Raw genomic sequence first — 458,309 nt, 5'->3', positions numbered from 1 at the left:
GGTGCGTCGGCTGGGTCGGGTACGGCAGCCCCGAGAACGGCGGCACCACGTTCGCGCCGCGCCGGACCAGGTCGGCGCCGACCTCCCGGGACGCGAAGCGGCAGCCCACGAAGAGGGTGCCCACCACGTCGACGCCGGTCAGGTCGGGCACCGGGGCGAGGTCGAGACGCAGGCCCTGCACGGTCAACCCGGTCAGCCGGCCGGTGGCCAACTGCCGGCGCAGCTCGTCCGGGGTCTGGATCTCGCCGGCGTGCAGGTGCGGCTCGATGACGTCGGCGGGAGGTGGGGTCGGCACCGGGCCATCCTGCCCCTTCGCCGGGGCCGGGCCAAACCTCGGGCCAGGCGGGAGACGACAGGAGCCCGGTGACCGTGGTCACCGGGCTCCTGCGTTACCGGTTCCTGGGGAGGCTCCGGACCATCAGTTGTAGTGGAAAACACCTGACGGCGGCATAGGCCGCAGGCGTGACCAACTCCTCAGCCGTTCAGCGGAACGTGTCGGCCGACCCGCTCGCGTGTCGCCCTGTCCAGCGGGTTGAATGGGGCGATGCAGAACCTTTTGCCAGAGCCACCGGCCACCCGGCTGCCCGCGAACGACGAGGCCGACGCCGCCCTGGCTGCCGCCGAAGACGCCGGCACCGACGAGGCGTTCGCCGGCGTGGCGGCCGGCTTCCCCACCTTCAGCGCGGCCTGGGCTGAGCTGGCGGCCCGAGCGCTCGCGCAGGACCAGGTGGTGGCGGCGTACGCCTACGCGCGCACCGGCTACCACCGGGGCCTCGACCAACTGCGTCGCAGCGGTTGGAAGGGGCACGGCCCGGTGCCGTGGTCGCACGAGCCCAACCGGGGCTTCCTCCGCTGCCTCTACGTGCTGTCCCGGGCCGCGGACGAGATCGGCGAGGCCGACGAGGCGGCCCGCTGTGCCCAGTTCCTGCGCGACTGCGACCCGGAGGCGGCGGACGCGCTCGCGAGCAACTGATCCCGCTCCGACGGCCGGCCCGGTCTCGGGCCGGCCGTCGGTGGCTCACAGCCCTTCGGCGACCGCGGCGGCGATCTTCAGCCAGGCGTCCCGGGTGGCCGAGGAGAGCCCGCCGTAGCGGATCGGCTCGCCGGTGTCGATGAGCCGTTCGTAGGGGGCCAGCAGCACCGCCCGGGTACGGGCCGCGAAGTGCTCCTGGATGGCCGGCAGGTCGATCTCCTTGCGGGACGGCGGCATCGACACCACGGTCACGGCCTGCCGGACCAGTCGTTGCCGGCCGCTCTGCTCCAGGTGGTCGAGCATCCGGGCGGCGGTCTCCGCCGAGTCGTTCCGGGCCGACATGGTGACCACCAACTGGTCGGTGGCGTCCATCGAGGCCTGCCAGTTCTGCGCCCGGACGTTGTTGCCGGTGTCCACGAAGATCAACTTGTAGAACCGGCTGACCACCTCGCGGATCTCCGCGAACGCGGCGGCCGTCAACATCTCGCCACCCGTGGCCGACTCGTCCGAGGCCAGGACGTCGAACATCCCCTCGCCCTGCGAGCGCACGTACTGCGACAGGTCGCCGACCCGCCCGTGTGCACCCTGGAACTGCCCGAGGTCACGCAGCATGTCCCGCACGGTGCGGGAGTGGAAGTCCTGCTGGGCGCGCATCCCCAGGGTGCCCTGGGTCTCGTTGTTGTCCCACGCCAGCACGTAACCGCCGCGCTTCTGCCCGAACGTCATCGCGAGCAGCAGGATGGCCACCGTCTTACCAGCGCCGCCCTTCGGGTTGACCACTGTCACCTGCCGCAGCCCGCCGAAGTTGCGGCGCACCATCTCGATGTCCCGCTTGAGTTCCTGCTCGTGACGGCCGGGCGAGAGCCGGAGCAGGCCCATCTTGTTGACCACGGCGCGTACGCCCATGGTCGCCACCGGGTCGGCGGGTCGGACCTGCCGACGTCGGCTGAAGTCCTCGGCGGTCGGCACCGGCGTGGACTCCGGAGTCCAGCTCGCGTCCGGGTAACCCGTGGCGGCGGGATATCCAGGGGTGGGCGCCTGGCTCACGCCCTCGGCCTCCGGGTACGGCTGACCGGGCGGGGCACCAGGTGTGCCCTGCTGCCACGGCGGCGGGTACCAACCGGGGGACGGCGGGTACGGTCCGGGCGGTGTGGCCGGCTGAGCAGCCGCCTGCTGGGGCGGATTGCCGAACTGCGTCAGGTCGGGCGGGGGCGGGATCGACGCCGGGCTGACCTGACCGGGGATCGCCGGGTCGGCCGGAGCAGTGCCGGGCTGCGCGACGCCGGTGTGCGGCCCCGGCGGGGGTGGGACCGGGGGTGTCGCGGTGGCGGCCTCGTCGGGTGCCGGCGCGCCCGCCGGGCGCTGCGGCGGGTACGCCCACGGCGACTCGTTGGCCGGCCGTGCCGCCGCCCCGGCGGAAGCGTCGTCAGCGCCGCCGTCAGCCGGGGGCGTCGGTGCGGTCGGCGTGGAGTCCGCCGACGCGGGCTCTGCGGCGCTGCCGCGACCGGCGGGCGTGCCCGGAGTGGCGGGGCGGTTGGTGGGGCTGCGAGGGCCGGCGGGCGTGCCGGCCCCGGCGGGGGTGCCAGTCGCAGCGGGCTGGTCGGTCGGCGTGGCAGGCCCGGCGGGGGTGCCAGCCGTGGTGGGTCGGTCGGTGCGCGCGCTGGGGTCGGCCGGCGTGCCGGCTGCGGTGGGGCGGTCCAGGGTGAAGGGCAGGTCCAGGTCGACGCCGCCCGGGCTGTTCGGCGGGACGGGAACGGCCGCCGTGCCACGGTCACCGGTCGGCACCGGGGCCGCTCCGGTCGACTCGGCTCGGCTGCCCGGCGCGAAGGCGGTGGGCGGTGTCGCCGCGCCCGGGGCAGCGCCACCAGCTCCGTTGCCGCCCGGCACGCCGCTGTTCGCGGGAGGGTTGCTCGTCGGCGGTGCGCCGGTGCCGGGGGGCGTCGACGTGGTGGTCGGGCCGGGGGGCGTCGACGTGGTGGTCGGGCCGGGCGGCGTCGACCCGGTGGTCGGATCCGCCGGTGGCGGCCAACTCGGTTGGGGCGCCCACCCCGACCCGGCGCCGGCCCCCCACGCCCCGGGTGGTGGAACGGCACCGGTGAGCGACGGGTAGTCGGATGGAGACGGGGGCGGCAGGGGCGCCGCCCCCGGCTGGCCGGGAACCGGCGGCCGGCTGATCGGCGGCGCGGCCACCGGAGGCGTCACCGGACCGGACGCGACCGGCGGCGGCGTGCTCCGCTGCTCGGCGACCGCCGCCCACGGCGGTACGACCTCGCCCCGGTCGGTCGGCTCCGGCGGCCAGAGTGGTTCGATGTCCCGCTCCGGCACCGGCTGCTGGCCGTGCACCTGTGCCCGGTCGGCGTTCTCGTCCATTACGGCCCTCCCCAGTCCTCCTGCGAGGATAGGCGCAACCGCCCACGGAGGCCGGTCGGCGCAGCGGAGGGCGACCGCTCTACGCGGCCGAGGTCAGCTCGACCACACCGCCCAGGCACCCGGCTCGACCCACCACGAACGCTTCCGGGTCAGCTCGCCCTCGACCCCATCGTCGAGGTAGGGCACCTTCCCCTCCCTCGGCAGCACCGAAACCGCGCGACCGCGCGCCCGCCGGACCTCGAGGCGTACCCTCTTGCGGCCCAACGCCGACCGGACGACAACCGGCACGGCGACCGCGACCTCGACCTGGCCGTCGGCCGGATCCGGTGCGGTCAGCAGTGTCACGTCGTCGAGCGCCGCGTACCCGCCGGCGTTGCCGACCGCGCAGGCCAGCAACGGTTCGTCACCGTCGGTGAGGATGCTGTCGTCCACCTCCACCCGAGCCCGCCACTGCAACGGTCGGCCGGCGTCGTCGGCGGCGCCGAGCAACGCGCCGTCGAGCGTCACCGAACCGGCGTCGTTGCGCAGCAGATCCAGTCGGCGAGGTGTGCCGTCCAACACCGCGCCGGCCACCGCAGCGGGGTCGCGGGGCAGCCCGAGCTGCGCGGCGAGGTCCCGCTGGTCGCCGGCCCGGGCCGGATCGAGCGGGAGTACGGCCACCGGCGGCAGGTCGGGCAGGGTCCGGTTGCCGGGCAGATCCGCCGGACGCCGACTCGGCGCCGGGGCGTACCGCCGGACCAGCCGGCGCAGCACGGCGCGCAACTGCCCGTCGCTGGCCGTGGCGACGACCAGCCGGGTCTTGCCGTCCGGATCCGGCCAGGTGAGGCCGTCCGGGCGGGCCGGGCCGTCGAGCCGGGCCAACACCGCGTCGATCTCCGCGTCGGAGCGGGCGGTGACCGTCTCCACCCGGGCGCCCCGCTCGGTCAACGCGTCGGCGCAGGCCAGCACCGGCACCCGTGGACGCTCGGTGGCGCAGTGCCCGCTGTCACCTCCGGCCTGGCTGGTCGTGCCGGTGTCACCTCCGGCCTGGCTGGTCGTGCCGGTGTCGGTCTCGGCCTGGCTGGTCGTGCCGGTGACGGTGTCGGCCGCACCGCCGCAGCAGGCCCCTCCGCTGCCACAGCCCCCGGGAGCGTCCCGCTCCGAACCGAGGGTGAGCAGCACCACGTCGTACACGGAAGGAGCCTCCTGCCTCTCGACGCGACCCCTGCCGGCCGCGCCGTCACTACTTGTTAACCTGACACCCCGGGCTCGCCAACCGGTCGCCACCTGGCACCCGAGCCTTCTGGAGGCGGAAAAGATGCCAGCGATCGTGCTCATCGGCGCTCAGTGGGGCGACGAGGGCAAGGGCAAGGTTACCGACCTGCTGGGTGAGCGGGTCGACTACGTCGTGCGCTACTCCGGCGGCAACAACGCCGGCCACACGGTGATCACCCCGGACGGCCAGAAGTACGCCCTGCACCTGATGCCCTCCGGAGCGCTCTCGCCGAACGCGATGATCGTCATCGGCAACGGTGTGGTGGTCGACCCGAAGGTGCTGCTCGCCGAGATCGACGGCCTGGCCGAGCGCGGCGTCGACGTTTCCCGGCTGCGGATCTCCGGCGACGCGCACCTGATCATGCCGCACCACCGGGCGTTGGACCGGGTGATCGAGCGCTACCTCGGCTCGTCCAGGATCGGCACCACCGGCCGGGGCATCGGCCCCGCGTACGGCGACAAGGTCGCCCGGATCGGCATCCGACTCCAGGACCTGCTCGACCCGGGCATCCTGCGCAAGAAGCTGGAACTCGCGCTTCGCGAGAAGAACCAGATCCTGTTCAAGGTCTACAACCGCAAGGCGATCGACGTCGACGCGACGGTCGAGGAGTACCTGGAGTACGCGGAGCGGCTCAAGCCGTACATCGCGGAGACCCGGGCGATGCTCTGGGACGCCCTGGACCGGGGTGAGACGGTGCTGCTGGAGGGCGCACAGGCCACCATGCTCGACATGGACCACGGCACGTACCCCTTCGTGACCTCGTCCAACCCGACCGCCGGTGGGGCCTGCGTGGGCGCCGGCATCCCGCCGACCGCGATCAACAAGGTGATCGCGGTGAGCAAGGCGTACACCACCCGGGTCGGTGCGGGGCCGTTCCCGACCGAGCTGTTCGACGCCAACGGCGACCACCTGCGCAAGATCGGTGCCGAGTACGGCACGACCACCGGGCGGGAACGCCGGTGCGGGTGGTTCGACGCGGTCGTCGCCCGGTACGCGTGCCGCCTCAACGGCGTCACCGACCTGGTCATCACCAAGCTGGACGTGCTCACCGGCCTGCCCAAGGTGCCGATCTGCGTCGGCTACGAGATCAACGGTGTGCGGGTCGACGACATGCCGATGAGCCAGACGGACTTCCACCACGCCAAGCCGGTCTACGAGGAACTCGACGGCTGGTGGGAGGACATCACCAAGGCGAGAACCGCCGAGGACCTCCCGGAGAACGCCCGCCGCTACATCGCGCGCATCGAAGAACTCTGCAACACCAAGGTCAGCGTCGTAGGCGTAGGCCCCGGCCGCGACGAAAACGTAATCCTGACTCCTCTCCTCCCCTAGGTCCCACCCTTCTGGGGGTCGCCGAGGTGCGCCCGGGTGATCATGGGGTTGGCGGGCTATTCGATCCACAAAGGTCTCGTCAACTCCATGATCACGTGATCGGTCGGCGATGTTGTCCACAGGCTTATCCACAGGGCTGGTGGTTGGTCTGTGGAACGGTCAGCGTGGGCTCCGTGGATCGCGCATACCTTGTTCGCTCGATTGCTGCCGCTCAAGATGACCTGATCACGCGAGCGCAGGCGTTGAGAGCCGGCCTCAGCCGCCACGACATCGATCATCTGGTAGCCGTAGGGCGTTGGCGGGCGCTTGCTCGATCGGTCTATCTGACGGTCGGTCGGGACGGTGAGCCGGCTGCTCGTCGGTGTCGCATCCGTGCCGCTGTGCTTTCGTTCGGTCCGGCGGCGCACGCGGTGTTCGGCACTGCGGCTGAGTTGTACGGCATCGCCGGACTACCGCGTCGGGACGAGATCCACGTGGCGCTGCCGGGTAGGGCGGCCAAGCGGGCGCGGGCGTCGGACCCAGCGATCGTGCTGCATCAGCTTGAGCACCCTCCGGGGAATGTGGTGCAGGTGAACGGGATCGCGGCTACGGAGCCCCGGCTGACCGTTTCCGAGATCATTCTGCGGGAGCGGCGGTACGCGGCGGTCTCAGTGCTCGACTCCGCGCTCAGCCGGGGGCTACTCACTACCGAATGCCTCGCAGTCATCCCGTCGTTGATTCAGGGTCGGCGCGGGGCGGTCGCGGCGCGGGGGTATCTCGCTGAGGCCGACGGTCGGGCACAGTCACCACTGGAAACGCGTTCCCGGCTGCGATGCGTCGACGGGGGAGTTCCGCCGGACACCCTCCAACTCGAAGTTCGCGACGACGACGGTTATCTGCTCGGCATCGGCGATCTGGGTTGGCGCGGCCCGAGGCTGATCGCCGAAGCAGACGGCCGCGACTCACACAGCAGCCTGGAGGCGGTCTATGCCGACCGTCGCCGTCAGAACCGCCTGGTCAACGCCGGCTGGACCATCCTCCGCTTCACCTGGCAGGACACCCTGCACCCCGCCTACATCCCGCAAACCGTCCGTCAGGCGATCGCAACCGCCCGTTCCCGTTGATCATGACGTTGGCGGGGCAGTGGATCACCGGAAGCCCCGTCAACGTCATGATCAACAGGGCTGGGGCGGGGGGCAGTAGGATGCCGGGCGTGCGGGTTCTTCTGGTGGGTGGTGGCGGGCGGGAGCATGCGCTCGCGCTCGGGCTGGTGGCTGATTCGGGTGTTTCTGCGCTGATTGCCGCACCCGGTAATCCGGGGATCGCTTCGCTCGCCGAGCTGCGGACGGTGACTCCGACAGATCCTGCCGCGGTGGCGGCGTTGGCCGTGGAGACCGCGGCTGACCTGGTGGTGATCGGGCCGGAGGCGCCGCTCGTCGCCGGGGTCGCCGACGCGGTACGCGCCAAGGGCATCCCCGTGTTCGGTCCGTCCGGCGCGGCCGCCCAACTGGAGGGCTCGAAGGCGTTCGCCAAGGACGTGATGACCGCCGCCGGCGTGCCGACCGCCCGGGCGTACGTCTGCACCGACGACGAGAGCACCGCTCGGGCGCTGGACGAGTTCGGTGCCCCGTACGTGGTGAAGGACGACGGGCTCGCCGCCGGCAAGGGTGTGGTGGTGACCCACGACCGGGCCGCCGCGCTGACCCACGCTCGTGAGTGTGGACGGGTCGTGGTCGAGGAGTTCCTCGACGGCCCGGAGGTCAGTCTCTTCGTGGTCACCGACGGTGAGGCGGCGTTGCCGCTGCTGCCGGCACAGGACTTCAAGCGGCTGGGCGATGGCGACACCGGGCCGAACACCGGCGGCATGGGGGCGTACGCGCCGCTGGCCTGGGCACCGTCGGGCCTGGTCGACGACGTCATGCGCGACGTGGTCCACCCGACGTTGGCGGAGATGCGCCGCCGGGGCACCCCGTTCGCCGGCCTGCTCTACGTCGGGCTCGCGATCACCGCCGCCGGCCCACGGGTGATCGAGTTCAACGCGCGTTTCGGCGATCCGGAGACCCAGGTGGTGCTGGCGCTGCTGGAGACCCCACTGGGCGGGCTGCTGCACGCGGCGGCCACCGGCACGCTGAGCGAGCACCCACCGCTGCGGTGGCGCGACGGCAGCGCCGTGACAGTGGTGCTCGCCTCCGAGGGCTACCCGGCCGCGCCGCGTACCGGCGATGTCATCAGCGGCACGGACCGGCCGGGCATCATCCACGCCGGCACCGCCCGGCGGGCCGACGACGGTTCCCTGGTCTCCGCGGGCGGCCGGGTCCTCTGCGGTACGGCCACCGGCCCCGACCTGGCCGCCGCCCGGGACGCCGCGTACGCGCTGGTGGACGGGGTGGACCTGCCCGGTTCGCAGCACCGCACCGACATCGCCGCCGCCGCGATCGAGGGGCGGATCACCATCCCCGGTGGGGCGATTCAGCCGTAGTAGCGGCGTAGTTCGCGGGCGAGCACCTTGCCGGTGGCGTTCCGGGGCAGATATTTCACGAAGACCACGTCCCGGGGCACCGAGAAGCGTGCCAGGTAGTGCCGGACGTACTCGCGTACCGCCTCGGGGTCGAGGGTTTCGCCGGGGTGCAGGGCGAGGAACGCGGAGAGGCGCTGGCCGTACTCGGGGTCGGGTACGCCGATCACGGCCACCTCGCGGACCTGGGGAAGCTGGGCGAGCAGATCCTCCACTTCGGAGGGGAAGACGTTCTCGCCACCGGAGACGATCATGTCGTCGGCCCGGCCGTCGACGAAGAGCAGCCCGTCGGTGTTGAGTCGGCCGAGGTCGCCCGTGTCGAGCAGGCCGTCTCGGGTTTCTCGGCTGGCGCCGGAGGTGTAGCCCTCGAAGAGCATCTCGTTGCCGACGAAGATGCGCCCGACCCGGCCGTGCGGCACCGGCTGCCCGTCGTCGTCGAGCATCTCCAGCCGGGTGCCGTGCGGGGGCCGACCGGCTGTGGTGGGTGCCTGGCGCAGGTCCTGTGGGCCGGCGATGGACGCCCAGGAGACCTCGGTGGAGCCGTAGAGGTTGTAGAGGACGTCGCCGTAGGCGTCCATGAACTTCGGTGCGAGCCCACCGGGCAGGGCCGATCCACTGACCGCGACGACGGTGAGCGGGGGACGTGGGTCGGGCGGCGGCACCTCCATCAGCCGTTGCAGCATCACGGGTACGGCGAACAGCGCGTCGCACCGGTTCGTGGTGAGGGCGGCGAGCGTGGCGGCGGGGTCGAAGCGTCGGTGCAGCACGATGGTGGCCCGCAGGGCCAGGCACACCTGGAGGGCGGCGAGACCCCAGGTGTGGAAGATCGGCGCGGCGATCATCACCCGGCCCCGGGCGTGCAGCGGAATGCGGTCGATGATGGACACCAGCGGGCCGAAGCCGCTCGGCGTGGGTCGGCGTGCGCCCTTGGGCGTGCCGGTGGTGCCGGAGGTGAGCACGATGATCCGGCCGTCGCGCTCGGGTGGGTGCAGGTCACCCGGCAGGGCTCCGGCGACAAGCTCCTCGCGGGCGCGTTCGTCGAGCCGGGTGAGTTCGGCGGGGAGTCCGAGGACCCGCTCGGCGAACTCGTCGTCGTGGACCAGCAGACGTAGCCGCTGCTCCTCGGCGACGGTGCCCAGTTGGGCCGCGGAGAGCCCGGTGTTGACCAGCACCGCGTCGACGCCGAGCAGGGTGGCGGCGACGATCGTCTCGATCAGACCGTGGTGGTTGCGGCAGAGCACGCCGATCCGGTCGCCCGCCTGCACGCCGAGCCCGGCCCGCATCGATCGGGCCATCCGTTCGGCCCGGTCGAGCAGGTCGTGGTACGTCAGCTCGACGCCGTTCTCGTCGATGACCGCAGTTCGTCCGGGATCCCGGGCGGCCGCCTGACGCAGCTCGCCCGCCAGGCTCCAACCCCACGTACGCAGGGCGTTGAGCTGTGCGGCGACCCGGATCGGGCTGCCCGGGGTGAGCAGTCCGCGACGGGTCAGCGTGGCGACGACGAACGGCAGGTCCATGCCGCAGACCTCCTACGGTGGTGCGCGGACGGGCGACGCGGCTCCCCGTCCATCAGGGCTTCTTTCCTTGATCATGCACGGGGCACGGCCGAGGGCCCAGTCGGCGTCGGCACGGGGTGACGAAGACGGCACGGTTGGTGGGGCGTTCGGCGCGACGGTCGAGCCGGGTTTCAGCGGATCTGCATCCCGGAGATCGCCCGGGAGATGACCAGTCGTTGGATCTCGGAGGTGCCCTCGAAGATGGTGTAGATCTTGGCGTCGCGGTACCACCGTTCGACCGGGTGGTCGCGCAGGAAACCGGCCCCGCCGAGCAACTGCACCGCCTTCTCGGTGACCGACACCGCCACCTCACCGGCCTTGAGCTTGGACATCGAGCCCTCGCCCGCGGTGAACGGGCGGTTGTTGCGGCCCATCCACGAGGCCCGCCACACCAGCAGCCGCGCCGCGTCGATCTCCATCCGCATGTCGGCCAGCGTGAACGCGACAGCCTGGTTCTCGATGATGGGCCGTCCGAACTGGACCCGGTCCTTCGCGTAGTCGAGGGAGTATTCGTAGGCGGCCCGCGCCACGCCCAACGCCTGCGCGCCGACCGTGGGTCGGGACAGCTCGAAGGTCCGCATGGCGGCCTGTCCGGTGGCGCGTTGACCGGAGCGGGCCCGGTCGAGGCGGTCCAGCAGGGCGTCCCGCCCGCCGAGCAGGCAACGGCCGGGCACGCGTACCCCGTCGAGGAAGACGTCGGCGGTGTGCGACGCGCGGAGGCCGAGTTTGCGCAGCTTGCGGGTGGCGGCCAGGCCGGGGGTGCCGGGCGGTACGACGAACGCGGCCTGGCCCCGGGAGCCGAGTGTGGGGTCGACGGAGGCGGTGACCACGTGCACGCCGGCGATCCCACCGTTGGTGGCGTACGCCTTCTGGCCGGTGAGCACCCACTCGTCGGTGGCCTCGTCGTAGACGGCACGGGTGCGCATCGCGCCGACGTCGGAGCCGGCTTCCGGCTCGCTGGTGCAGAACGCCGCGACGGCTGGTGAGTCGGCGTCGCCGAAGCACTGCGGCACCCACTCGACCATCTGGTCCGGGGTGCCGGCGCCGTAGATGGCGGCGACGGCGAGCGAGGTGCCGAAGATGGCGAGGCCGATGCCGGCGTCACCCCAGAAGAGCTCCTCGCTGGCGATCGGCAGGGAGAGCCCGGTCGGGTCGGCCCAGCAGGTGGCGAGGAACTCGAAGCCGTACAGGCCGACCTTGGTGGCTTCCTGGATCACCGGCCACGGGGTGTCCTCACGTTCGTCCCACTCGGCCGCGGCCGGGCGCACGACCTCGGCGGCGAAGCCGTGCACCCAGTCGCGTAGGTCCCGCTGTTCCTCGTTCAGGTCGAGCGAGAACTCAGCCATGTCAGGCCTTGGGGATGTCGAACAGGTTGGCGATGTTGGCGGCGAGGCCGAGGTCGCCCTTCGCCTTCAGCTTGCCGGTCATGAACATCATCACCGGGTTGGCACCACCGGAGACGATCTTCAGGAACTCGACCGGGCCCATGGTCAGGCTCAGCTTCGGGTCGTGCTGCGGGGTCTCGTTCACTACGCACTTGCCGTCGGCGATGACCACCTCGTAGGTGTCGCTGCCACCGTCCGGGCGACCGGTGATGACCCAGTGGATGACCGCGTTGGTGGAGCCGGCCCGGTCCGCACGGAACAGCGACGGCATCCGGTTGAACACCTCACCGAGGATCTTGCCGCGCAGGTCACCGGACATCACCTGGGCGATCTTGTCGTCCGGGGTGGACTTGACCAGCTGGGCGAACTCCTTGGGGCCCACGTTGGCGAAGGTGGCCGGGTCGAAGTCAGTCATCAGGTGCGCCTTCCGGAAGAATTGGCTACTCGCGCGTAACCCTACGCACGAGTAGGTATGCTCGCAAGGTGTCCACCCCTCCCGCCTTCAAGCGCCTGCCACGCGCCGTCCGCGAGCAGCAGATGCTCGACGCAGCCGTGAAGGTCTTCTCCCGGCGCGGCTTCCACGCCGCCAGCATGGACGAGATCGCGGAGGACGCCGGCATCTCCAAACCCATGGTGTACGCGTACCTCGGCACCAAGGAGGAGCTCTTCGTCGCCTGCCTGCACCGGGAGGGCACCCGGATGATGCAGGCCATCGCCGGGGCGGCGGCCCCCGACCTGCCGGCCGACGAGCGGCTCTGGCGCGGGCTCAAGGCGTTCTTCGGCTTCGTGGGCGCCCACCGGGACGGCTGGGCGGTGCTCTACCGGCAGGCCCGGGGCGAGCAGCCGTTCGCCGGCGAACTCGCCACCATGCGGGCCCGGCTGGTCGAGGTGGTGGCCGGGATGCTCGACCACGCGCTGCGCGCCGAGGGCCGCGAGATCGCCGCCATCGACCTGGAGGTCGTCGCGTACGCCCTGGTCGGCGCGACCGAGTCACTGGCCGACTGGCTCGCCGACCACCCGGACGCCGACCCGGAGAGGACGGCGACCCGGATGATGAACGTGGCCTGGCTCGGCGCCGCCCAACTGCTGCACGGCGTCACCTGGCGTCCGCCGGCCGACTGACGGCCCCGGCGGAGACAGCGTCGGTGCCCGGCTCGCCGGCCCGCGTCGCACGGCGGCGGTTACGGAGCCAGCGGACCACCTCGACGACCACCGTCACCGTCAGGGCGAGGCCCAGACCGAGCAGGAGACCACGCAGCGGGTCCTGCTCGAAGGCCAGGCCGCCGAGGTAGCCGACAAGCGCCGAGTAGAGCCCCCACGAGCTGGCGGCCAGCGCGTCGAAGGCCAGGAACCGTCGCCGGGGATAACGCACCGCGCCCATGGTGAGTGTGACAGCGGTCCGACCGCCCGGAATGTAGCGGGCCACGGTGAGGATCAGACCGCCCCGGGTGGCGATCCCCCGCCGGGCCCGGTCGATGGCGGCTCGGCGTCGACCGCCGGGCGGCAGCCGGTCGAGCAGGCGCGTGCCGCCGCCCCGCCCGATGGCGTACGAGATGTGGTCGCCGACCAGCGCCCCGGCGGCGGCCACCAGGATCACCGCCGGCAGGTACGGCGCTCCGGAGGCCGCGAACACCCCTGCGGTGATCACCGCGGTCTCGCTCGGCACCACCGGGAAGAAGCCGTCGAGCACCGCGATCGCGAAGATCGCCAGGTACACCCAGGGCGAGGACATGGTGTCGTGCAGCAGGTCGAGCAGATCCATGATCCCGATGCTGGTCCCGCCGGCGGTGGCCGACATCGGCCAGTGGTCAGGTGGACGCCACTACTTAGGTAGCGACAGTCCCCGAGGGCGGGTAGGGGTCTTCCCCCACCGCGCCCCGGTCCGGCGGCGCGGGGCGGCCCGATCCGTCGGCTGAGCCCTACGCTCGCTGGGTGGCCTTCAGCGCCGTCGCCCTCCGGCGGGTCGTCCAGCGGTACGCCCCGCTGCTGCTCGCCGTCCTGGTCGCCGCGGCCGTCCGGGCCAGCGCGACAGGTGACATCGGGGTCCGATCGCCACTGCCGGGCGCGGTGGTGCTGCTGATCGCGCTGGGCTCGGCGTGGGCCGCAGGCACGGTTCGTACCCGTCGCTGGCCGCTGTTCCTGGCCGCGGCGGTCGGCTGGTTGGTGCTCGCCGCGGCGGCGGCCGGGGTGCTGGCCTCGTACCAGGCCGGGCTGCGGTTGCGCGGTCGCCAACTCGCCGGCTACCTCGCCGGTGCGGCAGTGGTGCTGACCGGTGGGGTGCTGGTCGGGCTGGCGGTGGGTGGCGTACGCCGGATCACCACCGCCAGCACCGGCAACGTGCTGCTGCTCGCCGCCTGTCTGGTGGGGCTCCCGTTGGTCTTCGGCCTGTGGGTGCGGGCGCGCCAGGACACCCTCGCCGCGCTGCGGGACCGGGCCGAGCGGCTGGAACGCGAGCAGGAGGCCCGCGCCGACCGGGTCCGCGCCGAGGAGCGGACCCGGATTGCCCGGGAGATGCACGACGTGGTGGCGCACCGGGTCTCGCTGATGGTGGTGCATGCCGGGGCGCTGGAGGTAACCGCCGCGGACCCGGCGACCGTCGAGGCGGCCACGCTGATCCGGACGACCGGCCGGCAGGCGCTCACCGACCTGCGCGAGGTGCTGGGTGTGCTGCGCCAGGCCGGCCCGGCCGTGACGCCGGAGCGAGGGCTCGACACGTTGGACGAGTTGATCGGGGAGTCCCGCGCCGCCGGGCTGCGGGTGTTCCGGCAGGACGAGGGTGTGCCGACGGTGCTACCGGCGACGCTGGGGCGTACCGCGTACCGGGTGGTTCGTGAGGCGCTGACCAACGTGCGCAAGCACGCGGCCGACGCCGAGACGACGGTCTGCCTGCGCTATCTGCCCGACGGGCTGGAGGTGCTGGTCCGCAACGGCCCGTCCGAGGGTGGGTCGGCGCTGCCCGGTGCCGGGCAGGGCCTGCTCGGGCTGCGTGAGCGGGTGGAGTTGCTCGGCGGCCGGTTGGAGGCGGCTCCGGTGGGCGGCGGCTTCCTGGTCCGGGCCCTGATCCCGCTGGCGGGCGCGGCGTGATCCGGGTGGTGGTGGTCGACGACGAGCAGCTGGTGCGGGCCGGGCTGCGGCTGATCCTCGAGGCGGCGGAGGACATCACAGTCGTCGGTGAGGCGGCGGACGGCGCCGGCGCGCTGGAGCAGGCCCAGCGGTTACGCCCCGACGTGGTGCTGCTCGACGTGCGGATGCCGGGCGTCGACGGGCTGATCGTCGCGCCCGAGGTGGTCGCCGCCGGCCCGAAGGTGATCATGCTGACCACCTTCGACCTCGACGAGTACGTGCACGGGGCACTGCGGGCCGGTGCGGTCGGCTTCCTGCTCAAGGACACCCCGCCCCGTGAGTTGGCCGCCGCCGTCCGGACGGTGGCCGCCGGGCACGCGATGCTCGCCCCGACCGTGACCCGGCGGTTGATCAGCTCGTTCGCCGATCGTGGCCCGGCCCGCCGGGACGCGGCTCGCCAGCGGCTCGCACCGCTCACCACGCGGGAGTCGGAGGTCGTGCGCGAGGTGGCGCGCGGGCACGGCAACGCGGAGATCGCCCGGCGGTTGGCGATGAGCGAGGCCACCGTGAAGGCACACGTCAGCCGGGCGCTGGCGAAACTGCACGTGGACAACCGGGTGCAGTTGGCGATCCTGGTGCACGACGCCGACCTGCTGTGACGGGTTCCCCGGCGGCGGGGCGGTCAACGGGAGGCGGCGGCCCGGTCAGCGGCGGGCGGCCGCGTGGCGGTGGGCGCGGCGGCGCAGCCAGCGGATCCCCTCCAGACCGAACGTGATGACCAGCGAGACCCCCACCCCGACCAGTACGCCCTTCACGGGCTCACGTTCGAAGGCCAGCCCGCCGAAGTAACCGAGCAGCCCGCAGTAGAGCGCCCAGGTGACCGCCGCGATGCTGTCGTACAGCAGGAATGCCCGGCGGGGATAGCGCACCGCGCCCATGGTGAGGGTGACCGCCGTCCGGCCGCCCGGCACGTACCGGCTGGTGGTCAGGATGACGCCGCCGCGCCGGTCGACGGCCCGGCGGGCCCAGTCGGAGCCGGCCCGCCGCCGGCTGCCATCGGGCAGCCGGGCGAGCCGGTGTGACCCGCCGCCCCGACCGATGGCGTAGGAGATGTGGTCGCCGACCAGCGCGCCGACGGCGGCGCTGACGATCACCAAGGTCAGGCTGGGGTGACCGGCGCTGGCCGACAGCACCCCGGCGGTGATCACCGCTGCCTCGCCCGGCACCGCCGGGAAGAAGGCGTCGATCGCGGTGAGCCCGAAGATCACCAGGTACACCCACGGCGATGTGACCGTCCCACGGAGGAGGTCGAGCAGGGCGTCCATGCCCCCATGCTCGCCGGGTGTGGGCCGCCCGGTGGCCGAGTCGCCGGAACACGACGCCTCAGCCCGCGGGGACCAGGACCGGTGGGGCGAGCAGCGGGCCGTGCGCGATCTTGTCGTCGGCGGTGGGCCCCTGCGAGGTCAGCACCACGGGTGTGCCCAGCTCCGCGCCGACGGCCTCCGCCCAGTCCGTCGGCGGGTCGTCGTAGAGCGGGCGGGAGCGCAGCAGACGGTCGGTGAGCGCGGCCTGCCGGTCCAGGTCGCCGGGCGGGCCGGGGGTGAGCCGGTCGGTGGTGTCGTAGCGGCGGCAGATCCGCAGGTCGGGGCCGGTCAGGTCGAGGTGGGTCAACGCCAGGCCGTCGACCCCACCGGCGGCGGCGAGGGCGTACCGGTGGGCGACCGCGTCGAAGTGGCCGAACCGGAACCGGCCCTGCCACGGGTTGGTGCCATTGTGCCGGTCGGTGAACGGCAGCGCCGGGTCCTCGGTCACCAACGGACCGGCACCGTGCCGGGTTGTGACGACGCGCAGCACCCCGACCCGGGTCACGTCGCCGGGCAGACCCGCTTCGGCGAGCAGGCTGTCGGCGTTGGCGAACGTGGTGGTGCTCCACGTCGTGTACGGGTGGAAGCCGTGCCACTCGTCGAGCAGCACCCCCTGCGCGCCCTCGAAGACGCAGGTGCCGGAGCGCAGCGCACCGGCCAGCCAGCTCCGGTCGACGATGGTGACCCGCCCGGCGAACCCGGTGTACGCGGGCAGGCAGTCCTCGACCGGCGGCGCGTCCAGCGGGCCGAGTTCGGCGGTCAACCGATCCCGCAGGGCGGTCAGCCGACGGCGCAGCAGTGCCGGGCTGCGGCAGTCGGCGACCCGGGGCGCGTCGTCCGGATGGGCGAGACCGTACGCGACGGCCTCGCCCACCCCGAGCCCGCAGGAGCCGTGCCGGTCGGCTCCCCGGGCGATCTCCCGGGCCCGGTTGGCGGCCCGGTGGTACGGGGTGGCGAGTAACGCCTCGGAGTCGACCGTCAGTCGGTCGAGCGCATCGGTCACCCCCACCGTGGCGAGATGGTCGGCCTCGGCGGCCAGGGCCAGCGGGTCCACCACCACGTGCCGCGACAGGTGCGTACCGACACCGCTGTGGAACGTGCCGGCGCCGAACTGCGCGAACGTGTGGTGCCGCCCGTCGCGCAGCACGACGTTGTGTGCCGCCTGCGCGCCCCCGTTGAAGCGGACCACCGTGTGCACGGGTCGGGTGGCGCAGAGCCAGTCCACCACCGTGCCCTTGCCGGCGTCGCCGTAGCCGAGGTCGACCACCGCCACGTGCTTCACAGCCGGGTCACCCCGCCGGTGGTGTCGCGGAACGCGGGAAGCGTCGACACCTCGGCCCGCCGCTCCCGGCCGAGGCGCGCCAGCGCCTTGGACACGGTGCCGGTGGCGGCGGATCCGGCGCGGTCCAGGTCCCGCAGGCCCTCGTCCAGGTCGATGGCCTGCTCACCGAGGCCGATGGTGAGTGCGATGGTCTCGCACACCGCGTTCAGGTCGTCGAGCACGACGGCGTTCTGCCCGAGCAGGTCCCGCCAGAAGTCGAGCACCGTGGCGTTGCCCGCGTAGTGGCTGCCGGCGGGGAGGAGGTAGTAGGTGTCCCAGCGGCGGGTCACCTCGTCGACGACCTGCCGCAACGGCACGTCCTCGGCCAGGTCGTCGCCGATCAGCCGGGCCACCTCCCGCGCCTTCACCTGCTTGTACGCCAACTCGTCGCCGATGATGAACAGGTAACCGCGCCGGCCACGCTTCTCCCAGCTGTCGGTGCTGGTGTGCCGGGCCATGAAGTACATCGCCAGCTCGTACGACTCGGACATCTGACCGCCGCCACCGCCTTCGAGGACGATCCGGCCGAGGTCGTCGTCCATCCGGTTGTCCGACTCGAACTGCCCGACCTGCAACGGCACCCGGTCGCAGGTGGCGTCGCCGATCGCGCCGAACATGATCTGCGGGTCACTGGCGTAGCCCTGCCGTTGCAGCAGCCCGAGCAGTTGCGGCAGCTTGGTCTGCAGGACACGCGGCACCGTACGCATCGAGCCGGTCACGTCGAAGAGCACCGCGACGGGCGTCGAGCGGGGGTGCTCGTCGGAGTCGCGGCTCTCGCGGGTCGCGTCGCGAGGGTCGAGCGCGGGGTGCACGGTGCGCGCCCCGCTGTCGCTGTACGAGAAGGCGCTCCTGCCGGTGGACCGGCGGTAGCGGTCGGCGGCGTCGTACACGTCGGTGGACCAGATTCCACTGCCCATGACAGCTCCTTAGGGGGTGAGGGTGAAGGGTCGGAAGGTGCGCGGCCCGTAGAGCCGGTCCAGCACCTGGTCGAGTTCGCGGAGCAGACGCCAGGCGTCGTCGGGCCGGGCGTCCAGTGACCGTTGTCGGCAGCCCTGGGCGAAGGTGTGCAGCTCCCGGGGTGCGCGCGGCCCCATCAGCCAGCTCATGCAGTGGCTGGCCATGGCGATGTCGGTGCCCGGGCCGCAGGGCTGTTTCGTGACGACCTCCTCCGGGTCCCAGCCGTGGCCGGGCACGACCGCCGGGACGGTGCCGCCGACGGGGGTCGAGAAGCACCAGTCGACGAGCACCACGCCGTGGGCCTCCGGCTCGATCAGCACGTGGCGCGGCAGGACCGCGCCGTGCACCACGCCCGCCCGGTGGGCCAGGCCGAGCGCCACCAGCAGCCGCCGCCACATCCAGGCCGCGTCCCGGGCGTCCAGCCCGTCGGGGTACGCGCGCCGCACCTCGTCGAGGTCGTGCAGGCCGGGTGCGGTGGCGAGCACGTTGATCCGCCGTTCCGCGCCGGTGGCGGTGTCGTGGTGCCGGAATTCGTCGACGAGCCGGGGCACGTACGGCAGGTAGCGCGGGTCGCCGCGCTCGGCGATGGTGCGTAGGGCGTGTGCCTCGCGGGCCATCAGGTCGTGGTCGGTGGGCCGCCGAGGCAGCTTGAGCAGCCGGTCGTCGCCCACGTCGTAGAGGTCGGCCAGGTCACCGGAGTGGGCCGGCGCGCCGAGCCGGTAGTCGCCGAGGACGGTTACCCGCCGGGCCCGCCACCTGGTGGTGACGTGGATGAACGCCTCGGTCGCTTCGGCGCGTACCGCCGGGTCGGCCGGCAGGTGGTCGGGGTGCAGGGCCGCGACCAGCTCGCGGTAGCGCCGGGCCGGCTGGTCCGCGCCGAACAGGTCGGCGTCGGTGCGGGCCGCCGCGACCAGGCCGATGGCCTCCGCCGTCCTCATCGCACCGTCTCCTCACGGGCCGGGCGCAGCAGGGCCGGGTGCAGCAGCCGGGCGTCGCCGGCCCGGTAGAGCCGGGCGCGCGGGCCGCCCCGACTGCCGCCGCGCTCGGTGCTGGCGCCGGTGCTCTCCACGAAGCCCGGCACGGAGAGCACCTTGCGGTGGAAGTTGCCGGCGTGCAGCGGGTGACCCCAGACCGTCTCGTAGACGGCACGCAGCTCGCTGATGGTGAACTCGCCGGGGAGGAAGCGGGTGGCGAGCGGGGTGTATTCCAGCTTGGATCGGGCCCGCTCCAGCGCGTCGTCGATGATCCGACCGTGGTCGAAGGCGAGCTGCCGGCTGCTCAGCGCGGTCACCGGCAGCCAGATCGCCTCGTCGGCGTCGGTGCCGGCGGCCGGGTCCGGCAGGTCGGGGGCGAACGCGAGGTGGGCGATCGAGACGATGCGCATCCGCGGGTCGCGGTCGGGAGCGCCGTAGCTGCCCAACTGCTCCAGGTGTACGCGGCGCAGCCCGTCACCGCCGAGCCCGGTCTCCTCGGCCAGCTCGCGCCGGGCACCGGCGGCCAGGTCCTCGTCGGGGTGGACGAAACCGCCGGGCAGCGCCCAGTGCCCCTCGAAGGGTGCCTGGCCGCGCCGGATCAGCAGCAGGTGCAGGGCGTCGTCGCGGATGGTGAACGCGACCACGTCGACGGTGACCGCGACCGCGGGATAGGCCCGGGGGTCGTACGCGTCCAGGAACTTCTGCTCGTCCACGTCGTCCCTCTCATATTGAGAACATCTCTATGTGAGAAGAACTTAGCGCATGGGCACGCCCCTGCCAAGCCCGAACTGCTCGGCAGGGGCGCGTCAGCGCACGAGACCCGCCAGGTGCGGTCGACCGCGCGAGTCGTGCAGGGCGAACCCGCCCTCCGGCAGCAGCGCGAAGCTCACAGTGCTCGGCAGCGGCACCGGCAGCTTGAAGGCGACCTCGACGGCGTACGAGTCCGGCAGCCGGTTCTCCACCGCGGCCAGGCAGCGCGCCTTGCTCCACATGCCGTGCGCGATCGGCCGGTGGAAGCCGAACAGCCGCGCACCGAGCCGGGAGGTGTGGATCGGGTTGTGGTCTCCGGACACCCGCGCGTACTCCGTGCCGACGCGAGGTTCCACCCGCCAGCGGGCCGTGCCGACCGGCGCGTCGGGCCGCCCACCCCGATCGCCGCCGCCGGGCTTGCGTTCCCGACCCAGGTACGTCGAGACACCCTCCCAGACCGTCTCGCCGTCGACCGAGCCGACGAGCACCACGTCCACCTGCCGCCCCCGGTCGTGTGGGCGCAGGTTCTCGGCGTACGCCGTGAAGTCGAGTGTCTCGTCGGCGGTGATCGGGCGGTGCACGGCGATCCGGTTGCCGATGTGCACCAGGCCGGTGAGCGGGAGCGGGAACGCCGGCAGGGTCATCAGCCGCAGCGCTAGGGGGAAGCCCAGGACGTGCGGGAAGGTCCCCGGCAGTCGATCGCTGAGCCGGAACCCGCAGACCCGGTCGTAGTCGGCCAGGCGTGCCCGGTCGACTGTCACCCCGCCGACGGTCAGCTCGACAGCCGGCAGGCCGCTCCCTCGTCGTCCGCCGCCGAGACCCGGCAGCGCGCCGAGCAGCGCCCGCCGGTTCAACGCCCCGACCGCCGGCATCCGGGGCAGGTCGACCCGGGTGCGGCCGCCCGCCGCCGGGTCGAGAGCCGCCGACAGCGTCTCCGCGGTCAGCGCCTCGGTCGGGCCGTCGATCAGCTCGTGCAGGGAAAGGTCGTCGTCCGGTTCCCGCATCACGCCCCCAGCAGGCTCTGGCCGCAGACCCGGACCACGTTCCCGCTGACCGCGCCGCTCGCCGGCCAGGCCAACCAGCCGATCGTCTCGGCCACGTCCACCGGCAGGCCGCCCTGGGCCAGGCTGTTCATCCGCCGCCCCGCCTCCCGGACCACCAGCGGGATGCGCGCGGTCAGCCGGGTCTCGATGAAGCCGGGAGCCACCGCGTTGACGCTGATGCCCCGCTCCCGCAGGGTCGGGGCGAGCGAGTCGACCAGCCCGATCACCCCGGCCTTGCTGGTGGCGTAGTTGGTCTGGCCCCGGTTGCCGGCGATCCCGGCGATCGAGGAGACCGACACGATTCGCCCGCCGACCGGGATCAACCCCCGCTCCAGCAGCACGTCGTTGATCCGCTCCTGGCTGGAGAGGTTGACGTCGAGGACCTGGTCCCACCGGTCGGCATCCATCCGGCCGAGCGTCTTGTCCCGGGTGATACCGGCGTTGTGCACCACCACGTCGACCCGGCCGTGCCGACTGGCCAGGTGGTCGGCGAGCCGGGTCGGCGCGTCCGGTGCGGTCAGGTCGAGCTGCACGGCGGTGCCGCCGATGTCGTTCGCCACCGCCGCGAGCGCGTCCCCGGCGGCGGGGATGTCCAGGGCCACCACCCGCGCGCCGTCGCGGGCGAGCACCTTCGCCAGCGCCGCCCCGATCCCCCGGGCGGCACCGGTGACCAGCACCACCTGCCCGTCCAAAGGGCGCTCCCAGTCGGCCGGGACGCTCGCCTCGCCCGCGCCGACCCGGATCACCTGACCGGAGACGTACGCCGACCGCCCGGAGAGCAGGAACCGGAGAGTCGATTCGAGACTCGTGAGCGTGCCGGTGCCGTCGACCTGGCGGGTCACGTAGACGAGCTGGGCGGTGGTGCCCCGACCGAACTCCTTGCCGATGCTGCGGACCAGCCCTTCCAGGGCGCGCTGGGCGGTCGCCTCGCGGGGCGTCGGGCACTCGTTCGGCGGGGTGCCCAGCACGATCACCCGGCCACTGGGCAGCACGGCCCGGGCGTGCGGGTGGAAGAAGTCGTAGAGCCGGCGGAGCTGGGTGGAGTCGGTGATGCCGCTGGCGTCGTACACCAGTGCTCCGAAGCGGTCCTGAGGTCCGGCGTCGGCGGCATCGCGCAGCTCGACCCCGGCGGTGGTCAGGATCGTGCCGACCGGCTCGGCGAGCCGACCGCCGGTGGCCGCGCCGAGCACTGCCGGCCCGGGCAGCAGCGGGTCGCCGGGGTGGTGCCGGCGCAGTCGAGGCGGATCGGGGAGCCCGAGGCGCTTGACCAGCGCGCGGCCGGCGGCCGATTGGACGAAGCTCGCGTACCTGTCGGTCATGGGCGTAGCCTACTGGCGAGTAGGGTTCGAGCAACACTTTGCGAGGAGGCGGATCGTGCAGAGCATCCGGAGGGTCGCGGTCATCGGGGGCAACCGCATCCCCTTCGCCCGTTCCAACTCCCGCTACGCGGACGCGTCCAACGCCGACCTGCTCGGCGCGGCGCTGGACGGGCTGATCGCCCGGTACGGGCTGGCCGGGCAACGGGTCGGCGAGGTCGTGACCGGGGCGGTGCTCAAACACTCCCGCGACTTCAACCTCACCCGCGAGGTGGTCCTCGGCTCCCGGCTCGACCCGCACACCCCCGCGTACGACATCCAGCAGGCCTGCGGCACCGGCCTGGAGGCGGCGATCCTCGTCGCCAACAAGATCGCCCTCGGTCAACTCGACGTGGGCATCGCCGGCGGCGTCGACACCACCTCCGACGCGCCGCTCGCGGTCAACGAGGAGATGCGTCGCACGCTGCTCAAGCTCAACAGCGCCCGCACCCTCGGCGAGCGGTTGAAGATCGCCGCGAAGCTGCGCCCGCTCCAGCCGTTCAAGCCGGACGTCCCGCGCAACGCCGAACCGCGTACCGGCCTGTCCATGGGTGACCACGCCGCCCGCACCGCGCTGCGCTGGCAGATCGACAGGCGATCCCAGGACGAGTTGGCACTGCGCTCGCACCAGCGGCTCGCCGCCGCGTACGACAGGGGCTTCTTCGACGACCTGATGACGCCGTACCTGGGACTGACCCGCGACCAGAACCTGCGCCCCGACACCAGCGTGGAGAAGCTCGGCTCGCTCAAGCCGGTCTTCGGCACCCGTGGCCCGGACGCCGAGCAGGCCACCATGACCGCCGGCAACTCGTCACCGCTCACCGACGGCGCGTCCACCGTGCTGCTCGCCAGCGAGGAGTGGGCCGCCGCGCACAACCTGCCGGTGCTGGCCTGGTTCAGCTGGTCGGAGACGGCGGCGGTGGACTTCGTGCACGGCGACGAAGGGCTGCTGATGGCCCCCGTGTACGCGGTGCCCCGGATGCTGGCCCGGGCCGGGCTGACGTTGCAGGACTTCGACTACTACGAGATCCACGAGGCGTTCGCCTCGCAGGTGCTGGCCACCCTCGCGGCCTGGGAGTCGCCGGAGTTCTGCACGGACCGGCTCGGCCTGGACGCCCCACTGGGCACTGTCGACACCGATCGGCTCAACGTGAACGGCTCCTCGCTGGCCGCCGGCCACCCGTTCGCCGCCACCGGCGGGCGGATCGTGGCGACCCTGGCCAAGCTGCTGGCCGAGAAGGGCAGCGGACGCGGGCTGATCTCCATCTGCGCGGCCGGCGGTCAGGGCGTGACCGCGATCCTGGAGCGTTGAGCGGATCGTCGGTTACCGAACCACCTGGCACCAGACGTTAACGGTCCGTTCAGTAGTCGGCCCGCTGGCGGAGAGTTCACCGCGCAATGGTGATCCTTGCCGCGCCCTCGGCGCGGAATCGATCACTCCTGCGTGCGGAACGGGGCCGTATCTCCATGGAGTCTGTCGTTCCACAGACGATCACCCTCTCGGTGGTCATCCCGATGTTCAACGAGACCGCCGTCATCCCGGCTCTGGTCGCCCGGCTGCGGCCGGTCCTGGACGCGCTCGGTGTCGAGTACGAGGTGGTCGCCGTCGACGACGGCAGTCGGGACGATACCGTGTCGGTGCTCTTCGACCACGGCCGCGACTGGCCCCAACTCCGAGTGCTCCGGCTGCGGCGCAACAGCGGTCACCAGGCGGCGTTGACCGCCGGTCTCCACCGGGCCGTCGGACACTGGGTGGTCAGCCTGGACGCCGATCTTCAGGATCCGCCGGAGACCATCGCCGAGATGCTTCGGGTGGCCCGCGAGGACGGGGTGGACGTCGTCTACGGGGTGCGCGCCGACCGCAGCACCGACACGGTCTTCAAGCGCAACACCGCCCGGGGCTACTACTGGGCGATGCGTCGGCTCGTCGGTGTCGACCTGCCCGCGCAGGCTGGTGACTTCCGGTTGCTCAGCCGGGACGTGATCGAGGTGCTGCGCGACCTGCCCGAACGTGCCCCGGTCTACCGGCTGCTGGTGCCGTCGCTCGGCTTCCCCAGCGCCGAGGTGCGCTACGACCGCGAGGCCCGTGCCGCCGGGGAGACGAAGTACCCGCTGCGCCGGATGGTCGCGCTGGCCTGGGAGAGCACGGCGAACTTCTCGGCCGCACCCCTGCGCCTGGCCACCTGGATGGGAATGTCGAGCTTCCTGCTCTGCCTGGCCCTGATCGTGTTCGGCGTGGTCGTCCACGTCTCCGGTGCCACCATCCCCGGCTGGACCTCGATGTTCGTCGCGGTGCTGCTGCTCAGTGGGGTGCAGTTGGTCTGTCTCGGCCTGCTCGGCGAGTACGTCGGCCGGATCTACGCCACGGTGCAGAACCGGCCCGCCTTCCACGTCGGGTTCGACTCCCGGGACGGTGTTCCGGGCGCGGAGACAGGTGCACGTGGTCGTGTCGGTCACGACGTCGTCCGCCTCCGTGGCTGACGCCCTGCTGGCCGAGCGGGTCGACATTCCGGCCCCAGCCTCGGCCCCGCGCCGGAATGCTCTCGCGCTGGTTCTCAGCACGCTCCCGTGGGCGCTCGTGATCGGCGCACTGCTCGTGGTGTGGTCACGTGGCGGCGTGCCGGTGCCGGACCTCGCCCGGTTCTCCGCGTACTGGGCGTTCGGGCTGGTGCTCCCCGGGACCCTGGTGCACCGCGCGCTGCGCGGCAGTCGCGGCAACCTCGCCGAGGACCTCGGCTTCGGCGCGGCCACCGGCCTGCTGTTGGAGATCATCGCTTGGGCGTCGGCCGCGGCGACCGGTCAACAGACCCTGCTGCGATGGTGGCCGCTACCCGTACTCGTCGCGTTCGCCGCCGTGCCCCGGTTGCGCCGGCACTGGCGGGCCGGCGAGCGCCGCCCGCTGCCGGTCGGCTGGCACTGGGGCATGGGCGGGGCGCTGCTGGTGGTGCTGGCCTGGGGGTACGTCCAGTGGCGGATGGTCCCGCTGCCCCCGGTGTCCGGCGGCTACTACCAGGACGTGCTCTACCACCTGGGTCTGGTGCAGGAGTTGACGCGGGCGATGCCGTTCGAGCTGCCGCACGTCGCGGGGGAGGCGTTGCGTTACCACTACCTCTCCGACGCCCACATCGCCAGCGGCAGCATGATCACTGGCATCGCACCGACGACGGTGCTGCTGCGGCTGTGGCTGGTACCGGTGGTCGGCGTGGCGGTGGTGCTCGCCGCCGGGCTCGCCCGCGACCTGGGCGGTGCCATCTGGACCGGCCCGGTGGTCGGTGTCACCGGCTTCGTCGGGACGACCGTCACGCTCGGCTCGGCCGTGGGCGTGTCCGGTGACATTCCACTGTCGTACGGCAGCCCGTCCCAGACGTACGTGCTGGTGCCGTTGTTGCTGCTCACCGGGCTCTGCGTCGACGTCGTCCGGGGACGTCCCCTCGGCCTGGCCTGGGGGATGGTTCCGGCGCTCGGCCTGGTCTGCGCGGGAGCGAAGTCCAGCGCGTTGCCACCGCTGATCGCCGCCCTGGGTCTCACCGCGGCGGTGTTCTGGTGGCGGGAGCGGCGGCTTCCCCGGCCTGCCCTGGTGGCGCTGGCCTGCCTCGTCGCGGCGATGGCGCTCGGTTTCCGGCTGTTCGCCGGCGGTGGGGCGTCCACGCTGCGCGTGCAGGCGTTGGCGCTGCTGCACTTCATCGCCCCGTACGCCGAGACCCTCGGCGGGGGCGACGGGATCTGGCCGGATGCGCCACTGCCGCCGGGCATCAACGACGGCGGTGCCCTCGGGTGGCTGCTGGCGTTCAGCGTGGTTGTCTGGTGGGTGCTGGGCCAGGCACCCCGCTGGGTGGGCATGAGCATGCTCGCCGACAGTGGGCGCAGAGCCGATCAGGCCGTTTGGCTGCTCACCGGCACGGTGCTCGCCGGTGCCGCCACCACCTGGGTCTTCCAGCACCCGTCGATCAGCCAGATCTACTTCTGGATGGGTGTCATTCCGGTCGGCACGGTGCTGACCGTCTGGGCGCTCGCCGCGGCCCGGGCGCCCTGGCCGGTACTGGTGGTGCCCGGTCTGGCCGGCGCGGTGACGGCGCTCGTCACCGCCGGCACCGTGGGTTTCGCGCTGCCGAGGATCGCCCGTCCGGGGACGTCCACCATCGAGGGCTGGCTGCGGGTGCTCGGCGTCTCGGCGGTCCGGTACGTGCTGTTCCTCGCGGTGGCCGCCGCGCTCGCCGTCGGGGTGGCCGCCCTGTGGCGTCGACGGGTGCCCGTAGCGGGAGGACGGCGGCGAACGGCCACGATCGCGGTGGCCGGGGTCACCGCGGCGATGCTCGGCGCCAGCGCCGCCGTCCCGCTGGGCGGCCTCGTCCGTTCGGTGCTCACCGAGCCGGTGCCGGCGACCGGGCCCCAGCCGTACGCGCTGACCGTCGACGAGATGCGCGCGGCGCTGTGGCTGGACGAGAACGCGGGCGACGAGGACGTGGTCGCCACCAACGTCCACTGCCGTCCCGTGCGGACCACCCCGCACTGCGACGCCCGGGCGTTCTGGGTGACCGGGCTGGGCGGGCACCGCACAGTGGTGGAGAGCTGGGGTTACACCGACGCGGTAGTGGCCGCCCACGGCGTCGACAACCTGGGGTACGCGCGGCAGAACTTCCCCGACCAGGAGTTGCTCGCGCTCAACGACGGCGTGTTCACCTCGCCGACCGTCGCCGACCTGGACCGCCTCCGCACGGTTCACCGGGTCCGGTGGTTGTTCGCCGACGCCAGGGCGGGCACGGTGTCGCCGGAGCTGGCCCGGCTGGCCCAGGTTCGGCTGGTCGCCGGCTCGGTGACCGTCTACGAGCTCACCCGTTCCTGACCGCTCCGGGGTTCCGGCCCGGTCCCGGCGCCGGTCAGCGGGTGCGGGACAATGAGGTACGTGACGACGATCCCGAACGTGCTCGCCAACCGGTACGCCTCGCCCGAACTGGTCGCCCTCTGGTCTCCGGAGGAGAAGGTCCGGATGGAGCGGCGACTCTGGCTCGCCGTGCTCCGCGCCCAGCGTGACCTGGGTGTCGCGGTGCCGGACGGCGTGGTCGAGGCGTACGAGCGGGTGCTCGACCAGGTCGACCTCGCCTCGATCGCGGAGCGGGAGCGGGTCACCCGGCACGACGTGAAGGCCCGGATCGAGGAGTTCAGCGCGCTCGCCGGGCACGAGCACGTGCACAAGGGCATGACCTCGCGGGACCTGACCGAGAACGTCGAGCAGCTCCAGGTGCGTGCCTCGTTGGAGCTGATCCGGGACCGCGTGGTCGCCACCCTGGCCCGCCTCGCCTTCCTGGCGTACGAGCATTCCGAGCTGGTCATGACCGGCCGTTCGCACAACGTGGCGGCGCAGGCCACCACGCTGGGCAAGCGCTTCGCCTCGGCGGCGGAGGAGTTGCTGATCGCGTACGAGCGGCTGGAGGAGCTGATCGCCCGGTACCCGCTGCGGGGGATCAAGGGCCCGGTCGGCACTGCCGCCGACCAGTTGGACCTCTTCGACGGGGACGCCGACAAGGTCGCCGAGCTGGAGCGGCGGGTCGCCGAACACCTGGGCTTCTCCCGGGTGCTGGACAGCGTCGGCCAGGTCTACCCCCGCTCGCTGGACTTCGACGTGCTGGCCGCGCTGGCGCAGACCGCCGCGGCGCCGTCGTCGCTGGCTACCACGATCCGGCTGATGGTCGGCCAGGAATTGGCCACCGAGGGCTTCAAGCCCGGCCAGGTCGGGTCCAGCGCCATGCCGCACAAGATGAACACGCGCTCGTCGGAGCGGGTGAACGGCTTCGCCGTGATCATCAGGGGTTACCTGTCGATGGTCGGCGAGCTGGCCGGCGACCAGTGGAACGAGGGGGACGTGTCCTGCTCGGTGGTCCGTCGGGTCGCCCTGCCGGACGCGTTCTTCGCCGCTGACGGGCTGTTCCAGACGTTCCTGACGGTGCTCGACGAGTTCGGCGCGTACCCGGCGGTGATCAACCGGGAGTTGGAGCGGTTCCTGCCGTTCCTGGCCACCACCAAGATCCTGGTCGCGGCGGTCCGGCGTGGCGTCGGTCGGGAGGTCGCCCACGAGGTGATCAAGGAGCACGCGGTCGCGGTGGCCCTGGCGATGCGCGAGAAGGGCTCCCCGGAGAACGACCTCTTCGACAGGTTGGCGGCCGACGGCCGGCTCGGCCTGTCCCGCGCCGACATCGACACCCTGGTCGCCGACCGCAGCGCCTTCGTCGGCGCCGCCCAGGCCCAGGTGGCAGCGGTGACCAAGCGGATCACCAAGGTGGTGGAGACCCACCCCGAAGCCGCCACCTACAGCCCACCCCCCATCCTCTAACCCATCCCACCTCCTACCTCCCACCTCCCCGGGCGCCCCTCCGCACCCCGGTGATCAAGAGGTTTGTGTCATCTTCGATCTCCCTGCTGACCGAAACCTCTTGATCAACAGGGCGACGGCGGGCGCCGGGGTCCCGGTGGGGGCTACTCGCCGGTGGGGGTTTCGGCGGCTGTTCTCAGGTTGGGGGCGCTGGCCGGTTCGGCGATGCCGCCGAGAGACTCGGCGAAGGCCGGGTCGGTGGCGGTCTCCGCGGCGACCGCGGGCTGGTCGGCCGGCATGACCTCGGGCATGACGGGTACGGCGATCACGGCCGTCCCGTACGCGCAGATCTCCATCCACATCTCACCGCAGTCCCGGCTGTCGAACCGCATGCCGATCACGGCGTTCGCGCCGAGGCGCAGGGCCTCCTCGCCGAGCCGGGACACCGAGTCGGTGCGCCACCGGGTCAGGTTGTCCGGGGCCATCGGGTCGTACGCGCCACCGCGCAGGTTCTTGACCCCCTCGCGGTACGGGTTGCGCGTCCTGGCCATCGATGACACCACCTCACCGAGAATCTGGCGGATCTCGTAGCCGGGCAGTTGCTCCGTCGTCACGACCAGCACGTTTCCGATGCTGTCAGGAGCGGCCCGACCCGATCGGGCGCATTGTTCACCTGATCGGATGCTGCAAAACCGCGCGGCGCGGACGCCCGGCACGGGGCCGACCATCCGCGCCGCTCCGGGTGGTAACCGTCAGACTCCGGCCACCGAGGTGATCCAGGCCCGGTTGTACGCGACACTGCCGTAGTTCTGGATGCTGTAGCCGTCGGCCGTGGAGGCGACGCCGACCTGCTGGCCGTTGTAGAACTGCGGGCCGCCCGAGTCGCCCCGCCAGGCGTTGCCGCTGATCTCGGTGCTGCGGATCGCCTGCCCGCCGTACGCGTCGGTGACGCTGTTGCTGGTCACCCGGACGGTGGCGGTCTTCAGCTGGGTCGACGCCGAGCAGCCGCTGTAGCAGGTCATGCCCCACCCGTAGATCGAGTTCGTCGAGTTGATCGGCGGGTTGCTGTTGGCCAGGCTCACCGTGGAGGTGCTGACGCTGCTGGAGAGCCGCATGAGGGCCAGGTCGTAGCGGGTGTAGGTGGCGCTGATCGTGCGGGTGACCCCGCCGGAGGTCCGGTTCACGCTGCCGATCCGGACGGACATGGTGCCGTTGATGCAGTGCCGGGCGGTGAGCACCCACTGCGCGGCGATGACGCTGCCGGAGCAGGTGAACGAGCCGTTGCTGAGCACCGCGGCGGCCCAGGGCGCCGACGAGACGGTGGTGCCACCGATGATGGGTTGCGGGCCGGGCGGGGCGGCGGACGCGCCGGAGGTAGCGCCGAGGGCGCCGACCATCGCGATGCTGACGACGGCGAGCAGGGGGCGGATGCGCATCGGGTGGACTCCTTGGACGGGGCGGACCCGGGGTCGCCGGGTGCGGATGGGCGACGGCGGGAGGTCCCCGCCGTCGCCTCAATCGACTTACGTCGATGTACAGTAGGGCTCGCGCCGATCGTTATCAAGGATTTGATCGAGGTTACTCAATGTAACGATTCGGCCTCCCGTGGCGTCGTATAAGCCCTGCTGAGGCCACCTGCCGCGCTTGTCGGGGCGTCGGGAGCGCGGGCAATGTCGATCACTGCTTGAACTGCACCCGGCCGGTGCGTCCGTGGCCGTATCTGCCAGGTACGCTGGCTGCGCTCGCCCCATGTGGGTCGGCACCCAACTGCGTACACAGTCAGGAGTGCCCAGTGCCTCGCGTCGTCGTCGACGTCATGCTCAAGCCCGAGATCCTCGATCCGCAGGGCCAGGCCGTCGCAAACGCGCTGCCCCGGCTCGGCGTCGGTGACGTCGCCTCGGTCCGGATCGGCAGGCGGATCGAGATCGAGTTCACCGGTGAACCGGACCTGGACCGCGCTCGGGAGATTGCCGACAAGTTGCTCGCCAACCCGGTCATCGAGGACTTCACCGTCCGCCTGGTCGAGGCCGACGAGACCGCGGGCGCCCGCTCGTGACCGCCCGGGTCGGCGTGGTCACCTTCCCGGGCTCGCTCGACGACGGGGACGCGGCCCGGGCCGTCCGGATCGCCGGTGCCGAGCCGGTCCGGCTCTGGCACGGCGACGCGGACCTGCACGGGGTGGACGCCGTCGTGCTGCCCGGTGGCTTCTCCTACGGTGACTACCTGCGCTGCGGCGCCATCGCCCGGTTCGCCCCGGTGATGGAGACGATCGTGGACGCCGCCCAGGGTGGCCTGCCCGTGCTCGGCATCTGCAACGGCTTCCAGATCCTCTGCGAGGCGCATCTGCTGCCCGGCGCGCTCACGCGCAACCAGCACCTGCACTTCCGCAACCGGGACCAGGTCCTGCGCATCGAGTCGGCCGGCACCGCGTGGACCAACGCGTTCCAGCCCGGCCAGGAGGTGCTCGTCCCGGTCAAGAACGGCGAGGGCTGCTACGTCGCGGACACCGCCACCCTGGACCAGCTCGAGGCCGAGGGCCGGGTGGTCGCCCGCTACGTCGGCGGCAACCCGAACGGCTCCCTGCGCGACATCGCCGCGATCACCAACGCCGCCGGCAACGTGGTCGGCATCATGCCGCACCCCGAGCACGCGGTGGAGGCGCTGACCGGCCCGTCGCTGGACGGCCTCGGCTTCTTCACGTCGGTCCTCAAGCACCTGGTCGGGGCGCCCGCGTGAGTGCGAGGAGCGCCGCGGTGACCAGCGTCACGATCATCGGTCTGCTCGACCGCCGGTCCGGCGGGCACGAGCGCAGCGAGGAGAGGTCATGACCACCCATCCGGACCCGGTACGGGACAACCCGGAGGCGTACTCCGCCCCGGCGCAGCCGGCCGAGCCGAGCGCGGCGCAGCCCGTCGCCCCGGCGGCCGCTGCCGCCCAGCCGGCCGCAGCCGTGTGGACCGAGGGCGTGGACACCGTGCCGCGCGCCGGTGGCACCCCGGGCGAGCTCCAGCCGTACACCGAGCTGGGCCTGCGCGACGACGAGTACGAGCGGATCCGGCAGATCCTCGACCGCCGGCCCACGCAGTCCGAGTTGGCCATGTACTCGATCATGTGGAGCGAGCACTGCTCCTACAAGTCGAGCAAGGTGCACCTGCGCCAGTTCGGTGAGAAGGCCCCGCAGAGCGACAGGCTGCTCGCCGGCATCGGCGAGAACGCCGGTGTCGTGCAGATCTCCGACGAGCTGGCGGTGACCTTCAAGGTCGAGTCGCACAACCACCCGAGCTTCGTCGAGCCGTACCAGGGTGCGGCGACCGGTGTCGGCGGCATCGTCCGGGACATCCTCGCCATGGGCGCCCGCCCGGTCGCGGTGATGGACCCGCTGCGTTTCGGTGCCGCGGACCACCCGGACACCGCCCGGGTCCTCACCGGCGTGGTCGCCGGCGTCGGCGGCTACGGCAACTGCCTCGGCCTGCCCAACATCGGTGGCGAGTTGGTCTTCGACCCCTCGTACCAGGGCAACCCGCTACTCAACGCGCTCTGCCTGGGCGTGCTGCCGGTCGACCGGCTGCAGAACAAGGCCGCTGCCGGCCCGGGCAACGTTGTCGTGCTGATGGGCGCCAAGACCGGGCGCGACGGCATCGGCGGCGTTTCGGTGCTGGCCAGCGCCACCTTCGACGAGGGCAGCGAGGCCCGTCGCCCCGCCGTGCAGGTCGGCGACCCGTTCACCGAGAAGTTGTTGATCGAGGCGTGCCTTGAGCTGTACGACGGCCAACTGGTCGTCGGCATCCAGGACCTCGGCGGCGCCGGCCTGACCTGCGCGCTCACCGAGACCGCCGCCGCGGCCGGCACCGGCATGCGGGTCTGGCTGGAACGGGTGCCCCTGCGGGAGCCCTCGATGGAGCCGCACGAGATCCTGGCCAGCGAGTCGCAGGAGCGGATGCTGCTGGTCGTCGAGCCGGACAAGCTCGACGCGGTGCTCAAGACCGCCGAGAAGTGGGGCGTGCTCGCCACCGCGATCGGTGAGGTCATCGCGCCGGAGCCGGACGGGCGTCCGGGTCGGCTGCTGATCACCTGGCAGGACCACCTGGTCGTCGACGTACCCCCGGGTTCGCTCGTCGACGACGGCCCGGTCTACGCCCGGCCGATGCGTGAGCCGGCCGACCTGATCCTGCTCCAGGCGGACCGGGCCGAGACCCTGCCCCGCCCGGCCGACCCGGAGGCGCTGCGGGACACCGTGCTGCGCATGATCGCGTCGCCGAACCTGGCCGACAAGACCTGGGTCACCGAGCAGTACGACCGCTATGTGCTGGGCAACACCGTGCTCGCCCAGCCGGAGGACGGCGGCGTGATCCGGATCGACGAGCGCACCGGGCTGGGTGTGGCGCTGTCGGTGGACGGCAACGGTCGGTACGCCCGACTGGACCCGTACAACGGCACCAAGCTGGCCCTGGCCGAGGCGTACCGGAACGTGGCGGTGACCGGCGCGAAGCCGATCGCCGTGACCAACTGCCTCAACTTCGGCTCGCCCGAGGACCCGGGCGTCATGTGGCAGTTCGCCGAGGCCGTCCGTGGCCTCGCGGACGGCTGCCTGGAGCTGGGCATCCCGGTGACCGGCGGCAACGTCAGCTTCTACAACCAGACCGGCGCGGCGGCCATCCACCCGACCCCGGTGGTCGGCGTGCTGGGTGTGCTGGACAACGTCGCCGACCGGGTGCCGATGGGCTTCGTGCCGCGCGCCGGTGGCGACCACGACCAGCTCTACCTGCTCGGCGAGACCAACGTCGAGCTGTCCGGCTCGGAGTGGGCCTGGGTGACGCACGAGCACCTCGGTGGCATCCCGCCGCAGGTCGACCTGCTCCGCGAGAAGGCGCTCGCCGACCTGCTGGCCGAGGCGGCCCGGGTCGGGCACCTCAGCTCGGCACACGACCTCTCCGACGGCGGTCTCGCCCAGAGCCTGGTCGAGTCCTGCCTGCGTCGCGGCGTCGGCGCCCGGGTCGCGGTGCCGGAGCAGTTCACCGAGGGTTCGATGCCGTTCGTCTACCTGTTCAGCGAGTCCGCCACGCGGGCGCTGGTGTCGGTGCCGCGCGGCCACGACAAGGCGTTCGCGGCGCTCTGCGCCGAGCGGGGCGTGCCGTTCGAGCTGATCGGTGTCACCGACCCGTCCGGCGGCGCGCTCGAGGTGCACGGGCAGTTCCGCATCGGCCTGGACGAGCTGCGCGCCGCGCACACCGAGACGTTGCCGCGCCTCTTCGGGGGCTCGGCAGCCGTCGAGGTGCCCGCGCCGGCCGCCGGTGTGGCGGGTGCGGTCGAGGCCGTACCGCTGCCGGTCGTCCCGGACGCGGAGGCCGCACCGGTGGACCCGGCCGAGGTGGTCTCCGAGCCCATCGCTTCGTCAGGCCCCTCCCCGGAGACCGGCGCTGTCGAACCGATCGCATCGGAGTCCTCCGACGGGCCCACCGAGTCGGACACCGGTGCCACCGAGCCGTCGCCTGACGAGCGCTGAGGCGTTGACGGCCGCCGTCTACGGCCAACCCGGTTCGGGCGCCAGGTTCGACTGGGGCCTGACCGGCGCGGCCGAACTCGGTCGGGTCTGCGCGGCGCTGGTGGTGGTGGACGTCCTGTCGTTCACCACCACCGTGGAGGTGGCGGTCGCCCGTGGCATGCGGGTGCACCCGTTCCCCTGGGGTGAGCAGGCCGCCGAGTACGCGCTCCGCGTCGGCGCGGTCGCCGCGGTGGGTCGGCGGCAGGTGACCGCGGACCATCCGTGGTCGCTCTCGCCGGCCGCGCTGGTCGCCGCGCCGGTGGTGGCGGACCTGGTCCTGCCCTCGCCGAACGGTTCCGCCATCAGCGCCGCCGCCAGTGCCACCGGCCTGCCGGTGGTCGCGGCGTGCCTGCGCAACGCGGGCGCTGTCGGGCGTTGGCTGCGCCGCCAGGGGTACGGCACTGTGGACGCCCCGATCGGCGTGATCGCCTCCGGGGAACGGTGGCCGGACGGGTCGCTGCGCCCGTCGGTCGAGGACCAACTCGGTGCCGCCTCGGTGCTGGACGCCCTCTCCGGAGTGCCGGGCGGGTTGTCCGTGGAGGCGGCGATGGCGCTCGCCGCGCTGGCGAGCACTCCGGACGTGCCCGCCGCCGTGCGGGGCAGCGTCTCCGGGCGCGAGTTGACCGAGGGCGGCTTCGGCGCGGACGTCGACGTCGCCGTCCGGGTCGGCGTGTCGGACGTCGTGCCGGTGCTCCGCCAGGGCGTCTTCTCCGCCGCCTGATCGGCTTGCGTCGCCCGCCCTTCTACGCCTGCCGTCGGCGGTGATCGACTCGCCCTTCAGGAAAACGGGGTGTCCGGGTCCGGGTGATACCCCGACTTCCTGAAACCCGAGTGGAGCAGACGAAACGGCCACCCGGAGTCATCCGGATGGCCGTTTTCGTGCGTTGTGGTCGGTCGGTCAGTCGTCCAGCCAGTCGAGGCGTCGGCTGCCCCGCTCGGTCGGCGGCGGGGTATCCGGTCGGGCCCGACCGGCCTGCTGGCCGTAGCCGCCCTGGTCGTAGCCCCGGTCGTCGTAGCCGCCGCGTTGCTGCGGGGGTTCCTGGCCGTAGCCGCCCTGGTCGTACCCACCGGCCTGCTGGCCGTAGCCGCCCTGGTCGTAGCCCCGGTCGTCGTAGCCGCCGCGTTGCTGCGGAGGTTCCTGGCCGTAGCCGCCGCCCTGCGGCTCGTAACCACCGGCCGACTGCCCGTAGCCACCCTGGTCGTAGCCACCGGCTGGCTGGCCGCCATACCCTGCGGTGGGCTCGGCGGCCCGTCCGCCGCCGTACGGGGCCGAGTCCGGCTGGCCGTATCCCTGCCCCTGTTCGGGCTGGTAGACACCTGTCGCGTACGGGTCGGCCGGGGCCGGGTACTGGGTGTTGTCGCCGGTGTAACGGCCGGTCGGCTCGTCGTACCGCTCTCCGTAGGCTCCGCCGCCGGCGGGAGCCGGCGGGTAGCCGGCCGCACCGGCCTGAGCGGTGTAGTCCCGGCCGCCGTAGCCGCCACCGGAGGTGGGCGCGCCGCCGTAGCCGGCCCCGGAATTGGGCGCGGAACCGTAACCGTCACCGGCCGCGCCGGCGCCGTAACCGCTGCCGGAAGCGGGGTCGTTGCCGTAGCCGCCGCCCGACGCGGGCGCGTTACCGTAGCCGCCGCCCGACGCGGGCGCGTTGCCGTAGCCGCCGGCACCGTAGCCACCGGGTCCCGGCTCATCGCCGTAGCCGGCGCCGCCCCAGCCCTGCTGACCCGCACCGCCGTACGTCGGCGCCGGTGCGCCGTACGGGTCCGGCGGGACGTCGTCCACGACCGGGCGGTGCATCATCGTCGGGGCCTCGCTCAGCGCCGCGCCGCCGACCATCGTCGGGTCCGCCCCGCCGGGCCGACCACCGACCACCCGGGTCTGGTCGTCGGGACCGCGGAAGCCGCCCCCGCGGGTGGGCGGGACCGGGCCACCGGCAGCCGGAACCCCGTCTTCGTCGTCGCCGTTCTCCTTGCGCTTCATCCAGAGCAGCACGATGGTGCCGACACCGGCGGCCACCAGGAGACCGCCGAGCAGGATGATCAGGTACGAACCGGCGCCGCCACCGCTGTCCTCGTTGTTCGAGGCGTTCGCCGGGGCACCCGGGCTGGCGTCCTCGGTGGGCTCCTCCTCGGTGCCCTCCTCGGTCGCCTCGTCGGTGGGAGTCGCGTCGGTGCTGGCCGACGGGGTGGGGCTGGGCGTTACCTCGGTCTTGATCGCGAGACTGATGCGTTGACCGGTCAGGGACTGCCCGGCTGCGGCGTTGATGGTCTTGCGGGCCACCACGTTGTCGAAGCTCGCACCCAGGTCGAGCCGACCCGGTGCGATCGGGTTGCCGGTGGTGCCCGTGAAGCGGAAGTTGCCGCTGCCGTCGCTGGTGGTGTCGAAGCGCTTGCCGGTGCTGTCCAGCAGCATGACCACCGCGTTGGGGACGGCCTTGCCGTCGGCCTGCGCGACCACCTTGCCGGAGACCGATTGCACGGTCTGCACCTGCGGCGGAGCGGCCTTGCCCTTGACGGTCAGCGCGAAGGTCGCGGTGTTCGGGCCGGAGTCGGCCTCGACGGCCACGGTGACGGTGGCGTTCGCGTTACCGGCGTTGTCGTTGGCCGCGATGCGGACGAGTTGCGACTTGGGCTGGTTACCCAGACCCTGGAACTCGATCTCGCCACAACCGCTGGCGCAGCTGGTGCCCGACGGAAGGCCGGAGAGGCTGATCTTCGCCGAGCGGTCGCCGTCACCGGGCGTGACGCGCACGGTGACTGTGGCGTCGCTGCCGGCGTTGACGGTCACCGAGTTCGGGGATACCTCGACGCTTGCGGCGAGGGCTGGTGTGGCGGGGACGGCGAGCAGAGCGCCGGCAACCAGCGCTACGACCACACCGGCCCGCTGCTTCCAGGCACGTCGGTGTGTTGACACGTCCACCGCCTTCCGGGCTGACTTCCCTCTCGCCGGCGGGGCGCCGGGCCGGGGATCATCACGGTTCGAATACGCCGTCGGCAACTATGCCTTGTCCGACTGGATCGGCGCGACCCAGGGCTGGCGTCGGGTAGTCGGCCTGCGGGTCGTATCGTCCCGTCGTGTCCTCTCCGCACAGTAAGTCCGCTGCCGTAGCCGCCGCGTTGTCGGCCCTCGACGAGGGGTCTAGGCCCGAACGGACAGTGTTCCGAGAGGCGGTCAGGTCGTTGTTGGCCGTCCTCGCGGAGCGCGCCCCCGGCCGATCGGTGGAGGTGCGCGTCCCACCATACGGGGCGATCCAGTGCGTACCCGGACCTCGACACACCAGGGGAAATCCGCCGAACGTGGTCGAGATGGCTCCGGAAACGTGGCTGATGGTGGCGACCGGGAGGATCGGTTGGGCGGAGGCGGTCGCCGAGGGTCGCGTCCAGATGAGCGGCGTCCGGGCGGACCTCTCGGCGTATCTGCCCCTCGAATTGTCTTGATGTCCTACTCACCGTGACACTCAGCGCAGAAATCATGACTATCTGTGTTGATAGCGATTCGCGTACACTGTCAGGCGACGACAGTGGTCCCGGCAGAGAAGTGTGGATCCGCCCGTGATCCCGCCCGGCCGGTCCAGACCAGCATGAGGGAGCGGTAGGTGCCCCGAGGCGACGGCCGGCTGAGCCACGACCTTGACCCCCAACGACCTGGCCCCCAGGACGCCTGTGGCGTCTTCGGCGTCTGGGCCCCCGGCGAAGAGGTCGCGAACCTGACCTACTTCGGCCTCTACGCCCTGCAACACCGTGGGCAGGAGGCGGCGGGCATCGCGGTGAGCGATGGTTCCGGCGTGGTGGTCTACAAGGATCTCGGCCTGGTGGCCCAGGTCTTCGACGAGCCCACCCTGGCGAGCCTGCGTGGCCACCTGGCCATCGGGCATGCCCGTTACTCCACCACCGGCGCGTCGAACTGGGAGAACGCCCAGCCGACGATCCGTTCCACCACCTCGGGCACGACCATCGCGTTGGCGCACAACGGCAACCTGGTCAACACAACCGAGTTGGAGAAGGAGGTCGCCGAGCGCGGCCTCGTCGCGGACGGCTCGACCAACGACACCTCCCTGGTGACGATGCTGCTGGCCGGTCGACCGGATCTGTCGGTCGAGGCGGCGGCGCTGGAGGTTCTGCCTCAGCTGCGTGGTGCGTTCAGCTTCGTCTTCATGGATGAGTCCACCCTCTACGCGGCCCGCGACCCGCACGGTGTCCGCCCGCTGGTGCTGGGCCGCCTGGAGCGGGGCTGGGTGGTGGCCAGCGAGACCGCCGCACTGGACATCGTCGGTGCCAGCGTGGTGCGCGAGGTCGAGCCGGGTGAGCTGATCGCGATCGACGAGAACGGCCTGCGCTCCACCCGGTTCGCCGTGCCTGAGCCGAAGGGCTGCCTCTTCGAGTACGTCTACATCGCGCGCCCGGACGCCACCATCGCCGGGCGCAACGTCCACGCGGCGCGGGTGCAGATCGGTCGGCAGTTGGCCAAGGAGCACCCGGTCGAGGCCGACCTGGTGATCCCGGTGCCCGAGTCGGGCACCCCGGCCGCGATCGGCTACGCGGAGGCGTCCGGCATCACCTACGGCGCCGGCCTGATGAAGAACCCGTACGTGGGTCGCACCTTCATCCAGCCGTCGCAGACCCTGCGTCAGCTCGGCATCCGGCTCAAGCTCAACCCGCTGCGGGAGAACGTCCGGGGTAAGCGCCTGGTGGTCGTGGACGACTCGATCGTTCGCGGCAACACCCAGCGCGCCATCGTGCGGATGCTGCGTGAGGCAGGGGCGCTCGAGGTGCACGTCCGGATCTCCTCGCCGCCGGTCAGCTGGCCGTGCTTCTACGGCATCGACTTCGCCACCCGGGCGGAGCTGCTGGCCAACGGGTTGGACAACGACGGCATCCGGCGCTCCATCGGCGCCGACACGCTGGGCTACGTTTCGCTTCCCGGCCTGATCGCCGCGACCGAGCAGCCGAAGACCCGGTTGTGTCGGGCGTGTTTCGATGGGGAGTACCCGATCGAGCTGCCGGCCGGCAACCTGATCGGCAAGCACGTGCTCGAAGGTGTGAGCCGACGCGTCGCCAACTCGGCGTTGGAAGGCCCGCACACGAACGGCTCGTCCGTCGCCACTCCGGGTGGCGTTACCGCAAACCGCCCGTAGCACCAACCGGCGCGGCCCGGCTACCGCCGGCGGCACCGAGAACCAAAGGGGAGAACCGTGACGCACGTGTCCGAGCGCAGCGGCGCAGGAAGCAGCCCGACCGGCGCCGGCGGCGACCGTCAGCCGTGGACGGGCGGTGCCGGCCGTCAGCCGCGCAAACGCTCGGTCTCGTACGCCGATGCCGGGGTCTCCATCGACGCGGGCGACCGCGCGGTGGAGTTGCTCAAGTCGAAGGTCCGGCAGACCCGCCGGCCCGAGGTGCTGGGTGACCTCGGCGGCTTCGCCGGCCTGTTCCGGCTGGACACGAAGAAGTACAAGAACCCGATCCTGGCGTCCTCCACCGACGGGGTGGGCACCAAGCTGGTGATCGCTCAGCAGATGGACATCCACGACACGGTCGGCATCGACCTGGTGGCGATGGTCGTGGACGACCTGGTGGCCTGCGGCGCCGAGCCGCTGTTCCTGCTCGACTACATCGCCACCGGCGAGGTCGTGCCGGACAAGGTCGCCGAGATCGGAGCGGGCATCGCCGACGGCTGCCGCTACGCCGGCTGCGCCCTGCTGGGCGGCGAGACCGCCGAGCACCCGGGCGTGCTCCGCCCGGACGAGTACGACATCTCCGCGACCGGCGTCGGCGTGGTCGAGGAGGCCGACATCCTCAGCCCGGAGCGGGTCGAGGTGGGCGACGTGGTGATCGCGATGCGCTCCTCCGGCCTGCACTCCAACGGCTACTCGCTGGTCCGGCACGTGCTCCTCGGCGCGGCCCGGATGCGTCTGGACATCGTCATCGACGACTTCGGTCGGCAGCGGACCCTGGGCGAGGAACTCCTCACCCCCACCAAGATCTACGCCAAGGACTGCCTCAAGCTGATCGCCGAGGCCGAGGTGCGGGCGCTGTCCCACATCACCGGCGGCGGCATCCCCGGCAACCTGGTCCGGGTACTGCCCGAGCACGTCGACGCGGTGGTCAACCGGTCCACCTGGAAGCCGCAGCCGATCTTCGACCTGATCCAGACCAAGGGTCGGATCGACGATCAGGACATGGAGTCGACCTTCAACATGGGCGTCGGCATGTTCGCGATCGTGTCGGCCGAGGACGCCGACCGGGCGCTGGCCACGCTGACCGGCCGTGGGGTCGAGGCGTGGCAGGCCGGCGAGATCATCGAGGGCACCGGCAACGTGCAGATGGTCGGTCAGCACACCCGGGGATGATCACCCTCCGGTGATCGTACGGGCACCTGATCAGGGCTTCACCCGAGTGGCCAATGCCGCCTAGCCTGAAGGGCACCCCTCAGGCTAGGCGGAGGAGGGTGATGGCTGCTCGGGGACAGTCGTTCAGCGGGATGCGCGGTCTTGCCGCCGTCCCGTCGTACGTCGTCATGCAGCCCACGACCCTCTGCAACCTCGACTGCGCGTACTGCTACCTTCCGTTCCGGGCCACCGACCAGCGCATGCCGGTGGCGGTGGCCGAGGCGGTGGCGGCGGCGGTCAACCCCTGGGCGGCGGCCGGCCGGTTCTCGGTGGTGTGGCACGGTGGCGAACCGTTGGCCGCCGGCCGGGAGCACCTGGCCGACCTGATCGCGCCGTTCGGGCCCGAGGTCGAGCACCACGTGCAGACCAACGCCACCCTGATCGACGACGAGTGGTGCGACTTCTTCGCCCGGCACGAGATGCGGGTGAGCGTGAGCGTCGACGGGCCGCGGGCGCGCAACGGTGATCGGGTCAACCGGGGAGGCCGGCCGGCGTACGACCGGATCGTGCGCGGCGTCGCGGCGCTGCGCCGACGGGGTCTGCCCTTCTCCGCCCTGGCCGTGGTGTCCCGGCCGGAGCGCGGGTTGGCCACCGAGCTGTACGACTACTTCCTCGACCTGGGCTGCGACGTGTTGGGCGTCAACATCGAGGAGACCGAGGGAGTCAACACGCGGGACAACCGCCACGAGGAGTCGGCGGTGACCGCGTTCTGGGCGGAGCTGGTCGCGGCGTGGCGTCGCGCGCCCCGCATCCACCTCCGCGAGGTCGAATGGTCGTTGCGGTACGCCGCGGCGGTGCTCGACGGCTCGGCCGACGGTGTGCTGCCCCGCCGACTGGACCCGATCCCGACGATCGGTCACGACGGTTCGGTGATCGTGTTGTCCCCGGAGTTGGCTGGTTTCGAGGACCCGCGGTACGGCGATTTCAGCAGCGGCAACGTCCTGAGAACCCCACTGGCGGACATCCTCGGCGCGGCGGCGGCCACGCCGTGGGTGGAGGAGTTCCTGACCGGTGTGGAGGCGTGCCGGGTGTCCTGCCCCTACTTCGGCTTCTGCGGGGGCGGCCATGCCGCCAACCGCTACTTCGAGCTGGGGCGTTTCGACGGTACGGAGACCGAGCACTGCCGCAACAGCAAGATCCGCCTATTGGAGGGAGTGTTGGAGCATGCCCGAGAGCACCAGTGACCGGCGGCCCGAGCGCGCAGCGGATGACCGAGTCGACGAGCGCGTGCGGGAGGCTGCTCCTGCCCTCGTCGCGCTGTTGCGCGAGGCCGAGGCCGCGCGACGCCGGCGTTCGGAGGTGTCAGGTGGCGACGGCGCGAGCGCTGTCTGCGCCTGGAACCACTTCGAGAACATCCCGACGTTCTACAACTGGAACAACCGCCCGCGCTGAGGGACCGTGATCAGGGGCCTGTCGAGCGGCCGGAGTGGTTCCGGTCGGGTCAGGCCCCTGATCGTCGGCGACTGCACCTGCACGGGACGTGCGTGAGCACGCGGGGATTACCGCGTGCTCAGCTGCGTCGAGAGGTCAACGAGTCGGACGGACCCAGGGATCCGGGTCGTCGTCCGCGTGATCCTCATCATCGTCGTCGACGAACTCTTTAGAGTCGTCGTCGAAGTGGTGCTCAGACTTACCAGCACCCGCCAGTTCGCGCTGCAAGGCGGTGAGGTCGGTGTTCGGGGAGTGGTACTTCAACTCCCGGGCCACCTTCGTCTGCTTGGCCTTAGCACGGCCGCGCCCCATGGCTCGACCCCCTCGCACAGAATGCGGGGCAGCCCGAAGGCGGGCCCCGATGACGTCAGGCATCTCTCGTGGCTCTTACGGTACATGGGGATGCCACCGTTCGGCACCTCGGGTTACCGTCAGCCGGCTCTGCGCGTCGCGTCGATCCGGCCGTCACCCAGTGTACCGGGTAAGGAGCGGAACGGTTAGCACCCGTGACACCGGACAAACCGCACCAAAAATTCGATCTGGCCCTCAGCTTACCCAGCCGTGCCCGTACCGGAGGCCCGGAGGCGGATCCCGTCGACCCGCCTCCGGGGACGCTCAGCGCAGGTGGATCCCGCGCAGTCGGCCGATCTCCGCCATCCGTCGCTCGGCCAGCCGGTCGGCGGCCACCGCGGGCGGGACGCCCTCGGCGTCCGCCAGCCGGAGGATCTCGCCGGTGGTGTCGTAGATCCGGGTCGCCCGGAGCTTCGCCCGGTCGAAGTTGAAGCCCTCGATCTCGTCGGCGACCTGGATCACGCCACCGGCGTTGACCACGTAGTCGGGCGTGTAGAGGATACCCCGGTCGGCCAGCAGCTTCTCGATGCCCGGGTGGGCGAGCTGGTTGTTCGCCGCGCCGGCCACCACCTTGGCGCGCAGTGCCGGCACGGTGTCGTCGTTCAGGGCGCCGCCCAGCGCGCACGGCGCGTACACGTCGATGTCCGCGGCGACCAGCGCGCTCGCGTCGTCCACCAGGGTGACCTGCGGGTGGTTGCTGCGCACCCACTCCAGCGCCTTCGGGTTGACGTCGGTGGCCACCACCTCGGCGCCGTCCTCCAGCAGGTGCCCGGTGAGGTACTTGCCGACCTTGCCCAGGCCGGCCACGCCGACCCGGCGGCCCCGCAGGCTCGGGGTGCCCCAGACGTGCTCGGCGGCAGCCCGCATGCCCTGGAAGACGCCCCAGGCGGTGAGGATCGACGAGTCACCGGCGCCGCCGTGCTCGACGCTGCGACCGGTCACGTAGCGGGTCTCCCGGGCCACGACGTCCATGTCCGCCACGTAGGTGCCGACGTCGCAGGCGGTGTAGTAGCGACCGCCCAGCGACTCCACGAAGCGCCCGTACGCGCGCAGCAGCGCCTCGGTCTTGATCTGCTCCGGGTCGCCCCAGATGACGGCCTTGCCACCGCCCAGGTCCAGGCCGGCGAGCGCGTTCTTGTACGCCATCCCGCGGGACAGGTCCAGCACGTCGGCGAGGGCGTCCTCCTCGCCGGCGTACGGGTAGAAGCGGGTGCCGCCGAGCGCCGGCCCCAGCGCGGTGGAGTAGATCCCGATGATCGCCTTCAGGCCGCTCTGCTTGTCCTGGCAGAACACGACCTGTTCGTGGCCGGTCGATACCGGGTCGTCGGTGCTCGCGAATACGCCCATGGTTGGCTCCTGGAGTGGTGTGCGCCCTTGTGGGACGCGGACCTGGTGGACCCCGGCGGGGATGCTGCCGGTGTGATCGAGCCTAGTATCGGCCGCCGTGAAGGTGCTCGACGCGCCGCCGTCGTCCCACGTTGCGGCGCGCGCGGTCCGGCCGCTGACCGCGTACGGCCACGGTTCGTGGGAGGATCGCGCCGTGCCGTCGCTCTTCGCTTCTTACCTGCGCGTGTACGAGCCGTTGACCGCCTTCGACCGGGACCGGCAGAGCTACTGGCGCCGTTACGTCTCGGAGGGGCGGGCGATCGCCCCCGTCGAGGGGCCCGGCCGGCAGCGGACGGCGGTGATCGAGGCGCTGGGCGCGGGCTGGACCCGCCTGCCCGATCTGCCGGAGGAGGCGTACGTCCTGGAGACGGACGACAGCCTGCTGGTCTGCCCGTGGAACCTGCGGATCCGGGTCGCCGAGGCGGCGCTCAGCGCGCGGGACGGCGTGCCCTCGGTGCTGGCCGACGCCTTCGTCCCGCCGGTGCTCGCCGGGCAGGCCAGGGCGGTCGTCGACGACTGGCGCAGCGGCGCGCGGGTGCTGGAGCACGGGGTGCCCCGGGTGCACGAGCAGATCGCCACGTGGGGGGTGCCGCTGCGGTGGTTCGTGCTCTTCGAGCCGGCCGAGCGGGACCTGGTCACCCAGCCGGGCCGACGCGCGCTGCGCTACCGCACGGAGATCTCCAAGGCCCGTCGTCGGTCCTCGCGGGCACTGTCGGTGCTGCGCAAGTCGGTGGGGGACGCGCCGATCACCGAGGCGGTGGAGGAGGCGGCCCGTTGGTTGGAGGAGTTCCATCCCCGCTCGGTCGTCGAGTTGGACTACGGCGGCCTGGTGGACCTGCTCTCCGACGAGACCCTGCAGGCTGACGACTCTCCCGAGCTGGTCGCCGGTGGCCTCGCGGGGCTCTCGCGCGGCGAGGCCGACGAGGCGTCGGCCGCGTACGACAAGTTGGTGGCCCGGTGGCGCGCGGTGCAGTTGTTGGAGCGGTGCAACTAGGGGCAAATCGCCTTAGGAGCGCTCCCAAGGTGAGGTGCACTCGTAGTTGACGCATCACGAACCGTGATCATGAGTCCGAATAAGGTACTTTCTGCCGTGTAAAAGTCGTAAAAATCGGGCATGGTTCATCCGTCCGTCTAGGGACCTTCATCCGTTCGGCCCATGTCGGACATCGGGGACTAGCCGGACCATGGGAGACGCGTCGGCCGGCGGGACCCCGGCCGATGTCTATACATGTGGAGGAGTGACCGATGGCATCGCGAACGCACGAACCAGAGCCGCTACTGACACCGGCCGAGGTGGCGTCGATGTTCCGTGTCGACCCGAAGACGGTGACCCGGTGGGCCAAGGCCGGCAAGCTCAGTGCCATCCGCACCCTGGGTGGCCACCGCCGGTACCGCGAGTCGGAGGTCAGGGCGCTGTTGCAGGGTCAGATCCCGCAGCAGCGACAGGGCGACTGAGTCGGCACCAGTTTCTTTCCGGGCAGGGGCGGTGGATCTCGATCCGCCGCCCCTTTCCACGCCCGCGACAGGTCTCAGCGCCGCGTTTCGGCCAGCGTCACCCGGATGCCGACCGTGCCGCCCTCGCCCCGGCGGAGCCGGCTGCCCAGCAGGCTCAGCCGACCGATCAGGCGGTACTTGTGCTTGAGCAGGTCACGGACCCGGCCGATGTCACCACTGCCGTAGAGCGTCGCGTGAGCCGGCACCTCCGCCCCGTGTGGCCGGCCCCGTACGTCGCACGGGGCGACTGTCACCTCGCCGTTGTTGCGGATCCGCTTGACCTTGCCCGAGTCGGCCCGGGTCCAGACCGCCAACGCGTCGCCGTCGCGTACCGCCCACACCGGCGTCGGCACCGCCCGACCGTCCTTGCGGAAGGTCGTGAGCAGGATGTACTTCTCGGCCGACAGCCGGTCCAGCATGGTCACGCCGCCAGGATACGACCGCTGCGGCGACTGAGTAGCCGGATAGCGTGAACGCCGTGACGGTGCAGCCTCGAATCGGTGACGTGGTCGGTGAGCTGCTGCGGGACACTCTCGCAGTGGCCACCGGAGTGGGCCCCCGACCGCTGGTCGGCGGTCGACTGCCCCGACCGGTCATCGAGATCATCGAACGGGACGACGGGCTGGTCAACGGTGCGCCGGCCGCGCACTACCTCGACGAACCGCAGGACTGGCAGCCGTACGACCACCGAGCGGTGGACCGGGTCCGTGGCGAGACGCTCGACGTCGGCACCGGCGCCGGGCGGATCGCCCTGCTGCTCCAGGAGCGCGGCGTGCCGGTCACCGGCCTGGACACCTCCGCGGGCGCACTCGCGGTGAGCCGGCGTCGCGGTGTCCGGCGTCTGGTGCACGGCACCGTCGACACGCACGTGGCCGACGGTCGGCGGTACGACACGTTCCTGCTGTTGGGCAACAATCTCGGGCTGTTCGAGGGCCGGGAACGGGCACCCGAGTTCCTCGCCGCGCTCGCCGCGCTGGCCCGACCGGGCGCGCAGATCATCGCGCACGGCACCGACCCGTACGGCACGCGTGACCCGGTGCACACCGGCTACCACGACCGCAACCGCCGCCGAGGGCGGCTCGGCGGCCAACTCCGGCTCCGGCTGCGTTACCGCGAGTTGAGCACCGAGTGGTTCGACTACCTGGTCTGTTCGGCGGACGAGTTCGCCTCGCTGGTGCACGGCACCGGCTGGCGGCTCACCGATGTGGACGACCGGGACGCGCCCTACTACCTCGCCACCCTGCGCCTGGCCGACTGAACGACGGCCTCCGCGCCGGCCGGCGCGGAGGCCGTCGTACGGCTCAGACCTGGACGGTCGGGGGAAGCTGCTCGGGCGGCAGACCGCCGTCGCCGTCGACCACCTCGTCCGGGGTGCCGTCCTCGTCGATGTCGACCATGGTGATGTCCACCTTGCCGTCACCGTCGGTGTCGAACTGGAACAGGTCGGCCTTGCCGTCGCCGTCGGTGTCCACCACCCACACGTCGGTCTTGCCGTCGTTGTTGGTGTCGGCGCGCAGCAGCTCGACCCGCTCCTCGCCCCGAGTCTCCACGATCTCCCCGTCAGTGACGCTCTCCGGTGCCTGGCTCATGTCGATGCGGTCCTTCCCTCGGTTGACGGGCCGTCATTACCCGATCCCGCGCTCCCCCACGCATGGCGGGGATCGGCGTGCTGCATAGGGTCGCACCATGAGCGAGCGGAACGGGCGGGACACCCGGGTCGGCGTGGCGGAGACCCCGCGCGCCGTCGGGTCGGACAGGGAGGCGTGATGAGCGATCGTTTCGTGGTCGTCGGTGCCGGCACGATGGGCCTCGGCATCGCGTACGTGGCGGCCGGGACCGGGCACGCCGTGGAGTTGGTCGAGGTGGACCCGGAGCGGGGCGCCTCCGCGTTGAACCGGCTCGCCGACCTGTGGGAGCGGGCGGTGCAGCGCGGGAGGTTGAGCGCCGACGAGGCCGCGGCGAACCGGCAACGGATCATCCTTCGTCCGACGTTGGCCGACGTCGCCCCGACCCCCGAGGTGATCGTCGAGGCGGTGCCGGAGCGGCTGGACCTGAAACGGGCGGTGCTGCGCGACGCCGCCGCCCTGCGCCCGGCTCTGCTGGGCAGCAACACCTCCAGCATCTCGATCGGGGAGCTGGCCGACGGGCTGGACGCGCCCGAGCGCTTCCTCGGCCTGCACTTCTTCAACCCGGTCTGGGCGATGGCGCTCCTGGAGATCGTGGTCGGCCCGGCCACCGCCGAGGAGACCACGACGGCGGCCGTCGCGCTCGCCGGCCGGTTGGGCAAGGACGCCGTCGTGGTACGCGACATGCCCGGCTTCGCCACGTCACGACTCGGCGTCACCCTCGGGTTGGAGGCGATCCGGATGGTGGCCGACGGGGTGGCCGACCCGGCCGACATCGACAAGGCCATGGTGTTGGGCTATCGGCACCCGATCGGCCCGCTGGAACTCACCGACCTGGTCGGTCTGGACGTGCGGCTGGACATCGCCCGCACCCTCCAGGCCGCGTACGGGGAGCGGTTCGCCCCGCCGCCCCTGCTCGTGGAGATGGTGGCCGAGGGGCGGCTGGGTAAGAAGTCGGGGCGGGGCTTCTACCGCTGGGAAGGCGGCGTCAAACAGTGAGTGCGAGGAGTGAGCTTGCGTGCCCCGCAGTCGAGAACGAAGGGCGGGCACGGTGAGCGGGCTGCGGATCGAGGAACGGCCGGACCGGCTGGTCGTCACGCTGGACCGGCCGGAGAAGCGCAACGCCATCGACGCCGACCTGATCGCCGAGTTGCACCAGGTCTGCGCCGAGTTGGAGGCGCGGCCCCGGCTCCTGCTGCTGACCGGTGGTGCGGAGGGCATCTTCGCCGGGGGCGCCGACATCGGCCAACTCCGCGAACGGGGCCGCACGGACGCCCTCGCCGCGATCAACTCCGCCGCGTTCGCGCGGATCCGGGCGCTGCCGATGCCGACCGTGGCCGCCGTCGACGGCCCCGCGTTGGGCGGTGGCGCGGAGCTGGCGTACGCCTGCGATCTTCGGGTGTGCACGGCGCGGGCGGTCTTCGGTCAGCCGGAGGTGCGGTTGGGCATCCTGGCCGGTGCCGGCGCGACCCATCGGCTGCCCGCGTTGGTCGGTGAGGGCCGGGCCAAGGAGTTGCTCTTCACCGGCCGACGGGTGGACGCCGCGGAGGCGCTGCGGATCGGTCTGGTGAACCGGGTGGTGGACGAGCCCGCCGAGCTGCTGACCGTGGCGCACGCCCTGTTGGACGAGATCGCTTTGGGCTCGCCGTTGGCGCTGCGGCTGACCAAGCTGGCGGTGGACGCGCCCGCCGCCGCGCATCCGCATCTCGACCTGGTCAGTCAGGCGGTGCTCTTCGAGGACGAGGAGAAGCACCGGCGGATGACCGAGTTCCTGGAGCGTCGCCGGCCGCGTTGACTCGCCGACCAAGAACGGCCGCACCGGCGAGAGCGCCGGTGCGGCCGTCGTGCTTCTGAGGTCGTGCTACTGCCGGATCTGCACCCCGGCGTCGGCCAGGCCGCGGATCACCTGGGCGGACTCGCCGAAGCCGATGATCAGCACGGCGTCCGCGCCGAAGTCCTTGATCTCCTTCGCCCCACCACTGAAGTCGACCGGCGGCGCCTTGGCATCGGCGGGCGGGTCGTACGTCATCAGCTTGAGCCGGTCGGCGGCGACGCCGGCCTTCTCCAGCTCGTCACGGACGGTGGCCTGGAGGCCCTCACCGTAGGAGTCCTTGCGGGCGACGATCACGATCTTCTGCGACCCGTCGCGGAGGATCACGTCGGCCAGCGCCCGGCCCTGGAGGCTGTCCGGCGGTGCGGTGCGGAAGTAGAGGCCGTTGTCCTCGACGTCGGTCAGACCGCTGTCGGTGTTGGACGGGGAGAAGAGGATCTTCCCGGCCCGCACCACGTCCGGCAGCACCTCCCGGGAGATGCCCGAACCACCGGCGCCGATGATCACGCTGACGCCGCTCGTCACGTGCTTGGCCACGGTGGCCTTGGCCACCGCCGGGTTGGTGCCGTCGTCGCCCTCGACCCAGGTCACCGGCTTGCCCAGTGCGCCGCCGGCGGCGTTGACCTCCTTGATCGCCAGCGCGGCGCCAGCGGCCATCGGCGGGTACGCGATCGCCAGGTCACCGGTCTTCGGCAGCAGGCCGCCCAACTTCAGTGGCTCCTGGTCGGGGTCTCCACCCGCGCGCTGCTTCTTCGGCTTCGGGGGCGTCTTGGTGCTCGCCGCCGACTCGATGCCCGCGCCGACGAACTCGGTCTTGCCGTCGTTGATCTGCTGCCCGTCGAAGGTCAGGGTGGCGTAGCTCGCGGTGGCCGGCTCACCCTTGTCCGTGAAGCCCGCCCGGGTGAGCGACACGCTGCGGTACTCGATGTCCTGCCCGTTACGGGCCAGCGCGAGGCAACTCGCCGGGTCCTCGCAGCGCTGCCCGTCGTTCGTCACCGCGACGATCTGCTTCGCGATGGCCGCCGGGTCGGTGCTCCCGGCCAGTTGGGCGGCGAGCACGGCGATCACCACGGCGTCGTACGACTCGGCGGCATACAGGTAGTCCGTCAGCGCCGGATCGACGCCCTTCAGCCGACTCTTGAAGTCGTCCGGCAGCGGGGTGAGTGGCGTGGTGCCCTTCATCCCGTCCACGAGGCTCGCGCGTTCCTTCAACTCCGCGGGATAGGAGTTGAGCATGTTGCCGTCCGTGCCGTAGAGACGCACCTGTTGGGCGCTGGCCTCCTTGGCCTTGTCATCCCCGCAGGCGCTTGTGGCGAGCAGGATCGTCGCGCAGGCGGCCAGTGTGGCCACCCGCGATCGGCGAGATACGAGCATGGTCGTCCTTCCTCCGGCGAAGGTCCGCTGCGCACATTAGCGTGCCGAAGCCGTCGGTGGGACCGTGGAGGTGGCGTAAAGCGCAGGTAGCTCGCGTTGAACACGGACAGTGACGATCGGCGGGATGCTTGACGGTCCGTCCTACTGTGCGCTGGGTGACGGACCTACCACAGCAGACGTTCGACGACGCTGCCGCCGTGCTCCGCTCGGCGCTGACCGGGGATGGGGACGCGGTGGTGGGAGCGTTCGACGCGGTCGTCGACCGGGCCGGCCTGAGTGGCGCGTACGGCGTCGCCTGGTGTCTCGCCGCGACGATGCTCGGCGACGCCCCGGCGGCCGGTGGAGCGGCGCTGGACTTCCCGGGGATCGACCAGGCGGAGTACGACACCCGCTGGGTGGCTCGCTTCGTCAGCGCGTACGCCAACCGGGACGAGCCGACCGGAGAGGCGTTGTTCGGGGCTGCGGCAGCCGACGGTCTGCTGCCGGACTGCCTGCTCACCCTCGCCGGCTCGACGATCGCCACCCTGCGCAGCCGCGCCGGGTGACGACCGGGCCGCGGCGTCCGTCGGGGAGCGGACGCCGCGACCGTCGCACTCAGAACGCGTGGTACGCGATCAGCGGCTCGTACTCGTACCGCAGGTTCTCGAAGCGGACCCGGAAGTTGACCCCGTCCCGGACGTTGGTCGCCACCGTGGTCCAGCCCGAGTTGGCCGGCAGGTAGGTCCAGTAGTTACAGGCGCTCGTCTTGTCGACGAAGATCACGCACGCCTCGGTGGCGTACACGCTCGCGTTGCGGACGTTGATGTCACGGCAGCGGGTCGTGGTGCGGTACTGGCCGGCCGAGCCGCCGTAGCGGCCGTTCGCGAAGTACGACCGGACCGCCCCGCCGTAACACGTGGCGAGCGGGGCGAAGGCGTTCGTGCCAGGGGCGGCCGGTGTGATCGGCGCGGTCGGGGCGGCCTGTGCGGGTGTGCCGGCGAGGAGCAGTGCGGCGACCGTGGCGACGGCGGACAGGCGAGCGGTCGGGAATGGCATGCGTGCGGGCCTCCGGGAACAGTAGATTGACCGTCCGGATAGGACTGATCATCGGACGGTGACGATGATACGTATCGATCGATTGCGTCGTGACCCCGTCGATGTCCGCCCCGTGTGATAGCTCTGTAGGCATGTCCGAGGCCATGCTCAGCAAGGTGCGCAAGCTGCTGGCCCAGGCCGAGGACCCGGCCTGCACGCCGGCCGAGGCCGCCGCGTTCACCGCCAAGGCCACCGAGCTGATCGCCCGCTACGGCGTGGACCGGGCGCTGCTGGCTGTCCGCGACCCCACCACCGACCGCGTCGGCGACCGGGTGCTGGACATCGTCGCGCCGTACGCCCGCGACAAGGTCGGCCTGCTCGCCGCCGTCGCCGAGCCGCTGCGCTGTCGCTGCGTACGCCGTCGGCAGGGCAACGGCTTCGCGCTGCACCTCTTCGGCTTCGCCAGTGACCTGGAACGGGTCGACCTGCTCTTCACCTCACTGCTCGTGCAGGCGGCGCACGGCCTGGCGGCCACCCCGGTGCCGGAGGACGACCATCCCGCCGCCTTCCGCCGCTCCTGGCTGGCCGGTTTCGCGGAGGTCATCGGCGGCCGGCTCTGGGCGGCGGAGACGGCGGCGGTCAGCGAGTCGGGCACGCCCTCGGTGGCGCTGGTGCTCGCCGACCGGTCCGACCGGGTGCAGCGACGCCTCAGCGAGCAGTACCCACGGTTGCGCACCGCGCCGCCGCGTCGCCTGGGCGGCACCGGGTTCGGCGCGGGTGCGGAAGCCGGTCAGCGCGCGAACCTGGGCGGCCGGGACCTCGCCGGTCGCTCCGCTGCCGATCGGCGAATCGGCCGGTGAGCCGACGCGCCGTTCCGCTGCCGGTCGGCGGCTCGGCCGGTCAGGCGGAGACGCCGGGGTGGCGCGACACCGTGTCGACGTAGCGGGTGAGCAGTTCGTGCCAGCCGGCGGTGAGTGCCATGCGATATCCCTCGGCAGCCTCGCCGTGCCGGTCGAAGTGCCGGTGCTCCAGCTCCACCCGGGTACGCTCCGGCCCTTCCGCCTGGAACAGCACCTCGACCTCGCTGGCCCGGGCCGGATCGGGCACCGGCGCCCGGTCGGGGCCGATCTGCCACGCGAAGACCAGCCGTCGGGGCGGATCCCAGGTGAGCACCCGCCCCCAGTCGGCGCGAAAGCCGTACGGGCCGATCTCGTAGAGCATCCCGCCGGCCCGCGGCTCCATGCCCAGCTCGTCCAGGGCACCCGGGCCGGACCAGGTGTATTCGATGACCCACCAGTCAGTCAGCTGGGCCGTGAAGACCGCGAACGCGTGCTCGGCCGAGCCCGGGACGAGGAGACCGCAGCGGAGGGAGAACCGGTCGACGTCCTGCCGGATGTCGGCCGGATCAGTCATTTCCTGTCCCATAGGCCCGGACCATACCGGCTGATGCCCGGCTGTGCAGCTTCGCGCGGTGCCCGGTTCCAGACAGAGGGTTGCCGAGCCGTCACCCACGGGATGCCCTGCCGGAAAGCGGGTAACCGCGCGGACGACCGGGACTCTGTGCAGGCGGGGCGGGAGACGATGAGCGAGAACGCGCAGCAACGAGGGCCGGACCCCAACGCCGACAGCGCGGATCCGGACGTCCTGCTCGACATCCCGAAGGTCTCCGTCGACTCGATCCGGCTGGCTGTCGACGGTCTGGACGCCGACCTGTCGCTGCGGGCCCGGGTTGCCAACCTCCTTCAGGTCGACGCCGGCGTACGGGTGCACCTGAGCGGCGTCGAGCTGGACATCAACGGGGTGCACGCCGAGGCGCAGCCACGGGTGCGGTTGGGCTGCGGCGCAGGCTGCCGCCCAGAACGCGGCCCAGTTCGCCGAGCAGGCCGGGGAGACGCTGCGACAGGCCGGACGCAGCGTGTGGGAGGCGATCCAGGGCGGCATCGCGCAGCACCGCGACGACTGACGCCGCCGGTCCGGCCTGTGGTCCTTGGCTCCGGCCTCCACCCCCGGCCCCGGCGCTCCGCCCTCCACCTCGGTCCCCGCGCCCGCCCCCGCCCCCGCTCCCGCTCCCGCGTGATCGACACGGGTTCGGGGAAATTGCGGTGTCGGAGGTGCTGGGATACCGCGACTTCGGCGAAGTGGAGTTGATCACGCGGGAGCGGGAGCGGGCGCGGACCGCGGAGGGTGGAGCGCGGGGGACCGAGGGCAGAGCGCGGGTCCGCGTCGCCCTGTCGACCTATGAGGCGCAAAACAGCAAGATCCCCACCTGCGTATTCGCTGGTGGGGACCTCTGTAGCCCGGCGAAAGGCTATGTGGCCAGGGGCGGGGTCGAACCGCCGACCTTCCGATTTTCAGTCGGACGCTCGTACCAACTGAGCTACCTGGCCGTGTCGCTCGGCTCATGCTACCCGGCTACCGGACGAACCGGTGGCAGGGCGACCTGCTCCGATACGCAGAACGCCGCGCGGGGCGCGGCGTCAGCGCTGCGGTCCTGACGGGACTTGAACCCGCGACCTCCGCCTTGACAGGGCGGCGAGCACTCCAACTGCTCCACAGGACCTAGCTTGTGTTGCTCCGGCTTGCGCCGGTCGTGCCCCCAACGGGATTCGAACCCGTGCTACCGCCTTGAAAGGGCGGCGTCCTGGGCCGCTAGACGATGAGGGCGGCCCCGCCATCATTGCACACTCGCAACTTCAAGCGGACTTGCTCCCATCCGGCCCCGCCGGAGGCTTCGAAAGCATACGTGATGCCCGGTCGGTGGACAAAATCGGTATCGGCAGGGGCGGGAAATGGGGGATAACCGCAGGTCAGAGCCGGTCTAGCGGAGTTTGGCGATGCCGAAGCGCTTCTTCAGGTCGGCGATCAGGTGGGGGCAGGCAGCGAGTGTGGCGGCTCGGTTGCCGCCCCCGTCGTGCAGGAGCACGATGGCACCGGGGCGGGCGGCGGCGTGGATTCGCTCGCCGATCGTGGCGGCGGTCGGCTTGTCCCAGTCCTGTGGGTCGACCGACCAGTGCAGCGGGCGCATGCCGAGCCCTTTCGCCACCTTCAGCACCTCCGACGTCCACCGGCCGCCCGGCTGCCGGTAGAACGGCACCTTGGCACCGGGAACAGCCGTCTGGATGGCCTTGTTGGTGCGCGCCAGGTCGGCCTGGATCTCGTCGACCGGCCGGCGGGCCAGGTCGAGGTCGTGTCGCCAGCTGTGGTTGCAGAGCTGGTGGCCCTCGAGGACGATCCGCCGGACCAGTTCCGGGTGACGCTGCACTTCGCGGCCGACCACGCAGAAGGTGGCGGTCACCTTGGCGGCCCGCAGTTGGTCGAGCACCTTGGGCGTCCAGGCCGGGCTGGGCCCGTCGTCGAAGGTGAGGACCACCGGGCGTTCGCCGGTGTTGCGGCGCAGACCGGCGGGGAGCTTCGCCGGCAGTGGACGCAGCGGCGGCTTCGGCGGCTTGGTGAGCGTCGGATGCGGCGACGGCGGGGCCGGTGACGGCGTCGACACCGCCGGGTGCGACGCGATGGTGCGTTCCGGCTGCGCACAACCGGACAGGACCAGCGCCACGGCGAGGACGGACGCCAGGGCGGCGCGGGCTTGCATCTGCTTGCTCCCGGGGGGTCGGGGTAGGGCGGACCCGCCCGACGGTAGTTCACCCGATCAGCGGGCGACAGTGCGATCAGTCACGCGTCGACTGGTCCAGGGAGTCACGGACGGCGGCGGCCAGGGAGACCGCCTCGGCCAGGTCCACCGGCCGCACCACCCCGGCGGGTAGGGTGTCGGCTCGCCAGCCGGGGCCGGCTGCGAGCGCCAACAACGGGCGGCGTGGTGCGGCGAGCAACGCGCTGAGCTGGGCCGGGTCGGCGGTGGCCCGGGTGTGCGACCAGAGCACCACGGCGGCCGGTCCGGTCCGGTTGACCGCCTCGATCAGAGCGGCGACCGGCACCCGGGCGCCGAGCATCCGGTAACCGACCCCGGCCTCCGCGAGAGCCGCAGCCAACGCCTCCAGTGGAAGGGTGTGCTGCTCCTCGTCCGCGCAGGAGAGCAGGATACGGGCGGGGCCGGTGGGAACCCTGGCCCGACTGGCCGCCGCGAGAGCCTCCGAGACGCAGCGGGACACCAGGTGCTCCACCTCGATCAGGCCGGCGGTGGCGGCGTGGCGTTCGCCGATGCCGGCGAGCACCGGACGCAGCAGACCCTCCCAGGTGGCGACGACCCCGTTGGTGGCCAGGGAGTGGGCGACCGTCTCGCTGATCGCCGCCGCGTCCAGGCGCATGGCGGCGCGGGCCAACCCTCGGGCTACCGGCCCGGCGCGACCGACCGGGATGCTTCCACCGCCGTCGCGAGCGGGCGGGTGGGCGCGGCGCAGAGCGACGGTGCCGTTGGGTGACGGGTCGGGTGCCTGGCGGGCCCAGCGGGCCGCCTCGGCGGGGCTCACCCCCTCGGCGGTGAGTCGCCGCATGATTTCGAGACGGGCCAGGTCGGCAGGCGTGTAGCGGCGATGGTGACCGGGGACGTGCTCACTGGGCCCGAGCCCGTAGCGCTGATGCCAGGTGCGCAGGGTCGTGACCGCGACCCCCAGCCGGCGTGCGACCGCACCCGCGCTCAGCGCCTCATCGACCACCCGACCGCTCCGCCGCGTCATCCGCCGATCCGGGCGGGGCCACGGCCAGGCCGGGTGTGCCGGGCGTTGACCCCGAGGGGCGCAGCAGCCGGTTCACCACCCCGCCCAGCCAGGGCGCGTACGACCGGGGGTCGCGGTCGAGGTCGGCTTCCAGCGCGGTCGGGTCGGCCCACCGCAGCTCGGCCACCTCGCCCGGGTCCGGCAGCAGAGGGGCAGAGGGAAGAAAATCGCCGCGCAGCACGTGGTCGTACTCGAATTCGACCCGACCGGTAGCCGGGTCCTCGGCGTAGTAGACGTAGACGCCGACCTCGGTCAGCTCGACCGGGCCCGCGCCCAACTCCTCGCGTAGCCGTCGGTTGGCGGCCTCGGCGAGCGACTCGCCGGGTCGTGGGTGGCCGCAGCAGGAGTTGGCCCAGCGCAGCGGGAACCGGGTCTTCACGGGGGCCCGGCGCTGGAGCAGTACCTGACCGTCCGGGTCCACCAGCAGCACCGAGAAGGCCCGGTGGAGTTGCCCCGGCGGCTGGTGCGCGGCGGCGACCGTCGTCTCGCCGTGGGCCTCGCCGGTCTCGTCGACCAACTCGACGAGGTGCCCTTCGCGACTGCTCATCGGCCTTCCCCGGTGATCCGACCGGCGGCGAGCTTGCCGGAGATGAGCACCATCGGTACGCCGACACCCGGCTGGGTCCCGGAGCCGACGAAGACCACGTTCGACAGGTCACGGTGCAGGTTCGACGGGCGGAACGGGCCGGTCTGGAAGAGGGTGTGGGCGGCGGCGAACGGCGTGCCCGCGGCCATCCCCTGCTCCTCCCACTCGGCCGGGGTGATCGCCCGCAGCACTTCGACGCCGGCGCCGAAACCGACGTAGCCGCGCTCCTCCAACGTGCCGATCAGCTGGTCGCTGTAGCGCTGGGTCAGGTCGCCGCGCCACTCGAACGGAGCCCGGTGCAGGTTGGGTACGGGAGCGAGCACGTAGTAGGTGTGTCGGTCGGCGGGGGCCACCGACGGGTCGGTCCGGCTCGGGTTGGTCACCAGCAGCGACGGGTCGGTCATCAGTTCGCCCCGCCGGATGACCTCATCGAAGGTGCCCTTCCACGCGCGTCCGAAGTGGATGTTGTGATGGGCGATCTTGTCATATCCCTGTCGGGAGCCGACGTGCAGAACGACGCAGGACGGCGAGTAGGTGAGCCGTCGTGCCGGAGCGGCCGGGAGCAGGTCCCGGTAGGCGACCGGCAGGTCGGGGTTGAGCACCACCACGTCCGCCCGGATCAGTTCGCCGTCCGCGGTGAGCACACCGGTGGCCCGGCCGTTCGCGGTCTCCACCCGGGTCACCGTGGTGTCGTAGCGGATCTGCACGCCGTGCTTCTCGGCCGCGCCGGCCATCGCCCTGGAGACCGCGTGGATGCCGCCGCGCGGGAAGTAGACCCCGGCCACCGAGTCGAGGTACGCGATGACCGTGTAGATGGCCAGCGCGTCGTGCGGCGCGAGGCCGGCGTACATCGCCTGGAAGGAGAAGATCCGCTGGGTACGCGGGTCCCGGAAGAATTGGTTGATCTTCGTTTGGAGGCGACGGAAGGCACCGCCGGCCAGCAACTTCAGCAGGTTGCCGGTGAGGAGGTCGGTCGGCGCGTCCAGGTTGCGCTCGATGAAGTCGGCCCGCTCCAGCCGCCACAGCTCCCGTGCGTAGTCGACGAAGCGCAGGTAACCGTCGGCCTCACGCGGCCCGCAGACCCGGGAGATCTCGGCGGCCATGCGCGTGGTGTCGGTGAGCACGTCGAGGGTCGAGCCGTCCGGGTAGTACGCCCGGTAGGCGGGATCGAGCGGGGTCAGGTCGAGCCAGTCGCGCATGTCCTCACCGACCGCGCCGAGCGCCTCGGCGATCAGGTCGGGCATGGTGAGCACGGTCGGGCCGGTGTCGAACTCGTAGCCGTCCACGGCGAGTCGGCCGGCGCGCCCGCCGGGCACCGGCTCGCGTTCCAGCACGGTCACCTGCCGGCCGCTGCCGGCGAGGTGCAACGCGCAGGCGAGGCCACCCAGCCCGGCTCCGACGACCACCACCCGGTCCGTCCGCCCTGTCACCGTCCGCACGTGACCACCTCCTCGAGAAAGTCGCTCATCAGGCCCGCCGGTTGGTGGCGGCGGTGGCCAGCCCGGTCAGCGCGGTCCGCGCCGTCCGGTCCACTGGTGCGGCGTCGAGCGCCGCCAGCGCGTCACTCACCCGCTCGGCGATCATCCGCTCCACCCGGGTCACCGCACCGGTCTCCACGAGCAGCTCGGCGAGCCGGTCGACCGGCCCGTCGGCGGCGCGCTCCAACGCCCGGAGCTGCGCCGACGTGGCCAACTCCCGGGCCAGCATGAGCAGCGTGGTCGGCTTGCCGGTGCGGAGGTCGTCACCGGCCGGTTTGCCGGTGGCGGCCGGATCGCCGTAGACGCCGAGCAGGTCGTCGCGGAGTTGGAACGCCTCGCCGACGGCCAGGCCGTAGCGGGTGTACGCGGAGGCCAGCGGATCGTCGAGGGGGACCCCGGCCAGGCAGGCACCGTAGAGCAGTGGTCGCTGGACGGTGTAGCTGGCGGTCTTGTAGCGGGCCACCCGCAGCGCGCGGTCGACCGACCAGTTGGCCGGGTCGTTCTCGCCGAGCACGTCGAGGTACTGCCCGGCGACCGTCTCCACCCGCATCTGGTCGTAGCAGCGGCGCACCTCGAACAGTCGGGCCGACGGCACCGTCGCCTGGGCCAGCAGCCGATCGGCCCACACCATGCAGAGGTCACCGATGAGCACGGCGACCGCCTCGCCGAACCGGCCGGGGTCACCTCGGTGGCCGGCGGCGATGTGCTGCTCGGCGAGTGCGACGTGGGCGGTGGGTCGGCCTCGACGGGTGGTGGAGGCGTCCATCACGTCGTCGTGGACCAGGGCGAAGGTGTGCAGCAGCTCGAGCGCGGCCAGCGCGGGCAGCACGGGGGGCAGTGCCTCGGCGCCGCCGACCGCGCCGCGCCACCCCCAGTAGGCGAACGTGGACCGGATCCGTTTGCCGCCGACGAGGACGGCGTCCCGCGCGGCCGAGGCGAACCGGCCCATCGATGCGTCGATCTCGGTGAGGGTGTCGACCTCGGTGGTGAGGAACGTGCTCAGCGTCTCGTGGACCGCCGCGATCAGGTCCTGGGTGTACGCGGCCAGAACGGCGCGGACCGGGTCGTCCCGCTCCCCTGGCTCTGCCGGCGCCACGCGGGTGGCGTTGCCCGCAACTGCGTCGTTGGCCATGCGATCGAGCGTACCCTAGGCTACGAGTTGCGTCGATTGGTGCGTCGATATTTGAGGAGGGCCGGTGGAAACCGATCTCACCGCTGCCTATGACCGGTGCCGTGAGCTGCACAAACGTCACGGCCGCACCTACTATCTCGCCACCCGACTGCTCCCCGCTTGGAAACGACGACATGTGCACGCCCTCTACGGGTTCACGCGGTACGCGGACGAGATCGTGGACCGCACCGAGGACCTTCCCCAGGCCGAGCGCGCCGCCCTCCTGGACGACTGGGCCAGCCGTTTCGTGTCCGGGCTGCACGGCGCGCCAGTCGACGACCCGTTGCTGCCGGCGGTCCTGCACACGATCGCCGTCTTCGATCTCGACCGGGACGACTTCGCGTCGTTTCTGAAGAGCATGGCGATGGACCTGACGGTCACCGCGTACCCGACCTACGACGACCTGCTCGACTACATGGAGGGTTCGGCGGCGGTGATCGGCACGATGATGCTGCCGATCCTGGGCAGCTCCGACCCGGCGGCGGCACGGGAGCCGGCCCGGCAGCTCGGCTTCGCCTTCCAGCTCACCAACTTCATCCGGGACGTCGCCGAGGACCTCGACCGGGGCCGCACCTACCTGCCGGACGAGGACCTGGCGAAGTTCGGCGTCACCCGCGACGAGTTGGCCGAGGCCGGCGCCCGAGGTCGCGGCACGCAGAAGACCCGCGAGTTGATCGAGTACGAGGTGACCCGCGCCCAGGCGCACTACGCCGCCGCCGCTCCGGGAATCACCATGCTGGCGCCCGCCTCGCAGGCCTGCATGCGCACCGCGTACGCCCTGTACGGCGGCATCCTCGACGAGGTGGCCGCGCAGGGCTACGACGTCTTCACCCGCCGGGCCCTGGTGCCGCAGCGGCGACGGATGGCGGTCGCCGCCCGTGCCCTGCTCACCCCGACCGGTACGCCGGTCACCATCCCCGGGCCGACGGTCCGACCGGAGACCCGGTGACCGCGAGCACCGCGATCGTGCTCCTCACCCGCGACCTGCGGGTGCACGACCACCCGGCGCTGGCCACCACCTGCGCGGCGTTCGACCGGGTGGTGCCGCTGTACGTGCTCGATCCGGGGCTGGCTCACCTGTCGGCCAACCGCACCCGGTTCCTGCACCAGGCACTCGCCGAGCTGCGCGCCGAGCTTCGTGAGCGCGGCGGTGACCTGGTGGTGCGGCACGGTGACCCGGTGGCCGAGACGATCCGGCTGGCCGGCGAGGTCGGAGCCACCGCCGTCGCGCTCTCCGCCGACGTCAGCCACTACGCCCGCCGTCGGGAGCGGCGGCTACGCGCCGATTGCGAGCGGCACCGGCTGCACCTGCGACTGTTCCCCGGGCTGACGGTCGTCGAGCCGGGCGCGCTTCAACCCGGTGGCGGAGGCGACCACTACCGGGTGTTCAGCCCGTACCACAGGTCCTGGACCGCCCGGCAGTGGCGCGAGGAGCTGGCCGCGCCGGAACGGGTGGCGCTGCCCAGCGGCGTGCGCGTGGGCGGTCTGCCGAAGCCGCCGGCGGGGGACTCGCCGGACGCGGCGGTCGGCGGTGAGCGGGTCGCCCGGCAGCGGCTCACCGACTGGCTGCCCGACCTGCGCCGGTACGACGACCAGCACGACGACATGGCCGGCGACGACACGTCCCGGCTCAGCCCGTACCTGCGGTTCGGGTGCGTGTCCCCACTGGCGGTGGCCAACCGCGCCGGGGACCGGTCCGGGCCGTTCGTCAGGCAGCTCTGTTGGCGGGACTTCTACTACCAGGTCACCGCCGCGTTCCCGGAGATCTCCACCTCGGCGTACCGGCGGGGCGCCACCGAGCAGTGGCGCTACGACGACGACGCGTTGGCGGCCTGGGCCGAGGGACGCACCGGGATGCCCATCGTCGATGCCGGGATGCGGCAGCTGCGTACGCAGGGCTGGATGCACAACCGGGCCCGCCTGATCACGGCCGGGTACCTGACCAAGCACCTCGGGCAGGACTGGCGGTCCGGGGTGGGCGTCTTCTTCCGGTGGCTGCTCGACGGGGACGTGGCCAACAACTCCGGCAACTGGCAGTGGGTCGCCGGCACCGGCAACGACACCAAGCCGTACCGCGGGTTCAACCCGGTCCGGCAGGCCGAGCGGTACGACCCGGCCGGTGACTACGTACGCCGGTGGGTGCCGGAGCTGGTGGGGGTGCAGGGCAAGGCCGTCCACCAACCGTGGCGACTGCCCGAGGCGCTGCGCCGGACGCTCGACTACCCGCCGCCGCTCTCGGTGCCCGGCACCGACCCCGTCTGGCTGCGCTGAGGTCAGCGGTCAGAGACAGGAGTGCAGCACCTCCACCAGCTCGTCCACCCGGTCGTGCTCGGCCAGGTGCGCGGTGGCGTACGCGAAGGCGTAGCCCCGTTCCGGGTCGGCCCACGCGCTGCTGCCGCCGATGCCGCCCATGCCCCAACTGCCGTCCGGTTCCCACTGCATGCCGAGCGTCCACCGGACCTGGCGGTCCAGCAGCAGGTCCGGCCCGTCGTACTGGACCCGGGTCGCCTCTGTCACCAGCTCCGGGCTGAACAGCCGGACCCCGTCCAGGGTGCCGCCGGCGAGCAGACCGGCGTAGAGCCGAGCCAGACCGGACGCGGTGGCGTGCAGGTTGACCGCCGGCATCTCGGCAGCTCGCCACAGCGGACTGTTCAGCACCGCCAGGTCCAGCCCGCCGGCCGGGTTGCCCAACGCGCGCGCCCGCAACGACCCCGGCTCGCCGAGCTTGCGAGTCGGCCACCCCGGATCGCCGTAGCGCATCTCGGCGCAGCGGCGTCGGTCGGCGTCGGCCAGTCCGAAACCGAGGTCGAGCTGCCACCGGTCGGCGATCTCCTCGGCCAGGAACCGGCCCACCGACCGCCCGTCGACCCGCCGGACCAGCTCGCCCACCAGGTGCCCGTACGTCCAGGCGTGTTCCGCGGCCACCGATCCCGGTGCCCACTCGGGATCGGCGGCGGCCAGGTCGCCGGTGAGCAGCGCCCAGTCGGCGACCGCAGTGGCCGGCCGGGGCACCGGGAAGGCCGGAAGCCCGGCGGTGTGCGACAACACCTGACGCACGGTGGCCGGCGTGTGGAACTCCGGCCAGTAGGCGTCGACCGGCGCGTCGAGGTCGACCTGCCCCCGGTCGACGAGCATCAGCAGACAGAGTGCGGCCACCGGCTTGCCGACCGAGTAGACGTTGGCGAGCGTGTCCGGTCGCCATGGCTCGGCACCGACCCGGTGCCCTCCGACCAGGTCGACGACGGGTCGCCCGTCGTACCAGACGACCAGGCCGGCACCGGTCTCCCGACCGGCCGTGAGCAGGTCGTGGAAGCAGTCCCGGACGGGGGCGAAGCGTGCGTGCATCCCGACACGGTAGGCGGCCCGGACCGGTGAGTGTGCGGACTTTTCTCCGGCCCCGACGATTCGGGCGGTGTCGCTGGGGCATGCTGTTCCGGTGGCAGATCCGGAGCTGGTGGACGTGGTCGTGGTTGGGCTCGGGGTTGGCGGCGAGGAGGTGGCCGAGCGGCTCGCCGAAGCCGGCCTGAGCGTCGTCGGCGTCGAACGGGACCTGGTCGGCGGGGAGTGCCCCTACTGGGGCTGCATCCCGAGCAAGATGATGATCAGGGCGGCCAACGCGCTCGCCGAGGCCCGCCGGGTCGACGGGCTCGCCGGGACGGCACAGGTCCAGCCCGACTGGGCGCCGGTGGCGAAGCGGATCCGCGAGGAGGCCACCGACACCTGGGACGACACTGTCGCCGCCGAACGGTTCGCCGGCAAGGGCGGCCGGCTCGTGCGCGGCACCGGCCGTCTCGACGGCCCCCGGCGGGTCCGGGTCGGTGACCAGGTTTTCGAGGCCCGGCACGGAGTCGTGCTGGGCACCGGGACCCGTCCCTCGGTGCCCCCGATCGACGGTCTGGCCGACACGCCGTACTGGACCAATCATCAGGCGATCGAGGCCGAGGAGCTACCGGAGTCGCTGCTGGTGCTCGGCGGCGGCGCTATCGGCCTGGAGTTGGCGCAGGTCTTCGCCCGCTTCGGGGTCCGGGTGACGGTGGTGGAGGCGCTCGACCGGGTGCTGGCCGTCGAGGAACCGGAGGCGTCCGAGGTCGCCGCCGCCGCGCTGCGCGCCGACGGCGTGGAGATCCACACCGGGGTACGCGCCGAACGGGTCGAACACGACGGCACCCGGTTCACACTGCGGGGCAGCGGCGGGGCGGCGTACACCGCCGACCGACTGCTGGTGGTGACCGGGCGGAAGGCCCACCTGGGCGAGCTGGGGTTGGACACGATCGGCCTGGACGCCAGTCAGCGCTACCTGCCGGTCGACGACCGGTTGCACGTCACCGACCACGTCTGGGCGGTCGGCGACCTGACCGGCGAGGGCGCCTTCACCCACATCGCCATGTACCAGGCGGGGATCGTGATCGCCGACATCCTGGCCCGCGCCCGCCAGGCGACGGCCGGGGCCGACGCCAGCGGCACGTCGAGCGTGGTCGGCGGAGCGATGGGCGCGTCCAGCGCACTGGCCGCCAGCGGGTCGAGCGGGTCGGCCGGCACCGTCCCCCGCGCCGACTACCGCGCGCTGCCCCGGGTGACCTTCACCGACCCCGAGGTCGGCGCGGTCGGGCTCACCGAGCGGCAGGCCCGCGACCGTGGCATCAACGTGCAGGTCGGGTTCACCAAGCTCAGCAGCTCGACGCGGGGCTGGATCCACCAGGTCGGCGACGAGGGCTTCATCAAGGTCGTCGCGGACGCCGACCAGGGTGTGCTGATCGGCGCGACGTCGGTCGGCCCGGCCGGTGGCGAGGTCCTGTCCGCGCTGGTGGTGGCGGTGCACGCGGCGGTTCCGCTGAGTCAACTCCGGCACATGATCTACGCGTACCCGACCTTCCATCGGGCCATCGGCGACGCGCTCCGCGACCTGTCCTGACGACCGCCCCACGCCCCGCGCCGGGCGCCGATGCGGGTCCGGGCTTGATCCACTCGCTTTCATGGAAGTCGCGGTATCCGGGGCCTTCCGACACCGCGACATCATGAAAGCCGAGTCGATCACGATCCGGCCGGTGCGACCTGGTGTCGGTAAGGCGCGGACGCCGCAACACGCACCCGATGCCGCCGCCCGAATGGTGGCCGATGGGAAGAATGCGGCAGCCGGACAGCAAACGCAGCGCATTTTGCTGTTCATTTCTTTCATCAGGACGACGTACGATTGCGGCCGTGACCAAGCGGTTGACTGAAGTTGCGAAGAAGGCGGGCGTCAGCGAGGCCACCGTCAGCCGGGTGCTCAACGGCCGCGACGGCGTCTCCGAGGCGACCCGGACCGCGGTGCTGACCGCGCTTGACGTGCTCGGCTACGAGCGACCCACCAAGCTGCGTGGCGAACGCGCCCGGCTGGTCGGGCTGGTGCTGCCCGAGTTGCAGAACCCGATCTTCCCGGCGTTGGCCGAGGTCGTCACCGGGACGCTCGCCCAGCGCGGCTACACCCCGGCTCTCTGCGCCCGGACCATCGGTGGTGTCTCCGAAATGGACTACGTGGAGATGCTCCTCGACCACCAGGTCTCCGGGGTGATCTTCGCCGGTGGTTCGTACGCGCTCGCGGACGCGCGACACGACCACTACCGTCGGCTGACCGATCGGGGCCTTCCGGTCGTGCTGGTCAACGCGGGTGTGGACGAGCTGGGTTTCCCCCGGGTCTCGACCGACGACGCGGTGGCTGTGGAGCAGGCGTACGGGCACCTGCGTTCACTGGGGCACGAACGCGTCGGGATGGTGCTCGGCCCGGAGGGGCACGTGCCGTCGCGCCGCAAACTGGACGCGATGACCAGGGCCGCCGGTTGGGGCGAGGACGACGCCGAGTGCGTCGAACGCTCCAGCTTCTCGATGGAGGGGGCGCGGGTCGCCGCGACGAAGCTGGTCGAGCGGGGCGTCACCGGGATCATCTGCGCCAGCGACGTGCTGGCGTTGGGCACGATCCGTGCGGCCCGGCGGCTGGGCCGGTCGGTGCCGACCGACGTGTCGGTGGTGGGCTTCGACGACTCCGCGTTCATGACGTGCACCGACCCGCCGTTGACCACCGTGCGGCAGCCGATCGAGACGATGGGCCAGGCCGCCGTGGATCTGCTGGTCACCCAGATCGAGGGTGCCGGCGTGCTCCAGGACGAGCTGCTGTTCGAGCCCGAGTTGGTGGTCCGCGGCTCGACCGCTCCCGCCCCTGGTCGCTAGGTACCGCACCCTACGACGCTTCGGCCGTCGACCGCTCCACGCGGTCGGCGGCCGTTTTCGTGGTTGCTCGCAGCGAACCTCATCGAAGCGATCGAATGACCCGCCATAGAGGAACAAAGGGCGATATTCCCGGCTGCTTTCAGATCCTTGCCAACATCTGTCGCCATCGCGTCGTGTCCTTTCGTCATGGGGTCGACACCTTGCTGAAATGAGTCGGCCTCGCTACAGTGACTCCACTCACACCTGGCTCCGACGCAGCTACTGGGCGTCAGGTCGCATCACTGCAGATCAGCGAAGGTCATTGGAGACACCCGTTCCCGAAGGGATGGACAGATGTCCGTACCGCAATACCGAAAGGCTGCGGCGGTCGCGCTCGTGGCCGGCCTGGGGCTCAGCCTCACGGCGTGCTCCACGAAGAGTGACGACAAGGGCGCGACCGCCGGCGGCAAGGTCACCATCACCGTCGACTGCCAGCCGGTCGGTGCCCAGAAAGAGCTGCTGAAGAACTGGAACGACGATGTCGCCGAGTTCCAGAAGCAGAACCCGGACATCATCATCAAGAGCGTCAGCGTCGGCGAGCAGTGCAACAACCCGCCGGACTTCACCGCCCGTCTGGCCGGCGGCACCGTGACCGACGTGTTCTACGGGTACATGACCGATCTCCAGCAGGTGCTCGACTCCGGTCAGGCGATGGACATCAGCCAGTACGCCAACAAGGACACCGTTCCGACCTGGGACAGCATCGACCCCGCGCTCAAGGAGGTCTTCACCGACGGCGGCAAGCTCTACGCCGTCCCGGTGAAGAACTACTCGATGGGGCTGATCTACAACAAGGTCCTGTTCCAGCAGGCCGGGCTGGACGTGAACAACCCGCCCAAGACCTGGGCCGACGTCCGGGCCGCCGCCAAGAAGATCTCCGCGCTCGGCAACGGCATCGCCGGCTACTCGGAGTACAGCGCCGGCAACACCGGCGGCTGGCACTTCACCTCCCTGCTCTACTCGCAGGGCGGCCAGGTGCTCACGGCCGACGGCAAGAAGGCCGACTTCAACAACCCCATGGGCAAGCAGGTCCTGCAGAACCTCAAGGACATGCGGTACGGCGACAACAGCATGGGTGCCCGCCAGCTGCTTCAGTGGGGCGACCTGCTGACCAACGCCGGCGCCGGCAAGGTCGGCATGTTCATCGGTGCGCCGGACGCCACCCAGGCCATCGTCAGCCAGTTCCAGGGCAAGTTCCAGGACTGGGCGATGGCTCCGCTGCCCGGCCAGGACGGCGCGGCGAAGGGGACGCTAGGTGGCGGCGAGGGTTACTTCTTCAAGAAGGACCTCACCCCGGAGCAGGTCAAGGCCGGTCTGAAGTGGATCGCGTACCAGAAGCTCACCCCGGGCAAGGGGCAGTTCGACTACGTGCGGGCCAAGCCGCAGAACTACCCGGTGGGTCTGCCCCAGCCGCTGCTGTTCGCCAACGGCAGCGACGCGCAGAAGCAGGAGCTGGAGCTGCGCAAGGCGAACGCGAACGTCGACACCGCCAACTTCGCGATCTTCGAGGCGACCCCGGTGCCGATCAAGGGTGAGCCGCGCAACGCCCAGGCGATCTACGCGGTGCTCGACGCCGCGATGTCCGGTGTGCTGACCAACCCGAACTCGAACATCGACGCGCTGCTCAAGACCGCCGAGGACAAGGTCAACCAGCTCCTCGCCGCGGAGAGCTGACCGAGCGTGTGGGGGCCGGGACGCCGACCCGGCCCCCACACACCACCCGCACCGCATCTCGACGTCACTAACTCACCCAGGAGTTGCCTTGGCGATCACCGTCGTTCCGGAGACCCCCAGGAAACCGGGCCGCCCGCCGTCGCCGTACTCGGCCGGGGCGCAGCGCACGAGCCTCGGCCGCAAGGTACGGGACAACCTCACCGGGCACGCGTTCCTGATCGGCGCGGTGCTCTGCTTCGTCGTCTTCTCCTGGTACCCGATGGTCCGCGGCATCGTCATGAGCTTCCAGCGGACCCGGCGCGGTGAGACCACCTGGGTGGGGTGGGACAACTACTCCCGCATCCTCGCCGACCCGAGCTTCTGGCCGGCCTGGCAGAACACGCTCTACTTCACGCTGCTCGCGCTCGTCCTCGGGTACGCGGTGCCGTTCTTCGTGGCGGTCCTGCTCAACGAGTTCCGCCACGCCAAGGGGTACCTGCGGATCCTGGTCTACCTGCCGGTCATGCTGCCGCCGGCGTCGGCGTTGTACCTCTTCAAGTTCTACGCGTACGACCCCAGCGAGGCCGGTCTCTTCAACGCGATCCTGAAGGCGCTGCACCTGCCCACCTCGCAGTGGATGCAGTCGCCCGAGATGACGATGCCGGCCATGGTGCTCGCGTCGACCTGGATGAACATGGGCGGGGCGGTGCTGATCTACCTGGCCTCGTTGCAGAACATCCCGGGGGAGCTGTACGAGGCTGCCGAGCTGGACGGCGCCGGCATCTGGAAGCGCATCCGCCACGTGACGATCCCGCAGACCCGGTTGATCCTCGCGCTCCTGGCGATGATCCAGATCGTCGCCACGATGCAGCTCTTCATCGAGCCCCTGATCCTCGCCAACGGTGCGGGCGCGGAGGACTCCGCGACGTCGGTGGCGTACCTCATCTACCAGCACGGCTTCTTCCAGAACGACCTCAACGGCGCCGCGGCGCTCGGCGTGCTCATGCTCGTGGTGTTGGCCGGCTTCTCGGCCGCCTACCTGCGGCTGAGCGCGAAACAGGACTAGGACGGGCGAGACATGGCACAGGACTCCGGCACCCGGACCCTCATCTCTCACGCGCAACTCCGCCGTGGGCGCGGCCGGTTCATCTACTGGGCCCTGCTCACCGTCGTCGTCGTGGGCTTCACCCTCGTCTTCCTCGGGCCGCTCTACTGGATGGTCACCGGCGCCCTGAAGTCCGGTCAGGAGATCGCGCAGACCCCGCCCTCGCTGTTCCCGAAGGACCCCCAGCCGCAGAACTACATCGACGCGTGGAACAACCTGGACCTCGCCAAGCTGCTGTTCAACACGTTCTACTACGCGGCCGGGGCGGTGCTGTTCCAGCTCGTCTTCGACACCGCGGCCGCGTACTCGCTGTCGAAACTCCGGCCGGTGTTCGGCAACGTGATCCTCGCCCTGATGCTGGGAACACTGATGATCCCGGCGATGGTGCTCATCGTCCCGCAGTACGTGACGGTGATCGACCTGCCGATCCTGCACATCAACCTGCTCGACTCGCCGTTCGCCATCTGGCTGCCCCTGGTCGCCAACGCGTTCAACATCTTCCTGTTGAAGCGGTTCTTCGACTCGATCCCGGAGGAGTTGATGGCCGCCGCCCTGATGGACGGGGCGTCGTCGCTACGCACGCTGTGGTCGATCATCCTGCCGCTGTCGCGCCCCATCCTCGGCGTCGTCTCGATCTTCGCGGTGACGGCGGTGTGGAAGGACTTCCTCTGGCCGAAGCTGGTCATGCCCTCGCCGGAGACCCGGACGGTGAGCGTCGGCATCTACGCCTTCGCCGGCGGTACGCCGATGAACGTGGTGATCGCCGCCTCGGTCATCGCGGCGATCCCGACCGTCATCATCTTCCTGATCTTCCAGCGGAACATCATGTCCGGTCTGACCACGGGCAGCCTCAAGGGGTAGCCGCGACCGCAACAGCCCGCGCGGCGAACAACGACCGTTCGCCCGACACACATCCAGGTCCGGCGAACCCGCCGACGTACTGACCCAGAAAGCAGGTGCTCGTGTCCACAGCAGACAGCAGTCCGTGGTGGCGTGGAGCGGTGATCTACCAGGTGTATCCCCGGAGCTTCGCCGACGGCAACGGCGACGGCATCGGCGACATCGCCGGCATCCGGTCCCGGCTGGATCACCTGTCCGCGCTCGGCGTCGACGCGATCTGGTTCAGCCCGTGGTACCCCTCGCCGATGGCGGACGCCGGCTACGACGTGTCCGACTACCGCGACATCGACCCGGTCTTCGGCTCCCTCGGCGAGGTGGAGGCGTTGATCGCCGAGGCGCACGCGCTGGGCATCCGGACCATCGTCGACGTGGTGCCGAACCACTGCTCCGACGCGCACCCCTGGTTCCAGGCGGCGCTGGCCGGTGGGCCGGGCGCGCCGGAGCGGAAGCTGTTCTGGTTCCGGCCCGGTCGGGGCCCGAACGGCGACCAGCGGCCCACCGACTGGGTGGGCGAGTTCGGCGGCGAGACCTGGACCCGCACCACCAACCCGGACGGCACCCCCGGCGACTGGTACCTGCACCTCTTCGCCCCGCAGCAGCCGGACTTCAACTGGGACCACCCGAGGGTGCGGGCGGAGTTCGAGGACATCCTGCGGTTCTGGTTCGACCGGGGGGTGGACGGCATCCGGATCGACTCGGCCGGGTTGCTGGTCAAGGACGGGACGCTGCCCGAGGTCGAGCCGGACCAGCCGCACCCGTTCCACGACCTCGACGGGGTGCACGACATCTACCGGGGCTGGCGGCGGGTCGCCGACGAGTACCCGGACCGCGCGTTGATCGGTGAGGTGTGGCTGCCGGACCGTCAGCGGTTCGCCAACTACCTGCGCCCGGACGAGCTGCACGCCGCGTTCAACTTCGACTTCCTCGGCTGCGCCTGGGACGCCTCCGCGTTGCGCGAGAGCATCGACGGGACGTTGAGCGCGCACGCGCCGGTCAACGCGCCGGCCACCTGGGTGCTCTCCAACCACGACGTCACCCGGCACGTCACCCGTTACGGCCGGGCCGACACCAGGTTCAGCTTCGCGGCCAAGCGCGAGGGCATCCCCACCGACCTGGAGCTGGGCACCCGTCGGGCCCGGGCCGCCGCGCTGCTGTCGCTGTCGCTGCCCGGTGCCGCCTATGTCTACCAGGGCGAGGAGCTGGGCCTCTACGAGGTCGAGGACATCCCGTACACGCTGCGCCAGGACCCGATGTGGGAGCGCTCCGGCCGCATCGACCCGGGCCGGGACGGCTGCCGCGTACCCCTGCCCTGGGGTGGTGACGAGCCACCGTTCGAGTTCAGCCCCGCCGGTGCCGCGGCGCCCTGGCTGCCCCAGCCGGCCGACTGGAAGGACCGGACGGCCAGCGCGCAGACCGGAGACTCGGCCTCGATGCTGGAGCTGTACCGGGCGGCGATCCATGCCCGGCGGGCCGACCCGGCGCTCGGTGACGGGGAGATGACCTGGCTGCCCGCCCCGGACGGGGTGCTCGCCTTCCGTCGCGGCGACCACTTCACCTGCGTCGTCAACCTCTCCGACTCCGCCGTTCCGATGCCCGCCGAGGGGGAGTTGTTGCTGGCCAGTGGCCCGCTCGACGACGGGATGCTGCCGTCGGACACGGCGGTCTGGCTGCGTACCGCCGGATCGGTGGACGGACCCGGCCGGACCTGACCGTCGTGGTGCCGGCGGTCCCGTCCCGGCCGCCGGCACCACCACCCACCACCCCCACGCACCGGGGAGGAAGGAGCAACGAAGGGGCAATGTGCCACGCGGCGGGTGTACCCCCTGCCCCCGCCGGGCAACGCACCGCACCCACCCCCGAAAGAGGTGTAGCGACCCCATGTCCAGTAACGGCACCAGACCAGGCACGCCGCCACCCGGCGCGCCCACTCCCGTCCCCCGCAGCGGCCACCGGCGGCTTCTGGCCGGCGTGCTCGCCGGGATGCTCCTCGCCACCGCCCCGGCCGCCGTCCCCGCGGCGAGCGCGGCACCGGCAGTCGACGCGGCGGCCGCCGCCGCGCGGGTGGCGATGCTCGCCGGGCTCTCCGCCACCATGACCGCCAGCAGCCACGTCCAGAACTACGTGGCGGGCAACGCCAACGACGGCAACGCCTCGACCTACTGGGAGAGCGCCAACAACGCGTTCCCGCAGTGGATCCAGGCGGACCTCGGCGCCACGGTCAACGTGGACCGGGTGGTGCTGAAGCTGCCACCGTCGTCGGACTGGCAGACCCGCACCCAGACGTTGACCGTGCTCGGCTCGACGAACGGCTCGTCCTTCAGCACCCTGAAGGCGTCCGCCGGCTACACCTTCAACCCGAGCAGCGGCAACACCGCCACCGTCAGCTTCACCGCCACCAGCACCCGCTACGTACGGGTGCAGGTGACCGGCAACACCGGCTGGCCCGCCGCGCAGTTCTCCGAGGTCGAGGTGTACGGCGCCACCGGCAGCACCGACACCCAGGCCCCCAGCGTCCCCGGCAACCTGGCGTACACCCAGCCGGCCAGCGGGCAGATCCGGCTCACCTGGTCGGCGTCCACCGACAACGTCGGGGTGACCGGTTACGACATCTACGCCAACGGCGCGCTGCGCGGCAGCGTCAACGGCTCGACGCTGGCGTACACCGACAGTCAGCCGGGCAGCGCCACCGTCTCCTACTACGTCCGGGCCAAGGACGCGGCCGGCAACCAGTCGGCGAACAGCAACACGGTGACCCGCACCGGCACCGGCAACCCGCCGACCGGCAGCAACCTGGCGATCGGTAAGCCGATCACCGCCTCCGGTTACGTGCACACGTTCGTGGCGACCAACGCCAACGACAACAACGTGGCCACCTACTGGGAGGGCAACGGCAACCCGAGCACGCTGACCGTGCAGCTCGGCGCGAACGCCACCCTCAGCCAGGTCGTGCTGAAGCTCAACCCGGACTCGGCCTGGGGTACGCGGACCCAGAACATCACGGTGCTCGGCCGGGACCAGGGCTCGTCGAACTTCACCACGCTCGTCGCCGCGACGAACTACACCTTCAACCCGGGCAGCGGCAACACGGTGACCATCCCGGTCAGCGGCGCGGCGGCCGACGTCCGGCTCTCGATCGCCTCGAACACCGGCGCACCGGCCGGGCAGGTGGCCGAGTTCCAGGTCTTCGGCACCCCGGCGCCGAACCCGGACCTGACCGTGACCGGCATGTCGTTCAGCCCGTCCGCGCCGGTCGAGACCAGCACCATCACCCTCTCGGCCACCGTGCGCAACGCCGGCTCGGCGGCCTCCGGCGCGACGAACGTCAACTTCTACCTGGGATCCACCCGGGTGGGCACCGCGTCGGTCGGCGGCCTCGCGGCCGGCGCGTCGGCGACGGTCAGCGCCGGCATCGGCACCCGCGACTCGGGCAGCTACCCGCTCAGCGCGAAGGTGGACGAGTCGAACACCGTCGTCGAGCAGGACGACACCAACAACAGCTACACCAACCCCAGCCCGCTGGTGGTCGCCGCGGTCGCCAGCTCCGACCTGGTCGCCTCCGCCGTCGACTGGTCGCCGGGCAACCCGCCGCCGGGCAGCACCGTCACCTTCTCGGTGTCGATCCGCAACGCCGGCAACCAGGCGTCCGCGTCCGGGGCGCACGGCATCACCCTCACCGTGCTCAACGAGTCCGGCACCGTGGTCCGTACCCTGACCGGCTCGTACTCCGGTGTGATCAACGCCGGTGCGACGGTCGGCCCGATCAACCTGGGCACCTGGACGGCCGCGAACGGCAAGTACACCGTCCGGGTGGTGCTCGCCGCGGACGGCAACGAGCTGCCGGTGAAGCAGACCAACAACACCAGTGACCGGCCGCTCTTCGTCGGTCGCGGTGCCAACATGCCGTACGACATGTACGAGGCCGAGGACGGAGCGATCGGTGGCGGTGCCAGCGTCGTCGGACCGAATCGGGAGATCGGCGACCTGGCCGGCGAGGCGTCCGGTCGGCGGGCGGTGACCCTCAACTCGACGGGCAGCTACGTCGAGTTCACCACCCGGGCCAGCACCAACACACTGGTCACCCGCTTCTCCATTCCGGATGCACCGGGTGGCGGTGGGATCAACTCGACCCTGAACGTCTACGTCAACGGCACCTTCCACAAGGCCATCGATCTGACGTCCCGGTATGCCTGGCTCTACGGCAACGAGGCCAGCCCGGGCAACTCGCCGAGCGCGGGCGGACCGCGGCACATCTACGACGAAGCCAACGTCATGCTCAACTCCACCGTCCCGGCCGGCAGCAAGATCCGTCTTCAGAAGGACCCGGCCAACACCACGACGTACGCCATCGACTTCATCAACACGGAGCAGGTGGCGCCGATCGCCAACCCGGACCCGGCGCGCTACACCACGCCGACCGGCTTCACCCACCAGGACGTGCAGAACGCCCTTGACCGGGTGCGGATGGACACCACCGGCAACCTGGTCGGGGTGTACCTGCCGGCGGGTAACTACTCCACCTCGTCGAAGTTCCAGGTGTACGGCAAGGCCGTCCAGGTGACCGGTGCCGGCCCCTGGTACACCCGGTTCAACGCTCCGGCGGGCCAGGACAACACCGACATCGGCTTCCGGGCTGAGAACTCGGCGGCGAACTCCTCCTTCAAGAACTTCGCCTACTTCGGCAACTACACCTCCCGGATCGACGGTCCGGGCAAGGTGTTCGACTTCGCCAACGTGTCGAACATCGTGATCGACAACATCTGGAACGAGCACATGGTGTGCCTCTACTGGGGCGCGAACACCGACTACATGACGATCAAGAACTCCCGGATCCGGAACATGTTCGCCGACGGCATCAACATGACCAACGGGAGCACCAACAACCTGGTCAGCAACAACGACGCCCGGGCCACCGGCGACGACAGCTTCGCACTGTTCTCGGCCATCGACGCGGGCGGCGCCGACATGAAGGACAACATCTACGAGAACCTGACCTCGACCCTGACCTGGCGGGCCGCCGGTGTCGCCGTGTACGGCGGCTACGGCAACACGTTCCGCAACATCTACATCGCGGACACGCTTGTCTACTCCGGCATCACCATCAGCTCACTCGACTTCGGCTACCCGATGAACGGCTTCGGCGCCAACCCGCCGACGAGGTTCGAGAACATCTCGATCGTCCGGGCCGGTGGGCACTTCTGGGGCGGGCAGACCTTCCCGGCCATCTGGGTGTTCTCCGCCTCGAAGGTGTTCCAGGGCATCCGGGTCAGCGATGTCGACATCATCGATCCCACCTACAGCGGCATCATGTTCCAGACCAACTACGTCGGTGGGCAGCCGCAAAACCCGATCACCGACACGGTCTTCACCAACGTCTCGATCAGCGGTGCCCGGAAGAGTGGGGACGCCTACGACGCGAAGTCCGGCTTCGCCATCTGGGCGAACCCGATGCCGGAGGCCGGGCAGGGGCCGGCCGTCGGGTCGGTCACCTTCAACAACCTGCGGCTGAGCAACAACGCGGTGGACATCCAGAACCCCACCTCGACGTTCACCATCATCCGTAACTGATTCACCCGGTAGCCGACGCCGTCGGGAGGTCCCACCCTCCCGGCGGCGTCGTGCCGTGCCGGCCCTCGCCCGCCGCGAACCGGGCCGCGCCGGCCAGCGCGTCCGCCGCCAGCGAGTCCATCCCGTACACCAACTCGGTCGCCAGTGCCTCCGGCTCAGAACGCCCGGCGGCGGCCAGCATCGCCGCCCGGTCGTTGCGCAGGCAGGTCTGCGGGTGTCGGGCGATCGTCGCCGCCAGCTCCTCGGCCGCCGCCCGGGCCTGGCCGGGTGGCACCACCCGATTGACCAACCCCATCGTGTACGCCTCGTCCGCCGCCACCGGGCGGCCGGTGAGGATCAGGTCCATCGCCCGGCTCTCGCCGATCAACCGGGGCAGCCGGACGGTGCCACCGTCGATCAGCGGCACCCCCCAGCGGCGGCAGAACACCCCGAGCGTCGCGTCGGACTCGGCGACCCGCAGGTCGCACCAGAGCGCCAACTCGAGCCCGCCGGCCACCGCGTACCCGGAGATCGCCGCGATCACCGGCTTGTTGAGCGCCATCCGGGTCGGACCCATCGGCCCGTCGCCCTCCGGCTCCACCCGGTTGCCACTCGGCGTACCGATCGCCTTCAGGTCGGCCCCGGCGCAGAACGTGCCACCGGCGCCCCAGAGCACGGCCACCGACGCGTCCGGGTCGGCCTCGAAGGCCCGGAAGGCGTCGGCCAACGCCCGGGCGGTCGGCCCGTCCACGGCGTTGCGAGCCGCCGCCCGATCCAGCACCACAGTCGTCACCGGCCCGGAACGCTCCACCCGCACACCCATCGGCTCAGCATGCCCGCGCCGCCCGGTGCCCACAATCCCGGTCGATCTTGCGACGGCCCGCGCCCGCGCCCGAGATCCGCAGAGATCTTGGCACCGAGCGGGGCGACGTCCCGTCCTGGACCGTCGCGTCGCGAGGACACGCTCACGCTGAGTGGCAGTTTTGTCGCCCGCGACCGGTTTGCGACCCCCTTCGCCGGGAAGTCGGTACGGGTGCGAGCACTTTTGACGAAAGTTGAGCAGGCATCCAGGCTGGACCGGACGGGTGACCGGTTGCAGCGAGTCGTCCTCAGCACGCTGCGTCCGCGCCGGCTGCGGGACCTGCTGCACGGGGTGACCATCGGGCATCCGCTGCACCCGGCGATGGTGCAGGTGCCGGTCGGCGCGTGGATCAGCGCCGCGGTCCTCGACCTGATGCCCGGGCAACGCCGACCCGCCACCATGCTTGTCGGGCTGGGCACCGTCAGCGCGGTGCCGGCGGCGATCGCCGGGCTGAACGACTGGGCGGCACTCGCCCGGGACCAGCGCCGGGTCGGCCTGGTGCACGCCGCCGCCAACACCGTAGGCCTGACGCTCTACGCCGGCTCGTTGGCCGCGCGGATGTCCGGTCGGCACGGCGTCGGTCGCGCCCTCGGCTTCCTCGGCCTCTCCACGGTCAGCCTCGGGGCGTACATCGGGGGTCACCTCGCGTACAAGCAAGGGGCACAGGTCAACCAGAGCATCTCCGAGTTGCGCCGGATGACCGATGGCTGGCACTCGCTCGTCGACATGGCGACGCTGCCGCAGCGCACCCTGATCACCCGGGAGGTGGACGACGACATCTCGGTGATCCTCTACCGCCACGGTGACGAGGTGACAGTGATGTTGGAGCGCTGCCCGCACCAGAGCGGACCACTCGGCGAGGGCGAGGTGCAGGAGATCGATGGTCACGCCTGCGTGGTCTGCCCGTGGCACGGCAGCGCGTTCCGGCTCAACGGTGGTGAGGTCGTGCAGGGGCCGTCCGGCAACGACCAGCAGATCCTGCCCACCCGGATCCAGAACGGCGTGCTCCAGACCCGCCTGCCCTGACGGCTGTCTCCACGCCTCGGCAGTCTGCCCTTGGGGGTGATGCTGCCGCGCGTCGGCGGCGGTAATGCTTTCAAGGCTTATACCTGTGAGTCATATTTATGACTCACAGGTATACCGCTCTCCGGGGACCCTCGCCCCCGGGTCCGCTGCGAGGGGTCGAGGGTCGACGGAGACACCAGATCACGGTGGCTCTCGATCGGGCCGGGTCCGGATCGTCCTCGGCCGGTCCGGATCAGCCGCGTCGGTGGCGGCCGACCGGTGGCCCGTCCGGCACGGAATCCAGACCGTGCCCGCCGTTGAGCAGGCCACCCTCGTCGCCGTCACCAGCCCAACCGTCGTCATCGCCCCACCCCGGCGTTCCGGCGGGATCGACCCCGCCGCCCTGAGGTGCCGTGCCGCCGTAAGGTGCGGTGCCGCCGGATAGAGCCATCCCGCCGCCGGGGAAGGCCGTGCTACCGGGGGGAGCCATCCCGCCGCCGGCAGGTGGTCTGCCGCTGCTGCGGGGCGTGGTGTCGCTGTCGCCCGCCGCCGCCCGGCCGGTCGGTGGCGTCGGAGCCTCGATGGCTGCCGCCGCCCGGCTGGCGGCCCAGGCCGCACCACTTCCGGCCGCCGCGCCGGTGGTCCGCCGGGCGGCGCTCGTGGTTCGGCCCGGACTGCCGCTGCCGCTGCCGCTGCCCGTGCTCCGCGCCGTGCTGCCCGTGCTGCGCGCCGTGCTGCCCCGGGGTTTGCGGGAAGATGCGGCCAGTCGGGGAGCCGCCCCGGCGGTGGCCGGGCGTCGACGCAGACCCAGGACCGCGCCGATCTGGGCGCCGACGATGCTCGCCACGGCCAGTACGGCGGAGACCGCCAGCGGTCGGTTCACCCGGTCGTCCGCACCGGCCCGGGCCGCTCCGACAGTCATCGCGGGTGGTTGCGCCGCTGACCGCGTACCGCTGGATGGTGCCGGGTCCACCCGCTGCGGTGCGGTCCGTTCGGGCGCCGGCGGGGGTGCGGGCGGTTTCGGCGCGGCGGCCGGGCCGATCAGTCGGCCGCTCGCGTGCTGGCGGGCCCCCTGGTCGGCGGCCTCCGACGGCAGCCGGAGTAGCTGGCCGGGGCGGATCCGATCCGGGTCGTCGAGCTTGTTCAGCTTGGCGAGCTGTCGGTAGTCACCGAACTCGTCCAGATAACGCTCGGCCACCTCACCGAGGTAGTCGCCCCGAGCCACCCGGTACACCGGCGCGGCCTCACCGTTCGCCGCCGGTCCGCCGGGTGCGGCCACCTCCGTCCCGGCCAGCCCGAGTGGTCCACCACGGGCCAGCGGGGCTGCCGTGTCGGGCGTCGCGCCCGCGCGGGTCGGCGCGGCCACCGTGGCGGCCGTCGACGTGACAGTGCCCGAGTACGCCGGGGGGCCGTAGATCGCGGCCGCGCTGGCGGCGGCCGGGCTGGCGACGAGGATCAGCGCCACCGAGCCGACCAGCGCCGCGGCGGCCCTCTGCTGGCGGCCCATCCCGGGCAACCTCGGGGCCGGCCGGCGCAGGGTCTGCGCACCCAGCTCGACGAGGACGGAGAAGGCGAAGGTGGCCCAGCCGAACCAACCGGCGACGGCGAGTGCGCGCAGGAAGAGTTGACCGTCGTCCCGGCTGGTCAGGGCGGTGCCCACCTCGCCGATCGTGGGAAGGTGGTCGGGCAGGGGGTTGCCGGCGAAGGCCAGCAGTGCGATCGGCGCACCGATCAGCAGCACCAGGAGCACGGCCAGCGCGCCGATGCCGGTGAGGATCCGTCCGGTCCGCCGTACGACGGACCCACCCGATGCGGGCATGGCTGCCTTCCTTCCTACGGTGTTGCGGTAATGGCACTCGCGGTTGCCTCGCCGGTGACGGTGACGGTGTCGGCACTGACGAACGGTCCGAGCATCGAGCGGTGGTAGGTGATGCTGACTGTCACCCGGATCCGGGTTTCCCCGTCGACCACGGGGAAGCTCACCGTGTGACCGGCGGTGTCGACGGCGGCCAGGTAGTTGGCGACCGCGACGACCGCCTCGTCCTCGTCGATCCGCTTCGGTCCGCCCTCGATGGCGGTGGCCCGGTCGATGGCCTGACCGCCGGCCCGGGCCGCCTCGGCGGCCAGGTTCTGGGCGCGTTGCAGGGTGCGTAACTGCCCGGCGCCGTCGAAGGAGAGGCCGATGACGGCCAGCACTCCGATCATCGTCACCGCGAGGAAGATGCTCACCCGGCCGTGCTCACCCGAGGGTGGGCGCTCGGGTGACGGCGCGGTGGCGGTCACTGCCGGCTCCGGTAGCGGTCCAGGGGCGAGGTGAAGTTCGCGGTGATCTGCTTCCCGCCGGGCATCCCGGGCAGGATCCCGAGCGAGATGTCGTCGAACGAGACCAGGCAGACGATCTCGACCGTCACCGTGGCGTCCTGGCCGACCGTGCTGCCGAAGGCATCGTCGAAGCTGGTCGCCTTACCGGCCACCGAACCGGTGAACGTGGGGTCCAGATCGTTCGCGCAGGCCAGGCCGTGCCAGTCGAGTTGCTTCTGGGCGGCCTCCCGCGCCGCCGTCTTCGCGGCCGTCGAGTTCCGCGAGATGGAGGCGGCGCGGGCGGCGTCGTGGACCGCGGCCTCGACCGCCTCGGCGGCGAGCGCGGTACGCCCGACCACGCCGGCCAGCACCATCAACGCGATGAACGCGGGCGCGAGCACCGCCACCTCGATGGATACCGAGCCCCGCTCGGCGGTGCGGTTCACGGCGGGGTCACCCTCTCCACCGTTCCGTGGGCGGTCTGCTGAATCGCGAAGTCCACGCCCGGCACCACCGACAGGGACCGGCCGCTGACGGTGCAGGTCACCTCGACGTCGTTGATGATCACGCAGCTCGGGCCGGGTGCCTTCCAGCCCACCAACCAGCCGCCGGCGGACTCCAGGAACTTCGTGGCGCTGTCCTCCCCGGCGCCGTTCGCCGCCTGGTAGGACCGCTGGGCGTTGACACCGCCCTGTGCGGCGTTCAACGCGGTCGAGCGGGCCAGGAAGACGGCCGCGATCTGGATCGAGGCGAAGAGCAGCACCAGGATCAGCGGCATCATCACGGCCAGCTCCACCGGGTTGGCGCCCCGATCCCGGTCACCGGCCGCGAGGTGGCGCCGGGCGGCCTCGACCGCCCGGCGCCACAGTGGGAACGCGGCTCGGCGCATCCCGGCTACTCCGGCTCCGTGTAGTCCGGGATGTTGTCCATCCAGTTCTCGGCCTTGGTCAGGGCCAGCGCGGTGACGGCCATGGCGACCACGACCAGGCCGGCGATGATCACCGCGGTGGGCACCGGGCTGTCGCCGCGCTCGCCGTCGCGGCGCAGCTCGGCCAGGCGCGTCGTCAACACGACGTGCAGATAGCTGAAGATGGGCATGACGTGCTCCTTCGTGCGGACGGGGGTCAGAGACGGGCGATGAACGGATAGAGGACGAAGCCGAGCAGCACGAAGACGAGCAGCGCGCCCGGGATGTCGAGCTTGCTGGTGACCGCCTCGGCGCGAGCGAGGTTGTCGGTGCGGATCTGGTCGCGCAGCGAGTCGGCCCGGCTGCGTAGGGTCTCGTGCACCTGGGCGCCCTCACTGCCGGACGAGCGCATGATCGCGCCCACGTCGCCCAGCTCCGGGATGCCGATCTTGTCGGCGAGGTCGCGCAGTTCGTCCCAGGGCGCGTGCATCTGCATCTGGGCGATCCGCAACGACTCCTGGAGCCGGTCGAACACCCAGCCGTCGCAGACCGCCGCGGCCCGTTCCAGCGACTGCACCGGGCCGTGCGCCGCGGAGAGCTGCAACGCCACCAGGTCCAGGTAGGTGCAGACGGCCTGGCGGAACTCGTCGCGGGCGGCGTCGGCCTTGGTCAGTACCGCGCGGTGGGCGAGCAGAGCGCCGATCAGCGCCAGGCCGAGGCTGCCGAGCACCGGTACGACGAGCGGGACCGGAACGCCGAGCACCAACAGCGCCGCCCCGAGCAGAGTCGGCGTGGCCAGCCCGATCAGTGCGGAGAGCAGGACCGACAGCGTGTACTGCTCGGCGGTCTGGCCGATCAGGGCGAGTTGCCGGTGGGGCGGCCGCAGCCAGCGGGTGAACCCGCTCAACCAGTCCAACCGGCGGGAGGCGGACTCGGCGACCTGGCCGGTGCCCGCCGGTTGGTGCAGCCGGCGCAGCGCCGGACCGAGCGCCGGAGTCGCCGGTACGAGTTCCCGGATCACCAGGAACACACCCAACCCGATGCCGGCGCCGCCACACACCGCCATGACCAACTGCCAGTTGACGATCATGCGATCACTTCGCTCGGGTCGGGCGCCGGGAGGAACCGGGCCGGCCGCTGTGGCTGGCTCATCGACCGCACCCAGGCCAGCAGGCCGATGAAGGCGGCACCGAGGACGGCCATCACCACCTGACCGAGCGGTGTGCCGTACGGCCTGATGTACTCGGTGTTGATCAGCCCGTACGCGAGGGTCGCCAGGGTCATTCCGGTGAGGAAGCGGACCGCGAACCGGGGCTGGGTGCGCTTGGCCTCGATCTCCCGACGGGTGGCCACCTCCGCCGATGCCGCACCGGCGATCGAGCCGAGCACGTCGCCGAGCCGTTCACCCCGGTCGGAGAGGTGCAGGATCAACGCCGCGACCACCTGGTCGCAGACCGGGTCGGCGATGTCGTCGGCGAACGCCAACAGCGCGGAGCGGGCCATCCAGCCGGCCTGTAGGCGGGCGGCGAGCAGCCGTACCTCGTCCTCGATGCCGGGCGGCACACTGCCGATCGTGCCGATGATCGACTGTTGGAGGCCCTGACCGGTGCTGGAGACGTCCTTGAGTCGGCGGGTCCACTCGCCGACCGCCTCGATCCGGGCGATCGCCCGTTGTTCGGCCTTGCCCACACCGAACAGCCACGGGGTGCCGGGCACCGCGACCGCGACGAGGAGCCCCACCACCGGCAGCCCGGTCAGCAGGAACGCCAGCGCGCCCGCCGCCAGCGCGGCGATCAGCAACGCCTGGTAGGACCGTTGTTCGGCCGCCGTGTTGCCGGGTCCGCGCCACAGCCGACCGAGGCCGGACCCGCCCCCCGGGCGCGGCCCCGGGGGCCGACGGGTGCCCACCAACGCCACCACGGCCAGCAGCAGCCCGGCCACACAGGCGGCTCCGGAGACCACCGCGATCAGTTCCAGGCTGCCCATCGGTGTCACCGCCGGGCCAGTCGGGTCTGCCGGGGTCGCCGCCACGCGCCCGCACCGGCCTCGATCCACCTGGTGAGCAGCCGCACGTCGTACCCCACCCGCAGCAACTGTTCACGGACCCGCTCCGGCAGGTGCCGGGGGACCGCACGACCGTCCGGGCCGGGCCCGAAGACACTGGTGGTGGTGATCCGACCGGCCTCGCCGGCCCCGATCACCTCCTCCACATGGGACACGAACCGGTGTTTGCGCCCGCCGATCGCGGTCTCGTCCTCGACGGTGACGTAGACGATCAGGTCCAGGGCGTTGCCGGCCATCCGGCGGGCCTGGTCGACTGTCATCTCCCGACCGTGGGCCAGTGCCAGCTCGACGATCCGTTCGCCCACACCGGCAGCGGTGCGGGCGTGGATGGTGCACATCGAGCCCCGGCTCGTGGTCATCGCCTGGAGCATCGGCACGATCTCCCGGGACCGCACCTCGCCCACGATGATCCGCAGCACCCCCATCCGCAGGGAGAGCGGGATCAGGTCGGCGATGGTCACCTCGCCGGCCGGGCGGCCGTCGAAGCCGCGTTCGCCGTGCCCTTCCCGGGCCTCGAAGCTCATCACCGCCCGGTGTCGCTCCCGCCGTCGGGCGGGTAACAGCTCGCGGCTCTCCTCCAGCAGCACGTACGGCTCGTCCGGCGGGATCTCGTTCATCAGCGCGCGGATGATCGTGGTCTTACCGGCGCCGGCCAGCCCGGCGACCATGATGTTCAGACCGGCGCGCATCGCCGCGCGGAGGAAGTCGCGCAACAGCGGGTCGATCATCTCGTCTAGGTCGCCCCGGGCGCCCGCCACGTCGTCCAGGCTGACGTCCAGGGTGTTGTGCTTGCGGATCACCGCGTACGGGCGGTGGCTGACCAGGAACACCGCGGCCAACCGGCTGCCGTCGGGCAGTTGCAGGTCGAGGGTGGGCTTCACGGTGGACAGGGACCGCTCGGTCGCACCCGCCCGACGGGCCGCCGCCTGGAGGATCTCCACCAGCTCGGCGTCGCTGTCGGCGATCGGCTCGGCCCACTCGACCCCGCCGCCGTGCCTGGTGATGCGGACCTGGTCGCAACCGAGGATGTGCACCTCCTCGATGGTGTCGTCGACCAGCAGCGTCTGCAGCCGGCCGAGCCCGACGAGTTCGGCTGTCACCTGGTCGAGGAGCAGTCGTTCCTCACCGGCGGCCATCGGCGTGCCGGCCCGGCGGACGGAGTCCGCGTACGCGGCGACGACGGCGACGGCGAGTCGGGCCCGCTCGGTGTCCTCCTCGTCGGCGCTGAACTCCCGGCCGCGCTGCCACAGGGTGAGCCGCTCGGTGAGTTCCCGACGCAGCTCGCGGACCACCTGGAAGTCGATCCGGGGCCGAGGGGTCGGCTCCGGTGTCGCGGTGGCCGTGGGTAGCGGCTGCGGCATCGGCCCGTGCTGCTGGTGCCGGCCGTTCGGGGAGGCCATCGGCGGTGCGGTGGAGGTGACGCCCGGTGGCTGTTGCCGCGGGTCGGCGGAGACCGGCTCAAACCGCATCCGGCACCCCCTGCTGCACGGGCCACGCCAACCGGGCCCGCCGCCGTTCCAGCAGCGCGCCGATCGGCACCTCCAGCGCGCCCGCCGCGCGCATCAGCGGCCGTCCGGCCCGCACGGTTCCGCCCAGGGCCAACACCCCGGCGGTACGCGGATCGTGCGGCAGCCGTGCGATCACCGGCAGTTTCAGGGCGCGGCTGATCTCGGCGCGTCCGTGCCCGGTGCCGACGAGCAGCAGCCGCAGGGTGCCCGGTGGTACCCGGTGCTCGGCGAAGTCCCGTTCGATCGCGGTGACCACCGCACGGGTGCCGGAGAGGTCGGGCAGGTTCGCCCGGGTCACCAGCAGCACCACCGCGGCGGCTCGCAGCACCGGCCACGGCGGCCCGGTGACGTGCAGCCGGCCACAGTCGACCAGGACGTCGTACCCGGGAGTGCCACGGTCCAGGGCGTCGAAGTAGTCGGCGAAGCGTTGCCAGAGCGGGGTGACACTGCCGCCCTGGGCGGGGTCGACGAGCCCGGGGAGCAGCAGCCGTTCCCGACGGGGTGCGTCCAGGTCGACGAGCTGTGACCAGAACGCCGTCTCCAGGTTGCCGTCGCGCAGCTCCCCGACGGCCAACTCGCCGAGGCCGCGCGGGCCGTCCAGTTGCCCGCCGAGGTAGCCGGCGAGGATCGAGCCGCCGGCCGGGTCGCACTCGGCGAGGACCAGCCGTCGGTGCCAGGTCAGCGCGCAGGCGAGCGCCGAGGTCGTGACGCCGGGTGAGCCCTTCGCGGACACCAGCGCGATGATCGCCATGCTCAGGCCGTCTCGGTCAGCACGACGGCGAGCCGGTCCTGTGCGGCGAGCGCCACCACCGCCGGCACGTCGCGGGTGACCAACGCCAGGTACAGGACCTTGTCGTCGTTGGCCGGACTGACCATGTCGATCACGGTGGCCGAGAACCTCGTGCCCGCGGCGGCGGCCGTGTCCCCGGTGCTGCTGCGGTCCGGGGTGCTGACCAGCAGGACCTTGTCGCCGGGGTGCAGCTTGCGGGCCGGCACCTGGGCGGTCTTCAGGCCCAGCGCGATCTGCTGTTGACCGGGGCCGAGCAACGGGTCGTCGGTGACCTGCCCCAGCGTGAGCAGGGTGCCCGGGAGCAGCGCCACCGCGGCGCGTTTGCCGACCACCTCGTCGAGCCGCCCGGCCGGCACCGGGCGCAGCCCCTGACCGCCGGCGACCTGCACACTGACCAGGTCGGCGGCGGTGATCTCGCGTCCCACCTCCACCGGTCGGGCGACCGCCAGGTAGCTGCCGGTGGCCCGGACCGAGGTGACCGCGAAGGCCGCGCCGAGCCCACCCAGGGCGATCAGGAGTACGGCGAGACCGAGCAGGCCGGGGCGGACCCGCCGCTGCCGGACCACGGTCGGCGGGGTGACCGGCGCGTCGACCGGTGGGGTCCCGTTGCGCGTCGCGAGGCTCACTGGGTCATCTCCGTTCGCGGGGATCGCACGATCGGTCCACTCACCGGGTCACCACCTGGAGTTCGTTGATCAGGATCTGCACGTTGCCGCTGCGGCGGGTCACCAGGATCTCCCCGCTCTGACCGCCGCCGTTCCAGGTCACCGTCCAGTGCGTGGTGGCGCTGATCGTGTACTCGTCGGCCTTCGGGTAGCCGTCGGGGTCGCCGCAGTCCGGGGACGGGCGGCCGGCGAGGTCGCTCTTCGAGTCGTACGGGGTTCCGGCCGATTCGCAGGTGATCTGCTCGCCGTTGCCCATGTCCCAGACGATCCGGCTGACCACCGCGGTGATCTCGACGGTCACGTCCCGGTCGGTGGCGCTGGCGGTCAGCGGGCCGAAGTAGTCCTCGCCCGGGTTCGCCCACAACCACACCGGCAGGCCGACCAGGCCGGGGCCGATGCCCTTGCGGGGTGCGACCTTCAGGGGCGCCGGCAGCAGCTTGATCGAGGCCAGGGCGCGACGGGCCAACTCCTCCGGGTTGGGTGGCGCACCGAAGCCGGCCGGTGGCTCGTCCAGCAACACCTCGGTCTGGTTGCCCACGTCCGCGCCGCCGTTGCAGGTCTGCACGTACCACTGCTGGCCGTCGGGTGCCTCGGGCTGCGGCACTGACAACTTGTAGTAGCAGCCGTCACCGCTGTTGAACCACCCCTTGAACTCGTCGTAGCAGGGGATGGTCCGCCCGTCCCACCGGCAGACGCCGCCACCGCCGCCACCGCCGTCGTCTCCGCCGCCGTCGTCACCGCCGCCGCCCGGGTCACCCGGGTTGCCGGGTTCGTCGTCCCAGACGTTGCAGTCCGGCTGGTCCGGCGGGCAGTTGGCCCCCGGGTCGGCGCGTCCGGCGGCGACGGCCGGGACGCTCGTGCCGACCACCAGCAGGAGGGCGAGGCTGACCCCGGCCAGGACCCGCCAGGGTGCACCGGCGCGCCCGCTCCCCGTCAGCACGGCTGGTCCCGGTGTGTGGTGCCGGAGTTGATCAGCCAGCGCCCGTCGGGAAACCGGGTCGCGGTGGCGGTGGAGAAGTGCTTACCGCCCCCGCTGCCCGGGACCACTCGTTTGTCCTTGGCGTAGACCAGCCGGTAGCCGGTCGTGTCCAGGCAGTCCTGGATCTCCACGGTGGCCGGCTTCGCGTCCAGGCTGACCGCGATCACGGTCGGGTCCGACTTCACCGTCCCGGTACGCACAGCGCCGTGCTCCTTAGCGTCGCGAATGGACAATTGGACGCGGGTGAGAAGTGGATCAGCGAGATACCGGGTGAGTTCCGGCGCGCGTGGATCGCTGCGCCCGCTCGCCGTGCGCGAGGCCGCGAGATAACCGGAGTACGCGTCGAGTGCCGCCTTTTCGGCGACTCGCCGTTCGATCTCGGGATCGGTCTGTCGTCCGTCCTCACGGGCTGCCGTCGGTCGTCCGACCGACTCCCGTCCGCTGGCGCAGGCGGCGAGTGACGTCGCCGCCACGACCGCCAGCAGGCAGATTGCCGCTCGTCTGAGCTGCCGTCCGCGCACCGTCGAGCCTCCTCGTGGTCGCCCGGAGCGGTGGTGGTTCACCGCCGCCGGGCATGCGGAAGCGCGCCCGGATCAGCACATCCGGAGCCCTTCATTGCGCTTCTGCATTCACCGTTACGGATCTTCTACAAATGCAAGGTCCTATGTCTTCCGGTTGTCTAGGTGAGGCTTGCGTCACACCCAAGGGGCGAGCATAGGCTGACGCGCACCGATGCAACAGAGGCAATTCAAGTGAACACTCTGCGTGATGACAGGTGGTGGTGACGGGTGTCCGCGCTGCGCCCCGAGCAATTACCGGGCGAGGGCTCGTGGGGGCGCGCTCGACGTCGGAGGTGGTGGGGGCGCCGATGCTTCGTCGCCGTCCCCAGGAGTGGGACAACGCGGCCTCATCCCGGCATCCCACCGGTGTTGCCGGGTGGTCGAGGGCGCTGCCTCGGTCGACGAGAGGTCCGGCCCAGGTCAGGTCAGAGGTGTCTCCGGCGACGGGGCGGCACTGTCGCTTTCTGCGCCATCCGCCACACCATGGCGATCGTTCGGTCACGATCCGTGTTCACGTTCATGAGGCGACGCCCTGTCGTATCGGAGGCATCATGGCGCTGACCGGCCCTTCGGCAGCCGTCCCGGGTCCGGAGAACCCACTCGATCGGAGCCCGGCAACCCCACCGATCGGCGGCGTGACGCAACCCGCTCGCCCGGCAGCGGGCGGCGACCGGCTCGTCGAACATCAGCACCGGCGGGTCGCCGAGCAGCGCACCGGCGATGCCGAGCCGCTGGCCCGCACGACGGAAAACGCGTCGGCGGTGGCGCGCACCCGGCTGTCGACGGTGCTCGCGATCCTCGCGATCGGCCCGCTGATGCGGCTGGCCGCGCTGCGCTACGCCGTACCCCCGGGCATGCCCAGCCGGACCGGCTGCGATGCCTGCGGCGCGCCGATCGGCCTGACCCGGCCCTGGCCGGCGCTCGGGCCGACCGCCCGGTGCGGTCGCTGCCGGGCCCGGGTCGGCCCGCCCCCCGGCGCGGTCGAGGCGGCGGTGCTCGCCGCCGTGGTGCTGCTCCTCGCGCTGGCCGGCTCGTCCGGTGGGGCGCTGTCGGCGCTGGCCTGGTGGCTCGGCTGGACGATCCCGGCGGTCCTCGTCGACCTGGCCGTGCACCGCCTACCCGACCGGCTCACCCTGCCCGCGGCGGCGGGGACCTGGCTGCTGCTCGGCGTCGCCGCGCTCGACGCCGACCCGGGGCAATGGCTGCGTGCGGTCGTCGCCGGTGCCGGCCTGGCGCTCTTCTTCGCCAGCACCACGGTGCTGCTCGGGCGTCGTGGCTTCGGGCTGGGCGACGCCAAGCTGGCCCTCGGTGTGGGAGCCCTGCTCGGCTGGTACGGCTGGCCGGTGCTGGCCCTCGGGCTGCTGCTCGCCTTCGGGCTGTCCGCGCTGCTGAGCCTGGGCCTGCTGGCCGCCCGTCGGGCGCACTGGAACACGCACCTGCCCTTCGGCCCGTTCCTCCTGTTCGGCACGACGGGCGCACTCCTGCTGTCACTCTGACCGCCTGGCGAGGGCGCGTGGTGGGTCAGGGGTGCGGGCGGCCGGCCAGCTTGGGGATCGGGGTGCGGGCGCGGCGGCGCAGCAACTCGGCGGTGGGTCGGGCCAGCAGTGGGGTCGCCACCACGGCGACCAGAGCGCCGAACAGCACGCCCGCGATGACGTCGTGCGGGTAGTGCACTCCCACGAAGACCCGGGAGAACGCGCCGAGCGCGGCCAGTGGCAGCGCGATCAGGCCGAGTCGGCGGGACAGCAGCAGCGTGGTGACCGCCAGGGCACCGGCGATCGTGGCGTGGTTGCTGGGGAAGGACCAGTCGCCAGGGGGCGGGCAGGCGCCCGCGATGATCGCCTGGCCGACCGTCCGGCACGGGCGATCCTCGTCCACCACGGTCTTGAACCATTCGCTGCCCACGTACGCCAGAAGGGCCGGCAGCGGCGAGATCAGCGCGAGTGCCCGGTCGCGCGGGCCGCCCGAGCGGCGGCCCAGCGCGGCGATCACCAGCAGCGCGCCGAGCAGCAGGATCACCCCCTCGGTCGCGTGCCCGACGAACCACTGCACCGGCTCGGGGCTGGCGGCGGCGGCGTCGACGACGTCGCGGTACCACTCGGCGCTGATCTCCGGAACGTCGATGCTGCCGATGTCGGCCATGCCTCACCTCACCTCATGTTCATACCCCGTTCATCTTGGAGACACCCTAGGAACGCGGCAGAGGGCATCGCCGCTGTCGAAGGTCAGGCTGCCGTCCCGACCTTCGTCCAGGTTTCGCACAGCCGGCTCTGCTTGGCTGGTCAGGGACGTCGGCATCCACAGGAGGCTTCGTGCACACCAGTTCGGCCACCGACCAACCACCGCCCGCTGCCGGGACGGGGGACGACGAGACGTGGAGGATCCGGCGTGCGGCGGCGGACCTGGACCGGCTCGGTGAGACCGAGTCGATCTTCGCTCTGGGTAACGGGTGGATCGGGTGGCGCGGTGTCCTCGACGAGGGCGCGCCGTGCGGGATGCCGGGCAGCTACGTCAACGGCCTGCACGAGCGGCGCGAGCTGAGCTACCCCGAGGAGGGGTACGCGTTTCCGCAGGACAGTGACACCGTCATCAGCGCACCGAACGCCGCGCTGATCCGGCTCTGGGTCGACGACGAGCCGCTGGACATCCGGACCGGGACGCTGCGCAGCCACGAACGGGTGCTCGACCTGCGCACCGGTGTGCTGCGCCGGGACACCGAGTGGATCTCCCCTTCCGGCCGGGGAGTGCGGATCCGTAGCACCAGGCTGGTGTCCCTGCCGCGCCGACCGGTGGCCGCCGTCCGGTACGAGGTCGAGGCCCTGGGCACCCCCGTCGAGCTGCGGGTCTGCTCGGACCTGCTGGCCAACGAGAAGGTTCCGGAACGCTCCGACGACCCCCGCGCGGCCTCGGTGCCCACCGACCCGCTGACCGCCGAGTCGTACGAGGCCGGCGGCCTCGACGGGGTGCTGGTGCACCGTACCGAGCGCAGCGACCAACGCGTGGCCGTCGCGGTCAGCCACCTGGTGGACGGGCCGGACACGGTCACCACCACCGGGGACGGCGCCCCGGACCGGGTCCGGCTGACGGTGGCGGGTCGTCTGCATCCGGGGGAGCGGCTGCGGCTGACGAAGTTCGCCGCGTACGAGTGGTCGGCTGTCGACGACGTACCCGCCGAAGAGCTGGCGGCCCTCGTCTCCGCCGAGGCGGACGCGGCCCGCGCGGACGGGTTCGACGCACTCCTCGCCGACCAGCGGGCCGCCCTGGACGCGGCCTGGCAGGTCGCCGACGTGCAGCTCGACGGCGATCCGGAGCTTCAGCAGGCGGTCCGGTTCGCGATGTTCCACCTGATCCAGGCCGGGCGACCGGACTCGGACCGGACGATCTCGGCCAAGGGGTTGACCGGCAACGGCTACGACGGGCACGTCCTCTGGGACACCGAGACCTACGTCCTGCCGGTGCTCACCTACCTGGCCCCGGCGGTGGTCCGCTCGGCGCTGAACTGGCGGCACGCCCACCTGCCGGAGGCCCGGGAGCGAGCCCGCGAGCTGCGGCTGACCGGTGCGACCTTCCCGTGGCGCACCATCGGCGGTCGGGAGTGTTCCGGCTACTGGCCGGCCGGCACGGCCGCGCTGCACGTCAACGCCGACATCGCCGACGCGGTGCTGCGCTACCTGGCGGCCACCGACGACAAGGGGTTCCTCGCCGACGCGGGGTTGGAGTTGCTGGTGGAGACGGCCCGGCTCTGGCACGGCTTCGGCCACTGGTCGGACAGGGGCGACTTCCACCTGCACGGGGTGACCGGCCCGGACGAGTACGCCGCGCTCGTCGACGACAACGTGTTCACCAACCTCATGGCGAAGCGCAACCTGCGGGGCGCGGCGGACGCCGCCGAGAGCCACCCCGACCTGGCCGGACGGCTCGGTGTGGACCGCGACGAAGTGCTCGGGTGGCGGGCCGCCGCCGACGCGATGGCCATCCCGTACGACGACGAGCGCGGGGTGCACCAGCAGGCCGCCGGGTTCACCGAGCAACCCGAGTGGGACTTCGCGAACACCGGCGAGGACGACTACCCGCTGCTGCTGCACTTCCCGTACCTGGAGCTGTACCGCAAGCAGGTGGTGAAGCAGGCCGACCTCGTCCTCGCCATGCAGGTCTGCCCGGGCGAGTTCACCGCCGCCGAGAAGGCCCGCAACCTGACCTACTACGAGGCCCGGACAGTCCGCGACTCGTCGCTGTCGGCCGCGCCACAGGCCGTCCTGGCCGCCGAGGCCGGGCACCTGGATCTGGCGTACGACCTGTTCGCCGAGTCGGTCCTGCAGGACCTGGCGGACCTGGGTGACAAGACCGCCGACGGGCTGCACCTGGCCTCGCTGGCCGGCGCGTGGCTGGCGCTCGTGCAGGGCTTCGGCGGGCTGCGCGACGACCGCGGGGTGCTCTCCTTCGACCCCCGGCTGCCGCGTCGGATCGACCGGTTGGCGTTCAGCCTGCGCTGGCGCGGCCACCGGCTGCGGGTCACGCTGACTCCCGCCGAGGCCCGATACGAACTGCCCGACGCCGCCTCCGACACCGAGGTCGAGGTGTGGCACCACGGCGAGCCAGTACGGATCACCGGCGCCGAGCCGGTCATCCGGCCGATGCCACCGGTGCCCGACCCCGGGCCGGAGCCGCAGTCCCCGCCCGGCCGCCGCCCCACCCGTCGCTCGGCCGGCTGACCCGGCTCAGGCCGACCGACCCACCCCGGCTCAGGCCGGCACCGGACCGCCGGCCATCCGCTCCCGCACGGCCTCCAACGCCTCGAAGGCGTACGCCCAGTTGTGGCACTTGAAGCTGCGCAGGCCGTCGATCGCGGTGTGACAGTCGGAGCAGCGCACCCCGGCGATGGCGTCGGGGATCCCGGTGTTGACGTACTTGCGCTCGCCCAGGATGACGGTCGCGATCATGGCCTTGTCGTGCAGACCGGAGAGCGCCGACGAGACGATGTCGTACCAGGTGACCCGCCGGCCGCACTTCGGGCAGTCGGGGTCGTCGCCGCTGACCCAGAGCGGCGCGCCGATGCTGCGCGCCGGCATGCCGAGCAGCTTCTCCAGCCGCCGGACGTCCGACTCCGGGGTGGTCCAGCGGTGTCGGCCGGGCAGTGACGCGGGCGAGTCGTACACGGCGCGGAACAGGTCGGTGTCGACCTGCACGGTCTCGCGCTGAGTGGTCATCGGCTTACCTCCTCGTTGAGTCGGTGCCCCCACCGTGGTCAGCGACGACCATGGGCGCTGCCGGATCAACGACACGAGGGGGCGGCGGGTCGTCGCCCAGCCGTTTCCGTCTCCGCCGGTCGGCTTCCGGTGGTACGACGGAGGCAGGGCGGGTGTGCCTGCGGGGGGAGCGCCGATGGCGAGCCGAGCTGACCGGCTGCTACGGGGCAGCGGCTCACCGTTGAGCGCTTCGTTCCTGGAGCTCTTCTTCGACCTGGCGTTCGTGCTCGCCCTCAGTCAGTTGGCCGAGCACCTGCTGCACGACCTCACCGTGGCCGGCGCGCTGCGGACCGCCCTGCTGTTGACCGGGATCTGGTGGGTCTGGGTGCCCACCACCTGGTTCGCCGACTGGTACGACCCGGAGAGTCCCGCGGTGCGGTGGATGCTGGTCGCGTCGTCGCTGGGCGCTCTGCTGGTCGGGGTGGCGATCCCGCAGGCGCTGGACGGGAGGGGTCTGCTCTTCGCCGGTGCGTACGTCTCGGTGCACATCGCCCGGGGCGTGGTCACCACCTTCGCGTTACGCGGTCATCCCCGTCAGAGCCGGACGCTGCGGATCCTCTGCTGGTTCAGCGTCTCCGCCGTACCGTGGCTGGCCGGTGGGCTCCTGCCGGACTGGCGGGTGCCGCTCTGGCTGCTCGCTCTCGCCCTGGATCTCACCGGCCCCCGACTCGGCTGGCCCACCCCGCTGATGGGCCGGACCCGGCGACAGGAGTTGCACCTCACCGGTCGGCACTTCGCCGAGCGGTACCAACAAATCATGATCATCGCGCTCGGTGAACTCGTCCTGGTCGCCGGTCTCTCGTACGCCGGCACCGACCTCCACCTGCCGCAGACCGCCGCCTTCCTGCTGGTCTTCGCCACCGCCGTGTTGATCGGTCTGCTCTACGTCACGCCCGCCGGTCAGCGCCTCGGCCCGGCCATCGAGCGCGCCGACCCGTCCCGGCTCGGTGTCGTCACCGGATACGTGCACCTGGTGATGATCGCCGGGCTGGTGGTCACCGCCGTCGGCGCCGAGCTGAGCATCGCCCACCCCGCACGGACCGGTGACCTGGCGGCGGTCGTCGCGATCCTGAGCGGACCGACGCTGTTCCTCGCCGGGCGGATCCTCTTCTCGGTGGCGATCCACCGACGGCTCTCCTGGCCGCGGGTCGCGGCCCTTGTCGCCCTGGCCGCCGCGGCGGGGCTGCTGCGGATGCCGCTGCTCGCGGTCAGCGCGGTGGCCACCGCAGTGGTGCTCGTGGTGGTCGTCCTGGACCGGGCCGGCATCTCCTCCTACCGCAACCTTCGATCCTCTGACTAAAGTCAGGTATATGGACGCAGCGCTCGTCGCCACCGTGCGACGATTCAACCGGACGGTCACCCAACGAGTCGGTGCCCTCGACGACGAGTACATGGCCCAGGGGCGGCCGCTGGGCCAGGCCCGTCTGCTCTGGGAGATCGGCCCCGGCGGGGCGGAGGTCGCCACGCTACGGGCCCGGCTCGGCCTCGATTCCGGTTACCTGAGCCGCCTCCTGCGGATCCTGGAGAGCGACGGCCTGGTCACCGTGGGCCCGGCCGACCAGACTGCCGCTGACGGTCGAGTGCGCATCGCCACCCTCACCGACGCCGGTCGGACGGCATGGGCCGACCTCGACGAGCGATCGGACGACCTGGCCGTCTCGATCCTCGAACCGCTCAGCGCACACCGCCGCGAACGGCTGGTCGCCGCCATGGCCGAGGTCGAACGGCTGCTCATCGGGTCGATGGTCGTCATCGAGGCGTGCCCGCCGGGCGATCCGCGGGCCCGCGCCTGCCTGCGTGCGTACGCCCGGGACATCGCACGTCGTTTCGACGGGGGGTTCGACCCGGCGCTGAGCAACCCGGTGCACGACGACGCGCTCGTGCCGCCCAACGGCGTGCTCCTGCTCGCCACCCTCAACGCCGAACCGGTCGGCTGCGGCGCGGTCAAACTCCACCGGGACGCGCCCGCCGAGATCAAACGCGTGTGGGTGGCGGACACCGTCCGCGGGCTCGGCGTCGGGCGGCGGTTGCTGGGTGAGTTGGAACGGTACGCCGCCGAGGCCGGCGCGACCGCCGTCCGGCTGGACACCAACCGCAACCTCACCGAGGCGATCGCAATGTACCGGTCGACCGGCTACCGGGAGATCGAGGCGTACAACACGGAGCACTACGCCCACCACTGGTTCGAGAAGCTCATCGAGCAGTGACGGTGGTGTGTTTCCACCAGTGGGAACGCGGGAGCCACCAGCCCGTGGGCGCACGACGCGTTGCCCGGCATCGCTACGATCGGTGTGGTGAAGGGTGGCGTCGAGGCGGGGTACTGGAGGAACTTCACCAGCTCGGCGGGCCTCGCCGTGCTGTTCGTGGTCGTCTCGGTCGCGGTGGCGGCTGCCCTCTTCGGGCTGGCATACCTCCTCAGCGACGTCTGGATCGTCGCCCGCCTGTTCCTCGGAATCGGGATCACCGTCGCGGTTGTCGGATTTTATGCGTCCACTCCCTTCCTGTTCGATGCGTTGCTGGGGCCGAAGCTGTTCCAACGGCTGTTCTGCGTACGCGACAAAGCCCTCACCCAGAACGCCATCCGTGAGCTGACCGCCGTCGCGGCCGCGCCGGTCACCGTTCCGCTCGCTCCCGGACGCGGCGTGCTTCGGATCGTCCCGATCAAACCCGCCTGGTGGAACGATCCGGACGCCTACGACGACGACACCAGGCCGGTCGTCGTGGTCGAGGAGACCGAGCATCGGCTGCCCGAGTGGAACCCGTACGACATCGCGGTTCCCGCCGGGATGGTCGAGGTCGTGGCGTGGCTGCCGCGCCGTAACGGCATTCCGGGGCGACCGGCCAGTGGTCTCGTCGACGTGCCGGCGGGGGGTGTCGGCACACTGGTGTACCGACCGTCGTCGCTGCCCGAACTCCCCGGCACGGCCGCTGACCTGGCCGGCGAGTTGTGGGGTGAGACGTCGTCGTTCCGGACCGGGTTGGTGACCACCGTGCTCATCGGGCTCGCCGTGCTGGGGTGGCTGGTCTTCGGTTGACGCGGGTGGCTCCGCCGTGCCGTCGTGGTGACGGGCCGCTGGTGCCGATCGCGCACCAGCGGCCCGTCACCTCAGCCCTTCACCGCCCCCGCGGTGAGTCCTTCGGTCAGGAAGCGCTGCCCGAGGGCGTACATGATCACCACCGGGATGCTGACGAGTAGCGACGCCGCGGCGAGTTGTCCTTGTGGGACGACGTCGCCGGCGATCATCGACTGCATCCCGACGGGGAGCGTCTTGTACTCGTCCTTCGTGATGAACACGAAGGCGAACAGAAACTCGTTCCAGGCGTTGGTCAGGGTGAAGAGCGCGACCGCCAGCAGCCCCGGCTTGGCGAGCGGCAGCACCACCCGGCCGAACGCCTGGAGGCGGGTGCAGCCGTCGACGAGCGCGGCCTCCTCCAACTCGATGGGGATCGACGAGAAGTAGCCGACCAGCAGCCAGGTGGCGAACGGCAGCGTGAAGGTCGGGTACGTCACCACCAGTGACCACAACGAGTCGGTGAGCCGAGCGCCGATGAGCATCTGGTACAGCGGGATGAACAGCAGCGCGCCCGGCATCACATAGGTGAGCAGCACCGTGACGGTGAAGCCCTGCGCCCCGCGGAACCGCAGCCGGGCCAGCGCGTAGCCCGCCAGGGCGGCGCAGATCAGCGCCACCGCGGTGGACGCCGCGGACACCAGCAGGGTGTTGAGATACCAGCGGCCGAACGGCTGGTTGTCGAACAGGGCACCGAACTGCTCAAGGGTCCACGGGGTCGGCCACAGGTCGTCGGTGCGCATGACGACCTGGCCCTCGGACTTGAAGGCCGTGACGGCGATCCAGTACAGCGGGCCGAGCACGAAGAAGAGCAACCCGGCCAGCGCTACCCAGGACCCCAGTCCCGACACCGCCGACGACGACCGTCGACCACCCCGGGACTGCAGCGTCGAGACCACCCGGCCGACCGCCACCGCGATCAGCAGGATCACCCCGAGGACCACCGCCGCCTTCCAGAAGATCTCCGGCGACGCCCAGAAGAGCAGACCCGTGACCACCGCGGTGACGACCCACGGCAGCGCCTTCCGTGCCGTCCCGGCCCACCGCCGCGCCCCGGCCCACCACGCTGCCTGGCGTCGCCGGGGGAGTCTGATGGTGGTGTCCTGGCGCAGCAACCGGACCAGGACGAACACCAGCCCGCCGATGATCGGCAGCATGACGAGCGTGACCGCCGCACCGGCGCCGTACTGCAGTTGCAGGATCGCCTTCGTGTAGGCGACGAGCACGTACGGCGCGGTCACGTCGCCCGGGCCGCCCTGCGTCAGCAGCCAGACGAGGTCGAAGTTGTTGAACGTCCAGATCGACGACAGGGTCACCGTCACGGTGAGCACGTGGCGCAACCCGGGCAGCGTCACGTTCATGAACCGCTGCACCGACGAGGCGCCGTCGATGGTCGCCGCCTCGTAGAGGTCCGCCGGGATGGCCTTCAACCCCGCCAGGAAGCACACGGTGAAGAAGGGCACCCCCTTCCAGACGTTGACGAGGATCACCGACGGCATGGCCAGCTCCGGGTCGGACAGCCAACCCGCCGGCCAGGTGTCGACCAGGTGCGCGCTGGCCAGCAACGGCCCGATCCCGGTGGCGGTGAGCAGCGTGTTGACGCTGCCGAAGATCGGGTCGAGCAGCGCGCGCCAGCTGAAGGCCGTCACCACCGTCGGCACCACCCACGGCACGAGCAGCAACCCGGTGAGCAGGGCCCGCCCGCGACGCCGGTGATGCAGCAGCAGGGCCGCCGACAGACCCAGCACGACCTTGAAGATCTCGGCGTACGCGGTGAAGACGAACGAGTTCACCACGCCGGTGTGGAACTGGTCGTCGCCGATGAGCGCGAGGTAGTTGTCCAGGCCGACGAACACGGTGTCCTGCCCGTGTCGTTCGGTGGTGCTGGTCAGGATCGACCGGGCGATCGGCACCAGCACGAGACCGCCGACCAGCACGGCCATCGGGGCCAGGAACAGTGTCGCCAGCCGCCAGTCACGACCCAGTCGGCGCTGGGTCACAGTGAGGGAGCCGGGTCCCGACGGCAGGGATCTCCTCGCCGCCGGGACCCGCGCGGGACGGACCGACCTCACTGCGGCAGCCCCTGCTGGTTGAAGATCTGCACCATCTTCGCGTGGGCGGCCTTCACGGCCTGCGCCGGAGCGGTTCCCTGGACGATCTGCTGCATCATGTCGGTGAGGACGTAGGCCGAGCCGACGGCCTGCTGGCCCGCGCTGGCCTTCTGCGGGAAGGCCAGGCCGTTCTTCGTGTTCAGCGGCAGCCTCAGCTCAGTGATCTTGCGCAGCATGGGGAACGCCGGGTCACCACTGGTGAAGAACGGGTCGGCGTCCCAGACCTTCTCCCAGGCGGGCATCACCAGGCCGGGCGCCTCCTTCGCCACGCCGAGCAGGGCGGGAGCGCTGACCAGGTACTGCGCCAGGAGCTTGGCGAGCCCGGGGTTCTTGGCACCCTTGAAGACGACGAAACCCTGCGACTGGCCGAGCAGCAGGGGATTGTCGGTCGCCGGGCCGATGCAGTCGGAGAACACGTGGGTGTTCGCGTGCACCGGGTTCTTCTTGGTCCGGGAGTCCGCGTAGACGCTGAACTGGTTGCGGGTGTAGCCGAGGATCCCGGCGAGCCAGTTCTCGTTGTTGCTGGTGTCGGTCCAGCTCGCGATCCCCGGCGGCAGCATCGGCTTGTACTTGGGGTTGGTGTAGATGTCGCCCAGGAAGGTCGCCGCCTGCACCGTCTCCGGGGAGTCGAACGTGACCTTCCGGCCGTCGTTGGAGGCGATCGACCCGCCGTACGCGTTGATCAGCGCCTCGATCATGCCGTTGCCGTCACCGGACCGGTTCACCGTCATGCCCCAGCCGAACCGGCGCTTGGCCGGGTCGGAGATCTCCAGGCAGACGTCCCGCAGCTCCTCCCAGCTGTAGATGTCCTTGGGGGTGATGCCCTTGTCCTGCATCCAGTCCTTGCGCAGGAACGACCCGATCCCGATGAAGTGGTACGGGATCGCGAACCACTTGCCGTCGAAGACGCAGAAGTTCTTGGCCTCGGCGCAGGGTTCGCCGTACTTGGCCGTCAGCGCCTGGACGACGTCCGTCACGTCTTCGAGGTCGCCCAGCGCCTGGAACTGCGCGACGAAGCGTGAGTCGGTCATGAACGCCAGGTCACGAGCCACCCCACCCTCGACCTCGGCGTGGATCTTGGCGACGACGTCACCGGCGTCGGCCTGGACCAGGCTGTTCTCGATCTTCGTCCCGGTGGTGTCGGCGAACTTCTTGATCGAGCTGTCGAGTGCCTCGTTCGCCGCCGTCGAGTACAGCTTCTGCGACAGCATCCCCATCGAGGAGCCCTTCATCGCCGCGGCGGCGTCGATCAGCTCCTGCGGAACCTCCGGCTGCACCTTGGGGGGCGAGTCGGACTCGCCACCGCAGGCGGCCAGGCCGGCTGCGCCGAGCACCCCCACCCCCATCCCCAGAAAGCCGCGTCGTGACCAGGCTGGGTTGTTTCCCATTGACATTCGCCTCCTTCAAGTCCCCGCGGCACGGCACGCCGAGGGCGTGGCTCGTGCAACAGGTGTGTCTTCATGACGGCGACCACGGATGCGCGTCGCCCGCATCGGTCAGTGCGTTGAGGCGATCGGCGACCAGGCCGAGAAGGCGGTGCTGATGTTCCAGTTCGGTCGGGCCACGGGACCACCGCCGTTCGAAATTTCGAACTCAGTTCGAAATACCGCATCAAGTGGTCGCGACGCTAGAACAGCCCTGAGAAGAATGTCAATGTTTCGATGGTGTTTCGAACCGAAAACGGGAGGCGGGCTATCGAGGCAGCGCCCGGTAGCCCATGCGGGCGGACAGCGTGGCCGCACCCTCGCGAACCAGCTCGGTCCACTCCCGGTACGCCTGAGCCGTCCAGCGGATGATCGGCGCGGACAGACTCATCGCGGCGATGGTCGCACCGGAATGATCTCGGATCGCCGCGGCGACGCAGCGCATGGCCGTGTCGGACTCGCCGATGTCCACCGCGACGCTGTCCGCCCGCACCCGAGCGAGGTGTGCGCGTAGCCGCTCCGGGTCGGTGATGCTGGCCGGCGTCATCCCGGGCAGGGCGCCGTTGGTCAGGACGGCGTCCAGGCCGGCCGGATCGAGGTTGGACAGCAGGATCTTGCCCACCGCCGTGCAGTGTGCCGGCAGCCGCCGCCCGACCGCGGACACCATCCGGACCGGGTGCGTGCTGTCGAACTTGACCAGGTAGATGACATCCGCTCCGTCGAGCACCGCCACGTGGACCGCCTCGTCACACGCGGCGGCCACGTCCCGCGCGACGCACTGCGCCTCACGCACCAGATCAAGCCGCCCGGCGAACGCCGCACCGAGCTGGAACAGCGGCATGCCGAGCCGATAACGCACCGGCTGGCCCGGCACGGAGATCAGGTACGAGCGGGCCTCAAGCGTGACGAGCAGTTCGTGGACCGTGGTGCGGGGCAGGTCGAGCCGCTCCATCACCTGGCGGGCCGACAGTTCAGGGCAGTCCACGAACAGTTCGAGGACGTCGAGTGCGCGGTTGACCGCCGGTACCACACGGGGCATGTCGATAGTCCCTTCGCAGCGCCGACCCCGCGTCAACGATCTCCACAGGCCAGCACTTGAAGAGGATAACTGCGTCGGCCACGTACGCCAGGCTCCGAAGCATCCCGACCCTGGCGCCCGGTGTCGACCTACCGGTCTGGCACGCTGCTGGACGTGCCCGAGACGGATCCCCTGCCGTACGACCTGCCCGCACTGCAGGCGCTGGTCGCCGATGGTGGGCGTCCCAAGTACCTGTTCTTCTGGGGCCACCAGCCCCAACGCGACGGCAGTATCGGCTCAGGGTGCCTCAGCCAGTGGTGGCCGTCCCCGTTCACAGTGGACGGCGTCCGTTACCCGACGGCCGAGCACTACATGATGGTCGGCAAGGCTCGGCTGTTCGGTGACGAGGCGATCGCCGCGCAGATGTTGACGGCATCGCACCCCAACGCGGTCAAGGCCCTGGGTCGGCAGGTACGCGACTTCGACCAGGCCGGCTGGGACGCGCACCGCTTCGACCTGGTCGTCGCCGGCAACGTGGCGAAGTTCAGCCAGCACCCCGACCTCGGGCGGTACCTGTCCGGTACGGCCAACCGGGTACTCGTCGAAGCCAGCCCGCTGGATCGCGTCTGGGGCATCGGACTGGCGGCCACGGATCCGCGTGCCGAGGACCCTGTCCGTTGGCCCGGCCAGAACCTCCTCGGCTTCGCACTGATGCGAGCCCGCGCACAACTCGCCGCCCGCTGACTTCGGCCGCGGTGGTGGCCTACCCGCCGTCGTGATCAGGATCTGCCTCCCCGCACCAGAAAAGCGGCTCGCCCCCGGGTGTCCAGGACACCGGGGGCGAGCCATGGCACATGGCGGCGGTCGTCAGTCGCCGTCTCTCACGTAGATGGAGTATTGGGTCGTGTCGGTGGCCGAGCCGTCCGCCTTGTGGCCGGTCACGTACAGGGTGTGCGTCTCGAAGTCCTGAGCCGGCACGTAGGTGATCGATGCTTTCCCGTTGCTGTCGGCCGGCACGTCGGTCGAGGGGCCGCCGTCGATCTGCCAGGAGAAGGACACGATGCCCGGGGTGCCGCCGCTGAACTCGAAGGTGCCGGGAACACCGCCCCCGCCCGACCAGGCACCGTCCGGGTATTGACTGCTCACGACGTAGGGAGCGTTGCCGACCTCGAAGTCGTAGTCCGTCACGGGCGAGAGTTCGCCGCCCGCCGTCAGGCTCTGGACGTGCAGCGTGTTCGTGCCGTTGCGGTCGAACGGCACCGCGACCAGGGTCGACGTGCCCTCGGTGCTAGCCGGCAGCATCTGCTCCGGGCCGTCATTGACGCGGTAGTGGTACTCGGTCACCTCGCCGAACAGTTGGGTGGTGAAGTAGAAGTACCCGGTCCAGCCGATCCCCCTGCGCGACCAGTCGTAGGTGCTGTAGACGTTCACCCGGTTGTCCCGGACATCGAAGGGTGCCATCCGCAGGTCCGATTCGGTGCCGTCCGCACCGATGCTCGTCACCCGCACATCCTGGTAGCCCCACGATCTCGGCGTGTACGTGACCGTCGCGGTGCCATCGGGACCGGCGGCGATCGTCGCCTCGTCGGCGCCGTCCAACGAGTAACGGTAGGAGGCGACGCCCGGCAACCCCGGGTGGAAGGTGAACGTCACGGGCCGGCCGACGGTGCCGCTGCCCTCGGGCGTCCGAGTGACCACGGGACCAGACCAGATAGCGAACGTGTAGGTGGTAGCGGGTGACCGCGTACCGTCCGACAGGAGCGCCTGAACGACCAGCGTGTTGTCGCCCGCGTGCTCCGGCGTGACGGTGGCGTTGGCGTACGTATTGCCCTCGTTCGAGACAGTCTGCTCGGCGCCACCGTTCAATCGGTAGACGAACCCGGTCAGGTTCGGCAGGTAGCTGGTCATCGAGATGTCCAGCGGTACGCCCACCCCGTCGCGGCGTGGCCAGCTGCTCAACTCGTGGGCATAGGCGTTCGGACGCGTGTCGATGACGTTGAACTGGTGGTACGCCTCCATCGACGTGGAACCGTCCGCCCGCACCGACCGTACGGTCATCGAATGCCAGCCCGGCGTGGCCGTCCACGTCAGCACGGCGGTGTCGTCGTCCGCCGCCGGGATGGTCTTCCACTCGTCGTCCAAGTTGTACTCGTAGGCGACGACATCGTTGCTGTACGGGGTGAACCGGAACGAGCCGGTCTTGCCGGCCACCTGGTCGGTGTCCAGGTTGAACTCCGCCGACTCCACGCCGGGAGCATCGGTGACCCAGACCTGCAGGGTGTCCTGCCCGATGAGCTTGTTCTTCGCGTAGCTCCGGACGGCCACCTCTACCGACCCGGTGGCGGTGAACGTGATCGGACCGGTCGCCTTGCCGTCGACCGCCGGAAGGCGAACCTCCGCGCCGTCCTTGAGCTGGTACCCGAACGAGGTGGTCTCGGGCTTCGACGCGAAGAACGTGATCGTGCTCGGCAGGCCGACGCCCTTCACTGTGACATCGGCGTACGGTGCCGTCTCGGCGATCCGGAAGCGGTACGTTTTCTCCGGCCCGCGGTTGCCTGCCGCGTCGATGGACGCGACATAGAGCTCACTGATGAAATCCAGCTTCGGGGTGTACTTCAGGATCGCCTTGCCGCCCGGGCGCTTGGCCGAAATCTGCCCGGAATGCCCGATCATGTCACGCCAGGCGAACGCGACCACGTCACGGTCGCCCGCCCCGTCGAAGCGGAACGTGCCCTCGATGCCGGTACCACCACCCGGGGTGTCCCCCTCCGGATAGGTGCGCGACGAGACCTTCGGCGGATTCGCCGGGGCGGTCCGGTCCATAACGAGGTAGCAGGTCTTGCTCCACGGCCCAGAGTCGTAGTAGTCACTGGCCTTCGCCTGCCAGGCGAGGAGCGTGCCGTCGGTGTACTGGCTCAGGTCGGTGCCGTAGTAGTCATTGAACTCGCGACGCTGATCGGGGTGTTCCACCGGCCAGATCGCGTACAGCACCGTCGCGTAGTCGCCCTCGTCCGCGTCTTTCGCGGTGGCCGCGAACTTCGTGTTCTGCGCCGCCGGAGACGGCTTGGTGAGCGTGCCGCACGGCCGGTCCGGGTACGCCAGACGGAGGTTCGTCACCGTCGGCGGGTGGTTCACCGTCGCACTGAGCACCGGCTGGTCGAAGGTGCGACCGGTCCGCACGTCGGCTTCCTGGCTGGCGGTCACCCGATACTCCAGGGTGATGCTCTTCTCCTGCCGGCTCAGCGCCGCGTTGAGTGTGGCCACCATGTCGATGCCCAGATAGCCCGGGCAGTAGATGGCACCGGCGCCCCGGTTGGTGGTCACCAGCTTCTCGAGCTCCGTCGGCGGGCGCAGCCAGGTCGTGTTGCTCTTGACCGGGCTGGTCCGCCAGATCTCGATGGTCGCCGGGGCGGTGCAGTCGGTGACCGTATTCTCGTTCGTCCACAGGTACGAGTTGTGGACGACCGTACCCTTTAACGCGGTCAGGTCGTACGTGAAGTACGAGCGGTAGGTGTGCGTCCGCCCGGCGTCGTCGCGAGACGTGCCGACCGGTGGGGGCACCGCCGCGTCGACGACCTTCCCCCGCGGATTCTGCGAGTCGAGATAGGCCCAGCTCGTCAGCGGCACATTGGACGAAGTGGCGGCAGACGCCGGAGATATGGTGGTCAGTAGAGCCGCCGTGACGGCGACCACGGTCAGCGGAACAACCGCTCTGAGTCGTTGCATATGGACGTGTTCCTCCCCCGTGGCGGCACCCCGATCGGCACCGGCGGGCGTCATCGTAGCGACGCGGCGCTATGCATTGGGGGGCGGCTATGACGCCGTGGGCGCCGGCCGAAAATTCAGACGCTTCGCCGTCGCATTTCTGGACGGTTCGCCCAGAAATGCCGCACACATTCATGCCATAGCTTGCGTCCTCGTGGTGGCCCTTGGTGCTCCGGCTCGGTACGAGCCGCGACCGACAACCCGGTGGCTGCGGACAGTGGGCCGTAGATCTGGAGCTATGGTGTAGATCTCGGCCAGAACTAGACAAGGCATAGCGACCTAACCGGAATTTCGTCGCCGACAACCGGGGACTCTCCGTCCAGGATCTCCGCACTGGTTCGTGCCCCCACAATTGAATGTGGCTTTCTGTTGGAGCAGTGGGCAGGCGATGAATCAAAACTGCTCGATGTGGGCGACGGCGTCCTCCAGCGTGCCGCCAATCTCCGGGTCGCCTAACCGAGTCCGGGTCACTGTCGAGTCGGCGTGGATGCGGGCCAGGTTGCCGAGGCAGATCGCTGCCGTGGCCCGTACGTCCACCTCATGGTGATCCAGCAGACGCAGGTAGATATCCTGGCACCAACGCCAGTCCGAATCGTGAAGGGCAAGCCCGACCATCGCGTCGGTGGGGGTGTCGATGTCGCCCGCTGAGAGCGCAGCCGTGGCGCTCTCGTGCGTCATCGGAGTTGGTTCGTAGTAGCTGCGCTGTGTGCTCATGCCTACCCGCCGGTCTGCGTCGGCGAAGCTGGCGCCGCGATCGGTCTGGAGCGTCCCGTCCGACGTCCGGCCAAGATCCGGCCCGACGTGTGCCGGTGATCTTCGATCATGATTCTGCAGCTCAGGAGGGGCAAGAGGTGGGCCGCCAGGGACTCGAACCCTGAACCTATGGATTAAAAGTCCACAGCTCTGCCATTGAGCTAGCGGCCCCGCGCGCTCAGGTTACCTGACAGTGGGCGATGCCGGCTCTCGGCTTCCGGCCGGGCGTCGATGCCTGTCGCCGGGCGAACCTGATCATCACGAGGTCGGCGATCTGGCGGTGTCCGCGGCGGGGGAAACCGCCAGGTCGGGGATATGGAGTCGATCAGGTACTCCCTGGGCGGATGCGCATGGTCGGGGGCGGTTCGGGAAACGGTTGGGCATGAGACTGAGCGGCGGCCCGGCGGTGGCTGCGTCCGGCGAGGAGGTCGGGCCGGACGGCGTACGCCAGCCCGGTGGCGAGGTTCATGTCTGGCGGCCCGGTCAGAACCAGACCGTCTGCGGGTTGGCCCTCAGTCGGACGCGGTTGCGTCGCTTCCCGCATGTGCGCTTCGACTATTCGGGCACCGACGTGCTCACCGAGGCGGACGCGGTCGGTTGGATCTGCCCGCGTTGCCTGGCCGCCACCACCGGCCGACGGGGGACGGAGAAGCACGGCTGGGTCCGGCACTCCCCTCGCCCTTGATCGACTCGGGGTTCCGGAAGTCGGGCTGTCGTGCCCGCCCGGACACCGCGACTTTCAGGAAGGCGAGTGGATCAAGGGCCAGGGCCGCGCGGGCCGCGTCGGGCGGGCCACGGCGCAGCGGACGGCGCGTCCTGCGGGGGGCCGAGCGCGCGGTCGGGGCGCGCCTGGGTGGTGGTTGAGCTGCTGCTGGGCGGGTACGGGGTCGGGCATGCGGATCGTGGTGGTGGGGGCCAGCGGCAACGTCGGTACGGCATTGCTGCGGCGGCTGCGCCGGGAGCGGGGCGTGGAGTTGGCCGGGGTGGTCCGGCGGTTGCCCGGCCCGGACGCCGGTGAGCCGTACGACCAGGTGGAGTGGCACTCCTGCGACATCGGCGCGCCGGGCGCGGTGGGGCAGCTCGCCGAGGTGTTCCGGGGTGCGGACGCGGTGGTGCACCTGGCCTGGCAGATCCAGCCCAGCCATGACCAGCGGGTGCTGCGCCGGACCAACGTCGACGGCAGCCGGGCGGTGATCGACGGGGTGGTGCGGGCCGGAGTGCCGGCCCTGGTGTACGCCTCGTCGGTGGGCGCCTACGCGCCCGGCCCGAAGGACCACCCGATCAGCGAGCGGTGGCCGGCCACCGGTGTGCCCGGCTCGTCGTACAGCGAGCACAAGGCGGAGGTGGAGGCGCTGCTGGACGAGATCGAGCGGGATCACCCCACGCTGCGGGTGGTGCGGATGCGACCCGGGTTGATCTTCCAGCGGGCCGCCGGTGTGGAGATCACCCGCTACTTCCTCGGCCCGCTGGCGCCGGTGCGGCTGCTGCGGTTCGGTCGGATTCCGCTGGTGCCGACGAACCGCCGGTTGCGGATGCAGGCGGTGCACGCCGACGACGTCGCTGACGCGTACACCCGGGCGGTGTTGGGTGATGCGCGCGGCGCTTTCAACGTCGCCGCGGACCCGGTGCTGACTCCGGAGCTGGTGGCCCGGCATTTCCACGGTTGGACGGTGCCGGTCGCCGCGCCGGTGCTGCGGGCGGCGGCGGCGCTGAGCTGGCGGGCGCGGCTGCAGCCGGTCGACGCGGGCTGGGTGGAGCTGGGTCTGAACGCCCCGCTGATGTCCAGCGAACGTGCCGAGACCGAGCTGGGCTGGCGGCCCACCATCGACGCGTTGGCGGCCCTCAAGGAACTCTTCGCCGGGATGGCCGACGGCGACCACACGGGCAGCCCACCGCTGTCCGGCACCCGCGACCTGCCCGGCCGCCCCACCGCCCTCCTCAAAGCCCGCCCCCCGGGCCAGGGCAACCCCTACTGACCGCGTTGATCAAGAGCTTTCGGTCAGAGAAGGCGCCTCCGATGACCGAAACCTCTTGATCAACGAAGAGAAGTGGAGCGTCAGGACAGCTTGGAGCCCGTCACCGTGGGGTTCTTTGCGCCGAGAAAGAAGATGCCGGGGAAGCCGCGGGTCTCGAACCTGCCACTGGGGTTGCGGCGCAGTGTCGAGCTCTCGATCCGCATCGTGCCGGTGCGGTTGTTGCTCACGAAGAAGATCGCGCCACCGCCCTCGTTCGCCTTGTTGTCCTCGATGATCGTGCCGGCGATCCGGACGGTGAACTCGTTGCCATCGCAGTAGATCGCACCGCCGCTGCCGCCGCCCGGCGTGCCGGACTTGGCCGGGTTGGCTCCGCTGCCGATCGCCTCGTTCTTCTTGAGCAGGCTGTTCAGCACCACCCACGACACGCCGATGCTGCTCAGCGCCCCTCCGTTCGAGCAGGAGCCGCCGTCGAAGGTGCTGCTGACCACGTACACCGGCTTGTTGTCGTGCTGGCTCAGCACCCGGACGGCCGCGCCACCCAGGTCCGGGCCGGTGCGGTCGCAGCGGTTGCCGACGAAGCGCGAGTTGACCACCTTGAACCGGCCGCCGCGCACGAAGATCGCCCCACCGCCGCCGCCCTCGGCCTTGTCGCCGGTGGAGTTGCCGTCGGCGAACGTCAGGTTCTGCACGGTGAGCTGCGGGTGATCCTGGTTCTGGCAGTGCGAGGTGGTCCATCCCTGGGCTTCGTCGCAGGTGTTCATGTAAAGGATGCGGCGCTGACCCTGGCCGCTCAGCGTGATCTTGCCGCCGCCGTCCAGCACGACCTTCGGCCCGTTGGCGTTGCGGACCTTCGCGGTGGCGGCCATCTTGATCGTCACCGGTGCCGGGCCGCAGTCGAAGGTGATGACACCGCCCGCCGCGACCGCCTTCACGACCGCCGCCGAGGTGCAGCCGGCCGGGGTGCCGGTGCCGACGGTCCGGGTCGGCTTCGAGGTGTCCACCGCCCGCGCCTCGGCCGGCACGCTGGCCCTGCCGTTCGGGTTTCCGGCCGCGAGGAGCTTCCCGGCTGGCTTCGGGCTGGCGCTGGCCCCGGGGCCGCCGAGGCCGTCCCGGGCCCCCGGGGAGGCGTCCTGGTCGCCGGTCACCACTGCCGTCGGCGGGGTGGACGAGCCGGACCGGAAAGCGGGAGCCGGATCATCGGCCGCGCAGGCGGGCAGGGTCGCCGTGGCGACACCGAGGACGAGCAGAGCGGCAAGCGACGTCATGCGCACCAGGTGATGCTAGGAGCCGCGACGGTGTCGCGACGAATTCGCCGTGCCGGTTTAACCCCTGGTTAAGGGAGCTCAGAAGTCGGCGAAGAGGTACGGCACCCGACGGGGGAAGATGCCGCGCAGCTCGGCGGCGGCGTCCGCAGGCACCTCGCCCAGGCCCCGCAACGGCAGCTCGGCCGGGTCCAACACCCCGTACGCGAGGGCGGAGAGACCGGCGGCGCTCAGGGTGGCGGTGGGCGTACCGCCGGTGGTGTCGTCGACCAGCTCGACCGTGCCGGTCGTGCCGTCCAGCAGGTGGGTGCCGGCCAGCCAACGGTCCCCGGTCAGCTCGACCCGTACCCGACCCGGCCCGGCGGGCAGCCCACGCAACGCGTCCATCGCCAGCAGTCGGGCCATCGGGGCCGACGAAGCCGGTACGGCCGTCCGTGCCTCCACGTGCACGTCCAGGTCGGTCAGCCACAGCTCCGGCAACTCGTCGGGCGGGACCTGGACGCTGACCCGCTCGATCTGGTCGACGTGTCGGGCGAAGAACTGCAACAGCAACGTCCGGGCGAGCGGATCGACGTACAGCATCTCGTTGCCGTGCAGGGTGCCGCCGTGCCCGTCGATCCGGTAGGTCACCGCGCCGGTGACCTCCCCGCCCACCCGGGCGGTCACCAGCCAGTACTCGTCCCGGTCGCGCATTCCGGCCGCCCGGTAGTCCGGGAAGATCGAGAAGCCGTGCCGTTCCTGGAGGTTGCGTTCGGTGAACGCCCGCCACACCGGATAGCCGGCCGCGATGCGTTCCCAGGTCACCTCGCCGGGCAGGTCCACGCGGAGCAGCGACCCGAGGTGGGCCGGGGCGAAGGTGACCCGGCGTGGCTTGGGCAGCCCGACGTAGCCGAACCGGGCGTAGAAGCTGGGCCGGAACGGGTAGAGCGCGCTGAGCGTGTGCCCCTCGTCGCGCATCTCGTCGAGGAGCTGGTGCAGCAACGTCCGGACGTGCCCCTGCCGGCGGGCCAGCGGGTGGGTCGCCACCGAGGCCACGCCGGCCATCGGCTGCACCACCCCGCGCAGGTTCTGCCGCATCGGGATGGCCGAGACGGCGGCCAGCGTGGCACCGCCCTCCTCGACGATCAACGTCCGGTTGCCCTCCTGGTAGGGCAGGTAGTCGCGGAACTCGTCGATGCGTGCGGCGCCGAGCGGCGAGGACTCGAAGGCGTACGCGGCCAGCGGGAAGCTGGTGGTGAGACGGTCGTCGGCGGTCACCCGGCGGATGGTCATTCGTCCATCTCAACCCGCCGCCGAGGTGGCAGCAACCGGATTCGCCGATCCGCCGGGCGGGGTCAGCGGGCGACCACGTCGGAGACCACGACTGTCACGTTGTCCGGAGCACCGGCGTGGTGAGCCAGCTTCACCAACTGCTCGCCGCACTGTTGGCGGTCGGAGTACATGCCCAGCGCCGCGGCGATGGCGTCGTCCTCCACGTAGTCGGAGAGCCCGTCGCTGCACAGCAGCAGCCGGTCGCCGGGCACCACGGTCAGGACACCGACCGCCGGCGGGGTGTCGGCACCCTGCACGGCCCGGGTCACCAGCGACCGCTGCGGGTGGTGACGGGCCTGGTCGGGGGAGAGCGTGCCCTGGTCGACAAGCGCCTGCACGAACGTGTCGTCCCGGGTGAGCTGGGTCAGCTCCCCGTCGCGCAGCAGGTAGCAGCGGGAGTCGCCGACCTGGGCCAGCACCAGCGTCTCCCCGGCCAGCAGCGCCGCGGTGAGTGTCGTTCCCATCCCCTCCCGGGCCGGGTCGACCGTGATGGCGGCATGGATGCGCTGGTTGGCGGTGCTGACCACGGCGCGTAGGGCGTCGGCGGCGCTGTCGGGGTCGGTGGGCGGGGCCAGCTCGTCCAGGATCCGGATCACGATCTCGCTCGCCACCTCACCCGCGGGCAGCCCACCCATGCCGTCGGCGACGGCGATCAGGCGGTCACCGGCGAGGGCGGAGTCCTCGTTGTTGGTGCGAACCAAGCCGATGTCGTTGAGGATGACCGAGCGGAGGATCAGCGTCATGGGGTCAAGCTTGCCAAGAAGACCCTGCCTTCGTCTCTACGCACTACTGCGTGGGGCGAAAATGATTGAGATATGCGCCGCCGGGACCGCGTCTCAGCGGCGCGGGTAACGCAGCAGCAGGCTGGCGGCGACCTCCTCGTCACCCACCGCCGCGTACGTGTGCGGCACGTCCGACACCCAGCGGAGGTGGCCACCGGCCGGGGCGGTCAGCGGCGTGTCGGCGGGCCCGGCGCGTAGTACTCCGGCGAAGACGGTGATGTGCTCGGTCACGCCGGGTTGGTGGGCGGGAGAGGTCTGTACGACGCCCGGCGCGACGCGCATCCGGTACAGCTCGTAGGTCGCGTCGGTGTCGGTGAACACCTCCAGCAGGGTGGCGGTGACGGCGGTGCCGTGCACGATCGGCTCGGCCGCCGGTTCGGCCAACAGGGCGGTGAACGGTACGCCGAGCTGCGCGGTGACCGCCCAGAGCGTCTCCAGGGTGGGGTTGCGGGTGCCGTGTTCCAGGCCGGAGAGGGTGGCCTTTCCGACGCCGGCGAGCCGGGCCAGTGTGGACAGCGAGATGCCCCGTTCCTCGCGTAGGGCGCGAACCCGGCGGCCGACGACGACGGGATCCACGTCGAGGCCCGGGCGGCGGGCTGGTGGTGGCTGCGGCACCCGACTATGGTGCTACACGCTGTCGTTCCGTAAACGGAACAGTCGGGGGAGTCGAATGGCCGGACGTGTGCAACCACTGCTGGCGGGTGTGGTGACCGCGCTGGTCGGCTTCGCCAGCTCGTTCACAGTCGTCCTGGCCGGGCTGCGCGCGGCCGGCGCGTCGGATGCGCAGGCCGCCTCCGGGCTGCTCGCCCTCTGCGTGGCGTGCGGGCTCGCCGCCGCCTGGCTGGGCTGGCGGCACCGCATCCCGATGAGCGTGGCCTGGTCGACACCGGGCGCGGCGCTGCTGGTCGCGACCGGGCCGCCCCCGGGCGGATGGCCGGTCGCGGTGGGCGCCTTCCTCGTCTCCGGGGCGCTGATCGTCGCCGCGGGGCTGTTCCCGCCCCTCGGCCGCGCGGTGGCCGCCATCCCCAAGCCGGTAGCCGGCGCGATGCTCGCCGGGGTGCTGCTGCCACTGTGTACGGCCCCGGTCCGCGCACTGGTCGAGCTGCCCCTGGTGGCCGGCCCGGTGGTGGTGGCCTGGCTGGCGCTGCACCGGTTCGCCCGCCGCTGGGCGGTGCCCGGCGCGCTGGTGGTGGCGGTGGCGGCGATCGCGGCGACCGCACCGCCGGCCGGCCTGACCGCTGCCGCGTTGGTCCCGTCGGTCACGCTGACCATGCCGGCCTGGGACGCGTCCGCGCTGGTCGGGCTGGCCCTTCCGCTGTTCCTGGTCACCATGGCCGCGCAGAACGTACCCGGCATGGCCGTGCTGGTCGGCTACGGCTACCGGCCGCCGTTCGGCGCCGCCCTGCGGGCCACCGGCCTGGCCAGCCTGCTCGCCGCCCCGGCCGGTGGGCACGCGGTGAACCTAGCGGCGATCACCGCGGCGCTCGCCGCCAGCCCCGACGCGCACCCCGATCCGGAGCGCCGGTGGATCGCCTCGATCACCGCCGGGCTCGGGCTGGCCCTGCTCGGCTTGGGTGCCGGAGCGGCCACCGCGCTGGTCGCGGTCGCCCCACCGATCCTCATCGAGGCGGTCGCCGGGCTGGCCCTACTGGGCGCCCTCGCGACCGCGCTCGCCTCGGCGGTGGCCGATCCGGCGACCCGGGAGGCCGCGGTGGTCACCTTCGTGGTGACCGCCTCCGGGGTGACGCTGATCGGGGTGGGCGGCGCGTTCTGGGGCCTGGCCGCCGGTTGCCTGATGCTGCTGCTCTTCCGCCGCCGCCGCCCACCCACCGAGCCGCCAGCCGACGGGCCAGGGCCGGCGGATCACTCCTCGGGGGGTAGGTCGGCCACGCCGACGGCCAGGAGGACCCGACCGTCGGCCACCGATCCGATCCGGTCGGCCGGCACGTAGACCGCGCCGGTGCGGGTCAACTCCGTCGACACCTTCAGGTAGCCGCTGTGCAGCAGCCGCGCGGCCAGGTCGGCCGGGACGTCCGGCTCCTCGACCGCGGTCGACTCGATCAGCTCGTCCAGGCTGCTGCCCGGGTCGGCGGTCGAGGTCTGGACGGTCACCGCGTTCGGGTCGCCCCGCTGGACGAGGTCCACCGTTCCGACCTCGGTGCCGGCTGAGTCGATCACCGGCATCCCGGTGGTGATCCGCGAGATGGTCGCCTGCTGCGCGTCCTGCTGGTCCATCACATCGCGGTTCCCGGGTCGGCGCGCCGCTAAACGCCGTACCCCGCCACCCCGCCGGACGCTCAGCCAGCCCGGCAGTCCGGTCCGCTCCGGGCCGACGCCGTGCCTGACCGGCCGAGCTGTGCATGGGCCGGCCGAGCTGTGCATGGGCCGGCCGACGCCGTGCAGGGGCGGGCTGGGCGGCCGTGTCGGGCGGGTCGACACCGTATGGGCTCGCGACACGCCGTGCCGACGCTCAGGCGGGCTGGATGGACGGCCGGGCGGCGGCCGCGCTGGAGAGCGATATGACTCTGAGTCATAAAAATGCCTCAGAGTCATATCGTTGAAAAGTGCTACCCGGCTCCCGGCGCGGGACGCCGCGGGTGCCGGGTAGCCGGGTAGCCGGGTGCCGGGTGCCGGGTGCCGGGTGCCGAGGGTGCCGGGCCGTGACGGCAGGGGGCGTCGCAGCGGCCGCCCGGCCGGGCCTGGAGCGGTGAGCCCGCTCAGCTGTTCGGGAGGGTCCAGCTGCCCGGCGGGCGGGGGGACAACTCCCGCCAGGTGTCCGGGCCGTCGAGGAGGGCCCGGACGGTGTCCTCGGCCTCGTCCGCACTGCCGTACTCGTAGAACCGGGAGATGCCCTCGGCCCCGCCGGCGCGCTGCTCGACGTGCCACCGGTCGGCGTCGACCCGCAGGAAGACGTCCCGCCGGGCCAGCCTCCCCCACTTCCCGTTCCACCAGTGCTTCCGCTGCTCCATGGCGGGACTCTATCGAACACACGTACGAGAAGGTGCGGCCCCTGCGGGATTCCCACAGGGGCCGATGTGCATCCGATCGAGTCAGCGCTGCGTCGGCGGTTCCGTCCGGCGCCCCAGCACGTCGTCCAGCGCCCCACGCTGCTGGCCCGGGGTGGTGTGGCCGGCGGAGACCAGCGCGTCCCGGATCTCGGTGAGCAGCTTGACCTCCTCACTCGGCGCGGCAGGCGGCGGCTCCTCGCCCCGCTTGCGCCGCTCGGCCAACCGGTTCATCGGGTAGACGACCAGGAGGTAGAGCGCCGCCGCGGTGAGCAGGAAGGTGATCACCGCGTTGACGAAGGCGATCCAGTCGAACGCGATGCCGCGGAACTTGGGCGCCGTGCCGGCCAGACCCTTGTCGCTGCCCGTGATCAGCAGCACGATGACCCGGATCAATGGTTCGAGGAACGACTTGGTCAGCTGGGTGACCACGCCGGTGAACGCGGCGCCGATGACGACACCGACCGCCAGGTCGACGACGTTGCCGCGCATGATGAAGTCTTTGAAGCCCTTGAGCATCCGTACTCCCGAGGTGTCCGCTTTTCTGTCGGGGACAACCTATGCCCGTTCGGCGGGCTCCAGAAAAGCGCCGGCTTCGAGCGCCGCCCGGCCCGGCTCGCCGGCCCGGATCGCCTCGACCAGTCGGCTGTGGTCGACGTAGCGCTCCGGGGTGAGCGCGTCACCCATCGCCTGGGCGACGGTGCTGCGCAGGGCGCTGCCGACCGAGGCGTACAGCTCGGCCAGCATGGTGTTGTGCGCGGCGGCGACCACCGCCGTGTGCAGCGCCGCGTCGGCCTCGACGAACGCGTCGACCCGGCCGTCGTGCCAGGCGGCCTCGCGCGCGGCGAGCGCGCCGTCGAGCGCCGCCAGGTCCTCCGGGGTACGCCTCAGCGCGGCGAGACGTGCGGCCTCCACCTCGAAGGCGCGGCGTACCTCGATCACCTCGGTCATCCGGTCGTCGCCGAGGCGGCGGGCCACCACCGGGGCCAGCTCGTCGATGGAGACCACGTACGTGCCGGAGCCCTGCCGGCACTCCAGCACCCCGGCGTGCACCAGGGCGCGAACCGCCTCGCGGACCGTGTTGCGCCCCACGCCCAGCGCGGCGACCAACTGCGGCTCGGTCGGGATGCGCCCGCCGACCGGCCACTCACCGCCGAGGATCCGGGCCCGGAGCTGTTCGATGGTCTGCCGGACGCGGTGGCCGCGTGGCGGCACGGCGGGCCGCCCGCGTGGCGGTGCCGGGGGCGCGGAGGAGGAATCGACCGAGGGTGGCACTGGTTACAACACCGGGCCCAAATTCATCCCATGATTGTAGGTTAGAGGTCATGACCCCGCCACCCACCGCCGCTCCGGCGCCGCCCGCCCCCGTCGCCGTCGACAACCGCCCGGCGGAGGGCCCCGGCGAGTCCCGGCGGACGCACCCGGCGACCGGTGGCGCGCTCGTGCTGGTCGGGATGCTGCTGGTCGCCGTCAACCTGCGTGCCGTGGTGACGAGCCTCGGCGCGCTGCTCGACGAGGTACGTGACGGACTGGGCCTCTCCGGCGCGGCCGCCGGTCTGGTCACCACCCTGCCGACCATCGCGTTCGCCGGTCTCGGCGCGCTCACCCCGTGGTTGGTGCGCCGGGTGGCACCGGCCCGGGTGCTGGTGGTCGCGATGTCCGCCCTGGCCGTCGGTCAGGTGCTCCGGGTCGTCACCGACTCGACCTGGATCTTCGTGCTCACCAGCGCGCTGGCGCTGTCCGGCATCGCGGTCGCCAACATCCTGCTGCCGATGCTCGTCAAGCAGCACTTCCCGCACCGCACCGGCCTGGTAACCGGCTCGTACACGATGGCGTTGACGGTGGGCACGACGGTGGCCGCCGCCACCGCCGTGCCGATCGCGCACGCCTTCGGGTCCTGGCGGGCCGGGCTCGGCATCTGGGCCGCGATGGCCGCGGTGGCCGTACTCCCGTGGGTGCCGCTGGCGCTGCGGACCCGGGCGGGCGCGCGGCGGGCGACCCCGACGGCCGCCGTGCCGACCCGGGTCCGACCGGCCCGGACCCGGCTGGGCTGGGCGATGGCCGTGTACTTCGGGGCGCAGTCGCTCAGCGGGTACGCGATCATGGGTTGGTTGGCCCAGCTGTTCCGCGACGCCGGCTACCAGCCCGAGTCGGCCGGGCTGCTGCTCGCCGGGGTGACCGCGCTCGGCGTGCCGATCGCACTGCTGATGCCCACCCTGGCCGGTCGGCTGGGCAGCCTGCGCCCGCTGGTGCTCGGCCTGACCACCGCGTCGGCGCTCGCCTACCTGGGGCTGGCGCTGGCTCCGCACGGCGCCGCGCTGCTCTGGGTCGCGCTGCTGGCCGTCGGGCAGGGCGCGTTCCCGATGATCCTGACCGCCATCGGCCTGCGCGCCCGCACCGCCGAGGGGACCGTCGCGCTCTCCGCGTTCGCGCAGAGCACCGGCTACGTGATCGCCGCACTCGGCCCGCTGATGGTCGGCATCCTCTACGAGGCCACCGGCGGTTGGACGGCCCCGATCGGGTTCCTGCTGGGCGCCCTCGCCGTGCAGACCACGGCGGGCATGGCGATCGCCCGTCCCCGCTATGTCGAGGACGAGTGAGGAACGGCAGCGGTCAGGAGGAGGCCGGCGTCGACTCGCCGGCGACTGCCTCGTCCACCGTCGGGTAGGTGTGCAGCACCTCGACCAGCCCGCTCACCTCGAGGATGCGCAGCACCCCGCGCTGCGGCGCGGCCAGCCGGACCACGCCGCCGGCCTCGTCGCAGCTGTTCTTGGCGCGGACGAAGACCGACAGACCGGTCGAGTCGCAGAACGAGACATCCGCCAGGTCGAACACCAGCCGACTACGGCCCTTGTCGAGCAGGTCGGTGATCTGGTCCTGCAGCTGCGGTGCGGTGGCCATGTCCAGCTCGCCCGCGACCGACACGACGACCACGTCGCCGCGTTGTTCCGTGTGCACCGTCAAGGACATTCGCCAGACCTCCTGTTATCGGGGGAACGGTATCCCACGACGGGGGGCGAACGCAGAACGGGAGCCGGGATCCGGTGGCCGTCGTCATTCCGTTGCTACGGGGCAAGTAGTTGATCGGGCCCCGGTGATAGAGTCCGCCCGGTCCAGGTCAAGGGGGTTCGAAATGGCGTTGAGCACCGAAGAAAGTGATCGGCTCGTCGCGCTGCTCGGCGGGCAGGCCGACCGGGTCACGGCTCGGTGGACCGAGATCGTCACCAGTTCGTTGCGAGGCCGGCTCAGCCAGGCCGAGCTGCGCCGACAGGTCCAGGAGTTGCACCGCGCCATCGTCACCACCGGCGAGCAGGGCGTCGTCGACCTGTCCGCCGACCACGCCGCCGAGCTGCGCGCCGCGCTCGCCGAACTGTCCCGTGGCCGGGCCCGGCAGGGCTTCTCCGCCACCGAGACCACGATCAGCGTGTTCGCCCTCAAGGACGTGCTCGCCGAGCTGATGCAGGAGACCGGCGGCGCCAACGCGCTGAACGACTTCGTCGCCTTCTCCAAGCTGGTCGACGACATGGGCCTCTACACCTTCGAGAGCTTCGTCCGCACCAGGGAGAGCCTGATCGCCGATCAGGCCGAGCAGCTGCTCGAACTCTCCACGCCGGTGGTCAAGCTCTGGGAGGGCGTGGTGGCCGTCCCGCTGGTCGGCACGCTGGACTCGGCCCGGGCCCAGGTCGTGATGGAGCGTCTGCTGCAGACCCTGGTCGACACCGGCTCCCCGTACGCGATCATCGACATCACCGGCGTGCCGGCGGTGGACACCCAGGTCGCCCAGCACATCCTGAAGACCGTGGTGGCCGCCCGGCTGATGGGCGCCGACTGCATCATCTCCGGCATCCGTCCGCAGATCGCGCAGACCATCGTGGCGCTCGGCATCGAGTTCGGCGACATCGCCACCAAGGCGAGCCTCGCCGACGCGCTGCGCCACGTGCTGCGGCTGACCGGGGTGGAGACGGCCCGTCGCCAACCGCGTCGGAGCAACTGATGGAACGCGTACCGATCCTCAAGATCGGCGAAATCCTGCTCGTCTCCATCCAGGTGGACATGTCCGACCAGACGGCGGTCGCGCTCCAGGAGGACCTCGCCGAGCGGATCGTGGACACCGGCTGCCACGGCGTCATCATCGACATCACCGCGCTGGACATCGTCGACTCGTTCGTCGGCCGGATGCTCTCCACCATCGCGTCGATCTCCAAGGTGCTGGACGCGGAGACGGTAGTGGTCGGGATGCGTCCCGCCGTCGCCATCACCCTTGTCGAACTGGGGCTGTCGCTGAACGGCATCCGTACCGCGCTGAACGTCGAACGCGGCATGGAGTTGATCGCGGCGGCCCGCGCCGACGAGCTCGACGACCAGCTCGACGACGATCCGGACGCCGAGACGGCCACGCCGTGACCGCGGGCATCGACCTGGGCCACCCGCAGGCGCAGTCGGTTCGCAGCGACGAGGACGTGGTGCGCGTCCGGCAGTTGGTCCGGTCCGTGGCGGTGGCCGTCAAGCTGTCCCTGGTCGACCAGACCAAGGTGGTCACCGCGGCGAGCGAGTTGGCCCGCAACACCCTCGTCTACGGCGGCGGTGGCTCGGTCGAGGTGGCGACCGTGGACAACGGTCGGCGCAGGGGCCTCCGGATCGTCTTCGCCGACTCCGGGCCGGGCATCGCCGACCTCGACCTGGCCCTGACCGACGGTTACACCACCGGCGGTGGCCTCGGCCTGGGCCTCAGCGGGTCCCGTCGCCTCGTCGACGAGTTCGAGATCGAGACCTCGCCGGAGACCGGCACCCGCATCACGGTCACCAAGTGGTCCCGGTGAACGCCGAGGCGGTCGCCGACAGTGGCATCTGGTTCCGGGTGGAGGCCAGCAGCGCGGCGAGCGCCGTCCGGCGTGCCGCCGAGCGACTCGGTGCGCAGGTCGAGATCGGTGAGATGCGTATCGCCGACCTGGCCATCGTCGCGGCCGAGCTGACCAGCAACCTGGTGAAGCACGCCGACGACGGTGTGCTGCTGCTGCGGCCGGTGCGTCGCGCCGGGCAGGCCGGGGTGGAGCTGGTGGCGATCGACTCCGGGCCGGGCATGGCCGACCTGACCGTCTCGTCCCAGGACGGGCACTCCACCACCGGCACGCTCGGCATCGGTCTGGGCGCCATCGTCCGGCAGGCCAGCTGGTTCGACGGATACTCGCTTCCCGGCCGGGGCACCGTCTTCGCCGTGCAGGTCTGGCCGGCGGAGCCCGCGCGGCCCTCCTGGGCCGGTGCCCTCACCCGGCCGATCACCGGCGAGACGGTCAGCGGCGACGGGTACGCCGTCCGGGTCGCCGACGGGCGGCACCAGGTGTTGGTCAGCGACGGCCTGGGGCACGGCCCGTTGGCCGCCGCCGCCACCGAGGCCGCGCTCGCCGCGTTCCGCACCGCCCCGGCCGGTCCACCGGCGGCGGTGATCACCCACCTGCACCGGAGCATGTCGCACACCCGTGGTGCCGCGCTCGCGGTCGCCGAACTGGCGCCGGAGGCGGGTGTCCTGCGCTACGCCGGTCTGGGCAACATCGCCGGTGCGATCGTGGAGGAGGACGGCCGCCGTCGCGGGCTGGTGTCGCTGCCCGGCATCGCCGGCCACCAGCGCCCGGCCATCCGGGAGTACGACTACCCGCTCGGTCCGGGTTCCCGGCTGGTGATGCACAGCGACGGGGTGGCCGACCGTTGGCGGTTGGAGGACTACCCGGGTCTGTCGGAGCGTTCCCCACTGGTCATCGCGGCGACCCTCCTGCGCGATGCGGGCGTGCGACGCGACGACGCCTGCGTACTCGTCGCGAGGTCCTGGGCATGACCCACGACCCGGCCGTGCAGCCGCTGCTCGCGATGGCGCTGCGGGTCGAGCAGGACATCTTCGTGATCCGTCAGCGGGGCCGCGAGGTGGCCGCCGTGGTGGGCCTCGAACACCAGGACCAGGTCCGCGTCGCCACCGCGCTCAGCGAGGTGGCCCGGGACCTGCTGGGCACGACCGGCGGCGCGGACGTCACCTTCCACGTCGACGCGGGTGCCGACGGCCGGTACCACCTGCGCGCCGACCTGGCTCCGGTGACCCCGCTGCCGGACGGCCGCTACGAACCGCAGTCCGGTGCGGTATCCCGGCTGGTCGACACGTTGAGCGTGTCGACCGTCGACGGGGATACGGTCGTGAGGATGTCCCGACGAGTCCCGGCCAACGCGCCGATCCCGACCCCGGAGCGGTTGGCCGATTTCCGCAGCGAACTCGGCAGTATCGCCCCGGCCAGCGCGTTGGACGAGTTGACCGTACAGAACGGTCAACTCATCGCCGCGCTCGACGAGGTACGCAGCCAACGCGACGAGCTGGCGGTGCTCAACGAGGAACTGGCCGAGACCAACCGTGGTGTGCTGGCGCTCTACAACCAGCTCACCGAGGAGCTGGAGGAGACCAACCGGGGGGTCGTCGCCCTCTACGCCGAGCTGGACGAGAAGTCGGCCCAACTGCGGGCGGCGAGCGAGTCGAAGAGCCGGTTCCTCGCCAACGTGAGCCACGAGCTGCGCGCCCCGGTCACCGCGATCATCGGGTTGGGGCGGCTGCTCACCGACTCCGCGTCCGACCCGCTCACCGACGAGCAGGGCCGGCAGGTCGACCTGATCCGGTCGTCGGCGGCGGACCTGCTCAATCTGGTCAACGAGCTGCTGGACCTGGCCAAGGCGGAATCCGGGCGGATCGAGCTGGACCTGTCGGACGTCGACCTGCGCCCGGTCTTCGGTCAACTGCGGGGCACACTGCGCGCGCTGGCCACCCGTCCGGAGGTGGAGTTGGTGGTGGAGGAGCCGAACGCCCCGGCCCTGCTGCGCACCGACGAGGTGCTGCTCGGTCAGGTGCTGCGCAATCTGCTGCACAACGGGTTGAAGTTCACCGAACGCGGCGAGGTGCGACTGCGCGCCCACCGGCAGGGCGACCGGTGGACCTTCGAGGTCAGCGACACCGGGCCGGGCATCGCCCCCGAGCTGCACGACCGGATCTTCGAGGAGTTCTACCAGGTGCCGGGCGCCACCCGGGTCGGCGGCACCGGCCTCGGCCTGCCGTACGCCCGACGGTTGGTGACGCTGCTCGGCGGCACGCTGGAGTTGACCAGCGAGCCCGGTCGGGGCAGCACATTCCACGTCTCGCTACCCGTTGGCGGAGTGTGACGGCGTGGACGGCATGCCGACGACCGTCCTGGTGGTCGATGACAGTCGTACCAAGCGCTACCTGCTGGTCAGTTGGCTGACCCGGGCCGGTTTCACAGTGCTGGAGGCCGAGAACGGCACCGAGGCGTTGGCGCGGGTCGAGGTGGACCGGATCGACCTCGTCGTCCTCGACGTCCGCCTGCCCGACCTCAGCGGCTACGAGGTCTGCGAACAGATCAAGGCCCGTCACCCGGCGATGCCGGTGATCCACGTGTCGGCGCACGCCGTGGACGTGGCCGACCGGGCCCAGGGGCTGACCCGGGGCGCGGACGCGTACCTGACCGAGCCGATCGAGCCGGAAGAGTTGATCGCCACCACCCGGGCGGTCCTGCGCTACTACCAGGCCCGGCAACGCGCCGAACTGCTCGCCGAGCGGCTGCTCGGCCTGGCCGACACGACGGTGGCGGTGCACGCCGCGCCGACCTTCGCGCGCCTGTTGGAGGCCGCCGCCGAGGGTGCCGCGCAGATCTTCAAGAGCCCGGCGGCGGTGATCGCCGAGACGTTCGACGGGGACTGTCTCGCCGGGATCTGCGCCGGCCCCGGCGCCCCGGCCTCGGTGGTGCCGTGGGTCGTCGACGACACCGGTGTGCCGACCGGCTCCACCGTCCGGGTGGAGGCTCCGGCGGACTGGGCGCTGGTCGACTGGCCGGCGGGCGACACGGTGACCGTCGCCGCCGCGAAGCTGCGCGAGGACCGGGCCCCGCTCTACGTGGTGGTTCCGACCGCCACCCAGACCGCTCGGACCCCGGTGCTCGTGCAGCTCGCGCAGGCGGTGGCCGCCGCCGTGGAGGGGCAGCGGTCGTTCGACGAGGAGCACCGGATCGCGGTGACCCTCCAGCGCAGCCTGCTCCCGCGCGGCCTGCCCGACGTGGCCGGGCTGGATCTCGCGGTGCGCTACGAGCCGGCCAGCGCCCAGACCGAGGTGGGCGGCGACTTCTACGAGCTGGTGATGCTCGACGGCCACCTGCTGCTGGCGATCGGGGACGTGGCCGGTCACTCGCTGCACGCGGCGACCGTGATGGCCGAGCTGCGGCACGCGGTGCGGGCGTACGCGGTCGAGGGGCACCAGCCCGGCGAGATCCTGCACCGGGTCAACGAGCTGATGCGCACACTGCTGCCGAACGAGCTGGCCACCCTCTGCGTACTGCTGCTGCACCCGCCGACCGGCCGGGTCCGGCTGGCCAGCGCCGGGCACCTCCCGCCGGTGCTCAGCATGGACGGCAAGGTCGAGTTCGTGCAGCACTCCGCACCGCTGCTCGGCGTCCGGGCGCCTCGCCCGCCCGACCTGGAGTTCGTGCTGCCGGCCGGGGCGACGCTGGTGTTCTACACCGACGGGCTGATCGAGCGGCGGGACGCGACGATCGACGAGGGGATGGCCGCGGTCGCCGCGATCTCCACCACCGTTGACGACGACCTGGACCGCTTCTGCGCCCGCCTGCTGGTGGAGTTGGCCCCGCCGGAGATCCAGGACGACGTGGCCGTCGTCGTCCTGCGCCGCCGCTGACCGTCAGCGCATCGACCGGGCGTACGCGGCGGGGGACACCCCGGCCACCGTGGTGAAGTCACGCACCAGGTGGGCCTGGTCGCTGTAGCCGAGGTCGGCGGCGAGGTCCGCCCAGCTCGGTGGCGTGCCGGCAGCCTGTTCGACGGCCTCCTGGAGCCGGTAGCGGCGGATCACCCACTTCGGCCCGACCCCCACGTACTCCAGGAAGAGCCGCTGCAACCGGCGGACCGGAACGTCGTGCCGCGCGGCGAGGTCGTCGACCCGCCGCACCGTCCGGTCGGTGCGGACGGCCTCGGCCAACGCGATGGCCTGCTCGGCCGCCGGGTCCGGTGTCGGCCCCCAGGCGGTGAGCAGGCCGTCCAGGGCGGCGCAACGCTCGTCGTCGGTGCCCGCGCAGACCGCGCCGGGCGGCATCGTCAGCCGCCCGGTGGGCAGCGGCACCCGCCGGCCGGTCAGTTCGCTCACGGGCCGTCGCCAGAACGTCTGGAAACCGCCGGGTCGGAACTGCACACCGCAGACCCGGCCGGTGCCGGTCAGCGTGACCCGGAACAGGTCGAGGCCCACGCCGGCGACCTCGCCGGACTCGGGCCCGTCACCGTCCTGCCGGAACACCACGTTGACCGCCGGGTGTGGCACGACCCGCTGCTCGAACGGTGTGCGCAACGCCCAGTCGATCAACCAGTAGTGCTCGACCCAGTGGCGTAGCGGCTTTGCCGGCAGGTGCCGTCGGAAGCGCACCTCGCGCAGCATGCGCGCGGGGTCGAGAATGCCCCGGCTGTCGCCACGCGGTCGCTGTCGCATTTGTTCAAGACCACCTTCATACGCTGGCCCTATGACCACTCAGACTAGCGATCTGCTGGCGGCTGCCGCGCCGCGAACCGTCGATGTGGTGCGGGGCATCACCGACGACCAGCTCGACCTGCCCACACCCTGCCGCGACTACCTGGTGCGGGACCTGCTCAACCACCTCTTCGAGGTGGTGGTCAACTTCCAGGGGCTGGCCGCGAAACAACCGGTGGAGTGGGCCGAGAAGCCCGACCACCTCGGTGACGGCTGGCGGGACCGGTTCGAGGTGGAGACCGATCGGTTGGTCGCGGCATGGTCGGATCCGTCCACCCTGGAGGGTGTGTCGCCGGGCATGGGCATGCCGCAGGCCGTCGTCGGCGGGATGGCCCTGCTGGACCTGACCGTGCACGGCTGGGACCTCGCCGTCGCCACCGGCCAGTCGTACCAGCCTGCCCCGGAGGCGGTGGCCGAGCTGCACGGCCTCGTCGAGCAGTTGGCCCCCACCGCCCGCAAGATGGGCGTCTTCGCCGACCCGGTACCCCACCCCACCCCGACCGACCACCCCGACCTGGCCCACCTCCTGACCCAGACCGGCCGCACCCCCACCTGGCCCACCCCAACCCCCTGAAAGCCCCCCACCCCCACCCCTCGTTCCGGTGATCAAGAGGTTTGCGTCAGATTGCGGCGCGTTCTTGACGCAAACCTCTTGATCACCGAGGGCCGAGGGGCGAGGGCCGGGCGTGGGGGCGGGGGTGGGGTTGTTGACTTGGGTATTCGCTGGGTGAATAGTGGGTGGCGTGTCTACGCCGCATGTTCTGCTCGGGTTGTTGGCTGCCGGCAGCCGGCACGGTTACGAGCTGAAGCGTGCGCATGACGAGCGGCTGCCGAGGGCCCGGCCGTTGGCCTTCGGGCAGGTCTACGCCACCCTGGGCCGCCTCGAACGGGACGGCCTGGTGGCCGCCGCCGGGCAGGACCGCGCGGGCGGGCCGGATCGCACGGCCTACGCGCTGACGGACCAGGGCCGGGCCACCCTGGACCAGTGGCTCACCACTGTGGAACCACCCATGCCGTACGTGGCCAGCACGCTCTTCGCCAAGGTCGTGGTGGCGCTCCTGGTCGCCGACGTCGACCGGGCCCGGTCCTACCTGATCGCCCAGCGCGCCGCGCACACCGCACGTCTGCGTGAGCTGACGACGGTGAAGGCCGACCCGGCCGCCACCCTCAGCGATGTGGTCGCCGCCGACTTCGCGATCTCCCATCTCGACGCGGACCTGCGGTGGTTGCACACCACCCTGGGCCGGGTCGCCGACTGGCACCGGGAGGTGCACCCGTGACGGAACTCCAGGCTCGCGGCGTGGTTCGGGCGTACGGCCCGACACCCGCGCTACGCGGTGTGACGCTCGACGTGGCCGAGGGCGAGATCGTCGCCGTCACCGGCCCGAGCGGCTGCGGTAAGTCGACCCTGCTGCACTGTCTGGCCGGGATCCTCCGCCCGGACGCGGGCGAGGTGACCTGGCGTGGGCAGCGCATCGACACCTGGTCGGAGGCGGCCCGGTCTCGGTTGCGGCGCACCGAGTTCGGGGTGCTGTTCCAGTTCGGCCAACTGGTGGCCGAGTTGACGGCGGCGGAGAACGTCGCCCTTCCCCTGCTCCTCGCCGGCACGGGGCGGCGAGAGGCACGGACGGCGGCACTCACCTGGCTGGAACGGTTCGGGGTGCCCGAGGTGGCTGATGTCCGGCCGGGTGAGATGTCCGGCGGTCAACAGCAGCGCTGCGCCACGGCACGGGCGCTGGTGACCGAGCCTCGGGTGCTGTTCGCGGACGAGCCGACCGGGGCACTGGACACGCTCACCGGCGAGCAGGTCCTCACCCAACTGGTCCGGCTCGCCCGTGAGCAGCGCACCTCCGTCGTGCTGGTCACCCACGAGCCGCGGATCGCCGCGTACGCCGATCGGGAGATCGTGCTGCGTGACGGCCTGGTCGACCACACCGGCCTGGGGCTCGACGTGCCGATGGTCGGCGGCGCCCGGTGAGACCGGCGACGCTGGTCCGCCTCGCGCTCGCCGGGAGCCGCACCGACGTCGCCCGGGTGGTGCTGACCGCCCTCAGCGCCCTGCTGGCGACCCTGGCCGGGCTCGCGGCGCTGACCGTGCTGGCCATCCCCACGCCGCTGGCGACGGACGAGAACCCGAACAGGTGGTCCGAGCAGTACCACAACGCGCTGCTCGAACAGCCGGGGCTGCGCGGCGGGACGGCGTTCGCGCTGCTCATGCTGATGGTTCCGGTGCTGGCGCTGGCCGGTCAGTGTGCCCGGCTCGGCGCACCGGCGCGGGACCGGCGGTTGGCCGCGATCCGACTCGCCGGGGCCACACCCGGTCAGGTCACCAGGCTGGCCGTGCTGGAGACCGGCCTGGCCGCCCTGCTCGGCACGCTCGCCGGGCTGGGTGTCCACCTGGTCGGCCGCGAGCTGCTGCACCGGCCGGACGCGCGAGGCCAACTGGCCCTGCCGACCGACGTGATGCCGTCGCCCGGGGCGGTGGCCGCCGTGGTGCTCGGTCTGCCGGTCGTCGCAGCGCTGGCCACCGTGCTGATGCTGCGTACGGTCACCACCACCCCGCTCGGGGTGAGCCGTAAGGCGGCCCGCGAACGCGGCCCCCGGCCGTGGGCGGGTTACCTGATCGGGCTCGGTGTGGTGTCGTTCGCGGCGGTCCGCCCGGTGTACGACCGGTTCGGCGACAACACCGCGATGCTCAGCCGGCTGGTGCCGCTGATGTTCGCGGTGAGTGCCCTCGCGGCGATGATCGGAGTGGTGATCGGCACCGGCTGGATCTCGTACCACTGCGGGAAGCTGATGCGGCGATACGCCCGTCGGCCCCCGGCCCTGCTCGCGGCGGGCCGGTTGATGGCCGACCCGTGGGCCGGCAGCCGCACGTTCGCGGCGCTGCTCGCTGCCCTGATCTTCGGCGGGGGTGCGGCCGCTCAGCGCGCCTACTTCGCCACCCAGGACCAAGTCGACCGGGAGCAGAGCCGGCTCGTCGGCGGGGCCCAGGTCCGCGACTCGTTCTACCTGTCCACGATGGATCTGGTCGACGCCGCGGTGGCGGTGGCCGTCCTGATCGCGGCGGGCGGGCTGATCGTCGCGCTGGTCGAGGGGATCGTCGCCCGGCGGCGGGCGTACGCCGCGTTGGTCGCCACCGGTGTGCCCCGCGCGGCGCTGAGCCGTTCGGTGGCCTGGCAGGCGTTGGCGCCGGCCGTGCCGGCGATCCTGCTCGCGCTCACCGTGGGCACCCTGCTCGGCCGAGGGCTGGTCACGGAGGTGTCCGCAGGAGGCGGGTCGGAAATGATCTGTGAGGCCACCGCGGCGCTCTGTGCCGACCCGGCCACCAGCGGGCAATACACCCGGATCGTGCACTTCCCCGAAGTTCAGCGAACCGTTCCCGTACCCCTGGAGCACCTGGCCTGGCTCGGCGCTGGTGGGCTGGTCGCGGTGCTGGTGACGGTCGGTGTCGGCCTGCTCTTCCTGCGCGCCAGCACGGCGGTGGACGAGCTGCGCACGACCTGAGCGATCCGCGCGGGCAGGTCAGGCGGTGAGCAGGCCGGAGGAGAGCGCGATGAGCGCCCCGACCACGGCCGAGCAGCAGCAGACGATGAGGCCGGCGACGATCGCGAGGATCAGCCAGACTCGACGATCCCGCGCCACCGCCGCCAGGCTCGGGCGGCCGGTGCCCTCGCCGGTTCCGCCGTCACCATCAGTAGCCGTCACTCCGGAAGTGTAGGCCCGACCTTCGTGTCGAAGGACGTCGGCGGGCCGCGCGGTGACTCCCGCACGACGGCCGACGCCACCTCGGCGAGGTGGCGCCATCCGGTCGCCCTGACACCCAGGCACCGGCGACCTGGGGTCGGTCAGGGCCCGGGTGGTGGTCCCCTCGACGGGAACCACCACCACGATCGAGCGCGGGTCAGGCGCGGCCGATCCGGTCCAGGATCCAGGCGTTGATGAACGCCTCCTCGCGCCAGGCGTCGTAGCGACCACTCGGACCGCCGTGCCCGGCACCCATCTCGGTTTTGAGCAGGTAGTCACCGTTCGGTGCGACAGCGCGCAGCCGGGCGATCCACTTCGCCGGCTCCGAGTAGAGCACTCGAGTGTCGTTGAGGCTGGTCACCGCGAGGATCGCCGGGTAGTCGACGGCGGTCACGTTCTCGTACGGCGTGTAGGACTTCATGTACGCGTACACCTCGGGATCCTCCAGCGGGTTGCCCCACTCCTCCCACTCGGTGACGGTCAGCGGCAGCGACGGGTCGAGGATCGACGTGAGCGCGTCCACGAACGGCACCTGCGCCACGATGCCGGTGAACGCGTCCGGCGCGAGGTTGGCGACAGCGCCCATCAGCAGGCCGCCGGCCGAGGCGCCCCGGGCCACCAGCCGGTCACTGGCCGTCCAGCCGGCCTTGACCAGGTGTCGGGCGCAGGCGACGAAGTCGGTGAAGGTGTTCTTCTTGGCCAGCAGCTTGCCCTGGTCGTACCAGCGCCGACCCAGCTCACCACCGCCTCGGGTGTGTGCCACGGCGAAGACCACGCCCCGGTCCAGCAGGGACAGTCGGGCCACCGAGAACCACGGGTCCATGCTGGCCTCGTACGAGCCGTAGCCGTACAGCTCGCAGGGTGCCGAGCCGTCCCGGGGCGTGCCGACGCGGCAGACCAGCGAGATCGGCACTCGGGTGCCGTCGTCGGCGAGTGCCCAGTCGCGGTGCTGCTCGTACTCGGCGGGGTCGTACGGCCGGCCGTCCGGGCCGGGCAGCACCGGCTTCTGCTTCCGCAGCACCATCTGCCTGGTGACCAGGTCGTAGTCGTACACCGAGTCGGGGGTGACCAGGGAGGAGTAGCGCAGGCGGACCTGCCCGGTGCGGTACTCCGGGTTGGCGTCCAGCCCGACGCTGTAGAGCGGCTCCGGGAAGTCGATGTCGTACGAGTCGTCGCTGCCGACCGGCAGGACCCGCAGCCCGGTGAGGCCGTCGGTGCGCAGCGACACCACCAGGTGGTTGGCGAAGGCGTCCACGGACTCCAACCGGGTGCCGGGGGAGTGCTCGATCACCGGCACCCAGTCGCCCGGTGTGTCCGCCGAGGTGAACGCCAGCGCGAAGTCCTCCGCGCCGTCGTTGTGCAGGATGAGGAAGCGGTGCCCGTGGTGCTCCACCGCGTACTCGACGCCCTGGCGTCGGGGGGCGATCACCGCGGGCGCGCCGGCCGGGTTGCCGGCGGGGATCACCAGCACCTCACTGGTCACCTTGCTGTGGATGTCGATCAGGATGAACTTCTCCGAGCGGGTCAGCTCCACGCCGACCCAGAACCGCTCGTCGTCCTCCTGGTGGACCACCACGTCGTCGGCGGCGGCCGAGCCGATGGTGTGCCGCCACACCCGGTTCGGCCGCCAGGCGTCGTCCACCGTCACGTAGAAGAGCACCGACGCGTCGGACGACCAGGCGGTGCCGTAGAAGGTGTCGGGCACCTCGTCGGGCAGCAGCTCGCCGGTGGTCAGGTCCTTCACGCGCAGGGTGAACCGCTCGTCGCCGGAGAAGTCGGTGGAGTAGGCCAGCCAACGGCCGTCCGGGCTGACGTCGAACGCGCCCAGCGAGAAGAAGTCGTGCCCCTCGGCCAGCAGGTTGCCGTCGAGCAGCACCTCCTCACCGTCGAGCGGGGCACCGTCGGCGCTGACCGGCGGGTCGGTCTCACCGTCGCGGACCGCGCGGCGGCAGTGCACCCCGTACTGCTGCCCCTCGACCGTCCGGGTGTAGTACCAGTGCCCGCCCTTGCGGGTCGGCACGGACAGGTCGGTCTCCCTGGTCCGCTGGCGGGTCTCTTCGAACAACGCGGCGCGTAGCTCGGCCAGGTGCGCCGTGCGCGTGTCGGTGTACGCGTTCTCGGCGGTCAGGTAGGCGATTGTCTCCGGATCGTCCTTGGCGGCGAGCCAGGCGTACTCGTCGATGACGGTGTCGCCGTGGTGGGTGCGCTCGCTGGGCACCCGCTTCGCCGCGGGCGGGGCAGTCTCGGTGGTCACGGCGGCCACGTTACCGGCCGGTGCCCGATGTGCGCCGGACCAGCGGCATCCTGATAGTCGTCACCACGTCTTTCGAACACATGTACGATAACCGCCATGGCGGCAGCAGCGAGTTCCCTCGGCCGGTCCGGAGCCCTCGAGATCACCCGACGATTGGCGGCCATCTGTGGCCCACCGTTCTCTCGGCTGGGCGGGCCGGCCGACGAGGTGGCCGGCCGTCCGGCGCGTTGGGTGGCCGTGCCGGGCGGTCCGCACGCCGCTGCCGAGGTGCTGCGGCTGGCCGCCACGCACGACCTGGCGGTGGTGCCCAGGGGCGCCGGCACCAAGATCGACTGGGGCGCCACGCCGGTGCAGGTGGACATCCTGCTCGACACCGGTCGACTGGCCGGCATCGGTCACGAGCCGGTCGGCGCGCTGGTGGCCGAGGTGGGCGCCGGCACCCCGTTGCGGGCGGTGCAGGCCACCCTGGAGCGCACCGGCCAGCGACTGGCGATGGACGCCCCGTCGCCGGGTGCGACGGTGGGCGGGGTGCTCGCCGCGGGCGAGGCGGGCCCGATCAGCCACCGCCACGGCAGCCCGTGCGACCAACTGCTCGGCGTCCGTTACCTCGCCGCCGACGGCGAGCTGGTGAGTGCCGGGGGTGGTGCGCCCGGTCTCGACCTGGCCCGGCTGCTCTGCGGCTCGCAGGGGGCGCTCGGTGTGCTGGTCTCGGCGAGCCTGCGGGTGCAGCCGGTTCCGGCGAGCCGACTGTGGGTGTCCCGTCCGGTGTGGACGCCGTTGGAGGTGCACGACCTGGTCCGGACGATCCTGGCCGCCCGACTGGAGCCGGCCGCCATCGAGCTGGACCTGCCCGGGGGCCTGCCCCGGCCGCGCGCGGCGTACCCGCCGGGCCACCCGGCGGCCACCGCCCGGGAGCGCCATCCGTCGATGTCCGGCCGGGCCGGAGCGCCGTCGCGGGCGGGCAGCCTGGTGGTGCTGTTGGAGGGCGGCCCCTCCGACGTCACCGAACGCGCCGAGCGCCTGGTCGGCCTGCTGCACGGGGAGGCCACGATCGCCCACTCCGCGCCCACGTGGTGGCGTCGATACCCGTTCGCGCCCGGCGACACCGCACTGCGCCTGGAGGTGCCGATCGGCGACCTGCACGCCGCCGTCTACGCGTTGCGCGACGCGGCCGGCGCGCCGGTGCCGGTGCGTGGCTCCGCCGGGCTGGGCGTGGTGCACGCGGCACTGCCCGGAGCCCTGGCCCCCGACCGGGTGGCGTCGATCCTGGCGGCCGTCCGAGGAGTGCTGCTGGCCCGGCAGGGCCGCTGCGTGGTGGTCTCCGCCCCGACGGCGGTCCGCCGCGCCGTCGACCTCTGGGGCGAGCTGGCCGGCCTGACCCGGCTGCGGGCGGCCAAGGAGCACCTCGATCCGGAACACCGGCTCGCGCCCGGGCGCCTCCCGGGCGGTCTGTGACCGGTCAGTCCCTCCACCAGGTGTGCAGGTCGGCTCAGGCTGCGGCGGGTCAGGTGGCGTCGTTGCGGAGCACCAGGACGGCGATGTCGTCCCGGGGCGGCTCGACCGAGAAGTTGATCGCGGCGGAGCGCAGCCTGGCGGCCACCACGTCGGCCGAATATCCCGCCAGGGGCGCTGCCGCACCCCGCAGGCGTTCGGTGCCGAACAACTCCCGGCCCCGCCGCCGCTCGGTGACGCCGTCGGTGTAGAAGATCAGCGAGTCGCCGGGCGCGAGGGTGATGTCCGCCGTCGGTGAGGTGATCGTGTCGAGGAGGCCGAGGGCGGTGCCGCCGGTGCCGACGAACCCCGCGCCGCCCGTGGCGGACAGCAGCACCGGTCGGTCGTGCCCGGCCAGGTGCAGTGACACGTCGAGCCCGTCGCCCTCGCCGGGCCCGACCGCCGCCAGCGCCAACGTGCAGTACCGCCCGCCGCCCCGCTCGACGAGCGTCTCGTTGAGCCGTGCCAACACCTCCGGCAACGGTTTACCGTCACCGACCAGAACCCGGATCACATCGCGGACCAACCCGGTCACCGCGGCGGCCTGGACGCCCTTGCCCGAAACGTCACCGATCACCACCAGCCACCGTCTGTCGGGCAGCGGCACCACGTCGTAGAAGTCGCCCCCCACCTCGGCGTCGTCGCCGGTCGGCACGTACTCGGCGGCGAAACCGATGCCGTCCACGACGGGAAGCGTCGGAGGCAGGAGGGACTGCTGGAGTGTCTGCGCCACCCGACGGCGCTCGGCGTGGATCCGCGCGTTCTCGATCGCCAACGCGGCCCGCCGGGCCACGTCCTCCAACACGGCCACCTCGTCCGGATCGTGCCGGTGGCGCTGGTGCCGCCCCACCGCCAGGGTGCCGAGCCGCTGCCCACGGGCGATCAGTGGGACCGCGAAACCCTCCATCGGCCCGCCCAGGGGGATCTGCGCCGCGCTGCGCGACGCCTCGCGCAGGCGGGCCTGGATCGAATCCGGCCCGGTCTCCGCCAACACCTTGTGCAGTTGCGGAAGCGTCGACTCGTCGGCGTGGCTGGCCGCCGCCAGCCGCAGCCGACCCCACTCGTCGGTGGTGTGCACCGCGCACCACTGGCCCAGCCGCGGCACCACCAACTGCGGCACCAGCGCCATGGTCAGGTCGACGTCCAACGACTGGGCGAGCAGTTCACTCGCCTCGGCCAGGAACGTCAGCCACACCTGTCGACGGACGTCGGCGCGGCGCAGTCGGTCGTTCTCCAGGTGCAGCGACAGACGCTCGGCGGTCAGTACCGCCAACGGCCGGGCGTACGCCGACGGCGCGGCGTCCAACTCCAGCTCCCCGGCGTACGGGCGGTGCACCGTCAACGGCACCCGGAGCAGCTCACTGTCGGGGCGGGGTGGTCGACCGAAGCGGGCCAACACCTGCCGCCCCTGCCCGTCGCCCCGGTCCAGGCGGATCGTGCCGCCGGCTGCGCCGACCATCTCGGCGACCCGGCTGAGGAGGCTGGTGGCGAAGTCGGGCAGAGGGTCGTCCGCGTACAGGTCGGGCGCGGTCTGCATGAGTTCGCTCATCGCGCTGGCGCTCGGCGCGGACTTCTCCGTGGTCGTACCGGGGCCGGCGCTGGTCGGTGCCGACGCGCCACCGGCGACGTCCTCGGCCGACGACTCGACGCCGGGGCGGTCCAGCCGGAACCAGACGCCCTTCCCGGTGGGCAGGTAGGTCGTGCCCCAGCGGCTGGCGAAGTGGTCGACCAGCAGGAGGCCGCGACCCCGCTCGGAGACCTCGTTGATCTCGGCGGAGTCGTTGCGGGTGCCGACGGTCAGCTCGTCGCCGGAGCCGGGGGCGAAGTCGAGGACGGTGACGGTCAGCCCGATCTCGTCGGCGACGACCTCGATGTCCAACTCGGTGCGGGCGTGCTCCACGGCGTTCGTGGTCAGCTCGGTGGTGAGCAGCAGTGCCTCGTTGACCAACTCGTCCAGGTGTGACTCGGTCAACACCGAACGGACCACGGCGCGGGCGGCGGCCGGGGTACGGCGATCCGCGGGCAGCCGGACACGCCGGACCGCCCCGTCCCGGGCTCCGTTCGTCGCCGTCCCCGCCTCGGCTGACACCCCCGTATCCTCTACCGTCCCCCTGCCGGGTGCCAAGCCGATCACCCTCGCGAGCCTTGCGCGGGCCAAGAGAGCAACCGAGCCGTGTCCGGACTGCGCCTCGGCGTGAGCGCCCGTACGGAACAGGCATTCCGGGCCCGTCGGTCACCTCTGCGAGGTCTGCGGTGGGCCGTGCCCGATCCAGCGTCGTCGAGGCGGTCCCGATGGCGATCCCGGCCACCTGGCGGGTCGCGCACCCTGGCACTACGGCTCGCGCGGGCACAATATGGGGTGCCGGTGTGTCCGCACGGACCGGTGCCCCCGAGTTGAGCGAGGAATGATGACCACGGCGAAGCAGTCGGTGGCGGATCCGTCCGCGCCCGACCACGAGGCGCTCCTCGGTGAGTTGACCGAGGCACTGCGACGGATCGGTCGCGGCGACCTGAAGGTCCGGCTTCCCCGCCGCGCCGGCGCGGCCGGTGAGGTGGCGGACGCCTTCAACGAGGTGGTCTCGCTCCAGGAGCGGCAGTACCTGGACCTGCGGCGGATCAGCCGCATCGTCGGTCGCGACGGCCGGCTCACCGAGCGGCTCGACGACGAAGGGCTGGACGGATCCTGGGCGGAGGGGCAGCGGGCGATCAACTCGCTGATCGACGACCTGGGCCGACCGACCACCGAGATCGCCCGGGTCATCGTGGCGGTGGCCGACGGCGACCTGTCGCAGCACATGGCGTTGGAGATCGACGGTCGGCCGCTGCGCGGTGAGTACCTGCGCATCGGGCGCACCGTGAACACGATGGTCGACCAGTTGTCCTCGTTCTCCAATGAGGTGACCCGGGTGGCCCGTGAGGTGGGCACCGAGGGCAAGCTGGGCGGTCAGGCGGACGTGCGGGGTGTCGCCGGCACCTGGAAGGACCTCACCGACTCGGTGAACACCATGGCGTCGAACCTGACCGGCCAGGTGCGGTCGATCTCGCAGGTGGCGACGGCGGTGGCCAAGGGCGACCTGTCGCAGAAGATCACTGTCGGCGCGCGCGGCGAGGTGGCCGAGCTGGCCGCCACGATGAACTACCTCACCGACACGCTGCGGCTGTTCGCCGAGCAGGTGACCCGGGTGGCCCGCGAGGTGGGCACCGAGGGCAAGCTCGGTGGTCAGGCCGAGGTGCCGAACGTGGCGGGCACCTGGAAGGACCTGACCGACAGCGTCAACTCGATGGCGTCGAACCTGACCGCCCAGGTCCGCAACATCGCGCAGGTCTCGACGGCGGTGGCGCGCGGTGACCTGTCGCAGAAGATCACCGTGGCGGCGCAGGGCGAGATCCTGGAGCTGAAGGACACCGTCAACACGATGGTGGACCAGTTGTCGTCGTTCGCCGACGAGGTGACCCGGGTCGCGCGTGAGGTGGGCATCGAGGGCAAGCTGGGCGGTCAGGCTCAGGTGCGGGGCGTGTCCGGCACCTGGCGGGACCTCACCGAGAACGTCAACCAGCTCGCCGGCAACCTGACCAGCCAGGTCCGCAACATCTCCCAGGTCTCCACGGCGGTGGCGAAGGGTGACCTGTCGCAGAAGATCACGGTGGATGCCCAGGGCGAGATCCTGGAGTTGAAGAACACCGTCAACACGATGGTGGACCAGTTGTCGTCGTTCGCCGACGAGGTGACCCGGGTGGCCCGTGAGGTGGGCACCGAGGGCAACCTGGGCGGGCAGGCGCAGGTCAAGGGCGTCAGCGGTACGTGGCGCGACCTCACCGACAACGTGAACTCGATGGCGTCGAACCTGACCAGTCAGGTCCGCAACATCGCGTCGGTGACCACGGCGGTGGCGAAGGGTGACCTGTCGCAGAAGATCACGGTGGACGCGCGGGGCGAGATCCTGGAGCTGAAGTCGACCGTCAACACGATGGTGGACCAGTTGTCGTCGTTCGCCGACGAGGTGACCCGGGTGGCCCGCGAGGTGGGCACCGAGGGCAAGCTGGGTGGTCAGGCCCAGGTGCGCGGTGTCGCCGGCACGTGGCGGGACCTGACCGACAACGTGAACTCGATGGCGTCGAACCTGACCGCCCAGGTCCGCAACATCGCCCAGGTCTCCACCGCGGTCGCCAAGGGTGACCTGTCGCAGAAGATCACGGTGGACGCGCGGGGCGAGATCCTGGAGCTGAAGTCGACCGTCAACACGATGGTGGACCAGTTGTCGTCGTTCGCCGACGAGGTGACCCGGGTGGCCCGCGAGGTGGGCACCGAGGGCAAGCTGGGTGGCCAGGCGCAGGTGAAGGGCGTTTCCGGCACCTGGCGGGACCTGACCGACAACGTGAACTCGATGGCGTCGAACCTGACCAGTCAGGTCCGCAACATCGCGTCGGTGACCACGGCGGTGGCGAAGGGCGACCTGAGCCAGAAGATCACGGTGGATGCGCAGGGCGAGATCCTGGAGCTGAAGTCCACTGTCAACACGATGGTCGACCAGTTGTCGTCGTTCGCCGACGAGGTGACCCGGGTGGCCCGCGAGGTCGGCATCGAGGGCAAGCTGGGCGGTCAGGCGCAGGTCAAGGGCGTCTCCGGCACCTGGCGGGACCTCACCGAGAACGTCAACCAGCTCGCCTCGACGTTGACCACGCAGCTGCGGGCCATCGCCCAGGTGTCCACCTCGGTGACCAGGGGTGACCTGACCCAGCGGATCGCGGTCAAGGCGCAGGGCGAGGTCGCCGAGCTGAAGGACAACATCAACCAGATGATCGTCACCCTCCGGGAGACGACCAAGAAGAACGCCGAGCAGGGCTGGCTGGACTCCAACCTGGCCCGCATCGGTGGCCTGTTGCAGGGCCAGCGCGACCTCGGCGAGGTCTGCCGCATGATCATGACGGAGGTGACGCCGCTGGTCGACGCCCAGCTCGGCGCCTTCTTCCTGGCCGACGACACCGACGGCAGCATGCGGCTGCGGCTGACCTCCTCCTACGGGTACGTGGCGCGGGGCACCGACGTCACCTTCGGGCCGGGTGAGGGGCTGGTCGGGCAGACCGCGTTGTCCCGCCGCACGATCCGGGTCAGCGCCTCCCCGAACAGCCGGCTCACCCTGCGGTCCGGTCTGGCCGAGACACCTCCGTCGGACCTGGTGGTGCTCCCCGTGCTGTTCGAGGGCGAGCTGCTCGGGGTGATCGAGTTCGCCAGCGTGTCGGCGTTCTCCGAGCTGCACCTCGCGTTCCTGGAGCGGTTGGTGCTCACCATCGGCATCGCCGTCAACACCATCCAGGCCAACCGGCGTACGGAGGAGTTGCTGGCCCAGTCGCAGCGCCTGGCGCACGAGATGCAGGAGCAGTCGGCGGAGTTGCAGCGCACCAACGCCGAGCTGGAGGAGAAGGCCACTCTGCTGTCCGAGCAGAAGGGCAACATCGAGACGAAGAACCGGGAGATCGAGCTGGCGCGGCTGGGCCTGGAGGAGAAGGCGCAGCAGTTGACCCGGGCCTCGGCGTACAAGTCGGAGTTCCTGGCCAACATGAGCCACGAGCTGCGTACGCCGCTGAACTCGTTGCTGCTGCTGGCCCGTCTGCTCGCGGAGAACTCGGAGCAGAACCTCAGCCCGAAGCAGATCGAGTTCGCCCGGACCATCCACGGGTCCGGCTCCGACCTGCTGCGCCTGATCGATGACATCCTCGACCTGTCCAAGATCGAGGCGGGTCGGATGGACGTCGAGCCGACCGAGATCCGCTTCACCGAACTGCGCGGCTTCGTCGAGCAGGCGTTCGCGCCGCAGGCCGAGGAGAAGAACCTGGACTTCCAGGTGCGGGTGAGCAAGGATCTGCCGCCGGCGCTGGTGACGGACGCGCAGCGGTTGCAGCAGATCCTGCGCAACCTGCTCTCCAACGCGGTGAAGTTCACCGACAACGGCGCGGTGACGCTGCGGATCGCTCCGGCGGCGGAGAACGCGGTGTTCGACGTGCCGGCGCTGACCAACGCCCAGCAGGTGATCGCGTTCACCGTGATCGACACCGGGATCGGCATCTCCGACGACAAGTTGTCGATCATCTTCGAGGCGTTCCAGCAGGCGGACGGCACGACCAGTCGCCGCTACGGCGGCACCGGTCTGGGTCTGTCGATCAGCCGCGACCTGGCCCGGCTGATCGGCGGCACCATCACCGTGTCGTCGGCGCCCGGTCAGGGTTCGACGTTCACCCTGTTCGTGCCGCAGGTGCTGGCTCCGGACGCGGTGGTCGCGCCCCAGCCGCCGTCTCCGCAGCGCGCCGGCCTGCCGTCGTCGCTGCTCATGCCGCCGCTGGAGCTGCTGCCGGAGCGGCCGGAGGCACCGGCCACCCGTCAACTGGACGGTGCCACCGTCCTGATCGTGGACGACGACGTCCGGAACGTCTTCGCCTTGACCAGCGCGTTGGAACTGCACGGGATGACCGTGCTGTACTCGGACAACGGGGCGGACGGCGTCCGCCTGCTGGCCGAGCATCCGGAGGTGGACATCGTGCTGATGGACGCCATGATGCCCGACCAGGACGGTTACGAGACCACCCGCCAGATCCGTCGCAACCACCGCTTCGCCGACCTGCCGGTGGTCTTCCTGACCGCGAAGGCCATGCCTGGTGATCGCGAGTCGGCGCTCGCTGCCGGGGGCAGCGACTACATCACCAAGCCGGTCGACCTGGACGATCTGATCGAGTTGATGTCGTCCTGGATCAACGGCAGCCGCACCGAGGAGACTTCGTGACCCAGATGGCCAAGGCGCTGCTCGTGGACGACCGGCGGCAGAATCTGACGGCCCTGGAGGCCATCCTCCAGGGCCTGCCGGTGCAGTCCGTCGCGGTGGAGAGTGGCGAGGCGGCGCTCAAGCAACTCCTGGTGGACGACTTCGCGGTGATCCTGCTGGACGCGCAGATGCCGGACATGGACGGCTTCGAGACGGCGAGTCACATCAAGCGCCGCGAGCGGACCAGGCACGTGCCGATCATCTTCCTGACCGCTGCCGACCGGGACGCCCAGCTCGCCCTGCGGGGTTACCAGGTGGGCGCGGTGGACTACCTGACCAAGCCGTTCGACCCGTGGGTGCTCCGGGCCAAGGTGTCGGTCTTCGTCGAGCTGTGGGTGAAGACCCGGCAGTTGGCCGCCCAGTCGGACCTCGTCCGGGAGCGTGACACGCAGTGGCGGAGGCTCACCGACGCGGTCGACGAGGCGACGACACTGCTGCGCTCCGACGACGCCGAGGCCCGGGACCGCGCGGTGGAGATGTTGGAGCAGGCCCGCTGGGGCAACACCGCCTGACGCGGCGGGTGGGTCAGCCGGTGGGCTGGTCGTTGCGGATCATCAGGGCGCTGCGGAGCCCGGTGATGTCCAGGACCCGGATGAGGAAGTCGCCCACGTGGGTCAGCATCAGCAGGCTCTGGGCGTGGCTGGCCTTGCGGCTGAGCACGACGAGGGTGCCCAGGCCCTGCGAGTCGCAGAAGGTGACACCGCCGAGGTCGAGCACGATCCGCGGCGGCGGGTCGGCCAGCACCTCGTTGACGACGGTGGAGAGCTGGGCCGCCGTGAGCATGTCGATCTCACCGGCCAGGCGAAGCACAGCTTCGTCGCCCGTCCGGTGTAGCGTGATGGACAGTTCGGCACGATCCACCCGGTCAGCCTAGCGCGATCCGACCGGTCCGGCCTGTCGAGGCCGTGAACCGTCGGCGGGCAGGCCGGGAGCGCTCGCCGCCGAGGCCGGGGCCGTGGCTGTCCAGGCCGCAGGCCCTCGCCGCCCAGGCCGCGAGAGGTCGCCGCGCCAGCCGTGAGCCATCGCCGCCCAGGCGGAACGCCCGGTGTCGGCGCCGCCGACGGGCACCGGCTGTGGGTGAGCCGGGTAACCCCGTCGCGGGGTGGCTGCTGGTGAGCCGTTCGCCGCTGACACAATGGCGGCATCGTGACCGACATCTTTCCCGCCGGATCCGGCCGCTACCCAGCCGTTGCGCCGGCCTCCGAGGCCCTGTTCGACCGCGCCCGCGCCATCGTGCCGGGCGGGGTCAACTCCCCCGTGCGTGCCTTCCAGGCGGTCGGTGGTGCCCCACGCTTCATGGTCCGTGGCGAGGGCCCGTGGCTGTACGACGCCGACGGCCGCCGCTACGTCGACCTGGTCTGTTCCTGGGGACCGCTGATCCTCGGGCACGCCCACCCGGAGGTGGTGGACGCCGTGCAGGCCGCCGCCGCCCGGGGCACCAGCTTCGGCACTCCCACCCCGGGTGAGGTGGAGCTGGCCGCGGAGCTGGTCGACCGGACCCCGATGGAGCAGGTCCGCCTGGTCAACTCGGGCACCGAGGCCACCATGTCGGCGATCCGGCTGGCCCGCGGCTACACCGGCCGCTCGAAGATCGTCAAGTTCGCCGGTTGCTACCACGGGCACGTCGACGCGCTGCTCGCCGCCGCCGGGTCCGGCGTGGCCACGCTGGGTCTGCCCGACTCGCCGGGCGTGACCGGCGCGGCGGCCGGCGAGACGATCGTGCTGCCGTACAACGACATCCGCGCCGTCGAGGAGGCGTTCGCCGCCGAGGGCCCGCACATCGCGGCGGTGATCACCGAGGCGGCCGCCGGCAACATGGGGGTGGTCGCTCCCCGCGACGGCTTCAACCAGCAGCTCGCCCGGATCGCCCACGCCCACGGTGCCCTGCTCGTCGTGGACGAGGTGATGACCGGGTTCCGGGTGTCCCGCGCCGGGTGGCACGGCCTCGACGCCTCCGACGCGGACCTGTGGACGTACGGCAAGGTCATGGGTGGTGGCCTGCCCGCCGCGGCCTTCGGCGGGCGGGCGGACATCATGGCGCGACTCGCGCCGGCCGGCCCGGTCTACCAGGCCGGCACGCTCTCCGGTAACCCGCTGGCCTGCGCGGCGGGCCTGGCCACGCTGCGGCTCGCCGACGACGCGCTCTACCGCAAGCTCGACGACACGGCCGCCGTCGTGGGCAAGCTGGCCTCCGACGCGCTGGCCGCCGCCGGGGTCCCGCACCGTCTGTCGTACGCGGGCAGCATGTTCTCGATCTTCTTCACCGACGCCGACGTGGTCGACTACGACAGCGCCCGCACCCAGCAGGTGCCGGCGTTCAAGGCGTTCTTCCACGCGATGCTCGCCGCCGGCGTCTACCTGCCGCCGAGCGCGTTCGAGTCGTGGTTCGTGTCGGCGGCGCTGGACGACGCCGCTCTGGAGCACATCGCCGACGCGCTGCCGACGGCGGCGAACGCCGCGGCGGCGGCTGGTCACGGGGGGTAGTCAACGGTGAGCAAGACGGTGGTCCACGTGCTGCGGCACGGCGAGGTGCACAACCCGGATCAGATCCTCTACGGTCGGTTGCCCGGTTTCCGCCTCTCCGAGCTGGGTGTGCAGATGGCGAAGGCCGCCGCGCAGGGCCTGGCCGAGCGGGAGATCGTGCACGTGGTGGCCAGCCCGCTGGAACGCGCCCAGCAGACCGCCGAGCCGATCGCCGCCCAGTTCGGGTTGCCGGTCGGGGTGGACGAGCGGCTGATCGAGAGCGCGAACTGGTTCGAGGGCAAGAAGGTGTCCCCGGGCGACGGGTCGTTCCGTGACCCGCGCAACTGGTGGGTGCTGCGCGATCCGGTGACCCCCTCCTGGGGCGAGGCGTACCGGGTGATCGCCGAGCGGATGTTCGCCGCCGTGCAGGCCGCCCGGGTCGCCGCCGAGGGCCGCGAGGCGGTGCTGGTGTCGCACCAGCTGCCGATCTGGACCCTGCGCCGCCACGTCGAGCGCAAGCGGCTCTGGCACGACCCGCGCAAGCGTCAGTGCGGGCTGGCGAGCCTCACCTCGTTCCACTTCGACGGCGCGAAGGTGGTGGGCATCGGCTACAGCGAGCCGGCCGCGCACCTGATCGCCCTCTCCGCGACCGCCCGGACGGCCAAGGGGGCCTGATGAACGCCCGGAGGTGGACCGCCGGCCTGCTCGCGGGAGTCGCCGCGGTGGCGTTGGTCGGCTGCACGTCGTCCAAGGGGCAGGAGAAGACCTGCACGACCACCACCGACGGGATCTTCGAGTGCGCACCGGACCAGCGCTCGGCCCCTCCGAAGCTCGCCGGGGAGCTGCTGCTCGGCGGCACCTATGACGTCACCCAGGCCCGGGGCCAGGTCGTCGTGGTCAACTTCTGGGGCTCCTGGTGCGCGCCGTGTCGGGCGGAGGCGGACGACCTGGAAGCCGTCTACCAGGCCACCAAGGGCTCCGGGGTGACCTTCCTCGGCATCAACGTGCAGGATTCGCGGGACAAGGCCAAGGCGTTCGAGCAGGGGCGGGTCACCTATCCGAGCCTGTTCGACCCGGCCAGCCGCCTGGCACTCGACCTCGACATCCCGCCGAACACCGTCCCCGCGACGGTGGTGCTCGACCGGGAGGGGCGGATCGCGTCGGTGATCCGGGCCGCCGTCAAGCAGGAGGGCCTGCAACCGATCGTCGAGCGGATCGCGGCCGAGAAGCCGGCGTCGAACTGATGGGCGAGACCTTCCGGAACCTGGCCGTGAACGGGCCGTTGCTGCTCGCCATCGGCGCGGCGGCGCTCGCCGGTCTGGTCAGCTTCCTCTCCCCGTGCGTGCTCCCGCTCGTTCCGGGCTACCTGTCGTACGTCACCGGGCTGGCCGGGGCGGACCTCGAAGGTCGTCGGGCACCGGCGGACCCGGCTCCCGGCGGCGGCGTCGCGGTCCGTGAGCGGGCCGCCACGGTCGCCGTCAAGGGCCGGGTGCTCGCCGGCACGCTGCTCTTCATCGCCGGCTTCACCGTCGTCTTCGTCGCCACCGCCATCCTGTTCGCCGGCATCGGCCGGGTCTTCTTCGAGTACGAGCGGCAGCTCGAAATCGCCGTCGGCGTGCTGATCGTCGTGCTCGGGTTCGGTTACCTCGGGATGATCCCCGCCCTGCAACGGGAGTTCCGGATCTCCCGGCTGCCCTCGGCCGGGCTGCTCGGGGCACCCGTCTTCGGGGCGGTCTTCGCACTCAGTTGGGTGCCCTGCACCGGCCCGACGCTCGGCGCGGTGATGGGGATGGCGACCGCCTCCGGCCAGAGTGACCGCGCCGTGGTGCTCGCCGTGGCGTACTGCCTCGGGTTGGGGATACCGTTCGTGGTCTTCGGGCTGGGCTTCGAACGCCTGCTCGGGGTCTTCCGCGCCGTCCGGCGCAACAGCCGCTGGGTCACCCGGGTCGGCGGCGCCCTGCTCATCCTGATCGGCCTGGCGCTGGTCACCGGCGGATGGCAGAGCTTCGTGATCTGGTTGCAGACCACCGTCGGGGTGGGCGAGGTGAGCATCTGATGACGGTCGTCGACGACCGGCCGGAGACCGTGGCACCGGCACCACGCCGCCGGCCGAACCGGTTGCTGGCGCTGCTGCGTAACTCCTGGCGGCAGTTGACCAGCATGCGTACCGCCCTGATCCTGCTCTTCCTGCTCGCTGTCGCCGCCATCCCCGGCTCGGTGCTGCCGCAGCGCGGGATCAGCCCGGAGAAGGTCAACGAGTACTTCGTCGACCACCCGGACTGGGCCCCCCGACTGGACCGGATCGGCGCGTTCGAGGTCTTCGGGTCGGTCTGGTTCTCCGCGATCTACCTGCTGCTGTTCACCTCCCTGATCGGCTGCATCACGCCCCGACTGCGTGACCACATCCGGGCGTTGCGGTCCCGGCCGCCGGCCGCGCCGAAGCGGATGAGCCGGCTGCCGCAGCACACCGTGCTGCCCGCCCCGCCCGGTGGCGTGGCTGCCATCGCCGACGTGCTGCGCAAGCGCCGCTGGCGGGTGGAGGTGCGCGGCGACGAGGTCTCCGCCGAGAAGGGCTACCTCAAGGAGACCGGCAACCTGCTGTTCCACACCTCGCTCATCGCGGTGCTGATCGGCGTCGCGCTCGGCTCGTGGTACGGCTGGAGCGGTAACCGACTGCTGGTGGCGGGCGCGGACAACGCCTTCTGCAACACCCGCCAGCAGTACGCCGAGGCGAAGCTCGGCCCCCGGGTGGACAGCGCCGATCTGCCCCGCTTCTGCCTGCGGCTGGACGACTTCGAGGCCCGGTTCCTGCCGTCCGGTCAGCCGGAGTTCTTCAACGCCACGGTCACCGTCGATGGCCCGGACGAGCCGACCCGCAGCGCCGACTTCTCGGTGAACTCGCCGCTGCGTCTCGCCGACGCGAACGTCTACCTGCTCGGCCACGGCTACGCCCCGGTGATCCGCTACACCGACCGGTTCGGCAACAGCCAGGTCAGCGACGAGCCGTTCCTGACCACCGGCGACATGGGCCTGACCGGTGAGGGTCTGGCCGCGTTCCCGGACGCGAACGTCGACCCGGCCACCGGCCGGCGCAGCCCGGACGGGCAGATGGCGTTCACCGGCATCTACCTGCCCACGGCGCCCGAGCAGGGGCCGTTCGTCCGCTCGCAGTACCCGACCGAGCGCAACCCGGTGCTGAACCTGGTCGCCTACCAGGGCAACCTCGGCATGGACGCCGGCATCCCCGGCTCGGTCTACCAGCTCGACCAGCGTCAGGTGCGTGCCGGCAAGGTCAAGGAGGTCGGCACCAAGCTCCTCAAGAAGGGCGAGACCTGGACGTTGGCGGACGGCACCACCGTCGAGTTCCTGGGCACCGAGCGGTACGTCACCCTCTCCGTCCGACACGACCCCGGTGCGACGCCGCTGCTGATCAGCTGTGGCGTCCTGCTGGTCGGGCTGATGGGTTCGCTGTTCGGGCGGCGTCGCCGGGTGTTCTTCCGGGTCGTACCGGCCAACCCCGACGAAGGATCTCCGACGGGCGGTAGTAGCTTGGTGGAGGCCGGTGGGTTGCCGCGCACCGACTATCCAGGGTTCGCCGAGGAGTTCGCCCATCTCGTGGCAGCCGTCAGCGGTGACCGACGGGCCGACGACGGCGCTGACTCCGGCGACCGGGCAGGTGTGCGAGAAGGAGCCGAGTGATGTCCGCACTCTCCGACAATCTGGTCACTTTCGCGATCCTGGCGTACCTGGTCGCGATGATCGGCCACGCCGTCGAGTACGCGTTGGGCAACGCCCGTACCCGGGTCGCGGCGGCGGCTCCGATCCGCGAGCTGGTGGGTGCCGGCGGTGGTGTGGTCGCTGAGCCGCCCGCGCCCGTCCCGCCGTCGTCCGGGGCCGACCGTTCCGCCCGGCGTGCCCGCCTCGCCGGTCTGTTCGGGGTGGGCGCCACCGCAGTCGCCGCCGTGCTGCACCTGGCGGCGCTGGTCACCCGCGGCCTCGCGGCGGACCGCATGCCCTGGGGCAACATGTACGAGTTCGTGCTCACGGTGACCTTCATCGGCGTCGCGGCCTGGCTCGTGGTGCTCTGGAAGGTGCCGTCGCTCCGCAAGCTCGGGCTGTTCCTCACCCTGGTGATGGTGCTGCTGGTGGCCACCGCCGAGCTGGTCCTGTACGTGCCGATCGTGCCGCTGGTGCCGGCACTGAACTCGTACTGGTTCATCATCCACGTCTCGACGATCGTGTTCGCGTCCGGCATCTTCCTGCTCGGTGCGGTGCCGGCGGTCGGCTTCCTGATGCGCAACGGGTACGAGAAGGGCAAGCGGAGCTTCCCGTACACCCTCGCCAAGCGGTTGCCCGGCGCGGCCGGCCTGGAGCGGCTGACCTTCGCGCTGCACGCCTTCGCGTTCCCGATCTTCACCTTCGCGGTGATCGCCGGTGCCATCTGGGCCGAGGCGGCGTGGGGTCGGCCGTGGGGCTGGGACCCGAAGGAGACCTGGGCGTTCATCTCCTGGGTCGTGTACGCCGGTTACCTGCACGCCCGGGCCACGCCCAGCGTGCGACGCAACGTGGCGACCTGGCTCGCGGTGCTCGGCTTCCTCACCATGCTGATGAACCTGTTCGGCGTGAACATCTTCTTCACCGGCCTGCACTCGTACGGTGGGCTGGACTGACCTGGAAAACGGCGTGCGGGCCGGTCACGGATTCCGTCAGTGACCGGCCCGCGTCGTTGTGGCGTGCCGGATCAGCCCACCGTCACCGGGGCGACGTCGTTGCCCGGGTTGTCGTCCACCCGCGGGTAGCGCTCGAACGGCCGGACCTCGCCCGGCGTCCCGGCGAGGCTGTCGATCCGCAAATCGAACGCCGCGGTGTGGGTCAGACCGGCTGGGAACACGCCCCCCGGGCCGTTGCAGTAATAGGTCGTCGGGGCGTCTCCGGCAGACTCCTCGTCCCCGTTGAGCCAGCAGCTCGACGGGTTGCCGACCACCGTGGTGCCGACCGGGGGCACGAAGAGGAAGCTGCCGACGCCGCCGCCGGAAAGCGTGGCGTCCGGGACACCCGGGCCCTCGTTGCGCAGGCCCACGGTGACCCGCACGGTGTCACCGACGGCCCCGGTGACTGTCGCGCCCCGGGCGACGACGTCGAAGGCCCCCTGCACCGAGCGCAGGTAGGTCTGGCCTGCGGCGCCGGTCACCCCGGCCGGGATCACGTCGAGCGGGTCGCCCACCGGCCGCAGCCGCAGCCCCTGCTCGGCCTCGCGGCGGGTGAGCTTCACCCCGCTCGGAAGCGGCCCGGCACCGGCCAGCGGCTCCACGAACTGGGTGATCCGCTTGCTGCCCAGGGTGGCCGGGCCGACCGTGGTGGCCAGCTTCTGCCGCAGCTCGTGCCGCTGGCCGGGGGCGAACGTGCCCCGCACGGTGCAGACCACCACCGTGGCGAGCGACGTGTTGGTGCCGTACCGGCAGTTGCGGTAGCTGGCCGGAATCAGACCCACCGGGAAGCTCATGGTGAGCCGGAGGTCCACGACCGGCTGGTCACCCGCGTTCATCACGGCCACCGGCACGGGCAGGCTGTCACCGACCGCGACGCCGGAGACGGACTCGTGGACGAGGTCGAGCAGATCGGGCCCGGACCGCACGGTGATCGTCGCCTGCTGGGTGGACGGCTCGGTCTGCTCGCCGAGCGCCGTGTAGGCGAGGGTGCCGGTCGCGCCGTCGGTCGCGCCGGGCGCGGCCCGGAACACCACCGGCACGGTGCCGGTGAGCGTGCCGAAATCGTCGACGGCCGTCGGCGGCATCGGGCAGGTGACCGAGGCGCCCTCGGTGGTGCAGTAATCGGGGAAGCTGGCGGTGGCCACGCCGGTCAGGCCGGTCAGGTCGACGGTCACCCGGGGCTGGGTGGCGCCGGTGCTGGTCAGGGTCAGCGGAACGGTACGCCCGGGAGCGCCCGGACCGCCGACCGTGAGGTCGTCCAGCCAGGCGCCGACCCAGCCCGGGTCGTCCTGAGCCATGGCCGGACCAGCCGCCACGCCGACCGTCGCGGTGCCCACGACCAACGCGGTGAGGCCGCGCAGGAGCCTGCCACGCGTCACGTGCACAGATCTCATCGATCTCCTTGGTGAGGGATGAGCCGATCGGAAGAAGCCGGGATCGACGTCCCCGACCCGATCGGCACCCCCGATCCTAGAGATCAGCTATGACAGTTCTGGATGGGCCGATCGTGCGGCGGGTGGCCCCACACGGGGGTCTGGCCGGACGACTGTCACCCAGGCTGCCAGGCGCGCAGGGTCCGTTCGACCTGGACCGTGACCTGGTAGGACACCTCCGGAACATCGGCCAGCTCGATTCGCTCACCACGTAGCGCCACCTGTGCGTGCAGCTCCCGAGCGACCGCGTCGCGTACCGCGATCAGCAATGGCGACAACCCGTCCGGGTCGCCGACGACGTACGCATCCGACATCCCCCCCAGCCTGCGCCCCAGCCCCACCGCCACGCCACGACGGGTGAGATGTGCCCCGGAGACCTTGACCGACTCCGGCTCGGTGCCTGGCTCGGCGCGAGTGCCGAGCTGATCGCCGCACTTCGTGCCGGCTCGGCGTTGCCCGATCCGCGGTTGGAGGCGCTGCGCCGGTTCACGTTGGCCGTGCTCGACCACCGGGGCGCGGTGCCCGACGACGAGCTGGACGACTTCCTCGCCGCCGGCTACCTGCCCCGGCATGCGCTGGACGTCGTGCTCGGCGTCGGCGCGTACACGATGTCTACCTTCGCCAACCGCCTCACCCGAGCGCCGCTGGACCCACCGCTGGCCGCCCACGCCTGGACTTCGGCCGCCTGATCCGCCACACCTGTGCCCACCGCCTCCTCGGCTTGATCCACTCGCGTTCCGGGAAATGGCGGTGTCCCAGCCGCAGGACACCGCAACTTCCTTGAACCCGAGTGGATCAAGCCGAGGAGGCGGTAAGGCGGCACTGCGTTACCGCAACATGCCGGTTGGGTGCTGACGCTCGGTTGTGGATCCGCTACCTTGCGCCGAAGGAGTTCGTGCGGCGGCAGGAAGGTGGGGGTGATGACCTCAGGGGTGTCCACGGCGGCGATGATCCGGGATCAGCTCCGGCGGTCGCGGCTTGCGGCCGGGCTGAGCCAGGAGGAGTACGGCAAACGGGCGCACTACTCGCCCTCCATGGTCTCGTCGGTCGAGCTGGGCCAGACGGTGCCCAATCTGGCCTACCTGACCCGGGCCGACGAGGTGCTCGACACCGGCGGCCTGTTGGTCTCGCTGCGCGAGCTGGGTCGACGCGACGGCGAGCCGGTCTGGTTCCGCCCCTGGTTGGAGGTCGAACGGGTCGCCACCCAGTTGCGCTGCTTCGAGGCGACGATGGTTCCCGGGCTGTTGCAGACCGCCGACTACGCCCGCGCGGTGTTCCGGCTCGACCTGGGGCTCACCGCCGAGCGGGTGGAGGAGTTGGTGGCGGCCCGGCTCGAGCGGCAGGCGATCCTCGATCGGGAGCACCCGCCACAGGTCACCGTCGTGATCGACGAGGCCGCCTTGCAGCGCTTCGCGGAGAGCTGCGCCGGGGTGTTGGCCGAGCAGTTGCGGCATCTGGTGGCATGTGCCCGCCGTCCGCACATCCGCGTGCACGTGCTGCCGCAGGGGGTGGGGCTGCACGCCGGCCTCTTCGGGCCGTTCATCCTCGGCCGCACGGCCGACGGCAGTTGGCTCGGCTTCCTCGACAGCCAGACCGGCGGCACCGCAGTGGACGACATCAACGAGGTGGCGACCCTGCTCGGAAGGTGGGAGAGTCTGCGCAGTGACGCGCTGCCCCGGCAGCAGTCCATCGACCTGCTCGAGGAGATCGTGAAGCCATGGATCTGACCGGAGCCCGCTGGCACAAATCCACCCGGAGCGGCAACAACAGTGGCGCCTGCGTCGAGGTCGCCGACAATCTGCCCGACCGGGTGCACGTCCGTGATTCCAAGGACCGTGACGGCGGCCTGCTGACGTTCACCCCGGCCGCATGGCGGGCCTTCGTCGAGCTGGCCCGCACCCACTGACCTCCGGGCACCCGTAGGTCGCCGCACCGAGCCGCTGTTCAGGTCGCCCCGAGAAAGTCGCGCAGCAGGGCGAGCATCTCGTCCGGGCGCTCCTCGTACAGCCAGTGGCCGCAGTCCTCGATCACCTCACCGAGAACCGCGTCGGCGTACCGACGAACCTGCTCGGCGACCTGCCCGCCGAGGCTGGCCGCCGCGCCGACGGCCAGCACCGGCATCGTCAGCTTCGTGTTCCGGTACGTCGCGTTGTCGGCGATGTCCCGATCGAATGTCCGGAAGTAGGCGAAGCTCGCCCGAAGGTGCGCCGGGTCGCGCAGGTCGGGCGCGACCACGTCGAAGGAGCGCCCCAACTCGGGCATCAGGTGCCGCCACATGTACCAGCACTGCGGGTACCCGTGCAGCAGCACCAGTGGCGGGCCGCTGCCGCCACGGACGTAGTTCATGGTGATCTGGCCGACCCGTGCTCGTTGCTCGGTGAACCCTGCCGGAACCCGATCTCCACCCATTCGCGGCCTCCGTCCGCCGGCTGCCCGGCTACCCGCTCGGTCGCCGCGCATGCCTGCGGTCGCTGCGTATGCCTGCGGTCGCTGCGTATGTTTGCGGTCGCTGCGCATGCCTGCGGTCGCTGCGCATGCCTGCGGTCACCGCGCATGCCTGCGGGCGCTGCGCTCGAACGTTGATCGACTCGGTCTTCAGAAAGTCGGGCTGTCCCAGGCCGCCGGACACCCCGAATTCGAGAAACCCGAGTGGATCAAGGCCGGGCACGCCGGGCACGCCGGGCACGCCGGGCACGCCGGGCACGCCGGGCACGCCGGGCACGCCGGGCACGCCGGGCAGGCCGGGCAGGCCGGGCACGCCGGGCAGGCCGGGCAGGCCGGGCAGGCCGGGCGCGTCGGGCACGCCGGGGCGCGCCGGGCACGCCGGGGCGCGCCGGGCGCGCACTGAGCCGTCGCCGGTGTCACAGCACCCGGCTTGGGTCGTGCCACACCCGGTGCGGGAGACTGGCGGGTATGGCGGCTCGTGGCTTCCCGTACACCGATCTCAAGGACTTTCTCGCGGCGCTGGAGCGCGCGGGGGAGTTGCGCCGGGTCGACGTCCCGGTCGACCCCACCCTGGAGATCAGCGAGGTGGTCACCCGCACGGTCCGGGCCGGTGGTCCGGCGCTGCTCTTCGAGCGTCCGACCCGGGGCGAGATGCCGGTGGCGATCAACCTGTTCGGCACCGAGAAGCGCATGGCGATGGCCCTCGGCGTCGACTCGTTGGACGAGATCGGTGCCCGGATCGGCGCGCTGATCAAGCCGGAGCTGCCGGTCGGCTGGTCGGGCATCCGGGAGGGCCTCGGCAAGGTCATGCAGCTCAAGTCGGTGCCACCGCGCAAGGTGAAGACCGCGCCCTGCCAGGAGGTCGTCTACCGCGGTGAGGACGTCGACCTGAACCGGCTGCCGGGGTTGCAGGTGTGGCCCGGCGACGGCGGGATCTTCCACAACTACGGGTTGACCCACACCAAGCACCCGGAGACCGGCAAGCGCAACCTCGGCCTGTACCGGCTCCAGCAGCACGGCCGCAACACCCTGGGCATGCACTGGCAGATCCACAAGGACTCGACCGCCCACCACGCGGTCGCCGAGCGGCTCGGGCAGCGCCTGCCGGTCGCCATCGCGATCGGCTGCGACCCGGTCGTCTCGTACGCGGCCAGCGCGCCGCTGCCCGGCGACATCGACGAGTACCTGTTCGCGGGGTTCCTGCGCGGCGAACGGGTGGAGATGGTCGACTGCCTCACCGTGCCGTTGCAGGTCCCGGCACACGCGCAGATCGTGTTGGAGGGCTACCTGGAGCCCGGTGAGCGGCTGCCCGAGGGGCCGTTCGGCGACCACACCGGCTTCTACACGCCGGTCGAGCCGTTCCCCGTGCTGCACGTCGAGGCGATGACGATGCAGCGCAAGCCGGTCTACCACTCGATCGTCACCTCCAAGCCGCCGCAGGAGGACCACGGCCTCGGCAAGGCCACCGAGCGGATCTTCCAGCCGCTGCTGAAGCTGATGATCCCGGACATCGTCGACTACGACCTGCCGGCCGCCGGGGTCTTCCACAACTGCGCGATCGTGTCGATCCGCAAGCGGTACCCGAAGCACGCGCAGAAGGTGATGAACGCGATCTGGGGCGCGCACCTGATGTCGTTGACCAAGCTCATCGTGATCGTCGACGAGGACTGCGACGTGCACGACTACAACGAGGTCGCCTTCCGCGCCTTCGGCAACGTCGACTACGCCCGCGACCTGCTGCTCACCGAGGGCCCGGTGGACCACCTCGACCACTCGTCGTACCAGCAGTTCTGGGGCGGCAAGGCGGGCGTCGACGCGACCCGCAAGCTCCCGACCGAGGGTTACACCCGGGGTTGGCCGGAGGAGATGAGCATGAGTCCGGAAGTCACGGCCCTGGTCGACAAGCGCTGGAAGGAGTACGGGATCTGATGGTCGTCCTCGACGCTCCCGCCGAGAAGCCGGGCCGGGTCAAGTCCTTCCTCAAGCTCGTCGCGATCGAGCATTCGGTGTTCGCGCTGCCCTTCGCGTATCTGTCGGCGCTGAGCGCCATGCAGGTCGACGGCGGGCGGGTGCGGTGGCTGGACCTGCTGCTGATCACCGTGGCGATGGTCGGGGCACGGACGTTCGCGATGGCCGCCAACCGGATCCTCGACCGCCGGATCGACGCGCGGAATCCGCGTACCGCCGGGCGGGAACTGGTCACCGGTGCGGTGAGCGTGCGGACGGCCTGGACCGGCGCGGCCGTCGCGCTGGTGGTCTTCCTCGCCGCCGCCGCGCTGCTCAACCCGCTGTGCCTGGTGCTCGCGCCGCTCGCTGTGGTGCCGCTGGTCGTCTACCCGTACGGCAAGCGGTTCACCAACTGGCCGCACGCCATCCTGGCGATCGCCCAGGCGGTCGGGCCGGTCGGCGCGTGGCTCGCCGTCACCGGCACCCTGGACGGATCCGGGCCGGCGTGGGTGCTCGGCGCAGCGGTCGGGCTGTGGATCGGTGGCTTCGACCTGATCTACGCCTGCCAGGACTCCGAGATCGACCAGGAGATCGGCGTGCACAGCGTGCCCGCCCGGTACGGCCGGCGCTTCGCGCTGCACGCCTCCACGATCGCGCACGTGGTGACCTTCGCGCTGTTCGTCTGGTTCGGCGCGTTGATCGGCCTCGGCTGGCTCTGGTGGATCGGGCTGGTGTTGACGGCCGTCGCGTTCGGGTACCAGCACCTGGTGGTCACCCCGACCGACCTGAGCAAGGTCAACCGGGCGTTCTTCACGGCCAACGGGTTCGTCGGCATCGCGTTGTTCGTCTTCGCGCTGCTCGACCTGGTGATCCGACTCGACCTACGACCCTGACCGGGTGACCACCGGCTCGTCGTCTCCGGTGGGGTAGCGGGCGCTCTCCAGGGTCCAGTCGATGGTGCCGCGGACGGCGTACGCGATCACGTCGAGGTGGTCGGTGACCGCCCGGTCCACCGTCGGGCCGAACGACGGCACCGCCGACCGCAGCGCGACGAAGCGTCGCATCGACTCCCGCCAGCGCTCGACGGCCAGGGTGACCGCGTGCGCCGACGGCACCGCCAGTTCGGCCTCGATGGCCAGGACCAGGTTGTGCCCGCCCGCGGTGGCCCGGTCCCTCTCCAGCGAGGCCAGGTCGTTGTACCAGGAGAGCAGGTCGTTGCCGACCTGGGCGATCTGACGCAGCAGTGGGTGCTGGTGGACCGGGTCGGGCAACGGACGCCCGCCCGCGAACTCGACGAGCGCGTACGACACCTCCGCCGCCGAGGTCGCCCGCCGCAGCTCCACGTACTCGTCGACGCCGGGCCGGTGGCCGGCCTCCTTGTTGACCGCCTCCTGCCAGGTGCCGTCGAGGTGCCGGCCCACTGCGTCGGTGAAACGCGACCGCCACCGGGCCGGCATCCGGCGGCGCGGCTCCTCCCAGGCCAGCACCAGCAGGCTCCGCAGCGGGCCGGTGAGCCCGGCCGGGCGCAGCCGGGGGCCTTCGCGCAGCAGCATCAGTGTGTCGTCGCGCAGGGCCCGGATCTGCTCCGAGGTCAGCCGACCCGACCCGTCGCAGGCGTCGTCGACCAGGAAGAACCAGGTGAACAGCGCCGTCAACACCTGGAGATCGGCCTCGGTGGCGTCCGGGTAGAGCCTTCCGGCGTACCTGGCGAACCGTCCCCGGGCCAGCCGGTGCACCGCCGCGTCGTCCAAGGCGAGGTCGAGGTCGGGCAGCAGGCCGAGGAGCCACTCCTGCACGTCGTCGGCGTACGGTGAGAGCCGGGACGGGATCGGACACTCGGTGCGCAACACCCGAAGGGTCTCGCCGGTCGTCACCGATGCCTCCTGCGCGAGATGGTTCCGATGCGAATCCCCACCAGCAGCATGTCAGGTCGACGGAATGCCCACGTAGCCCGCCGGCCATGCCGATCCGGAGATCCCGGGGGTGCTCCCCACCGAACCAGCCGGACCAGGCAGGCTGGGGGCATGCGGGAACCATGGGTGGTCGGGGTCTCCGGAGCGTCCGGCACGCCGTACGCGGCGGCCGTCATCGGCGGGCTGCTCGACGCAGGCGAGCCGGTCGACCTGATCGTCTCCCGCGCGGCACGACTCACCGTGCTCGACGAGACCGGCCGACCGTTCCGCGACGGGCACTGGGCCGAGGATCTCGCCGCCTGGCTCGACCGGGACCTCACCGGGGCGGACGTGCGGCACTGGGCGGCCGGTGACCTGGCCGCCGGGCCGAGCAGTGGCTCCTACCGGGTACGCGGCATGGCAGTGGTACCGGCCAGCACGGCAGCCTGTGCCGGCATCGCGATCGGGCTCTCCAAGGACCTCCTACAACGCGCCGCCGAGGTCAACCTCAAGGAACGCCGTCCGGTGGTGGTCGTCCCCCGGGAGACACCGGTGACCCGCAGTCACCTGGAGCACCTGATCGCACTGCACGACGCCGGCGCTGTCGTGTTGCCCGCCAGCCCCGGTTTCTACGGAGCCGGCGCGGCCGCCAGCGCCCAGCAGTTGGTCGACTTCGTGGCCGGCAAGGTACTCGACGCGCTCGGCGTCCCCCACACCCTGTTCCGGCGGTGGTCCGGCCGGCTCGGCACGGCCCGGAGCTGAGCCGACCGGTCGGCGAGCATCCGCCCCGCGCCGCGAGACCGCCCGGTGGTCGGCCGAGGCGGGACGCGGACCGGGCCGAAGTCCGGTCCGCGTAGCGATGTCCGCACCAGTTCAGTACATGCCGGCGTTGGCCGGACCCGGCCCCGTGGATGCGGCCGGCCCCACATTGCGTGGCTTTCCGACCTCGTCCACCTCGTCCAGCATGCCCTCCCCCTCAAGCAGGGCCCGCACCTCGGATTCCCGAAACCGGCGATGCCCGCCTGGAGTCCGGATGCTTCCTATCCGGCCGGCCGCCGCCCATCTCGTCACAGTTTTCGGGTCTACCCGAAACAGCGCGGCGACCTCACCCGGTGTCAGCAGGCGATCTCCAGTGTCCACAGCCCCCTCCTCGCGTCGACGAAGCCCCCGGCTGAACACACTGCCCCCGGCTGGTGCGTAGCCCAGAGCCGTCATGAGGGACGTATGGCAATTACAGCACCGCGGACATGACCTGTCCGCCCAAACGCGAAAAATGCACTGAGTGAGGAGTTAGTAATGGTACTTGTGCGACCTCCGCCTTGACCGGCGGTTTGTCAACAGTGACTCACCACTCAGTCCAACGGATGCCGAAGCCCGCACGTTATGCCTCAGCGGCTAGGGTCACTCTCTGTGGACGCCATCGACCTGAATCTCGTCGACCTGCTGCGCGGCAACGCCCGCCTCTCGTACGCCGAGCTGGCCCGACAGGTGGGCCTCTCGGCTCCGGCCGTGCACGAACGGGTCGGCAAGTTGGAGAGCAGCGGCGTGGTCCGGGGCTACCGGGCGGACGTCGCCCCGGAGTCGATCGGGCTGGGTGTCACCGCGTTGATCGGCATCGTCGAGGACTCCGGCGCCGACACCGACGACATGCTCGAGTCGCTGCGGGTGCTGCCCGAGATCGAGTCCTGCTACTTCATGGCCGGCGTCGAGTCGTTCCTGCTCAAGGCCCGGGTCGGCACGATCGCCGAGTTGGAGCAGTTGATCGTGCGGTTGAACCGGACACCCGGGGTGGCCTCCACCCGTACCGCCATCGCCCTCTCCACCAAGTGGGAGAACCGCCCGCAGCCGGTCGGCCCGCCTGCGGCCTGACCGCCGCGTACCCCTGGTGTCGCCCGGTCGGCCGGCGGTAGCGTGCGCCGATGACCCCGCCGGGACCTCGCGTGGCAGTGGTGACCGGCGCTGCCGGCGGTCTCGGCCGCGCCATCGCGACCGCGCTGCACGCCGACGGCTGGACGGTGTTGCTCACCGACCTCGACCCGGAGGCGGTGGCCGCCGCCGCAGCACCCCTCGGCGGTTGGTCGGCAGCCCTGGACGTCCGGGACGATGACGCCTGCGCCGCCGTCGCCGCGAGCGCGGCAGACCGAGGCGACCTCGCCCTCTGGGTCAACAACGCCGGTGTCCTGACCACCGGGCCGTCCTGGGAGCACGACGGGCCGACCCGCCGCCGGATGTTCGACGTCAACGCCCTCGGCGCCATGAACGGCACCCTCGCCGCGCTGGCCGTGATGCGCGGTCAGGGCCACGGCCACGTGCTGAACGTCGTCTCGCTGGCCGGGCTGATCGCCGCGCCCGGCGAGACGGTGTACGCGGCCAGCAAGCACGCCCTACTGGCATTCAGCCTGGGCACCCTGTCCGACCTGCGGATCGCGGGATACCGGCGGGTGCACGTCTCCTGCCTCTGCCCGGACGGCATCTGGACCCCGATGCTGCACGACCGGCTGGACGACCCGGGCGCGGTGGCCTCCTTCACCGGGTCGATGTTGACCGCTCAGCAGGTGGCCGCCCGAGCGGTCCGGTTGGCCCACCGGCCACGCCCGGTGGTCAGCCTGCCCCGGTGGCGGGGAGCGCAGGTGCGACTGCTGGACGCCCTGCCCCGGCTGGCCATCGCGCTGACCCCGCTCGTCCAGGCCGCCGGCCGCGCCGGTCAACGTCGTCAACACCGCCGGAGCACCCGGCCGGACCGGCCCTGACCGGCACCTGACCTGCTTGCTAGGTTTCCGGCGTGACTCATCTCGACCGGTGCGACGAGGCCAGCCGAACCTGGGTGACGGAGGCGATCGCCGCCGTCGAGGCGGACGCGAACCGTTCGGCCGACACCCACCTGCTCCCGTTCCCGCTGCCCCGGGCGTGGGGGATCGACCTCTACCTCAAGGACGAGTCCTCGCACCCCACCGGCTCACTGAAGCACCGGCTGGCCCGCTCCCTGTTCCTCTACGGCCTCTGCAACGGCTGGATCGGGCCACGCACCACGATCGTCGAGGCGTCGTCGGGCTCCACGGCGGTCTCCGAGGCGTACTTCGCCCGCATGCTCGGTCTGCCCTTCATCGCGGTGATGCCCGCCTCCACCTCGCCTGAGAAGGTCGCGCAGATCGAGTTCCAGGGCGGCCGGTGTCACCTGGTGGACGACCCCGCCAGCGTGGTGGTCGAGGCCCGGTGGCTGGCCGAGGACTCCGGTGGGCACTTCATGGACCAGTTCACCTACGCCGAGCGGGCGACCGACTGGCGGGGCAACAACAACATCGCCGAGTCGATCTACGCCCAGCTCGAGCTGGAACGGCACCCGATCCCCACCTGGGTCGTGGTGGGCGCCGGCACCGGGGGCACCAGCGCGACGATCGGCCGGTACGCCCGGTACCGCCGACTCGCCACCAAGCTCTGCGTGGTCGACCCGGAGAACTCGGCGTTCTACCCGGCGTGGCTGGCCGCCGACTGGTCGGTGCGTACCGGGAAGGGCTCCCGGATCGAAGGGATCGGCCGTCCCACCGTGGAGGCATCGTTCCTGCCCTCCGTGGTGGACCGGATGGTCCAGGTCCCGGACGCGGCGTCACTGGCCGCCATGCGCGCCGGCTCGGCGGTGCTCGGCCGCCGGGTGGGCGGCTCCACCGGCACCAACCTGTGGGGCGCGTTCGGCCTGATCGCCGCGATGCTCGCCGAGGGCCGGACCGGTTCGGTCGTCACCCTGATCTGCGATCCGGGCGACCGGTACGCGGACACCTACTACTCCGACGGCTGGGTGGCCGCCCAGGGCCTCGACCTGACGCCGCACCTGGCCACCATCGACCGCTTCCTGACCAGCGGCACCTGGCCCGCCTGAGCCGCGCGGGCGCGAGCGGTCGGCTGACCTGGGGCGCGGGCGCGACCGATCGGCCGGCGTTCAGCGCGGGTCGATCCGCTCCGCCAGCCCGGGGTAGCGCACCACGTAGCCGTTGTCGTCCAGATCGATGTCGGCGGTGAAGGTGCCGCTGGCGAAGCGCACCCGGCCCGGCCCGAGCCCGGTGTAGATCTGCTCGGCCGGCACCACCTCCAGACCGGGCAGCAGCACCCAGGCGACGGTGATCCGGTGTGCCATGTCGGCCGGCTCGGCGGCCAGCCCGAGCCGATGGACCGGCAGGGTGTTGAACAGCGGCGAGCCGCTGAGGTCGACGTCGAGCGCGTCGGCCAGCCGGTCCGGGTCGTCGGTGCCCGGCAGGCCGGCCCGGGGATGACCGGCGTCGACCAGGGCCCGGTCCAGGTCGCCCTGTTCCGCGGTGGTCACCCGCCACCGGTCAGCCGTCCGCTCCAGGGTCACCCTGCGCTGCCAGCCCAGCCCTTCGACCTCGACCTCGACCCGGGCGGTGGACCAGTCCGGTGCCGTGGTCAGTTGGTAGCGGGCGGTCCACGGGATCGGGTCCACGGCGAGCAGCGTGCCCCGGGCCGCCAACCCGCGGCTGTCGTCGAAGAGGACCTGCTCGCTGCCGGCGGTGTCCGTCCGGGACCAGAAGATTGACTGCGGCATGGTCGGCATGAGCCGGACGTTACGCGACCCGGCCCGCCTCGGCAGGGCATGCGCGAACGCCGCCGCGAAGCGTGCGCTCCGCGACGGCGTTCAGTGGATCAGCAGATCAGTGGGTACGCACCGGCGGTCGCCCGCCGAAACCGCGCCGGTCGTCGCGCGGACGGTCGTCACGGGCACGGTCGTCGCGGGGACGGTCGTCCCGACCGCGGCCCTCCGGGCGGAAGCCGCCCCGAAAGTCCCGATCGCCGAACCGCCGCTCGTCGCGGTCACCGAAGCGCCGCTCGCCCTGTGGCCGGTCACCGAAGCGGCGCTCGCCCTGCGGCCGGTCACCGAAGCGCCGCTCGCCGGTCGGCCGGTCACCCCGGCCGTCCCGGTCACCGAACTGTGGCCGGTCACCGAACCGGCGCTCGCCCTGCGGCCGGTCGCCGTAGCCCCGGGAGTCGCGATCGGCGTAACGCCGCTCGCCACCGGGCCGGTCACCGTAACTCCGGTCGCCGGTGGGGCGGTCGCCGTAGCGCCGCTCGCCCTGCGGACGGTCACCGTGCTGCCGGTCACCGTGCTGCCGGTCGCCGAAGCGGCGCTCGCCGGTGGGTCGGTCACTGAAGCGCCGCTCGCCCTGCGGGCGGTCGCCGTAGTTCCGGTCGCCGGTCGGTCGGTCGCCGTAGCGGCGCTCACCCTGCGGACGGTCGCTGTAACGCCGCTCGCCGGTGGGCCGGTCGCTGTAGCGGCGCTCGCCCTGCGGGCGGTCGCCGTAGCGGCGGTCGCCGCCCGTGCGGTCACCGAATCGGCGCGGGCCGCCCGAGCGGTCACCGTAGCCGCGTGGCTCGGCCTCGACGCGAACCGGAACACCGCTGGGCTCCCGCGCCCCGACCAGCTCGGCCAACGCCTGGTCGCCGACCCGGACCCGGGTCTCGGCCGGCGCGACGCCGGCCTTCTCCATCATCGCCAGGGTGGTGCGGCGCTGCTTGGGCAGCACCAGCGTGGCGACCGCGCCCGACTCACCGGCCCGGGCGGTGCGCCCGGCCCGGTGCAGGTAGTCCTTCGGGTCCTTCGGCGGGTCGACGTGCAGGACCAGGGTGACCCCGTCGACGTGGATGCCCCGAGCCGCCACGTCCGTGGCGACCAGCACGTTCATCCGGCCCTCCCGGAACTCGGCGAGGGTCTTGGTGCGCATCCGCTGGGTCTTGCCGCCGTGCAGCCCACCGGCGCGTACCCCGACCGCGGCGAGCTGCTCGACCAGCCGATCCACCCCGAGCTGCGTACGCGCGAAGACCATCGTCCGGCCGTCCCGAGCGGCGATCGACGCCGCCACCGGGAACTTCTCGTGCGGCGGGATCAACAACATGTGGTGGTCCATGGTGGACACCGACGCGGTCGACGGCGCCGTCGAGTGGGTCACCGGGTCGTTCATGAACCGCTTGACCAACGCGTCGACGTCACCGTCAAGGGTGGCCGAGAAGAGCAGCCGCTGACCGTTCGCGGGCGTCTTCGCCAGCAGTTCGGTCACCTCGGGCAGGAAGCCCATGTCGGCCATCTGGTCGGCCTCGTCGAGCACCGTGACCTCGACGTCGTCGAGCTGGCAGATGCCCCGCTCGATGAGGTCACCGAGCCGACCGGGGGTGGCCACGATGATCTCCACGCCGCGCCGCAGCGCGTCGATCTGACGGTCGTACGGCACACCGCCGACGGCGGTCTTCAGGAACACGTTGAGCGCCTTGCCCAGCGGCAGCAGAGCGTCGTTGACCTGCATGGCCAACTCGCGGGTCGGGACCAGGACGAGGGCGCGCGGACGCATCGGGCGGGCCGGCTCGGCGGCGGCGACGCGGGCCAGCAGCGGCAGGCCGAACGCGAGCGTCTTGCCCGAACCGGTCTGCCCACGGCCCAGCACGTCCCGGCCGGCGAGCGCGTCCGGCATGGTGGCCCGCTGGATCTCGAACGGGCTGGTGATGCCCTGCCGCGCCAAGGCGCGGACCAGCGGCTCGGGCAGACCGAGCGCGGCGAAGTCGATGGAATCGGCGGCGTCGGTCGCCGGGGTGGGGTCGAAAACGGACGTGACGGTGCTGGAGTCAGCAGAGGTGGTCAACAAAAGCCTTTCGAGCGGGGCGCATCTTCGCGATGGCCTGCCGCGGCTGTGCCGCCGGATCGCCCGCAAGATCGCCCAGGGGCGCGCACCACGCGCGCCGGGTCAGTGATCTAAGCCAGTGTACGGCGGTCCGACGAACCCGCCAGCCGGTTGCGCGACCGTAGTGGGCGGACTCACCATCGCGTCCACTCGGCGGCTCACCCGTTGAGCGCGCCGCCCACCAGACCGTCCAACACGTCGCCGGCGAGCAGGACGATCATGACGCTGATCGCGACCAGCAGCCCCAGCGCGGCGACCAGAACGATCACCACACGCGTGTTGCGGGATCGCTCGGCCGGCGTGTCCGCCCAGCCCTGGGCCAGGATGTGCCCGGTCAGCGAGCCGGACGTCTCCACCGCGTTGGTGGGCATCGCGATCGTGGTGAAGCCCGGCCCCTCACCGCTGCCGTAGACGGTGCCGGCCAGGTCGGAGCCGCCGCGTCGCCCGTCACGAACACCGGCCGGACCCGGGCCGGAATCGACCTCCGACCTGGCGGTCGGCCCGGTGGTCCGGGTGTTCCCGGTGCCGCTTCCGGTGGACGGGGGAGCGCCGACGCTGGACGGCGGCCAACTCGGCAGGGCGGGGGCCGGCACCACCGGCGGTGCGGAGACGGGTGTCTCGGCCCACCCGCCGCCTGACGTCGAGCGTGTCGTCTCGGCGGTGGCGGCCCATCCGGCCGGCGGTGCGGAGACCGACGCGGTCGCGCGTACGCCGGGCGTGTCGCCCATCGCGGGCGGCGGCGGGAACGGCGGTGCCGGCATCGGGCCGGGTGGCGCCGGTGGTGCGGGCACGGGCGGTCCGGGTGGCGGAACGGGCGGCCCGGGGACGGGCGGAGACGGCGGACCCGGAATGGGCGGCACCGGTGAGGGCGGGGGTACGGGCGGGCCGGGGACCGGCGGGACCGGACCGGGCGGCGGCGTGGGTCGGGGCTGCGGCGTCGGCATCGGCCCGGGCGGGTACGGACCCGGCGTCGGTGCGGGTTCCGGCTCGGGTGGTGCCGGCTGGGTCGGCCCGGGGCCGGGCGGCGGAGGCGTCGGCTCCGGCTCGGGAGTCGACGGCTGCGGCGGTTGGGCGGGCTCCGGCGGTTGCGCGGGCTCGGGCGGCTCGGGATTCACCGGCCCGGCTCCGTAGACGGTCGGTGTGCTGGCCCGCGGGTCCGGGGTGCCGATCGCACCGGCCGCGACGCGGCTGCTGCTGGGAACGGTGGCGCTGGCCCGGGCCGGTGCGGGCGACTCGTTGCGCTGCCCGGGGACCGCGACGTCGGCCGAGCCGGTCGCGCGGTAGGTGGTCGCGCTGGCCGGGGCGCTGGCCGGGAGGTCGCTGCGGGACGCCCCGGCGGTCGCGACGCTGGCGCGGGCCCGTACCGGCGCGGCGGCCTGCTCCGGGCGGACCTCGGCGGGCATCGCCTGGCCCGTGGCCCGGGCGGAGATCGCCTGGCCGCCGGTTTCGGTGGGGATCGCGTGGCCCGTGGCCTCGGTGGGCGTCGCCTGGCCGCCGGTTTCGGTGGGGATCGCCTGGCCCGTGGCTCGGGCGGAGATCGCCTGGCCGCCGGTTTCGGTGGGGGTCGCCTGGCCGGCGGTCTCGGTGGGGGTCGCCTGGTCAGCGGTTTCGGTCCGCGTCGCCTGGGCCGTGGCCTCGGCGGGAGCGGCCGGGGCTTCGGCGGCGTCTCCGGTGTCGGCGGAGCTGTCGGGAGACGCGGTGTCGGCGGGGGACGCGGTGTCGGTTCGCGCGGCCTGGGCCGCGTCGCTGAGGACCGGGTCAGCCCGCGAGGTCACGGGGTCGGTGGACGACGGCGGGTCGGACACCGGGTCGGCGCCGCCGAGCCCTGGCGGGTCGGCTCGGTCGACCACGGGGTCGACAGTCTCCGCCGGATCTCTCTGCTCGGCCATCTCCGCCCTCCGCGCCATGCTCGCACCCGGACCCGTGACGTCGAGTCGGATGTGCCTGGTTGTCACCGTGCCACAGATCGTCCCGAGCGGACAGCCGGAGCGGGTCGTGGCGGATCAACCGGTGGCGCTGGCGCTGCCCGTCGGGTTGCTGCCGCCGGTAGCGCTCGTGGTGGCCTTCGGCGTGGTCGGCGGCGTCGTCGTGTTCGGCGCGCTGGTGGGCGCCGAGGGCAGCGTGGTCGGCGTGTTGGTCGGGTTGGTGGTCTTGGTCGGCGTCGGCGTCGGCGTCAGAGTCGCGCTGCCGGTCGGCGTCGGCGTCGGGGTGGTGGTCTTGGTGGGCGTCGGCGTCGCGGTCGCGGACTTGGTCGGCGTCGGCGTCGGGGTGGCGGACTTGGTGGGCGTCGGCTTGGGGGTGGGCGTCGTGCTGGGCGTCGAGACCGGCGGAGTCGGAACCGTCACGATCGGCGCCGGTACCGCGCCGATCACCCGGGTCGCGGCGTACAGCCGGGACCAGCGGACGACCGAGATCTTGACGACGTCGCCGGTGGTGGGTGCCTGCACCATCTTGCCGTTGCCGATGTACATGCCGACGTGGTGGATCGTCGTCCAACTGCTGCCGGAGGCGAAGAAGAGCAGATCGCCGGGGAGCAGCGCGCCCTGCGGCACGGTCCGGGCCCGGGTGGCGGCGTACTGGTCCCGGGAGACCCGGGGCAGGTCGAAGTAGTCGGCGCCGGGAGACCGGTACGCCGCCCACATCAGACCGGAGCAGTCGAACTCGTCCGGCCCCTCCTCGGACCACTTGTACGGGTCGCCGAGCTGCGCCAGCGCGTACCGGACCGCGGCCAGTGCCCGGGGGTGCGCGGCCATGCCGCTGATGCTCTGGTTGGCGACGTAGCCGGCACCGTACTGCTGCTCGGCGGCCTCCTGCTGACGTTCGATCTCGATCAGTTGGGCGGCGTTGTCGCGGCGCAACTTGAGCAGGCTCGCCTCGGCAGTGCGCAGCGCCGTCTCGCTCGCGGTGAACTCCGCGTCGGCGGCGGCGAGCAGGTTCTTGGCCTCGGCGTGCTTCTGGTACGCCTCCTGCTCGGCGGCGCGGGCCCGGGACAGCCCTCCGGCCACGCCGGTGGTGCCGCCGTCGACCTTCTCGCCGCGGGTGATCTGCTGGAGGCGGCTCAGCTCTCGGATGTCCTCGGCGAGGTCACCGGGCGGCAGCGCGGCGGCTGCCTTGACGGCCTCGGCGGCTGCCGCGTCAGCCACCTGTTGTGCTCGAAGCAGGGCGTCCTGAGCGCTGGCAAGCACCTTGCCGGCGGACTCCACCTGGGCTTTCGCGTCGGACTGCTTCTGTTTGATCTTCAGAAGCGCGTCGCCGAGTGTGCCGACCTGAGCTTCGCCGGCGTAGATCTGCGCGGCCAGCGGGCCGGTGCCGATGGTGCCCACCGGCGGCGCCGGGACGCCGGCGACGGGTGGGCCGCCGGGCAGTTGGACGGTGCCGATGGCCGGCGGTCGGGCGCCGGCGTCCGGCACCGTCGTGGGAATACCGGGCTCGGCGTACGCGGGGGTGGCCATCACGGCGGCGGCGATCGCACCGAGCAGGGCGGCCCAGAGCTTCGGACGCAGCACCGGCGAGATCACCGGGCTCCGTCGTCGCTGCCGTCGCCCGCGCCCGCTGTAGATCATGCCGCTCCCCGTCCCGCTGCTCCTCGCCGCGCACGGTGGGCGCGACCGCCGGGACGGTACCAGTGTGTGTGTTCCGCCCCACCTTGTTACTACCGCACCTCGCCAACCTTGTCGATGCGTGGCCGGGTTACGGGAGGCTGAGAGTCCGGTGAAGTGGGTCGCTCACGGCGACCGTGCCGCCGGGGCTGTCGGCGTCCCGACGTACGCTCGACCGGGACCGCAGGTGGAAGGGACGTGCCATGGACGCCGGACTCAAGCGTGAGCTCGAAGCGAAGGTGTACGCCGGTGAGCGGCTGACCCGGGAGGACGGGGTCGCCCTCTACGAGAGTGACGACCTGACCTGGTTGGGGCGGCTGGCGCACCACAAGCGCACCGAGTTGAACGGTGAGCGGGTGATGTTCAACGTCAACCGGCACCTCAACCTGACGAACGTCTGCTCGGCGTCCTGTGCGTACTGCTCGTTCCAGCGCAAGCCGGGCGAGAAGGACGCGTACACGATGCGCATCGACGAGGCGGTCCGCAAGGCCAAGGAGATGGAGGGTGAGCAGCTCACCGAGCTGCACATCGTCAACGGTCTGCACCCGACGCTGCCCTGGCGTTACTACCCGAAGGTGTTGCGGGAGCTGAAGGCGGCGCTGCCGAACGTCAAGCTCAAGTGCTTCACCGCGACCGAGGTGCAGTGGTTCGAGAAGATCAGCGGTCTGAGCGCCGACGAGATCCTCGACGAGCTGATGGACGCCGGTCTGGAGTCGCTCACCGGCGGTGGCGCGGAGATCTTCGACTGGGAGGTCCGGCAGCACATCGTCGACCACGCCTGCCACTGGGAGGACTGGTCGCGCATCCACGCCCTGGCGCACAGCAAGGGCATGAAGACCCCGGCGACGATGCTCTACGGCCACATCGAGGAGCCCCGGCACCGGGTCGACCACGTGCTGCGGCTGCGCGAGCTCCAGGACGAGACCGGCGGGTTCGCGGTCTTCATTCCGTTGCGCTACCAGCACGACTTCGTGGACTCGGCGGACGGCAAGATCCGTAACCGGATCCAGGCGCGCACCACCATGGCGTCGCCGGCCGAGTCGCTGAAGACGTTCGCCGTCTCCCGGCTGCTCTTCGACAACGTGCCGCACGTGAAGAACTTCTGGGTGATGCACGGGCTGTCGGTGGCCCAGCTCTCGTTGAACTTCGGCGTGGACGACCTGGACGGCTCGGTGGTCGAATACAAGATCACGCACGATGCCGACTCGTACGGCACCCCGAACACCATGCACCGCGAGGACCTGCTGCACCTGATCTGGGACGCCGGTTTCCAGCCGGTCGAGCGGGACACCCGCTACAACGTGGTCCGGGAGTACGACAAGGCCCCGTCGCTGGCGCAGCGGCGCGCCGAGCCGCAGCAGGTCTGGGCCTGAGTCACCACGTACCCTCGCAGTCGATGACCGAGCAGAGCAGGTCCGAGCAGCGCGGCGGTTCCGAGCAGCAGGGCGGGTTTCCCCGCCGGGACGCCGAGGGGCGGGTCGCCACCCTGGGTGACCTGCTCGGGGTGTGCCTGGCCGGGGTCGTCATCGGCGCGTTGGCGTTGGTGTTGTTCGACTGGGCGTTCGCCTCGATCGGCGCCGGCGACTTCGGGCACACCAACGGCTGGCTGGCGGTGATCCTGCCGGCGTGGCTGTTCTGGGACGACTTCCGGGCCTGGGATTTCGGTGCGGCGCGGGTGCTGGCGGCGGTGGTCGCCGCGGCCGTGGGCGTGTTCGTCGGTCTGCTGATCGCCGGGTTGGGCGCGGGGCTGCCGCCGCTGCTCTCCGGCGCGTTGGCGGCGGCGGCGTTCACCGTGGCGTACGCGGTGGTCTGGTTCCCGGGCGTCCGCTGGCTGGCCCGCCGGACCGGCTGACCGCTACCGCCCACCGGGCGGATCGACAGTTCCGCCGGCCTCGGCGGGCGACGGAGAGAACGGAGTGGTGCGGGTGAGCGCCGCGCTCAAGTACACGCTGGGCCGGATCGGGCTGTTCGTCGCCGTGCTGGCGGGTCTCTGGCTGATCGACATGAACGTGTTCCTGAAGCTGATGTTGGCGTTGGTCTTCTCCGCCGCGCTCTCCTTCTTCCTGCTGCGCGGGTGGCGGGACGAGATGGCCGGGGAGATGGCCGACGCGACCGAGCGCCGCCGCGCGGAGAAGGAACGCCTCCGTTCCGCCCTGGCCGGCGAAGACGAGAACCCCGCCGACCCGCCCGCCGACTCCCCGCGTTGATCATGAGGTTAGCGGCAACGACACGCCGAGTGGCGGCCGCTAACCTCATGATCGACCCTGATGGGGCGGGCGGCGCGAGGGGTGGGGGTGGGTTTACCAGTTGGTGGAGCCTTTGACCTTGGGCCAGGGCTTGGACACCGGCTTGATCAGGTACGCGATGCCGCCGCTGCCGCCGGAGGTGCCGCCGCTGGCGTTGGTGCGCTTGGTCCGCAGCCAGATCTGTTCGAACTGCGCGCGCTTGTAGACGTTGCGCACCACGTCGTTGCTGGACGAGGCGGGGTCGTTGACGATCACGTCGCCGTCGGCGGTGAAGCCGACCACCACGAAAAGGTGTCCGGAGGTGCCGTAGTTCGCCCCGTCCAGCTCGCTGGCGAGGAAGGACTGGCTGGTCACGACGGGGATGCCGGCGGCGATGAACCGCTCCAGCTCGTCCAGCGAGTGCAGTCGGGTGACCCGCCCCTCCAGCCCGGGGAAGCCGGCCGCGTACGCGGTGTTGAACGGCCAGTTGCCCGCCCCGTCGTACGCGTAGTCGTAGGTCATCCGGGCCGCGTGGTTGACGGTCGGGTCGGGGTAGGTCGGGTCCACCCAGGAGGTGTCGGCCGCCGACGGCCTACGACCCCAGTACTCGACCACCATCTCCGTGGAGGTCGGTGAGCACCACGCCTCGCCGCCGCCGTCGTACTCGGGGTAGTGCCCGGCGTGCACGTTCTGCGAGTAGCGCGGCACCGGCAGTTCGACGCCCCAGGCGATGTGCCCGGCGCTCGGCGTGACGGTGAACCGGTCCGGCACCGTGGAGCTCATCGCGCCGAGCATCCGGACCACCGGCGCGGCGATCTGCCCGGGTGCCCGGTAGAGGGTCAGCCGCAGCTGGTACGAGCGCAGCAGCACCCCGGCGGCGGCGTCGTCGATGCTGAAGGTGTCGGTCCAGATCGTCGACCAGGGATCGCCCTGCCGCTCGACGCTGGTCCGCTTGATGTCGGTGTCGCCGGACGCCCAGCGACCCATGACGTACCACGGGGTGTGGTCACCGCTGGTGTAGCTGCCCTGCATCTCCACCTGGATCCAGGTGCCGGCGGGGGTCTCCGCGTTCCACGAGGCGATCAGCTCGGTGGCGTCGAACCCGACCCGGGTCACCGGTGAGGTCCAGGTGCCGTACTCCCAGGTGCGGGCGACGCCGGTGTGCGGGTCGGCGTACTCGGTGGTGCCGGCCGGGCGGGCCAGGGTGAGGCCCGACCGGGGGCCGGGCGCCACGCGGGTGCCGGACCGGTCGCCCCGGTGCCAGTCGGCGGGCCCGGACCAGTCCTGGAAGGTGATCTGCTCGTCGTGGCTGACGGCGGGTGGGCGGGCCGCTGTCGCGGGCGCGGCGGTGGCGAGCAGGGTGAACGCGGTGACGCCGGCGAGGGCGGCCGCGTGCAGGCGGGATCTGGCCATTGGTGCTCCGCGGTGTCGAGAGGGGCATCGTCGCTGGTCAGTTTTCCGCCTGGAGAGAAGTTTCGCCAGATGTTGGTGGGTGGAAAATCATTGCCGCCGAGATGATCGGCTCGGGATGGACAAGCCAGCGATCGATATTGATATGACCATGTGACAGGTGGTGAAGTGTCCTTCACCGAGCGGGATCTCCCGCCCATCGAGGAGGTAGTCCATGGCCCTCCGCACGTCCAACCCCCTCCGCCGCGTCCTGGTGCTCGCCGTCGTCGCCGGGCTGGGAATCGTCACCGTCGCCACCGGCCCCGTCGCCGCCCAGCCGGCGCCGGACCGGACCGCCGAGTCGGCCGCCGCCGGCTACCGGGTGCTCGGGCCCCGGACCCTCGCCGACCGCAACGCGGTGGCCCGCACCGGAGCCGCCATCGACTACTCCGAGCACGGTGTGCTGCACATCTCGGCGACCGCCGCCGAGGCCGCCGCGATCGGCAAGCTCGGCTTCCGGCTGGAACCCCTGGCCCCGCCGCCCAACGCCGAGCGCGGCGCCGGTGAGATCGGCACGCTGGCCTTCCCGCCCGCCGACTCCAACTACCACGACTACGCCGAACTGACCGCCGTCGTGAACCAGGTCGTCGCCGACCATCCGGCGATCGCCCGCAAGATCAGCATCGGATCGTCGTACGAGGGCCGCGACCTGATGGCGGTGAAGATCTCCGACAACGTCGGCACCGACGAGAGTGAACCGGAGATCCTGTTCAACGCCCAACAGCACGCCCGTGAGCACCTGACCGTCGAGATGGCGATCTACCTGCTCAACCTCTTCACCGACAGCTACGGCGGCGACTCCCGGATCACCAACATCGTCAACAGTCGGGAGATCTGGATCGTGCCGACGGTCAACCCGGACGGCAGCGAGTACGACATCGCCACCGGGTCGTACCGGTCCTGGCGCAAGAACCGGCAGCCCAACAGCGGTTCGTCCAACGTGGGCACCGACCTGAACCGCAACTGGTCCTACAACTGGGGTTGCTGCGGCGGCTCGTCCGGCAGCACCTCGTCGGAGACCTACCGGGGGCCGTCGGCGTTCTCCGCGCCCGAGACGCAGGCGCTACGCAACTTCGTCAACGGCCGGGTGGTCGGCGGCGTGCAGCAGATCAAGGCGAACATCGACTTCCACACGTACTCGCAGCTGGTGCTCTGGCCGTACGGCTACACCACGGCGAACACCGCGGCGGGCATGAGCGCGGACCAGTACAACACCTTCGCCACCATCGGGCAGCAGATGGCGGCCACCAACAACTACACACCGCAGCAGTCCAGCGACCTCTACATCACCGACGGGGACAGCATCGACTGGATGTGGGCCACCCACAACATCTGGGCGTACACCTTCGAGATGTATCCCGGCTCGTCCGGCGGCGGCGGCTTCTACCCGCCCGACGAGGTGATCCCCGCGCAGACCTCGCGCAACCGGGAGGCGGTGCTGATGCTCAGCGAGTACGCCGACTGCCCGTACCGGGCGATCGGCAAGCAGGCGCAGTACTGCGGCGGTGGTGGTGGCACCACGGTCTGGTCGGACACCTTCGAGACGGCCACCGGCTGGACCGTCAACCCGTCCGGCACCGACACCGCCACGGTCGGCGCGTTCGAACGGGGTACCGCCCAGGCGACCACCTCCTCCGGCGCCAAGCAGCTCACCCCGTACGCCGGTTCCAACGACCTGGTCACCGGTCGGCTCGCCGGATCGGCAGCCGGTGACTACGACGTCGACGGCGGTGTGACGAGTGCCCGGTCCCCGGCGGTGACCCTGCCGTCGTCCGGCACGCTGACGCTCTCGCTGGCCTGGTACCTGGCGCACGGCTCGAACGCCTCGTCGGCGGACTACCTGCGGGTGAGCGTGGTGCACAACGGCGGTACCACCGCGCTGCTCACCCAGGCCGGCGCGGCCACCAACCGTAACGGGAGCTGGGCGGTCGCCAGCCTCAACCTCAGCCCGTACGCCGGCCAGTCGGTACGCATCCTGGTGGAGGCGGCGGACGCCTCCGGCGCCAGTCTGGTAGAGGCGGCTGTGGACAACGTCACCATCACGTCCTCCTGATCGGGTGGGGCCCCGCTCCGCCCGGCGGGGCCCCACCACCCGCCTCCGAGGTGCCGTATCCGGGACATATCCCGCACTGCGCGACGGCCCGGTTGATCGTCCAGTGCCGATCGATCCTTGGTCGATCCGGCACGTCGTGGCGGTGCGCTACCGTCTTAGCGACCAGTCCGCAGCGAAGCCGGTGCTAACCCGGCGCTGTCCCGCAACTGTGATGCCTCACCCCCGGTGGGGACGAGCCAGGTCGCCTACGGATCGGTCGCGATACGCGCTCTCGAGGAAGGGCGCCTCGTGGGCGGGCGTACGAAAGTCCCTGTCGGCGAAGCACCACACTCCTCGACCGACAGGAGGCCCCCATGAACAGACGTACCCCTCGGCTCTTCGCCGCGACCCTCGCGGTCGCCGCGCTGGCCCTCGGCGCCTGCGCCGAGAAGGCCGACGACAAGCCGAGCGCCGGCACCGCGGCCGCCGCCTACCCGGTCACGGTCGGCGCGCTCACCCTCGACAAGCGTCCCGAGAAGATCGTCTCGCTGTCGCCCACCGCCACCGAGATGCTCTTCGCCATCGGTGCCGGTCAGCAGGTGACCGCCGTCGACGACCAGTCCAACTACCCGGCCGACGCGCCCAAGACCGACCTCTCCGGCTTCCAGCCCAACGCCGAGGCCATCGCCGGCAAGAGCCCCGACCTGGTGGTCCTCGCCAACGACACCAACAAGATCGTCGACCAGCTCACCAAGCTGAAGATCCCGGTCTACCTCACCCCGGCGGCGACCACGCTCGACGACTCGTACCGGCAGATCACCGAGCTGGGCACGCTCACCGGGCACGCCGACCAGGCCGACGACGTCGCCACCCGGATGAAGGACGACATCGCCAAGCTGGTCAAGGACCTGCCGCAGCGCACCACGAAGCTCACCTACTTCCACGAGCTGGGCCCGGAGCTGTACAGCGCCACCAGCAAGACCTTCATCGGCTCGCTCTACAGCCAGGTCGGGCTGACCAACATCGCCGACCCGGCCGACGCGGACGGCAAGAACGGCGGCTACCCGCAGCTGTCCCAGGAGTTCGTCGTCAAGGCCGACCCGGACTTCGTCTTCCTGGCCGACTCCAAGTGCTGCCAGCAGAACGCCGACTCGGTCAAGGCGCGCAGCGGCTGGGCCGGGCTCACCGCGGTCAAGAACAACCAGGTGATCGCGCTGGACGACGACATCGCCTCCCGCTGGGGCCCGCGCGTCGTCGACCTCCTCCGGGTCATCATCGACGCGGTCGCCAAGGTGCCCGCGTGACCCCGACCCGTCGGTGACCGGGCCGCTGTCGGCGGCCCGGTCGGCTGGGCCACCACCGGTGGCCCGGCCCGCCGGGCTGCGCAAGCGTTGGCTGGTCGCCGGAGTGTTCGCGGTGCTCGTCGCGCTCGTCGCCGGGGTGTCCCTCGGGCCGGTCAGCCTGCCCGCCGGCAGCGTCGCCGCCGAACTGCTCAACCTGATCCCGGGTGTCCACCTCGACAGCGGCCTGTCCGAGCGGGAGATCGCGATCGTCACCGAGTTGCGGCTGCCCCGGGTGGTGCTGGCCCTGCTCGTCGGCGGCCTGCTCGCCCTCGCCGGGGGCTGCTACCAGGGCGTCTTCCGCAACCCGCTCGCCGACCCGTACCTCCTGGGGGTGGCCGCCGGTGCCGGCCTCGCGGTCACCGCGGCGATCGCCCTCGGCGGCGCCGGCCGGGAGGGGGCGATCTCCGGGCTGCCGATGACCATCCCGTTGGCCGCGTTCGCCGGGTCGCTGCTCGCTGTGACGATGACCTACGTGCTCGGCGCGGCCGGCGGGCGCAGCCACTCACCGGCGATGCTGATCCTGGCCGGGGTGGCGGTCTCCGCGTTCCTCTCCGCCGGGCAGACCTACCTGCTGCAGAAGCACGCCGACAGCATCCAACCGGTCTACTCCTGGCTGCTGGGTCGGCTCGCCACCGCCGGTTGGCACGACGTGCTGCTGGTGCTCCCGTACGCCGTGCTGACCACTGTGGTGGTGCTGCTGCACCGCCGCGAGCTGGACGTCCTGGCCGTGGGCGACGACGAGGCGAAGAGTCTGGGCCTGCACCCGCAGCGCACCCGCTACCTGTTGATCGCGGCAGCTTCCCTGGGCACCGCGGCGGCGGTGTCCGCCACCGGCCTGATCGGCTTCGTCGGCATCATCGTGCCGCACACCGTCCGGCTGCTCGCCGGGTCGAGCTACCGGATGATCCTGCCGTTGTCCCTGCTGTTCGGCGGTGCGTTCCTGGCCCTGACCGACGTGGTGGCCCGCACCGCCGCCGCCCCGGCCGAGGTGCCGATCGGAGTGGTGACCGCCCTGCTGGGCGGCCCGTTCTTCGTGATCGTGCTGCGCACCGCCCGGCGGGTGCTCACGTGAGCCGCGAACCCGTCGCCGACCCGTCCGCCGCCGCCTCTTCCGGCGGCGTACCCGCCGTCGAGGTGCGCGGCCTGCACGTCGACCTCGGCGGCACGCCGATCCTGACCGGCGTCGACCTCACCGTCGCCCCCGGCGAGTGGGTCACCGTGATCGGCCCGAACGGCGCCGGCAAGTCGACCCTGTTGCGCGCCGTCGGCGGCCTGCTGGCCGCGCCCGAGGCCATCACCCTCTTCGGTACGCCGAGCACGGCGCTGCGCCGCCGGGACCGCGCCCGGGTGGTGGCCACCGTGGCACAGTCCCCGGTGGTGCCGGCCGGCATGTCGGTGCTGGACTACGTGCTGCTCGGTCGGACCCCGTACATCCCGACGCTGGGCCGGGAGTCGACCGCCGACCTCGACGCCGTGCACGAGGTGCTCGGGCGACTGGACCTCACCGGCTTCCACCGTCGCGAGCTGGCCACCCTCTCCGGAGGCGAACGGCAGCGGGTGTTCCTCGCCCGCGCGCTCGCCCAGGGGGCGACACTGCTGCTGCTCGACGAGCCGACCAGCGCCCTGGACATCGGTCACCAGCAGGAGGTGCTGGAACTCGTCGACCAGTTGCGCCGTGAGCACGGCCTGACCGTCCTCGCCACGATGCACGACCTCTCCCTGGCCGGCGAGTACGCCGACCGGATGGTGATGCTCGCCGGCGGTCGGGTGGTGGCCGCCGGGTCCCCGTCCGAGGTGTTGACCGAGCACCTACTCGCCACCCACTACCGGGCCAGCGTCCGGGTGGTCCCGGGCACCCACGGCCCCCTGGTGGTCCCCGTCCGCCCCACCCGCCCCGACCCCCTCGGGGCTCGTGGGTCAGGCCCCCAGGTCGATGACGGAGAAGAGGGCGCCCTGGGGGTCGCGTAGGGCGGCGAACCGGCCCGACGGGATGTCCCGGGGTGGGACCAGGATCGTTCCGCCCAGCTCGGCGGCGCGGGCCGCGGCGGCGTCCGCGTCGGTGACCGCGAAGTACACCGTCCAGTACGCGGGCAGGTCGGCCGGGAAGTCGTCGGCCAGCGGCGGCATCATCCCGGCGACGATCTGCGTCCCGAGCCGCCAACCGGTGTACGTCACGGGCCCCACCGCCTGGTCGTCCGGCTGCCAGCCGAACACCAGCTCGTAGAAGACCTTCGCACCCTCCGGGTCGGGGGTGACCAGTTCGTTCCAGCTCATCGCGCCCGGCACGTTGAACACTTCGGCACCGGTCATCGCCAGGGGTTGCCAGACGCTGAAGGTGGCGCCGGCCGGGTCGGCGAAGACGGCCATCCAGCCCCGGTCGAACACCTCGAACGGCGGTACGACGACCTGCCCACCGGCCCGTTCGACCCGGCCGGCGACCAGCTCCGCGTCGTCGGTGGCGACGTACGTCGACCAGATCGGCACCTGGTCCGGGATCGCCGGTGGCCCGGCCCCGGCGACCGGCTTCCCGTCCAGCAGGAAGACCGTGTAGCCACCCGCCTCGGGTTCCGGTGTCACCCGGCCGGTCCAACCGAACAGCTCCGGGTAGAAGCGCCGCGCGTCGCCCAGGTCCGGGGTGGCCAGGTCGGCCCAGCAGGGCGTACCCGGCGGGACGGTGCTCACGTCAGGACCCCTCTCACCCCGGGGCGACCACGGCGGCCCCCTGCGGGAATCCTGGCACCGTCCCGCCGCGGCTCGGGGCGGAAACGGACGAATCGTCAGCTGAACCGGCGACCCTCGTCCCGTCGGTACGCCCAGCCGGCGAGCGTGGCGAGCAGCACCACCCAGACACCGAGCATGATCAGCGCCAGCGGTTGGACGTGGTAGTCGCTGACCGCCGCCCACATCAGCTCGGCCGCACCCCGGGTGGGCAGGAACGGGGCGATCGTCTCGATGAACCCGGGCGCGTCGCCCGGCGCGGAGAGCAGCCCGCCGCCGAACGCGAGCGGCAGGAAGACGACCTGCGCGACGACGATCGCCGCCTTGCTCGGCAGCGAGTAGCCGATGGCCAGGCCCATCAGCGTGAACGGCACCGAGATGACGGCCACCGTGCCGATGGTCAGCAGGAACGCCGCCGGGGTGATCTCGGCCGCGGTCAGCGTCGCGCCGATCACGACGACCGGGATCAGCGAGAGGTACGTCAGTGCCAGGCCGGCCAGCACACGGCCCGCGAACCGGGGCGCCGGTCCGGCCGGCAGGGTCCGGGTGTACGGGTTCCACGGCTGGTCGCGGTCCTCGGCGACGCCGACGCCGTACTGGAAGATGTTGGCGCTCATCACCGAGAAGGTGACCATCGACGCGGTGGCGAGGGTGGCGCCGACCGAGTCGTCACCGGCGAACGGCACCACGAAGAAGATCATGGCGGCGGCCGGGAAGAAGGCGCTCCCGAAGACCGCCACCGGAATCCGGATGATCTCCAGGAGTTGGTATCGGGCGTGGACCAGGGCGAGCTGCACGGCGGCCTCCTCAGACGGTGGTGGGTCGGCCGCCGGTGGCGGCGGTGCTGGCGGGGTCGCCGGTGGCGGCGGTGCTGGCGGGGTCGCCGGTGGCGGCGGTGCTGGCTGGGCCGCCGGTGGCGGCGGTGCTGGCTGGGCCGCCGGTGGCGGCGCGGTCCTCTGCCGTGGCGGGTCGTCCCGCCGCGGTGGTCTGGCCCGGGGTGGACCCGTCCCCGCTGGTGATGGCGAGGAACGCCTCCTCCAGCGAGGTCGGTCGTACCTCCAGGTCGGTGAAGTCGGCTCCGGCCGTGACCAGCGCACGGACCAGTTCGTCGGCGTCGGTGGTGAGCAGGTGCACCCGGCCGTCGATCCGTTCGGTGCGGACGACCCCGGGCAGGTCGGGCAGGTGGTCGGCGACGAGGCTGACCCGGCGTACGCCGACGATGCCGCGCACCGCGGCCACCGTGTCGTCGGCGAGCACCCGGCCCTGCCCGATCACCACCACCCGGTGGGCCAGCGCCTCCACCTCCTCCAGATAGTGGCTGCTGAGCAGCACGGTGCCGCCGTCGGAGTGGAACGCGCGGATCGCCTCCCACAGGGTGTGCCGGGCGGCCACGTCCAGGCCGGTGGTCGGCTCGTCGAGGAGCACCAACCGGGGTCGGCCGACGAACGCCAACGCCACCGCCAGCCGACGGCGCTGCCCTCCGGAGAGCCCACCGGTCTGCCGTCGGGCGAGGTCGCCCAGGCCGAATCGGTCGAGCAGTTCGGCGCGGGGAACCGGGTCCGGGTAGTGCGCGGAGACGAAGTCGACGACCTCCCCGACCCGCAACGTGCCCGGCAGGCCGGTCTCCTGCGGGGTCACCCCGATCTGTCGTCGGCTCGCCGGGTCGCGGGGGTCGCGACCGTTCAGCTCGACCCGCCCCGAGCTGGGGCGGCGCAGACCGACGAGCAGGTTCATCAGGGTGCTCTTGCCGGCGCCGTTCGGCCCGAGGAGGCCGACCAGCTCACCGGCCCGGACTTCGAGGTCGACGCGGTCGAGGGCGAGGACGTCGCCGTACCGGCGGCTGGCCTGGTCGGCGCGGGCGAGAGTCATGACTGCTCCTTCGACGGAATGGGGTCGAGCAGGGCGCGGATGGCTTCGGTGTACTCCTCGAACGCCAGCCGGCCCCGCCGGCTGAGCCCGACCAGGGTCGCCGGGGTGCGTCCACGGTGGGTCTTGGTGATCTCCACGTAGCCGGCGTCCTCGAGTTTGCGCAGGTGCACGGAGAGGTTGCCGGCGGTCATCCCGAGCAGTTCCTGCAGGCGCGGAAAGGTGATCCGGTCGCCGACGTTGAGTGCGGAGAGGCTGGCGACCACCCGCAGCCGGGCCTGGGCGTGGATGACCGGATCCAGTTCGGTCACGGCTGCTGTCGCTGTCGCCGCCGGGCGAGCGCGCCGGCGACCAGGATCCCGCCGCCGCCGGCCACCGAGACGACCAGTGCGTGCCAGCCCGGCCCGGCGAACGCGCCGGCCAGGTTGATCACGCCGATCCAGACGCCCAGTCGGAACAGGTCCCGGTCCAGCCAGATCGCCCCGCCGGCCATGTGCAACGCGGCGGTCAGCCCGACGGCCGTCGCCGACCAGAGCAGTGCCGCCAGGTCGTGCGGCAGGTGTTCGGTGATCCGGCCGAGCCCCGCGTAGACGCTCACCGAACCGAGGCCCCAGGCACACCCGTACCAGCGGCCACGCCGCGCGGAGTCGCCGCTCAACTGACCGTACGCCCGAGCGCTGGCCACCGCCTGGACCGCCGCCGCGGCAAGGAGCAGCGCGAAGAGGACGGTCAGCGGCAGCCAGCCCGGGAGTCGGAGCAGTTGCTCCTCGCCTGGGGGGAACCGCAGGAAGAAGAGACCGAAGCCGACCAGCCAGGCGACTCCCCACGGCCAGTAGAGCAGGCGGGCATCGGGATCGATCCGGCGTACCGTCGCGGATCGCTGGGCCTCGATCAGCCGGAGCGCTGTCGCGGCGTCGGCGGGTGGGAGGTCATCGTCTGGGTCCACGCAAACTACTTTACGAAACAAAGTCAAGGCCGCGTCACCCCGTCGTCGCGGCCGGGTCACCGATCGCGGCGAGCAGTGCCTATGGTGGAGAGTCGTAGCGGCTGATCCGTCGCACAGGACACAGGGGAGGGTCCGTGTCGAGCCCGAGCAGAGAGCTGGAGGTCCAGCCGGAGGCGCTGACGGCGTTCGCCAAGGCGTCCACCGACCGTGCGGCGCGTTTTCGCGAGTTGCACCGCTCGTTCGGTGAAGGGCACGTCCCCCGGCACGCGTTCGGTGTGATGCCGGCGTCGTTCGGCCTCGCGGCGGCGTACGCCGAACAGTTCGAGGCCTGCCTGCAGGGGCTGGCCGACGGCGCCGAGGTGATGGCGGACATCGCCGAAGGGCTCGACGACACCGCGGGCGCCTATACCGGCACCGACGTCGCCAACACCGACATGTTCGTGCCCGGCCGCCCGGCCGCTCCCGACGTGATTGCACCCGGCCCCTGGTCACCGGGCACCTCGTCCACCGGCGACACGACCGGGCCGGTGCCCGCGTGAGCACCGAGGCGTTGACGCGCAACAAGACCTACTTCGAGCAGATCGTGTCCGGCACCCCCGACCCGTTCAAGCCGCTGTCCAACGCGGTGCTCTGGCCCTTCGAGCAGCTCCTCGAACTCGTCGCGGGCGAGCCCGACGACCTGATGCGCGCCGCCCAGCTCTGCCTCGACACCGGCGCGGCGGTCCGCGAGATCGCCGGTGAGCAGATCCAGCACCGGGCCCGCCTCCGGGGGGCCTGGTCGGGTGACGCCGCCGAGAGCTTCCACGCCTCGATGGAGTCGGTGGAGGAGGCCATCGAGGAACTGGCGAAGGGGTTGGACGGCACCAAGGAGGTGCTGGTCGACGCCGCCAACGCCGCTGTCGACGCGTTCAACCTGCTGGTCGAGCTGATCCTCGAGTTCCTGCTCTGGTTCCTCACCGAGGTGATCATCGCGGCGGTGGCGGCGGCGCTGAGCGCGGGCATCTCGCTCGCGGCGACCGTCGTGCGGGTGCTGGCGCGGCTCGCCACCACCGTCGGGCGGATGGTCAAGATCGTCGCTCGGTTCGCCGAGATCCTGACGAAGCTGGCCACGAAGATGCAGAAGGTCGCCGAGCTGCTGATGAAGTACCGTCGCGCGGTCCTGGAGATCCGCAAGGCGAAGAAGGCGTACCGGGCCTGGAACAAGTCCGGCTGGACGGCCGAGGCCAGGGCGTTCCAGATCGAGAAGTTCAAGACGCTCTTCCCGGGCAAGTTCCTGATCAACCAGGCGTCTCCCGTCAACATCCCCGGCCTCGGTGGCGCCCTGCTGGACACCGGCGTCGGCATGCACGACATCTCCGACGGCACGAAGGACCGCAACTACCTGGTGGACGGCACGTACCGCGAGGATCTGGGCCCCTACACCAAGGGCGTGCAGAATGTCTTCGACTCCATCCTGACCTGAGGGGACCGCCATGACCTTTCCCGGTCTGGACCGCATCGAGGCACTGGCCCGCAACCTGGACAGCTGGCAGCGCGAGCTGGCCGGCAAGATGACCGAGTTGGAAGACAGCAGTGCCGACGGCATGAGCGACTCCGGCCTGGTCCGGGTCACCGCCGCCGCGGACGGCACGATCGTCTCGACCGAGGTCAACGCCCGGGCGATGCGCCTCGACTCGTACACCCTGGCCGAGGAGTTCACCGCCGCCGCCAAGCGCGCCCAGGAGGCGGCCGCCGCCCGGGTCCGCGAACTGGTCGGTGAGGTGATGGCCGAGGCGCCCGGCGGCAGTCGGCCGGTCGACGCCCCCGGCGGCGGTGGGGTGATTGCCGACGCGCCCGGCGGCGGTCGGTCGGCCGCGAGCAGTCAGGCGCCCGACGACCGTCCGGATTGGTACTGAGCCGGTGGCGGACGACAGGTACCAGGAACGACTCAGCCAGCTCGTCGAGCCGGGCGAGCGGGTGCTCGCCATCGCGAAGACCGAGATCGCCCAGGGTGCCCGACCGGCAGAGATGCCAGCCACCGACAGCCCGGAGTCGTCCGGCGGCGGTCGCGGTGGTGCCGCCTCCGGTGTACTGCTCAACCTGATCTCGCCGCTGATCTCCTTCTCGGCCGGAGACCGGCTCGTCGACCGCGTCGCCTACGGCATCGCCGGGCGGGGGGCGCCGGGTTCGGCCGCGTCCGCCCTGCAACACTCCCGACGCCCGGTGTCCCCGGCGACCACGACCGAGGACACCATCCTGGCCGTCACCGACCGGCGGTTGCTGGTGTGCGCCTCCGGGCCGATGAAGCTCTGGTCCAGCCAGGCCGACGACGAGAAGGCGGCAGCGCAGACCCGGGTGGTCTGGTCGGCGCCCCGAGCCGCCGTGGCCGGCGCACGGGTGGGCTGGCACCGGCTCAACCCGAAACGGCTCCGCATCGAGTTCACCGACGGCTCCTGGTTGGCGTTCGTCGTGCCGATCGCCGAGCCCGGCAAACCGTTGCGCGACATCGCCACAGCCCTCACCGGCCGCTGACCCGCATGGTGCGCTGACCCTCGCAGGTGCACCAGCGCTGCCGGTGGGCGGCGCTCGTCGGTGCGCGGCCTGGTCAGTTCTGCACGGACAGCGGCGCCGGCAGCGGCTCGTGGTGCAGCACCGCCAGGCGGGACACCGCCCGGGTGAGCACCACGTACAACCGGTGCAGCCCGCGCGGTTCGGCCGCGACGATCGCGGCCGGCTCGACCACCACCACGTGGTCGTACTCCAGGCCCTTGACCAGCGTCGCGGGCACCACGGTGACCCGCTCCGCGGCCGCCACGTCGTCGGCGGTCGCGGTCGCGACCCCGGCGTCGGCCAACGCCGCGCGCAGCCCGTCGACAGCGTCGTCCGCGGCGATCACACCCACCGAACCGTCGTGGGCCAGCGCCGCGCGCACCTCCGCCACCGTCGCCGAGGTCAGGTCGGTCACGGTACGCACGTCCAGGCCGCCGTCGTGCCGCAGCGACTCAGCCGGCGGTACGTCCACCGCGAGCGCCGGAAGGAGCAGGTTCGCGAACGCGACCACCGCGGCGGGCACCCGGAAACCGATGGTCAGCGGAACCACCACGGCGTCCGGCTTGCCCAGGTGGGCAAGGGAGACCTTCCAGTCCACCGCCGACCACGGTGCGGTGCCCTGGGCGAGGTCACCGAGGAGGGTGATCGAGCCGTGTTCGCTGCGGCGGGCAATGGCCCGACACTGCATCGGGGAAAGGTCCTGTGCCTCGTCCACCACCACGTGCCCGAACCCGGAGGGCCGTTCGAGCAGCCCGGCCGCCTCGTCGATCAGCACCGTGTCGGCGGCGGTCCAGCGGGTCGCCTTCGGGGTCCGAGCCGGTCTCTCCCACCCGAGTAGGGCCTGCTCCGCTTCGTCGAGCACTCCGTCCGCCGCTGCGGCCAGTCGGCCCGGGTCGGAGAGCAGGCCGTGCACCAGCCCTTCCGGGGTGAGGGCCGGCCACACCGCGTCCAGGAAGTCGGTGACCGGTCGGCAGCGGCCCATCCGGCGCAACCAGGCATCACCCGGCGACTCGGCCCGGCGGGCTTCCGCCTGCCGTTGCAGCAGACTCACCACCCGGGCCCGGACCCGCTCCCGCCCGATGTTGTACGGCAGCCCTTCCTCGCGGGTCTCCTCGACGATCCGGTGCAACGGCTCCAACCCGATCCGCCACCGGAACGAACCGTCCGACACCGTGATCGACTCGGTCGGCGTACCGATCTGTGTCTGCACCGCTCGTCGCAGCACGCTCGCCATGCGTACGTCGTGTTTCAGCGCGGCGACCGCCGGGGCCTCGACCGCCCGCACCGGCACCCGGGAGATCAGCTCCTCCACTGTGGCCTGCTCGACCTCGACCTCGCCGAGCGCCGGCAGCACCGCCGCGATGTACGACAGGAACGCCCGGTTCGGCCCGACGATCAGCACGCCCGCGCGTCGCAGCCGCTCCCGGTGCAGATAGAGCAGGTACGCGGCCCGGTGCAGCCCCACCGCCGTCTTACCGGTGCCCGGCGCGCCCTGCACACAGATCGAGTCGGCCAGGTCGGCCCGGACCAGCTCGTCCTGTTCCGGCTGGATGGTCGCGACGATGTCCCGCATCGGCCCCACGCGGGGCCGCTCGATCTCGGCGGTGAGGATCCGACTGGTCGTGCCCAGTTCCTCGCCCCGATCCAACCGCTCGTCCTCGAAGCTGGTCAGCAGCCCGTTGCTGAACCCGAACCGCCGCCGGACCGCCACGCCCTGCGGATCGCGCGCACTGGCCCGGTAGAACGACCGGGAGACCGGCGCCCGCCAGTCCAGCACCAACGGCTCACCGCGCTCGTCGGTGACGTGCCGCCGCCCCACGTGATACCGACGACCGTCATGATCAGTGTTGGTGTTGGTGTTGGTGTTGGTGTTGGTGCTGGTGCTGGTGCTGGTGCTGGTGCTGGTGTTGGTGCTGGTGCCGGCTGTGCGGGCGTCGGTGGTCGTGGTGCCGGTGGGCGCGTCGCCGGTGGCCTCGTCGGCTGTGGTTCCGGGGTTCACCGTTCCCGCGAAATCGAGGCGACCGAAGAAGAGTGGCGTGGTGGGGTCGTCCGCCAGTTCGGCCACCCGGCGGGCCAGGGTGCGCCCGAGCGTCTCAGCCGCGTAGGCGTCACCGGCAACCTGGTCACCGCTGGCGAAGAGAGCCTCGGCCCGCTCCCGCATCCGGCGTAGCGCTGCCCGCGAGGTCGCGAGGTGTTCGCGTTCGGCCGACAGATCCGAGTCGAGGTCAGGTTCGAGGTCAAGTGCGGGCATGCTGACGTCCCATCGTTCACATCTAGCTGCGCGCTCGCGTGTCCGGGGACGGATGGCCGCCCGCCCGGCGCGAAGACGTCCGTTCCGGTGCAGCTCACCTCGGCCGTCAAGCGGCCTGCAACCTTACGCTCCCAGGCCGGTTCCTTCCACCGAATTACCCACACCACCACCCATGCGAGATGGCGTGTCGCCAGGTGGTGCGGTGGTGCGGTGGTGTGCATGGTGCGGTGGTGTGCGTGGTCGCCGAGTGGGTTCGCGAGGGTCATCGCGGCGGGCGAGGTGTGTTTGCGGCCCGGCTCACACGGGGGAGCCTGCCGTCGTGGTTCAGCTCCGATCCGGGGCTACGCGAACAGGCCATGGCGGGATGACCTCGCGCGGACGGCCGCGCCTGGCTCCGCGATCACCATCGGGCGTGCCTGCGGGGACGGCAGTGCTGGCCTTCGCGATCACCATGCGGCCGGTTTTGCGCCGGGTGAGCCTGCGCGGACGGGGGCGCCTGGCTCCGCGATCACCATCGGGCGTGCTTGCGCGGACGGCCGTGCTGGCCTTCGCGATCACCATGCGGCCGGTTTTGCGCCGGGTGAGCCTGCGCGGACGGGGGCGCCTGGCTCCGCGATCACCATCGGGCGTGCTTGCGCGGACGGCCGTGCTGGCCTTCGCGATCACCATGCGGCCGGTTTTGCGCCGGGTGGCCCGCTTGGACAGGCGCTTGCCTCCGCGACCGTCACGCAGCCGACGTGCGCGGGCGGACTGCGCGGACAGCCTGCCCAGGCGTGCGTGGGCGGCGTGTGGGTGCGCCGGTATGCGGGTGGCGTCGGGGATCGCTGGCGTGGTCGGCTCCGCTTCGATGGCGGAGGCATGTCTGCCGGTATCAGCAGCGCCGGTGGTAGAGGTTGCGTCGTGGCGTGCGCAGCGGATCGAGCCAGTGGGGCGGGAGGAAGTCGGGTCGGCCGTCGGCTGCGATGCGGATCTTCCAGTCACTGCGGTGGACCAGCCGGTGGTGGTAGCCGCAGAGCAGCACAGCATTGCCCAGTGCCGTCACACCACCGTCGGCCCAATGCCGGACGTGGTGACCATCGCACCACCGGGACGGCCGATCGCAGCCAGGGAAGGCGCAACCGCCGTCGCGAAGCACCAGCGCGCGGCGCAACGGGCCGTTGAAGAGCCGGCGCTGGCGGCCGACGTCCAGGACCTGGCTGTTGCCGCCCAGCACCGCAGGCAGCACGCTTGCGTCGCAGGCGAGACGCCGGATCGCGCCGGGCGTGAGGGGTTCGCCGGTCTCCAGGGTGCCGGCGCGTACGCCGTTGACCAACTCGTCCAACGAGACGGTCACAACGAGTTGCGGCCGGTCGCCACCGTTGTCGGGCAGCTCACCGGTGCGCAGCGCGAGCCGACAGACTTCGCCCAGCGCGTCCGCTCGACGCTGACCGGGGCTGCGGTCGTCGTGCTCACCGGCCGGGGCGCAGAGCGGATCGATCGCCTCTCGCAGCAGACACGCGGTTTCGGTGTCGAGGTTGCCGCTGAGGCGTACCTGCCCGTTGTGCTGTTCGGAGAGCGTGACGTGCCGGCGGGCCTCGGCACGCTCGGTGGCCCGCTTGAGAGCGGCCAACTCGGCCTGGTCGGCCAAGTCCGGTGCGACGTGCGTGAGGACGCGGTCCCCGAGACGGCCCAGGGTGGTCGGATCGAATCGGTCGGCCCAGTCGACCAGGAGTCGGGTGGCTTTATCCGCCACCTCCGGGCCTGCCTCCTGCGGAAGGGCGGCGATCGTTTCTGCCACCACCCGACCCTGGTCGACGGACATCGCACCGCTGAGCAGCGCGTCACGCACCGCCGGTGGGGCGGCGTCGATGGTGGTGGCGAGCTGAACCAGTTGGCGGGCGGAACGGCCGGTGAGCCGAAGCCGTTCCCGCAGCCACCCGGCTGTGGACGAGGCGCCCTGGGCGGTCGCCAGGCCGCGGCTGTCCAACTCGCGCACCAGACCGAGCTGAACGGTGGCCAACCGCTGCGCCAACACGTGCGCCGCGTCGAGGGACCCGAGCAACTCACTGTCGGAGAGCGCCCACAGCGAGGCTTGGGCGCAGTCGTCGACTGCCTCACCCGCCTGCGCCAACGCACTCAACATGGGGAAAGAATAGAACGTACGTACGACAATTCTGATCCTTGTTGATCAATGTTCTCCCCATGTTTTCGAGTCGAGTCGTATCGCCCCGAGTCGCCGCCTGCTCGTCGCTGTTCGTGCGTGCCACGCGGCGGGCGAGGCTCCGGGCGGAACGGGCGCCGCGGCCGAAAGCGACAGGCGGCACCGTGGCCGGGGCTCTGCGTCGCGCTGCCCCGCGTCGCGCTGCCCGCATCGCGCTGCTCGCGCTGCTCGCGCTGCTCGCGCTGCTCGCGCTGCTCGCGCTGCCCGCGCTGCCCGCGCTGCCCCGCGTCGCGCTGCCCGCATCGCGCTGCTCGCGCTGCTCGCGCTGCTCGCGCTGCCCCGCGTCGCGCTGCTCGCGCTGCCCCGCGTCGCGCTGTCCGCGCTGCCCGCGTCGCCCGGCCGAGCCCGCGCTGCCCGCGTCGCCCGCGTCGCCCGGCCGGGACCGCGCTGCCCGCGTCGCCCGGCCGGGCCCGCGCTGCCCCGGGTCATGCCTGCCGCACCTCGTGACCCCTGGCATGCCTCGTCGCCTGGGCGCCGGCTGGGGGGGGCGGCCCACTGTGCTGGACGCCCAGGCGCACCGGGGCCGTTCGCTGAAGGGATGCCGGGGTGGTGGCGGGTCGGTAGGTCGGCCGGGATCATGGGGTCATGACCGAGGCCCGCCCCGATTCGCGTCGGATGACGATCAGTGACCCGCAGGTGATGCGGGCGATGGCCCATCCGGCCCGGATCGCGATCATGGAGTACCTGAACAGCCGCGAGAGCGGCGGGACCGCCACCGAGTGCGCCGAGATCGTCGGGCTGTCGCCGAGCGCGACCAGCTATCACCTGCGGGCGTTGGCGAAGTTCGGTCTGGTCGAGCAGGCGCCGAGCCGTGGGGACGCGCGCGAGCGGCTGTGGCGCGTGTCGAGTGCGAGTGTGTTGGTCGAGGCCGGCCGGGACGCCGGGCCTGAGGCGCGTGCGGCCGAGCAGGCGCTGGTGGAGGCCCATGCGGTCCGAGGCATGGAGCGCACTCGGGACTGGTTGCGGCGCGCCGGGGACGAGCCTCAGGAGTGGTACGACACGGCGCTCTTCACCGACACGTTGCTGTTGCTGACCGCCGAGGAGTTGAGCGGGCTGAACGAGCAGGTCATGGCGCTGCTTCGGCCGTACCAGGCGCGACGGCGGCAGGCGGATCCCCCGTCGGGGGCGCGTTCGGTCGCCGTGCAGTACCGGACGGTGCCGCTGGCGTAGTCCGCTTGCGCGTACCGGTTGTGAAGGATTATTTTCGAAGTATGTCCTTCACAACTGGTACGTCGCGCTGGCCGGACGTCTGGCTCGCCGCCATCGCACGCGGCACCACGATCTGCGGCGACTTCCTCGCCGCCACCGCGCTCGCGCTGGCGTTGCAGGGTGCCGGTGCGGGAGGGCTCGCCGTGTCGGGGCTCCTGCTCGCGGCCACTGTGCCGCTGGTCGCGCTCGCCCCGCTCACCGGTCGGCTCGTCGACCGGGTGGACAGCCGCGCCCTGCTGGTGACCGTCGGGCTGGCTCAGGCGGTGATCTGCACGTTGCTCGCCGTCGCCGAGCACCCGATCGTGGTCGTGGGCCTCGTCGCGCTGCTCGCCTGCGGGCTCGCGGTGACCCAGCCCTGCCTGGCGGCGCTGTTGCCGGCGATGGTCCGCCCGGCCGACCTGCCACGCGCCAGCGCGATCAGTCAGAACGCCGTCTCCCTCGGCGCGCTCGGCGGACCGGCGCTGGCTGGTCTGCTGGTCGGGCAGTTCGGCACTCGCGTACCCCTGCTTCTCGATGCCGCGACCTACCTTGCGCTGGTCGTCGCGGGGCTGCTGCTGCGGACCCGGCGCGGCGGCCGCCGACCCGCCACCGCCGCGCCGGGGCCCGCGGGCGGAACAAGCCACCGGGGTACGGAGCTGGGCTGGCGACTGCGTCGTGACCCGCTGATGCTGGTCATGGTGGCGAGCACCGCGGTGGTGATCGCGGCGATCGGCGGCATCAACGTGATCGAGGTCTTCTTCATCCGGGAGACGCTGCACGGTTCGGCGACCACCTACGGCCTGGTGGGGGCGGCCTGGATGGCCGGAATGCTGCCCGGTAGCTGGCTCGCCGCACGACTCGCCCGCCGGTTCGACGACGACGCGGCTCTCATCCGTGGGGTGCTGGTGAGCCTGGCCGTGTGCAGTCTGCTGGTGCTGCTCGCCGCTGGGGTGCCGACGGCCGGTCTGCTGGTGCCGCTCTGGCTGGTGGCCGGTGCGGCGAACGGCGGCGAGAACGTCTTCGCCAACCTGCTCATCAGCCGCCGGGTGCCGGAGGGGATGCGTGGCCGGGCGTACGCCGGCTACGGCGCGGCGGTGCAGGGCGGCTCGATGACCGGTTACCTGATCGGCGGCGCGCTGCTCGCCGCTGTTTCGCCCCGCCCACTGATCGCCGGAGCGGGCCTGGCCGGTCTCCTGGTGGTGCTGGCGTTCGTGCCGGTGGTCGCCCGGGCGGTACGGCGGCCGTCGTCGGGCGAGGCGACGGACGACACCGCGGTGCGGGGTTGGCCACTCCGGCCCGACCCGCCGAGCCGGAACCCGAGGCCGGGGATACGGTCGGGTCATGGCTGAGCGCATCGCACGCCCGCGGGTCGGGCACATCCAGTTCCTGAACTGCCTGCCGATCTACTGGGGTCTGATGCGCTCCGGAGCCCTGCTCGACGTCGACCTGCACAAGGACTCGCCGGACCGGCTGAGCGCGGCACTGGTCGCCGGTGACCTCGACATCGGCCCGATCACGCTGCTGGAGTACCTGAAGCACGCCGACGAGTTGCTGCTCCTGCCGGACCTGGCGGTGGGCAGTGACGGACCGGTGCTCTCGGTCAACATGGTCTCCACTCGACCGCTCGGCGAGTTGGACGGGGCTCGGGTGGCGCTCGGCTCGACCTCACGGACCGGGGTGATGACCGCCCAGCTGCTGCTCGCCGAGCAGTACGGTGTCCGACCCGACTACTTCCGCTGCCCGCCGGACCTGACTCAGATGCTGCTGGAGGCCGACGCCGCGGTGCTGATCGGGGACGTGGCTCTCCGGGCGTACTACGAGGCGCCGCAGCGGGGTCTCACCGTCACCGACCTCGGGCAGGCGTGGCGAGAGTGGACCGGGCTGCCGATGGTCTTCGCGGTCTGGGCGGTCCGCCGCGACTTCGCCGCCGCGCACCCGGGCATGGTCAAGGAGGTGCACGAGGCGTTCCTGCGCTCGCGGGACCTCTGCCTGGCCGAGTTGGACCAGGTCGCCGAGGCGGCGGCGCGCTGGGAGACGTTCGACGCGGCGACGCTCGCCACGTACTTCCGGACTTTGGACTTCTCCCTCGGCGACCGCCAGATCAAGGGGCTACGCGAGTGGGCCCGGCGGGCCACCGCGATCGGCGAGGCCCCGGCGCTGCCGGACGGCGGCCCGGAGTTCTTCGCCGGCTGAGCGACGAGCCGGGAGCGCGGCTCAGACGCCGGGGCGCAGCAACGCTTCGGTGATCTTCTCGCAGTTCTTCATGCCGTAGTCGTAGCCCATGTTGATCGGGTACCTGACCATCACGCCCATCGTCCAGGTGTCCCCGATCGCCAGGCAGTTGATGTGCATCTCCTGCTCCTTCGTCCGGTCGATCCACCCGTTCTTGATGGCGATCTGCTTCTGCTCGGCGGCCGGGAAGGCCTTCCGGATGCCGAAGTCACCAGCGCCGCGCACCAGCTTCATCTCGTTGAGCAGCCACTTGGTCCACTTCGGCCCGGCGGCGGTGCCGGTGGCGATGCAGTTGCCGAGGCGGGCCGTGTCGCGTGGGGACAGCGCCGTCCGGGACCAGCCCTTGTCGGGGGCGACGCTGCTGTCGGTCAGCTTGCACATGGAGATCAGCCGCTTGATCGAGGCGTCCCGGCCGACCTGGTTGTAGAACTGTTCGGCCCGGGTGTTGTCGCTGTCCCGGATGATCCGCGTCGCGTCGGCGAGTTTCGCGTCGCTCGGCGTCTGGCCGGCGTCGGCCGAGCGACGCAGGTAGTCGGCGACGATCCAAGACTTGATCAACGAGGCGGTCGTGCTGGTCTCGCCCATGTTCTTGGAACCGATGATCTGCCCGGTCCGGCGGTCCAGCACGCTCCAGGAATACCAACCCTCGATGTCCAGGTCGAGGTTCTTCGCCACGAACGGCAGCGGCTCCAACGACGGGCTGGGGCTGGGCGACGGCGGGGCCGGCTGGCGAGCACTGCGGTCGGTGGCCGAACCCGTGGACCGATCGTTGGTCGTGGCACCGGCGTCGCCCCACTTGGCGGCGGCGGCCGACTCGAACGGTGACCCGGGCAGCAGCCGCAGCGAGACCAGCACCAACCCGATCAGGATGACCGCGATCGCGACCAGCCGAAGCGGGGACGCCTCGGCGCCGTCGCGCCGGCTGGTCCGACGGTTCCCGGCCATCAGAGCTTCCCGACCGGCTGCTGCGGCACCTTGAGCGCGGCACCGGGCTGCGGGGTCACCAACTGGGTGGCCACGCTCGCGCAGACCTTCGCGCCGTAGTCCAGACCGCTCTTGATCGGGTAACGCAGCATCACCGCGAGGCTCCACTTGTCGTTGACGGCGAGGCAGTTGACGTGCCAGTTGCCGTCGTAGTTGATCGGGGTCCAGCCGTTCTTGATGCTGACCGGGCCCTGGGCGGTGATCGACTTGGGAAGGCCGTCGATGATGCCCCAGCGCCCGCCGCCCGAGCTGGGCCGCTGGTCCTTCGCCGCGGTGGTGCCTCTGACCTTGGCCATCTGATCCAGCACCCACTTGGTCCACTTCGGGCCGGCAGCCCGGCCGTCGGCGATGCAGTTGCCGACGCGGACCGCGTCACGAGGAGACATCCGGGTGAAGCTCCACCAGCCCTCGTACTTCGGGACGTTGCCCCGTTTGGTGTCGGTCAGCCCGCAGATCTTGATGGCCCGCTGCATGACCGGACCGATCTGCCCGTTCGGCAACACCCGGTAGGAGCCGCCCGCAGCGCTGTAGACCTCGTTCGCCGCCCCGTCGTTGCTGTCGACGATGGCGAGGCTGGCAGCCTTCTTCAACGCCGCCGTCGGCTCCTTGTCGCCGAGCTGCCGTAGGTAGTCGGAGACGATCCACGCCTTGATCATCGACTCGGTGGAGCTGGTCGCGGTCATGTTCGGCGACCCGGAGATCTTGCCCGTCTTCCGGTCCATCAGTGCCCAGGAGAAGAAGTCACCCTTGAAACTCACCGACACCGGTCCGGGGGCCAGCGTGGGCGGCGGTGGCGGCGCGGGCGCGGGCGCGGCGACGGTCGAGGCGCCGCCTCCGCCTCCGCTGCTGTCGCCGTCGGAGAGCCGGGCGTACGCGGCGGGGACCAGGAGGACGCCGCCGAGCAGGACCGCCGTGATGGCGAGCACCATGGTCACGCGAGATCGCATGAGTGGGTGAGCTCCAGGTGTCAGGGCCGGGGGGACCGGCTTGTTGTCCGGACGGACCGGCCGACCGCCGAGGCCGGGGGAGGTGGCCTCTGTCTTCGCGGCAATCGTCGGAAGCCGATCGGTGTGACGGCGGAAAGTCTACGTCCGGTTGTGCGACCCGCCAGGCTTCGACACTAGGCAACCTGCGATAAAGGCGGGATATGCGACCGGTATGCCTTTGTTGTGTGGATTCACCTTTGTTTCGTGGCCTAAGTCACTGGGGTTTGCCACCGGCCCAGGTGACGTAAAGCGCTCAATCCGTCACGGATGGGATCCTCGGATTCCTGTTACACCCCCTGGCGCATCGAGGTGCAAGCTGTAACACTTAGCCTCATGTATGGCAACGACTTCTCCGCCCCGGGCGCCCCGGACGAGGGGCCCGGCGGAGGCCTGCTGGGCGAGGTCGAGGCCGCCGAGGCCGACCTGCGCGCGGCAGCGGCTCGCGGGCGGCGTGGCGGCCCCACACCCGACGAGGACCTGGCCGCGTACTTCGCCGAGGTCGTCGACGCCGAGCAGAAGATCGAGCCACGGGACTGGATGCCCGACGCGTACCGGCGGACGTTGATCCGGCAGATCGCCCAGCACGCCCACTCCGAGATCATCGGCATGCAGCCGGAGGGCAACTGGATCAGCCGGGCCCCGTCACTCAAGCGCAAGGCCATCCTGCTGGCCAAGGTGCAGGACGAGGCGGGCCACGGTCTCTACCTCTACGCCGCCGCCGAAACCCTCGGCATCAGCCGCGACGAGCTGGTCCAGCTGCTGCTCGACGGAAAGCAGAAATACAGCTCGATCTTCAACTACCCCACCCTGAGCTGGGCCGACGTGGGCGCGATCGGGTGGCTGGTGGACGGCGCGGCGATCGTCAACCAGGTGCCGCTCTGCCGCTGCTCCTACGGCCCGTACGCCCGGGCGATGATCCGGGTCTGCAAGGAGGAGTCGTTCCACCAGCGGCAGGGCTACGAGATCCTGCACACCCTGGCGCACGGCACCCCGGGGCAGCGGGCGATGGCCCAGGACGCGGTGGACCGCTGGTGGTACCCGTCGTTGGCCATGTTCGGCCCGCCGGACGGCGACTCCACCCACTCCGCCCAGTCGATGGCCTGGAAGATCAAGCGCTTCTCCAACGACGACCTGCGTCAGCGTTTCGTCGACATGTGCGTCCAGCAGGCCGAGATCCTCGGGCTGCGCATCCCCGACGAGGACCTGCGCTGGAACGAGGAGCGGCAGGCGTACGACTACACCCAGCCGGACTACGACGAGCTGATGCGGGTGATCTCCGGCGACGGGCCGTGCAACCGGGAACGGATCGCCCACCGCCGGGCCGCGCACGCCGACGGCGCATGGGTACGCGAGGCCGCCGCGGCGTACGCCGCGAAGCGGGCGGGACAGAAGGAGACGGCCGCGTGAGCGAGCGTAGTGAGCGAGCCGAGCAATCCGGCATGACGAGTCATTCGCCTCTGTGGGAGGTCTTCGTGCGGGCCCGACGCGGGCTGTCGCACACCCACGTCGGCAGCCTGCACGCCCCCGACGCCGAGCTGGCCCTGCGTAACGCCCGGGACCTCTACACCCGCCGCCAGGAGGGTGTCTCGATCTGGGTGGTGCCGGCCGGCGCGATCACCGCGTCCAGCCCGGACGAGAAGGACGCCTTCTTCGACCCGGCCGCCGACAAGGTCTACCGCCACCCCACCTTCTACGAGGTGCCGGACGGGGTGGCTCACCTGTGAGCGAGCGGAGCGAGCGAACCAGGCGGCTCAGCAGCGGGGCGCTTCGCGTCGCCGCCGAGCGCAGCGAGGTGGTGGCGGGAAGCGAGCGAACCAGCCGGCTCGGCGTGAACAAGCCGTTCGACTTCACGGTCGGCCTCGCCGACGACGCGCTGATCGCAGCGCAGCGGTTGGCCGAGTGGACCACCAGTGCGCCGGAGATGGAAGAGGACATCGCGCTGGCCAACATCGCCCTCGACCAGCTCGGCGCGGCCCGCCTGCTGTTGTCGTACGCGGGTGAGCTGGAGGGCGCGGGCCGGGACGAGGACGCGCTGGCGTACCTGCGCGACGACCGCGAGTTCCGCAACGCGCTCCTGGTCGAGCTGCCCAACGGCGACTTCGCGGTGACGATGGCGAAGCTGTTCTTCCTGGCCGCGTACCAGCTGCCGCTGTACACCGCGCTGGTCGACTGCGCGGACGAGCGGCTGGCCGCGATCGGCGCGAAGGCGCGCAAGGAGTCGGCGTACCACCTGGACCACGGCGCGCTGTGGGTGAAGCGGCTCGGCGACGGCACCGAGGAGTCGCACCGTCGGATGCAGGCTGCCGTGGACCAGGTGTGGCCGTACACCCATGAGCTGTTCGTCGCGGACCCGGCGGCGCCGGTCGACCCGGTCACAGTGCGCCCGGCGTTCGACGAGACCGTCAGCGCGGTACTGGCCGAGGCGACGCTCAGCCGGCCGGAGAGCGCCTGGGCGCCAGGTGGCGGACGGACCGGCGTGCACACCGAACACCTGGCGTACCTGCTCGCCGAGATGCAGGTGCTGCACCGCGCCCACCCCGGGGCACAGTGGTGAACCCCAGGGCGGCGGCCGCGTCGGTGGTGGACCCGGAGATCCGGGTCATCACCATCGACGAGCTGGGCATCCTGCGGGCGGTCGAGGAGGATCCGAACAGCGGTCGGGTCACCGTCACCATCACCCCGACCTACACCGGCTGCCCGGCGATGGACGTGATCCGCGCCGACATCCGCCGCGCGCTCGCGGTGGCGGGTCACCCCGACGCCGAGATCCGCACCGTCTTCAGCCCACCATGGAGCACCGACTGGATCTCCGCGGACGGGCGGGCGAAGCTCGCCGCCGCCGGGATCGCACCGCCGGCTCCGGCTCCGGCGGCCGGCGTCGTGCCGTTGACCCTCGCGGTTCGCTGCCCGCGGTGCGGGTCGCCGGAGACCGAGCAGGTCAGCCGGTTCGGCTCCACCGCGTGCAAGGCGCTGTGGAGATGCCGCTCCTGCTCCGAACCTTTCGACCACCTGAAGGCGCTGTGACTGTCACCATCACCCGTCCGGTCCGGCGACGGCCGGTCTTCCACAGGTTGGCGGTCTCCGCCGTCGACCGGCTAACCGACGACTCCGTGGCGGTGACCTTCGCCGTACCCGAGGAGTTGCGGGAGACCTTCGCCTTCCGCGCGGGCCAGCACCTCACGGTCCGTCGGGTGGCCGAGGACGGCACCGACGTGCGCCGGTCGTACTCGATCTGCTCGACCCCCGACGACCTGGCCCGGCACGGCCGGTTGCGGATCGGGGTGCGGGAGGTTCCCGGTGGCGCGTTCTCGGCGTTCGCCTGCGGGGCGCTGCGCAGCGGCGACACGGTCGAGGTGCTGCCGCCGCTGGGCACGTTCACCACGGCGTTCGCGCCGGACCGGGTGCGGCACTACGGCGCGGTCGTCGCGGGCTCCGGCATCACCCCGGTGCTCGGGCTGGTCGCGACCGCCCTGGCCGTCGAGCCGGCCAGCACCTTCACCCTGGTGTACGGCAACCGCACGGCGAACACGGTGATGTTCGCCGAGGAGTTGGCCGACCTGAAGGACCGCTACCCCACCCGGCTGCACCTGGTGCACGTCCTCTCCCGGGAACAGGGCGAGTCCCCGCTGCTCTCCGGGCGGATCGACGCGGAACGGCTGGGCCGGTTGCTCGACGGCATCGTGCCGGGTGACCTGATCGAGGAGTGGTTCCTCTGCGGCCCGTACGGCATGGTGGTCGACGTCCGGGACGTGCTGACCGCACGCGGGCTGCCCGAGTCGGCGGTGCACACCGAGCTGTTCCACGTCGACGCGCCGCCGGAGCCGGTGCGCCGACCCGTCGAACAGGCGGGCTCCGGGGCCGAGGTGACGATCGTGCTGGACGGCCGGTCGTCGAGCTTCACCATGGGTCGCGAGGAACGGGTGCTGGACGCCGCGCTGAAGGTGCGCGGCGAGCTGCCGTACGCCTGCAAGGGTGGTGTCTGCTCGACCTGCAAGGCGAAGGTCGTGGACGGCGCGGTCACCATGGCCCGCAACTACGCGCTGGAGCCGGACGAGCTGGCCGCCGGATACGTGCTGACCTGCCAGTCCAGCCCGACGACCGACCAGCTCACCGTCGACTACGACGCATGACCGACGACCGGCAGTTCGTGGAACGGTTCGCCGAGGTGACCGGGGGCCGGCGGCCGACCGGCCTCGTGGAGGGGTGGGAGCAGGTCGTCGAGTTTGCGAGGAGGGCTACCACGACAACCTCGACGAGTACTGGTTCGACCTCAGCATCCGGCACGCCATCGACAGGATGCTGACCGACGAACGGTTGTTCGGCTTTCCGCAGATGGGCTGGGTCCGGCGCTCGCCGCCGAGCTGCGGGACACCTACGACATCCGCATCGAGGTGCGCGAGAGTTGACCGGTTGGGGGCTGTGGGACGTGCCGCACCTCGACGGGGCCAGGCGGTCGAGCCGGGTGAGGCGACGTAGGCTCGGGGTGTGACGGTGAGCCGGGAGATCGACGACATCCTGCAGCGCGGTGCGGACGGCGGGCGGATCACGCCCGAGGAGGCGTTGCTGCTCTACACCGAGGCGCCCTTCCACGCGTTGGGCGAGGCGGCGGACGCGGTGCGCCGGCGGCGCTACCCGGACAACGTCGTCACCTACCTGATCGACCGCAACATCAACTACACGAACGTCTGCGTGACGGCGTGCAAGTTCTGCGCGTTCTACCGGGCGCCCAAGCACCAGGAAGGGTGGACCCACCCGACCGAGGAGATCCTTCGCCGGTGTGGTGAGGCCGTCGAGTTGGGCGCTACCCAGGTGATGCTCCAGGGCGGGCACCACCCGGACTACGGCGTGGAGTACTACGAGGAGCTGTTCTCCTCGGTCAAGCAGGCGTACCCGCAGTTGGTCATCCACTCGATCGGCCCGAGCGAGATCCTGCACATGGCGAAGGTCTCCGGGGTGAGCCTGGACGAGGCCATCGCCCGGATCAAGACGGCCGGTCTGGACTCGATCGCCGGTGCCGGTGCGGAGATGCTGCCCGAGCGGCCTCGCAAGGCGATCGCGCCGCTCAAGGAGTCGGGCGAGCGCTGGCTGGAGGTCATGGAGCTGGCCCACCGGCAGGGCATCGAGTCGACCGCCACCATGATGATGGGCACCGGCGAGACGCACGCCGAGCGGATCGAGCACCTGCGCATGATCCGGGACGTGCAGGACCGCACCCGCGGTTTCCGGTCCTTCATCCCGTGGACCTACCAGCCGGAGAACAACCACCTCAAGGGCCGCACCCAGGCGACCACGCTGGAATACCTGCGGCTGGTCGCGGTGGCTCGGCTCTTCTTCGAGACCGTGCCGCACCTGCAGGCGTCCTGGCTGACCACCGGCAAGGACGTCGGTCAGCTCGCGCTGCACATGGGCGTGGACGACCTCGGCTCGATCATGCTGGAGGAGAACGTCATCTCCTCCGCCGGTGCGCGGCACCGCTCCAACCTGCACGAGCTGATCGGCATGATCCGCTCGGCGGACCGGATCCCCGCGCAGCGGGACACCCTCTACAACCGGCTCGCCGTGCACCACACGCCGGCCGACGACCCGACCGACGAGCGGGTGGTCTCGCACTTCTCCTCGATCGCGCTGCCCGGCGGCGGCGCGGGCAAGTCCCTGCCGTTGGTCGAGGTCAACTGACGCGTGTCGAGGCCCGGCCGTTCGGCTGACCGCCACTCATGCTCCCGCCGGAACACCCCGGCGGTACGGGTGGTCCCGGTCGCCGCTCCGTCAGGCTGCCCGGCGTGGGGGTGGTGGAGATGATCGCCGACGGCTAGCGTCGCGGCTCGTATCCGTTGCCGCCGTGGCTTGCCGAGACCGGTGCGATCGTGCTGGTGGCGGATGGTCTGACGGTCCTCGTCGTGGGTTCGTCCTCCATCGGCCCGTTGCGGGTCGTTCATATAACGCACGGCGGTACGGGCGGGATGGGTGACCATCCCGCCCGTACCGTCTGGCCAGCTCGGGCCGGACGGATGAAAAACGGGTGCGCCCGCTGGCGTGCGAGATCGGCCTCCGATAGCGTCCGCTCGTTCCGCAACACACTCTCTTTCTTCCCTACCCCCGGGGGACTGATGACAGCGTTCCACCGTTCGACGCTGGTGCGCGCCAGTGTCGTGGCGTTACTCGCGGCCGGTGGCATCGCCGCCGTGGCCGCTCCGGTACTGGCGGCCGAGGAGGCCGATCTGGCCCTGGTACCGCTCAGCTACAACCTGGCCAAGGGTGTCACGGAGGCCAAGAGCAAGCCGTTCAAGTTCACTGTCGACAACACCCGCAGCAAGGAAGACGCCAAGGGCGTCAGCTACACCGTGGACACCAGCAAGCTCGACACCGGCAAGGTCCGGGTCGTGGTGCCCGACGGCTGCAAGGTGAACGGCGAGAAGTTCACCTGCCGCCTCGGCGACCTCGCCGCCGGCACCAGCGAGGACTTCGGCATCCCGGTCTTCTCCATCGGTGGGCTGGGCGCCGCCGGCGCTCTGGTGGTCAACATCCGCTCGGCCACCGACGACCCCAACAAGGAAGACAACAGGGTCCGGCACGACATCACCGTCACCGAGCCCGGTTACGACCTGACCAGTTGGGTGCAGGACGTCAACGCTAACGTCGTGGTGAACGGCGTCACCGGCGACGACCCGAACCTCCGCCCCGTACGACCGGGCGAGACCGTGCCGGTCGACTGGGCGATCTACAACGACGGCAGCCGCAAGGCCACCGGCGTCGCCTACGTGCTCACCCTCCCCGCCGGCGTCACCTTCGACACCCTGCCGGACACCTGCACCGCGCAGACCTTCGGCGTCGCCCAGGCGCTCTGCCAGGACGACGGCGCGGTGATCCGGCCCGGTGACTACTACACGGCGGACATCAAGGTGACAGTCGGCAAGGACGTCACCCAGCCGGTGCTGCGGGTCGGCGAGCTGGTCGCGCACGGTCTGGACGCGGCTGCCGGCACGCCCGAGGAGAAGCCCGCGCGGGCCAGCACCGCCCAGCGCAAGGCGTTCACCGAGGTCGACGAGGGCGACAACCAGGCGGTCTTCGACGTCTTCGTCGAGGTGGAAGTGGAGCCGACCCCGACGCCGACGCCGACCGTCACGCCGACGGTGACGCCGACTCCGACGGTGACGCCGACCCCGACGGAGACGCCCACTCCGACGGTCACGCCGACCCCGACGGTGACGCCGACGCCGACTCCGACGGTGACGCCGACGCCGACGGTGACGCCGACCCCGACGGAGACGCCGACCCCGACGGTCACGCCGACCCCGACGGTGACGCCCACTCCGACGCCGACGGCCACTCCGACGGAGACGCCGACCCCGACGGAGACGCCGACCCCGACGGAGACGCCGACCCCGACGGAGACGCCGACCCCGACGGAGACGCCGACCCCGACGGTGACGCCCACTCCGACGGTGACGCCGACGCCGACGGTCACGCCGACGGTGACGGTCACGCCGACCCCGACGGTCACGCCGACGGCGAGTGGTACGCCGACGCCCGGCATGACCGTTTCGCCTGCTCCCGGCGGCGGCTCCGCCGGTGGCGGGCCGGGCGGTGGTGGTCTGCCGGTGACCGGGGTGCAGGTCGGCCTGATCGGCGGCATCGGATTGGTCATCCTGCTCGTCGGTGGAGCGCTGCTGGTGCTCTCCCGTCGACGCAAGGTCGTCCTGGTCTCCCCGAGCGACGAGAAGTCGACCGACTGACCCGGGCGTCCTGACGAACGGACCACAGGTACGACGAGCGGGCGGGGTGGGCGACCACCCCGCCCTTCGCTACCGGAGGCGCACCACCCAGCCCTGTCGTCGCGCCGGAGGCGCACGACCCAGCGAGCGGCGGTCGGCGGGCGGCTGGCAGAGTGGTGGCGTGAGCCGTACTCCGCAGGGCCAGCGAGCCAGCCTGGACAAGCAGCCGCACGAGGTCGCCGCGATGTTCGACGGCGTGGCCGATCGTTACGACCTGACCAACACGGTGATCTCGATGGGTCAGGACCGCTCCTGGCGTCGGGCCACCCGGGCGGCGCTCGGGCTGCGGCCGGGCGAGCGGGTGCTGGACGTGGGCGCGGGCACCGGCGTCTCCACGCGGGAGCTGGCCCAGTCCGGGGCGTACGCGGTGGGGGTCGATCTGTCGCTGGGCATGCTGCAGGTCGGCAAGCGGGTCCGTCCCGAGGTGCCGCTGCTGGCCGGGGACGCGCTGCGACTGCCGTTCGCCGATGCCAGCTTCGACGCGGTGACCATCTCCTTCGCGCTGCGCAACGTCAACGACACCGACGCGGCCCTGCGGGAGTTGGCGCGGGTGACCCGGCCGGGCGGGCGGCTGACGGTGTGCGAGTTCAGCACCCCGGTCAACCCGGTCTTCCGGACCGTCTACCTGTCGTACCTGATGCGGTCGCTGCCGGTGGTCGCCCGTGCGGTGTCCAGCAACCCCGAGGCCTACGTCTATCTGGCCGAGTCGGTTCGGGCCTGGCCGGACCAGGCCGCGCTGGCCGGGCGGGTCGCCGCGGCCGGGTGGGGGCGGGTGGCGTGGCGCAACCTGACCGGCGGCGTGGTGGCTCTGCACCGGGGCATCCGCGAGTAGCGGGCGTCCGCGAGTAGCGGGGCGTCCGCGAGCAGCGGGGCACGTCTCGACATGGGTTGGTACGGACATTATTCAGGTTCCGTGAATATCGGCATTTAGTCCACTTTGCCCCCTACGCTGGTTCGTATGACCGGAGCAGACCCGGCGGACCCGGTGGCCGCCACCGACGACGACGCGGCCGAACTCATCGCACAGTTGCGGGCGTTGGCCGGCGCTGATCCGGTGGAGGTACGGCAGGTGGTCGCCGAGGTGTTGGCCGCACTCGACCGGGCGGCGGGTGGGGCACTCCGCGAGCATCTGCCGGAGACCATCCGGGTCGATGCGGGGCTGGACGCCCCGAGTCCGGCCTGACACCTGCCTGCTGTGGACGGTCGTGGGCTGTCACATCGGCGAGTTAGGTACCCCTGATCCTGCGCTGGTATGACGCCGGTCATACACTCGTCCCGTCTGGCTTGTGAAGCATTTCACGAGCGTGCGGGAGGAGGCGCGAATGACCGCGGTGGAACACGATGCCGACGTCATCGTCGTGGGCGCCGGTCCCGGTGGGTCAGCGACTGCGTACCACCTGGCTCGGCACGGCGTACGGGTGCTGTTGCTGGAGAAGACCGAGTTCCCGCGCGAGAAGGTCTGCGGCGACGGGTTGACTCCGCGCGCCGTGCGCCAGCTCATCCGGATGGGCGTGGACACCTCGCCCGAGGCGGGTTGGCTGCACAACCGCGGTCTGCGGGTCATCGGTGGCGGCGTACGCCTCGAACTGGACTGGCCGGAGCTCGCCAGCTTCCCCAACTACGGCCTGGTGCGAACGCGACTGGACTTCGACGACCTGCTCGCCCAGCGGGCCGTGGCCGCCGGTGCCAAGCTGCGGACCAGCGTCAACGTGCTCGGTCCGGTGCTCGACGGCGACGGCCGGGTCACCGGCGTCGAGGCGGAGGTCGGCCCGGGCAAGGAGCCCACCACCTTCCACGCCCCGCTGGTCGTCGCGGCGGACGGGGTCTCCGGCCGCTTCCCGCTCGCGCTCGGGCTGGCCAAGCGGGAGGACCGGCCGATCGGCGTGGCCGTCCGCCGCTACTACCGCTCGCCGGCCAAGCACGACGACGACTACCTCGAGTCCTGGCTGGAGCTGCGCAGCAAGGACAGCGGCGACAACCTGCTGCCCGGGTACGGCTGGATCTTCGGTCTCGGCGACGGCCGGGTCAACGTCGGCCTCGGCGTGCTCAACTCGTCCTCCGCCTTCGGCAAGACCAACTACCGCCGGCTGCTGACCGACTGGCTCGCCAACACCCCCGAAGACTGGGGCATGACCGACGAGGCCAACGCCGACGGCCCGATCCTGGGTGCCGCGCTGCCGATGGGCTTCAACCGGGTGCCGCACTACACCCGTGGCGTGCTGCTGGTCGGTGACTCGGGCGGCATGGTCAACCCGTTCAACGGCGAGGGCATCGCGTACGCGATGGAGTCCGGCGAACTGGCCGCGGAGGTCATGGTCCAGGCTCTCGCGCGGCCGGCCGGTCCGGAGCGGGAGCGGGCGCTGATGGCGTACCCGAACGAGCTGAAGGCGCGCCTCGGCGGCTACTACCGGCTGGGCGGCATCTTCGTGAAACTGATCGGCCGCCCGGAGATCATGCGGATCGCCACCAAACACGGCATGCCGCATCCGACGCTGATGCGTTTCGTGCTCAAGCTGTTGGCCAACCTGACCGATCCGCGTGGCGGGGATGCGATGGACCGGGTCATCAACGCGATGACGAAGGCGGCCCCGGCCGTGTAAGTAGGACGGCATCGGTGCTGGTCACGGCCCCGACGCCGACAAAGATCGACCCCCGCCGACTGCCGCTGCGAGGGACGTGAATAGTGTGATTTTCGTCAAGCACCGAGGGCAGGGAAGGACGAGCAGGAGAAAACGATGTCGCTCTCGCCTTACGCACCGATCATCGGGCTGTTCGCCCTCGCCGCGGCGTTCTCGCTGTTTTCCGTCGGCGCCGCCCGCTTCGCCGGTCCGCGCCGCTACAACAAGGCCAAACTCGAGGCTTACGAGTGCGGCATCGAGCCCAGCCCGCAGCCGGTCGGCGGCGGCCGGTTCCCGATCAAGTTCTACCTGACGGCGATGCTCTTCATCGTCTTCGACATCGAGATCATCTTCCTCTACCCCTGGGCGGTCTCGTTCGACGCTCTGCCGATCTTCGGCTTCGTGGAGATGGTCCTGTTCATCGTCGCGGTCTTCGTTGCGTACGCCTACGTGTGGCGGCGCGGCGGCCTGGACTGGGACTGAGGAAGGAACGTCAGATGGGCATCGAGGAGAAGCTTCCCGCCGGCGTCCTGCTCACCTCGGTGGAGAAGCTGGTCAACTGGTCCCGGAAGTCGTCCGTGTGGGGCGCGACCTTCGGCCTGGCCTGCTGCGCCATCGAGATGATGGCCGCCGGTGGTCCGCACTACGACATGGGCCGCTGGGGCATGGAGGTCTTCCGGGCCTCGCCCCGGCAGGCCGACCTCATGATCGTGGCCGGCCGGGTCAGCCAGAAGATGGCACCGGTGCTGCGCCAGATCTACGACCAGATGGCCGAGCCCCGCTGGGTGCTGTCCATGGGCGTGTGCGCCAGCAGCGGCGGCATGTTCAACAACTACGCCATCGTGCAGGGCGTCGACCACGTGGTGCCGGTCGACATGTACCTGCCCGGCTGCCCGCCCCGGCCGGAGATGCTCATCGACGCGATCCTCAAGCTCCGCGAGAAGATCATGTATGAGCCGCTGGGGCCGAACGGTCGCAAGATGCTGGCAGCCCGCCAGGAGCGCGGCGACGTCCCGGTCGTGCCCTACGGCTCCATGCCCTCCTCCTACCGCAACGACAAGGCCCGGCGTGCCGAGTGGACCCGGGCGGTCCGCGAGGGGCGCGAGGAGCAGTTGCGGATCGAGAACTGGATGAACGCTCAGAACCACCTCCACCCGCAGGTAGGCCCGAAATGACGTCACCCATGGACAAGCCCAACGACGGTGGGGTGCCGGTGCCGGTAACCCCGGTCGGTGCCACCAGTGGCGCACCGGCCGAGTACCCGCCGGCCAGCCCGGCGGGACGCGGCATGTTCGGCAACCAGGGCACCGGCGACGTGTCCGGCTACGGCGGTCTGGTCCGCCAGCGCCAGCCCATCGAGGAGGCGTCCCGGCCGTACGGGGGCTACTTCGACGAGGTCCGCGACGCGTTGGAGGAGGCGTACCCGGCCTTCGGCGACGCGATCGAGAAGGTCGTCGTCGACCGGGGTGAGCTGACCCTGCACGTACGCCCGGAGCGCATCGCCGAGGTCTGCCAGGTGATGCGGGACGACCTGGCGCTGCGGTTCGAGCTGTGCTCGTCGGTGTCCGGCGTGGACTACCTGGGCGCCGACGAGCGTCGGCTGCACGTGGTCTACCTGCTCACCTCGATGACGTACCGGCGGCGGGTCCGGCTGGAGGCCGCGGTCTCCGTCGAGGCGCCGCACCTGCCCAGCGTGACCGCCGTCTACCCGACCGCGGACTGGCAGGAGCGGGAGGCGTACGACATGTTCGGCATCGTCTTCGACGGCCACCCCAACCTGACCCGGATCCTCATGCCGGACGACTGGGAGGGTCACCCGCAGCGCAAGGACTACCCGCTCGGCGGCGTGCCCGTCGAGTACAAGGGTGCGGAGATCCAGCCGCCGAACGAGCGGAGGTCGTACCAGTGACGACGTCGAACTACGCCAGCGAGCACGAGACCGACGAGGGTCGGGTCTTCACCGTCACCGGTGGGGACTGGGACACGATCGTCTCGGGCACCGACCCGATCAACGACGAGCGGATCGTCGTCAACATGGGTCCGCAGCACCCGTCCACGCACGGGGTGCTGCGGCTGATCCTGGAGCTGGAGGGCGAGACGGTCCGCGAGGCCCGCTCGGTCGTCGGCTACCTGCACACCGGCATCGAGAAGAACCTCGAATACCGCAACTGGGTTCAGGGTTCGACGTTCGTGACCCGGATGGACTACCTCGCCCCGATCTTCAACGAGACGGCGTACGCGCTGGCGGTCGAGAAGCTGCTCGGCATCACCGACGACATCACCGAGCGGGCCACCACCATCCGCGTGCTGATGATGGAACTCAACCGGATCTCGTCGCACCTGGTCTGGCTGGCCACCACCGGCATGGAGCTGGGCGCGATCTCGATCATGCTGTACGGCTTCCGCGAGCGGGAGTACATCCTCGACATCTTCGAGACCATCACCGGTCTGCGGATGAACCACGCGTACGTCCGGCCGGGCGGGGTCGCGCAGGACGTGCCGGACGACGCGGTCCGCAAGATCCGCGACTTCCTGACGATGATGCCGAAGAAGCTCAAGGAGTACGAGGACCTGCTCTCCGGCCAGCCGATCTGGACCGAGCGGACGAAGAACGTCGCGGTGCTGGACGTGACCGGCTGCGTGGCGCTCGGCATCACCGGGCCGGTGCTGCGCTCCGCCGGGCTCGCCTGGGACCTGCGCAAGACGATGCCGTACTGCGGCTACGAGACGTACGAGTTCGACGTGCCGACCCACCCCGACGGTGACGTGTGGGGCCGCTACCAGGTCCGGCTCGCCGAGATCCGGGAGTCGTTGAAGCTGGTCGAGCAGGCCCTGGACCGGCTCAAGCCGGGCCCGGTGATGGTCGCCGACCGCAAGATCGCCTGGCCGGCGCAGTTGGCCATCGGCGTGGACGGCATGGGCAACTCGCTGGAGCACGTCGCGAAGATCATGGGTCAGTCGATGGAGTCGCTGATCCACCACTTCAAGCTGGTGACCGAGGGCTTCCGGGTTCCGCCGGGTCAGGTGTACGTCGCCATCGAGGCGCCCCGCGGCGAGTTGGGCGTGCACGCGGTCTCCGACGGTGGCACCCGGCCGTACCGGGTGCACTACCGGGAGCCCAGCTTCGTCAACCTCCAGGCCCTCCCGGCGATGGCCGAGGGCGGCCTGATCGCCGACGTGATCGCCGGCGGTGCCTCGTTGGACCCCGTGATGGGTGGTTGTGACCGATGAGTGTTGTTTTCACTGACGAGACCCGGGAGCGGGCGCGCGAGATCATCGCCCGTTACCCGGCGGACCGCTCCCGCTCGGCGTTGCTGCCGCTGCTGCACCTGGTCCAGGCCGAAGAGGGTTACGTCTCCCCGGCCGGGGTCGCGTTCTGCGCCGAGGTGCTGGGGCTGAACAAGGCCCAGGTCGGCGCGGTGGCCACCTTCTACACGATGTACAAGCGCAAGCCGACCGGCGACTTCCTGGTCAGCGTCTGTACCAACACCATGTGCAACGTGCTCGGCGGCCAGGAGGTCTACGACACCCTCTCCGAGCACCTGGGCGTGGGGCACGACGAGACCACCGCCGACGGCACGATCACGCTGGAGCACGCCGAGTGCCTCGCGGCGTGCGACTACGGCCCGGTGATGACCGTCAACTACGACTTCTTCGACGGCGTGGATCCGTCCACCGCGGTCGGTGTCATCGACGAGCTGCGGGCGGGTGGGCGGCCGATGCCGACCCGGGGTGCCCGGCTCTGCACCCTCAAGGAGATGGCGGTGCAGCTCGCCGGTTTCGCCGACGAGCGCGACGGCGCGGTCGCCGACGGTGGGCCGGGCGAGCCCACCCTTCGTGGGTTGCGGCTGGCGCAGCAGCACGGCGTCTCGGTGCCGGGCTTCGACCCGAACACCCCGATCCGCAGCAAGGCGGAGGCGGACCGCGCCGCCGCCGAGGCGAAGGCGAAGGCCGAGGCGGCCAAGCCCGCTCCGGCTGAGGCCGCCGCGGCCCCGGTGAAGGGTGGCGACGGGGCCTCCGCCCCGACGGGGGCGGCCGGGATCGAGCCGGCGAAGCCGGCAGACGCGACGGAGCCGGCGAAGCCGGCAGACACCGGCAGCACCGCACCGGACGTGAAGGCACCGGACGACAAGTCGCCGCAGGTGCGTACCGCGGAGACCCGGCAGCCGGACGCCGACACGGCGGTGCCGGATGCCCCTGGCACGAAGGTCCCGACGGACGACACCGGCACCGCGCCCGCGGCTGGTGACGCGCGGTCGGCCGAGGCCGCCGGCGTGGCCGCCAACGCGCCGGCCGGCGACGGTAAGCCCGCCGGCGACGATGCCGGGGCGCAGGAGCGCAACCTCACCGAAGCGAAGGCCGACACGGACGCCGACGGCGCCGGACCGGCGGACGCGAGCGAAACGGGGGCCCAGAAGTGACCACTCCCCGCCCGGAGACGCTGGCCAAGCTGACGCCGGTGCTGACCAAGCGCTGGCTGTCGCCGGACGCCTGGCGGATCGGCACCTACGAGCAGCTCGACGGTTACGCCGCACTACGCAAGGCGCTCAAGGCCCACCCGGACGACCTGATTCAACTGATCAAGGACTCGGGGCTGCGGGGCCGGGGCGGCGCGGGCTTCCCGACCGGTCTCAAGTGGGGCTTCATCCCGCAGGGCGACGGAAAGCCGCACTACCTGGTGGTCAACGCCGACGAGGGCGAGCCGGGCACCTGCAAGGACCTGCCGCTGATGACCCACGACCCGCACGCGCTGGTCGAGGGCGTCATCATCGCGTCGTACGCGATCCGGGCCAGCCGCGCCTACATCTACATCCGAGGCGAGGCGGTGCACGCCGCGCGCCGGCTGCGCAACGCGGTCCAGGAGGCGTACGACAAGGGCTACCTCGGCCGGAACATCCTGCGCAGTGGCTACGACCTGGAGCTGGTGGTGCACTCCGGCGCCGGGGCGTACATCTGCGGTGAGGAGACGGCGCTGCTGGACTCGCTGGAGGGGTTCCGGGGTCAGCCCCGGCTGCGCCCGCCGTTCCCGGCCACCCACGGCCTGTACGCGAGCCCGACGGTGGTGAACAACGTCGGCACCATCGCCAGCGTGCCGCCGATCGTGCTCGGTGGGGCCGACTGGTGGAAGAGCATGGGCACCGAGAAGTCCTCCGGGCCGATGATCTACTCGCTGTCCGGCCGGGTCGCCAACCCGGGCCAGTACGAGTGCTCGATGGGTGTCACGCTGCGCGAGCTGTTGGAGCTGGCCGGTGGCATGCAGCCCGGGCACAACCTGCGGTTCTGGACCCCGGGCGGTTCGTCGACCCCGCTGCTCGCCGCCGAGCACCTGGACGTGCCGCTGGACTTCGAGGGGGTGGCGGCGGCCGGCTCGATCCTCGGCACCACGGCCACGCAGATCTTCTCCGACCAGGACTGCCCGGTCTACGCGACCTACCGGTGGCTGGAGTTCTACCACCACGAGTCGTGCGGCAAGTGCACCCCGTGCCGCGAGGGCAACTACTGGATGGTCCGGGTCTACCGGCGGATCCTCGCCGGTCAGGGTACCCACGAGGACCTGGACACCCTTCTGGACACCTGCGACAACATCCTCGGCCGTTCGTTCTGCGGTCTCGGTGACGGCGCGACCAGTTCGGTGACCTCGTCGCTGCAGTACTTCAAGCAGGACTACCTCGACTACATCGAGGGACGGACCGCACCGAAGCTCTCCGACAAGCAGCTGGTGGGAGCCCACTGATGCGAGCGCGAGGAGTGAGCGAAGCGAGCCCCGCAGTCGCGAGCGAAAGGCAAGCACTGTGACCGACGTAGCCAAGCAGACCGACCTGGTCACCCTCACCATCGACGGCGTCGAGGTCACCGCCCCCAAGGGGACGCTGCTGATCCGGGTCGCCGAGCAGATGGGTACCGAGATCCCCCGGTTCTGCGACCACCCGCTGCTGGCTCCGGCCGGCGCCTGCCGGCAGTGCCTGGTCGAGGTGGAGGGGCAGCGCAAGCCGGTGGCCTCCTGCACCCAGACCGTCGCCGACGGCATGGTCGTGCGTACCCAGATCACCTCCCCGGTGGCCAAGAAGGCGCAGGAGGGGGTGATGGAGCTGCTGCTGCTCAACCACCCGCTGGACTGCCCGATGTGTGACAAGGGCGGTGAGTGCCCGCTCCAGAACCAGGCCATGTCCACCGGCCGCACCGACTCGCGCTTCCACGAGCACAAGCGGGAGTACGAGAAGCCGATGGCGATCAGCAGCCAGGTGCTGCTGGACCGCGAGCGTTGCGTGCTCTGCCAGCGGTGCACCCGGTTCTCCGAGGAGATCGCCGGCGACAAGTTCATCGACCTGATGGGCCGGTCGTCCGCCGAGGAGATCAACATCTACCGGGACGACGCGTACGGCGAGCAGGGCGACGAGGGGGACGTCCCGTTCAACTCCTACTTCTCCGGCAACACCGTGCAGATCTGCCCGGTGGGCGCGCTGACCGGTGCCCAGTACCGCTTCCGGGCCCGCCCGTTCGACCTGGTCTCCAGCCCGAGTGTGTGCGAGCACTGCTCGGCGGGCTGCGGGCAGCGCACCGACTGGCGGCGCGGCAAGGTGCTGCGCCGGCTGGCCGGCGACGAGCCGGCGGTCAACGAGGAGTGGAACTGCGACAAGGGCCGGTGGGGCTTCCAGTACACCCGGTCCACCGAGCGGCTGACCACTCCGCTGGTCCGGGACGAGCGCACCGGTGAGCTGCGGGAGGCGTCCTGGAGCGAGGCGCTCACCGTGGCCGCCGAGGGGCTGCACGCCGCTCGGGAGGGCGGGCAGGGCACGGCGGTCCTCACCGGCGGTCGGCTGACCGTCGAGGACGCGTACGCGTACGCCAAGTTCGCCCGGGTCGCGTTGAACACCAACGACATCGACTTCCGGGCCCGGCCGGTCTCCCGCGAGGAGGCCGACTTCCTGGCCAGCTCGGTCGCCGGGGTCACCGACGTCACCTACACGGACATGGAGAACGCGCCGGCGGTGGTGCTGGTCGGCCTGGAGCCGGAGGAGGAGTGCCCGATCCTCTTCCTGCGGCTGCGCAAGGCGTACCTGAAGAAGACCCTGACGGTGTACGCGCTGGCGCCGTTCGCCACCCGCGGCCTGGAGAAGCTCGGTGCCAAGCTGGCCCGGGTCGTGCCGGGCGAGGAGGCCAGCGTGCTCGCCGAGCACGCCACGGTCGCCGAGGCGCTGAGCGCGCCGGGCGCGATCCTGATCGTCGGTGAGCGCCTGGCCGGTGTGCCGGGTGGGCTCTCCGCCGCCGCCGACGTGGCCCGGCGTACCGGCGCGAAGCTGGCCTGGGTGCCGCGGCGCGCGGGCGACCGCGGTGCTGTCGACGCGGGCTGCCTGCCCAACCTGCTCCCCGGTGGCCGCCTGGTCACCGAGCCCGCCGCCCGGGCCGAGCTGGGTGAGGCGTGGGACATCCCGGCCGGGGTGATCCCGAGCCAGGCCGGTCGGGACACCGACGGGATCCTCACCGCCGCCGCCAACGGGCAGCTCGGTGCGCTCGTCGTCGGCGGTGTCGACCCGGCCGACCTGGCCGACCCGCGCCTGGCCGAGTCCGCGTTGGACGCGGTGCCGTTCCTGGTCAGCCTGGAGCTGCGCGCCAGCGCGGTGACCCGGCGCGCCGACGTGGTGCTGCCGGTCGCCCCGGTGGTCGAGAAGTCCGGCAGCTTCCTGGACTGGGAGGGTCGGCTGCGTCCGTTCGACGCGGTGCTGAACACGTCCGCGATGACCGACGGCCGCGTCCTCGACGCGCTCGCCGCTCTGCTGGACGTGCGGCTCGGCACCGCCGACGTGCCGAGCGTGCGTCGTGAGCTGGGCTCGCTGCCGGCGACCCGGACGTCCCGGCCGGCCGCGCCGTCGGTGGCGCCGGGCCGGGTGCCGCAGCCGAACGCCGGGGAGGCGGTGCTGGCCACCTGGCACCAACTGGTGGACCTCGGCACCCTGACCGAGGGCGACGAGAACCTCGCCGGGACGGCCCGCCCGCCGGTGGTCCGGCTGGGCAAGGGCACCGCCGAGGCGCTCGGGGTGGCCGACGGTGACGCCGTCACCGTCGGCACCGACCGGGGCGCGCTGACCCTGCCGGCGGAGCTCACCGAGATGCCGGACGGTGTGGTCTGGCTGCCGACCAACTCACCCGGCTCGACCGTGCGACGCAGCCTCGGGGCGACGTCCGGCACCGTCGTCCGGATCTCCGTCCCCGCATCGGGTACGGCCATCCCGGCCGGACGCGTGGCGGCCGACGAGACCATCCTCAGTTCTGGGGGTAACCAGTGAGTGCGAGGAGTGAACGAGCGCAGCGAGTGAGCCCCGCAGTCGCGAACGAGAGGTGGGCACAGTGAACTCGATCGTCCTGGCCCAGGATCCGACGCTCGCCGACTTCGGCCGGGATCCGTGGTGGCTGGTGCTCGGCAAGATCGTCTTTGCGTTCGCCTTCGGTCTGCTGGCCACCCTGCTCGGGGTCTGGTTCGAACGCCGCGTGGTCGGCTACATGCAGGTGCGGCCCGGCCCCAACCAGGTCGGCCCGTTCGGCCTGCTGCAGACCCTCGCCGACGGCCTGAAGATGGCCTTCAAGGAGGACATCCTGCCGAAGGCGGCCGACAAGGTCGTCTACTTCTTCGCCCCGACCATCTCGGTGATCTGCGCGGTCACCGCCCTGTCGGTGATCCCGTTCGGCCCGATGGTGAGCATCTTCGGCCACCACACGCCGTTGCAGGTCACCGACGTGCCGGTGGCGGTGCTGCTGCTGCTCGCCTGCTCGTCGATGGGCGTCTACGGCATCGTGCTGGGCGGTTGGGCCTCCGGCTCGACGTACCCGCTGCTCGGTGGTCTGCGGTCGAGCGCCCAGATGATCTCCTACGAGGTCGCCATGGGGCTCTCCATCGTGGCGGTGTTCATGACCGCCGGCACGATGAGCACCAGCGGGATCGTCGCCGCCCAGGGCGACGCCACGCGGCTGACCATCGGCGGCTTCGAGATCCCGGCGCCGGGCTGGTACGCGATCCTGCTGCTGCCCAGCTTCATCATCTTCTTCATCGCCACCGTCGGTGAGACCAACCGGGCGCCGTTCGACCTCCCCGAGGCCGAGTCCGAGCTGGTCGCCGGCTTCATGACGGAGTACAGCTCGCTGAAGTTCGCGCTGTTCATGCTCAGCGAGTACGTCGCGATGGTGACCATGTCCGCGGTCACCACCACGCTGTTCCTCGGTGGGTGGCGGGCGCCGTGGCCGATCACCCTCTGGGAGGGTGCCAACTCCGGTTGGTGGCCGATGCTGTGGTTCTTCGGCAAGGTGATCGCGCTGGTCTTCGTCTTCGTGTGGCTGCGCGGCACGCTGCCCCGGCTGCGCTACGACCAGTTCATGCGCCTCGGGTGGAAGGTGCTGCTGCCGATCAACCTGGTCTGGATCCTGGTCCTGTCGGGCCTGCGCTCCATCGAGGACTGGGACACGCAGGGCAAGGTCATCGCCGTCAGCATCCCGGCCGGCATCCTGCTGATCGCCACGCTCTTCTGGCCCAGCAAGAAGCCGCAGCCCAAACCGACGACGCAGGAACAGGTCGACAACCGGCCGTACGGGAGTTTCCCGCTGCCGCCGATGGATCTACAGGTACCACCGAGCCCGCGTATCACGCGCGTGGTCGCCGAGCGGGAGCCGGCCAACATCGTCGCCGGCTCGGACTCCAGGGAGGTGTGACGTGGGCGCGATCACCGGAACGTTCAAGGGATTCGGTGTCACCTTCTCGCACATGTTCAGGAAGGTCGTCACCACCGACTACCCGTTCAAGCCGCCGGTGTCGGCGCCGCGCTACCACGGGCGGCACATCCTCAACCGGCACCCGGACGGCCTGGAGAAGTGCATCGGCTGCGAGCTGTGCGCGTGGGCCTGCCCGGCGGACGCCATCTACGTCGAGGGTGGCGACAACACCGACGAGCAGCGCTTCTCGCCGGGTGAGCGGTACGCCAGCATCTACCAGATCAACTACGCCCGGTGCATCTTCTGCGGGCTGTGCATCGAGGCCTGCCCGACCCGGTCGCTCACCATGAGCAACGAGTACGAGCTGGCCCGGGACAACCGGCAGGACCTGATCTTCACCAAGGAGCAGTTGCTCGCCCCGCTGCTGGAGGGCATGGAGCAGCCGCCGCACCCGATGCGGCTCGGTGACAGCGAGAAGGACTACTACGTCGGCGCGCTGGACAACCCGGGCACCTCCGCCGGTGCGGAGACGTCCCCGATGGGCCCCGGCCGCTACCAGGTCGAGGAGCACCCCGGCGTGACGTTCCCGGGCGCCGAGCAGGCCGCCCAGCGCGTGGCGGCCGGCAAGGGAGAGAAAGAATGACCACGTCTACGGTGCTCGCCGCGGCGAACTCGGTCTCCGGGGGCGAGGCGGTCACCTTCTGGATCCTCGCCCCGCTCGCGTTGCTCGGCGGGATCGGGATGGTGGCCGCGCGCAACGCCGTGCACTCGGCGCTGTGGCTGGTGCTGACCATGCTCTGCCTGGGCGTGTTCTACGTGCTCCAGGCCGGTCCGTTCATCGGCATGGTGCAGATCATCGTCTACACCGGCGCGATCATGATGCTGTTCCTGTTCGTGCTGATGCTCGTCGGTAGGGACTCCACCGACTCGCTGATCGAGACGCTGCGCGGTCAGCGGGTCGCCGCGATCGTGCTCGGTGTGGGCTTCGCCGGCCTGGTCGGCACCGGTCTCTACCAGGCGCTGGACAACGCCCCCGCGGTCGGCCTGGACCAGGTCAACGCCGAGGGCAACGTGCAGGGCATCGCCCGGCTGCTGTTCACCAAGTACGTCTTCGCGTTCGAGCTGACCTCGGCGCTGCTGATCACCGCTGCGGTCGGTGCCATGGTGCTGGCCCACGTCGAGCGGCGTAAGCAGGACAAGGTCGACCAGGTGTCGACCATGCGGGCGCGCTTCGCCCCGGGCAACTACCCCGGTCCGAAGCCCGGCCCCGGTGTCTTCGCGACCTCCTCCTCGGTGGCCACCCCGGCCCGGCTGCCCGACGGCCGCCTGACCGACCGCAGCACCCCGTCGATCCTCCCGCAGCGCGAGCTGACCGCCGAGGAGACCTCCCTGAAGGGGACGGATCGGTGAGCGCGAGGAGTGCAGCGAAGCGGAGCCCCGCAGTCGCGAACGAGAGGCAGGCCCGGTGAGCGCGTGGAGTGCAGCGAAGCGGAGCCCCGCAGTCGCAAACGGAGGGCGAGACAAGTAATGGAGAGCTTCTTCTCGGTCGAGCCGAGCTACTACCTCGTCCTCGCCGCTGTGCTGTTCACCATCGGCGCCGCCGGTGTGCTGATCCGGCGCAACGCGATCGTGCTGTTCATGTGCGTGGAGTTGATGCTCAACGCGGCCAACCTGACGCTGGTCACCTTCAGCCGGATCAACGGTGACCTCAACGGCCAGATCATGGCGTTCTTCGTGATGGTGGTGGCGGCGGCCGAGGTCGTGGTCGGGCTCGCGATCATCATGGCCATCTTCCGGACGCGACGCTCGGCGAGCGTCGACGACGCCAACCTGCTGAAGTACTAGAGGGGTCCACCGGTGGAAGAGACTGTGGAATACGCCCAGGCCACGGGGCTGCTCGGGGGCGTCTGGCTGCTGGTGGCGATCCCGCTGCTCAGCGCGGCCATCCTGCTGCTGCTCGGCCGGCGTGCCGACCGCTGGGGGCACTGGCTGGGTGTGGCGGCCATCGGTGCCGCGTTCGTCCTCGGCCTGTCCTTCTTCTTCCAGCTGCGTGGCCTGGAGAACAAGTCGGTCGAGCTGAGCCTCTGGGACTTCATCGCGGTCGGTGACCTGCGCGTCGACTTCGGCCTGCTGTTCGACCCGCTGGCCGCGGTCTTCGTGCTGCTGATCACCGGGGTGGGCTTCCTGATCCACCTGTACGCGGTGGAGTACATGGCGCACGACGCGGGTCGCCGCCGGTTCTTCGCGTACTTCAACCTGTTCGTCGCGGCGATGCTGCTGCTGGTGCTCGGCAACAACTACGTGATGCTGTACTTCGGCTGGGAGGGCGTCGGTCTGGCGTCGTACCTGCTGATCTCGTTCTGGACCGAGCGGCCCAGCGCGGCCACCGCCGGTAAGAAGGCGTTCCTGATGAACCGGGTCGGCGACGCCGGCCTGGCCATCGGCATCTTCATCATGTTCGCCACCCTGGGCACCACCCAGTACGACGAGGTGTTCAACGGGGTCGGCTCGCTGACCGGCGCGACGGTGCTGGTCCTCGGTCTGCTGCTGCTGCTCGGCGCGGCCGGCAAGTCCGGCCAGTTCCCGCTCCAGGCGTGGTTGCCGGACGCGATGGAGGGCCCGACCCCGGTGTCGGCGCTCATCCACGCCGCCACCATGGTCACCGCGGGCGTCTACCTGATCGCCCGGTCCAACCCGGTCTTCTCCGCGAACTCGACGCTGCAACTCGTGGTGGTCAGCGTCGGTGCGCTCACCCTGCTGATCGGCTGCGTCATCGGTGCGGCCAAGGACGACATCAAGCGGGTGCTCGCCTGGTCGACGGTGAGCCAGATCGGCTACATGTTCGTCGGCGTCGGCCTGGGCGGTGGCGCGTACGCGCTGGCCATCATCCACCTGCTGGCGCACGGCTTCTTCAAGGCCAACATGTTCCTGGGTGCCGGTTCGGTGATGCACGGCATGAAGGACCAGGTCGACATCCGCCGCTTCGGTGGGCTGTCGAAGCACATGAAGATCACCTGGTTGACGTTCATGATGGGCTGGCTGGCCATCATCGGCATGTTCCCGTTCTCCGGCTTCTTCTCCAAGGAGCCGATCATCGTGGCCGCCTTCGAGCGGGAGGACTGGACCGCCTGGCTCTTCGGCGGTGCGGCGCTGCTCGGCGCGGGGCTGACCGCGTTCTACATGACGCGACTGTTCGTGCTCACGTTCCACGGCCCGAAGCGGTGGACCGAGGACATCGAGCACCCGCACGAGTCGCCGAAGCTGATGACGATCCCGCTGATCCTGCTGGCGGTCGGTTCGGTCGGAGCCGGCTACCTGCTCTCCACCTCGGTGCCGGACTGGCTGACGGCCACCGCCGGGCTGGGCGGTGAGCACGCGGAGCATGAACCGGTTCTCTCGCACCTCATGATCACGATCCTGTCGCTGCTGGTCACCGTGCTCGGTGCCGGGCTCGCCTGGTTCCTGTTCCGGGCCGGTACGGCCACCGCGCCGCAGCCGGCCGGTGTGCTGGTCACCGCCGCCCGACGCAACCTCTACACCGACGCGTTCAACGAGGCGGTCTTCGAGAAGCCGGGCATCTTCCTCACCCGGGCGCTGGTGTTCCTCGACAACCGGGGCATCGACGGGCTGGTCAACGGCCTCGCCGCCGCGGTCGGCGGTGGTTCGGGTCGGCTCCGGCGGATGCAGACCGGCTTCGTCCGCTCGTACGCCACCTCGATCCTGGCCGGTGCGCTGCTGGTGATGGCGGCGTTCCTGGCGGTGCAGGCCGGGTGGTTGGCGTGATCGACCTCTTCCCGGCCGCCCCCGCCGGCGGACCACGCAGTGACGACGGAGGTAAGGCCGCATAATGTCCAACTTCCCGTTCCTCTCGGTGCTCACCGTGGCGCCACTGGTGGGCGCCCTGGTGGTGGCCTTCCTGCCGCGCCACCGGCCGGAGCTGGCCAAGCAGGTGGCGTTCGCCTGGTCGCTGCTCGTGCTGGTGCTCTCGGTGGTGATGTGGGTCAGCTTCAACGCCGGCGGTGACCGGTTCCAGTTCCGCGAGTCGTACTCGTGGATCCCGAACTGGGGCGTGAGCTTCACCTTCGCGGCCGACGGCATCGCGCTGGTGATGCTGATGCTGATCGCGGTGCTGGTGCCGTTGGTGATCCTGGCGTCCTGGCACGACGCCGATTCGTCGAAGCGGTCGGTGCCCGTCTACTTCGCGCTGCTGCTGGTCCTCGAGTGCACGATGATCGGTGTCTTCGCGGCCGCCGACGTCTTCCTGTTCTACGTGTTCTTCGAGGTCATGCTCGTCCCGATGTACTTCCTGATCGGCAGCTACGGCGGCCACCAGCGGCAGTACGCGGCGGTGAAGTTCTTCCTCTACTCGCTCGTCGGCGGTCTGTTCATGCTGGCCGCGGTGATCGGCCTGTGGGTGGTCGGCGGCAAGACCTTCGACTGGCAGGCGCTGTCGCAGGTCGACATCAGCACCGGCACCGAGCGGTGGCTGTTCCTCGGCTTCTTCCTCGCGTTCGCCATCAAGGCGCCGTTCTTCCCGTTCCACACCTGGCTGCCGGACGCCGGTGGCGCGGCCCCCGCGGGTGCCGCCGCGCTGCTGGTCGGCGTGCTGGACAAGGTCGGCACGTTCGGCATCCTGCGCTACTGCCTGCCGCTGTTCCCGGAGGCGTCGAAGTGGTTCGCGCCGTGGGCGCTGGCGCTGGGCGTGATCGGCATCGTCTACGCGGCACTGCTGGCGGTCGGTCAGAATGACCTCAAGCGGCTGGTGTCGTACACCTCGATCGCGCACTTCGGTTTCATCGGGGTGGGCATCTTCGCCTTCACCACCCAGGCCGGCACCGGTGCGGTGCTCTACATGCTCAACCACGGCTTGGCCACCGGCCTGCTCTTCCTGGTGGTCGGCATGCTGATCGCCCGGCGCGGCTCGGCGTTGATCAGCGACTTCGGTGGCGCCGGGAAGCTGGTGCCGGTGCTCGCCGGGGTGCTCTTCTTCGCCGGTCTCGCCTCACTCGCACTGCCGGGGACGGCACCGTTCATCTCCGAGTTCCTGGTGCTGATCGGCACCTTCACGGTGAACAAGCCGGTCGCGGTCATCGCCACGCTCGGCATCATCCTGGCCGCCGCGTACGTGCTGTGGATGGTGCAGCGCACCACCCAGGGGACCCTCAACCCCGCGCTGACCGAGGTCGACGGGATGCGGCGGGATCTCAACCTGCGCGAGAAGGTCGTGGTCGCTCCCCTGATCGCTCTGATCGTGCTGCTCGGCTTCTTCCCCAAGCCGGTCACTGACGTGATCAACCCGGCCGTCCAGGCGACCATGGACGACATCGGCAGAACCGACCCGGCCCCGTCGGTGGGCACCGTCCAGGAGGCGGCAAAGTGACCGAGTTGAAACTGCCGTCGATCGACTACGCGGCGCTCTCCCCGATCCTGATCATGCTGGGCACCGCGCTGCTCGGCGTGCTGGTCGAGGCCCTCGTGCCCCGGCGCTGGCGGCACGTGGTGCAGCTGACGGTGGCGCTGCTGGCGGTGCTCGCGGCACTGACCATGGTGGTCCTCAACGCCGACGAGCGGATCATCACCGCCGGCCAGGCGCTCGCGATCGACGGGCCGACGCTGTTCCTGCAGGGCGCGATCCTGGTCCTGGCCGCGATGGCGCTGCTGCTGATCGGTGACCGCTCGGTCGAGCGGGGCGGGGCGTTCGTCGCCCAGGCCGCGGTGACCGCCGAGTCGGCCGACGACCGGCGGCAGGCCGAGGGGCGTAACGGCCTCACCGAGGTCTACCCGCTCACCACGTTCGCGATCGGCGGCATGCTGATCTTCGTGGCGGCGAACGATCTGCTGACCATGTTCATCGCGCTGGAGGTCTTCTCCCTGCCGCTCTACCTGCTCTGCGCGCTGGCCCGTCGCCGGCGTCTGCTGAGCCAGGAGGCGGCGATGAAGTACTTCCTGCTGGGCGCGTACGCCTCCGCGTTCTTCCTGTTCGGGGTGGCGCTGATCTACGGCTTCACGTCCGGCATCCCGGGCCGCCCGGCCAGCGTCGACTTCGCCACGATCGACGCGGCGGTGGGCGAGTCCCCGGCCAGCCCGGTGCTGCTCTTCGCCGGCATGGCGCTGCTCGCGATCGGTCTGCTCTTCAAGGCCGCGGCGGCACCGTTCCACGTCTGGACCCCGGACGTCTACCAGGGTGCGCCGACCCCGGTCACCGGGTTCATGGCGGCGTGCACCAAGGTCGCCGCGTTCGGCGCCCTGCTGCGGGTCTTCCACGTCGCGTTCGCCGACGCCAGTTGGGACTTCACCCCGGTCCTCGGCGCCATCGCGGTGCTGACCATGCTGGTCGGCGCGGTGCTCGCGGTCACCCAGACCGACATCAAGAGGCTGCTCGCGTACTCCTCGATCGCCAACGCCGGCTACCTGCTGGTCGGTGTGCTGGCGCCGAGCCGCGACGGGCTCTCCGGGACGATGTTCTACCTGGTCGCGTACGGCTTCTCGGTGCTGGCCGCGTTCGCGGTGGTGACCCTGGTCCGGGACACCGACGGGGAGGCCACCCACCTGTCCCGTTGGGCCGGGCTGGGTCGGCGGTCGCCGTTCTTCGCCGCGCTGTTCACGTTCATCCTGCTGGCGTTCGCCGGTATCCCGTTGACCAGTGGGTTCACCAGCAAGTTCGCCATCTTCGGGCCGGCGCTCGACGGTGGTCAGGCCTGGCTGGTGATCGCCGGTGTGCTGACCAGCATGGTGCTGGCGTTCCCGTACCTGCGCGTCGTGGTGATGATGTGGCTGTCCGAGCCGGGCCAGTCCACTCCGACCGTCATGGTGCCCGGCGGGCTCACCTCCGCCGCATTGATGATCGGTGTGTTGGCCACCCTGGTGCTGGGCGTCGCCCCGGCGCCGCTGCTCGATCTGGCCACCGGAGCTGCCGAATTCGTTCGATGACGCAGAGATCGACCACCGGGGGGCGGCGCGTGCTCACGCGTCGGCCCCTCGGTGCGTATCCCCGACCCGGAGCAGGTCGAACGGGTGTGGCATGGTTGATAGCGTGGTGAATCCGGCGGGTGAGCGTTCAGGTGCCTCCGGCTCCGGCGGTCGGCGGGGTCGGGCGAGCACGAGTCAGTTCGGCGCGATCGGGCTCAACCTTGCCGATCCGCGGGTCGAGGCGTCCGTGCTGGCTGTGCTGGACACGGTCGAGGTCGAGTTGCGGGCCAGTGTGGCCAGCGCCGACCCGTTCGTCACCGAGGCCGCCCGGCATCTCCTGGAGGCCGGTGGGAAGCGTTTCCGGCCGCTCCTGGTGGCGCTCGGCGCCCAGTTCGGTGACCCGACCGGCCCGCAGGTGGTCCCGGCTGCCGTGGTGATGGAGCTCACTCACCTCGCCACCCTCTACCACGACGACGTGATGGACGAGGCTGTCGTCCGCCGGGGCGCGGCGAGCGCGAACTCCCGGTGGACCAACTCGCTCGCGATCCTGGTCGGCGACTATCTCTTCGCCCGCGCGGCGGACATCGCCGCCGACCTGGGCCCCGAGGCCGTCCGGTTGCAGGCGCGCACGTTCGCCCGGCTGGTGCACGGCCAGATCGCGGAGACGGTGGGGCCGCGTGCCGGGGACGATCCGGTGACCCACTACCTGAACGTGATCGCCGACAAGACCGGTTCGCTGATCGCCACGTCGATCCGGTTCGGCGGCATGTTCGGTGGCGCCGCCCCCGAGCACGTCGAGGCCCTCGCCGGGTACGGCGAGACGATCGGTGTCGCCTTCCAGCTCACCGACGACCTGCTCGACATCGCCTCGGAGTCGGTGCAGTCGGGCAAGACGCCCGGCACCGACCTGCGCGAGGGGGTCCCGACGCTGCCGGTGCTCTACGCCCGCCAGTCGGACGACGCGGACGCGTCCTCGGTGCGTCTGCGGGAGATCCTGGCGACCGGGCCGCTGACCGACGACGCGCTGCACGCCGAGGCGTTGGGGCTGCTCCGGGAGAGCCCGGCGCTCAAGCGTGCCCGGGAGACCGTGCGCAGTTACGCCGAAGACGCCCGCGCGAGCCTGGCTCCCCTTCCGGCGGGCCCGTCCCGGCAGGCGCTCGAATCGCTCTGCGACTACATCGCCGACCGCACCAGCTGATCTCCGCCCCGGCTCGCGGCAGCGGCGGCGGCGCGGGTCAGGAGGCGGCCGCCGCCGAGCATGAGGACGGCGGCGAGCAGCATGGACACCGCCGCGGTGGTCCACATGGCGGAGTAGCCGAGGTGGGCGGCGAGAGGGCCCATGCTCAGCGGGCCGAGACAGCCCCCCGCGTACACCCCGGTCTGGGTGATCGAGGTGGCGGCGGCCGGTGACTGCGGATGGAGCCGGACCACCGCGAAGGTCATCAGGCCCGGCCAGGCCCAACCCAGACCGAAACCGAGCAGCACGCCGACCACCAGCGGCACCGTGCCGGTCAGCGCGAGCAGGCCCAGCCCGGCCGCGCCGACGACGAGCATCGCGGCGATGAGGGCGACGTGGCCGGTGGCCCGGCGGTCGGCGAGCCAGCCGGTGCCCACCCGGGCCGCGACGCAGACCGCGCTGCCCAGCGTCAGGGTCAGGCCGGCGAGGCCCGGCGACATGCCCCGCGCGGCTGCGGAGTCCACCAGGAAGGTGCCCAGCGCGTTCGCTGCGGCCGCCGCCAACGTCGCCCCAGCGCCGACCACCACCAGCGCCGCCGTCGCCCGGCCGGCGCGCGCCGCGCCGGCTCGTCGCGGCGGGCCAGGAACCGCCCGGGGTACGGCGGGCAGCGTCGTCATCGCGGCCACCGCTGCCGCCACGAACGCCCACCGCCAGCCGACGGTGAGCGCGATGGTGGGCACCGCCGCGCCGGCCAGCAGGGTGGAGATCGGGATCGCGGCCTGCTTGACACCGAACGACAGGCCCTGCCGTCGGGCCGGCACGTGCTGAGCCAGCGCGGCGTTGCTCGCCAACTGACCCAGGGCGTTCGCGGCGGCGCTGAGGGCCAGCAGACCGACCAACACCGGGTACGACCGGGCGACAGCCGCCACGGCCAGCATCGACCCGGCGGCCAGCAGGATGCCGCAGCGGGCCACCAGGGCCGGGCCGTACCGCTCGACGAGGCGGCCGGAGGGCACCGAGGCCAACGCGCTGACGCCGAAGTAGACGGATACGGCCAGACCGAGGCCGGCCGGGGAGAAGCCGAGGTCGGTGCCCATCTGCACGGCGAGACCACCGAGCAGGAACACGGGGAGTACGCAGGCCACGGTGGTGGCGACCGCGCCGGCGCTGGCCCGGACCGGGTGGGATCGGGCGGCGGTGGGCTCGGGGGTGACGGCGGTGTGTCTCATCGTCCGGCAAACCTACGTGAATCCCGCTCAGACCACTCCCGGTGACGGTCGGGGCACAAGCTGTGGATGGTGATCTGGCATCCTCGACCCGAACAGGCATTTCGCACCGGGCCTGTTTTTCATATGGTGTAAGTCCCCGGCGGCGGAGGTGGTTGTGCGCGACCCCTTGGCAGAACCTTCGGACCTGATCCGCAGCGTGTCCCGAGCACTGCGGGTGCTGGAGTCGGTCGGTCGCGCCCCGAAGGGCCTGACCGTCAAGCAGATCGCCAGACGGTGCGAGTTGACCGTGGCCACCACCTACCACCTGGTCCGCACCCTCGCCTACGAGGGTTACGTGATCCGCCGGGAGGACGGCACGTACATCGTGGGGTTGGAGGTGGCCGACCGGTACCGGGAGCTGGTGACCGCGTTCCGGGGCCCTCCTGCGGTCGGTGAGACCCTCCGGCGGGCCGCCCTGGACACGGGCTACAGCCACTACCTCGGGCGTTTCGTCGGCGGCCAGGTGGCCCTCACGGCGGTCGCCGAGGGGCACCGCTCGCCCTACCTGGAGGATCTGGTCCCCGGCTTCGACGAGGGGGCCCACGCGACGGCCCTCGGCAAGGCGCTGCTCGCCACCCTCAGCGTCGACCAGCGCCACCGCTACCTGCGGGAGTACGGCATGCGCCCGTTCACCACCGCCACGCTGACCACCGCCGAGACGTTCGAGGCGGACCTGGCCGCCGGCGACCGGCGCGGTATGCAGTTGGAGATGGGGCAGTTCCGTCAGGGGGTGGCCTGCGCGGCGGTGCTCGTCGCGCCGGAGAAGGACATGGAACGCCGCGTCGTGCTGGCGTGCGCGTTGCCGGCCAGCGAGATGATGACCTCCGCCCGGGTGGTCCGCGCCAAGCTGCTCACCGTGGCCCGCAGCGTCGCCGACGGCATCGCGTCCGACACCTGACCGCAGAACCGCAGAAGCCCTCTCCCCGGCTGGGAGAGGGCTTCCGGGGGCGGTCCAGCCCCGGACCGCCTGAGCAACGTCAGCGACCGGCCGGCCGCGGGTGCGACGTCAGCTGCCCACCGGGCCGCCGTCGAGGCGCCAGGTGACCACCACACCCGGCTTGGCGTAGTCGCCGTCCGGCCAGGTCGAGGCCGGGTTCTCCACCGAGGCGCCGGTGATCTCGCCCGGGTGCTGCACCGCGACGAACACCGACCGGTTGTCACCGGTGATGAACGGGCCGCAGGTCTCCGCGCCCAGCGGCACGGTCAGGAACTGCTTGAGGTGACCCCGCTCCGGGCCCTCCACAGCCGTCGCGAACAGGCCGTCGTTGCTGCCCAACGCGTTGCCGTCGGTGGAGATCCACAGGTTGCCGGTGGCGTCGAAGGCGACGTTGTCCGGGCAGGAGATCGGGGACACCTTGGTCTTGTCGTACCCCGCGAAGAACGTCGACGCGTCGGTCGGGTCGCCGCAGACGATCGGCAGCGACCAGGCGAAGGTCTCCGAGGTGTTGTCGCCGCGGTCCTCCACCAGCTCCAGGATCTGCCCGTGCTTGTTGGCGTTGCGCGGGTTCGCCTCGTCCGGCTTCGGGTTGCTGCCGACGCCACGGTTCGTGTTGTTGGTCAGCGCCACGTACACCTTGCCGGTGAGCAGGCTCGGCTCGACGTCCTCGGGACGGTCCATCTTGGTCGCGCCGACCTTGTCACCGGCGAGCCGGGTGAAGGTGAGCACGTCCGCGGCGGTCATCCCGTCGACGAACGAGCGGTTGCCGCTGACCAGCTTGATCCAGCGACCCCGGCCGTTGAACGCGCCGTCGACGGGCAGCTTGCCCGAGCCGTCGATCTCGGCCGCGCTGGTCTGGTCGAGCTGCGCCACGTAGAGCGTGCCCGACTCCAGCAGGGTCAGGTTGTGCTTGCGGGCAGCCCAGGAGTTGCCCTTCATGAACTTCTGGTCCGAGACGAACTTGTAGAGGTAGTCGAACCGCTCGTCGTCGCCCATGTACGCGACCACGCGGCCGTCCTTGGCCACGATCACGTTCGCGCCCTCGTGCTTGAACCGGCCCATCGCGGTGTGCTTGCGCGGGCGGCTCTCCGGGTCGAACGGGTCGATCTCGACGATCCAGCCGAACCGGTGCGCCTCGTTCGGGTGCTTCGCCAGGTCGAAACGCTCGTCGGCGCGCTCCCACTTGCGGCTGCCGCTGGGGTACCGGCCGGCGGTGCTGATGCCGTAGCGGTCCAGCTTCGGCTTGAGCTCGGCCGGGGCGGCGTCGGCCCCGACGAAGTACTGGTTGAAGTTCTCCTCGCCGGACAGCACGGTGCCCCACGGGGTCACGCCACCGGCGCAGTTGTTCAGCGTGCCGACGACCGTACGACCCTTGGGATCGGCGGCGGTCTTCAGCCAGGCCGAGCCGGCGGCGGGGCCGGTCAGGTCGAACTTGGTGCTCAGCGCGGTGACCCGCCGGTTGTACGCGCGCGGGCCCTTGCCGACCGGCTTCCACTGCCCGGTGCCCGCGACCCGCTCCACCTCCACGACGGACATGCCGTGCGCGGCCATGGCGGTGCGCAACTGCTCCACGGAGAGCCCGTCCAGGCCGGGGAAGCCCGGGAACATCAGGTCCTCGTTGGTGTACTCGTGGTTGACCACGAGCAGCGCCCGCTTGCCCTGCTTGTCCAGCGGCAGCACACCCACGAAGTCGTTGTTGTAACCGAACTGCTTGGACTGCGCGGCGGCGGTCTGGTGGTGCACGTCGAACTCGGGCGCGCCCGGCAGCACCGGGTCACCCCACTTGATCACCACGGCGTGGTCGTAGCCGTTCGGCACGACCAGGGTGTCCAGCTTGTTCGGCGGAATCGGCTTGAAGGTCAGCGCCCCGTTGCCGACACCGGTGCCGGGGCGGCCGAAGCCGAACGCCTCCGGCACGTCCGGGGTGGTGGGGGCGGCCACAGCGGGCGCCGCGCCGGCGAGCGCGCCCGCCGCCGCGCCGCCGAACCCGAGGACCAGGGCGCCGACCGCGCCGGCCCGGACCACGCCGCGCCGCGAGACCTCCGCGTTCACCACGTCACCGAAGTACGCGTTGTCCGAGGTGTTCGGGACCGGGTGGTCGCAGGCGTTGCCGCAGCGGTACAGACAGGTCATGGCGTCACGGGTGCCATGGCGGTTGCCGGTCAACAGGGGGAGCAGCCGGGGGCGGTCGCTCATGGGAGAAGCCTCCAGAGGGTCGGTGGCACGACAGGCGGCGTACCCGCCGGACGCTAGGAGGACGTGGTGAGCGGTCGTCGGCCGCGATGTGAACCAGGCATGAACACCTCTCCGGGTGACAACCGCCTGACCTCGAGCTGAACCGTTCGGCGTGACCGCACGTATTCACGGGCGGACGCACCGCCGGACGCGCGCAGGAAGCGAGGAGACCGCCATCAGCGACCACGACGCCCAACTGCTGCGCGCGCTGCACGACGAGCACGCGGAGGCGCTGTACGCCCACGCCCTCCGGCTGGTCAACGGGGACCGGCAGCGCGCCGAGGACCTGGTGCAGGAGACCCTGCTGCGGGCCTGGCGACACCCCGAGTCCCTCGACCCGAAGCGCGGCTCGGTGCGGTCCTGGCTGTTCACCACCGCCCGCAACCTGGCCATCGACGCCTGGCGGCGGCGCTCCACCAGGGTGGGCGAGGTGTTCACCGACGACCTGCCCGAACCACCGGAGGTGATCGACGAGGCCGAGCGGGCGGTGGAGGCGTGGACCGTCGCCGAAGCGCTGAACCGGCTCAGCCCCACCCACCGGGAAGTGCTCGTCGAATGCTTCTACCAGGGGCGGTCGGTGGCCGAGGCGGCGTCCCGCCTGGGCGTACCGCCGGGGACCGTGAAGTCCCGCACCCACTACGCGTTGCGGTCTCTACGGTTGGTCCTGGCCGAGATGGGGGTGACGGGATGACCCGGTGCGAGTTCGCGTACGACGACGGCGCGTACGTGCTGGGTGCCTTGGCCCCGGCCGAACGGGCGGCGTACGAACGGCACCTCTCCGGCTGCGCCTCCTGCCGCGAGTCGGTCGCCGAGATCGCCGTGCTGCCCGGGCTGCTCGGGCGCCTGGACCCGGCGGGGTTGGAGCAGATCCTGCCGCCGCCCGCCCCGCCGCGGGTTCCCGCGCTGCTCGACGAGGCCCGGCGTCGCCGGCGTCGGCAACGTTCCGCGGACCGGCGGCGGTACGCGCTGACCACCCTGGCCGCCGCGGGGCTGGCCCTGGTCGTGGGTGTCGGTACGGCCGCGGTGCTGCCCCGACCGGTGGCACCGCCGCCGGGGGCGCAGAGCACTCCGGGCCCGCAGGTCTCGATGGTCGCCATGCGGCCGGTGGCCCAGGCCGGGCCGGTGCACGCCGACATCGGGCTGGTCGGCACCAAATGGGGCACCCGGGTGACCATGCGTTGCGGGTACGACGCGCGGACGAGCTACGGCAAGGCGTACCCGTTCCGGCTGGTGGCGCGCGGCCCGAACGGTGCCACCGAGCAGATCGGCTCCTGGCTCGCGGCCCCCGGTGACGACCTCAGCTTCACCGGTGCCACGCGGTTCACCGACGCCGAGTTGACCAGCGTGGAGCTGCAGAAGGCCGACGGCACGCCCCTGCTCACCTACGCGGTCCCCTAAAAGCCCGCCCGCCGCCGCGCCCGCCCGCCGCCGCGCCCGCCCGCCGCCGCGCCCGCCCGCCGCCGCGCCCGCCCGCCGCCGCGCCCGCCCGCCGCCGCGCCCGCCGCGTCGCATTGCGCGTCGCCAAGATCCGCGCAACATCAGGGATGTTGCTGCCTCCCGCGTGTCGGAGGCAGCAACATCGGGGAACTTGCTCGGATCTTGGGCGCGGGGCGCGGGGCGCGGGGCGCGGGGCGCGGGGCGCGGGGCGCGGGGCGCGGGGCGCGGGGCGCGGGGCGCGGGGCGCGGGGCGCGGGGCGCGGGGCGCGGGGCGCGGGGCGCGGGGCGCGAAGCGCGGGGCGCGTGCCCGAACTAGGACTGGGCGGGCACCACGACTCCACGATCGACTGTGGGTTCGGGTTGGCGGGACCGGGTTGCGCGGGAGGTGCGGACGGCGTCGGCGGTGAACACGATCAGGGCCAGCCAGACCAGTGCGAAGCCCGCCAGACGGGCCGGCGGCATCGGCTCGTGAAAGATCAGCACACCGCAGCCGAGCTGCAGGATCGGTGCCAGGTACTGAACCATGCCGAGGCTGCTCAGCGGCAGCCGGTTGGCCGCCCCGGCGAACATCAGCAGCGGGATCGCCGTGGCCGCACCGGCCAACACCAACAGCGCGGTGTGCCCGGCCGAGACGTGACCGAAGGTCGAGTCGCCGGTCGCGGCCAGCCAGACGAGGTAAGCGAGCGCGGGCAGCGCCAGCACCGCGGACTCGACGAAGAGCCCTTCCGCCGGCGGCAGCCCCAGCCGCTTCTTGACCAGGCCGTAGCCGGCGAAGCTGAACGCCAGGGTCAGCGCCAGCCAGGGCAGCCGACCGTAGTCGACGGTGAGCACCACGACCGCCGACGCGCCGATCCCCAGCGCCACCCACTGCGCCGGGCGTAGCCGCTCCCGCAGCACGAGCACACCGAGCAGCACCACGACCAGCGGGTTGATGAAATAGCCCAGCGCGGTCTCCACCACCCGGCCGGAGTCGACCCCGTAGATGTAGGTGCCCCAGTTGACGGCGATCAGCGCGGCGGCGGCGACCATCCCGGCCATCGCCCAGGGGCGGCGCAGCAGCGCCCGCAGGAAGCCGACGTTGCGCAGCGCGCCCAACAGCAGCGCCACGAACACCACCGACCAGACGACCCGGTGGGCGAGGATCTCCAGTGGGCCGGCCGGCCGCAGCAGCTTGAGGTAGAGCGGGAAGAAACCCCAGAGCAGGTACGCGCCGAGGCCGTAGAGGTATCCCAGGCGGAGAGACGTCACGCCTCCACCGTAAGGGGCGTACCGCTGCTTTGTTCCTTTCCGGTGATCGGGGTCACCGGCTGACGGCGGTCGAGGATCATCCACCGCGCCGGGACGTCCAAGGGTGTGAAGCCCTCCCTCGCGTACACCTCGTGGGCGTCGTTCGTGATCAGCAGGATCCGGAGTACGCCCAGCTCGGCCAGGTGGTCACGGGCTGCGCCGACCATCCATCCGCCCAGCCCCCGACCCCGGGCGGCGCGGTCGACGTACACGTCGCAGAGCCAGGCGAAGGTGGCACCGTCGGTGACCACCCGGGCCACCGCCACCTGGCGGCCGTCCTCGGGCCGGTAGACGCCGAACGGCAGCGAGCCGGCGAACGCCCGATCGGTGACGGCCCGGTCCCGCCCGAGTGCCCAGTACGCGTCGGTCGACAACCAGTGGTGCACCAGCTCCAGATCGAGCCGGGCGGGATCGGTGCTGAGCAGATGGCCATCGGTGCTGGTCAGTGAGAACATCACGTGACGTTAACCGTCGAGATGGGCACCGACGGCGGCCAATTCCCGAAACGTGGTCAGCGGCCCGCCCCGGCGGCAAACCGGAGCGGGCCGATCCGGTCGGCGGTCAGTCCCGGTCGAGGACGGCGCCCAGGATCCAGGTCACGATGCTCACGAAGAGGGCACCGAGCACGGCGGCCGGCCAGAAACCGTCGACAGTGAACGGCAGCCCGGCCTGGTCGGCGATCCAACTGGTGAGCAGGAACAGCAGCCCGTTCACCACCAGCGCGATGAGACCCAGGGTCAGCAGGTAGAAGCCGCAGCCGACCGTCTTGATGATCGGCTGGAGAACCGCGTTGACCACGCCGAAGATCACCGCCACCAGGAGCAGCGTGGTCACCGTCTCGACTGCGGAGTTCGAGTCCAGAGAGATGCCCGGAATGAGGAGTGTGGCCAGCCAGAAAGCCAGCGCTGTGCTGGCCAGCCGAATCAGCAGACCCTTCAGAAAACCCATGGCGGGGATCGTGCCACGGACCACGCACCGACGTAACCCGGCAGTTGACCATCCTGCTGGATCAGCCGCGCGCCGGTCGACCGATCAGTTGCGATTCGATCGGAGTGGGGGAGAGCAGTGCCCAGCGCAGCGCTCTGCGGTTGACCACGGCCACCATGTCGTCCCGGATCCGGGTCAACCACTCGGCCGACCCACCGAGCCCCAACGCGGTGCCGGCCAGCGCCGCCTCGGTGGCGTTCAGCGGTTGCAGCAACGCCAGGTCGGCCCGGCTCAATGTGCCCACGTCCGCCGGGGTCAACTCGTCGCGTACCACCAGGGTGGCCCGCCACGGCGGACCCGCCTCGGTGTCGGCCGGCGCCGAACCCGCGTCGACGACCAGCAGCAACGGGCGAAGCGCACTGCCCACCCCATCGGCGACCGGCCGACCGGGCGGGATCAACGGGATCGTCCCGCCCGGGGCACCCACCCCTCGGACGAACGGTTCCCAGGCGCGCGGCCGGGAGGTCTGCACCACCACGAGCGCACCGAGGGCCAGGGCCCGCAGCGCCACCAACTGGGCGGCGCGCACCCCGCCGACCAGCAACACCCGGGTGCTCTCCGGCCGGAACAGGCGCACGGTGACGGCTCCGCCGTGCCGGTTCGTGCCGACCATCAGTCCCGCGTCGCCCAGGGTGAGTTCCCAGTCGTCCATTGCGGGACCGGTAGGTGTCTCGCGGGCCGCCAGCGCCAACGGCAGTGTCGCGCCGAGCCCGCTCAGGTGTGCGCCGTCGAGCCGTCGCAGCTCACCGCCGAGGTCGGCCACCAGACGGGTCAGCGCCTCCGCGGCGGTGGCCAACTCGGTCGCCGTGCCGGCGGCCAGACGTACGGCCATCTCGCTCGGCAGCCCGGCGGCGGCGGTCGGGGTCGAGCCTGCGGAGACGGACACGGTGGTCGCGGTCGCCGGCAGCGCGAGCAGCCGGGGCACCAGCAGCCGTCCACCCGCGCCGTCCGGCCAGCGGACCAGCCGGAAGGTGGCCTGGAGCAGCGCGCCGGACCGAAGTGCGGGCCAGGACTCCCGAACCGGGTGACCGTCGTGATGAGCCAGTTCGCCCAGTACGCGCAGCGCCGACGGCACGCCGAGCGGCCGCGCGGCCAGTGATCCGAGCCGACGGACGATCCGGCGTACCGTGCCGGCGAGCACCCGGCGCAGATCCTCGCCGGACCAGCCGTCCACCCGCAGCACCCGCACCGCGAGCACCGCACGTCCCCTCCCGGCGAGTCGCCCGTCGGTGAGTTGGCGGTACGACGTGCCGACCGTGCCGGCCGCCGCCGGTACCGGTGCCGGTGCCCCGCTGAGCAGCAGTTGGACCCGCAGCGGGGGTACGTCCGGCCCGGCCGGAGGCAGCAACGCGGACGGTGCGGGAATGGCCCGGGACGCGTCGCCCAGCAGGTCACCGGGGTCTCCGAGCTCCAACAGCACCACCATGCCCGTGGTGTCCTCCAGCACCGCCGCCGGCCCACTGGTCAGCTCCGTCGATTCGAGGACGGTTCCCGGAGCGACCAGTTCGAGGAGTTCGGACGGCCCGGCCGGTGCGGCCGGCTCTCGGCGACGGGTCACGTGCGCGGTGGCCGTGCCCAGCCATTCGAAGAGCCAGCGGCCCCGGACCCGGACCACGGCCACCGCCACCACCAGTGCGGCGGCGAGTGTCGCCGCGACGGTGACCGGCGTGGACCGGCCGAGGGTGGCCAGAACGAGCGCCGCCGCGACCTGCGCGGCGACGAGTTGACCGGCGCGCACCCGCACGCCGGTGCCGCGGCCGGATGGCGGCCGTCGGGCCGGGGACCGGCGAGGAAGCGCCTGCCGGTCGGCGAGAGCCGGGCTGCGGTGGGTGGGCGGGTCGATCTGCCGCGGCACGGTGTCGGGCCCGCGCCGGGCCGGTGCCGCCCGGTGCGGTCCTCCGGTGGTGATCGCCGGCACCGCGCCTCCTCGACCTGTGGGGAGCGTGTCGGGCGGGAGGACGGCCGGCCGGCCGTCACGCGCCGCGACGTGGCTGCAGCACATCGTAAGTGACCGATGGCTCCCGTGGTTGTCCACAGGGGAGCGGCAGGGGGTAGCAGAACTGCTACGAGGTCGCTACCGTCAGCCACGAAGTTCGTCGCTGACCCGTGTCTCAGTGCTCGACGGCCGGGCCAAGCGGACGGCGCGTCCCCAGGGTGGGCGTGTCGAGAGCCAGGTGCGAGCGGAGAGACGAGGTGACGTCCGGGTGTCCCAGACGCAGGCAGAAGCCGCGGTGATGCAGCAGACAGCCGCGAAGTTCGAGCAGGTGGACCAGTCGTTGCAATCCATGCTGACCGGCCTGCTGGCCGAGCTGGAGGTGTTGCAGCAGGCCTGGCGTGGCGCTGGTGGTCGATCGTTCGAGCAGGTCAAGCAGCAGTGGTCGCAGGACCAGGCGGCGCTGCATCGGGCGCTGCGGGAGACGGCAGGCGCGATCCGCACCGCCGGCCGGCAGTACGACGTCTCCGACGACGAGGCCGCGAGCCGGGTGACCGGCACCAACCGTGGCGGCATCCAACTGCCGCTCTGATCCCGCCCGGGGAGGAATTCCGATGGACAATGGTGTGCTGGTCGTCAACTTCGCCGCGCTTCAGCAGGCCGGCGCGGACATCCAGAAGGCGCTGAACAGCCTCGACTCGCAACTCGGTCAACTCGAACGCGACGCCGCTCCGCTGGTGGCGAGCTGGACGGGCGAGGCCCGCCAGGCCTACGAGCAGCGGCAGGCGCGGTGGCGGTCCGCCTCGCAGGACCTCCAGGCGATGCTGCGCGACATCAAGGTGGCGGTGGGGGACTCCGCCTCCGACTATCTGGACACCGAGAAGAAGAACACCGGGCTGTTCCAGTGAGTGCGGCGAGCCGGGGGCGCTGACCATGTCCAGGTCGGTGCCCCGGCCGCTGCGCCGCAGCGGTCGGGGCAGTGCGCGCGGCGATCGGTCTGCGAGGTCAGGTCTCGGCGGCTGGACGCCAGCGTCGGCGGGCACCGCGGGGCAGCACCAGCGCGAGCAGCACCACTGTGGCCGCCGTCGCGCCGACCGTCGCGCCGACCACCAGGGCCCGGTCCCGTGCCGACGCCCGGCGGGCCTGGCGGGCGAGCAACGCCGGATCGGCTCGGTCGTCGGCGAGCGCGGTGACCTGCCGAGCGTCGGCCGCACGGCTGCCACCGGTCTCGGTGACCGCCCGGTAGGGGTTCAGCACGCCGGCGCCGTACCCGCCGCCGCGGCCCACGCCGGGAGCCGGGTCGGCGGTGGCGACGATCCGTTCGGCCACCTGGGCGGCGGTCAACTCCGGTCGGTACTCGCGCAGCAACGCGGCGGTGGCGGCCACGAAGGGCGCCGCGTAACTGGTGCCCTCGACCTGGTGGTGGCCGGCGCCGGGCGCGGCGGTCAGCACCTCGCTGCCCGGTGCCACCAGGTCGACGTACGGGCCGGTCTGGGAGAAGGTCGCCCGCCCACCGTCGGCCCCGATCGCCCCCACGCCGAGCACCCCGTCGTAGCCGGCGGGAAACGGTCGGGGGTTGCCGCTGTCGTGCAGGTTGCCGGCGGCGGCCACCAGCACCACGTCCCGGTCGACCGCGTACCGCACGGCCGAGCGCACCTCCGGGTCGTCCGCGTACAACACCACGGACAGGTTCACCACGTCCGCCTCGTGGTCGACGGCCCAGCGGATGGCCCTGGCGAACTCGTCGGCGCTGACCGTACGCCCCGACTCCCGCCCCTGCACCACCTGCTGCTCGCTGACCCGCACCGGCAGGATCCGGGCATCCGGAGCGAGGCCGTGGAAGGCGATCCCGGGGCGGGGTGCCGCCGCGATGATGCTCGCCACACCGGTGCCGTGCCCGGCGCAGTCCCGGCGGCCGTCCCCGCCCGCGTCGAGCAGGTCGGTGCCGGCCAGCACGCGCTCGGCCAATTGAGGGTGCACCCGATCCACCCCGGAGTCGACCACCGCGACGGTCACCCCGGCGCCGGTGGCCAGGGGGGCGAGCCGGGTGGGGTCGTACCGTCGCTGGGGCCACGGTGCGGCGGTGACCGGCCGGGCCGGGGTGAGGGTGGTCGCGCAGGCCGGTGCCACGCGCAGCCCGGCGGTGGCGGCGACGGTCGGGAGGGCCGGCACGGTCAGGAGGCCGGCGGCCAGACCTGCGAGGACCGGGTGCGTGATCGATCGAGACATCGACAGCCTCCGTATCGTGTCGGCTCCGGGACGGGATGTTATCGCCTCACCCGCGCCCCGGCAGGCCGCCGACGGCCAGCCATTGTGATCTTGATACCACCTTGTAGGTTGTACGCGATACCTGTGGCCTGTTCTCGGAAGGGGAGGTGGCCGTGACCGAATGGGAGCCGGCCACGGAGGCCGAGGTGGCGATGCGCGACGCGCTGCACGCCAACGACCAGGAGCTCTACTTCCGGCTTCTGTCCCGCACCGACCTGCTGTTGCCGGTCTCCGCCCCGACGCAGCCCGGCCAGCCACCCTCCGGCTGGGGCACCTGGACCACCGGCGGTCGGACGCACGTCCTGGCCTTCACCTCCGGCACCGCGCTTCGGGCGTGCCTCGGCGACCATCCGGGCAGCAACCGACGCGTCCCCTTCGCCGATCTGGCGGTCGGCTGGCCCAACCAGGAGTGGTGGCTCGCCGTCAACCCGGGCCTGCCGGTCGAGGGTTACCTGCCGGCCTGGTTCGTGGCGCAACTCTCCCGAGGGGATGTGCGGCTGCCCGGCCGTGCGATGGGTGCCCGCGCCCGCCTGGAACGGGCGGAGACCCTGGCCCGCACCCGGGCCGGCTCACCCAGCGGGGGCACCGCGCCGGCCGCTGGTCGACCTCTGGCAACCGGTGCGTCCCTGGTCGGGTCCGACGCGACAGTGGCTCCGAGCCAGCCTCCCTCGGTTCCCGCTGCCGCCGTTCCGCCCGCCCCGGTTCCGCCCGCCTCGGTCCCTCCGCGGAGGCCCGCGTGGGGTGCGACGCCCAGGGTTGGTGCCCAGTCGGTGCCGGGTCCGGCGGCCCGCCCGCCCAGCCCTGCCGAGCCGTCGCGTCGGCCCGGCGAGGAGGGCCTGCCCGCCGGTCAACGTCCACCGACCGAGCCGCCTCGACCGAGCGCACTTCCCCGCACCGGCCGGCCGTCCCGGTTCGCACCGTTGAAGCCGGCCGACCATCCCGGCACCGACCCGTCGAGGCCCGCTGCGGGCTGGCCCGCACCGGATCGGCCGGGCGACGACGGCTCGGCCGGGGGCAACGGCAACGGTGGGCCGCAGGGGGCCCGTCGCTCCTTCTTCGAACCCAGCACCACCCGGGATCGCGGCCTCGACCCGAGCGCGGCCCAGGCCGGTGACCGGGCCGCCCCGCCGACGCGTTTCGGGCGAGGCAGCCAACCCTTTCCCCGTCGCCGACCGGCCGAGGGGCCGGCCGACGAGACCGCGACCCGGGCCTTCCCGATGGGCGATCCGGACGCCACCCGCGCATTCCGGCAGCCCCCGGCCGACCTCGGCGCATCCCGAGGCGTACGCACGCCGGCACCCGCTGACGAGGTCACCCAGCCGCTGCCTCCACGCCGACCCGACACGTCGGCGGAGGAGCCCACCCGCGCCTTCCGGATGACCGCCGAGCCGCCGCTGACCCGGGCCTCGCAACGGCCCGGCCCTCCGGCGGAGGAGACCCAGGCGATCCCCCGCAACCGACCGAGCCCGTACACGCAGGTGGACGATGGGTCGACGTCGGCTGCGGAGCCGGTGTCCGGCCCACCCGCGCCGCGCCGTGGCTTCACGCCCATCGTCATCGAGGGCACCATCATCGAGTCCCGCGACCTCACCGGTCCGGTCGAGACCGACACCCCGGCCGACGCCTTCCACCGGCCCAGCGGCCCGGCCGACACCGCTCCACCGCCCTACGGCGCAGCGCCCTCCGGGCCGGGCATGTTCGGTCCGCAGTCGTACAGCCCGACCCAGCCGGTGCCGAGCCCGCCCACCCCGCGCCCCACCGTTGCGACGGAGACCGACGGTGTCCGGGCCGACGGGCCGGCCGGTGGCGGCCACGCGTACCCCAGCAGCCCGACGGTCGACCTGTCGAACACCGATCCGCTCCCTGGCGACGACAGCCGCACCGTGGGCGACGACGGGCGACGCCCGCCCGCCGAAGACCCCGCGACGGTCGACTTCGAGCCGGCCAACACGGTCGAGGAGGACCTGCTCGGCGCGGCCGGCTCCGGCAGCACCGACACGTTCCTGTCCACCCTGCTGCTGGCCCGCGTCCTGCTGCCGGCGGCACCGGATTCGCTGCGCGGCAGCCGCCCCGGGGACGCGGGCTTCGTCTGGCGTACGGCGCAGCTCGACGGCGAGACCTACGTGGTCGTCTACACGTCCCCGGAGCGTCTCGCCGACCACTTCGAGGGTGACGTCGACACGGTACGGGTGAAGTTCGCCCAACTGATCCGACGCTGGCCGGACGAGGACTGGTCGTTCGCCGTCAACCCGGGCACACCTGTCGGTGCCAAGCTGCCCGGTGAGCAGATCGTCGCGTTGGCCAACTGGGCCGCCGAGGTGGGGCTCGGCGACGACCTGGAGGTGGACCCGGAGGAGACGCCCGCCGTAGCGGAGCCCACCGCCCGCCCCCGGTACGCACCGGCGGCGGTCGACCCGACCCGACCGACGGTCATGCAGAAGGCGATCGCGCCCTCTCAGCTCGCCTACTACCTCGACCGGGGGTACGACCGGGTCTCCGGCTTCGTGCACCGGGCCGGCGAGCTGGCACACCTCACCACGCCGGCTCAGGTGCACGACGCGCTCGGCCTCAGCTACCCCGGTTCGCCGTTCTCCCGGGACGCCGAGGAGATCTACGTGCTGCGGTGGCCGGCGCACCGGCCGAGCCTCTACCGGATTCCCTACGGCGGCCAGAACGAGTCGGCGATGCGTGCCATGGAGGGTTGGGTCATCGAGCGTCCCCCGTTCCGGGGCAACGGTTTCGCCCCGGGCGAGAGCAGCGACGTGGTGGCGGAGTTCAAGGTGGACAGCGCGCGCCTCCCACACGGCGCGCAGCTCTGGCGGATCGGCGCGGACGGCACCGAGCGGGTCGTGGCGGAGCTGGACACCGACACGGTGGTCTGGCGACGGGTCGGTGAGGCGTGAAGCGCGACGGTTACGTGGCCCGTTGGCAGGGCCGGGAATACCAGGCCAGCCCGGACGGCGACGACATCCGGCTCTACCAGCCCGAGCCGGGCGAGGGCTTCGAGGAGGTCCGCGCGGGCCGCTACGTCCGCGTGCTGCCGGCGAGTGAGATCGAGGATCTGGCGTACGTGCGGACCACCTGCACCTGGCAGGGGCAGCCGTTCATCGTGCTCGGCGAGCACGACGCCTGGCTGCGGGTGGAATACACGGGTGGGCGCTGGCCGGTGGCGGAGGCGATGCGGCTGGAGGTCTTCGACTTCGGCGTCTACCAGGGTTGGGCGCCCGCCGCCGAGGTCACCGACCTCCGGGAGCAGCGGGTCTGACCGGTCAGGTCTTGGCCCATCGCAGGATCTCACCGAGCACCAGATCGGGCGCCTCCAGGTGCGGGAAGTGCCCCACCCCGTCGAGCAGCCGCCACTCGTAGGGGGCGACGACGTAGCGGCCGGAGCCCAGGGCGGTACGCGGTAGCGAGGCGGCGTCCAGCGCGCCGTGCAGTTGCAGGGTCGGGGTGGACAGCGGCTTCTGCATCAGGCGGACGAACCGGTAGCCGTGCAGCCGCAGCAGCGAGCGGAACGCCCACCGGTATCCCTCCAGGGCGCAGAACGCGGCCTGTGGAATGCGCATGGCCTCCCGGCACCGCTCGGCGTACGCCGCGAAGTCCGGCCCCGCCACCCACCGTGGCCCGCCCCAGCGGCGCAGGAGTTCGGCGACGCCTGCCGCGCCGTCCCGGGTCAGCACGTGTTCGTAGCGGGGTAGCTGGAACTTCAACGCCGGTGTGGAGGCGGTGAACTGCCCGCGCGGGTCGGCGAAGATGGCGGCGCGCAGCCGCAACGGGTGCGGTGCTCCCAGCACCACGAGCCGACGAACCAGCGACGGGTGGAACGAGGCCACCGTCCAGGCCACCATGCCGCCGAGGCCGCTGCCGACGATCGTCGCCGACCGTTCGCCGAGCGCTCGGATCAGGCCGGCGATGTCGGCGGCGAGGGTGTAACCGTCGTACCCCCGGGGTGGTTTGTCGCTGGCGCCGTAACCGCGCAGGTCGACGGCGACCGCCCGGAAGCCGGCGTCGGCGACGGCCGGCAGCATCTGGTGCCACGCCCACCAGTGCTCGGGGAAGCCGTGCAGGAAGAGCACCATCGGCCCGGTGCCGGCCTCGACCACATGGAACCGGGTGCCGTTGGCGCCGACGAAGCGGTGCGTCCACGGCCCCTCGGTGAGGACACAGGACTCGTCGACGGTTCCACCGCGCTGGTCGGTCATGGCAGACAGCCTAGGACCCGGTTGCCGCCGCCGACCCCGGTGGTCGCGTTGAACAGGGGAAAGCCCCGGGTTCGACCCGGAGTCGAGCCGGGGGTTCCCCGACAGCGGAACGGGCGACGCCCGGGCAGGTGGCCTGCCCGGGCGTCGCTTGGTGCTGATGGACCAGTGGTCAGCTGACCCGGATCTTCATCGAGGTGCCGTCCTGCTCCAGAACCTTGATCTTGACACCGGTGGCGGGGAGCTTGACGCCGTGGTTCGGCAGCTCCTCGTAGAAGTACTTCTTGGTGTCGTCGAACAGCGGCTCGGCAGCCTGGCCACGGATGTACTGCGGCTGGCTGTTGAGGTGCAGGGTGAACGAGTCGGCCTTGTTCAGGCTGAACGGTGCGTCGTACACCTGGATGCGGGCGCGCCACGGAGCCCCGGACAGGTTGTAGATCGGACGCGGGCGCGAGTCGATGTACAGGTTGCGACCCTCACCCGGGTGACCACCCGGGTTGGACGCCGACGCCGGGGTGGTGTTGTTGTCGGAGAACCGGGTGTTCCAGTACGAGATGAGCAGGCCCTCCTGGTACGCGTAGTGATCCACGTAGTCAGGACGGGTGTTCGCGTAGCCGAAGAAGTACGGGCCGGTCTTCAGGTACTTGTCGTACGAGACGTACGACCGGTTGCCGGCGATGTAGAAGTTGTCGAACAGCCGGGTGTAGGTCGCCCCGACCACCTGGAACTTCTCCAGCGCCCAACCCGCGTCGGTCTCGGCACCGTCGCTGAGCACGGTCTGGCCGTCGGCAGTCACCGTGATCGCGTCACCGAAGAAGCCGCCCTCGGAGACCCCACCGTCGGTGACGTAGTGCAGGCGGACCTGCGCCGTCTTGCCGGCGATCGACGTCAGCGGGATGTTGATGTCCGCCCACGCGCCGTTGCTGGTGCCGGCGAGGGCCGGGCGACCGGCACCGTCGACGCCGATCGGCTGGCCGTTGACAGTGCCGTCCAGGTCGGTCCAGGTCTGACCGCCGTCCGTCGACGCCTCGAAGTAGAGGTAGTCGTAGCCCGCCTCGATGGCGTACTTGCCCTTGAGCGACAGCGCCGCCGAGGACTTGCCGGTGAGGTCGAACGTCCTCGTCATCTTGCTGTCGAGGTTGTCCTCGTTACCGGAGAAGTACTGCTTGGAGCCTTCGAACGGTGCGCCGTAGTTGAAGGTGTACTCCCGCTGCGGCAGCACGACCACGGCGGCCTGTGCCTTCGCCGAGTTGTACTCCTGCGGGCCCAGCTCCAGCGTGCGCTTCTGCCCCGCCACGATCACCTCGTAGTCGAGCCAGCCGAGCTGGAGCTTGTTCCAGGCACCGAGGTCGCCGCCCCGGTCGCCGATGCCGACGTCGTTCTTGGCACCGAGCCGGCTCTGGGCCATCAGGGTCCAGTGCTCGTTGTTGTTGTCGCTGGGGCCGTAGTCGTCCGGCAGACCGAGGTCGTGGCCGTACTCGTGGTAGAAGACGCTACGACCGCCGTTCTCCGGCTGGATCGTGTAGTCGCGGATCCAGACGCCGGTGTTGCCGATCTGCGTGCCGCCGATCGGGAAGTTCGGCGGGCCCACGGGCGAGCTGTTGAACGCCGACCAACGGTGGCTCCAGATCGCGTCCTCACCCTGATGCGGGTCACCGTCGGCCTGGTCGCCGCCGGAGTGGACGATCTGGAAGTGGTCGATGTAGCCGTCCGACTCGTTGAAGTCGCCGTCGCCGTCGTAGTCGAACCGGTCCCACTGGTCGAAGGACTTCATCTCGGCGGCGATCTGCGCGTCCGTCCGGCCCTTGGCCTTCTGGTCGGCGACCCACTGGTTCGCGGCGTCACGGATCAGCGCCCAGGTGTTCGAGCAGACGCTGTCCGCGCAGACGGCGGGGTCGTTCGCCGGGTTGTTCACGTCGTCGTCCGCGATCGGGTCGTCGGAGCGACCGTAGCGGGCCTCGTTGTACCGGACCTTGACCCAGTCGGTCACCTCACCCTCGACGGTGTAGCGACCCGAGGACTGCGCCTCGTAGTACTGCTTGAGCGACTCGTCGCCCGGGTTGGTGCCGAAGTAGAGCTGGCGGAAGTGGTCCGGGCTGAAGTCCGGCTGCCAGATGGTGGAGTTGTCCACGGCCCGGTTGGGCTCGGGGATCTTGTTGTGCAACGGCCCGTCGAACGTCGTCGGTCCGGCGACGTCCGGGTTCAGGTCCTTGTCCGGGTACGACGGGTGCCGCTCGTCACCGAACTCGGCCAGGATCACGAAGATCTTGTCGGTCCGCTCACGCTTGAGCTCGACGTACTGGTCCTTCGTCGCCGCAGCGCCCGCTGCCGAGCGCGACTTGGCGTTGGTGCCCGCCTTGCCGACCTGGCCGACCTTGACGACAGTGCTGCCGTTGCGCTCGATCGGCTTGCTGCGCCCGCTCAGCACGTCGGCGAGACCCTGCTCACGCAGCTCGCGGCGCTTGTCCTCGAGCTTGTCGGGCAGCTCATCCTTCAGCGCCTGTGGTTCGGCAGCGGCCGGTGCTGCTGCCGGCAGTTTGGGCTGCGGGGCCGCCGAGGCGGACGGGCCGAACGCCAGGCCCGTCGCCGTCAGTGATAGCCCGAGCAGACCCACTGCGACTTTGCGCACGTGGTACCTCCGGTGTGAGGGAACCGGCCCAACGGGGGTACGGGCCGGTGGGAGATCGATCCCACTAGTGGGACCAATGGTGAACATAGACACTGCTGGGACGGGTGGGAAGACGGACGCGTCGATTTGTTGCAAGATTTTGTTGGGAACGCTTTTCACCGTCACACACCAGGGCTTCATCAGCCACGGTGACCAGCGATGATTGGCCCGATCCCGTATACAGCGACCCATTTCGATCAATTTGATGGATGTACGACAGTGGGGCCGGCGACGTCTCCGTCACCGGCCCCACTGTCGGTTGTCTAACCGAGAAACCGTTACTTCTTCGCCGGGGTGACGAAGATCGTGGCGGACGAGTTGTCGTTCGCCGCCTTCTTGATGGTGAGCGAGACGCCGTAGTTCACGCCCTGGTCGCCGGGGTTACCGGTGCCCAGCACGATCGCGCCGCCGCCCAGGGTCACGCCGTAGAACTCCGGCGCCGGGCTGCCGTCCGGGTTGGTGACCCGGGTGGTGTACGGAGCGTTGCCACGCGACGGCAGCACCACCGACGCGTCGTTGTCCCGGGCGTACGCGGCACCGTCGCGCATCTCGATGCCCGGGTACCAGCCCTTGGCGTCGGTGAACGACTTCACCGGCGGCAACCCCTTGAACTTCGTGCAGTACGCGCTGTACGGCTCGTCCGCCGCCTCCAGGCACTCGGTGAAGGGGTAGGTCCGCTGCAACGAGAACGCCGCGTTCGACGACTGCGGACGGCTGGGCAGGTTGTCCGTCACCGACGGGTCCTTCACGGCCGCCTCGCCGGTGCGGCGCAGCGGGTCGAAGTGCGAGTCGACGATGAGCAACCCGCCCTTCGCGCCGTAGCTGGGCAGCGCGGTCATCTGCCCGGTGACGTGGTTGACGTCGCCGAGCGCCGTGTCCCGGTACCACACCAACATGCCCGGGGCGTTGTAGGAGATCCGGTCGACCTTCCACGCCTCGTGCGAGTAGATGGTGTCGTAGGCGTACTGGAGGCCCTTGTCGAAGCCGTCGAAGTTGCGCCACTCCGCCAGGTAGTACTGGGCGTGCACCTCGGTGCCGGTGGAGATCTCCCAGCCCGCGCCGGTGGTGTCGACGAAGGTGCCGCCGGTGGCCGTCCAGCCGTTGGCGCCGCCCTCGACGTCGTCACTCCAGGTGGTCGCGCCGCCGCCGGTGACCGAGAAGTCGTCGACGAACCAGTTGCGCTCCTCGAACGCCTCGTCGGTGGCCAGCCGCAGCCGCACCTGGACGGTCGTCCCGGCGTACGCCGACAGGTCGACGTAGTCGTGCCGCCAGCCGTCGGTGCTGCCGGTCAGGCCGTACTTCTTGCCGCCGAAGTCGTTCATCCGACCGTTCGGGTCGGCGTAGCCGTCCGGCGTGGTGACCACGGTGCCGGACTCGTCGTACACCTTCTGCTCGGTCCAGGTCGTACCGCCGTCCGTCGAGAGCTCGACGAAGCCGTAGTCCCAGTCCTCCTCGATGATGTAGTTGTTCCACATCCAGAACTTCGAGTCCGCCGCGGCCGGCACGTCGACCGAGCGGCTCAGCTTGACGTCCGCCCACTCCTGGTCGTTGTTGCTGTGCCACATCTTGGTGCCGCTGTGCGGCGTGGCCAGCGTCGTCACCTTGTCCGGCAGGTCGACCTTGATGCCGTCCTCGGCGTCGATCGGGGTACGCGACGTCTGGCCGAGCTTGACCTCGCGGGGGTTCGAGCCGGGCCGGATGGTCAGCGGGTCGGCCCAACCGAGCACCCACTTGTCCCAGATGCCCATGTGCGTCGGCAGCGCCTGGAAGATCTCACCCGAGTGCGAGCCCGAGGCCATCAGGTCCCAGAAGTCCACGTCGGAGTCGGCGTTGCCGGACGTGTCGTAGAGGTCCGGCAGGCCCAGGTCGTGGCCGAACTCGTGGGCGAAGACGCCGACGCCGGCGTCCTCCGGCTGCACGATGTAGTTCGAGACCTTGAGATCGGTGCCCGGGATGCTGTAGCCACCGGCCACCGTGGAGGAGTGCGCCCAGACGGCGTACACGCCCTGGTCGCCGCCGCCGCGCGACTTGCCCTGACCGGCGTGCACCAGCACGAGGTGGTCGATCACGCCGTCCGGCTCGAAGAGGTTGCCGTCACCGTCGCGGTCGGCCTGGTCCTCGATGTCGTAGTCGGCCCACGGGAAGGTCGGGTCCTTGGCGGCGAGCGCGTCGATCGCGTCGGTCGCCAGGCGGCCCGCGCCGGCCGGGTTGTCCGGGTGGCCGTTCATCGACTGCTCACGGCCGGGCACCCAGGCGCCGGTCTCGTCCTGGAAGCAGCGGTTGGCGGCGTACCAGCCCTCCGAGTGCGGCACGGTGATCCACGGGCTGGCCTGCCCGTCCACCGTGTACGCGTTCTTGGACATCTCCAGGTACATGTTGTGCATCGTGCGACCGGACAGGTCGATGCCCTTCTTGCCGTCCGGGCCCTTCAGGTCGGTGCGGACCCGCTCGGTGATGCCCTTCTTGCTGTAGAGCATCTTGTTGTAGTGCTGCGGCGAGAAGTCCGGCACCCACATCGAGTTGTTGTCCTCGTGCGGCAGTCGCGCCGGGTCCGGGATCTTGTTGTGCTTCGGGCCGTTCTGCACGGTGCCGGGCACGCACGTGCGGTCCTCGAACACCGTCTTCGGGACCATCACGCCGGTGAAGTCGTCGTTCGCCTTGTCGTTGAACTCGACGAGCAGCGTCAGCAGCTTCGCCGTCTGCGTGGTCGGCGCCTTCTTGAACTTACGGGGGTTCTGGCCCGTCTTGAGCGACTGGGCCTCGGCCTTCGCCAACTGCCGGGCCGCCACCGGGTTGCCCCGGGCGTGCTTGCGGTCGAAGGCGCGCGCTGCTTCGGCGGCCGGGGTGTAGACGCCGCCCTTGCCCTTGACCTCACGGCCGTTGGTGTCCGGTTGCACCTCGGGCTCGGCGTAGTTGATGTAGTGCTCGTCGGCCCCGATCACCGCCCTGGGGGTGGGGGACGACGACTGGGCGGCCGCGCTGCCGGTCACGGTCAGTGACGTGGCCGCGAGGGCGATGACGGGCAGCGCGACGAGTAGTCGTCGGCGCGACCCCGGACGGGAGTTTCTGTTCATGCCACTCCGTTTCTCGGGCAAAGGACGTCGGTGGGACCCGTGCGCCGGGGCGCGTCGAGACCGTCCGACGAGCGTGAAACTAAATGACGAACAACCCGTACGGCAGGTTCGTGATCGATGCGTTACCCGTTCGGTGGGAGCGCTGCCGGTCGTACCTCCACAAAAGACGACGGTGGGTGACGGTCCGTCCGGACCGCCACCCACCGCGGGGGTACGTCTCTCGTCAGTCCTCGTCGGACTTCGCGCCGCTCATCCCGGAGGAGATCAGCTCCATCACCGAGGAGTCCTGCAACGTGGTCACGTCGCCGAGCGAGCGGTTCTCCGCCACGTCCCGCAGCAACCGGCGCATGATCTTGCCGGAGCGGGTCTTCGGCAGCTCCGGCACCAGCATGATCTGGCGCGGCTTGGCGATCGGCCCGAGCGTCTTCGACACGTGGTTGCGCAGGTCGGCGATGAGCTGCTCGCCCGCCTCACCGGAGATGTCCGTGCTGCCGCGCGGGATGGCGAACGCGACGATCGCCTGACCGGTCGTCGGGTCGGTCGCGCCGACGACCGCCGCCTCGGCCACCGATGGGTGCGACACCAACGCCGACTCCACCTCGGTCGTCGAGATGTTGTGCCCGGACACCAGCATCACGTCGTCCACCCGGCCGAGCAGCCAGATGTGCCCGTCGTCGTCCTTCTTCGCGCCGTCCCCGGCGAAGTACACCCACCCGCGGTGGCCTTCGGCCCCCGACTCCCGCCCGGACTCGACGCCTCCGGCGCCGGCACCGAACCGCGACCAGTACGTCTCGATGAACCGGTCGTCGTCACCCCAGATGGTGCGCAGCATCGACGGCCACGGCTCGCGCAGCACCAGGTAACCGCCGCCACCGTTCGGCACCGACTGGCCCTGGTCGTCCACCACGTCGGCCACGATGCCCGGCAGCGGGGCCATCGCCGAACCCGGCTTGGCCGCGGTGACCCCCGGCAGCGGGGAGATCATGATCGCGCCGGTCTCGGTCTGCCACCAGGTGTCCACGACCGGCAGCTCGCCCCGGCCGACGTGCTGCCTGTACCAGATCCACGCCTCCGGGTTGATCGGCTCACCGACGCTGCCCAGCAGCCGCAGCGACGACAGGTCGAAGCCGGCCGGGATGTCCTCGCCCCACTTCATCATCGTCCGGATCAGGGTGGGCGCGGTGTACAGGATGCTCACCCCGTACTTGTCGACGATCTCCCAGAACCGGCCCTTGTGCGGGGTGTCCGGCGTGCCCTCGTACATCACCTGGGTCGCGCCGTTGGAGAGCGGGCCGTAGACGATGTAGGAGTGCCCGGTGACCCAGCCGATGTCCGCGGTGCACCAGTAGACGTCCGTCTCCGGCTTGAGGTCGAAGACCGCGTGCGTCGTGTACGACGCCTGCGTGAGGTAGCCGCCGGTGGTGTGCAGGATGCCCTTCGGGCGGGCCGTGGTGCCGCTGGTGTAGAGGATGAACAGCGGGTGCTCGGAGTCGAACGGCTGCGCGGTGTGCTCGGCCGACGCGGTCTCCACCGTCTCGTGCCACCAGTGGTCCTTGTCCGACCACGCCACGTCCTCGCCGGTGCGGCGGACGACGAGCACGTGCTCCACCGACGGGCAGCTCGCCACCGCCTCGTCCACCGTCGGCTTCAGCGCCGACGGCTTGCCCCGCCGGTAACCACCGTCGGCGGTGATGACCACCTTGGCGCTGGCGTCCTGGATCCGGTTGCTCAGCGAGTCGGCCGAGAAACCGCCGAAGACCACGCTGTGCGCGGCGCCGACCCGGGCGCACGCCAGCATCGCCACCGCCGCCTCCGGGATCATCGGCAGGTAGATGGCGACCCGGTCGCCGGCGGTGACCCCCAGGTCGGTGAGCGCGTTCGCCGCCCGGCAGGTCAGCTCGTGCAGCTCGGCGTACGTGATGGTGCGGGTGTCGCCCGGCTCGCCCTCCCAGTGGATCGCGACCTTGTCGCCGAGCCCCGCCTCGACGTGCCGGTCGAGGCAGTTGTACGCCACGTTGAGCCGGCCACCCACGAACCACTTCGCGAACGGCGGGTTCGACCAGTCGAGAACCTCGTCCCACTTCTTCGACCACGCCAGACGGTCGGCCTGCTTCGCCCAGAAGGCGAGCCGGTCGGACTCCGCCTCGGCGTACGCGTCGATCGTGACGTTGGCGTGCGCGGCGAGTTCGGCCGGCGGGGGGAACTGGCGCGTCTCGTTCAGCAGATTGGCCAATGCCTCGCTCATGCCGTGACTCCTCGTCGCTCGGGTGACCTGGGTCTCGCTGGCCACGAGGGTAGTCGGCGGGCCCCCGGCCAGCGAGGGCTGCCCGCCCCGTCGCGCCGAGCGGCCCTCGCGACGCGCCCGGCGGCGGGGCCCGTCCCGTACGCGGCCTTGTCCGGGCGCGGTGAGCCTGGCCATGATCGACACGGGTTCGCCGATATGGGGGTATCGCGGCGCTGGGACACCGCCGTATCGCCGACATCGAGTTGATCATGCCGCGGTGAGCCGCGCGGATTCCGTGGCGCGGCTCGCGTTGCGGCCGGGTGTGGTCCGCCGGGCCGGGACGGGTCGCTAGCGTGACGGGGTGACCACCGACCCGCTCGCACCGCTGCTCGCGCTCGCCGACATCGCCGCCGCCGTCGAGCAGGCGCGTACGCGGTTCGACCAGGCGCTCGGCCACCGCGCGTTGCGTCGGCACGGTGGCCAGGTCGCGGCCGAGGTGAGCCTTCGCTCGGCGGTGGCCAGCGCCGCCCTGGAAGGGGCCGGGCACGAACGGGAGGCGGTCCGCGCCGGTACCGTCACCGACCCGGTGCTCCAGGGGGCGCTGCGGGTCGCCGGAGCGCTGCCCGGCCTGAGCGAACTCTGGCCGAAGGCCCCCCGGCAGGCACTCGCGAAGCTGCACGTCCTCGCCGCCCGGGATCTGGTGCCGGAGGCCGAACTGGGCCGCCCGGTGGCCGACCCAGTGGTCGCCGCCCGGCTGGACGGGCTGGCCGGGCTCGTCGCCGGCGGCACGAAGGTCTCCCCGCTGGTGCTCGCCGCCGTCGTACACGGGGAGTTGTTGAACCTGCGCCCGTTCGCCGGGCCGTCCGGCGTGGTGGCCCGGGGCGCGGCCCGGCTGGTGCTGCTCGCCGGCGGCCTCGACCCGCGCGGCCTGCTCGCCGTCGACGTCGGGCATCGCGAGCGGGAGCCGGAGTACGTCGGCTCGGCGGGCGCGTTCGCCACCGGCACCCCGGACGGGCTGCGCTCCTGGCTGCGCCACTACATGGCGGCCGTCGAGGTCGGCGCCGACCAGCTCACCGCCATCGGCGACGAGATCCTCGCCTCCGCCTGAGCGATGGCGGTCCGGCTCGTGGGTGGCCGGTGCCCGGTGTGCGGGGTGGTGCGGAGTCCCTGCCCCGGGTGCGGCGGTCGATGCGGGTGCGGCCCCGCCGGAGATCAGTCCCGCCGCGTCGCCCGGTTGACCTTGGCTTGCAGCGCCCGGCGGGCGATCGGCCCGAGGTCGTCGACGATCTCCATGAGGAGCGCGAGTTGGTCGAGCGCGGCCATCGCGCGGTCGGCACCCGCCGGGTCCACCCCGTCGTAGAGTTCCAGCCCGATGAACGCCGCCGACACGGCACGGGCCAGACCGGGCACGTCGGCGACCTCGGCGAACGGGGAACCGGCGAGCAGTCTCCGCAGGACCGCCTCGATCTCGTCCACCCACAGCTGGAGCGCTCCGGCGGTGGGCGCCGCCATGCGCTGGTCCGCCTGTGCCCCCGCCAACATCTGGGCCAGGAACGTGACGTTGCCGAGTCGACGCTCCTCCTCGTGCAGCGCCCGCCCGACCGCGAGCAGTTCGCGTAGCGACCCGGTCTCGGCCAGGCGTGCCGACCAGTGCTCGACCCGCTCGGCCGTGCTGGCCCGGCAAGCCGCCGCGAGCAGGTCGTCCACCGTGCCGAAGTGGTAGAAGACCAGCGCCTGGTTCACCCCGGCGGCGGCGGCGATGGTACGGGCGGAGACGCCGGCGATGCCGTGCTCGCGGATGGCGGCGATGGCGCCGTCGAGGAGACGCTGTTTGGTGTCGGACATGGCTCTCCTCTCGGACGGGCCGGATGCGGCGGTGCGATCATCGCATCGGTCACCAGTTGGGCCAGCGAGGCGGCCCCGGGCAGTCGTAGGGTCCAGCCGACGAACGCCCAGCCGAGGTGGACGTGTTCGAGTCCACGGGCGACGGCGGCCACCCCCCGTTCCCGGTGACCGTCGCCGCCCACGTACTCCGCCCGCCACAACACGTGCTCGTGCTCCCGGGCCGGTCGAATCCGCAACCCGACCGGATGACGCCGGGCCAGCGCCCGCCAGGTGGCCGCGCAGGGGCCGCAGTCGTCGTCCAGCCAGAGCACCGCCGGGGGCCCGGAGGCGTACGGCCGCCAGCGGGGCCACCAGTCGCGTACCTGCCGCCGGTAGGACCGCCAGGAGTCGCCGTACCGCGTCCGCAGGTCGTGTTGCTCGTGTGGACCGGCCACCGCCGCGCCGAACGCCGCAGTCGACACCGCCGCCAGGGCGAGTGTGCCGCTCCGGGTGACCGCCGCGGTGAGCAGCAGCAGCACCACGGCGGAGAGCTGCATCGGGTTGGCCAGGTACGCGTACGGGCCGGTGGTGACCAGGCGACGCGGCGGGTCCCACGGGTACGGCGTGCCGCCACCCCGGACCGCGAACTCCACGACCGCGGCCAGAGCCGGTGCGGCCACCAGCAACGCCAGCTGCACGACGACCAGCGACCCGGTGCGGTCCAGCCCGGTCAGCCCGGCCCACGACCCGTCGCCCACCTCGAAGGCCAGCGTGGGGACGAACCACAGCAGTAGCGCGGCGAAGACTCCCACCTGGAGTGACGTCCGTGCGCCCAGGTGCCGGCGGTCGGCGCAGAACCGGCCGAGCAGTTGGGTTGGCAGCGCCACCACGAGCAGCCCGACGACCTCCCCGACGAGCCACTGCGGCCCGAGGCTGACCAGCGGGTGCAGCGCCGGCATCGCCACCGCGTCGACCCAGAGCAGCAGACCCAACGCGATCGGCAGTGGCAGCACCCGGCGCAGTAGCACCGGCAGCGGGCCCCAGAGGACCGCCCAGCCGATCCACAGGTCCACCGGCATCCCCCGGTACGCGCCGTCGACCGGCGCGAAGGCGTACCAGTCAGCCCGGCGGGCGACCTCGTGCAGCGCGGCGATGCCGATCCCGGCCGTCAGGAACGCCAGCAGCCCCGCGGCCCGGACCGACCGGTCCCGCTCCCGAGCGCCGACGGCCAGCACGGCGGCCAGCGGCAGTGCCAGGCTCAGCCAGCGGGCGACGGTCACCGCAACGCCAGCATGTCGAGAAGGTGCCCGACCCCGGCGCCGAGCAGCACCTGCTGCATCGGACCGAAGTACCAGGACGGGTCGAGGCCCCGCGTGTAGTCGACCCGGACCCGGACCTCGGTGTGCCCGCTGTCGACCGCCCGCCAGCTCACCTCCGCGTGCCGCCAGGCGAACCAGCGCGCGGTGATCGAGCTGTCCTCGACGAAGCGGAACGCGACCCGCCCCGGCGCGACGCTGTCCACCTCGGCGAGCAGGTGGCCGCCCGGCCCGTGCGCGCTGCCGTGGTAGCCGAACATCCACCTGTCGCCGACGTCGAGCCCGTCGCCGGTGACCTGCCCGGGGGTGGGCACGCCCAGGAGTCGCAGCGGCACCGAGCGGACGTCCGTCGGGCGGGGGCCGGCGACGAGACGCTCCGCCACCCGGTCCACCGGGAGCCCGACGACCCGGGTCACCTCGACCGTCTGCTGCGGGGCCACCCGGGGCGCGATGCCGCTGCCCTCCAGGCCGGGCAGGAGCAGCAGCGGCACGGCCACCATGACGTACGGACGGTTGGCGCGCCGCAGGACGCGGATCAGCGCGGTGGTGCCGTGCGCCACCGCGTAGACCAGCGGGGCGGCCAGGAGTACGCAGATCGCACCCTCGTGCAGCGCCACCGCCGCCAGCAACAGGGCCACCGTCGTGGCCGCGAAGACCTGACCGTGTGCCGTTCGGTGCGGTGCGAGCGTGAGCCCGGCGGCCAGCAGCACCGGGAGCGCCACGAAGAGCACCGCGCTGTCGGCGCGGCCCTTGTTGACCACCCCGATGAAGAGAACCACCCCGAAGAGCGTGATCAATCCGGCGAGGATCCAGCCCGCCGTCGCCGGGCGTGGAGTCGGTTCGTCGTCGTCGGTCATGCGATCTTCCCCCGTCTTGAGCGTTCGCTCAAACGGAGAATACGGTTGTTTGAGCGGTCGCTCAATACGATGTTCAGGCAGGGGTGAGACGCTGAGTCGGATAGATGACACTCGACGTTGCCCGGAGTGGGTCGAAGAGGCTGGTGGTAGCCGTAGGCACCGCCGGTCTGGCCTTTCAGGCGGTGACCGCGACCGTGTGCGGCCGAGCGGAGCTGGTCAGGCGAGGCCGGACTGGCCTGGTTCAGGCGCTGGTGGTGTTTGCGCGCGCCCCATCGGGCCTGGTCAGGCGGTGGTGGTGGCTGCCCGGGTGCGACGGTGCCGGCCGTACCAGGCGATGCCGATGGCCACGCCGACGCCCACGCCGAGCGCGGCCGCGGCCACCGGTACCGCGGGTCGCTCCCGCAGGCGGCGGCCCAGCGGGATCGGGTGCCGGAACTCCAGCACCGGCCACGCGTTCTCCGAGGCCAGCTTGCGGAGCTGCCGATCCGGGTTGACCACGCTCGGGTGGCCGACGCACTCCAACAACGGACGGTCGCTGTACGAGTCGGAGTAGGCGTACGAGTCGGCCAGGTCGTAATCCCGGATCGCCGCCAACTCGCTGACCGCCTCGACCTTGCTCGGGCCGGCCGCGTAGAACTCGACCTCACCGCTGTACCGGCCGTCGCGGACCGTCATCCGGGTGGCGATCACGTCGGTCACCCCGAGCAGCTCGCCGATCGGCCGGACCATCTCCTCGCCCGACGCCGACACCAACACCACATCCCGCCCCGCCGCCTGGTGCTCCTCGATCAGGGCGGCAGCCTCGGCGTACACGTAAGGGTTGATCAGCTCGTGGAGTGTCTCCGCGACGATCTGGCGGACCTGCTCCACCTGCCAGCCCTTGCAGAGCGCGGCCAGGTAGTCCCGTGTTCGGGCCATGGTCTGCTCGTCGGTGCCGCCCAGCCGGAACATCAGCTGCGCGTACGCCGACTTGACCACGTCACGCCGGGTGATCAAGCCGTCCCGGTAGAACGGCCGACCAAACGCCAGAGCGCTCGACTTGGCGATGACGGTCTTGTCCAGATCGAAGAAAGCGGCACTTCGGCCCACGGCGCGAAAGTCTAGCCGGATGGTCTATCGTCGGCGGGTGCCCGGGGTCAGGCCACCCCTCACACCTGCGGGCAAGCACCACCTTCTCCGCTCCGCGTGATCGCGCTCACACTCTGCGAGGAGATTTTCGCGGTGAGTGGAGCAAGCACCACTCGACGTGACGGGCGCGCTCAGGCAAACTTGTCCGTACGACGAGCTTTCACATACCCGAAAAACAGGCAGACGCTCGGCGGTTGCACCCCCCGTGACCGCTGAGTGGTTCGGCTCGACCCCCCCGGAGCCGAACCTTCGACGACCCCCGTCTCCCCCCGACGGGGGTCGTCCCTTTCTGGGAGCGCTACTCCGTCGCGGGCCACAGCATCTCCGGCCCCTTTGAAGACGACATTCGCGGGCGTTCTCTCGGTCTGAGGAAGCAAAGAGGCGGCGGAGCTGTCGAAGGCGGCGGCCTGGATGCGGGCGGCGTAGTCGTCCGAAGTTCGGGTGTGCTGGTTGAGCGTTGTGGACGCCTGATCGTCACCCGAGAGACCGGCTGCACGAGGTTGATCGGAATGCCTTACGCGCCCAATCGAAGCCATGGACCTCTGTCAGGACGGCACTGCGTCGGTCGGTGTGAGGAGGACCCGTCGCGTCTCGTCCAGCTGCCGGATGACGGTGTACCAGCCAGTGGTGCCCACCTTTGGCGCCGCACCGTTCCATTCCAGGGATGACCAGCAATCGTCGAACTTCACCACGTACTCCCTGTTCGAGACGAAGACGTTGGTGACGGTCGCGGTGACCACGCAGCCGATCGGAAATCGTGCCTTGATGGACAACCATTCCTGGTGGCTCAGACTACTGGTCTGGTAGGTCCGTGAACGGAATCGCTCGTCGAGAGGAAGAAGGCGAACCTGACCCGTTCTGTGTTGAAGGACCTCGAACGTTGTCACGGTGCCGACCGGAGGCCAGTCAGCCGACTCGTGCGGCAAGATCACGACGTCGACGAAGCCCTCTGGCTCTTGACCCAGGTCCACGAACAACCCGATCGTTCCGGGCCTCGGTATGGCGATCACCTGACCCATGACGTGCTCGCCCACCGGAAAGCGGCGGCGAGCGGTGTCGAGCTTGTCCGGTTCCATCACGCCGCGAAACCTCCTGAACCGATCGCTGAATCGACGCGCCACGAAGCGGGGACCGAGGACAGGCCACCGCAGGTCAGCGCCCGACGTCGAAGACAGCTCCGTGGGTCACTTCAGGGCGGACCTGCCGACCTTCCCATTTCCGTTCGGAAGGTCGGCAGGTTCGGTTCAGTGCCGGGCGGAAAGGTCAGACAAGCCGCCGACTGCGGGTCGCGGTGACCGTGGCGGTGCCGTTGTCGGACAGCCCGGAAACGAGGTACGCCCGGTAGGTGCCGTTCGGGAACACCGCCCACAGGTCGGCAGTGCCGTCGGAGTTGATGTCGGCGGCGTGGAGCGTGTTGATCGCGACGCCGGTGTTCCAGTTCGCCGCCACCTGGTACTGGCTGTGCGTCAGCGTGCCGGTGCCGTCACCGTTGTCGACCATGGTGACGCCGGTCCACAGGTAAAGCGCGCCGGTGCCCGCATTACGTAGGAAGAGCGCGATCCCCGAGGCCGTTTCGGTGCTGGCGAGGGTCCAGTTCTGCCAGTCGGTCCCGCCGGTCGGCGTGGAGTTGGTGAGGCCGGTGACGCCGTAGTAGAGGCCCGGCGCGAAGTAGCTGGGGTGATAACCGAGCTGGTAGCCGTTGGTGTCATCACCAGCGATGCCGAACAGATCCGGAATGGTGCTGTCGCCACCGTCGGCCTGGAACGCGCTGACCAACTGCAGGGGGATGTTGCCGTTGGCGTCGATCAGGTTTTCGAATCCGATCGTGGCCTGGTTGTTGTACGGGCTGGGCAACGTGCCGTCCCCGGCGCCACGGAGGACACCACCGATGCCGGCGGCGACGCCAGTCGGGTAGTAGTACAGGAAGTCCTCACGGTTCGCGCCGAAGAAGCGCCCGGTGAGAATCTGGGCGCCGTCGAAGTCTTCCCCGCCGGGGTCGCTGGAGACACCCGTGCCGCCCAGGCCGATGTTGGCGGCCGGAGTCTGCACCTGACCGGTCCCGAACCCGGTCTTGCGAGATTTCACGCCGAGGGCGGACCAGACGCCGGAGTCGAGCCCGGTGCCGGGGCCGCCGGCAGTGACCAGGTCTGGGATGCCGTCACCATTGAGGTCCTTGTCGACCGGGCCGCTGATGACTGCCGATGTGGGCTTCGCCGCGGCCTGGGCCGGCAGTGCCGGGGCGAGCGCGGTCAGCGCGAGCGCCACAGGCGTGGTCCAGGCGAGCACGCGGCGGGAACTGAACGAACTGGTCAAGGTCTTCCCCCGGGTTGTCGAGACTTGCGGCTCGGACAGTACTGGACATGGTCAACTGCCACGACCCGGTCTCGTCGGGCCCTCTCGATCCCGGCAGCAGTTGCCTTCTGCCATCCCTGGCGGTTGCTTCCCGCCATCCATGGAGGAAGCGGATCCGTGGCAGGACGGATCGGAATCCCGGCATCCGACGGATCAAGCCCCACTGTCGTGGGCAGGCCGAGGAGCTGCGGGGGAATCTTCGGGCATAGCAGATCAACCGTCTCGACGGGCGTTGTCCACAGCACACGAAGTTGTCCACAGGCACCGCGATCGGGCCCGCTCGCGGTGCGGTTTCCGAGCAGGGTCGTCGGCATACCAGAGCCCGACCGCTGGAGGCCGCGATGCCATCCCGTACCTCCGTCCCGCCGATCCGCCGGCTCCCGCTGGTGGTCACCGGCGACGACGATCTGCTCGATGACGTGCTCCGGCTCGCCGCCGCGGGCGGGACCGAAGTGGAGCTCGCCCGCGATCCGGCGGCCGCGCGTACCCGGTGGGTTCCCGCGCCGCTGGTGATACTCGGCATCGACCAGGCGCAGGCGTGTCTGCGCGCCCGGCTGCCGCAGCGGCCCCGGCTGGTGCTGGTCGGCCGGGCCGGTCAGCTGGACCCCGGCTGGCAGATCGCCGAGCTGGTCGGAGCCGAGCACGTAGCCATGTTGCCCGCTGCCCAGTCGTGGCTGGTGGACCGGTTCGCCGAGCAGGGTTCGGACCGTCCGGACGGCGCCGGTGCCCGGGTCGTCGCGGTCTTCGGGGGTCGGGGCGGTGCCGGGGCGAGTGTGCTGGCCGGTGGCCTGGCCGTGACCGCCGCGCGGGCCCGGTTGCGCACTCTGCTGGTCGATGCCGACCCACTCGGTGGTGGCCTCGACCTCGTGCTGGGCTGGGAGCAGCTGGAAGGGCTGCGGTGGCCGTCGCTCACCGGCGCGGACGGGCGGGTGGACGCCCCGGCACTGGTCCAGGCCCTGCCCAGCCGGGGCGACCTGGTGGTGCTCTCCTGGGATCGCGGCGAGATGCTGGCCCTGCCGGCGGCGGCGATGGCGGCGACGGTGGACGCCGCCCGGCGCGGGCGGGACTTCGTGGTGGTCGACCTGCCCCGACAGCTGGACGACGCGGCAGTGGTGGCGTTGCAGTCGGCCGACCAGGCGTTCGTCGTCGTCCCGGCCGAGCTGCGTGCCACCGCGGCGGCGGCGCGGGTCGTCGCCGCCGCAGCCCCGCACTGCGCGGCGCTGTCGGTGGTGGTGCGCGGGCCGGCCCCCGGTCGGCTCCGCGGAGCCGAGGTGGCACGGGCCCTCGGCCTGCCGCTGGCGGGCACGCTGCGGCCCGAGCCAGGGCTGTGCCGTGGGCTGGAACGAGGTGAGGCGCCGGCCGCCGCGGGCAAGGGACCGTTGGCCGCCCTCTGCCAACGGATCATCACCGACCTCACCGGTGCGCCGTCGCTGGATGCGGCATGACCGGCCGATCCGAGGACGGCACCCTCGCCGCCCGCGTACGACAGCGCATCGCCGCCGCCACCACTCCCGTGACACCGGCAGCGATCGTGTCAGCGGTACGGGCCGAGCCGAACGCCGCGGTGCTCGGCGACACCGCCGTGCTGCGGATCGCCGACCGGGTGCGCGACGACCTCGTCGGCGCTGGGCCGCTGGCCCCGCTGCTCGTCGATCCGGAGGTCACCGACGTCCTGGTCAACGGCACGCGGGTGTGGGTCGACCGTGGCTCGGGGCTGCAACAGGTCGCGGTGCCGGTCGGCTCGGCGGAGGACGTACGCCGACTGGCGCAGCGGCTGATCGGCAGTGCCGGTCGGCGGCTCGACGACGGGTCACCGTACGCGGACGCCCGGCTGTCTGACGGCACCCGGTTGCACGCCGTGCTGCCGCCGGTGGCGACCGAGGGTCCGTACCTGTCCCTGCGGACCTTCCGACATCGGCCGTTCACGCTCGACGAGCTGGTACGCCAGGGGACTGTGCCGCGACCCTTGGCACCGCTGCTCGCCGCCGTCGTCGCGGCCCGACTGGCGTACCTGGTGACCGGCGGCACGGGGTCAGGCAAGACGACCCTGCTCAACACGCTGTTGGGGATGGTCCCCGCCAGCGAACGGATCGTGTTGGTGGAGGACGCCGCCGAGCTGCGCCCGGGGCACCCGCACGTGGTGGGGCTCCAGGCGCGTACCGCCAATGTGGAGGGATCGGGCGTCGTCAGCCTGGGTGATCTGGTTCGGCAGGCATTGCGGATGCGGCCGGACCGCCTGGTGGTCGGGGAGTGCCGGGGCGCCGAGGTGGTCGACCTGTTGGCCGCGCTCAACACCGGCCACGACGGGGGCGCCGGCACGTTGCACGCCAACACCCCGTCCGACGTGCCGGCCCGACTGGAGGCACTGGGCATGCTGGGCGGGTTGCCCCGTGCCGCGTTGCATGCCCAGGTCGCGGCCGCGTTGCAGGTGCTGTTCCAGGTGCGGCGTGGCGATCGGGGGCGTGTCCTGGAGTCGGTCTGCCTGCTGCTTCCGGAAGGGCCCGAGCGGTTGGTGACAGTGGTCCCCGCCTGGGTACGCGGCAGCGGCCTCGGGCTGGCGGCCCGCGCGCTCGGGGCGCTGCTGCGCGAGCGCGGGGTGACGGTGCCGCCGATCCTCAGCGAGCCGTGGCCCGGATCGGCAGGTCCGTCGTGACCGCCGGGGCGTCCGTGGTGGCGGCGCTGCTCCTGGTCGCCGCCGCCCTGGTGGCGTGGCCGGTGCGGAGCATCCGGGCCCGCCGACGTCGCGTGTTGGCGACGGGACGGGCGAAGGCCGCTGTCGATCCGGATGCCGCCCTGGTGGAGTGGATCCGGGAACTCGGCAGCACACCGGACGGGCCGGTCGACGGGTCCGGCGGCGTGCCGACCGAAGTCGGTGGCGTGTCCCAGCCGCAGCCCAGCGCGATGCCGACCGCCCTCGGTTGGCCCGCTCGGGACACCGCCGGAAGGCCTAGGTGGCCCGGGGCGTCGGACGGCTCGGTGGGGTCGACGGGTCCTGCGGGTCCGACACGTCCGCCGACCCGCCGCGACCCTCGCCGTCCAGCCGGCACCGCGAGGCCGGAGGGCGCAGCCCCGGGCACATCGGTGGCGGCGATCACGATCGAAGCCGCAGGCGTGGAAGCGCACCGCTGCGTCGACGTTCGACGTCCAGCGCCGACCGTCGAGCGCCGAGACACGGCAGTCGGTCCTCGGGGCGTGCCGTTCGACCCGGCTACCCCCGAGGAGCGCGGCGACGTCGAGTCCGCCGATCAGCGGGCGGCCAACTTGATGATCAACGGGCCGAGCGTGGTCGCGAGGGCGCGGACCTTCCGGCCGACGGCACGCGTGTTGCCGCTGGTGGGCCTCCTGGGCGGTGGCGTCGGCGCCGTGATCGGTGGTCCGGTGGCGGCTGTCGCGCTGGCCGGCTACGGCACGCTGGCCGTGCGTGCCCTACTGCGTTGGCGAACGAACCGCAGCTCCGAACAGGTCCGACGACGCGGGCTGGACCAACTCTGCGGCCTCGCGGCGGACCTCCGGGCCGGCCTGCCCGTCCCGGACGCGCTCGATGTCGTCGCCGACGGGCCGGACCGTCTGCGTCGGCTGACGTCAGCAGCGGTACGACTGGCCGACCGGACCGGCGCACCACTCGCGGAACTGGTCGAGCGGATCGAGGCGGACGCCCGGGCGACCGACCGAGGTCTGGCCGCAGCGGCGGCACAGGCGGCCGGCGCGCGAGCGACGGCGTGGTTGCTGGCGGCGCTGCCGGTCGGAGGGATCGGGCTTGGGTACGGGATAGGCGTCGACCCGGTGGCGGTACTCCTGCACAGCAGGGTCGGCGGAGCCTGCGCGGTTCTCGCCGTCGCCCTACAGGTCGTCGGCCTTCTTTGGGCAGAACGACTGAGCGCGGCACCGGGACGCACCGGATGACGCCCCGGGTGCCGACGAGCCACGGCAACGCAGCGCGCCCGAACAGCGCGGCAAGCCAACGCAGCGCGGCCAGCCAACGCAGCGCCGCACGTCAACGCAGCGCAGCAGGCCAACGCCGCGCGGAGAGTCAGCGCAGCGCCCCCTCGATGCGACGGCCGGATGCGTTCCGGCTCTCGGCAGCGCTGGGTGGGCTTGCCGTGGCTGTCGTCGTCGAGGGCTGGCTCGGGTGGCTCGGCGCGGTCCCGACCGCATTCCTGTTGGATCGTCTCCTGCGGCGGATCGAGTCGCCGACCGTGCGCAGGCAGCGGGTGCAGGAAGCTGCCGACCTACCGCTCGCCGCCGACCTTCTCGCCGCGGCGATGCGTGCGGGTGCCCCGGTGGACCGCTCGATCCTGGCCGTCGCCGAGACGCTGGACGGACCTCTCGCCGGCCGCCTGGCCCGGGTCGGCCGCACGCTTCTGCTCGGCGGCGGCCCGGCGGAGGCGTGGTCCGGGTTGGACGGGATACCAGGCGCGGAACGCCTGACGGCAGCGGCTTTGCGTTCGGCCGACAGCGGTGCCGCCCTGGCCGGGGCGCTCACCCGGCTCGCCGACGACCTGCGCGCCGATCGGGCCACCGCTGCCGAGGCTTCGGCACGCCGGGCTGGCGTGCTCATCGTCCTGCCGCTGGGGCTCTGCTTCCTGCCGGCGTTCATTCTCGCCGGTCTGGTGCCGGTGATCGTCGCCGTTCTCGGCGACGTGCTCTGACCCAACGAGAAAGGAACAGCCATGCGCAAACTGCTCGCCCGCCTGCGCGGGGACGCCGGGATGAACACGGCCGAGTACGCGGTCGGGACGCTCGCGGCGGTCGCCTTCGCCGGCATCCTGTTGAAGGTGCTGACCTCGGGCAACGTCCAGTCGGCGTTGACCGCCGTCATCGACCGGGCGCTGAAGTGAGCGGGCGCCGGCAGGTCGGTCGCGGTCCACAGCCCGACCGCCTAGGGCAGGCCGGTCGCGGTCTACGGCCTGACACCCCAAGGCGGGCTGGTCGAGGCGGGTGGGAAGCCGCCGAGCCGGCCGCCGATCGGGACCGAGGGTCGTTCACCGCCGAACTGGCGGCCGGCCTGCCGGCGCTACTCCTGCTCCTGCTGGCTGGCCTGACCTCAGTCAACGCTGTCACCGCGAAGGCAAGCTGCCTCCACGCGGCCCGGGAGGCGGCGCTGGCCGCCGCCCGCGGCGAGGACGGCACTGCGGCCGCCGGACGCGCGGCACCGCAGGGGGCGGAGGTGTCGGTGTCCGTCGAGGGCCGACGGGTGCAGACGACGGTACGGGCGCCCGTCCGCGCGCTCGGTGGTCGGCTACCACGGATCACCGTCGTCGCGACCGCCGTCGCCGCCGTGGAACCGGGCGTCGCCGAGGGGACCCGGTAATGCGGCGGTCGGTCCGCCTCGGGTGCGGAGCCGACGTCGAGCCGGTCGATCAGGGTGGTCCGGAGGGGCAGCGCGGTGGTGCCACAGTTCTACTGCTGGCGATCGGTCTGGTCCTCGTGTTGTTCGGGACGTTCGGCGCTGCCATCACCGTCGCCGGGTTGGCCGGTCAGCGGGCGATGGTGGCAGCCGATCTCGGCGCGCTGGCCGGAGCCGCCCAAGCGCTCGACGGTGAGGCGACGGTCTGCGCGTCCGCTGCCGACATCGTCGGCCGCAATGCTGGTCGACTGGTCGCCTGTCACCTCGACGGGCTCGACGTGCTGGTGACAGTCGAGGTCGCGTTCACTGCACTTCCCGGACTGACCCGGGTCGCCACGTCGACAGCCCGTGCCGGCCCCGTGCGCGGCTGAACGAGCAACCCGCGCCGCTGCGGGCGCCGCCGGGCAGCTCCACACGAACTCGGGCTCGGTTCAGCTCGCGCAACGCTGTGGAGCTGAACCGCATACGACATCAGACGCGATGCGTTTACGACATCAGCTCCAAAGGAAGAGGACAGGAGACCTACCTGGCCCAGCCGGTGATGGAGCCTGCGGGGCCGCCGACCGAGAAAGGGCCAGCGACGGCCACCGGGCGAGGGAGCGCCCCAGGGCCTGCTGGCCGGGAACAGGGCGATGCCCCGTGTTCCCGGCCAACAGCCCGAGAATGTGTGGCCGGGTCGGTCAGCGGGCCTGGAGCGCGTCGAGGGCGACGGCCATCGCGATGACCAGACGGCGGTCGATCTGGGGGTGCTGCACCTCGACGACGTACTTGTCGCGAAGGCCCCACTTCTTGACCACCGTGAAGACCGGCTGGCCGCCGGCGGTGAAGTCGAAGTGGTACGGCAGCCAGGACAGCGAGTCGACGAAGCGACGCAACAGTGCCACCGGCATGCTGCGCTCCTGGCCGGTCACCTGCGGAAGGCCGTTCTGCTCCACGTGCCAGGTGGACCGGAGCAGGGACTGGGCGAAGTCCTTGCGGAACAGGCCGATCGGGTTGCCGGCGGCGTCGGTGACGTCGTACGTGGCACCGAGGTCGAGGCGCTGGCGGGCCTTGAAGCCGAGCAGAGGCTGCTGCTTGGAGTCGTCCGTGTAGATCGTCACCTGCTCCTTGAAGGCGAGGCGCTTCTGCTGCGCGAACGCCAGCAGCTCACCCTCGGTGCCGTCCGGGGCCACGGCCCGGACCTCGTACTGGTTGACCATCATGCGCAGTCGCTGCCGGACGTGGAACTGGTTCTGACTCTGCAAGTTGTCGAGCTGCATCTGATCTCCTCAGGGGGATTGTGCGCCGGAGTCTCGCACAGCTCGACAAACGTCGCGCTCCCCGCCATCGACGATCACCGAAAGCGGAACGGTCTGGCCGCCACGCGAAGAAGGAGGGCCGCCGCGCGAAGGGGGAGGGCCGCCGCGCGAAGGTGGATCAGCGGCCGTCAGGGGTGGTCGCGGCACGCATCGCCCAGGTGTTGAGCACCTGATGGATCACGCGCAGCCGCTCGTTGATCAGCTCCAGCCGTTCCGCCTGAGCCAGGGCGGCCATCGCCGACCCGAGCGCGATCTGCTGGTCGAGGGTGAGGTGGTCCTGGTCGATGGTGTAGAGCAGGTCGACGGTCTCGGCGATCGTGTCGGCCACGGCTTCTCCTCGGGCACGGGGAAATCATCAGCATGGACATCGATGGAAGCGCTCCCATGCCATTGTGCCCAGTGCCGGGCCGATTCATGCAACCGGCTACTCGGGCAGGTTCGCCAACACCACGTCGAGCACCCGGATCGCGTCCGGCTTGGAGAGCGGATTGTTGCCGTTTCCGCACTTCGGCGACTGTACGCAGGATGGGCAGCCGGTCTCGCATCCGCACTCCGCGATCGCGTCCCGGGTGGCCCGCAGCCACGCCGACGCCGTCCCGTACGCCCGCTCGGCGAACCCGGCACCGCCCGGGTGCCCGTCGTACACGAAGACTGTCGGCGCCTCGGTGTCCGGGTGCACGGCGGTGGAGAGCCCGCCGATGTCCCACCTGTCGCAGGTGGCCATCAACGGCAGCAGGCCGATCGCCGCGTGTTCGGCGGCGTGCAGCGCGCCCGGCACGTCCGCCGCCTGCACCCCGGCCTGCGTCAACGACTGCGGTGACAGGGTGAACCAGACCGCCACCGTGCGCAGCTCCCGGGTGGGCAGGTCGAGCGGCCGGGTGTCGATCACCTCACCGGTGGCGATGCGCCGCCGCTGGTACGACACCACCTGACTGGTCACGTCCACCTCGCCGAGGAACATGCCGACCGGCCCGGCGTCCACATAGGAGCGCACCGAGACCACGGACAGGTCGGTGACGTCCCGGGCGTGGGTGGACCAATCCGGCTCCTCGACGTGCACCAGTGCGCAGCCGTCGGCCAGGTCCAGCTCGTCCACCACGTACGAGACGCCCTGGTGCAGGTAGACCGCGCCGGGGTGGAGCAGGAAGTGCGAGGAACCGCCGTCGACGGTGCCCAGTAGCCGGCCGGTGGCCGACTCGACCACGCAGACCGGTGCGCCGCCCTCGCCGCGCAGGTCCACCTCGGGGCGTTCCCGGTGCCGCCAGTACCAGCCGGTGGGCCGCTGCCGCAGCGCGCCCGCCGCCACCAGCTCGTCGACGGCCTCCTTCGCCCCGTCGCCGAAGAGCGCCAGGTCGGCCGGGGTGAGCGGGGCCTCGACCGCGGCACAGGCGAGTTGCGGTGCCAGCACGTACCGGTTGGCCGGGTCGAGCACCGTGGCCTCCACCGGCGCGCCGAAGATCGCCTCCGGGTGGTGCACCAGGTAGGTGTCCAGCGGGTCGTCCCGGGCCACCAACACCGCCAGGGCCTCCTGCCCGGAGCGCCCGGCGCGACCCGCCTGCTGCCACAGCGACGCCCGGGTGCCCGGGTAGCCGCAGATCAGCACCGCGTCCAACCCGACCAGGTCCACGCCCAGCTCCAGAGCGTTGGTGGAGGCCAGGCCGAGCAGGTCGCCGTGCAGCAGCGCCCGTTCCAGCTCACGCCGCTCCTCGCGCAGGTAACCGCCCCGGTAGGCGGCCACCCGGTCGCCGAGCCCCGGGACCGCGTCGTCCAGCGACCGGCGCGCGTTGGCCGCCACGACCTCGGCGCCCTTGCGGGAACGGACGAACGCGAGGGTGCGTACCCCCTCGGCGACCGTGTCGGCGAGCAGGTCCGCGGTCTCGCGCAGCGCCGACCGGCGGACCTGCCGAAGGTCGTCGTGGTCGCCGCTGCCCTGGGCGGGCACCGAGGAAGGGTCGGGGGGAACGGTGCCCGAGTCGGGCGGCAGCAGCGGCGGCTCCCAGAGCGCGAAGGTCACCCCGCCGCGTGGCGACGCGTCCTCGGTGACCGCCGTCACCGGCAGGCCGGTCAGCCGTCCGGCCGCGGTGGCCGGGTCGCCGGAGGTCGCGGAGGCGAGCACGAAGACCGGGGTGGCCCCGAACCGGGCGCACTGCCGGCGGAGTCGGCGCAGCACGTGCGCCACGTGCGAGCCGAACACGCCACGGTAGGTGTGGCACTCGTCGATGACCACGTACGCGATTCGGCGCAGGAAACCGGACCACTGCGCATGGCCGGGCAGGATGCCGTGGTGCAGCATGTCCGGGTTGGTCAGCACGAACCGGGAGTGCCGGCGGATCCACTCGCGTTCGGCGCGCGGAGTGTCGCCGTCGTAACAGGCGGGGCGTACCCCCTCCAGTTCCAGCGCGGCGACGGCCCGCAGCTGGTCGGCGGCGAGTGCCTTGGTCGGCGCCAGATAGAGCACCGTGGCCCGGGGGTCGGCGAGCACTGTGGCCAGGGCCGGGAGTTGGTACGCCAGCGACTTGCCGGACGCGGTGCCGGTGGCGACCACCACGTGCGCACCCTCGTACGCCAGGGTGGCCGCCTGGGCCTGGTGCTGCCAGGGCGCGACCACGCCGCGTCGGGTGAACGCGTCGCGCAGCTCCGTCGGTGCCCAGGACGGCCAGGGCGCGGGCACGCCGGCTCGGGCCGGTACCCGTTCGACGTGGGTGACCGGGTCGCCGGCGCCCCGGGCGCGGAGTCGGCGCAGCAGGTCGGCCGGTGCTGGCCCGGGGCCGGGACCAGCGGATACGGTGGCCGGCGACGACGACTCCAGGTCGTGGCGCGGCGTGGGACGCGCCGAGCTGAAGTCGTTGGTGGTCACGCCCTGCACTCTCGCACTGGTGTTCGGAGATGAAAAGTCGGACACCGGGGTAAGGGGAAGCCTCCGCTGGCGTTCGCAGGCCGTACCGGCGGTAGTGGTTAGATGCCCACGAGAGTTTACGGCTCTGGCGAGGAGGACCGATGGAGCTGTCGCTGGCGACGCGCACCGTGGGTGAGCACACGGTGCTCGAGGTCGGTGGTGAGGTGGACGTCTACACCGCGCCCCGACTCCGCGAACGACTCCTCGAGCTGATCGACGGTGGCGCCCGTCACGTGGTGGTCGATCTCGGCCGGGTGGACTTCCTCGACTCCACCGGGTTGGGCGTGCTGGTCGGCGCGCTCAAGCGGCTCCGTTCGGCCGGCGGCTCGTTCGCCCTGGTCTGCGACAAGGAGCCGTTGCTCAAGATCTTCCGGATCACCGCACTGGACCAGGTGTTCCCGCTGCACCCGACGGTCGACGCGGCGATCGGCGCCGACCCGGCGGGCGCCGGCGCGTGATGGCGACGGTCAAGCTCTCGTTCTCGCCCGCCCCGGTGCACGTGCGCACCGCCCGGCTGGTCGGCGTCGCCGTGGCCCGGCGTGCCGGCGTCCGGGAGGACCTGCTGGACGAGGTGCGCCTGGCCATCGGTGAGGCGTGCACCCGGGCGGTGGCCCTGCACCGGCAGTACGGCCTGGCCGACCCGGTGCTGGTGGAGATGTCCGACGGTGGCTCGTACGCGGTGCGGGTGGTGGACCGGGCGCCGATCGAGGCGGGCATCGGTCTGACCGCGTTGCCGCCGGACGAGTTGGCCAACGAGTCGCTCACCGACGAGGCGCTGACCACCGGCGTCGGCTTCGCGCTGCTCGCCGGGTTCGTCGAGGACCTCCAGGTGCGCCCGGTCGACGAGGGCATCGGCACCGAGGTGCGGATGGTGTGGCCGGTCGGCCGCTGACCCGTTCCGGTTTCCGGGCCGCATCCCCTGTCGGGGGTGCGGCCTTCTTGCATGGATCGGGCCCTATATCAGATTTCGTTTCATAACACAGCGACGAAGATCATCGCGACACGGTGGGACCTGCATGTGACCTCCGACACTGCGGAGGGCTACAGTACCCGGGTTGTCAGCAAGTGATCCATCCCGCAGCCAGCGGGTATGGGTGTTCATCGCTGGTCCGCCGGGGTGGGTTGGCGCACGCTTGCGAGTCCGCATCCAGGCGTCGGTCAGTGCGTCTCCACTCACCGACGCGAGTGTTCGGTAACAGGAGGACACAGATGTCCGAGACCTTTGCCGCCGACGGCGGCGGGCTTTCCCTTACCGGAAGCAATGTCACCTACGTCGTCATCGCCGCGGCGATCGCGCTGGTGGCGCTCGCCTTCGCGGCCGCCCTCACAAAGACGGTGCTGGCCGCCGGCAAGGGCACCGCCACCATGCAGGAGATCTCGGGGGCGGTCCAGGAGGGCGCCTCGGCCTACCTGCTCCGCCAGTTCCGCACCCTGGCGATCTTCGTGGTCGTCGCGGTGGTGCTGCTCTTCCTGCTGCCGGTGCACGACACCGACGGCAGCGAGCTGGCGGTGAAGATCGGCCGTTCGGCGTTCTTCGTGGTGGGAGCGCTGTTCAGTGCGTTCATCGGCGGTGCCGGAATGTGGTTGGCCACCCGCGCCAACCTGCGGGTGGCCGCCGCCGCGAGGGAGCGCGAAGGTGGCCGCGAGGCCGCCATGAGGATCGCGTTCCGGACCGGTGGTGTCGTCGGCTTCCTCACCGTCGGCCTCGGCCTCTTCGGCGCCGCGCTCGTCGTCCTCGTCTACCGGGGTGACGCGCCCACCGTGCTGGAGGGCTTCGGCTTCGGTGCCGCGCTGCTCGCGATGTTCATGCGGGTCGGCGGCGGTATCTTCACCAAGGCCGCCGACGTCGGCGCCGACCTGGTCGGAAAGGTCGAGCAGGGCATCCCCGAGGACGACCCGCGCAACGCCGCCACCATCGCCGACAACGTCGGCGACAACGTCGGTGACTGCGCCGGCATGGCCGCCGACCTGTTCGAGTCGTACGCGGTGACGCTCGTCGCCGCGCTGATCCTCGGCCGCGCCGCGTTCGGTGAGGAGGGCCTGGTCTTCCCGCTGATCATCTCCACCATCGGCGTGCTGATCGCGATCGTCGGCGTCTTCATCACCCGGCTGCGCGCCTCCGACCGCAACGGCCTGACCGCGATCAACCGGGCGTTCTACCTGTCCGCGCTGCTCTCCGCGGTGCTGGTGGCGATCGCCGCCTACGCGTACCTCCCGGCGACCTTCGGCGAGTTCGACAGCGGGCTGACCGACGCTCCGGGCAACCCGCGACTGGTGGCCATCGGCGCGGTGGTGATCGGTATCGTGCTGGCCGCCGCGATCCAGGCGCTGACCGGCTACTTCACCGAGACCAACAAGCGACCGGTGCAGGACATCGGCAAGAGCTCGCAGACCGGTGCCGCCACCGTCATCCTCGCCGGCATCAGCGTCGGTCTGGAGTCGGCGGTCTACTCGGCGGTGCTGATCGGCGCCGGCGTCTTCGGCGCGTTCCTGCTCGGCGGCAGCTCCATCACGCTGTCGCTGTTCGCGGTGGCGCTGGCGGGCACCGGCCTGCTCACCACGGTCGGCGTGATCGTGGCGATGGACACCTTCGGGCCGATCTCCGACAACGCCCAGGGCGTCGCCGAGATGTCCGGCGACATCGACGAGCACGGCGCGCGCACGCTCACCGAGCTGGACGCGGTGGGCAACACCACCAAGGCGATCACCAAGGGCATCGCGATCGCCACGGCGGTGCTCGCCGCGACCGCGCTGTTCGGCTCGTACACCGACACGCTCAGCAGCGCGTACGCGACCGCCGGGGTGAACGACGTCGGCAACGAGATCCTCAACGCGTTGAACGTGGCGAACCCGCGCAACCTGGTCGGCCTGATCATCGGTGCGGCGGTGGTCTTCCTCTTCTCCGGTCTGGCCATCAACGCGGTGTCCCGCTCGGCCGGTGCCGTGGTGATGGAGGTCCGCCGGCAGTTCCGTGAGCTGCCCGGCATCATGGACCGCACCCAGCGCCCGGAGTACGGCAAGGTCGTCGACATCTGCACCCGGGACGCGCAGCGCGAGCTGATGACCCCCGGCCTGCTCGCCATCCTGGCGCCGATCGCGGTCGGCTTCGGCCTCGGCCCGGGCGCGCTCGCGGCGTACCTGGCCGGTGCGATCGGTGCCGGCACCCTGATGGCGGTGTTCCTGTCCAACTCCGGTGGGGCCTGGGACAACGCCAAGAAGCTGGTCGAGGACGGCGCGTACGGCGGCAAGGGTTCCGAGTCGCACGCCGCCACGGTCATCGGCGACACCGTCGGTGACCCGTTCAAGGACACCGCCGGCCCGGCGATCAACCCGCTGATCAAGGTGATGAACCTGGTCTCGCTGCTGATCGCACCCGCCGTGGTGGCCTGGAGCGTCGGCGACGACCGCAACGTCGGCCTGCGGATCGGCATCGCGCTGGTCGCGACGCTGATCATCGTGGCGTCGGTGGTGTTCAGCAAGCGCAAGGGCATCGCGATGTCCGACTCCGACGCCGACGGCAACACCGGCGCGGGCAGCACCGACCACCGCCCGGAGACGGTCAACGCCTGACCCGGCACGGGCACGGGGTCCCCGGTCGACGTACGCGTCGACCGGGGACCCCGGCCGTCCGGCCCGGTGCCACACCGTGCCGGAGGCCGTACGCTGCAACGCATGCGTACGTGCCGGGCGTCTGCCGCCGGAAGGTTCACGGTGGTCCTGGCCACGATCGTCGTCGTGCTCGCCGGCTGTGGCGGAGGCCCCAGCCCGCGTGCCTGGGCGGCCTCGGTCTGCGGGGCGCTCACCCCGTGGCGCTCCGAGATCAGCAAGTTGACCAGCAGCACCGACGAGCAGATGACCGCGCAGACCACACCGGCGCAGGCCAAGGAGAACCTGGTGCGGCTCTTCGGTGGGGCGGAGCAGGCCAGCGAGGCCGCACGCCGCAAGGTGGAGCAGGCCGGCGTGCCGGAGACCGACAACGGCGAGGCCATCTCCGCCGGATTCCGCAGCTCACTGGGGAAGATGCGGGACGCCTACGGTCGGGCCCGGGACACCATCGACGGGTTGGGCACCGGCGAGCCGACAGCCTTCTACGACGGCGTGCGGGCCGCGGTGGAGACCCTCAACAAGGAGTACGACGCCAGCGCGCTGGACACCAGCAAGCTCAACTCCGAGGAGTTGAAACAAGCCTTCGACGAGGTGCCGGAGTGTCGCTGAGCGGGCTCGGTGACACTCCGAAGGCGGAACCGCCCCCGGCGCTGTTCCCCGCGCCCGAGGCGGACGCCCCCGCACCCGGGAGGCGGCGCGGCAACCCGCCCCGCAGCAGTGCCCCGCAGGGTGGCGACGCGGGTCGGCAACTCGTCTTCTTCGGCGCGGAGGCGGCCGAACCGACCGTCGCCGATCTGGCCGGGTTGCTGGCCGGGCCGGGCGAGGTGGTCCGGATGGGTGGCACCGCCCGCCTCTCGGTGCGGGTGGACGCCGCCTGGCGGGTGCACGTGCTCGTCGCCGAGTTGGCGGCGCGGGGTCTGGCGGCGAGCTGGGAGCCGACCGAGGGCGAGCGGCACGCCGTCCGTACGTCGTACACCCGGGTCTTGAAGCCGCTCGCGGTCGCCTGGCTGCACGGCGCGACGAAGCGCCCGCCGGCCACCTTCCACCTGACCGGCCGGAGGCTGCGGTTGTGGCTGGCCGCCGCCGGTACGCCGGAGCCTCCCGACGGTTTCCTGCTGCGGTTGGGCGCCGACGGGCCGGAGTGTTGGGGGCCGGTCGGGGTCGCGCTCGACGCAGCGGGGCTGGCGGGGGCGCTGCTCGGCCCGGACGAGGGCGGCCCGGCGTACCGGATCACCGGCCGCCGTCCGTTGGCGCGGCTGGCCGAGTTGGTCGGCACCCCACCGCCCACCGCACCCCCCGACGCCTGGCCCATGCGCCCGTAAGCCACCTCCCCAGCGCGTCGATCATGAAGTTCTGGTGGGGACCTTTCCCCCTTCCGGGGTCGAAACGCCCACCACACGTCCATGATCGACGGGCTCGGGGGTGTCTGGTGTTGGACATCCGGCGGGGGGATCCGGGCGGGAAAGGGGCGGGTTGGACCTTGGCTGTGGGGCCGGGATCGTCACGGTGACCCTCTCAGAGCCCTACCCACGGTGTACGGTGGCGCCGTCCGGCAGTGCCGAAGCGGTTCACCGCCCCCGAAACCCGAAACGCGGGCGGCGCGTTACGTTGGACATCCGGACCGTCGGCGCGACGGCGGGGTCGAAAGCGGTCGCTGCCCGGGCGCCGGCAGGCCACGAGCAGGAGTGAGGTCGGGGAGAGACGTGCCTAGCAACGCTGGAACCACCCGTCTGGTCATCGTCGAGTCACCGGCGAAGGCCAAGACGATCTCGGGCTACCTCGGCCCGGGGTACGTCGTGGAGGCCAGCTTCGGTCACGTCCGCGACCTGCCGCGCAACGCCGCCGACGTGCCGGCCAAGTACAAGGGTGAGCCCTGGGCCCGGCTCGGGGTCGACGTGGACAACGGCTTCCACGCGCTCTACGTCGTCTCCGCCGACCGCAAGCAGCAGATCACCAAGCTGGTGAAGCTGGCCAAGGAGGTCGACGAGATCTTCCTGGCGACGGATGAGGACCGCGAGGGCGAGGCGATCGCCTGGCACCTGGTCGAGACTCTCAAGCCCAAGGTCCCGGTCAAGCGGATGGTCTTCCACGAGATCACCAAGCCGGCGATCCAGGCGGCGGTCGCCAACCCCCGCGAGATCGACCGCGACCTGGTCGACGCGCAGGAGGCCCGGCGGATCCTCGACCGGCTCTACGGCTACGAGGTCTCCCCGGTGCTGTGGAAGAAGGTCATGCCGAGGCTCTCGGCCGGCCGGGTGCAGTCCGTGGCGACCCGGATCGTGGTCGAGCGGGAGCGCCAGCGGATGGCGTTCCGCACCGCCGAGTACTGGGACATCCTGGCCACCCTCGCCGTGGCGAACGCCGGCGAGGGTGGTCCGCGCTCCTTCAACGCCACCCTGATCGCCTTGAACGGCGACCGGATCGCCACCGGTAAGGACTTCGAGCCCACCACGGGCCGGGTCCGGGCCGGTGCCGGGGTCGTGCACCTCGACGAGAGTGGCGCGCGGGGGCTCGCCGCCCGGCTCGACGGGCGGCCGTTCACCGTCACCCGGGTCGAGGAGAAGCCCTACCGTCGTCGCCCGTACGCGCCGTTCATCACCTCCACCCTCCAGCAGGAGGCGGCCCGCAAGCTGCGCCTGTCGTCGCAGCAGACGATGCGCCTCGCCCAGCGGCTGTACGAGAACGGCTACATCACCTATATGCGTACCGACTCGGTGAACCTGTCGGAGACCGCCATCGCCGCGGCCCGCCGACAGATCGTCGAGTTGTACGGCGAGCGCAGCGTGCCACCGGAGCCGCGCCGCTACACCGGCAAGGTGAAGAACGCGCAGGAGGCGCACGAGGCGATCCGCCCGGCGGGGGACAACTTCCGCACTCCGGGCGAGGTCGCCAAGGAGTTGTCGGCCGAGGAGTTCAAGCTCTACGAGCTGATCTGGCGGCGGACCATCGCCTCGCAGATGACCGACGCCGTCGGGTCCAGTGTCTCGGTGCGCATCCGGGCGGTCTCCACCTCGCAGGAGGAGGCCGACTTCGGGGCGACCGGTAAGACGATCACCGACCCGGGTTTCCTGCGCGCGTACGTCGAGTCCAGCGACGACGAGAACGCCGAGGCCGAGGACGCCGAGCGTCGCCTGCCCACCCTGGTCAAGGACCAGCCGCTGACCGCCGACGAGCTGGCCGCGCAGGGCCACCACACCCAGCCGCCGTCGCGTTACACGGAGGCGTCGCTGGTCAAGGCCCTGGAGGAGCTGGGCATCGGCCGCCCGTCCACCTACGCGTCGATCATGCAGACGATCCAGGACCGGGGGTACGTCACCAAGCGCGGCCAGGCAATGATCCCGACCTTCCTGGCCTTCGCCGTGATCGGGTTGATGGAGCGGCACTACCCCCGACTCATCGACTACGACTTCACCGCCTCGATGGAGAACGAGCTGGACGAGATCGCCGGCGGTGACCACGCCGCCGTCGACTTCCTCACCGCGTTCTACTTCGGCAGCGCCAACGGTGCCGGTGACCAGGACATCGCCCGTTCCGGTGGGCTGAAGAAGCTGGTCACCGAGAACCTCAGCGACATCGACGCCCGCAGCGTCAACTCGATCCCGCTCTTCACCGACGACGAGGGCCGTGAGGTCGTCGTCCGGGTCGGCCGCTACGGGCCGTACCTCCAGCGGGCGGTGCCCGGTGAGGCTCCGGCGGCGCCGGCTGCGGCTTCGGCCGAGGGCGAGGAGGCCGGTGCCCAGGGGGACCGGGCGCCGATCCCCGAGGGCCTGGCCCCGGACGAGCTGACCCCGGAGAAGGTGCACGAGCTGTTCCTCGGCGGCAGCGGCGAGCGCAAGCTCGGCGACGACCCCGCCACCGGCGAGCCGATCGTGCTCAAGTCCGGCCGGTTCGGCCCGTACGTGTCCAGCGGCGAGCGGAAGTCGTCACTGCTGCGTACGCAGACACCGGAATCGCTGTCGCTGGATGAGGCGCTCAAGCTGCTCAGCCTTCCTCGGCTGATCGGTGTCGCGCCGGACGGCGTCGAGGTCTTCGCCAACAACGGCCGCTACGGCCCGTACGTCAAGCGGGGCGAGGAGTTCCGTTCGCTGGAGTCCGAGGACCAGATGTTCACCGTCGGTCTGGACGAGGCGCTGGCCCTGCTGGCCGCTCCGAAGACCCGTGGACGGCGGGCCGCCGCACCGCCGCTGCGCGAGATGGGCGTCGACCCGTTGACCGAGAAGCCGCTGGTGATCAAGGACGGTCGCTTCGGTCCGTACGTCACCGACGGGGAGGTCAACGCGTCGCTGCGACGTGGGCAGACCCCGGAGGCGCTGACCATCGAGGAAGCCTCCGAGATGCTCGCCGACAAGCGGGCCAAGGGTCCGGCGCCTCGGAAGAAGGCGGCGAAGAAGGCCCCGGCGAAGAAGACCACGGCGGCGAAGAAGACGGCGGCCGCCAGCAAGTCCACGGCCGCGAAGAAGACCACGACGGCCAAGGCGACGACGGCGAAGAAGGCCCCGGCGAAGAAGGCCGCCCCACGCAAGGCAGCCACCAGCCCGGAGTAAACCGGATCTGCGAGATCTTGGAAGGAAATGGCCCCTCCAGGGGCAGGATCCTTCCAAGGTCCCTTGGCCAAGTCCGTTACGCGCCGAGGACGTGGGTCAGGTGGGGGTTGGTGAAGACGCGGTTCGGGTCCAGGCGGTCGCGGACGGCCTGGAAGTCGGCGAAGCGGGGGTACGCGTCGGCGAGCGAGGCGGCGTCGCGGTAGTGCATCTTGCCCCAGTGCGGGCGGCCGCCCAGCCCGGTGGCCACCTGTTCGAAGGCCCGGAAGTACGGCTCGTAGGGCATGCCGACGTACTGGTGCACGGCGATGTAGGCGTTGTCCCGCCCGTAGCCGTGGGAGAGCCAGATGTCGTCGGCGGCGGTGAATCGCACCTCGACCGGGAAGAGCACCTTGAAGGGCAGTCCGTCCACGATCCGCCGGAGGGCGGCGAGCGCCTCGGGCAGCGCCTCGCGGGGCAGCCCGTACTCCATCTCCATGAAGCGGACCCGGCGTGGGGTGCAGAACACCCGGTCGGAACGGCCGGTGTACCGGCGTTCGGTGAGGGCGCGGGCGGAGACCGCGCTGATTCCCGGCGCGAGGGCGGGCACGGCCCGGCCGAGTCGGCAGGCCCCGGCGAAGACCCGGTTGGACAGGAAGTCGTCGTCCAGCCAGCCGCGCCAGCGGGACAGTGGCCGGTCGTCGGCCGGCACCCGGTCGTTGGCCTTGACCTGGACCCGGGACGTGTACGGGAACCAGTAGAACTCGACGTGGTCGTGCCGGCCGATCAGCGCGGGCAGTTCGCCGAGCACGTCGGCCAGCTCGGCCGGGCGTTCGTGGGCGTGCAGGACGAAGGAGTCCACGCAGCGCAGTGTCACCTCGACCAGGACGCCGAGCGCGCCGAGCGAGACCCGGGCGGCGGCCAGGACGTCGGGGTTCTCGTCGGCGGAGCAGCGCAGCACCTCGCCGGTGCCGGTGACCACTGTGACCGCCTCGACGAAGGTGGACAGGCACCCGTAGCCGGCGCCGGTGCCGTGGGTGCCCGTGGAGATCGCCCCGGCGACCGTCTGCGCGTCGATGTCCCCGAGGTTGGGCAGCGCGAGGTGGTGCCGGGCGAGCAGGCTGTTGAGCGTGTGCAGGGTCATTCCCGCCGGTACGGTGACCAGTCGGCGTGCGACGTCGACGCTGACCGGGGTGTGCAGCTCGGACAGATCCATCCGGCGGTCGTCGGCGAGTGCGACGGCGGTGAACGAGTGGCCGCTGCCCGTGACGCGGATCCGACCACCGGCGGCGGCGGTGTCGGTCACGGCTTCTGCGACGTCGGTCGGCGAGCCGGGGCGCAGGATCGCGGTGGCGCTGCCACGCTGGTTGCCGGCCCAGTTGGACCAGGTGGCGGTGAGCGGTGCGGTGCCGACCATGCGCACTCCTCATTCATGAATATGAACTGACTTCATATCAGGAACGTTGTACCTGGTAAATACCGCAATTGCGATCCGCTCGTTGTACCGGTAGTCACGGACTCGTGACGTGGAGATATGTTCATCCGTCGAAGGGGGGTGGCGCAGAGTGTCCACACCAGCCGCCACGACCGGTCCGCTGCGCCGCGTACCGGTGCAGGGTCGAAGTGTCGCGCGGGTACAGCGCATGTTGGATGCCTGCGCCGAACTCGTCGACGAGGTGGGGTACGAGGGTCTGACCACGACCCTGCTCGCCGAGCGGGCCGAGGTGGCGATCGGGTCGGTGTACCAGTTCTTCCCGGACAAGCGGGCGATCGTGCAGGCGCTGACCCTGCGCACGATGGAGTCCTACCTCCAGCGCCTCGACGACCGGTTCGCCTCCGACGAGATGACGCACTGGTGGGACGGCGTCGACGCGGGGATCGACGAGTACATCACCATGCACCGCACCGTCCCCGGCTTCCGCACCCTGCACTTCGGCGACGTGGTCGACCTGCACCTGCTCGACGAGCAGCGGGACAACAACGGCGTGATCGCCGACCAGTTGGCCCGGGTGCTCACCGAGCGTTTCGGGCTCACCGACGTGCCGAAGCTGCGCTTCGTCCTGGAGATCGCGGTCGAGGCGGCGGATGCGCTGATCAAGCTCGCGTTCCGGCGCAATTCCGACGGCGACGAGCGGGTGCTGCTCGAAGCCAAGGCGCTGATCCGGGAGTACCTGCATCGGCAGGTCGACGGCTCGGACAGCGGTCTGCCCGCCGCCGCCGGTCAGCAGGCCCAGCCCGCCTGACCCGGGCTCGCTGGGCCGGGGCGGGCGACGGGTCGCTCGGGGCGGGCGACGGGTCGCTCGGGGCGGGCGGCGGATCAGAGGAACGCCTGCCCCTCCCCCCGGTAGGTGGGCACCGTCGCCACGACGGCGTTCCCCTCGATCAGGTGCAGATCGTTGACCCGCTCGCACAGCTCACCGGCCTTGGCGTGCCGGAACCACACCCGGTCGCCGACACGCAGGGTGGCCGCGGCCGCGCCGGACAGCGGGGTCTGCACCTCGCCCGCGCCCTCGGTGCCGACCAGCTTGAGCCCGGCCGGCAGCCACGGCCGAGGTAGCCGGCTGTCGGCGGCCGGGCCGGAGGCGATCCAGCCACCACCGAGCACCGTCGCCAGCTCCGGCGTCGGCCGGCGGACCACCGCGCAGGCGAAGAAGGCCGCCGGAGTGGGCCGCCAGGCGCGGTACGCGTCGAACAGCGTCGGCCCGTACAGTCCCGATCCCGCGGTGACCTCGGTCACCGCGGGATCGGCGCTGGTCGCCGCCACGCTGCCGGTGCCGCCTCCGTTGACGAACTCCAGGTCGGCGTGCTCGCGTACCGCGGCCACCGCCGCACCCCGGCGGGCCAGCAACTCGCGGTACGACCCGCGCTGGGCCAGCCTGATCGCGCCGGCCAGCAGCGTCTGCCCCGGCGGCGCGTCGCCCAGGCCGGCGATCTGCGCCTCGTACGACATGAGCCCGACCAGCCGGAAGCCGGCCCGGCCGGCGACGGTGGCGGCGAGCGCGCCGGCCGCCCGTGCGCTGTGCACCGGTGAGCGGCGGACACCGACGTGCACCCGCCCCCGCATCGGCCGCCAGGAGGCGTCCAGGTCGAGGCAGAGGCGCAGTTCGGCGCGCTGCCCGGGAGCCCGGACGGCGTCGATCAGGTCGAGTTGCCCGGTGCCGTCGATCATCAGGGTGATCGCGGCGGCCAGGGTCGGGTCGGCGGCCAGTTCGGCGAGCGCCGCCCGGTCCGCGCTCGGGTACGCGACCAGGACGTCGGTGCTCACACCGGCACGGACCAGCCAGATGGCCTCGGGCACGGTGAACGCCATGATCCCCTGCCAGCCGGGCCGGGTGAGGGCTCGACTGATCAACTCTCGGCTGCGTACCGACTTGCTGGCCAGGCGGACCGGTTTGCCGGCGGCGCGCTCGGCCAGGGCGGCCGAGTTGGCGTCGAAGGCGGTGAGGTCGACCACGGCATAGGGCGGGTCGAGGTGGGCGGTCGCCCGATCCAGGCGCTCGCGAAGTTTGTCGCTTTCGATGGCCACGTGTGCACGCTAACTGTCCGACGGTAAATGCGAAATACCCTCGCGTACGTCCGGGCTGCGGTCGGTGGCTCCGGCGGCCTAGGCTCAGCGAGCAGGAGAATGTCGCCGGTGGGGTGGCCCCCCACCGGGTCTAGAGTGTTGCACCGGAGGCGCCCAGCGATGGGCCGGCACGTGGAGGTACGGCCATCGAAAGCCAGAACAGCGGCGAGTCGCCCGGCGTGTCGCGCTCCGGCGGCCGGTCCGGCACCGCCGCCAATCAGCCCAGCGGCGGTCAGGTCGATCCGTCCGGCTATGCCGCCATCCGGTCGGTTCTGCGCATCCAGCCGTTCCGCCGCCTCTGGATCGTGCTCGGCGCGGCCTCCTTCGGTGACTGGCTCGGCCTGCTGGCCACCTCGGTCTTCGCCTCCTCCCAGGTCGAGGGCAGCACCGCCCAGGGCGCGGTCTTCGGTGGCGTCATCGCGATCCGTCTGCTACCCGCGCTGGTGCTCGGGCCGATCGCCGGCGTGCTCGCCGACCGCTTCGACCGACGCTGGACGATGGTCATCTGCGACCTGCTCCGGTTCGTGCTCTTCGCCTCGATCCCGATGGTCGCGCTCGTCGGCGCCAGCGGCGCCGTGGTGGTCCTGTGGGCAACCGTCGCCACCTTCCTCATCGAGTCGATCACGCTGATCTGGATCCCGGCCAAGGAGGCCGCGGTCCCCAACCTGATCCCGCGCGCCCGGCTGGAGGCGGCCAACCAGCTCACGCTCATCACCACCTACGGCCTGACCCCGGTGCTCGCCGCCGCCGTCAGCGCCGGCCTGGACCGCAGCGTCCGGGGCGTGACCGGCGGCAACTTCCCGGACTGGGCCGAACCGGCCCAGCTGGCGCTCTGGTTCAACGCCCTCTCCCGACTGGCCACCGCCCTGGTCGTCGCGTTCGGCATCAAGGAGATCAGCCAGGGGCAGACCGCCGAGGCCGACCGCCAGGAGCAGGGCATGCTGCGCCAGTTCAAGGAGGGCTGGCAGTTCATCGGCCAGACCCCGCTGGTGCGTGGCCTGGTCCTCGGCATCCTGGGCGCGTTCGCCGGCGGCGGCATCGTCATCGGCACCGCGAAGTTCTTCGCCAGCTCACTCGGTGCCGGCGACGCCGCGTTCTCCCTGCTCTTCGGTGCCATCTTCGTCGGCCTCGCGTTGGGCATCGGGCTCGGTCCGATGATCGTCAAGGAGATGTCCCGGCGTCGCTGGTTCGGCATGAGCATCGTGCTGGCCAGCGCCGCCGTGATGACCCTCGCCTTCGCCATCCACCTGTCCATGGCGATCGTCGGCGCGGTGCTGGTCGGTGCCGGTGCCGGCATGGCCTTCCTGGCCGGCACCACCCTGCTCGGTGGCGAAATCAAGGACGAGGTGCGCGGCCGGGTCTTCGCCGTGGTGCAGATCGGCACCCGGCTGGTGCTGATCCTGGCCATCGCGCTGAGCAGTCTGCTCGCCGGTGTCGGTGGCTCCCGCAAGTTGGAGATCGCCGACCTGGGCGTGTCCATCTCCTCGACCCGACTGCTGCTGCTCGCCGCCGGCGCGGCCGGCATCTTCGCCGGGATCAGCGCGTTCGGCCAGATGGACGACAAGAAGGGCGTCCCCGTCCTCGCCGACCTCTGGGGCTCGATCCGGGGCCGCCCGTTGATGCCCTCCGAGCCGTTCGTCTCCACCGGGCTGTTCGTGGTGTTCGAGGGCGGCGAGGGCGCCGGCAAGTCCACCCAACTCGCCGCGCTCGCCGAGCGGCTGCGCGGCCAGGGGCGTGACGTGGTGGTCACCCGGGAACCGGGGGCGACAGCCGTCGGCCAACGGATCCGGTCACTGGTGCTGGACACCTCCGGCGACGAGGCGCCCTCACCACGGGCCGAGGCCCTGCTCTACGCCGCCGACCGCGCGCACCACGTGGCCACCGTCGTCCGGCCCGCGCTGGTCCGGGGTGGTGTGGTGATCAGCGACCGGTACGTCGACTCGTCCCTGGCGTACCAGGGTGCGGGCCGGACCCTGCCCGTCGACGAGGTCTCCTGGCTCTCCTCCTGGGCCACCGGCGGGCTCAAGCCCGACCTGGTGGTGCTGCTGGACGTCGAGCCGCAGACCGGCCTGTCCCGGGTGGTCTCGCGCAGCGCCGGCACCGACCGGCTGGAGGCCGAGTCGGTCGCCTTCCACGAGCGGGTCCGGTACGCCTTCCTCGACCTCGCCGCCGCCGATCCGAAGCGTTACCTGGTGCTCGACGCGTCCCGACCGGCCGACGAGATCACCGGGCAGGTGGTCCGCCGGGTCGAGGAGATGCTCGGCAGCCCGGGCGGCATCGTGCACCCCCGTCCGGCGCAGGGTCCGGACACCTCGGTGCAGCCCGAGTTATCCGACGCGGAGCTGGTGACGATGGAGCACAAGACCTGATGCCGGACGTCTTCGCCGACCTGGTCGGTCAGGACGAGGCGGTGGCCGAGCTGCGTCGGGCCGCCGCCGCCGCGGCTGCCGTGCTGCGCGCGGGCGCGGCCGACCGGGCGCCCGCGCTGATCGCCGTCGGCGACGGGGACTCCGCGCTCGCCGACGAGACCAGGCCCGGCGGGGTGGACCCGGCTGCCGGGATGACGCACGCCTGGATCTTCACCGGCCCTCCCGGCTCGGGCCGCTCGGTGGCCGCCCGGGCGTTCGCCGCCGCGCTCCAGTGCGTGCACGGCACCGGGTGCGGTGAGTGCCCCGGCTGCCGCACCACGATGGGCGGCACCCACGCCGACGTCCGGCTGGTGGTGCCGGAAGGGCTCTCCATCGGGGTCAACGAGATGCGCGCGCTGGTGCTGCGCGCGGCCACCACCCCCTCCGGCGGGCGCTGGCAGGTGGTGGTCATCGAGGACGCCGACCGGCTCACCGAGGCCGCCGGCAACGCGTTGCTCAAGGCGATCGAGGAACCTCCGCCGCGTACGGTCTTCCTGCTCTGCGCCCCGTCCACCCACCCGGACGACGTCTCGGTGACCATCCGGTCGCGCTGTCGCGTCGTACCCCTGCGGCAGCCGCCGGCCACCGCGGTGGCCGAGGTGCTGGTCCGTCGTGACGGCATCGCGCCCGACGTGGCGCAGTGGGCGGCGGCGGCCGCGCAGGGGCACGTGGGTCGGGCCCGCCGCCTGGCCCGCGACCCGGAGGCGCGCAAGCGACGTGAGGCGGTGCTCGCGGTGCCGCGCCGGTTGACCGGCGTCGGTGCGGCGTTCGACGCGGCGTCCGCGCTGATCGAGGCGGCCGAGGCGGAGGCCGAGGCGTCGGTCACCGAGGCCGACGCGGCCGAGCGGGCGGCGCTGGAGACCGCGCTCGGCGCGGGTGGCACCGGCCGGGGCGCGGCCGGCGCGATCCGGGGTGCCGCCGGTCAGCTCAAGGAGTTGGAGAAGCGGCAGAAGTCGCGGGCCACCCGGGCCCAGCGGGACGCGCTGGACCGGGCGCTCGTCGACCTGGCGGGTTTCTACCGGGACGCGCTCACCATGGCGCTGCGCGCGCCCGTCGCCCCGGTGCACACCGACACGGCCGCGCTGGCCGGTGCCGGCGCGCAGAAGTGGGACGCCGAGGGGGCGCTGCGCCGGCTGGAGGCAGTGCTCGCCTGCCGGTCGGCGATCGAGGCGAACGTGAAGCCGCGGATCGCGGTCGAGGCGATGATGCTCGCCCTCTGGAAGGGCTGACCCGCGGCTTCCACCGTTGTCCACAGGCATCGACAGGCCCGATTGCTGTGCGGTACGGTCCCTGTGCCGTGGTGACGGTGACGGCACGCTGAGTGAGGGATCACCCGGGAGGAGTCGGCCGATGCCGCGGGGGGAGATCGACGAAGCCTGGATCGAGGAGGCGGTGCGGCGCTACCGCCGCATCGAGTCGCTGCAGGTCGAGTTCGACCAGGCGGTGTCGACCGTCGAGGTGACCGTCCGGTCGCCGGACGGTCTGGTCGAGGTGGTGGTCACCGCCGGTGGGCGGATCACCGACGTCCGGTTCCTCGGGCCGCTGCACACTCGCAGCCCACGGGATGTGGCCGGCTCCGTGCAGGCCGCGGTCACCGCGGCGGCCGATGCCGCCGAATGGGCCCGGGAGAAGCTGCACAACGAGACGTTCGCCGCCTACCGACCGCTCGCGGGAGCCTGAGATGGACACACTGCGCGCGCTCTCCGCCCGGCTCGACGAGGCGAGCGCCACGCTCACCGCCGTCTCGCACACCGTCACCGCCACCGATCCGGCCCAGGCCGCGTTCGGCGCCGACACCCCCGGTCGGCCCGGCGAGATCGGTCGCGCGTTGCACCGGCAGTGGACCACGGCCACCGACGACCGGGCCCGCGAGGCCCGCGCCGCCGCCGGTCGGCTGGCCACCGCCGCCGCCGCCGTGCGGGAGGCCGCCGACCGCTACGCCGAGGTCGACCGGGCGGCCCGCCGCCGGCTCGCCGGGGAACCGTGATGGACGCACTGGACCGGCTCGCCGAGCCCGGCCTCGACCTGCTGCGCCGCGTCGACGCACTGATCGCCGCGGGCGTCCCGGAGGGCCACCGGGTCTGGCCGCTGCTGCGCCGCATGCAGGTGCTGCCGGGCGAGGCGGTGCGCGGCTTCCTCGACCTCCACCCCGCGCCGCTCGCCGGTGCCGGGCACGCGGTGCGCCGGCTCGTCCGGGGGTACGACGACGTCTCCGCTGCGCTCACCGACCAGGTGCTCTGGTCCGGTCCGGCCGCCACGGCGTACGGACAGCAGCGGGCGGCACTGCTGCACCACCTCGACGAGGGCCCCGACAGCCTGGTCGGGCGGCTCGAATCCACAGCCGGCTACGCCGACGCGCTCGCCGACTGGGTGGAGGGCAGCCGACTCGCCCTCGCCCGCACCCTCGCCGACGTGCTGCGCTCGGCCGAAACGGTGGCCGTCGTCGCCGCGACCGCCACGGGTGTGTCGACGCGGCCCGGGCCGATCGGGCCCGGCGTGGCCGACGCCGCCGAGATCGCCGCCCGGGTGCTGGCGGTGCTCTGCGTCGCGTACGACGGTGCGGAGACGCTGCTGCGGCAGTGGGCGCCGAGCCTCGCGGAGGTGTCGTGGCGGCCGCCGACGGAGGGGCGGCCCCGCTACGACCAGCCCACCCGGGTCGGCTGGTAGCCGGGCCCGCTGCCCCGGCCGTCGCCGCACCGGTCCCGAACAGACCACGGCGTCGCTCGCGGGCATCCCGACCTGAGTCGGCTTCCCGGGCGACGCCGTGGTCTTCCCCTGCACCCCCCGCAGGTATGCCTCCACTCAACGCTGTCGAGGCGGTCTTGTCTGCTGCCGGGGCCCGGATTCAACCGTCCGGGCGAGGGGCAACGGCACGACGGGCCGTCGGGCAATAGGACGAGTCGACGGTCATGAATGCAAGCGGGGCGTCGTCGGCTGAGGTGCTGTCCGACGCGGGGGCGTCGTAGGGTGGGGGGATGGGCATGCTCTGCGCGGTCAGCTTCAACCGGTACGGGCGCCTCTACTACCTCGACCCCGGCGAGTTGCGCCCGCAGGTCGGCGACAAGGTGCTGGTGCCCACCGACGACGGGCCCGAGGTGGCCGAGTGCGTGTGGGCCGCGCAGTGGGTGACCGAGGAGACCGACGGTTTCCCCCGGCTGGTGGGGCTGGCCGCCGAGGACGACCTGCGGCGGGACGAGGCGCTGCGTCGCCGCAAGGCCGAGGCGAAGGTGGCCGCGAAACGGCTGATCCGCTCGCACGGCCTGCCGATGAAGGTGGTGGCCGTCGACCATGTGCTCGGCTCCGCCGAGGGCGGCGGTGAACGCAGCACGGTGTACTTCACCGCCCCGCACCGGGTGGACTTCCGCTCCCTGGTCCGCGACCTGGGCGCCACCCTGCACTGCCGGGTCGAGCTGCGTCAGCTCTCCGCCCGTGACTCGGCGCGGGTGCAGGGCGGCATCGGCTCCTGCGGTCGCGACCTGTGCTGCGCCACCTTCCTGACCGACTTCGAGCCGGTGACCATCCGGATGGCGAAGGACCAGGACCTGCCGCTGAACCCGCTGCGCATCTCCGGGGCGTGCGGCCGGCTGATGTGCTGCCTGAAGTACGAGCATCCGCTGTACCAGCGCTTCCAGGAGACCGCCCCGGCGGTCGGCAGCCGGGTCTCCACGCCCGAGGGGGACGGCCGGGTGGTCGGCCACAGCGTCCCCCGCGACGCGGTGACGGTCCGACTGGACGCCGACGGCTCCCGCTGCTCCTGCTCCCGCGCCTCCGTCTGCGCCCCCCGCCAAGCCCACGACCAGCACTACACCGCCTAACCCCGACCCCCGACCCCCACCCCGCGCCCCCTGCGGCGCCCCCTGCGGCGCCCCCGCGGTGATCAAGAGGTTTGCGTCATGTTCGGCTCGATTTTTGACGCAAACCTCTTGATCAACTTCGCTCTGCGGGTCGGGTCGGGTCGGGTCGGGTCGGGTGGGGTGGGGTCAGGGCAGGACTGTGGGTGGTTCGGCCAGGCGGGGGGTCAGGTTGGTCTTCGGGGTCAGCCAGCTTGCGGTGGGGGACTGGTCCGGGTTCACCTGCCAGTCCCGGGAGACCCGGTCGACGGCGATCGGGAAGAGCGTCAGTGTGCCGTCCGGGTCGATGCGCATCCGCAGGAACACCTTCGAGTCCTCGATGCCCTGGCCGGCGAAGAGTTCGTTGGCGTTCACCCCGAACGAAGCCGCCACCAGCAGGTATGCGGCCACCAACTGACTGGCCACCAGACCGATCACCGGGCCGTAGAGCACCGCCGCGGCCACCGCCGGCAGCGGCCACGGCCAGTCGTAGAACGGCAGGGCCAGCCACGCCCACGTGCCGGCCGCCGCGAGGGCCACCTGAGCCACGCCGTGGCTGACGCCGAGGATCCCGTGCCGTACGTGGCGCTTGCCGCTCGCGCTCGGCGGCTTGGCGAAGAGGATCGCCGCCAGCATCGTCACGAGCACCATCAACACCAGGGGGACGGTGAACAGCCGCTGATCGGTGCTGTCCGCCCAGTTCGCCGTCGCGCCCGCCATGGCCAGCATCAGCAGGGTGTGCAGAATGCCCAGCAGCGTGGTGAAGCCCGGATTGCGGAACGGCAGCCTCGGGAAGATCCCCCAGCCGTAGCGACGCGAGCGGGTCGCGTCCGGATAGCGGGCCACCAGGTCGTACGGCTGGGTCGAGCTGGCCCGGCGAGCCAGGGTGTCCCGCGGCGGCACCTCGATGCGCTCCGGCAGTTTGTGGGTCGGGTAGAGGTACGCGCCGCCTCCGCCGCACGTGATCAGCTGCCGGTCCGGCCCGGAGTAGCGGGCGTAGTGATGCAGGTCGCCGGAGATCAGCAGCCGCACCCGTGCGCCGGTCGGATCGATGATCGTCCGGATGAAGTAGTCGATCGAGTCGTACGCCGTCGGGTTGTCGGCGGCCTTGACCCAGGTCGGCGCCGGCGCTGCGATGATCACCTTGGACTCCGGGCCGAGCCGCCGGGCCACCTCGTCGAAGTAGGCCAACTGCGGGTCGTCCAGGTACGAGCCGGACTGGTCGTCCACACCGAGAAGCCACCAGCCCGCCGGCAGTTCCACGGCGAAGTACGACCGGGACTGGCCGGTGCCCCACCCGGCGAAGTTCCGGTCCCGGGAGCGGACGAACAACCGCAGGAACGCGGTCAGGCCGTCGTACCAGTCGTGGTTGCCCGGCACCGCGAAGAGCGTGGGCTTGTCGGGTGGCGGCACGGGCAGTGCGGCCTGGTAGGGGCCCTTGCAGCGGTCCTCGTACGAGGCGTAGGCCGCCGACGGGTACACCTGGTCGCCGCCCATCACCAGGGTCTGCGCCCGGGGCAGGCGGTGCCCGTCCACCGTCAGCTCCGGCTGCGCCAGCAGGTACGCCACCGAGTAGGTGGCGTTGAAGCCGTCGCCCAGGTCCGCCACGTAGTCCAGCCACAGCCCGCCGTCCGGCCCGACCTGGCGGAAGACGCCGTCGTCGAACGCGTTCTGCAACTCGCGCTTGTCCAGGTACGCCCCGAAGAGCACCGCCAACAACGTACGGATGCCGGTGCTGATCAGCAGGAACGGCGCCAGCCACGGCACCGGCTTGCGGGGCGTGAAGCCCAGCTCAAGCGGGTCGGTGCTGCTCGGCCGGTGGGCGGCGCGTTCGGCCGGAACCGGATCAGGGCGTTCGGTGGCGTCGTTCGGGGGGCCGGGGTGGTCGCGTTCGTCGCTCACCCGCCGCAGCGTAGTCCCGGTCGCGATCATCTGCTGTCCGGTAAGCGTCCAGATGGCGGTTGATGTCCGGTTGGTACGCGCGGACGAGATGGGGGTATCCCGTTCGGTTGGCGGCGTCGGGGTGCCGTACACTTGCTGATCGTTGCCGCCTTAGCTCAGTCGGCTAGAGCGACGCACTCGTAATGCGTAGGTCGACGGTTCGATTCCGTCAGGCGGCTCCACGGAAAGGCCCAGGTCATCGGCGAGATCGCCGATCATGACCTGGGCCTTTCGACTGCCTTCGCCAGGGCGAGCGGCCAACCTACTCGCCAAACCCACAGCGCCTTGTCCAGCCGTGCGTCGACGGGGGTGGCACGTCGCGTAGGTCCGGCCGCTACTGACGCGCCTTGCCGAGATCGGCCGAGCCATGGGCTGCCAGTTGTTCGCGTTCCTCGGGTGTCAGCTGTTCGTATCGCACCCAGAATTCCTGGAACGGCCTGGTCAGTTCAGCGGCATAGGTATCGGTCGCGACGGCGTCACGAAGGCTGATCTCCGCGTTGAGGACGGCTGTGGCCATCTCCCGCAGTAGTTCGTTGGGCCCGTCGGCAAGGCGGGTCAGGGCGTCGCGGAGGGCCCGGCTCCGCCGGGGGTCGCCGGCGGCGATGTCGTCCAGGTCGCTCATGGCTAGCCGGGCAGGCCGACGAGAGGGTGGTCGTAGCGCGGGCCGTTCGGTAGCGACGGTAGTGCGACGGAGTCGAGGTTGCTGAGTTCGCGGACGAGCATGGCCCGGAAGGTGTTGACGACCGCGGAGAGGTTCTGGCACAGATTGGTGGCGGTGCCCCAGAGTCGGAGCATGTTGGCCACCTCCAGGGCGGCCAGCCCGTAACCGGCGAGGGCACCCGCGCCGGTGTAGGAGGTGGCGGTTCCGGCAGCGATGCTGATGCCGGCGATGATGGCGGCATCCAGTAGGGCTTTGACGGTGCCGCCCAGGGCTTCCCCGGTGGCCCACACGGCGTCTGCCATCTCTGTGTATCCGTTGCCGATGGCGTCCAGGGGGCCGCGCAGGTCGGAGACGCTGTTGGCGGTGGTGGTGAAGTAGCGGAACGCGGATTCACCCGCCGTGCCCTGCCACTGGCCGTGGAGGGTGGTGGCCCCGGACTGAAGGTTGTATGCCATGTCGTGTAGCGCGCGGGCCATGTTGCCGACGACGGGTGCCATGACCGCGAGGGCTTCCCAGTCGCCGAAGACACGGTTCTGGATCTCGCCGATCGGGTCGAAGCCGAACACCGTGTCGAAGGCCGTGTTGGCCCACGCCGAAGGGCTCAGGAAGTCCATGAACGCCAGCGCGTTCGCTGGGTTGCCCGGCTCGCCGGGCGGCTTCAGGTGCCAGGTGGTGTCGCGGGCGTCGACGAAGTCCGCTGGGGTGCAGGGATTCTCGGCGATCTCCAGTTCCAGTCGGGTGATACACCGGTCAGGCGCAGCGGGGAGAGCGCGGTCGAGGGATGTGGCAGCGTTCAGGTCGGTGGTGCGGTAGTAGTGGGCAGCGGCGAACAGTTCCGGGGCCGAGGCTTCCAGTTGACCGGCCAGGCGTTTGAGCGCGGCATCGATGACGTTCACGGCGTGTTCGTGGCCCGCCTTGGCGACGTTGTAGACCTCGCCGCCGGTGCCGGCCTCGGCGTACCGGCGGAAGTACCCACGAATCTCACCGACGTCTCCGGCCGCCCGGCTGACCTGCCGCACGAAGTCGGCCAGGGCGGTGGGCTCCACGACGAGCGTCACGGCGACACCTGGGACGCGATGACGGTGCCGGCCAAGCCCGCCAGAGCAAGCACGACTGCGCCGACGAGTAGATGCCGAGCGAGAGGCTGCCGCTTCACGACGTAGGTGGCCGCCCCGAGTACGCCGCCGAGGATGGACACCGACATGGGCACGAACGCAGCAGGTTCGGCGTCGCCGGTCACGATCATCCAGCCCGACACCACTCCGAAGAAGATCGCGACGTTCGCGATCGAGGTACGCAGGTTTCGGAAGGCCGAATGTTGCAGGCGACCGACCGCTTCGCCGTACCCCTCCACCGCCTTCGCGCGTTCCGCCTCGGACACCGGCCGCCGCTTCAACCGACCGCCACTGCGCACCCTGCGACTCATGTCGGCGAAGATACCAATGACGGTCACGATATCGATGCCCTCCGTAGTCTCAGCTGATCGACAATGACGGCGAGAGAGGACCGGGGCGGGCGGCCGGCTCAGGCCGCCACGTGACGCGACCTGGGGCCTTCCGTCGGTCTGGCGGGGCTACCTCCGGCGGGCCAGGTGTTGCAGGGTCGCGCGAATGATCGTCTTCTCCTCCTCGGCGACGCCGGGGTCCATCAGGATGCGCGCGACCGCCCTCAGATCGGGGTCCGTGTTCGGGTCCGGGTCGGGTGAGGGTGGCGCGCCGTCCCAGCCCAGAATCTGTGCGGCGACCGCACGCGGGATGTCGAGACCGTCGCAGAACTGTTGGACCTGGGTGCGCTGCGGATTGGCTATCTCGGCGCGGCGCCACCGGTAGATCGTGGAGCGACCTATGCCGGTGCGTTGCTCGACGTCCTCGATGGACATGGCGCGCTCTCGGACGGCCTCGTCGAGAGCGCGTTTGATGAATCGCGCGAACGCGATGACTCGGGGGTCTTGGCTGGCACTGAGTGGCACCGGCTGATCGTAAGTGCCGTTCGTGGTACTCCGTTGCCAGACTCGCACTCAGTGCCAGATATGGCTTCGCTTTATCCCGCCCAGAGGGCCTATCGACCGTCGACCCGGGTGGAATGACCCCAGGCTGCGAGACTTGCCGGGATCGTCACCATGAGCGGAAAGTAACTACCGTTGCCATCCTTGGCACTGGGCGCCGAGCGCGATACCGTCAGTGCCATGAATGGCAACGGTAGTGCCAGGTATGGTCTTCCTCCCCTGCTCCTTGCGCACGCCCGCCCGCCGGGCGAGGCCCGCCATCCGCTGCACGGTCGTTCCGGGGCTTCCCTGCGCTCGCGTGTAGCCACACCAACCGGCGCCGCCGCGATCCAGGACGAGCAAGGTGCCGTCTCGGTGGCGGTGGAGGGCTGATGACGAAGCTGCGTCCCGTGCTGTCGGGTGCCGTTCTCGTCGCTCTCGTGGCGATCGGCCTGTCCATCCCTGACCGGGCGCCTGTCGCCGCCCAGGCCGCCGCCGCCTGCCCCACACCGGGGCGACCCACGATGAAGATCCTGACCGTCGGGGACTCCATCACCGCGGGCGCCACGATGACCGGGTCGGTGAGCGAAAGCTACCGCGCCGAGCTGGGGCGCCTGCTCGACCAGAGCTGCGTGCCCCACGAGTTCGTCGTCGCGGCCGTCGGCGGGGTGACCTGCAACTACTGGTCATCGCGGATGGCGGGGCTGGTGACCACCCACCAACCCGACCTGATCCTCTTGAACTGCGGGACCAACAACAACCTGTCGACCGCCACGGCCGCGCAGATCAGCGCCTTCGAGGGCACCTACCGGGCACTCTTCGACACGGCGTTGGATCTGGACCCGGACGTGATCATGTATCCGTCCTGGGTGCCGTACAGCTCCGGGCACGGCACCAATGGCTGCACGACACCGCCGGGCCCGAGCCCGAGCTGGCTTCCCGGCAGCGAGGCCAAGGTCAACGACGCGATCTATCGCAGCATGCTGGTCATCGACGAGTACGGCGATCGCGTACCGACCTGGATCGACTATCAGTCCATCCCGGAGGGTTACCTCGATCAGTGCGGGGTGCACCCGACACCCGGCGGTTACGACGTGATGGGTCGGTTGGCGTACAACACCATCGCGCCCAAGCTGGGTGTTCCGCCGGCACCGCTGCCGTGCGGACTGGTCGGCCGCCGACCGGGTTATTCGGTCGGGCACTGGGTCCCCTGCGCGACGATGAACCTCAATCCGTGAGGTGCGTCCCGGCGTCGGAGTGATCCGACGCGTCAACAGGTGACTTCCTCCTGCCGGCTCCGCCCGTCCCGGGCGGGGCCGGCCCTGTCTTCCACGGACCAGCCGCAACCAACCCGCACAGGAAAGCGTCTGCCTGTACGGCGGGCACCCATCAGCCCGATCGGTGCGAGATCATGTCCATCTGCCGATCTTTCCTCCGGCCGAACGCCGACAGGTCAGCGCGGCAGCCCACAACCGCATGCGGATCGGAACGACGCCTACCGGGGGGAGGCTTTGTGTGGCTCGAGCAGGGCATCGCCCACGCCGTCCTCGCCCATGTGGCGGTCTCGCCACGGTGCCGGGTGTCCGGACCGCCGCGACCGTGCCGTCTTGTCAACGACCGCCTTGACCAACTGCTGCCCCGTTCGGATGTGCCGCAGGCGACATCAGAGGTGACCCGGCCCAGATCCCCTCGTAACGCCGCCCAGCACAGATCGGAGCCCCTCGTGGATACTCGCATTCAGTCAAAGGCCGCGAATATCGTCATCGCCGTTGCCGGACTCTGCTGGCTGGCCACCGTGCTGGTCGCCGCGATCGACTGGGACGGCGCGGTGTCCGGTCGGGCCTTCGCCGTCGGTGCGATCGCCGCCGCCGCCTCGGTGGCCGCCCTGATCGTCAACAGCCGACAGTTGGCCGGCGGCATCAGGGTGGTGGTGGTATCGGTGGCGCGGGCACCGCAGCAGGCGTACTGGCGTGGCTACCACGATCGCGGCACCGACGTCAGCTCCGGTGGGGACGACGACGCTCCCGACCTGATGGGCATCAGTTCCTGATCTGACCGACGGAGGAAGTGCCCGGGTCAGGTCTCGCGCCGCCCGAGGATGATCCCTCCGAGTCTGCTCTCGGGCGAGGTGAGAGTCGTCTGCGACTCGACCCGGAAACCGCTCGCCCGCAGCCGGCCTGCCAGCTGGGCGGGCTGGCGACGATGCACGTCGACCTTCATCGGGTGGCCGCCGTAGCCCTCCGTCTTGACCGTCGTCTCGTCGCCCACGTGGAAGCCGAGCAGCAGTGGACCACCGGGACGCACCACCCGCCGGAAGTGCGCGAAGACCGCGCCGAGCTGGTCGTCCGGGATGTGGATCAGTGAGTACCAGGCGATCAGGCCGGTGATCGAACCGTCGGGCAGGTCGAGGTCGGTCATCGAGCCGACCTCGAACCTCAGGCCGGGATGATTCCGGCGGGCCACCGCGATCATCCCGGGTGAGAGGTCGATCCCGAAGGCGTCGACGCCGAGTGTGCGCAGGTGGGCGGTGATGCGCCCGGTTCCGCAGCCCACGTCGGCGACCGACCCGCCTCCGGCCGCGCCGACGAGTTCGGCGAACAACGCCAGAGCCGCCCGTTCGTGTGGTGACTGCGCCAGGAGGTCGTGCACCAGACGGGCGTAGTCGACCGCGACCCTGTCGTACGAGGTGCGGGTGTCTGCCAACCAGTCGTCACCGTCCACGGCGGCAACGCTAGATCACGGCACCTTCTGCGTTCTACGGTGACCTCACGAGAGTCACCGAGAACGGGGAGTTGTCGTGTCGTACGGGTACATCGCATCGATGAAGGCGAAGCCGGGTCGCCGTGATGACGTCGTGGCCATCCTGATGAGTGGCGCGGACGGCCTTCGGGAAGCGGGCTGTGACCTCTACCTGGTGAGTGTCTCGGCGACCGACGACGCCACCATCTGGGTCAGCGAGGTGTGGCAGAGCAAGGAGCACCACGCCGCCTCCCTGCGGCTTCCCGAGACGAGGGCGGCCATCGGCCGCGCCATGCCGATGCTCACCGGTGAGTTCACGGGTCAGGAGACCACAGTGGTGGGCGGCCTGGGCGTGGACGGGGGTGTGCGCCCGTGACTCAGGCGTAGATGGTCTGCGCGTAGTCGGGGCCGTAGTGGCGTTCCAGGTCTTCGAGGCTCTCCGACGGCGCCTCCACCTCCTTGATCAGGCGTGCGCGGGACGGCAGCAGGTCGGGCTGCCAGGTGTCCGGCTTCCACAACGCGGACCGCAGGAACGCCTTCGCGCAGTGGTAGAAGATCTGCTCGATCTCCACCACCACGGCGAGCACCGGCCGGTGCCCCTTGACCACCATGTCGTCGAACCACGGCGCGTCGCTGACCAGGCGGGCCCGCCCGTTGATCCGCAGCGTGTCGGTCCGCCCGGGGATGACGAAGAGCAGCCCGACGTGCGGGTTGTCGACGATGTTGTGGTAACCGTCGGCCCGCTTGTTGCCCGGCCGCTCGGGTAGCGCGATCGTCGTGTCGTCCAGCACCAGGGCGAAGCCCGCCGGGTCGCCCTTGGGGGAGACGTCGCAGCTGCCGTCCGCGCCGGCCGTGGCCACCAGGCAGAACGGCGAGGCGGCGAGCCATTCGCGGTCCCGTTCGTGCAGGCGGGTGCGTTCCTTGTCGGCGGCCCGTGCGTTCGGCGTACCGAGCAGGGCGCGCAGCTCCTCGTGGGAAGTGATCTCCACCGTCACGTTGCTCCTCCCTCAGGCGTTGACCCGTTGGCGGGTAGCACCGTTCGTCAGCCTAGGCCGCCCTGACCAGCACGAGGTTTGTGCCCGGTTGTCGGGGGTAGGGCCTGACCTGAGCGCCCCCCGCAATGAGACCGTTCCGCAGGACGCCGACCAGTGGAGGCCGGGAGATGGAGAGCCGACTCAAGGTGCTGGGCCATCCAGTCCACCCGATGCTGGTCATGTTCCCGGTCGCGCTGCTGGTCACGGCTGTGCTGTTCGACGTGGTCGACACCGTCGGTGGTCCCGACTTCCTGGGCGAGGTCGCGTACTGGAACATCACGGTGGGTCTGATCGGCGGCCTGCTCGCCGCGGCTGCCGGCTCGTTCGACCTGTTGGCGATCCCGACCGGCACCCGCGCCAAGCGGGTGGGTCTGCTGCACGCCGCCGCCAACGTCGCGGTGATCCTGCTCTTCGCGGCCGTGTGGGCGGTCCGCCTCAACGCGGACTCCCGTGCTGCCGGCGGCGCGCTGATCGCCATCGAGGTGGTCGCTGTGGCGATCCTCGGCATCAGCGCCTGGCTGGGCGGCGAGTTGGTCGACCGGCTCGGGGTGGGCGTCGACCACGACGCCAACCTGGACGCGCCCAGTTCACTACGGCCGCCCGCGGCGGCTCAGCGGATCGGAGACGTGTGATGAGCGAGCAGCAGACCGGCGGCTTCGGCCGGGGTTGGCGGGGCGGCCGACAGCAGGGCTGGGACCCGATGGGCGAGTTGCAGTCGCTGCGCGCCGAGCTGAGCCGCCTGGTCGGCGGCCGGGCCGGCGCGTCCGACGTCGAACTGACCGAGACCTCGGACGGTTGGGAGGTCGTCGTCCGGCTGCCCGGCGTCGCCCCGGAGGAGGTGGCGGTCGAGTTGGACGACCGCGAGTTGTGCGTGCGCGCCCGCTCCGAGGCGGAGGTCAACGCCGACCAGGGCATTCCCGGCGGTTTCGAGACCCGCGGCTTCGAGTACCGCGTCGACCTGCCGGCCCGGGTCGACCCGGACGCCATCGACGCGGTGATGGACCACGGCCTGCTCCGGGTCCGGTTGCCCCGGGCGTCCCGGCCCGTGCCGCGCACCATCACCGTCGGTCGCACCGGGCCGCGCTCCGGTGGACCCTCCACGGGTACGCCGATGCCGGCCGATCCCGCTGCGGACCGGGAGTTGCACCGCCCGGACACCGTCGGCGAGATCGACCGGCAGTAGCGGTCTGCGTGGTCACCCCGTCCGTGCTCGGCCCGACCCCCGAGCGCCTTCCCGACGTGCGGCGGATCGCCGTGTTGCGCGCCAACGCGCTCGGTGACTTCGTTTTCGTCCTGCCGGCGCTGGACGCGCTGCGGGCCGCGTACCCCTCGGCGGAGATCGTGTTGCTCGGCGCGCCGTGGCACGCGAAGCTCTGGCGCGACCGGCCGGGCCCGGTGGACCGGGTGCTGGTGGTGCCGCCGGCCCCCGGCATCCGGACGCCCGACCCGGGTGAGCCGGAGTCGTCGATCGACGACTTCGTGGCCGCGGTCTCCGCCGAGGGTTTCGACCTGGCGGTGCAGATCCACGGCGGCGGCGCCAACTCGAACCCGCTGATGAGTCGGCTGGGTGCCCGGGTGACGGTCGGCCTGCGGGCCGACGACGCGCCGCCGCTGGACCGGTGGCTCCGCTACGTCTACTACCAGCACGAGGTGATCCGCTACCTGGAGGTGGTGGCGCTGGTCGGGGCACCGGCCACCACCATCACCCCGACGCTGACGGTGACCGACGCCGACCGGGCCGAAGCGGCCCAGGTGCTCGGGCCGGCGGACCGACCCCGGGTGGCGCTGCACCCGGGGGCCAGCGACACCCGCCGTCGGTGGCCCGCCGAGCGCTTCGCCGAGGTGGCCCGCGAGCTGCATGGTGACGGCTACGAGGTGCTGGTCACCGGTACGCCCGCCGAGCAGGACGTGGTGGACCGGGTCGTCGCGGCGGCCGGGGTTCCGGTCCGGCCGCAGGTGGGGACGCTCAGCCTCGGCGGGTTGCTGGGCTGCTACGCCGACTGCGCGTTGGTCGTCTCCAACGACACTGGCCCGCTGCACGTGGCCGCCGCGGTGGGCACGTCCACGGTGGGCATCTTCTGGGTCGGTAACCTGATCAACACGGCGAACCCGCTGCGGGGCCGGCATCGGCCGATCTGTTCCTGGACGGTGCACTGCCCGGTCTGCGGGGTGGACTGCACACCGGGCATCTACCCGCACCGCCCCGGCGACGGCGAGTGCCCACACCGGGACTCGTTCGTGGCGGACGTGCCGGTGGTCGAGGTGCTCGAAGCGGCCCGGGAGCTGCTCAACCCGTAGGCGCGCCCTCCTCGGCGAGGACCACCTCCCACGCCTCGACGTCCCGGTCGGTGACAGTGGTCGGAGACTCCAGGTGGTACGCGCCGCTGGGCAGGATGCCCGCCCCGCCGTACCGGGCCAGCACCGCGAGCTGTGCGGCCACGTCCTCACCCTGGTGTTTCTCCTGCACCCGACGCCAGAAGTCGAACCCGCCGACGTCGACGAGCTTGGCCCGGTCGTAGAGCACGCACCCGCCGATCCAGGAGACCTTGTACGCCCGCCACGCGCCCGGCGGCAGCGCCAACTGCTCGGTGACGTGCAGGAGGTTGGCCGCCGAGTGGATCCGGGCGCGACCCCACTCCGGGGTGTCCGGGCGGATCCGCTCCGCAGTCGGCGGGCCGATCCACTCCTCGTAGTGCCCGTGCGACTCCGGCCGCACGTCGTCGAGGTACGAGAGCCCGTGCACGCCGTTGCCGACGAACCCGCAGCCCAGCTCACCGATCGCGGTGACCAGCCGGTGCACCGCCCCCGGCTCCAGCCAGATGTCGTCGTCGAGGTTGAGGACGTACCGGGCCGCCGAGGCGGCGAGCAGGTACGCCCGATGCTCGGCCAACCCCCGGCGGGGCAGCCGACGGGTCAGCAGCACCGGGTGCCCTCCCTGGCGCAGCGCCCGAACCATGGTGGCCGCGGCGGGGTGGGCGTACGCGGGCTCCCCGTCGGACTGGTCGCTGACCACCACCCCGAAGCCGGGCACCCCGTCCTGGGCGGCGAGCCCGGCCAGGGTGACCGCCAACTCGGCGGGCCGGTTCCGGGTCGGAATCAGCACGTCGAGCAGCCGGTCGGCGCGGAACTCCGCCGGGGCGCCGAGGTCGAGGGGGCGGTTCACGACGCCTGGGTGCGGGTGCTCAGCGACTCGTCGGGCACCCGGTCCGTGGCGCGGGGGGCCGCGTCCTGACTGTGCGACCGGATCCGCTCGATGATCGCGGAGGTGGACCGGTCCGGCACGTACCCGAGGGTGCGGACCTGGCCGCCCAGCCGGCGCACCAGCGGGGCTTCCGGGACCAGCTCCGGTGGGTAGTCGCCGCCCTTGACGTAGACGTCCGGCCGGACCGCCTCGATCAGCGCGGCGGGCGAATCCTCCTCGAAGACCACGACGTGGTCCACACAGGCCAGCGCGGCGAGCAGGGCACCCCGGTCCTCGACCGGGTTGACCGGGCGGTCCGGGCCCTTCAACCGTCGTACGCTGCCGTCCGAGTTGACCGCCACGATGAGCAGGTCGCCCAACGCTCGGGCCTGCTCCAGGTAGCGCACGTGCCCGCGATGCAACACGTCGAAGCAACCGTTGGTGAACACCACCGACCGCCCCGCCTCGCGGTACTCGGCGACGATCGCGTCCAACTCGTCGGTGCCGACCAACGCGGAGCGGTCCGTCGCGCCGGTCGGTCGGTCGAGCGCGGTGAGCAGGTCCTCCCGGCGGCACACGCAGGTGCCGGTGTCGGAGACGGTGATGGTGGCCGCCAACTGGGCGAGCTGGGCGGCGGTGGGCAGCGGCGCGTCGGCGGCCAGGGCCAACGTCATCGCCGCCAGGTACGCGTCCCCGGCGCCCACGGCGTGACTGGCCGGAACCGGGGTGCTGTGGCTGCGGCGTGGTGCCCCCTCGGCACCGCCGACCACCGCCCCCTCGGTGTCCAGGGTCACCGCGACCACGTCCGCGCCGGTGTGGGCGCGCAACTCGGCCAGCCGCGACTCGGCCAGGACGGCCCGGTCCACGCCCTCCCCGGCCTGGGTGTTCACCGTGACGCCGGTGCCGGTGACGCTGAGGCCGTCGCCGGTGAGGGCCACCCGACCCTCACCCCGGACGGGCTCACCGACCGGACCGGGGCGGTCGGCGACGTCGTCGGCGCGTACCGCGCCCGGTGCCGCGCCGGCGGTCATCTCGGAGGGCCCGTCGGCCGGGTCGACGTCCGGGTGCTCCAGGTGCAGTTCGGTCCCGCCGGCTGGTCGGGTCGTACCGGCGGCTCGGGCCAGCAGTCGGGTCGCCTCGGCGAAGCTGGGAGTGACGACCGTCGGCGCGAGCCCTCGCCAGTCGGCCAGGTCGTGGGCGTCCAGCGCGACGGTGGCGTACCGCTCGCGTTGCTCGACCAGCCATGCGCGGACCGGCGCGGGCAGCGCGCCCAGGCCGTAGTCGCAGACGACCAGGGTCGGCGCCTCCCCACCGGCGGCGGCGCGCAGCTCCTCGGTCGCGCAGCTCAGCGCGGTGAGCAGCCGACTCACGCCCTCCGGGTCGAGGGCGTCGTCCGGGTCGCCGGAGTCCTCCCGGAGCAGGATCTGGTTGCCGGCCAGCATTCGCCGCTTGACCGGGGTGGGCCGTCCCGGTTGGTTGACGGTGCGGTCCCAGACGCCGGCGCGGTCCAGACAGTCGTGCAGTTCGTCGCCGGCCACGTCGGCGCCGACCGGTGCCACCAGCACCGCGCGCCCGCCGAGCGCGGCGACGTTCACCGCGGTGTTCGCGGCGCCACCGGCTGCGGAGATGCGTCTGCGCAGGGTCAGGACGGGAGCGGGTGCCTCCCGGCAGAGCCGATCGGAGTCGGCGAACCGCCATTCGTCCAACATGGCGTCACCGACGATCAGGACTGGGCGTCCGAGCCAGCTCTCCACGACGGTGGCGAGCCGGCGCTGTTCCGCTGCTGCTCCTGCCATGCCTCCCCGGGTCCCCACCGCCTTCCTGGCCAAACCTGGGCCCCGGCGGTCCCGCCGCTGGTCGTACGCCCTTCGGTGGTTCGTCACCGGTCGGAGCTGTTTCGGGCGTTCCGGGCGGGGAAGGGGATTGGGGTACCCCCGGAAAGGAGATGTACCGACATGGCAGCGACATTGCACGGCAAGCGGATCGCGTTCCTGGCCACCGACGGCGTCGAGGAGGTCGAGTACGTCCAGCCGCGCGAGGCGGTCGAGAACGCCGGCGCGACGGTCGAGCTGGTCTCGTTGAAGCCCGGCACGATCCAGTCCTTCAACCATCTGGACCAGTCCAAGACGTACGACGTGGACGTGACTGCGGACAAGGCGGACGCCGCCGGCTACGACGCGCTGGTGTTGCCCGGTGGGGTGGCCAACCCGGACTTCCTGCGGGGCGACCCGGACGCGGTGCGGTTCGTGAAGGCGTTCTTCGACGCGGGCAAGCCCGTCGGGGTGATCTGTCACGGCCCGTGGACGCTCATCGAGGCGGACGTGGTGCGTGGCCGGCGGATCACCTCCTGGCCGACGCTGCGTACCGACCTGACGAACGCGGGCGCGACCTGGGTGGACGAGGAGTGTGTGACCGACGGCAACCTGACCAGCAGCCGCAACCCCGATGACCTCCCCGCCTTCTGCCAGAAGATCACCCAAACCTTCGCCGCCTGACCGCCCCCACCCACCCACCCACCCAACCCACCCCCGCTCTCGTTCCCGTTGATCAAGAGGTTTGCGTCATTTTCGCGGTGTTCCCTGACGCAAACCTCTTGATCAACAGAGATGGCGGGGGTTTTCGGGGGGTTGGGCGCATGTTCCTCGGCTCGCCGGATAGAAGGGCACATGACCACCGAAGCCTCCGACGCGCCGGTGCTGAACCGTCAGCAGATCCGACTGCTCATGGTCGGTCTGATGACCGGGATGCTGTTGGCCGCGCTCGACCAGACCATCGTCGGCACAGCCCTGCCGACAATCGTCGGCGAGTTGGGCGGGATCAACCACTACTCGTGGGTGGTCACCGCGTACCTGCTCGCCTCGACCGCGTCGACGCCGTTGTACGGCAAGATGGCCGACCTGTACGGGCGCAGACCGGTCTTCCTCTTCTCGATCGGCACGTTCCTGGTCGGGTCGTTGCTGGCCGGGCTGTCCCAGAACATGACCCAGCTGATCATCACCCGGGGCATCCAGGGCCTCGGTGCGGGTGGTCTGCTGACGCTCGCGTTCACCATCATCTCGGACGTGGTGTCCCCCCGGGAGCGGGGTCGTTACCAGGGTCTGTTCGGTGCGGTCTTCGGGATCTCGTCGGTGGCCGGGCCGCTGGTCGGTGGGTACTTCGCGGAGACCGACTGGCGGTGGATCTTCTATATCAACGTGCCGCTGGCGGTCCTGGCCATCGTGGTCTGCTACCACGTGATGCGGTTGATCCCGTTCGAACGCCGGGACCACTCGATCGACTGGCTCGGTGCCGGCCTGCTGGTCGCCGGGGTGAGTGCGTTGCTGCTCGCGTTGAGCTGGGGCGGCAACGAGTACGCCTGGGGCTCCGGCGTGATCATCAGTCTGTTCGTCGTCGGCGCGGTGCTGGGGGTGCTCTTCGTCCTCCAGGAGGCCCGGGTCGCCGAACCGATCCTGCCGCTGCGGCTGTTCCGCAGCGCCACCTTCGCGCTGGCCAACTCGGCGCTGCTCATCATCGGTCTGGTGATGTTCGGCTCGATCATCTTCATCCCGCTCTACCTGCAGATCGTCAAGGGCGCCTCGCCGACCCGCAGCGGTCTGCTGATGCTGCCGATGATGGCCGGCATCATCATCACCTCGATCCTGACCGGCCGCGCGATGACCCGGATCGGCAGGTACAAGTGGTTCCCGGTGGCCGGTTCGGTGACCCTCCTCGTCGGCATGTTCCTGTTCACCAGCCTGGAGGTGACCACCTCGCTCTGGGTGGCCTTCGGGTTCATGGTGGTGATCGGCGTCGGGCTGGGCCTGTGCATGCAGTCGTTGATCCTCGCGGTGCAGAACGCGGTGTCCGTACGCGACCTGGGCGCCGGCACCTCCTCGGCGACCTTCTTCCGGTCGCTGGGCGGCTCGTTCGGGGTGGCGATCCTCGGCACGGTGCTCTCGTCCCGGCTGACCGGCGGACTCGCGGACCGGCTGCCCGGTGCGATCGCGCAACTCCCGCCGGAGGAGCAGGCCGCGGTGGCGGCGAGTGGCGGCTCCAACATCTCGATCAACGATCCGGCGACCATCCTGGCCCTGCCGGCGCCGGTGCGCGCGGCCATCCAGGGAGCCTTCGTCGACGCGTTGGACATGGTCTTCCTGACCGCCGGCGTGATCGCGATCCTGGCGGTGGTGGTCACGCTGACGCTGCCCAACACCCAGCTGCGCGGTGCCGGCCCGCAGGGCGCAACCGGTGGCGCGGACCCGCTCGGCGGTAAGGCGCCCTCCCCGGGCGGTAAGCCGCTGACCCGCGAATCCAAGGACGAGGCCGCCGCCGACATGGAGGCCAAGTCCCAGACGATGATCTGAGTGTCAGGCGGGGCGTCGGTAGGCGCCGTACCACCAGGTCGCGGCCAACTCCCGGGCCGCCGCCGCGTCGGTCTCGGGGTCGGCCGAGGTGGTGCTGACGTGGTCCGCGAGGAAGCGGTCACCGCCGACCACGATCAGCCGGCTGGCCGCCGTCACGTCCAGGTCGGCGGGGGTACGTCCGGCCTGCTGCTCGATGCGGAGTGCCTGCGCGGTGCGCGTCACGAACCGTTCCAGCCCCGCCGCCCAGTACTCCCGGACCACCTCGTCGTACGCGGCGACCTCGCTGACCGCTGCCAGCACCGGGGCGTATGTCCGGTAAATCCGAATCACGTCGGCGAAGACCTCGGTCAGCGCCGCGAACGGGTCGCCCGGCCCGGCCGGACTCCACTCGCCGGTGCGGCCGAACGAGGTCTCCCGCATGGTGCCGGCGAGGCGCATGAGCAGTTCGCTCTTGTCCCGGAAGTGGGTGTAGAAGGTCGACCGCGCCACTCCGGCCTCGGCGGCGATCCGCTGCACCCCGAGGTCGGTGAACCGGGTCCCTTCCCGCAGCAGGCGCTCGGTGGCCGCCAGTACCCGCGCCTCGACGGCGGCCCGACCGTCGGGGTTGCGCGGGCGGCGGCGGGTGATCGAGGGCATAGCCGGAATCCTAGGTGGCCGGGGGTGGGGGCGGCGACGTACGCTCTTTGCCGGACACAGTGTCCGACATAGTGACCACGGGGCGCCTGACCTCGGCCTCCGACCCACCACGAGGAGCAACACACGTGAAGTACCGGCTGTTGGGCAACACCGGGGTGTACGTCTCGGAGATCTCGCTCGGCGCGATGACCTTCGGTGGCAGCGGGCATCCGCTCTGGGGAACCCTCGGTGCTCTGGACCTGCCCGAGGCGCAGCGGATGGTCGACACGGCGCTGGACGCGGGCGTGAACTTCGTCGACACCGCGGACGGCTACAGCGACGGCGAGAGCGAGGAGCTGCTCGGCCGGGCGCTCGGCAAGCGGCGTCGCGACGTCGTGCTGGCGACCAAGGTGCACTCGCGGACCGGGCCCGGCCCGAACGACGTCGGCACCTCCCGGCTGCACATCATGCAGAACCTGGAGGACAGCCTGCGCCGGCTGGGCACCGACCACATCGACCTGTACCAGATCCACAACTTCGACCAGGTCACCCCGATGGAGGAGATGCTGCGCGCGCTCGACGACGCGGTCCGACAGGGCAAGGTCCGCTACATCGGCTGCGCCAACTTCGCCGCCTGGCAGATCTCCAAGGCGCTGGGCATCTCCGCTCGGGAGAAGCTGGCCGGCTTCGTCTCCGTGCAGGAGTACTACTCCCTGCTCGGGCGGGACGTGGAGCGCGACGTGGTGCCGATGGCGCTCGACGCGAATGTCGGGCTGACCGTGTGGAGCCCTCTCGCCGGTGGTTTCCTCTCCGGCAAGGTCGGCCGGGACGGCACCGTCGCCGACAGCGGCGCGCGCAGCGCCCAGCCCGGTTACACCAGCTTCACGCCGTTCGACCCGGAGCACGCCTTCGGGGTGGTCGACGTGCTCAAGGGCGTCGCCGAGCGGCACGACGTCAGCCCCGCCCGGGTCGCCGTCGCCTGGCTGCTGTCCCGGCCGGCCGTGACCAGCGTGGTCGTCGGCGCGCGCAAGCTGGACCAGTTGGTGGACAACATCGCCGCCTCGGACCTCACCCTGACCGAGCAGGATCTCACCGAACTGGACGAGGCCACCAAGCTGCCGGTCGCGTACCCGAACTGGATCCAGGAGGGGTTCTTCGCCGGGATGCGCCACCCGCAGTAGGGCGACCCGGGGGCCGACCTACTTCAGGATCAGCCGGTTCGTCTGCTCGAAGACGTCCAGGTCGGCCAGGGTCTCCAGGACCGACGTGGAGAGTGGGGTCGGGAAGCGGTCGCGGGCGAAGAAGCCCGCGTCGGTGGTCTCGTCGGTGACCCGGGCCAGCTGCCCGTCCCACTCCTCCACCTTGAACGCCGTGGTGAACACCTGGTACGTGTGCCCGTACATGTTGGTGCTGGTCCGGTCCGGGCCGGTGTAGAGGGCGAACGCGCACACCCGCAACGCGCGCAGCCCGGTCTCCTCGCGGACCTCGCGGACCGCGCAGTCGGCGATCGACTCGCCGAGTTCCATCGCGCCGGCCGGCATGGCCCACTGACCGTTGTCCGAGCGCTGAATCAGCAGGATGCGTCCGGCGTCGTCGCTGACCACGGCACGAGCGCCGACGAACATCAGCGTCCGGTCCCCGGCGATTGCGCGCAACTGCCCTACGTACGAGTCGGCCCAGGAGATGCTCACCTGCGCCAACTTACGGGGGTTCCCAACGTGTGACCCGCGACACTAGCTTGTTACCCATGCGTAGCACGATGATGGACGCCCCACTCCAGGTCTCCCGGATCCTCGAGCACGGCGCGGGAGTGCACGGCACGGCCGAGGTGGTGACCTGGACCGGCGCCGAACCCCGCCGGATGACGTACGCCGAGGTGGGTCGCTCCGCCGCCCGGCTGGCGCACGCGCTACGCGACGAGTGCGGGGTGACCGGTGACGAGCGCGTCGCCACCTTCATGTGGAACAACAACGAGCACCTGGTCGCCTACTTCGCGGTGCCGAGCATGGGTGCGGTGCTGCACACGCTCAACATCAGGCTCTTTCCCGACCAGGTCGCCTACATCGCCAACCACGCCGAGGACCGGGTGGTGCTCGTCGACACCACGCTCATCCCGCTGCTGGCCCGGGTGATCGGCGAGTTGACCACGGTGCGGCACGTCGTGGTGGTGGGCGGTGGTGACCCGGCACCGCTGGTGGCGGCAGCCGGCGAGCGCATCACGGTTCATCACTGGGATGCGCTGCTCGCGGACCGGCCCGAGGCGTACGACTGGCCGGAGGTGGACGAGCGTGACGCCGCGGCACTCTGCTACACCTCGGGCACCACCGGAAACCCGAAGGGCGTCGCCTACTCGCACCGGTCGATCTACCTGCACTCGTTGCAGGTGTGCATGCCGGAGGGCTTCGGTCTCGGGCCGACCGACCGGGAGTTGGCCATCGTGCCGATGTTCCACGCCATGTCCTGGGGGCTGCCGTACGCCGCCTTCCTCTCCGGCGCGTCGCTGATCATGCCGGACCGGTTCCTCCAGGCCGCGCCGATCGCCGAGATGATCGCCGCCGAGCGGCCCACGCTGGCCGGTGCGGTGCCGACCATCTGGACGGATCTGCTGGCGTACCTGGACAGCCACGACGTGGACACCTCCTCGCTCACCGAGGTGATCGTCGGTGGCTCGGCCTGCCCGCCGGCGCTGATGCACGCGTTCGACGAGCGGCACGGCATCGACGTCATCCACGCCTGGGGGATGACCGAGATGTCCCCGCTGGGGTCGGTCTCGCGTCCACCCGCCGGGGTGACGGGGGAGCAGGCGTGGCGCTACCGCTACACGCAGGGGCGGGTGCCGGCGGGCGTGCAGGCGCGGATCGTCGGCCCGTCGGGCGAGCCGTTGCCCGCCGACGGCGCGGCCGTGGGCGAGCTGGAGGTCCGGGGGCCGTGGGTGACCGACAGGTACGTCGGCGACGACGCCCCGGACGAGGAGAAGTTCCGCGACGGCTGGCTGCGGACCGGGGACGTGGGCACCCTCTCGCCGGACGGCTACATCGCGCTGACCGACCGCGCCAAGGACGTGATCAAGTCCGGGGGTGAGTGGATCTCGTCGGTGGAGCTGGAGAACGCCCTGATGGCCCACCCGGCGGTGCTGGAGGCGTGCGTGGTGGGAGTGCCGGACGAGCGGTGGGACGAGCGACCGCTGGCCACCGTCGTGGTTCGCGAGGGTGCCTCGGTGACCGCGGAGGAGCTGCGGGACTTCCTGGCCGACTCGGTGGCGCGTTGGCAGCTGCCCGAGCGCTGGGCGTTCATCGACGCGGTGCCCAAGACCAGCGTGGGCAAGTTCGACAAGAAGGTGGTCCGATCGCGGTACGCCGAGGGTGAGCTGAGTGTCCGGGAGCTGACAGCCCCGTAACGTTTTCCCCGGCACTGTCGCCTGTTGGGGCAGGGGTAACTCCTGAAGATCCTTCCCCGGGAGGGCGGCCCCGGCGTTCGCACCGCGCCGGGGCCGCCCGTTCCACGCGGGACGACCCGCACCGTCATTGTTGCGAAACTTCTTCGCCTCTGTCCTGATGACGGGGAAATCGGGTGGTCCGCGACCCGATCAGGCGTCGCTGGTTCGCACCAGGACCTTGCCCACCGTCGAGTCCTCCACCGCCTGGTGCGCCGCTGACGTATCGGCCAGCGGGTAGTAGTGCAGGGGGAGTCCGGCCACCGCGCCGACCCGCAGCGCGCCCTGGCCGGCCGCCGCCGCCACGTCCTTGACACCCTGCGCCTTGGCCGCCTTCGGCTCCGTGTAGACCAGCACGAACTGCCAGCGCGCGTTCGGCACCATCAGTGGGCGGACCGGGATCGTCAGGTCGGCGCCCCCGTTGTCGGCGTACACGCAGACCGCCCCGCCGTGTCGCAGCACCTGCACGTCCACCGCCGCGTTCTGGGCCGGGGCGACCTCCACGATCGTGTGCACCCCGTCGGGGGCGATCCGGTGGACCTCCTCGACCACGTCCTGCTTCCGGTAGTCGATCACGTGAGAGGCGCCGGCGGCCGCCGCGAGCTGTGCCTTCTCCGCACTGCTCACCGTCGCGATCACCGTGGCATCGGCCCACCGGGCGAGCTGGATCGCGGCGTTGCCGACCGCGCCCGCCCCGCCCTGCACCAGCACGGTGTGGTCCGCCAACGCACCGGCGCGCAGCGTGTCCGGCATGAATTCGCCGGCGGTCAGACAGCGGTGCGCGGTGAGGAACGGGATGCCCAGGGCGGCCCCCAGCTCGAACGGGGCGTCACCGAGGCGTACCACCTGCCGGACCGGCACCAGCGTGTACTCCGCCGACGTCCCCCACGGCCGCTGCCAGGCCGCCTCCCAGATCCAGACGCGCTCACCGATCAGGTCCGGGTCGACTCCCTCGCCGACGGCCTCCACCACCCCCGCGCCGTCCTGCCCGGGAATCTGCCATCCGTCCGGTGCCGAGCTGCGGCGGGACTTCCAGTCCGTCGGATTGACCCCGGAGACCGCGACCCGCACCAGAACCTCGCCCGCGTCCGGCTCCGGCACCGGCCGGTCGACCAGTTTGAGCACCGAAGGGTCACCGGCGCGCTCGTACACGATGGCCTTCATTCGTGGTCTCTACCCCGCCCGGCCCCTGTCAACCCCGGTCGTCCAGCAGCTCCGGGGTCAGCTCACCGATCGCGCCCAGTGTCACGGTGGCCAGCCGGGCGGCGTCCGGGTCGAGAGGGTACGAGCCGTGTGGCACCGCCACCACCCGCATGCCCGCCGCGGCGGCGGACCGCACCCCGTTCGACGAGTCCTCCACCGCCACGCAGCGAGCCGGGTCGACGCCGAGGCGTCCCGCGACGCTCAGGTACACGTCCGGCGCGGGCTTGCCCCGCTCGGTCTGCTCGGTGGAGAGCGTCGCGCCGAACGCGTCGGTCAGGCCGGTGGCGGCCAGCGCCGCCTCGATCAGCCGGGTCGGTGACGAGCTGGCCAGCCCCAGCGGCCAGCGGGCGGCCATCCGGCGGACGACCTGGTCGGCGCCGTCGATGAGGGGTACGTGGTCCCGGTAGCGCCGGGTCATCTCCTCGACGACCTCGACGGCGACCTGCTCGGCCGTGCGGTCCACGCCCAACTCGCCGCTGAGGTAGTCGGCCCACTCGCCGGTGCTCATCCCCATCAGGCGACGTTGGGTGTCCGACTGCCACGTCCCGCCGTGCGTCGCCACGTACGCCCGGCGGACCTCCTCCCACACCGGCTCGGAATCCACGATCACGCCGTCCAGGTCGAATACCACAGCATCCGTCACGGCACCATCCTGCCCGACCGGTGCCTGCCGGGTCAGCCGGGCAGCGCGGGCAGCCCGACTGGACTCTCCGCCGGGACCAGGGTGTGGCAGGAACGGGCGATGGGGTCCAACAGCTCCCGAAGCCGGTCCGTCTCGCCCGGGGTGAGCGCCTGCCACGGGTGGGCGGCGGCCCGGTCGGTGGCCTCCTCGACGGCCTCGAACTCGGCCCGGCTGTGCTCGGTGACCGTGCCGTCCCCGGCCAGCCAGCCCCGCTGCGTCAGGCGTTCGCGGGCGGCCTTCCACTGCTCCTCGGACCATCCCCGGCCCAACAGGTACTGCGGCTGCGAGCCGTCCGCCGCCACCCGCCAGGTCAGCGTCTCGACCGGGTCCAGCCCGGCGGCCACCAACGCCGCCACGTGCCCGTCGCCACGGTGCTCGCGCAGCGTCGTGGCGGCCTGCCAGAGCCGGGCCAGCGGGTATTCCCCGACCGGCAGCGCGGCGTTGGCCGCGCCGAGCACCCGCCCGGCGGTCTGCACCGCCGACGCGGCCCGCTCCAGCAGGTCGGCGGCCTCCGCCAGGTGCGACTCCGGCAGCTCGTAGGTCAGCTCCGCGAGCGCCTGCACCGCGCCGGTCAGGCGGGCGCGCAGCGCCTCCTGCGGGGTGGCCAGCCGCCACACCGCAGGCAGCGCCCGGGTGACCATCGGCGGCGCGAAGTTGAAGAAGGCGGCGATCACCGGGGCCGCCTCGGTCGCGCCCAGCGGCGCGGCCCGGCCGGCGAAGTAGCCCCGCCAGTAGCCCCGCAGACCGACCGCCTCGTACGCGGCGCGGGCCCGTGGGTGGAGGTAGGTGACCGCGTGCACCGGCTCGAAGTACGCCCACATCACGCGGGCCGTCCGTCCAGCCTCGTCCAACGCCGTCACACGCACCTCCGCGTCCCGGTTACGGATGCTCACCCCGGGCGTGCACCGCCCGGGGTGACGCCGAACCTACTGCCGGTGGGTGACGGGCCGGAAGCCCCATGTGAACAACTCCATCGCGACCAGCGGACAACCGGGGCGATTCGGTCAGGTCACTGAGCGGCGAGGACGTCCACCACGAAGCGCAGCGGACCGGTCGGGCGTCCACCGGCGTTCGCCTCGTCGTTGCCGTACGCCAACTCGCCCGGGATGTCGAGCTGCACCCGGCTGCCCACCGTCACGCCGACCAGGCCCTGGTCCCAGCCGGGGATGACCTGACCGACGCCGATCGGGAAGGTGGCCGGTTGCCCATTGTTCCAGGACGAGTCGAACTCCTTGCCGTCCTTGTAGAACACCCCCACGTAGTTGGTGGTGATGTTCTGGCCCTTCTGCACGGCCGGACCGGTGCCCTTGATCAGCGGGGTGACAGTGAGCTTCTTGAGGTCACCGGTGCCCGGAGTGACAGTCGGCTTGGTGCCCAGCGCCGGGTCGGCGCCCTCGGGGAGCTGCGGGGCGGGGGGAGCGCCGGGCGCGTCGGGGGCCGGAGCGGAGGCGGACGGCGTCGCATCGGCCTGGTTCTCGGGCTTGTCGTCGCCCCCGCCGATCGTCACGAAGACGGTGATCAGCACCCCGACCACGGCGACCGCGGCGAGGCCGCTGGCCCACGCGTTGCGCTTTCGCCTCGCGTCGGCTGCCTTCTTCGCCGCCAACTGGGCGGCCAATCGGCGCCCCGACTTGGTCGCCGGGCTCTGGTCCGGGCCCGTCTGCTGCGTCCGCTCGCTCACGTCGTCGACTCCCTGCTGCGAAGTGTGGCCGGCACCCGGTGCCGGGGGGAAAGCCGACGCACACGGTACCCGCACCGCGGCCCACTGTGCCCGCCGCGCACGCCTCGGATCGCCCACCCCGGCGGTTCCGGGACGTCGGCGGGCGTTATTCCGGGACGACCATGAAGTCGGTCACGAACGAGGTGACCCGGCCGTCGGCGGTACGACCGATCCAGGTGCCGTAGCAGCCGTCGCCCCAACCGCTCGTCACGATGACGAGGTTGGCCCCGCTGGCCTCGTCCAACACGGCGGTGATGAGCCCTGGCACCGGGGACGAGGGCAGCTCGGTCGGGATGAAGACCTCCTCGACCCGCTCCTCGTCCCAGCCCTCCAGGACCGCGAGCGCGGTGGGGTCGGCGAGGGTGCCGACGCCGGCGTCCACCCCGTACCCGAAGTAGTCGTCCGCACCGAGCGTGGCGACGTCCTGGTCGCCCGCGACCGCCGGTTCCCAACGAATCGTCGGCTCGGTCGAGACGACCAGCTCGAACGCGGCCACCCGCCGGTCCACCTCGGTGTCCTCGCGGAGCACCGCCGCCACCCAGGCGCGGGCGGGATACCGCCCCGGCGGCACGGTCACCGTGAACGGCTCGGCCTCCGGGCAGACCAGCGGGTCGCACCCGACCACCCGACCGGTCGGCAGCACGACGTCGTCCACCGGGTGGGCCTCGATCAGGTACGCGCCGTGCTGGTCGGTGAAGCGGGCGCCGGGCGTCAGCAACCGGTCCAGATCAGGGGTGTACGGCATGAGGGCTCCTCCGGTCGCCAGCGGCCGGCGGAGCGTACCCGGTGCGGCGGACACCGCCGTCGCTGCCGTACGGTCAGGCGCTCTTGCGGGGTGCGGTCTTGCGCGCGGCCGTCTTCTTCGCCGGCTCCGCCTTCTTCGCGGCGGTCTTCTTGGCGGCGGTCTTCTTCGCCGGTTCGGCCGCCTTCTTCTCGGCGGACTTCTTCGCCGGGGTCTTCTTCGCGGGGGCCTTCGCGGCCTTCTTCTCGGCCGCCTTCTGCGCGGACCGGGCCGACGAGATGGGTGTCGGCTCGCCGCCGCCGCCGCGGGCGGGTTGCTCGCCGCGAGCCGCCTTGGCCCGCTCCACCGACGCCTTCAACGCGGCCATCAGGTCCACCGCGGCGGCCGGGGCCTCCTCGACCTCCTCCGGCTGGACGACCTCCCGACCCTCCACCTTGGCGTCGATGACCTCCTGCAACGCGGCCCGGTAGTCGTCGGTGAAGACGTCCGGCTCGAACTCGCCGGTCATCGAGTCGATCAGGGAGCTGGCCATCGCCAGCTCCGGCGGGCGCACCTTGAGGTCCTCGTCGAGGAAACCGAAGTCCGGGGTACGGATCTCGTCCGGCCAGAGCATCGTGTTGAGCAGCAGCACACCCTCGCGGACCCGCAGCGTGGCGAGCTGCTCCCGCTGACGGAGCGCCACCTTCACGATGGCCACCCGCTCCGAGTCGATGAGCGCGTCGCGCAGCAGCACGTACGGCTTGGTCGCCGCGCCCTCCGGTTCGAGGAAGTACGCCTTGTTGTAGAGGATCGGGTCGACCTGCTCGGCCGGTACGAACTCCAGCACGTCGATCGCCCGGGAACTGGTCAGCGGCAGGTCGGCGAAGTCCTCGTCGGTGAGGATCACCATCTCGCCGCCACCGATGTCGTAGCCCTTGGCGATGTCGTCGTAGGTGACCTCCTCGCCGCAGACCGAGCAGGTGCGCTTGTAGCGGATCCGCCCGCCGTCCTCGCGGTGCACCTGGTGGAACCGGATGTCCTTCTCCTCGGTCGCGGAGTAGAGCTTCACCCCGATCGAGACGAGCCCGAACGACACGGCTCCCTTCCAGATGGCACGCATCCTGCGCTCCCTTCCCCGGTATCGACCATGCTCGCATCCGAAAGAACCGGACGCGAGGTGTTCGGCCTGCTACTACAGTCGGGTCGTGCCCGGCGCGCCGCTCAAGCCGATGCTCGCGATGACCGGGCCGCTCCCGGCGGGTGACGGCTGGGCGTACGAGTTCAAGTGGGACGGGGTCCGCGCGCTCGCCGACATCTCAGGTGGTGGCCAGCACCTGTATGCCCGTTCCGGCGTGGAGATCACCGCCGCGTACCCGGAGTTGGCCTCCCTGCCCGAGCAGGTCGGCGACGCGCTGCTCGACGGCGAGGTGGTGCTGCTCGGCGAGGGTGGGCAGCCGTCGTTCACCGCGCTGGCCGAGCGGATGCACGTGCGGGACCGCAACAAGGCGGCCCGGTTGGCGGCGGTCATGCCGGTGACGTACATGATCTTCGACCTGCTGCGGCTCGACGGCGACGACCTGACCGGCTGGCCGTACGAGCGCCGCCGGGAGGCCCTGGACGGGCTGGGTCTGGGGAGCGCCCGCTGGGCGGTGCCGCCGATGTTCGCCGACGGGCCGGCCACCTACGAGGCGGCGGGCGAGCACGGCCTGGAGGGCGTGATGGCCAAGCGGGTCGGTGCCGTCTACCGCCCAGGGGTGCGCTCACCGGACTGGGTGAAGGTCAAGCTGGAGGTGACCGGTGACTTCGTCGTCGGCGGCTGGCGACCGGGCGCGCGCCGGATCGGCGGGCTGCTGGTCGGTGTGCCCGGCCCGGACGGCAGGTTGATCTACCGGGGTCGGGTCGGCGGCGGAATCGGCGCGGCGATCGAGCGGCAACTCCTCGCCGAGTTGGAGCCGCTGCGGTCCGGCGCGTCGCCGTTCGCGCCCGGCGTGCCGCGCGAGGATGCCCGGGGAGCCATCTGGGTAGAACCCCGGGTGGTGGTGGAGGTGAAGTACGGCCAACGCACCCCCGACGGCCGACTGCGCTTCCCCCGGGTGCTGCGGCTGCGCCCGGACAAGCCTCCGGAGGAGGTCGACGATGCCGGCTGAGCGGCTACGGGTGGATGTCGAGGGCCGCCCGCTGGAGCTGTCCAACCTGGACAAGGTGCTCTACCCGGCGGCGGGATTCACCAAGGGCGAGGTGATCGACTACTACACCCGGATCTCCCCGGTGCTGCTGCCGCACCTGCGGGATCGGCCGGTGACCCGGATCCGCTACCCCAACGGGGTGGACGACAAGTCGTTCTTCGAGAAGAACACCCCGGCCGCGACCCCGGACTGGGTGCGGGTGGAGAACCTGCCCGCGCCCGGCTCGACGAAGGGCCGGGAGACGATCGACTACGTGGTCGCCGACGACCTGCCCACGCTGGTGTGGCTGGCCAACCTGGCGGCGTTGGAGCTGCACACGCCGCAGTGGAAGGTGGGCGAGCACCCGGACATGATGGTCGTCGACCTGGACCCGGGGCCCCCGGCGGGGCTCGCCGAGTGCTGTCCGGTGGCGGTGCTGATGCGGGACCGGCTCGCCGACGACGGCATCGAGTCGTACCCGAAGACCTCCGGCAAGAAGGGCATGCAGCTCTGCTGCCCGATCGCGGGCACCCAGTCGTCCGACGACGTCTCCGCCTACGCCCGGCGGATCGCCCAGGAGTTGGAGCAGGCCCACCCGAAGCTGATCGTGTCGAAGATGGCGAAGAACCTCCGCCCGGGGAAGGTCTTCATCGACTGGAGCCAGAACAACGCGGCGAAGACCACCGTGGCGCCGTACTCCCTGCGGGCCCAGTCGGTGCCGTCGGTGTCGACGCCGCTGACCTGGGACGAGGTCGAGACCGGCGCCCGCGGTCGGAAACCGGCCGTCCGGCAGTTCACCGCCGCCGAGGTCCTGGCCCGGGTCGAGGAGTACGACGACCTGCTCGCTCCGCTGCTCGACGGCGGCCCGGAACTACCCTCGGCCTGACAACCTTCGGTGACCCCGCGGCGTGTAAGGCGCGTGACCGACCAACAGAAACCACTGTCCGCGGCGGACCGGTCCTACGTCGCGTTCGTCGAGGTGGCGTGGCAGCGGCACATCCGGCTGGCCATGCTGCTCAGCGGCGACCGGTGGCGGGCCGAGGAGTTGCTCCAGGACAGCCTGGTCAAGGTCTACGAGAGGTGGCGGCGACTGTCCCGGCTCGGCGACCCGCACGCCTACCTGCGCCGGGCCCTGGTCAACAACCACACGTCCGCCTGGCGACGGCGGCGACGCGAGAGCCTCTTCGCGGACGTCCCCGACCGGGCCACCCCGGCGGACGACGTCGGCCCGGACGCGGTCGTCCTGCGCCGGGCGCTGATGTCGCTGCCGGCGAAGCAGCGGGCGGTGGTGGTGCTCCGGCACTACGAGGACCTGAGCGAGCGCGAGGTCGCCCAGGTGCTGGGTTGCTCGCTGGGCACGGTCAAGAGCCAGAACGCCCGGGCGCTGGGCGCACTGCGCCACCTCCTTGAGGAATCCTTCGACTCGGTAAGCAGGTGAACGTCATGAACAGCATCGACGACCGTCTCGCCCATCGGCTGCACGACATGGTCGACGGCGAAAGCGGCTCCGAACCCCCGGTGGGCACGTTGATCGAGCGCGGTCGACGGGCCCGCCGACGCCGGACCACAGAGCTTGTCGGCGGCACCTGCGTGCTGCTGGCGCTGGGCGTCGGCACCGCCGTGACCCTGCCGACGATCGCACCGTCGGGTCGGCCCGGAGTCAGCACCGAGGCCGCGCGACCGGGGCCCGTCTCACCGGCGATGCGGCTCGTCTCGGCCGCCGCCGCCAGCGAGAACATCAGCTACCGGATGCGGCTGACCAGCTCGGGTCCGGGCGGGCTGACCTACGAGGGCGCCTTCGACCCGAGGACCTCGACCGGCTACGTCCGTGCGCCCCAGGACGACTCGGTGATGACCGAGCTGCTGATCAACGGCACCCGGTACGAGGGTGGCGAGCGCCCGCTGAGCCCGCTGCCGGCCGACAAGGGGCCGGGCGAGACGTACGGCCGTTACGGGCAGTACCCGGGGACGTACAACCGGCTCTTCCTCTACGGCGACGGGAATGCGGTGCTGGGTGCCGCCGAACCCGACCCGGCTGCCCTGTTCGCGGCGTTGAAGCGCGTGAACGCGACGGTCACCGAGAACCCGGACGGCACCCTGCACTTCACGTACGCCAGCACGGACAGGGACGGGTCGAGCAGCACGACCGGCGACGTCACGCTGAACCGCGACGGCCGGATCGCGAAGGTGGCGCTCACCGTCACCTGGCAGTCGACGGCGAAGGGTCGGCTCGACACCGGAACCGCCGACTCGACGCTCGAACTGTTCGACTACGGCGTCGACGTGACGGTCCAGCGCCCGACCGACGTCGTGATGATCAAGAAGTAGACCCGCGAGGCCCGGTGTCCACCCGGATGGACACCGGGCCGATGCGGCTCGTCCGGCCGGTGCGGGCGGCGAGCCCCCACCGGCCGTTCCCGATCAGCGGTGTCCGAAGACCTTCCGGCTGGAGCCGAGCCGCAGGAGCACCGTCTCGCCGGTGGCGTCCTGCACCGCGTCGTTGTCGGTGATCGCGTACACCTCACCGTTGCCGGCCACGGTCAGACCCTCCAGCTTCTCCTGGGTCCACCCGTTGCTGGCGCGCAGCGCGGGCAGCAGGTCGACGGCGAGCGTCTTCGGCAGCACCGTCAGCGGGCCGGTCGCCGCCGCACCCGGCAGCGGCACCGTGTAGATCCGCTTGACCGTGGCGGCCGGGCCGTTCAGCTTGTCCCGTTCGATGACGGCGAGCCGGTCGCCGACCACGGTGATCTCGGAGAGGCCCATCCAGTCGCCGGGGACGGTGGTGGTGCCCAACCGGTAGCCGAACCAACTCCAGGTGCCCGTGGTGACGTCGTACCGGCCGAGCCGGACGACGCCCGCCGGATCGGTGCTCAACTCCCGCTGCACGGCCACCCAGACGATCTCCCGGCCCTGTCGGTCGGTGGTCGCGGTGACGCCTTCCAGTCCCTGCTTACCGAGACCGGCGGCGACCTCGGCGGGTAGCGCGATCGTCTGCCGGGTCACCCCGGCCGCGTCGAGCCGGACCAGCTTGTTCTCCGCACCCTTGGCACCCTCGACGGCCAGCCAGAAGCCGCCCTGCGGGCGGGCGAAGACGCCCTCCGCGTCGTACCCGACGGGTGCTCCGGCCGCGTCCTTCACCGGCAACGCGCCGGTGATCACGGCGGGCGTCCGCTTCGCGTCGATGGTGAGGATGCGGGTCTGGCTGTACGCCGCGTCGGTGACGCTGTAGAGCTGATCCCGCTTGCCCGGTACCGCGCTCAACGCGCCGAGCGCGCCCCAACCGATCGGTGCGCCGGCCGGGTCGGTGCCGGACACGATGCTCGGGAATGCCGGGTTGCCCTTGCCGAGCTGGAAGAGGGACACCGACGCCCGGACGTTCACCGACGCGTCGTCCTCCTCGCTGGAGACCGCGAGCAGACCACGCGCCGGGATCGGCAGCAGCCCCTCCGGCCCGTTGGTGGTGGGCAGGACCTGCTGGAACACCGGCCTGGCGGGGTTGGTCAGGTCGTACACGGCGACGAAGTTGCTGCGCTCCGAGCCGACGAACGCGTACCGCACCCCGTCGTACTCGGCGACCGCCACGCCCTCCGGCTCGGTGCCCTTCTTGCCGGCCCGGTCCTCGTTGTGCAGCCCGTACGTGACGGCGAGCCGCTCGAAGGTGTTCCCGGCGTCCCAGGCGACTCGGCCGCTGCGGCTGTCGAAGACGGACCAGCCGCGGGTGCCGCCGTGCCAGTCACCCTCGTTGGCCGTGGCGAGGTAACGGTCGTCGATCCAGGCCACCGCGTCCGGCTCGCGCGGCACGTCGGTGATGCTGCCGGTCAGGTCGATGACACCGTCCTTGCTGGTGTCGATCCCACTGACCGTGGCGGTGCCAGCGCTGAACACCTTGGTGATCCGGCCGGTGGGCAGGTCGATCAGGGCGACGCCGTTGTTCTCCTGCAGCGTCACGGCCAGCTGGTTGCGGCTGTTGATCGAGACGTACTCCGGCTCCGGGTCGCTGGGCGCGGCGAGGCCCGCCTGGACCAGCGCGGGCAGCGCGCTGCCGTCGGCGCCGGTCAGCGCGACCGGGCGGAGCCGCCAACCGGCCGGGGACTTCCCGCTCAGGTCGACGATCTGCACGAAACCGGCGGGTGCCTGGGGCAGGTCACCCTCCTCGCCGCCGGGCGGGATGGCCTCCTCGTCGCGCTCGTTCTCGATGGCGATCGCGGCGTACCGCTTGTCGGTGCTGATCGCGATCGAGTCGGGCTGGCCGCCCAGGTCGAAGCTGGCCACCCGCTTGCGGCCGGCCAACTCGATCACGTCGAGGCGACCGGACGGCTCGGTGAAGCTGCTGCTGGTGTTGACCACCACCAGCACGTACTTCCCGACCACGGCGACCGAGGTCGGCTCGTCCTCGGCGTCGCCGAGCTGGGCCAGGGAGAGCGTGCCGAGGCCGCGCGGCCGGTCGGCCCGGGAGATGTCCAGGAAACCGATCCGCTTCGCCAGCGCGTCGGTGTGGATCAGCGTGCGGCCGTCCTCGCTGACCGCCGAGATCTCGGCGACCGTCGCGGTCGCCGGGTCCTCACCGGCCGGGCGGTTCTGGAACACCGGGTACGTGGCGACCCGGTCGAAGGCGAGTGGCGCGCCCGGGTGGTGGTGTCCGCCGGCCGACGCGGGGGTGGCCCCGGTCAGGCTGGCGGCGGCGACACCGGCGGCGGTGAGCGCGGTGAATGCTCGTCTGAGTGTCAAGGACTTCCTCCGTTAGGTCGTACCCGCACGGAGGCTGACACCTGTCGGGGAGCGTGAGCTTGCCGCGACGTGAACAGCGGGCGAAGCAGCCGGCCAGGAGACACCTGTCGCTAGAGTTCGGCCATGCGTCAGAGTGAGCTTGTCGATGCGCTGCGTGAGATTCCGGCGTTGACTGTGGTGTCCGACGGTCCCGCCCTGGTCGTCACGGTGCCCGCGATCGGTCAGTGCCTGCGACTGCACGCCGAGGCGGTGACCTGGCTGAAGCACGGTGTGCTGCCGACTGGAGAGCCGTTCCTGCAACTCCAGGGACGGATGCACGACCATGAGGTACGTCTGGTGCTGCTGAACAACGACGTGGGGTGGGTGCCTCCTGACGTCAACTCCCTGCTGGACACCGCGATCGAGGTGACCGTCACCGACGCGCCGGAGATGGTCGGATACACCGACCTGGAACGGGAAGCCGTTCGGGCGCTGGCTCAAGCCGACCGGCCGGACGTGAACGTGTTCGCCCTCACCGCGACGCTGCTGGTGCTCCGGTGCGCCATCGTCGGTGCCATGCGGCTCGGCCTACGCCCACTGCGTGTTGTCCAGCTCTGGCACGAACTCTGGTGCCACGTGAGCGGGTTCCTGACCGCTCCGTTCTGGCCCGATCCGTACTGGGACAAGCTCCTGCTGGAGGCCGGAGTGCCGCTGACCCCGTACGAGCAGGCCCGAGTCGGGGATCGACCGGCCGTCGAGGCGCTGACCGTGGCCGACCTGCGGGCGATGGAACCGGTGTTGACTGTCGACCGGGCGGACGCCCACTTCCTCGCCGCCTGGCGACAGTGGATGAAGCTGACCCCGAGCCAGGTGTGCGAGGTGCTGACGGCGGACCTGCCCGAGGCCAGGATCGAGATGTCGCTCTACATCGAGGGCGGGGGCGCGGTCTCGATGCGCATCGTGCCGTCCGGCGTCTTCCAGGCCCTGATCGAGTTGCGGCTGTCCTTCACCACGCGGTCCGCGTCACTCGACGAGATCCGCATCGCCGACGAGTTGAAGGGCAGCGGACTCTTCCCGCGACTCCGCTCCAACATCGAGAACTTCACCCGATCACTGGGGTTGCTGTCCCTGAAGGTCTACGCCACCGGCGACGGCAGTGTGGCGTTCGCCCGCGCCGGCTACGACTGGGACCGATCCTGAGTCAGCGCCGTCAGCGCCGGTCGGTCAGCGTGCGCCTCAGTTGGGCGGTGGCGTCCGCGCCGATGGCCTGCTGGGTTGCCGTGAGCAGTTGCCCACACAGCACCCGGGCGTTCTCGATCTCGGAGCGGGCGTGCGCCACCTCCCGGAGCAGGGTCTCCCGCTCGTCGTCGGCGACCGCTCGGATATCCGGTGCCTCCCGCCGCCGCGCGTTGCGCACCTCGTTCGCCACCACCAACACGAAGTCCGTCCGGTTGCGGTCGAGCGTGGTTGCCGTGAACGCGGCGGGACTGTCGGCGACCACCCGGGTGACGGCCTCGGCGGGCAGGAAGAACAACGTCGTCGTGGAGAACTGGCTGAGTGCAGCCTGTTGCTGCCAGCGGGTCAGCAACCCTGACTTGCCGTCGAGGAAGGGTGCCATCGCGAACGCGAAATCCACGTCCACGGTGGCGAGCAGTGCCCGGGAGCCGTCGATACTCCGTCGAAGCTGGTTGATCAGCGTGGACTGCCGGTGCAGGAGGGCGGCGAACTCCGATTGGTCGTCGGCGCGGGGCTCGCCGCCGGAGATCAGCGTGTCGGCCAGGGTCAGGAGGCGCTCGCCGTTCAGGCACAGCTCCTGAAGGGTCAGGACCACGCCCAGCAGATCGGCGCCGACCTTCGCGTCCTGGGACACCGCACGCCGGTCCAGCACTCTGGTGACGTACGAGCTGATGATCTGAACCACCGTGGACAGCAGTTCACCCACTGCGCGGCTCCCTCGAAAGCGGTGTGGCCGCGAGTGTAGTCGCCGGCTGCCCGCCCTGGCCGGATCGCCACCAGGCGCCGCCGACCAGGGCCACGGTGATGACGGTGACCGCGATGTCGCCGGCCACTGCCGCCGCCGGGCTCCCCGGGGAGTACGGCGGCACGAGGTACGCGAACGCGGCTGCGCTGACCACGCTCGCCGAGGCGGCCGTGAGCACGTGCCGCTGCCCCCAGCGCACGCCCGCCGACCAGTAGGCGATGGTGGCCCCCACGATGGCGGCGAGCCCCAGCGCGATGGCCACTCCCGCCCAGCCGGGGGTCAGGTCGGTGCCGAGATGAACGAGGACGATCAGCAGGCCCACCCACAGCGGATGCGGCACCCGACGAATGCGGCGAGGCTCCCTTTGCTCTGCTGCTCTCCATGCACCACCGGCCATCCGGCCCGGGTGTCGCCAGCGCGGCAGGAGGGCCGCCGTGACGAGTGCGAGGGCCACCATCGCGGCGAAGGTCAGTTGGAGAGGGCTGGCCAGGAAGTTCTTCCGACCCTCGGGGGACGCGAAGACGAGCAGGCTGCCGAGCAGGTAGAGCACCCCGACCACGGCCAGGCCGGGGCGCCCGAGCCACGGCCGAAGCCGGCGGTCCGCCCCGAGGAACGACTCGATCAGCACGATCGGCGCGCAGATGGTCAGCACGATGTGGTTGCCCACGTAGTCGAAGGCCTGCCGGAGGCTGAATCCGAGCCCCGGCACCAGCGTCGCCTCGGCGGCGGCAGCGGTGTCGGCGTACTGGGTGTCGTCGAGGAAGTCGGGGTTGAACAGCGACTGGTCGACCAGCCCGGCCTGGAGCACCCCGAACGCGGCGGCGAGCAGCACGATCGTCGGCCAGCCCGCGCCGAGGTGCCGGGCGGTCTCCCGGATCAGGATCGCCGCGCCACCGTACATCGGACCCAGGAAGATCAGCACCGGCAGGAAGTCGTCGATGGCGAAGCCACCCCACGAGCACTCGGCCGCCCAGGGCGCGAGCAGCAGCAACGCGATCACCGGCGGGAGCCTGCGCCGCAGCGGAACAGCGGTGGCGCGGCGGGTGGCGACGGGTTCGGCAGGCACGGGGGACTCGGTGGGGGCGGGGTCAGGCTCGGCCGGCATGGGAGCTCCTCGGCAGCGCTTCGGGGGTGTCACCCGTACCGTTCCCGGGCCGACCGGCCAACCGATACGGCCATCGGCCGACGATGACCGCGACCAAAGTCGTTGAGTACTGTGGTGCCGACCTCGACCGGGGAGCGTGGAGATGCAGCCAACCGTCACGGCCGACCTGTCGGTCCCGCCCGCCGACGCCCAGCGCCCGATGCTGAGCTACCGCGACGAGGCGACCGGTGAGCGCATCGACCTGACCGCCCAGCAGGTCGGTCAGTGGGCGGCGCGCAGCGCGAGCCTGCTCCGGGACGGCTGCGGGCTCGGCCCCGGCAGCCGCGTAGCGGTGCTGCTGCCGCCGCACTGGCGTACCGCAGCGGTGTTGTTGGGCGCCTGGGCCTCGGGCCTGGCGGTGTCGTTCCGACCGCGCGCCACGGCGGGCCTGGCGGTGTTGGAGGCGGGCGGTGACCGGCCGTTCGACGCGGTCCTCGTGACGCCGGAGCGGCAGGACGACTGGCTGGAGGACGTGCCGGACGCGACGCACCGCTACCTCGTCGGCACCGGCCCAGGTCCGCTGGCCGACGTGCCGCTGGGCTGGCTGGACTGGTCCGCCGAGGTGCTCCGTCACCCGGACACCACGCCCGACCACACCGCCATCCACCCGTCGGACCCGGCCACCGCGGACGGCACCACCTACGGCCAGTGGGGTGCGCTCGCCCAGGAGTTCGCGCAGATGCTGGACCTGCGCGCCGGGGACCGACTGCTTGTCGACGCCGCCGAGACCGAGCAGCCGCTGAAGTGGTTGCTCGCGCCGCTCTCGGTCGGCGCGTCCGTGGTGATCAGCGCCAACCTCGACCCGGCGCGGCGGGACGCGGTCGTCGCCGCCGAACGGGTGACCCGCATCCTCTGACCTCCGAGGGCGCGCCCACGCCTTGATCGACTCCAGATCGCCGAAGCCGCGCTATTCGGCCGCTCGGAGACCGCCACTTCGCCGAGGCGCGGTGTGCGGCGCCGCTCGACAGCTCAGTTGATCAACTAACTGTTCACCCGTACAGCGCCCGCCCCTCATCAGGCTTGGCCGGCACGTTCGCACAGAGGCGGCAGGGTCATCCAACGGCCGCGCCACCGGCGTGCCACCGCATCTGTGGACCGTGGCGCTGGCCTGTCCTCGACCGCTCGCGTCCTCGCAGTTCCGTGGTGGGTTTCTTTGCACGTCGGTGGCGATCACTGATCTGTCCACCAAGGAGAGACCCCGCCATGACGCACGAGAGACGTGCGCGTAGGAGGCGAACACGCGGACTCCTGTCCGCGGTCGCGCTCCTCCTCGTCGCCGGACCGGCGACCACACTCAGCCCCACCCTCGCCGGGGCGCAGGCGACCCCGACCAGCGGCAACACGCCGCTGATCAACCTGAGCAGCGGGCAGAACGTCGAGGGTACCGTCCCCGTCGTCGTCGAGCCGGTCACCGAGAACGACTCGGTCACCACGCTCGCCGTCGACGGCGACAAGATCGACGCCGACAAGACCGCCGGCACCGCCCACTTCGCCTTCGAGATGGGTGGCAACGGCACCGAGGCCCGCTACCGCAACTACATCACCGTCAACGGTCGCACCGCCGAGGCGGACCGGGTCTACCTCCCGGACATCCCCGGTGGGCAGGTCGGCACCCTCGACTTCCCGGGCGACTGGCTGCGCGTCGGCGCGAACACCGTCACCGTCCACACCGGAGCGGCCTGGGTGGACACGACCACCAAGACCGCCGTCGGCTACGAGGAACTGCCGAACGGTGAGGGTGGCCGCTGCCCCAACTACGACGACTACGCGTTGAGCAGCATCAGCCTCAGCCTGCTCGGTGTGGTCGCCGACGGCGAGCAGAACCTGTTCAGCTACAACTTCGGGGACGGCACCTGCGGCAGCTCCGCGAAGCTGCTCAACCAGGACCTGACCTTCGTCATCTCCGGTGAGCCGGGCAGCACCTCCGGCCTGCGCACCGACCTGGACACCACCAAGCTCAGCAACGGTACGCACACCGTCAGCGCCACCACGCTGTCCGGTGCGAAGACGTCCGTCACCGTCGACGTCAACAACTCCCCGGCCGGCGCGGCCGCTGTCACTCCCGCCGACGGTGCCCGCGTACGCGGAACCCGCCCGGTGATCGCGGCGCTGCCCAGCGGCGGCAAGGAGCACGTCGAGTCGCTGGCGATCGACGGCAAGCCCGCCGAGAACGCGGAGACGTTGGCCGCCGGCACCGCCACCCTCGGCCTCACCGTCGAGGCCGGCAACTCGGTCGAGGCGCGGTACCACAACTTCGTACTGGTCAACGGCCACCGGGTCGACCTCGGCGGTGACTACGGCGCCACCGGCGCGGAGGACGTCGAGCTGGCGTTCCCGACCCGGTTCCTGCGTCTCGGCGACAACGTCGTCGAGGTGAAGACCGGCGACTACAACGGCACGCTCAACGGGGCGACCTGCGCCAACCACGACGACTTCAAGCTCACCCGGGCCGCGACGAGCCTCACGCTGAGCACGGCGGGCACGGTGACGGCCGGCAGCACGTTCGTCGTCACGACCAGCGGCACGACGGTGACGAAGGCGGAGACGACTGCGGCCTCGTTGGCCTTGGGTGACGGCACCTGCGGGCCCAACAAGGAGGCCGAGCTGCACTTCACCGTCGAGGGCGCGCCGACGACACGCACCGTCGACACCCTCGGCAGCGGGGGCGACGCGCACCTGAAGGTGTTCGTCGGCGGCAACGGCAGCGACAACGGGTACGACAACACGGTGCTGGTCAACGGCATCCCGCTGGAGATCGGCATGTGGGAGAAGGAGGTCGCGGACCTCAGCTTCCCCAACGAGTGGCTGGTGCCGGGTGTCAACGCCGTCGAGTTCGTGGCGGGCGACGACCGCGGCAGCGCCAAGCCGGGCGGCTGCGACAACTTCGACGACTTCACCCTGCGGGACTTCCAGCTGCTCCCGGCCGGTGCGAAGGCGACGCAGCTGACCCGGTCGACCGCGCAGACGACGGTCACCATCGGCTCGGCCAGTTACCCGGCCGGTTCCCAGGTGACCACGTACCTCGGTGACGGCACCTGCGGCAGCAGCTTCAACGGCGTGCTGACCACGATGGTGATGTTCGACGTCACCGCGCCGGACGGCTCGGCGCTGCCGGCGTCCGGCCGGCGCGCGGACGTCGACACGACGACGATCGCGGACGGCGCGCACACCATCACGGCCGTCGTCGGGGGCAAGACCTCGACGCGGCGCTTCACCAGCGACAACACCGCCCCGGAGATCGCGAGCAGCGTCCCGGCCGCCGGGCAGCGGCTGACCTCGACCGTCGCGCTCGACGTCAGGATCAAGGACGCCACCGGGTTGGTCGGTACGCCGGTCCTCACGCTGGACGGCGCGGCCGTCGAGCAGGGTGACCAGATCGGCCACGGTCTGCCCGCCGGTGAGCACACCATCGCGGTGACGGCGACCGACGCGCTCGGCAACACCGCCACCCGGGAGGTGCGGTTCAGCAGCGCGAGCATCCCGGACGTCCCGACCGAGCTGAACTCGACGGTCAAGGGCACCGACCCGCTCTCCGCCGAGCTGTCCGCCCGCATCCCCGGCGCGGAGGGTGTCGGGTTGACCGCCACCTTCACCAAGGCCGACGTGGTCCTGCCGACCGACGGCTACCAGGGTGAGGCGGCCGACGTGCCGACCACGCTCGACGTCCAGCACGACAAGACCGTGGACGTCACCTCGCTGCGTCCCCTCGACGGGGCGACGATCGACAGCGCGTCCGGCCGGGGGGTGGTCTTCCAGCGGTACGACCTGCCGCTGGCGGCGACCAAACCGGAGCCGACGCTGCGCTGGTCGGGGACCATCGACCCGGCCCGGGTCGTGGCGCTGCGGGTCTGGGACCCGGCCACGAAGAAGTGGGTGGTGCTGACCAGCTCCCGTGGTCAGGCCGGGCAGGACACCGTCCTGACCGCGCAGGTGGAGGCCGGTCACCGCGAGGGTGGCGTCGTCCACGTGCTGGTCACCGGTGAGGACCCGTTCGCCGACGACCTGTCCCCGCGCGACTCGACGGCGCAGAACGACAAGGACCGCTTCGAGGACCCGGCGTCGTACGACTTCTCGCTGGCGCACTTCACCGACACGCAGTACATCACCGAGGGTGCGGCCGGCGGCACGTACGACGACTTCGACGGCAACGCCGAGCCTTCGGACGTCGAGACGGCCGAGGAGCAGGCGATCTGGTCGGCCGCGTACCGCGACCAGATGCAGTGGATCGCCGACAACGCGGACAGCCGCAAGATCGCGTACACGGCCCACACCGGCGACATCATCGAGAACGACTACTACGACCCGCTGGCGAAGAACCCGGACGGTTCGCTCAAGCGGCCCGGGCTGCACGAGCAGGTCGAGAAGGAACTCGCCGTCGCCTCCGGCTTCCAGAAGATCCTCGACGACAACGGCGTCGTCAACCAGGTCATCGCCGGTAACCATGACGACCAGTTGGGCGCCGAGACCGGCCCGACGTCCCGGTTCAGCCGGACCTTCAGCGCCGACCGGTACTACAGGACGGCGAAGTCCTGGCCGAAGGGCACCGAATACCACGCGTGGGACGAGGTGACCAAGGCCGACGGCTCCGTCACGCCCGGCACCGACAACCAGAACAACTACCTGCTGTTCTCCGCCGGTGGACTGGACTTCGTCGCGGTCGGCCTGTCGTACGGGGTGACGCCGGCCGAGGCCAAATGGGCCGACTCGATCTTCAAGCGGTACAAGGACCGCAACGGGATCCTGCTCTCCCACGACTACCTGAAGCCGTCGGCCAACCCCGACGGTCGCGGGGCGGACTTCTCCGCGCCGGACGGCTCACCGCTGTTCAAGCAGGTCGTGGAGACCAACCCGAACGTCTTCCTGGTCCTCGCCGGTCACGAGCACGGCGTGGGCACCAACCTGAAGTCGAAGATCGGCGTCACCGTCAGCCACGACGTCGTGGAGCTGCTGGCCGACTACCAGTTCTACACGGTCACCGCCGCCGAGCTGTGGCCGAACCAGGTCGCCGCGGACGGCACGATCGACGTCAACGGCGACGGCAATCCGGACCACAAGGCCACCGACCGGTTGCAGTTCGGGGCGAGCTTCCTGCGTCTGCTCCAGTTCGACGTGGACCGGGCCGAGATGCACATCGACACGTACTCGCCGTTCCTGAAGAACTTCGGGGCGACCGAGTACGACATCCGCCAGGACGGCAGCCAGACGAAGCCGCGCTACAACGGCGCGGAGGACAACCTGACGCTGCCGGTGGACCTCACCACCCGCAAGACGTCGTTCACCACCGACTCGCTCGCCGCGTACGTGCCGTCCGGCACGATCGGCGCCGACGAGGTGACATCGAACGGCGTGGCCACGACGACGTGGGACAAGCTCCTGCCGGGCACCTCGTACGGCTGGATCGTGTCCGCGCGCAGCGCCGACGGCGGCGAGGCGGTGGCCCAGCCGGCCGTGTTCCGTACCGCCAAGCAGGTCCCGACGATGACCGTCACCGCCGCCCCGACCGCCTGGGGCACCGCGGCGACGGTGACCGTGACGGTCGCGGCCGGCAGCACGCCGGTGACCGGCGCGGTGGAGTTGCGCGAGGGTACGACAGTTCGCGGCTCGGCCACGGTCACGAACGGGGTCGCGACGTTCACCCTTCCGGTGGGCCTCGCGGGCGGCCGGCACAACCTGACCGCGTCGTACCCGGGCAGCGACCACCTGACCCCGGTCGAGGCCGGCGCCACCCTGCTGGTGAACCTGCCGCCGGAGTGGAACCCGTCGACCGTCTACAACGACGGGGACCGGGCCACGTACCAGGGCCGAGTCTTCCGGGCCTCCTGGTACACGAAGAACCAGAAGCCGGGCGCCGACCCGAACGGCGCGTGGCAGGAACTGGCCATGACCGAGGACGGCACCTCGATCTGGACCGCGTCGCGGATCTTCAACTCCGGTGACATCGCCGTATACGACGGCAGGAAGTGGCGGGCCCAGTGGTACACCCGCAACCAGAAACCCGGTGACCGCAACGGCCCCTGGGAGGAGATCGCCCCCACCCCGCCGGACAACAGCCCGGCGGCCTGGACGCTCACGAAGGTCTACAACGCGGGCGACCGGGTGTCCTTCAAGGGCCACGTGTACGAGGCCAGGTGGTGGACGCGCGGCCAGGAGCCGGGTGACCGGAACGGCCCCTGGAAGCTGATCAGGTAATCAGGTTCGCGCAACGCCGGCCCGGGACCCCGTCGGTCCCGGGCCGGCTCCCGCTCCGGCCCCGCGCCCTGATCGACTCGGTTTGCCGGAAGTCGCGGTATCAACACGCCTCGGATACCGCGACTTTCAGCAAACGGAGTCGATCAGGGCTGCGCGGGTGCGTCACCCTTCCGGTGGAGGCCGCCCGTTCCACCGGCTTTCACGTTCTCCCTGCTCCTACGCTTCGCCGAAGGCAGGTGCGTGGTCTTTCCACAGTGGCGGGGGCGATGGTGGTGTCGAGGCGTACACGTCGGGCTGTGGTTTCGGCGGTGGCCGGTGCGCTGTTCGCCCTCGGGGTGGTCGCGCCCGGCCCGGCGGCGGCCCCGCTGCCCCGCGCGGCCGGGGCCGACGGCGACCTGACGCCCGTGCCGACCGAGCCGCGCCCGCCGCAGTTGCCGGCGGACTTCCAGGGCACCGGCCGGTACATCGTGCGCGACCTCGGCATCGACGTGCCGTTCACCTGGCAGGGCCGTGACGGCAACAGTCAGATGGTCGCCGGCGGCCCGGAGCATCCGATCTGGTTCACCAACCTGATCTACGAGAACACGCTCTACACGCTCACCTACAAGTGGCCGAACATCCCGCTGTTCCCGCCGCGCGAGTGCAGCAAGGTCCCGGGGTTCTTCAACCGGCAGATCTTCAACGACAAGCTGAAGACGTCTCGTTTCGTCGGGCCGGAGATCCTGCAGGGGGAGAGGGACCGGCACGTCGACCACTGGCGGGTCGGTGTCGTCGGCGGCTCCACCGTGCCGGGGGAGTTCTTCCGGTTCCCGCTCGCGCTCGGCGACATCTACGTCGATCAGCGCGACCCGACCCGGTGGTGGCAGGTGCTCCAGTTCGGCCTGCAGAACCTCTTCGACCCCGAGCTGGACGAGTGGTTCACCATGGACAGTTTCGACCACCGCCCCGGCCGGGTGACCCTCCCCGACCGCTGCCCACCCCCCACGTCGTGACCCCCCCGGCCGAGCTGGGTTGATCAAGAGGTTCGCGTCATCGATCGGCTCGTCGGTGACGCAAACCTCTTGATCAAATGGTCGGGTCGGGCCTGGTGCGGGGTGGGTCAGAGGGCGAAGAGGAGGGCGGCGTTCAGGAGGACGACCACGGCGGTGGCGAAGTGGATGCCGAAGGCGACGGCCTTCGTGCCGCCGTTGCGCAGCACGATGAACGTGTCGCCGAGTGGGACGAGCGCGACGATCAGCATGAACCACGCGACCGCGTCGGCGGTCGTGAAGGCGATCAGGGCGAGGCCGAGCAGGCCGAAGGTGAGGTCCTTCAGGCCCTTGACCGTCAGGTACGCGGTATCGCCGTCCGGCCGGGCCGGAACGCCGTACCCCGCTGCCGCCGCCTGGGGCACCAGCAGGAACCGCGCGCCGATGAAGACGACGAAGAGGCTGAGTACGACGGCGAGCCCGTAGGCGAGGGGTGTCAGCATGGTCTGCTCCAATTCCTAGCGCTGCTAGATATGAGAGCGACGCTAGCAGAGCATCGACAGCAATGCTAGCGGTGCTAGGCTCACTGTCATGTCGACGCAGGCACGCCGGGAACGTGAGCGGGCGGAACGGGAACGCGCCATCGTCGCGGCAGCCCGTGATTTGGCCCTCGCCGAAGGCTGGGACGCGGTGACCACCCGCCGGCTCGCCGCCGAGATCGAATACAGCCAGCCCGTCCTCTACAGCCACTTCAAGGGCAAGGACGCGATCATGGCGGCGGTCGCCGTCGAGGGGTTCGCCGAACTGGCCGCAGCGCTCGCCTCGGCCCGGACCTCGGCCGCCGACCCCCGCCAAGCGGTCGCCGACGTCGCCGCTGCGTACACCGCGTTCGCCGAGCAACGGCCGGCGATCTACGACGCGATGTTCGTCCTCGCCGTCGATCTGCCGTTCGCCAGCCAGGACGTTCCGACCGACCTGGCCCGGGGCTTCGCCGAACTGGCCGAGGCGGTGCGTCCGGCGGCCGGTGACGACGACCTGGAGGCGGTCACCGAGACGTTCTGGAGCGGCCTGCACGGGCTGGTCACGCTGATGCGCAGCGGCCGACTCCGCCGCGCCGACCACGACCGCCGGTTGGCGGTGCTGGTCAACCGCTTCTCCCGGTGAGGGTCAGGCCCGACCCAGCACCAGCGGGTCGCGTTCGTCGGAGACCAGCGGCGGGGGATCTTCTCGCCGAGCGCCGCCTGCGCCTCCGCGTGGCTGACGAGGCTGAGCGAGGAGGTGATGGCCAGGGCTTCCGGACCGTACGGCGGGTGGTCGTGCGTCCACCGTCAGGCGGCCATTCCTGCCACCACCACTGTGGCTGTCACGATGGCCGCCAGGGACGACCGAGCCCTCCGCCACGACCACGACATACGCGACGGGTGAACCATGCGATGACAACGACGGGCGGTACCCCGGATCCGGCCGATTCGTTTACGACATCAGCTCGATAGTGAGCGCGAGAGACAGCCGGTCCCCGCCACGCGCCCGAACCCACCGCACTGATCGACTCGGGTTCCAGGAAGTCGGGGCATCACAGCGCACCGGACACCGCGACTTCCTGAAAACTGAGTCGATCAAGGGGAAAAGCGTCAGTCGATGGTCGGGAGCTTCGGGCCGAGGACGTCGTCGGCGTCGACGATCGTGTACGCGTAACCCTGCTCGGCGAGGAAGCGCTGCCGGTGTGCCGCGTACTCGGTGTCGATCGTGTCCCGGGACACCACGGTGTAGAAGTGCGCCTGTCGGCCGTCGGCCTTCGGCCGGAGCACCCGACCCAGCCGTTGCGCCTCCTCCTGGCGTGACCCGAACGTCCCGGACACCTGGATCGCCACCGCCGCCTCGGGAAGGTCGATGGAGAAGTTGCCGACCTTGGAGATCACCAACGTCCGCAGCTCGCCGGAGCGGAACGCGTCGAACAGTCGCTCCCGTTCCTTGTTCGTGGTCGAACCCTGGATGATCGGCGCGTCGAGGTACTCGCCGAGCTGGTGCAACTGATCGATGTACGCCCCGATGACCAGCACCTGGTCCTCCGGGTGCTGATCGACCAGCGCCTTCACCACCGGCAGCTTGGTGCGGGCGGTCGCCGCCATCCGGTAGCGCTCCTCGGCCTCCGCCGTCGCGTACGACATCCGCTCCGCGTCGGTCAGGGTCACCCGGACCTCGGTGCACTCGGCCGGGGCGATCCACCCCTGCGACTCGATGTCCTTCCACGGCGCGTCGTACCGCTTCGGGCCGATCAGGCTGAACACGTCACCCTCGCGGCCGTCTTCGCGTACCAGAGTCGCGGTGAGGCCCAGCCGACGGCGGGCCTGGAGGTCCGCCGTGAAGCGGAAGATCGGCGCGGGCAGCAGGTGCACCTCGTCGTAGACGACCAGGCCCCAGTCGCGGGCCCCGAACAGGTCCAGGTGGGTGAACGCACCGCCGCGCCGCGAGGTGAGCACCTGGTACGTGGCGATGGTGACCGGGCGGATCTCCTTGCGCTCGCCGGAGTACTCGCCGATCTCCTCCTCGGTCAGCGACGTGCGGGCGATCAGCTCCCGCTTCCACTGCCGACCGGCGACCGTGTTGGTGACCAGGATCAGCGTGGTCGCCTTCGCCTCGGCCATCGCCGCCGCCCCGACCAGGGTCTTGCCGGCACCACAGGGCAGCACCACCACGCCCGACCCGCCGGCCCAGAACGCCTCGACGGCCTCCCGCTGGTACGACCGAAGCGTCCACGGCTTGCGCCCGTCCTTGCCGGCCTCGGCCAGCTCGATCGGGTGCGCCTCACCGTCGACGTAACCGGCCAGGTCCTCCGCCGGCCAGCCCAGCTTGAGCAGCGCCTGCTTGAGTCGGCCACGCTCGGACGGGTGCACCCGGATGGTGTCGTCGTCGATCTTGTCGCCGAGCATGCCGGCGAGCTTCTTGCTCTTGGCCACCTCGATCAGCACCAGCCGGTCCAGTGCCCGCAGCACCAGCCCGTGTGCCGGGTCGTTGGCGAGTTGGAGCCGACCGTACCGGTCCATCGTCTCCGCCACGTCCACCAGCAGCGCGTGCGGCACCGGATAGCGGGAGTACTTCAGGAGCGAGTCGACCACACCCTCGGCGTCGTGCCCCGCCGCGCGGGCGTTCCACAGACCCAGCGGGGTCAGCCGGTACGTGTGCACGTGCTCCGGCGAGCGCTCCAACTCGGCGAAGGGCGCGATGGCCATCCGGCAGGCCTGCGCGTCGGGGTGGTCGATCTCCAGCAGCAGGGTCTTGTCCGACTGCACGATCAGTGGTCCACCGCTCACGCCAGCGTCCTCTCCTCGGTCGATCTTCGGCTCGGGCGGGTCGCATACCCGCAGCTGGCCGACCATCCAGTGTTGCACGCGGCGGGATGCCCGAAGAAAGATGCTCACCGGGTGCAACCGTGACGGCACTCACGAACGTCTAGCAAAGGGACGATTCTCCGGGGAGGTGCCATGAAGCGTGTCGTGAACACTTCCCGGCTGGTCGCCCTGCTGGTGGTCGTGCTGGTCGGTTCCGGTGCGTGCACGTTCGATCCGCAGTCCGGTGGGAGTGGTGGCGGGGGAGCCGCCCCAGCCGGTGCGGCGGAACAGGCAACGGGGGCGAGCGGCACGCCCGGGCCGGACCAGCGCGACCGGCCGCCGCCGGCCGCACCCACCTCCGCCACACCCAAGCCCAAGCCGAAACCCACCCGCAGTGCCACACCCGGACCAACCCCCAGCAGGGGTACGCCGACCGTCGCCGGCTGCCCACAGGGCCAACACCAGCGCGCGGTGGAGACACACCTGGCCCGGTTGGGCGGGTTCGGGGCGGTCAGCGTGGACGGCCGGCAGTCCGCCGCCGACTGCGCCGCCATCAAGAAGTTCCAGAAGAGGTACGGCATTCGCCCCGTCGAGGGTCGCGCCGGACCGACCACCCTCGACGTGGCCCAGCGCCTCGCCACCACCGATCCCAGCCGCTGCAAGGCGGGCACGGGCACCACGTTCTGTGTCGACCTGACCCGGCAGACCGTCTGGGCGGTCCGGGGCGGCAAGGTGATCATGGAGCCGACGGTGACCCGCACCGGAATGTCCGGCTACCGCACCCCGTCCGGCACGTTCACGGTCAACTTCCGCAATCCCAAGGAGTGGTCCGACCCGTACGAGGTGTGGCTGCCCTACTGGCAGCACTTCACCCAGGGAATGGGCTTCCACGAGACCACCACCTACCTGCACGACAAGTCGATCGGCTCGCACGGCTGCGTCAACCTCCTGCACGTCGACGCGGTCCGGATGTGGGAGCTGGGCAAGGTCGGCACGCGGGTGGTGCTGATCGGTCGACGCCCCGGCACCTGACGACACGGCGGCGAATCGGGGGTTCAACCCCTGTCCGACCGGTCCAACGAGTGTCACCCTGGGAGTCCAGGGCCGGACCGGGCGGGGAGGCTGGGTATGACGGTCGACCGTGACGTGATCGCGGAACACGAACAGGCACCACCCGACGAGGTGTCCAGGGCGACGGTGATCGCGTACGCCGTCGCGGCGGCACTCCTCGTCGGGTGGTTCCTCTTCGGCTGGCTGGTGCTGCGGCAGGGCTTCGTCGACTCGGTCGGGGAGTCCGCCGGCGCCGGCTTCGCACTACTTCTGATCATCTCGGTGGTCGGTACCGTACGCCGCAGCCGTAACCGCCGCTGACCGACAGCGCCCGCGGTGGCGCTGCCGGTCGATCGGGTCCGAGCCGGTCAGTCCGCCAGCACCGCCGCGGTGATCCGGTGCAGCGCGAACGTGTGCAGCATCTCGGTTCGTTCGTCCTCGGCGCGCAGGTAGCCGGCACCGATCGAAACCGGTTTGACCAGGCGGGACGCGGTCGCCCCGTGTGCGTCGACATAACCGACCCAGACCAGCGCCTTGTCCCGTACCGCCTGCTGGAGCACCGCCAGGGCCTCGCTGTGCGTGTGCGCAGGCACCGGGCCGCCGCCCAGCCCCGCCGCACCACCACGCACCACCGCCGGTGCCCGTCGGGCCGCCCGCGCCGCCGCCTCACCCCGTCGGATGTGCTCCACCACACCGAGCAGCCGGGGCATCGGCAGCTTCGGGGTGGCCAACGGGTCGAGTGTCCGAGTGGTCACCGACACCCGAGCCGGAGCCCGTCGGATCCGCGGCCGGGCCAGCACGGTGCTGCCGCTGCCGTCCTCCTGCACCGGGGCGTACCCGGCGTCGCGCAGCGCACTCAACAGCCGACCCACCTGGTACTGCGTGCACAGGACCGTCGGCGCGAGCCGACGCAGCGCCAACGACTCCAACCTGCGGTCCGCCAACACCTCACTGAGCAGCGCCTCGTCGTCGCTGCGCAGGTACGCCCCGGCCAGGCCCACCCGCAGCCCGCCGTGCTTACGGGCCACGTCGTCGACCAGGTAGGTGAGACCCTGCGGAACCGGGGTGCGGGACCGCCGTCGGAACACGTCGTGCAGGTCGTCGGCCGTGTAGCCGGAATCCAGCGCGCGTCGCACGCTCGCCGTGGTCACCCGGTGCACGCTGGCCCCGCCGGCGGATTCGAGTTCGGTCATCGCATCCAACTCGGCGGCGAGCGCCGGTTCGGGTGGGCCGGGCACCACCACGGTCAGGTCGGCCTGCACCAGGAAGTGGTCGACCGGTGCGGGCAGCAGCGCGTCCAATGCCCGGGCGGCACTGGACGGGTCACCGCTCTCGACGTCCGCGTGCACACCCAGCGGGTCCTCGCCGCCCCGCTCGTCGGTCGACGTCAGGTCACCCAGCAGCAGCCGACCGTAGGAGGTGAGTGCCCCCAGCCCCGTGACGCCCAGCTGCGCGGCCTCGGCCAGCACCTCCCGGTGGGCGGCGTCCCGACCCCGGCTGCGTCGGGGTGCCCGCCAGTCGAGCAGCGCCTGCACCTCGTCGGAGGTGGGGGCGGTCGCCGGCTCCAGATCGGCGAGCACGCCGAGCACGGCTCGCCGGACGCCGGGGACACTGGCCCGTTCGGCCTCGGAGGAGAGCGCGGTGATCGGCCGGTCCCGGTCGTCCCGGCGGCCGACCAGCCCCACCTGCCGCGTCATCGTCAACCAGGCTCGGGCCAACTGCTCCCAGCGTTGGGCCAGTGAGGCGGCCCGCCACACCTCGTACCCGCCGGTCGGCAGCACCTGCTGATCGGCCCCGTACCGGCCGGTCGCCGCGCCCGGCATCTCCAACTCGCCGAGGAGCCCCGCCGCATACGCCACCTCCAGCAGCAGCGCCGTCGTCGGTTCGTCCAGCGCGCCGGTACGCGCCAACCGCCGCAGGTCCCGTACGCCGATGCCGCCCGAGCGCAGCACCGGCGCGGGTTCGTCGGCGAGCTGCTCCAGCAGCCCTTCGGTGTTCCGGACTACCTCCATCGTCTGCCCGGCCCCGGCCGAGTCGACGGCCTTCGGTTCACGCGGCGCCCCGGCGACCGCCGGTGGGCTGGTCCGCAGGGGCCCGAGGGGGCCACTGTCGCGGCGCAGCAGCAGGCCGACCTCGCGGGGCAACTCCACCGTGCCGCCGGCCGTCGACGAGCCGGTCGTCACGGGGACCAGCAGCCGGTTGTCCACGAGCCACCGCACCGGGGAGCCTGCTGGGGCGCCACCGTTCGTCGGGTCGGAGAGCACCGGGTCCTGCGCACCGATCGGGGGCGCCTGCAACGCCCCCGGGGGCACACTGCCCACCGGAGGGCCGGCAGCCAGGCGGTCCAGGACCGCCCGGGCCGAGGGCGGGGCGGCGAGCAGCGTCCGGCGCAGTTTCGCCGGGTCCGCGCAGAGCGCGGCCGTGCGCGGGTCCAGCTCCGCGGCCGGTCGGCCGAGCCCAGCGGGGTACGGGGCGACTTCGTCGACGGCGGGCACCACCTCCAGCGCGTGCTCCGGGCCGTACAGCAGAAAAAGCGCACGCAACCGCCCCACGGCGGCCCGGACGGCCGTCGGAGCCGGCGGGTGCGGCCCGGAGGTCGCCATGGCCAGGACGGCGTCGGTGGCCGTGGTGCCGTCGTCCGGGCTCCGGGTGAGGCGGGCGGCGTCGAGGATCTGAAGGGTGAACTGGTCCAGCCCGTCCAGCGCACGTGCCACCGAGACGCGGGACTGGGCCCGGATGGCCAGGGCGGAGACGTCGGCCGGCACGGGCACGACGAGATCGGGCCGCAGCTGGAGCAGGGCGGCCAGGGAATCGTCGGGCAGCGACCGCAGGTGGTCGGCGAGTGAGGTGGTCATCGTCTTTCCACGCTAGCCCGGCAGCGGGCTTCCGCGCCCCTCGGACGTTCGGCCGGACGGGAGTCGCCGGGTACGTTTTCGGCATGCCCGCACTGACCGTCGGATTCGATCTCGACATGACCCTGGTCGACTCCCGCCCCGGCATCGCTGCGGCGTACCGCGCGCTGACCGCGAAGACCGGCGTGCCGATCGACGCCGAGCTGGCGGTGTCCCGCCTCGGGCCGCCGCTGCGTACCGAGATCGCGCACTGGTTCCCACCGGAGCAGGTCGAGTCGGCCGTGCTCGTGTACCGCGAGCTGTATCCGGCGTACGCGATCACCCCGACGCTCCTGCTGCCCGGCGCGCGGGAGTCCATCGACGCGATCCGTGCGCGGGGTGGGCGGGTGCTGGTCGTCACGTCCAAGATCGGCCGGCTGGCCCGGTTGCACCTGGACCACCTCGGTCTCGAGGTCGACGAGTTGGCCGGCGACCTGTTCGCCGAGCAGAAGGCGATCGCCCTCCGCGAGCACGGCGCCACCCACTACGTCGGTGACCATGTCGCGGACATGGTGGCGGCGGCAGCGGCCGGGGTGCCCGGGATCGGGGTCGCGAGCGGTCCGTGCTCGCGGGATGAGCTGCGCTCGGCCGGGGCGGAACTGGTGCTGGATCGGCTCACCGAATTCCCAGCGGCACTCGACGGCATGATCCAGCTAGCCTTGGAGCAGTAGCGGCTCAAGTGAAGCAGGGGTTTTCAGGTGCCTACGGGTCGAGTGAAGTGGTACGACACGGCCAAGGGATACGGCTTCGTCACGAGTGACGAGGGCGGGGACGTGTTCCTGCCCAAGGGGGCGTTGCCGGCGGGTGTCACCGACCTCAAGGGTGGCCAACGGGTCGACTTCAGCGTGGTGGACAGCCGTCGGGGCGCGCAGGCCATGGGAGTCAAGCTGCTGGACGCGCCGCCGTCGATGGCGGAGTTGCGCCGTCGACCGGCCGAGGAGTTGCACGGCCTGGTCGAAGACATGATCAAGGTGCTGGAGGCCAAGGTCCAGCCCGACCTGCGCCGGGGCCGGTACCCGGACAAGAAGACCGCGCAGAAGATCGCTCAGCTGGTCCACGCGGTGGCGCGCGAGCTGGAGGTCTGAGGCACCAGGCCGGCGGTGGCGGCCCGGTCGAGCAGTGCCGCCACCGCGGCGAAACCGGCCTCTCCCAGGTCCGCGGTGAACTCGTTGACGTAGAGGCCGATGTGCCGGTCCACCACGTCGAGTTCCATCTCCTGGGCGTGCGCCAACACGTACTCCCGGCTGGCGGCCGGGTCTGCCCACGCCTGCCGGACGGACTCGCGGATCCAGCCTGCCGCGGCCTCCGGATCGACGGCGCCGCGTCGGGCCAGGATCGCACCGAGTGGAATGGGCAGGCCGGTGTCGGCCTCCCACCACTCGCCGAGGTCGACGAGCGCGCTCAGACCGTGCCGGTGGTAGGTGAACCGGGCCTCGTGGATGACCAACCCGGCGTCGTAGCGGCCGGCCGCGACGCCCGGCATGATCTCGTGGAACGGGACCACCTCGATCCGGGCCGGCGGCTGCCCGGCCGACCAGAGCCGGAACAGCAGGTACGCGGTGGTCCGATCGCCCGGCACCGCGACCGTGGCGCCGGTCAGGTCGGTGCGGTCGCCCCTGGTGAGCACCAGCGGGCCACAGCCCCGGCCGAGCGCGCCACCGCAGGGCAGCAGGTGGTAGTCGTCGAGCAGCCAGGGCAGCGCCGCGAAGCTCACCTTGACCAGGTCGAAGGCGCCCCGCTCGGCCGCCGTGTTGGTCACGTCCACGTCCGCGTACGTCACCTCGACCGGCGGTGCACCGGGGACCCGACCGTGCACCAGCGCGTGGAAGACGAACGTGTCGTTGGGGCAGGGCGAGATCGCCAGGGAGAGCGCCACGTCCCTCACGTTAGCCCTGCCCCCGTCTCCTGGCCCGCGCCCACCCCGGCCACTGTGATCCGTGACGGACTGAAGGGCTCGGCTCGGCTCCGCCCGGCCCGGCCCGGTCCGGTCCGGTCCGGTCCGGCCCGGCCCGGCCCGGTCCGGTCCGGCCCGGTCCGGCCCGGTCTGGTCTGGTCGGCGGCGAAGACGGTCGACCAGGCCAGCTGGGCACATGCCTCGGGCTTCCTTTGGAGCTGATGTCGTAAGCGAATCGCACCGGGAGGGGCTGCTCCGGAGAATGCCGCGCCGGATGCGCCTCGCCGGTGCCGCACTGCGGCCGCGCCGGGCCGGATCGGACCGCATCTCGTTCGTGCGGCATCTTGCTCGTGCGTATCTTGCTCGTGCCTCGTCATGCTCGTGCGCGTCTTGCTCCCGTGTGCGTCCTTCCCGGCCAACGGCGCCCGGTCCGACCCGGTCGGGCGGTGCGCCTCGCGTCTTGCTCGTGTCGCGTCTTGCTCGTGCGCGTCTCGCTCGTGTCGCGTCTTGCTCGTGCGCGTCTCGCGTGTGCGGCGCCGTCCGCGGTGCGTCGTGCAGGGCGGTGCCGCTGGCCGCGGTCAGGTTGTGCGGTCTTGGGGCAGCGCGGTCATGGGGATGAGTCGGCGCAGTGATGTCGTAAACGATTCAGCTCCAAAGGGCCTGCGGAGTGACCGTCCACCGGCTCGGGAGCTTTTCCACAGGGTTATCCACAGCTCTGGCGTGGCTGTTGATAGCCAGGTGACCGCCAGGGAACATCGACCTGTGACCGAGGCCGACCGCACGGGAGAAGCCGGCGAAACCGATCTCGGCCGGGCTCTGCGAGCTCTGCGCCGTCGCGCCGACCTCAGTCAGCGGGAGTTGGCCGAAAAGTCCGGAGTGCCGCAGCCGACGCTGGCTCGGATCGAGTCGGGGCGCGCGGTCGATCCCCGGTTCCGGACGGTGGAGCGTCTCGTCCGGGCGGCGGGTGGGGAGCTGGCCGTCGGTGTGCCGGCGACCCCCGTCATCACCGACCCGACCCCTGTTCCGCACGACGACATGCGGGACGATGCCGGGCGGCGCTACCCGGCTCACCTGGACGTCTGGCCGGTCTACGAGCCTCGGGACTGGCCGGGTGCCTGGTGGGCGGAGTGGTACCGGTTGCCGCCCGAGCGATACCCACTTCCGCTGCCACCGGCCGCGTACGAACTGAACCGGCGTTACCGGGACAACCGGCGGTGGGGCGCTGAGGTCCGTCGGGCGGTCCAGGTTCGCCGTCTCGTGGGCGATCTGCCGGCCGCCTGCTGGCGGTACGTCGCCGAGTTGCCCGACGGGCAGTCGGTCGGCGAACTGCGGGCGCATGAGCGGAGTCCCCACCTTGAGCGAGGGGAGTGGCACCCCGGTATGGCGGAGCGGGAGATGGTGCTCGACGGTGTGCTGGTCGATCCCCGGTACCGACGGCTGGGGCTCGGACGTCGGCTGGTCACGGCTCTGCTCACCGACATGCGCGCGGCGGGTGTCGAGGACGCCGCCGCGCTTGCCGAGGACGCCGGCATCGACCTACTGCTGGCCTGCGGCTTCGAGATCGAGGCCCGCCGGCCCGCCGCGCTACGGCTGGGCCGCACCCGACGGCAGAGCTACGGCTGAGCCGCCGGCAGAGCTACGGCTGAGCGGCCCCTGCTCAGCGCAGCGCGCGCAGCGACGGTCAGGGCGGCGAGGGCTTCGTGCAGTCGCCAGGCGTCACGGTCGCGCGGGCCGATCGGGTTGGAGATGGTGCGTAGCTCGGCGAAGGGCACCCCGGCCTGGGCGGCGGCGACGGCCACCCCGTACCCCTCCATGGCCTCGGCGACCGCCTCCGGGTGCCTGCGGCGCAGCTCCCGCGTGCCGGCTGCGCTGCCGGTGACCGTGCTGACGGTGAGCACCGGCCCGGTCGTAGCCGCCGGGAGTGCGGCCCGCAGTGCCGCCAGCAGGGCCTGGTCGGCCGGCACCACGCCGCCGACGCCCAGCATCGCCGGCGGCATGCCCAACTCGTCGACGGGGATGAAGCCGTCCGGTGACTCGGCGCCCAGGTCGGCGGCGATGCTGACGGTGCCGAGCACGGTGTCGCCGACCTCGGCGCGCCCGGTGAAGCCGCCGGCCACGCCGGCGCTGACCACCGCACTGTACGGGCGGCCGGCGGCCTCGGCCAGCGCCAGCAGTCGGGCGGTGGCGGCACCGGCGACGGCGGGGCCCACGCCGACCGGCGCGACGGTCACGGAGTGGTCGGCCAGGCCGGCGCGGACCGCGTCCGCTTCGGCGGGGACCGCCGTCACCACCAGCAGGCCGGTCACGAGACCGAGCCGGGGGATTCGCGGCGGGTCTCGTCCTCCGCCCCGCCACCCGGGCCTCCGACGGCCGAGGACGGACGGTAGATGTGGTAGCCCGGAGGGGCCAGGCTCGGGTCGTCGTACTGCGACGAGGTCGCCGGGGCCGGCGAGGTGGGCGCGACATCGGCGGGCTCGTCGGCCGGTTCGTCCTCGGTCAGCTCGTCGTCACCGAGCGGTCGGCCGGCCAGCTTCTCGCCGCGCAACCTGGCGGCCACCAGCACACCCCTGATCGCCGCCAGGACGCCGACCCCGGCGGCCACCGCGATGCCCATCCGACCGTTGAACGGCACCAGCCCCAAGCCTCCGCCGGCGACGAAGGCGAGCATCAGCACCGTCTCCGAATGGGCGAAGGAACTCGCCCGCAGCCGCTCCGGGATGCGCTCCTGGATCGAGGCGTCCACGGCCAGCTTCGCTATCCCGCTGACCAGGGCCGCGACCAGGCAGAGCAGGGCGACCATCACCAGCGAGAACTGGATGACGGCGAGGACCGCCACGCCCGCCACGATGATCATGCTGCTGGACTGGATGGCGGTCGGCCGATGGATGCGCAGACGGGTGCCGATGGCGGTGGCCAGGAACGTGCCGACCGCGAGCGCGCCGCCGACCACACCCAACGCCCACTCGGCGCCCAGCTCCCGGCCGAACGCCACGGTGGTCAGGTCGCCCTTCTTGATCGCGAAGGCGAGGAAGAGCAGCAGGAAGCCGTACACCGCGCGGAGCATCGCGGCCCCGACCAGCGTGGCGATCACCAACCGGCCGGCCGGACGGCCCCGGCCGAGGGGCCGGTCGCCCCGGTTGCGGCCCAGCGCGCGCAGCGGCCGGGGCACCCGCTCCGGCGGCTCCGAGTCGGCCTTCGGTGGCAGGCGCAGGGAGATCACCATGCCGACCAGGAAGATCACCGACGCGACGCGCAGCGGCCACTGCGGCCCGAACCAGAACGCGGCCAACCCGATCGGCGCGACGAGCGCGCCCGCGACCGTGCCGTAGACGCTGGCCCGGGCACCCACCTGGGACAGACCGAGGCCCTCCGGCAACAACCGGGGCACGGCTGCGGAGCGGGCCACGCCGTACGCCCGGGACAGCGCAAGCACCCCGAACGCGGCCGGATAGAGCCCGAACCCGTGGATGTAGTCGGAGATCAACCAGGCCAGGAACGCGCGGCCCAGCATCGTGGCGGCCAGCGCGTACCGCCGGCCGTGCCGGAAGTGGTCCAGCAGCGGGCCGACCACGGGAGCGAGCATGGCGAACGGCACCATGGTCACCAGCAGGTAGAGCGCGACCTTGCTGCGGGCCTCGCCCAGCGGCACGTTGAAGAAGATCGTCCCGGCCAGGCCGATGGCGATCAGGGTGTCGCCGGCGCAGGAGAGCGCGTGCAGGTCGAACAGACGGACCATGCCGACCTCGCCACCGGCGCCCCGGGCCCGGGCCCGACCGGCCCGGCGGGTCACCCACCGGCCGCTGCCCACCGAACCGCGGAGCAGCAGGCGGACGGCGCGGATGCCGGTGCCGACCGTCCGCCCGAGGAGGGATCGCTCGGAGCGGGAGTACGACGGCATGTGCACCATCCTCGCCCATCTGATCCGGGTACGCCCACACCACTGCTCGGAAAGGTTCCCCGGGAGTCCCTGTCACCCGTGCGGGGCGCATGGGGAACAATGGTCGGGTGACCAGGCCCGCCTCCACCCGTGCCGCCCGTCTCGACCAGGTCTGCGCCGCCGCCGTCGAGGTGGCCCGTGCCGGCATCACCGAGGTCGGCGCCGACGATGTCGGCGACCACCTGCAGGTCGTGGCCGAAGGTGACCGTCTGGTCACCCACTACTTCGAATGCCGTCTCGCCGGTTACCGGGGTTGGCGCTGGGCGGTCACCGTCACCCGGGTGTCGCGCAGCAAGACGGTGACCATCTGCGAGACGGTGTTGCTGCCCGGGCCCGACGCGCTCCTCGCGCCCGGCTGGCTGCCCTGGCAGGAGCGGCTCAAGCCGGGCGATCTGGGTCCGGGTGACCTGCTCCCGACTCCGCCGGACGACGACCGGTTGGTCCCCGGCTACCTGCTCTCCGACGACCCGGCGGTCGAGGAGACCGCGTGGGAGTTGGGCCTCGGGCGGGCGCGCGTGTTCTCCCGCGAGGGCCGCATGGAGGCGGCGCAGCGCTGGTACGACGGCGACCACGGCCCCGACGCGCCGATCTCCACCGCCGCGCCGGCCGCCGCCCGCTGCGGCAGCTGCGGTTTCTACCTGCCGCTGGCCGGTGCGATGCGGCAGGCGTTCGGGGCGTGCGGCAACTTCTTCGCCCCGGACGACGGTCGGGTGGTGAGCGCCGACCACGGCTGCGGTGCGCACTCCGAGACGCTCATCGAGGCGGCCGAGACCGCTGTCGAAGAGCTACCCACGGTGTACGACGACAGCGCGGTGGAGGCCATGTCGGTCAGTCGCGCCCCGGGCTCGGTGGAGGCCGCCGAGCCGGCGGAGCCGTACGGGCACTCCTGATCGTTCGCTCGCGGGGTCAGCTCGCGCGGCGGCGGCGTCGGTTGGCGTCGTGCCGCATCATCACGGCGAGCCCCGGGAAGCCCCACAGGAAACCGGCGAGGCAGGTCCAGAGCCAGTTCTGGTGACCGTGGTCGGTCAGCCAACCCCGGAAGAAGATCAGCAGGACCAGCCCGGCCACCGCCCACGCGACCAACCCGGCGACTGCGAACGGCACCATCGGTGGGTCCAGCGGTGCGGGCCGCGGTGGTTGCTCGTTCGGCATTCGGCAAGCGTACGCGACTGACTTCCCCTGCCCGTCGCTGATCTGGGACGATGCGCGCGACAACCGGAAGATCACCTGCGAGGACCTGATGGCAGTAGCGCCGCCCGAGAACGGCACACCTCCCAACCCCGCTCAACCGCGTAACGGCTTCGACCGGTTCTTCGAAATCTCCGCCCGTGGCTCGACGATGAGCCGTGAGGTACGCGGTGGCCTGGCGACCTTCTTCACGATGGCGTACATCGTGGTGCTCAACCCGTTGATCCTGGGTGGTGCCGTCGACGGTGACGGCAAGACCCTCCCGATTCCCGCGCTGGCTGCCGCGACCGCGCTGGTCGCCGGCCTGATGACCATCCTGATGGGTGTCGTCGGCCGGTTCCCGTTGGCGCTCGCCGCCGGTCTGGGCGTCAACGCGCTGGTGGCGTACGAGATCGCCCCCGAGATGACCTGGGCCGACGCGATGGGCCTGGTGGTGATCGAGGGTGTGATCATCGCGGTGCTGGTGTTGACCGGTCTGCGGACCGCTGTGTTCCGTGCGGTGCCGACCCAGATGAAGACCGCGATCGGCGTCGGCATCGGTCTGTTCCTGACCATCATCGGCCTGGTGGACGCCGGTTTCGTCAGGCGGATCCCGGACGAGGCCAACACCACGGTCCCGGTCGGCCTGGGCATCGGCGGCAAGCTGGTGAGCTGGCCGATGCTGGTCTTCGTGGTGGGTCTGCTGATCACCCTGGTGCTGGTGGTCCGCCGGGTGCGGGGGGCGATCCTGATCGGCATCCTCGCCTCGACGGTGCTGGCGGTGATCGTGGAGGCGATCGGCGACATCGGCCCGTCGTTCGTCAACGGTCGACCCAACCCGAAGGGTTGGTCGCTGAACGTGCCGGAGCTGCCGAAGACGGTTGTGGACCTGCCCGACCTGTCGTTGCTCGGCAAGTTCAACGTGCTCGACTCGTGGGGTCGGGCCGGCTGGTTGGTCGTGCTGATGTTCGTCTTCACGCTGCTGATCACGGACTTCTTCGACACCATGGGCACGATGGTGGCCGTCGGCCAGGAGGGCGGCCTGCTCGACGAGAAGGGCACCCCGCCGCGGGCCGAGGAGATCCTGCTCGTCGACTCGATCGCCGCGGCGGCCGGTGGCGCGGCCAGCACGTCCAGTAACACGTCGTACATCGAGAGTGCCGCCGGTGTCGCGGAGGGCGCCCGGACCGGTGTGGCCAACCTGGTCACCGGCGTGCTCTTCCTGCTGGCGATGTTCCTGGCGCCGTTGGTGGTGATCGTGCCGTTCGAGGCGGCCTCGACGGCCCTGGTCGTCGTCGGTTTCCTGATGATGACCGCGGTGCGGACCATCGACTGGTCCGACTACGAGATCGCGATCCCGGCGTTCCTCACCATCGTGTTGATGCCGTTCACCTACTCGATCTCCAACGGGATCGGCGCCGGCCTGATCACCTTCGTGGTCGTCAAGCTGGCCAAGGGCAAGGCCCGCGAGATCCACCCGCTGCTGTACGGGGTGGCCGCGTTGTTCGTGCTGTACTTCCTGCGCGGGCCGATCGAGTCCCTGGTGCTCTGACGTGGGGCCGGGCGGGGGGTCGAACGGGATTACCCCGCCCGGAACAGCACTGATGTCCTCGTGAGCCCGGTCATAAGAGATGTCGTTAGCCAGGCTCATTAGTTAAGCTAACTAACGTGATGGAGCGGACGGTGACGGCGGAACGCGTGCCACCGGCGCAACTGGCTCCCCAGTTGCGTGATGCGATCACCCGACTCAACCGGCGGGTCCGCCAGGCCCGACCGGTCGGCGACCTCACGGTCACCCAGGTTTCCGCGCTCACCAGCCTGCGGCTGGCGGGCGCGCTGACGCCCCGGGAGCTGGCCGACGTGGAGCGGGTGCAGCCACCGACGATGACCAAGATCGTCGGGAAGTTGGAGGACCGCGGCCTCGTCCGGCGGACACCCCACCCGACCGACGGCCGGCAGGTCATCCTCGCGGCGACCGAAGGGGGGCAGGCCGTGCTCGACCAGTTCGAGCGGGCCCGCGACGAATGGCTGGCCCACCGGCTGGCCGCGCTCGACGAGGACGAACGGGAGACCCTGCTCAGGGCCGCCCAGCTTCTTCAGCAGCTCGCTCGCGCCTGAGCCGCGCCCGCGCCACCGGGTCCGTGCCGTCACCTGTCGATGACGCGTACGTCCTGAAGGAGGCGCACCAAGAGTGCAGGCCAAGCTGAGCACGATGTTCCAGTCCCTACAGGTCCGCAACTACCGCCTCTTCGCATCCGGGCAGCTGATCAAACTGATCGGCGTCTGGATGATGTTCATCGCCCAGGACTGGCTCGTCCTCGAGCTCTCCGACAACTCGGCGACCGCGCTCGGGGTGGTCACCGCGTGTCAGTTCACCCCGGTTCTGCTGCTCACCCTGCTCTCCGGACGGCTCGCCGACCGGTACGACAAGCGGGTGCTGCTCTTCGCCGCCAACTCGTTCTGGAGCCTGCTGGCGCTCGGCATGTCCGTGCTGGTCCTCACCGACCTGGTGCAGCTCTGGCACGTCTTCGCCTTCGCCGCGCTGCTCGGCACGGCCAACGCCGTCGAGACCCCGGTCCGCCAGTCGTTCGTCTCCGAACTCGTCGGCACGCCGCTGCTGCCCAACGCGCTGTCGCTGAACGCCGCCGTGTTCAACTCCGCCCGGATCGTCGGCCCGGCCGTCGCCGGCCTGGCCATCGCCGCGTTCGACGTCGGCCCGGTGTTCCTGTTCACCGCTCTCAGCTCCGTCGCGCCCCTGGTCAACGTCGTCCGGATGCGGACGTCCGAGCTGCACCGCGACGCCCTGCTGCCGCGTGACGAGCGGGCGTCCGCCCGGGTCGTCGACGGTCTGCGGTACGTGTGGCGTCGACCCGACCTGCTGCTACCGATGGCGGTCATGTCGGTGATCGGCATGTCGTTGTTCAACTTCCAGCTCACCCTGGCCGCTTTGGCGAAGACCGTCTTCAACACCGGCGCGGCCTCGTTCGGCCTGTTCAGCACGGCGCTGGCCGTCGGTGCGCTCGGCGGCGCGCTCAGTGGCACCGGTCGGCGCAGTCGCCCGTCGGTGTGGTTGGTGCTCGGTGCGGCCATCGCCTGCGCCAGCTTCGGCACCCTGGTCGGCCTCGCCTCGGTGTACTGGCTGGTCGTGGTCCTGCTGGTGCCGACCGGTTTCTGCATGGTCTTCTTCGCCCAGGCCGCCAATCAGCGCATCCAGATGGGCGTGGACGCGGCCTTCCGGGGTCGGGTGATGGCGCTGTGGGTGCTGGTGTTCCTGGGAACCAACCCGGTGGGCGCGCCGCTGATCGGCTGGGTCGCGGAGACCTACGGCGCGGGTGCCAGCATCTGGATGGGCGGGCTGATCTCGTTGTCCGCCGCGCTGATCGCTCTCACCTGGCAGCTGCGCCGCTCCGGTGCCCGGGTGCGCTTCCGGGTGCTGCCGATGCCCCGTTTCTACGTCACGTCCGCCGACTGCTGACGTGCGGAACTCCGTCCGCGCCATCCGCGTTCTTCAGCGGATGGCGCGGATGCGCGCAAATCGCTGGCGAGGGGGCACGATGGGGCCTAGCGTCGATGTGTGGGAGTCGAACGCGCGCTGATGCTGGCCCTGGCGCTCCTCGCCGTGGCCAGTCTTCCGGCGGCATTCGCCCTGCTGTTCTGCTATGACGAGATCCTCGATCGCACGGTCTGTGGCTGGTCCGAGTGGCGTGAGCGTCGACAGGCGAAACGCACCATCGCGCGCCTCGACCGGGCCATCGAGGCCGACGCGTTGACCCGGGACATCGACCTCAGCGCCTTCGACCGCACCGACCGGCGACCCCTGGAGCAGCTCGCCGCCGACCTGCGACGTCTCGGCGGTCAACGGCTCGGGGGCGCCGGCCGGCCGATGGTCTGGCACGGCGCGCTGGTCCAGGCGTACGACGACCGGCTCCGCCTCGCCTGCCGAGCCCTCGGCATCACCGAGCACCTCGGCGAGTTGGACGGCGTCGACCAGGAGATCGAGCGGGTCCGGGTGGAGGGTGTGCTGCACGCCGCCGGGCTGAGCCTGCCCGCCGCGAGGGCCGGGCACTGGCAGCGGCACCGCTGAGCGTGCGGCTGTTCGTCGCGGTCGACCCGTCGTTGGCGGCGGTCAACCATCTGGGCACTCGGCTGACCCGGTTGCGCGTCACGGCGGCGGCCGCCGCCGGTGTCGACGTCCGGCTCGCCGACCCGGCCCACCTGCATGTCACAGTGGCCTTCCTCGGTGCGGTCGAGGCCGCCCGGCTGGTCGAGGTGGAGAGCGCGCTCGGGCTGGCCACCGAGTGGTTCCGTGACCACCGCGACGCGGCGCCCCGGCTCAGTCTCGGCGGCGGCGGTCGGTTCGGCCAGGGACGGTCCACGGTGCTCTGGGTGGACCTACGGGGTGACGTCGAGGCCCTGCACCTGCTGGCCGGGGAGATCCGGACCCGACTGCGACACGCCGGGCTGCCGTACGACGAGAAGCCGTTCCGGCCGCACCTCACCGTCGCCCGGCCCGGCGACCGGATGACCCCGGCCGATGTCGAGGCCGACCGGGCGAACCTCGACGACTACCACGGCCCGGAGTGGCCGGTGCCCGAGCTGCTGCTGATGCGCAGCCATCTCGACGCGCGGCGGGCACGCTACGAACGACTCGCCGCCTGGCCGCTCTGACCGCGACGCGACCGGCCGGACGGCCATTCTCATCCCTGGCCGGGACGTGGTCGGGCAGCGTCGCCGGTTGTCCTCTCCGCTCTGGTGTGGAGGATCTCGCGGGCCTGTTCGGCGGCGCGGACCATGCTCTCGCTGATGAAATCGAGGAAGCGGGCGATGTTCTCCAGGCGGGCCGCGGCGGGGGTGTGCGGGCCGAGCAGGGCGACGCCTCGCCGCGCGGTCTCCACGAGCTGGTCGTTGGCGCGCGCGCTGGTGATGGTGGCCTGGTAGAAGAGCTCATCGTCGACGAGGTAGCGATCGCGGCGACGTTCGTCGCGTTCCCGGCGGACCAGGCTCTGGCCCTCCAGGAACGTGATCGCTTTGGAGATCGACGCCGGGCTGACCTGGAGGCGCTGGGCGAGCTGGGATGCGGTGAGGCTGCCCGCATCGGTGGTGTACAGGCAGGTCAGCACGCGGGCCGCCATCTTGGTCAGGCCCGACGCCATGAGGACTGTGGTGAAGGTTTCCTCGTATTCGGCAACCGCCTCGGCGTCCCGTCCACGCGGTTGGAGAACCGACTCCGTACCGGCGGTGACCTGCCTGCGCCGGTGGGCGCGGCGTTCGGTGGCGCGGTGGGCCAGATCGGCGCGGTACGCGGTGGGGCCGCCGTTGCGCATGACCTCCCGCGTGACCGTCGAGGTGGGACGGTCGATCCGCCGCGCTATCTCCGCGTACGGGAGGCTGTCGCCCAGCCCCAGCGCGATCTGCTGGCGTTCCTGCTGACTGAGCCTGCCTCCCGGCATCGCGATCTCCCTCGGTGCTCCTTCAGGCGGTTCAAGACGCCTCCAGCATAGCGTTCACTTCTGACCCATTGCAACAAGTCGAGGCGCTCGCATTGCATTAGGCGACAGGCTGATGCAACAGTTTAGGTGTCTTGACCTGGGGTTTCAGCATATGAGTGCAACAAACCTGTTGCCGCAAGATGGAAAGCAACGTAGCGTTTCCGATGTCAGAAACGACACGCGAGCATGGGAGAGCCCGATGATGACCTTCGACACCCCCACCCCGATCTCCGCCGTCCTGGACATCCCCGCCGGGCGCGTTCAGGTCATCGCCGCCGACCGCTCCGACACCACCGTTGAGGTGCTGCCCACCGACCCCGCCAAGAACCGCGACAGCAGGGCCGCCGAGCAGACCACCGTCACGTACGCCGACGGCGTCCTGAGGGTCACGGCCGCGACGCCCGGCAACGCCCTCCTCGGCCCGTCCGGATCCCTGCAGGTCACCGTCCGGCTGCCCGCCGACTCCCGCATCCAGGCCACGTCCGCCAGCGCCGAGCTTCGTAGCGTCGGACGCCTCGCCGACATCACCTTCGACGGCGCGTACCGCCAGATCAAGATCGATGAGGCGGCGAGCGTCCGCCTCACCGCGATCGACGGCGACGTCGAGATCGGCCGGCTCAACGGACCCGCCGAGATCAGCACCGCGCGGGGCGACATCCGGATCACCGAAGCCGTGCACGGCACCGTCGTGCTGCGCACCCAGTCCGGCGACATCTCGGTCACCGCCGCCGCCGGCGTCTCGGCCGCGTTGGACGCGGACACCGGCTCCGGCCGGATCAGCAACTCCCTCAAGAACGACGGCACCACCGCACTCGACATCCGAGCCACCACCTCGTACGGCGACATCACCGCCCGCAGCCGCTGAGCTGGATCGAACCCCCAACGCGACAGGAGTACGACGTGACCATCTCCACCAGCTCGACCTGGACCGGCATGGTGCCGGTCGACGACACGGCCCTGGCCGTCACCGACACCGGCGGTCCCGGAATCCCCGTGGTCTACCTCAACGGCCAGTTCGCCACCCAGGGCTACTGGCGGCGGGTCGTCGCCGAACTGGGCGCGGACTTCCGGCACATCAGCTACGACGAGCGGGCCCGCGGCAGGAAGTCGAAACGCTCGGCGGACTACTCGTTCGAGGCCGCCGTGCGGGACGTCGATGCCGTCCTCGCAGCCCGGGGCGTCGACCAAGCGATGGTGGTGGGCTGGTCGTACGGGGCGGTCGTCGCCGCGCACTGGGCCAACCGGAACCCGGAGCGGACGCTCGGGGTGGTCCTGGTCGACGGCGCTTTTCCATACGACTGGCTCGACGAGGCCATGGAGCAGCGGATCAGGAAACTGTTCCGGCGGCTGAACCTGTTCATGCCGCTGCTACGCCCGACCGGTCTGACCCCACGGATGAACGCCGAACAGATGGCGAACAGCAACATCGAGCTGGGCAGGCTCTCCCGGGAGAGCGAGCTGGGCCCGGTGCTCGACGCCATCGCCGTTCCGGTGCGGTACGTGGTCGCCTCCGGGACGTCGCTGGGCAGCCGGGGCGACGAGCAGGAGAGGATCCGTGCCGGTCTCGACTCGGCGACCGCCCGCAACCCGCACATCCGCATCTCGGCGAAGGTCACCAGCAACCACGGCGCAATCCTCAAGAAGGACTTCCGAGCGGTTGCCGAGGCCGTACGCGAGGTCGCCGCGCTGCGGCACGGGCACGACCAGCAGTCGGTGTAGCCGGCTCTCCCGCGTCGACGGGGTGGTGAATCACCACCCCGTCGACGCGAAGCGTCAGGAGGATTCGCGCGCCGCCGGACCGCTGCCGAAGAGCACGTCGTCCCAGCTCGGCAACCGCTTGCGTGGCTTGCCGTTCGCGTCGGTGGACTCGCCGCCGCCGCCCGCGGCCGCCGCGGCGCCCGTCCGACGAGGCCGCAGCACCGCCAGCGACGGCACGGCCGGGACCTCCTTGGGCGCGTCCGAGTCGTCGTCGAAGGCCGACCCCTGCCCGCCGCCGAGGAGCGCGGCGGCGCCCCCGCCGACCGGCCGCTGCCGGGGCGCGTCCGACCCGGCGAGAGCAGCCGGAGTACGCGGCTCCAGCCCACGGCCGGACGACGCACCGAGCGGACGGTCCAGTGAGGCGAGCAGCGCGTCGCGGCCGGCACGGATCGGATCCCGACCGGGACGTGGGTGGTCGGACGCGGCCGGCAACCCGTGCCCACCACGGCTCGGCTCACCACGCGACGGACCCGGCAGGGCGTGCCCGCCCCGCTCCGGCGCAGGCTCCTGGCCGAGGATCGGCGTGGGCCGCTCGGCGCACAGGTATTGCGCCATGTCGTCGTGCGGGGCCACCGACTGCCGGGTCTTGTCGAGATCCCAGACGGCCTGGGCGGTGGCCTTGCCGGACGGCCAGGTGGCGATGATCCGCCAGGTGCCGTCGTCACGCCGGTACGCGTCCCAGGAGATCTTCTCGGTGTCGATGCCGTGCTGGCTCAACCGGCCGTTGACCACCTCGGCGAGCGGGGTGGGCTTCTCCGCTCCCTTGAGACGGGTGCGGCGAGCGTGCTGCGCGAGCATCGCCCGCTCCTGCAACACCGGGCCGGCATACCGCAGCACCCGGTCGACCGGAACACCGGCGATCCGGGCGACATCCTCGGCGGACTCGCCGGAGCGGATGCGGGCCTGAATGTCCCGAGGAGACAGTGAGGGAGTCGGGTCGGCCGCGGTCGGCGCCACCACGAGCGGCGGCGTGCCCGGCTCGGCGTGCAGCGCGCCGGAGATCCGTTCGTCGATCGGCAGCGCGAGCAACCGCCCGACCTCGTCGGCGAGAACCAGGGCATGGCCGTCCTCGGAGAGGGCGACGAAGCGTACTGGGCGCATTGCGTTGCCTCCGTCCCGCTTCGCTGGCCGCACGCCACGAGTCGGCCACCCAGGCGTCTCCGACCACCGTACGCGCATCTGCCTCGGGGTGGGGGAAGCGACACCCCGCATGTCGTGACTGAGCTGCGGCGATGATCACGGTCGGTGTCCGTGGAGGCCCCGACGGACACCGACCGTGACGAAGCTCAGAGTCGCTCGACCACGTAGTCGATGGACGCGGTCAGCGCCTCGACGTCGGCCGGCTCGACCGCCGGGAACAGCGCCACCCGGAGCTGGTTGCGGCCGAGCTTGCGGTACGGCTCGGTGTCCACGATGCCGTTGGCGCGCAGCGCCTTCGCGATGGCCGTCGCGTCCACCCCGTCGGCGAAGTCGATCGTGGCGACCACGTTCGAGCGCAGCGCCGGGTCGGTGACGAACGGAGTGGCCACCGTGGAGCGTTCCGCCCAGCCGTACACCGCGGCGGCGCTCTCGGCGGTGCGCTTGGCCGCCCAGGACAGGCCGCCCTGCGCGTTCATCCAGTCGGTCTGCTCGGCCGCCAGGAAGATGGTGGCGAGCGCCGGGGTGTTGTAGGTCTGCTCCAGCCGCGAGTTGTCGATCGCGGTGACCAGGTCGAGGAAGGCGGGGATGTAGCGCCCGGAGGCCTTGATCTCGGCGGCCCGGTCCAGTGCGGCGGGCGACATCAGGGCCAGCCAGAGGCCACCGTCGGAGCCGAAGCACTTCTGCGGGGCGAAGTAGTAGACGTCGGTCTCGCCGACGTTGACGTCCAAGCCGCCCGCGCCGGAGGTCGCGTCGACAAGCAGCAACGCGCCCTCGTCCGCGCCGGCCACCCGGCTGATCGGGACCGCCACACCGGTGGAGGTCTCGTTCTGCGGCGTCGCGTACGCGTCCACACCGGACTCGGCGACCAGGGTCGGTGCGCTGCCCGCGTCGGCCTTGCGGACGGTCGGCTCGCCCAGGAACGGCGCGTCCTTCACCGACTTGGCGAACTTGGCGCCGAACTCGCCGAAGCTGGCGAACTGGGCCCGGTCGCGGATCAGGCCGAAGGTGGCGACCTCCCAGAACGCGGTGGTGCCACCGTTGCCGATCACGACCTCGTAGCCCTCCGGCAGCGAGAAGAACTCGGCGATGCCGGAGCGCAGCCGGGCCACCTGGTCGCGGACCGTCTTCTGCCGGTGCGAGGTGCCCAGGTAGGTGGTCGCGACCTCGGAGAGTGCGGACACCGCCGCCGGGCGGACCTTGGACGGGCCGCAGCCGAAACGTCCGTCGGCGGGCTTGATGTCATCGGGAATCCGGATGGTCGGTGCGTCAGCCACGGTCTTGGAGATCCTTCCGCAAGGAGCGAGGGCGGGCCCGGCGACACTGCCGGCCCCCATCCTCGCACCCGGAGCCATCGGTGGAAGCCGAGCCCCCGGCGGTCGGCCTGAGTCCTTCGCCACACCACCCGGACCGACGGGGCCCACGACGCGCAGCGGCCCCGGCCCGACGTCCGACGTCGGGCCGGGGCCCCGGAACGCAGCTCAGACGCCGTGCGGGACCGCGCCCCAACCCTCGACGTCGGACGGCTTGCGGGTCTCCGGGCCGACGTAGCGGGCGGACGGGCGGACCAGCCGCTGCAGGCGCTTCTGCTCCAGGATGTGCGCGCTCCAGCCGCCCATCCGCGCGCAGGTGAACATCGAGGTGAACATGTGCGCCGGCACCTCGGCGAAGTCCAGTACCACGGCCGACCAGAACTCGACGTTGGTGGCCAGCACCCGGTCCGGGCGGCGGGCCTGCAACTCGGCGAGGGCCGCCTTCTCCAGCGCCTCGGCGATCTCGAAGCGCGGCGCGCCCAGCTCCTTGGCGGTGCGCCGGAGCACGCGGGCGCGCGGGTCCTCGGCCCGGTAGACGCGGTGGCCGAAGCCCATCAACCGCTCACCGCGGTCGAGCACGCCCTTGACGTAGCCCTCGGCGTCGCCGCTGCGCTCCACCGCCTCCAGCATGCTGAGCACCCGGGACGGTGCGCCGCCGTGCAGCGGCCCGGAGAGGGCGCCGATGCCGGACGAGATGCAGGCGGCCGCGTCCGCGCCGGTGGAGGCGACGATGCGAGCGGTGAAGGTGGAGGCGTTCAGGCCGTGCTCGGCGGCCGAGATGAAGTACGCGTCGACGGCCTTGACGTGGCGCGGGTCGGGTTCGCCGCGCCACCGCTTCATGAACCGCTCGACGATGGTCTGCGCCTTGTCGATCTCCTTCTGCGGCACCGCGGGCAGGCCGAGGCCGCGAGCGGACTGGGCGACGAAGGAGAGCGCGGTGACCGAGACCCGGGCCAGGTCCTCGCGGGCCTGCTCGTCGGAGATGTCCAACAGCTGGTTGAGCCCCCAGTACGGGGCCAGCATGGCGACCGCGGACTGCACGTCGACGCGGATGTCACCGGAGTGCACCGGCACCGGGAACGGCTCCGCCGGCGGCAGACCCGGCCCGAACCGGCCGTCGACCAGCAGCGCCCACACGTTGCCGAACGACACCTGGCCGATCAGATCCTCGATGTCGACCCCGCGATAGCGCAGCGCGCCGCCCTCGCGGTCAGGTTCGGCGATCTCGGTCTCGAAGGCGACGACGCCCTCCAGCCCGGGTTTGAAGTCGGCCATGTCGCTCTCCTGGATCTGGTCGGTGCGCCCGAACAGCTCATCCGGCCCGGTCGGCCGAGCGCCTTAGGCGACCCTCAGGGATGTGTTCGGAACATCTTGCCTGCTGAGTAAGGGATACGCGACCCGCTGCGACTGTGCCGCACGCGACATCCTCGGGCGCGCATTCTCCGCTCCACTCGGTGAGACTGGGCAGGGCGGGAGCTGGCCAGCGCGGGAGGGCGTCGGCGAGAGCGCCGAGAAGGAGTGGGGACGTGACGGGTGACACACCCGCCCCGGCCGCGATGCGTAACGAGTACGCCGCGGACCTGGGCCTGACCGAGGCTGACCTGGCCGTGGACTGGCACAGCCAGTTCGACAGGTGGTTCGCCGACGCGGTGGCCTTCGGGCTGCCCGAACCGAACGCCATGGTGGTGGGCACCGCTGACGCGGCCGGCCGGCCGAGCGGTCGCACGGTGCTGCTGAAGGGGTACGACCCGGAGGGCTTCGTCTTCTTCACCAACCACCTGTCGCGCAAGGGCGTCGAGGCGTCCGCCAACCCGTACGCCAGCCTGGTCTTTCCGTGGTTTCCCATGCAGCGTCAGGTGGTCGTCGCCGGTCGGGTCACGCAGGTCGACCGGGCGGCGAGCGAGGCGTACTTCGCCAGCCGCCCGCGCGGCTCCCAACTGGGTGCCTGGGCCAGCCCGCAGTCCCAGGTGGTGTCGGGCCGGGCGGTGCTCGAGCAGCGGTATCAGGAGTCGGTCGAGCGGTTCGCCGACCAGGCCGATATTCCGACCCCGCCGCACTGGGGCGGGCTGCGGGTCCACCCCGAGTCGGTGGAGTTCTGGCAGGGCCGGGCCGGCCGGTTGCACGACCGGCTCCGCTTCCGCCGCCTCGACGAGGGTGGCTGGACCGTCGAGCGGTTGGCGCCGTGACGGGTGTGCAGGAGGCTCGGCCGCGCGGAGCGCGCCGCTGGGCGATCGACGTACGTCCGCTGCGGGTGCCCGCGTACCGGCGGTTGTGGCTCGGCAACACCGTGGCGATGTTCGGTTTCCAGTTCACCGCCGTCGCGGTGCCGGTGGAGATGTACGCGCTGACCCGGGACTCGTTCTGGGTGGGTCTGCTGGGCGTGGCGGCCTTCGTACCCCTGCTGATCTTCGGGCTCTGGGGCGGCGCGGTCGCCGACGCCCGCGACCGTCGCGCGGTGCTGCTCGCCGGCTCATTGTTGCTTTGGGCATCCACTCTCGGTCTGCTCGTCCAGGCGTTGCTGGACGTGGGTAGCCCGGTGCTGCTGTTGGCGCTGATGGCGGTGCAGTCGGTGGCGTTCGCGATCAGTTCGCCGGCCCGCAGCGCGATGCTGCCCCGACTGGTGCCGGAGGACCTGGTGGCGTCCGCCACCACTCTGAACTACACGACGTTCACCGCCGCCTCGGTGGCCGGGCCGCTCGCCGCCGGGCTGATCCTCTCCGCGTCGCCGGACACCGCGGTGGTCCTGCCGATCGCGTACGGGCTGGACGCGGTGCTGTTCACCGCGATGCTCTGGGCCGCGCTGCGGCTGCCCAAGTTGCCGCCCGAGCCGACCGAGGACGGTCAGGCCCGGCGTGCCGGCCTGGCCAGCGTCGTCGACGGGTTCCGTTACCTGGCCAGCACACCCGTGCTGCTGCTGTCCTTCGGCGTGGACCTGATCGCGATGATCCTCGCGATGCCGAGGGCGCTGTTCCCGGAGATCGCCCACGAGCGGTTCGGCGGCGGCGGGTCGGTCGGTCTGCTCTACAGCGCCATCGCGATCGGCTCGATGCTCGGCGGCCTGACCTCCGGCTGGATCGGCCGACTCCGCCGGCAGGGCGTCGGCCTGGTGCTCGCGGTGGTCGGCTGGGGCCTGGCGATCGCCGCGGCCGGCCTCGCCCACCAGCTCTGGCTCATGGTGGTCCTGCTCGCCGTCGCCGGTGCCGCCGACCTGATCAGCGCGGTGCTGCGGCAGTCGATGCTGCTGGTCTACGCCCCGGACCGGATGCGCGGTCGACTCCAGGGCGTCAACACAGTGGTGGTGGCCGGTGGCCCACGCCTGGGCGACCTGCGGGCCGGCACGATGGCCGCCGGTTTCGGCGGCGGGGTGGCCTGGGTGGCCGGCGGGCTCGCCTCGGCGGTCCTCGTGGTGGTGCTCGCTGTCGCGTTCCCGGCGCTGCTGCGCTACCGGGCCGCGACGGCGTCGAGCGGCGACCGGACGTGACCGGTTAGGGTCGCCGACATGGACAGCCCCGATCAGCGCCCGTTCTCCGGCGCCCAGTGGACCATCTCCGCCGCCGGTCACGAGGCCGTCATCGTGGAGGTGGGCGGTGGGCTCCGGACGTACCGGCACGACGGCGTCGACCTGGTCGACGGGTACCGGACCGACGAGGTCAGCCCGGGCTGCGCCGGGCAGGTGCTGGCGCCCTGGCCGAACCGGATCCGCGACGGCCGCTACTCGTTCGGGGAGCGGACGCACCAGCTCCCGCTGACCGAGCCGGAGCGGCACGTGGCCATCCACGGGCTGGTCAACTGGGTGCCGTGGCGGCTGCTGGAGCAGTCCGAGGACGCCGTGACCGTCGGCTACGACCTGCCGCCGCAGCCCGGCTACCCGTGGCCGTTGCGGCTGCTCAGCCGGTGGAGCGTCGGCGCGGACGGGCTGCGCGTCGAGCACGAGGTGACCAACACCGGCGAGGAGGCCGCGCCGTTCGGCTTCTCCGTGCACCCGTACCTGCAACTGCCGGGCGTCGCCGTCGACGACCTGGTCATGCGGCTGCCGACCCGTACCCGACTGCTGGTGGACGGCCGGTTGCTGCCGGTCGGCGCGACCCCGGTGGCCGGGACCGAGTACGACTGGACCAGCCCGCGCCGGATCGGCGCCGTCGAGCTGGACCTCTGCTTCGGCGAGGTGATCCGCGACGCCGACGGCGGCTCGTCGGTGAGCCTGGCCGCGCCGGACGGTTCGGCGGGCGTCAGCATCTGGGCGGATGCCGAGTTCGGCTGGTGGCAGGTGTTCACCGGGGACTCCCTCGTCGGTGACCGGCACCGCCGCTCGGTGGCGATCGAGCCGATGACCTGTCCGCCGGACGCGTTCCGCTCCGGACGGGACGTGCTCACGCTCAAGCCCGGCACGACCTGGCGGGGTGCCTGGGGCATCCGGCCCGGGGCCTGATGGAGTTCGCCGAGGTCGTCCGGCGTCGGCGGATGGTGCGCAACTACGACCCGGACCGTCCGGTCCCGCCCGACGTGGTGAACCGCCTGCTCGATCACGCGGTCCGGGCACCGTCGGCCGGCTTCGCCCAGGGCTGGGGTTTCCTGGTGCTGGAGGAGTCAGCCGACCGGGAGCGGTTCTGGGCCGCCACCACACCGGACGGCGGTGGGCGGGAACGCTGGCTGGCCGGGATGCGCCGGGCTCCGCTGATCGTCGTGCCGCACGCCAACGAGTCGGCCTACCTGCGGCGGTACGCGGAGCCGGACAAGGGGTGGACGGACCAGTCCGTGGACCGCTGGCCGGTGCCGTACTGGCACGTCGACACCGGCTTCGCGGCACTGCTGATGCTGCTCACCGCCGTGGACGAGGGGTTGGGGGCCTGTTTCTTCGGCATCCCGCCCCAGCGGTTGGCCCCCTACCGGGAGGCTTTCGGCGTGCCGGAGGAGTACCAACCCGTCGGTGCCGTCACAATCGGTTACCGAGCCGCCGACCATAGGTCACCGTCGCTGCGCCGAGGGCGTCGTCCGATGGACGAGGTGGTGCGGCGCGGCCGGTGGAGCTGAGCGTGCCGTCCCGTTTGTCCGCTTGAGGATCGGACGACCGGTAGTGAAACTGACATCAGGGAGCGAAACGCAGCGTGCGCTGGGCGGCTAGGCTGGCACGGTCATCGGCGCCGCGCTGCGCGGTGCCCGCCGCGGCCCGGCTCGGCGCCGTCGGTCGGCCCGGCCACGGGGAGGGGAGCGTGCCGTCGTGATCTTCAGAGCGGTTCGGGACGGGCGTCCCTATCCGGAGCACAATCTGACGCTCAAGCAGTGGGCGGAGATTCCGCCCCGGCCGCTGCGCCTGGACCAGATGATCACCACCAAGCGTGAGTTGGCGCTCGACAAGCTGCTCGCCGAGGACTCCACCTTCTACGGTGACCTCTTCCCGCACGTCGTGCAGTGGAACGGCGGCCTCTACCTGGAGGACGGGCTGCACCGTGCGTTGCGCGCGGCCCTGCAGCAGCGCAACCAGATCCACGCCCGGGTGCTGGTGCTCTCCGAGCCGGTCGAGTGACGAGCCCTTCTTCCGCGCGCTGAGCCTTCGTTAAGGTGGCGTCCATGACCGCTCCGCTGGACCTGCTCGACCTGGACCCGTCGCTCAGCGAGGAGGAGCGGCAGATCCGCGACGTCGTCCGCCAGCTCGTCGACGACCGGGTGCGCCCGTACGTCGCCGACTGGTACGAGCAGGGCCAGGTGCCCGCCCGCGAACTGGCCCGGGAGTTCGGCAAGCTCGGCCTGCTCGGCATGCACCTCACCGGCTACGGCTGTGCGGGCGCCTCCGCCGTCGCGTACGGGCTCGCCTGCCAGGAACTGGAGGCCGGCGACTCCGGCCTCCGTTCGCTGGTCTCGGTGCAGGGTTCGCTCGCCATGTACGCCATCTGGCGCTACGGCAGCGAGGAGCAGAAGCAACGCTGGCTGCCGTCGATGGCCACCGGCGAGGCGATCGGCTGCTTCGGCCTGACCGAGCCCGACCACGGCTCCGACCCCGCCTCGATGACCACCCGGGCCCGCCGCGACGGCGACGACTGGGTGCTCACCGGCGGCAAGATGTGGATCACCAACGCGCCGATCGCCGACGTCGCGGTGATCTGGGCGCGCACCGACGAGGGCGTGCGCGGCTTCGCCGTACCCATGGACACGCCCGGTGTGACGGCCCGGGAGATCCGCCGCAAGATGTCGCTGCGCGCGTCGGTGACCGGCGAGATCACGCTCGACGACGTCCGCCTCCCGGCGGACGCCCGGCTGCCCGAGGCGGTCGGGCTCAAGGCGCCGCTGAGCTGCCTCACCGAGGCCCGCTACGGCATCGTCTGGGGCGCGGTGGGCGCCGCCCGTGACTGTCTGGAGACAACCCTGGCGTACGCGGGCACCCGCACCCAGTTCGGTCGCCCGCTCGCCGGGTTCCAGCTCACCCAGGCGAAGCTCGCCGACATGGCCGTCGAGCTGGTGAAGGGTCAACTGCTCGCGCTGCACCTGGGTCGGCTCGCCGACGCCCACCGGCTGCGGCCCGATCAGGTGAGCGTGGGCAAGCTGAACAACGTGCGGGAGGCCCTCGCCATCGCCCGGCAGTGCCGCACCATCCTCGGCGCCAACGGTGTCTCCGGCGAGTACCCGATCATGCGGCACGCCAACAACCTGGAGAGCGTGCTGACGTACGAGGGCACGTCGGAGATCCACCAACTGGTCGTGGGGCAGCGGCTCACCGGGCTTTCCGCGTTCGCCTGACCTGCCCGTTTGCGCATTCCGGGCGCTCGGCGCGCGACTGTCGTACGGGGGCCGTACCGTCATTGACAGACGACGTGTCTGACAAGGACGGTGAGCGTGATGGCCCGCGACGCTGGCACCAACGAGCCCACGAGGGAGTTCCCCGGTTACCCGACCGGTGAAAACCTCAAGGAGCGGTCGGCCGCGACACCCGAGCCGACCATCGACACACCGGGCGACGGCTCCGGAGGCTTTGGCGGCCCCGGCAGCCCAGCGCCCGGCGGCGGTGGGGCGGCCCGCGGCCTGCTCCTGCTGCTCGGCGCCGCCGCGCTGGCCGTGGTGGTGCTGCTCGGCATCCAGGCGACCGGCTTCCTGCCGGAGTTCCGTAACCCGTTCGCCAAGGAGCAGACCGACCGCAGTCAGCCACCGCTGCTGAAGTCGATCCAGGACCTCAGCCGCTACGTGGCCGCCGAGGGCAACTTCCAGGTCGTCGTCGACACCCAGAACGACCGGCGCAACGTCCCCGACTTCCTCCTCAACGAGCGCACCCTGTTCGTCGGGGCCGGCAGCGTCGAGGCGTACGTCGACTTCACCAAGATCGGTGACGGGGCCATCGTCCAGTCGGCCGACGGCAAGTCCGTCGAGATCAAGCTGCCGGCGCCGCAGCTCGGCGAGACCAACCTCGACATGGACAAGAGCTACGTCTTCGCGGAGCAGCGCGGTCTGCTCAACCGGCTCGGTGACCTGGTCGGCAACGACCCCAACCGGCAGCAGCAGGTCTACAAGCTCGCCGAGGAGCGGATCACCGCCGCCGCCCGCGACAGCGGTCTCTCCGCCCGAGCCGAGGAGAACACCCGCAAGATGCTGGAAGGGCTGCTCCGCTCCCTCGGCTATCAACAGATCACGGTCACCTACATCGCTCCCTGACCTGCCCCACCCTCAACGCGGAAGCGCCCGCCCCGACTCACGTCGGGACGGGCGCTTCCGCACGTTGCTCCTGCGCCGCTCCGCGCTCCCGCGCCGCTCCGCGCTCCCGCGCCGCTCCGCGCTCCCGCGCCGCCCGCTCCGCGCTCCCGCCCCGCTCCGCGCTCCCACGCCGCGCCGCTCCGCGCGTCAAGATTCGCGCAACATCAGGGTTGTTGGTGCCTCGGGAGGTCGGGAGGCAGCAACAACCCTGATGTTGCTGCCTCGCCGGGCCTCGCAGGGGTGTGTGGGGCGGGTCAGTGTCCGGTGGAGGCGAGGTAGCGGTCCTCGTTCGGCATGAGAACCCAGAGGATCAGGTAGACGATCACCTGCGTGCCGGGCAGCAGCAGGGACAGCAGGAACAGCAGCCGGACCATCCCTGCGGACATGCCGAACCGTCGACCGAGGCCAGCACAGACACCGGCGAGCATGCGCCCCTCACGGGGCCGGACCAGTTTGCGACTCATCGTCGTACTCCCACTCTGCGGCGGTGCGCCGCGTCTGCAATCCACGGTAGAAGGGGATGACCAGCTCGCCCTCGGTCCCGAGGTGGAGCGGCAACCCGTGGACCCGTAGGTGCAATACCCGGGCAGACCCCCGCTGACGCCTCCCCGAGCCCATCCGCCTCCGGCCGCCCGTCTCCGGCCGCCCGTCGCGACCCTCTGGTGCGCCGCCCGACTGCACGGCCTCCCCGAGCTGCTTGTCCTGTCGCCGCGCCACGTGCCGGCGCCGAGTCTGCGGGTGTGCTTTGGAGCTGATGTCGCAAACGATTCAGCGTGTCGCAGGGAGATCGTGCTCGATCCTGGTTGTAGTGGCATCGAACGCGCGTTGACACCACTGGATCCAGGATCGAGCACGATCTTGCTGGCGGGCTGGCGGGCTGGCGGGCTGGCGGGCTGGCGGGCTGGCGGGCTGGCGGGCTGGCGGGCAAGCGGCGCGGGCGGACGGGCTGGCGGGCTGGCGTGCGAGTGGGGCAAGCGGCGCGGGCGGGCGGGCGACCCGGCGGGTGAGCGCGGGGTGGGAGATGGCGATCGGGTGTTCACGTCCCGGACCGGGTGGGCCGTGAGCTGGGCGGGTAGGCTGGCAGATCGGCCATCCACACCCCGGGTGGCCGCAACCCACACCCCGGGCGGTCACGAGCGGGGCCGCCTACCGGTGGCCACGACCCGGCCGGTTCCGTACGCCGGGACGACGGCGAGGAAGCGCAGCCATGATCAGTGTTTTCGACCTCTTCAGCGTCGGTATCGGGCCGTCAAGTTCACACACGGTGGGGCCGATGCGGGCGGCGCGTACGTTCGTCGGCGGGCTCAAGGCCGACGGGTTGCTCAGTGACGTCGCGCGGGTGCAGGCCGAGTTGTTCGGCTCGCTGGGGGCCACCGGGCACGGCCATGGCAGCGGTCCGGCGGTGCTGCTCGGGTTGGCGGGCGAGTCGCCGGAGACCGTCGACACGGACACCGTCGGTCCTCGGGTCGAGCGGATCCGGGCCGAGCGGCGGATCAACATCCTCGGTGCGCACGAGATCGACTTCGACCCGGACCGGGACCTGACGCTGCACCGCCGCCGGTCGCTGCCGTACCACCCGAACGGGATGACCTTCGCGGCCTTCAACGCGGCCGGCGAGGAGGTCAGGACTCGCAGCTACTACTCGGTCGGTGGAGGGTTCGTGGTGGACGAGGCGGCGGCGGGCGCGGACCGGATCAAGCCGGACAGCACGGCGGTGCGGTACCCGTTCCTGACCGGGGCGCAACTCCTCGACGTCACGTCCCGCACCGGCCTGTCGATCAGCGAGGTGATGCTGGCCAACGAGCGGTCGTGGCGCAGCGAGGCGGACATCCGGGCGGGTCTGTTGGAGATCTGGCGGGTGATGCGGGAGTGCGTGCAGCGCGGTTGCGAGCGTGACGGCGTACTCCCTGGGGGTTTGAAGGTTCGGCGGCGCGCGGCGGAGCTGCGGCGCGGCCTGGAGGCGGACGCCGGGACGGCCGATCCGTTGCACGCGATGGACTGGGTGACGTTGTTCGCGCTCGCGGTCAACGAGGAGAACGCCGCTGGTGGCCGGGTGGTCACCGCGCCCACCAACGGTGCGGCCGGGATCATCCCGGCGGTGCTGCACTACTACACCCGTTTCGTCGAGAACGCCGACGACGACGGTGTGGTGCGGTTCCTGTTGACGGCCGGCGCGATCGGCGTGTTGTTCAAGGAGAACGCCTCGATCTCCGGCGCGGAGGTCGGCTGTCAGGGTGAGGTCGGTTCGGCGTGCTCGATGGCGGCGGCGGGGTTGGCCGAGGCGCTGGGGGGCACCCCGGAGCAGGTGGAGAACGCGGCCGAGATCGGGATGGAGCACAACCTCGGGTTGACCTGTGACCCGGTGGGTGGCCTGGTGCAGATCCCCTGCATCGAGCGGAACGCGGTGGCTAGCATCAAGGCGATCACGGCCGCCCGGCTGGCGCTGCGCGGCGACGGTGTGCACAAGGTGTCGCTGGACAAGGTCATCAAGACCATGCGGGAGACGGGCGCCGACATGAAGGTCAAGTACAAGGAGACGGCGCGGGGCGGTCTGGCCGTCAACGTGATCGAGTGCTGAGCCCGGTCGATTCGGGGCATTCGTTCACCGACTGCTAACCTGGCGTCCGTTTCCGGAGGCGGGAGGCTGCGGTGACCTCTGGCGTCGCGGCCCTGTGGTCGCACCGCAACTCGCTGCGCATCCTGGTGAGACGGGACCTGGCGGTCAAGTACCAGCAGTCGGTGCTGGGTTACTTCTGGTCGTTGATCGAGCCGCTCGGCATGGGCGCGATCTACTGGTTCGTGTTCGGGGTGCTCTACTCCCGCGACACCGGGCGGCACCTCGGCGAGGCCGCCGAGTCGTACCCGTTGTTCCTGGTCACCGGGATCTTCGCGTGGATGTGGACCAGTTCGGCGCTGAGCGAGGCGACGAACGCGTTGACCGGCCAGTCGCGGCTGATCACCACGATGAACGTGCCGCGTCAGGTCTTCCCGATCGGCCGGGTCACCGGCCGGTTCGCCGAGTACGCGGCCGGCCTGCCGATCCTGATCGCCATCGCGGTGATCTACGCGGTGCACGGTCGGATCCACCCCGGCTGGTCGTTGCTCTCCCTTCCGCTGGCGGTGGCCGTCCAGGCCGTCCTGCTGACCGGGCTCGCCCTGCTGCTGTCCGCGTGGAACGTGCTGATGCGCGACGTCGAGCGGTTGATGCGGTTGATCATCAGGGTGCTCTTCTACGCCACGCCGATCATCTATCCGCTCAGCCTGGTCCGGGAGTCCAGCCTGCCCGGCTGGTTGAAGGTGGGGTACGAGCTGAACCCGCTGGTCGGGATCTTCCAACTGCACCACGCGATCTGGTACCCGGACGAGTTCCCGGACGCCCGGCTGCTCGCCACCACAGTCGTCGGCAGCGTGTTGGTGCTGGCCGCCGGCTGGTGGTCGTTCCGTCGGCTGGAACCCGCCGTGCTCAAGGAACTCTGACGTGGGCGCGCCGATCATCGAGGCCGACGGGCTGGGCATCCGGTTCGTCCGTAACCGTCGCCGGCAGTTGCGGCTGCGGGAGTTGTTCATCCATCGCGGGAAGCGTGGTGCGCTGCCCGGCCAGTTCTGGCCGCTGCGGGACGTGTCGTTCACCGTCGAACCCGGCGAGACCGTCGGGGTGATCGGCCGTAACGGCACCGGCAAGAGCACCCTGCTGCGGTTGATCGCCGGGGTGCTCATACCGGACGAGGGCGACATCCGGGTGAACGGCGCGGTGGCGCCGTTACTGGAGTTGTCCGCCGGTTTCTCCAACGACCTGACCGGGCGGGAGAACCTGCACCTGGTCGGTGGGCTGCACGGGCTGTCGACGGGCTACCTGAAGCGGCACTTCGACGAGATCGTCGAGTTCGCCGGTGAGCAGGTGGAACGGGCCATCGACACGTCGGTGCGGCACTACTCGTCGGGTATGAAGGTGCGGCTCGGATTCGCGATCATCTCGCATCTGCCGCATCCGATCCTGCTGATGGACGAGGTGACAGCCGTCGGCGACGCGGAGTTCCGCAAGAAGTGTTACGCGACTATTGATCGTCTGCTCGGGGAGGGGCGCACGCTGGTGTTGGTGTCACACAACGAAAAGGACCTGACCCGGTTCTGTCGTCGGGGGTTGTACCTCGACGCGGGCCGGTTGACGCTCGACGGCACCATCGCCGAGGCGCTCGACGCGTACCACGCAGCGGTCCAGCGGTGACGCTCGCGATCGTGCTCGCCGCCGGGTCGTCGGCGGCGGGCCTGACCACCGCGACCGGTGAGCCGCTGCCCGACCGCCTGGCCGCCCAGTTGCGCCAGGCCGGGGCGGGCGACGTGCGCTTCGCGGCCGACCTCGACGAACTGGCCACGCTGGTGGGCACCGCCACCGCTCCGGTGCTGGTCACCGGCACGGACCTGGTGGCGCACACCGCCGTACTGCGGCACCTGGCCACCAGCCCGGTGGGCCCGACGGTGGCGCTGGTGCTCGGCGACCCGCCGGTGCCCGGGCGGACGGCCGTGCGGGAGGAACGCGGCCAGGTGGTCGACGCAGGGCCGCTGAACGCCCTCGACGGCGACGCCACGGGTGTGTTCGGTGGCGCGTTGCGGGTCGGCGTGGACGACCTGCCGAACCTCGCCGCCGCCGCCCGGGCCGCCGCCGTCGGCGCGCGGCCCGTCACCGCCCCGCTCGGCCCGACCGGCGACGTGTCGCCGCTGCCGGCGGGCGGGGGAGCCGGCCACGACGAACCCGGGGCCGCCGTGGACCGGCTGTTCGCGGGCCTCGCGGCGCTCGGCACCCTGATCTTCGTCCAGCGGGTACGCCTGCTCGTCGCCCGCCGGGTCGAGAGCGCGGCCGAGCTGACCGCTGCCGAGGCGGCGGTGACGGCTGTCGACGAGGACCGGGCGGAGCTGCGGCTGTCGGTGAAGGAGAAGGACGACTTCTTCTCCACCTACTTCGTCAGCACCTGGTCGCCGTACCTGGTCCGGTCGGCGGCCCGGCTGCGGCTCACCCCGACCGGGGTGACGGCGATCTCGGTACTGTTCGCGCTGGCCGCGGCGGTGCTGTTCGGGGTCGGTGGGCGGCCCGCGCTGGTCGGTGGCGCGGTGCTGCTCTACCTCGGTTTCGTGTTGGACTGCGTGGACGGCCAGTTGGCCCGCTACACCCGCAACTTCAGCGCCTGGGGTGGCTGGCTGGACACGATGGCGGACCGGGCGAAGGAGTACCTGGTCTACGCTGGGCTCGGCTTCGGGGTCAGCCACGCCGGGTTGGGCAACGGCTGGGCCCTCGCCATCGCCGCGATGACCCTGCAGACCGTCCGGCACATGACCGACACCTGGTACGGGGTGTTGCACGACGAGGCGGCCCGGCGACCGCGTACGACGACGGGTGCCAGCGGCGGGATCGGTGACCGGCTCAACGCGGCGTCGACGAGGGTGCAGGCGGACACCGGCTCGCTGTCGTACTGGCTGAAGCGGACCGTCGTCTTCCCGATCGGGGAGCGCTGGGCGCTGATCGCGCTGACCGTGGCGCTGTTCAACCCGCTGGTCAGCCTGGTCGCGGTGCTGGTGTGGGGGGTTCTGGCGTTCGCGTACACCGGTGCGCTGCGTACGCTGCGGGCCCGCTGGATGTGGGTGCCGGTGCTGGACACCGTCGATGCCACCCTGCACCGCGACGACGGGCCGTCGGCCCGCCTGCTGCCGGTGGTCCGCCCGATGGGGCCGCTCACCCTGGCGGTGATCGCCGCGCTCGGCCCGGCGGTCCTGCTGGTCGCGGCGCTGCTGACGGACGCGCCGGACGGGCTGCGCTGGGCGGTGCCGGTGGCGCTGCTGGTGCTCCTGGTCGGTGGCCTGGGGGCCGGGGCGGCGCACAACGGCCCCCTGGACTGGCTGGTCCCCGCCGCGTTGCGGGCCGCCGAGTACCTGTTCGCCATCGCGGTCGGTGTGGTCGGCGGGGTGCCGGGTTGGTTGATCTTCGGGTACGTCTTCGTGCTCACCGTGCACCACTACGACCTGACGGCCCGGTTGGAGAAGCGGCAGGCGGCACCGCCGTTGCACGCTGCCACGCTGGGTTGGGAGGGGCGTTCGGCGCTGCTGGCCCTCGCGGCGATTGTCGGTCTGGCGGGTAGCGGGCTGGCTACACTCGGTGCGTACCTTCTCGTGGTCTTCGTGGTGAGCGTCGTCCTGGCCTGGTTCGTGCGACCGGCCCGTAGCGCGCGGGCGTCGGTCGCGCCGGTGGGCGCTGGAGGTGCCGCGCCGCGCTGACGGAGGGACGGCCGGATGACCCTGATCAGTTTCGTGGTGCCGGCCTTCCGCGTGCAGGGATACCTGCGCGAATGCCTCGACTCCGTCCTCGGTCAGCCGGAGACCGACATCGAGGTGATCGCCGTCGACGACTGTTCGCCGGACGCCGGCGGCGACATCATCGACGAGTACGCGGCCCGCGACCAGCGGGTCCGCTCGGTTCGGCTGCCGGAGAACGTCGGCCTCGGTCCAGCCCGCAACATCGGGTTGGACCGGGCCGTCGGCGAGTACGTGTGGTTCCTCGACGGCGACGACTGGCTGACCCCGGAGTGCCTGACCGAGGTGGCCGAGCGGTTGCGGGCGACCCGCCCGGACGTGCTGCTCGTCGACCACGTACGCACCCATTGGAACGACACCGCCACCCGCAGTGCGATGGCCGAGGTGTTCCCCGAGTCGCCGGGTCCGGAGACCTTCCGGCTGCGGGACCGGCCGGAGGCGATGCACCTGCTGCACACGGCGTGGAATCGCCTGGTCCGCCGGGAGTTCCTGATCGACCTGGGTCTGCGTTTCGCCCCGGGTTGGTACGAGGACGTCTCGTTCAGCTACCCGGTGCTGATGGCCGCGCAGCGGATCGGCGTCCTCGACCGGGTGTGCGTCAACTACCGGCAACGCCGCGCCGGTGCGATCACCCGGACCCGGGGCGATCGCCACTTCGAGGTCTTCCCCCAGTGGCACCGGGTCTTCCACCTGATGGACGAGTGGGGGCCGGCGACGGAATCCCTGCGGCCGGTGGTCTTCGAGCGGATGATCTGGCACTACCTGACCGTGCTCGGCAACGGCCAGCGGATCGCCCCGGAGTTGCGGCCGGCGTTCTTCGCGCAGATCACCGCCGACTACGAACGCTGGCTACCGCCCGGCGGCTATCCGGTGCCGGGCGGGGTGGAGGGGATCAAACACCGGCTCGTCGCGGCCGGCCGTTGGCGCACGTTCAGCGCGTTGCGGACCGCGAGCCGTGCCCGTGACGTCGCCCGGCGGCAGGCCCGTACCGCCCGCCGACGGGTCGGCCCGGTCGCGCGGCGCGGTGCCCGGCTGACCCGTGACGGGCTGCTGCGCGAGTACTACCGGGCCGAGTCGCGTCGGCCGGTCGACCCGACGCTCGCGGTGTACGCCGCCTACTGGTACCGCGGATACTCCTGCAACCCGGCGGCCATCTACGAGGTCGCCCGCCGGTTGGCACCCGAGGTGCGCGGGGTGTGGGTCGTGCGCCGGGACCGCGTCGACACGGTCCCGGCCGGAGTGGAGTACGTCGTCGCCGGCACTCCGGCGTACTACCGGGTGCTCGCCCGCGCCCGGTGGTTGGTCAACAACGTCAACTTCCCCGATTTCGTCCGCAAACGGCCGGAGCAGGTGCACCTGCAGACCCACCACGGCACCCCGGTCAAGGTGATGGGCCTGGACCAGCAGCGCTATCCGATCGGCGCGGGCCGGATGGACTTCGCCGGGCTGTTGCGCCGGGTGGACCGCTGGGACTACAGCGTCAGCGCGAACAGCTTCTCCACCCAGATGTGGGACCGCGCGTACCCGGCCACGTACACGACGTTGGAGGTGGGTTACCCGCGCAACGACCGCCTGGTGACGGCCGGCCCGGACGAGGTGCGCCGGCTGCGCGCCGAGTTCGGCGTCGGCCCCGACGAGCAGGTCGTGCTGTACGCCCCGACGCACCGCGAGCACCTTCCGGGCTACCGGCCGCCGTTCGACCCGGACCGGTTCGTGCGGGCGCTGGGTGACTCCGGCCGGCTGCTGATGCGCAGTCACTACTTCCACGACCGGGACCGCCGCCCCGGTCGCCCGGCGGACTGGGAACGGGTCCGCGACGTCAGCGGCCACCAACGGGTGGAGGACCTCTACCTGATCGCGGACGTGTTGATAACCGACTATTCGTCGGCGATGTTCGATTATGCGGTACTCGATCGGCCGATCGTGCTCTATGCCCCGGACTGGGAGGCGTACCGGTTGGCCCGGGGCGTCTACTTCGACGTGACGGCCGAGCCGCCCGGCGCGGTGGCCACCACCTTCGCCGATCTGGTCCACCTGTTCCGTACCGATGCGGTGCGCTCCGATTCCGCGAACAAGGCCCGTCAGCACTTTCGACGCCGGTTCTGCACATTGGACGACGGGCACGCGGCGGAACGGGTGGTGCGTCAGGTTTTCCTGGGTGAGCCGGGCGAGCGCTCTTCGCGCTGCTGATCGCCGCTGTCGTGTAATAGCAGCGTCATCAGCCAAACATGAGACGTTTACCCGATGTGCGAATCGAATGATCCTGGTCACAGTCTTCTGGATCGGCAGAGACGAGCTGGGGGGGACGACGGTGAGCACCGTCACGCTCAAGGATGTCAGCAAGGTCTTCAGGGACGGCACGTTGGCCGTCGACAGCATAAATCTCGATGTGAACGACGGCGAGTTCATGGTGCTCCTCGGGCCGTCCGGCTGCGGCAAGTCGACGGTGCTGCGAATGATCGCCGGATTGGAGGACCCGACCCAGGGTGCGGTCATGCTCGACGGAGAGCTGGCGAACGACCTGCCCCCACGGGACCGCAAGATCGCCATGGTCTTTCAGGACTTCGCGCTCTACCCGCACATGACCGTCGGCGACAACATCGCCTTTCCGCTGCGGCTGGCCGGGGTCGAGCCGGAGCCGAGGGGCGAGCGCGTCAGTGACGTGGCGAGTGCCCTGGGCATCGGCGACGTGCTGGCCCGCAAGCCCGGTCAGCTCTCCGGCGGCCAGCGGCAGCGGGTGGCGATGGGCCGGGCCATCGTCCGGCGGCCCGGCCTGTTCCTCATGGACGAGCCACTCTCGAACCTGGACAGCGGCCTCCGCGCCGAGCTGCGCGCGGAGATCTCGGGCCTCACCCGGGAACTGGGCGTCACCACCGTCTACGTCACCCACGACCAGGCCGAGGCGCTCACCATGGCCGACCGGGTGGCCATCATGCGCCGCGGCGTGCTCCAGGACGTCGGCACACCCACCCAGGTGTACGGCCGCCCGGCGACGCTCTACGTGGCCGCCTTCCTGGGCAGCCCGCGGATGAACCTGCTGGAGGCGTCGGTCTACGTCCACCTCGACCGGTACGTCACGCTGAACCTCGGTGAGCAGTCGCTCTACCTTCCCTGGAACGACATCCGCAGTCGGGCGGTGGCGCACTACCACGGCGAGCGGATCGTGGTCGGCATGCGCGCCGAGGCGCTCACCCCGGTCTCCCCGGACAGCCCCGGCGACGTGCTGCGGGGGCGGATCCGCTACCTGGAGCACCACGGGCACGAGTCGTTGGCGTTCCTCGACATCGGCGCCACCGCGATCATGGTCGACGAGATGGGCGCCCCGCTGGACCCACCACCTGTCGGTCAACGTGGCCTGCGACGGTTCGGCTCGGTGATGCAGCGACTCGCCGGCAAGCCGGTGGAGTCGCAGGCGCCGCCGGTCGGCAACACCCAGACCAGCGTGCTCCCCGACCCGGGGCGGCACCACCGTCGACCGGCGGAACTGGCGGTGCGGCTGGCACCGTACCCGGCGGTCAGCGCCGGTCACCCGCTCGCCGTCTCGGTCCGGATGGACGCGTTGCACTTCTTCGACGAGCGCGGAGCCCGGATCGACGTGGGTTGGCGCTGACGACTCGCCGGAGCGGGGTGGCGGGCGGGCCGCGCGGTGTCTTACCGTCTGCGCACCCAGTCCACTGTGCAAGACCACCGAGAGGGGTGCATCCGTGTCGGGTGACCGTCCCAGTCCGCTCGTCATCGAGCGCATCCTGCGGGATCGCGCGGGCATCTGGCAGCAGATCGTGGCCGAGGGCGACCTCAACGCGCTGACCGGCCGCATGTTGGCCAGCTCCGCCATCGCGCTGGCCTGTTACGGCGCGGTGCTGGGTGCCTTCCACAGCCCGCTGATGGCGCTGACCTCGGCGCTGAAGCTGCCCCTGCTGTTCCTGGTCACGCTGGCCATCTGCCTGCCCACGCTCTACCTGTTCAACCTGGTCTTCGGTGCCCGGCTCTCGGTGCGGCAGTCGTTGGCGCTGGTGATGGTGGCGATCACGGTCACCTCGATGCTCGCTGTGGCGTTCGCGCCGATCAGTCTCTTCTTCCTGATCACCGCCCCCGACTACGGGTTCTTCAAGCTGCTCAACGTGGCGATCCTGACCCTGTCGGCACTGGTCGGGCTGCGGTTCCTGACCGGCGGCATGCAGGTGCTCAACGACCACGGCCTGCTCGCGCCGGAGGTCGCCAAGACGCACGCCGACGCGTACGCCCCGGCGTCTGTCGACGTCCCGGCACCGGCGACGCCCGCTGCCGGGTCGGCCGACCCGGCACCGGCTGCCGCGCCGGTCGCCGGTCAGGCTGCCGAGCCGGTGGCCGTGTCGGCCGGTGCCGCAGTGGCCGCGCCGGCCGGAGCCACGGCTGCCGGGTCGTCGGCGAACGGTGCCGTGGCCACCTCGCCGGCTCCGGCGCACGTTCCGGCGCAGTCGACCGGCCAGCCGGCCGTCGCCGGGTTCCCGTCCGGCGCGGTGCCCTCCGGCTACGGGCCGGTGCAGCGCCCCTGGGCCCAGCCGCCGGTGCGGCGCGGCGAGCCGACGCAGCGGCCGGCGAGCATGACCCTGCTCTACATCTGGATTCTGCTCTTCGGTTTCGTGGGCACCCAGCTGGCGTGGACGCTGCGCCCGTTCTTCGGCGACCCGGGGCAGGATTTCTCGTTCTTCCGCAGCATCGACGGCAACTTCTACGCGGAGATCCTGCGCACCATCGCCAACCTGTGAGCACCGGCCGTCACCGGGGAAACCGCTGGTTGCCGCCCTGATTACCGACGAGTAACGTCAGGCCATGACCATCGACTCCCGCCAGGTGGCGGCCGGCATGCTGCAAGCGGTGCCCTTCGCCCGTACGCTCGGCCTCGAGTTCGTCGAGGTGGCACCCGAGGCAGAGGGTGGGGTGCGGGCAGTCGTCCGGTTGCCCGACTCGCCGGCCACCCACAACCACATCGGCGGCCCCCACGCCGGTGCCATGTTCACCCTCGGCGAGACGGCCTCCGGCGCGGTCGTCATGGCCGCCTTCGGGCAACTGCTCGACCGGGCCGTGCCGCTCGCCGTCCGGGCCGACATCGCGTACCGGAAGCTCGCCATGGGCCCGGTGCTGGCCACCGCGCGCCTCGGCCGGCCGGCACCCGAGGTGATCGAGGAGCTGGAGTCCGGCCGGCGGCCGGAGTTCCCGGTGCCGGTGGAGATCGCGACCGAGGACGGCAAGCCGACCTCGGCGATGACCGTGATCTGGACGTTGCGGCCCAACTGAACCGTGCCACGCCGGGCGAAAGGGGTTTGCGGGCCCAGCAGGGTGGATAGATTCGTACCGTGCTGGGCCTACCTGCTCACGTGACCGCCTGTCTCTTCGATCTGGACGGTGTGCTGACGCAGACCGCCCGCGTGCACAACGCCGCCTGGAAGCAGACGTTCGACGAGTTCCTCCAGCAGCGGGCCACCCGCTCCGGCGAACCGTTCCAACCGTTCGACCCGGGCCCGGACTACAACCGTTACGTCGACGGTCGCCCCCGCGCCGACGGCGTCCGGTCGTTCCTCGCCTCCCGGGGGATAGTGCTGCCCGAGGGCAGCCCCGACGACCCGCCGGACGCCGACACCGTCAACGGCGTGGGCAACCGCAAGAACGTCCTGTTGCTGCAGCGCCTGCGCACCTCGGGTGTCGAGGTCTACCCGGGCTCGGTGCACTACCTCGAAGCGGCGAGCCAGGCCGGGCTGCGCCGGGCGGTGGTGACAGCGAGCGCCAACGGTGGCGAGGTGGTCGCCGCCGCCGGGCTGGAACCACTGCTGGAAGCCCGAGTCGACGGGCTGGTCGCCCGCGCTCAGGGGCTGCGCGGCAAACCGCACCCCGACACCTTCCTCGCCGGGGCCAGGCTGCTGGGCGTCGACCCGACACACGCCGCCGTCTTCGAGGACGCGCTCTCCGGGGTGGCCGCCGGCCGCGCCGGTGGCTTCGGCTACGTGGTCGGCGTCGACCGGGTCGGGCAGGCGGACGAGTTGCTCGCGCACGGCGCCGATGTCGTGGTGAAGGACCTGGCCGACCTGCTGACCGTCGCCGACCCGTCGCCGCCGACCCGCACCGCCGCCGGGGAACGGGGTCCCGCGTGATCCGGGAGCGGGCCTATCCGGTCGAGCCGTGGCACGTCCGGGAGACCCGACTGGACATGGACGTGCTGGCCCAGTCCGAGTCGGTCTTCGCGCTCTCCAACGGGCACGTCGGCCTGCGGGGCAACCTCGACGAGGGTGAGCCGCACGGCCTGCCCGGCACCTACCTCAACTCGTTCTACGAGCTGCGTCCCCTCCCGTACGCGGAGGCGGGCTACGGCTTCCCCGAGTCCGGGCAGACGATCGTCAACGTCACCAACGGCAAGCTGCTCCGGCTGCTCGTCGACGACGAGCCACTGGACGTGCGCTACGGGGAGCTGTTGTCCCACGAGCGGGTCCTCGACCTGCGGGCCGGGACCCTGCACCGGGAGCTGCACTGGCGCTCGCCGGCCGGTCGGGAGGTCAAGGTCCGCAGCACCCGTCTGGTCTCGTTCACCCAGCGGTCCGTCGCCGCCATCAGCTACGAGGTGGAGGCCGTCGACGGCCCACTGCGGCTGATAGTGCAGTCCGAGTTGGTGGCCAACGAGTCGCTGCCCGCGCAGAGCAAGGACCCCCGGGTGGCGGCGGTGCTGGAGTCACCGCTGCTGGCCGAGGAGGAGCTGACCACTCCGGACGGCGGGCAGCTCATCCACCGCACGAAGGTCTCCGGGTTGCGGGTCGCCGCCGCGATGGAGCACGAGGTGCACGGTCCGGACCACACCACGATCGAGTCCGAGGGATACCAGGACTGGGTGCGGACCACGATCGCCTGCGTGCTCAAGCCCGGCGAGAAGCTGCGCGTGATCAAGTACCTGACGTACGGCTGGTCCAGCCGCCGGTCGCTGCCGGCCCTGCGCGACCAGGTCGGCGCGGCGTTGGCCGGCGCCCGGCTGGACGGGTGGGACGGCCTGCACCGGGAGCAGCGCAACTACCTCGACGAGTTCTGGGACGCGTCCGACGTGCTCGTCGAGGGCGACCCGGAGGTGCAGCAGGCGGTCCGGTTCGGCCTCTTCCACGTGCTCCAGGCCGGAGCGCGGGCCGAGCAGCGGCCGATCTCGGCGAAGGGGCTGACCGGTCCCGGTTACGACGGGCACGCGTTCTGGGACACCGAGATGTTCGTCCTGCCGGTGCTCACGTACACCCAGCCGAGCGCGGTGCGCAGCGCGTTGCAGTGGCGGTACAGCACGTTGGACTCGGCGAAGGAGCGTGCCGAGACGCTCAACCTCAGGGGCGCGGCCTTCCCCTGGCGGACCATCGAGGGGCCCGAGTCGTCCGGCTACTGGCCGGCCGGCACCGCTGCCTTCCACATCGCCGCCGACATCGCCGACGCGATGCGCCGCTACGTGATGGTCACCGGAGACACCCAGCTGGAACGGGAGATCGGCCTGGAGCTGCTGGTGGAGACCGCCCGGCTGTGGCGCTCGATCGGCCACCACGACCGGCACGGGCGGTTCCACATCGACGGTGTCACCGGCCCGGACGAGTACACCGCCGTGAAGAACGACAACGTCTACACCAACCTGATGGCACAGCGGAACCTGCTCACCGCCGCCGACGTGGTGATGCGCTACCGGGACGAGGCGTACCACCTCGGGGTCACCGACGAGGAGGCCGCGAGCTGGCGGGACGCCGCCACCTCCATCCACGTCCCGTACGACGAGGAGCTCGATGTCCACCAGCAGGTGGAGGGCTTCACCCGGCTCCAGGAATGGGACTTCTCGCACACGCCGGCGGAGAAGTACCCGCTGCTGCTGCACTACCCGTACTTCGAGCTGTACCGCAAACAGGTGGTCAAGCAGGCCGACCTGGTCCTCGCGATGCACTGGCGGGGGGACGCGTTCACCCCCGAGCAGAAGCTGCGCAACTTCCTCTACTACGAGCGCCGTACCGTCCGCGACTCGTCGTTGTCGGCGTGCACCCAGGCGGTGCTCGCGGCCGAGGTGGGCCACCCGGAGTTGGCGCACACCTACCTGCGCGAGGCAGCGCTGATGGACCTGCACGACCTCAACGAGAACACCCGCGACGGCGTACACATGGCGTCGTTGGCCGGCGCGTGGCTGGCCCTGGTCAGTGGGTTCGGCGGCCTGCGCGACCACGACGGCGAGCTGTCCTTCGCCCCCCGGCTCTCCAGCCGACTCAACAGGTTGGAGTTCTCCCTGCAATGGCGAGGGCTGGCACTGCGGGTGGATGTCCGGCCGCACCAGACGACGTACTCGCTGCGCCACGGCGGCCCGGACGACGTGGTGGAGCTGCGCCACCACGACCAGTTGCTGCGGGTGACCTGTGACGAGCCGGTGACGGTGCCGGTGCCGCCGGCCGATCCGTCCGGCCCCGCACCCGAGCAGCCACCGGGCCGGTCGCCGCTGCTGCGTCTACCCGAGCGCGAACAGTGACGGTCGGGGCGGAATACCTCCGCCCCGACCGCCTCGCACCGGTGTCAGACCGGCTCGCCGGTCAGCTCGTGTGTCAGACCGGCTCACCGGTGGACGGGCGCCCGATCGCGTCCCGGGGTGCCGCCGCCTTGGGATCGTCGGGCAGCCGCGCCGAAGCGGCCTGGTCCCCGAAGTCCTGGTTGCGCTCGGGCTCCTGTTCCCGCCGGGCCCGCTCGGTCTTCTGCTGCTGCTCGGAGATCTGCTGCTTGGCCATGACGATCCTCGCGATCCGTCGGGGCGCGGTTGCGCCGACACGGTCTGCGGTCGCTGGTCGCGTACCCGACGCCGCACGGGGCAAACGCGGCGGCCGGCGGGGCGCGTGCGGCGCGACCGGCGGGGTACCCGGGCCCCAGGCGATCACGCGGAGGTGAGGCATGGACGAGCAGGCAGCGGTGACCGTTCCGGTCGGGGAGGCGCACCTGTCCGCCGACCTGATGCTGCCGGCCCAGCCGGTCGGTGTGGTCCTCTTCGCGCACGGCAGTGGCAGTTCCCGGCACAGCCCTCGCAACGTGGCGGTGGCCCGTGCGCTGAACGGTCGGGGGCTCGGCACGGTGCTGGTGGACCTGCTCACCCCGGCCGAGGACGAGGTGGACGCGCGTACCGCCGAACTCCGGTTCGACATCGGGCTGCTGGCCAGTCGGCTCGCCGGGATCGTCGACTGGTTGGCCGTGGAACGGCCCGCCGGTGACGTGTCAATCGGCCTGTTCGGGGCCAGCACCGGGGCCGCCGCAGCACTCGTCGCGGCATCGTCGCGCGCGGACCGGGTGGGTGCCGTGGTCAGTCGGGGCGGTCGACCGGACCTGGCCGGAGGCGCGTTGGCCCAGGTGCGTACGCCGACGTTGTTGCTGGTCGGCGGCTTGGACGAGGAGGTGATCACGCTCAACGAGCGGGCGGCGGCCGAGTTGGGGGACGTCGCCGAGCTGCGGATCGTCCCCGGTGCCACCCACCTCTTCGAAGAGCCCGGGACGCTGGAGCAGGTGGCCGACCAGGCCGGGGCCTGGTTCACCACCTATCTCAACCGCTGATCACTCCGCCGGCACGAGGGCCGAGGCCGACCGGCGCTGCTGGACGGTGTCGACGACGCGCCACAGGACGGCGGTGATCGGGACGCTGACGAAGGCGCCCGCGATTCCCGCGATCAGTGTGCCGGCGGTGACCGCCACCAGGATCACCGCCGGGTGCAGTCGTACCTGCCTCTTCATGATCAGGGGTTCCAGCAGGTTGCCCTCGATCTGCTGCACCGCGATCACCGCGGCGAGAGTGAGCAGTGCGGTGGTGGGCCCGTTCGCGGCGAGCGCCACCAGCACCGCCACCGCGCCGGCCACCGTCGCTCCGATGATCGGCACGAATCCGCCGAGGAAGGTGATCAGCGCCAGGGGCAGGGCGAGCGGCACCCGCAGCACCACCAGCGCCAGGCCGATGCCGATCGCGTCGATCGCGGCGATCATCATGGTGCCCCGGCTGTACGCACCCAGCGTCTGCCAACCGGCCCGTCCGGCCTCGGCCGCGACCGGCTGGTTCGCGCCGGACACCCGCGACAGCACCCAGTGCCACATCGACCGGCCGTCCTTGAGCAGGAAGAAGAGCAGCACCAGCGCGAGCAGCGCGGAACCGAACACTTCGGTGGCCGTCCGGGCACCGGCCACCGGGTCCGGTGAACTGCCGCTCAGCCCCTCCCGGGCCTGGTCGACCAGCCGGTCCAGTTGTCCTTCGCTGACCGGCAGCGTCGACGTCACGAAGTCCCGGCTGCGCTCGACGCCCTGCGTCAACTCCTGGCTGAGCTGGTCGAACTGGCTCGCGGTCAGGTTCCACACCAACGCGCCGACGCCGACCAGGATGCCGAGCAGCAGCAACACGGTGCACAGCGCGGCCAGGGCCGCCGGCAGACGCAGTCGACGCAGCAGGAGCAGCACCGGGTCGAGCAGGGCGGTGAGGAAGACGGTGGCGGCCAGCGCGATGGCCAGCGGCGCCAGCAGGACGGCGATCCGGCCCAGCAGGTAGAGCCCGGCGACGATCACCACCAGGCAGGCGCTCCACGACACCGCGGTCCGGACCAGCCAGGGCAGGGCCGCCCAACTCTGCCGCGGGCCGGGGTCGCCGGTCTTCGTTCCGGGTTCCTCTGCCGCCATGTCGGTCCTCCTCGATCTCGGCGAGGTCGGTACCCAGCCGGTCGTGCGCCGACACCCGTTTCGGCTCCGTTCGCTGCTGCCCGGGCGGATCGTACGCCGGTACCCGACCCCTGGGCGGGAGTTCGCCGACCACCCTCGGACGACGGCGTTTGGGCTGCCGGCGCGAGGGAACGCCATTCGGAGACCGGAGCGGAGGGAGAACGCCGTGGGTGACTTCATGGACAAGGCCAAGGACTTCGCGAACAAGCACGACGAGCAGGTCGACCAGGGCATGGAGAAGGCCGGTGACATGGCCGACAGGCGTACCGGTGGGAAGTACACCGACAAGATCGACAGGGGCGTCGACCAGGCGCAGGCGCGTACCGGTGAGGGCGGCCGGTCGCGGTGACCCGTCGCACGGCACCGGGCCACCGCGTCGGCGGTGGCCCGGTTCGTCGTGCAGCGACGATGCTCAGCGTTCGCGCAGATCGTCGATCGAGGTGGGCCGCCCACTCAACGCGTCGCGCAGCCGGTCGACCAGGCCGATGCCGGGCGCCAGCAGTCTGTTCGCGGGCGGGTGGTCCGGTGAGCCAGGGTGCGGCCGGGTCGGCCCGATCTCCTTGACCGCCGTCACCTTGGCCGCGACGTCGACGAGTTCCTCGCGGGCCGTCGCCGCCCGCAACCGGGGAAAGAGTTCGTTCTCCTCCTCCCGCACATGCTCACGGATCGTCCTCGTCAGATGGGCGAGCAACTCGTCGAAACGGCTGTCGGACGGGTCGGCCGACTCCAACTCCTTCATGGTCTGCTCGGCCTCGGCGTGTTCCGCGATCTCCCGGTCGGCGATCTCATTGCCGTCGGGCAGTGCCTTGCGCGCGATCGGATAGACGTACGCCTCCTCCGCGACGGAGTGGCGGACGAGTTCGGCGATCACCACGTCCACGAGGTGGCGGCGGTGCTCTGGGGTGCCCCGTCGGTTCTCCAACTCGACGAGGAGCGCCTCGACCTCGCGGTGGTCGGCGACCAGGATGTCGACGGCGTCATGCTCGTCGGTGGTCTGCTGGTTGGTCATCTCACGGCCCCTTACCGGTTGCGGATCGGTGGGAGGTGTGAGGCCCTGGTACCCCCACGGGGCTGCACGAACCCACCGGCGACGATGGGTTCCAGGAGGCCGGTGGTGCCGGACCGGCACGATTGCCCCGCCCCTCGTCGGGGTAACCGCCGCCATGGCCGACGACCGCCCACCCGCCGACCGTGATCGGTCGCGCCTCGACGAGGCTGCGGAGCGGAGCGGCCAGGCAGTCGAACGGGTGCGGCACCGCAGCGGTCAGGCGGGCCGGATCCGGGCCCGGCAGTGGGAGATCACCCTGGTGATCTCCATCCAGGCCGGGCTGGCCGCGGCGATCGCCGCCCTGCTCGCCGAGAATCTGCTCGGCCCCGGAGCGCACGTCTTCGCCCCGGCCGCCGCGGTCGGAACGATCGCCACCGCCATCGGGCAGCGGGCCCGACGCACCTTCGAACTGCTGGGTGGCGTGTCGCTGGGCATCGTCATCGGGGACACCCTGCGGTACCTGCTCGGTTCGGGTCCGTGGCAGACCGGCGTGGTCGTCGCGCTGGCCATCGCCGCCGCGCTGCTGGTGGCCGGCAAGGGGGGCGCGCTGGTCGGCCAGGCCGGCGGTACCGCAGTGCTGATCGCCACGCTGGCCCCGATGGACCGTGGACTGGAGTTGCCCCGGATCTTCGACGCGCTCGTCGGCGGAGCGGTCGGTCTGGTGGTGGTCGCGCTGCTGCTGCCGATCAACCCGATGCGGGTGCTGGACCGAGCCGCGGCACCGATCTTCGAAGTCCTCTGCGACCAACTCGCCGAGCTGGCGCAGGCCCTGCGGGAGCGCGACGGCGACGGGACGCTTGGCGTTCTACAGCGGCTCCGGGACACCGAGAGCGATGTGGGTCGGCTGCACGACGCGCTGAGCGGTGCGGAGGAGGTGGTGACGATCGCTCCGGCCCGCTGGCACCGCCGCCAGCAGTTCCACAGGTACGCCCGCAGCGCTGACCACCTGGAGCGTCTGCTGCTCGACAGCCGAGCCCTGGCCCGCTGGTCGTCGACCGCGTTGCAGTACGGCGAGCCGATCCCGTCGGAGCTGCCGGACGCGATCGGCCGGCTCGGTCGGGCGGTCGTGGAGATGCGCAGAGAGTGCCGGGTCGGTGAGGACCCGCAGGCCACCCGCCGACTGGTCGAGGAGTGCGCCGAGCTGGCCGGGCGTGCGGCGGTGAGCGGGGTCGGGTCGTTCGGCGAGTCACTCGTCACCGGACTGCGTACCGCGGCCAGCGACCTGCTCCGGGCCTGCGGGTACGAACCCGACGACGCCAATCGGATCGTGCGTCGGTCGGCGGGTGCCGGCGAGGCGGAGCTGCACCCACCGGCCCGGCGAACACTGCGCCGGATGCGGCCGGCGCGGTCCACCCGAGCGCGCCGCCGCGCGCACCTCGCCTCCCGTGCCCGCAACGAGAGCCGGGCCGGCCTCCCCGCGAGGGAGAGACCGGCCCGGTGACACTCGTTCGGGTCAGGAGGAGTAGCCGCGCTCGGCGATCCAGTTGGCGACCTTCGGCAGGCTCACCCAGTACTCGCCCAACGTCGGGTCGGCCGGGTCGGCGACCCGGATGCTGTCGCCACCGTCCCGGTAGCCGACGAGGGTCAGGTAGTGGCCGCCCTCGTACGAGTGCGGGTTGCCGTCGGTGTCGACGGTCGTGCCCTTGATGTTGGCCACCACCGGCCGCCCGGCGTCCACCGCCGCCAGGACGTCCCGGCGCAACTGCTCGACCTGGTCGGGACGAGCCACCGAGTCACGGATCTCGGTGGTCCGGTACTTGCCACCGGTCAGTTCGTTCAGCACCCGCGTGGTGTCCAGGGCTGAGGGGGTGCCCGCCTCGGTGGTGCCGAGCAGCTTGGCCACCTCGTCCTGGGAGAGCGCCTTGCCCTGGGCGGACAGCGCGATCCGGGTCGCGGCCGGGCCGCAGTAGTAGAAATTGGGCTGAGCCTGGTAGTCGATGCCGAGGATCCGCTCAGCGGATCGCTGGGTCTGGCTCGTCGACGGCTGTGTCGGAGCGGCCGGGGCGGCCTGAGCGGCTACCGCCGGGCCGAGGGCGCAACCGCCGGCGACCAGCAGGCCGGCAACGGACAAACCGCTCTTCTGGACGATCGGATTCATGTCGAGTCTCCGTTCGGGGGTTGACGCCTCCGCGCAGCGGAAGGCGCAGCACCGGGAATGGCGCTCGGCTCAAACCGGGGGCGAGGACCAGCGGCGGGTTCGCCGTTGGCGCACCGGGGACGTAACGGCCCTGCTCCGGCGGACATTCCGTCGGCGGCAGCCGGTCCGGATGGTCACGACAGTTCGCCGTGGTGCGGACGTCGCGACCAGGTGTAACGGCAGGAGGCCGGGCGGGATTCCACCGTTGGGCGAGGTCCCGGTTCAGGGGCGTCGGCTTCCCGCTGTGGTTCAGAGGCTCCCCAGCAACCCGGTCACGGTGATCTCGATGACCACCCGCTCCGGATTCGGACGTGGGGTGCGATACCGCTCGGCGTAGCGGCGCTCCGCCTCCGCCACCGAGGCTCGGTCCGAGCGCAGCACCGCGCGGCCCTCGATGGTCAGCCAACGGCGGCCGTCCACGTGGCAGACGGCCACCGCCGCGCCCGCCGGACCTGCCGCGGCCACCTGACGGGCCTTGCTGGAGGCACCGGAGGTGATGACCCGGGCCAGCCCGGCCGCCGGGTCGAGGGTCACCCCGACGGGTACGACGTGCGGGGTGCCGTCGGCCCGCAGAGTGGTGAGCGTGGCAAGGTGACGTTCGGCGCAGAACGCGACGACCCGCTCATCGTGTACGTCAAGTCGATGACCGCCCGCCATGCCCGCCCCCTGCCGCCGCGCCGACCCCGATCATGGCACGCGACGGGCGGGGTCCCGATCGGGCCGGGCGGCAGGCTGACCGGGCAGGTGTCGACCGGCTGCCCGACGCTTCTGCACCAGCCGGGTCAGGTAGATCAGCGCGGCGGCCAGGACACCCATGTCGTCCAGGTAGATCGGGTCGGGGAGCACGTCGACCGGGAAGATCGTGTAGATCAGCGCCCCGTAGAAGGCGACCTTCCCGCCCGCGCCGAGCCCGGTCAACATCCGCCGCGTACGCACCACACGCACCGCCAACACCACGGCACCGACCAGTGTGGCGATCGCCAGGATGCCGGCGACCACCACGAGGACCCACGCCTCTCGGGACATGCCGTCACGCTAACCCACCGGACGGCAGGCGGCTCAGAACGCGGGCACCGTCGCGCGACCGCGTGCCGTCACCGCGTTCTCCCGGGTCTGCTCGACGTTCTCCCGGGTCTGCTCGGTCGACCGGCTGAACTCGCTCAGCGGCAGCACCGACGGATCCGCGACCCGTCGCCCGGTGGCGGCGTGCGCCTCCTCGCGCAGACTGCGGGCCGCCGCCACGGCCAGCTCCGCCGCCCGCCAGGCGACCTGCTCCTGCTCCCGGGCGGCGGCGTGCCTGGCCGCGAGGTTGTCGCGGATCGCCCGTTGCAGCACCAACTCCTGCTCGACCGGGTGCAGCCGCGGGTCCCATCCCTCGCGGTGCGCGAACACTTCGCTGAGCTGCTCCACCGACAACTCCCGCCGCCAGTACGCGTTCAGCGCGGCCCGGTGCAGGTAGCGCTCGCGGTCCGCGTACTCGGCCGGAGTCCGGACGGTCTGCGGCAACGGCATCGCGGCTGCGGCGGCGAGCCGTCGTACCGCTGCCTCGGCTGCCTCGTACGCCTGCCACGCTGCCTCGACGGCCTCCTGCGCGGCCACCCACTCCGCCCGGCGGCGCTGGGCGGAGCTGGTCGCCCGCTCCGCGGCCACCGCGACCTCCTGCGCGTAGCGGCTCTGCTCGCGTGCCTCCTGCACCTGTTCGAGTTGACTCGGCATGGCCGCGCGGCGGATCCGGGCAACCGGGTCGACGCGAAGTCGGCCGGGTCGCAGCAGCAGCGCGGAGACGGCGACGCCGACCACCCCGAGCAGGCTCAGCCAGATGACAGCGGCTCGGGACAGGTCGGGCAGGGCGGCGGAGAGGATGGTCTGCATGATCAGCACCTCGCGGTCGAAGGCGGGTATCGACGGGTGGCAGGAGGAGCCCGACAGGCCGGGTGGTGGGGTCGTGCCGTCGGCGGAAGCTCACACGCCCTGACGGACGACCCGGGACCGGGCCCCGGGAATCGCCGGAACCGGATCAGCGGGTGGGTGGGCCGCGCCGCGCCGCAGTGCCACGGCCGGGGTCGATGGCCGGCGTGTGGTGCGGGCCCGCCGTGACCGCAACGGGTGCGGCGGCGATGTCGACCTCGTCGGTCGGCGGCGCGACGGGCTGGCCGGCACGCTCGGTTGCCGGGGCCGCGTCGGGGCGGACCGTCGCCACCCGGCTGCTCACGGCGCTCGGCCGCAGCTGGGTCGGCGTGGGCGGTGGCGTCGCGACGGGAGCACCGCCGAGGCCGACCGCGAGCACCAGCGCGGTGACCGCCAGTCGGGTCAGCTCGCGCAGCGACCGCAGCACAGCCCACCGGGCTGGGCGGGCACAGGCTGCGGACGACACCCGACCAACCTATCGCCCACTCCGGCGTGCCGCAGCTCGGTGACGGTCCGATCTGCCGTGACCACCGCCACCCCGCACACAGTGGACGGTGTCGCCAGGTGCCCGGAAACAGCGGTGCCCCCGCCCGGATCAGGTCCGGTCGGGGGCACCCGTCGTGTTCTGGTCAGTTGCCGCTGCCGAGAACCGGCGGCGCGGCGTCACGACCGTCGCGCCACACCATCTCGTCCTCGGTCAACCAGGTCAGCCGCTCGTCGGAGTCGTCGTCCTGCGGCCGACCCCGCCCGCCGAGCACGCCCGAGTTGCCGCCTGCGGTCGCTGCCCGGCCACCACGCTGGCCGTCGATGCTGCGCCCGATCCCGCTGGCGGCGCGGCTGTCCGCCGGGGCGGCCCCACCGGTCGGACGAGCCGACGTGGTGGGTGTGCTGCTCGAACCGGCGAGCGTGGCGGTGCGGAGGACACCCCCGGCCGGCGCACCACCCGGCGCGCCGAAGAGCAGGCCAGGGCCGGAACCGGCAGCGAGGGGTGCCGTGCTCGGCCCGGCCAACCCGGCCAGCCCGGCAGCACCACCGGCGACCAGCGCTCCCCCGACCAGGGGGTCCGCCCCGGCGAGGGAGGTGCCTGGCGGGTCGAAGTCGCTGCCGGTGCCGGTCGGACCGCCGAAGACGGCCGGCGGGGCACCGGCGCCCGGGGCCTGCTGGCCCGGGACCGAGCCGTCGCCGATGCCGGGCGACTGGCCGGCGCGGTCGGGCCGGGAGATCGTCGCGTCACCGGTGTGCGCGCTGAAGCCGGTGCTGCCGGGCCCGGCGTTCGCCGTGGCGACCGTGGGAACGGCCTGCGGGGACGTCGGGTCCTTCCGGACGCCGTTCGGTGTGTCGGGATGTGGCTGGGGCGGATCGACGACCCGGTCGTAGGCGGAGATCTCGTAACTGCCGGCCAACTCGGCGACCAGGCTCACCATCCGCTGGTGAGCCTTCTCCTGCTCCGCCTTGTCCTGCTGGTGACCCGCGAGGCCCATGACCACCGCGCCCGGTAGGCCGAAGGTGGCGGCACCCTTCACCGCACCGGAGATCGCCTTGTCGTTGTCGTCGGTCTCCTCCGGGCTCTCGGCCTGCTTGCGGGCGGTGCGTAGATGGTCGGCCATCATGGTCAGCCCCTGCTTGATGCCGGCCATCCCGTCGCTCAGGGCGTCGGAGTGGGCGACGATCAGGCTGAGCCGCCGCTGGAACTCCCGACCCGCCGAACCCGTCCAGGTGTTGCCGAGCTTCTCCAGGTCGCCGTTCAGCTCGCGGCCGAGACCGTCCAGGATGCCCTTGAGCTCGGCCCACTGGGCCGCCACGCCCTCGATCTGCTCGGGCTGACCGGCCATCAAACCGTCATAGAGCTCCTGGTGGGTGTTGCCCTGGTAGCGCTGGGTGTATTCAGACACGCCCGTCCTCCTTCGGCTCGAACGCCCGATCGACGCCGTTGAGCGCCGCGGTGACATCGGTGGCGTTGGCCGCGTTACGTGCCTCGGCGGTGCGGTAGTTGGTCAGGATCGTGGTGGTCGCCTGCTGTGCCGCCAGCACCGCCTGTCGGATCCGCTCGGCCTGGTCGACATAGGACTGATGGACCTCGCTGTAGCGGCGCGCCTGGTCGGTGGCGTCGTAGAACGAGCCGAGCGCCGGCGGGCGGCACTGCATCTCGGTGTTGAGCTTGCGCAGCACCGACTCCACCTGACTCAACCGTGCAGACAGGTGCTGGTGGAAGTCCTCTAGGGACAGCAGGTCGACTTCCGTACGCCCGGTCATGGCAACATCCCCGTCGTTCTGGTTGACAACCGTCAGCGACATCCAGGTTAGTCCACGGCTACGACGCCGGGCGACCCGTCACCGCTGCTCAGCCATCCGCCCCGGTCACTGTCCGATCGTCCGGCGAGAAGACCGACATCGCGCCCTCGCGACTCAGGGTGGGCCCGGTCGGAATCAGCGCGAGCAGCGAACCGGGCACCGCCAGTGGAGTGACCCCGCCGTAGCCGAGCACCCCCAGCGTCGCCGCGGAGCCGAGCGGATACCGGATGCCCTGCGGGGTGATCAGGTAGATCGTCGACCCGGCGGCACCGGAACCGCTGGTCCCGGCACCGGGTGAAGCCTGTGCGATGACGCCCTTGCCGCCCGGCAGCAGCACCGCCTCGGTGGTCCGTACCGCGTCTCGTCGGGTCTGCGGCACCGGCAGCGGGCCCGGGTTGGTCGCGGTCAGCTCGGCCGGCGCCCGATCGAAGACCTCCAGGGTGGTGGTCGGCGGTCCGCCCGTGCTGCTCGCCCGGTACGTCGCGCACAGCGTGGTCTGACCCGGGTTGGTCGGGTGGAAGCTGGGCATCGTCTTGGGCAGCCCCTCCTCCTCGACCCGCTGTTCGACGAACAACTCGCCGGCCTGGTTCGGCGTGATGTCCGTGATCCGGCCGCCGCCACCGACCATCAGCAGGGCGGTGATCTCACTGATCGAGGCGAGACCCTCCCGGGTGAGCACGTAGTACCGCCCGGCGGCGCTGAACACCTGACCGACCTTGGCCGGTTGGCCGGCCACCCTCCGCGTGCTGGACTCACCCTCACCGGGCAGCGACGGCTTGCGCAGCGGTGGCCCGGCCGGCACGGCGTTGAGCAGTTGCTGCCCGACCCGCAGCGGCGCCACGTCGGCCATCTTCAGCGCCGTGATCGTCCGGTCCCCGCCGAGCACCTGGAGTCGGACGTCGTCGGTGACCAGGTACCGCTGGTTGTCCACCACGACGAGCGCCGCCCGGTCGCCCAGCGGGACGCCGCCGGGCAACGCCCGGTCGATCACCACCCGGGTGCGGGAGCGCTGCGGATCGACCGGGTCCGGCACGTCGCAGACCGACCAGGGCAGACCGGTCAGCGACTTGCGGTCGGGTAGGGCGTCCGGTGCCCCGACGATGCCGAGGGTGAGCCCGCGTGGCCGGTCCCGCAGGGACGCCTGGGACATCGTCCGTGCCGTCGCGTCGGGCTGGTCGAGGATCAGCCGCGCCGAGGCGTAGTTGAGCGTCGGATGGAGCTGCCCCTCCAGGAACACGTACGTAGCACCGGTCTCCCGTTCGATGACCAGGGTCTGGTCCTCCAACGGCGCGGTGTTCCCGGTGAGCTGACCGTAGGCACCGACCCCGCCGAGCACCACGGCCGCGGTGATGACACTGCCGAAGACAGCCATGCCGAGCCTTCGCATCGGCAGGTTCGTGGTCTCCGGATCGCCCGACAGCAACGCGGAGACGATCCGGCGGGTGACGAAGCGGTACGCCTGCACCTGATCGCGGCGGGTCCGCATGACTTACCTCCGGCGGGGTGGATCCGCGACGATCAGGTCGGGGTGCCGTCGCGGGCTTCCCTACGATAAGGGGCCGACCGGGGTTGCTCGGGACCACCGCTCGCCCCGGCACCGGAGGGGACCCGGCGCAGAGCCGTACGTGCAGGAGGGACAGTCAGCGATGACGCAGGTTCAGGCACGACCCGCCCGAGCGACAACGGACCCGTCCACGACACGCTCGACGCCACCGGCCGACCGGCCCGGTCGAGGGCGGGTCGGCCCGGTGCTGGTCGGGCAGCTCGTCGTGCTGGAGTTGTGCGTGCTCGGCGTCTGGGCCGCGTCGGCCGGGCCCAGTTGGGCGCTCGCCCTGGCGGGTGGCGTGGCGCTGCTCGCCGTCCTGGTCACCTTCGCCCGGCGGGGCGGCCGCTGGTGGTTCGAGGACCTGCTGCTGCGGCGGCGGCTGCGACGCCGTGGTGAGCGCGCGTCGGCGGCGGTGGCCGGTGGCACGGCGGCGGACCCGCGGCTGGCCACCCTCGCCCCCGAGTTGAGCATCATCGAGCTGACCGACCGGGGCACCCGGCTCGGCATCGGGCAGGACGCCCAGGGGTGGTTCGCGGCGGTGGCGCTGCAGTCCGTCAGCGGTGCGACCGTGGGGTCGGTGCCGGCGTCCACGGTGGACCAGGTGCTGGGCGTGCTCACCGACTTCAGCGCGCCGGTGTCCCGGGCCCAGGTGGTCGCGCACACCCTGGTCTGGTACCCGGCGCCGGGCGCGCCACCGGCGGCGCACCGGACCGTCTGGGTGGCGCTGCGGCTCACCGTCCGCGACGCCCGGGTAGAGGCGGTGAGCCGGGGCGGCGGGCTGCCCGGCGTACACCGTACGGTGGCTGCCGGGATCGGCCGGCTCGGTAAGGCGCTGACCAGCGCGGGTCTGTCCCACCGGCCACTGGGCCGGGAGGAGCTGCGCGCCGCCATCGTCTCCGCCGCCGGCCTTGACCTGGGGCCGGAAGCGCCGACGGAGACCTGGCGTGGGTTGCGCGGCGGCGGGTGGACCCACCGGTGCATGGCGCTTCGGGGTCGGCCGGACGCGCCGCTCGGCCCGCTCGTCGACGCGATCACGGCGACCTCGGCGCCGTCGCACACGGTGGCCGCGACGGTGTCGATGGACGGCCGGGTGGCGGCGCCGCTGCTCCGCATCGCCGCGATGGACGGTCACGTGGAGGCGCTGCTGAAGGTGGTCCGGGACGTCGCGCAACGGGCCGGTATGTCGACCCGACCCGTGGACGGTCAGCACGGCCCGGGCGTCTACGCCAGCGCCCCGGTGGCGTCGGCGTCGGGAGCGTCCACCCGCCCGCGGTCGTAGTGACCGGCGGGCGGTCAGGGCCGGAGGTTGACGATCCAGCCGTAGAGCCCGCACACCCAGAAGGCGAGCGGGACCAGTGCGATGATCAGCAGGATCTCGGCGATGTCGAGGAGTCGGCCCCAGACCGGTGAGATACGTTTGCCGGCGACGGTCAGGCCGTAGATCAGGCTGATCACGGCGGCCAGCACCAGACCGCCGAGCACCAGGCCGAGTTTGACCGGCAGTGAGCCGTCGGTGAAGGTGGCCGCGGCGGCCAGGCCCAGCCCCGCCGTGCCGGCGAGCAGCACCGGGGTGCGCTGGGCGCGGCCCAGGAGCGGTCGGGCCCGCAGTAGCGACAGCAGCGCCAACACCAGGCACAACAGCACCGCCGGCAGTCGGCCGTCGAGAGCCAGCACGAGTTCCGCGCCCAGCACCAGCAACGCGAACGTCCACAGCAGACCGGTCAGGAACTGGTCGGCGCGTTCACTGCGCAGGAGCACCTGCCGGCCGTCCACCGACTCGGTGTCGGTCTTCAGGTCCTCCGGCCCGGTCGGGATCGACGGCACCGGCAGTCGCGCCAGCCGGTAGGCGGTCATCGGCAGCGCCGGCACCACGGCGAACGCCACCGCGGCCACCACCGCCGCGGAGGCCGGCGCGTCGAGGCCGAAGAGCAGGCAGAGCAGCGCGCCCAGGCCGGTCGCGGCCCCCACCCCGATCGCGGCGAAGAAGAGTGGGTACCGGTCACCGACCGCCAACACGGCGACGGCCCCGGCGACCACCGCGGCGGTCGCCGCCAGCAACACGTGCGGGCTGGCCAACCCGGTCAACGGCCGGTCGCCGGCGAGCAGCAGCAGGCCGCCGGTGGCGGCGTGCGTCAGGCCCAGGAGGGCCAGCACCGCGCCGGTCCGGCTGTCACCGGCGGCCCTGGACAGCACGGCCGCGCCGACCAGCAACGCCACCGCGACCAGCAGGGCGGCCAGCGCGCCGGGCAGGTGCGGTGGGCCGGCGAAGAGCGCGGCGAGCGCGCCCGCACCGAACGCCGCCGCCGCGAAGACCACAGCGAAGGACCTGGTCGCGGCGGCCTGCCAGGCCCCGGGACGCTGGTTCGTCGCGGTGGCGACCGCGTCCACCACGTCGTCGAAGACGATCTCCGGTGCGGCCGCGGACCGGGGGTTGAAGTAGAGCACCTCACCGTCGCGGACGCTGAGCTGCGCAGCGGTGCGCCCGCCGTCCAGCGGCGCGCCGCCCAACCGGGACAGCGCCCAGCCGCCGTGCCGCGCGCCCTCGTCGGCGAGGTCCTCGCCGGCGTACCGCAACAGGGTGGGGAGCAGGTCCGCCAACGGCACGTCCGACGGCAGCGCCAGATCCATTCGGGTACGCGGGGCCACGATGGTGATCCGGCTCAGACCACCGGTCGCCGTCTTCGTCGCCACAGTGGCCTCCAGGTGTGCGTCTGCGATCGGCTGGCCGCGATGCTGCGGTCCGGGTCCACCGCGCCCACGGCAGATTACCTACGATGGCGGGCACGTACGATGCCCACCCGCGGGCTCCGGTCCGCGCCGGCACGTCATCAGGGCCGCTTCTGGGGAGGAGACAGCCGTGAGCACGGTGGTGTTCCGCCGGCTCCCGCGTCAGCCGGGGCCGGCCCTACCTCGCGGCGAGGTGCTGCTGGAGTCACCCCCCGAGCTGCCCGAGCCGACACCCCGCGGCATGGGGCAACTGCTCATGATCCTGCCGATGTTCTGCGGGGTCGGTGCGATGGCCTTCCTCTACGCCGGCAAGGGCGGCGGCATGATGACGTACGTCGCCGGCGGCCTCTTCGGCGTCTCGATGCTCGGGATGGCGATCGGCTCGCTGGCCAACAGCGGTGGCAAGGACAAGGCCGAGTTGAACGCCGACCGCCGCGACTACATGCGCTACCTGGCGCAGATGCGCAAGCGCACCCGCCGCGCCGCCGAGCAGCAGCGGGCCGCGATGGCGTGGCGGCACCCCGAGCCCGACGCGCTCTGGTCGATCGCCGCGTCCCGTCGGCTCTGGGAGCGACGGATCACCGAGGACGACTTCGGTGAGACCCGGATCGCCCTCGGCCCGCAGCGGCTGGCTGTCGAGATCGTCCCGCCGGAGACGAAACCGGTCGAGGACCTGGAGCCGATGAGCGCCATCGCGCTTCGCCGGTTCGTCCGCGCACACTCCACAGTGCCCGAGTTGCCGACCGCGCTGTCGGTGCGTGCTTTCAGCCGGGTGGTGCTGCGCGGTGACCGCGATCCGGTGCTCAACCTGACCCGTGCCGCGCTCGGCCAGTTGGCCACGTTCCACGCGCCCGACGACCTGGTGGTGGCGGTCGTCGCAGCACCGGACCGGCAGTCGTCCTGGGGCTGGGTGAAGTGGCTGCCACACGCGCACCACAGCGCCCGTACGGACGCGGCCGGCGCCCGCCGGCTGGTCTTCGCCAGCCTCACCGAGGCCGAGGCCGCGCTCGCCGGTGAGCTGGCGTCGCGACCCCGCTTCGCCCCCGAGGCCAAGCCGTTGACGACCGCCGCGCACCTGGTCGTGGTCATCGACGGTGGCGAGGTCTCGCCGACCTGTCAGCTGGTGGGGCCGGGTCTGCTCGGCACGACGGTGATCGACCTCTCCGGCACGGTCCCGCGCGACGCCGGCCGTTGGCTGCTGTGCCTCGACGTCGCCGACGGAAGCACCCTCGACCTGGTACGCGGCAGCTCGACGTCGCCGCTGGGCCGCCCCGACCAGCTCAGCGCCGAGGCCGCCGAGGGGCTGGCCCGGCAGATCGCCCCCTACCGGCTGTCCCAGCAGCAGACCAGCAGCGAGGAACCGCTGGCCCGCAGCATGGAGCTACCGGACCTGCTCGGCGTGGGCGACGCCGCGACCGTGGACGTGCAGAACACCTGGCGTCCGCGCGGTCACCGGGACCGGCTGCGCATCCCGCTCGGCGTCGGGCCGGACGGCAACGTGGTCGAGCTGGACTTCAAGGAGTCGGCGCACGAGGGCATGGGCCCGCACGGCCTGGTCATCGGCGCCACCGGGTCGGGTAAGAGCGAGTTGCTCCGTACGGTGGTGGCCGCGTTGGCGGTGACCCACTCGTCGGAGGAGTTGAACTTCGTCCTGGTGGACTTCAAGGGTGGCGCGACGTTCGCCTCGCTGGAGGCGCTGCCGCACACCAGCGCGGTGATCACCAACCTGGCCGACGAGCTGCCGCTCGTCGACCGGATGCGGGACGCGCTCGCCGGTGAGATGGTGCGTCGCCAGGAGTTGCTGCGGGCGGCCGGAAACTACGTCTCGCGCTTCGAGTACGAGAAGGCCCGCGCCGCCGGTGAACCGCTGGCCCCGATGCCCAGCCTGCTGATCATCTGTGACGAGTTCAGCGAGCTGCTCGCGGCCAAGCCCGACTTCATCGACCTGTTCGTGATGATCGGCCGACTGGGTCGGTCGCTCGGCGTGCACCTGCTGCTGGCCAGCCAGCGGCTCGAAGAGGGCAAGCTGCGTGGTCTGGACACGCACCTGTCGTACCGGATCGGTCTGCGCACCTTCTCCGCTGTGGAGAGCCGGATCGTGCTCGGTGTGCCGGACGCGTACGAGCTGCCGAACGCCCCCGGTCACGGCTACCTGAAGACCGACACCAGCACGATGCTGCGGTTCCGGGCCGCCTACGTGTCGGGGGCCTACCGGGCGCCGGGGCAGCAGGCGAGCGCCTCGCAGGCGTTGGTGCAGCGGCGGATCGTGCCGTACGGCCTCGACTTCGTTCCGGCCCGGCTTCCGCAGATGCCGGTGGCCGCCGCCCCCGAGCCGGAGCAACCGGCCGACGGCAAGGCCGTGGCGATGCTCGACGTGCTGATCGCCCAGCTCAAGGGTCGGGGCCGCCCCGCCCATCAGGTGTGGCTGCCGCCGCTCGCCGATCCGCCGGGTCTGGGCGAGTTGCTCGGCGCGCTGGCGGTCGACCCGACCTACGGGCTGTGCACCGCGTCCTGGCCCGGCCGGGGTCGGCTGACCGTGCCGGTCGGCGTGGTGGACCGCCCGTACGAGCAGCGCCGCGACCCGATGATGGTCGAGCTGGCCGGGGCCGGCGGCAACGTGGTCATCGTCGGCCGTTCGCTCAGTGGCAAGAGCACCATGCTGCGTACGCTGCTCGCCTCGCTGGCTCTGACGCACACACCGCGCGAGGTGCAGTTCTTTTGCCTGGACTTCGGCGGCGGCGCGCTGCGCAGCCTGGAACGGCTGCCGCACATGGCGGGGGTGGCCGGTCGGCGGGACGTCGAGGCGGTACGCCGGACGGTCGCCGAGGTGGTGGCCGTCCTGGACGACCGGGAGACGCGCTTCGCCCAGCACGGCATCGACTCGGTGGCCAGCTACCGCCGTCGACGGGCCGCCGGAGAGTTCGCCGACGACCCGTTCGGTGACGTGTTCCTGGTGGTGGACGGTTGGAACACGCTGCGCCAGGAGTACGAGGAGCTGGAGCAGACCATCACCACCCTGGCCAACCGTGGCCTCGGTTTCGGCGTACACGTGGTGCTGACCGCCGTGCGGTGGGCGGAGATCCGGATCAACATGCGGGATCTGCTCGGCACCAAACTGGAGTTGCGGCTCGGCGACGCCTCCGAGTCGGAGATCGATCGCCGGGCGGCGGCGAACGTGCCGGAGAAGTCGCCCGGTCGCGGTCTGACCCGGGACAAGCTGCACTTCCTCACCGCGATCTCGCGGATCGACGGCCGCCGCGACATCGACGACCTCAGCGAAGCGTCGGTGTCCCTGGCCGGGCACGTGGCGGCGAACTGGCCGGGGCGCCCGGCCCCGAAGGTCCGACTGCTGCCCCGGCGACTGCCGGTGGGCGAGTTGGCCCGGATCATCGACCGGTCGGCGCCCGGTCTGCCGATCGGCGTCAACGAGTCGGCGCTGGCACCGGTCTACCTGGATCTGGCGAACGAGCCGCATCTGACGGTCTTCGGGGACGCGGAGTGTGGCAAGACCAACCTGTTGCGACTGATCGCCCGGGGGATCACCGAGCGGTACACGCCCGCGCAGGCCCGTCTGGTGATCGCCGACTACCGGCGTGGTCTGCTGGGTGCGGTGGAGGGCGATCATCTCCTGGACTACGCGCCGTCCAACCAGGCGTTTGCGCAGGGGTTGGCCTCGATCCGTAGCGCGTTGTCCAACCGTCTGCCCGGTCCGGACGTGACCACCGCCCAGCTGCGCGACCGTAGTTGGTGGAAGGGCCCGGACCTGTACATCCTGGTCGACGACTACGACCTGGTCGCCTCCGGTGGCAGCAACCCGCTCAGCGCCCTGCAGGAGCTGCTGCCGCAGGCACGCGACATCGGTCTGCACCTGATCATCACGCGTCGGGTCGGCGGCGTTTCCCGGGCGCTCTACGAGCCGGTGCTGCAACGGTTGCGCGAGTTGGATTCACCGGGCCTGCTGATGTCCGGTAACCGGGAGGAGGGCGCGGTTTTCGGGACGCTGCGGCCGAGCCCGCAGCCACCGGGTCGAGGCACCCTGGTCCGGCGGCGTGACGGTCAGCAGCTGATCCAGACCGCGTGGGCCGAGCCGTCGTGATCGGTCGTCCGGCGGGGCGGCATCCGGTCGCCTCGGTCCGATTCACCGCCATCCATCGCGCGGCGGTGGTCAGGGCTGCGAGGGCTGGTCGGCTTCCGCTACGGTCTTCACTGGAGTGTCCGTCGGTGGGGTGTTGCTGCCTTGCCGCGGGGGAGGGGTGCGGCCGAGCCGCCACCACAACATGACGGAAGGGTGTGAAGCATGGCGTTCGAGGTCGAAGCAGCGACTCTGCATACCGCCGCGAGTGACGTGCGGTCCACGCGCAGCGAGGTTGACGGCGAGCTGAAGAAGCTGTGGAACGTGGTCGACGACCTTGCTATCGCGTGGAAGGGTCAGGCGTCGACGGGCTTCCAGTCGCTGATGACGCGCTGGAACGAGGACACCAGCAAGCTGCTGACGGCGATGGACAACATCGCCGACCTGCTCGACAAGTCGGGTACGACGCACCAGGTCAACGACGAAGAGCAGCAGCAGATGCTGGACAAGTTCCACTCTGCTCTCAACCCGTGATCCGCAGGCAGCAGAGGAGGAAATCGTGACGATCAAGGTTGACTACGCTGTCCTCGAGAGCAGCAACCAGCAGATGCAGGCCATCTCGAAGACCATCGACGAGAAGCTCGACACGCTGCGGTCGATGCTGTCCAAGCTGCACTGGGACGGCGAGGACCGGGTTGCCTACGAGCAGCACCAGGCCAAGTGGGACGCGGCGGTCCGGGACATCAACCGGATCCTGAACGAGATCGGCGGCGCTGTCGGCATCGCCCGCGAGAACTACGTCTCCACCGAGATGAGCAACTCGAAGGTGTGGGGCTGAGCAGTTCGGTGGTGTGGCTCCGGTCCGGTCGATCCGGGCCGGAGCCGCATCGTTTCCGGCCCCGGTAGGTGCCGCTAGGGCGTGTGTCGAAGCCCCTGGCCGGCCTGCGGCGGGCCCAGACGACGCCCGGCTGCGTTGGAGATGGGCCCGGATACAACACCGGTATCCGAGCCCATCTCCGCCTTGCCGGATCGCCGCCTGGACTCCGCCTCGGCTCGACCGAGGACTTTGACACACGCCCTAGTAGTGCTTTGTTAGGTTCTGTGGCGTTTGTTGCGGTGTAAGGGTTTCACGGGTTGGTGGCAGGTGAGGCAGGCGCCGGTCCAGGTCGCGAGGAGTCGTTGCAGCTCGCGGATGACCGCATAAAGGGTCAGGCCGGCGCATCCGCTTTTGGGTCGAGGCGCAGTTCGGTGATGAACAGGTGCGCGGCGGTGGCCAGGGTGACGTGGCGGTGCCAGCCGATCCAGGAGCGGCCTTCGAAGTGGTCCAGGCCGAGGCCGGTCTTGAGTTCGCGGTAGTCATGTTCGATGCGCCAGCGGATCTTGCCGTAGCGGATCAGGTCGGTGTGGCTGGTGGTGGCAGGGAGGCTGGACAGCCAGTACTTCACCGGTTCGGCCTGGTCGTCGGGCCACTGGGCGATCAGCCACCGCTGCGGCAGGAGCCCGTTGGGGTCACGGGCGACGCGGTGTCCGGCCGGGCGGACTCGTAGGAAGATGAACTGGGAGCTCATCGTGCCTTTCGAGCCTTCCCGCCAGGTGATCGTTTCCGTGGCCGCTCGTCCAGCGGCGCGAATGTGCTCGACCAGGCTGACCGCAGTCTTCGGGTAGCGCGGGTCGGTGCGCGTCGGTGGGCGACCCCGCCCGGACCACACCCGCGTCACCGGCTGCACGTCTGATGTGTGGGCGAGGGCATCGCCTTTGACCTGCATGATGTAGTCGACGGACCGCTCGTCCAAAGCGCCGCGGAACTGGCTGTCATCGCCGTAGCCGGCGTCGGCTGCCAGCAACGGCGGGCGTAAATTTTGCTCGGCCAGCTCATCGAGCATCTCCACGACCATCGACCACTTCGGCCGGTGATGCTCATCGGCAGGTATCCCGCACCGGGACCGGCGAGCGATCACCTCAGGGCGGTCAGCCTCGTCAACAGCCTGGTCGTCCCACGACGTCGGCAAGAACAACCGCCAATCCAGCGGACACGACGCGGCGTCAGTGACGGCGTGGACACTCACCCCGATCTGGCAGTTCGCGACCTTGCCCAACGTGCCCGAGTACTGCCTGGCCACGCCCGGCGAGCCCTTGCCGTCTTTCGGGAAACCGGTGTCGTCGACCACCCACACCACCGGCTCAACCACCTCGACCGCCCGACGGGCCAACCGCATCCGCACCGCCTCGGTGTCCCACGTCGAGGTCGTCACGAACTGTTGCAGCCCCTGATGATCCACCCCAAGCCGATCCGCCATCGGCTGCATCGACTTACGCCGCCCGTCCAGCAACAGCCCTCGCAGATACGTCTCACCCTTGGCCCGCTGATCCGAGCGCACCAAAGGGGTGAACACATCCACGGCGAACGCCTCAAGCCGTTGCCGCACAACCAAAAGCTCGTCAGGAGTCACCGCAACATCGAACTACTCAGACCGCCCCGATGACCCCACGACACGCCGACCTAACAAAGCACTACTAGTCGAAGCCCGGTGCGTCGACGCGCCGGCCCGGTCGCCAATCGCGCCGGCGGCCCCGGGCCACGATCGGTCTTCCGACCAGCAGCAGGACGGTGATCAGCCCGCCGATCAGCGCCGCCCAGATCGCGACGGTACGTTGCCGGCCCAGCGGGTCGTCCTGCCTGACGGGTGCCGGGAGCGCGCTGACGGGCGGGTTGGTCCGGGTGCCCAGCACGCTCGACACGGCCCGGTAGGGGTTGACCATGCCGTAGCCGATGTCGGCGTTGTGACCGTCCGGTGGGTTGTCGGCGGTGCGTTTGAGTCGCTCGGCGACCTGTTCTGGAGTGAGGTCGGGGTAGGCCGCCCGGACCAGTGCCGCCGCACCCGAGACGTACGCGGCGGCGTAGCTGGTGCCACCGTTGGGCTCGGCGCGGTAGCCGGGCCCCCGTGGTGCCGGACCGATGATGTTCAACCCGGGCGCGGCGATGTCGACGTAGTCGCCGCTGATCGAGGTGCCGACGTGACCGCCCTCCTCGTCGACCCCACCGACCGCCAGCACCCCGGGGTACGCGGCCGGGTAACCCGGCCTGCTCTGCTGCCCCTGCTCCTGGTTGCCGGCGGCGGCGACCAGCACGACCCGCTCGGCCAGTGCCCGCTCGACGGCGGCGCTGAGTTCCGGGCCGGGAATCGTCGTCAGGGACAGGTTGATCACGTCGGCGCCCTGCTCGACCGCCCAGTCGATGGCGGCGGCGATCTGCCCGGGGAGCTGTGGGTCGTCGGTGTCCCTGAGGTCCGGCAGGACCCGGATGGGAAGGATGCGGGCGGCCGGGGCGATGCCGCTGAAGGGGACGCCGGTGCCCTCCCGGCCCGCGATGATGCCGGCGATCATCGTGCCGTGCCCGACGAGGTCGCACTGGCCCTTGTTGGCCGGCAGGCCGTTGAAGTCGCGACCTTCGAGCACCCGGCCGGTGAGCAGCGGGTGGGTTGCGGACACCCCGGAGTCGATCACCGCCACCGTCACTCCGGCGCCGCGGGACAGCGGCCAGGCCGAGGACGGTTCCAGCCGGCGCAACGCCCACGGCGCTGCGGCCAGGCCCTCCTCGCCCTCCGGGCCGCAGGAGGGGGGCGCGGCGGTTGCCGGTGACGGTGCCACCAGGCCGGTGCCGAGCAGAACCGCCAGCAGTCCACTGAGGACCGGGCGGGTGGCGTGGCGGGGCGAGGGGGTCGCGCTCGACGGCGGGCATTCGCGCACCCGCAGAGATTACCGCTGTGGCCGGTGGGGCAACGGCCCGGCGACGAGGGTCAGGTCTGGGAGCCGACCTCCTCGGCGGGCGTATCGGCGAACAGCGCGAGCAGCGCGCCGACCTGGCGGTCGGCCTCGGCGGGGTGCCGGAACCGGCCGGCCGGGTTGAGGGTGTATTCGTTGCGCCGCCCGACGCGGGTCCGGTGCAGGTATCCGCCCGCCTCCAGGTCGGCGACGATCGCCTGCGCGGCGCGTTCGGTCACCCCGACCTCGGCGGCGACATCCCGCAGCCGGGCGGTCGGGTCGCGGGCGATGGCCAGCAGGACGTGCCCGTGGTTGGTGAGGAATGTCCAGTTCCGCCCGCTGCCGGTCGGCGTGCTCGCCATCGTGTGACCGCCTCTCCGGATGTCCGCCCTCGGTGCGTCGCCCAGCCGTCGATTCGGGGTCAACGTATGAAATCTATATCACGCATCCCTTGACGCGTCTTTCGGTGCGTGTGACGGTGGATCCCGAGCCAGCGCCCGCCGCCGGCCTGCCTGAAGCCGTTTGACCAGGTCAGATGCGTCGAGACGAGGTGCGGAATGAGTCATTCCGGGACGACCGGCGGGCAGCCGGGGCCGCAGCGGACTGCCGACCGGGCACCCGCGTCGAGCGGGCCGGTAGGGGCGTACACCGAGTTGGTGGCCGGCAACCGGCGCTTCGTCGACGGCACCCCGCACCACCCCAACCAGGACGCCGGGCGCCGGGCCGCCGTGGCCGACGGGCAGCACCCGTTCGCGGTGATCGTCGGCTGTTCCGACTCCCGCCTGGCCGCCGAGATCATCTTCGACCGTGGGCTGGGCGACCTGTTCGTGGTCCGCACCGCCGGCCACACCGCCGGTCCGGAGGTGCTCGGCAGCGTGGAGTACGCGGTGACGGTGCTCGGCGCCCCGCTGGTGGTGGTGCTCGGTCACGACTCGTGCGGCGCGGTCCAGGCGGCCCGGGAGGCCGCCGCGACCGGCACCCGCCCGCCGGGGCACCTGCCCGCGGTGGTCGACGCCGTGCTGCCCAGCCTGCGCCGCGCCGAGGCCGAGGGTGTGCGGGACATCGACGGCATCGTCGACATCCACATCGCACAGACGGTCGAGACTCTGCTCGGGCAGTCGCCCGTGCTGGCCGATGCGGTGGCCCAGGGGCGGTGCGCGGTAGTCGGTGTGTCGTACCGGCTCGCCGCCGGCGAGGTGCGCCCGGTGGCCGCGGTGCCGGCCGGCTTCACGACCCTCGACAGCGACCCGGCCGCGCCCGCCGCCGCCTGACCCGACCGGAGCCGCTCGGCCGCCGGACGCGACGAGGGCCGTTCGGCCGCCGGACGCGACGAGGGCCGCTCCCTGCCCGACCGGGGCCGCTCGGTCACCGGACGCGACGAGGGCCGTTCCGCGCGACGCGGAACGGCCCTCGGTCGATACCCCTGTGGGTCAGAGCAGCGACATGTGGACGTGGTCGGTGTGGTTCGACGGCCCGCTGTACGACTTCCAGCCGGTCGCCGGGAACCAGATCTGGCGGTTCCAGATCACGTAGTAGATGCCCAGCCGGTCGGCGTTGCGGATGAGGAATGCGGCGACGTTGTTGCCGTACTTCCGGGTGTCCTCGTTGTGCCACGGGGCGAAGCCGCTCTTCTGCAGCGACCAGTCGCAGGCGCGGCCCTTCGGGTGCTCCCACGGCCCACCGGAGCGGTAGCAGCCGACGAACCGGTTGAAGCCGGCCCGCTTGACCTCCTTGTACGCGTGCAGCGTGCGGGGCGTGACGCAGCCGGACGTGGTGGGGTCCTTCTCGCTGCACGACTGTGGCTTCCAGTCGCCGTCGGCGGTGCGGCCGGGGCCGATCTTGGCAACCGGTGACGTGGCGTCAACCAGGCCGCCGGTGAAGCCCTTTCCGCCGACGAGGGAGAGCGCCTTGTCCGCCTCGCTCTTGCGCTTCGCCATCAGGGCGGTCTGCTTCTGCTGCTCGCGGACCTCCGCGTCGAGAAGTTGCTTGGCCTGCTCGGCGCGGGCCTTCACCGCGTTGACCTCGGCGAGCTTCTTCTCGTTGACCATGTTCATCTCGTCGAGAAGCGAGGCGCGCTGGACGAACGCGTCCGGGGCCTTGCTCTCCAACAGCATCGCGAGCGCGCCGATGCGGCCGGTCCGGTACGACTGGGCGGCGATCTGCCCGACCTGTGGGGTCAGCGCGTCCAGGTCGGCCCGGGCCCGATCGACCTCCCGCGCCAGCTCGCCCTGCCGCTTCTTGGACTTGTCCAATTGGGACTTGGCTGCGGAGTAGTCGCGGTTGGCCTGCTCGATGACGTCGGTGAGCAGCTGCGGCTCGCCGTCCTCCTCGTGCCCGGACGGGGTGGGAGTCGTCGGGGCGGCGTGGGCCGGGAGGGGCCCGGCGAGCACGGTCAGTGCGGCGATCACGGCCACCACGGGTGTCAACCAGCGGCGTAGGGGTGCCGTCACAATGTTCCCTTCCGTCGACCGCCGACCGGGTTAGCTGACGGGTTCGGGGCGGAAGTGGCCCCTACCGCTGACGCGGATTCACCCCACGTACCTGGGTCCCCGGCTCGCCGGTTGGCGATTGGGCGGTGGCACCGCAGACGCCGCTTCGCGCCTTCATCGGTGACCGGCAGCGAGGTTACCCGAGAGTCGACCGGGTGAGCTACGCCTGGATGCCGACCAAAAGCGTCATTTCGCCATAGCGGTGAGTGACCAGTGACGCGGTTCTCAGGGTGTGGGCCCGATCTGGTCACGCTGAGGAGTGTCACCATGTCGTATCCGTGCTCCTGTTCGGCTCCGGCCACCGGTCGGCGGCGGTCGATGGGGGTGCGGGCCGCGTCGGGTCGGGCTCGTCGGAGTGACCCGTTCGCGGTGAGATCAGTGCGGCGAGCGCCTCGGCCCGGTCCGGCTGCGGTCGCGGGGCGGTGGCGTCGGCGGGCGACGTGCTGTCCGTGCGACCGGCGGCGGTCACCACCGCGGCCAGCCCGGTGGTCAGCGGCACGGCGGCGATCAGGCCGAGGGTGGCGACCGCGCTGCGGACGATCTCCTGGGCGAGGAACTCGCTGGTGAGGATCTGCCCGATCGGACGCGAATCGGCGGTGAGCAGGAGCAACAGCGGCAGCGACGCGCCCGCGTACGCCAGCACGATGGTGTTGACAGTGGACGCGATGTGCGCCCGGCCGACGCGGGTCGCCGCCCGGTACAACTGCAACCGGGTCAGGCCGGGGTTGGCGTGCGCCAACTCGGTGACGGTGGCCGCCTGGGTGACCGTCACGTCGTCGAGCACCCCGAGGGAGCCGATGATGATGCCGGCGAGCAGCAGGCCGTGCAGGTCCACGTCGCCCTGGAACATCGACAGGGTGGTGGCTTCCTCACTGCCGAAGCCGGTGAGGTGGGTCGCGGCCGTGGCGACGGTGGCGAGCACGCCGGTCAGCACCAGGCTGCCCAGTGTGCCGAGCACCGCCACCGACGTCTGTGCGGTGACCCCGTGCGTCAGGTAGAGCACCACGAACATGATCAGCGCGGCGCCGACCACCGCCACCAGTAGCGGTGACTTGCCCGCGCCGATACCCGGCAACACGAAGGTGAGCAGGATGGCGAAGCTGGCGGCCAGCCCGGCGAGCGCGGCGAGACCCCGCCACCGACCGAACGCGACGATCGCGGCGGCGAAGACGACAGCCAACCACAGCATCGGGGTGCCCCGTTGGTGCTCGGCGACGTTCCAGTTGCTGATGGTGGGGTCGGTCGGGTCGGTCAGCTCGACCAGGATGACCTCGTCGCCGACCTCGACCCGGGGTGCGCCCGGCCCGTCGGGCACCGGCGTCTCGACCTGCTCCCCGGCCGACGGTCCGTCGTCCACACGGACGTCGACAGTGCCGCAGCGGCCGTCACCGACGCGCGGTGTGCCCTCGGGGCTCGACGGCGACGGCGGGCACGGTTCCATCACCACCCGGGTCACCGTGCCGCGGTAGCGCGGCACGTCCGCCTCGCCGTCCGACTGCGGTGACCCGCCGCGCGGCCAGAGGACCAGGGCCGCGATCACGGTGGCGACGAAGAGAGGCACCACGGTCATGACGAGGATCCGTCGCACCCGGGGTGGGGCGGACGGAGCGGGACGGGCGTGGTCGGAACCCAAGGTGAGACTCCCAACGATCCGTTGCGGGGTACGTGTCAGTGGGCCGGTCGGTTCACCGTCACTGCGGAAACGTGGTGGAGGAACTCGACGGTTCGCCGGCTGACGATCGCTCGGTCACGGACAGTCAGGGTCTGACCCGACCGGCTGGCCGCGGCACCACCGTGCGACGGCGACGCTGCCCGTTCGTGCCTCGGTCCACCGGCGGTCATCGTGGGGAATGCTAACCAGCCCGGTCGGGGGACGCAGGTCGTGACGGAGTGTCGGCGGTCGAACCGCTCGCGTGGCGGCTCACCGACCGGCATGTTGGAGACATGGCCGCACCGTCACCGCCCGACCCTGGTCCGCACACCCCGGCGGCGCCGCACGACGAGCACGCCGGGCACGACGAACACGCCGGGCACGACAAGCACGCCGGGCACGATCCCGAGATGTTCCGTCGTCGTTTCTGGGTCTGTCTGGCTCTCACCGTCCCGGTGGTCCTCGCCAGCCATCTGGTGTCGGACCAGGTGGGCCTGAGCTGGGACGTACCAGGCCGTTCCTGGGTGGGCCCCGTGCTCGGCTCGGTGGTGTTCTGGTGGGGCGGCTGGCCGTTCCTCGTCGGCGCGGTGCGGGAGGTGCGGGACCGCGCCCCCGGGATGATGCTGCTGGTCGCGATGGCGATCACCGTGGCCTACGCGGCGTCACTGGCGACCAGCGTGGGCGCCTTCGACCTGGACTTCTGGTGGGAGTTGGCCGCGCTGGTCACCATCATGCTGCTCGGGCACTGGCAGGAGATGAAGGCCATCGGGCAGGCCCGGGGGGCGCTCGCGGCGCTGGCCGCGCTGCTGCCGGACGAGACCGAACGGGTCGCGGCGGACGGACAGGTCGAGGCGGTGCCGGTGTCCGGCCTGCGGGTCGGTGACGTGGTGCTGGTCCGCCCGGGCGGTCGGGTGCCGGCGGACGGTCGCGTCGTCGACGGCGACGCCGAACTGGACGAGTCGATGATCACCGGTGAGTCACGGCCGGTCGCCCGGTCGGTTGGTGACCGGGTGGTGGCAGGCACCGTGGCCACCGACTCGGCGATCCGGGTACGCGTCGAGGCGCTGGGTGAGCAGACCGCGCTCGCCGGGATCCAGCGGATGGTCGCGCAGGCCCAGGGCTCGGGTGGGCGGGCGCAACTCCTCGCCGACCGGTTCGCGGCCGCACTGTTCTACGTGGCGACCGGCACCGCCGTGCTGACCGTGCTGGTCTGGAGTGCGCTCGGCCGACCCGACGAGGCGGTGGTCCGCGCGGTCACCGTGCTGGTGATCGCCTGCCCGCACGCGCTGGGCCTCGCCATCCCTCTGGTCGTCGCGCTCTCCACCGCGTTGGCCGCGCGGTCCGGGATCCTGGTCAAGGACCGGTCGGCGTTGGAGCGGATGCGGACCGTCGGTGCGGTGCTCTTCGACAAGACCGGCACGTTGACCCGGGGCGAGCACGCGGTGACCGACGTGCTGCCGGTGCCGGGTGTCCAGCGGGACGAGGTGCTGCGGATCGCGGCGGGCGTCGAGTCGGACAGCGAACATCCGCTGGCCCGGGCCATCGTGGCGGCGGCCGGGCCCGCCGGACCGCTCCCGGCCACCGGGTTCCGGTCGCTGCCGGGCCGCGGCGTGCGGGCGACTGTCGACGGTACGGAGTACGCGGTGGGCGGTACGGCGCTGCTGCGGGAACTCAGCCTGGCGTTACCGACCGAGCTGGAGACGGCGACCGGGCGGTGGTCGACGCGGGGGGCCGCGGTGCTGCACCTGGTGCGGCTGCCGGAGGCCGTGCTCGGCGCGTTCGCGCTGACCGACGAGGTACGCCCGGAGGCGCGGCGGGCCGTCGACGAGCTGCGCGCCGAGGGGGTCCGGACCATCGCCATGATCACGGGTGACGCCCGGCCGGTGGCCGAGGCGGTCGCTGCCGAACTCGGGTTCCGGCCCGGCGTCGACGAGGTCTTCGCCGAGGTGCTGCCCGCGGAGAAGGACAGCCGGGTGGCCGACCTGCAACGGCGGGGGTTGATCGTGGCGATGGTCGGCGACGGCGTGAACGACGCGCCGGCGTTGGCCCGAGCGGACGTCGGTATCGCGATCGGCGCGGGCACCGACGTGGCGATCGAGTCCGCCGGGGTGGTGTTGGCGTCGTCGGACCCGCGCGGGGTGGGTGCCGTGGTGCGGCTGTCCCGGGCGTCGTACCGCACGATGCGGCAGAACCTGGCCTGGGCGGCGGGCTACAACGTGGTGGCGCTGCCGCTGGCGGCGGGGGTGTTGGCGTGGGCCGGTGTGGCGTTGAGTCCGGCGCTGGCGGCGGTGCTGATGTCGGCGTCCACGATCGTGGTGGCGCTCAACGCGCAGTTGCTGCGCCGGGTCCGTCTCGGGCAGTCGGACTGAGGGCTGTCAGCCGCGCTTCATCAGACGGCCGACCGCCGCCATCATCTCGGTGGCCATCTCGTCGGCCCGGCCCTCGGCCGCCCCTTCGTGCATGCAGTGCCGGGCGTGCCCGTCGAGCAACCCGAGCGCCACCTTGTCGAGGGCGGCCTGGATCGCGGAGATCTGGGTGAGCACGTCGATGCAGTAACGGTCGTCGTCGACCATCTTCTCGATGCCCCGGACCTGCCCCTCGACCCTGCGGAGGCGCGCGAGCAGCTGGTCCTTGCTGGCGGTGTATCCCCGAATCGGGGCGGGTGTGGTCATGCCGGCAAGGATAGCCTACCCCCCGGGGGTATGGTACGGTCGCTTCCGGTGGGATACCCCCACCCCGTACCGGTAAGGGAGACGTTTCGATGGTCAACACGACGTACCAGGTGCAGGGCATGACCTGTGGGCACTGCGTGAGCGCGGTCACCGCCGAGGTCGGTGCCATCGCGGGCGTGCACGGCGTCCAGGTCGACCTCGCGACCGGCCGGGTCACCGTCGACAGCGACCAGCCGTTGGACACAGCTGTCGTCCGGGCCGCCGTCGACGAGGCCGGCTACAACCTCGTCGACGCGTGATCGGAGGGGCGGCATGCGCACGGTGACGAAGCTGGCCGGGTTCGCCGTCGGCCTGGCGGCGGTCTTCGGCACGACGTACGGGATCGGCCGGGTGGTCGACCGCGCCCCGGCGGCCGAGAGCCGGCACGTCGACGGCCCGGCTCCCGCGACGGGCGCCGCCGACGAGGCCGCCGACCGGCTCCCCGGCGGCCTGCTCGTCTCCGACCGTGGCTACACCCTCGAAACCGTCGACGTTCCGGCCGACGAGTTCGCCTTCCGGATCGTCGGGCCGGACGGCCGCCCGGTGACCCGCTACGACGTGGCGCACGACAAGCGGATGCACCTGATCGTCGCCCGGCGGGACCTCTCCGGCTTCCGCCACGTGCACCCCGACCTGGCCCCGGACGGCACCTGGCGGGTCGACACCCCGTTCGACGGCGCCGGGCAGTGGCGGGCGTTCGCCGACTTCGCCCCGACCGGGGGTGAGCCGCTGACCCTCGGTGTGGACGTGACGGTCCCCGGCGAGCTGACCGAACGACCGCTGCCACCCCCTTCGACCAGCACCACCGTCGACGGTTACACGGTGACCCTGACCGGCGCGCCGCAGCCCGGCCGCACGTCACCGCTGACCCTGAGCGTGAGCCGGGACGGGCAGCCGGTCACCGACCTGGAGCCCTACCTGGGCGCGTACGGGCACCTGGTGGCGCTGCGCCGAGGTGATCTGGCGTACCTGCACGTGCACCCGGACGGGACACCGGGGGACGGGCGGACCCGCCCCGGCCCGGCGATCACCTTCCTCGCCGAGGTGCCGTCGGCCGGCAGCCACCGGCTCTACCTCGACTTCCGGCACGGTGGGGCGGTGCACACCGCCGAGTTCACCGTCGTCACCGGCGGCATCTCGACCGGGCCCGTTCCCAGCACGAGCGGACCCGCGCCGACCGGGGGCGCCGACCACGGCACCCCCGGGCACGGGCACAACTGACGGGACGAGACGATGACCACCACCAGCAGACCGCTACCTGAGGCGCCGAACCGGATCGAGTTGGCGATCGGCGGGATGACCTGCGCCGCCTGCGCGGCCCGGATCGAGAAGAAGCTCAACCGGATGGACGGCGTGAGCGCCACCGTCAACTACGCCACCGAGAAGGCGACCGTCCGGTACGCCGACGGCGTCACACCTGACGACCTCATCGAGACCGTGCAGAAGACCGGCTACACGGCCGCGCTGCCCAGCCCGCCGACCGAGGAGCAGTCGGTCGACCCGCTGAAGGGTCCGCGTACCCGGCTCTGGGTCTCGGTGGCGCTGAGCGTGCCGGTGGTGCTGCTGGCCATGGTCCCGGCCTGGCAGTTCGACTACTGGCAGTGGCTGTCGCTGACCCTGGCCGCCCCGGTGGTGGTCTGGGGTGGGTTGCCGTTCCACCGGGCGGCCTGGACCAACCTGCGGCACGGCGCGGCGACGATGGACACTCTGGTTTCGCTCGGCACCCTCGCTGCGTTCGGCTGGTCGCTCTGGGCGCTGTTCCTCGGTGACGCCGGCATGCCGGGGATGACGCACCCGTTCCGCTTCGACATCACCCGCACCGACGGTGCCGGCAACATCTACCTGGAGGCCGCCGCCGGGGTGACCGTGTTCATCCTGGCCGGGCGCTACTTCGAGGCCCGGTCCAAGCGGACCGCCGGCGCGGCCCTGCGTGCCCTGCTCGAACTCGGCGCTCGCGAGGTGGCGGTGCTGCGAGACGGGGTGGAGACGCTGGTCCCGGTGGACCGGCTCGCCGTCGGTGACCGGTTCGTGGTCCGCCCCGGGGAGAAGATCGCCACCGACGGCGTGGTCGACGAGGGCACCTCCGCCGTCGACGCCGGCATGCTCACCGGTGAGTCGATGCCCGTCGAGGTCGGCCCCGGTGACGGCGTGGTCGGTGCCACCATCAACGCGGGCGGGCGACTGGTCGTCACCGCGACGCGGGTCGGCGCGGACACCCAGCTCGCCCGGATGGCCGACCTGGTCGAGCAGGCGCAGAGCGGCAAGGCGGCCGTGCAGCGGCTGGCGGACCGGATCTCCGGTGTGTTCGTGCCGATCGTCATCACGCTCTCCGTCGGCACCCTCGGCTGGTGGCTCGGGACCGGAGCCGGCCCGACCGCCGCGTTCACCGCCGCCGTGGCCGTGCTGATCATCGCCTGCCCCTGTGCGCTCGGCCTGGCCACCCCGACGGCGTTGCTGGTCGGCACCGGGCGGGGCGCCCGACTCGGTGTGCTGATCAAGGGACCGGAGGTGCTGGAGTCCACCCGCCGGGTGGACACCGTGGTGCTGGACAAGACCGGCACCGTCACGACCGGCCGGATGACCCTGGTGGACGTCGTGCCGGTGAGCGGGGAGGACCGGGCCGAGCTCCTCCGCCTCGCCGGTGCGGTGGAGGCCGCCTCCGAGCACCCGATCGCCCGAGCGGTCGCCACGGGTGCCGCCGAGGCCGGTGCGCTGCCCTCGGTGACCGGCTTCCGCAACCTGGAAGGGCTGGGCGTGACCGGCACCGTGGACGGGCGGGTCGTGCTGGTCGGCCGGGCCCGGCTGCTGCGCGAGCTTCAGCTCGACGTACCGCCGGAGATCGAGTGGGCGGTCAGCGAGGCGGAGGCCGCCGGCCGTACGGCGATCGTGGCCGGCTGGGACGGGCGGGCCCGGGGCGTGCTCGCGGTCGCCGACGTGGTCCGGCCGACCAGCCGGGCGGCGGTGGCCCGGCTACGCGCCCTGGGGCTCACCCCGGTCCTGCTGACCGGCGACAACACGACAGTGGCCCGGGCGGTCGCGGCCGAGGTGGGCGTCGACGAGGTGATCGCGGAGGTGTTGCCGGCCGGCAAGGTCGACGTGGTCAAGCGGCTCCAGGCCGAGGGCCGGTCGGTGGCGATGGTCGGTGACGGGGTCAACGACGCCCCGGCGCTGGCCCAGGCCGACCTCGGGCTGGCCATGGGCACGGGCACCGACGTGGCGATCGAGGCGTCCGACCTCACGCTCGTCCGGGGCGACCTCGACGCCGCGGTGGACGCCATCCGGTTGTCCCGACGCACGCTCGGCATCATCCGGGGCAACCTGTTCTGGGCGTTCGGTTACAACGTGGCAGCCCTGCCGTTGGCCGCCGCCGGGTTGCTCAACCCGATGATCGCCGGCGCGACCATGGCGCTGTCCTCGGTCTTCGTGGTGGCCAACAGTCTGCGGCTGCGTCGGTTCCGGTCGGCTGCTGTCGATAGCGGACTGTGACGACGGCGATGGTTGGACCGCCGACGGCGGGGTACTGCTGATGTCGTAGCGACGCCTGCGATGGAGGTTGGCAATGAGTTTCGACGACAAGATCAACAACGCCACCGAGGACGCGGCCGGCAAGCTGAAGGAAGGCGCCGGTCGAGCCACCGACAACGAGCAGCTCGAGGCCGAGGGTCGCGCCGACCAGTCGACGGCCAAGCTCAAGCAGGCCGGCGAGAAGATCAAGGACGCCTTCAAGAGCTGACGTACGACGTACCCGCACGCCGGGCCGGTGATCTTCACCGGTCCGGCGTGCTGTGTGTCCGGGTGCTTCCCGTGCCCCTGAGATCCCCCTGAGATCCCCCTGATTCCGCCGCCGCTCCCCGCCGCCGCGCGCCCGCACCTGCTAGCGTCTCTTTGCATGTGCGAGGGCTTGTTATGAGCAGCGCTGCACCGCCGACCGGCGACGACCTGGTCCGGATGCTGGCCGCCCTGGCCAACCCGCATCGGCTGCGGGTCGTCGCCGCGCTGTCCCGCGAGCGCGCGTACGTCAGCGGGCTGGCTCGGCAGCTGGGCATCAGCCGAGCGCTGTTGCAGGTCCACCTACGGAAGCTGGCGGCGGCCGGGCTGGTCACCGCTCGCCTGGAGTTGTCGGAGGACGGGAAGGCCATGAACTACTACGAGGTGGAGCCGTTCGCGCTCACACTCACTCCCCAGGTCATCGCGGCGGCGGTGGAGACGCTGACCGTGCCCGACTCGGCCGAGCAGCCCGGAGGATCGCGGTGACCGGGATGAGCGACCACGACTGGACCGAGGTGGTCGGCGCGATCGGCATCTTCGCCCTGATCATCAGCGTGTTCACGGTGACCGTCGTGCAGCTCGCCAAGACCCGCCGGGCCCGGTACGAGGCGGCCCGCGCGGACGACTACCGCCAACTCGCCGAGACGGCCGCCCGGGCCCAGGCGGAGAACGCCCGGCTGCTCGCCGCGATGGAGGGCCGGCTGGGCGGGATGGAGACCCGGATGACCGCCGTCGAACGAGTCCTGACCGAGGTCGACTGACCCGGCCGCAGGCCCCGGGCCGCCGAGCGGCTACTCGACGGCCCGGGTGGAAGAGCGTCACCCCGCCCGGTGGGCGGGTTTCACCGGCAACGCTCCTACCCGGAGAGGACAGCACCTCATGCTGCGCGTACGCAAATCCGCAGTCGCCTGGGCGGTCGCCCTGGCCCTCACGGCCACCGGCCTGACCCCGGCGAGCCCCGCCGCCGCCCGACCACAACCCGGCCCGACGATCGACTGGCGGCCCTGCGCCGAGGACGCCACCGCCGAGTGCGGCACAGTGTCGCTGCCGGTGGACTGGAACCGACCGCGGGGTGAGCGCTTCGACCTGGCGTTGGCCCGTCGGGTCGCCGACTCGGCCGCCCGGGAAGGGGTGCTGTTCTTCGGCCCCGGCGGACCGGGCGACAGCGGCGTCGACCGGGTGGTGGACGGCAGCTCCCGGTTCAGCGCCGACCTGCGCCGCCGGTTCGACATCGTCAGCTTCGACCCGCGCGGCACCGGACGCAGCCACCCGGTGATCTGTTCCCGGGACCTGCTCGGCCGCCAACCACAGGTGATCACCGACCAGGCCCAGTTCGACGCCACACTGGCCGACAACGCGCTGCTGCGCGCCGACTGCCGGGCCCGCACCGGAGCGCTCTACGACCACGTGGACACCACCAGCGCCGCGCGTGACCTGGACGCGATCCGTGTTGCGCTCGGCGAGCGCCAGCTCACCTTCCACGGCAGCTCGTACGGCACCCTGCTCGGGCAGCGGTACGCCGAGCTGTTCCCCGGTCGGGTCCGGGCCATGGTGCTGGAGGCCACCATGGACCACAGCCTCGGCACCCGCGCCTTCCTGGACACCCAGGCCGTCACCGCCGAGGACGCGTTCGACGAGTTCCTGAACTGGTGTGCCCGCTCCGCCGACTGCGTGCTGCACGGTCGGGACGCGCGGGCGCTCTGGGCCGGGCTGCACTCCCGGGCGGTGGGCGGCACCCTGACCGACCCGGACCGGGCCGGCGCGGCGCTCGCCCCGTTCGAACTGAGCCGCCTCGCTCACCGGAAGCTCTACGACACGTGGCGGTGGCCGGGGCTGGCCGAGTGGATCGTCCGACTGGAGGGCGCCGGCACTCCCCGCGTCGAGACGCTGTCGGACGAGGCCGTGGCTCCGTACCCCTTCGCGGTCTTCTGCCAGGACTGGAGCCTGCCGGTCCGCGACTACCGCGAGTACGCGGGACTTGTGCGCCGCAGCGCGCAACTCGCGCCCGACCTGCGTTACCCGCCCGCGCTCTTTGCCCTGGTCACCTGCCTGGGCGCTCCGACGCCGGTAGCGAACCCGCAGCACCGGTTGCGGGTCCGCACCGACGTGCCGGTGCTGATCGCCGCCACCGTGCACGACCCGGCGAGCGGCTACGGCTGGGCTCGTAATGTGGCCCGGCAGTTGGGCCGGCACGGCGCGCTGCTCACCTACCAGGGGTGGGGGCACGGCAGCTACAGCAGCAGCCCGTGCGTGCAGCAGACCGTCGACGCCTACCTGATCGATCTGGTGGTGCCGGCCCAGGGTGCCAGCTGCCCGGCCGTCGAGCCCGAAGTCTGAGCGCACTGCCGCCGGCCGTCGGGGATTCCCGGCGGCCGGCGGTGTGGTCAGCTGCGTCGGGTGGCGCGTACGACGACGTCGTGCAGCGTGTTCTCGTGCCCACCCGGTCCGGTCACCGTGCGGTGGTGTTCCGCGGCGGTGGTGACCTCCCACCCGGTGCGGTCCAGGCGCGCGGTGATGTCCGCGAGCGTGACCGATGCCTCGGCGGGCGGATGATGATCGTGCCCGGTGGTGCCCGACCCGTGCAGATGCCCGACGACGAGCAGGGTGCCGCCCGGCGCCACCCAGGCGGCGAGACGGTCGTAGAAGGCCAGCTGCGGCATCGCCGGGTGCGCGTAGTGGGTGGTGACGAGATCGAAGCCGGTGCTCGGCTCCCAGACCGTCAGGTCGGCCTCCACGAAGCGCACCCGATCGGACACCCCGCTGGTCGTGGCCCGCTCGGCGGCACGGGCGAGGGCGGCGGAGGCGAGATCGACGGCGGTCACCCGCCAGCCGTGTGAGGCGAGCCAGACCGCCTCCGCGCCGGTGCCGCATCCGGCCTCCAGTGCCGTGCCCGGCGTCAGGTCGCCGGTCTCTCGAGCCAGGTAGGGGTGCGGGAGATTGCCGGTCATGGCGTCGGGACGCTCGTGGTGCGCCTGGTGCCAGTGCCGGTCCCAGTAGTCCTTGTCGAATTCGTGCTGCTCGGTCATCGGGTCGCTCCTCCGCGTGTCGCCGACGACTGTGACCGGCTCCGAGAGGATCCGCAAATATTGTTGCCGAATGGCAAAACGAGGCTTCGCCGGGAACGTCCGCGCCGCCCCGCGGGACCTAGGGCGCGCGTCGTCCCGGCAGGCGGGCCGCCCGCAGCTCCAGGTAGCGCTGCTCGGGCAGGCTCGTGGTGCCGCGAGCCGCCGTCAGGTACGCCTCCCGCGCCGCCTCCGGCTCGCCGGCCAGCTCCAGCAGGTGCGCCCGTACGGCGGCGAGCCGGTGGTGCCCGGCGGTGCGCTCGTCGGCGTCCAACCCGGTGAGCAGGCCGAGCCCGGCCCGTGGCCCGTCCACCATGGCCACCGCCACCGCCTGGTTGAGGGTCACCATCGGGTTCGGGGCGATCCGGGCCAACAGTCGGTAGAGCGCGACGATCTGCCGCCAGTCCGTCTCCGCCGCCGTCGACGCCTCCGCGTGCACAGCGGCGATCGCCGCCTGGAGCTGGTACGGCCCGGGCGGCGACCAGGTCAACGCCTCGGTGATCAGGGCGATCCCCTCCGCGATGGCGGCGGCGTCCCACCGCGTGCGGTCCTGCTCGGCCAGCGGCACCACCTCCCCGTCCGGGCCGAGCCGGGCCGCCCGGTGCGCGTCGGTGAGCAGCATGAGCGCCAGCAAGCCGGCCACCTCACCGTCGTCGGGCAGCAGCCCGTGCAGGATGCGGGCCAACCGGATCGCCTCACCGGTCAGGTCGGCTCGGTGCAGATCCGGCCCGCTGGACGCGGTGTACCCCTCGTTGAAGATCAGGTAGAGCACCCGGAGCACCGTCCGCAGCCGTTCCTCCCGCTCACCCGGCGCGGGCATGTCGAACCGGGCACCGGCGGCCTCGATCCGCTGCTTGGCGCGGCGGATCCGCTGGCTCATCGTCGCCTCCGGCAGAAGGTGAGCCCGGGCGATCTGGGCGGTGCTGAGACCGCCGACCGCGCGCAGCGTGAGTGCCACCTGCGCCGATCCGTTCAGCGCCGGATGGCAGCAGAGGAAGAGCAGGGTCAGGGTGTCGTCCGTGTCCGGCACCGCCGGCTCCTCGTCGGCCGGTGGCGACACCCCGGCGTACGCCGGCTCCCGCAACGCCACCGCCACCTCACGGCCCCGGCGGGCGCTCTCGCTGCGCCAGTCGTCGGTGAGCCGGCGGGTGGCCACGGTGAGCAGCCAGGCGCGGGGATTGTCCGGTACGCCCTCCCCAGGCCACTGCATCGCGGCGGCGAGCAGCGCCTCCTGGACCGCGTCCTCGCACCTGTCGAACTGACCGTGTCGGCGAACCAGCAGGCCGAGGACCTGCGGCGCGAGCGTGCGCAGCAGGTCCTCGACCGTCCGGTCGTCGGTCACATCTCCGTCCCGGCCTGCTCCATCACCGGGCGGACCTCCATCGCACCGCCGAAGCGCACGTCCGGCCACCGCGCGGCGATCTCGGCGGCCCGCTGCGGGCTGTCGCAGTCGACGGTCAGGTACCCGGCGAACTGCTCCTTGCTCTCCATGAACGGCCCGTCGACGACCTCCGGGCTGCCGCCGACGAGCCGAACCGTCATCGTCTGCGCCGGGTTCGCCAACGCCTGGCCGTCGACCAACTCACCGGTCTCGGTCAGCTCCTTCATGATCTCGTCGACCTCGCCGAACAGGGCGGTGCGGTCCTGCTCGGTCAGCTCCTCGGTGAAGCCGGGCCGGTTCCAGATCAGCAGCATGTACTTCACAGTGGTGCTCCTCAGGCGTCGGTCGCACCCCGGTCTGGGCGCGGCTCACCGGAGGGTCGGAGCCGTCGCCCCGTTCCCTACGGCCCACCGATGAAAATCGCAGAAATCTCCGCCAGTGGTGGTTCCCACGCCGGTCGGACGGTGCCGGTCGGGTCGGCGGCGGGTGGTTCCACGCGCGGGTCGGGTCGGCGCGGGTCGGGTCGGCGGCCGTCAGGTCGGCGCGGGTGGGTCGGCGCGCGGGTCGGGTCAGCGTGGGTCGGGTCGGCGCCGGTCAGGTCGGTCGGGCACCTGTCGGGGCTTCCGCCCGCCGCCGACGTCCAGCGAGGCCCGGTCGGCCGCCGTCGTGCCGGAGGACCAACCCTCGGCGTCCCGGACGCTGAGCCGGTGCCGGGTCACGCTGGGGAAGAGCGTGTCCAGTCGCTCCCGGACCGCCTCACCCCGTGCCGCGAGCACCGGCAACAACTGCTCCGCCCCGGCCGCCCGGTCCGCCGCGTCGGTCGCCGCCTCGGTGGCCGTACGCAGCCGCTCGCCGATCCGCAGCGCGAACGCGTTGAGGAAGGACTCGTCCCACACCTTCGTCCGCCGCCCCGACCCCGAGCGCCGCTCGGTGCGCCCGCGCAGCATCGCGGCGGTGGCCTGGACCAGCAGCGAGGTGTAGAGCAACTCCACCGCCACCAGATCGGCGGGCCAACCCAGCACGGTGGTGAAACCGAGATCGTCGGACCACACCGCCTCGCACCGGTTCGCCGCCGCCACCTCCTGCACCAGCAGCGCCTTCGCGCCCGCGTACGGGGTGTCGGTGCTCAGGCGTACCCCGCCCGGTAGGTCGCCACGCTCCGACCCGGCGGCCAGCAACGCCTCGTCGATGCTGTGCCGGGCGATCAACTCCTGCGCCTTGGCGGTCAACGCCTCCGCCTCGGCCGGGAAGGTGGTCGACTCGGCCTTGGCCAGCAACGCCCGTACCCGGTCGAGCATCGGCGACCCGCTGCGGCCCGCCCCCGCCGGTCCGGCGCTCACCGGGCCGGTCGTACCCGGCGGTGGGCGCAGCACCGCGATCGGCGGCAGGCCCTCCACCAGCGCGAGAGTGTCCACGGCGGTCCGGAGCGCGTCGGCCCGGTCCAGGCCCTCAGTGGTGGTCCAGGAGGCCAGCACGTCGTGGTCCTTGCGGACGTCGGCGGTCAGCTCACCTAACTGGTCGTCCCACCAGGCGGGGACCGGTTCGGCCTGGGTGCGCCGCTGGGCGACCATCGCGGCGCGGACCAGCCGCGTCGCGCGGGTGCCGAGCCGCCGGGTGGTGATCCGGTCCACGTCGGCCGGCTGCCAGCCGCGTGGCCAGAGTCGGCTCAGGCCGCGGACCAGTCGGCCCAGCAGCGCCGCGTCCACCGCCGTGGTGCCGTCCGCCGCGCCGGTGCCGACCATGAGCTGGTCCAGCTGTCGTTCGGCCTGCCGTACGTCGGTGCCGCGCACCGCCGCGAGTGCGTTGGCGACGAGTTCGTCCGCGTCCGGCACGGGCACCTCCTTCTCCGGCTGTGGCCTCGGTCGCCCCTCCAGGCTCCATGATCATGCCGCGTCCGGTGCCGAGGCCGTGAAACGGGCATCTGCCCGGCCTACCCCGTCGATCTGCGTGATCAACACCAGATCCCCGAAGTGGCGGTATCCCGACCAGATGATCGCCCTATATCGCCGATCTCGTGTTGACCTTGGCCTCGGCCAGCGGGTGCGGGTCCGGGCGCGTGGACGCATGCTGGCATGACTGGGGCAGTTTGGGGTATTTCCCGCCTACCCGACGTGGATGCGAGGTGTGTGGTGGCCGATGTGCGCCTGCCCGGGGCGCGTGCCGTCGCTATGCGCTCCGCCATCCTGGCCGGTGTCGTGATCGGTGTCGCGATCATGGCTGCGGTGGATGAGATCGTCTTTTCACCAGTTGCTCGCCTGGCACCACTTCTACGACCGGTCCACGCCGTCGGTGGCGCTGCTCTCCGACGGCCTGCTGCACGCCGCCGAGGTGGTCGCCCTGGCCGGCGGTTTCTTCTGGTTCGCCGACCTACGCCGACGGGGTGCCCTGTCGGCCCGACTGACCTGGGGCGGCTTCCTGCTCGGCGCCGGAGGTTTCCAGGTCTTCGACGGGCTGATCGACCACAAGGTGCTTCGGGTGCACCAGATCCGTTACGGCGTACACCTGGTCCCGTACGACGTGGTGTGGAACGTCGCCGGCGCGGTGCTGCTGCTGGCCGGTGCGGCGGTGGTATGGCGGGCCCGGTCCCGGCGCGCTGGTGACGGCCGCCGATGACGGGACATGCCGTGCTCGCGCACGGTGGGGATGCGGTGCTCGCGCACGGTGGGCATGCGGCGGAGGGGTCGGGTTGGTTGCCGCTGCTTCCGGTCGGGTTGCTGGCGGGCGGCTACCTGTGGGCCGCCGTCCGCGACCCGCGTGGCTGGGACCACCGGCGTACCGCCGCGTGGCTGGTCGGCTGCGCCCTGCTGGCGGTCGCGGTAGGCCCGCTGGGCCAGCTCCCCGGCGATCCGCGCGGGCACATGGCGCAGCACCTGCTGCTCGGCATGCTTGCCCCGCTCGGACTGGTGCTCGGCGCCCCGGTGACGCTGCTGCTGCGGGTCTCCCCGCCGCGGGTGCGCCGAGCGGTGGGTCGGCTGCTGCGTGCCCGGCCACTGCACCTGCTCGCCCACCCGGTGACCGCCGCGCTGCTGAGCACCGGTGGGTTGGCGTTGGTGCTGCTCACCCCGCTGTACGCCACTGCCGAGCGGCAGCCGGTCCTGCACCACGCGCTGCACCTGCACCACCTGGCCGCCGGGTACCTGTTCGCCTGGTCGCTGGCCGGACCGGACCCGGCGCCCCGACGCCCCGGGCTCGCGGTACGGGTCGGTGCGCTGATCGGCGCGGCGACCGGTCACTCGGTGCTGGCCAAACACCTGTACGAATCCGTGACGCAAACGTCTTGATCAACTCGCTGGTGTGGCCGTCAGGGCCAGCGCCAGGCGGTTGAGGAATGTGCGGATCCCGTTGACCTGTCCCTTCCAGGTGTCCGCAGTCATCCTCGTCGGCTCCTTCACGATCCGGCCCGGGTTGCCTCCGCCGATGGTGCCGCAACTGCCACCGGGCCGGTGACCCGGTCAGGTGCGTCGCGGCCACTGGGTCAGGATCTCGTCGACCGGAAGGGCGTCCCGTTCCGGGTCCGGGGCGGGGACCGGACGCGGCGTCGGGGTGCGGTCGAAGCGGGGGGCCGGCGCCGGCTGGACCTCATCACCCACCTCGACGAAGGTGCCCCGGGCGGCGTTGTGCGGGTGCCGGTGCGCCTCGCCGGGGGCGAGCACCGGCGCGACGCACGCGTCCAGGTCGGCGAAGACAGCCGTCCACTCGTCGCGAGTGCGCGCGGCGAACCGTTCGGTGAACCGCCGCCGTAGCTCGTCCCAGCCACTCGGGTCGTACTGCGCGGGCAGGCCCGGGTCGTCGGCGAGGTCGAGGCCGGCGAGGAGTACGGCGTAGAAGGCCGGTTCCACCGCGCCGACGGCCATGAATCCACCGTCCGAGGTGGCGTACGTGTCGTAGAACGGCGCTCCGCCGTCGAAGATGTTGTGCCCGCGCGGCGCGGCCCACAGACCGCTGCCGAGCAGCCCGTGCAGGAACGAGGTGAGCAGCGCGGAGCCGTCCACCATCGCCGCGTCGACCACCTGGCCGGTGCCGGAGCGTTCCCGTTCCAGCAGTGCGGCGAGCACTCCGACGGCGAGCAGCATGCCGCCCCCGCCGAAGTCGCCGAGCAGGTTCATCGGCGCGTGCGGGCGCTCACCCGCGCGGCCCAGCGGCTCCAACGCCCCGGCGACGGCGATGTAGTCGATGTCGTGCCCGGCTCGGGCCGCCAGCGGGCCGTCCTGACCCCAGCCGGTCATCCGCGCGTACACCAGTCGGGGGTTGCGGGCCCGGCACACCTGCGGGCCGAAACCGAGCCGCTCGGCCACGCCCGGTCGGTACGCCTCGACCAGTACGTCCGCCCGGTCCACCAGACGCAGCAGGTCGGCCACCCCGTCCGGGGTCTTCAGGTCCAGCGCGGTGACCCGCCGACCGCGCTGCAACGGGCCGTCGGTCGGAGCGGCCAGTCGACCCGCTCCCGGCGCGCCCGGCCGGTCCACCCGCACCACGTCCGCGCCCAGGTCGGCGAGCACCATGCAGCCGAACGGCGCGGGGGCGAGACTCGCCAGCTCGACCACCCGTACCCCGGCCAGCGGCCCACCGCGTCCTCCGGTGCCCGGGTCGCCGGCCGCCGCAGACCCGCCGGGGCTCGGCCAGGCGGCCGTCACGCGACACCGGCCGATTCGGCCGTACCGGCGGCGAGCCGGTCGACCAGGTCGGCGGGCGGCCTGAACCGGTCGCCGTAGCGGTCGGCCAACTCGGTGGCGCGGGCCGCGAAGCCGGCCGGACCGCCCGCGTACTGCCGGACGTAGCGGATGACACCTCCCGTCCAGGCGGGGAAGCCGATGCCGAAGATCGAGCCGATGTCGGCGTCGGTCTCGGTCCGCAGCACGCCCTCGTCGAGGCAGCGAAGCGCGTCCAGTGTCTCGGCGAAGAGCATCCGCTCCTGCAGGTCGGTGAACGGCACCGCCCGTCCGGCGTCGGTGGTCAGGTCGGCGAGACCCGGCCACAACCGGCCCCGGGTGCCGTCGTCGTACGCGTAGAAGCCGCGCCCGGCGGCGCGTCCCGGCCGGTCGTACGCGTCGACCAGCTCGTCCACGAGTCGGTGCGCCGGCAGCGGCAGGAACTCCTCGACGGCGGCCTCGAACTGGCGACGGATGCGTTGGATCAGGGTGAGGCTCACCTCGTCGGCAAGCGCGAGCGGCCCGGTCGGATAGCCGGCCTGCAACGCGGCCTGCTCCACCGACGCGGCCGGTACGCCGTCGGCGACCATGCCGATCGCCTCGTCCATGAACTGGCCGATCACCCGGCTGGTGAAGAAGCCCCGGCCGTCGTTGACCACGATCGGTGTCTTGCCGATCCGCCGACCCAGGTCGAACGCGCGGGCCAGCGCCGCGTCGCCGGTCCGTTCGCCGACCACGATCTCCAGCAGTGGCATCCGGTCCACCGGGGAGAAGAAGTGCATGCCGATGAAGTCGGCCGGGCGGTCCACCCCCTCGGCCAGCCCGGTGATCGGCAGGGTGGACGTGTTGGAGGCGAGCAGCGCGTCGGGCGTCAGCACCGGTAGCACCTCGGCGAACACGGCCTTCTTCAGCGCCGGGTCCTCGAAGACCGCCTCGATGACCGCGTCGCAGCCGGTCAGCGCGTCCACCTGGTCGGTCGTCGTGATCCGGGCCAGCACCGCACGGGCGTCCGCCTCCGTGGCCCGACCCTTGCGGACCCGGCGGGCCAGCAACCGTTGCACGTGCTCCCGGGCCCGGTCGGCGGCCTCCGGCGACACGTCCTTGACCACCACGTCCAGACCGGCGCTGGCGCAGGCGTACGCGATGCCCGCGCCCATCATGCCCGCGCCGAGCACCGCCACCCGCCGCACCGGCGGAACGTCCACGGGCGGTCGGGCGGCACCGCCGTTGACGGCCTTCAGGTCGAAGAAGAACGCCCCGATCATGTTCTTGGCGACCTGCCCGGTGAGCAGACCGATCAGGTGTCGGGTCTCCACGCTGAGGGCGGTCTCCAGGTCGACCTGTGCGCCTTCGACGGCGGCGGCGAGGATCGCCTCCGGCGCGGGCAGCCGGGCGCCCTTGAGCTGCTTGCGCAGGGTGGCCGGGAAGGCGGGCAGCTGGGCGGCGAGCGAGCGGCTGGCCGGGGTGCCGCCGGGCATCCGGTAGTCGGGTCGGTCCCACGGCTGCTTCGGCTGCGGGTTGTCCGCGATCCAGGCGCGGGCGGAGTCCAGCAGCTCCGCCTCGGTGGCGACGACCTCGTCGACGATCCCGACGGCCAGTGCGTCGGCCGGTCGCATCCGGCGGCCGGTGAGCAGCACCGTGGTCAGTGCCCCGGCCAGGCCGAGCATCCGTACCGTCCGGGTGACCCCGCCGGCCCCGGGCAGCAGGCCCAGGGTCACCTCCGGCAGCCCGAGCCGACTGTCGGGCGCGTCCAGCGCGATCCGGTGGTGGCAGGCGAGCGCGATCTCCAGGCCGCCGCCGAGCGCGGAGCCGTTGACCGCCGCCACCACCGGCCGACCCAGCGTCTCCAACCGGCGCAGGTCCCGCTTGATGGTGCCGAGCAGGTCGGCGAGCGCCGGCGCGTCGGCGCGGGTGGCCTTGATCATCTCGGGCAGGTCGCCGCCGGCGAAGAACGTCGGCTTCGCACTGGTCACGATGACCCCGGCGAGATCGGGCTCGGCCTCCAGCCGGTCGAGGGCGGCGCTCATCGACGCGACGTACGCCCGGTTCATGGTGTTCGCGGACTGGCTCGGATCGTCCAGGGTGAGGGTGACGATGCCGTCGGCGCCGCGGTCGTACCGAATGGTGTTCGTCATCGTCGTCCTCCGGGTCAGCAGCGCTCGAGAACGGTGGCGACGCCCATGCCGCCGCCGATGCAGAGGGTCACCACGGCGCGGCGCAGGTCGCGGCGCTCCAACTCGTCCAACGCGGTGCCGAGCAGCATCGCTCCGGTCGCGCCGAGCGGGTGGCCGAGGGCGATCGCGCCGCCGTTGACGTTCACCCGGTCCGGGTCGAGGCCCAGGTCGCGGACGTACTTGAGCACCACCGCGGCGAACGCCTCGTTGATCTCGAACAGGTCGATGTCGTCGAGTGTCAACCCGGCGGCGGCGAGCGCCTTGTGGGTGGCCGGGATCGGACCGGTCAACATCAGCGTCGGGTCCGCCCCGGTGACCGCCGCGCCGACGATCCGGGCGCGTGGGGTGAGGCCGAGATCGCGGCCGACCTGCTCCGAGCCGATCAGCACCAACGCCGCACCGTCCACGATGCCGGACGAGTTGCCGGCGTGGTGGACGTGCTCGATCGCCTCCAGCCAGTGGAACTTCTGCAACGCGACAGCGTCGAAACCGGCCGCCTCACCGATCGTGGCGAACGACGGGGTGAGCCGAGCGAGGGCCTCCCGGGTGGTCTCCGGGCGGGGGTGCTCGTCCACGGTGAGGATGTCCAGCCCGTTGCCGTCGCGGACCGGCACCACCGACCGGCTGAAGTACCCGCCGGCCAACGCCTTGGCGGCCCGTTCCTGGGACCGTACCGCGTAACCGTCCACGTCGTCGCGGGTGAAGCCCTCCAGGGTCGCGATCAGGTCGGCGCTGACGCCCTGCGGAACGAACGACGTGGCCAGCGCGGTCTGCGGGTCGGTCGCCCAGGCCGCGCCGTCGGAGCCCATCGGCACCCGGGACATCGACTCCACCCCACCGGCCAGCAGCAGGTGCTCCCAGCCCGAGCGGATCCGCGCTGCGGCGGAGTTGACCGCCTCCAATCCGGAGGCGCAGAACCGGTTGAGCTGCACCCCGCCCACCTCGTCCGGCAACCCCGCCAGCAGCGCGGCGGCCCGCGCCAGGTCGCCGCCCTGCTCGCCGACCGGGGTGACGATGCCGAGCAGAAGATCCTCCAACCGGCCCACGTCCAGGCCGGGGTTCCGCTCGCGTAACGCGTCGATCAGGCCGACCACCAGCGAGATCGGTTTGACCCCGTGCAGCGCGCCGGTGTCCCGGCCGCGTCCGCGCGGGGTGCGGACCGCGTCATAGACGTACGCCTCAGAGGGCACGGGCGATCAGCTCCTTCATGATCTCGTTGGTGCCGCCGTAGATCTTCTGCACCCGGGCATCGGCGTACATCCGGGCGATCGGATACTCGGTCGTGTAGCCGTAGCCACCGAAGATCTGCAGGCACCTGTCGATGACCTCGCACTGCCCGTCGGTGAGCCACGACTTCGCCATCGCGGCGGTGGCCACGTCCAGGTCGCCCCGGCTGTGCCGGACGATGCAATCGTCCAGGAAGACCCGACTGACCCGGGTACGGGTGGCGCACTCCGCGAGCACCATCCGGGTATTCTGGTGCCCCATCAGCGGCTTGCCGAAGGCGGTGCGCTCCTTCGCGTACGCGACGGTGAGCGCGACCGCGCGTTCCATCGCAGCGACCGCGCCGACGCCGATGACCAGCCGTTCCTGCGGGAGTTGCTGCATGAGCTGGATGAAGCCCAACCCCTCGACGCCCCCGAGCAGGTTGGCCGCCGGCACCCGGAACCCGTCGAAGAACAACTCCGCGGTGTCGTTGGCGTGCAGCCCGATCTTGGACAGCAGTCGGCCCCGGCGGAACCCCTCCGGGTCACCGCCCACCTCGCAGACGAGCAGCGAGACACCGGCCGCCCGCTGCTCCGGGTCGGTCTTCACGGCCACGATGATCAGATCGGCCAGCCCGCCGTTGGTGATGAACGTCTTCGCGCCGGTGACCAGGTAGTCGTCACCGTCCCGGACCGCCCGGGTACGCATCGCCTGAAGATCGGAGCCGCCGTCCGGCTCGGTCATCGCGATAGCGCCGACCAGCTCACCGCTGCACAGGCCGGGCAGCCACCGTCGCTTCTGCTCCTCGCTGCCGTACGCCGCCAGGTAGCCGGTCACGATGCCACTGTGGACGGCCAATCCGAGGCTGCTCTCCCCGGTGTACGCCTGCTCGTGCAGCAGCACGGCCTCGTGGGTGAACCCGCCGCCTCCGCCGCCGTACTCCTCCGGAACGGACAGGCCGAGCAACCCCAGCTCACCGGCGCGCCGGTAGTGCTCGCGGTCCGGATGGCCCTGGGCCAGCAGGCGCTCGGCGTGCGGCAGCACCTCCTTGGTGAAGAAGGCGCGGGCCAGGTCGGCGAGGTCGTCGTGCTCCGGCTGCCGCCAGGGCGAGGCTGGACCGTCGAGTGGGGGCGTCGGCATGTGCACCACCCTCGCGCCCTGTTGGCAGTATGTCAATAAGCCCGCGACGGGCGAGGATCGTGCCGTGAGAGCAACGCCGCCGGCCCTGCTCGACGGAGCCCGGGTCACGCTGTTCGCCAACTTCGCTCCGGGGCAGTCGCCGACCGGGGCGACGCGGCACTCCGTCGGCAACTTCGCGGAGCGTCCGTAGAGCGTGATCCACTCCAGGTTGGCGATGTGGTGGTATTGAGGCGATCAGATACGCCCAGATCGGCGATCTCGTGTGGATCACGCCGGACAGGTGCTACTCGGCCTCGTCGCCATCCGTCGGGCGCGGCGGGCGGTGCTCGGCGATCCACGCCTCCACGTCAGCCCGCAACCAGACCGTGGTGCCGTGCAGTCGCTGGAACGGCGCGGGGAAGGTCGGGTAGCGGATGAGCTGGCGCATGCGGGTCCGGCTCACGCCGAGCAGTTCTTGCAGCTCGTGCGGACCGACCAGCGGACCCGGTACTCCACCCATTACTTGACGGTAGGGCGATCAGGCATGCCTAATTGCGTCTACCTACTTGCACAGTCCTCCCGAATGGGTGAGGGTGAACACGAGGATGCAACCAGGGGGCGAGCTACCTGGGCAGCGTGGGCGCAGCCCGTGTGAGCGATGGGAGGGGTGCTGATGGATCAGGCGACGGAGTTGGCGTGGTTGCGGGAGCGGGTCGGGGGACTGGAGACAGCGCTGCACTGTGCGCGGAGGGAGTTGTTCGATCTCCGTTGTCGACTGACCTTGATCGGTCGGGTGGTCCAGGACGTCGACCGGGTGCAGCGGGCGCCGGGGGTCGCCGTCGGTGCGATCAACGCGGCGCTCTACTCCGAGGCGTGCAATCTGCGCCACCTCGGACGGCACGTGGTTCGGCGTCGCCGGGGCCTGCGGTGATCAAGTGATGAAAAGTAGGTCAGGAATGGCTCTGACACCTACTTCTCATCACTTGATCAAGGTGGAGCGGTGGTTGACGCGAGGCCGGGCGGGGTGAGCTGCCGCTAGGGTCGGGCAGATGAGTGTCGAGACGGCTCCCCGCCGCCGCCGATTGGAGCCGGACGCCCGGCGCGGCCAGATCCTGGCGTGCGCGGTCCGGTTGTTCGGTGAGCGCCCGTACGCGGAGGTGTCGACGACCGACGTCGCCCGCGAGGCGGGTGTCGCCCGGGGCCTGGTCAACCACTACTTCGGCACGAAGAAGGACCTCTACCTGGAGGTCGTCCGGGTCATGGTGACCATTCCGGAGGTGGCAGTGGAGCGGCTGCCCAAGGGGGACCTTCGGACCCGGGTCGACGCCAGCGTCACCTGGTTCCTCGACGTGGTGTCCCGGCACAGCACGTCCTGGCTGGCGGCGGTCACCGCGCGGGGCATGGGCGGGGACGCCGACGTGGAGCGGGTGCTGGCCGAGGCCGAGGAGGTCGCCGCGGACCGCATGCTCGTCGCCGTGGGGCTGGCCGACGAGGCGCAGCACCGCGAGGAGTTGCGCGGGATGGTCCGGGCGTACGGCGGGCTGGCCACCTCGACCGCGCGGGAGTGGCTGCAGCGGGGCGCGTTGACCCGAGCCCAGGTGCACCTGCTGCTCACCACCACCCTGCTGACCATCGTCGAACAGGTCATCCCGCAGGTCATCGCCGACGGCGGACCGGCCCGCCCGCAGGCCTGAGCGGGCCGGCTCAGGCCGCGCGTCGCTCGTCGGCCCGCCCGATCTGTGCCGCCGGGGCGGCGAAGCGGTCGGCGGCCTGCGCCGGGTACGACTCGGGGCGGACCACCCGCAGCGGACGCTCCACCTCGTCGCTGCCGAACCGCCAGCGCGACGGCGTCCGCTGCCGCTGCGGCGCGGGCCCACCGGGGCGTAGGCCGGGCCGGGACAGCAGCACGGTGATCAGGTAGCCGACCACCAGGAAGCCGTGGCTGACCAATCGCTCCCCACCCACCGAACCGGTGGCCAGATCGTTGACCGAGAGCAGCAGCAACGTGCCGACGAACGCGCTGAGCATCGGCAGGAGCCCGGCCGGCGGGGTGCGGCGTACCGCGACGAAGAGGAAGCCGGCGCCGACCGCCACGTTCCAGGCGGCCGACTCGTGCCACAGGTGCTGCCCGGTGGGGTGCAGGTGGTCGGTCGCCGCGCCCCGGCCCACCTGGGCCAGGCCGAGCACGAGTTGCACCGCGCCGAGCAGGCCGAGCGCCGCGCGCAGCCCGGCGACCAGCGGGCCACGCCCGGCCAGGCGTCGCCACCAGGACCGCCGGGGCGGCGGGGCGGCTGCGGTGGCGGCCAGGATCGCCGCGGTCCGGTCGGGCACGTCGGTGACCAATCGGGTACGAATCCGACGGGTCACCGCAGCCGCGGCCGTGAACCAGGCCCGGCAATCGGCACACCCGTCGAGGTGCCCCTGCGCCGCTGCTCGTTCGGCGGCGGTCTCCTCCCCGTCCAACTGCGCGGACAGGACCTCCCGCCACTGCTCACACCCCATGTATCGGTAGTCGCTCCGGCGACCGCTCCGGTTCCCGGCGACCGTCACCCGTTGTGGAATACTCGCCGGACCATGACGCGCTACGGCCTGCTGATCCTGCCCGCGACCAACCGGGTGTACGCCCGTTCCGCCGTCGACCTCACCCGAGCCGAGCTGGAGATCTTCGGCCGCTCGGCGCTCGACGGTCGGATCGGCGAGTCGGCCACCGAGGTCGTCGGTGGGGCGTCCTACGTCACGTTCACCGGCGACGAGCTGACCGAGCGTGATCTTGCCGTCCTGGGCAACCTCTCCGCCGGGTACGCGCTGTTCGAGATCGTCGGCGACCTGCTGCGGCCGATCGAGTGGAGCCGACTGGACCGCTACGACGACGACCTGCTCACCATCCAGAAGTACCCGGGCAAGACCAACGAGCAGTTCACCAAGCTGCTGCTCAACGTCACAGTGCTCGCCTCGGATTGGGCCACCGAGATGACCAGCCGACGGTTCCGGGTGCTCGACCCGCTCTGCGGTCGGGGCACCACGCTCAACCAGGCGCTGATGTACGGGTTCGACGCCGCCGGGATCGAGCGTGACCAGAAGGACGTCGAGGCGTACCGGGCGTTCGTCACCACCTGGCTGAAGCAGAAGCGGATCAAGCACCGGGTGCTGGAGTCCGGTCCGGTGCGGCGGGAGCGCAAGGTCGTCGGCCGACGGGTGCGGATCGAACTGGCACCGACCCGCGAGGAACACAAGGCCGGTCGGACCCAACTGCTCGACGTGGTGAACGCGGACACCGCCCGGTCGGCGGAGTTCTTCCGCCCGGAGACCGTCGACCTGGTCGTCGCCGACGCGCCGTACGGCGTACAGCACGGCAGTCGTACTGCCGATCAGGGTCTCTCGCGCGATCCGCTGGCGCTGCTCGCGGACGCCGCGCCGGTCTGGGCGCGGTTGCTGCGCCCCGGCGGTGCGCTCGGTATCTCCTGGAACACCCACGTCGCCAGCCGCGACGACGCGGCGGCGGCGTTGGCCGACGCGGGCCTGACGGTGGTCGACGACGAGCCCTACCGCGCGCTGCGGCACCGGGTGGACCAGTCGATCATGCGAGACGTGCTGGTGGCCCGCCGCCCGGCCTGACCGGCCTCGCACCTCCGCTCCCGCCACGCCCTGCGCCACCCCCTCCGGGAAGCGCATGCCAAGGGCGGACAACCAGTCCTGCCCGCGCGGACCGCGCGGGGGTTCTGTGCCGCGATTCACCTGTTCAGGGTGCGGGTGTGAAAACCACGTCAAGAAAAGGATCGGCTCCGTCATGGTCGCGTTATGACCCCTGCCATCCGGCGGGTGGTGAGGCTTTGATTGCCCGGCGCGACCGGAAGGCGGTCGCGGCGAACCTTTCCGGTATGAGGAGTCAGCGTGTCTGACGTGGTGTTCGTGGTCCTGACGGTGGTGCTGTTCGCAGTGCTCGCCCTGGTGGTCCGGGCGGTGGAGAAGCTGTGAACGCGGTAAACGCCGTCGGTCTGGTGCTCGCGATCGTCCTGGGCGCGTTCCTGGTGTTCGCGCTGTTGTTCCCGGAGCGCTTCTGATGACCATGACAACAGCGGGCGTCATCTTCGTGCTGACGCTGGTGGCCGCCCTGGTCGCCGTCTACAAGCCGTTCGGCGACTACATGTTCCGGTCGGTCTCCGGCACGAAGCAGTCCCGGGTCGAGCGGGGTATCTTCCGACTCGTCGGGGTCAACCCGGCCGCCGAGCAGACCTGGGGCGTGTACGCCCGCAGCGTGCTGGCGTTCTCCGCGGTCTCGATCCTGTTCCTGTACCTGTTCCAGCGGGTGCAGAACCACCTGTGGCTGTCGCTGGGCTTCGACCCGGTGATGACCCACGGCGCCTGGAACACCGCCGTCTCGTTCGTGACCAACACGAACTGGCAGTGGTACTCGGGTGAGTCGACCATGGGCCATCTGGTGCAGATGGCCGGCCTGGCCGTGCAGAACTTCGTCTCGGCGGCGGTCGGCATCGCGGTGGCGGTCGCGCTGGTACGCGGCTTCGCCCGTAGCCGCACCGGGCAGCTCGGCAACTTCTGGGTGGACCTGACCCGGATCGTGCTGCGGATCCTGCTGCCGATCGCGGTGCTCGGCGCCATCGTGCTGATGATCGGCGGGGCGGTGCAGAACCTCTCCGGCGGCACCGACGTGACCACGCTGACCGGCGGCACCCAGACCGTCACCGGTGGCCCGGTCGCCAGCCAGGAAGTCATCAAGGAGTTGGGCACCAACGGCGGCGGCTTCTACAACGTCAACAGCGCGCACCCGTTCGAGAACCCCACCACCTGGACGAACTGGCTGGAGATCTTCCTGCTCCTGCTGATCCCGTTCAGCCTGCCCCGGGTCTTCGGCCGGATGGTCGGGCAGAACCGGCAGGGCTACGCCATCGCCGCGGTGATGGGCATCCTCGCGTTCGCCAGCATCGCCATCACCAACGTCTTCGAGTTGGCCGGCCACGGCACGGTGCCACAGGCGGTCGGTGCGGCGATGGAGGGCAAGGAGGTGCGGTTCGACGTGTCCAACTCGGCCACCTTCGCCGCCGCCACCACCCTCACCTCGACCGGTGCGGTCAACTCGTTCCACGACTCGTTCACCTCGCTCGGCGGCATGATGACGATGGTCAACATGATGCTCGGCGAGGTCGCCCCCGGTGGCGTCGGTGCCGGTCTGTACGGCCTGCTCGTCCTCGCGGTGATCACGGTCTTCGTGGCCGGGCTGATGGTCGGTCGCACCCCCGAGTACCTGGGCAAGAAGATCGGGTCGCGCGAGATCAAGTTCGCCTCGCTCTACTTTCTGATCACGCCGATCCTGGTGCTCGTCGGCACGGCGGCGGCCTTCGCCACCGGCAACAACTCCACGGCGCTCAACGTCGGCCCGCACGGCCTCTCCGAGGTGCTGTACGCGTTCACCTCGGCCAGCAACAACAACGGCTCCGCCTTCGCGGGAATCACTGTCAACACGGCCTGGTGGAACACCGCGCTCGGGTTGTGCATGCTGCTCGGCCGGTTCCTGCCGATCATCTTCGTGCTCGCGTTGGCCGGCTCGCTGGCCCGCCAGGCACCCACCCCCGCGTCCGAGGGCACCCTGCCGACCCACCGACCGCTGTTCATCGGCATGGTCGTCGGCGTCACTGTGGTCCTCGTCGCGCTGACCTTCCTGCCCGCGCTGGCGCTCGGCCCGCTGGCAGAGGGGCTCTGACCATCATGAGGAACGAGGACATGTCCGTCACCTCTGTGACATCCGGGACCGACGAGCAACCGACCGCCGGCACCCCGGCCACCCAGGGCAACCGGATCGGCGGGGGTCTGCTCGACCCCAAGCAGCTCATCCGGTCCCTCCCGGACGCGGTACGCAAGCTCAACCCGACCACGCTGTGGCGTAACCCGGTGATGCTGATCGTGGAGGTCGGTGCGGCCTTCACCACCGTCCTGGCGGTGACCGACCCGTCGGTGTTCGCCTGGGCGATCACCGTCTGGCTCTGGCTGACAGTGATCTTCGCCAACCTGGCCGAGGCGGTCGCCGAGGGCCGGGGCAAGGCGCAGGCCGCGACGCTGCGGCAGGCGAAGAAGGACACCATCGCCACCCGCCTGATCGACTGGAAGCCCGGCGCGCGCGCCAACACCTACCGCGACGAGGCGGTGCCCGCGCCGGAACTGCGTCAGGGTGACGTCGTGCTCGTCGAGGCGGGCGGCATCATCCCCGGCGACGGGGACATCGTCGAGGGCATCGCCAGTGTCGACGAGTCGGCCATCACCGGCGAGTCGGCCCCGGTCATCCGGGAGTCCGGCGGCGACCGCAGTGCGGTCACCGGTGGCACCAAGGTGCTCTCCGACCGGATCATCGTCAAGATCACCCAGAAGCCCGGAGAGAGCTTCATCGACCGGATGATCGCTCTGGTCGAGGGCGCCAACCGCCAGAAGACGCCGAACGAGATCGCGCTGAACATCCTGCTCGCCGCGCTCACGGTCATCTTCCTGCTGGCCGTGGTCACCCTCCAGCCGCTGGCGATCTTCTCCAAGGCGTACCAGGCGGCCGCGCCGGACAGTGGGGCGATCACCGACTCCGGTGTCACCGGGGTCGTGCTGATCTCGCTGCTGGTCTGCCTGATCCCCACCACCATCGGGGCGCTGCTCTCGGCCATCGGCATCGCCGGCATGGACCGCCTCGTCCAGCGCAACGTGCTGGCCATGAGCGGACGGGCCGTCGAGGCAGCCGGCGACGTCAACACCCTGCTGCTGGACAAGACCGGCACCATCACCCTGGGCAACCGGCAGGCCGCCGAGTTCGTCCCGGTCGAGGGGGTCGACGCCGCGACGGTGGCCGACGCCGCACAGCTGTCCAGCCTGGCCGACGAGACCCCGGAGGGGCGCTCGGTGGTCGTCCTGGCGAAGAACGAGTTCGGGCTGCGTGAGCGCGAGCCCGGCGTCATGCCGCACGCCACGTTCGTACCCTTCACCGCGCAGACCCGGATGAGCGGCGTCGACCTCACCCCGGACGGCAGCGTGGACGGCGGCGCGGTGGGCACGGCCCGCCGGGTCCGCAAGGGCGCCGCCGCCGCGGTGATGAAGTGGGTACGCGAGAACGGCGGCCACCCGACCGAGCAGGTCGGCGAGATCGTGGACGCGATCAGCGGCACCGGCGGCACCCCGCTCGTCGTCGCCGAGCACGTCGACGGTCAACCCGCCCGCGCCCTGGGCGTCATCCACCTCAAGGACGTGGTCAAGTCCGGCATGCGGGAGCGGTTCGACGAGATGCGCCGGATGGGCATCCGCACCGTGATGATCACCGGCGACAACCCGCGTACCGCGAAGGCGATCGCCGACGAGGCCGGGGTGGACGACTTCCTGGCGGAGGCGACACCGGAGGACAAGCTCGCGCTGATCAAGCGGGAGCAGGAGGGCGGCCGGCTGGTCGCGATGACCGGTGACGGCACCAACGACGCCCCGGCGCTCGCCCAGGCCGACGTCGGCGTGGCGATGAACACCGGTACGTCGGCCGCCAAGGAGGCCGGCAACATGGTCGACCTCGACTCCGACCCGACCAAGCTGATCGAGATCGTGGAGATCGGCAAGCAGTTGCTGATCACCCGTGGAGCGCTGACGACGTTCAGCATCTCCAACGACATCGCGAAGTACTTCGCGATCATCCCGGCCATGTTCGCCGGCCTGTACCCGAGCCTGGACGCGCTGAACATCATGCGGCTCGCCAGCCCGGAGTCGGCGATCCTGTCCGCCGTCATCTTCAACGCCCTGGTGATCATCGCGCTGATCCCGCTCGCCCTGCGCGGCGTGCGGTACCGGCCCGCCGCCGCGTCGAAGCTGCTCAGCCGCAACCTCCTGGTGTACGGCCTGGGCGGCATCATCGTGCCGTTCATCGGGATCAAGCTCATCGACCTGCTCATCCAGTTCATCCCGGGGATTTCGTGATGCGCCTACCCACCTGGATCGCCCAACACCTCGCCGCGCTGCGCGCCGTACTCGTCTTCACTGTGCTGCTCGGCCTGGTCTACCCGCTGGCCCTGGTCGCGGTCGGTCAACTGCCCGGCCTGAACCACAAGGCCGACGGTTCGCTGATCACCGTGAACGGCACCACCGTCGGGAGCTCGCTGATCGGCCAGTCCTTCACCGACGCCGACGGCAACCCGATCGCCCGCTACTTCCAGTCCCGCCCCTCCGCCGCCGGCGACGGGTACGACCCGACCTCCACCGCAGCCAGCAACCTGGGCCCGGAGAGCGTCGTCGACACCATCGCCACCGACCCGGAGGAGTCCAGCGAGAGCCTGCTCACCCAGGTCTGCGGGCGCAGCAAGGCCGTCGGCGAACTCGACGGTGTGGACGGTCGACGCCCCTTCTGTACCGACGACGGGGTGGGCGCCGTACTCGCCGTCTTCCGCGCCGACGGTTTGACCGGCCCGGTCACCCGGGTGGTCAGCGTCAACCAGGTCGCCCCGGCCACCCCGTTCGTCGCCTCGTACCAGGGCGTCACGGTGGAGTTGGCCCAGCCCGGCGAGGACTACGTGGCCGCCGGTGGGGTGGTCACCCCGATCCGGGGTGACGCGCCGGCCGACCCGGTGGTGCCCGCCGACGCGGTCACCGCCAGCGCCAGCGGCCTCGACCCGCAGATCAGCCCGGCGTACGCCGAGTTGCAGGTGAACCGGGTCGCGCGGGAGCGTGGCGCGGATCCGGCGGCGGTCCGCAAGCTGGTCAAGGAGCACACCGACGGCCGTGGGCTCGGGTTCATGGGTCAGCCCGGGGTCAACGTGCTGGAACTCAACCTCGCCCTCGACAAGCAGTTCGCCGCGCGCTGAGCACCCTCGCGGGCGGGGCGTGCCGACCGGCACGCCCCGCCCGCCACTCTGACCAGGGAGGATGGTCCCGTGCCACGCGGAGAACTGCGCATCTATCTCGGAGCCGCCCCGGGCGTCGGCAAGACGTACGCCATGTTGGAGGAGGCCCAGCGGCGGGCCGCGCGCGGCAGCGACGTGGTGATCGGTTTCGTGGAGACCCACGGCCGCCAGCACACCGCCGCGATGCTCGGTGATCTGGAGCAGGTGCCCCGCCGCACGATGGAGTACCGGGGCGCGGAGTTCACCGAGATGGACCTGGACGCGGTGCTGGCCCGCCGACCCGAGATCGCTGTCGTCGACGAGTTGGCGCACACCAACGTTCCGGGCTCCCGGCACGACAAGCGCTGGCAGGACGTCCAGGAGTTGCTCGACGCTGGCATCGACGTGCTGTCCACTGTCAACGTGCAGCACCTGGAGTCGGTGAACGACGTCGTCGCGCAGATCACCGGCACCACCCAGCGGGAGACCGTGCCGGACGAGATCGTCCGCGCCGCCGAGCAGGTCGAGCTGGTCGACATGACCCCGGAGGCGCTGCGCCGGCGGATGGCGCACGGCAACATCTACCGACCCGACAAGATCGACGCCGCGTTGGGCAACTACTTCCGGGTCGGCAACCTCACCGCGCTGCGCGAGCTGGCGCTGCTCTGGCTGGCCGACAAGGTCGACGAACAGCTCGACCGCTACCGCAGCCAGCAGGGCATCGCCGCCACCTGGGAGGCCCGGGAACGGGTCGTCGTCGCGCTGACCGGGGGCCCGGAGGGCGAGACGCTGATCCGCCGGGCGGCCCGGGTCGCGGCCCGCAGCAAGGGTGCCGACCTGCTCGCCGTGCACGTGGCCCGCAGCGACGGCCTGGCCGGCGCCGACCCGGCCCAGTTGGCCCGCCAGCGGGTCCTCGTGGAGAGTCTGGGCGGCACGTACCACCAGGTGCTCGGCACCGACGTGCCGGCCGCGTTGCTGGACTTCGCCCGAGGCGTCAACGCCACCCAGTTGGTGCTCGGCGCCAGCCGACGGGGCCGACTCGCGCAGATCTTCGCCCGGGGTGTCGGGGTGACCACCACCGCGCTGTCCGGGGCGATCGACGTGCACCTCGTCACCCACAAGGAGGCCGGTAAGGGCCGCCGGGCGGGGGCCGTGCCCGCAGCGCTGTCCCGCCGGCGCCGGCTGCTCGGCTTCGGCCTGGCCGTACTGGGCATGCCGCTGCTCACGGTGCTGCTGAAGACCCTGCCCGACCTGACATTGACCAACGACATTCTGCTGTTCCTCGCCGGCGTGGTCGGGGTCGCGCTGGTCGGCGGGGTGTGGCCGGCCCTGGTCGCCGCGCTCGGCGGGTCGTTGCTGCTCAACTGGTTCTTCACCCCGCCCTACCGCACGCTGACCATCGCCGAGGCCGACAATCTGCTCGCCCTGGCCGTCTTCGTGGGTGTGGCGCTGGCGGTCAGCTGGATCGTCGACGTCGCGGCCCGGCGTACCCGGGAGGCCGCGCGGGCCGCCGCCGACGCCCAGACCCTCGCGGCCGTCGCCGGTGGCGTACTACGCGGCGAACGCACCCTGACCGCCCTGCTGGACCAGCTCCGGGAGACGTTCGGGCTGCGCGCGGTGAGCGTGCTGGAGTTGGCCGAGGACGCCAGCGGCCGCCCCGACCGGGCCCGCGAGGAGCACGCCTGGGGCGTCGTGGCCAGCGTCGGCGATCAGCCGCCCTGCACGCCCGAGGGCGGCGAGACGACGGTACCGGTCGACGACCGGATCACCGTCGTGCTCTGCGGTCGACGGCTGGAGGCTGCCGACCGGCGCATCGTCGAGGCGTTCGCCGCCCAGGCCGCCGTCGCGCTGCGTCAGGAACGGCTCGCCGAGGAGGCCGCCACCGCGCGGCCCCTCGCCGAGGCGGACCGGATGCGCACGGCGCTGCTCGCGGCGGTCAGCCACGACCTGCGTACGCCGCTGGCGTCGGCGAAGGCGGCGGTGACCAGTCTGCGCAGCCACGACATCGAGTTCGACGAGTCCGACCGCGAGGAGCTGCTGGAGACCGCCGAGGAGTCGCTGGACCGGCTCGCCCGGCTGGTCGGCAACCTGCTCGACATGAGCCGGCTCCAGGCCGGTGTCCTGGGCATCTCGCCGACCGCGATCGGCCTGGAGGACGCCGTACCCCTGGCGCTTGACGAACTCGGCCCGGCGGCCGCGACCGTCGGCACCGACATCCCGGCCGACCTGCCGGCCGCCACCGCGGACCCGGGCCTGCTGGAACGCGTGCTGGTCAACGTCGTCGCCAACGCGCTGCGCTACAGTCCGCCGGACCAGCCACCGACGATCACCGCCAGCGCACACGCCGGCCAGGTGGAGCTGCGGGTGATCGACCGGGGGCCGGGCATCCCGGAGGACCAGTGGGAGCACGTCTTCCTGCCGTTCCAACGCCTCGGTGACCGGGACAACCAGACCGGCGTCGGTCTCGGTCTCGCCCTGTCGAGGGGGTTGGCCGAGGCGATGGGTGGCAGCATCACCCCGGAGACCACACCGGGCGGTGGGCTCACCATGGTGCTGCGGCTGCCGGCCGCCGCGCAGACCAGCTCGGAGGGGCCGCAGGAATGACCCGCATCCTGGTCGTCGACGACGAACCGCAGATCCTGCGCGCCCTGCGGATCAACCTGCGCGCCCGCCGGTACGACGTGGACGTCGCCGCGACCGGGGCCGCCGCATTGAAGGCCGCCGCCAGCCACCCACCCGACCTGGTGGTGCTCGACCTCGGGCTGCCCGACATCGACGGCGTGGAGGTGATCCGCGGCCTGCGCGGATGGACCGCCGTGCCGATCATCGTGCTCTCCGGTCGGGCCGGCAGCGAGGACAAGGTCGCGGCGCTCGACGCAGGCGCCGACGACTACGTCACGAAGCCGTTCGGCGTGGAGGAGCTGCTGGCCCGCATCCGCGCCGTCACCCGGCGGCTCGGCGCGCCCAGCGAGTCGGTGCCGGCGCTGCGGATCGGCCAGCACACCGTCGACCTGGCCGACCACAGTGTGCGGCGCGACGACGGCACCGAGGTGAAGCTGACCCCCACCCAGTGGAGCGTGCTGGAGAAGCTGCTGCGTCACCCCGGCAAGCTGGTCAGCCAGCGTCAGCTCCTCCAGGACGTGTGGGGGCCGGAGTACCAGAACGAGACCAACTACCTGCGGCAGTACCTGGCCCAGCTCCGGCGCAAGCTGGAAGACGACCCGGCCCGCCCCCGGCACCTCATCACCGAACCGGGAATGGGCTACCGCTACCGCCCCTGACCCGTTGACACCCGCCGGCAGAGATTGAAGAATTTCGTTCGCAGCGGCAGCGGCGTGCTTCTGTAACCGTCCCCTCCGGTTACCCCCTGGGAGTTCGTCGTGTCAGTGCCCCTGTCCCGCCGTCGACTGCTGACCGCCGGCGGTGCCGGCCTCGTCCTGGCCGGTCTCTCCGACCCGTTCCGGGCCGGTCCCGCCCGAGCCGCCGTCACCACCGCCGACCTGGTCGTCTACGGCGCCACCTCCGGCGGGCTGGCCGCCGCGATCACCATGCGCCGGCTCGGCCACACCGCCGTCGTGGTCGAGCCCACCAGCCACGTCGGCGGGCTGAGCACCGCCGGGCTCGGGGCCACCGACACCGGGGTCCAGGCGTCCATCGGCGGGCTGGCCGCCGAGTTCTACCGCAGGGTGTACGTGAAGTACCACGGCGGAACCCTCACACCGACGTCCCCGCTGCGGATGACCTTCGAACCGCGCGTCGCCACCGCCGTCTTCGCGGAGATGCTGGCCGAGGCCGGTGTTGCGGTGGTCGTCGACGCCCGGCTGGCCAGCCTCGGCCGCACCGGCAACCGGATCACCGAGCTGCGCACCGATGACGGGTCGGTCTACCGCGGTGGCGTGTTCGTCGACGCCACCTACGAGGGTGACCTGCTGGCCATGGCCGGGGTCGGGTTCACCGTCGGGCGGGAGTCCAACGACACCTACGGCGAGACGATCAACGGGGTGCAGTCCCGTAACACCCACCAGTTCGTCCACCCCGTCGACCCGTATGTGACGGCCGGCTCGCCCGCGAGCGGTCTGCTGCCGGGGATCTCGGCCACCCCGCTCGCCCCGCAGGGCAGCGGCGACGACCGGATCCAGGCGTACTGCTTCCGGATGTGCCTCACCCAGGCGGCCAACCGGATCCCGTTCGGCAGGCCGTCCGACTACGACCCGATCCGGTACGAGCTGCTGCTGCGCCACATCCAGGCGGGCTACACCGGGCCGTACTTCACCACCCACTCGATCGGCGGTGGGAAGACCGACTCCAACAACAACGGCGCGGTCTCCACCGACCACATCGGCTTCAACCACGCGTACCCGACGGCGAGTTGGGCGGTACGGGAGAGCATCATCGCCGAGCACCGCAGCTACCAGCAGGGGCTGATGTGGTTCCTGGCCAACGATTCGCGGCTGCCCGCGTCGGTGTGTGAGTCGACCGTCCGGTGGGGGTTGCCGGTCGACGAGTTCACCGGCACCGGTGGCTGGCCGCCGCTGCTCTACATCCGCGAGGCCCGCCGGATGGTCTCCGCGTACGTGATGACCGAGGCCGACTGCCGGGGCCGGGTACGCGCGGTGGACTCGGTGGGCCTGGCCAGCTACACGATGGACTCGCACAACTGTCAGCGGGTGGTGGTCGACGGAAAGGTCCGCAACGAGGGGGACGTGCAGATCAGCGTGCCGGCGCCGTACCCGGTGAGCTACCGGGCGATCGTGCCGCACCAGGCGCAGTGCGCCAACCTGCTGGTGCCGGTCTGCCTGTCGGCGAGCCACATCGCGTACGGGTCGATCCGGATGGAACCCGTGTTCATGATCCTCGGGCAGGCCGCCGCCACTGCCGCGTCGCTGGCGCTCGCCGGGAACGTCGCCGTGCAGGCCGTGTCCGTGCCCGCTCTCCAGGCCCGGCTGCGCCAGGACGGAGCGGTGCTGGAATGGGGATCGACGAGCGAGGTGATCCTGGACAACGCGGCGGCCAGCGGAATCACCCGGGCCGGTACGTGGCTGCGCAGCACCAGCATCGGCGGCTACTACGGCCCGGACTACGAGCACGACGGCAACACTGCCAAGGGCGTCAACCGACTGCGGTTCCGCCCGACACTGCCCACCTCCGGATCGTGGACCGTGCACCTGCGCTGGACCGCCGACCCCAACCGGGCGAGCAATGTGCCGGTGGACATCGCGTACTCCGGCGGGCTGACCACCCGGACCGTCGACCAGCGGCAGTCCGGGGGCCAGTGGGTGCCGCTGGGCACCTACCCGTTCACGGCGGGCACCGACGGGAGCGTGCTGATCCGCACCGAGGACACCAACGGCCACGTGATCGCCGACGCGGTGCGCTTCGTCCGCGCCTGACCGGCCGGTTGGGCGGCGGTCTCGGGCCGGGCGGCGGTCCTCGGGTCCAGCGGTGGTGCCACCAGCAACGGGTCGACCTGGATCACGTCGATGCCGAGCGGACGCAACATGCCGCGCAGCGCCGACTCGCAGAGCTCCTCCCACGGCTGATCCGTGCCCATCGCGGTGACGAGCAGCTCGGGCCGGGTGAAGGCGATTCCCACTCGCTGCCCCTGCGGCGAACGACCGGTCCGTACCGTCCGCACCATCCGTCCCGGCAGGTCACGCACCGGAACGGCGTAGATTATCGGGCCCTCGGCCATTGTCGGTTCTGTCCTTTCCACACGTGCCGCTGAGGTGGCGTCCTCGGGTTGTGCCGCCACTGCGGCGGTCATCGGCTGAATCGTTCGAGGTCGCTGGCGAAGCGGCGGATCGTCGCGGCCCGCGCCCAGGACGGCGCGGGCACCGCGACGACCGGCACGGCGGCATGCGTCACGCAGTACCGGGTGACGTGGCCGCGGGACCGGCCGAACCGGCCGCGCTGCGGGCTGCCGACGACCAGCAGGTCCGACTCCCGGCACGCGTGGTCGACGAGTACCTGCCCGGCGTACCCCTGGGTCGCCACCAGCCGCACTGTCACGTCCCGGGGGATCCCGCCGAGCGCCGCGTCGAACACGCCGCGCAGGTAGACCACTGCCGCCCGGTCGCACTCGTCCTGCCACCGCCAGGTCAGCGTGCCGGGCCGCCACGTCGGGGCGAAGACCCACGCGCGGATCGCGTCCACCTGCGCGCCCTCGCGGCGGGCCAGCTGTATCGCGCGGCGCAACGCCTGCATACCGGCGAACGACCTGTCGACTCCCACCACGATCCGGCGGGCACCGGCTGCGCGGCTCATGCGGCGGACCCCGCCCACTCCGGGGTACGCGGGTCCGCCGGCGCGCCCAGGTCGAGCGCGCGCAGGATGTAGTTGGCCTCCGCCACCTCCACCCCGGCGCGAAGGCGCAGGTCGGCCACGGCGCGGTGCAGCACTGTCATGCTGTCGGCGGAGAGGCGGATCACGGCGTCGACGTCGGCGGCTATCCACCACGCGTCGACAGCGCACGGTTCGTGTCGCAGGTACTCCACCAGGTGACTGCCGGGCGCGGACGGGCCGAGCCGCACGCTGACCAGCGCCTCATGCCGCCGCTGCGGCCCGTCGTCGCTGGTAGCGGGGTCACCGAGGTCGCTGTGGGCGTGGGGTGGCGTGTCCCCGCGTTCCCAGCGCGTCATCCGCCAAGGACTCATGGACCCATCGTCACCACCGCACGAAGGCGGAGCACCCGCCGATACGCCGTTTCGACGGGCCACCGCCCTTTCTTGACGCCGCGTTCACGCGGCTGCCGGTCGGGCACGCCGACACGGCGAGTAGCGTCGGGACGGACCAAGATCGGTGTACGAGGAGGCGCGGTGCGGACGACGACGGTGGACATCCCGACCGACGACGGGGTCGCGGACGCGTCAGTGAGCCGACCGGACGGCGACGGGCCGTTCCCGGCGGTGCTGCTCTTCATGGACGCCTTCGGGCCGCGCCCGCGCCTGGTGGAGATGGCCGAGCGGATCGCCGCCCAGAATTACCTGGTGCTGACGCCGCACCTCTTCTACCGGGGCGGCCGGGCGCCGCTGTTCGACCTGTCCCGCCTGGGTGAGGCCGACCAGCGTGGTGCTCTGTTCGCGCAGATCATGCCGCTGATCGGCGCGCTGACCCCCGAGGTGGTCAGCCGGGACACCGCCGCCTACCTGGACTTCCTGGCGGCCCGCGACGACGTCCGGCCGGGCCCGGTGGCGATCACCGGATACTGCATGGGCGGCACGAACGCGTTGCGGGCCATCGAGGCACACCCGGACCGCATCGCGGCCGTCGCCAGCTTCCACGGCGGGCGGATCGTCACCGACGCGCCGGACAGCCCGCACCTGGGCGTCGGCTCGATCACCGGCGAGGTGTACTTCGGGCACGCCGACGCCGACCAGTCGATGACACCCGAGCAGATCGCCACGCTGGAGAAGGCGCTCGACGCCGCGGGGGTGCGCTACCGCTCCGAGGTCTACGAGGGCGCCCACCACGGGTTCACCATGGCCGACACCCCGATGTACGACGAGCAGGCCACCGAGCGGCACTGGGTCGCCCTCTTCGACCTCCTGGACCGCGTCCTGCCCGCCTGAGCACGCTGAGAGCACCGGTGCTCAGCGGCGGAGCAGCACCGGGCCGGCGTCGATGCGGGTGCGGAACAGCGCGTACGGCTTGCGCCGCAGGTCCTGACCACGCTGGTACTGCGGCTGCCGGTGCAGTTGGTTGGCGGTGACGTAGAGGTGCCCGTCGGCGGCCACCGACATGGTGTCCGGCCAGAGCAGTCGCGGATCGTGGACCAGCGTCTCGTACTCGCCGTCCGGCAGTCGGCGCAGCACCGCGTTGTGCTCGTACGAGGTGAGGTAGAACCGACCCGCGTCGTCGCTCTCCAACCCGTCCGACGCGGTGCCCTTGTCGCCCTCGTCGACGACCGTGGCGGCGGCCGCCTCCTGGGTCACGCCCGGGTCGGCCAACGCTTCGGTGGAGACGCTGTACCAGCGTCGGGACGCCAGCGGGCAGTAGTGGAGCCGGCTGCCGTCGGCGGAGATCGCGATGCCGTCGGAACCCATCCCGACCGGCTTCGGCGGCCCGTCCGCGGGTCGTTCGAGGAACGGTCGACCCTCCACCACCGGCCGGAACGTCGTCAACGGCTCCGCCTTGGTGGACGGGTGGTCGTGCAGCCGCCGCCAGGACGCCCCGCTGGCCAGGTCCACCACGATGATCCCGTTCGGCCCGGAGTCGGCCGAGTCGGTGATGTACGCGACGCCGGACTCCCCGCGGCGCAGGTCGAAGCGGACGTCGTTGAGGTACGTCGTCGGCAGCGCCACGTCCGCCGGGAAGGTGATCACCTGCGCGACCGTGTCGGTGTCCAGGTCGACCCGGACCAGCTTCGGGCCACCCGGCTTGGTGGGCTGGAACATCGGGCTGCCGGTGTCCAGCACCCAGAGCCGGTCGGCCGGGTCGACCACGATGCTCTGCACCGACACGAACGCGCCCGCGTCGTCGTCGCCGGACGGGTCGTTCCACGCCTGGTCGGGGTAGGGCACCTCCTGACCGTCGCGCAGTTCGACGACGGTGGCCGGCACCTCGTCGCCCCACTTGGGGAAGTTGACGAAGATCCGACCGGAGTGCGAGACGCTCACCCCGGTCGGCATCGGGCCGGTGAAGGTGTGCACCAGCTCCAACTCGCCGACCGGCTCGTCGCCGACCGGCCCGCTCATGACGCCCACCCCATGGTGCTCATCGTCCGCCCCCTACCGGTCCGCCGGTTGTTCCTCGTCACCGCTGCTATTCCCGCCCGGACGTCCGGTATGCGTCGCGGGCGGGGAGGCCGGGAAGGGGCGGCGGGAGCCGGGAGCCGGGCCGTCAGGCCACGGGTGCGGCGGCCCGGGCGGCGGGTAGGCCGGGGACCGGCACGTCCACGGCGAGCAGTGCTCCGTCCTCCGCGCCGGGCGTGGTCAACCCGACGCGGGCGGTCCCGATGAAGAGTCTGCGCAGGTCGGGGCCGCCCAGGCAGATCCCGGCCGGCTGCTTCGCCGGTAGCCGGATCTCCTGCTCCAGGGTGCCGTCCGGTCGGTATCGGCGCACCGCCGAGCCGCCCCACAGCGCGATCCAGAGGTGACCGGCGGCGTCGACGGTCATGCCGTCCGGGCCGCCGTCGGCCTGGGACAGCCGCAGGAACGGCTCCCGCCCGCTCAGCTCCCCGGTCGCCGGGTCGACGGTGAACCGGTCGATCTCGCCGCGCGGCGTGTCGGCCAGGTACATGGTGGTGCCGGTGGCGTCGAACGCCGGCCCGTTCGGGATGGTCAGACCGGTCACCGCGGCCACCGGCGCCGCGCCCGAAGTGAGCCGGAACAGCGTGCCCTGGCCGGGCAGCGCCGCGTACGTCATGCTGCCGGCCCAGAAGTGGCCGTGCGGGTCGGCGACCGCGTCGTTCATCCGGGTGGGCTCGGGTGCGTCACCGACCAGGTCGGCGACCGGTCGGCTGTCGCCGGTGGCGGGCAGCAGGGTGAGGCCGGTCCCGGCGGCGGCCAGCCAGTCACCGGGACGGCCGGCCACCGGAGCGACCGCGCCGAGCGGAACGTCGACTCGGCGCACCTCCCGGAGCGGGGAGGGGGCGTCGCCGTCGGTCTCCAGCAGTCGTCCGGCCAGCAGGTCGACGAGGACCAGGCGGTCGTCGACCCAGCGCAGCCCTTCGCCCAGCTCCAACCGGTCGGTGCTCCAGACGGTCGGCTCGGTCAGCTCCATCTCGCTCCTCCAAGGGGGATCTGCGGGGGCGGCGGCGGGCGGGCCGGATTGCCCGCCACCCGGTCAGCGGACCGTACCGCCCGGCTCGTGGTTCAGCAGCGTCAGTTCCGCCCGATCGGGCAGGCCCTCCCAGTCGCCCCGGCTGGCGACCGCGAACGCCCCGGTGGTGACGGCCCGGTCCAGTCGGGTCGGGACGTCGTCACCGTCGAGCCACCCGGAGAGCAGCCCGGCCACGAAGGCGTCGCCCGCCCCGACGGTGTCCACCACCGGCACCGTCCGAGCCGGACGGTGCACGGTGCCGGTCGCGCTGTGGCTGGTCGCCCCTCCGGCCCCGTGCTTGACGACGACCTCGGTCACCCCGGCGGAGAGCAACGCCGTGGCCGGGTCGGTGGCGTCGGTCAGCACGGCCAGTTCGTCGTCGGAGGCGACCACCAGGTCGATCGAGGGCAGCAGCGGCCGCAGCGCGGTGGCGGCCTCGGCGACCGACCAGAGTCGCTGCCGGTGGTTGACGTCCAGGCAGACGGTGCTGCCGGCCGCGCGGGCGCGTCGCACGGCCTCCACCACCGCCTGGTACGGGTCGACGCCGAGCGCGCAGGTGATGCCGGTGACGTGCAGCAGCCGGGGCGGTGACCCGGCCGCGTCGAAGGCACCTGTCACGTCGGCCGGGCGCAGCCGGGAGCCGGCGGATCCGGTGCGGTGGTAGGTGACCCGGTTGATGTCGGCGACCCGGTTCTCGAAGAGGATCAGCCCGGTCGGAGCGGTCGGATCGATCCGGGACCAGCTCAGGTCGACGCCCTCCGCGCGCAGCGTACGACGGACCAGCTCACCGGGCTCGTCGGCGCCGGTGACACCGACCCAGGCAGCCCGGTGGCCGAGCCGGGCCAGCCCGATCGCCACGTTCGACTCGGAACCGGCGACGGAGATCCCGGCGGTGCCGCCCAGCCGCAGCGGGCCGGTGGTGCGGAACGCCGCCATCGTCTCGCCGAGCGTGAGCACGTCGGTCATCAACGCACCGCCGCGAGGAAGGCGGCGGCGCGCTCGCGCAGCGCCGCCGGGTCGCCACCGCGGACGGCGTCGCCGAGCAGGGGGGAGCCGACCCCGACCGCGAGCGCGCCCCGGTCCAGGTAGCGTCGTGCGCCGTCCGCGTCGACCCCACCGACCGGTACGAACGCGGTGCCGGGGAACGGGTCGCGCAGCGTGCCGAGGTAGTCGGGCCCACCGAGGGACGCCGGGAAGAGTTTGATCGCGGTGGCCCCGCCGCTGTCGGCCTGCACCACTTCGGTGGGGGTGAGTGCACCGGCGAGGACCGGCAGCCCGAGTCGGCCGCCTTCGGCGAGACTCGGCGCGAGCGCCGGGGTGACCAGGAAACCAGCGCCCGCGTCGGCCGCCGCGCGGGCGTCCTCGGCGCTGAGCACGGTGCCCGCGCCCAGGGCGTAGTCGGACCCGAGGGCCGCCCGGGCGCGCCGGATGACGTCGAGCGCGTCGGCGCTGGTGAGCGAGACCTCGACCAGTGCGACGCCGCTCTCGGCCAGGGTGAGCACGGCGGTGAGCGCCGCCGCCACGGCGTCGAAGAGGCGAGCCGGCGCTGGTTCGTCAAGACGGCCACCACCACTGCGGGCCGGGCGTCCCTCGAACGAGCCCGCGCGTTACACGCCGCAGTCCGCCACCCGGTGATCGTTCGTCCGATGCGGACAGTCGACGGGCCGGCCGGCCTGACGCTCGTCTACCCCTGGTACGACGGCAGCGCCCTGAACCACGCCACGGCGCGCGGCACCGACCGCAGCGGGCTGGCCCGCTTCCAGCAACTGCCGGTCCCGCAGGTCGAGGCGGCGCTCGACGCGATCCTCGACGCTCATCTCGCCGTCAGCGCCGCCGGGTTCGTCGCCGTCGACCTGTACGACGGCTGCTTCCTGTATGACTTCTCCATCGGACGGATGCGGCTGATCGAGCTCGACGAATACCGCCCTGGGCCGTTCGTCCTCGACGCCGACCGCCTGCCCGGCTCTCGCCGTTACATGGCGCCGGAGGAGTTCGTTCGTGCTGCCGCGATCGACGAGCGGACCACCGTTCACCTGCTCGGCCGTACCCTGCACCACCTTCTCGACTCTGCGGAAGGCTGGCGGGGCAACGACGATCAGCGCCGCGTCGTGGACCGGGCAACCAGAGCGGCGCCGACCACTCGATACCCCGACGTGTCAGCGCTGGTCCGTGCCTGGCGGTCGGCAGCGACCTGACGCCGCCGACAGTCGCCCAACGCCCGCTGCCGAGGTGCCGCCCGCGCCCGCTGCCGAGGCGCCGCCCGCGCCCGCTGCCGAGGCGCATCCCGCGCCCGCTGCCGAGGTGCCGCCCGCGCCCGCCGCTGTTTCGAGGGCTCTGGCGAGGTGCCCGACCGCTCGGCACGCCGACGTGCCAGCGCTGCTGCGTGGCTGGCCGCTGGCGGCACCCTGATCCCGCCGACCACGCGGCTGCGTAGGTCGGCCGAGCTGGACGCCGGTTCGTGAGATCCGGCCGATCGACGATCGGCCTACGTCCGTCGGTGGTAGTGGTTGCGGCGCGGTAGTTGGTCGGGGTCGAGCCAGGCGGGCGGGATGAACTCGGGGTGCCCGTCGTCACTGAGCCGTACCGTCCACTCCCTGTGGTGGATATGTCGGTGATGGTGGCCGCAGAGCAGGACGGCGTTGTCGAGGTTGGTGGGGCCGCCGTCGGCCCAGTGGTGGATGTGGTGGGCGGCGCACCAGCGTGGTGGTCGGTCGCAGCCGGGGAAGGCGCATCCGCCGTCGCGGAGCACCAGGGCTCGCCGCAGTGGGCCGGTGATGAGTCGGCGTTGTCGACCGACGTCGAGGACCTGGCTCGTGCCGCCGAGGACGGCGGGCAGGATGGTGGCGTCGCAGGCCAGCCGGCGCACGGTGTCGGGGGTGAGCCGCACACCGATGTCGAGCGTCCCGGAGCCTAGTTGCCGGGTCAGTGTGTCGTAGTCGGTGGTGATGACGATCTGGGCGCGGTCGCCGCCGTGCTCGGGTAGGTCGCCGGTGTGCAGGGCGAGGCGGCACACGTCGGCGAGGGCGTCGTGGCGGCGTTGCCCGGGGGATCGCCCATCGTCGGGCCCGGCGGGTGCGCTGAGCGGGTCGATGGCGGCGCGTAGCAGACCTGCGGTTTCGGCGTCGAGCGTGCCGGTGAGCCGCAGGCGCCCGTCGGTCTGCGCGGACAGGGTGAGGTGTCGGTCGCGGGTGGCGCGGGCGTCCTCGGCGGCGAGGGCAGCTGCTGCGGCGGCGTCGGCGAGATCGGGCGCGACGTGGTCGAGGATCCGGGTGCCCATCCGACGCAGCAGGGTGGGGTCGAACTGCCCGGCCCACTCGACCAGCGCGCCGACGGCCTTCTCGGCCACTTCGGCGCCCGCCGTCACCGTCACGGTGGCGGCCGTGTCGGCGATGACGCGGGCCTGGTCCTGGGTGATGGTGCCGTCGGCCAGCGCGTGTCGGATGGCGGGGTTGCCGGTGTCCAGGGTGGTGGCGAGGTCGACCAGGCGGCGGGCGGCGGGAACGGTCATCCGCAGTCGTTCGCGTAGCCACACGGCGGTGGTGGAGGCGCCGTGGGCGCGGGCGGTGCCGCGCCCGTCGATCTCACGGACCAGGGTCAGGGTGACGGCGGCGAGGCGTTGCTGCAGGCGGTGCGCGGCGTCGAGCGCCGCGATCAGTTCATGCTCGGTGAGAGGCCAGGCGGCCGCGTCGACGCAGGCGGCGACCGCGTCGTCTGCCTGCGCCAACTCCTCGACCATGACCAGAGACTAGAACAGGTGTACGACACTTTCAGTCGTCATGATCAATGCGGTGTCGCGGTTACGTGGCCGATTGCGCAGCACGCGACCCAACGACCTCGGCAGGGTCTGCGCCCCGGAACATCGATCGGATGCACCGCGTGCCTGCCGCATCCCCAGTCGCCGAAACGGCTGCCATCGTGGCGCAACGCCCAGGCTCGCTGCTAGCTTGATCTTTAAGCCGTGGGGCAGAGGTATCGACCCCGGCAGATCATCAGGACAGCCCTTGGGTGATCATTCCTCTTGTCTAGGGAAGAACGCTCACAACCAAGGGCTGCCGATGATCAGTGTGCCCGAGACCCGGCCGGTGAGTGCGGCCGGGGACCTCGCCGCGTTCCGGCAAGAGTTGCACCGATCCGTACAGGTCGAATGCGAAGTCGTCGATCGCCAGATCGTCCGCGTGGCGCTGAGCGAGGGGACGCCGGCTTGGCCACTCCAGGACGGATACCTTGTTGTCGAAGCTGGGGTGAGGCATGAGCAGTAGACGGTCTCCGGACGGTGCGAAGTCCGCCGCGATGACGTTCTCAGCGATGAGCTGCACCGTGATCCTGTCGTTAAGCACCTGAGCGACATAGATCAAAGCGCCGTCCTGACCCATCGCCGCGTCCAGGACCACCGATCCATCGTGCGGATGGGGCACCGTGGTCATGCTGGCATCGACCGCATCGAGAACGGCCTGGTCCAGAACGGCTCCCGAGCCTGGATCCACCAGGAAAACCAGGTGCTCTCCCTTGGCGTCGTACTCGCGGCCCTTGTGTTCAAGCCGTTCGAGTGTCGGCGCGGTGACCAGCAGGCGGCTGTCCGGCAGCAGTGTGGCGGAATCGGCCGCCGGAATCTCGACGGGGATGTGTCGGCCTGCGGCCATGATGATGACCCGACGGCTGTCGGTCATGACGACGATCGCCAGGTCCGGACTTGCGGTGAGAAGCTTCGCGGTGGGCGGCACGTCCAAGGACAGCCGCTTGATCGGCTGCAACTGCTCGTCCAGCACGCTTACCGTTCGGTCGAGTAGGTGGTATCTGACCACCGGCCCCAGCGACGGCGGCGCGAGCACGCGATCCAGTTGCAGATCCGGGAGCCGACGCACCCATTCCGCTTCGATCCGACGCATCCGATCAGCTTGTCAGCATCGGAGGGCGAGCCATCCCCCAGCCTCGTGGCTACGACAGTCGAGCGTCGGCAGTCACCATCTGCTGCGGCCCCGCCGCCGCGTCAGTCGCGTCGGATCGCTCCCGGCCCGGCGGTGACGTCGATGTCGCCGCTCTCCACGTCGTGGCCGGCTGCGCAGCGGAGCACTGCGCGGACCGGTTCTCCGCAGTCGCGGTGGGTGGAGGTGACGGAGGGGCCGGCTTCGTCGGCAGCCCAGGTGTCGCCCCAGTTGCGCAGCGCGGTGATCACGGGCAGCAGTTCGCGGCCCTTGCGGGTGAGTTGGTACTCGTGGCGGGTGCGCTGCCCCGGCTCTCGGTAGGGGATTCGTTCGAGCAGGTTGGCGGCGACCATTTCCTTGAGTCGGGCGGCCATGGCGGGTTCGCCGACGCCGACGCGGCGAACGAAGTCGTCGAAGCGGCGCGTGCCGAGCAGCGCCTCACGCATGACCAGGACCGTCGACCTGCTGCCCACGATGTCCATCGCCCGGGCCACCGAGCAGTTCGCAGTCGACCAGGAGTCGCGATCGTCTCGTAGGTCTTCCATGTGCTCCAGCCTACCTGACTTGCGTAGGGGCTAGCCAGGTGCTTCACTGGGGCGCTGCTGGCTTATGCATACGCAAGTCAGACCCACCAGCAGTGAGGATGCCAGTGACCACCACCAACACAACAGCCGCGCCAGCCACCGTGCGGCCGTCGGTCCGCGGCTCCCGCCCGGTGATCCTGATCGCCATGTGCCTGGGCTCGATGATCACGTTCCTGCAGATCACCGCGACGGTCTCCGCCCTGACGACGATCCAGCGCGACCTACGGATCGACCCCACCACTGTGATCTGGATCCCCAGTGCCTACACGCTGGTCGTGGCGAGCATGGTGCTGTCCGCCGCCACGCTCGGCAACCGCTACGGACGTCGGCGCATGTTCGGTGCCGGCGTCATCGCCATGATCGTCGGTAGTGCCGTGGTGGCCAGTGCCCCCACCGTGGCCTGGGTGATCGTCGGGCAGTTGGTCGCCGGCCTCGGCGGAGCCCTGATCCTGCCCAACAGCCTCGCGATCCTCGGCGCGACCTTCACCGACCCGCACCGTCGTACCGAGGTCATCACCGCGTGGTCGGCGGCCTCCGGCATCGGGCTCGCGATCGGCCCGCTCATCGCCGGTGCGCTGCTGCGGCACTACCAGTGGCACAGCGTCTACCTGTCGGCGATCGCGCTCGGCGTGATCACCCTCGTCATCGCCGCCATCGGGGTGACCGAGTCCCGGCCGGTCGCGGCCCGACTCGACGTACCCGGCCTGCTGCTCGGCACCGTCGCCATCGCCGCAGCCGTCTTCGCGATGATCCAGGGCGGCAAGGACGGTTACACCAGCCCGGTGATGGCGGTCGCCTGGATGGTCGCGGCTGTCGCGCTCGTCGGGTTCGTGCTGGTCGAGTTGCGGGCCAGTGCGCCGATGCTCGACGTACGCCTGTTCCGGTCCGGTTCGTTCAGCGCCGTCATGGTCGTCGCGGCGGTGTCGTTGTTCGGCTTCACCGGCGTGGCGATCCTGCTGGTCCTGTTCCACGAGCGCGCGCAGGCACTCAGCCCACTGGACACCGGCTGGCGGATGCTGGCGCTCTTCGGTGTCTACGCGGTCGCGGCATTCGGCGCGGGGCGGCTGGTCCGCCGCACCGGATTCAAGGCACCCCTCACCGCCGGTCTCGTCCTCGGTGCCCTGGCCAGCTTCGGGCTGGCCGCCCAGGGCCCGACAACCCCGTTCAGCCAGCGTTGGCCGCTGCTCGCGCTGTTCGGCGCGGCCAGCGCCCTGGTGGTGGCCCCGGCCACGGCGGCGGCGTTGGCCAGCGTCGCACCCGCGCAGGCGGGAATGGCCTCCGGCGCGGTCAACGCCGCCCGCCAGGTGGGCTCGGTGATCGGCTCGTCCCTGCTGGGGACGCTGCTCACCACCACGATGCTGGCCGACCTGCCGGACCGGCTCGCCGCTCACCAGGTGGGCGAGCCGACCCGGACGGCGGTGCAGACGGCGGTGGCCGCCGGCGCAACGGGCGATCAGCCGCTTCCCGACCCGGTCCGGTCGGCGCTGGCCGAGGCGCTGACCGCCGGCGTCCAGGCCGGTCTGCGGATCAACGGCATCGTGTTCCTCGCCACCGCCGTGCTCGCACTCACCCTGATCCGCAACCGACCCCACGAGCACCGGGGACCGGTTTCCTGAGGGCGGCCCGCCTGCGACGAACCCGGGCCGCAACGCCGGGTCGGATCGCCGCCTGGACTCCGCCTCGGCTCGACCGAGGACTTTGACACACGCTAGGCGACGACCGCGTCCAGCTCCTCGATCGCGTCTGGGGGCAGTTCGAGATCGGCGGCGGCGACGTTCTCCCGCAGGTGCGCCACGCTCGACGTACCGGGGATCAGCACGGTGGTGGGGGAGCGCTGAAGCAGCCAGGCCAGGGCGACCTGCTGTGGTGAGGCGCCCATCCGGGCGGCCACGCCGCTGAGCGTGTCGGACTGCAACGGCGTGAACCCGCCGAGCGGGAAGAACGCGGCGAACGCGATGTTCTCCGCCGCGCACCTGTCGACGAGGGCGTCGTCCTGTCGGTTGGCGAGGTTGTAGAGGTTCTGCACGGTGACCACGGGCGCGATGGCCTGGGCCTCGGTGAGCTGGTTCGGCGTGACGCCGCTGAGCCCGAGGTGCCGGATCAGGCCCTGCTGCCGCAGCTCCGCCAGCGCGGCGAACTGCTCACCGAGGGGCGCGTCAGTGGTGCTCTCCGACATGCCCACCCGCAGGTTGACCACGTCGAGGACATCCAGGCCGAGGTGTCGGAGATTCTCCTGGACCTGGGCCTTCAGGTCCGCCGGGTCCAGCGACGGGATCCAGGAGCCGTCGTCGCCGCGCCGCGCGCCGACCTTGGTGACCAGGTGCAGATCTTCGGGGTACGGGTGCAGCGCCTCCCGGATCAGCTCGTTGACCACCACCGGGCCGTAGAAGTCGCTGGTGTCGATGTGCCGGACACCCAGGTCGACGGCCTCGCGGAGCACGGCGAGGGCGCGCTCGCGGTCACGGGGCGGACCGAAGGCCCTGGGGCCGGCCAACTGCATCGCCCCGTAACCCATCCGGCTCAGGGTGAGGCCGTCGGCCAGGGTCAGCGGGCCGCCGGGAAGGTTTTCGCTCATGTCGTCCTCGATCCGTCATCGCAGTGGTCAGCTGTGACTGTGCGCCGGTGGCCGTTCGGCCGGCAGGGCGAGTTGTTCCTGGTAGTGACACGACCAGTCACCGGTCGGCGAAGCGGCCTACCGTCGAGGGCATGGACGCGACCAACCAGCTCGGTGACTTCCTGCGTGCCCGCCGGGAGCAGATTCGACCCGAGGACGTGGGGCTCGGTCCGGGCGTGGGTCTGCGCCGGGTGCCGGGGCTGCGGCGGGAGGAGGTGGCGATGCTGGCGGGCATCAGCGCCGACTACTACCTGCGATTGGAGCAGGGGCGCGAGCGGCATCCCTCGGTGCAGGTCCTCGATGCCCTCGCCGGGGTGCTGCGGTTGGACCCGGAGGCGACCGCGTACATGATCGGGTTGACCCGGGTGCGTTCGCGTCGGGCGGCCCGGCCGGCCGTCGAGCGGGTGCCGGCCAGCATCCTGCACCTGCTGCGGCAGCTCCCCATGCCGGCGTTCGTGCAGAACCGCTACCTCGACATCCTGGCCTCGAACCCGATGGCGAGGGCACTCTCGCCGAATCTCGCCCCGGGGGCCAACCGACTCCGCGCGGTCTTCCTCGACCAGGCCGAGCAGGACCTGTTCCGGGACTGGCGGCAGGCGATGCAGAGCGTGGTGGGGCAGATGCGTGCCGACTCGGCCGGAGATGCCGACGATCCACGGCTGGCGGCGCTGGTGGGGGAGTTGTCGATCAAGAGCGACTGCTTTCGCCGGTTGTGGGCACGTCACGAGGTGCGTCGTCGCGAGGGCGTGGTCAGCCGGCTCCACCATCCGGAGGTGGGTGACCTCGACCTGTACTGCGACAAGCTGGCGGTCGCGGGCGCCGACGGGCAGCTGTTGGTGATCTACCACGCCGAGCCCGGTACGGAGTCCGCCCGCTCGTTGGCTCTGCTCGGCTCGATCGCCGCCAGCACCGCCGACGACGCCCCGGACAGCCTGCGGCCCGGCGATCCGGCCCGCCTCCACCCGCTGGAGTGAGCGCGGCCGGTCAGCGTCGGCACGGGGTCGTCCGGGCGCGGGCACCCTGGGGTACGCGGCGGCCAAGGCGGGCGGTGCACCGAGTGGGATTTTGCACTCCCAGTGCACTTGTCTCCTCTCGTGGTCGTGTCTAGCGTCACCTCATGGCCGATTCCTGGACCTTCGCCGTGACGCGTGACGACCTCGGGCAGACCACGCTCGTCGATGGCGCCGCACCGGTCGCGGCCGACGGCGAGGCGGTGTTGCGGGTGGACCGCGTCGGTGTCACCGCCAACAACGTGACGTACGCGGTGCTCGGCGACGCGATGCGCTACTGGGAGTTCTTCCCGCCGGCCTCGCGAGGGCTCGGGCCGCAGTGGGGCCTGCCACCGCTCTGGGGTTTCGCCGAGGTGGTCGCCTCGACGGTCGCCGGGGTCGAGGTGGGGCAGCGGGTCTACGGATACCTGCCGCCCGCGGGTCACCTGCTGGTGCGTCCCGACCGGGTGGACACCTCCGGCTTCCGCGACGCGAGCCCGCACCGGGCCGAGTTGCCGTCGCCGTACAACGCGTACCGGTCGATCGGCGGTGACCCGGCGTACCAGCCCGACCAGGAGGATCTGCTGATCCTGTTCCGGCCGCTGTTCTTCACCTCGTTCATGCTGGCCGACCAGGTTGCCGACAACGACTTCTACGGCGCCGAATCGCTGCTCGTGTCATCGGCGTCGAGCAAGACGGCGTACGCCGCCGCGTTCGAGTCGCGCGGTCGCGGGCCACGCCTGGTCGGGCTGACGTCGCCCGGCAACCTGGCCTTCACCCGGTCGCTGGGCTGCTACGACGAGGTCGTCTCGTACGACGACATCGACGCTCTCGACGTCGTCCCGACCGTCTACCTCGACCTGTCCGGCGCGCCCGCGACCCGTGCCGCCCTGCGCCGGCACCTCGGCGACCGGCTCGTCCGGGACATCGCCGTCGGGCTCACCAACCAGACCCCGAACGCCGACACCGCCGAGGAGGTGTTCTTCGCGCCGGTCCAGATGCGTAAGCGCAGCCGGGACTGGGGCCGCGACGGGCTCGACCAACGGTTCACCGAGGCGTGGCGACGGTTCACCGCTGTCGTGGGGGGTTGGCTCGACGTCCAGGTGGGGGTGGGCCCGGAGGCGCTCCGGGAGGCGTGGCTCGACGTGCTCGCGGGCCGGACGCCGCCGCGGGTGGGTCGCGTCGTGCAGCTCTGAGCGGTCTCAGGAGACGCCGTCGTCGGAGAGGTGGCGGCGCAGCGTGGCCAGCGATCGAGTGATCAGTCGGGAGACGTGCATCTGCGAGACGCCGACCTGGTCGGCGATCTGGGCCTGGGTCAGGTTGCCGTGGAAGCGCAGGCTCAGGATCTCGCGTTCCCGCTCGGGCAGCGTGGCGAGGGCCGGACCGAGGGCGACCCGGATCTCGACGAGGTCGAACTCGTGGTCGTCGCCGCCGAGGGTGTCCGCGAGTTCCCGGTCGCCGTCGGCCCCGATGGGGGTGGAGAGCGACGTGGTCCGGTAGGCGCGGGCGCCCTCCAGCCCCTCCAGGACGGTCTCCTCGGAGAGGTCGAGGTGGGACGCGATGTCGGCCACTGTCGGCGAACGACCGAGGGTCTGGGTCAGGGTGCTGTTCGCCGCGCTGATCGACAGGCGTAGCTCCTGGAGGCGGCGGGGCACGCGCACCGCCCAGGTGCGGTCCCGGAAGTACCGCTTGATCTCGCCGATGATGGTGGGGATGGCGTACCCGGTGAAGTCGATGCCCCGGCTGGGGTCGAAGTTGTCGACGGCCTTGATGAGCCCGACCGAAGCGGTCTGGGTCAGGTCCTCGTCGGCGGCGCCCCGCCCGGTGTAGCGGCGGGCCAGGTGCCGGGCGAGTGGCAACCACGCCTCGATGACGTGGTCCCGCAGCGCCGGGCGGCGCGGGTCGTCGGCCGGGGTCGCGGCCATGGTGGCCAGCAACTCGTCCGGGCTCTGGTCACTGCTCTGCAGGCGGACGGGGGTGCTGGTCGCTGTGCCGACGATGCTGGCCATGGGGATGGTCCTTCCCGCAGTCGCCCGTCGATCGGATCGACCGGAAGGGATCTCCGAACCGGCTGTCGCCGGGGCGCACGTGCGGGCCGGGGTGCGCGTCGTAAGGCACGATCACGGGCCTCACCACCGCGTCATGTCGTTCACTTGACGACCTGACGCTACCCGAAAGACGGATAATTAACTAGCCGAAAGTACGATGCGATATGAGTCCGTGTCGCCCAGCGTCGCCCCCACGGGCCTGGGTGGCCTCCGGCCCGTCGACGGCCCGACAATTCTGTAATCCGACCCGGCGCCGCGAGTCTCCGATCTTGAGGGCGGTGAACGCACAGCGCGGGCGCCGCGCGGACGAGCACACGAGGAGTGACACAGATGTCGTCAGCCGGTCGAGCACTACCCGATGTCGGGTTGGTCGTCGCGGCCCGACAGGGCGACCAGCGCGCCCTCGACGACGTCGTCGCGGCCTCGCTCCCGCTGGTCTACAACATCGTCGGGCGTGCGCTGCGCGGTCACGCCGACGTCGACGACGTGGTCCAGGAGACGTTGGTACGGGTCATCCGTTACCTGCCCGCGCTCAACGACCCGACGGCGTACCGATCCTGGCTGGTGGCGATCGCCATCCGTCAGGTGCGCGACTGGGAGCAGCGCCGACGCGTCGCGCTCAACCGTGACGCCGGGCTCGACGCGATCCACAACGTGCCCGACCCCGCTTCCGACTTCGCGGGGATGACCATCCTCCGGCTCGGCCTCACCGACCAGCGACGGGAGGTCGCCGAGGCGACCCGCTGGCTCGACCCGGACGACCAGGAGCTGCTGTCGCTGTGGTGGCTGGAGGAGACCGGCGAGATCGCCCGCAACGAGGTCGCCGACGCTCTCGGGCTCTCACCGGGGCATGTCGCGGTTCGGATCCACCGGATGAAGGAGCAGATCCAGAGCGCCCGAGGCGTCGTACGCGCGCTGCGGGCCCGACCCGGGTGCCCCGACCTGCAGGCTGTGGCCGCCGGGTGGGACGGCACTCCCAGCCCGCTGTGGCGCAAGCGACTGGCCCGACACATCCGCGACTGCGCGGTTTGCGGGCAACTCGGCTCCACGCTCCTGCCGATCGACCGGCTGCTCGCCGGCCTGCCGATGCTGCCGTTGCCGGCGGGCCTCAGCGCCCACCTCCCCGGCACGGCCGCGCCGACCGCCGCCGCGCAGGTCGTCGGGCCCCCGAGCTCGGCTGTCGCACCCGGCACCGGGCCGACCCCGTCCGCCGACCCGGGCGGCGGGCCGAGCGTCGCCGACCTCGCGTTGCACCGGCCCCATGGCCTCGTCCCGTCCCTGGCCGCCGGTGTGGCCGCGGCCGTCCTGGCCATCACCACGGCGGTCGTGATCCTCCCGGACGACCCGTCCGCACCCTCCTGGGCCGCTCCGCCGTCCGCCGCGCCGACACCCGTCGCCCCGCCGAGCGTCGCGCCGTCGCCGAGCGCACGGCCCACGTCGAAGGCGCCGGTGGCCCCGGCGGTCAGCTCCGCCCGCAAGGGCGTCGGGGTGTGGAACTTCGCCGGGGCCAGTCAGGCGTTGGCCGCCTCGAAGGCCGGTTGGTACTACACCTGGAGCACCCACCACCAGGGGATCAGCACTCCGCGAGGTGTCACGTTCGTGCCCATGATCCGTAGTGCGGAGAACGTCACCGCCCCGGAACTGGCGCGGGCGAAGGCGGCGGGGCCGGACCTGCTCACCTTCAACGAGCCGGACATGGCCGAGCAGGCGAACATGACCGTGGAGCAGGCACTCGACCTGTGGCCGCAGCTGATGGCGACGGGCAGCAGGCTGGGCAGCCCGGCGGTCGCCGTCGGCGCGTCCGACCCGCAGGGTTGGCTCGACCGGTTCATGACCGGTGCGCAGGCCCGAGGCCACCGGGTCGACTTCATCACCCTGCACTGGTTCGGTGGCGACTTCGCGACCCCCGCCGCGGTCGACCAGCTGCGGCAGTACCTCCAGGCCGTCTACCAGCGGTACCGGAAGCCGATCTGGCTGACCGAGTTCGCCCTGATCCGCTTCGACGGGGGCGGGGCGCGGTTCCCCGCTCCGGAGCAGCAGGCGGCCTTCCTCACGGCGGCCACCGCCATGCTCGGCCAACTCTCCTACGTGCAGCGCTACGCGTGGTTCGGTCTGCCGGCCACGGACAAGGACCGCTCCGGGTTGTTCAGCAGCGGGAGCCAGGCGACAGCCGTCGGCCGCGCCTTCCAGGCCGCCCGTTGACCGGGGCTGCGCCGGTGGACCAACCGGTCCCGGCTGGGCGCTCCGGGGCCGAGGGTCGCGTCCGGCGGATCGTCGGTGTCGTCGCGACACTGATCGCGACGACGCTGGCCGTCGGTGTCAGCCAGGGTTGGGGTCGCGCCGACCAGACGGCAGACCGGTCGGCCGCGGTTCCGTCGACGGCAGCCCCGGCACCCGCCGCCGTGACGCCGACCGCGCCCGTGGTGCTCAACGGCACCGACGACGCCTTCATCCAACTGTTGATCCCGATGAACGAGGGTGCGCTCGCACTGATCGATCACCTCGACACCCGGCCGACGACGGGCTCCGATCCGTCACTGCGGGCGCTGCTCGGCGACGTTCGGCAGGCGCACCAGGCCGAGTTGCGGGATCTGCGCGGGCTCCTGGCCGCAGGCAACGTTCCGGAGTCGAACATCCACGAGGGGCACCAGATGCCCGGCATGGTCACCGCCACCAGCCTCGCCGAGCTGCGCGCCGCGCCCGACGCCGAGGTGCCGTCCCGGGCGGCTGCGCTGTTGCGGGCGCACCTCGCGCAGACAGTGGTCCTGTGCCGGGGCGAGCAGAACGCCGGGGGTAGCCCCGAGCTCAAGGCGCTCGCCGCTCGGATCCAGCAGGCGCGGACCGCCGAGTTGAGCGCGCTGGACGGTCAGCCCGGCGCCCCGCGGGCCGACTGAGTGTCTGACCTCCACGCCGCCGTCCGTACCCCGTCACGGTTGTCCACCGCGGCCCACCGCGCCGAGGCGTCTTCGGTCGTTCGCCCCGCCCGACGCGCGGCGCACCGTACCCGGGTCTCCTCGCCGCCCCGGGTGGCCTCGGCACCGACCGTGCGGTGGCGCGGTGGTCACCGCCGCGCCGCCGGTCATCGGGCGATCGTCGCCTCGGTGGTGGCGATGGGCGCCGGATGGTTGTTCGCGATCCTGGTCGCGCCACACGTCGCCCTCTCCCCGGGTTGGCGGATGGTCGCCCTCTTCTGCCACCTGACCTGCCTCGTGGTGGGCTTCGGGGCGGTGTTGACAGTGGACTGGATCAGCCTCCGCTGGCTGTTCCGCCGGGAACCGCTCGGGAGCGTGCTGACCGCCGCACGAGGCGCACACCTGCTCATCTGGCTGGGCCTGGTGGGTCTCCTCGCCAGCGGCGCCGCCCTGGGGCCGGACACGTCCTCCGGGCTGGTCTGGGTCAAGCTGCTCGCGGTGTTGGCGGTGGGCGTCAACGGGTTGTTCCTCGGCCGCGTCCGCGATCGACTCACCGTCGCGGACGGCCGCCCGCCCTGGTCGGCTCTGCTCGCGGGTGTCGTCGCAGCCACCGTCTCTCAGGTGGGCTGGTGGACCGCGACCCTGATCGGTTTCTGGAGCGCCAACAGCTGACGCGCTCCGCGCCGGTGGTCAGGCCGGCGTCGGGTGCCTCGCCTCGAACCGGTCCCGGGTCAGGAACGCGAGCTGGGCGCGCTTGTCGGGCATGTCGATCTCCGAGTCGAGGGTGAAACCCTCGATCTCCAGTCGGCGTAGCGCGAGATGGTTGCGGACATCCGGCTCGACCACGATCCGCCGCGCGGACGGATCGCGGAACAGGAAGCGGGCGAGAGCCGGGCCGACGACGTTGGTGAGGCCGCGGGCCAGACGTCGCTCGGGGCTGAGCAGTAGGTGCATTCCCACGTCGCCGGGTTGGACGCGGTAGCGCTCGCCGACCGGGTCCGCCTCCGGTCGGTAGGTCTGGAAGAGGCCGACCGGCTCCGCGTCGACCATGATCAGGTACGCGTGGTGCGTCGGCAGGCTGTCGACGAAGGCGTAGATCTCGCGTACCTCGTCCAGGGTGTGTGACCCCATGCCCCAGAACGAGTTGCGGGGCCGGGTCACCCAGCCGTGCAGGAGTGCGGCGTGGCGGTCGGGGTCGACGGTCACCAACGACAGCTCGCCGAGACCGGCGACTTTCTCCAGGTACGTCATCGGGTGCTGTCCTCTGTTCCTTCCACTGCCCAACTTAGGTTAACCTCCCCTAACCAAGGATGACCTTACCTGGAGGGGTGCGTGAAACGGAACTGGGAGGCCCTGGTCCTCAAGGCCATGGGCGGCCGGGACTTTCGGTTGACCGTGCTGGGCACCGAGTCGATCGATGGCCACTATCAGCGGCTCCTGCTCGACGGTGGCGGCCTGCTGGAGGCGTGCGGCGTGCACCCCACGATGTGGATCCGGCTGTGGTTCGACAACGACGGCCGGGCGCACCAGCGGGCGTACACACTCGTCGACCCTGACCCGGTCACCGGCCGCTTCACACTCGAATTCGCCATCCACGACGGCTGCGCCGCCCGCTGGGCCACCACCGCCCAGATCGGCGACACCATCAGCGCGACGGTCCAGGGCAGCGCGTTCGAACTGCCCGACCCGGCTCCCGAGCACCTCTACCTCGTCGGGGACGCGGCCTCCCTGCCCGCGGTGAACAGCCTGCTCGACGCCGGTGCCGACATCCCGGCGACGGTCTGGCTGGAGTACGCCCACGACGGCGAGAAGGCCCTCGCGCCGCGCGCCCGAGCGCACCACGACGTCACCTGGGTTCCTCGGCGCGACGGGGGTCAACATCTCGTCGACACGGTCTGCGCGGCCCTGCCGACCGGCGGCGCGGGGCACTACTGGGTGGCCTGCGAGGCGGCCACGACCCGTGGCATCACCCGACACATCCGGCGGACGCTGGGTGTCGACAAGGACCGGGTCACCTCCCTCGGCTACTGGAAAGCCGCATGAAGGGCAAGCTCGGCACGCTCACCGCGCTGTACGTCACGCAGTACCTCGGCGTCGGCTTCATCACCGTCGGGCTGACCGCCATCCTGCGCGACGGCGGCACCTCGCTGGACACTCTGGCCCTGCTGCAGATCGTCGGCCTGATCTGGCCGGTCAAGTTCCTCTGGGCACCGATCCTGGACCGGTACGGATCCCGGCACCGCGGGCACTACCGGTCCTGGTTGCTCGTGCTCCAGAGCGCCCTGGTGCTCGCCCTGCTGGCGCTGCTGCCGTTCTCCGACCCGGCCGACGCGCTCGGCCCGATCGTCGCGATCTGCGCCGCGTACGTCTTCTTCTCCGCCACGCAGGACATCGCCGTGGACGCCGTGGCGGTCCGGATGCTCGCCGCGTCGAGCCGGGGGACCGGTAACGGAATCCAGGTCGCCGCGAGCTACCTCGGCAACCTGCTCGGCGGTGGAGCGTGCGTCCTGGTCTACGACCGGTTCGGGTGGGTTCCGGCGATCGGCCTGCTGGCCGCGATGACGGCGGTCGGCCTGCTGGTGGTGTGGCGGTTCCGGGAGCCACCCCGTACCGATCGGGTGGCCGGGATCGGCACCGCCTACCGGGCGTTGCTGTCGGTGTTCGGCCAGCCGGGCTGCCGGTGGTGGACGTTCGGCGTGGTGCCGCTGGTCTACGTCGGCGCGGGGATGGCGTACGCCCTGGTCACGCCCGCCCTGGTCGACGCCGGGTGGTCGTTGGGCCGGATCGGCGTGGTCACCGGAGTGGTGATCAGCGCGCCGGCCATCGTGGCCGGTCTGGTCGCCGGTCTGGGCATCGGGCGGTTCGGGCGCAGCGGCGTCCTCGTCGTCGGCGGCGCGGCCCTCACGGTGTCGACACTGCTCCTGCTGCCACTGATGAACGGTCGCGCGCCGCTGGGCTCGACGGTCGCCGCGCTCTGCTGCTTCATGGTGGCTTACACGATCGCCAACGTGGTGCTCTACACCGTCAACATGGACTACTCGCGCCCCGACACCGGCGGCACCGACTTCACCGTCCTGTCGTCGTTCGGCCTGGTGTGCTCGTTCGTGGCCGCGTCCATCGGCCTCGCGGCCGCCGACCGGGTCGGCTACCCGGCGGTGGCGGTCGCCGCCATCGTGCTGGTGGTCGCCGGGGTCGTCCTCGGCCTGGCCCACCAGCGGCGCTTTCCCGCCGGTCCCGGCCCCGCCGTCCACCCGGCGGAACAACCGACCGCGGACGCCGTGCAGGCCGGGGCGTGACACCTGTCGGCGGTCGACGGAGGCGTCGTTGCGGCTGTACCTGACCGCGCTCAACCCCACCGACGCCGTCGTGGACGGGTTCCTCCCCGCGGCGTCGGCGCTCGGGCTCCCGGTCACCGTGCTGACCGACCGGCCCGCCGAGTGGCCGACCGACGTTCCGGTGGCGCTCTGCGCGGTCCGCGACCCGGCGGCGGTGGTCGCGGCGACGGCACCGATCCCACCGGTGGCGCTACTGTCCAATAGCGACCACCTTCAGGAGGTCACCGCGATCGCCGCCCGACAGCTCGGCCTGCCCGGCAAGGACCCCGACGCCGCCCGTCTGTGCAAGGACAAGGCCGCGGCCCGCCGGGCGATCGCGGCTGCCGGACTTGATCTGGTACGCACCGTCACCATCGACCCCGGTGCCGTGCCGGAGGTGCCGGACGGCATGTTCCCGGCCGTGGTCAAGCCCCGCTCGGGGGTGGCCAGCGAGGACGCGTACCTGGTGGTCGACGGGTCCGAGTTGACCGCCCGGGTCGCCGAGATCCGTGGTCGCCGCCCGGACGTCGCCCTGGTGGTCGAGGAGTACCTCGTCGGCGAGCTGCGGACCTTCGAGACCCTCGGCGACGGCGTCGCGCTGGCCCCCCTGGGCGGTTGGCGTACCGGCCTCGGGCCACCGCCGACCTTCACCGAGGAGAGCCTCGCCTGGTCGCCCCCGGCGGAGCGGGAGAGCGTCCAGTTGCGGGCGTGCCTCGACGCGCTCGGGGTCGGCTTCGGCGCCTGCCACACCGAGTACGTCGTCTCCGACGGTCGGGTCCGGCTGATCGAGGTGAACTACCGGCTGATCGGCGACCGGATGGACCTGATCCTCGCGGAACTGCTCGACGCGCCGTTGTTCGAGCACGTCATCCGCCTGCACCTCGGCGAGCCGTTGACCGCTCTGCGCCTGCCCGCCACCGTCGACCGGTATGCCCAGGTCGAGTACGTCTGCGCGGACCGCCCCGGCCGCCTGGTCACCGCGCCGGGCCGGGTGGAGGCCGTGCACGGCGACGTCCGGCTGGCCTGCCATCCGCTGCGCGAGGTGGGCCGCGTCGCCGAGCACACCGGAACGAACCGCGACTACCTCGCCGTGCTGCACGCCGTCGGCCCGGACGAGCACGCCGTCCGGCAGTCGCTGGCCGCCTTCCGCAGAGATCTCCAGTGGACCATCGCCGCGTGACCGACGACTGCGAGCGGGAGCTCTTCGCCCGGGTGCTCGACGCGCTGCTGCGCGAGGACCACCTCGGTCTGCTCAGCACCGGCCGACCGGACGGCCCCGACTGGTGGCAGGTGCCGCACCCCGCCGGTCTGCTGCGCGTCCCGGTGCGGGCGGACGGCTTCCAGCAGGCGCTACGCAGCGCCGCGCCGATGGTGGTGCTGCTCGACGGTGACGGCGGCACCCACCGCACGGACACCCTGGAAGGGCTGTTGACGCTGCTCGCCCCGAGCGGCAGCCCCGAGGCCGAGGCCGGCTGGCGGGACTTCGGCGTCGAGTGCCGCGCCGACCTGCGGGCCCGGCGGCTCGCCGCCGGCAACCGGCAACGGGTGTTCGCCGAGATGGTCGCCCAACGGGCGAGCACCCCCACGGGTCTGCCGGCGGCGCTCCTGGACGATGTGCTCGCCGCCCACCAGGGCCACCCGGTGTACCCCACCGACCGGTGCCGGCACGGTCTCGACGACGACGAACTGCTCCGGTACGCCCCGGAGCACGACCCTCGGTTCACGTTGCGGTGGCACGCCGCTCCCGCCGAGGCCGTCCGGCTCACCGGCGAACTCCCGTGCTGGTGGCCGCGCGCCCAGAGCCCGGACCAGGTCCTGTTGCCGGTTCACCCGATCACGGCGACGCGCGACGCGCTACCGGTGACGGACCTGCCCGCGATCACCGTACGACCCACCCTCTCCATGCGGACGGTGGCGCTCGACCACGACCCGTACCTGCATCTCAAGCTGCCGTTGCCGACCGCGAGCCTCGGCGCCCGCAACCGACGCACGCTGCGCCCGGGCTCACTCGCGGACGGCGCTGCCGTCGCCGCCCTGCTCGACCGGATCGCCGCCGCCGAGCCGACCTTCGCCGGGCGGATCCGGCACGCCGACGAGGGCACCTGGGCGCACGTCGACGGGGACGAGCGGCGAAGTTTCCTCCTGCGCCGGTTCCCGCGCGATCTGGCGGGCGTGCACGTGGTGCCGGTCGCGGCCCTCGCCGCCGTCGACCCGGAGGCCGGGACCGTCCTGGAACGCATCAGCCCCGACCGGCCGGTGCCGCTGCTGGAGTCCTACCTGGACCTGCTGCTCGACTGGCACGTCCACCTCTGGCTGCGGCACGGGATAGCCCTGGAGGCGCACCCGCAGAACATCCACCTGCTGGTACGCCCCGACGGCACGGTCGGCCTGCTCTACAAGGACGACGACGGGGCCCGACTCGACGCGCGACACGGTGGCCCGGGTGGGCTCACCCTCGACGACGACCGGATGTGGGCGCGCGACCCGCAGGAACTGGCCGACGTGTTCAGCACCATCACCCTGCACCTGGCCGCCGCCGCACCCCTGGTCGCGCTGGCCGCCCGAGGGCTGCCCGTACCGTCACCCGCCGACGCGTTGGCACCCCGGCTCGCCGCCGCCCGCGACCGCTGGGGCGACGGAACCGCCGCGCGAACCCTCACCGAACGGGTCCTGCGGGCCGATCACCTGCCCGTCAAGGGGATGCTCACCGCCGGCACCCTGCTGCCCAAGCAGCGGCTGGGCTGCGCCGACATCAACAAGTACTACCTGCGTACCGGCCCGAACTACCTCCGGGAGACACGATGACGAGCGCCCGGTTGCGCTCCCGGCCGCCCACCGACACCGGCCGGCTCGCCGACCTGGCCGCCGCGCACGCCGTCTTCGGTTGCCTGGTCCGCGAACTCGCCCCGCCGGACGGCACCCCGGGGATGGTCGACGGTGCCGCACACCTCCCGCTGCGGCACCTCGACGTCACGGTGCGCTGCGCGGTCGCGCGGAACTCGCCGCTCGGGGCACACCGCTACGTCGGCCCGGTGCAGCGGACGACCGAGGGCGGGCGGTGGGCGGACCTCGACGCCGACGGGTTGGCCCGCCTGGTCGCGGCCGAACTCGGTAGCCGTACCGGCCTGGTCAACGACGAGTTCGTCGAGCAGGTCCAGGCCAGCCGGGACACCGTCGCCCGGCTGCTGGCCGACCGACCGGCCGAGAACCCGAACCCCACCGGCGAGCCCGCCATCGACGCGTACGTCGACTCCGAACAGTCACTCGTCTTCGGCCACCCGCACCACCCGACCCCGAAGTGGCGCAGCGGCGATCCGGACCGCTGGCGGGCGTACGCGCCGGAGTTGCGGACGTCGTTCCGGCTGCACTGGCTCGCCGTACCTGATGAGCTGGTCGCCGGTGCCGGGCCGTTCGACGCGCTCGTGGCCGCTCTCGACCCGCCGCGACCCCCGGCCGGGCATCGGGTCCTGCCTGTGCATCCCTGGCAGTTGTCCCTGATCCCGCCGACGCACGCGCTCCTGCGCGACCTGGGCGAGGCCGGCGTGCCGATGCTGCCGACGGCGAGCGTCCGCACCCTGTACGCCCCGACCGCCGACCTGTTCGTCAAGACCAGCCTGCACGTACGGATCACCAACTGCCTGCGCAAGAACGCCCGCTACGAACTCACCGGGGCGGTGGCCCTGACCGATCTGCTGGCGCGGGTACCGCTGCCGGACGGGGTCGGGCTCCTCGCCGAACCCGCCTACCGCACCGTCGACGTTCCCGGCCCGGACGAGGCGTACGGGACGATCCTGCGCACCGGCCTACGCCCGCACCTGCGTCCCGGGGACACCCCGATGCTCGCGGCGGCGCTGGCCGCCACGCCGCTGGTGACACCGGATCCGGTGGCCTGGTGGCGTGCGTACGTCGGGTTGCTGGTGCCGGCGGTGCTGCGGTGCTGGCTGCGCCACGGCGTCGTGCACGAGGCGCACCTGCAGAACGTGGTCGTCGTGCTCGACCGCGACCGCCGTCCGGTCCGCATGCTGTTGCGCGACCTGGAGGGGGTGAAGCTGGACGCCGATCGGCTGATCGGCTGGCCCGACGGTGTGCCCCAGCAGGTCCGCTACGGGTCCCGGGACGCCCGCCGGCGGATCGTCTACTGCCTCTTCGTGAACCACCTCGGTGGCATCTGCGGTGCGCTGGCCGACGCGCGACCCGGGATCGAACGGCGGCTGTGGAAGGAGCTACGGGCCGTCCTCGAACGCCTGGCGGCCGACCTCGACGACCCACCCGAGCTGCGCGCACTGCTGACCGGGGAGCCGCTGCCCGCCAAGGCGAACCTGCTCGTCAGGTGGCGGCGTGACGCCGACCGGGCCGCGCCCTTCGTGCCGGTGCCCAACCCGCTGGGCGGGCCCCGATGACCCGACCCGTCTACGTCCACGACCTCGACGCGCTGGCCACCCAGGCCCGAGCCATCCGGGCGGCACTGCCCGGGCCGGTGGAGCTGCTCTACGCGGTCAAGGCGAACCCGGATCCCGGTGTGCTGCGTACCCTCGCACCGGTCGTCGACGGGTTCGAGGCCGCGAGCCGTGGCGAGCTGCGCAGGCTCGCCGAGCTGTCACCGGACCGGGCCCCCGCCGCGTACGCCGGACCGGGAAAGACCGACGCGGACCTCGCCGCCGCACTCGCCGCCGACGTGCGCCGCATCCACGTCGAGTCACCCGCCGAGCTTCGACGGCTCGGCGCGCTCGCCACCGCCTCCGGCCGGTCGGTCCAGGTGCTGCTGCGGGTGAACCTGCCGGTCGACGCCCCCGGCGCGAGCCTGGTCATGGGCGGTGGGCCCAGCCCGTTCGGCATGGACCCGGCCGACGCGATCGAGTGCGCCCGTCGACCGCCCGCCGGAATCGACGTACGCGGAATCCACGCCCACCTGGCCAGCGGGCTGGACGCCTCCCTCGCCGGCACGGTCGCCGCCGCAGTCGTCACATGGGCCGTCACCGAGGTCGGCGCCGACGAGGTCGACGTCGGTGGGGGCATGGCGGTCGACTACACCGACCCGGTGGCCCGATTCGACTGGGCGGCGTACGGCGGGGCACTGGCGGACGTCCTCGACACGTACCCGGGCGTGCGGCTGCGCATCGAGCCGGGCCGGTCGGTGACCGCCTACTGCGGGGCGTACCTCACCGAGGTCGTCGACGTGAAGCGCTCCTACGGCGAATGGTTCGTGGTGGTGGCCGGTGGGACCCACCACCTGCGTACACCGGCGGCGAAGGGCCACGCGCAGCCGTTCAGCGTGCACCGGCGGGGCGGCCTCGACGGGCCGCGTACCGACGGTGGGCCGGTCACCGTCGTCGGGCAGCTCTGCACGCCGAAGGACGTGCTGTCCCGGTCGGCCACCGCCGGGCCGATCGGCGTGGGTGACGTGCTGGTCTTCGCGATGGCCGGGGCGTACGCCTGGAACATCAGCCACCGCGATTTCCTGCTGCACGAGCCTCCGCTGTTCCGGACCGGTGACCCGCAGGAGGTGGCCGCGGAGTGGGCGGCCCGACCGCGCGGCTCATGACGTCGTAACCCCTTTTCACGGGCCCTGTCCGTCTCTCCTGTTATCGATAACATGCTATCTTTCACCCGGGAGTGAAGGGCACGCTCCCGGTCACCACGACAGCCGGCGAAGACGAGCCGAGGGGCACGTCTCCCGCAGCCTTCCCGGTCGGTGACCAGTCCGGGCCCCGTCGACGCCAGGCGACCGCGTTGATCGCCGGACGACTCCGCCCGGTCGCACGCCCAGCTTCGAAGCCCCACCACGGGCGACCCCGGCGCCGACGGATGGCGGACGCACGCACCCTGTGCCGCTGCCGAGTCACGAGCACCAGACGCCCACTGGCAAGGAGCCAAGCAATGCTGAAACGCAGGCACCTCTTCCCATCCATCGCGGCCGCGGCGCTTCTCCTCGCGGCCACCACCGGCGGAGCGCTCAGCGGCGGCCTCGGCGAAGCCGCGGTGGCCTCGACGTACGGCACCCTCGCAGCGACCGCCGGCTGCGGCAAGGCCCCCACGCTGACCAGCGGCACGCGCACGATCCAGAGCAGCGGGCAGAGTCGTACCTACAACCTGCGGATCCCGGACGGGTACGACCGGAACCGCCCCTACCGGCTGATCTTCGGCTTCCACTGGTTGAACGGCTCGGCCAACAACGTCACCTCGGCCGGCTACTACGGGCTGCAACCGCTGTCGAACAACAGCGCGATCTTCGTCGCTCCGCAGGGTCTCAACGCCGGCTGGGCCAACACCAACGGTCGGGACCTGACCCTCTTCGACGACATCTCCCGGCAGGTCGAGAACGACCTCTGCGTCGACACCACCCAGCGCTTCGCCCTGGGCTGGAGCTACGGCGGGGCCATGAGCTACGCGGTGGCCTGCGCCCGGCCCACAGTCATCCGTGCGGTCACCGTCATCTCCGGCGCCAACCTCAGCGGGTGTAACGGCGGAACGCAGCCGGTCGCCTACTTCGGCATCCACGGCACCTTCGACAGCGTGCTGAACATCTCGCAGGGCCGGCAACTGCGCGACACCTTCGTGCGGAACAACGGCTGCACCGCGCAGAGCCCGCGCGAACCGAGCCGGGGCAGCCTCACCCACATCACCACCGCCTACTCCGGCTGCCGCGCGGGATACCCGGTGCAGTGGGCGGCGTTCGACGGTGACCACACGCCGAGCCCTGTCGACGGCTCCGGCAGCCCCAACGACTCGCGGACGTGGACCTCGGGTGAGATCTGGAGGTTCTTCAGCCAGTTCGAGTCGACCACCCCGCCGACGACGCCGCCGCCCACCGACCCGCCGCCGACCACTCCGCCGCCCACCGGTGAGCCGGGCACCTGCACGGCCACCTACCGGACGTTGAACACCTGGCCCGGCGGCTTCCAGGCTGAGGTGACAGTGGCCAACAACTCCACGGCTGCCCTGAACGGCTGGACCGTGGGCCTGACCCTGGCCAGTGGTCAGGCCATCAGCAGCCTGTGGAGCGGTGTCAACACGGGCACCACCGGCAGCGTCACCGTCAGGAACGCCCCCTACAACGGCGCAGTGGGTCCGAACGCGTCAACCAACTTCGGGTTCACCGCCACCGGCAACGGCGCCACCGCACCCAGCAACGTCACCTGCACCAGCCCCTGACCGCGGATACGAACGAGGGCCCGGAGCCGGTCGGCTCCGGGCCCTCGCGCTGCGATGGTGGACCGTGGAGCCGGGTAGCTGACGCGGAGCGGCCGCTACCCGTTCCGGTTGATCGCCCGAGAATGTCCTCGGGTCTTGTAGATATGGCCGATCACCGATAGCGTCGCGGTCGATGCCTTGCGGTCCCATCAGGGGTCGGGGCGGAAACTCCACGGGGGAGAAATCATGAAGGGTGCCAGCGCGATTGTTGGCGTCACGGTCCTGGCTGCGGCGACTGGTGTCGTGGTGCTGAGCGCTACCAGCGGTTCGGCGGCGGAGCAGGCGGATGTTCCGCCATCCATCGTGGAGGACTACAGCTACCCGGGCGCTGAGGCGATCTTGGCGCAGCACGGGTTGAAGCTCTTCAAGGGTGACGGGCGCATCGTGTTCGACTCGGCCCGATCGTTCAACGACTCGCAGTGCCCTGCTGGTCTCATCCAGGTCGAGAAGCACCTGGACGTCGACCCCTACGGCGTGTGGTATTGCTTCCGCACGATCGGGTCGAAGGGTTACCTCACCCTGGAGATTCCCGGCACGTTCGGCGTGCGCGGTGGCAGCGAGACGATTCTGGTGAAGGCCAAGCTGCCGGACAACACGGTTCTCCCCACCTATGAGGTGCAGCCGAACCAACCGGTCGCGATCGAGCCGGGTGACGACGGCGAGGCGCCGCAGGCCATCCTGGTCGAAATCCGCAACGAGTAAGCAGGCGCACGCCCCGCTTCCGCCTCTGCGGTCTCTTCACGCTCGGTCCTAACCGGACCGAGCGCCCCAATTCTGCTGCCGCGTCTCGTCGATGACACGTGCTCTCCTGACGTGGGCCGGCATGGCTTCCTCTGCCTGTCCTTCTCACGGGGGTTGTGATGGTTGCGTCGTCTATGACGCTGCTCGCGCGTGGTCGTCGGGGAGCCCGGCGCACATTCCGAACGATCGCCGCCTGCCTGGTGCTGACGCTGGCGGTTCAGGTGGCTGGCTCAGGCGTGCCTGCCCACGCCGACACCGACAGCGAAATCACAATCGCGGAGATGCGCGATCAAGCCGTATACGACCTCATTGCCGGGGGTCCGTCGGTTCGGCGTGCGGCAGAATCAGCACTCCTCGGTTCCGACGATGAAGTCCGCACGTACATCGAGGTCGGATACGACGTCGCCCAGCAGGCGGATGAGCGTGCTGCCGTCCAGGCGATTGCTGGGATGGACGGGCCCGCGGTGCGGGCGGCGGCGTTGGCGGCGTTGGACAAGCCGCGTGAAGAGATGTGGGCCTTCGCCAACGGTGGGTTCGATTCGGCGTGGGATGCGGACGAGCGGGTGCGGGCGTACCGGGTCTTCGAGTCCGGTGGGGTGACCGTCAGGGCGGCCGCGCAGAGCGCTCTCGAGGGTGGCGCTGAGCAGGTTGGTGAGTTCCTCGCGTCGGGGCGTGCGGCGGCCGAGTATGCGGACGACCGGTTGGCCGCGACGCGGATGTTGGCCAACGCGCCGAACAACAGTGGCGCGATGCTCGACCTGGCGGCGAAGGCGGCGTTGCAGGGCACTGCGGAGGAGTTGAAGGAGTTCCTGCGGTGGGGGCAGTTCGTGGCTCGGGCGCGCGATGCCGAGTTGGCCACGATCCGCAGCCTGACCGAGCAGGCGAAGCAGGCCAGTGAGACGACCGCGCGGGAGGCGCTGGCGGCTGAGGAGACGTCGACGCGGGCGGGTAACGCGGCGGCCGAGGCGAAGAAGGCGGCGCTCGCGGCGGAGGCCGAGGCGAAGGCGGCCGGTGGTGACGCGCGCAAAGCGTCGGCGGCGGCTGGTCGGGCGGCGGACGCCGCTGCTGGTGCGGCTGAGGCCGCGCGGGATGCGGTGGCGGCGTCCAACGCGGCGATGCGGGCGGCGCAGGTCGCGGCTGATGCGTCGCGTAAGGCGACGACTGCGGCGGCGCTCACCGCGCAGGCGGCCTCGCGGGCGCAGAAGGCGGCTGCCGCCGCGCGGTTGAACGCCGGCGACGCGCGGCTCGCCCGGGAGGCGGCGGAGGCGGCGCGCGACGCGGCCGACCGCGCCAAGGAACTGGCGCAGGTGAAGGCCGAGCGGGACCGCGCGCTGGCCAAGGCTTCCGCTGCCGGTGCGGCGGCGAAGTTGGCCAGCGGGAATGCCGCAGCTGCGGGCGTGGCGGCGGACGAAGCGGGCCGTCAGTCAGGGGTGTCGGCGCAGCAGGCCCAGCGGGCCCGTAACGCGGCGGCGCAGGCGCGCAGCGCTGCTGCGTCGGCTGATCGGGCTGCTGATCGGGCGGCGGCGCTGGCGCGGCAGGCGCAGGAGGCGTCGGACAAGGCGTTCGCGTTGGCACAGTCGGCGGCGCAGCACGCGGACAATGCGGTCACTCAGGCGTTGGCCGCGGCTGACGCGGCGGATCGCGCGCAGTTCTCCGCCGAGGAGTCGGCCAAGCACGCGCAGGCGGCCGTGGACGCCGCGAATGTCGCCGTGAGCGCGGCCGAGCAGGCGGTGAGCGTCGAGGCGTTGGCGCGTGCCGAGGACGAGGCGCGGCTGGCCGAGTGGACCGAGCAGGGTGTCCAGCAGGCTCAGGCGGCGTTGCAGGCCGAGCAGGCGGCGCAGGCCGCCGGCGGTGAGCTGGCGGCGTGGAACCGCTCGCTGCTGTGGGACACCGCCGAACAGGACCGGATCGACGCCGCGACGAAGACGCTGCTCGCCGAGGCGACCGCAGCCGGCGCGGACACCGCCGTGGTCCTCGACCGGGGGCGCAGGGCCGCGCTGGCACTCCTGACCACCGGAGGTGAGTGGACCAAGCAGGCCGCCCGCGACGCCCTGGCCGGTGACGAGGCGGAAATGCGGCTGTGGCTGACCCAGGGCCGACGAAACGCGGCCGGTCAGGACGACCGGGCCCGGTTGTGGCGGCTGGTGGACACGCTGCCCGACGGCCCGGAGAAGACCGCCGCGCAGACGGCGCTCGGCAACGACGACGCTGCCGTCGAGGCATTCCTTCGGACGCGTAACTACCCGGGCAAGGTCACCAAGGACCGGCAGACGGCCTACCAGATCCTGCAGGCCCCGACCACCGGTGTGAACCTCAAGGCCGCGACCGAGCGCGCGCTGGCCGGGACTACCGCGGAGCTGCATCAGTTCCTGCGCACCGGGCAGCACACCGCACGGTCGGCCGACGAACGGCTCGACGTCTACCGGGTGATGGACGGCGGCGGCCCGGAGGTCCAGGCCGCTGCGAAGGTCGCGTTGGCCGGTCCGGCGTCGCACCTGTCCTACTTCCTGACCACGGGGCAGTTCGAAGCCCTGCAGCGGGATCAGGAGCAGGCCGCGCACCTGACCACGGTGAAGAAACTGATCGCCGAAGCGCAGCAGTACGCGCAGACCGCACTGGAGGACGCTGACCGTGCGGTCGAGGCGGCCAAGCGGGCTCAGGGGTACGTGGCGGAGGCCAACGCGGCCAAGGCGCGGGCCGACAAGGCCGCCCAGCAGGCGGTGACGTTCGCCAACCAGGCTGCGGCCTCCGCGGCCGAGGCGAAGCGCTCGGCGGACCAGGCGGCCGCGTCCGCCGCGACCGCACGCACCGCCGCCAATCGCGCCCAGGCCAGCGCATCCGCTGCCGCCCGATCGGCGGCGACCGCCACCGCCGCCGCCGATCGTGCCCAAGCCGACGCCCGAGCCGCGTACCAGGCCAAGCGCGACGCCCGAGCCTCCGCGGAAGCCGCTGGGAAGGACGCCGCAGCCGCCGCGCAGGCTGCTCAGGAAGCCACTCTGATCTACCTGGAGCGGGTCAAGCAGGCCGAACAGCAGCGCCGCAGCACCGAACCGGGCAGCGGCCCAGGCGGCAACGGCACCGCCTTGGACAACCACAAGACCTGGGGCTGCCTGGCGATCGACCCGTCCTCGGTGTCAAAGCAGTGCGTGAGCGTCTTCACCGACTTCGCCAAGGCCCTCATCGACCAGGAGAAGTGCAAGACCCCGACGAGCGTGCCCTCCACCGGGTGCGCCATGCTCGGCGACCTCAAGCAGCTCATCGGCGAGAACGCCGACGTCCTGATGGACATGCTGCAATTCACCCTGATGGCCTGCGGACTCGTCCCCGGCGTCGGCGAAGCCTGCGACATCATCGACGCTGGCATCTCCTTCGGCCGCGGCGACTACGTCGGCGGCTTCCTGAGCGGTTTCTCCGCAGCCCCATTCATCGGCTGGCTCGGCACCGCAGGCAAAGCCTGGAAGAACTCCGACAAGTTCCGCAACATCAAGAGCCTCATCGACAAGATCCGCAAGGGCGGTGCCTGCCCGGTCCCCTTGGCCAAGGCCGTCGAATCCGGTGCCCGAGCACTCCGCGGCCAAGAAGGCCCGTCGGGGATCAAGCAGTCGACGGTCCCCGAGGTGACGCCGACAACGCCGGCCCTGCGCCTCAGGATCGTTGGCTCGCCGATGTACGATGCCACGACCGATGACGCATCGGCTCTCGTCGCAAACACGGCTGATGACGATTACAACCAGGCGATGAACAAGGCTCTGGCGTGGCTCGAAGAACGCGGGTTCAAAGCCGAACGGCAGACCATCGGCAAGTTCTACGACATCGAGGGTAAGCCGATTGGCATGCAGACGGCCGACCGCAAGACAGGTTTCAGGATTGAGTTCGACGAGCGGAACGGTGCGCATATCAATGTTTGGAGTGGCAAGGAGAAGGGGCCCCACTTCAACTTCAATGCCACCGAAGAGACTGTCACCAAACTGCAAGCACGCTTTGGGTGCAGATGATGGCGGGTGACTACTGGGAAGATGCGGTATATGGCGTAGCGCCATTGAGTGAACTGGACACATTCGACCTGTCAGTCGTCTTCAGTTGGTTGAGCCAGAACGTTCCGGCACGAGGTGCCAAGATTGATTGGAGCCGCGCGCCGGGCAGGCACGCGCACTGGAGTGTCGCGGACGACACGCGGTTGGCCGCGATGGTGTCCAGGGAAGTCTCCATGCGTCTGCGTCACGGCGCGGTGGTCGAACATGCAGGGGACGGGCTTTCGCCGTATGGTGTCCGCTTCGGTGTCGAGAACGCCGGCGCTGTTCTGGCTGCGCTGCTCGAAATACCAGAACATCACTACTTCGTAGCTCAGGATCGATCATGGCTCGTGGTCGCCACGAGTGAAGGTGACCTCGACGTTTTGGACGAGATTGGTCCCAGGGGCGCCTAGCGACCTCACCTCGGATAGGTGCTCGGCGTTATCGAAGTGCCCGGTGGGTTCGGTATTGCCAGGGTCCGCCGGGCACTGATGCCCGGCTGCCTTCGAAGGTCAGCGGCAGTTCGGGAGCGCGCCGAACCTCGTCGCTGGCCGGATTTCGGCGGGTCCACGCCGCCGCACCCTCCTGCGGCCTTTTGAGGTCGCGGCACCCCGCCGACGCGATCGCCGGCGCCGAGCAGGGGTGGCTGTCCGGGTGTGTCATCCGTGAAGCGTTCGATGCGTGGCGCAGCGGCGCAGCCTGGGACTGGTCCCGTCTGCCGTTCGTGCGGCGTGCCGGGATGACCTTGCCCCAGGCGGCAGCGAACGAGCGCCGCCGCTGTTGCGATGACAAGTCCGAATACCTTGGCAGCGGCGTGCGCCTCCGCTACCGTCCATGGGAACGCTCCCACAAACTTCGATACGTCTATGTGATCAGGAGGAAACACGTCGTGGCTATCCTCTCCCCGCTCCGCAGCAGATCGGCGGCCATCAGTGTGGCGGCCATCGCGGGCACCGTCGCCGCAGGCGTCTGCTTCGCCGTCAGCGGTGCGTCCGCCGGCACTGTCTCCGGCTCGCTCTACCGCGACCCGAGCTCAGCGGTCGTCCGCTGGGTCGCCGCCAACCCCGGCGACTCGCGTGCCTCGGTCATCCGCGACAAGATCGCGAGTCAGCCGCAGGCCCGCTGGTTCGCCAACTTCAACCCGTCGACGGTGCAGGCCGAGGTCTCCGAGCACATCGGCGCCGCCAACGCGGGGCAGCAGATCCCGGTGCTGGCGGTGTACGAGATCACCAACCGGGACTGCGGCGGAGCCAGCGCGGGTGGGGCGCCAGACCTCAACCAGTACCAGACGTGGGTGACCAACTTCGCCAGAGGGCTGGGCAACCAGACCGTCCTGATCATCCTGGAGACCGACTCGCTCGCCCTGCTGACGTGCCTGAGCAGCAGTGAGATCAACGCGCGTAACCAGGCCATCTCGACAGCCACCCGGACCATCAAGTCGGCCAACCCCAACGCCAAGGTGTACCTCGACGCCGGGCACTCCACCTGGAACAGCGCGAGTGAGACGGCCAACCGGCTCCGGGCGGCCGGCGTGCAGTACGCCGACGGCTTCTTCAGCAACGTGTCGAACTACAACTCCACCTCCAGCGAGGCGAACTTCGGCCGGGCGGTCATCTCCTCGCTCAACGGCATGGGCATCTCGGGCAAGCGCCAGGTCATCGACACCAGTCGTAACGGCGGTGCGAGCGGGGACTGGTGCGGCGACGACAACACCGACCGGCGCATCGGGCAGTACCCGACGACGAACACCGGCGACGCCAACATCGACGCGTACCTCTGGGTGAAGCCGCCGGGTGAGGCGGACGGCTGCCGCTACACGGCCGGTTCGTTCCAGCCCGACCTGGCCTTCAGTCTGGCCAACGGCGCACCCAACCCGCCGACGACCACACCGCCCACCACGCCTCCGACCACCACGACCCCGCCGACCACTCCCCCCAACACCACGCCGCCGGCCGGTGGCGGCTGCTACGCGGACGTGGCGATCAACCAGTGGGCCGGCGGTTTCACCGCGAGCGTGACGGTCACCGCCGGGCAGTCGGACATCAACGGCTGGACCGTGACCATCGTGCTGCCCGGCGGTGCGGCGGTCACCGGCACCTGGAACGCCCAGGCCAGCGGCACCAGCGGAACCGTCCAGTTCCGCAACGTGGGCTACAACGGCCGCGTCCTCGGCCGGCAGTCGACCAACTTCGGCTTCCAGGGCACCGGCACCGGTCCGGGTACGACGGCCACCTGCGTGACCGCCTGATCCCACGGGATGGCGGCGGGCCCGGCGCGGACGGCAATCTCCGCGTCGGGCCCGCTGTCGTCCGGGGCTCTGTCATCACATTGACGTTCTCCGATATATACGTCTAACGTATGACGTCTGTCACCGGTCGCGACTCACCGCCGGAGGAATCGATGAAAGTGAACAGCGCACCTCGCCGCGTCATGGCCGCCGGAATCTCGCTGGCGCTGCTCAGTGCTGCGATCGGGATCGTCTCCACCGCGCCGGCGGCGGTCGCCGCGACTCAGGGGCCCTGTGACATCTTCGCCTCGGGCGGAACGCCGTGCGTGGCGGCGCACAGCACCACCCGGGCGCTGTACGGCACCTACAACGGGCCTCTCTACCAGGTCCGGCGCTCCTCGGACAACGCGACCCAGGACGTCGGCGTGCTGAGCGTCGGTGGTTCCGCCAACGCCTCCACCCAGGACTCGTTCTGCGCCAACACCAACTGCGTCATCACGGTGATCTACGACCAGTCCGGCCGAAACAACCGCCTCACCCAGGCGCCACCCGGTCACTTCGTCGGCCCCGCCCCGGGCGGTTGGGACAACCTCGCCGACGCGAAGGCCGCGCCGGTCACCGTCGGTGGCCAGAAGGCGTACGGGGTCTACATCGCGCCCGGCACCGGCTACCGCAACAACAACACCAACGGCGTCGCAACCGGCGACCAACCGGAGGGGATCTACGCGGTCGTGGACGGCACGCACTACAACCAGTGGTGCTGCTTCGACTATGGCAACGCGCAGACGAACAACCTGGCGGACGAGCGCGCGATCATGGAGACCGTCTACTTCGGCGCCAACAAGCAGTGGGGCTACGGGGCGGGGAGCGGCCCCTGGATCATGGCCGACCTGGAGTGGGGGCTGTTCTCCGGGGTGAACGCGGGCTACAACAACATCGCCTCCATCAATCACCGCTTCGTCACAGCCATGGTCAAGGGTGAGCCGAACCACTGGGCGATCCGGGGCGGCTCCGCCCAGTCGGGCAGCCTGACGACCTACTTCGACGGGCCACGCCCCGCCGGCTACCACCCGATGAAGAAGGAGGGGGCCATCCTTCTCGGGATCGGCGGCGACAA

General features: G+C 71.5%; 419 protein-coding genes, 5 tRNA genes, 1 pseudogene and 2 riboswitches (2 of these 427 only partly in view). Of the genes and pseudogenes, 243 read left to right on the top strand and 182 right to left on the bottom strand.

What is annotated here, in order from left to right; all coding sequences use genetic code 11:
• On the bottom strand, positions 1-295 hold the 5' portion of the coding sequence (locus O7617_RS11280; protein ID WP_282263342.1) for a hypothetical protein. The gene continues 899 nt to the left of window position 1, outside the view; 295 of the gene's 1,194 nt are visible here — the first part of the coding sequence; its start codon is at positions 293-295; the stop codon falls past the left edge of the window.
• A gap of 249 nt (positions 296-544) precedes the next feature.
• Here O7617_RS11280 and O7617_RS11275 point away from each other — a divergent pair, with 249 nt between their 5' ends.
• Positions 545-973, top strand: coding sequence for a DUF3151 domain-containing protein (locus O7617_RS11275; protein WP_282263341.1), 429 nt, complete (start codon positions 545-547; stop codon positions 971-973).
• A 45-nt stretch (positions 974-1,018) separates the two neighbouring features.
• Here O7617_RS11275 and O7617_RS11270 read toward each other — a convergent pair whose 3' ends face one another.
• Together O7617_RS11270 and O7617_RS11265 are read right to left on the bottom strand one after the other, a co-directional pair.
• Positions 1,019-3,343 carry a chromosome partitioning protein gene (locus tag O7617_RS11270; protein ID WP_282263340.1) on the bottom strand — a complete coding sequence of 775 codons (2,325 nt, stop codon included), beginning with the start codon at positions 3,341-3,343 and terminating at the stop codon, positions 1,019-1,021.
• 93 nt (positions 3,344-3,436) lie between these two features.
• Positions 3,437-4,516 carry a hypothetical protein gene (locus O7617_RS11265; RefSeq protein ID WP_282263339.1) on the bottom strand — a complete coding sequence of 360 codons (1,080 nt, stop codon included), beginning with the start codon at positions 4,514-4,516 and terminating at the stop codon, positions 3,437-3,439.
• Positions 4,517-4,640: 124 nt separating this feature from the next.
• On the opposite strand from O7617_RS11265, the gene O7617_RS11260 reads away from it, so the two are divergent.
• From O7617_RS11260 to purD, 3 genes are all read left to right on the top strand, one after another.
• The gene (locus O7617_RS11260) at positions 4,641-5,930 is read left to right on the top strand and encodes an adenylosuccinate synthase (RefSeq protein WP_282263338.1); all 1,290 of its coding nucleotides are present in this window, start codon (positions 4,641-4,643) and stop codon (positions 5,928-5,930) included.
• A 164-nt stretch (positions 5,931-6,094) separates the two neighbouring features.
• On the top strand, positions 6,095-7,033 hold the full coding sequence (locus tag O7617_RS11255; protein ID WP_282263337.1) for a type IV toxin-antitoxin system AbiEi family antitoxin domain-containing protein: 939 nt from the start codon (positions 6,095-6,097) through the stop codon (positions 7,031-7,033).
• An 89-nt stretch (positions 7,034-7,122) separates the two neighbouring features.
• Positions 7,123-8,388 (top strand): phosphoribosylamine--glycine ligase, encoded by a 1,266-nt coding sequence (gene purD / locus O7617_RS11250; RefSeq protein ID WP_282263335.1) that lies wholly within the window; start codon positions 7,123-7,125, stop codon positions 8,386-8,388.
• Here the strand turns inward: purD and O7617_RS11245 are convergent.
• The 3 genes from O7617_RS11245 to O7617_RS11235 all read right to left on the bottom strand — a co-directional run bounded on the left by O7617_RS11245 (position 8,379) and on the right by O7617_RS11235 (position 11,780).
• Positions 8,379-9,941 carry an AMP-binding protein gene (locus O7617_RS11245; RefSeq protein WP_282263333.1) on the bottom strand — a complete coding sequence of 521 codons (1,563 nt, stop codon included), beginning with the start codon at positions 9,939-9,941 and terminating at the stop codon, positions 8,379-8,381. The two genes, purD and O7617_RS11245, sit on opposite strands and share 10 nt — an antisense overlap.
• A gap of 170 nt (positions 9,942-10,111) precedes the next feature.
• Positions 10,112-11,326, bottom strand: coding sequence for an acyl-CoA dehydrogenase family protein (locus tag O7617_RS11240; RefSeq protein WP_282263331.1), 1,215 nt, complete (start codon positions 11,324-11,326; stop codon positions 10,112-10,114).
• A gap of 1 nt (position 11,327) precedes the next feature.
• Positions 11,328-11,780 carry an SCP2 sterol-binding domain-containing protein gene (locus tag O7617_RS11235; RefSeq protein WP_282263330.1) on the bottom strand — a complete coding sequence of 151 codons (453 nt, stop codon included), beginning with the start codon at positions 11,778-11,780 and terminating at the stop codon, positions 11,328-11,330.
• A 68-nt stretch (positions 11,781-11,848) separates the two neighbouring features.
• On the opposite strand from O7617_RS11235, the gene O7617_RS11230 reads away from it, so the two are divergent.
• The gene (locus O7617_RS11230; protein WP_282263329.1) at positions 11,849-12,487 is read left to right on the top strand and encodes a TetR/AcrR family transcriptional regulator; all 639 of its coding nucleotides are present in this window, start codon (positions 11,849-11,851) and stop codon (positions 12,485-12,487) included.
• Here O7617_RS11230 and O7617_RS11225 read toward each other — a convergent pair.
• Positions 12,462-13,130, bottom strand: coding sequence for a DedA family protein (locus O7617_RS11225; RefSeq protein ID WP_282264706.1), 669 nt, complete (start codon positions 13,128-13,130; stop codon positions 12,462-12,464). The genes O7617_RS11230 and O7617_RS11225 overlap by 26 nt on opposite strands.
• 167 nt (positions 13,131-13,297) lie before the next feature.
• Between O7617_RS11225 and O7617_RS11220 the strand changes: the two genes are divergently transcribed.
• Together O7617_RS11220 and O7617_RS11215 are read left to right on the top strand one after the other, a co-directional pair.
• A complete protein-coding gene (locus tag O7617_RS11220) occupies positions 13,298-14,449 on the top strand; it encodes a histidine kinase (RefSeq protein WP_282263327.1) in 1,152 nt (383 codons plus the stop codon).
• A complete protein-coding gene (locus O7617_RS11215) occupies positions 14,446-15,087 on the top strand; it encodes a response regulator transcription factor (protein ID WP_282263326.1) in 642 nt (213 codons plus the stop codon). The genes O7617_RS11220 and O7617_RS11215 overlap by 4 nt, the downstream gene beginning before the upstream one ends.
• 45 nt (positions 15,088-15,132) lie before the next feature.
• Here O7617_RS11215 and O7617_RS11210 read toward each other — a convergent pair whose 3' ends face one another.
• The 7 genes from O7617_RS11210 to O7617_RS11180 all read right to left on the bottom strand — a co-directional run bounded on the left by O7617_RS11210 (position 15,133) and on the right by O7617_RS11180 (position 22,156).
• Positions 15,133-15,753, bottom strand: coding sequence for a DedA family protein (locus tag O7617_RS11210; RefSeq protein ID WP_282263325.1), 621 nt, complete (start codon positions 15,751-15,753; stop codon positions 15,133-15,135).
• A 58-nt stretch (positions 15,754-15,811) separates the two neighbouring features.
• Complete coding sequence (locus O7617_RS11205; protein ID WP_282263323.1) at positions 15,812-17,074, bottom strand: adenylosuccinate synthetase; 1,263 nt, start codon at positions 17,072-17,074, stop codon at positions 15,812-15,814.
• On the bottom strand, positions 17,071-18,030 hold the full coding sequence (locus O7617_RS11200) for a hypothetical protein (RefSeq protein WP_282263322.1): 960 nt from the start codon (positions 18,028-18,030) through the stop codon (positions 17,071-17,073). Before O7617_RS11200 ends, O7617_RS11205 begins: the two co-directional genes overlap by 4 nt.
• A gap of 9 nt (positions 18,031-18,039) precedes the next feature.
• Complete coding sequence (locus tag O7617_RS11195; RefSeq protein WP_282263321.1) at positions 18,040-19,008, bottom strand: serine/threonine protein kinase; 969 nt, start codon at positions 19,006-19,008, stop codon at positions 18,040-18,042.
• Positions 19,005-19,757, bottom strand: a complete 753-nt coding sequence (locus O7617_RS11190) for an NUDIX domain-containing protein (RefSeq protein WP_282263319.1) — start codon at positions 19,755-19,757, stop codon at positions 19,005-19,007. The genes O7617_RS11195 and O7617_RS11190 overlap by 4 nt, the downstream gene beginning before the upstream one ends.
• Before the next feature lie 93 nt (positions 19,758-19,850).
• The gene (locus O7617_RS11185; protein ID WP_282264705.1) at positions 19,851-20,666 is read right to left on the bottom strand and encodes a MaoC/PaaZ C-terminal domain-containing protein; all 816 of its coding nucleotides are present in this window, start codon (positions 20,664-20,666) and stop codon (positions 19,851-19,853) included.
• A 131-nt stretch (positions 20,667-20,797) separates the two neighbouring features.
• Positions 20,798-22,156 carry a 3-oxoacyl-ACP reductase gene (locus tag O7617_RS11180; protein ID WP_282263318.1) on the bottom strand — a complete coding sequence of 453 codons (1,359 nt, stop codon included), beginning with the start codon at positions 22,154-22,156 and terminating at the stop codon, positions 20,798-20,800.
• 55 nt (positions 22,157-22,211) lie between these two features.
• Between O7617_RS11180 and O7617_RS11175 the strand changes: the two genes are divergently transcribed.
• The 4 genes from O7617_RS11175 to purB all read left to right on the top strand — a co-directional run bounded on the left by O7617_RS11175 (position 22,212) and on the right by purB (position 28,520).
• Entirely contained in the window at positions 22,212-23,504 is a 1,293-nt protein-coding gene (locus tag O7617_RS11175) for an acetyl-CoA C-acetyltransferase (protein ID WP_282263317.1), read from the top strand.
• 155 nt (positions 23,505-23,659) lie between these two features.
• Positions 23,660-24,673: a glycosyltransferase family 2 protein gene (locus O7617_RS11170; protein WP_282263315.1), complete on the top strand. Its 1,014-nt coding sequence runs from the start codon at positions 23,660-23,662 to the stop codon at positions 24,671-24,673.
• Entirely contained in the window at positions 24,639-27,035 is a 2,397-nt protein-coding gene (locus tag O7617_RS11165) for a hypothetical protein (RefSeq protein WP_282263314.1), read from the top strand. Before O7617_RS11170 ends, O7617_RS11165 begins: the two co-directional genes overlap by 35 nt.
• 60 nt (positions 27,036-27,095) lie before the next feature.
• Positions 27,096-28,520: an adenylosuccinate lyase gene (purB, locus tag O7617_RS11160; RefSeq protein ID WP_145778179.1), complete on the top strand. Its 1,425-nt coding sequence runs from the start codon at positions 27,096-27,098 to the stop codon at positions 28,518-28,520.
• A gap of 143 nt (positions 28,521-28,663) precedes the next feature.
• Here purB and O7617_RS11155 read toward each other — a convergent pair whose 3' ends face one another.
• Both O7617_RS11155 and O7617_RS11150 read right to left on the bottom strand, forming a co-directional pair.
• Entirely contained in the window at positions 28,664-29,227 is a 564-nt protein-coding gene (locus O7617_RS11155; protein ID WP_282263308.1) for a YbjQ family protein, read from the bottom strand.
• A gap of 24 nt (positions 29,228-29,251) precedes the next feature.
• On the bottom strand, positions 29,252-29,935 hold the full coding sequence (locus O7617_RS11150; RefSeq protein WP_282263306.1) for a trypsin-like serine protease: 684 nt from the start codon (positions 29,933-29,935) through the stop codon (positions 29,252-29,254).
• Positions 29,936-30,291: 356 nt separating this feature from the next.
• Here O7617_RS11150 and purS point away from each other — a divergent pair, with 356 nt between their 5' ends.
• From purS to O7617_RS11130, 4 genes are all read left to right on the top strand, one after another.
• Positions 30,292-30,555 (top strand): phosphoribosylformylglycinamidine synthase subunit PurS, encoded by a 264-nt coding sequence (purS, locus tag O7617_RS11145; protein ID WP_282263304.1) that lies wholly within the window; start codon positions 30,292-30,294, stop codon positions 30,553-30,555.
• Complete coding sequence (purQ, locus tag O7617_RS11140) at positions 30,552-31,235, top strand: phosphoribosylformylglycinamidine synthase subunit PurQ (protein WP_282263302.1); 684 nt, start codon at positions 30,552-30,554, stop codon at positions 31,233-31,235. The genes purS and purQ overlap by 4 nt, the downstream gene beginning before the upstream one ends.
• Positions 31,236-31,323: 88 nt before the next feature.
• Entirely contained in the window at positions 31,324-34,002 is a 2,679-nt protein-coding gene (purL, locus tag O7617_RS11135) for a phosphoribosylformylglycinamidine synthase subunit PurL (RefSeq protein ID WP_282263301.1), read from the top strand.
• Between the two features lie 4 nt (positions 34,003-34,006).
• The gene (locus tag O7617_RS11130) at positions 34,007-34,762 is read left to right on the top strand and encodes a 2-phosphosulfolactate phosphatase (RefSeq protein WP_282263300.1); all 756 of its coding nucleotides are present in this window, start codon (positions 34,007-34,009) and stop codon (positions 34,760-34,762) included.
• A gap of 177 nt (positions 34,763-34,939) precedes the next feature.
• Here the strand turns inward: O7617_RS11130 and O7617_RS11125 are convergent, their stop codons facing one another.
• Positions 34,940-36,949, bottom strand: a complete 2,010-nt coding sequence (locus tag O7617_RS11125) for a carboxypeptidase regulatory-like domain-containing protein (RefSeq protein WP_282263298.1) — start codon at positions 36,947-36,949, stop codon at positions 34,940-34,942.
• A 161-nt stretch (positions 36,950-37,110) separates the two neighbouring features.
• Between O7617_RS11125 and O7617_RS11120 the strand changes: the two genes are divergently transcribed.
• The 5 genes from O7617_RS11120 (at position 37,111) to amcA (ending at position 41,813) form a co-directional block, all read left to right on the top strand.
• Positions 37,111-37,473: a sterol carrier family protein gene (locus tag O7617_RS11120; protein ID WP_282263297.1), complete on the top strand. Its 363-nt coding sequence runs from the start codon at positions 37,111-37,113 to the stop codon at positions 37,471-37,473.
• 158 nt (positions 37,474-37,631) lie between these two features.
• A complete protein-coding gene (purF, locus tag O7617_RS11115) occupies positions 37,632-39,170 on the top strand; it encodes an amidophosphoribosyltransferase (protein ID WP_282263296.1) in 1,539 nt (512 codons plus the stop codon).
• Between the two features lie 57 nt (positions 39,171-39,227).
• Entirely contained in the window at positions 39,228-40,382 is a 1,155-nt protein-coding gene (gene purM, locus O7617_RS11110) for a phosphoribosylformylglycinamidine cyclo-ligase (protein WP_282263295.1), read from the top strand.
• Between the two features lie 131 nt (positions 40,383-40,513).
• Complete coding sequence (gene amcB / locus O7617_RS11105; protein WP_348774191.1) at positions 40,514-41,605, top strand: cyclophane-forming radical SAM peptide maturase AmcB; 1,092 nt, start codon at positions 40,514-40,516, stop codon at positions 41,603-41,605.
• Positions 41,586-41,813, top strand: coding sequence for a multiple cyclophane-containing RiPP AmcA (amcA, locus tag O7617_RS11100; protein WP_282263292.1), 228 nt, complete (start codon positions 41,586-41,588; stop codon positions 41,811-41,813). Before amcB ends, amcA begins: the two co-directional genes overlap by 20 nt.
• Positions 41,814-41,948: 135 nt before the next feature.
• On the opposite strand, the gene O7617_RS11095 is transcribed toward amcA, so the two are convergent.
• Both O7617_RS11095 and O7617_RS11090 read right to left on the bottom strand, forming a co-directional pair.
• Positions 41,949-42,164, bottom strand: coding sequence for a DUF3073 domain-containing protein (locus tag O7617_RS11095; protein ID WP_030332207.1), 216 nt, complete (start codon positions 42,162-42,164; stop codon positions 41,949-41,951).
• 303 nt (positions 42,165-42,467) lie between these two features.
• Positions 42,468-43,550, bottom strand: coding sequence for a Glu/Leu/Phe/Val dehydrogenase (locus tag O7617_RS11090; RefSeq protein WP_282263290.1), 1,083 nt, complete (start codon positions 43,548-43,550; stop codon positions 42,468-42,470).
• 193 nt (positions 43,551-43,743) lie between these two features.
• Between O7617_RS11090 and O7617_RS11085 the strand changes: the two genes are divergently transcribed.
• Both O7617_RS11085 and O7617_RS11080 read left to right on the top strand, forming a co-directional pair.
• Positions 43,744-44,583, top strand: a complete 840-nt coding sequence (locus tag O7617_RS11085; protein ID WP_282264704.1) for a hypothetical protein — start codon at positions 43,744-43,746, stop codon at positions 44,581-44,583.
• A 251-nt stretch (positions 44,584-44,834) separates the two neighbouring features.
• Positions 44,835-45,044, top strand: a complete 210-nt coding sequence (locus O7617_RS11080; protein ID WP_007073996.1) for a BldC family transcriptional regulator — start codon at positions 44,835-44,837, stop codon at positions 45,042-45,044.
• Between the two features lie 74 nt (positions 45,045-45,118).
• Here the strand turns inward: O7617_RS11080 and O7617_RS11075 are convergent, their stop codons facing one another.
• Positions 45,119-45,508, bottom strand: a complete 390-nt coding sequence (locus O7617_RS11075; protein ID WP_282263287.1) for a PPOX class F420-dependent oxidoreductase — start codon at positions 45,506-45,508, stop codon at positions 45,119-45,121.
• Positions 45,509-45,561: 53 nt separating this feature from the next.
• Here O7617_RS11075 and O7617_RS11070 point away from each other — a divergent pair, with 53 nt between their 5' ends.
• Positions 45,562-46,341, top strand: coding sequence for a class I SAM-dependent methyltransferase (locus tag O7617_RS11070; RefSeq protein WP_282263285.1), 780 nt, complete (start codon positions 45,562-45,564; stop codon positions 46,339-46,341).
• 43 nt (positions 46,342-46,384) lie between these two features.
• Here the strand turns inward: O7617_RS11070 and O7617_RS11065 are convergent, their stop codons facing one another.
• Positions 46,385-46,672 (bottom strand): hypothetical protein, encoded by a 288-nt coding sequence (locus O7617_RS11065; protein ID WP_282263284.1) that lies wholly within the window; start codon positions 46,670-46,672, stop codon positions 46,385-46,387.
• 177 nt (positions 46,673-46,849) lie between these two features.
• On the opposite strand from O7617_RS11065, the gene O7617_RS11060 reads away from it, so the two are divergent.
• Together O7617_RS11060 and O7617_RS11055 are read left to right on the top strand one after the other, a co-directional pair.
• Complete coding sequence (locus O7617_RS11060; protein ID WP_282263283.1) at positions 46,850-47,707, top strand: 3-hydroxyacyl-CoA dehydrogenase family protein; 858 nt, start codon at positions 46,850-46,852, stop codon at positions 47,705-47,707.
• A 52-nt stretch (positions 47,708-47,759) separates the two neighbouring features.
• Positions 47,760-48,503 (top strand): enoyl-CoA hydratase/isomerase family protein, encoded by a 744-nt coding sequence (locus O7617_RS11055; RefSeq protein ID WP_282263282.1) that lies wholly within the window; start codon positions 47,760-47,762, stop codon positions 48,501-48,503.
• A gap of 66 nt (positions 48,504-48,569) precedes the next feature.
• Here the strand turns inward: O7617_RS11055 and O7617_RS11050 are convergent, their stop codons facing one another.
• A complete protein-coding gene (locus tag O7617_RS11050) occupies positions 48,570-49,913 on the bottom strand; it encodes an ABC transporter substrate-binding protein (RefSeq protein WP_282263281.1) in 1,344 nt (447 codons plus the stop codon).
• Between the two features lie 155 nt (positions 49,914-50,068).
• Between O7617_RS11050 and O7617_RS11045 the strand changes: the two genes are divergently transcribed.
• Entirely contained in the window at positions 50,069-50,458 is a 390-nt protein-coding gene (locus tag O7617_RS11045) for a hypothetical protein (protein ID WP_282263280.1), read from the top strand.
• 49 nt (positions 50,459-50,507) lie between these two features.
• Here the strand turns inward: O7617_RS11045 and O7617_RS11040 are convergent, their stop codons facing one another.
• Positions 50,508-50,948, bottom strand: coding sequence for a hypothetical protein (locus O7617_RS11040; protein WP_282263279.1), 441 nt, complete (start codon positions 50,946-50,948; stop codon positions 50,508-50,510).
• 131 nt (positions 50,949-51,079) lie between these two features.
• Here O7617_RS11040 and O7617_RS11035 point away from each other — a divergent pair, with 131 nt between their 5' ends.
• Positions 51,080-51,787: a DUF2786 domain-containing protein gene (locus O7617_RS11035; protein WP_282263278.1), complete on the top strand. Its 708-nt coding sequence runs from the start codon at positions 51,080-51,082 to the stop codon at positions 51,785-51,787.
• A 40-nt stretch (positions 51,788-51,827) separates the two neighbouring features.
• Here the strand turns inward: O7617_RS11035 and O7617_RS11030 are convergent, their stop codons facing one another.
• The 9 genes from O7617_RS11030 to O7617_RS10990 form a co-directional block, all read right to left on the bottom strand.
• A complete protein-coding gene (locus O7617_RS11030; protein ID WP_282263277.1) occupies positions 51,828-52,352 on the bottom strand; it encodes an SRPBCC family protein in 525 nt (174 codons plus the stop codon).
• 888 nt (positions 52,353-53,240) lie between these two features.
• A tRNA-Phe gene (locus O7617_RS11025) sits at positions 53,241-53,314 on the bottom strand.
• A 99-nt stretch (positions 53,315-53,413) separates the two neighbouring features.
• A tRNA-Asp gene (locus O7617_RS11020) sits at positions 53,414-53,487 on the bottom strand.
• A gap of 31 nt (positions 53,488-53,518) precedes the next feature.
• Positions 53,519-53,591, bottom strand: a tRNA-Glu gene (locus tag O7617_RS11015).
• A gap of 154 nt (positions 53,592-53,745) precedes the next feature.
• On the bottom strand, positions 53,746-54,519 hold the full coding sequence (locus O7617_RS11010; protein ID WP_282263276.1) for a polysaccharide deacetylase family protein: 774 nt from the start codon (positions 54,517-54,519) through the stop codon (positions 53,746-53,748).
• A 76-nt stretch (positions 54,520-54,595) separates the two neighbouring features.
• Positions 54,596-55,540, bottom strand: coding sequence for a MerR family transcriptional regulator (locus O7617_RS11005; RefSeq protein WP_282264703.1), 945 nt, complete (start codon positions 55,538-55,540; stop codon positions 54,596-54,598).
• Complete coding sequence (idi, locus tag O7617_RS11000) at positions 55,530-56,147, bottom strand: isopentenyl-diphosphate Delta-isomerase (RefSeq protein ID WP_282263274.1); 618 nt, start codon at positions 56,145-56,147, stop codon at positions 55,530-55,532. The genes O7617_RS11005 and idi overlap by 11 nt, the downstream gene beginning before the upstream one ends.
• Complete coding sequence (gene crtI, locus O7617_RS10995) at positions 56,144-57,625, bottom strand: phytoene desaturase family protein (RefSeq protein WP_282263273.1); 1,482 nt, start codon at positions 57,623-57,625, stop codon at positions 56,144-56,146. Before crtI ends, idi begins: the two co-directional genes overlap by 4 nt.
• A 28-nt stretch (positions 57,626-57,653) precedes the next feature.
• Positions 57,654-58,796: a polyprenyl synthetase family protein gene (locus O7617_RS10990; protein ID WP_282263272.1), complete on the bottom strand. Its 1,143-nt coding sequence runs from the start codon at positions 58,794-58,796 to the stop codon at positions 57,654-57,656.
• Between the two features lie 64 nt (positions 58,797-58,860).
• Here O7617_RS10990 and O7617_RS10985 point away from each other — a divergent pair, with 64 nt between their 5' ends.
• Positions 58,861-59,784: a phytoene/squalene synthase family protein gene (locus tag O7617_RS10985; RefSeq protein WP_282263271.1), complete on the top strand. Its 924-nt coding sequence runs from the start codon at positions 58,861-58,863 to the stop codon at positions 59,782-59,784.
• Complete coding sequence (locus O7617_RS10980) at positions 59,781-61,106, top strand: deoxyribodipyrimidine photo-lyase (protein ID WP_282263269.1); 1,326 nt, start codon at positions 59,781-59,783, stop codon at positions 61,104-61,106. The genes O7617_RS10985 and O7617_RS10980 overlap by 4 nt, the downstream gene beginning before the upstream one ends.
• Positions 61,107-61,115: 9 nt before the next feature.
• Here O7617_RS10980 and O7617_RS10975 read toward each other — a convergent pair whose 3' ends face one another.
• The gene (locus O7617_RS10975) at positions 61,116-62,180 is read right to left on the bottom strand and encodes a serine hydrolase domain-containing protein (RefSeq protein WP_282263268.1); all 1,065 of its coding nucleotides are present in this window, start codon (positions 62,178-62,180) and stop codon (positions 61,116-61,118) included.
• 91 nt (positions 62,181-62,271) lie between these two features.
• Here O7617_RS10975 and O7617_RS10970 point away from each other — a divergent pair, with 91 nt between their 5' ends.
• From O7617_RS10970 to O7617_RS10935, 8 genes are all read left to right on the top strand, one after another.
• Complete coding sequence (locus O7617_RS10970; RefSeq protein ID WP_282263267.1) at positions 62,272-63,747, top strand: NAD(P)/FAD-dependent oxidoreductase; 1,476 nt, start codon at positions 62,272-62,274, stop codon at positions 63,745-63,747.
• 61 nt (positions 63,748-63,808) lie between these two features.
• Positions 63,809-64,054, top strand: a complete 246-nt coding sequence (locus O7617_RS10965) for a hypothetical protein (protein ID WP_282263266.1) — start codon at positions 63,809-63,811, stop codon at positions 64,052-64,054.
• Positions 64,035-65,039 carry a LacI family DNA-binding transcriptional regulator gene (locus O7617_RS10960; protein ID WP_282263265.1) on the top strand — a complete coding sequence of 335 codons (1,005 nt, stop codon included), beginning with the start codon at positions 64,035-64,037 and terminating at the stop codon, positions 65,037-65,039. The genes O7617_RS10965 and O7617_RS10960 overlap by 20 nt, the downstream gene beginning before the upstream one ends.
• A 333-nt stretch (positions 65,040-65,372) precedes the next feature.
• Positions 65,373-66,752, top strand: coding sequence for an extracellular solute-binding protein (locus tag O7617_RS10955; protein WP_282263263.1), 1,380 nt, complete (start codon positions 65,373-65,375; stop codon positions 66,750-66,752).
• Positions 66,753-66,840: 88 nt separating this feature from the next.
• Positions 66,841-67,797, top strand: coding sequence for a sugar ABC transporter permease (locus tag O7617_RS10950; protein ID WP_282263261.1), 957 nt, complete (start codon positions 66,841-66,843; stop codon positions 67,795-67,797).
• Between the two features lie 12 nt (positions 67,798-67,809).
• Positions 67,810-68,697: a carbohydrate ABC transporter permease gene (locus O7617_RS10945; protein WP_282263259.1), complete on the top strand. Its 888-nt coding sequence runs from the start codon at positions 67,810-67,812 to the stop codon at positions 68,695-68,697.
• Positions 68,698-68,798: 101 nt separating this feature from the next.
• Positions 68,799-70,445, top strand: coding sequence for a glycoside hydrolase family 13 protein (locus O7617_RS10940; RefSeq protein ID WP_282263257.1), 1,647 nt, complete (start codon positions 68,799-68,801; stop codon positions 70,443-70,445).
• 169 nt (positions 70,446-70,614) lie between these two features.
• A complete protein-coding gene (locus O7617_RS10935) occupies positions 70,615-74,301 on the top strand; it encodes a discoidin domain-containing protein (protein ID WP_282263256.1) in 3,687 nt (1,228 codons plus the stop codon).
• A 1-nt stretch (position 74,302) separates the two neighbouring features.
• Here O7617_RS10935 and O7617_RS10930 read toward each other — a convergent pair whose 3' ends face one another.
• Entirely contained in the window at positions 74,303-75,103 is an 801-nt protein-coding gene (locus O7617_RS10930) for a crotonase/enoyl-CoA hydratase family protein (RefSeq protein WP_282263255.1), read from the bottom strand.
• 210 nt (positions 75,104-75,313) lie between these two features.
• On the opposite strand from O7617_RS10930, the gene O7617_RS10925 reads away from it, so the two are divergent.
• Complete coding sequence (locus O7617_RS10925; protein WP_278143409.1) at positions 75,314-76,168, top strand: DUF2231 domain-containing protein; 855 nt, start codon at positions 75,314-75,316, stop codon at positions 76,166-76,168.
• A 763-nt stretch (positions 76,169-76,931) separates the two neighbouring features.
• On the opposite strand, the pseudogene O7617_RS10920 reads toward O7617_RS10925, so the two are convergent.
• The 12 genes and pseudogenes from O7617_RS10920 to O7617_RS10865 all read right to left on the bottom strand — a co-directional run.
• Positions 76,932-77,966: pseudogene (locus O7617_RS10920) on the bottom strand (LysM domain-containing protein); the annotation flags it as partial.
• Between the two features lie 14 nt (positions 77,967-77,980).
• Positions 77,981-78,430: a pilus assembly protein TadG-related protein gene (locus O7617_RS10915; protein ID WP_282263252.1), complete on the bottom strand. Its 450-nt coding sequence runs from the start codon at positions 78,428-78,430 to the stop codon at positions 77,981-77,983.
• Positions 78,427-78,894, bottom strand: a complete 468-nt coding sequence (locus O7617_RS10910) for a TadE/TadG family type IV pilus assembly protein (protein WP_282263251.1) — start codon at positions 78,892-78,894, stop codon at positions 78,427-78,429. Before O7617_RS10910 ends, O7617_RS10915 begins: the two co-directional genes overlap by 4 nt.
• The gene (locus tag O7617_RS10905) at positions 78,891-79,337 is read right to left on the bottom strand and encodes a TadE family protein (protein ID WP_282263249.1); all 447 of its coding nucleotides are present in this window, start codon (positions 79,335-79,337) and stop codon (positions 78,891-78,893) included. The genes O7617_RS10910 and O7617_RS10905 overlap by 4 nt, the downstream gene beginning before the upstream one ends.
• A gap of 5 nt (positions 79,338-79,342) precedes the next feature.
• Positions 79,343-79,546: a hypothetical protein gene (locus O7617_RS10900; RefSeq protein WP_282263248.1), complete on the bottom strand. Its 204-nt coding sequence runs from the start codon at positions 79,544-79,546 to the stop codon at positions 79,343-79,345.
• 26 nt (positions 79,547-79,572) lie between these two features.
• On the bottom strand, positions 79,573-80,445 hold the full coding sequence (locus O7617_RS10895; protein WP_282263247.1) for a type II secretion system F family protein: 873 nt from the start codon (positions 80,443-80,445) through the stop codon (positions 79,573-79,575).
• Positions 80,442-81,386: a type II secretion system F family protein gene (locus O7617_RS10890; protein ID WP_282263246.1), complete on the bottom strand. Its 945-nt coding sequence runs from the start codon at positions 81,384-81,386 to the stop codon at positions 80,442-80,444. The genes O7617_RS10895 and O7617_RS10890 overlap by 4 nt, the downstream gene beginning before the upstream one ends.
• The gene (locus O7617_RS10885) at positions 81,347-82,888 is read right to left on the bottom strand and encodes an ATPase, T2SS/T4P/T4SS family (RefSeq protein ID WP_282263245.1); all 1,542 of its coding nucleotides are present in this window, start codon (positions 82,886-82,888) and stop codon (positions 81,347-81,349) included. The genes O7617_RS10890 and O7617_RS10885 overlap by 40 nt, the downstream gene beginning before the upstream one ends.
• The gene (locus tag O7617_RS10880) at positions 82,878-83,678 is read right to left on the bottom strand and encodes a ParA family protein (protein ID WP_282263244.1); all 801 of its coding nucleotides are present in this window, start codon (positions 83,676-83,678) and stop codon (positions 82,878-82,880) included. The genes O7617_RS10885 and O7617_RS10880 overlap by 11 nt, the downstream gene beginning before the upstream one ends.
• A 2-nt stretch (positions 83,679-83,680) precedes the next feature.
• Positions 83,681-84,343: an SAF domain-containing protein gene (locus O7617_RS10875; protein WP_282263243.1), complete on the bottom strand. Its 663-nt coding sequence runs from the start codon at positions 84,341-84,343 to the stop codon at positions 83,681-83,683.
• 40 nt (positions 84,344-84,383) lie between these two features.
• Entirely contained in the window at positions 84,384-85,322 is a 939-nt protein-coding gene (locus tag O7617_RS10870) for a hypothetical protein (protein ID WP_282263242.1), read from the bottom strand.
• Positions 85,316-85,882 carry a hypothetical protein gene (locus tag O7617_RS10865; RefSeq protein WP_282263241.1) on the bottom strand — a complete coding sequence of 189 codons (567 nt, stop codon included), beginning with the start codon at positions 85,880-85,882 and terminating at the stop codon, positions 85,316-85,318. Before O7617_RS10865 ends, O7617_RS10870 begins: the two co-directional genes overlap by 7 nt.
• Before the next feature lie 854 nt (positions 85,883-86,736).
• Between O7617_RS10865 and O7617_RS10860 the strand changes: the two genes are divergently transcribed.
• Complete coding sequence (locus O7617_RS10860; protein ID WP_348774190.1) at positions 86,737-87,417, top strand: A24 family peptidase; 681 nt, start codon at positions 86,737-86,739, stop codon at positions 87,415-87,417.
• A 25-nt stretch (positions 87,418-87,442) separates the two neighbouring features.
• Here the strand turns inward: O7617_RS10860 and O7617_RS10855 are convergent, their stop codons facing one another.
• Complete coding sequence (locus O7617_RS10855; protein ID WP_282263240.1) at positions 87,443-88,063, bottom strand: phosphatase PAP2 family protein; 621 nt, start codon at positions 88,061-88,063, stop codon at positions 87,443-87,445.
• Positions 88,064-88,233: 170 nt separating this feature from the next.
• Between O7617_RS10855 and O7617_RS10850 the strand changes: the two genes are divergently transcribed.
• Positions 88,234-90,633, top strand: coding sequence for a glycosyl hydrolase family 65 protein (locus O7617_RS10850; protein WP_282263239.1), 2,400 nt, complete (start codon positions 88,234-88,236; stop codon positions 90,631-90,633).
• A 30-nt stretch (positions 90,634-90,663) separates the two neighbouring features.
• On the opposite strand, the gene O7617_RS10845 is transcribed toward O7617_RS10850, so the two are convergent.
• The gene (locus O7617_RS10845; protein WP_282263238.1) at positions 90,664-91,128 is read right to left on the bottom strand and encodes a hypothetical protein; all 465 of its coding nucleotides are present in this window, start codon (positions 91,126-91,128) and stop codon (positions 90,664-90,666) included.
• Positions 91,129-91,303: 175 nt separating this feature from the next.
• On the opposite strand from O7617_RS10845, the gene O7617_RS10840 reads away from it, so the two are divergent.
• The 3 genes from O7617_RS10840 (at position 91,304) to O7617_RS10830 (ending at position 94,202) form a co-directional block, all read left to right on the top strand.
• Positions 91,304-92,467, top strand: coding sequence for a low temperature requirement protein A (locus O7617_RS10840; RefSeq protein WP_282263236.1), 1,164 nt, complete (start codon positions 91,304-91,306; stop codon positions 92,465-92,467).
• 10 nt (positions 92,468-92,477) lie between these two features.
• Complete coding sequence (locus tag O7617_RS10835) at positions 92,478-93,374, top strand: helix-turn-helix domain-containing GNAT family N-acetyltransferase (protein WP_282263235.1); 897 nt, start codon at positions 92,478-92,480, stop codon at positions 93,372-93,374.
• Between the two features lie 87 nt (positions 93,375-93,461).
• The gene (locus tag O7617_RS10830) at positions 93,462-94,202 is read left to right on the top strand and encodes a hypothetical protein (protein WP_282263234.1); all 741 of its coding nucleotides are present in this window, start codon (positions 93,462-93,464) and stop codon (positions 94,200-94,202) included.
• Positions 94,203-94,273: 71 nt separating this feature from the next.
• Here the strand turns inward: O7617_RS10830 and O7617_RS10825 are convergent, their stop codons facing one another.
• The 3 genes from O7617_RS10825 to O7617_RS10815 form a co-directional block, all read right to left on the bottom strand.
• Entirely contained in the window at positions 94,274-96,238 is a 1,965-nt protein-coding gene (locus O7617_RS10825) for an ABC transporter permease subunit (RefSeq protein WP_282263233.1), read from the bottom strand.
• A gap of 68 nt (positions 96,239-96,306) precedes the next feature.
• Positions 96,307-97,737 carry an extracellular solute-binding protein gene (locus tag O7617_RS10820; RefSeq protein WP_282263232.1) on the bottom strand — a complete coding sequence of 477 codons (1,431 nt, stop codon included), beginning with the start codon at positions 97,735-97,737 and terminating at the stop codon, positions 96,307-96,309.
• A gap of 304 nt (positions 97,738-98,041) precedes the next feature.
• Positions 98,042-98,812, bottom strand: a complete 771-nt coding sequence (locus O7617_RS10815) for an IclR family transcriptional regulator (protein WP_282263231.1) — start codon at positions 98,810-98,812, stop codon at positions 98,042-98,044.
• Positions 98,813-98,965: 153 nt separating this feature from the next.
• Here O7617_RS10815 and O7617_RS10810 point away from each other — a divergent pair, with 153 nt between their 5' ends.
• A complete protein-coding gene (locus O7617_RS10810) occupies positions 98,966-99,535 on the top strand; it encodes an NADAR family protein (protein WP_282263229.1) in 570 nt (189 codons plus the stop codon).
• Positions 99,536-99,658: 123 nt separating this feature from the next.
• Here the strand turns inward: O7617_RS10810 and O7617_RS10805 are convergent, their stop codons facing one another.
• The 3 genes from O7617_RS10805 to O7617_RS10795 all read right to left on the bottom strand — a co-directional run bounded on the left by O7617_RS10805 (position 99,659) and on the right by O7617_RS10795 (position 103,480).
• Entirely contained in the window at positions 99,659-102,517 is a 2,859-nt protein-coding gene (locus O7617_RS10805; protein ID WP_282263228.1) for a hypothetical protein, read from the bottom strand.
• A gap of 432 nt (positions 102,518-102,949) precedes the next feature.
• The gene (locus tag O7617_RS10800) at positions 102,950-103,234 is read right to left on the bottom strand and encodes a hypothetical protein (protein ID WP_282263226.1); all 285 of its coding nucleotides are present in this window, start codon (positions 103,232-103,234) and stop codon (positions 102,950-102,952) included.
• A gap of 174 nt (positions 103,235-103,408) precedes the next feature.
• A tRNA-Lys gene (locus O7617_RS10795) sits at positions 103,409-103,480 on the bottom strand.
• A 211-nt stretch (positions 103,481-103,691) separates the two neighbouring features.
• Here O7617_RS10795 and O7617_RS10790 point away from each other — a divergent pair.
• Both O7617_RS10790 and O7617_RS10785 read left to right on the top strand, forming a co-directional pair.
• On the top strand, positions 103,692-103,994 hold the full coding sequence (locus O7617_RS10790; RefSeq protein WP_282263225.1) for a hypothetical protein: 303 nt from the start codon (positions 103,692-103,694) through the stop codon (positions 103,992-103,994).
• Between the two features lie 208 nt (positions 103,995-104,202).
• On the top strand, positions 104,203-105,285 hold the full coding sequence (locus O7617_RS10785) for an NAD-dependent epimerase/dehydratase family protein (RefSeq protein ID WP_282263224.1): 1,083 nt from the start codon (positions 104,203-104,205) through the stop codon (positions 105,283-105,285).
• 80 nt (positions 105,286-105,365) lie between these two features.
• Here the strand turns inward: O7617_RS10785 and O7617_RS10780 are convergent, their stop codons facing one another.
• From O7617_RS10780 to O7617_RS10765, 4 genes are all read right to left on the bottom strand, one after another.
• The gene (locus O7617_RS10780) at positions 105,366-106,550 is read right to left on the bottom strand and encodes a hypothetical protein (protein WP_282264701.1); all 1,185 of its coding nucleotides are present in this window, start codon (positions 106,548-106,550) and stop codon (positions 105,366-105,368) included.
• A 78-nt stretch (positions 106,551-106,628) separates the two neighbouring features.
• On the bottom strand, positions 106,629-107,819 hold the full coding sequence (locus O7617_RS10775; protein WP_282263223.1) for a GNAT family N-acetyltransferase: 1,191 nt from the start codon (positions 107,817-107,819) through the stop codon (positions 106,629-106,631).
• Positions 107,820-107,881: 62 nt separating this feature from the next.
• On the bottom strand, positions 107,882-108,601 hold the full coding sequence (locus O7617_RS10770) for a protein phosphatase 2C domain-containing protein (RefSeq protein WP_282263222.1): 720 nt from the start codon (positions 108,599-108,601) through the stop codon (positions 107,882-107,884).
• A gap of 93 nt (positions 108,602-108,694) precedes the next feature.
• The gene (locus O7617_RS10765) at positions 108,695-109,255 is read right to left on the bottom strand and encodes an XRE family transcriptional regulator (RefSeq protein WP_282263221.1); all 561 of its coding nucleotides are present in this window, start codon (positions 109,253-109,255) and stop codon (positions 108,695-108,697) included.
• Between the two features lie 55 nt (positions 109,256-109,310).
• On the opposite strand from O7617_RS10765, the gene O7617_RS10760 reads away from it, so the two are divergent.
• On the top strand, positions 109,311-110,591 hold the full coding sequence (locus O7617_RS10760) for a benzoate/H(+) symporter BenE family transporter (protein WP_282263219.1): 1,281 nt from the start codon (positions 109,311-109,313) through the stop codon (positions 110,589-110,591).
• Here O7617_RS10760 and O7617_RS10755 read toward each other — a convergent pair.
• From O7617_RS10755 to O7617_RS10740, 4 genes are all read right to left on the bottom strand, one after another.
• Entirely contained in the window at positions 110,504-110,875 is a 372-nt protein-coding gene (locus O7617_RS10755) for a hypothetical protein (RefSeq protein WP_282263217.1), read from the bottom strand. The genes O7617_RS10760 and O7617_RS10755 overlap by 88 nt on opposite strands.
• A gap of 482 nt (positions 110,876-111,357) precedes the next feature.
• Positions 111,358-111,609, bottom strand: coding sequence for a hypothetical protein (locus O7617_RS10750; protein ID WP_088951051.1), 252 nt, complete (start codon positions 111,607-111,609; stop codon positions 111,358-111,360).
• An 81-nt stretch (positions 111,610-111,690) separates the two neighbouring features.
• On the bottom strand, positions 111,691-112,164 hold the full coding sequence (gene mscL, locus O7617_RS10745; RefSeq protein WP_282263215.1) for a large conductance mechanosensitive channel protein MscL: 474 nt from the start codon (positions 112,162-112,164) through the stop codon (positions 111,691-111,693).
• Between the two features lie 39 nt (positions 112,165-112,203).
• Positions 112,204-112,920 (bottom strand): FCD domain-containing protein, encoded by a 717-nt coding sequence (locus O7617_RS10740; protein WP_282263213.1) that lies wholly within the window; start codon positions 112,918-112,920, stop codon positions 112,204-112,206.
• A 179-nt stretch (positions 112,921-113,099) separates the two neighbouring features.
• Here O7617_RS10740 and O7617_RS10735 point away from each other — a divergent pair, with 179 nt between their 5' ends.
• A complete protein-coding gene (locus tag O7617_RS10735) occupies positions 113,100-114,245 on the top strand; it encodes an MFS transporter (RefSeq protein ID WP_282264700.1) in 1,146 nt (381 codons plus the stop codon).
• A 13-nt stretch (positions 114,246-114,258) separates the two neighbouring features.
• On the opposite strand, the gene O7617_RS10730 is transcribed toward O7617_RS10735, so the two are convergent.
• The gene (locus tag O7617_RS10730) at positions 114,259-114,615 is read right to left on the bottom strand and encodes an STAS domain-containing protein (protein WP_179781714.1); all 357 of its coding nucleotides are present in this window, start codon (positions 114,613-114,615) and stop codon (positions 114,259-114,261) included.
• Between the two features lie 163 nt (positions 114,616-114,778).
• Between O7617_RS10730 and O7617_RS10725 the strand changes: the two genes are divergently transcribed.
• From O7617_RS10725 to O7617_RS10700, 6 genes are read left to right on the top strand one after another with little or no spacing between them, the layout of a single operon-like run.
• Entirely contained in the window at positions 114,779-115,639 is an 861-nt protein-coding gene (locus O7617_RS10725; protein ID WP_282263211.1) for an STAS domain-containing protein, read from the top strand.
• A complete protein-coding gene (locus O7617_RS10720) occupies positions 115,639-116,049 on the top strand; it encodes an STAS domain-containing protein (protein ID WP_282263210.1) in 411 nt (136 codons plus the stop codon). The genes O7617_RS10725 and O7617_RS10720 overlap by 1 nt, the downstream gene beginning before the upstream one ends.
• Complete coding sequence (locus tag O7617_RS10715) at positions 116,046-116,465, top strand: anti-sigma regulatory factor (RefSeq protein WP_282263209.1); 420 nt, start codon at positions 116,046-116,048, stop codon at positions 116,463-116,465. The genes O7617_RS10720 and O7617_RS10715 overlap by 4 nt, the downstream gene beginning before the upstream one ends.
• A complete protein-coding gene (locus tag O7617_RS10710) occupies positions 116,453-117,475 on the top strand; it encodes a SpoIIE family protein phosphatase (protein WP_282263208.1) in 1,023 nt (340 codons plus the stop codon). The genes O7617_RS10715 and O7617_RS10710 overlap by 13 nt, the downstream gene beginning before the upstream one ends.
• Positions 117,472-118,833 (top strand): sensor histidine kinase, encoded by a 1,362-nt coding sequence (locus O7617_RS10705; protein ID WP_282263206.1) that lies wholly within the window; start codon positions 117,472-117,474, stop codon positions 118,831-118,833. The genes O7617_RS10710 and O7617_RS10705 overlap by 4 nt, the downstream gene beginning before the upstream one ends.
• A 13-nt stretch (positions 118,834-118,846) precedes the next feature.
• Positions 118,847-120,376 (top strand): SpoIIE family protein phosphatase, encoded by a 1,530-nt coding sequence (locus O7617_RS10700; RefSeq protein ID WP_282263204.1) that lies wholly within the window; start codon positions 118,847-118,849, stop codon positions 120,374-120,376.
• A gap of 3 nt (positions 120,377-120,379) precedes the next feature.
• Here O7617_RS10700 and O7617_RS10695 read toward each other — a convergent pair whose 3' ends face one another.
• Positions 120,380-121,177: an AraC family transcriptional regulator gene (locus O7617_RS10695; RefSeq protein WP_282263203.1), complete on the bottom strand. Its 798-nt coding sequence runs from the start codon at positions 121,175-121,177 to the stop codon at positions 120,380-120,382.
• 31 nt (positions 121,178-121,208) lie between these two features.
• Here O7617_RS10695 and O7617_RS10690 point away from each other — a divergent pair, with 31 nt between their 5' ends.
• From O7617_RS10690 to O7617_RS10675, 4 genes are all read left to right on the top strand, one after another.
• A complete protein-coding gene (locus O7617_RS10690; protein ID WP_282263201.1) occupies positions 121,209-121,790 on the top strand; it encodes a TIGR03086 family metal-binding protein in 582 nt (193 codons plus the stop codon).
• 169 nt (positions 121,791-121,959) lie between these two features.
• On the top strand, positions 121,960-122,496 hold the full coding sequence (locus O7617_RS10685) for a PadR family transcriptional regulator (RefSeq protein WP_282263199.1): 537 nt from the start codon (positions 121,960-121,962) through the stop codon (positions 122,494-122,496).
• Positions 122,493-123,194, top strand: coding sequence for an ABC transporter ATP-binding protein (locus O7617_RS10680; RefSeq protein ID WP_282263198.1), 702 nt, complete (start codon positions 122,493-122,495; stop codon positions 123,192-123,194). Before O7617_RS10685 ends, O7617_RS10680 begins: the two co-directional genes overlap by 4 nt.
• Positions 123,191-124,723, top strand: a complete 1,533-nt coding sequence (locus O7617_RS10675) for an FtsX-like permease family protein (protein ID WP_282263197.1) — start codon at positions 123,191-123,193, stop codon at positions 124,721-124,723. Before O7617_RS10680 ends, O7617_RS10675 begins: the two co-directional genes overlap by 4 nt.
• 18 nt (positions 124,724-124,741) lie before the next feature.
• Here the strand turns inward: O7617_RS10675 and O7617_RS10670 are convergent, their stop codons facing one another.
• Positions 124,742-124,924, bottom strand: a complete 183-nt coding sequence (locus O7617_RS10670) for a hypothetical protein (protein WP_282263196.1) — start codon at positions 124,922-124,924, stop codon at positions 124,742-124,744.
• A gap of 196 nt (positions 124,925-125,120) precedes the next feature.
• Entirely contained in the window at positions 125,121-127,217 is a 2,097-nt protein-coding gene (locus O7617_RS10665) for a S9 family peptidase (RefSeq protein WP_282263194.1), read from the bottom strand.
• 96 nt (positions 127,218-127,313) lie between these two features.
• On the opposite strand from O7617_RS10665, the gene O7617_RS10660 reads away from it, so the two are divergent.
• Positions 127,314-128,672: an FAD-binding oxidoreductase gene (locus O7617_RS10660; RefSeq protein WP_282263193.1), complete on the top strand. Its 1,359-nt coding sequence runs from the start codon at positions 127,314-127,316 to the stop codon at positions 128,670-128,672.
• A gap of 49 nt (positions 128,673-128,721) precedes the next feature.
• Here the strand turns inward: O7617_RS10660 and O7617_RS10655 are convergent, their stop codons facing one another.
• A complete protein-coding gene (locus tag O7617_RS10655) occupies positions 128,722-130,797 on the bottom strand; it encodes a SpoIIE family protein phosphatase (protein ID WP_282263191.1) in 2,076 nt (691 codons plus the stop codon).
• Between the two features lie 319 nt (positions 130,798-131,116).
• On the opposite strand from O7617_RS10655, the gene O7617_RS10650 reads away from it, so the two are divergent.
• Positions 131,117-135,484 carry a HAMP domain-containing protein gene (locus O7617_RS10650; protein WP_088991270.1) on the top strand — a complete coding sequence of 1,456 codons (4,368 nt, stop codon included), beginning with the start codon at positions 131,117-131,119 and terminating at the stop codon, positions 135,482-135,484.
• Complete coding sequence (locus O7617_RS10645) at positions 135,481-136,035, top strand: response regulator (RefSeq protein WP_282263189.1); 555 nt, start codon at positions 135,481-135,483, stop codon at positions 136,033-136,035. The genes O7617_RS10650 and O7617_RS10645 overlap by 4 nt, the downstream gene beginning before the upstream one ends.
• Before the next feature lie 13 nt (positions 136,036-136,048).
• Here O7617_RS10645 and O7617_RS10640 read toward each other — a convergent pair whose 3' ends face one another.
• Entirely contained in the window at positions 136,049-136,384 is a 336-nt protein-coding gene (locus O7617_RS10640) for an STAS domain-containing protein (RefSeq protein ID WP_007454492.1), read from the bottom strand.
• Positions 136,385-136,669: 285 nt separating this feature from the next.
• Between O7617_RS10640 and hemL the strand changes: the two genes are divergently transcribed.
• From hemL to ccsB, 6 genes are read left to right on the top strand one after another with little or no spacing between them, the layout of a single operon-like run.
• Complete coding sequence (gene hemL / locus O7617_RS10635) at positions 136,670-138,007, top strand: glutamate-1-semialdehyde 2,1-aminomutase (protein WP_282263187.1); 1,338 nt, start codon at positions 136,670-136,672, stop codon at positions 138,005-138,007.
• A 6-nt stretch (positions 138,008-138,013) separates the two neighbouring features.
• A complete protein-coding gene (locus O7617_RS10630) occupies positions 138,014-138,661 on the top strand; it encodes a histidine phosphatase family protein (RefSeq protein WP_088986809.1) in 648 nt (215 codons plus the stop codon).
• Positions 138,661-139,230, top strand: coding sequence for a TlpA disulfide reductase family protein (locus O7617_RS10625; RefSeq protein ID WP_282263185.1), 570 nt, complete (start codon positions 138,661-138,663; stop codon positions 139,228-139,230). Before O7617_RS10630 ends, O7617_RS10625 begins: the two co-directional genes overlap by 1 nt.
• Positions 139,230-140,042 (top strand): cytochrome c biogenesis protein CcdA, encoded by an 813-nt coding sequence (locus O7617_RS10620; RefSeq protein WP_282263184.1) that lies wholly within the window; start codon positions 139,230-139,232, stop codon positions 140,040-140,042. Before O7617_RS10625 ends, O7617_RS10620 begins: the two co-directional genes overlap by 1 nt.
• Positions 140,042-141,685: a cytochrome c biogenesis protein ResB gene (locus O7617_RS10615; protein WP_282263182.1), complete on the top strand. Its 1,644-nt coding sequence runs from the start codon at positions 140,042-140,044 to the stop codon at positions 141,683-141,685. Before O7617_RS10620 ends, O7617_RS10615 begins: the two co-directional genes overlap by 1 nt.
• Entirely contained in the window at positions 141,685-142,656 is a 972-nt protein-coding gene (gene ccsB, locus O7617_RS10610) for a c-type cytochrome biogenesis protein CcsB (protein WP_282263180.1), read from the top strand. The genes O7617_RS10615 and ccsB overlap by 1 nt, the downstream gene beginning before the upstream one ends.
• A gap of 71 nt (positions 142,657-142,727) precedes the next feature.
• On the opposite strand, the gene O7617_RS10605 is transcribed toward ccsB, so the two are convergent.
• Both O7617_RS10605 and O7617_RS10600 read right to left on the bottom strand, forming a co-directional pair.
• Positions 142,728-144,089 (bottom strand): hypothetical protein, encoded by a 1,362-nt coding sequence (locus O7617_RS10605; protein ID WP_282263179.1) that lies wholly within the window; start codon positions 144,087-144,089, stop codon positions 142,728-142,730.
• Positions 144,090-144,244: 155 nt separating this feature from the next.
• Positions 144,245-144,442, bottom strand: a complete 198-nt coding sequence (locus O7617_RS10600) for a hypothetical protein (RefSeq protein WP_282263178.1) — start codon at positions 144,440-144,442, stop codon at positions 144,245-144,247.
• Positions 144,443-144,490: 48 nt separating this feature from the next.
• Here O7617_RS10600 and O7617_RS10595 point away from each other — a divergent pair, with 48 nt between their 5' ends.
• From O7617_RS10595 to O7617_RS10585, 3 genes are all read left to right on the top strand, one after another.
• Positions 144,491-144,817, top strand: a complete 327-nt coding sequence (locus tag O7617_RS10595; protein WP_282263177.1) for a hypothetical protein — start codon at positions 144,491-144,493, stop codon at positions 144,815-144,817.
• A 231-nt stretch (positions 144,818-145,048) separates the two neighbouring features.
• A complete protein-coding gene (locus O7617_RS10590; RefSeq protein ID WP_282263176.1) occupies positions 145,049-145,855 on the top strand; it encodes a helix-turn-helix transcriptional regulator in 807 nt (268 codons plus the stop codon).
• Positions 145,852-146,034, top strand: coding sequence for a DUF397 domain-containing protein (locus O7617_RS10585; protein WP_282264699.1), 183 nt, complete (start codon positions 145,852-145,854; stop codon positions 146,032-146,034). The genes O7617_RS10590 and O7617_RS10585 overlap by 4 nt, the downstream gene beginning before the upstream one ends.
• 38 nt (positions 146,035-146,072) lie before the next feature.
• On the opposite strand, the gene O7617_RS10580 is transcribed toward O7617_RS10585, so the two are convergent.
• On the bottom strand, positions 146,073-146,537 hold the full coding sequence (locus O7617_RS10580; protein WP_282263175.1) for an alpha/beta fold hydrolase: 465 nt from the start codon (positions 146,535-146,537) through the stop codon (positions 146,073-146,075).
• Positions 146,538-146,643: 106 nt separating this feature from the next.
• Here O7617_RS10580 and O7617_RS10575 point away from each other — a divergent pair, with 106 nt between their 5' ends.
• The 3 genes from O7617_RS10575 (at position 146,644) to mqnP (ending at position 149,413) form a co-directional block, all read left to right on the top strand.
• A complete protein-coding gene (locus O7617_RS10575; RefSeq protein ID WP_282263173.1) occupies positions 146,644-146,976 on the top strand; it encodes a hypothetical protein in 333 nt (110 codons plus the stop codon).
• A gap of 65 nt (positions 146,977-147,041) precedes the next feature.
• A complete protein-coding gene (locus tag O7617_RS10570; protein ID WP_282263172.1) occupies positions 147,042-148,502 on the top strand; it encodes a menaquinone biosynthesis decarboxylase in 1,461 nt (486 codons plus the stop codon).
• Complete coding sequence (gene mqnP / locus O7617_RS10565) at positions 148,502-149,413, top strand: menaquinone biosynthesis prenyltransferase MqnP (RefSeq protein ID WP_282263170.1); 912 nt, start codon at positions 148,502-148,504, stop codon at positions 149,411-149,413. Before O7617_RS10570 ends, mqnP begins: the two co-directional genes overlap by 1 nt.
• Here mqnP and O7617_RS10560 read toward each other — a convergent pair.
• Positions 149,402-150,394, bottom strand: a complete 993-nt coding sequence (locus tag O7617_RS10560) for a terpene synthase (protein ID WP_282263169.1) — start codon at positions 150,392-150,394, stop codon at positions 149,402-149,404. The genes mqnP and O7617_RS10560 overlap by 12 nt on opposite strands.
• 150 nt (positions 150,395-150,544) lie before the next feature.
• Between O7617_RS10560 and O7617_RS10555 the strand changes: the two genes are divergently transcribed.
• Entirely contained in the window at positions 150,545-151,174 is a 630-nt protein-coding gene (locus O7617_RS10555; RefSeq protein ID WP_282263168.1) for a UbiX family flavin prenyltransferase, read from the top strand.
• A gap of 111 nt (positions 151,175-151,285) precedes the next feature.
• On the opposite strand, the gene O7617_RS10550 is transcribed toward O7617_RS10555, so the two are convergent.
• Positions 151,286-151,552 carry a BldC family transcriptional regulator gene (locus O7617_RS10550; RefSeq protein WP_007454516.1) on the bottom strand — a complete coding sequence of 89 codons (267 nt, stop codon included), beginning with the start codon at positions 151,550-151,552 and terminating at the stop codon, positions 151,286-151,288.
• A 270-nt stretch (positions 151,553-151,822) separates the two neighbouring features.
• Between O7617_RS10550 and O7617_RS10545 the strand changes: the two genes are divergently transcribed.
• From O7617_RS10545 to O7617_RS10535, 3 genes are read left to right on the top strand one after another with little or no spacing between them, the layout of a single operon-like run.
• Positions 151,823-152,281: an Lrp/AsnC family transcriptional regulator gene (locus O7617_RS10545; RefSeq protein WP_196920624.1), complete on the top strand. Its 459-nt coding sequence runs from the start codon at positions 151,823-151,825 to the stop codon at positions 152,279-152,281.
• A 50-nt stretch (positions 152,282-152,331) separates the two neighbouring features.
• On the top strand, positions 152,332-153,162 hold the full coding sequence (locus O7617_RS10540; RefSeq protein WP_282263160.1) for an SDR family NAD(P)-dependent oxidoreductase: 831 nt from the start codon (positions 152,332-152,334) through the stop codon (positions 153,160-153,162).
• 32 nt (positions 153,163-153,194) lie between these two features.
• A complete protein-coding gene (locus O7617_RS10535; protein ID WP_282263159.1) occupies positions 153,195-154,286 on the top strand; it encodes a PLP-dependent cysteine synthase family protein in 1,092 nt (363 codons plus the stop codon).
• 60 nt (positions 154,287-154,346) lie between these two features.
• On the opposite strand, the gene O7617_RS10530 is transcribed toward O7617_RS10535, so the two are convergent.
• The 4 genes from O7617_RS10530 to O7617_RS10515 all read right to left on the bottom strand — a co-directional run bounded on the left by O7617_RS10530 (position 154,347) and on the right by O7617_RS10515 (position 160,652).
• Positions 154,347-154,967, bottom strand: coding sequence for a putative glycolipid-binding domain-containing protein (locus O7617_RS10530; RefSeq protein ID WP_282264698.1), 621 nt, complete (start codon positions 154,965-154,967; stop codon positions 154,347-154,349).
• A gap of 106 nt (positions 154,968-155,073) precedes the next feature.
• On the bottom strand, positions 155,074-157,050 hold the full coding sequence (locus tag O7617_RS10525) for a DEAD/DEAH box helicase (protein WP_282263158.1): 1,977 nt from the start codon (positions 157,048-157,050) through the stop codon (positions 155,074-155,076).
• Positions 157,051-157,247: 197 nt separating this feature from the next.
• Entirely contained in the window at positions 157,248-158,978 is a 1,731-nt protein-coding gene (locus O7617_RS10520) for a hypothetical protein (protein ID WP_282263157.1), read from the bottom strand.
• Between the two features lie 114 nt (positions 158,979-159,092).
• Positions 159,093-160,652 (bottom strand): NlpC/P60 family protein, encoded by a 1,560-nt coding sequence (locus tag O7617_RS10515; RefSeq protein WP_282263156.1) that lies wholly within the window; start codon positions 160,650-160,652, stop codon positions 159,093-159,095.
• Between the two features lie 239 nt (positions 160,653-160,891).
• Here O7617_RS10515 and mqnE point away from each other — a divergent pair, with 239 nt between their 5' ends.
• From mqnE to O7617_RS10500, 3 genes are all read left to right on the top strand, one after another.
• Complete coding sequence (gene mqnE / locus O7617_RS10510; protein WP_282263155.1) at positions 160,892-162,061, top strand: aminofutalosine synthase MqnE; 1,170 nt, start codon at positions 160,892-160,894, stop codon at positions 162,059-162,061.
• Positions 162,062-162,084: 23 nt separating this feature from the next.
• On the top strand, positions 162,085-162,540 hold the full coding sequence (locus tag O7617_RS10505; RefSeq protein ID WP_282263154.1) for a hypothetical protein: 456 nt from the start codon (positions 162,085-162,087) through the stop codon (positions 162,538-162,540).
• Positions 162,541-162,613: 73 nt separating this feature from the next.
• A complete protein-coding gene (locus O7617_RS10500) occupies positions 162,614-162,895 on the top strand; it encodes a DUF4229 domain-containing protein (protein WP_282263153.1) in 282 nt (93 codons plus the stop codon).
• Between the two features lie 93 nt (positions 162,896-162,988).
• Here the strand turns inward: O7617_RS10500 and O7617_RS10495 are convergent, their stop codons facing one another.
• Positions 162,989-164,326 carry a C39 family peptidase gene (locus O7617_RS10495; RefSeq protein WP_282263152.1) on the bottom strand — a complete coding sequence of 446 codons (1,338 nt, stop codon included), beginning with the start codon at positions 164,324-164,326 and terminating at the stop codon, positions 162,989-162,991.
• A 211-nt stretch (positions 164,327-164,537) separates the two neighbouring features.
• Here O7617_RS10495 and O7617_RS10490 point away from each other — a divergent pair, with 211 nt between their 5' ends.
• The 4 genes from O7617_RS10490 to O7617_RS10475 all read left to right on the top strand — a co-directional run bounded on the left by O7617_RS10490 (position 164,538) and on the right by O7617_RS10475 (position 169,705).
• Entirely contained in the window at positions 164,538-166,415 is a 1,878-nt protein-coding gene (locus O7617_RS10490; protein ID WP_282263151.1) for a M14 family metallopeptidase, read from the top strand.
• Between the two features lie 123 nt (positions 166,416-166,538).
• Positions 166,539-166,676, top strand: a riboswitch (cobalamin riboswitch).
• 92 nt (positions 166,677-166,768) lie between these two features.
• Positions 166,769-167,698, top strand: a complete 930-nt coding sequence (locus tag O7617_RS10485; protein ID WP_282263150.1) for an ABC transporter substrate-binding protein — start codon at positions 166,769-166,771, stop codon at positions 167,696-167,698.
• 13 nt (positions 167,699-167,711) lie between these two features.
• Positions 167,712-168,809: an iron ABC transporter permease gene (locus O7617_RS10480; RefSeq protein ID WP_282263149.1), complete on the top strand. Its 1,098-nt coding sequence runs from the start codon at positions 167,712-167,714 to the stop codon at positions 168,807-168,809.
• Positions 168,806-169,705: an ABC transporter ATP-binding protein gene (locus O7617_RS10475; RefSeq protein WP_282263148.1), complete on the top strand. Its 900-nt coding sequence runs from the start codon at positions 168,806-168,808 to the stop codon at positions 169,703-169,705. The genes O7617_RS10480 and O7617_RS10475 overlap by 4 nt, the downstream gene beginning before the upstream one ends.
• Here O7617_RS10475 and O7617_RS10470 read toward each other — a convergent pair.
• The 5 genes from O7617_RS10470 to O7617_RS10450 form a co-directional block, all read right to left on the bottom strand.
• Complete coding sequence (locus tag O7617_RS10470; protein WP_282263147.1) at positions 169,655-170,419, bottom strand: VOC family protein; 765 nt, start codon at positions 170,417-170,419, stop codon at positions 169,655-169,657. The two genes, O7617_RS10475 and O7617_RS10470, sit on opposite strands and share 51 nt — an antisense overlap.
• Positions 170,420-170,514: 95 nt before the next feature.
• Positions 170,515-171,252 (bottom strand): ABC transporter permease, encoded by a 738-nt coding sequence (locus tag O7617_RS10465; protein ID WP_282263145.1) that lies wholly within the window; start codon positions 171,250-171,252, stop codon positions 170,515-170,517.
• Positions 171,253-171,262: 10 nt separating this feature from the next.
• Positions 171,263-172,324: an ABC transporter ATP-binding protein gene (locus O7617_RS10460; RefSeq protein ID WP_282263144.1), complete on the bottom strand. Its 1,062-nt coding sequence runs from the start codon at positions 172,322-172,324 to the stop codon at positions 171,263-171,265.
• Positions 172,321-172,632, bottom strand: a complete 312-nt coding sequence (locus tag O7617_RS10455) for a transcriptional regulator (protein ID WP_282263143.1) — start codon at positions 172,630-172,632, stop codon at positions 172,321-172,323. The genes O7617_RS10460 and O7617_RS10455 overlap by 4 nt, the downstream gene beginning before the upstream one ends.
• The gene (locus O7617_RS10450; RefSeq protein ID WP_282263142.1) at positions 172,629-173,267 is read right to left on the bottom strand and encodes a transporter; all 639 of its coding nucleotides are present in this window, start codon (positions 173,265-173,267) and stop codon (positions 172,629-172,631) included. The genes O7617_RS10455 and O7617_RS10450 overlap by 4 nt, the downstream gene beginning before the upstream one ends.
• A 134-nt stretch (positions 173,268-173,401) precedes the next feature.
• On the opposite strand from O7617_RS10450, the gene O7617_RS10445 reads away from it, so the two are divergent.
• The 4 genes from O7617_RS10445 to O7617_RS10430 are packed head-to-tail and all read left to right on the top strand — an operon-like array spanning position 173,402 to position 175,778.
• A complete protein-coding gene (locus tag O7617_RS10445) occupies positions 173,402-173,806 on the top strand; it encodes a type VII secretion target (protein WP_282263141.1) in 405 nt (134 codons plus the stop codon).
• A complete protein-coding gene (locus tag O7617_RS10440) occupies positions 173,803-174,729 on the top strand; it encodes a WXG100 family type VII secretion target (RefSeq protein ID WP_282263139.1) in 927 nt (308 codons plus the stop codon). Before O7617_RS10445 ends, O7617_RS10440 begins: the two co-directional genes overlap by 4 nt.
• Positions 174,730-174,739: 10 nt before the next feature.
• Complete coding sequence (locus O7617_RS10435; protein ID WP_282263138.1) at positions 174,740-175,162, top strand: YbaB/EbfC family nucleoid-associated protein; 423 nt, start codon at positions 174,740-174,742, stop codon at positions 175,160-175,162.
• Between the two features lie 4 nt (positions 175,163-175,166).
• Positions 175,167-175,778, top strand: a complete 612-nt coding sequence (locus O7617_RS10430; RefSeq protein WP_282263137.1) for a hypothetical protein — start codon at positions 175,167-175,169, stop codon at positions 175,776-175,778.
• Positions 175,779-175,851: 73 nt separating this feature from the next.
• Here O7617_RS10430 and O7617_RS10425 read toward each other — a convergent pair whose 3' ends face one another.
• Together O7617_RS10425 and O7617_RS10420 are read right to left on the bottom strand one after the other, a co-directional pair.
• A complete protein-coding gene (locus O7617_RS10425; protein WP_282263135.1) occupies positions 175,852-178,047 on the bottom strand; it encodes an AAA family ATPase in 2,196 nt (731 codons plus the stop codon).
• Positions 178,048-178,918: 871 nt separating this feature from the next.
• Complete coding sequence (locus O7617_RS10420) at positions 178,919-180,169, bottom strand: HNH endonuclease signature motif containing protein (protein ID WP_282263134.1); 1,251 nt, start codon at positions 180,167-180,169, stop codon at positions 178,919-178,921.
• A 663-nt stretch (positions 180,170-180,832) separates the two neighbouring features.
• Between O7617_RS10420 and O7617_RS10415 the strand changes: the two genes are divergently transcribed.
• Genes O7617_RS10415 through O7617_RS10405 form a run of 3 tightly spaced genes read left to right on the top strand, consistent with a single transcriptional unit; the run spans position 180,833 to position 183,628 of the window.
• Positions 180,833-181,417, top strand: coding sequence for a winged helix-turn-helix domain-containing protein (locus O7617_RS10415; protein WP_282263132.1), 585 nt, complete (start codon positions 180,833-180,835; stop codon positions 181,415-181,417).
• Between the two features lie 41 nt (positions 181,418-181,458).
• Positions 181,459-182,784, top strand: coding sequence for an MFS transporter (locus O7617_RS10410; protein ID WP_282263131.1), 1,326 nt, complete (start codon positions 181,459-181,461; stop codon positions 182,782-182,784).
• Positions 182,777-183,628: a menaquinone biosynthesis protein gene (locus tag O7617_RS10405; protein ID WP_282263130.1), complete on the top strand. Its 852-nt coding sequence runs from the start codon at positions 182,777-182,779 to the stop codon at positions 183,626-183,628. The genes O7617_RS10410 and O7617_RS10405 overlap by 8 nt, the downstream gene beginning before the upstream one ends.
• A 21-nt stretch (positions 183,629-183,649) precedes the next feature.
• Here O7617_RS10405 and O7617_RS10400 read toward each other — a convergent pair whose 3' ends face one another.
• Positions 183,650-184,612: a hypothetical protein gene (locus O7617_RS10400; RefSeq protein WP_282263129.1), complete on the bottom strand. Its 963-nt coding sequence runs from the start codon at positions 184,610-184,612 to the stop codon at positions 183,650-183,652.
• Positions 184,612-185,598 carry a hypothetical protein gene (locus O7617_RS10395; RefSeq protein WP_282263128.1) on the bottom strand — a complete coding sequence of 329 codons (987 nt, stop codon included), beginning with the start codon at positions 185,596-185,598 and terminating at the stop codon, positions 184,612-184,614. Before O7617_RS10395 ends, O7617_RS10400 begins: the two co-directional genes overlap by 1 nt.
• A gap of 372 nt (positions 185,599-185,970) precedes the next feature.
• Between O7617_RS10395 and paaA the strand changes: the two genes are divergently transcribed.
• The 25 genes from paaA (at position 185,971) to O7617_RS10270 (ending at position 213,833) form a co-directional block, all read left to right on the top strand.
• Positions 185,971-187,044 carry a 1,2-phenylacetyl-CoA epoxidase subunit PaaA gene (gene paaA, locus O7617_RS10390; RefSeq protein ID WP_282263126.1) on the top strand — a complete coding sequence of 358 codons (1,074 nt, stop codon included), beginning with the start codon at positions 185,971-185,973 and terminating at the stop codon, positions 187,042-187,044.
• 32 nt (positions 187,045-187,076) lie between these two features.
• Positions 187,077-187,361, top strand: coding sequence for a 1,2-phenylacetyl-CoA epoxidase subunit PaaB (gene paaB, locus O7617_RS10385; RefSeq protein WP_238668904.1), 285 nt, complete (start codon positions 187,077-187,079; stop codon positions 187,359-187,361).
• Between the two features lie 68 nt (positions 187,362-187,429).
• Positions 187,430-188,191: a 1,2-phenylacetyl-CoA epoxidase subunit PaaC gene (paaC, locus tag O7617_RS10380; RefSeq protein ID WP_282264697.1), complete on the top strand. Its 762-nt coding sequence runs from the start codon at positions 187,430-187,432 to the stop codon at positions 188,189-188,191.
• Positions 188,185-188,661: a 1,2-phenylacetyl-CoA epoxidase subunit PaaD gene (paaD, locus tag O7617_RS10375; protein WP_282263124.1), complete on the top strand. Its 477-nt coding sequence runs from the start codon at positions 188,185-188,187 to the stop codon at positions 188,659-188,661. The genes paaC and paaD overlap by 7 nt, the downstream gene beginning before the upstream one ends.
• Entirely contained in the window at positions 188,658-189,767 is a 1,110-nt protein-coding gene (paaE, locus tag O7617_RS10370; RefSeq protein ID WP_282263123.1) for a 1,2-phenylacetyl-CoA epoxidase subunit PaaE, read from the top strand. The genes paaD and paaE overlap by 4 nt, the downstream gene beginning before the upstream one ends.
• Before the next feature lie 355 nt (positions 189,768-190,122).
• Positions 190,123-191,313 carry a cyclic dehypoxanthinyl futalosine synthase gene (gene mqnC / locus O7617_RS10365; protein WP_088986770.1) on the top strand — a complete coding sequence of 397 codons (1,191 nt, stop codon included), beginning with the start codon at positions 190,123-190,125 and terminating at the stop codon, positions 191,311-191,313.
• Between the two features lie 431 nt (positions 191,314-191,744).
• Positions 191,745-193,370 carry a hypothetical protein gene (locus O7617_RS10360; protein WP_282263122.1) on the top strand — a complete coding sequence of 542 codons (1,626 nt, stop codon included), beginning with the start codon at positions 191,745-191,747 and terminating at the stop codon, positions 193,368-193,370.
• A gap of 160 nt (positions 193,371-193,530) precedes the next feature.
• Entirely contained in the window at positions 193,531-194,241 is a 711-nt protein-coding gene (locus tag O7617_RS10355) for a demethylmenaquinone methyltransferase (protein ID WP_282263121.1), read from the top strand.
• 126 nt (positions 194,242-194,367) lie between these two features.
• Positions 194,368-194,592 carry a hypothetical protein gene (locus O7617_RS10350; RefSeq protein ID WP_130406437.1) on the top strand — a complete coding sequence of 75 codons (225 nt, stop codon included), beginning with the start codon at positions 194,368-194,370 and terminating at the stop codon, positions 194,590-194,592.
• A gap of 139 nt (positions 194,593-194,731) precedes the next feature.
• On the top strand, positions 194,732-196,009 hold the full coding sequence (locus O7617_RS10345; RefSeq protein WP_282263118.1) for a geranylgeranyl reductase family protein: 1,278 nt from the start codon (positions 194,732-194,734) through the stop codon (positions 196,007-196,009).
• A 135-nt stretch (positions 196,010-196,144) separates the two neighbouring features.
• On the top strand, positions 196,145-196,510 hold the full coding sequence (locus O7617_RS10340; protein WP_007454588.1) for an NADH-quinone oxidoreductase subunit A: 366 nt from the start codon (positions 196,145-196,147) through the stop codon (positions 196,508-196,510).
• Between the two features lie 14 nt (positions 196,511-196,524).
• Complete coding sequence (locus O7617_RS10335) at positions 196,525-197,202, top strand: NADH-quinone oxidoreductase subunit B (protein ID WP_145785918.1); 678 nt, start codon at positions 196,525-196,527, stop codon at positions 197,200-197,202.
• The gene (locus tag O7617_RS10330; RefSeq protein ID WP_282263116.1) at positions 197,199-197,936 is read left to right on the top strand and encodes an NADH-quinone oxidoreductase subunit C; all 738 of its coding nucleotides are present in this window, start codon (positions 197,199-197,201) and stop codon (positions 197,934-197,936) included. Before O7617_RS10335 ends, O7617_RS10330 begins: the two co-directional genes overlap by 4 nt.
• On the top strand, positions 197,933-199,258 hold the full coding sequence (locus O7617_RS10325) for an NADH-quinone oxidoreductase subunit D (protein WP_282263114.1): 1,326 nt from the start codon (positions 197,933-197,935) through the stop codon (positions 199,256-199,258). Before O7617_RS10330 ends, O7617_RS10325 begins: the two co-directional genes overlap by 4 nt.
• Complete coding sequence (gene nuoE / locus O7617_RS10320; RefSeq protein ID WP_282263112.1) at positions 199,255-200,448, top strand: NADH-quinone oxidoreductase subunit NuoE; 1,194 nt, start codon at positions 199,255-199,257, stop codon at positions 200,446-200,448. The genes O7617_RS10325 and nuoE overlap by 4 nt, the downstream gene beginning before the upstream one ends.
• Positions 200,445-201,761, top strand: a complete 1,317-nt coding sequence (gene nuoF / locus O7617_RS10315) for an NADH-quinone oxidoreductase subunit NuoF (RefSeq protein WP_282263111.1) — start codon at positions 200,445-200,447, stop codon at positions 201,759-201,761. The genes nuoE and nuoF overlap by 4 nt, the downstream gene beginning before the upstream one ends.
• 58 nt (positions 201,762-201,819) lie before the next feature.
• Entirely contained in the window at positions 201,820-204,312 is a 2,493-nt protein-coding gene (locus O7617_RS10310) for an NADH-quinone oxidoreductase subunit G (RefSeq protein ID WP_282263109.1), read from the top strand.
• A gap of 61 nt (positions 204,313-204,373) precedes the next feature.
• Entirely contained in the window at positions 204,374-205,726 is a 1,353-nt protein-coding gene (gene nuoH / locus O7617_RS10305; protein ID WP_282263107.1) for an NADH-quinone oxidoreductase subunit NuoH, read from the top strand.
• 1 nt (position 205,727) lies between these two features.
• Entirely contained in the window at positions 205,728-206,369 is a 642-nt protein-coding gene (gene nuoI, locus O7617_RS10300) for an NADH-quinone oxidoreductase subunit NuoI (protein ID WP_282263106.1), read from the top strand.
• Entirely contained in the window at positions 206,366-207,136 is a 771-nt protein-coding gene (locus O7617_RS10295) for an NADH-quinone oxidoreductase subunit J (protein ID WP_282263105.1), read from the top strand. Before nuoI ends, O7617_RS10295 begins: the two co-directional genes overlap by 4 nt.
• Positions 207,137-207,253: 117 nt before the next feature.
• Complete coding sequence (gene nuoK / locus O7617_RS10290) at positions 207,254-207,571, top strand: NADH-quinone oxidoreductase subunit NuoK (protein ID WP_282263103.1); 318 nt, start codon at positions 207,254-207,256, stop codon at positions 207,569-207,571.
• A 12-nt stretch (positions 207,572-207,583) separates the two neighbouring features.
• On the top strand, positions 207,584-209,509 hold the full coding sequence (gene nuoL / locus O7617_RS10285; RefSeq protein ID WP_282263102.1) for an NADH-quinone oxidoreductase subunit L: 1,926 nt from the start codon (positions 207,584-207,586) through the stop codon (positions 209,507-209,509).
• A gap of 64 nt (positions 209,510-209,573) precedes the next feature.
• On the top strand, positions 209,574-211,106 hold the full coding sequence (locus tag O7617_RS10280; protein WP_282263101.1) for an NADH-quinone oxidoreductase subunit M: 1,533 nt from the start codon (positions 209,574-209,576) through the stop codon (positions 211,104-211,106).
• Entirely contained in the window at positions 211,103-212,656 is a 1,554-nt protein-coding gene (gene nuoN, locus O7617_RS10275; protein WP_282263100.1) for an NADH-quinone oxidoreductase subunit NuoN, read from the top strand. The genes O7617_RS10280 and nuoN overlap by 4 nt, the downstream gene beginning before the upstream one ends.
• Before the next feature lie 91 nt (positions 212,657-212,747).
• Positions 212,748-213,833, top strand: coding sequence for a polyprenyl synthetase family protein (locus tag O7617_RS10270; RefSeq protein ID WP_282263098.1), 1,086 nt, complete (start codon positions 212,748-212,750; stop codon positions 213,831-213,833).
• On the opposite strand, the gene O7617_RS10265 is transcribed toward O7617_RS10270, so the two are convergent.
• Positions 213,809-215,041 (bottom strand): MFS transporter, encoded by a 1,233-nt coding sequence (locus O7617_RS10265; RefSeq protein ID WP_282263097.1) that lies wholly within the window; start codon positions 215,039-215,041, stop codon positions 213,809-213,811. The genes O7617_RS10270 and O7617_RS10265 overlap by 25 nt on opposite strands.
• A 154-nt stretch (positions 215,042-215,195) precedes the next feature.
• Between O7617_RS10265 and O7617_RS10260 the strand changes: the two genes are divergently transcribed.
• The gene (locus O7617_RS10260; RefSeq protein ID WP_282263096.1) at positions 215,196-215,978 is read left to right on the top strand and encodes an IclR family transcriptional regulator C-terminal domain-containing protein; all 783 of its coding nucleotides are present in this window, start codon (positions 215,196-215,198) and stop codon (positions 215,976-215,978) included.
• Positions 215,979-216,086: 108 nt separating this feature from the next.
• Here the strand turns inward: O7617_RS10260 and O7617_RS10255 are convergent, their stop codons facing one another.
• A complete protein-coding gene (locus O7617_RS10255) occupies positions 216,087-218,213 on the bottom strand; it encodes a PhoX family phosphatase (RefSeq protein ID WP_282263095.1) in 2,127 nt (708 codons plus the stop codon).
• 214 nt (positions 218,214-218,427) lie between these two features.
• Here O7617_RS10255 and O7617_RS10250 point away from each other — a divergent pair, with 214 nt between their 5' ends.
• Positions 218,428-218,943: a sigma-70 family RNA polymerase sigma factor gene (locus O7617_RS10250; protein ID WP_088986748.1), complete on the top strand. Its 516-nt coding sequence runs from the start codon at positions 218,428-218,430 to the stop codon at positions 218,941-218,943.
• The gene (locus tag O7617_RS10245) at positions 218,940-219,650 is read left to right on the top strand and encodes a zf-HC2 domain-containing protein (protein ID WP_282263093.1); all 711 of its coding nucleotides are present in this window, start codon (positions 218,940-218,942) and stop codon (positions 219,648-219,650) included. Before O7617_RS10250 ends, O7617_RS10245 begins: the two co-directional genes overlap by 4 nt.
• Positions 219,651-220,001: 351 nt before the next feature.
• On the opposite strand, the gene rarD is transcribed toward O7617_RS10245, so the two are convergent.
• The 4 genes from rarD to eccE form a co-directional block, all read right to left on the bottom strand.
• A complete protein-coding gene (gene rarD / locus O7617_RS10240; RefSeq protein WP_282263092.1) occupies positions 220,002-220,937 on the bottom strand; it encodes an EamA family transporter RarD in 936 nt (311 codons plus the stop codon).
• Entirely contained in the window at positions 220,934-221,431 is a 498-nt protein-coding gene (locus O7617_RS10235) for a GNAT family N-acetyltransferase (RefSeq protein WP_282263091.1), read from the bottom strand. The genes rarD and O7617_RS10235 overlap by 4 nt, the downstream gene beginning before the upstream one ends.
• A 106-nt stretch (positions 221,432-221,537) precedes the next feature.
• Complete coding sequence (locus tag O7617_RS10230) at positions 221,538-221,924, bottom strand: phage holin family protein (RefSeq protein ID WP_088986745.1); 387 nt, start codon at positions 221,922-221,924, stop codon at positions 221,538-221,540.
• 61 nt (positions 221,925-221,985) lie between these two features.
• Positions 221,986-223,881: a type VII secretion protein EccE gene (gene eccE / locus O7617_RS10225; RefSeq protein ID WP_282263090.1), complete on the bottom strand. Its 1,896-nt coding sequence runs from the start codon at positions 223,879-223,881 to the stop codon at positions 221,986-221,988.
• A gap of 286 nt (positions 223,882-224,167) precedes the next feature.
• Here eccE and O7617_RS10220 point away from each other — a divergent pair, with 286 nt between their 5' ends.
• Positions 224,168-224,488, top strand: coding sequence for a WXG100 family type VII secretion target (locus O7617_RS10220; RefSeq protein ID WP_282263089.1), 321 nt, complete (start codon positions 224,168-224,170; stop codon positions 224,486-224,488).
• A gap of 22 nt (positions 224,489-224,510) precedes the next feature.
• Positions 224,511-224,804 carry a WXG100 family type VII secretion target gene (locus O7617_RS10215; RefSeq protein ID WP_282263088.1) on the top strand — a complete coding sequence of 98 codons (294 nt, stop codon included), beginning with the start codon at positions 224,511-224,513 and terminating at the stop codon, positions 224,802-224,804.
• Between the two features lie 97 nt (positions 224,805-224,901).
• On the opposite strand, the gene mycP (O7617_RS10210) is transcribed toward O7617_RS10215, so the two are convergent.
• Positions 224,902-226,125, bottom strand: a complete 1,224-nt coding sequence (gene mycP, locus O7617_RS10210; protein ID WP_282263087.1) for a type VII secretion-associated serine protease mycosin — start codon at positions 226,123-226,125, stop codon at positions 224,902-224,904.
• A 152-nt stretch (positions 226,126-226,277) separates the two neighbouring features.
• Here mycP (O7617_RS10210) and O7617_RS10205 point away from each other — a divergent pair, with 152 nt between their 5' ends.
• Positions 226,278-229,067, top strand: a complete 2,790-nt coding sequence (locus tag O7617_RS10205; RefSeq protein ID WP_282263086.1) for an SseB family protein — start codon at positions 226,278-226,280, stop codon at positions 229,065-229,067.
• Positions 229,064-229,429, top strand: a complete 366-nt coding sequence (locus O7617_RS10200) for a hypothetical protein (protein ID WP_282263085.1) — start codon at positions 229,064-229,066, stop codon at positions 229,427-229,429. Before O7617_RS10205 ends, O7617_RS10200 begins: the two co-directional genes overlap by 4 nt.
• 4 nt (positions 229,430-229,433) lie before the next feature.
• On the opposite strand, the gene O7617_RS10195 is transcribed toward O7617_RS10200, so the two are convergent.
• The 4 genes from O7617_RS10195 to acs all read right to left on the bottom strand — a co-directional run bounded on the left by O7617_RS10195 (position 229,434) and on the right by acs (position 238,350).
• Positions 229,434-230,366 carry an alpha/beta hydrolase gene (locus O7617_RS10195; RefSeq protein ID WP_282263084.1) on the bottom strand — a complete coding sequence of 311 codons (933 nt, stop codon included), beginning with the start codon at positions 230,364-230,366 and terminating at the stop codon, positions 229,434-229,436.
• A 169-nt stretch (positions 230,367-230,535) separates the two neighbouring features.
• Positions 230,536-232,977 carry an immune inhibitor A domain-containing protein gene (locus tag O7617_RS10190; protein WP_282264696.1) on the bottom strand — a complete coding sequence of 814 codons (2,442 nt, stop codon included), beginning with the start codon at positions 232,975-232,977 and terminating at the stop codon, positions 230,536-230,538.
• A gap of 332 nt (positions 232,978-233,309) precedes the next feature.
• Positions 233,310-236,105 carry an immune inhibitor A domain-containing protein gene (locus tag O7617_RS10185; RefSeq protein WP_282263083.1) on the bottom strand — a complete coding sequence of 932 codons (2,796 nt, stop codon included), beginning with the start codon at positions 236,103-236,105 and terminating at the stop codon, positions 233,310-233,312.
• 223 nt (positions 236,106-236,328) lie between these two features.
• Positions 236,329-238,350: an acetate--CoA ligase gene (gene acs, locus O7617_RS10180; protein WP_282263082.1), complete on the bottom strand. Its 2,022-nt coding sequence runs from the start codon at positions 238,348-238,350 to the stop codon at positions 236,329-236,331.
• Positions 238,351-238,690: 340 nt separating this feature from the next.
• On the opposite strand from acs, the gene O7617_RS10175 reads away from it, so the two are divergent.
• Positions 238,691-239,437: an oxidoreductase gene (locus tag O7617_RS10175; protein WP_282263080.1), complete on the top strand. Its 747-nt coding sequence runs from the start codon at positions 238,691-238,693 to the stop codon at positions 239,435-239,437.
• A 104-nt stretch (positions 239,438-239,541) separates the two neighbouring features.
• Here O7617_RS10175 and O7617_RS10170 read toward each other — a convergent pair whose 3' ends face one another.
• From O7617_RS10170 to O7617_RS10145, 6 genes are all read right to left on the bottom strand, one after another.
• Positions 239,542-240,174: a TetR/AcrR family transcriptional regulator gene (locus tag O7617_RS10170; protein WP_282263079.1), complete on the bottom strand. Its 633-nt coding sequence runs from the start codon at positions 240,172-240,174 to the stop codon at positions 239,542-239,544.
• A complete protein-coding gene (locus O7617_RS10165) occupies positions 240,069-241,433 on the bottom strand; it encodes a methyltransferase (protein WP_282263078.1) in 1,365 nt (454 codons plus the stop codon). The genes O7617_RS10170 and O7617_RS10165 overlap by 106 nt, the downstream gene beginning before the upstream one ends.
• On the bottom strand, positions 241,430-242,326 hold the full coding sequence (locus O7617_RS10160) for a hypothetical protein (protein ID WP_282263076.1): 897 nt from the start codon (positions 242,324-242,326) through the stop codon (positions 241,430-241,432). The genes O7617_RS10165 and O7617_RS10160 overlap by 4 nt, the downstream gene beginning before the upstream one ends.
• A gap of 282 nt (positions 242,327-242,608) precedes the next feature.
• Positions 242,609-243,415 (bottom strand): HAD-IB family hydrolase, encoded by an 807-nt coding sequence (locus O7617_RS10155; RefSeq protein WP_282263075.1) that lies wholly within the window; start codon positions 243,413-243,415, stop codon positions 242,609-242,611.
• 584 nt (positions 243,416-243,999) lie between these two features.
• The gene (locus tag O7617_RS10150) at positions 244,000-244,533 is read right to left on the bottom strand and encodes a hypothetical protein (protein ID WP_282263074.1); all 534 of its coding nucleotides are present in this window, start codon (positions 244,531-244,533) and stop codon (positions 244,000-244,002) included.
• Positions 244,534-244,717: 184 nt separating this feature from the next.
• A complete protein-coding gene (locus tag O7617_RS10145; RefSeq protein ID WP_282263073.1) occupies positions 244,718-245,767 on the bottom strand; it encodes a hypothetical protein in 1,050 nt (349 codons plus the stop codon).
• Between the two features lie 380 nt (positions 245,768-246,147).
• On the opposite strand from O7617_RS10145, the gene ssd reads away from it, so the two are divergent.
• The 7 genes from ssd (at position 246,148) to O7617_RS10110 (ending at position 251,524) form a co-directional block, all read left to right on the top strand.
• A complete protein-coding gene (gene ssd, locus O7617_RS10140; protein WP_282263072.1) occupies positions 246,148-247,251 on the top strand; it encodes a septum site-determining protein Ssd in 1,104 nt (367 codons plus the stop codon).
• Positions 247,248-248,459 carry a TadA family conjugal transfer-associated ATPase gene (locus O7617_RS10135; protein ID WP_282263070.1) on the top strand — a complete coding sequence of 404 codons (1,212 nt, stop codon included), beginning with the start codon at positions 247,248-247,250 and terminating at the stop codon, positions 248,457-248,459. The genes ssd and O7617_RS10135 overlap by 4 nt, the downstream gene beginning before the upstream one ends.
• Complete coding sequence (locus O7617_RS33445) at positions 248,456-249,709, top strand: hypothetical protein (protein WP_348774175.1); 1,254 nt, start codon at positions 248,456-248,458, stop codon at positions 249,707-249,709. Before O7617_RS10135 ends, O7617_RS33445 begins: the two co-directional genes overlap by 4 nt.
• A 146-nt stretch (positions 249,710-249,855) precedes the next feature.
• Entirely contained in the window at positions 249,856-250,455 is a 600-nt protein-coding gene (locus O7617_RS10125; RefSeq protein WP_282263068.1) for a type II secretion system F family protein, read from the top strand.
• 21 nt (positions 250,456-250,476) lie between these two features.
• Positions 250,477-250,644, top strand: a complete 168-nt coding sequence (locus O7617_RS10120) for a DUF4244 domain-containing protein (protein WP_076470820.1) — start codon at positions 250,477-250,479, stop codon at positions 250,642-250,644.
• Positions 250,645-250,799: 155 nt separating this feature from the next.
• Positions 250,800-251,117, top strand: a complete 318-nt coding sequence (locus O7617_RS10115; protein WP_282264695.1) for a TadE family type IV pilus minor pilin — start codon at positions 250,800-250,802, stop codon at positions 251,115-251,117.
• Positions 251,117-251,524, top strand: coding sequence for an Rv3654c family TadE-like protein (locus tag O7617_RS10110; protein ID WP_282263058.1), 408 nt, complete (start codon positions 251,117-251,119; stop codon positions 251,522-251,524). Before O7617_RS10115 ends, O7617_RS10110 begins: the two co-directional genes overlap by 1 nt.
• Before the next feature lie 309 nt (positions 251,525-251,833).
• Here the strand turns inward: O7617_RS10110 and O7617_RS10105 are convergent, their stop codons facing one another.
• The 3 genes from O7617_RS10105 to O7617_RS10095 all read right to left on the bottom strand — a co-directional run bounded on the left by O7617_RS10105 (position 251,834) and on the right by O7617_RS10095 (position 255,260).
• Entirely contained in the window at positions 251,834-252,412 is a 579-nt protein-coding gene (locus tag O7617_RS10105; RefSeq protein WP_282263057.1) for a hypothetical protein, read from the bottom strand.
• A 157-nt stretch (positions 252,413-252,569) separates the two neighbouring features.
• Positions 252,570-252,779 carry a hypothetical protein gene (locus O7617_RS10100; protein ID WP_282263056.1) on the bottom strand — a complete coding sequence of 70 codons (210 nt, stop codon included), beginning with the start codon at positions 252,777-252,779 and terminating at the stop codon, positions 252,570-252,572.
• Between the two features lie 96 nt (positions 252,780-252,875).
• Positions 252,876-255,260 (bottom strand): DEAD/DEAH box helicase, encoded by a 2,385-nt coding sequence (locus O7617_RS10095; RefSeq protein WP_282264694.1) that lies wholly within the window; start codon positions 255,258-255,260, stop codon positions 252,876-252,878.
• A gap of 188 nt (positions 255,261-255,448) precedes the next feature.
• Between O7617_RS10095 and O7617_RS10090 the strand changes: the two genes are divergently transcribed.
• The 6 genes from O7617_RS10090 (at position 255,449) to topA (ending at position 263,497) form a co-directional block, all read left to right on the top strand.
• Positions 255,449-255,805, top strand: coding sequence for an STAS domain-containing protein (locus O7617_RS10090; RefSeq protein ID WP_282263055.1), 357 nt, complete (start codon positions 255,449-255,451; stop codon positions 255,803-255,805).
• Positions 255,802-256,239, top strand: coding sequence for an ATP-binding protein (locus O7617_RS10085; RefSeq protein ID WP_030334228.1), 438 nt, complete (start codon positions 255,802-255,804; stop codon positions 256,237-256,239). The genes O7617_RS10090 and O7617_RS10085 overlap by 4 nt, the downstream gene beginning before the upstream one ends.
• A gap of 317 nt (positions 256,240-256,556) precedes the next feature.
• Positions 256,557-258,917, top strand: coding sequence for a sodium-translocating pyrophosphatase (locus O7617_RS10080; RefSeq protein WP_282263054.1), 2,361 nt, complete (start codon positions 256,557-256,559; stop codon positions 258,915-258,917).
• Positions 258,918-259,019: 102 nt separating this feature from the next.
• Positions 259,020-259,562: a hypothetical protein gene (locus O7617_RS10075; RefSeq protein ID WP_282263053.1), complete on the top strand. Its 543-nt coding sequence runs from the start codon at positions 259,020-259,022 to the stop codon at positions 259,560-259,562.
• A complete protein-coding gene (locus O7617_RS10070) occupies positions 259,553-260,275 on the top strand; it encodes a hypothetical protein (protein ID WP_282263051.1) in 723 nt (240 codons plus the stop codon). The genes O7617_RS10075 and O7617_RS10070 overlap by 10 nt, the downstream gene beginning before the upstream one ends.
• 381 nt (positions 260,276-260,656) lie before the next feature.
• Positions 260,657-263,497, top strand: coding sequence for a type I DNA topoisomerase (gene topA, locus O7617_RS10065; protein WP_282263050.1), 2,841 nt, complete (start codon positions 260,657-260,659; stop codon positions 263,495-263,497).
• A 76-nt stretch (positions 263,498-263,573) separates the two neighbouring features.
• On the opposite strand, the gene O7617_RS10060 is transcribed toward topA, so the two are convergent.
• The gene (locus O7617_RS10060; RefSeq protein ID WP_282263049.1) at positions 263,574-264,890 is read right to left on the bottom strand and encodes a D-arabinono-1,4-lactone oxidase; all 1,317 of its coding nucleotides are present in this window, start codon (positions 264,888-264,890) and stop codon (positions 263,574-263,576) included.
• A 226-nt stretch (positions 264,891-265,116) separates the two neighbouring features.
• Between O7617_RS10060 and O7617_RS10055 the strand changes: the two genes are divergently transcribed.
• Positions 265,117-265,716 carry a TetR/AcrR family transcriptional regulator gene (locus O7617_RS10055; protein ID WP_282264693.1) on the top strand — a complete coding sequence of 200 codons (600 nt, stop codon included), beginning with the start codon at positions 265,117-265,119 and terminating at the stop codon, positions 265,714-265,716.
• A gap of 74 nt (positions 265,717-265,790) precedes the next feature.
• On the opposite strand, the gene O7617_RS10050 is transcribed toward O7617_RS10055, so the two are convergent.
• Positions 265,791-266,999, bottom strand: a complete 1,209-nt coding sequence (locus O7617_RS10050; RefSeq protein ID WP_282263048.1) for an amino acid deaminase/aldolase — start codon at positions 266,997-266,999, stop codon at positions 265,791-265,793.
• A gap of 317 nt (positions 267,000-267,316) precedes the next feature.
• Here O7617_RS10050 and tmk point away from each other — a divergent pair, with 317 nt between their 5' ends.
• The 6 genes from tmk to ricT all read left to right on the top strand — a co-directional run bounded on the left by tmk (position 267,317) and on the right by ricT (position 273,261).
• A complete protein-coding gene (gene tmk, locus O7617_RS10045) occupies positions 267,317-269,407 on the top strand; it encodes a dTMP kinase (protein WP_282264692.1) in 2,091 nt (696 codons plus the stop codon).
• A complete protein-coding gene (locus O7617_RS10040; RefSeq protein WP_282263047.1) occupies positions 269,407-270,675 on the top strand; it encodes a DNA polymerase III subunit delta' in 1,269 nt (422 codons plus the stop codon). Before tmk ends, O7617_RS10040 begins: the two co-directional genes overlap by 1 nt.
• Before the next feature lie 121 nt (positions 270,676-270,796).
• Positions 270,797-271,126 carry a YbaB/EbfC family nucleoid-associated protein gene (locus O7617_RS10035; protein WP_282263046.1) on the top strand — a complete coding sequence of 110 codons (330 nt, stop codon included), beginning with the start codon at positions 270,797-270,799 and terminating at the stop codon, positions 271,124-271,126.
• A 1-nt stretch (position 271,127) separates the two neighbouring features.
• On the top strand, positions 271,128-271,433 hold the full coding sequence (locus O7617_RS10030; RefSeq protein ID WP_282263044.1) for a type VII secretion target: 306 nt from the start codon (positions 271,128-271,130) through the stop codon (positions 271,431-271,433).
• Entirely contained in the window at positions 271,433-272,113 is a 681-nt protein-coding gene (locus tag O7617_RS10025) for a hypothetical protein (RefSeq protein WP_282263043.1), read from the top strand. Before O7617_RS10030 ends, O7617_RS10025 begins: the two co-directional genes overlap by 1 nt.
• Positions 272,114-272,421: 308 nt before the next feature.
• Positions 272,422-273,261 carry a regulatory iron-sulfur-containing complex subunit RicT gene (gene ricT, locus O7617_RS10020; RefSeq protein WP_282263042.1) on the top strand — a complete coding sequence of 280 codons (840 nt, stop codon included), beginning with the start codon at positions 272,422-272,424 and terminating at the stop codon, positions 273,259-273,261.
• 165 nt (positions 273,262-273,426) lie between these two features.
• On the opposite strand, the gene O7617_RS10015 is transcribed toward ricT, so the two are convergent.
• Positions 273,427-275,178, bottom strand: coding sequence for a metallophosphoesterase (locus O7617_RS10015; RefSeq protein ID WP_282263040.1), 1,752 nt, complete (start codon positions 275,176-275,178; stop codon positions 273,427-273,429).
• Between the two features lie 144 nt (positions 275,179-275,322).
• On the opposite strand from O7617_RS10015, the gene O7617_RS10010 reads away from it, so the two are divergent.
• Positions 275,323-275,399 (top strand) — tRNA-Thr (locus O7617_RS10010).
• A gap of 152 nt (positions 275,400-275,551) precedes the next feature.
• Here the strand turns inward: O7617_RS10010 and O7617_RS10005 are convergent.
• The 4 genes from O7617_RS10005 to O7617_RS09990 all read right to left on the bottom strand — a co-directional run bounded on the left by O7617_RS10005 (position 275,552) and on the right by O7617_RS09990 (position 277,847).
• Positions 275,552-275,839 (bottom strand): hypothetical protein, encoded by a 288-nt coding sequence (locus O7617_RS10005; protein WP_282263039.1) that lies wholly within the window; start codon positions 275,837-275,839, stop codon positions 275,552-275,554.
• Between the two features lie 2 nt (positions 275,840-275,841).
• Positions 275,842-276,936: a hypothetical protein gene (locus O7617_RS10000; RefSeq protein ID WP_282263038.1), complete on the bottom strand. Its 1,095-nt coding sequence runs from the start codon at positions 276,934-276,936 to the stop codon at positions 275,842-275,844.
• Complete coding sequence (locus O7617_RS09995) at positions 276,933-277,304, bottom strand: hypothetical protein (RefSeq protein WP_282263037.1); 372 nt, start codon at positions 277,302-277,304, stop codon at positions 276,933-276,935. Before O7617_RS09995 ends, O7617_RS10000 begins: the two co-directional genes overlap by 4 nt.
• A 147-nt stretch (positions 277,305-277,451) precedes the next feature.
• Complete coding sequence (locus O7617_RS09990) at positions 277,452-277,847, bottom strand: helix-turn-helix transcriptional regulator (protein WP_282263035.1); 396 nt, start codon at positions 277,845-277,847, stop codon at positions 277,452-277,454.
• 407 nt (positions 277,848-278,254) lie between these two features.
• Here O7617_RS09990 and O7617_RS09985 point away from each other — a divergent pair, with 407 nt between their 5' ends.
• Both O7617_RS09985 and O7617_RS09980 read left to right on the top strand, forming a co-directional pair.
• The gene (locus O7617_RS09985; RefSeq protein ID WP_282263032.1) at positions 278,255-279,100 is read left to right on the top strand and encodes an SGNH/GDSL hydrolase family protein; all 846 of its coding nucleotides are present in this window, start codon (positions 278,255-278,257) and stop codon (positions 279,098-279,100) included.
• A gap of 485 nt (positions 279,101-279,585) precedes the next feature.
• Complete coding sequence (locus O7617_RS09980) at positions 279,586-279,912, top strand: hypothetical protein (protein ID WP_282263031.1); 327 nt, start codon at positions 279,586-279,588, stop codon at positions 279,910-279,912.
• A gap of 26 nt (positions 279,913-279,938) precedes the next feature.
• Here the strand turns inward: O7617_RS09980 and O7617_RS09975 are convergent, their stop codons facing one another.
• Positions 279,939-280,583: a class I SAM-dependent methyltransferase gene (locus tag O7617_RS09975; protein WP_282263029.1), complete on the bottom strand. Its 645-nt coding sequence runs from the start codon at positions 280,581-280,583 to the stop codon at positions 279,939-279,941.
• A gap of 76 nt (positions 280,584-280,659) precedes the next feature.
• On the opposite strand from O7617_RS09975, the gene O7617_RS09970 reads away from it, so the two are divergent.
• Positions 280,660-280,977, top strand: a complete 318-nt coding sequence (locus O7617_RS09970; RefSeq protein ID WP_282263027.1) for an antibiotic biosynthesis monooxygenase — start codon at positions 280,660-280,662, stop codon at positions 280,975-280,977.
• 1 nt (position 280,978) lies between these two features.
• On the opposite strand, the gene O7617_RS09965 is transcribed toward O7617_RS09970, so the two are convergent.
• On the bottom strand, positions 280,979-281,596 hold the full coding sequence (locus O7617_RS09965; RefSeq protein WP_282263025.1) for a pyridoxamine 5'-phosphate oxidase family protein: 618 nt from the start codon (positions 281,594-281,596) through the stop codon (positions 280,979-280,981).
• A 167-nt stretch (positions 281,597-281,763) separates the two neighbouring features.
• Here O7617_RS09965 and O7617_RS09960 point away from each other — a divergent pair, with 167 nt between their 5' ends.
• Genes O7617_RS09960 through O7617_RS09950 form a run of 3 tightly spaced genes read left to right on the top strand, consistent with a single transcriptional unit; the run spans position 281,764 to position 283,933 of the window.
• Positions 281,764-282,267 carry a DUF2231 domain-containing protein gene (locus tag O7617_RS09960; RefSeq protein WP_282263024.1) on the top strand — a complete coding sequence of 168 codons (504 nt, stop codon included), beginning with the start codon at positions 281,764-281,766 and terminating at the stop codon, positions 282,265-282,267.
• A complete protein-coding gene (locus O7617_RS09955) occupies positions 282,267-282,818 on the top strand; it encodes an Hsp20/alpha crystallin family protein (RefSeq protein WP_282263023.1) in 552 nt (183 codons plus the stop codon). The genes O7617_RS09960 and O7617_RS09955 overlap by 1 nt, the downstream gene beginning before the upstream one ends.
• Positions 282,819-282,826: 8 nt before the next feature.
• A complete protein-coding gene (locus tag O7617_RS09950) occupies positions 282,827-283,933 on the top strand; it encodes a glycosyltransferase family 9 protein (protein ID WP_282263022.1) in 1,107 nt (368 codons plus the stop codon).
• Here O7617_RS09950 and O7617_RS09945 read toward each other — a convergent pair.
• Together O7617_RS09945 and rfaE2 are read right to left on the bottom strand one after the other, a co-directional pair.
• Positions 283,923-284,798 (bottom strand): glycosyltransferase, encoded by an 876-nt coding sequence (locus O7617_RS09945; RefSeq protein ID WP_282263021.1) that lies wholly within the window; start codon positions 284,796-284,798, stop codon positions 283,923-283,925. The genes O7617_RS09950 and O7617_RS09945 overlap by 11 nt on opposite strands.
• Entirely contained in the window at positions 284,795-286,612 is a 1,818-nt protein-coding gene (gene rfaE2 / locus O7617_RS09940; RefSeq protein WP_282263018.1) for a D-glycero-beta-D-manno-heptose 1-phosphate adenylyltransferase, read from the bottom strand. Before rfaE2 ends, O7617_RS09945 begins: the two co-directional genes overlap by 4 nt.
• 159 nt (positions 286,613-286,771) lie before the next feature.
• On the opposite strand from rfaE2, the gene O7617_RS09935 reads away from it, so the two are divergent.
• Positions 286,772-287,311: a type 1 glutamine amidotransferase domain-containing protein gene (locus O7617_RS09935; protein WP_282263016.1), complete on the top strand. Its 540-nt coding sequence runs from the start codon at positions 286,772-286,774 to the stop codon at positions 287,309-287,311.
• A 171-nt stretch (positions 287,312-287,482) separates the two neighbouring features.
• Positions 287,483-289,159 (top strand): MDR family MFS transporter, encoded by a 1,677-nt coding sequence (locus tag O7617_RS09930; protein ID WP_282263015.1) that lies wholly within the window; start codon positions 287,483-287,485, stop codon positions 289,157-289,159.
• A gap of 3 nt (positions 289,160-289,162) precedes the next feature.
• On the opposite strand, the gene O7617_RS09925 is transcribed toward O7617_RS09930, so the two are convergent.
• On the bottom strand, positions 289,163-289,795 hold the full coding sequence (locus tag O7617_RS09925; RefSeq protein WP_282263014.1) for a TetR/AcrR family transcriptional regulator: 633 nt from the start codon (positions 289,793-289,795) through the stop codon (positions 289,163-289,165).
• Positions 289,796-289,920: 125 nt separating this feature from the next.
• Between O7617_RS09925 and O7617_RS09920 the strand changes: the two genes are divergently transcribed.
• Positions 289,921-290,955, top strand: coding sequence for an aldo/keto reductase (locus O7617_RS09920; protein ID WP_282263013.1), 1,035 nt, complete (start codon positions 289,921-289,923; stop codon positions 290,953-290,955).
• An 18-nt stretch (positions 290,956-290,973) separates the two neighbouring features.
• Here O7617_RS09920 and O7617_RS09915 read toward each other — a convergent pair whose 3' ends face one another.
• Positions 290,974-291,465 (bottom strand): NUDIX domain-containing protein, encoded by a 492-nt coding sequence (locus O7617_RS09915; RefSeq protein ID WP_282263012.1) that lies wholly within the window; start codon positions 291,463-291,465, stop codon positions 290,974-290,976.
• Between the two features lie 71 nt (positions 291,466-291,536).
• Here O7617_RS09915 and O7617_RS09910 point away from each other — a divergent pair, with 71 nt between their 5' ends.
• Positions 291,537-293,171 carry a fatty acid--CoA ligase gene (locus O7617_RS09910; protein ID WP_282264691.1) on the top strand — a complete coding sequence of 545 codons (1,635 nt, stop codon included), beginning with the start codon at positions 291,537-291,539 and terminating at the stop codon, positions 293,169-293,171.
• Between the two features lie 189 nt (positions 293,172-293,360).
• Here the strand turns inward: O7617_RS09910 and O7617_RS09905 are convergent, their stop codons facing one another.
• The 6 genes from O7617_RS09905 to O7617_RS09880 all read right to left on the bottom strand — a co-directional run bounded on the left by O7617_RS09905 (position 293,361) and on the right by O7617_RS09880 (position 298,653).
• Positions 293,361-294,371 (bottom strand): NADPH:quinone reductase, encoded by a 1,011-nt coding sequence (locus O7617_RS09905; RefSeq protein ID WP_282263010.1) that lies wholly within the window; start codon positions 294,369-294,371, stop codon positions 293,361-293,363.
• A 28-nt stretch (positions 294,372-294,399) separates the two neighbouring features.
• A complete protein-coding gene (locus O7617_RS09900; protein ID WP_282263007.1) occupies positions 294,400-295,053 on the bottom strand; it encodes an HAD family phosphatase in 654 nt (217 codons plus the stop codon).
• 32 nt (positions 295,054-295,085) lie between these two features.
• Complete coding sequence (locus tag O7617_RS09895; protein ID WP_282264690.1) at positions 295,086-295,913, bottom strand: hypothetical protein; 828 nt, start codon at positions 295,911-295,913, stop codon at positions 295,086-295,088.
• Positions 295,914-296,101: 188 nt separating this feature from the next.
• Positions 296,102-296,773, bottom strand: coding sequence for an FKBP-type peptidyl-prolyl cis-trans isomerase (locus O7617_RS09890; RefSeq protein WP_282263006.1), 672 nt, complete (start codon positions 296,771-296,773; stop codon positions 296,102-296,104).
• Positions 296,774-296,918: 145 nt separating this feature from the next.
• Complete coding sequence (locus O7617_RS09885) at positions 296,919-297,557, bottom strand: DUF4241 domain-containing protein (protein ID WP_282263005.1); 639 nt, start codon at positions 297,555-297,557, stop codon at positions 296,919-296,921.
• 73 nt (positions 297,558-297,630) lie between these two features.
• On the bottom strand, positions 297,631-298,653 hold the full coding sequence (locus O7617_RS09880; protein ID WP_282263004.1) for a Ku protein: 1,023 nt from the start codon (positions 298,651-298,653) through the stop codon (positions 297,631-297,633).
• An 85-nt stretch (positions 298,654-298,738) separates the two neighbouring features.
• On the opposite strand from O7617_RS09880, the gene ligD (O7617_RS09875) reads away from it, so the two are divergent.
• Genes ligD (O7617_RS09875) through O7617_RS09860 form a run of 4 tightly spaced genes read left to right on the top strand, consistent with a single transcriptional unit; the run spans position 298,739 to position 302,026 of the window.
• On the top strand, positions 298,739-299,680 hold the full coding sequence (ligD, locus tag O7617_RS09875) for a non-homologous end-joining DNA ligase (protein ID WP_282263003.1): 942 nt from the start codon (positions 298,739-298,741) through the stop codon (positions 299,678-299,680).
• Entirely contained in the window at positions 299,670-300,584 is a 915-nt protein-coding gene (gene ligD / locus O7617_RS09870) for a non-homologous end-joining DNA ligase (protein WP_282263001.1), read from the top strand. Before ligD (O7617_RS09875) ends, ligD (O7617_RS09870) begins: the two co-directional genes overlap by 11 nt.
• A 33-nt stretch (positions 300,585-300,617) precedes the next feature.
• A complete protein-coding gene (locus O7617_RS09865; RefSeq protein ID WP_282263000.1) occupies positions 300,618-301,136 on the top strand; it encodes a SigE family RNA polymerase sigma factor in 519 nt (172 codons plus the stop codon).
• Between the two features lie 5 nt (positions 301,137-301,141).
• Positions 301,142-302,026, top strand: a complete 885-nt coding sequence (locus O7617_RS09860) for a hypothetical protein (protein WP_282262998.1) — start codon at positions 301,142-301,144, stop codon at positions 302,024-302,026.
• A gap of 93 nt (positions 302,027-302,119) precedes the next feature.
• On the opposite strand, the gene O7617_RS09855 is transcribed toward O7617_RS09860, so the two are convergent.
• The gene (locus O7617_RS09855; RefSeq protein ID WP_282262995.1) at positions 302,120-304,426 is read right to left on the bottom strand and encodes an esterase-like activity of phytase family protein; all 2,307 of its coding nucleotides are present in this window, start codon (positions 304,424-304,426) and stop codon (positions 302,120-302,122) included.
• Positions 304,427-304,549: 123 nt separating this feature from the next.
• Here O7617_RS09855 and O7617_RS09850 point away from each other — a divergent pair, with 123 nt between their 5' ends.
• A complete protein-coding gene (locus O7617_RS09850) occupies positions 304,550-305,605 on the top strand; it encodes a hypothetical protein (RefSeq protein ID WP_282262993.1) in 1,056 nt (351 codons plus the stop codon).
• A gap of 10 nt (positions 305,606-305,615) precedes the next feature.
• On the opposite strand, the gene O7617_RS09845 is transcribed toward O7617_RS09850, so the two are convergent.
• Together O7617_RS09845 and O7617_RS09840 are read right to left on the bottom strand one after the other, a co-directional pair.
• Positions 305,616-306,347: a hypothetical protein gene (locus O7617_RS09845; RefSeq protein WP_282262992.1), complete on the bottom strand. Its 732-nt coding sequence runs from the start codon at positions 306,345-306,347 to the stop codon at positions 305,616-305,618.
• A complete protein-coding gene (locus O7617_RS09840) occupies positions 306,340-307,491 on the bottom strand; it encodes a hypothetical protein (RefSeq protein WP_282262991.1) in 1,152 nt (383 codons plus the stop codon). The genes O7617_RS09845 and O7617_RS09840 overlap by 8 nt, the downstream gene beginning before the upstream one ends.
• Before the next feature lie 142 nt (positions 307,492-307,633).
• On the opposite strand from O7617_RS09840, the gene O7617_RS09835 reads away from it, so the two are divergent.
• From O7617_RS09835 to O7617_RS09825, 3 genes are all read left to right on the top strand, one after another.
• On the top strand, positions 307,634-308,386 hold the full coding sequence (locus O7617_RS09835) for a TIGR03089 family protein (protein WP_282262990.1): 753 nt from the start codon (positions 307,634-307,636) through the stop codon (positions 308,384-308,386).
• Positions 308,387-308,733: 347 nt separating this feature from the next.
• Positions 308,734-313,719 carry a carbohydrate-binding protein gene (locus tag O7617_RS09830; RefSeq protein ID WP_282262989.1) on the top strand — a complete coding sequence of 1,662 codons (4,986 nt, stop codon included), beginning with the start codon at positions 308,734-308,736 and terminating at the stop codon, positions 313,717-313,719.
• Between the two features lie 308 nt (positions 313,720-314,027).
• Positions 314,028-314,711 carry a hypothetical protein gene (locus O7617_RS09825; RefSeq protein WP_282262988.1) on the top strand — a complete coding sequence of 228 codons (684 nt, stop codon included), beginning with the start codon at positions 314,028-314,030 and terminating at the stop codon, positions 314,709-314,711.
• Positions 314,712-314,818: 107 nt separating this feature from the next.
• On the opposite strand, the gene O7617_RS09820 is transcribed toward O7617_RS09825, so the two are convergent.
• Positions 314,819-315,190, bottom strand: a complete 372-nt coding sequence (locus tag O7617_RS09820; RefSeq protein ID WP_282262986.1) for a DUF4267 domain-containing protein — start codon at positions 315,188-315,190, stop codon at positions 314,819-314,821.
• 88 nt (positions 315,191-315,278) lie between these two features.
• Here O7617_RS09820 and O7617_RS09815 point away from each other — a divergent pair, with 88 nt between their 5' ends.
• Positions 315,279-315,851: a TetR/AcrR family transcriptional regulator gene (locus O7617_RS09815; RefSeq protein ID WP_282262985.1), complete on the top strand. Its 573-nt coding sequence runs from the start codon at positions 315,279-315,281 to the stop codon at positions 315,849-315,851.
• A gap of 467 nt (positions 315,852-316,318) precedes the next feature.
• Here O7617_RS09815 and O7617_RS09810 read toward each other — a convergent pair whose 3' ends face one another.
• Complete coding sequence (locus O7617_RS09810) at positions 316,319-317,998, bottom strand: DNA repair helicase XPB (protein ID WP_282262984.1); 1,680 nt, start codon at positions 317,996-317,998, stop codon at positions 316,319-316,321.
• Positions 317,999-318,169: 171 nt separating this feature from the next.
• Here O7617_RS09810 and O7617_RS09805 point away from each other — a divergent pair, with 171 nt between their 5' ends.
• Positions 318,170-319,048, top strand: coding sequence for a L,D-transpeptidase family protein (locus tag O7617_RS09805; protein ID WP_282262983.1), 879 nt, complete (start codon positions 318,170-318,172; stop codon positions 319,046-319,048).
• 96 nt (positions 319,049-319,144) lie between these two features.
• Positions 319,145-319,387: a hypothetical protein gene (locus O7617_RS09800; RefSeq protein ID WP_282262982.1), complete on the top strand. Its 243-nt coding sequence runs from the start codon at positions 319,145-319,147 to the stop codon at positions 319,385-319,387.
• Positions 319,388-319,434: 47 nt separating this feature from the next.
• Here the strand turns inward: O7617_RS09800 and O7617_RS09795 are convergent, their stop codons facing one another.
• A complete protein-coding gene (locus O7617_RS09795; protein ID WP_282262980.1) occupies positions 319,435-321,921 on the bottom strand; it encodes a helicase-associated domain-containing protein in 2,487 nt (828 codons plus the stop codon).
• Between the two features lie 83 nt (positions 321,922-322,004).
• Here O7617_RS09795 and O7617_RS09790 point away from each other — a divergent pair, with 83 nt between their 5' ends.
• Together O7617_RS09790 and O7617_RS09785 are read left to right on the top strand one after the other, a co-directional pair.
• Positions 322,005-322,628, top strand: coding sequence for an HAD hydrolase-like protein (locus tag O7617_RS09790; protein ID WP_282262978.1), 624 nt, complete (start codon positions 322,005-322,007; stop codon positions 322,626-322,628).
• Between the two features lie 27 nt (positions 322,629-322,655).
• On the top strand, positions 322,656-323,042 hold the full coding sequence (locus O7617_RS09785; protein ID WP_088986676.1) for a cold shock domain-containing protein: 387 nt from the start codon (positions 322,656-322,658) through the stop codon (positions 323,040-323,042).
• Here O7617_RS09785 and O7617_RS09780 read toward each other — a convergent pair.
• Entirely contained in the window at positions 323,003-323,833 is an 831-nt protein-coding gene (locus O7617_RS09780) for a 1,4-dihydroxy-6-naphthoate synthase (RefSeq protein WP_282262976.1), read from the bottom strand. The two genes, O7617_RS09785 and O7617_RS09780, sit on opposite strands and share 40 nt — an antisense overlap.
• A 780-nt stretch (positions 323,834-324,613) precedes the next feature.
• Here O7617_RS09780 and O7617_RS09775 point away from each other — a divergent pair.
• Entirely contained in the window at positions 324,614-325,474 is an 861-nt protein-coding gene (locus O7617_RS09775; protein WP_282262975.1) for a GNAT family N-acetyltransferase, read from the top strand.
• On the opposite strand, the gene O7617_RS09770 is transcribed toward O7617_RS09775, so the two are convergent.
• Positions 325,465-326,157, bottom strand: a complete 693-nt coding sequence (locus O7617_RS09770; protein WP_282262974.1) for a futalosine hydrolase — start codon at positions 326,155-326,157, stop codon at positions 325,465-325,467. The genes O7617_RS09775 and O7617_RS09770 overlap by 10 nt on opposite strands.
• Positions 326,154-327,749 carry an MFS transporter gene (locus tag O7617_RS09765; protein WP_282262973.1) on the bottom strand — a complete coding sequence of 532 codons (1,596 nt, stop codon included), beginning with the start codon at positions 327,747-327,749 and terminating at the stop codon, positions 326,154-326,156. The genes O7617_RS09770 and O7617_RS09765 overlap by 4 nt, the downstream gene beginning before the upstream one ends.
• An 89-nt stretch (positions 327,750-327,838) precedes the next feature.
• Between O7617_RS09765 and O7617_RS09760 the strand changes: the two genes are divergently transcribed.
• Positions 327,839-328,678: a DUF3027 domain-containing protein gene (locus O7617_RS09760; RefSeq protein WP_282262972.1), complete on the top strand. Its 840-nt coding sequence runs from the start codon at positions 327,839-327,841 to the stop codon at positions 328,676-328,678.
• Positions 328,679-328,694: 16 nt separating this feature from the next.
• On the opposite strand, the gene O7617_RS09755 is transcribed toward O7617_RS09760, so the two are convergent.
• Positions 328,695-328,940 carry a DUF2530 domain-containing protein gene (locus tag O7617_RS09755; protein ID WP_282262970.1) on the bottom strand — a complete coding sequence of 82 codons (246 nt, stop codon included), beginning with the start codon at positions 328,938-328,940 and terminating at the stop codon, positions 328,695-328,697.
• Between the two features lie 88 nt (positions 328,941-329,028).
• On the opposite strand from O7617_RS09755, the gene O7617_RS09750 reads away from it, so the two are divergent.
• The 5 genes from O7617_RS09750 to thpR all read left to right on the top strand — a co-directional run bounded on the left by O7617_RS09750 (position 329,029) and on the right by thpR (position 333,623).
• Positions 329,029-330,507, top strand: coding sequence for an NCS2 family permease (locus O7617_RS09750; RefSeq protein WP_282262969.1), 1,479 nt, complete (start codon positions 329,029-329,031; stop codon positions 330,505-330,507).
• A 116-nt stretch (positions 330,508-330,623) separates the two neighbouring features.
• The gene (locus O7617_RS09745; protein ID WP_282262967.1) at positions 330,624-331,073 is read left to right on the top strand and encodes a MarR family transcriptional regulator; all 450 of its coding nucleotides are present in this window, start codon (positions 330,624-330,626) and stop codon (positions 331,071-331,073) included.
• Positions 331,074-331,146: 73 nt separating this feature from the next.
• Positions 331,147-332,430: an MFS transporter gene (locus O7617_RS09740; RefSeq protein ID WP_282262965.1), complete on the top strand. Its 1,284-nt coding sequence runs from the start codon at positions 331,147-331,149 to the stop codon at positions 332,428-332,430.
• 99 nt (positions 332,431-332,529) lie between these two features.
• A complete protein-coding gene (locus tag O7617_RS09735; protein WP_282262963.1) occupies positions 332,530-333,039 on the top strand; it encodes a hypothetical protein in 510 nt (169 codons plus the stop codon).
• Between the two features lie 2 nt (positions 333,040-333,041).
• Positions 333,042-333,623 carry an RNA 2',3'-cyclic phosphodiesterase gene (thpR, locus tag O7617_RS09730; RefSeq protein WP_282262962.1) on the top strand — a complete coding sequence of 194 codons (582 nt, stop codon included), beginning with the start codon at positions 333,042-333,044 and terminating at the stop codon, positions 333,621-333,623.
• A gap of 29 nt (positions 333,624-333,652) precedes the next feature.
• On the opposite strand, the gene O7617_RS09725 is transcribed toward thpR, so the two are convergent.
• The gene (locus O7617_RS09725) at positions 333,653-334,405 is read right to left on the bottom strand and encodes a helix-turn-helix domain-containing protein (RefSeq protein ID WP_282262961.1); all 753 of its coding nucleotides are present in this window, start codon (positions 334,403-334,405) and stop codon (positions 333,653-333,655) included.
• A 238-nt stretch (positions 334,406-334,643) separates the two neighbouring features.
• Between O7617_RS09725 and O7617_RS09720 the strand changes: the two genes are divergently transcribed.
• Complete coding sequence (locus O7617_RS09720) at positions 334,644-335,309, top strand: DUF4097 family beta strand repeat-containing protein (RefSeq protein WP_282262959.1); 666 nt, start codon at positions 334,644-334,646, stop codon at positions 335,307-335,309.
• A gap of 35 nt (positions 335,310-335,344) precedes the next feature.
• On the top strand, positions 335,345-336,163 hold the full coding sequence (locus O7617_RS09715) for an alpha/beta hydrolase (RefSeq protein WP_282262957.1): 819 nt from the start codon (positions 335,345-335,347) through the stop codon (positions 336,161-336,163).
• Positions 336,164-336,217: 54 nt separating this feature from the next.
• Here O7617_RS09715 and sepH read toward each other — a convergent pair whose 3' ends face one another.
• The 3 genes from sepH to O7617_RS09700 all read right to left on the bottom strand — a co-directional run bounded on the left by sepH (position 336,218) and on the right by O7617_RS09700 (position 339,927).
• A complete protein-coding gene (gene sepH, locus O7617_RS09710) occupies positions 336,218-337,303 on the bottom strand; it encodes a septation protein SepH (protein ID WP_282262956.1) in 1,086 nt (361 codons plus the stop codon).
• Positions 337,304-337,488: 185 nt separating this feature from the next.
• On the bottom strand, positions 337,489-338,616 hold the full coding sequence (gene serC, locus O7617_RS09705; RefSeq protein ID WP_282262955.1) for a phosphoserine transaminase: 1,128 nt from the start codon (positions 338,614-338,616) through the stop codon (positions 337,489-337,491).
• Positions 338,617-338,820: 204 nt separating this feature from the next.
• Positions 338,821-339,927, bottom strand: a complete 1,107-nt coding sequence (locus O7617_RS09700; RefSeq protein ID WP_088986659.1) for a citrate synthase 2 — start codon at positions 339,925-339,927, stop codon at positions 338,821-338,823.
• Positions 339,928-340,208: 281 nt separating this feature from the next.
• On the opposite strand from O7617_RS09700, the gene pdxH reads away from it, so the two are divergent.
• From pdxH to O7617_RS09665, 7 genes are all read left to right on the top strand, one after another.
• On the top strand, positions 340,209-340,838 hold the full coding sequence (gene pdxH, locus O7617_RS09695; protein WP_282264689.1) for a pyridoxamine 5'-phosphate oxidase: 630 nt from the start codon (positions 340,209-340,211) through the stop codon (positions 340,836-340,838).
• Positions 340,835-342,133, top strand: coding sequence for an MFS transporter (locus O7617_RS09690; RefSeq protein ID WP_282262954.1), 1,299 nt, complete (start codon positions 340,835-340,837; stop codon positions 342,131-342,133). Before pdxH ends, O7617_RS09690 begins: the two co-directional genes overlap by 4 nt.
• An 18-nt stretch (positions 342,134-342,151) precedes the next feature.
• Positions 342,152-343,081, top strand: coding sequence for an aldose 1-epimerase family protein (locus tag O7617_RS09685; protein WP_282262952.1), 930 nt, complete (start codon positions 342,152-342,154; stop codon positions 343,079-343,081).
• Positions 343,081-343,683 carry a nitroreductase family protein gene (locus O7617_RS09680; protein ID WP_282262950.1) on the top strand — a complete coding sequence of 201 codons (603 nt, stop codon included), beginning with the start codon at positions 343,081-343,083 and terminating at the stop codon, positions 343,681-343,683. Before O7617_RS09685 ends, O7617_RS09680 begins: the two co-directional genes overlap by 1 nt.
• 187 nt (positions 343,684-343,870) lie before the next feature.
• Positions 343,871-344,176, top strand: a complete 306-nt coding sequence (locus O7617_RS09675) for a type II toxin-antitoxin system VapB family antitoxin (RefSeq protein ID WP_151487978.1) — start codon at positions 343,871-343,873, stop codon at positions 344,174-344,176.
• Between the two features lie 44 nt (positions 344,177-344,220).
• A complete protein-coding gene (locus O7617_RS09670) occupies positions 344,221-345,384 on the top strand; it encodes an acyl-CoA dehydrogenase family protein (protein ID WP_282262945.1) in 1,164 nt (387 codons plus the stop codon).
• A gap of 99 nt (positions 345,385-345,483) precedes the next feature.
• Positions 345,484-346,290, top strand: a complete 807-nt coding sequence (locus O7617_RS09665) for a DUF4230 domain-containing protein (protein ID WP_282262944.1) — start codon at positions 345,484-345,486, stop codon at positions 346,288-346,290.
• A 293-nt stretch (positions 346,291-346,583) separates the two neighbouring features.
• Here the strand turns inward: O7617_RS09665 and O7617_RS09660 are convergent, their stop codons facing one another.
• Positions 346,584-346,793, bottom strand: coding sequence for a PspC domain-containing protein (locus O7617_RS09660; RefSeq protein WP_030329606.1), 210 nt, complete (start codon positions 346,791-346,793; stop codon positions 346,584-346,586).
• Positions 346,794-347,536: 743 nt separating this feature from the next.
• Between O7617_RS09660 and O7617_RS09655 the strand changes: the two genes are divergently transcribed.
• From O7617_RS09655 to O7617_RS09610, 10 genes are all read left to right on the top strand, one after another.
• Complete coding sequence (locus O7617_RS09655) at positions 347,537-348,907, top strand: L-serine ammonia-lyase (RefSeq protein ID WP_282262942.1); 1,371 nt, start codon at positions 347,537-347,539, stop codon at positions 348,905-348,907.
• A 71-nt stretch (positions 348,908-348,978) separates the two neighbouring features.
• Positions 348,979-349,806 (top strand): ABC transporter permease, encoded by an 828-nt coding sequence (locus O7617_RS09650; RefSeq protein ID WP_282262940.1) that lies wholly within the window; start codon positions 348,979-348,981, stop codon positions 349,804-349,806.
• 1 nt (position 349,807) lies between these two features.
• Positions 349,808-350,554: an ABC transporter ATP-binding protein gene (locus O7617_RS09645; protein WP_282262939.1), complete on the top strand. Its 747-nt coding sequence runs from the start codon at positions 349,808-349,810 to the stop codon at positions 350,552-350,554.
• Between the two features lie 41 nt (positions 350,555-350,595).
• Positions 350,596-352,593 carry a DUF5941 domain-containing protein gene (locus O7617_RS09640; protein WP_282264688.1) on the top strand — a complete coding sequence of 666 codons (1,998 nt, stop codon included), beginning with the start codon at positions 350,596-350,598 and terminating at the stop codon, positions 352,591-352,593.
• A 15-nt stretch (positions 352,594-352,608) separates the two neighbouring features.
• Positions 352,609-354,819: a bifunctional glycosyltransferase family 2 protein/CDP-glycerol:glycerophosphate glycerophosphotransferase gene (locus tag O7617_RS09635; protein WP_282262937.1), complete on the top strand. Its 2,211-nt coding sequence runs from the start codon at positions 352,609-352,611 to the stop codon at positions 354,817-354,819.
• Positions 354,820-354,940: 121 nt separating this feature from the next.
• Positions 354,941-356,239 carry an ABC transporter ATP-binding protein gene (locus O7617_RS09630; protein WP_282262936.1) on the top strand — a complete coding sequence of 433 codons (1,299 nt, stop codon included), beginning with the start codon at positions 354,941-354,943 and terminating at the stop codon, positions 356,237-356,239.
• 94 nt (positions 356,240-356,333) lie between these two features.
• Positions 356,334-357,377, top strand: coding sequence for a hypothetical protein (locus O7617_RS09625; RefSeq protein WP_282262935.1), 1,044 nt, complete (start codon positions 356,334-356,336; stop codon positions 357,375-357,377).
• 64 nt (positions 357,378-357,441) lie between these two features.
• Positions 357,442-357,906 carry a DUF4442 domain-containing protein gene (locus tag O7617_RS09620; RefSeq protein WP_282262934.1) on the top strand — a complete coding sequence of 155 codons (465 nt, stop codon included), beginning with the start codon at positions 357,442-357,444 and terminating at the stop codon, positions 357,904-357,906.
• Positions 357,907-357,965: 59 nt separating this feature from the next.
• Positions 357,966-358,757 carry a beta-phosphoglucomutase family hydrolase gene (locus O7617_RS09615; protein ID WP_282262933.1) on the top strand — a complete coding sequence of 264 codons (792 nt, stop codon included), beginning with the start codon at positions 357,966-357,968 and terminating at the stop codon, positions 358,755-358,757.
• Complete coding sequence (locus O7617_RS09610; protein WP_282262932.1) at positions 358,754-361,126, top strand: glycoside hydrolase family 65 protein; 2,373 nt, start codon at positions 358,754-358,756, stop codon at positions 361,124-361,126. The genes O7617_RS09615 and O7617_RS09610 overlap by 4 nt, the downstream gene beginning before the upstream one ends.
• Before the next feature lie 73 nt (positions 361,127-361,199).
• On the opposite strand, the gene O7617_RS09605 is transcribed toward O7617_RS09610, so the two are convergent.
• Positions 361,200-361,379 carry a hypothetical protein gene (locus O7617_RS09605; protein WP_282262931.1) on the bottom strand — a complete coding sequence of 60 codons (180 nt, stop codon included), beginning with the start codon at positions 361,377-361,379 and terminating at the stop codon, positions 361,200-361,202.
• A 160-nt stretch (positions 361,380-361,539) separates the two neighbouring features.
• Between O7617_RS09605 and O7617_RS09600 the strand changes: the two genes are divergently transcribed.
• Positions 361,540-362,190, top strand: a complete 651-nt coding sequence (locus O7617_RS09600) for a dienelactone hydrolase family protein (protein WP_282262930.1) — start codon at positions 361,540-361,542, stop codon at positions 362,188-362,190.
• Here O7617_RS09600 and O7617_RS09595 read toward each other — a convergent pair whose 3' ends face one another.
• Positions 362,191-363,294, bottom strand: coding sequence for an AI-2E family transporter (locus O7617_RS09595; protein WP_282262928.1), 1,104 nt, complete (start codon positions 363,292-363,294; stop codon positions 362,191-362,193). It abuts the gene before it with no gap.
• 205 nt (positions 363,295-363,499) lie between these two features.
• On the opposite strand from O7617_RS09595, the gene O7617_RS09590 reads away from it, so the two are divergent.
• The gene (locus tag O7617_RS09590) at positions 363,500-363,682 is read left to right on the top strand and encodes an antitoxin (RefSeq protein ID WP_282262926.1); all 183 of its coding nucleotides are present in this window, start codon (positions 363,500-363,502) and stop codon (positions 363,680-363,682) included.
• A 63-nt stretch (positions 363,683-363,745) separates the two neighbouring features.
• Here O7617_RS09590 and O7617_RS09585 read toward each other — a convergent pair whose 3' ends face one another.
• Positions 363,746-364,342 (bottom strand): hemerythrin domain-containing protein, encoded by a 597-nt coding sequence (locus O7617_RS09585; protein ID WP_282262923.1) that lies wholly within the window; start codon positions 364,340-364,342, stop codon positions 363,746-363,748.
• Between the two features lie 154 nt (positions 364,343-364,496).
• On the opposite strand from O7617_RS09585, the gene O7617_RS09580 reads away from it, so the two are divergent.
• Positions 364,497-365,822, top strand: a complete 1,326-nt coding sequence (locus tag O7617_RS09580; RefSeq protein WP_282262922.1) for an FUSC family protein — start codon at positions 364,497-364,499, stop codon at positions 365,820-365,822.
• Positions 365,823-365,834: 12 nt separating this feature from the next.
• On the opposite strand, the gene O7617_RS09575 is transcribed toward O7617_RS09580, so the two are convergent.
• The 8 genes from O7617_RS09575 to eccB form a co-directional block, all read right to left on the bottom strand.
• Positions 365,835-366,479 carry a C39 family peptidase gene (locus O7617_RS09575; protein WP_282262921.1) on the bottom strand — a complete coding sequence of 215 codons (645 nt, stop codon included), beginning with the start codon at positions 366,477-366,479 and terminating at the stop codon, positions 365,835-365,837.
• Between the two features lie 288 nt (positions 366,480-366,767).
• The gene (locus O7617_RS09570) at positions 366,768-367,175 is read right to left on the bottom strand and encodes a TIGR03618 family F420-dependent PPOX class oxidoreductase (RefSeq protein WP_282262920.1); all 408 of its coding nucleotides are present in this window, start codon (positions 367,173-367,175) and stop codon (positions 366,768-366,770) included.
• A gap of 30 nt (positions 367,176-367,205) precedes the next feature.
• Entirely contained in the window at positions 367,206-367,544 is a 339-nt protein-coding gene (locus tag O7617_RS09565; protein ID WP_282262919.1) for a YkvA family protein, read from the bottom strand.
• A gap of 33 nt (positions 367,545-367,577) precedes the next feature.
• A complete protein-coding gene (locus O7617_RS09560; protein WP_282262918.1) occupies positions 367,578-368,390 on the bottom strand; it encodes a hypothetical protein in 813 nt (270 codons plus the stop codon).
• A gap of 145 nt (positions 368,391-368,535) precedes the next feature.
• The gene (locus tag O7617_RS09555) at positions 368,536-368,892 is read right to left on the bottom strand and encodes a hypothetical protein (protein WP_282262917.1); all 357 of its coding nucleotides are present in this window, start codon (positions 368,890-368,892) and stop codon (positions 368,536-368,538) included.
• Positions 368,893-369,055: 163 nt separating this feature from the next.
• Complete coding sequence (locus O7617_RS09550) at positions 369,056-370,318, bottom strand: WXG100 family type VII secretion target (protein WP_282262915.1); 1,263 nt, start codon at positions 370,316-370,318, stop codon at positions 369,056-369,058.
• Positions 370,311-370,679: a hypothetical protein gene (locus tag O7617_RS09545; protein WP_282262914.1), complete on the bottom strand. Its 369-nt coding sequence runs from the start codon at positions 370,677-370,679 to the stop codon at positions 370,311-370,313. The genes O7617_RS09550 and O7617_RS09545 overlap by 8 nt, the downstream gene beginning before the upstream one ends.
• A gap of 88 nt (positions 370,680-370,767) precedes the next feature.
• Positions 370,768-372,204, bottom strand: a complete 1,437-nt coding sequence (gene eccB / locus O7617_RS09540; protein WP_282262912.1) for a type VII secretion protein EccB — start codon at positions 372,202-372,204, stop codon at positions 370,768-370,770.
• 160 nt (positions 372,205-372,364) lie between these two features.
• Between eccB and O7617_RS09535 the strand changes: the two genes are divergently transcribed.
• Positions 372,365-373,543 carry a type VII secretion protein EccE gene (locus tag O7617_RS09535; RefSeq protein WP_282262911.1) on the top strand — a complete coding sequence of 393 codons (1,179 nt, stop codon included), beginning with the start codon at positions 372,365-372,367 and terminating at the stop codon, positions 373,541-373,543.
• A 14-nt stretch (positions 373,544-373,557) separates the two neighbouring features.
• On the opposite strand, the gene eccD is transcribed toward O7617_RS09535, so the two are convergent.
• Positions 373,558-374,955 (bottom strand): type VII secretion integral membrane protein EccD, encoded by a 1,398-nt coding sequence (eccD, locus tag O7617_RS09530; protein ID WP_282262910.1) that lies wholly within the window; start codon positions 374,953-374,955, stop codon positions 373,558-373,560.
• A gap of 166 nt (positions 374,956-375,121) precedes the next feature.
• On the opposite strand from eccD, the gene eccCa reads away from it, so the two are divergent.
• The 3 genes from eccCa (at position 375,122) to O7617_RS09515 (ending at position 379,901) form a co-directional block, all read left to right on the top strand.
• Positions 375,122-379,087, top strand: coding sequence for a type VII secretion protein EccCa (gene eccCa / locus O7617_RS09525; protein ID WP_282262909.1), 3,966 nt, complete (start codon positions 375,122-375,124; stop codon positions 379,085-379,087).
• Between the two features lie 201 nt (positions 379,088-379,288).
• Complete coding sequence (locus O7617_RS09520) at positions 379,289-379,597, top strand: WXG100 family type VII secretion target (protein ID WP_282262907.1); 309 nt, start codon at positions 379,289-379,291, stop codon at positions 379,595-379,597.
• Positions 379,598-379,622: 25 nt separating this feature from the next.
• Positions 379,623-379,901: a WXG100 family type VII secretion target gene (locus O7617_RS09515; protein ID WP_282262905.1), complete on the top strand. Its 279-nt coding sequence runs from the start codon at positions 379,623-379,625 to the stop codon at positions 379,899-379,901.
• Between the two features lie 370 nt (positions 379,902-380,271).
• Here O7617_RS09515 and O7617_RS09510 read toward each other — a convergent pair whose 3' ends face one another.
• The 3 genes from O7617_RS09510 to O7617_RS09500 form a co-directional block, all read right to left on the bottom strand.
• Complete coding sequence (locus O7617_RS09510; protein WP_282262904.1) at positions 380,272-381,513, bottom strand: IS701 family transposase; 1,242 nt, start codon at positions 381,511-381,513, stop codon at positions 380,272-380,274.
• Between the two features lie 64 nt (positions 381,514-381,577).
• Positions 381,578-382,810 (bottom strand): type VII secretion-associated serine protease mycosin, encoded by a 1,233-nt coding sequence (gene mycP / locus O7617_RS09505; protein WP_282262902.1) that lies wholly within the window; start codon positions 382,808-382,810, stop codon positions 381,578-381,580.
• Positions 382,811-382,860: 50 nt separating this feature from the next.
• Positions 382,861-383,187, bottom strand: coding sequence for a MarR family winged helix-turn-helix transcriptional regulator (locus O7617_RS09500; protein WP_282262900.1), 327 nt, complete (start codon positions 383,185-383,187; stop codon positions 382,861-382,863).
• A gap of 195 nt (positions 383,188-383,382) precedes the next feature.
• On the opposite strand from O7617_RS09500, the gene O7617_RS09495 reads away from it, so the two are divergent.
• A complete protein-coding gene (locus O7617_RS09495; RefSeq protein WP_282262898.1) occupies positions 383,383-384,096 on the top strand; it encodes a carbonic anhydrase in 714 nt (237 codons plus the stop codon).
• A 159-nt stretch (positions 384,097-384,255) separates the two neighbouring features.
• On the opposite strand, the gene O7617_RS09490 is transcribed toward O7617_RS09495, so the two are convergent.
• The gene (locus O7617_RS09490; protein ID WP_282262897.1) at positions 384,256-385,275 is read right to left on the bottom strand and encodes a hypothetical protein; all 1,020 of its coding nucleotides are present in this window, start codon (positions 385,273-385,275) and stop codon (positions 384,256-384,258) included.
• 4 nt (positions 385,276-385,279) lie between these two features.
• Positions 385,280-385,410, bottom strand: a riboswitch (cyclic di-AMP (ydaO/yuaA leader).
• A gap of 166 nt (positions 385,411-385,576) precedes the next feature.
• A complete protein-coding gene (locus tag O7617_RS09485) occupies positions 385,577-386,947 on the bottom strand; it encodes a YibE/F family protein (protein WP_282262895.1) in 1,371 nt (456 codons plus the stop codon).
• Positions 386,948-387,375: 428 nt separating this feature from the next.
• On the opposite strand from O7617_RS09485, the gene O7617_RS09480 reads away from it, so the two are divergent.
• A complete protein-coding gene (locus O7617_RS09480) occupies positions 387,376-389,334 on the top strand; it encodes a heavy metal translocating P-type ATPase (RefSeq protein ID WP_348774189.1) in 1,959 nt (652 codons plus the stop codon).
• A gap of 6 nt (positions 389,335-389,340) precedes the next feature.
• Here the strand turns inward: O7617_RS09480 and O7617_RS09475 are convergent, their stop codons facing one another.
• Positions 389,341-389,637, bottom strand: coding sequence for a metal-sensitive transcriptional regulator (locus O7617_RS09475; RefSeq protein ID WP_088986622.1), 297 nt, complete (start codon positions 389,635-389,637; stop codon positions 389,341-389,343).
• 89 nt (positions 389,638-389,726) lie between these two features.
• Between O7617_RS09475 and O7617_RS09470 the strand changes: the two genes are divergently transcribed.
• From O7617_RS09470 to O7617_RS09440, 7 genes are all read left to right on the top strand, one after another.
• Positions 389,727-389,936: a cation transporter gene (locus O7617_RS09470; protein WP_282262891.1), complete on the top strand. Its 210-nt coding sequence runs from the start codon at positions 389,727-389,729 to the stop codon at positions 389,934-389,936.
• A gap of 13 nt (positions 389,937-389,949) precedes the next feature.
• The gene (locus O7617_RS09465; RefSeq protein WP_282262890.1) at positions 389,950-390,897 is read left to right on the top strand and encodes a hypothetical protein; all 948 of its coding nucleotides are present in this window, start codon (positions 389,950-389,952) and stop codon (positions 390,895-390,897) included.
• 12 nt (positions 390,898-390,909) lie between these two features.
• Positions 390,910-393,162, top strand: a complete 2,253-nt coding sequence (locus O7617_RS09460; protein ID WP_282262889.1) for a heavy metal translocating P-type ATPase — start codon at positions 390,910-390,912, stop codon at positions 393,160-393,162.
• A gap of 73 nt (positions 393,163-393,235) precedes the next feature.
• Entirely contained in the window at positions 393,236-393,409 is a 174-nt protein-coding gene (locus O7617_RS09455; protein ID WP_282262888.1) for a CsbD family protein, read from the top strand.
• A 173-nt stretch (positions 393,410-393,582) separates the two neighbouring features.
• Positions 393,583-393,930 carry a helix-turn-helix domain-containing protein gene (locus O7617_RS09450; protein ID WP_282262887.1) on the top strand — a complete coding sequence of 116 codons (348 nt, stop codon included), beginning with the start codon at positions 393,583-393,585 and terminating at the stop codon, positions 393,928-393,930.
• Between the two features lie 5 nt (positions 393,931-393,935).
• Positions 393,936-394,205, top strand: coding sequence for a hypothetical protein (locus tag O7617_RS09445; RefSeq protein WP_282262886.1), 270 nt, complete (start codon positions 393,936-393,938; stop codon positions 394,203-394,205).
• A gap of 118 nt (positions 394,206-394,323) precedes the next feature.
• Positions 394,324-395,781, top strand: a complete 1,458-nt coding sequence (locus O7617_RS09440; RefSeq protein ID WP_282262885.1) for an alpha/beta hydrolase — start codon at positions 394,324-394,326, stop codon at positions 395,779-395,781.
• Positions 395,782-395,828: 47 nt separating this feature from the next.
• On the opposite strand, the gene O7617_RS09435 is transcribed toward O7617_RS09440, so the two are convergent.
• From O7617_RS09435 to O7617_RS09420, 4 genes are all read right to left on the bottom strand, one after another.
• Positions 395,829-396,470, bottom strand: coding sequence for a class I SAM-dependent methyltransferase (locus tag O7617_RS09435; RefSeq protein WP_282262883.1), 642 nt, complete (start codon positions 396,468-396,470; stop codon positions 395,829-395,831).
• Between the two features lie 118 nt (positions 396,471-396,588).
• Complete coding sequence (locus O7617_RS09430) at positions 396,589-397,848, bottom strand: DUF6596 domain-containing protein (RefSeq protein WP_282262882.1); 1,260 nt, start codon at positions 397,846-397,848, stop codon at positions 396,589-396,591.
• Positions 397,845-398,201 (bottom strand): YciI family protein, encoded by a 357-nt coding sequence (locus tag O7617_RS09425; protein WP_282264687.1) that lies wholly within the window; start codon positions 398,199-398,201, stop codon positions 397,845-397,847. Before O7617_RS09425 ends, O7617_RS09430 begins: the two co-directional genes overlap by 4 nt.
• 255 nt (positions 398,202-398,456) lie before the next feature.
• Positions 398,457-399,719, bottom strand: coding sequence for a DUF2786 domain-containing protein (locus O7617_RS09420; protein ID WP_282262881.1), 1,263 nt, complete (start codon positions 399,717-399,719; stop codon positions 398,457-398,459).
• Between the two features lie 394 nt (positions 399,720-400,113).
• Here O7617_RS09420 and O7617_RS09415 point away from each other — a divergent pair, with 394 nt between their 5' ends.
• Together O7617_RS09415 and O7617_RS09410 are read left to right on the top strand one after the other, a co-directional pair.
• Positions 400,114-400,500, top strand: a complete 387-nt coding sequence (locus O7617_RS09415; protein WP_282262879.1) for a DUF2243 domain-containing protein — start codon at positions 400,114-400,116, stop codon at positions 400,498-400,500.
• The gene (locus O7617_RS09410) at positions 400,497-401,168 is read left to right on the top strand and encodes a cytochrome c oxidase assembly protein (RefSeq protein WP_282262878.1); all 672 of its coding nucleotides are present in this window, start codon (positions 400,497-400,499) and stop codon (positions 401,166-401,168) included. Before O7617_RS09415 ends, O7617_RS09410 begins: the two co-directional genes overlap by 4 nt.
• A gap of 171 nt (positions 401,169-401,339) precedes the next feature.
• On the opposite strand, the gene O7617_RS09405 is transcribed toward O7617_RS09410, so the two are convergent.
• The 4 genes from O7617_RS09405 to O7617_RS09390 all read right to left on the bottom strand — a co-directional run bounded on the left by O7617_RS09405 (position 401,340) and on the right by O7617_RS09390 (position 407,056).
• Positions 401,340-402,446, bottom strand: coding sequence for a CaiB/BaiF CoA-transferase family protein (locus O7617_RS09405; RefSeq protein WP_282264686.1), 1,107 nt, complete (start codon positions 402,444-402,446; stop codon positions 401,340-401,342).
• Positions 402,447-402,517: 71 nt separating this feature from the next.
• Positions 402,518-404,671: a 3-hydroxyacyl-CoA dehydrogenase NAD-binding domain-containing protein gene (locus O7617_RS09400; RefSeq protein ID WP_282262877.1), complete on the bottom strand. Its 2,154-nt coding sequence runs from the start codon at positions 404,669-404,671 to the stop codon at positions 402,518-402,520.
• A 14-nt stretch (positions 404,672-404,685) separates the two neighbouring features.
• Positions 404,686-405,900: an acetyl-CoA C-acetyltransferase gene (locus O7617_RS09395; RefSeq protein ID WP_282262875.1), complete on the bottom strand. Its 1,215-nt coding sequence runs from the start codon at positions 405,898-405,900 to the stop codon at positions 404,686-404,688.
• A complete protein-coding gene (locus O7617_RS09390) occupies positions 405,890-407,056 on the bottom strand; it encodes an acyl-CoA dehydrogenase family protein (RefSeq protein ID WP_282262874.1) in 1,167 nt (388 codons plus the stop codon). The genes O7617_RS09395 and O7617_RS09390 overlap by 11 nt, the downstream gene beginning before the upstream one ends.
• Positions 407,057-407,120: 64 nt before the next feature.
• On the opposite strand from O7617_RS09390, the gene O7617_RS09385 reads away from it, so the two are divergent.
• Positions 407,121-407,246 (top strand): hypothetical protein, encoded by a 126-nt coding sequence (locus O7617_RS09385; RefSeq protein ID WP_282262872.1) that lies wholly within the window; start codon positions 407,121-407,123, stop codon positions 407,244-407,246.
• A gap of 93 nt (positions 407,247-407,339) precedes the next feature.
• Here the strand turns inward: O7617_RS09385 and O7617_RS09380 are convergent, their stop codons facing one another.
• Positions 407,340-407,555, bottom strand: coding sequence for a hypothetical protein (locus O7617_RS09380; protein WP_282262871.1), 216 nt, complete (start codon positions 407,553-407,555; stop codon positions 407,340-407,342).
• A gap of 153 nt (positions 407,556-407,708) precedes the next feature.
• Here O7617_RS09380 and O7617_RS09375 point away from each other — a divergent pair, with 153 nt between their 5' ends.
• The gene (locus tag O7617_RS09375) at positions 407,709-407,966 is read left to right on the top strand and encodes a hypothetical protein (RefSeq protein WP_282262870.1); all 258 of its coding nucleotides are present in this window, start codon (positions 407,709-407,711) and stop codon (positions 407,964-407,966) included.
• A 118-nt stretch (positions 407,967-408,084) separates the two neighbouring features.
• Positions 408,085-408,729 carry a TetR/AcrR family transcriptional regulator gene (locus O7617_RS09370; RefSeq protein WP_282262869.1) on the top strand — a complete coding sequence of 215 codons (645 nt, stop codon included), beginning with the start codon at positions 408,085-408,087 and terminating at the stop codon, positions 408,727-408,729.
• Positions 408,730-408,739: 10 nt separating this feature from the next.
• Here the strand turns inward: O7617_RS09370 and O7617_RS09365 are convergent, their stop codons facing one another.
• Positions 408,740-409,537, bottom strand: a complete 798-nt coding sequence (locus O7617_RS09365) for a zf-HC2 domain-containing protein (RefSeq protein ID WP_282262868.1) — start codon at positions 409,535-409,537, stop codon at positions 408,740-408,742.
• A 72-nt stretch (positions 409,538-409,609) separates the two neighbouring features.
• On the opposite strand from O7617_RS09365, the gene O7617_RS09360 reads away from it, so the two are divergent.
• From O7617_RS09360 to O7617_RS09325, 8 genes are all read left to right on the top strand, one after another.
• Positions 409,610-410,650 carry an SAM-dependent methyltransferase gene (locus O7617_RS09360; protein WP_282262867.1) on the top strand — a complete coding sequence of 347 codons (1,041 nt, stop codon included), beginning with the start codon at positions 409,610-409,612 and terminating at the stop codon, positions 410,648-410,650.
• Positions 410,651-411,006: 356 nt separating this feature from the next.
• A complete protein-coding gene (kdpF, locus tag O7617_RS09355) occupies positions 411,007-411,096 on the top strand; it encodes a K(+)-transporting ATPase subunit F (protein WP_036390805.1) in 90 nt (29 codons plus the stop codon).
• Positions 411,096-412,751: a potassium-transporting ATPase subunit KdpA gene (gene kdpA, locus O7617_RS09350; RefSeq protein ID WP_282262866.1), complete on the top strand. Its 1,656-nt coding sequence runs from the start codon at positions 411,096-411,098 to the stop codon at positions 412,749-412,751. Before kdpF ends, kdpA begins: the two co-directional genes overlap by 1 nt.
• A gap of 20 nt (positions 412,752-412,771) precedes the next feature.
• Positions 412,772-414,979 carry a potassium-transporting ATPase subunit KdpB gene (gene kdpB / locus O7617_RS09345; protein WP_282262865.1) on the top strand — a complete coding sequence of 736 codons (2,208 nt, stop codon included), beginning with the start codon at positions 412,772-412,774 and terminating at the stop codon, positions 414,977-414,979.
• Positions 414,979-415,860 carry a potassium-transporting ATPase subunit C gene (locus O7617_RS09340; RefSeq protein WP_282262864.1) on the top strand — a complete coding sequence of 294 codons (882 nt, stop codon included), beginning with the start codon at positions 414,979-414,981 and terminating at the stop codon, positions 415,858-415,860. Before kdpB ends, O7617_RS09340 begins: the two co-directional genes overlap by 1 nt.
• Positions 415,861-415,929: 69 nt before the next feature.
• Positions 415,930-418,482: a DUF4118 domain-containing protein gene (locus O7617_RS09335; protein WP_282262863.1), complete on the top strand. Its 2,553-nt coding sequence runs from the start codon at positions 415,930-415,932 to the stop codon at positions 418,480-418,482.
• Complete coding sequence (locus tag O7617_RS09330; RefSeq protein ID WP_145786085.1) at positions 418,479-419,159, top strand: response regulator; 681 nt, start codon at positions 418,479-418,481, stop codon at positions 419,157-419,159. The genes O7617_RS09335 and O7617_RS09330 overlap by 4 nt, the downstream gene beginning before the upstream one ends.
• 99 nt (positions 419,160-419,258) lie before the next feature.
• Positions 419,259-421,268 (top strand): FAD-dependent oxidoreductase, encoded by a 2,010-nt coding sequence (locus O7617_RS09325; protein WP_282262862.1) that lies wholly within the window; start codon positions 419,259-419,261, stop codon positions 421,266-421,268.
• Here the strand turns inward: O7617_RS09325 and O7617_RS09320 are convergent.
• From O7617_RS09320 to O7617_RS09310, 3 genes are all read right to left on the bottom strand, one after another.
• Positions 421,169-421,537 carry an SAV_915 family protein gene (locus tag O7617_RS09320; RefSeq protein WP_282262861.1) on the bottom strand — a complete coding sequence of 123 codons (369 nt, stop codon included), beginning with the start codon at positions 421,535-421,537 and terminating at the stop codon, positions 421,169-421,171. The genes O7617_RS09325 and O7617_RS09320 overlap by 100 nt on opposite strands.
• A gap of 101 nt (positions 421,538-421,638) precedes the next feature.
• A complete protein-coding gene (locus tag O7617_RS09315; protein WP_282262860.1) occupies positions 421,639-422,142 on the bottom strand; it encodes a universal stress protein in 504 nt (167 codons plus the stop codon).
• A complete protein-coding gene (locus tag O7617_RS09310) occupies positions 422,139-422,531 on the bottom strand; it encodes a hypothetical protein (protein WP_282262859.1) in 393 nt (130 codons plus the stop codon). The genes O7617_RS09315 and O7617_RS09310 overlap by 4 nt, the downstream gene beginning before the upstream one ends.
• A 162-nt stretch (positions 422,532-422,693) precedes the next feature.
• Here O7617_RS09310 and O7617_RS09305 point away from each other — a divergent pair, with 162 nt between their 5' ends.
• Positions 422,694-423,446 (top strand): dienelactone hydrolase family protein, encoded by a 753-nt coding sequence (locus tag O7617_RS09305; RefSeq protein WP_282262858.1) that lies wholly within the window; start codon positions 422,694-422,696, stop codon positions 423,444-423,446.
• 21 nt (positions 423,447-423,467) lie between these two features.
• Here the strand turns inward: O7617_RS09305 and O7617_RS09300 are convergent, their stop codons facing one another.
• The 4 genes from O7617_RS09300 to O7617_RS09285 form a co-directional block, all read right to left on the bottom strand.
• Positions 423,468-424,571 carry an L-dopachrome tautomerase-related protein gene (locus O7617_RS09300; RefSeq protein WP_282262857.1) on the bottom strand — a complete coding sequence of 368 codons (1,104 nt, stop codon included), beginning with the start codon at positions 424,569-424,571 and terminating at the stop codon, positions 423,468-423,470.
• A 145-nt stretch (positions 424,572-424,716) separates the two neighbouring features.
• Positions 424,717-425,598: an SMP-30/gluconolactonase/LRE family protein gene (locus tag O7617_RS09295; protein WP_282262856.1), complete on the bottom strand. Its 882-nt coding sequence runs from the start codon at positions 425,596-425,598 to the stop codon at positions 424,717-424,719.
• Positions 425,599-425,661: 63 nt separating this feature from the next.
• Positions 425,662-426,603, bottom strand: a complete 942-nt coding sequence (locus O7617_RS09290; protein ID WP_282262855.1) for a sugar kinase — start codon at positions 426,601-426,603, stop codon at positions 425,662-425,664.
• The gene (locus O7617_RS09285) at positions 426,603-427,160 is read right to left on the bottom strand and encodes a bifunctional 4-hydroxy-2-oxoglutarate aldolase/2-dehydro-3-deoxy-phosphogluconate aldolase (RefSeq protein WP_282262854.1); all 558 of its coding nucleotides are present in this window, start codon (positions 427,158-427,160) and stop codon (positions 426,603-426,605) included. Before O7617_RS09285 ends, O7617_RS09290 begins: the two co-directional genes overlap by 1 nt.
• Before the next feature lie 123 nt (positions 427,161-427,283).
• On the opposite strand from O7617_RS09285, the gene O7617_RS09280 reads away from it, so the two are divergent.
• On the top strand, positions 427,284-427,832 hold the full coding sequence (locus tag O7617_RS09280) for a serine/threonine protein kinase (RefSeq protein ID WP_282262853.1): 549 nt from the start codon (positions 427,284-427,286) through the stop codon (positions 427,830-427,832).
• A 290-nt stretch (positions 427,833-428,122) separates the two neighbouring features.
• Here the strand turns inward: O7617_RS09280 and O7617_RS09275 are convergent, their stop codons facing one another.
• The 3 genes from O7617_RS09275 to O7617_RS09265 form a co-directional block, all read right to left on the bottom strand.
• Positions 428,123-429,373, bottom strand: a complete 1,251-nt coding sequence (locus O7617_RS09275; protein ID WP_282262850.1) for an HNH endonuclease signature motif containing protein — start codon at positions 429,371-429,373, stop codon at positions 428,123-428,125.
• Between the two features lie 286 nt (positions 429,374-429,659).
• Complete coding sequence (locus tag O7617_RS09270; protein WP_282262849.1) at positions 429,660-430,523, bottom strand: hypothetical protein; 864 nt, start codon at positions 430,521-430,523, stop codon at positions 429,660-429,662.
• A 101-nt stretch (positions 430,524-430,624) separates the two neighbouring features.
• Positions 430,625-431,104: a helix-turn-helix domain-containing protein gene (locus O7617_RS09265; RefSeq protein WP_282262848.1), complete on the bottom strand. Its 480-nt coding sequence runs from the start codon at positions 431,102-431,104 to the stop codon at positions 430,625-430,627.
• A 104-nt stretch (positions 431,105-431,208) separates the two neighbouring features.
• On the opposite strand from O7617_RS09265, the gene O7617_RS09260 reads away from it, so the two are divergent.
• Positions 431,209-432,759, top strand: coding sequence for an MFS transporter (locus tag O7617_RS09260; protein WP_282262846.1), 1,551 nt, complete (start codon positions 431,209-431,211; stop codon positions 432,757-432,759).
• 92 nt (positions 432,760-432,851) lie between these two features.
• Here the strand turns inward: O7617_RS09260 and O7617_RS09255 are convergent, their stop codons facing one another.
• Positions 432,852-433,718: an oxidoreductase gene (locus O7617_RS09255; protein ID WP_282262845.1), complete on the bottom strand. Its 867-nt coding sequence runs from the start codon at positions 433,716-433,718 to the stop codon at positions 432,852-432,854.
• A gap of 131 nt (positions 433,719-433,849) precedes the next feature.
• Here O7617_RS09255 and O7617_RS09250 point away from each other — a divergent pair, with 131 nt between their 5' ends.
• Together O7617_RS09250 and O7617_RS09245 are read left to right on the top strand one after the other, a co-directional pair.
• Positions 433,850-434,731 carry a helix-turn-helix transcriptional regulator gene (locus O7617_RS09250; RefSeq protein ID WP_282262844.1) on the top strand — a complete coding sequence of 294 codons (882 nt, stop codon included), beginning with the start codon at positions 433,850-433,852 and terminating at the stop codon, positions 434,729-434,731.
• A 143-nt stretch (positions 434,732-434,874) separates the two neighbouring features.
• Positions 434,875-435,942 (top strand): DUF2855 family protein, encoded by a 1,068-nt coding sequence (locus O7617_RS09245; protein ID WP_282262842.1) that lies wholly within the window; start codon positions 434,875-434,877, stop codon positions 435,940-435,942.
• A gap of 6 nt (positions 435,943-435,948) precedes the next feature.
• On the opposite strand, the gene O7617_RS09240 is transcribed toward O7617_RS09245, so the two are convergent.
• Positions 435,949-436,671 carry an RNA polymerase sigma factor SigF gene (locus O7617_RS09240; RefSeq protein ID WP_282264685.1) on the bottom strand — a complete coding sequence of 241 codons (723 nt, stop codon included), beginning with the start codon at positions 436,669-436,671 and terminating at the stop codon, positions 435,949-435,951.
• A gap of 453 nt (positions 436,672-437,124) precedes the next feature.
• Between O7617_RS09240 and O7617_RS09235 the strand changes: the two genes are divergently transcribed.
• Genes O7617_RS09235 through O7617_RS09225 form a run of 3 tightly spaced genes read left to right on the top strand, consistent with a single transcriptional unit; the run spans position 437,125 to position 440,378 of the window.
• Positions 437,125-438,996, top strand: coding sequence for a sigma-70 family RNA polymerase sigma factor (locus O7617_RS09235; protein WP_282262841.1), 1,872 nt, complete (start codon positions 437,125-437,127; stop codon positions 438,994-438,996).
• A gap of 14 nt (positions 438,997-439,010) precedes the next feature.
• Positions 439,011-439,688, top strand: coding sequence for a DUF305 domain-containing protein (locus O7617_RS09230; protein WP_282262840.1), 678 nt, complete (start codon positions 439,011-439,013; stop codon positions 439,686-439,688).
• On the top strand, positions 439,689-440,378 hold the full coding sequence (locus tag O7617_RS09225) for a hypothetical protein (RefSeq protein ID WP_282262838.1): 690 nt from the start codon (positions 439,689-439,691) through the stop codon (positions 440,376-440,378). It begins immediately after the preceding gene.
• A gap of 18 nt (positions 440,379-440,396) precedes the next feature.
• Here O7617_RS09225 and O7617_RS09220 read toward each other — a convergent pair whose 3' ends face one another.
• On the bottom strand, positions 440,397-440,957 hold the full coding sequence (locus O7617_RS09220) for a GNAT family N-acetyltransferase (protein WP_282262837.1): 561 nt from the start codon (positions 440,955-440,957) through the stop codon (positions 440,397-440,399).
• A gap of 81 nt (positions 440,958-441,038) precedes the next feature.
• On the opposite strand from O7617_RS09220, the gene O7617_RS09215 reads away from it, so the two are divergent.
• From O7617_RS09215 to O7617_RS09160, 12 genes are all read left to right on the top strand, one after another.
• Positions 441,039-441,749 (top strand): siderophore-interacting protein, encoded by a 711-nt coding sequence (locus O7617_RS09215; protein ID WP_282262835.1) that lies wholly within the window; start codon positions 441,039-441,041, stop codon positions 441,747-441,749.
• Positions 441,746-443,002 (top strand): MFS transporter, encoded by a 1,257-nt coding sequence (locus O7617_RS09210; RefSeq protein ID WP_282262834.1) that lies wholly within the window; start codon positions 441,746-441,748, stop codon positions 443,000-443,002. The genes O7617_RS09215 and O7617_RS09210 overlap by 4 nt, the downstream gene beginning before the upstream one ends.
• A 28-nt stretch (positions 443,003-443,030) precedes the next feature.
• Entirely contained in the window at positions 443,031-444,200 is a 1,170-nt protein-coding gene (locus tag O7617_RS09205; RefSeq protein WP_282262832.1) for a siderophore biosynthesis protein, read from the top strand.
• Positions 444,197-445,825: an IucA/IucC family siderophore biosynthesis protein gene (locus O7617_RS09200; protein WP_282262830.1), complete on the top strand. Its 1,629-nt coding sequence runs from the start codon at positions 444,197-444,199 to the stop codon at positions 445,823-445,825. Before O7617_RS09205 ends, O7617_RS09200 begins: the two co-directional genes overlap by 4 nt.
• On the top strand, positions 445,822-447,420 hold the full coding sequence (locus O7617_RS09195; RefSeq protein ID WP_282262829.1) for an IucA/IucC family protein: 1,599 nt from the start codon (positions 445,822-445,824) through the stop codon (positions 447,418-447,420). The genes O7617_RS09200 and O7617_RS09195 overlap by 4 nt, the downstream gene beginning before the upstream one ends.
• A complete protein-coding gene (locus tag O7617_RS09190) occupies positions 447,417-448,562 on the top strand; it encodes an alanine racemase (RefSeq protein ID WP_282262828.1) in 1,146 nt (381 codons plus the stop codon). The genes O7617_RS09195 and O7617_RS09190 overlap by 4 nt, the downstream gene beginning before the upstream one ends.
• A 335-nt stretch (positions 448,563-448,897) precedes the next feature.
• Positions 448,898-450,172, top strand: coding sequence for a cellulose binding domain-containing protein (locus O7617_RS09185; RefSeq protein ID WP_282262826.1), 1,275 nt, complete (start codon positions 448,898-448,900; stop codon positions 450,170-450,172).
• A 225-nt stretch (positions 450,173-450,397) separates the two neighbouring features.
• On the top strand, positions 450,398-450,913 hold the full coding sequence (locus tag O7617_RS09180) for a hypothetical protein (RefSeq protein WP_282262825.1): 516 nt from the start codon (positions 450,398-450,400) through the stop codon (positions 450,911-450,913).
• Between the two features lie 173 nt (positions 450,914-451,086).
• Positions 451,087-454,947, top strand: coding sequence for a hypothetical protein (locus O7617_RS09175; protein WP_282262824.1), 3,861 nt, complete (start codon positions 451,087-451,089; stop codon positions 454,945-454,947).
• A complete protein-coding gene (locus O7617_RS09170; RefSeq protein WP_282262823.1) occupies positions 454,938-455,378 on the top strand; it encodes a hypothetical protein in 441 nt (146 codons plus the stop codon). Before O7617_RS09175 ends, O7617_RS09170 begins: the two co-directional genes overlap by 10 nt.
• Positions 455,379-455,854: 476 nt before the next feature.
• A complete protein-coding gene (locus tag O7617_RS09165) occupies positions 455,855-457,213 on the top strand; it encodes a glycoside hydrolase family 6 protein (protein ID WP_282262821.1) in 1,359 nt (452 codons plus the stop codon).
• A gap of 152 nt (positions 457,214-457,365) precedes the next feature.
• On the top strand, positions 457,366-458,309 hold the 5' portion of the coding sequence (locus O7617_RS09160) for an arabinofuranosidase catalytic domain-containing protein (protein WP_282262820.1). Its footprint extends 526 nt past the window's final position; 944 of the gene's 1,470 nt are visible here — the first part of the coding sequence; it begins with the start codon at positions 457,366-457,368; its stop codon lies beyond the right edge, outside the window.

Source organism: Micromonospora sp. WMMD1155, assembly GCF_029581275.1.
GTDB lineage: Bacteria > Actinomycetota > Actinomycetes > Mycobacteriales > Micromonosporaceae > Micromonospora.
This window is presented reverse-complemented; position numbering and strand designations above follow the sequence as displayed.

Bases quoted from the DNA above. Each gene is read 5' to 3' on its own strand.
- O7617_RS11275 (WP_282263341.1), top strand. From the start codon at position 545: ATGCAGAACCTTTTGCCAGAGCCACCGGCCACCCGGCTGCCCGCGAAC.
- O7617_RS11270 (WP_282263340.1), bottom strand. From the start codon at position 3,343: ATGGACGAGAACGCCGACCGGGCACAGGTGCACGGCCAGCAGCCGGTG.
- O7617_RS11260 (WP_282263338.1), top strand. From the start codon at position 4,641: ATGCCAGCGATCGTGCTCATCGGCGCTCAGTGGGGCGACGAGGGCAAG.
- O7617_RS11245 (WP_282263333.1), bottom strand. From the start codon at position 9,941: ATGGACCTGCCGTTCGTCGTCGCCACGCTGACCCGTCGCGGACTGCTC.
- O7617_RS11240 (WP_282263331.1), bottom strand. From the start codon at position 11,326: ATGGCTGAGTTCTCGCTCGACCTGAACGAGGAACAGCGGGACCTACGC.
- O7617_RS11235 (WP_282263330.1), bottom strand. From the start codon at position 11,780: ATGACTGACTTCGACCCGGCCACCTTCGCCAACGTGGGCCCCAAGGAG.
- O7617_RS11210 (WP_282263325.1), bottom strand. From the start codon at position 15,753: ATGGACGCCCTGCTCGACCTCCTCCGTGGGACGGTCACATCGCCGTGG.
- O7617_RS11200 (WP_282263322.1), bottom strand. From the start codon at position 18,030: ATGGGCAGTGGAATCTGGTCCACCGACGTGTACGACGCCGCCGACCGC.
- O7617_RS11195 (WP_282263321.1), bottom strand. From the start codon at position 19,008: ATGAGGACGGCGGAGGCCATCGGCCTGGTCGCGGCGGCCCGCACCGAC.
- O7617_RS11185 (WP_282264705.1), bottom strand. From the start codon at position 20,666: ATGCCGGCGGTCGGGGCGTTGAACCGGCGGGCGCTGCTCGGCGCGCTG.
- O7617_RS11180 (WP_282263318.1), bottom strand. From the start codon at position 22,156: ATGACCGACAGGTACGCGAGCTTCGTCCAATCGGCCGCCGGCCGCGCG.
- O7617_RS11170 (WP_282263315.1), top strand. From the start codon at position 23,660: ATGGAGTCTGTCGTTCCACAGACGATCACCCTCTCGGTGGTCATCCCG.
- O7617_RS11155 (WP_282263308.1), bottom strand. From the start codon at position 29,227: ATGGTCGGCCCCGTGCCGGGCGTCCGCGCCGCGCGGTTTTGCAGCATC.
- O7617_RS11150 (WP_282263306.1), bottom strand. From the start codon at position 29,935: ATGCGCATCCGCCCCCTGCTCGCCGTCGTCAGCATCGCGATGGTCGGC.
- purL (WP_282263301.1), top strand. From the start codon at position 31,324: ATGACCACCCATCCGGACCCGGTACGGGACAACCCGGAGGCGTACTCC.
- amcB (WP_348774191.1), top strand. From the start codon at position 40,514: ATGCGCGGTCTTGCCGCCGTCCCGTCGTACGTCGTCATGCAGCCCACG.
- amcA (WP_282263292.1), top strand. From the start codon at position 41,586: ATGCCCGAGAGCACCAGTGACCGGCGGCCCGAGCGCGCAGCGGATGAC.
- O7617_RS11095 (WP_030332207.1), bottom strand. From the start codon at position 42,164: ATGGGGCGCGGCCGTGCTAAGGCCAAGCAGACGAAGGTGGCCCGGGAG.
- O7617_RS11090 (WP_282263290.1), bottom strand. From the start codon at position 43,550: ATGGGCGTATTCGCGAGCACCGACGACCCGGTATCGACCGGCCACGAA.
- O7617_RS11080 (WP_007073996.1), top strand. From the start codon at position 44,835: ATGGCATCGCGAACGCACGAACCAGAGCCGCTACTGACACCGGCCGAG.
- O7617_RS11065 (WP_282263284.1), bottom strand. From the start codon at position 46,672: ATGAGCCAGGCACCGGAGAGCGTCACTGACGGGGAGATCGTGGAGACT.
- O7617_RS11060 (WP_282263283.1), top strand. From the start codon at position 46,850: ATGAGCGATCGTTTCGTGGTCGTCGGTGCCGGCACGATGGGCCTCGGC.
- O7617_RS11050 (WP_282263281.1), bottom strand. From the start codon at position 49,913: ATGCTCGTATCTCGCCGATCGCGGGTGGCCACACTGGCCGCCTGCGCG.
- O7617_RS11040 (WP_282263279.1), bottom strand. From the start codon at position 50,948: ATGCCATTCCCGACCGCTCGCCTGTCCGCCGTCGCCACGGTCGCCGCA.
- O7617_RS11035 (WP_282263278.1), top strand. From the start codon at position 51,080: ATGTCCGAGGCCATGCTCAGCAAGGTGCGCAAGCTGCTGGCCCAGGCC.
- O7617_RS11030 (WP_282263277.1), bottom strand. From the start codon at position 52,352: ATGGGACAGGAAATGACTGATCCGGCCGACATCCGGCAGGACGTCGAC.
- O7617_RS11010 (WP_282263276.1), bottom strand. From the start codon at position 54,519: ATGCAAGCCCGCGCCGCCCTGGCGTCCGTCCTCGCCGTGGCGCTGGTC.
- idi (WP_282263274.1), bottom strand. From the start codon at position 56,147: ATGAGCAGTCGCGAAGGGCACCTCGTCGAGTTGGTCGACGAGACCGGC.
- O7617_RS10990 (WP_282263272.1), bottom strand. From the start codon at position 58,796: ATGGCCAACGACGCAGTTGCGGGCAACGCCACCCGCGTGGCGCCGGCA.
- O7617_RS10975 (WP_282263268.1), bottom strand. From the start codon at position 62,180: ATGCACGCACGCTTCGCCCCCGTCCGGGACTGCTTCCACGACCTGCTC.
- O7617_RS10965 (WP_282263266.1), top strand. From the start codon at position 63,809: ATGGAAGTCGCGGTATCCGGGGCCTTCCGACACCGCGACATCATGAAA.
- O7617_RS10955 (WP_282263263.1), top strand. From the start codon at position 65,373: ATGTCCGTACCGCAATACCGAAAGGCTGCGGCGGTCGCGCTCGTGGCC.
- O7617_RS10945 (WP_282263259.1), top strand. From the start codon at position 67,810: ATGGCACAGGACTCCGGCACCCGGACCCTCATCTCTCACGCGCAACTC.
- O7617_RS10935 (WP_282263256.1), top strand. From the start codon at position 70,615: ATGTCCAGTAACGGCACCAGACCAGGCACGCCGCCACCCGGCGCGCCC.
- O7617_RS10930 (WP_282263255.1), bottom strand. From the start codon at position 75,103: ATGGGTGTGCGGGTGGAGCGTTCCGGGCCGGTGACGACTGTGGTGCTG.
- O7617_RS10905 (WP_282263249.1), bottom strand. From the start codon at position 79,337: ATGCGCCGAGCCGCGTTCCCACTGTGGCGCCGGGCGGTCGAGGCCGCC.
- O7617_RS10900 (WP_282263248.1), bottom strand. From the start codon at position 79,546: ATGCCCATCTTCAGCTATCTGCACGTCGTGTTGACGACGCGCCTGGCC.
- O7617_RS10895 (WP_282263247.1), bottom strand. From the start codon at position 80,445: ATGATCGTCAACTGGCAGTTGGTCATGGCGGTGTGTGGCGGCGCCGGC.
- O7617_RS10885 (WP_282263245.1), bottom strand. From the start codon at position 82,888: ATGCGGTTTGAGCCGGTCTCCGCCGACCCGCGGCAACAGCCACCGGGC.
- O7617_RS10880 (WP_282263244.1), bottom strand. From the start codon at position 83,678: ATGGCGATCATCGCGCTGGTGTCCGCGAAGGGCTCACCCGGCGTCACG.
- O7617_RS10860 (WP_348774190.1), top strand. From the start codon at position 86,737: ATGCGGCTGGCCGCGCTGCGCTACGCCGTACCCCCGGGCATGCCCAGC.
- O7617_RS10855 (WP_282263240.1), bottom strand. From the start codon at position 88,063: ATGGCCGACATCGGCAGCATCGACGTTCCGGAGATCAGCGCCGAGTGG.
- O7617_RS10845 (WP_282263238.1), bottom strand. From the start codon at position 91,128: ATGACCACTCAGCGCGAGACCGTGCAGGTCGACACCGACCTGTTCCGC.
- O7617_RS10840 (WP_282263236.1), top strand. From the start codon at position 91,304: ATGGCGAGCCGAGCTGACCGGCTGCTACGGGGCAGCGGCTCACCGTTG.
- O7617_RS10835 (WP_282263235.1), top strand. From the start codon at position 92,478: ATGGACGCAGCGCTCGTCGCCACCGTGCGACGATTCAACCGGACGGTC.
- O7617_RS10820 (WP_282263232.1), bottom strand. From the start codon at position 97,737: ATGGGAAACAACCCAGCCTGGTCACGACGCGGCTTTCTGGGGATGGGG.
- O7617_RS10815 (WP_282263231.1), bottom strand. From the start codon at position 98,812: ATGCCCCGTGTGGTACCGGCGGTCAACCGCGCACTCGACGTCCTCGAA.
- O7617_RS10805 (WP_282263228.1), bottom strand. From the start codon at position 102,517: ATGCAACGACTCAGAGCGGTTGTTCCGCTGACCGTGGTCGCCGTCACG.
- O7617_RS10800 (WP_282263226.1), bottom strand. From the start codon at position 103,234: ATGACGCACGAGAGCGCCACGGCTGCGCTCTCAGCGGGCGACATCGAC.
- O7617_RS10790 (WP_282263225.1), top strand. From the start codon at position 103,692: ATGAGACTGAGCGGCGGCCCGGCGGTGGCTGCGTCCGGCGAGGAGGTC.
- O7617_RS10785 (WP_282263224.1), top strand. From the start codon at position 104,203: ATGCGGATCGTGGTGGTGGGGGCCAGCGGCAACGTCGGTACGGCATTG.
- O7617_RS10780 (WP_282264701.1), bottom strand. From the start codon at position 106,550: ATGACGTCGCTTGCCGCTCTGCTCGTCCTCGGTGTCGCCACGGCGACC.
- O7617_RS10775 (WP_282263223.1), bottom strand. From the start codon at position 107,819: ATGACCATCCGCCGGGTGACCGCCGACGACCGTCTCACCACCAGCTTC.
- O7617_RS10770 (WP_282263222.1), bottom strand. From the start codon at position 108,601: ATGACGCTGATCCTCCGCTCGGTCATCCTCAACGACATCGGCTTGGTT.
- O7617_RS10760 (WP_282263219.1), top strand. From the start codon at position 109,311: ATGGCCGGACGTGTGCAACCACTGCTGGCGGGTGTGGTGACCGCGCTG.
- O7617_RS10755 (WP_282263217.1), bottom strand. From the start codon at position 110,875: ATGGACCAGCAGGACGCGCAGCAGGCGACCATCTCGCGGATCACCACC.
- O7617_RS10750 (WP_088951051.1), bottom strand. From the start codon at position 111,609: ATGGAGCAGCGGAAGCACTGGTGGAACGGGAAGTGGGGGAGGCTGGCC.
- mscL (WP_282263215.1), bottom strand. From the start codon at position 112,164: ATGCTCAAGGGCTTCAAAGACTTCATCATGCGCGGCAACGTCGTCGAC.
- O7617_RS10735 (WP_282264700.1), top strand. From the start codon at position 113,100: ATGCTGCTGGTCGCCGTCAACCTGCGTGCCGTGGTGACGAGCCTCGGC.
- O7617_RS10730 (WP_179781714.1), bottom strand. From the start codon at position 114,615: ATGTCCTTGACGGTGCACACGGAACAACGCGGCGACGTGGTCGTCGTG.
- O7617_RS10725 (WP_282263211.1), top strand. From the start codon at position 114,779: ATGGCGTTGAGCACCGAAGAAAGTGATCGGCTCGTCGCGCTGCTCGGC.
- O7617_RS10720 (WP_282263210.1), top strand. From the start codon at position 115,639: ATGGAACGCGTACCGATCCTCAAGATCGGCGAAATCCTGCTCGTCTCC.
- O7617_RS10705 (WP_282263206.1), top strand. From the start codon at position 117,472: ATGACCCACGACCCGGCCGTGCAGCCGCTGCTCGCGATGGCGCTGCGG.
- O7617_RS10700 (WP_282263204.1), top strand. From the start codon at position 118,847: ATGCCGACGACCGTCCTGGTGGTCGATGACAGTCGTACCAAGCGCTAC.
- O7617_RS10695 (WP_282263203.1), bottom strand. From the start codon at position 121,177: ATGCGACAGCGACCGCGTGGCGACAGCCGGGGCATTCTCGACCCCGCG.
- O7617_RS10690 (WP_282263201.1), top strand. From the start codon at position 121,209: ATGACCACTCAGACTAGCGATCTGCTGGCGGCTGCCGCGCCGCGAACC.
- O7617_RS10660 (WP_282263193.1), top strand. From the start codon at position 127,314: ATGGCGGCAGCAGCGAGTTCCCTCGGCCGGTCCGGAGCCCTCGAGATC.
- O7617_RS10650 (WP_088991270.1), top strand. From the start codon at position 131,117: ATGACCACGGCGAAGCAGTCGGTGGCGGATCCGTCCGCGCCCGACCAC.
- O7617_RS10625 (WP_282263185.1), top strand. From the start codon at position 138,661: ATGAACGCCCGGAGGTGGACCGCCGGCCTGCTCGCGGGAGTCGCCGCG.
- O7617_RS10620 (WP_282263184.1), top strand. From the start codon at position 139,230: ATGGGCGAGACCTTCCGGAACCTGGCCGTGAACGGGCCGTTGCTGCTC.
- O7617_RS10615 (WP_282263182.1), top strand. From the start codon at position 140,042: ATGACGGTCGTCGACGACCGGCCGGAGACCGTGGCACCGGCACCACGC.
- ccsB (WP_282263180.1), top strand. From the start codon at position 141,685: ATGTCCGCACTCTCCGACAATCTGGTCACTTTCGCGATCCTGGCGTAC.
- O7617_RS10605 (WP_282263179.1), bottom strand. From the start codon at position 144,089: ATGAGATCTGTGCACGTGACGCGTGGCAGGCTCCTGCGCGGCCTCACC.
- O7617_RS10600 (WP_282263178.1), bottom strand. From the start codon at position 144,442: ATGTCGGATGCGTACGTCGTCGGCGACCCGGACGGGTTGTCGCCATTG.
- O7617_RS10595 (WP_282263177.1), top strand. From the start codon at position 144,491: ATGTGCCCCGGAGACCTTGACCGACTCCGGCTCGGTGCCTGGCTCGGC.
- O7617_RS10590 (WP_282263176.1), top strand. From the start codon at position 145,049: ATGACCTCAGGGGTGTCCACGGCGGCGATGATCCGGGATCAGCTCCGG.
- O7617_RS10580 (WP_282263175.1), bottom strand. From the start codon at position 146,537: ATGGGTGGAGATCGGGTTCCGGCAGGGTTCACCGAGCAACGAGCACGG.
- O7617_RS10575 (WP_282263173.1), top strand. From the start codon at position 146,644: ATGCCTGCGGTCGCTGCGCATGCCTGCGGTCACCGCGCATGCCTGCGG.
- O7617_RS10570 (WP_282263172.1), top strand. From the start codon at position 147,042: ATGGCGGCTCGTGGCTTCCCGTACACCGATCTCAAGGACTTTCTCGCG.
- mqnP (WP_282263170.1), top strand. From the start codon at position 148,502: ATGGTCGTCCTCGACGCTCCCGCCGAGAAGCCGGGCCGGGTCAAGTCC.
- O7617_RS10555 (WP_282263168.1), top strand. From the start codon at position 150,545: ATGCGGGAACCATGGGTGGTCGGGGTCTCCGGAGCGTCCGGCACGCCG.
- O7617_RS10540 (WP_282263160.1), top strand. From the start codon at position 152,332: ATGACCCCGCCGGGACCTCGCGTGGCAGTGGTGACCGGCGCTGCCGGC.
- O7617_RS10530 (WP_282264698.1), bottom strand. From the start codon at position 154,967: ATGCCGCAGTCAATCTTCTGGTCCCGGACGGACACCGCCGGCAGCGAG.
- O7617_RS10520 (WP_282263157.1), bottom strand. From the start codon at position 158,978: ATGGCCGAGCAGAGAGATCCGGCGGAGACTGTCGACCCCGTGGTCGAC.
- O7617_RS10515 (WP_282263156.1), bottom strand. From the start codon at position 160,652: ATGATCTACAGCGGGCGCGGGCGACGGCAGCGACGACGGAGCCCGGTG.
- mqnE (WP_282263155.1), top strand. From the start codon at position 160,892: ATGGACGCCGGACTCAAGCGTGAGCTCGAAGCGAAGGTGTACGCCGGT.
- O7617_RS10505 (WP_282263154.1), top strand. From the start codon at position 162,085: ATGACCGAGCAGAGCAGGTCCGAGCAGCGCGGCGGTTCCGAGCAGCAG.
- O7617_RS10495 (WP_282263152.1), bottom strand. From the start codon at position 164,326: ATGGCCAGATCCCGCCTGCACGCGGCCGCCCTCGCCGGCGTCACCGCG.
- O7617_RS10490 (WP_282263151.1), top strand. From the start codon at position 164,538: ATGGCCCTCCGCACGTCCAACCCCCTCCGCCGCGTCCTGGTGCTCGCC.
- O7617_RS10485 (WP_282263150.1), top strand. From the start codon at position 166,769: ATGAACAGACGTACCCCTCGGCTCTTCGCCGCGACCCTCGCGGTCGCC.
- O7617_RS10460 (WP_282263144.1), bottom strand. From the start codon at position 172,324: ATGACTCTCGCCCGCGCCGACCAGGCCAGCCGCCGGTACGGCGACGTC.
- O7617_RS10435 (WP_282263138.1), top strand. From the start codon at position 174,740: ATGACCTTTCCCGGTCTGGACCGCATCGAGGCACTGGCCCGCAACCTG.
- O7617_RS10425 (WP_282263135.1), bottom strand. From the start codon at position 178,047: ATGCCCGCACTTGACCTCGAACCTGACCTCGACTCGGATCTGTCGGCC.
- O7617_RS10420 (WP_282263134.1), bottom strand. From the start codon at position 180,169: ATGTTGAGTGCGTTGGCGCAGGCGGGTGAGGCAGTCGACGACTGCGCC.
- O7617_RS10415 (WP_282263132.1), top strand. From the start codon at position 180,833: ATGACCGAGGCCCGCCCCGATTCGCGTCGGATGACGATCAGTGACCCG.
- O7617_RS10410 (WP_282263131.1), top strand. From the start codon at position 181,459: ATGTCCTTCACAACTGGTACGTCGCGCTGGCCGGACGTCTGGCTCGCC.
- O7617_RS10405 (WP_282263130.1), top strand. From the start codon at position 182,777: ATGGCTGAGCGCATCGCACGCCCGCGGGTCGGGCACATCCAGTTCCTG.
- O7617_RS10400 (WP_282263129.1), bottom strand. From the start codon at position 184,612: ATGGCCGGGAACCGTCGGACCAGCCGGCGCGACGGCGCCGAGGCGTCC.
- O7617_RS10395 (WP_282263128.1), bottom strand. From the start codon at position 185,598: ATGCGATCTCGCGTGACCATGGTGCTCGCCATCACGGCGGTCCTGCTC.
- paaA (WP_282263126.1), top strand. From the start codon at position 185,971: ATGTATGGCAACGACTTCTCCGCCCCGGGCGCCCCGGACGAGGGGCCC.
- paaB (WP_238668904.1), top strand. From the start codon at position 187,077: ATGACGAGTCATTCGCCTCTGTGGGAGGTCTTCGTGCGGGCCCGACGC.
- O7617_RS10360 (WP_282263122.1), top strand. From the start codon at position 191,745: ATGACAGCGTTCCACCGTTCGACGCTGGTGCGCGCCAGTGTCGTGGCG.
- O7617_RS10350 (WP_130406437.1), top strand. From the start codon at position 194,368: ATGACCGGAGCAGACCCGGCGGACCCGGTGGCCGCCACCGACGACGAC.
- O7617_RS10345 (WP_282263118.1), top strand. From the start codon at position 194,732: ATGACCGCGGTGGAACACGATGCCGACGTCATCGTCGTGGGCGCCGGT.
- O7617_RS10340 (WP_007454588.1), top strand. From the start codon at position 196,145: ATGTCGCTCTCGCCTTACGCACCGATCATCGGGCTGTTCGCCCTCGCC.
- O7617_RS10335 (WP_145785918.1), top strand. From the start codon at position 196,525: ATGGGCATCGAGGAGAAGCTTCCCGCCGGCGTCCTGCTCACCTCGGTG.
- O7617_RS10330 (WP_282263116.1), top strand. From the start codon at position 197,199: ATGACGTCACCCATGGACAAGCCCAACGACGGTGGGGTGCCGGTGCCG.
- nuoE (WP_282263112.1), top strand. From the start codon at position 199,255: ATGAGTGTTGTTTTCACTGACGAGACCCGGGAGCGGGCGCGCGAGATC.
- O7617_RS10295 (WP_282263105.1), top strand. From the start codon at position 206,366: ATGACCACGTCTACGGTGCTCGCCGCGGCGAACTCGGTCTCCGGGGGC.
- nuoK (WP_282263103.1), top strand. From the start codon at position 207,254: ATGGAGAGCTTCTTCTCGGTCGAGCCGAGCTACTACCTCGTCCTCGCC.
- O7617_RS10280 (WP_282263101.1), top strand. From the start codon at position 209,574: ATGTCCAACTTCCCGTTCCTCTCGGTGCTCACCGTGGCGCCACTGGTG.
- O7617_RS10270 (WP_282263098.1), top strand. From the start codon at position 212,748: ATGGTTGATAGCGTGGTGAATCCGGCGGGTGAGCGTTCAGGTGCCTCC.
- O7617_RS10265 (WP_282263097.1), bottom strand. From the start codon at position 215,041: ATGAGACACACCGCCGTCACCCCCGAGCCCACCGCCGCCCGATCCCAC.
- O7617_RS10255 (WP_282263095.1), bottom strand. From the start codon at position 218,213: ATGAGCGACCGCCCCCGGCTGCTCCCCCTGTTGACCGGCAACCGCCAT.
- O7617_RS10245 (WP_282263093.1), top strand. From the start codon at position 218,940: ATGACCCGGTGCGAGTTCGCGTACGACGACGGCGCGTACGTGCTGGGT.
- O7617_RS10235 (WP_282263091.1), bottom strand. From the start codon at position 221,431: ATGTTCTCACTGACCAGCACCGATGGCCATCTGCTCAGCACCGATCCC.
- O7617_RS10230 (WP_088986745.1), bottom strand. From the start codon at position 221,924: ATGGGTTTTCTGAAGGGTCTGCTGATTCGGCTGGCCAGCACAGCGCTG.
- O7617_RS10215 (WP_282263088.1), top strand. From the start codon at position 224,511: ATGGACAATGGTGTGCTGGTCGTCAACTTCGCCGCGCTTCAGCAGGCC.
- mycP (WP_282263087.1), bottom strand. From the start codon at position 226,125: ATGTCTCGATCGATCACGCACCCGGTCCTCGCAGGTCTGGCCGCCGGC.
- O7617_RS10195 (WP_282263084.1), bottom strand. From the start codon at position 230,366: ATGACCGACCAGCGCGGTGGAACCGTCGACGAGTCCTGTGTCCTCACC.
- O7617_RS10185 (WP_282263083.1), bottom strand. From the start codon at position 236,105: ATGAACAGAAACTCCCGTCCGGGGTCGCGCCGACGACTACTCGTCGCG.
- acs (WP_282263082.1), bottom strand. From the start codon at position 238,350: ATGAGCGAGGCATTGGCCAATCTGCTGAACGAGACGCGCCAGTTCCCC.
- O7617_RS10170 (WP_282263079.1), bottom strand. From the start codon at position 240,174: ATGTCCGACACCAAACAGCGTCTCCTCGACGGCGCCATCGCCGCCATC.
- O7617_RS10160 (WP_282263076.1), bottom strand. From the start codon at position 242,326: ATGACCGACGACGACGAACCGACTCCACGCCCGGCGACGGCGGGCTGG.
- ssd (WP_282263072.1), top strand. From the start codon at position 246,148: ATGCCATCCCGTACCTCCGTCCCGCCGATCCGCCGGCTCCCGCTGGTG.
- O7617_RS10135 (WP_282263070.1), top strand. From the start codon at position 247,248: ATGACCGGCCGATCCGAGGACGGCACCCTCGCCGCCCGCGTACGACAG.
- O7617_RS10125 (WP_282263068.1), top strand. From the start codon at position 249,856: ATGCGACGGCCGGATGCGTTCCGGCTCTCGGCAGCGCTGGGTGGGCTT.
- O7617_RS10120 (WP_076470820.1), top strand. From the start codon at position 250,477: ATGCGCAAACTGCTCGCCCGCCTGCGCGGGGACGCCGGGATGAACACG.
- O7617_RS10110 (WP_282263058.1), top strand. From the start codon at position 251,117: ATGCGGCGGTCGGTCCGCCTCGGGTGCGGAGCCGACGTCGAGCCGGTC.
- O7617_RS10105 (WP_282263057.1), bottom strand. From the start codon at position 252,412: ATGCAGCTCGACAACTTGCAGAGTCAGAACCAGTTCCACGTCCGGCAG.
- O7617_RS10090 (WP_282263055.1), top strand. From the start codon at position 255,449: ATGGAGCTGTCGCTGGCGACGCGCACCGTGGGTGAGCACACGGTGCTC.
- O7617_RS10080 (WP_282263054.1), top strand. From the start codon at position 256,557: ATGTCCGAGACCTTTGCCGCCGACGGCGGCGGGCTTTCCCTTACCGGA.
- O7617_RS10075 (WP_282263053.1), top strand. From the start codon at position 259,020: ATGCGTACGTGCCGGGCGTCTGCCGCCGGAAGGTTCACGGTGGTCCTG.
- O7617_RS10060 (WP_282263049.1), bottom strand. From the start codon at position 264,890: ATGGTCGGCACCGCACCGCTCACCGCCACCTGGTCCAACTGGGCCGGC.
- O7617_RS10055 (WP_282264693.1), top strand. From the start codon at position 265,117: ATGTTGGATGCCTGCGCCGAACTCGTCGACGAGGTGGGGTACGAGGGT.
- O7617_RS10040 (WP_282263047.1), top strand. From the start codon at position 269,407: ATGCCGGACGTCTTCGCCGACCTGGTCGGTCAGGACGAGGCGGTGGCC.
- O7617_RS10035 (WP_282263046.1), top strand. From the start codon at position 270,797: ATGCCGCGGGGGGAGATCGACGAAGCCTGGATCGAGGAGGCGGTGCGG.
- O7617_RS10030 (WP_282263044.1), top strand. From the start codon at position 271,128: ATGGACACACTGCGCGCGCTCTCCGCCCGGCTCGACGAGGCGAGCGCC.
- O7617_RS10025 (WP_282263043.1), top strand. From the start codon at position 271,433: ATGGACGCACTGGACCGGCTCGCCGAGCCCGGCCTCGACCTGCTGCGC.
- ricT (WP_282263042.1), top strand. From the start codon at position 272,422: ATGGGCATGCTCTGCGCGGTCAGCTTCAACCGGTACGGGCGCCTCTAC.
- O7617_RS10005 (WP_282263039.1), bottom strand. From the start codon at position 275,839: ATGAGCGACCTGGACGACATCGCCGCCGGCGACCCCCGGCGGAGCCGG.
- O7617_RS09995 (WP_282263037.1), bottom strand. From the start codon at position 277,304: ATGAGTCGCAGGGTGCGCAGTGGCGGTCGGTTGAAGCGGCGGCCGGTG.
- O7617_RS09985 (WP_282263032.1), top strand. From the start codon at position 278,255: ATGACGAAGCTGCGTCCCGTGCTGTCGGGTGCCGTTCTCGTCGCTCTC.
- O7617_RS09960 (WP_282263024.1), top strand. From the start codon at position 281,764: ATGGAGAGCCGACTCAAGGTGCTGGGCCATCCAGTCCACCCGATGCTG.
- O7617_RS09955 (WP_282263023.1), top strand. From the start codon at position 282,267: ATGAGCGAGCAGCAGACCGGCGGCTTCGGCCGGGGTTGGCGGGGCGGC.
- rfaE2 (WP_282263018.1), bottom strand. From the start codon at position 286,612: ATGGCAGGAGCAGCAGCGGAACAGCGCCGGCTCGCCACCGTCGTGGAG.
- O7617_RS09935 (WP_282263016.1), top strand. From the start codon at position 286,772: ATGGCAGCGACATTGCACGGCAAGCGGATCGCGTTCCTGGCCACCGAC.
- O7617_RS09930 (WP_282263015.1), top strand. From the start codon at position 287,483: ATGACCACCGAAGCCTCCGACGCGCCGGTGCTGAACCGTCAGCAGATC.
- O7617_RS09925 (WP_282263014.1), bottom strand. From the start codon at position 289,795: ATGCCCTCGATCACCCGCCGCCGCCCGCGCAACCCCGACGGTCGGGCC.
- O7617_RS09910 (WP_282264691.1), top strand. From the start codon at position 291,537: ATGGACGCCCCACTCCAGGTCTCCCGGATCCTCGAGCACGGCGCGGGA.
- O7617_RS09905 (WP_282263010.1), bottom strand. From the start codon at position 294,371: ATGAAGGCCATCGTGTACGAGCGCGCCGGTGACCCTTCGGTGCTCAAA.
- O7617_RS09895 (WP_282264690.1), bottom strand. From the start codon at position 295,913: ATGTGGGCGTACTTCGAGCCGGTGCACGCGGTCACCTACCTCCACCCA.
- O7617_RS09885 (WP_282263005.1), bottom strand. From the start codon at position 297,557: ATGCCGTACACCCCTGATCTGGACCGGTTGCTGACGCCCGGCGCCCGC.
- O7617_RS09880 (WP_282263004.1), bottom strand. From the start codon at position 298,653: ATGCGTGCCATCTGGAAGGGAGCCGTGTCGTTCGGGCTCGTCTCGATC.
- ligD (WP_282263001.1), top strand. From the start codon at position 299,670: ATGCCGGCTGAGCGGCTACGGGTGGATGTCGAGGGCCGCCCGCTGGAG.
- O7617_RS09860 (WP_282262998.1), top strand. From the start codon at position 301,142: ATGAACAGCATCGACGACCGTCTCGCCCATCGGCTGCACGACATGGTC.
- O7617_RS09850 (WP_282262993.1), top strand. From the start codon at position 304,550: ATGCGTCAGAGTGAGCTTGTCGATGCGCTGCGTGAGATTCCGGCGTTG.
- O7617_RS09840 (WP_282262991.1), bottom strand. From the start codon at position 307,491: ATGCCGGCCGAGCCTGACCCCGCCCCCACCGAGTCCCCCGTGCCTGCC.
- O7617_RS09835 (WP_282262990.1), top strand. From the start codon at position 307,634: ATGCAGCCAACCGTCACGGCCGACCTGTCGGTCCCGCCCGCCGACGCC.
- O7617_RS09830 (WP_282262989.1), top strand. From the start codon at position 308,734: ATGACGCACGAGAGACGTGCGCGTAGGAGGCGAACACGCGGACTCCTG.
- O7617_RS09820 (WP_282262986.1), bottom strand. From the start codon at position 315,190: ATGCTGACACCCCTCGCCTACGGGCTCGCCGTCGTACTCAGCCTCTTC.
- O7617_RS09815 (WP_282262985.1), top strand. From the start codon at position 315,279: ATGTCGACGCAGGCACGCCGGGAACGTGAGCGGGCGGAACGGGAACGC.
- O7617_RS09805 (WP_282262983.1), top strand. From the start codon at position 318,170: ATGAAGCGTGTCGTGAACACTTCCCGGCTGGTCGCCCTGCTGGTGGTC.
- O7617_RS09800 (WP_282262982.1), top strand. From the start codon at position 319,145: ATGACGGTCGACCGTGACGTGATCGCGGAACACGAACAGGCACCACCC.
- O7617_RS09795 (WP_282262980.1), bottom strand. From the start codon at position 321,921: ATGACCACCTCACTCGCCGACCACCTGCGGTCGCTGCCCGACGATTCC.
- O7617_RS09790 (WP_282262978.1), top strand. From the start codon at position 322,005: ATGCCCGCACTGACCGTCGGATTCGATCTCGACATGACCCTGGTCGAC.
- O7617_RS09765 (WP_282262973.1), bottom strand. From the start codon at position 327,749: ATGCCGTCGTACTCCCGCTCCGAGCGATCCCTCCTCGGGCGGACGGTC.
- O7617_RS09760 (WP_282262972.1), top strand. From the start codon at position 327,839: ATGGGGAACAATGGTCGGGTGACCAGGCCCGCCTCCACCCGTGCCGCC.
- O7617_RS09755 (WP_282262970.1), bottom strand. From the start codon at position 328,940: ATGCCGAACGAGCAACCACCGCGGCCCGCACCGCTGGACCCACCGATG.
- O7617_RS09750 (WP_282262969.1), top strand. From the start codon at position 329,029: ATGGCAGTAGCGCCGCCCGAGAACGGCACACCTCCCAACCCCGCTCAA.
- O7617_RS09725 (WP_282262961.1), bottom strand. From the start codon at position 334,405: ATGCCGGGAGGCAGGCTCAGTCAGCAGGAACGCCAGCAGATCGCGCTG.
- O7617_RS09720 (WP_282262959.1), top strand. From the start codon at position 334,644: ATGATGACCTTCGACACCCCCACCCCGATCTCCGCCGTCCTGGACATC.
- sepH (WP_282262956.1), bottom strand. From the start codon at position 337,303: ATGCGCCCAGTACGCTTCGTCGCCCTCTCCGAGGACGGCCATGCCCTG.
- O7617_RS09700 (WP_088986659.1), bottom strand. From the start codon at position 339,927: ATGGCCGACTTCAAACCCGGGCTGGAGGGCGTCGTCGCCTTCGAGACC.
- pdxH (WP_282264689.1), top strand. From the start codon at position 340,209: ATGCGTAACGAGTACGCCGCGGACCTGGGCCTGACCGAGGCTGACCTG.
- O7617_RS09685 (WP_282262952.1), top strand. From the start codon at position 342,152: ATGGACAGCCCCGATCAGCGCCCGTTCTCCGGCGCCCAGTGGACCATC.
- O7617_RS09680 (WP_282262950.1), top strand. From the start codon at position 343,081: ATGGAGTTCGCCGAGGTCGTCCGGCGTCGGCGGATGGTGCGCAACTAC.
- O7617_RS09670 (WP_282262945.1), top strand. From the start codon at position 344,221: ATGACCGCTCCGCTGGACCTGCTCGACCTGGACCCGTCGCTCAGCGAG.
- O7617_RS09665 (WP_282262944.1), top strand. From the start codon at position 345,484: ATGGCCCGCGACGCTGGCACCAACGAGCCCACGAGGGAGTTCCCCGGT.
- O7617_RS09660 (WP_030329606.1), bottom strand. From the start codon at position 346,793: ATGAGTCGCAAACTGGTCCGGCCCCGTGAGGGGCGCATGCTCGCCGGT.
- O7617_RS09655 (WP_282262942.1), top strand. From the start codon at position 347,537: ATGATCAGTGTTTTCGACCTCTTCAGCGTCGGTATCGGGCCGTCAAGT.
- O7617_RS09635 (WP_282262937.1), top strand. From the start codon at position 352,609: ATGACCCTGATCAGTTTCGTGGTGCCGGCCTTCCGCGTGCAGGGATAC.
- O7617_RS09620 (WP_282262934.1), top strand. From the start codon at position 357,442: ATGACCATCGACTCCCGCCAGGTGGCGGCCGGCATGCTGCAAGCGGTG.
- O7617_RS09605 (WP_282262931.1), bottom strand. From the start codon at position 361,379: ATGGCCAAGCAGCAGATCTCCGAGCAGCAGCAGAAGACCGAGCGGGCC.
- O7617_RS09600 (WP_282262930.1), top strand. From the start codon at position 361,540: ATGGACGAGCAGGCAGCGGTGACCGTTCCGGTCGGGGAGGCGCACCTG.
- O7617_RS09595 (WP_282262928.1), bottom strand. From the start codon at position 363,294: ATGGCGGCAGAGGAACCCGGAACGAAGACCGGCGACCCCGGCCCGCGG.
- O7617_RS09585 (WP_282262923.1), bottom strand. From the start codon at position 364,342: ATGACCAACCAGCAGACCACCGACGAGCATGACGCCGTCGACATCCTG.
- O7617_RS09580 (WP_282262922.1), top strand. From the start codon at position 364,497: ATGGCCGACGACCGCCCACCCGCCGACCGTGATCGGTCGCGCCTCGAC.
- O7617_RS09575 (WP_282262921.1), bottom strand. From the start codon at position 366,479: ATGAATCCGATCGTCCAGAAGAGCGGTTTGTCCGTTGCCGGCCTGCTG.
- O7617_RS09570 (WP_282262920.1), bottom strand. From the start codon at position 367,175: ATGGCGGGCGGTCATCGACTTGACGTACACGATGAGCGGGTCGTCGCG.
- O7617_RS09565 (WP_282262919.1), bottom strand. From the start codon at position 367,544: ATGTCCCGAGAGGCGTGGGTCCTCGTGGTGGTCGCCGGCATCCTGGCG.
- O7617_RS09560 (WP_282262918.1), bottom strand. From the start codon at position 368,390: ATGCAGACCATCCTCTCCGCCGCCCTGCCCGACCTGTCCCGAGCCGCT.
- O7617_RS09545 (WP_282262914.1), bottom strand. From the start codon at position 370,679: ATGACCGGGCGTACGGAAGTCGACCTGCTGTCCCTAGAGGACTTCCAC.
- eccB (WP_282262912.1), bottom strand. From the start codon at position 372,204: ATGCGGACCCGCCGCGATCAGGTGCAGGCGTACCGCTTCGTCACCCGC.
- O7617_RS09535 (WP_282262911.1), top strand. From the start codon at position 372,365: ATGACGCAGGTTCAGGCACGACCCGCCCGAGCGACAACGGACCCGTCC.
- O7617_RS09520 (WP_282262907.1), top strand. From the start codon at position 379,289: ATGGCGTTCGAGGTCGAAGCAGCGACTCTGCATACCGCCGCGAGTGAC.
- O7617_RS09500 (WP_282262900.1), bottom strand. From the start codon at position 383,187: ATGGCGAGCACGCCGACCGGCAGCGGGCGGAACTGGACATTCCTCACC.
- O7617_RS09495 (WP_282262898.1), top strand. From the start codon at position 383,383: ATGAGTCATTCCGGGACGACCGGCGGGCAGCCGGGGCCGCAGCGGACT.
- O7617_RS09480 (WP_348774189.1), top strand. From the start codon at position 387,376: ATGTTCCGTCGTCGTTTCTGGGTCTGTCTGGCTCTCACCGTCCCGGTG.
- O7617_RS09475 (WP_088986622.1), bottom strand. From the start codon at position 389,637: ATGACCACACCCGCCCCGATTCGGGGATACACCGCCAGCAAGGACCAG.
- O7617_RS09470 (WP_282262891.1), top strand. From the start codon at position 389,727: ATGGTCAACACGACGTACCAGGTGCAGGGCATGACCTGTGGGCACTGC.
- O7617_RS09465 (WP_282262890.1), top strand. From the start codon at position 389,950: ATGCGCACGGTGACGAAGCTGGCCGGGTTCGCCGTCGGCCTGGCGGCG.
- O7617_RS09460 (WP_282262889.1), top strand. From the start codon at position 390,910: ATGACCACCACCAGCAGACCGCTACCTGAGGCGCCGAACCGGATCGAG.
- O7617_RS09455 (WP_282262888.1), top strand. From the start codon at position 393,236: ATGAGTTTCGACGACAAGATCAACAACGCCACCGAGGACGCGGCCGGC.
- O7617_RS09450 (WP_282262887.1), top strand. From the start codon at position 393,583: ATGAGCAGCGCTGCACCGCCGACCGGCGACGACCTGGTCCGGATGCTG.
- O7617_RS09445 (WP_282262886.1), top strand. From the start codon at position 393,936: ATGAGCGACCACGACTGGACCGAGGTGGTCGGCGCGATCGGCATCTTC.
- O7617_RS09440 (WP_282262885.1), top strand. From the start codon at position 394,324: ATGCTGCGCGTACGCAAATCCGCAGTCGCCTGGGCGGTCGCCCTGGCC.
- O7617_RS09435 (WP_282262883.1), bottom strand. From the start codon at position 396,470: ATGACCGAGCAGCACGAATTCGACAAGGACTACTGGGACCGGCACTGG.
- O7617_RS09425 (WP_282264687.1), bottom strand. From the start codon at position 398,201: ATGCTGCTGATCTGGAACCGGCCCGGCTTCACCGAGGAGCTGACCGAG.
- O7617_RS09415 (WP_282262879.1), top strand. From the start codon at position 400,114: ATGAGATCGTCTTTTCACCAGTTGCTCGCCTGGCACCACTTCTACGAC.
- O7617_RS09410 (WP_282262878.1), top strand. From the start codon at position 400,497: ATGACGGGACATGCCGTGCTCGCGCACGGTGGGGATGCGGTGCTCGCG.
- O7617_RS09400 (WP_282262877.1), bottom strand. From the start codon at position 404,671: ATGACGAACACCATTCGGTACGACCGCGGCGCCGACGGCATCGTCACC.
- O7617_RS09390 (WP_282262874.1), bottom strand. From the start codon at position 407,056: ATGCCGACGCCCCCACTCGACGGTCCAGCCTCGCCCTGGCGGCAGCCG.
- O7617_RS09380 (WP_282262871.1), bottom strand. From the start codon at position 407,555: ATGGGTGGAGTACCGGGTCCGCTGGTCGGTCCGCACGAGCTGCAAGAA.
- O7617_RS09375 (WP_282262870.1), top strand. From the start codon at position 407,709: ATGGATCAGGCGACGGAGTTGGCGTGGTTGCGGGAGCGGGTCGGGGGA.
- O7617_RS09370 (WP_282262869.1), top strand. From the start codon at position 408,085: ATGAGTGTCGAGACGGCTCCCCGCCGCCGCCGATTGGAGCCGGACGCC.
- O7617_RS09365 (WP_282262868.1), bottom strand. From the start codon at position 409,537: ATGGGGTGTGAGCAGTGGCGGGAGGTCCTGTCCGCGCAGTTGGACGGG.
- O7617_RS09360 (WP_282262867.1), top strand. From the start codon at position 409,610: ATGACGCGCTACGGCCTGCTGATCCTGCCCGCGACCAACCGGGTGTAC.
- kdpA (WP_282262866.1), top strand. From the start codon at position 411,096: ATGACCATGACAACAGCGGGCGTCATCTTCGTGCTGACGCTGGTGGCC.
- kdpB (WP_282262865.1), top strand. From the start codon at position 412,772: ATGTCCGTCACCTCTGTGACATCCGGGACCGACGAGCAACCGACCGCC.
- O7617_RS09340 (WP_282262864.1), top strand. From the start codon at position 414,979: ATGCGCCTACCCACCTGGATCGCCCAACACCTCGCCGCGCTGCGCGCC.
- O7617_RS09330 (WP_145786085.1), top strand. From the start codon at position 418,479: ATGACCCGCATCCTGGTCGTCGACGACGAACCGCAGATCCTGCGCGCC.
- O7617_RS09315 (WP_282262860.1), bottom strand. From the start codon at position 422,142: ATGAGCCGCGCAGCCGGTGCCCGCCGGATCGTGGTGGGAGTCGACAGG.
- O7617_RS09310 (WP_282262859.1), bottom strand. From the start codon at position 422,531: ATGAGTCCTTGGCGGATGACGCGCTGGGAACGCGGGGACACGCCACCC.
- O7617_RS09300 (WP_282262857.1), bottom strand. From the start codon at position 424,571: ATGAGCGGGCCGGTCGGCGACGAGCCGGTCGGCGAGTTGGAGCTGGTG.
- O7617_RS09295 (WP_282262856.1), bottom strand. From the start codon at position 425,598: ATGGAGCTGACCGAGCCGACCGTCTGGAGCACCGACCGGTTGGAGCTG.
- O7617_RS09290 (WP_282262855.1), bottom strand. From the start codon at position 426,603: ATGACCGACGTGCTCACGCTCGGCGAGACGATGGCGGCGTTCCGCACC.
- O7617_RS09280 (WP_282262853.1), top strand. From the start codon at position 427,284: ATGCGGACAGTCGACGGGCCGGCCGGCCTGACGCTCGTCTACCCCTGG.
- O7617_RS09275 (WP_282262850.1), bottom strand. From the start codon at position 429,373: ATGGTCGAGGAGTTGGCGCAGGCAGACGACGCGGTCGCCGCCTGCGTC.
- O7617_RS09270 (WP_282262849.1), bottom strand. From the start codon at position 430,523: ATGCGTCGGATCGAAGCGGAATGGGTGCGTCGGCTCCCGGATCTGCAA.
- O7617_RS09265 (WP_282262848.1), bottom strand. From the start codon at position 431,104: ATGGAAGACCTACGAGACGATCGCGACTCCTGGTCGACTGCGAACTGC.
- O7617_RS09255 (WP_282262845.1), bottom strand. From the start codon at position 433,718: ATGAGCGAAAACCTTCCCGGCGGCCCGCTGACCCTGGCCGACGGCCTC.
- O7617_RS09250 (WP_282262844.1), top strand. From the start codon at position 433,850: ATGGACGCGACCAACCAGCTCGGTGACTTCCTGCGTGCCCGCCGGGAG.
- O7617_RS09245 (WP_282262842.1), top strand. From the start codon at position 434,875: ATGGCCGATTCCTGGACCTTCGCCGTGACGCGTGACGACCTCGGGCAG.
- O7617_RS09240 (WP_282264685.1), bottom strand. From the start codon at position 436,671: ATGGCCGCGACCCCGGCCGACGACCCGCGCCGCCCGGCGCTGCGGGAC.
- O7617_RS09235 (WP_282262841.1), top strand. From the start codon at position 437,125: ATGTCGTCAGCCGGTCGAGCACTACCCGATGTCGGGTTGGTCGTCGCG.
- O7617_RS09220 (WP_282262837.1), bottom strand. From the start codon at position 440,957: ATGACGTACCTGGAGAAAGTCGCCGGTCTCGGCGAGCTGTCGTTGGTG.
- O7617_RS09210 (WP_282262834.1), top strand. From the start codon at position 441,746: ATGAAGGGCAAGCTCGGCACGCTCACCGCGCTGTACGTCACGCAGTAC.
- O7617_RS09195 (WP_282262829.1), top strand. From the start codon at position 445,822: ATGACGAGCGCCCGGTTGCGCTCCCGGCCGCCCACCGACACCGGCCGG.
- O7617_RS09190 (WP_282262828.1), top strand. From the start codon at position 447,417: ATGACCCGACCCGTCTACGTCCACGACCTCGACGCGCTGGCCACCCAG.
- O7617_RS09185 (WP_282262826.1), top strand. From the start codon at position 448,898: ATGCTGAAACGCAGGCACCTCTTCCCATCCATCGCGGCCGCGGCGCTT.
- O7617_RS09180 (WP_282262825.1), top strand. From the start codon at position 450,398: ATGAAGGGTGCCAGCGCGATTGTTGGCGTCACGGTCCTGGCTGCGGCG.
- O7617_RS09175 (WP_282262824.1), top strand. From the start codon at position 451,087: ATGACGCTGCTCGCGCGTGGTCGTCGGGGAGCCCGGCGCACATTCCGA.